Origin of the sequence: Rhodoligotrophos defluvii (genome assembly GCF_005281615.1) — a bacterium.
GTDB lineage: Bacteria > Pseudomonadota > Alphaproteobacteria > Rhizobiales > Im1 > Rhodoligotrophos > Rhodoligotrophos defluvii.
On record NZ_SZZM01000001.1, the window covers coordinates 1 to 461373 of the forward strand.

The following is a 461373-nucleotide window of genomic DNA, read 5'->3' on the forward strand; positions in this document are numbered from 1 at the left end:
CCCTCAAATCCATCCCCCACAGCGCCAGCCTCACCGCGCCCCAGGCCGGCGCCTATGCCAGGATCGCCCGCGGCAATGCCTTCTTCTATGGCCTGGCCGCGACAGCCCTGCCCTTCACATCAGCCAAGCGCAGCTTCGGCATCGAGGAGGAGTGGTTCTCAACCAAGGCCAGCTACACCATGGCCGCCATCAACGGCTCGATCGGCGCAGGCTACTGGCTCCCCGCCGGCCACAGCGCCATCCTCACCCCCTTCGTCGAGATCAACGGCCNCCCCTTCACATCAGCCAAGCGCAGCTTCGGCATCGAGGAGGAATGGTTCTCCACCAAGGCCAGCTACACCATGGCCGCCATCCACGGCTCGATCGGCGCAGGCTACTGGCTCCCCGCCGGCCACAGCGCCATCCTCACCCCCTTCGTCGAGATCAACGGCCTCTATCTCTACCGGCCCAAGGTCGAGGAGAAGGGCGCCGGCAATGCCGGCCTCGACGTCCATGCCGAGAGCATCGCCTCCGCCGAGGCGGTCGTCGGCCTCAGCCTGCAGGGCCATATCGCCAGCCTTGTCCCCGCCGACACCGGCTCACTCTTCGCCGATCTCGCCCTGCGGCCCGAACTCATGCTCTCCTATGGCCGCGGCTTCGGCGACATCGACGACACCGTCGCCTCCGCCTTCCTCGGCGCCAAGGGCCTCACCTTCCAAACCGAGGGCGCCAAGCTGGGCAAGGACCGCTTCCGCGCCAACCTGGCGCTCGCCGCCGAGGCCCCCCAAGCCCCCGTCACCTTCGCCATCGGCTACGGCTTCGAATACGCCTCGCGCCAGACAAACCACTATCTCTCCCTCTCAGGCCAAATCCAATGGTGAGCCAAGCCAACGCGCCAACGCCCTCCCTGCGAGCGTAAACCTCGAGGGCCCGCCACCCAGCACGCCCGAGTCAGTCTATGTTCCGTCCCTCGATGAGCATGAAACGAAAACAATGGATGGCAAAGCCAACGAGGATCAGGTGCCCGCCAGCAATTCGCCCGCCGCTATGCAAAGCCGGAACAGCGCTGCAGGCGTTCACTCCCGGTGAGGTTAACGGCTGGGCGGGCAAGGACCTATACCTTCAGATCGGCCCGCGAAGGCTTTCCTTCACGTCGGAGACGTTCATTCTCTCCTTCTCACTGCCACATTTCCATTTTCACGCCGTCACCTCATAGAACATCCTGCGATCACGGGGCGTGCCGCTCGGTAAACGTGATTACGAGGTTCGGCTACGCACTAGATCACCCCAAGATTAAAATCCTCAATGCGACGACCGGATCGCCACCAGCCAAACAATCCAATCATTTGCCGTTTATGGTCACAGCCTAGCAGCCTCTGCACCTCTCGCGGGTTCAATGCCAAACCCCTGGGTCGGCGACATCGATTTACCACGGAATCAATAAACTAAGCGCCAAAAAGCATTGCACTACTACACGCACGCTTAATTCATGGGATCTACGTTCTCACTCGTGATGTCGGACGCTGCTAGTGCCTAGCGGCGGCTGAATGTGCAGGGGCCACATTCTCGGCAGCCTAGCCGGAGTAGGTGCCATGACAGCCGGTGGCTCTACGCAAAAGCTTTCTCTCCTAGCCCTGACTGCGATGGTCGTCGGTTCCATGATTGGAGCCGGTATTTTTTCGCTCCCACGGACTTTTGGCATCGCAACCGGCCCTTTCGGGGCAATCATCGCGTGGTGCATAGCAGGCACCGGGATGTACTTGCTCGCCCGCGTCTTCCAGACGCTCGCCGCACGAAAGCCTGAGCTTGATGCTGGCGTGTTTGCCTACGCTAGGGCGGGCTTCGGGGACTATCCAGGCTTTTTGTCGGCTTTCGGCTACTGGATCGGCAGTTGTATCGGCAATGTCTCCTACTGGGTCCTCATCAAATCAACCCTTGGAGCCTTTTTCCCCGTGTTCGGTGATGGCAATACCGCAACCGCGATCATCGTCGCTTCCATCGGTATCTGGCTCTTCCACTTCATGATCCTGAGAGGGGTCCAGCAGGCGGCGTTCATCAACACGATTGTAACGATCGCGAAAATCGTCCCTATCCTGGTGTTCATCGCGATCCTGATTTTCGCCTTCAAGGCTGATCTCTTCCGGACGAATTTCTGGGGCGGCGGCGGCATGCCGGAAACCAGCCTCTTTGAGCAAATTCGTGCAACTATGCTGGTCACCGTCTTCGTTTTCCTCGGCATTGAAGGCGCAAGCGTCTACTCTCGCTATGCGCAGAAGCGCTCCCATGTCGGCCTCGCGACGATTTCCGGCTTTCTTAGCGTCACCACCCTAATGGTCCTGGTGACGCTCTTGCCATATGCGGTCCTGGAGCGTGCGGATATCGCAGAGATGCGGCAGCCCTCAATGGCAACGGTGCTCGAAGCTGTCGTCGGACCTTGGGGCTCCGTTTTTGTGAGCGCCGGGCTGATCGTCTCTGTGCTTGGCGCCTATCTGGCCTGGTCGCTGATCTGCGCGGAAGTGCTGTTCGCAGCAGCTCGCTCGAAAGATATGCCTAAGATTTTCGCCACGGAGAACTCAAACAAGGTGCCTGCGACCGCATTGTGGGCGACCAACATCATTGTGCAAATCCTTGTTGTCAGCACCTACTGGTCGAATGACGCATTCGCGCTGATGCTCAACCTGACAAGCGTGATGGCACTCATCCCGTTTTTCTTTGTGGCTGCTTACGGCGTACTGCTCGTCGGCCGCGGACAGACCTACGAGCTCGATCCGCAGGCGCGAAGGCGCGACCTCATCATCGCCGGCCTCGCCCTTTTCTACACTGTCTTCCTGGTCTTTGCAGGAGGTCTGAAATTCCTCCTGCTCTCGGCCATTCTGTATGGCCCCGGATCACTCCTCTATTTCTGGGCGCGTCGCGAACAGGGACAAGGCGTGTTCTTTACCCGGCCGATCGACTGGCTGCTGTTCGGTGCTGCGATTGTCGGTTGCGTTGCGGGTATTTACGGCCTTGCGACAGGTCGAATCACAGTCTGACAGGAGAGTGCTATGGCCACTCAAGCCTCAGCCTTTGGTGTTTATTCGGAAGTCGGGCAGTTGCGTAAGGTGATGGTCTGCGCGCCCGCCAGAGCCCATGAGCGGCTGACGCCCAGCAACTGCGATGCTCTCCTGTTCGATGATGTCCTGTGGGTCGACAATGCCAAACGCGACCATTTCGACTTCGTTCAGAAGATGCGGTCCCGCGGCATTGACGTGGTCGAGATGCATAATCTTCTGACGGAGACGGTCGCGATCCCGGAAGCGAAGAAATGGATCCTGGATAATCAGATCGTCCCAAACCAGGTCGGGCTCGAACTTGTGAACGAGGTGCGCAGCTACCTCGAAGGTCTGCTGGACCGGCAACTCGCGGAGACGTTGATCGGCGGCCTGTCGACATACGATTTCCCGGAAACCCGTAGCAGCGACCTGTTCAAGCTGGTCCGGGATGGTGCGGGGGTCAGCGACTATCTGCTGCCACCGCTGCCGAACACGATCTTCACGCGTGACACGAGCTGCTGGATCTATGGCGGCTGCACGCTCAATCCGCTCTATTGGCCTGCGCGACACGAGGAGACGATCCTGGTTGCGGCGATCTATCGGTTTCATCCAGACTTCGCCGGCAAGGTCGCTGTGTGGTGGGGCGACCCAACAGCCGATCACGGCCTTGCGACGCTCGAAGGCGGAGACGTCATGCCGATCGGCAAAGGCAATGTCCTGATCGGTATGAGCGAGCGTACTTCGCGCCAGGCCATCGGGCAGCTCGCGGCGACGTTGTTCAAGCAGGGTGTGGCTGAGCGCGTCATTGTCGCCGCGATGCCGAAACTGCGGGCGGCGATGCACCTGGATACGGTGTTCACCTTCGCGGATCGCGACTGCGTGCTCGTCTATCCGGATATCGTGGATACCATCCACACCTATTCCATTCGGCCAGCGAGCGTACCCAGCGGTATCGACGTGCGCAAAGACGACAAGTCGCTAGCCGATACGGTGGCGGAGGCGCTGGGGCTCAAAAAGATGCGCGTTGTCGAGATGGGCGGCACCAACTATCTGCGGGAGCGCTCGCAGTGGGATAGCGGGGCAAACCTGGTCTGCGCCTCACCGGGCGTGGTCTTCGCCTATGACCGCAACGTCTACACGAATACGCTGCTGCGCAAGCAGGGCATTGAAGTCATCACCATTTCGGGCGCCGAGCTCGGCCGCGGCCGCGGCGGCGGCCATTGCATGACCTGCCCGATCATCCGTGATCCGGCAGACTAGATAGGCTTGCCAATAACAGGGAACCTCGTTTCCGTCGCGCCATTGAATCCACATGGACGGACGTGCGGATGTGACTAAGGCACTGGACCCTTGAAATTCCTCACCGATCTCTATGCCAGCGAGATCAATTGGGGCATCTCCACCTTTGCTCTTGCGGCTATCGGGCGTGGCTCGGCGACGGGCTCAACGGATACGAGGGTGAAGGGGAGTTTCAGGATCTCACCGACGCCATAGTTTTCCTGGCCCGTGAGGCGGTCCGGCGCTATCCCGATAGCCCGTTCGCAGAGAAATACGCAGAGCTGGCCTCCGGCCGCACCCCGGTGCGTGCGTCCGCTCATCCAAAAAGCTTTTTCGGGAGCGCAAATAAGGGCCCGGGCTCGGAGCCGCCATCACTCGACGCGCCGGGCGTCGACATTGTGGCCGAGGACCTGCATGGCCTCGATCACTTTCTAGAGCAGCAGAAGAAGCGGCACAATGGCAAAGCCCGGGTTGATCGCGGGTCCATCGTCGGACATGGGTATGAAGCCAATCTGATCATCGGCCGTTCAGATCATCGAGAGCTGGGCGCATAGATCTCCTACTGCATCGAGCACTTTGCGTGTGTCTGCCGGCTTCTGCAGGCAGGGAACGCTTGCGAGATCCGCAGGAATGACAGTTGCGTCGTAGCCCGTCAGGAGCACGACTTTCACGCCTCGGGCCATCAGGGTTCGGGCGGGTTCGAAGGTCGGTCCATCGCCCAGGTTGAGGTCCACGAGAGCGCAATCCACCTTACGAGCCTCAAGTGCCGCAGCAACGGCGGTGGCGTTCCCGAAAGGCCCTATGACCTCAGCGCCAGCATCTTCAAGCGTCTGGCGCATGTCGTCGGCCAATAGGAAATTGTCCTCTATGATGAGTACGCTACAGCCCTGCAAGCCAGCCTTCATCCTCGCCTCGTTATGCTCTGCCTTGATCGAAGAACGTCGGCGGTTCTGTCTCCAGGGTGCTCCCACCGGGCACGATCGGAAAAGCGATCGTGCAGCAAATCCCATCAGGTCGGCGCTCGATTTGACCGCGGCCGTTTAGTTCGTATGGAACCCTGAGTGTAATCAGTTCAGTGCCAAAGCCCTTTCGAGGCGCCGGGCCAGGAGCAATTTGTACCCCTCGTTCTCGCCACGCGAATTCAAGCCAGTCTGCCTCAGCTTCTCTGCTGATTTGCCAACGGATTTCGAGCTGTCCTGCCTCACGACCAAGTGCTCCATACTTGATTGAGTTCGTCGCGAGTTCGTGCACGGCCAGGGTCAGGACCTCGGCGGCCTTGGCTGTGAGATGAACGGCTGGCCCATCAAGGCTTACACGGCCCTCCTCAAAAGGATGTGCTGCAAGCTCCTCTTGCACCAGCCCGCGCAGATCGACACCCGCGCCTGCGCTACGGGTCAGGAGAGCTTGGGTGCGCGCCATCGCGGCGATCCGACCGTCCAGCTCGACCCGAAACTCGGCCACGGTCCCCGGGTCTCGTCCACGGTTTACGAGCGATCGCACCATCGCAAGCACATTGCGCACCCGATGCTGCAGCTCGGCCAGGAGAACGCCTTGCCTTTCCTCGTGACGCCTGCGCTCGGTCACGTCCTGGCCGATCTTTATGAAGCCCCGCAAAGTTCCGTCCGGCCATTGCAAGCGAACGACTTGGCCTTCGATGAAAACGCGTGAGCCGTCCCGGCGAAGGTGCCAGCGTACGTTCGGCGCCGTACCATTCTGCTTCGCCTCCTCGATTTCCTTGGCCGGTAGGCCTGCTGCCTGGTCCTCGGGTGTGAATATCACTGCACCAGGCTTTCCAATGATCTCCTCCGCACTCCACCCGAAGATCGCCGCTGCCCCAGGAAACCAGTCGGTGATGATGTCGTCGGCATCCGACATAAAGATCGCGTAGTCTCGAGCATTCTCGACAATAAGACGGAACCGCGCTGATGCGTGATCCAGCTCATCAGCCTGCCGGAGACGGTCTATGAGGGGGCCCAGCACTGACGCGTAGGTTCGCAGGAACTGAATATCTTCGTCGCCAAAATCGCGCGGTCGGCGTGCATCTACTTGCAGCACACCGTAAGGCTCGCCACCAGGAAGGAAGATCGGCACGTTTACGATCGCAACGACGCCGTGGTCCGTCATGAATTGCGGAAATTCGAAACGCTTCTCCTCTTCTATGTTCCCGGTGACCACCGGCTTTGAGTGCTCGATGGCATAGGCTTCTGAGGAGCCTGGATCCAATGTAAAGCGCGCATGCCCGACCACGCCCTCATTCCAGCCGATGCCCGCCCGGACCAGCCCCGTATTGCGATCCCGCTCTATTTCGACAACCTTCGCGAGATCCGTTCCAAGTGCGTCAGCAATGAGCCGGCAGCCTTCGGTTAAAATCGCCTGCAGGTCATCGCAGCGAAGCACAAAATCTCCAAACTGCGCCAACGCACCTTGGCGCTTAATAAGTTCCTCGCGATCGACCATTCGCTGGAGGCCCGTTGCTGCGTCTCCTCAAGCAGTGTTAACGCACACAGCGCTCAATAGTGCCGTTTGGATCAATGACACCTTATGGCGCTGCTCTGGAAAATTGCTGGTGCCGCGCCTAGGGCCCCTACATCACTCCTTCCCGCATCTCAGGAACAAATCCTCACACCTTCTGGTTTAGCTGGAGCGGCGGAGTGTTTCGCCTTAAGTCCTGCGGGTTGATCCCGAGGTTCATTCCAAAGCCGCCATAGCCGCGGAATTTGCGGGCAAGAGCCTCAATCAGTGGGGCGAAGAGGTGCTTGCTAGGGCGGCCGACAAAGCGGTCGGCAGCTGATTTCATAGCCTGATCTCGACAATCGGGATGTTGGGGATCTCGCCGGCCTCGAAAGTAGCAAGGTTGATCTGGATCAGGTCAGTGTCGAACCGCACCGGCACATCGAACGCAAAGCCGCGGTGATCGCCGCGCCTAGCGCTGGCGGCACCGCAAGAGTTACTACGCCGGTTGTGTCGTCCACCGTGAAGTCGGCACCGGCCGTAAGTTGGATACCGTTGGTCGCCACCTGCATGCTGGCCGCGAGCGCTTTCTGACCTCGCGCACGCCGGTGGGGCCGACCCGCAAACTGCGCGGGAGCATTCGGGTCTCGACCACCCTGAAGGAAACCCAGCGTCGCGCCCACGAGATGAAAGGTGAAGGACGCTTCAACCATGGCGGTGCTCCGCAGCGGATGAGTCATGTCGTCATCCCGACACTCGCAATGTAAGGAAGTCGGAATGCAGGCGGGCATGAACGCGACGGCGTGTTAGCCGTGGAGGTGTTGTGAGTCTCTCGAAAACGGCAAGGCGGTATAGAAACTGTTTATTTTGGCTGCAGCCGTTTCCGGTATTCTGGCCGGTCAGCGTTCCGCCGTACCTTATTTTGATGGGATTCTTTTCGTCGATCATTTTCGGGGTATTCGGATACCAGCTGAGATGCCCGAACTGCAGCCATCCAGTTTTTAAGACGTTCCGATGGGTTGGGCTGGACGTCGTTTGTTTCCTCACGGTGCAGAAAATGCGGGAGCGAGATTTGAGGTAGGTTCTGGAAGTTGCCGCTAGTCGCAGTAAGGTAATGTCGGTTACGCGCCCCTATTCCCTCCAGTCAGCCAGTGAAACGTCGACCCTTAAGGTGCCACAATCGGATTATTCACACGAGCGATCGCAGAACTATCAATGCTATTTTCGGCGGGGCCAGCCGACGGGGAGTTCAGCAGAGCGCGATCAACGTTCGGCGATCGTAGAATTCGCCATCCATCCGACCGTATTCTCGTTTACCCGGACACGACTCCATGCTCCCTTGGCTTCCATTATTGAGACCTCGGTCCCTTTTGGGACAACCGTAACTACGGCGAATTTGGTGCCAGGTCCTTCGCGCAGATTCACGGCGGTCTTCGTGTAGCGTATCGCCTGTTCCGTTTCTTGCTTAGTGATCGCCTCCGATCGAAACACGTCAGTTGCCACGACCGTCGTCACTTGAGGCATAAGATCGGCCCGGTTTTCTTCGCTCAGGGCCACACCGTTCTCTGCTGCGGTTAGCGTGTCGGATTGTTCCTCAACTAAGGCAGGTGGCAATCCAGTATCCGCCTTCTTGCTGTCGGATCCGAAGACGGTTGTAAGGACTGGAATGCTCACAAGCACGCCCAAAACCGTCAATAATGCGGCCCTGAGGGGGCTGCGGTTCCTCTCGGTTGCCGTAGCGGGAGCAACATCCACGGCATTGCCCGTAGGTGCGGATGGCAACCCGACCGTGCGTTCCCGCGGCAGCGTCGCAAGCATCCGGCACCCATTCACGAAAGCCGCAGCCACCCCGGTCCTGGAAAACTCGACAAGCTCGTTAAGGCCACTGTTGCTCGTGAGATGCATCGCCTCGTATAGGCAGATCGGGATCTGTCTGTTGTCCTTGAAGCGTCGGTCGGGTCCGCCGCTTTTGTTAGGATGTTTCCAGGTATGACCTACGATCTTAGCGTCGCTCGGCACACGTTCGGTCTCGATGAACGCGGAATCCTGCCACCGCACATTTAGTTCAGCGTAATTCACCGCCCCTATTCGGCTTCCGTGCTGCACGAGCACAATATCGGGCATAAAGAACATGACCTGCTTGCCCATATGCAGGGCAGGAGGGATCACGTTGCTCTTGATTACTGCCGGCAGATTATAGGCGAGGGTGGTCACCTTTCTGTTTACGAGGTGTGAAGCTCCCGCGTTGCGCTTCCACGCCATGAGGCTCTGGACTGCGCCGCCGGATTCGATATGCCATTTGGCGGCACACCCCATTAAACCGTCGAACCCTTCTACGAGGCGACCAAAAGCGATCTCTGCGTCCCCTTCGAGGTCATAGTAGAGCACTGTGGTCCTGCGATAGGAGTCTAGCCACTTGCCGATCGCCCCCGCTGGTAGCGCAACGGTTGACGGCTCTCTATTTGATCGGCTGAAGGCCGAACGCGCGCCGATCAAATCACGCCGCCGTCTCCAAGCGGGATGAAGTCGTTCCGGCCTTGCGCTCCCGGAGCGCATCCAAGCTCCAGACACCCGGACCGGCTGCGGAAATATAGAGAAACAGGAAGCAATACAGCATCGCGGCTTCGCCGTGGTTGAGTACCGGGAAGAAACTATTCGAGCTGTGCGCGATGAAGTATGCGAAGGCCATCAATCCCGAAAGCAGAAATGCAACTGGGCGAGAAAAAAGACCAAGGACCAACAGAAGGCCGCCAACCACTTCAAGAACTCCAGCCGTGTAAAGCATCGGGTTCAGGGGATATTCGAAGGGCGCGGGCCAGCTGAACAGTTTCATCGTACCGTGAGTGAAGAATGATCCTGCTGCAAAAATGCGCAAGACACTCAGAAGATGAGGGGCGTAGTCGCGGATGTAGGGTATCTGCAATGCGGGCACGTTTGCCTCCAGGTTACTAGAGTTTTCGCTCTTATCTGATCACGAATACGCTATAAATTCTTGTTTTGTCGCATTTTCTTCGCGCGAACCAGACTCACTTAGCTTGAAAATGCTCTAGAGGGATTGGCAGTTGTGGTTGCGAAGCTTCACCGGTCCTGCGCCGTCAGAGCACGTCTTCTATGCGTATCGGCAGCTTTCGTATGTGATTACCGTTGCGTGATAGATTGCATTGGCGATGCAGGCGCTGTTCCGAGCATCCTAGCTCGCCCATTCCACCGCAGTGCAGGCCTGACTGGTGCCAAGACCGGCTTGAGTGCGATCGAGCCCGCCGATGGCGGCGCAACCAGCAGCCCGGCTCCGCTGGCGAGCACAGCGCGACGTGTGACACTGCAGGCCTGTGTAGTCTCGGACCCTTCGTCTTCCATGGGCATCGCCTCTTCGCGCTTCCAAGTTGGAGCCTTGATTGTGCTGCGAAAACATTGCGCCGAAAGCGGGACCATGAACGCCTCGATAGCCGCAGCCATTGCGCGTTCCGTTGTGCGTGTTCACCGCCGCATTGACCAAGCGTACGAGCATTAGCACTCGCGCCACACTGTCAGGATCTGACAATTCTTAGCATAATTGTCAGGCCCTGACAATTGGGGTAGGTTCACAAAACTGAGAAGGATTTGGAATGGTCAAGAGGGCAGAAAATGCGCGCGAGCGGTTCGAGGCTGCCGCGTACAGTCTTTTTAAGCAGCAGGGCTACGCCGCAACGACTGTGCCAGAGATTGCTGCGGAAGCCGGGCTGACGGAGCGGACCTTCTACCGTTACTTCACCGACAAACGAGAAGTAATGTTCTGGCGAGCCGGTGATCACCAAGCCTCGATAACGAACGAAATTGCGAGAGCCCAGGCCGGCGTGCATCCACTGACAATAGTAGCGGACGCCTTTCAATCGGTCGCTCCCTTCATTGACGGCCACCACTCCATCGTAAAGCTGCGCCAGCTTCTGATATCAACGCATGGCGACCTGCAAGAGCGGGAACTGATGAAGCTGCATAAGCTCGCTTCCGCAATCGATCTGGCTCTGCAGCAACGGGGCATCCAGCCCTCGTTTTCGCGCGCCGTAGCAGAGATAGGCGCGGCCATCTGGAAAGTTGCACTGGAGAACTGGCACGCCGACGAAACAGAGAAGCCCTTTTCAAGTCACGTGCAGGCGGCTCTTACCGAATTCAAGCAGGCCTGCACCAAGTCGCAGGCCATCAAAGGCCGGTGAGCCCGTCATATTTCTGGTCAAAGGACGCCTAAGCGAGTTGCTTGGTCACGATGCGTTCCGCAGCGCCAAGGTCTGCGGGGAGGCTGATGGTAGCGGAGGACCGCTACCGCCAATACAGTGCTGCAATCGAGTTCATGTGTTGACGACCCAAAGAGTAGACCAACCGCAAAGCAAGGACATTTCAGCGGAGCGCGCCACGTGCGACCTCGCCGCCATTTGACGGCTCCTTGCCAGTGGCGTCGACCGTGTTACCGGGATCCATGCCTTTGAGGAATTTGAAGAGTTCGCTATCCGTGGACAGGACAAGCGTCGTGTTCTCAGAAATCATCGCCTTGTACGACTGCATGGTTCGCGTGAATTCGTAGAACGCCACCGATGCAGGAGTTTGATTGTAAGCCCTCGCGTAGATTTCGGTGGCTTTCGCGTCGGCAAGGCCCCTGATCTCTTCGACCTCGCGATAGGCTTCCGACTGAATCTTGTTCAGGTCGCGGACGCGGTTGCCGCGGATTCTGGCTGCCTCGCCGTTGCCCTCCGACAAAAAGCGCTCCGCGATCTGACGGCGCTCGCTGATCATGCGGTCGTAGATCTTGGGTCGGACGCTTTCATTGTAGTTGATCCGCTTGAACCGAATATCGAGCGATTCGATACCGAACACCCGAACCTTGTCGGCCGCGGCAGTGAAGATCTCTTCTTCGACCAGTTTGCGCCCCTTCTGAATCGGCACGAGAGATCCAATATCCTGCTCTCGTTCCGCCTCGGTCAGGAGCGCGTCGCGCAGGGGCTCGCGATCTTTGGTGGTTCGGATGATCTCGATCAATTCGTGCTTGGCGACGGCGTTGCGGGTTTCACTGCCGAGGATGTCGTCGAGACGGGACTGGGCGCTGCGCTCATCATGCAATCGGAGAAAATACTGGAGGGGATCGGTGATCCGCCAACGGGCGAAGAGATCAACCGAGATATAGAGCTTGTCCTTGGTCGGCATGTCCGACGGGTTGCCGTCCCATTCGAGGACCCGCCGGTCGATCGGATTGACTACCTGGATGAAGGGCATCTTGAATTTCAGGCCGGCTGTGGTCACCGGGTCGCCAATGGGCCTGCCGAACTGGGTGATGATCGCCTGCTCGACTTCGCTGACCGTATAGATCGAACTCACCGAAACATACGTTCCAACGGCAAGGAGCCCCACGACGGCTATCACTGTTCCCTTATTCATGGCCTCTCTCCCTGTGGCGAGCCGAGATTGAGCAGCGGCAGAATGCTGCGTGTCTGCTCATCGACGATGATCTTCGAGCGGAGTCCGGGCATGACGTCCTGCAGGGTCTCGACATAGATGCGGCGGCGCGTAACCTCGGGGGCCTTGTTGTACTCCGTCAGCAAGGCACCGAACCGGGCGACATCGCCTTCCGCCTCATTGATTCTTTTCAGGCGGTAGCCATCGGCTTCGCGAATACGCTGATCCTTCTCGCCCTCGGCCAAGGGTATCACTTTGTTATAGTCACGCCGGGCCTCGTTGATCAGTTTCTCCTTCTCCTGCTGGGCCTGGTTCACCTCGTTAAACGATTCCTGTACCGGCTCAGGCGGATTGATGTTCTTGAGCTGGACCTGATCGATGCTGATCCCCATGGCGTATTTGGTCGAGAGCGCCTGCATCTTGTTCAACGCCTCGGACTCGATCTCTTGACGGCCGATTGTGATCACCTCGTCGACGGTGCGGTCACCTACGACCTCTCGCATGACGGATTCGGAAACATAGCGCAGCGTTTCGCTCGGCTCGCGGACCTCGAAGAGAAATTTGACGGGATCCGAAATGCGGTACTGGATCACCCATTCCACCAACGCGGCGTTCAAATCGCCGGTCACCATCTGAGTCTCGCGCGTCGCTTCCTGTGGGCGGGGACTTTGAAACGGATCTGCAGCACCAGGGGTTGTGAAGCCAAACTCCTGTTTCAATTGCCGCTTGACGGGAACGATCGTTGCCGTATCGACCCCCAGCGGTATCTTGAAGTGTAGGCCGGGTGGAACATCCTTCAGGTACTTCCCGAAACGCTGCACGACAGCGACGGAGTCGCTCGGCACGGTATAATAGGCGGTCCATGCCCCCAGTGCGACAAGTGCGAGCCCGACAAAGATCAGCAATCCACGCGGGTTGCCGCCGGGCATGAACTGTTTGAGTCCGTCCTGCGCCTGTCGGATGAAATCTTCGAGGTCGGCGCCGGGCTTGGTTCCGCCGCCCCAGGGGCCACCTCTGCCGCCGTTATCGTTCTGGGATGACATTATGGTATCCTTTCATGCCCGTGCACGGCATTGGTTCACGAACTCGGCCTGATGATGGGCGGTGCTCCATCATGGCCGCGCGATGCGCCACGTTTCGTGCGCGGGATGATTCATCACGCGTTCAGCGGAACTCAGCGCCTGCCGAAACCGCTCGGGAGCCTTGTCGTAAAGTGTCAGAACCGCTTGCCTTGCATCCAGGCGCCGACATCCAGTTTCGCCTGTTCATCTGTGATGCCGCTGCGCGTCTTGACCATCGATCCGAGCTGACCTTCTGTCTTGATCGTCGAGCAATCGAAATTGGTCAGAAATGGCCACTTTTGCTGCGCGTCTTTCATATAGGCCTTCTTGCGCGCGATAGTGTCCGTGCTTTCGCCGCCTTGAAATCCGAACATGATTGATCTCCGCGAGAGCGGGTGATTCCAAAACATTCCCGTAAGGAAAAAGAGTTTATGAAGCTGCTCTCTTGTTTTATATATGTATGAATTGAGACGATTCAAGATAGGATAAAAAATTATTATTGCGTACATGCAAAGAGATAATATTTGGATATGTTTTGAGTATCAAATTTACCTTTGATGAAATTTAATTCTATACTCAACTATACTCTATACTTCAGGTCTGCGCAACCAACGAGAATTCGACCATAAGATTGCGCCGGTCAAGCGCATCATCAGCCCACCCGGCCTGACGCTGCGTTCGTTGAATTCGAAGTCGAGTTGTCAGGTTCTCCCTGTCTTTTGTTTCTTCGTGCGCCGCCTGGCGCCTTTCGAGTCGTCTTCCGACCTGTGCTGCGCCTCGGCGGATGAATGTCCTCCGATCGCTCCGCCCTCATTGTCCCACTGCTCGAGCGCCATCCGCTTGGGTGTTTCGGAAGCCGTAGGGATGTCAAAATTGATATCGAAGCCCGCGGAAGAAGCTTCGCTGGCAATAGCATCCAGAAGACCGTCATCCGAGATTTCGAGGTCGGGAAAGATGCGCCGTACCGCATCCAGCGCTTCCGATACGGCAAACGATCGGGTATTTTTCTGGCATTCGCTGAGAAATGCGCTGATCGCGGCCCGCACATCGGCGGGAATATGATGTGTCCTTCTTGATTCGTTCATGGCAGTGCTCTCAAGTCCAGCTGCGAGGTCGTCTGCACGCGATGATTTCGCGCTCACTTCAGCAAGTTCAGCCTCTAGCATTGAAATCCGATCAGCTGCCTGACGCATGAGGTGATCGGCATTGACGATGTAGCGGAGCGTGTTGTCGACTTCCGCATCGGCATGCCGTCTTAGCTGGTCGATGAGGCGGTCCGTCGGCAGAAAGGAGAGATACGCCCTGATGCAATCCCGCATTCTTTCGGCCAATTGTTCGGAACTTTCAATGCGCAAGTCTGAATAGCGCGAGGCATCGGAGCCCACGGCAGTTAGGTAGGCGGCCAGTCCAGCATCGAGCGCGCGCTCATCGAGGTGAATCGGGATCATCTTGTGGATCCCACGCTCGAATGTTCCAGCGCCTCGATCGCCGTCCATATCGTTCGCACCCAGTGAACGGCCTCGAAAGGCTTGCCGTCATCCACACGTACCCAGTGTCCGCTGCGGTCATCCGCACCGCAGCCGGGGACCCAAGAGATAACGGCCGTTTCGCCAGCGGCATTTCGGCCAATTAGTGTCTCGCCATCGTGGGGTGCGGCGGTCATCGGATGGATTGTCTCGGCCGCGTTGAACTCCTCCTCGGGTGACGGGAGCATGTGCTCTTGTCTGTGGGAGGGCGCGTCAGCTTCAGCCCTCCACCGGCGAGACGAACGATCGAGACTGTTGTTTAGGGAAATGTGTTTGGCCAAAAGGCTGCGCAAGTCCGCCTCGACCGAGATTCCGTCCGCAAACGCGTAGATGAGCAGGCGCGCCTGGGCGGTCTCGATATCCAAATCGCGGTCAGGTCCGATGACTCGAAACTCGGTAAGCAGCCGTTCGATCATCGTCAGGTTGTCGGAAGTGAGATGGTTGGAAGACATAATGTCCTCCTTAGGTCAGGGCTAGGGCGCAAAGGCCACCCTCAATCGACGGCGCCCGTGCAAGTTAACCGCCGACATTTTCACCATACGCTTCTTCTGCGTTTGCCGCAAAGTGATTCAGTCGCACAATCGTCGAATCACCTTAAATCGAGGCTGTGTTTGAGTCCGTCCAGCGGAACGCGCACATAGACTCCTAGGTTCTGCAAAGCCTCGTTGTCCATCACTGCGGACCATGTATCCGAACCTCCTTTCATCGTATTGTCCACGCGGATCTCGTAGCGGGTTGAACCCACCTGCACGGTGGCTTCGAAACCCGGCCAGGCCGACGGGATACACGGATCAACAACGAGGAATTCACCCTCGCGCCGGATGCCCAGAATGCCTTCAATACCCGAACGATACATCCACGCGGCCGAGCCGGTGTACCAGGTCCATCCGCCGCGGCCGACATGTGGCGCAACGGAATAAACGTCGGCGGCAACGACATAGGGCTCTACCTTGTAGCGTTCGCTCTCCTCGGGCGTAAGCGCATGGTTGATGGGATTGAGCAGTGCGAACAGATCGTGCGCCTTGTCGCCCGCACCCGCTTTCGCAAAGGCCAGGATCGCCCACATGGCCGCATGGCTGTACTGGCCTCCATTTTCGCGCAGGCCCGGCGGGTAGCCCTTGATGTAGCCGGGGTCGCGCGGCGTCTTGTCGAAGGGGGGCGTGAACAGAAGTGCCAGGCCATCTTCACGGCGGATGAGATGCTTTTCCAGCGACGCCATCGCCGTGGCCGCCCGAGCCGGGTCGGCGGCGCCCGTCAGGATGGCCCAGGACTGGGCTATGGAGTCGATCCGGCATTCCTCGCTGTCCTTGGAGCCGAGCCAGGTGCCGTCGTCGAAGGTCGCGCGGCGATACCATTCACCGTCCCACGCGTGCGCCTCAAGCGCCTCGCGCACCGAGGCCGCGTGGGCCCGCCAGCGTTCGATACGGCTTGGGTCGCGACCTTCCGCCAATGGCGCGAACAGCTCGATGGTGCGCGTGAGCAGCCAGCCGAGCCAGACGCTCTCGCCCTTGCCGCCTTCGCCGACGCGGTTCATGCCGTCGTTCCAGTCGCCCGTGCCCATAAGGGGCAGGCCAAGCGCGCCCGTGAGTTCGAGGCACTGGTCGAGGCCGCCGGCGCAGTGTTCGAACAGCGAGGCGGATTCGGCCGCCTCCGTGGGATGAAAGAAGGCGTCGTGCTCGCCTGGTCCAAGCGGTGGACCCTCGAGAAACGGGATGGTCTCCTCCAGAATGGCGCTATCACCCGTGGCATTCACGTAGGTCGCCGCCGCGAATGCCAGCCAGACGCGGTCGTCCGAAATCCGCGTGCGGACGCCTTGCCCGGATTGCGGCAGCCACCAATGCTGAACGTCGCCTTCGACGAACTGGCGGCCGGCCGCACGCAGGAGATGGCGCCGCGTCTCTTCGGGCCTTGCGAGCACCAGGGCCATTCCGTCCTGAAGCTGATCGCGGAAACCATAAGCGCCGCTCGCCTGATAGAAGGCCGAGCGCGCCCAGATGCGGCAGGCGAGCGTCTGATAGAGGAGCCAGCCATTGAGCATGATGTCCATGGCGCGGTCCGGTGTCTTGACCTGGACCGCCTGCAAAAGGCACGTCCAGTGATCCGTCACCTCCTGGAGAACGGCATCGAGATCGATTGCGCGATAGTGCGTAAGCAGCGCCTGGACCTCTTCCTGCGAGCCGCACTGCCCGAAAAACGAGACAATTTCGACCGTCTCGCCCGCGCCGATCTCGATCGTCTGCTGGAGCGCCGCGCAGGGGTCGAGCCCGGCACCCGTCGTCCCCGACAGCGGCAGATCGCTGGCGAGCGCGCGAGGCGCCGACGGGTTGCCGTAGCGGCCGAGGAATTCCGTCCGGTCGGCCGTCCAGGCGGTCTGCCGTCCGCAGAGGTCGGCAAAGGCAATGCCATCGGACGAATTGATGCTCCAGGGATTGCGCGCCAGCATCGCGCCGGTGTCCGCGTCGATCTCAGACACCAGGAAGGGTGCCGTGGCGCTGCGCGAGGTGCCGAGCACCAGCTCCGCATAGCTCGTGACAGACAGGCGCCGCGGCCGGCCGGAAAGGTTTCGAAGGGTCAGGCGCGATATCTTGACGGGGTCGGACAGAGGTACGTATTGCAGGAGATCGAGCGCGATGCCGTTCGCCTCGTGCTCGAAGCGGCTGTAGCCGAAACCGTGGCGCGAGACATAGGTGCCGCCGCCACGGATCGGCCGGGCGGTCGGGCTCCACAGGTCGAGGGTCTCCTCGTCGCGGATGTAGATCGTCTCTCCGCTCGGATCGACGACGGGATCATTCGACCATGGGGTGAGCTGGTTCTCGCGGCTGTTTTGCGCCCAGGTATAGCCGTTTCCCTCCGCCGAGACCTGGAAGCCGAAACCTGGATTGGCGATCACATTGATCCATGGCGCGGGCGTGACGGCGCCTCCCTCAAGGATCGTCACATACTCCCGTCCGTCCTTATCAAAGCCGCCGAGCTCATTGAAGAACTCGAGCGGAGACGTGTGCGGCACTGAGGGCTCGGAGATCGGGCGCGCAGGCTCTTGCAGGACGGAGACGAGGGGTTGATCGACGGGTGCGTTCGGCACATGATCGAGATGCTCTTCTATCGATCCACGTCGCGCTGAGAGCGTGACACGGGCGATCGAATGGAGCCGGGCGCGCGCATCGGCGCTCATCAGATCCGCGCGAAGTGCAAAGACAGAGCCTTGCGCCAGCTCCAATCCGAAATGCGGCCGCGACTGGCTGCTGCGCACAGCCGTCTCGATGGCGATCTGCAGATCCTGTGTATAGGAGGATGCGCGCTCGTTGACGATCACCAGGTCGACGGCGAGGCTTTTCATGCGCCAATATTCGTGAGCGCGCAGCAACTGGCGGACCTGGGCCATGTCTTCGGGATCGTCTATGCCCAGCAAGACGATCGGCAGGTCGCCGGAGATGGCGAGATGCCACAGGCCGGATTGCGAGCCGGCACCGCGGACAATTTCCTCCGACGGCGCCCTGTAGCGCGGGTCGGCGTAGAGGATGGGTGCGGCCAGGCGTTGAAAGTCCGCGGCCTCTCCGGCATCGACATCAAGGTGGCGAAGCTGGACCTGCGCCTGGGTCCACGCCAATGTCCTGGCGCGTTCGAACGCGCTGCGATCATGGTGCTTGTCGATCATGTCCATGAGCTCGGCGCGCGACGATGCGACGATAGTCCAGAAGGCGATGCGCGCGACCTTTCCGGGCGCGATCCTCACGCCCTGGCGCAGCGAAAAGATCGGATCGAGAACCGTCCCCACCGTGTTCGAGAGCGCTTCATCTTCCGCCATTGCCGCTGCAGTGCGCATGGTATGGCCGCGCCCGATGAAGCGGGCCCGGTCGGTCTCGTATTGCGGATCGGAGACGATCTCCCCATCGACGACGGCGAGATGTGCAGCCCAAACCTCCGGTTCGGCCTGCGAACGCCTGCGCCGCGTTGCGATGAGCGCGCCGAATTCGGCGGCATGTTCGGTCTGCACAAACATCTTGGAGAACGCCGGATGCGCCGTGTCGGCGGCCGGCGGCGCAAGGACGATTTCGGCGTAAGACGTTACTTCGATCTCGCGCGTCTGCCGCCCTCCATTGCTCAAGGACACGCGGCGCACCTCGCAATCGTCTTCGCCGGAAACCAGAATGTCCATTGTGGTCGTCAGCCTGCCATCGCGGCGTATAAACTGGGCGCGATCCTCATCGAAGATGACTTCGCGACTGTTCCCCTCGACGCCGAGAGGCTGGGCACCGGCGGACCAGACCTCCCCGCTTTGGACATCGCGCAGGAAGATGAAGGTACCCCAGTCGTCGCGGGTGGCATCTTCTCGCCAGCGCGTGACGGCGATATCGCGCCAACGGCTGTAACCTGCGCCGGCGGCCGTCAACATTACCGCATAGCGGCCGTTCGATAGCAACTGGGTGACCGGTGCGCCCTCTGTGGTCGCGGTAACGCGGCGCGAGGTGGGGATTTTCGCAACCGCCGTGGCTGGGGATACTTTTACCTCTTCGGCCTTCGGATGGGCGATCGCAACGTTGCGGGGCATGCGTTCCTGCAGCAGGAGTTCGCAGGCCTGGATCATCGGCTCGCGATGGAAACGGGCGCGCATCTCGCCATCGTGCAGCGTGTTGGCGATGGCGACGATGATCATGCCCTGATGATGGGCCATGAAGGCGCGTACGATGGCTACGTTCTTTTTCTCGGGAAGTCGGGAGCGGGTGAAATCGAGCGCTTCGAAGAAGCCGTAGCGTCCACTGGCGCCCATTTGCGCGAGACGGGCGTAGTTCTCGCGCGCGCCGTGCGGGTCTATCATCGCAGCGAGCCCGGTCGCGTATGGCGCGATCACAATGTGTTCAGAGAGACCGCGCTTCAGACCGAGCCCCGGAACGCCGAAGTTGGAGTACTGATACGTCAGTTCCATGTCGCGCGCGTAAAAGGCGGACTCGGATACCCCCCATGGAATGCCGAGCGACCGTCCGTAAGCCTGCTGGCGCTCCACCACCAGCCGATTGGTCTGTTCAAGCAGGCTGCCTGCGGGAGCGCGTATGACGAGCGACGGCATGAGATATTCGAACATCGAGCCGGACCAGGAGATGAGTGCCGACGAGTTTGCGAGTGGCGTCGCCGTCCGCCCCAGGCGAAACCAGTGCCGTGTCTCGACATCGCCTTTGGCGATGGCGAAAAGGCTGGCAAGCCGGGCTTCCGAAGCGAGCAGATCGTAACAGCTCGGGTCGAGGCTATCGTCGGCGAGGGAGTATCCGATCGACAACAGCTTGCGTTCGGGATCGAGAAGAAAGGCGAAATCCATCGCCAGCGCCATCTCGCGCATACCTGCGGCAAGTGCCCGAAATCGGCCTTTCAGAGCGTGGTCCGCGCCTCGGTCGCGCGCCTGTTCGGACACAGTCTTCTTGATGGCCTCGATCCAGAAGACGAGATCCGATGCACCGTCGTCGATACCCTTCGGGATCATGTCGCGCGCCACGCCGGCGGCTTTGTCCGCCAGCCGCGACAGGGAGGGAGACAGTGCGTCTAGCGTCAGTGGGCCATTCAGCTGGGCTTCCATGTCGTCGAGCAGCAGGGCGAACCGCGCTCCACGGTCGTTGCGAGCGATAGACAGAGCGTCAAACGCTTGGCGGGCCAATTGGAGATTATCACGCATGCCGAGCCGGGCATTCGGCGCAGCGCTGTCGTTCGCCCATGCCTCGCATGCATTGGCGAGCGCGATCAGATGCCCGGCGAGGTTTCCGCTATCGACCGATGAGATATAGGCGGGTTCCAAGACACGCAGGTCCTGTGTCCCGTACCAGTTGAAGAAGTGGCCCTTGTGTCGTGGAAGCTTGCGCATGGTCTGCAACGCGGCTTCAAGCCGCTCCACGGTCTCGAGCGTACCGGCCCAGCCGAAGTCGCGGGCGGCAACTGCGGAGATGAGATAGAGCCCGATATTGGTAGGCGATGTCCTGTGCGCGACGACCGGCTTTGGATCCTCCTGGAAATTGTCCGGGGGCAGCATGTTGTCCTCGGGCGTCACGAAGGTTTCGAAAAAGCGCCAGGTGCGACGTGCGATGAGGCGCAGTTCGGTCGCGTCCTGATCGGAGATCGCAAGCCGCGGTCCGGCTTTCGGCGATCGGCTTGCCCACAAGGCGAGCGCCGGGGCGGCCAGCCACAACAGCGCGAAGGGCAGGATCAGCGGCCAGGAGGAGGGCGAAAGCGCCATCGCGCCAACTGCGATTGCAAGCCCGAGCAGCGTACCGGATGCCATGTGGCGATAGAATCCAGCGAAGTTCAGGCGCGGGCTTCCCTTCGACTGCGCGGCAGTGGTCCATTCCAACAGATCGCGGCGGGTCCAGGTGAGCCGGACCAGCGTTCTGACAATGGCATCCACCATTCGCCACGCATGGTCGGGCAGGAAAACGATGGAAAGGACGCTCTGGATAGCTGCGAGCCGCAGGTCTGCGGCAAGCATCGCAAAGTGATTGCGCATGCGAGTGCCGGCGCGGAGCGGCACGAGGGTGAAGAAAATCGGCAGGAAGGCCGGGATCGCGACGGCCACTAGGAGGAGCGACGTTCCCGTCACCGCGGCCGGCACCGGCATCAGCCACGTAACACCCAGAGCAAGGAGCGTGAACGGCGCCAACAGCGACCGCCTCAGATTGTCCAGCATCTTTCCACGGCCGATGGATGGGATCGCAAAACGTCCGCTTCGCAGCCCTGTCGCCCAGGGAAGTAGTTGCCAGTCTCCGCGCGTCCAGCGATGCTGGCGTTTGGCGGCGACGTCGTATCGGGACGGGAACTCTTCGATCACCTCGACATCGGAAGCCAGGCCGGCGCGGGCGAACACGCCCTCGAAGAGATCGTGGCTGAGCATGGTGTTCTCCGGCACGCGGCCGGACAAGGACGCCTCGAAGGTGTCGACATCGTAGATGCCCTTGCCGGTATAGGTGCCTTCACCGAAAAGATCCTGGTACACGTCCGAGGCGGCAGCGGCGTAGGGATCGATTCCTCCGGGGGCGGAGAAAACACGTTGATAGAAGGATCCTTCGCGGCCGACCGGAAGCGAGGGGGTGACGCGCGGCTGGAGAATGCCATAGCCGTCAACGACACGCTGCTCGGCATCGCTGAAGCGCGGTCGGTTGAGCGGATGCGCCATCTTGCCGATCAGACAATGCGCGGCATCGCGCGGCAGCCGCGTGTCGGCGTCCAGCGTGATGACGTAGCGCACATCTGGCGGCACCTGCGGCGGCCTCCCGCCGATGGGCATGAAGGTGGTGTCGTCAGCGCCGCGCAGAAGCCGGTTCAGTTCGTGCAGTTTTCCACGCTTGCGTTCCCACCCCATCCATTTGCCTTCGCCCGGGTTGAAGACGCGGCGCCGATGCAGAAGCAGAAACCTGTCCCCGCCGGCAGCGGGTTCGTGACGCCGGTTGAGTGCGGCGATCGCTTCGGCGGCTATGCCGAGCAGTCGGGCATCGTTCTCCATAACTTCCTGGTCCGCGTCCGTTCCATCGCTGAGGAGCGCGAAGACGAGGTCGCCGCCAACGCCGGAAAGGTGGTGGACCTCGAGCCGTTCCACCTGCTCTAGAAGATCGGCTTCACTGGTGAGAAGCGTCGGCACCGCGACGAGCGTTCGCATGGATTCGGGAACGCCCTGCTTGAGCGCAAGGCCGGGCAGGATCGTCGCGCCGAAACTCCAGGTCATCGCACGGTTGACGAGGGCGGTCGCCACCTCGCTCGCGGGGAGAAATCCGATCAGGGCGAACAGCACGAGCCAGTCGGTGTCGAGCCCGGAGCGCGAAAGCGCCCACAGTGCGACGGCCAGCAACATCGCCGTTACGAGCAGGATCGACCCGATATAGCCGCCAAAGCCGAGGCGCGTGTTGAAGCGGCTGATGCGCAGCTGCGGGGGCGGGCGAAACCGGATCGCCCACTCGAGGGCCGCACGGCCCTGGGCGATAAGGTGGTAGCCCGGATCACTGGCGCGCTCCGCGCCAACTGCGTCCTCGGCTACAGCCGCCGCTTGGCGCGCAGCATCGAGTGCGTGGTCCACAATCTCGAGTTCCGAGAACGAGGAGCCGCGGGCGAGTTGCTCGATGGCGTTCCGGTAAAGGTCGCGGGTCGGGAAATCCATGTCGGCAAAGGCGCTTCCCGCCCGCAGCCGCTCGTCCACTAGGCTGACGCTCTCAAACAGCTCGGCCCAGTCGATATCGGAGATCAGCCGCATGCTGGTGACGATGTTGCGAACGGTGACATTGGATGCGCCCTGCCTCTGCTGGGCATGCTGCACCACGTCGTCGACCGAAACGCCTTGATGTGCGAGACGCTCCTCCAGCCATCCGAGCGCCGGCGTCGTTTCAGGATCCTGGTTCCTCAACTGTTTGGCCAACTGCGCGGCGAAAACTTCGGACAACGGCTCCGGTGAGCGGGAGGCGATGTCCGTTTCGAGCGCCGTCCTGCCGCAGCCCGACAGGAGAAGCCGCTCGGCCAGCGCTGCCGCATCCGCGCGCGCCGCGCGGCCCACGGTCATCTGATCGGCCAGCCGGCGCAGGTTCTCGATGAGGACCCAACGCAGGGTGATCGCTACTGCCCACAGCTCGCCGATCGTCAGGGGCTGAACCCGCTGATAGGCCACCAGAAACCGCCGCAGCTTCTCCCGGTCGAAGAGGCTGTCGGTATGCGCGACAAAGGCCCAGGCAAGCCCGAGAACCCGCGGATAGCCCGCAAACGGCCCTTCTCTCAGTTTCGGCAATTGGCGATAATAACCGGGAGGCAGGTCATCCCTGATCTCGTGGATTTGCTCCTCGACCAGATGATAATTGTCCAGCAGCCATTCCGCGGCAGGGACCACCTCCCTGCCGCTCTCCAGTTCCGCGGCACTCGCCCGATAGGCGGCAAGCAGAACAGCCGCATTGTTATTGAGCCTCTTGTGCAGGGACAGGACGGCTGGCGGGCGGTCGGTCACCGGCTGCGCGGCGGCGAGGCTTTGTGCGTGCTGCTCGAGCCGCTCCACGCTGAAAAGCTCCTCCCTCACGGGCGCCGCATCGTTCCATGGCGGCAATGAAGAGCGACGTAAGTGTAGGCGAGGGGTCGATTTCAAGGAGTACCTTTCCAGCCCGCGCGCGCGTACGCCGCACGGGCTGATTTGTTGGAGTGTCGACTCCAATGCGGCTTCGGACAAGGCGACGGGTCGATCTTCAACTTGGATCGATCGACGATCACATACCGAGGAGATCGGTCGGTCAGTGGCGCCATTCGGATTGCGGCGGCAGGTCGCCTGCGACATCCACATGAGCGGCATCGCTGGCCGCCGGTAGATACTTTTCGGAGAAGCGAAGGCGCAGAAGCCGTCCGTCACCCGTCAGGAGATGGAGATCCTCGCGGCCGAATACCTGCCGCAGAGTTTCGGGAAGCATCCGGATTTCGCCGCTGCCAATCACGTCTCCCGGCTTCCTCAGGAAACCGTCAAAATCATAGATCACGCGGGCAAGTGTCTTACCCCCACCTTTCAGGACGCCGGTTCCGTGGATTCCACCTAGATGCCGCATGACCGACTACTTCTCGATAGTCCGGCACGCGAGCGCATCCGCGTCCAATGCCGCCGCCAGCTCCTCCGGATCGACCTCCACCACCTGATGTCGGTCGCATTCATTGGAAATCGCCGGAATGTGAAGCATCGTGGCTGTGCGCCGGTAAGCAAGAAAGGAAAGACCGAGAATTTCCTCCTCTTCGATCGCCACATGATAGATTCCCGCAGGTTGCGGAGCGTCGAAGGCGCTCAGCGAGAATGGTCGCATGAATGTGATCTCTGTATCTGTGGTGCGAACGGTCATGGCAACATCCAGGTATTCCAGCGTATTGGCATTGAGGGTGGGGCTGGAGAAGCCACAGGGTTACCGGAAATCCGCCGCCGTCAGCACATAGACGGTCCTGCGGGCGTTCCCGTAAATTTCTCGCGCGACATCGTGGATCGTGGTGCGTGCCGCATCGAATGCGGCCAGACAATGTGCTTCGCCGGCCGCTGCCGGACGGAGCGCAGCGGTCTCCACGAAGAACGGCACCTCGAACATGCCGTCATGGCCGATAAAGCGAACACGCTGCCCGACTTCGTCATAGCTACGGCTTCTATTGGGGAAAGTGAGTGTCATGGTCGGATACCTCATTGGCATTGGAAGGAGAAAAATCTACTGATCGCGGCCCTGCGGCTCCCGGTAAGGATGAGCGGGCGACAGCGCCGCCTTCATTCTCCCAGATGCTGATCTCGCGAGCGTCATGATCCATCCCGGCAACGCCGCCGGATCCGACCGCCGCGCAATAGAAGGCATTCCCCTGATCGTCAGAGATCGTGACGATGTCCGGTTCTTGCGGCATGGCGAGTGAGCACGGCAGTGACGCGGCCAACTCGATCGCCGCTTCCGTACTGATCACATCGCGGCTGACATGGCCGACCTTTGCGCGAGCGTCGTCGACCGCGCGGACCCTGTAAAATTCGATGACAACCTTCATCCTGATACCTGTCGGTGGAGCGCAATCCCTCTGCTAACCAGGCCGGACCTTCTCCGTGCCGCGGGGTGTGTTGCTGTTGCCCGCTTGCTTGACCTGACTGCCGAACGGCGCCTCCATTTTCGCGGGCACCTTCTTCTGCTTCGGCTTTCTTATCTCGCGATTGCTGCGCTTTTGTCCCTTGGCCATTGTCAAGCTCCGTTCTTCGGTTGCGGCGACGCCCGGCCGGGCTGCGCCTCCAGATTGCAAAAACGATGGTCTGTCATGCTCTTCACCTGACCGGTGCCGCAGGTGGTGATCGTGCAGGATTGTCACAATCCAGCTGCCGTAGCGCGCGACGCTTGAAGGCGCTCAGGCTCCAAGTGCCGACGGTGCGGTCGTCGGCTGCGCGGCAGCCTGTCATTCTCGGCGCTGCGATCGATCAGGCGGGTGGTCGGTTGCGTAAGAACTGCCTTCGGCGCATCGAGCAACAACAGCGAAGGGAACGATTTTTATATGCGTTCTTTCTTGAAGCCGCGTCTTTGAGGCCACATCCTCATATAGGTTCTACGGCGGATGAATAACAGGAGCGTCGGTACGATTGTTCAAGAACCAGGGATTTCCCCGGTGCGGGCCCTGTGCGACGTGGCTTCGCTCATCGGCTCGCCTTTCGGTTTCTGGTAGTGGATGTCGGAGACGTGGTCGTGCTTCTCCGGCATCCCGCGCCGTTCGAGCGATAGGCCCGGTGCCAAGACCCGACATGGTTGCTCAAAAAGTGATGCTGGTCAGAACCACGTACAGAAGAGCGCTTCCTGCACCGCCGATCATGAGGAAGAGCAGCCAGAGCGTCGGATCGGTGCCCAGTTTGCCGAGATATTTCATGCGACGGCGTCCACCATGATCGTCATGGTTGCCAACGTCGGATGTTGTGGATGTAACGAGGCGGAAGACATGACTGCCCTCCTTCCTTGGCTGGGGCGGGGGTGCCACATAGGGCGACCCTCAATCGGCAGCGCCCTGTTTGAAGCCGCCGACGGATCAAACGGTACCAGTATTCGTCCGGGAAGGCGAGGATATTCGCTGGAATCGCGCACTGCCGTCGGGCGGTTCTGTCCGCGCGGATCTCTCAACGAACCGGCAGGTGCCGGTCTGCATCGTCGCCCATGACGGTTTTAACGGAATTTTGCTTGCTGTCATGTTTCGTGATATGTTTTTCCCACTCGCACGCGATCATGCGTGCTTGTCCTCACTCTGATTGGACAATCTCATGGAATCCCCCGTATGGACGAAACCCGCCCTCGTTGGCGCGGGCGCTGGAGCTGTGGCGGCAATGATCGTCGGGTTCAGCTGGGGCGGCTGGGTCACTGGCGGCACCGCCAGTGAAATGGCTGCAAAGGCATCCCGGAACGCCGGCGAGCAACTGGTCGCTTCGATTTGTGTCGAAGCCTTTGTCGCCGACGCAAACGCCGCCGGCAATCTGGTCTTGCTCAAGGAAGCCAAGACCTACGAGCGAGACAATTTCATCGAGGACGGAGGCTGGATCATCGTTCCGGGCCTTGAGAAGCAGATTACTGGCGCCGCGGACGTCTGTGCGCAGCGGCTCCTGGCTCTGGAAAGCCTGCCGGAAAGGGTGGTCGTGCCCGAAGCATCCACCACCGATACCATGCCCACCAAAGGTTGAACCCGAGCAAGCGCCTCGCGATGCCGCAAACGGCTCCGTTGCGGCGGAGCCCTCGCGTGACCTACCAGATAGTTGGCTGTGTGATGGAACCTTGTCTTGCGGACCGGTGAGGCTTATATGTTGGAAATCGATCTTGTTTGCCGAACTTTGTTTCCGCGCCCCAGGCGCTCTGATGATCTTCCCTCTCAATGTCGACCTACATTGTTCTCCGTGCTCCGTGCACGGCGAACATTCTCTATGACTGATTGAAAGGAAATCGTCATGAACACTGGAACCGTAAAATTCTTCAACGCGACCAAGGGCTTCGGTTTCATCCAGCCTGACGATGGCGCTTCGGACGTTTTTGTCCATATCTCTGCCGTCGAACGCGCCGGCATGCGCACCATCGTGGAAGGCCAGAAGCTGAGCTTCGACGTTGTCCAGGACAGCCGTTCGGGCAAGAGTGCTGCGGATAACCTGCACGTTGCATAAGCATTCGTCTTCGAGACGTGACCACGGATGTACTGGCACGGATCGTCGAGACGAGAGGAGAGGTCGGGCTTCCGCCCGACCTTTTTGCTTTCAACCCTGTCGGAAGGAGACCGACGACATGGCTGTAGCCATAACCAAGGACAATCTGTTCCGGCTTGTGCGGCCGGGCCCGCAGACCAAGGCTGAGATCACGAACAGCACAGCGCGCGCGATCATCCAGGCGGAAGCCGACAGCCGCGAGGCCAAGACCCGAAAGCTGCGGCAGGCCCGTCTGCAAATGAAAGCACGGCAACCGAAGCCTGCGCCGGCCAAAGGCCGCGGCAGAAAGTGGCCGGACGCATGCGCAACCTGGAAATCTGATGAAAAGCAACATTGACGGCGGTGCGGCCGTTGAACCAAAGGGCGCCTCCTGGACTACGGTTCTCGCGCAGTATCGCAAACCCAGTGCGATCCGCAGTACGGTCGAGGTCGCCACAACGGCGCTTCCTTTTGTCGCGCTGTGGGCATTGACGGCGGTGGCTGTTGCAAATGGCTATTGGTGGGGTCTCCTGCTGACGGTCCCTGCGGCCGGCTTTCTGGTCCGCCTCTTCATCCTGCAGCACGATTGCGGCCATGGCGCCCTCTTCGCAAGTCGCGGCATCAACGATTGGACCGGGCGCGTGATCGGCGTCTTCACGCTCACGCCTTACGACTACTGGCGCCGCACCCATGCTGTCCACCACGCCACGGCGGGCAATCTGGACAAGCGCGGGATCGGAGACGTTAATACGCTTACGGTCGGGGAATATCGCGCGCTATCCTGGTGGGGACGCGTACGCTATAGGCTCTATCGCCACCCTGCGGTGATGTTCGGTCTCGGTCCGGCCTGGCTGTTCATCTGCCAGTACAGATTGCCGCTCGGCCTCATGCGGGCCGGTGTTCAGCCATGGGTTTCCACGATCGCCACCAACATCGGCGCGGCTCTTCCGGTGGCTGGCTTGATGTGGTTCATGGGGATCGGTCCCTTCCTCATGGTGCAAGTGCCGATCACCCTGATGGCGGCAACCACCGGCGTCTGGCTCTTCTACATTCAGCACCAGTTCGAGCAGACGCACTGGTCGGACGGCGAGGACTGGAAGTTCCAGGATGCCGCGCTCTACGGTAGCTCGCACTATGATCTTCCGTTCCCGCTTCGCTGGATTACGGGCAATATCGGAATCCACCACGTCCACCATCTGGCTGCGAAAGTGCCGTTCTACCGTCTGCCCGAGGTGCTGCGGGATCATCCCGATTTGCGGCACATCGGCCGCATCACGCTTCTTCAGAGCCTCAGCTGCGTCAAACTCGTGTTGTGGGACGAAAAAGCGAAGCGCCTCGTATCGTTTCGAGAGGCACAGGTGGCCACCTGATCTCCAGCGCGTCCGGCGCGAAGGGACCTCTCCTGGCGTCGCGACGATCCGCCGTGATCCGAACTTCCAATCGGTGCTTCGGTTCCATTATCCGCCCCGATTGTTGCGCGGACTATGACCACGCCTAGTCGACGCAGTCTTCTGTTGCGAGGTGCGGTCGATCAAAATCCGTTGTATCGGATGTCTCTCGAGTTGGCCTGCTGCCCTCTGTAGAACTTGTCATCCAGGGCGATAAGAACTGACCGACATGCGGTTGGCTGTTATGCTTGACCGAACGTCGTCCTGGCGGGAGCCAACACCAGGCTAACGAAGTGCAGGACATGGAAATCCGAGAAATGCGGTCCATCCTATGCCCTTGTCTCAGAAATCGGCACCAGCTCATCCCGAGGTGCTTGGCGCCTGCGGGCGCTCCCTAACAACGATGTTTCGGGTCTGTCATTCGGAGTTCTTGAGGATCCGATCATGAAGCTATTCGAGTGCCAGCACTGCGGCCAGTTGCTTTATTTCGAGAATACCCGGTGTGAGCGCTGCGGGCACGTCCTGGGTTATCTGGCGGAACGATCGATATTGAGTGCCCTGACGGCCGTAGGCGACAGGCGCTGGCGCCCGCTGGCCGTTTCTGACGAGGAGTACCGCTTCTGCGCCAATGCCGACCATGGCGTCTGCAACTGGCTGGTAGCGGCAGATGGTGCGGATGCATTGTGTCGTGCCTGTCGCCTCAACCGGACGATTCCCAATCTCGACACTTCCGGTAACCTCGTGCTCTGGCAGCGTCTGGAGACGGCAAAGCATCGGCTGGTCTATGGTCTGTTGCGGTTCGGACTGCCGCTTTCAGACAGGTTCGAGGATGCCGAGCAGGGCCTTGCATTCGACTTCCTCGCCGGCTCGGGCAGAGCGTTTCAGGAAGGACCGCAGGTGCTCACAGGTCATGCTCACGGGCTGATCACCATCGACATCGCTGAGGCCGACGATGCCGAACGCGAACGCCAGCGCCGCGACATGGCGGAGCCGTACCGAACAGTTCTCGGCCATTTTCGTCATGAAGTGGGTCACTATTATTGGGAGCGCCTTGTCCAGAACGGGGTTTGGCACGAAGCCTTCCGGGAGATGTTCGGCGATGAGCGCCGTAACTATTCCGCAGCCTTGGCTGCGCATTATGCGAACGGCCCGCTGCCCGATTGGCAGGAACGTCATGTAAGTAGCTATGCCGGGTCCCATCCTTGGGAGGACTTCGCCGAAACCTGGGCACATTATCTGCACATTGTGGATACGCTGGAGACTGCGGCTGCATTCGGCCTCCGCGTCCACCCCCGGCTCGGCCGCTACCCCGCAATCGAGATGGATGTCGATTTCGATCCCTATGAGCAGCGTGACTTCAACGCGCTGACAGCAGCATGGTTGCCCTTGGCCTATGCGGTCAACAGTCTCAACCACAGCATGGGGCAGCCCGACCTCTACCCATTCGTGCTGACACCGGCGGTTATGGGAAAGCTGCGCTTCGTCCATGGATTGGTCCACGGGACCGGGGCGGGTGAAGAACTGTCATGACCGATCGAAGCAGCACGGACCTGCCGCACGCAATAGCCGACCGCGTTACCAAGCCGCTCGCGCGGTTTCTGAAGATCGAGGCGGCAGCAGGAGGACTGCTGCTCCTTGCAGTGCTCGTCGCGTTGCTCCTGGCAAACTCACCCTGGTCAGTGCAGTTTCTCAAGTTGTGGGAAACGCCGATCGGCCTTCATTTTGGTTCGCTGGATTTCAGCCGTTCACTGCGGCACTGGATCAACGACGGGTTGATGACGTTTTTCTTCTTCGTGATTTCCCTGGAGCTCAAACGAGAGATTGTGCTCGGTGAATTGCGGAATTTACGAACGGCAGCGCTTCCTTTCGCAGCCGCCCTGGGTGGCATGCTCGTTCCGGTGGCCGTCTATTTAGCGTTGATGAGCGGCCAACAGGGAACGCACGGATGGGGGACCGTCATGGCCACCGACACGGCGTTCGTGATCGGTTGCCTCGCGCTGTTCGGCTCCCGCATCCCGCCGGCCCTGCGCGTGTTTCTGTTGTCTCTGGCGATTTTCGACGACGTCGGGGCAATACTGGTGGTGGCTGTCGGCTACGGCGAAGCGTTGAATTGGCTTGCGCTCGGCCTCGGCCTGCTTGGACTTGGCACAGTTGCAGGCGTTGCCGGACTCGGAATTAGAAGCGTTCCCGTCTATTTCCTGCTGGGAGGCGTAGTATGGCTGTGCTTCGACGTATCCGGCGTGCATGCGACGATCGCCGGTGTTGTTCTCGGCTTGATGACGCCGACGCGCGTATGGGTAAGCGACCAGCGTCTGCGTGCGATCCTCGGGCGCGTGCTCGCCTATCCGGGAGGTGAGCGTTGGAGCGGCGACACCGCGAACCGCCGCGACCTCCGACAGGCGAGCAGGGCGGTCACGGAATCGCTTTCTCCGGTGGAGCGGCTAGAGACGATGCTGCACCCCTGGGTGGGCTTCGCGGTTATGCCTGTCTTCGCCCTGGCCAATGCCGGAGTGGCGATCACTGTCGAGGATATCGGCCAACCTGTTTCACTGGCGATTTTCGCAGGTCTGGCTCTGGGCAAGCCGGTCGGTGTTTTCTGTTTCAGCTGGCTTGCCGTGCGTTTCGGTCTGGTCGACCGGGCATCCAGCTTGAGTTGGCCATTCCTGGCTGCCGGCGCCTTCCTGACAGGCATCGGCTTCACCATGTCTCTGTTCATCGCCGGCCTTGCATATGCCCCAGCAATGCTGGATGCCGCCAAGCTTGGTATTCTTGCCGGATCCGTCTTTTCAGCCGTGGCCGGCCTTGCGACGCTTGCTTGGTTGACCTCGCGAGAACGAGCTACCTGAATGTGAAACAAGTATTCACGGCAAACTCGGCAAGCGGTGGTCTATCGTCGGTATCGGTAACTCCCTTTCGGTCAGATTGAAGTCGCGAACGTCACTTTATCAACAGGCTTGATGACCACCCCCGGCCAGGTGGAAGCGACAACCAATTCTTCACCTCAACCGCCCAAAACTTCCGGCGCGAATAGGCCCAGCACAGGGCGCTGGTCAAGGGCCCCGTATCGCGGTTCGCGCGATAGAGATCGTTGTATCCGCCATACATCGGCTTGCAGGACCCCATGCGATCCGGCGAGGTGCTGATGGATTAATCCACTCGCGAACGCGGGAGAAGCGGAAGAACGCGGCCGGTGGCAACATTCCAAGGCCGGTCATCGCGCACATAGGTCCACAGACGGTCTTTTCGAACTGCCCCAAAGCGGAAGTCTATCTGATCCATTCGAACTCTCACTGATGGTCCAAGCGTGGCCGTCACCATTGCAGGTTCGTTACCCGGGTCAATTTGCTCCCTGTCAATAAAGAGCTTACGGTGACTGCGAGTCGAAGAAGAGGATGCATCGCCTCATTTATCTGGCGTAACCCTATGACGCAGACACCATAACGGGATCGGCCTCATTCGGGTATCGGGTACAATGTCCCAATCACACTGCATAATCCCGGTGGCGCAATTAGTCCGCCATCAACCAACCCGCCATCGTGATCACCAGTGGTTGACAGCATGGGAGAGTGACGATGGCAAATATCGAATTGATCAAAGTTGAGGAGCGGCCTGGTGGCCAGCTTCTATTTAGTGTTCGCGTGACCGCGGTCGCAGGCAAGATGGAATTGCCGATCGCAATCAAGGACCAAGGATCGGTCGCTTCAAATGAAACGACGGTTCTTCAGTCCGCACTTGGTTTTGCCAAAGAACTGGAGGCTTCGATCCGGCTTCGTCTTGGAGTAGAGCAACAGAGTGTTTAGCGGGGAGCCACTGCGTGCCAATCATCTGGCCCCGAACACGATGTGAACGCGATGCGCTGATCGGCCCCACAGACGGATCCAGTGTGAATGTTAGTGCATTGATGGTTCCGGTGCCTGCGCGGGCGGCGTCGCTGGTCTGGGTTGTAGAGCAGCCCGCGGCGAAGGCGGGGATGAAGACCTCCGGTGCGGGCGGCTTGTAGCCGAGCGATCCATGAGGGCGCACAGTATTCTACAACTCGCCGGCACCGCTCGCCATCGGTCATGCCTGATCGTGCTGCACTCGTGAAACGGCGGGCGTCTCGTCCTTGCCGTCTGCTGCGAACGCCTCTTTCCCCTTTCCGGTCCACAGTTCTCGTGCCCGTTCGCCGTCCTCGCTTTTGAGCTTTTCGGCCATCCAGAGCAGAGCGCCGAGGATGGTGGCGCGCTCGTCGCCAGTCAGTTCCACGATGCCCGCCTTGACCACGAGGCCGCCGAGTTCGATCAGGTGCCGCGTGCGCTTCCGGCGCTCGACCTGCCATGTCCGCATGTCATGCCGCGCCCGTGCCGCCTGATGGCGGTAGCGCGCTGCCCGGTTGCGCTGGAGCGCCGCCAGCGTCGCGATCAGATGCAGGAGCAGATCGCCGCGACTTGCTTCGAAAGAAGGCGGCCCCGCGCTTCGCCCACGCCCCCCTCTTTGCGGGGTCTTTTGTTTCCGCCAGCGCGAGCAGCGCCCCAGCCAGTTCGTCGGCGGTGAGATTGTCCGCTCCGGTGGCGATCACCAGTTCGCCGAGTTGCTGCACCTTGCGGGTCTTGAGTGCTTTGGCCTTGTCGTCCAGCGCTTTCAGTTCCGCATCGAAGTCCCGTGGTTTGCGCATTGCGTTCTCCATAAGCTGTTGATGCAGCGATGATAGTTGAGCGTCGAGCACAATGCTGTAAGGTTGCCAGGACGGTCTGGCACGGCCCGGTCCATCCCGAGATTTTTTCGAGGGAGGGCGCGCTTATACGTCGTTCCGACGTGCGCTTCGTCGTGCCAATTCTTGATCGCGATGGCGATCTATCATCTTCACGTCAAGGTCATCGGCCGCAAGGCCGGGTCGAGTGCGGTGGCCTCCGCCGCCTACCGCTCGGCCTCGCGGATGCGCGACGAGCGCATCGACCGCGTGCAGGACTTTTCCGCCAAGCGCGGCGTCGTCCATTCCGAGGTACTGTTGCCTGTTGGGGCTCCAGAACACTGGTCCGACCGCGAACGGCTGTGGAACGATGTCGAGGCGTTCGAGGTCAGGAAGGACGCCCAGCTCGCCCGCGAGGTGGAGTTTGCAATCCCGCGCGAGATGACGCAGGCACAGGGCATCGAACTCGCCCGCGACTTCGCGCAGTCCGAATTTGTCCATCAGGGCATGATCGCCGATTTGAATGTGCATTGGGATTTTGCCGAGGACGGAAGCCCCAAACCCCATGCCCATGTCATGCTCACCATGCGCGAAGTCGATGAAGACGGGTTCGGCAAGAAGCAACGCGACTGGAACCGCACGGAGATGGTCGAGCGGTGGCGCGAACGTTGGGCCGAGCATGTCAACGAGCGGCTTGCCGACCTCGACATTGATGCCCGCATCGATCATCGCAGTCTTGAGGCGCAGGGCATAGACCTGGAGCCGCAAACACAGATCGGCGCACCCGCGCAGCGCAAAGAGGGCGAAGGCATCGAGGTCGCCGACCGTGCCGATATGCACCGCGAGATCGCTCGCAACAATGGCGAGCGCATCATTGCCGATCCATCCGTGGCGCTGGACGCGATCACGCACCAGCAATCGACCTTCACCCGGCGTGACATGGCGATGTTCGCGCACCGGCACAGCGATGGCATCGACCAGTTCAACGAGGTCATGGGCGCGATACGCAATTCGCCCGATCTGGTGGAGTTGGGGCAAAACGGGCGCGGTCAGGATCGTTTCACCACGCGCGACATGATCGAGGCCGAACAGCGCCTGCATCGCGCGGCAGAACTGATGGCCGGGAAGGAATTGCACGAGGTCAGCGACAGAGATCGCGAAGCCGCTTTTGCGCGTGCGGAACAACGCGGACTTGTTCTCTCCCGCGAGCAGGCCGACGCCCTGGCGCATGTCACCGATGGGCGCGATCTCGGCATTGTCGTCGGCTATGCCGGAACGGGAAAGAGCGCCATGCTCGGCGTGGCGCGCGAGGCATGGGAAGCGGCAGGCTACGAGGTGCGCGGCGTTGCCCTTTCCGGTATCGCGGCGGAGAATCTGGAAGGCGGATCGGGCATTGCGTCCCGCACCATCGCCAGCATGGAACATGGCTGGGCGAACGGTCGCGACATGCTCACCAGCCGCGATGTGCTTGTCATCGATGAAGCGGGCATGGTCGGCACGCGGCAGTTGGAGCGTGTTCTATCCCATGCGGCAGAAGTCGGCGCAAAGGTGGTGCTGGTCGGCGATCCGCAGCAGTTGCAATCCATAGAAGCCGGAGCAGCGTTCCGGTCGATCCATGAGCGCCACGGCGGCGTCGAAATCGAGACCGTGCGCCGTCAGCGCGAAGACTGGCAGCAGGATGCAACGCGCGATCTGGCCACCGGCAAAACCCAAGATGCGATTCATGCCTATGACCGTCACGACATGGTGCATGAGGCGCAAACGCGGGAGCAGGCGCGTAACGATCTGATCGAGCGCTGGGACCGCGACCGGCAAGCTTCACCGGTTGCCAGCCGCATCATCCTCACCCACACCAATGCAGAAGTGCGCGAACTCAACCAAGCGGCGCGGGAGAAAATGCGCGGGGCTGGCGATCTGGGCGAGGATGTGCGCCTGACGGTTGAACGCGGCGAACGTCACTTTGCCAGCGGTGACCGTATCATGTTCCTGCAGAACGAGCGCGGCCTTGGCGTCAAGAACGGCACGCTCGGCACTATCGAGGATATCAGCACGCAATCCATGGCCGTTCGCACCGATGACGGGCGCAGCATCGCGTTCGACCTGAAAGACTACGACCGTATCGACCACGGCTATGCGGCCACCATCCACAAATCCCAGGGCATGACGGTTGACCGTATCCATGTTCTGGCCACACCGGGGCTCGATGCCCATTCAAGCTATGTCGCCCTGTCGCGTCACTGCGACGGTATGGATCTGCATTATGGCCGCGACGATTTTGCCAGCCAGGACAGGCTCATCTCCACCCTGTCGCGCGACCGATCCAAGGACATGGCGAGCGACTACCAGCAGCAGATCGACCCGGCTCACAGCTTTGCCGAACGGCGCGGTATCAACTTTGCCACCCGTGCCGCCGAGATCGAACGCCAACAGATGCTGGAAACTGCCCGAGACAGAATCGGCGACATCGTCTTCGACACGCGCACGGCCGGTGATGGCACAGACCGACCGGAAAGGGCGGCGGTCGGTCAGGGATTGACACAGGAGATCGAGGCGGTGGCGCACGAAGCCGGGATCGATCTGGAAGACGCTATGCGCCACGCCCGCAGAATGGCGCTCATCCGTCACGCCCAGGCCGTCAGCAGAATCTATGCAACCGAGGACGCATGCCACAAGGTCAGCCGCGAGCAATGGAATGAACTGGTTGAAGCCCGCACGACATTCGATGAAGTGCGCCCCTTCGGTTCAAGGGATGCGGAGGAAGCCTATTCCCGGGATGCCAGGCTTTCCCACGAGGCGGCATCGGGCAAAGTCAACCGTGCCATCCGCGCCTTCCAGCTCGAAACCGAAATCCGCACCGATCCGCAGCGGCGTGCGGATCGCTTTGTCGAACGCTGGCAGAAACTCAGCCGGGCCAGCGAGCGCCAATATGCGGCGGGTGATTATTCCGGCTACAGGTCCACGCGGGCGGAGATGGGCAACATGGTTGCGGGCCTCGAACGCGACCCGCAGATGGAATCCCTGCTCGCCAACCGCAGGCGCGAACTGGGCATCCCCTTCGACAGGGGGCTGGGTATCGGCGGCGATCTGGCCCTCAGTCATGGTCTCGGCAGGGGAAGAGGGCTGGGCATCGGAATGTAGCCACACGCTGCTCCGCCTATTCGCGGTGCGCGGAATGGCTGGCCAGGATTTGGAACCGGAAGGTTCGGAACAATCCTTTGTCGCTTCCCGAGATGGGGCCGGACCTGAACCGGGCAGTCAAGGCCGCAGCCGCTTCGCGGTGGCGCGTTCCGCGCCAGCCTAGACAGCCCGCTTCACGGCCCGGCAAAGCGTGAGGAAGCAGCAAAGGCTTGGTGGGAGCGCCGGCGCTCCCTTGTGCAAGTGGTCGCCTATATTGCGGTTGATTCCAGGACAGTAGAAGCCGAGCCCGAATCACCCTGTGCCTCAACCGGAGCTGGCCTTCATCAATAATATGCGTCTATGGCGGGCCGAGTATCGGATACGACAACTATCCTATTTACCGCCGGTTGCACGCCATAGCCCTACGACGGCTAAATGTCTGTTGCACAATGGCAACTCGTTGCTCTGACTGGTCCCTGCAATTGTCAGAACCGATCAGCAGGAGGCAATGCAGCCATGCGTCAACCAGATCGTATCGTCCGCATGAACACCGTGCTTGCTCGTACCGGCCTGTCGAAGTCCACCATCTACCGCAAGATGGCCGAGGGTACGTTCCCCGCTCAATTCAAGATCAGCACCAAGAGCGCCGGATGGCGCGAATCCGACATCGACCGCTGGGTTGCCAATCCGGTCAGGTGGCGACCGGAGGAAGAGGTCGGCGATGGGCGATGAAGGAAGGCATCGGGGTAGAGAGGCTCAGGCCAACGACAATGATCCGCCCGATGGAGATGCCAGCAACGAAAACAATGTCGCCGCTCGGCTCGACGCGGTGGTGATGTCCATCGCCCGTCTGATCGGCAGGCGCATGGCGCGGGAACATTTCGAAGCGTTACAGGCTGCCAATGACAATACGCCGCCAGCCAGCAACGGGACCGCGCGAGACACAGACGATAAGGATTGACCAGCGGGATATTGCCAATATCCGTGCCATCCTTCGTTGGATGGGGTGGCAACTGGTAATCCATTGCGTAAGTAATTGACATCTTATGAGATGTCTCTATCATGCTTTCCATGAGACTGGTTCTGGACACCAACGTGATCGTGGCGGCGTTCCGCAGCCGCAACGGGGCAAGCAACCTGCTCTTGCGGCTGATTGATCGCGGTGCGGTGACGCCGCTTTGCTCGACGGCGCTGTTTCTCGAATATGAAGCAGTGTTGAGCCGGGAGGAAACCCGGCAGGTGACAGGCCATAGACTGGAAGATGTGGCTTCGGTGATGAGCGCGCTTGCTGCCGTGTCCGAGGGCGTTGACATCTCGTTTCGGACGCGACCGATGCTGTCTGATGTCGCCGATGAAATGGTGTTGGAAGCCGCATTGAACGGACAGGCCGAGGCCATAGTGACGCACAACGTTAAGGATTTCCGCCCGGCGCTCAAGCTGGGCGTCACCATTGCAACACCGGGAGAGATCGTCAGGAGGCTGAACCCATGACGCAGACCCAACGCTACAAATACCCGCTGCAACTGCCGCAGTCGCTCAAGGAGACGGCGGCGCGTTTGGCACAAGAGGATGGCGTGTCGCTCAATCAATGGATCGTGTCGGCGGTCGCGCAGAAGATTGGTGCGGTGGAAACCGCCGCTGATTTTCTCAAGGTGCGCGCAGGCACGGCTAAGCGGGGTGATCTGACAAGACTTTTAGACCGGGCACCGGACGTGCCGCCGACACCGGAGGATGCAATCTGATTTGCGTAGCAGCCTTGCCCCACCGCAAGGAGTGAGGGCGAAGCAGGAAAAAAATTGACTGAACGGAAACTCGCCCATGACCCGCGCAGCATTTTATGCCCGTTATTCGTCGGACAACCAGCGGGAAGCCTCGATTGAGGATCAATTGCGGCTATGCCGTGAGCGCGCGGAGCGCGAGGGATGGCAGGCCGTAGCAAATTATACCGACGCTGCAATTTCCGGTTCCAGCATGATCCTCCGTCCGGGGATCAAAACCCTCCTCGCGGATGCTCAGGCTGGGCGGTTCGACGTTGTTCTGGCCGAAGCCCTCGACAGGCTATCCCGTGACCAGGAAGACATCGCTGCATTATTCAAGCGGCTTCGCTTCGCCGGTGTTCGCATCGTTACCCTGTCAGAAGGAACGGTGGATGAGCTGCATGTCGGCTTGAAAGGCACCATGAACGCTCTCTTCCTTCGTGACCTGGCTGCCAAGATCAGGCGTGGCCAGTCCGGCCGTGTCATCAGCGGATATTCCGCCGGGGGCCTGTCCTACGGATATCGTGTGGTCAAGAAGCTCGACGAACGAGGGGAGCCTATCCGAGGCCTCCGCGAAGTGGATGAGGAACAGGCTGGTGTAATCCGGCGCATCTTCCAGGAGTTTGCCTCAGGACGTTCCGCCCGGACCATCGCTGCCAGCCTTAACCGCGACGGCATTCCCTCTCCATTCGGTCGAGAATGGGGAGTCTCTACGATCAACGGCAATCTTAAACGTCGCAGCGGCATACTCTACAACGAGGCCTATATCGGGCTTCTGATCTTTAATCGCGTTCAGATGGTCAAGGACCCGGAAACCGGCAAGCGCATCTCCCGCCCGAACCCGTCAGAACAGTGGCAAGTGGTGGAGGCTCCTCACCTGCGCATCGTCAGCGACGAGCTATGGAACGCCGTCCAGGCACGCAAGAAGCTCTACGGTGGAACCCGGCTTCATAAACGCCGAAGGCCGAAGCATATGTTCTCCGGTCTTGTGCGGTGCGGTTGCTGTGGCGCTGCCTACACCATCAAGTCCCAGGATCAGCTTGCCTGCACAGCGCATAGGGAACGCGGGACTTGCTCGAACAACCGAACTGTCCGTGTGCCTGACCTCGAACGCCGCGTGCTCGAAGGCATCAAGCAGCGACTACTCGCTCCCGATGCAGTTGCCGAATTTCTCGCTGAGTATCATGCCGAAAGGAAGCGCCTGAACGCGAAGATGCGACATGATCGGCAGCAGATTGGCACGCGGCTTGCCAATCTCGAAAGGCAAATCGCGAATATCATCGACGCGATTGCCGACGGTGTCGCAACGACAGGCATGAAGTCGCGCCTGATCGAGATGGAGGCAGAGAAGGGGCGCCTTGCCGCCGATCTGGCAGCGATCTCGGATGCCAGCGATGTCGTGGAATTGCATCCAGCTTCGATTGAGGTTTACCGCCGCAGAATCGCCGAATTGCAGGAGGCGCTGCACTCCAGCGAAGATGATCGCCGGGCGGCGGTCAACGCCATTCGTTCACTTGTTACCAGCATCGAGGTGATACCGCGCGAAGAACGTGGAAAATTTGACCTGACCGTCAACGGCGCACTGGCAGAACTGCTAAACCTGCCTCGCAGAAAACCGGGCGAACTCCCAAACACTGCAATGGTGGTAGCGGAGGAGGGACTTGAACCCCCGACACGCGGATTATGATTCCGCTGCTCTAACCAGCTGAGCTACTCCGCCCCGGCGGGCGACAGGTTTCTCGCACGCGCGGTGGATATAAGGGGGCGTCGTCTCGCAAGTCAAGACAAGAGCCGAACTTGGCTGTCCGCGACAGCCGCCGCCAGCCATCCGCTGGCGCGTCGAGCGGCGTCCCCCTCAGGCCGGCACGTCCCTTACTTGCACCCGGCCCGAAGCGTGCACGGCATTCATTCCAGACTTCGGCATCAGCATGCCGGCACCCGGCTCCGTCTTGGCGAAGCGCAGCATGGTGAACAGCCCGAGAGGCTGCAGCGGCCGCTCGGCGACCAGCCGCAGATCGTCGCATACCAGGATCGTGTTCAGTGGAAATTCCGGCCGCCAGCCCAGCGCCTCGGCGAAGCGCGCCATGCCCCTTTCCAAGAGGCCGCGCAGCCCGTGCTCCTGGCTGAAGTGGTTGACGATGATGACCTCGCCGCCCAGCTTGCACACGCGAGAGAGCTCGCGCATGACCTTCTCGGGATCCGGCACCACCGTCATCACATACATGGCCACCACGACGTCGAAGGTGCCGTCCTCGAAGGCGAGGTCGGCCGCATCCATCTCGCGGAGCGCCTCCACATTATCGAGACCCTCTTCCTTCACCCGCGCCTGCGCCCTGGCCAACATCTCAGGCGAAAGGTCAACGCCGGTTATTTTCAGGTCGCGCTTGTAGCGCGGCAGCGAAATGCCCGTCCCGACCCCAACCTCGAGAACCCGGCCGCTGCGCCGGTTGATGAAATCAACCGTCCGTGCACGGCCATAATCCGCAATCAAACCGAAGGTCAGGTCGTAGATCGGCGCCCAGCGCGCATAAGCACGGCGGACAGCGTCCTCCTTCATGTCGACCAACTTGTTCGCGACCAAAGGCTGCTCCTTCTCTGCACCGCTCCTCACCGGATGCGGCTTACCTCACGCAGGCGCGCTCTCCCGAGTTCTGCCCGACTTGGCGTATTTGTCTAGAATTTCCTTTGCGGCGGCTTCGATCCACCCTCCTCCGAGAATTCTCATGCTCGAAGCCAAAGGCTGGTAAAAGACACAGGCTTGACCTGGGGATACGCCGAATTCCTCATCTTCCAAGCGAATCTCGACCCTGCCGTCGCGCATCCGCAGGCGCGCCGGCACCGGAGGCCTGGTCGAGCGAATGCGCACCGACAGGGGCCGTTCCGCCGCACAGGCCGCTTCCAGCGATTCGTCTCCCAACCAGTTCACCTCGCGGAGGGCAAGCCGGTCGCACGCCAGGGCCTCCCTCGGCCCGACCACGACCGTCTGTCGCGCCCGGTCGAGCGATACGACATAGAGCGGCTCAGCCCCAGAGACATTGAGCCCGCGCCGCTGACCGATCGTGTAGTGGATAATCCCCTGGTGGCGCCCGAGGATCCGTCCATCCACGTGAACGATGTCGCCGGGCTGCAGGGCTTCCGGCCGGAGCCGCTCGATGACGGAAACATAGCGGCCGTCGGGCACGAAGCAGATGTCCTGGCTGTCCGGCTTTGCGGCCACCGGCAGGCCGAAATGCTCGGCCAAGGCACGCACCTCGGCTTTGCGCAGGCCGCCCAAGGGAAAGCGCAGGAAATCGAGCTGCGCCTGGGCGGTGGTGAAGAGGAAGTAGCTCTGATCACGCTCGCCATCCACCGCGGTCAGCATATCGCGACGGCCCGAGCCATCGGTCCTCGCCGCGCTGGCGATGTAATGGCCGGTGGCCATGGCACTCGCGCCGAGATCCCGCGCAAAGCCGAGCAGGTCGCTGAACTTCACCTGCTGATTACAGCGGATGCAGGGCACCGGCGTCTCTCCCGCCAGATAGCTGTCGGCGAACTCCTCCATGACGCTCGCCCGGAAGCGCGCCTCGTAGTCGAGAACATAGTGCGGGATGCCGAGCCGGTCCGCCACGGCGCGCGCATCGTGTATATCGCGCCCCGCACAGCAGCTGCGCGCCCGCCCCACCGCCGCTCCATGATCATAGAGCTGCAGGGTGATGCCGATCACATCGAGCCCGAGATGCTTGGCGAGCGCGGCAACGACGGAACTGTCGACACCGCCGGACATCGCCACGACGACACGAGCGCCGCTCGGCAGGTCAAAGCCCGCCATAGCCGCTCGCGTCGCATGCTCGACCAGTGACCCGTCCGCCATCCCGCCTCCGGTTAGGGCCTTACCAACAAAATACACGGATATATGGCGGAGCCGTGGCCAGGCTGCAACCTCGATAGTCGCGGATATAGAAATCGGGCCGCACCTTCTCGCCTGGCGCAGTCCGCGCGTTCTGGTCGTGCAAGAAATCGTTAATATTTGGGCTCCATGTGCAGATCTGAAACAGAATTCGACGCCCGTTTTCGAATTGTTTGCTAATCTTTAGCCCTTTTTTAAAGAGGACAATCTACCGTCCCTTTACAGAGGGGTGACGGCCACCACAGAGGCCGCGCCGTTGTCGTGGTTGTGTGCAGGTATTGGTAAATGGTTGGTCCCATGCGTTCGCGGGTCAGTTATGTGATCGGACCCGATGGCAGTCCACTCACCATTGCGGATCTCCCGCCACCGAATACACGACGTTGGGTGATCCGGCGCAAAGCCGAGGTCGTGGCTGCCGTTCGCGGCGGCCTTCTGAGCATCGAGGATGCCTGCAACCGCTATCGTCTCACGGTCGAGGAATTCCTGAGCTGGCAACGATCCATCGACCGCCACGGTCTGCCGGGCTTGCGGGCAACACGCATCCAGCAATATCGCGGCTGACCTCGCGGGCCGCAGCTCCCCCACCCGTCAATCTCGCTTGCTTTATTGAAAAGTCCATAGCGAGGCCGCCCCCACTCTTGGGCGCGCGGTTCGACCAAGTCACATCATCACCGCGCTCCTTGCCGGACGCGCCGAATTTGCTCCCGCCTCATGGAACAGGTGCAAACGTTCGATCAAGCTGCTGATTTGCTGAAAAGATCGGCTCGCCGACAAGGCGGGAAGGCTTGCGGCATGGCCGCCATTGCCAAGGTGCTGTCGAAGCGTTGCTCGCTTCGTGGCACCGTCATCTGGGAAGCCGGTTCTGCGCGGCGCTCTGTGGGGTCCTACTGGGTAGGCCCGCCCCTGTCATGAGCGGATGACGGCTTACCGGATGGCGGCGGTCTAAGGGTCGTTTTGCTCAACGGCGGCCTTGGTCAACGGCGCAATTCAACCCGGCGTGCCTCTTCGCGGCCACCATGCTGACGGCGCATGTCGCCGTCCTTCTCGATCAGCAGTTCCAGCTTGCGCAGCTCCGCCAGCTCCTGGTCGAGGCTCTCTTTGGCCTCCTTGAGCTGCTCACGCAGATCCTCGATGGACTTGTTGAGGTTCTCGCGGCGGATCATCGCCGCACGCGCCGCTGTGGGATAGTTGAAATGGTTGGGATCGCTGACCCCTGTGCGCTCTTCTTCCGCCTTGATCTGGTAGGCCAGCTCCAGCTGCTTGCGCTCGAAATCCGCGATCATCATTTCGAGGTCTGCGGCTTGCACGCGTTTCTCTTCGACCCGAAACCTCTGCAGTCGTACAATCCCATCTCGTGAACGCATTTCATACCCCGTTACAAACTCATCGGCTTCGCCACGCGGCAGCCAGCCGGCGGCGACGCCGATGATGCGTACTCCTCGTGCTCCCCCACCAGATACTCTTCATCTCAATGCGAGAATCGCGTATGGAGAAGAGTCTCGGTCGATCTTGATCTTGATCCAGAGCGCTTAAGGCTCGGTAAATCGGGGGAGATTTGCGAATCATCCGGATCGACGGCGACGCCGCGGCTCGTTCAATCGGGTTTCTTTGCAGATAAATGGCCGCCCAGTCGGGAGTTTGTGATGCACTTCGAGAGCAGTTTTGCTACCGCCCAGTGGCTCCCGGCATCCTTAGACTTTGTTAACCACTTATCGCGTAACTTAACCATCGGCGTTAACCGGTAGGTTAGAAGCGCTTTGGAACGATATCCGGAGCGCCAACCCGTCTCGGGCAAGGTTGAGAGGGGAATCGAATGAGAGTCCTTCTGATCGAGGACGATACTGCAACAGCGCAGAGCATCGAGCTGATGCTGAAGTCGGAAGGCTTCAACGTCTACACCACCGATCTCGGCGAGGAAGGTGTCGATCTCGGCAAATTGTATGACTACGATATTATTTTGCTTGATCTCAACCTGCCGGACATGAGCGGTTACGAAGTGCTCAAGTCCTTGCGGGTAAGCCGGGTCAATACTCCGATCTTGATCCTGTCGGGCCTTGCAGGCATCGAAGACAAGGTTCGCGGACTTGGGATCGGCGCTGACGATTACATGACGAAGCCGTTCCACAAGGATGAGCTTGTCGCGCGGATTCACGCGGTCGTCCGGCGGTCCAAGGGGCATGCGCAATCGGTCATCCAGACCGGCGACCTGCGCGTGAACCTCGATACCAAGACCGTGGAGGTGAACGGCCAGCGCGTGCATCTGACCGGCAAGGAATACCAGATGCTGGAGCTGCTCAGCCTGCGCAAGGGAACCACGCTGACCAAGGAGATGTTCCTGAACCATCTCTATGGCGGCATGGACGAGCCGGAGCTGAAGATCATCGACGTGTTCGTCTGCAAGCTGCGCAAGAAACTGGCAGCGGCAACGGGTGGCCGCCATCACATCGAAACGGTGTGGGGACGCGGCTATGTCCTTCGCGATCCGGTGAACGACGAAGCCGACACGCGCGCTTCCGCCTGACGGCCGTCAGCACACCAGAGCATCGCATTCTGGCAGGGAGCGCGGGGGCGCTCGCCTGCCAGATGCTCTTCCGGCGCCCCTATAACCCATGGCGTGATCCCGAAAGTGGGGACCGGGCTTTCGGGAAAGATCATCCTCAAGCAAAGGATTAGGCGGGATGGCGATTCAAAGACAAGTCATCCCGCTCTAAGGCTCGGCTCCAAGCTTCGCGTCGGCGACGGTCTCCCGATCCCGCGAGCGGTCAGGGCGCGCTGTGACCATAAAGGTCGTGCCCTCGAGCCGCATGTCGAGCGAGCAGCCGATCTCCTCCGCGATGCGCATGGCGTAGTAGACCTGCACGAGGCGGGGGTCGATCTCCTCGACCGGCACTTCGCCTTGAAACAGACGCAGCGGCTTCTCCGGCAGCTTGGCGCCCTCCCCTTCCGCAATGGCCGCGAATTCGTCGCCATCAAGCCGGACCGTCACCTGGCCGCCCCGCGGAATGCCCAAGAGCGCCACCATGAGCAGGTTCAGCAGCAGCTTCGCTTCTGCCTTGGGCCGCGTTTCCCGTGGCGCATCCCAGGCGAGCTTCACCTTCTCCTCGCCAATGAAGCCGCGGGCAACCTCTTCCGCCTCCGTTAGATCGAGATAGGCGCCGGCCGAGCCGGACGCGCCGAAGGCCATGCGACAGAACCGAAGCTTGGCGCTGGCGGTTTTGGCCGAGCGGCGGATGAGGTCCAGCGCGATTTCCTTCATCGCCTCATCGTCCTCGTCATCGAGGACTTCGAGCCCGTTGGTGATCGCCCCGACCGGAGAAATGATGTCGTGACACACCCGACTGCACAGGAGCGCCGCCAGGTCCAGGTCACTCAGCAATGGCTTGTCGGACATCGCATTTCCTTCCGAGCGTCAGAATCAAGGGCTTGCGTCTGCTTCCCCTGATACACGGCACCTTGCCTCATGCCAACCCAAGCGGGCACCCCTGCTGGCAATGCTTGACCAATGCCGCCGTTTTCGCACCGTCACGCTTTTCCCCGGCCAAGCAGTGCCGCTCCGCCGGAAAATGCTTTAGAGACAACGAGGACGTCATCCGAAGGGATCCACCAGTTCATGTTTGCAGCACCCTGCTCCTCTCCGCGCGATCTGCCGCTTTTCGCGCAACTGGTTCCGCTCGCGCTAGAGGCCGGCCGGGCGATCATGGCGATCTACCAAGCCGGACTCGAAGTGTCCGTGAAAGCCGATCAATCCCCTGTCACGGAGGCCGACGAAACGGCCGAGCGCATTATTCTGGCCGGCCTGGCCGAGACACTCCCGGGACTGCCGGTGATTGCGGAAGAAGCCATGGCGGCCGGGCACTGCCCCGACACCGGAGACCGTTTCATCCTGGTGGATCCGCTTGACGGCACAAAGGAATTCATCAGCGGCAACGGCGAGTTCACGGTCAACATCGCGCTGATCGAGCACGGACGCCCGCGTGCTGGGGTCGTCTATGCGCCTGCAACGCAGTGGCTGTGCTATGGGGAATCGGGCGCTGGCGCATGGCAAGCCGCAATCGCGGCGAACGAGCCGCTCGATCGGGCAGACCTGCGGCCCATCCACACCCGGGGACGGCCCCCGCAGGGCCTGACCGTGGTCGCAAGCCGGAGCCATCGCGATGCGGAGACGGATGCGTTCCTCGCGCAGCAGCCGGTCAGCCGGTTGGTCTCGGCCGGGTCATCTCTCAAATTCTGCCTTGTCGCATCGGGTGATGCGGACCTTTATCCGCGCTTCGGCCGCACCATGGAGTGGGACGTAGCGGCAGGACATGCGGTGCTCGAGGCGGCAGGCGGATCGGTCGTCACGGTGGACGGGGCGCCCTTGACCTATGGCAAGCGGGAGCGGGGCTTTGCCAATCCGGGGTTCATCGCCCGGGGCTGGCCAGCCTTTCCAATCAATTAACGGTTTGGAAGGCCCCCCGGAGTTACACTTCGGTAATGATGCCCGCCTGGGGCTCGGCGGAGCATTCGCGTCTCAACATCGCCAAAGACGTCGGGAATATGGCGCGTGAGATGGCAGACTGGCAACGGAGGTGGGCGGTTGACCGGGTCGGGGGAACTGCAGCAGCCGGGCTGAACGCGGGCAATCGGTCAGAGATGCCGGTTCCGGGGAGGCAGGCGCAGTTGGAGCCTGAGTGGGAACATCATGATGAAGTCGTTTCGCAAGAGCGTTAGATCCAACATCGTGGCCGCGTTCTATGGGGTTGTGCTCGGCCTTTTGGCCGCGGCGGTGACCCCGGCCCCGGCCATCTCGCAGACCGCAGGGCAAAATCCTGCAGGCCAGCACTACAGCTCCCGGGAAATCATTGATGCCGGGCACCAGTTCTTTGGCACCACCACGGCAGGGTTCGCCGACGTGATCGAACGTGTCTTCGCCGATTCCGGCCAACCCGCCGCCTATATCGTTGGCCAGGAGGCGGCCGGGGCCTTCTTCGGCGGGCTGCGCTATGGCGAAGGCACGATGTATTTCAAGAACGGCGGCAGCTACAAGGTCTACTGGCAGGGGCCGTCGATTGGTTTCGATTTCGGCGGCAATGGGTCGCGCGTGATGACGCTGGTGTACAACATCGCCTCGCCGAACCAGATCTACAACCGGTTCATCGGCGTTGAGGGATCTGCCTACATCATCGGCGGCTTCGGCGTGAACTACCAGCAAAACCAGAACATCCGCCTTGCGCCGATCCGCACCGGGGTGGGCGCGCGGCTGGGTGCCAATGTGGGCTATCTCAAGTACACGCCTGAGCCCACGTGGAACCCGTTCTGATGTGCGTGCGTAATGTGAACGAGAGCAGCATTCTCATAACGGGTTCGACGCGATAAGCTTGCCTGGACGTGCATAGGGGTTTAATTGCTGCCGGCGAGTTCGCGACGAGAGCGGAAATCTCAATGCCCGAGCTGTCTCCGTCAGCCGACGGAACGCTCGTGAGCCGGGAAAGAGAGCGCAGATCTTGATGGTCTATCTCGAGTCGATCATGTTGATCGCTCTGGGGTTTGTCCTCGCAAGCCTCATCGCGCTGTTCATGCTGCGCCTCGTCTGGCATCACGGCGAGCGGGTGGGGCGGCGCCGGGTTCAGCAGCAGTTTCCGACCACCAGCGAAGAGCTGCGGGCGGATCGGGCCAGGCTGCGCGCCGAGAATGCCATGCTGGTTCGGCGGCACGAGATGCGCATCCAAGACTACAAGTTGCTGCTCCATGAGCGGCATCGCGATTTTGCGGATGCGCGGGCACAGATCGAGACGCTCACGCAGGAGCTTCGCCAGCGGGAAGACCAGATTACCAAGCTGCGCGCCGGCCGCAGCCCGCTTGAAGAAGAGCTCGCGGAACGTACCGCCGCCCTACAGGCGCTGCAGCGGAGCGCGCGGGAATACCTGGATCAGATCCAGCGGCTGTCTCGGGAACTTGAAGCCGCACACGAGACGATCCGAGACCGCGACAGGCAGATCGACCAGCTGGAGCAAAAGCTGGCAGACGTGCCGGCCGCCTCGGCTGGGGACGTGCCGGCCGCCTCGGCGGCGGTCCTTCCCTTCGCGAAGGCGAACGGCAGCGGCGAGCCTCATCATCTTCCCACCGGGCCGAGTGATCAAAAGCCCGACGTGGTGCCTGCAATCCTCTCGCTTCGGGAAGAACCGGAGGAGCATGGGGTGCAAGGCAAGCCCATCGCGGCGAAGAAGACCGCAAATGGCGAGCAGAGCGCCGAGGCCGCTGCGGGCCGGGAGCCTCATGGTGCGGAGTTGACCGGGTCAGGGGAAGCCAAGGCAGAATCCTCTGCAACGGAGCCCCTTTCGCCGCTGCCCAATGCCGCCGCACGCGAAAAGAACGGGGCGGCCCCCGCGGATAGCGTCGACGCTTCCGAGCCAAAGCTCGAAGATGCCGTGGCAGCTGAGGGCCGCAACCCGCTCGGCAAACTGCGTGCGGCCAAGAAGCGCCGGTCGGGCCGCGGGGCGGCCCCCGCCGCCCGGGACTCCAACGTCGCCAAGCTGGTTCAATAGCGCCTCTCTCGAAGCAACCATTCATCGCCTGTGGCGTTTTGTGGGTCGCGGATGGAGGGCGGTAGGCCTTGGAGGCGTCGAAGGCGAAGAGATCTGGCGGTCCGGCAGTCCACGGTGCTCTGGACCTGCCTGCCGTAACTGTCGAGAGCTATAATCTCGAGATCAAGGACGGGGATGCGTTCATTGGCGATCACGTGAGCGGACGGGCATTTCGCGCCCAGCTCGACGAGGCGCGCCGGGCGATCGCCAAGCACGGCAAGGACCCGCTAGGGGACGAGCCGAGCATCGCCTTGAGCAAGAAGACGCTCGACAAGATGGTGACCGAGGGGGACCCGAAGGCCGCGAGCATCATTATCGGCACGATATCCGAGTTCGGCGAAAACCTGGCCCATGTGGTGCGTCGGTTCCGGCGCCGGAAGGACTGGCGCAAAGTCACTGCGATCGTGGTGGGTGGCGGGCTGCGCCAGAGCCGGGTCGGGGAGCTCATCATCGGGCGCGCCGCCATGATCCTGCAGAGCGAAGGCGAACCGGTCGATCTCATGCCGATCGCCCAGCACCCGGACAAGGCGGGGCTGATCGGGGCCGTTCAGCTTGCGCCGCGCTGGATGTTCGAGGGGTTCGACAGCATATTGGCGGTCGACGTGGGCGGCTCCAACATCCGTTGCGGGCTCGTGACCCTGAACCGGAAGAAAGCCGCGGATCTTTCGGAGGCCAAGGTGCACCATCTGGAGCTTTGGCGGCATGCAAATGACGATCCGAGCCGGGACGAGGCTGTGGACCGCATGATCGCCATGCTGAAGTCGCTGATCAAGCTGGCCGAGCGGGAGAAACAGAAATTGGCGCCGGTCATCGGCATCGGCTGTCCGGGCGTGATCACGCCGGAAGGAAGGATCGAGCGGGGCGGACAGAACCTGCCCGGCAATTGGGAAGCGGGCCGCTTCAACCTACCCGAGATCGTCCAGGCGGCCATTCCCACCATCGGCGAGCACCCGCCCTATGTCATCATGCACAATGACGCGGTAATCCAGGGGCTAAGCCAGGCCCCGTTCCTGCGCGATGCCAAGCACTGGGGCGTGCTGACCATGGGAACGGGCCTGGGAAATGCCGCATTCACGACAAAGGAGGCCAACGGCGAGAAGGATTGAGCTGCGCGCCGAGACCTCCGTTACGCACCGAGCTTGAAGCGCCGCTCGATTTCACGCTCGGCGCTGTCCGTCAACACGTCGCCATTGAGGTGAAGCATGCGCGCGATTTCACGATCCGCCTGGCGCTGGCGGCTGGTCAGGATCGCTTGATACACGCGGCGCAAGAACCTGAGCGCCGCAGACTTTTCCCTTTCGCGAGAAACGGGAAAAGCGGTTGAAGCTGCTGATTTCATCGGTCTCGTCCTCGGTGTCCGATCTCACATTTACTGCTCCCTATATAGGCTAGATGTTGCAATGCAGCATTATGGAATCGCAGCAATGGTGCCATGCACAATACGCATGCCTTTCCAAATAGTGTTGAAATTGTCACGGCTTGTAGATCAATTCGCCAAAAGCCGCTCGTCTTTGCATAAAAATTAACCAGATAATCTGAATGCGCCGCACAAAACGAAACCAGAAATCCTCGCGAAAGCATATCGGTGCTTTGCTGCGATGGCGGATCGAGAGCGCCGGAACGCTTGTGCCCCTCACCTCGTTTCTCGCAAAGCGGGAGACGTTGACAGGCACTGGCGGGCCGTCAAATCATGGCTGACGACAGGTGCCGCGGTGTGCTCTCGGGCGGTCACGACCGCCGGCGGCAGGCGCTTCGGAGGGTGAAGGCATCATGACACGCGACAGGGATCGGCAAGAGAAGATCAGACAACGTGCCTACGCGATCTGGGAAGCGGAAGGCCGCCCCCACAACCGGGACAGGGAGCACTGGCTCCAGGCCGAAAACGAGGTCATGGGCCATGCCGGCGCACGGAGCGCCACCCGCAGGCCCAGCAAGTCGCCTGGCGAGGAGGCAAGCGCCGCAACCGGCCGGTCAGGCGCCGCCCGGCCCGCAACCAAGAGACCCGATGTGAGCGCGAAGGCCAAGGCTACTCCGGCGACAACCAAGCGGAAGGCCAGCCCCGCAGAAGCCAGCCCCGCGAACACCGCGCCATCCGCGGCCAAAGGTTCGAGCTCGCGAGGCAAGGCCAAGCCGGCCGCGGCCGGCGCGGCTCCTGAGAAACCCAGCGGCCGTAACAGCCGCAGATCCACGCAACCTCCGTCAGGAGGCTGATGCCGCCGCGGTGCAGCACGCCCCTTGCGCGATGCACCGGATGGCACTATCAGCGACGATTTGAGCGTGGTCGACGCGCATTGCCTTTCCGCGCCTGCTTGCCCGAGCCTTCGGCCGGATCAGCACGAGGACATCATGGCTTGGGTTTACCTGGTCGTCGCCGGACTGTTCGAAGTGGTCTGGGCCTTTTCGATGAAGGCATCCGAAGGCTTCACCAAGCCTCTGCAGACGACCGTCACCCTCATTACCATGGTGATCAGCTTCGGGTTGCTGGCCATCGCCATGCGGTCCCTGCCCCTGGGCACCGCATATGCTACCTGGACCGGTATCGGCGCTATCGGCGCCTTCATCGTCGGGGTCATCGTGCTGGGAGAGGAAGCCAGCTTGTTGCGGCTGGCTAGCGCCGGGCTGATCCTCGCCGGCATTGTGGGCCTCAAGATCAGCGCGGACAGCTGAAAAGGTGAGTCAGGAGCGGCCCGAGCCCGCTGTCAGCGTGAGGCGCGCCTCCAGCAACTCCGGCGGCAGCAAGGCGTTCAGATCGCCCGACAGGCACACGCGGTCGCGGCCCGATGCCTTCGCCTGGTACAGCGCCTTGTCGGCTTCCGCGTACAGCTCTTCCATCGACCGGTACAAGCGGATGGCCGCACCGATCGATACCGTCAGCTTGATGGCACGGCCTTCCGACAGGATCGGAATGGAGCCCAGACGCTTGCACACGCGCGACAGCCGCCGCACCAACAGGTCTGGCGGGACGTCGGTCGTCAGAAGCGCAAATTCCTCGCCACCCAGCCGGCACAGCTTGCCCCAGTCCTCAAGCTCGGCAGCCATGATCTGGGCTACGGTCCGCAGCACCTGGTCGCCCGCACGGTGGCCATAGGTGTCGTTGATGAGTTTGAAATGATCGATATCGACGATGGCTAGCGCCATTCCAGCCTTCGTGGCCGGGGGGCCCTGCTGCTCCTCGAAGAAGCAGCGGCGATTGAGCAAGCCGGTCAGCGGGTCGGTTCGGCTCAGCTCGTCCACACGGCATTTCGCCTGCCACAGCTCGAGGTGAGCCTTGCCGATGAGAAACAGGATCGGAATCGCAATGCCGGCGGCCGTAGCGACCGTGACCACCCAGGAGAGGATGGCTGCCGTCCAGGTGGTGAAGAACAGCAGGTGGACCGAGATGTCCATCACGAGCGCGCCAACAATGGCAATCGAGGTCATGCCCACCACGTAACGGCGCAGATCGCTCCGGCTCTTCACCGAGGGCCGGATAATCCATTCCCAGTACATGGCTGCACGCCGTACCGCCCCTTGCAGGTCCATCGATCGATCCTTCTGGAACAGAGCCGCAGCTTTTACACGAACTAGCCGGCTGCTTCCATCTCCTTCATGTCCTGGAAGCGATCGCCGATACGCGGATGCATACGGCCGCCATCGGAGGCGCCGATCGCGATCAGCACTTCGTCGGGCGCTGGGGCATCCGCGATCGAGAAGGTTGCGGTGATGAAATGGGACCGTGTGCCGGTGACCGTCTTGTGGGTCATGGGCAGCGAAACCAGCACGCCGGCGGCCGCGCGGGTGTTGGTGAAGCTCAAATAGGTGGTGCCGCCGACCGCATTGCGGAACAGATTGCCGAAGCGCAAGGTGTGGATCAGGGCCGAGCCGTGCTCGATCTCGCCATTGGTGCCGACCACCGCTGCCTTGCCATAGGCCTCGATCTGGTCCGCCGGCAAGCGCTTGAGCAGACGGCTCACCAGGTCCTCGCCGAGCACCGGCGCCAAAGCCAAAATCTCGGGTCTGAGGTCTTCGACGAAGCCACGCCCTGCCCAGGGATTGCGCAGCACGGCCGCTGCCACGGCCATGGTGATGGGCCGCGCGCCTGCTTTGCCGCCCTCGATGAAGGTCTCTTCCGTCTGGCACACGATCTTGCGGATCTCGGGCTTCATCGTCAGGTCTCACGCGAAAATGAGCAGGCGGGCGGGACGCTACTCGCAAATCGCGATGGACTCTTCCTCCGATCCGGAGGAATTATGAGCCCGATCTATCCAAGAAATCGAGAAAAAGTGCGACCTGACAGTATTCCAGTTACCATTGTCGACCGATCGCAGTTCCGATCGTTGCGCGATGTTGCTAGTCTGATCAATTCGAGCGGCGATATCGATACGATATTGCACCACCTCGTCTATGCGGCATGCCACCACGCCCATTGGTCCATGGGCGGCGTCATGAGCGTCGACCAGCACAGCGGCTATGCCCATGTCATTGCCCGCCACAATCCCGATCTCCTGGAGAATGCGCTGGAGGATCGCTGGGCGCTGACCACCAGCCCCGCGCTGATCGCGCTCACCCGGAACCAGCCGGTGATCATTCCCGATGCTCAGATCTCCGAAGAATTTCCCGGTTACCGTCAGGAAGCAATCGAGCGCGGCTATCGCACCGTGGTGGTGATGCCGATGAACTGCCGTGATCTGCAGGGGCGGGTCATGGTGATGTCGCTGCAGTCGATGCAGGTGGTCAATGTCACCGAGAACGAGCTCGCGTTCCTCGAAACGATCATGCATCTCGGGGCGATCGCCATCGACAAAGCGAAGCGTCTGCGGGCCGAGCAGGCCTTCGCCGAGCGGTTGCAGAGCACGTTGAGCGCCCATTCCTCGCTGATGCAGCGAGTGCTGTCGGATGGGTCCGTCACGTCAGCCACCTCGATGATCGGCAAGCTCCTGCTGAACCCCATCGTTGTGGTCGACCTAACCGCCAACCTGGTGGTGGCGGAGCGATCGCCGCGCACCGATCTGTGCGACGATGCCGCGTGGCAAGCGGCCGTTCACGGCAGCCTCGGCCGGCAGTTCATGCGCGCGGCGCGCAACGCGGGGACCACCCGGCCTGGGGAGATCACCGATCTCGACCTGGTCATCGGCAGCAAACCGATCCGGCTCTCGGCCATGATCGAGCCGCTGATCGTGGACGGCAACACGGTGGGCGCGCTGTTCGTGTTCCCGCGTATGGCCGATTTCAGCGATCTTGACCACCTGCTGCTCGATAGCGCCAAATTTGCGCTCAGCGTGCAGATGATGCGCAGCCACATCCGCTTCAGCAGCGAGTCCCGCGGGCTCAGCGACTTGTTCGCAGAGATCTTCGAAGCCCGCTGGCGGAATGCCGAGGACGTCACGGCGCGAGCGCGGCGGCTTGGTATCGATCTCAGCGAGCCGGCGCGGCTGATCGCGATCGACGCCACGGGCGCGGACAAGGAGAGCGGCATAGCCTCGCTTGAGTTGCACCGGTCCATCGCGCGTATCGCCCATCAGCAGGATAGCGGCGTCGGTGTCGCCGCGCTGGACGGCATGATCGTCTGCCGCGTGCCGGGAGAGGATGCGAAAGCCGAGGAGAAGACCCGCGTGCTGATGCGCAAGATCCTCGAGGAAGCGCGCTGGATACTGGACGAAGCGCCCGCCGTGGTGATGAGTAAGCCTTTCCGCGGTGTCGAAGGCCACCCGGCAGCCTGGGAGGAATGTACCAGGCTGGTTCGACTTGCCCGCCGGCTCAACAGGCACGGTGCACTCACCTCGAAGGACTTCGGGCCGTTCCCGGTGCTGCTCTCGGCCGCGGACACCCAGGAAATCCGCGCCTTTATCGAGAGCACCATAGGCCAAATCCTCGCCCATGACCGCGAGCACGGTACCGCCTATATCGAAACCCTGACCGAGTTCCTCAACCAGGGCTGCCGCAGCCAGGCCTGCGCCGATGCCATGGGGCTGCACGTCACCACGCTGCGGTACCGGCTGTCGCGCATTCATGACCTCTTCGGCGTCGAGATGGACACGCCTGAGCGCCGCTTTACCCTGGAGCTCGCCATCCGCCTGAATGCCAGCCTCGCGGACGGTCCGGGCTGTTAACGCTGCATCGCACATGCTCCGTGCCATAGGACAGCACGCGGCACTCTCTCCTGCAGAGTGAAGGAAGAATACCGGGCAAGGACGGTCTAGCCTCCTCCAAAGCGATGGAGAGGCAAGGTGACGTCCGCAACCGCGCAGAACTATCAGCCGGAGCTTGATCCGCGCGAGCTTCGCCGGGCCTTCGGCTCCTATGTGACCGGGATCACCATCATCACCACCTGGGGTGACGACGGGAGCCCGCGCGGAATGACCGCGAATTCCTTCACCTCCGTCTCGCTCGACCCGCCGCTGCTGCTGGTCTGCGTCGGCAAGAGCGCGTCGAGCTATCCGGCATTCCGCAAGGCAACCGTGTTCGGCGTGAACCTCCTCCACGAGGGCCAGAAGGATATCTCGTCCCTGTTCGCCTCGAAGGTGACCGACAAGTTCGCTGGGGTGGGCCACGGCCCCGTGCATACCGGCGCGCCCATTCTCAAGGACTGCCTGACCTGGTTCGACTGCACGGTTCATGAGCGGATCGATGCGGGCGATCACATGATCCTCATCGGCCGCATCCATGCGTTCGAGACCCGGCCGGCCATGCCGCTGGGCTTCTATAGCGGCCGCTACATGTCGGTCGATCCCACACTGCGGCAGGGCGGATCACCGTCTCACACTATGCTGGTGGGCTACCTCATCGAGCACGAGGGCAAGGTCCTGCTGCGCGAGGATGGCGAGGGCCGCCTCATGCTGCCGGTGGCGCGGCACCGCCGCGCGGGCGCCGTCCTGCAGCTCGACGACAGCAGGACTTTGGCGCTGCGCCCGGAGGAAACGTTTCTCTATTCCGTGTTCGACGTGGGCGAGCGCGAGCCGGGCTACATCATCTACCGCACGAGGCTGGCCGCTTCGGGGGAGGCGGAGACCCAACTGCCTCCCGGATATCGCTTCTTCGGCCCGCTCGACCTGCCCTGGGATCGGCTGCCCCTGACGGAGATCCGCGGCATGCTGCGCCGCTACTTGGCCGAGCGCCGGGAGGGCCGGTTCAGCGTCTATATCGATTCCAGCGATGGCGGGCGGCTTGCCATGATCGATGGCTCGTCGCGGCCGTGGCGCGCACCCGACTTCGTGGCCGAGTCGATCGCCGAGACGGAGGGCACCCCGACGTCATGACCTTGACCGTGGCTTCGATCGAGGGGAGACGCCTCGACCATTTCATTGGCGGACGGCGCACTGCTCCACATTCCGGACAGTATCTGCAGAGTTTCGATCCGACCACCGGCGCCCCCTGGTACGAGGCCGCAGACGGCGATGCGGCCGATATAGATGCGGCGGTGCGCGTGGCACAGGCTGCCTCCATGGACCCGGCCTGGCGGCGCATCACGCAGACCGATCGTGGCCGGCTGGTGCGCCGGCTGGCGGAGCTGGTGGCGCGGGAGGCGGACGCGCTTGCGCTGATGGAAATGCGCGACAACGGCAAGTTGCTGCGCGAGATGCAGGCGCAGCTCAAGGCCATGCCGGACGCCTATCATTATTTTGCGGGAATGGCGGACAAGCTGCAGGGCGACACCATCCCGGTGAACAAGCTCGACATGCTGAATTTCACCCTGCGCGAGCCGATCGGCGTGGTCGGCATGATCACGCCGTGGAATTCGCCGCTGATGCTGCTGACCGGTACGCTGGCGCCTTGCCTGGCCATTGGCAATACGGTGGTGATCAAGCCCTCCGAACACACGTCGGCCTCCACCCTGGCCTTGGCCGAACTGGTCAAGGAGGCGGGGTTCCCCGACGGGGTGGTCAATGTGGTGACCGGCCATGGCCGCACCGCCGGTGAGGCGCTCACGCGCCATCCCGGGGTCGCCAAGATCGTGTTCACCGGCAGCACCGCTACGGGCCGCCGCATCGCCGCCAATGCCGCGGGCAACCTGGTGCCATGCCAGATGGAGCTGGGGGGCAAGTCGCCGCATGTTGTGTTCGACGACGTAGACCTCGATCGGGCGGTGAACGGGGTGATGGCCGGCGTGTTCGCCGCCGGCGGCCAAACCTGTATCGCCGGCTCGCGCTGCTTCGTCGAGGCCGGCATCTATGACACGTTTGTCGAGCGGCTGGTCGATCGCGCCCGTCGCGTGCGGATCGGACACCCCGCCCAGGAGGACACCGAGCTCGGCCCTTTGGCCCTCGCGGCCCAGCTCGAGAAGGTCGAGACCTATGTAGGGTACGGGGTGGCCGATGGCGCAACCATCGCCACCGGTGGCCGGCGGCCGCAAGACGGAGAGCTTGCTGCCGGGTGGTATTACGAGCCCACGGTTCTCGTCGATGCCAAGAACGACATGCGCTTCATGCGCGACGAGATCTTCGGACCGGTCGTCGGTGTGATGCCGTTCCGCGGCGAGGACGAGCTCATCCGCCTGGCCAACGACACCCGTTACGGACTGGCCGCCGGCATCTGGACCCGGGACATCGACCGGGCCATGCGTTTCGCCCGCAACGTGGATGCCGGCACCGTCTGGATCAACACCTATCGCTCGGCGGCATTCATGTCGCCCTCCGGCGGCTTCAAGGAAAGCGGCTATGGCCGGCGCGGCGGCTTCGAGGTGATGCGCGAGTTCTCGCGGCTCAAGAACGTCGTCGTCGACTATTCCGGAGCCACCCAGGACCCGTTCGTCATCCGCCTGCGCTGAGGCCCGATATTTCCAGAGAAAGAGATGGACCCATGAAATTCTCGCTCTCGCTTCATATGGAACGGTTCAGCCCGTCAGAGGACCTGACCCGGATCAAGAATGAGGTTCTGACGCTGGTGCGCATGGCCGACGAAGGCGGCTTCGTCACGGTGTGGACGCCGGAGCATCACACGATCGAATTCACCATCGCGCCCGGCCCATTCTCCATTCTCACCTGGTGGGCGGCTCATACGGAGCGGGTGCGGCTTGGCACGGCGACCATCGTTGCGCCCTATTGGACGCCCATCCGGCTCGCGGGCGAGGCTGCGTTGTGCGACCATTTGATCGACGGCCGATTGGAGCTGGGCATCGCGCGCGGCGCCTATCAATACGAGTTCGACCGCATGGCCGGCGGCATACCCCAGCAGCTGGGCGGCGCCTATCTGCGTGAGCTGGTTCCGGCGGTGAAGAAGCTATGGGAGGGCGATTATGCCCATGATGGCGAGTTCTATAAGTTCCCCACCGCCACGTCGGTGCCCAAGCCGCTGCAGCAGCCGCATCCGCCGCTCTGGGTGGCGGCGCGCGACCCGCAGACCTATGACTGGGCCCTGAAGGTGGGCGCCAATATCATGGCAACCCCCCTCTCCTCGCCCATGGCGGAGGTGGCCAATCTGGGCAACAAGTTCCGCAAGGCCTGCGCGGATAATCCCGACGTGCCCCGTCCGAAGTTCATGATGCTGCGCCGCGCCTGCGTCTATGAGCGGCCGGAGGATTGGGAGATCCCGGTCAAGATGTCGATCGACTACGGCCGCAGCTTCGAAAACCTGTTCCAGAACATCGGCACCGTGAAGAACGGCTTCCCCGAATGGGTGTCCTACGACAATGTCGCCAACCGGCAGAACTATGACCCGCACGCGGTGCGCGACGCCATGCTGTTCGGCACGCCGGACGAGGTCGTCGAGAAGCTGTTCGCCTACGAAGCCGCTGGCGTCGACGAGGTCTGTCTTGGCATCTCCTTCAACAACCCATTCGAGATGCAGAAGAAGACGCTGGAGCTGTTCATTCGCGAGGTGATGCCGGTGTTCGCCGAGCGGCAGAAGGAGCGCGCGAAGGATAAGGGCCAGGCGGCCGCGTCAACCGCTCTGGCGGGTTGATCCAGAGCTTAGGTGAGCGTGATCGCTTCAGCCGGCATCACCCAGCCATAATTGCGGGCGAAGCCGTCGAGGGCGGCGCGCTTCGCGCCGGGATCGTTGGACGAGACCGCGTCCGAGACCATGACCGTCGGCAGGCCGAAATGGACAGCATGCCGGGCGGTGTCCTCGACGCACATCTCGACCACCGTGCCGGTGACCACGACGCTGCCCACCGCGAGAGAGGCCAGCCGCTGCTCCAGGTCGGTACCGTGGAACGCGCTGAAGTAGATCTTGTCCACGATAGGGTCTGCGGCACTTGGGGGCAGCTCGTCGACGACAGCGGCAACATCGCGCATACCCTCCACATCACCATAGGCGCGCATGAAACCGGGCACGCAGGCATTGATGGGTGGTTCGAGGGCGGCGATCCAGGTGAGTTTGTGCTTCAGCGGCAGATATAAGGGATGGGCGAGATAGCGGGTGAAAATCACAGGGCGGCCTTGTGCGCGAAAACGCGCGATCAGGCGGGCGATCGTCGGAATCGTTTCCCGGGCCTCGGGCACTTCGAAGGGCGCGCCCTGCCGGACGAAGTCGTTCTGCATATCAACGACGATGAGCGCCGGATCTTTCAACGGATTCAATGGACTGAATTCCTCAGTAGGATAGCTGCGACATGTATGCTAAAGCACCCGACCGCTAACTCATGCTATCGTTCATAGGACAGGCTGCCGACCGACCTCCTAGGCAACGCCGGAAGACGTTCAGGCAAAATCCTTCACCAATATGTAACAATTGGGCCGCAAGCGGCACGGAACTCAATCGAGCAAGACCAGAGGCGAGCGTGACGGACCGGATCACGATCGAGCATCTATATAAGATCTTCGGCGACGCGCCGCAGCAGGCATTGGAGATGCTGAGGGCCGGCGAGACCAAGGACAGTGTTCTCGCCAAGACGGAGCATGTTGTCGGCCTCAACGACGTGACTCTCTCGGTGCCGGCGCAGGCCATTTACATGGTCATGGGCCTGTCCGGCTCGGGCAAGTCCACGCTGGCGCGCTGCATCAACCGGCTGATCGAGCCGACCAGCGGCCGCATCCTGCTCGATGGCGAGGACATCGTGAGTGCTGACGAGGACCGCCTGCGCGAGCTGCGGCGCACCCGCATCTCCATGGTGTTCCAGCATTTCGCGCTGCTGCCGAACAAGAGCGTGATCGAGAATGTGGAGTTCGGCCTCAAGATTCGCGGCGTTCCGGCCAGGGAGCGGCGGCGGAAGGCCGACGAGGTGCTGGCGGTGGTAGGGCTTGCCGCTTGGGGCAATCACCGGCCGGATGCATTGAGCGGTGGCATGCGCCAGCGGGTGGGCCTTGCCCGCGCCTTGGCAACGGACGCGGACGTGCTGATCATGGACGAAGCGTTCAGCGCCCTCGACCCGCTGATCCGCAGCGAAATGCAGGACGAGCTCCTGCGCCTGCAGCGTGTCCTCAAGAAGACTATCCTGTTCATCACCCACGATTTCCAGGAGGCCCTCAAGCTCGGCACCCGTATTGCCATCATGTCGGATGGTGCGGTGGTGCGCGAGGGCTCGCCGCAGGACATCGTGCTCAGCCCCGGCAATGACTACGTGGCTGCGTTCACCCGCGACGTGGACCGGGCGCGGCTGTTCGATGCGGCATCGGTGATGGTGAAGGCCGACCCGATCATGCTCGATACGGCGGGCCGTACCGCCGGGGCCGATCTCAATGGAATTGCACCCGCCTTCGTTACGGACTCAGCGGGACGGCCCGTCGGCGTGCTGCCGGCCGAGGCGCTCCGACGGATCAGAGAAGGTGCCGCCGTCCAGGCGGTGATGTCGCGGAATTATGGAACCGTGCGCCCCGGCACCAAGCTGGCTGACGTCGCGAGCCTGTTCGGCGAGGACAAGCCCATGGCGGTGGTGGACGACGACGGCCGCCTGCTCGGACGCATCGATCCGGTCCGCGTGCTCGCGCGCATCGGCACACCGGCGGCGATGGCCGCGCCCCAGACCAACAATTCGGCCGGGAACCAATGCTGAAACCCGAAGATCTCTATATCCTGCCTCTGGACCAGTGGATTCAAGACGGTGTCCGCTGGGTCGCCATACATTTCCGGCCGGTGTTCCAGACGATCAAGTGGCCGGTTGAGACACTGCTCTCGGCCATCGAAACGGCGCTGCACGCCGTGCCATTCCCGATCCTCATCATCGCCTTCGCGCTAATCGCCTGGCGGGTTGCTTCCCGCGGGGTCGGTGTGTTCACCTTCATTTCGTTGATCGTGATCGCGTTCATCGGCCTCTGGTCGGAAGCGATGACCACCCTCTCGCTGATCGCCACGGCCATCGTGGTCTGCGTCATCCTCGGTGTGCCGATCGGCGTTTTATGCGCGCGCAGCAATCGCGCGTGGAGCATCACCCGCCCCATTCTCGACGTGATGCAGACGACCCCGAGCTTCGTCTATCTCGTGCCGGTGGTGATGCTGTTCGGGGTCGGCACCATACCGGGCGGCGTCGCGGTGATCGTGGCGGCGCTGCCGCCGCTCATCCGCTTCACCAATCTCGGCATCCGGATGGTGGACAAGGAAATGGTCGAGGCGGGCCTCGCCTTTGGCGCCACTAGCCGCCAGCTTCTCTGGGAAATCCAGCTGCCGCTCGCCCTACCCACCATTCTCGGCGGCCTCAACCAGACGGTGCTCATGGCCATGGTCATGTCGGTGATCGTGGCGATGATCGGCGCCGAGGGGCTGGGCCTCGTGGTGCTGCAGGGGCTGGGACGCCTGGATGTGGGCCGCGCGGCTCTCGGCGGCATCGCCATCGTCCTTTTGGCCATGATCCTCGACCGCATCACCCAGGCGCTTGCCCGGCCGGACCAGCGCAAGGGCGGCGGTCGCAGCCTGCTTGCCACCCTCGCACAGGTGGTGCGTCCCCGCCGCGACGCGGTGGAAGAGCTCGAAACCCATGAGCCTGCGAAATCCGGCGGCGCGGCACAGGCCAGGGGCTGATTGTTCACTCGTCTCACGAAAAGGGGAGAGCCTATGATACTGAATTCCAGCAGATGGTCGAGACTGGCAGGGGCCGCGACGGTTGCCGCCCTGCTCATGACCGGGCCGCAGGCGTTTGCCCAGGACCTCCCGGGTGAGGGCAAGACGATCCGCTTTGCCTCGTCCGACAGCCTCGGCGCCAATTACGTGCAGGACCAGATCCTCATGGCCGGTCTTAAGAAGCTTGGCTATGACGTTGAACTGTCGACCATGAACATGTCCGCGATCCTGCAGGCGATTTCGCAGGGCGACCTCGACATGACCGGTGACATCAACTGGCCGCAGGCGCAGCCTGCGATCGAGAAGATCGCCGATCAGGTCGAGCTGACCAACGAAGGCACCATCATCGGCGGCGGCATCAACGGCTATGTCATCGACAAAAAGACCGCCGAAGCCAATAACATCACCAATATCCAGCAGCTGAAGGATCCCAAGCTCGCCGCCATTTTCGATACCGACGGCGACGGCAAGGCCAATCTCAACAACTGCGACCCGGCCTGGAAGTGCGGTGACGTGGTGGATTTCCAGATCAAGGAATTCGGCCTGTCGGACACGGTCGAGTCGGTCCGCGCCAAATACGAGCCGCTGGTGGCGGAGGTGTTCGCCCGGGTCGATCGCGGCGAGCCCATCCTGCTCTATACCTGGAGCCCGTCCTGGATCGTCTACACCATCAAGCCGGGCGAGGACGTGGTTTGGGTGCCAATTCCTTATGATGCCCTGCCGGAGGGCGTGAGCAAGCCGAAGACCCACGAAGTGAAGGACGTTGTCGGCTGTGCGGGCGGGCAGAATCCCTGCCGCATGGCGGTTGGGCCCTGGAACTGGCGCACCCTCGCCAACAAGGAATTCATCGAGGCAAATCCTGCGGTGAAGAAGTTCAGCGAGCTGGCGAAATGGCCGCTGTCGACCTGGAGCGAATGGGAAGGGGCTCTCGGCAAGGGCGCCAAGACCAATGCCGACATGAAGAGGATCGCCGACGAGTGGATCAGCAAGAACCAAGCGGAGTTCGACAGCTGGATCCAGCAGGCAGTGGCAGCCGCGAAGTAAGCGTTGACCGGCTTGCCCAGCAAGGCGTGCGGCTTCGGCCGCGCGCCTTTTTTACTATGCGGCGGGCCCCAACGCCGCTTTGCCTGCCAGCAGGCTGCGGTTACGGCCCGAACGCTTGGCCCCGTAGAGCGCGCCATCGGCGGCGCGGAGCAGACGGTCGAGCTCGATCGGCCCGTCCTCGACCGCGGCAACGCCCACGCTGATCGTGGCATTGATCGGCTGTCCCGCCACGGTATTCGCGGCAAACTGGAAGGCTTCACGCAGGCGCTCCGCCGCGGCCACCGCCTGCGTGGCTGTGGTATCGGGCAGCAGACAGACGAATTCCTCGCCGCCTATGCGGAACACCCTGTCCTGGGCGCGCAGGGTTTGTTCGGCCGTTCGCGCCGCGATGGCTATCACCTTGTCGCCGATCGCGTGGCCGAACTGGTCGTTTATCGCCTTGAAGCGATCGATGTCGAAGACCAGCAGCGCGAGGGTCGCTGGGGCAGCTTTCGGCTGGGCTTGCCATTCGGCCAACTGCTCGTCGAAGCCGCGGCGGTTGCGGACCCCTGTCAAGGGATCAATCAGTGCCATACGGTAGTTTTGCTGGGAAACGCGCTCCCGCGACAGGGCAATCATCAACGCGGCCGCGAGCAGGGCCTGGGCGATCACGCTGAGATTATAGGTGACCACTGACCACACCTCGGTTTGGGCAGCACCCAGCGGCGCCGGCAGCATCGGTGCGAGCGCAAGGCGGGTGACCGTCAGGCCGCAGAACAGCGCAAACAGCCAGAACAGCATGTTTGCGGAAGGCAGCCGCTCCTCGCGGTTGCGCCAGAATTCCCAGGCGATCAGACCGTTGAACGCGGCAACGATGGCCAGCCGGACATAGGTGCTCACCACCGGCAGGTCGAAAGGCTCGAACACGGCGGCGGAGAGCACGAGCCAGATCAGCGTTGGCCAGACGCTGTGGATGAGGATCGGCGGCCGTTCGCAAAGCACCCGAGCGGCCTGCCAGGCGGCGCCATAGGCAAGCAGGATGAACCATGCGCCGAGCCGCAGATTCCACAAGCCGGGAAAGATGGGCGGATTGACCAGGAATGCGGCACCGACCACCCCGAGCAGGAAGGGGAGGCTGAACCAGAGGAACTTCCTGGAGCTGCGTTCCCTCCACCAGAAGCCAAGCAGCAGTATCCCGATCAGCCCGAGCAGGGCTGCGGTGTAGGCGATCAATGTCGATACGTCGATGCTCACAGGAACCCTCGCACCAACTCCCGGGCGCAGACAGACGCTGCCGCCAAGCGCATGTCCCATTCGCTGCGCTTGGTTAGCAGAGAAAAGACCTTCTTCTAAGACTGTTTTCCCATCTATGCTAATCAACGCTACAAAGCGGCGCTTTTTTTCATAAGCCCGAGCCCCGTTGTTCCGATATTGAACCCGCCATCCGCAGCGCGGAATTCCCCCTCCCCCGGTGCCTGCTATCGCTTGCATTGACAGGATTTAGACGTAGGTTGCCGCCGGCGCTGCACGATCGTGTGGCTTGCCGAATTGCGAGCTAGCCAGGATCCCACACAGCACGGACCCCGCGAGCGAGACCAGTTTCACCTAGGAAACGGGGGGTCCGATGGATTTCATTCACCGTCGGTTCCAGGCCATTCTGGCCGGAACCGCAGCTCTTACCTTGCTCAGCGCAACCGCCTTTGCCCAATCGACGACACCTGTCCATCAGGCGCAGACGGAGGAGAACGGGAACGGCACGGTCGTGAGTGGCGACGGGACGGTGCTCGATCCGATCCTGGTCACGGCCGGCAGGCCGGGCGCCATGGGCGACACCGTGCTCACGACCACCATTCCGCGCGAGGAGCTCACATTCCGGCAGATCGATAACGTGAACGAAATCGGCAAGCTTGCGCCGAACGTCGACTTCAACCAGAGCAACGGCAGCTTCAATATCCGCGGCCTCGATCAGGGCCGTGTCCTCACGACCATCGACGGGATCCGCCTGCCCTATCTCAGGGATGGCGCCCGCTCGAGCGCGACAGGGGCCAACTATGCCGGCGGCGTCAATCTGATCGATACGGACATGCTCTCCGCCATCGACATCGTGAAGGGCGCCGATTCCAGCGTGTTCGGCTCTGGTGCGCTCGGTGGGGTCGTGGCTTTTCGCACGCTTGAACCCGAAGATCTGATCGCGCCCGGCAAGGTCTGGGGCGGGCTCACCAAGCTGTCCTTCGACAGCCGCGATGACAGCTTCCATGCGGGCCAGGCGCTCGCCAGCCGCATCAACAACACCTACGCGCTGGTCCAAGGCAGCTACCGCTTCGGCGAGGAACTGAAGAACCAGGGCAAGGTGGGCGGCACGGGCCCGACCCGGACGAAGCCCAATCCAGAGGACTACGAGCTCGGCGCGTTCCTCGGCAAGATCAATCACCATGTGGCAGGTGGTCATGTCTTCGGGCTCACCGGCGAGATTTTCCGGCGGGATTCGGACGCGAAACTGCTGACCAGCGAGACCGCAGCCTATGACAACTACCGGGCATCGGACGTCGACAGCCGCGATCGCGCATCGCTGTCCTACACATTCAATGCGGAGCGGCAAAGCCAGTGGGCGGATGCCGCTTACGTGGTGGCCTATTGGCAGCGGCAGGATCTCAACACGATCACCTCGGCAACGCGCCTGACCCCACCGGCGGGTCCCTACAAGCGCGGCAGCCATCTCGAAAGCGAGATCTATGGCGTGAACGGGAATGTGGTGAAGACCCTCTTCTTCCAGGGCCAGCCCCATGAGTTTACGGTGGGCGGCGAGCTGTTCGGCAGCACCTACGAGCAGTTCGCTCACGGCAAGGACAATTGCAACCCGTCGATCCCCACTTGCGCGTTCCTGCACGCAAACCAAGCTGACAGTCCGAGAGTGGTTGGCGCCACGCTCGGCCTGTTCATCGAAGACAAGATCGGTTTCATGGCCGGGCGGATGCGGTTGATCCCCGGTATTCGCTTCGACTGGTATGAGCAGACGCCGAAGTCCACGCCGGCCTTCGAGGACAACGCGGCCTATATGGGCCTGCCGCCGGCCAACAGCGACTCTGCCTTTTCCCCCAAGCTGCGGCTTGAGTTCGACGTCAGGCCGGCCGTGACCCTCTATGCGCAGTGGGCGCAAGGCTTCCGCGCGCCCGACCCGGTGGACCTCTACATGAATTATGGCGGGCTCGGCACCTATCTGCGCAAGGGCAACCCGGACCTCAAGCCGGAGAAGAGCAACGGTTTCGAAGTGGGTCTGCGGGCCGGCGACCGCGACCTCGGCCTCAAGATCAGCCTGTTCGACAACTACTACAAGGACTTCATCGACACCGAGACCTACCCGTCACCCCTATTCCCGGTTGGCGGTATCACCGAAGCCATCAACCGCGACCGGGTGCGCATCTACGGGGCGGAGCTGACCTTGCACGGCCGGCACGCCTCCGGCGTTCACGGCTGGGCCATGCTCGGCTATGCCAATGGCAAGGACACCAAGAACGACATCTATCTCGACACGATTCCGCCCTTCAAGGCGGTCTTCGGCACCGGCTATGATGCGGGCTGGTGGGGAACGGATGCCATCGTGACCATCGCCGGGCCGCGCGACAAGGTGCCGGACGACCTTTCCGAGGCAGCCCAGAAGAAGCTGAAGACCGATCCATACGCGACCGTGGACCTCACGGCGTGGTGGAAGCCGCAAGCCGTGGATGGCCTGCTGCTGCAGGCAGGTGTGTTCAACCTGTTCGATCAAACTTACGTGGATGCGCTAAACGTGCCGCCTGCCACGTCGCTGTCGCAAGCCTATTTCACCGAGCCTGGGCGCACCTTCAAGCTGACGGGGACGCTGCAGTTCTAATCCTGCAGCTCGGTTTTCAACCGGCCGGATCCCGCGCTAGCGGGGTGCGCCCTCCCTGGTTGCTGGCGCAGCTCGCGCGTGGCCTGTCTGACGATTTGCCAGCCGCCGCTCACCCCAAGGGCGGCCATGATGGTTGCAACCGTCAGGTCGGGCCAGGCGCTGCCGGTGCCGAACACGCCGGCAGCTGCGGCCATCACCGCGATGTTGCCGATGGCGTCGTTGCGCGAGCAGATCCACACCGACCGCATGTTCGCGTCGCCACTGCGGAAGCGGTAGAGCATGACGGCGACAGCGACATTCGCCAGGAGCGCCAGGCCGCCGATGATGCCCATGGTCTCCGGCTTGGGCAGCGTGCCGGCATAGGCGTGCCAGGCCGTCGACAACAGGACAGCTACGCTTAAGAGCCCGAGCGACCAGCCCTTCAACAGGGCGGCCCGGGCCCGCCAGCTGAGCGCGAGACCCGCCACGCCCAGGCTGATCGCGTAATTGGCGGCGTCGCCGAAGAAGTCGATGGCGTCCGCAAGCAGCGAGGCCGAGCCGGAGGCAGCGCCAGCGACGATCTCTGTCAGAAACATGCCGGCGTTGACCGCGAGGGCGATCCACAACGCACGCCGCCACGCGGGGCTGTTAAGCTCCGTAGCCGATGAACAGCTTTCACTCTCGCAGCAGCCGGTCATTTGGCAACCTCGTCAATCCAAGTCACCTCCCCTATATGGACCCTGTAGTCACTAGAGGGTCAAGGATGACGGGACTGGCAATCGGGCAGCTGGCAAAAGCGGCAGACACGAAGGTCGAGACCATTCGCTATTACGAGCAAATCGGGTTATTGCCGGCACCCGCGCGCACGGAGAGCAATTACCGGTCTTACAGCGAGAGCGACGTGGCACGGCTGAGCTTCATTCGTCGTGCTCGCGGACTTGGGTTCTCGCTCGAGCAAGTCCGGGAGCTGCTGGCGCTTGCCAAGGACTCCGACCGCTCGTGCGAGGCGATAGACGCTCTTGCCCGCGGGCATCTTGCGGCGGTCGAACGCAAGATTGCCGACCTTCAGGCGCTGCGCGGTGAGCTGGCGGAACTCATCGCCTCCTGCAGCCGCGGCACGGTTGCTCACTGCCGCATTATAGAGGTGCTCGGGCCGGATCGACGTTCAGCCGACTGAGACCCGGGCGGACCTACGATTCTGGCGGCACGCATGCTTCGGCCGAAGTCTAGCGCTTACCGCGATGGGGATCCTGGCCGGCCGCCTGGCTGCTCTTCTTCGGCCGCTCGGCTTCCTTGGCCCGCTCGCCGCCGCGATTGCCGCCGTGTCGGCCGCTTGAGGTATCCTGCTCGCGTGGTGCGCTTTTGCCTTTGTGAACCTTCGCCATTGCGACCTCCATCTGCGATCACGGCAACACAACCCGTCAGCATGCCAAACGTTCACCTTTGACGTTCACGTCTCCCGCTGGAGGGTGTGCCCTGCGACGATGCGTGCCAACAGCTCAAAGCTGGCTGCAGTCCCGCTGCGTTGCGGCTTCTTGCGAACCCGTGCCAACCGGCCGTCCTCAAAGGCCTCGACGATCGCCACATGCACATAGCTCTTGCGGCAGATGGCTGGCGTGTTGGCCAGATCCTCCGCGACCTCGGCGATGGCCTTGCGCGCCTGAGAGCGACGGGCGCGCGCGGAGGTCGCCGGCTCCATCTCCATCAGGCTTTCCAGCGCCTCGACCGAGGCGACCAGCGTGCGGAAGTCCTTGAGGGAGATGGACTTGCCGGAGATCCGCTTGAGATAGGCGTTCACATCCTCGGCGCGCACTACGTGCACGTCGCCGTGCGCGTCCACATACTGGAACAGGCGCCGGCCGGGTATCTCGCGCAGGCGCTCCAGCGCCCTGGCCAGCCTGGGAGAGATGACTTCCTTCTCGACGCGCTTGCCGCCCTTGCCCTTGAAGGTCAGTGCAATGCGGTCGCCAACGATCCGCGCGTTTGCCTTGAGCAGGGTGGTTGCGCCGCGGGTGCCGTGCTCGCGCGCATAGCTTTCGCTGCCCGGGCGAATGGCGGTGAGCGCGGTGAGCTCGACCACTGCGCTGGCGCAAAAGGCGAGATCCGGCCGTTTGGTGCAGAGCGCGCGCCCGACCCGCCGCCGGATCACCGGCAAGGTTTTGGCGAGGGTTACCAGGCGCCGCGCCTTGAGAACCTCGCGCACCTTGTCCCAGTCTGCGTGGTAACGGTATTGCAGGCGGCCTGCGGCGTCCTCGCCGATGGCCTGCAGATGGGCGCGCGGGTCGGCCGCATAGCGGACGTTGCGGTAGGCCGGCGGAACGGCCAGCGACTTCAGTCGGTCGATCACTTCCAGATCGCGGATAAGGTCGCCATCTTTGTTGCGGAAGGCGTAGCCGCGGCCCCGGTTCTCGCGGGTGATGGTGAGGGCTTCCGGCCCAACCAGAACAAGACCTGCTTCTTCAGCCAGTTTTTTTGCAAAACGTGTATGCCTGGACGGCATGGGGACTCCCGGTGTGGGTTGGCTTGTCCACTCAGAGCCTGATGCTCCACCAGGGCTTGAGCTATCGCAAGCTGACCCACAACGCCGCCGGGCTGCGGCTGTTCCACGTTGCACGTTCGCTGCGGCGAAATTTTCAGCGCAGCCGGACGTAACTACTCCGCCGCCTGGGCAAATCGCTCGGCATGCCACCGGCGCACGCGCGGCAGTACCTCGGATGCCAAAAGCCTCAGGTTACGCATCTCCGCTTCGTGCGGCAGGCCGGGCCAGCCGCATTTGAAGGTGATGTGCTCCATTTGAGTCTGCTCATAGAGTTCCTGGATGCGCCCGATCACCATGTCGGGCGACCCGAAGAACAGGGCGCGGTCGCGCACGAAGTCATAGGTGATTTCCTTGCGCAGCGCCGCCTCGGTGGCCGAATCCAGAGTCTCGCCGGGATCGAGATAGATGGCAGGCCCGCGCCAGTTGGCGAAATTGAGGCTGCTCATCAGGGGCGCTTGCGCGATCTTGCGTGCCTCTGCCTCGCTTTCCGCCACATAGGTATCGCGCACGATGGCGGTCTTGGCACCCAAGGGCAGGTCGACCCCGTGGTATTCGCGGTAGGCTTCCTTGTAGAGGCCCAAGCGATATTTGAGGGTGGCGACGGAAGGCCGCCACATGATGATGCCCATGTTCTGCTTGGCCGCATAGCGGATCGAGCGGGGCGATTCGCTCACCACCTGCCAGAGTGGCGGCATGGGCTTCTGCTTCGGTCCAGGGATGAGGGTGAGTTTGGCGAGCTCGCCGGTGACGGGGTCCGTATAGGCGGGATCGTCCACCGAGTGGGCGCGGTCGGCTTTGAATCCGGGCGTGGGGAATTGATAGATTTCGCCCTTGTAGGAGAACAGCTTGTTGCCCAGCGCCGTCACCACCACGTCGACGCCTTCCTCGAACACCTTGAAATTCTGTTCCTGGTTGTTCGGGTCGGCGATCGGATTGAGGTTCGTGGTTTCCAGTCCATAGTTGCCGCGCCCGAAACCGATCTCCAGCCGCCCGCCCGACAGCTGGTCGAGCATGGCCAGATCCTCCGCGAGGCGGATCGGGTGCCACAGGGTGATGATCGCCGCGCTCAGGCCGATGCGGATGCGTTTTGTGCGCGCCGCGATGTCGGCCGCCACCATCAGCGGGTTCGGCACCATCTCGCGACCCCAGATGCTGAAGTGATGTTCGGGCAGCCAGAAGGTGTCGAAGCCCGCTTCTTCCGCGAAGACCGCCACCTCACGCAGCTCGTCCAGCAGTTCGTCATACGGTCTGGACTTGGTGATATCGTGGATATTCTGCGAAATGCCGAACTTCATGAGCTGTTGCTCCTTGGCTTGGGGCGGCGTTCCGAACCGATTTGGTATACCGTATGACAAAAATGGCTTGGAGACAAGTGCTCCAACGTCCCGCCCCGCCTCGAAACGAGAGATAGCAGGACAGCCGTGACGGGTATTAGGTAGCCCGGCTCTTTCGTCTGTCAGCCGAGCCAGCTGCCGAGCAAGCGGTTAAAGTCGTCTGACGCTTCGTGCATCACCCAGTGGCCTGCATGCGGGAAGATGTGCATTTCGGAATGGCGGATCAGCGCGGCGAGCTTCAGGCCACGGGCTACCGGCACCGTGGCATCCGCGCCGCCCCAGACGAGCAGCGCGGGGGTGCCCAGGCGGCCGAGATGGGGCAGAATGTGCTGCTCCTGTACGGACGTATAATCACCGTAGCTCGGCCGCTGCTTCGCGAGATTGAGGAAGCAGGCGAGATTGCCCGAACTCTTGGCCAAGCGGAAATTCTCGCGCAGCAGCGCCTCGAAAGGCGGGTCGGCGCGGTAGCGTAGGTGGCCCTCGCTGCGCACAAAGGTCTCTTCGTCGACGCTGCGGCCGACATAGTCATAGGCCTCGGCCGAGGCCTCCTGCCAGGCCCTATCCTCATCGCCGCCAAGGCGCGGCGATGTGCCGCCGCTGGTGACAACCACCAGACGGGAGATGCGGCCGGGATTGTCGAGGGCGAGCTTCGTTGCGATGAACCCGCCTTCGGAATGACCTACAAGCGCGACATCCTGAAGGTCGAGCGCATCGAGCACCGCTTGCGCATGGTGCGCACGGGCCAGCCGGTCGAGATAGCGGCGGTCGGCCGGGATCTCGCTGCGGCCGAAGCAGGGCTGGTCATGGGCGATGACCCTGTGTGTCTGGGCAAGCACCGGGAACAGACGAAACCAGGTGAGCCATGCATCCACGGCGATGCTGGCGCCGTGCAGCAGCAGCACCGGGGCGCCCTGCCCTGCTTCCATCACGAAGGTGTCGTAGCCACCGGCGCGAATGGTGCGGCACGTGGCCGGAAGCGGCGGAGGCGCGACCGATGAGTTCGTTGCAACGCTCTTTGGCACCATTCTGCTCCGGACTCCCCAACAGCTCTTGCGTTACCTCGGTCGCGGCGAGGTTCCCTCTTTGCCCCTGGATCGCCGGGTCAAGCCCGGCGATGACGTAAATTGCTGAAGGTTCAATAAAATTCGTCATGCCCCGGCTTGACCGGGGCATCCAGTGCCGCACACGGGTCGGCTAGATCTTAATTCTAGTGCCCGCTCAGATGAATGGCGCGCGGTTGATAGGCATTCTCGATGGCCTTCACATCTTCCGGCGTCAGCTCGATGTCCAGGGCCGCGACGGCCTGATCCACATGCTCAATGGCGGTGGCGCCGAAGATCGGCGCGGTGATGCCGGGCCGGCTCGCGGTCCAGGCGAGCGCCGCTTGCGAGGGCGTGATCCCGTGTCGGGCTGCCACGGACTTCACCGCCTCCAACACCGCGAAATCACCCTCGCGATGGTAGAGCTTCATGGTGTAATCATCGCTGCGGGTGCGCGCGGACTGCGCCGGCGCCTCGCGACGGTCCGCCGAGAGGAAGCCCCGGGCCATGGGGCTGAACGGGATCAGGCCGATGCCGTTCGCCCGGCACAGCGGCAGCAGCTCGCGCTCGGCCTCGCGGTGGCAGGGGTTGTATTCGCACTGCATGGAGACGAATTGCGGCAGGTGCTTGGCCCGGGCGATGTAGAGGCACGAGCAGAAGCTCCAGGCGGGCATGGTGGTGGCGCCGACATAGAGCACCTTGCCGCTGCGCACCAGGTCGGCAAAGGCATCCACCAGCTCGTCGAGATCGGTGTTCGGATCCCAGATATGGGTCTGGAACAGGTCGATATAGTCGGTCTTGAGCCGCTTCAGTGACGCGTCCGCCGCCTCGAAGAGATGCTTGCGGGAATAGCCGCGGCCATTGGCGTGGGGCTGCATCGGGTTGCCGGCCTTGGTCGCCACCACGATGCTGTCGCGCGGCACCTGAGCGACCAGCAAGTCGGCCAGGATGCGCTCGCTCTCGCCGAGAGAGTAGAAGTCGCAGGTGTCGAAAAGATTGATGCCGAGATCGAGCGCGCGCGCGATGATCGGCCGGGCGGCATCCCGGCCCAGCACCCATTCGCGCCAGCTCTTCGCGCCGAAGCCCATGGCGCCGAGCCCCAGACGCGATACTTTGAGGTTGGCTCGGCCGAGCCTTACATAATCCATCCTGATCCTGCTAAGCAGTGCTGCTCTTCTTGAGATCCGCCAGCACCTGCTGGGCGAAGGCGGCGGAACGCTCGACATAGGCCGTCTGGCGCGCTGCCGCGGTGTCTGCGTCGCGCTCCTTCAGGGCCGCGTAGATGTCGCGCAGAGCCTGGAGGGTGACGCGCTCGCGCTCCTCGCTCGCCGCGCGGGCGGTGATGAAGCGGAGATAGGTGATCCGCGCACCCAGGGTGTTCAAAAGCTGGCGCGCAACCTCGTTGCCGGCGCCTTCGGCCAAATGGTCGGAGAAGGCAGCAAGTCCCTGTACATAGGCGAGCACCGCCTTGCCGCTGATGGCTTTCTCGATGCGGCCGAGGATCTGCTCGAGCGCGGCGATCTGCTTTTCACTCGCCCGGGCCACGAAATAGCGGGTCATGGCGGGCTCCAGCACGGCGCGGACTTCATAGATCTGACGCGCCTCGTCGGGCCCGACCTCCGCCACGAACATGCCGCGATTGGCGACCCGCGTGACCAGCCCTTCGGATTCGAGATGGCGCAACGCCTCGCGGATACTGGTGCGGCTGACGCCGGTCTCCTCGCACAGCCGCCGCTCCACCAGCTTCTGCCCGGGCTTGAAATGCAAGTTGAGGATTGCGTCACGCAGGACTTGCGTCGTGCGGTCCCGCAGGCTCACATTGTCCACAACGACACGAATGGAGCTCTTGCCGCCTACCATCTCGCCCCCGATCAGCGGCGATGCTACAGCTCATGAAGAGCATTGCGTCGCCGGGATCGGTTTGGTATGCCATAATACAGAAATCCAGTCAAGTCGTTGTTCCAGGCTGCATTTTGCGGCCAGTGAGGAGTGTCTGCCTTGAACCTCAATGAGTTGCCCGCCACCAGCACCGCACGTCCTCTGCTGAATTACGTGGCCGAGGGAGCGAGATATCCGGTGGTGCTGGTGCATGGGGTGGGCTCGCGCCTGGAGAGCTGGGACAGGGTGGCCGAGCGACTGGCCCCGCATTATCGGGTGCTCCGCGTGGATCTACGCGGCCACGGCCGGTCGAGCCTGATCCGGGAGACTTATTCGCTCGAGAAATTCTCGGAAGACATCATCGCGGTCATGGATGCGGAGGGCATCGCGAAGGCGCACCTGGTCGGCTTCTCGCTCGGCGGGCTGATCGGCCAGTGCCTGGCGCTCAACTGGCCGGAGCGGTTCAACAAGGTGGCCCTGCTGTCGGCCGTGGCCGCGCGCACCGAGGAGGAGCGGGCCAAGGTGGTATCGCGCCTCGCCATCATCGAGAAGGAGGGCATCATCGGGGTGACGGGCGCGGCGCGCGAGCGGTGGTTCACCGACGCCTTTGTCGCCGCGCATCCGGAAGAGATCGACAAGCGCATTGCCGAGCTGATCGCCAATGACAAGGCCTCGTACATGGAGGCCTATCGCGTGTTCGGGCAGAGCGAGCTCGGCCACCGGCTGCACGAGATACCGCACGAGACGCTGGTGCTGACGGGCGAGCACGACCCCGGCTCCAATACCCGCATGGCGCGGTTCATGCACGAGCAGATCAAGAATTCGCAGCTGGTGATCCTGCCCGGCCTGCGGCACAGCATTCTGGTGGAGGCCTCGGACCTCATCGCGGATCACCTGCTGGACTTTCTGGGCCGCTGAGCCTGGATGAAGGCGGAGGCGGCGGTTGTGCTCGTGTTTATGCGCTTGTTTTTGGTATACCGTATGATAGCATCACTGCCGTCCGGATTGGCTTTGCGGTGAGGGATGGCCGCAGCCGGGCCGCAAATGGAGGGAGATTGACAGATGCTGAAGGCGTTCGGCGCCAGGATCGCGCCGTTACTCACGCTCTTGCTTGCCCTGGCATGGGCCGGGACCTCGGCGGTCGCCCAGAACGCGGAAACACCCGTGCGCGGCGGCACGCTCAATGTGGGCTTCAATGATGACGCCAAGACCATGGACCCGATCTATTCGGTGCAATGGTCGGAGCGCCAGATCCTGTTTCTGATCTACAACACGCTGTTCCGCATCGCCCCGGACTTCTCGCTCGAGCCCGAGCTGGTGAAGAGCTGGGAGATGGAGAATGACGGCAAGCGGGTGGTGCTCCACCTGCAGGAGGGCGTGAAGTTCCACGACGGCACCGATTTCGACGCGGAAGCGGTGAAGTGGAACCTGGAGCGCCGCAAGGACGAGAAGGCGAACTCGCCGCAGCGCAACCAGCTGACGGTCATCCAGACCATCGACGTGGTGGACAAGAACACGGTCGCGCTGAACCTGGAGAAGCCGTTCCCGCCGCTGCTCTCCGCCCTGGCGGATCGGGCCGGCTTCATGGTCTCGCCGACGGCCTATGAGAAGAATCCGGAAGAGTTCGGCAACAATCCTGTCGGCACCGGCGCCTTCATCTTCAAGGAATGGGTGCGCGGCAGCCACGTAAAGCTCGACCGCAACGAGAACTACTGGGAAGAGGGCCTGCCTTATCTCGACCACGTGGTGTTCAACGACATCTCGAACGCGGTGATCGGCATTCAGCGGCTGATGACCGGCGAGATCGACTTCGTGGCCCAGCTCTCGCCGCAGGATGTCCGTCTCATCCAGAACAATCCGGACATCAAGCTCGACCCGATCAAGGTTGGCCAGTGGTATTCGCTGCAGTGGCACTGGAACGAGCCCCCGTTCGACAATCCCAAGCTGCGCAAGGCGATTGCCCATGCGCTCGACCGCAACAAGATCAACGAGATCCTGTGGGCCGGCACCGGCACCGTCTCGAACGGCCCGACGCCGCCCGGCCTATGGTGGTCGCCGCCGGCCACCGACGGCTATGTCTATGACGTCGAGAAGGCCAAGGCGCTGCTGGCCGAATCCGGCGTGCCGGCGGGCACGGAGCTCGTGCTCTCCGCGCCGACGGACAACCTGCTGCGGCAGCTCGACCAGCTGGTGAAGGAACAGGTGGAGGCGATCGGGCTCAAGGTGACGCTCGACCCGGTGGCGCAGAGCGAGTGGTATGCCCGGGTCGTTGACAAGAAGATCAACTTCACCCCAATGCGCTGGACCCAGCGCGCCGACCCGGACGGGCTGCTCTATATCCTGTTCCACAGCAAGGGTTACGCGAACACCACCGGCTACAGCAACCCGGAGGTGGACCGACTGCTGGACGAGGCACGGGCGATCGACGACACGGCCAAGCGCAAGGCGCTTTATGACCAGGTGCACCAGCACCTGCTGGAGGACCTGCCTTACGTGCCGGTGGCCTTCGCGGCCGAGTTCGTGGCCATGAATAAAGACGTTCATGGATTCCAGTGGATTCCAGACCTGATTCCACGATTCCGGGCCATGTGGAAAGCGGAGTAGAGTAGATTCCAGCATGGATTTGCACGGTCTGTATACCGTCATACAGGCCGTGCAAATCTCGGGTTGAGCAGCCTAGGAGTTTGCGCGCATGAAGCGCTGTCAGACGTTCATCGATGGTGGATGGTGCGGGACCCGCAACGACGCGACCGTCTCGTCGGCCGAACCGGTGGCTGGCGATGAGCGCGCACGGTCTTGCCAGGTTGCCCACCCGTTCGTAATGCGATGACATTCGTGCAGGTCACGAGGCCGCACCGGCGAGGTGCGCGATGATCACCCATATTGCACGGCGCCTGCTGTTGATGGTGCCGAACGTTGTTCTGCTGACCTTCATCCTGTTTGCGGCGGTGACGAACTTCCTCGGTAGCCCGGCAGCCATCATGCTGGGCCAGGAGGCATCGCCCGAGGCCATCGCCGCACTGAATGCGCAATACGGATTCGACCGGCCGGTGCTGGTGCAATATCTCGACTGGATGGGCAACGCGCTGCAAGGCGATTTCGGCCGCTCCTATGCCAACCGCACATCGGTTGCCGATGCGGTGCTGCCGGCCATTCCGGTGACCCTGGAGCTGGCCTTCTGGGCCATCGCGCTCGCGGTGGTCGCGGCCGCGCTCATCAACTCCATTCCGGTGCTGCGCAAAACCATCGGCACACTCGTTTCGGGCCTCAGCATCGTCGGCATCACCGTGCCCAATTTCATGATCGGCATCAGCCTGATCTATCTGCTTTCGGTGCAGATGCGCTGGCTGCCGACGACAGGCTGGGTGCCGTGGTCGCAAGGGGTGGTGCCGCACCTGACCCATTTGATCATGCCGGTGCTCACGCTTTCGGCCTTCTATTTCGGCTCGTTCACCCTGGTCTATCGAGCGGAGTACCGGGCAGTCTACCGGCAGCTGTTCATCAAGGTGGCGCGCGCCAAAGGCCTGAGCGAGACGCGCGTGTCCTTCGCCCATGCCCTGCCCAACTCGATCCTGCCGGTCATCACCTATGTGGGCCTGTCGCTCGGGCAATTGGTGGGCGGCGCGGTGGTGACCGAAACGGTGTTCTCAATGCCGGGCGTCGGCCGCCTGTTCGTCAATTCGATCGGCACCCATGACTTCCCGGTCATGCTGGCGATTGGCATGCTGATCATCGTCGGCGTCATGCTCATGAACCTGATCGCGGACATCGTGTATACGATGGTCAATCCGCAGATCCGCCTGGGCTAGGAGCACCTGATGCTGGCAAGGCGCATCCTCGGCATCACCATCATCGCCATCGTGGCGCTGTGCGGGATTTTCGCGCCGTATCTCGCCCCTTACGACCCCTACCAGTCGAGCATGGATTTCCTGCAGGGCCCCTCGCCCGACCATTGGCTCGGCACCGACAATCTCGGCCGGGACGTGCTGTCGCGGCTGATCTATGGCGCGCGCATCTCGCTGGTGGTGGGCGCCGGCGCGGCCATCGTCGCCACGCTGCTCGGCGTGCCGATCGGGCTGATCGCCGGCTATGGCGGCGGCAGGATCGACCTGGTGCTGGTTCAGATGATCGATCTCTTCATCGCCCTGCCCGGCCTGGTGCTGGCGCTCTTGATCACCGCAATGGTTGGGGCGACCGTCACCAACCTCGCCCTGGTGCTGGGCTTCGTCATGTGGCCCACCGTGGCCCGCCTGGTGCGCGGCCAGGCCCTGCAGATCCGCGAGGCTACCTATGTCGAAGCGGCCCGCGCGGTCGGCGGCAGCGCCACGTGGATCGTCAGCCGCCATATCTGGCCGAACATCATCCGCGTCGTCGGGGCGCAGTTCGCGATCACCGTGTCCTTCGCCATATTCACGTCAGCCAGCCTGAGCTTCCTGGGTCTGGGCGTGCCGCCGCCGGCAGCGGACTGGGGCAGCATGGTGCGCGAGGGCTTCCCGTTCCTGGCCCTGTTTCCGGCGATGAGCCTGGCCCCTGGCGCAGCGGTGGGCGTGACCGTGCTTGGCTTCTACCTCATAGGATCGAGCGTTGACTGAACGGCGCAGCATATCGGGCGAATCCACCAGCCAGCCGCCGCTGATTTCGGTGCACGATCTTTCCGTGTCGTTCCGCATCGCCAAGGGCCGGGTCGATGCGGTGCGCCAGGTCTCGTTCTCGATAGCACCGGGCGAGATCGTGGCGCTGGTGGGCGAATCCGGCTCCGGCAAGTCCACCATCGGCCAGGCGCTTATGGGACTCTTGCGCTATGACGACAAGGCGGAGGTTGCAGGCTCGGCGCTGTTCCGCAGCCGGGAAGATGGCGAGGTCGACCTCGTGAAGATCTCTGATCGGGCCATGCGCCGCCTGCGCGGCAACGAGCTTGCCATGATCTTCCAGGAGCCGATGTCGTCACTCAACCCACTGTTCACGGTGGGCGGCCAGATCACGGAGCAGATCCGGGCGCATCGCGATGTCTCCAGGCGCGAGGCGAGGACGCAGGCCCTGGCGCTGCTGGAGCAGCTCGGTTTTCCCAATCCCGCCAAGACGCTCACCAGCTATCCGCACCAGCTGTCCGGCGGCATGCGGCAGCGGGCGATGATCGGCATGGCCTTATCCTGCGACCCTGCCCTGCTGATCGCGGACGAGCCGACCACGGCACTGGACGTGACCATCCAGGCGCAGATCATCGATCTGTTGAAGCGGCTGCAGGCGCGCACGCAGATGGCGATTCTGTTCATCACCCACGACCTCGGGCTGGTGGCCGAAATCGCCAACCGCGCGCTGGTCATGCATAACGGCCAGGTGGTGGAGCAAGGCTCGGTGCTGGACATCTTCAAGCAGCCGAAGATGCCCTATACGCGCAGCCTGCTGGCGGCGGTGCCGCGGCTCGGTGCCTCCCGGTGCAAGGCCGCCGTCGACGAGGCCGGCACGGAACCGGCCCCCATTCCCGCGCAGGCCCGATGATGCAACAAGCCCCGCTGCTCGAAGTGCGCAACCTGCGCAAATGGTTCGACATCCGAAAAGGCATCATCCCGCGGCCGGTGGGCCATGTGCGCGCGGTGGACGATGTGTCCTTCACTTTGCGCAGCCACGAGGTGCTCGGCATTGGCGGTGAATCCGGCTCGGGCAAGACCACGCTTGGGCGCGCCGTACTCAGGCTGGTGGAGCCGACCGATGGGCAGATCCTGTTCAACGGCGAGAACATCGTCGATTACGACCGCAGGCAGTTGCACGCGTTCAGGCGCCACGCGCAGCTGATCTTCCAGGACCCCTACGCTGCGCTCAACCCGCGCATGACCATCGAGCAGATCCTGGCGGAGCCGCAGATCGTGCAGGGCACCGGGCGCAGCCGGGCCGAGCGGCGCCAGCGTTCCGCCGAGCTGCTGGAGATGGTGGCGCTGCCTGCGGATTATTTGCAGCGCATGCCGCACGAGCTTTCCGGCGGGCAGCGGCAGCGCATCGTCATCGCGCGGGCGCTGGCGGTCAATCCGCAGTTCGTCGTCGCGGACGAGCCGGTCTCGGCGCTGGACGTGTCGATCCAGGCGCAGATCATCGCCCTGCTGAAGGACCTGCGGAAACGGCTCGGTCTCTCGATCCTGTTCATCTCCCACGACCTTGCGGTGATGGAGGATCTGTCCGACCGCATCGCCATCGTCTATCTCGGCCGGCTGATGGAGATCGGCCCGGCGGAGGTGATCTGCTCGAGGCCGCACCATCCCTATACGAGGGCCCTGCTGTCCGCTGTTCCGAACCCGGATCCGGAGGCGCGGCGCGAGCGCATCATCCTCAAAGGCGACCTGCCGGACCCGGCAAACCCGCCGTCCGGTTGCGTGTTCCGCACCCGCTGCCCCTACGCGATTCCCGCATGCGCGCAGGCCGTGCCGCCGATGCGCGAGAAGGGGCCGGACCACTTCAGCGCTTGCATCCGCGACGACATCTGAACGAAATCCCATCTCCGGCATTTCTGGATTGACATGCCGAACGAATTCGTTCTTTATTTCGAACGATCGCGTTAGCAGTCTGCCGCGTCCGTGCTCTCTGTTCCATCTTGCCCCGGCTTGACCGGGGCATCCAGGGCCAGGCGGAAGGGCTTTCCTTTGGCGCCCCTGGATCACCGGCTCAAGGCCGGTGATGACGAAGGTAGGGGCGGTTGATCGGGGCATTCAGGGCCAGGCGGAAGGGCTTTCCTTTGGCGCCCCTGGATCACCGGCTCAAGGCCGGTGATGACGAAGGTAGGGGCGGTTGATCGGGGCATCAGGGCCAGGTGGAAGGAGCTTCCTCTGGCGCCCCTGGATCACCGGCTCAAGGCCGGTGATGACGAAGGCAGAGATCATTCACAGTCCGATTCAGGGCGGTGACGGCTTAGAAATAACGGGAGGGTTGAATGGTTAAGCTGACAAGACGGCTGTTCTTTGCGGCCCTGGGGCTTGGGGCCCTTGCCGCCGTGCCGGCCAATGCAGCCGAGCTGGACGAGCTGCGGGTTGACTGGGCGACCTACAACCCGGTCAGCATCGTCATCAAGGACCAAGGCCTGCTCGAGAAAGAGTTCGAGAAGGATGGCACCACCGTTCGCTGGGTGCAGTCGGCCGGATCGAACAAGGCGCTGGAGTTCCTCAATGCCGGCTCGATCGACTTCGGCTCAACCGCCGGGGCTGCGGCTCTCATCGGCAAGATCAACGGCAACCCGATCAGGTCGATCTACGTCTATTCCCGGCCCGAATGGACGGCGCTGGTCACCGCCAAGGACAGCGACATCCAGAAGGTTGCGGATCTCAAGGGCAAGTCGGTGGCGGTGACCCGCGGCACCGACCCGCATATCTTCCTGGTGCGGGCGCTGGCGGATAACGGCGTGAAGCTGGACGACGTGCGCTTCGTGCTTCTGCAGCATGCGGATGGTCGGGCGGCGCTCTCGCGCGGCGACGTCGACGCCTGGGCCGGGCTCGACCCGATGATGGCGTCTGCCGAGCTGGAGGAAGGCGCGCGGCTGTTCTATCGCAAGCCGGAAGCTAACACTTGGGGCATTCTCAACGTGCGCGAGGAATTTGCCGCGGAGCATCCGGAAGCGGTGGCGCGGGTCCTGAAGGTTTACGAGCAGGCGCGCAAATGGGCGCTGAGCCATCCGGACGAACTTGCGCAGCTGCTGGCAAAGGAGGCGCGCATCCCGCTGGAGGTGGCGCAGAAGCAACTGAAGGAGCGCACCGAACTTACCCATAACAAGATCGGTAGAGATCAGCGGGAGTCTATCCTTGCGGCGGGCCTCGCCTTGCAGCAGGCGGGGGTGATCCCGGCGGATGCGAATGTGGAGGCAGCGGTGGATGGTCTGCTCGACGACCGGTTCACCCGCGATCTGACGAACTAAGTTAGACTAAGTTAGGATGGCATGTCCCTGACCGAAGCCCGCGAGATCGGAACGGAAGCGGTCGCGGCCGAGGCGGACGAGGGCGCGCGCAGGGCCGCCGCCCCGGCCGGCTGGCGCTGGCGCCATGTGGCGCTCGGGCTCGCGCTGCCCGTGCTCATCGCGGTTGCCTGGGAATTGGCGGTGGCGTTCGGGCTGGTGCAGGGCCGGCTGATGCCGCCGCCAAGCCGGATCTTTGCAACCCTCTATGATCTTGCGGCCCAAGGCGAGCTGTGGCGACACATCCTCGTCACCCTTGGGCGCGTGGCGGCCGGCTTCGGCCTGGGGGTGGCGGCCGGAACGCTCCTTGGCGCGCTGGCCGGCTATTCGGCCGCTGCCCGGCAGTTCCTTGATCCGACATTGCAAGGTTTGCGCGCGGTGCCCTCGATCGCGTGGGTGCCGCTGTTCATCCTGTGGTTCGGCATTTTCGAGGAAAGCAAGATCGCCCTCATCGCGGTGGGTGTGTTCTTCCCGGTCTATCTCGGGGTCATGGGCGCGATCGCCTCGGTCGACCGGAAGATCGTGGAGGTGGGCCGCGTGTTCCGCCTGACCCCCGCTGCCATGGTCCGGCGCATCCTGCTGCCGGCCATATTGCCGAGCTATGTGATCGCCCTGCGCTCAGGGCTGGGGCTCGGCTGGATGTTCGTGGTGGCGGCCGAACTGATGGGTGCGTCGGAGGGCCTGGGCTACCTGCTCTATGACGGCCAGCAGCTCGGCAAGCCCGACCAGATCATCGCCGCCATCCTCACCTTCGCGGTGATCGGCAAGCTGACCGACAGCCTGATCGTGCTGGCGACCCGGCCGCTGCTCGCCTGGCAAGACGCGTTTGCAGCGCGGTGAGGCGGCCATGCTGACCATCGACACGCTCTCCAAGATCTATCCCAACGGCGCCCATGCGCTAGGTGGCGTGAGCCTGTCGGTGGATGCGGGAGAGATCGTGGCGGTCATCGGCGGGTCCGGCTGCGGCAAGTCGACCCTGCTGCGGCTGATCGCCGGGCTCGACAAGCCGAGCGGGGGAACGGTCGAGGTGGATGGCAGCGTCATCGAAAAGCCGCATCCGGCGGTGGGCATGGTGTTCCAGGAGCCGCGCCTGCTGCCCTGGCTGACGATCGCCAGGAATATCGGTTTCGGGCTGACGGACCTGCCCGCTGCGGAGCGGGATGAGCGGGTGAACCGGGCGCTGGCCCGCATCGGCCTCGCCGGCTATGGCGCGCATTGGCCGCGGGAGCTCTCCGGCGGACAGGCGCAGCGGGTGGCGATCGCCCGCGCCCTCGTCGCGCAGCCCAAGGTGCTGCTGCTGGACGAGCCGTTCTCGGCGCTGGATGCCTTCACACGGCTCAGCCTGCAGGATGCCTTGCTGGCGCTGTGGGCGGCGCAGAGGCCGACGCTGCTGATGGTCACCCATGACGTGCAGGAGGCGGTGGCGCTGGCCGATCGCATCGTGGTGATGCAGCCGCATCCGGGCCGGATCTTCACCGACATCCCGGTTGACCTGCCCCGCCCGCGCGACCGCTTGAGCGATGAGTTCTTCCGGCGCGAGCGCATGGTGCTGAAGGCGCTGGACGGCTCGCTCGCCGTTGACAGCGCGCGCAAGGGCGGATGCAGGAGACGATCAAACCCATGCCGCCGCCATGTGGTGGTGATTAGAGCAAGACGAGGACCGACCCGATGGATGCTGCCGCTCTTCGCGCCCTGCAGGCGCCACTGAAGTCTCGCTACAAGGACGCGCCTGACGCCGCCCGCATCACCCTGAAGGCGCGCGGCGCGCTCGATGACCAGGCGATTGCGTGCAAGGTGGAAACCGGGCGCGCCCTGGCGGTTGCGGGCCTGCATCCGGCCACCGGCGGCTCGGGGCTCGAGCTGTGCTCGGGCGACATGCTGCTGGAGGCGCTGGTGGCCTGCGCCGGGGTGACGCTCAAGGCGGTGGCGACCGCCCTCGACATTCCGCTGCGCTCGGGCCGGGTGCTGGCGGAGGGCGACCTCGATTTCCGCGGCACTCTCGGGGTGGACAAGGAGGCGCGGGTCGGCTTCGAGGAGATCCGGCTCACCTTCGAGATCGACACCGACGCACCGCAGGAGAAGATCGACAGCCTGCTCAAGCTGACGGAGCGTTATTGCGTGGTGCTGCAGACGATCGCCAACAAGCCGCAGCTCAACGTGAACATCAAGGCTCTGGCCTAAGTCACTCAATACTGACTCAAAAAGAAAAGCGCGCGGCCGCTGCTGACTCGCGCGCTTGCTGCTTGCAGGCCCGAGAGATCAGGCCATGGCCACCACGGCGATTTCCACCGTATATTGCGGCGCGGCGAGCTTGGATTCGACCGTGGCGCGGGCCGGGGTGTTGTTGGGGTCGACCCAGGCGTCCCACACCGCATTCATCTCCGCGAAGGTGCTGATGTCCGACAGCCAAATATTGGCCGAGACGAGCTTCGACTTGTCGGTACCGGCTTCCGCCAGCAGCGTGTCGATGCGCGACAGGATCTCCTTCGTCTGTTCGGTAACGGACTTGCCCCCGCTATCCAGAGCCACCTGACCGGCCAAATAGACCATGCCGCCGGCGACCACCGCCTGGGTCATGCGCGGGCCGGGCTTAATGCGACGAATGCTCATCGTTCCCTCCTCGAAACACTCTCTCGGATAACAGGCTGGCTTCCTAACATATGGATTGATCACTGTATACACCGGCTGCTAAATCCTCCACGAGAGTTGAGACTTTTCGGAGGGACCAGTGAACGCTCCCGCGGGCAAGCCTATGGCTACGGACGTGGTGCAGCAGGTGTATGCGGCCGTGCAGTCGATGCTGGCCCGTTTCGACATCAAGCCGTCGGAGCGGGTGAACGAGGTGGAGCTGGCCAACCGCCTGGGCGTGAGCCGGACGCCGGTGCGCGAGGCGCTGAACCGGCTTTCCACGGAGGGGTTCGTCACCTTCGTGCCCAATCGCGGCTTTTATGCGCGCAGCCTGGAGCTCAAGAACTTCATCGACCTATACGAGCTGCGGGCAGGCGTCGAGGGGGTGGCGGCGGCCGCCGCATGCACCGTGGCGGAGGATGCCGCGATCAAGGCGCTGGCCGACGACTGGAACCGCACGCTGGATCAGGTCGAGCGGATGAGCGGCAGCGCGCTGGCCGAGGCGGACGAGCGCTTCCACGAGAGCCTGGTGGCGCTGGCCGGCAACGAGGAAATGAACAAAGTGATCCGCAACATCAACCTGCGGATCCGCTTCGTCCGGCAATGCGCGATCGAGCAGCCCGAGCAACGCCAGGCCACAGTCTCGGAGCACGCGGGCATCGTGGAGGCCTTGCTGCGGCGCGACCGCGCGCAGGCGCGCGACCTGGTGGAGAAACATGTCTCGATCACTGCCGAGAAGGCGCTGGACTTCGTGACCCGCAGCCTCGCGCTGATCTACCTGAAGCCGTAGCGGCATGGGCGTTCCGCTTGGCCCCTGGATCACCGGGTCAAGCCCGGTGATGACGATTTTCTTTGTTGATCAACAACTTACGTCATGCCGGCCTTGAGCCGCCATCCAGGGCCACGCGGCGCGGGCGTTCCGCTTGGCCCCTGGATTGCCGCGTCAAGCGCGGCAATGACGAACATGGGAGGTGCCTTGGCCAGGCTACATCAGTCGATGCCGAACCAGCCCTCCACCTCCATGACCAGGTTCGCGGGGATGCTGGAACAGCCGACCACGTAGCGGCTGTGGCGCATGTCGCTGCCGAGCACCTTGAGCAGCAGGTCGGAGGCGGCATTCATGACATAGCTGTGCTGGGTGAAGCTCGGCGCGGCATTGATGAAGCCGCCGAGCCTATAGCAGCATTTGACCCGGCCGAGGTCGCCGCCGCAGGCCTCGCGCAGCTGCATGAGGAGATTGGCGCAGCACAGGCGCGCCGCCTCGCGCACGGTCTCCACATCGACGTCCTCGCCAGCCCGGCCGACATAGCGCAGGTCCTCGCCCCACAGCGGCCCCTGCACGATCGAGACCACGCCGTTATGGGCGATGAAGCCGGCATAGTTGCCGATGCTGGGGGCGAGTGGCGGTGGCTCGAAGCCAAGGGTCTCAGCGGAGATGACACGCATGACGGGCACGATCCTGATTTCGGGACGTCCAGACTATTCCGCTGCTTCCCGCCTGATCAAGGCGCGGGTGAGCAGGGCGCGCAGGGCGGCAGGCTTCAGCGGCTTCTTCAGATAGCCGACCCCCATTTCCGCGGCCTTGGCCTGGAGCGAGCGCGACCGGTCGGCCGTGATCAGCACCGCGGGGAGCGGCTCGGGATAGCGGCGGCGCAGCTCGTCGATGAGGTCGAGGCCGGTGTCCTGCTGCAGGTGATAGTCCGCGAGCACGACGTCGAAGGGCGCGCTGTCCACCACTCTGTCCAGCGCCTCCGCCGCCGTTGTGGCCGTGACCACGCGGCAGCCCCAACCGGACAGCAGCGTGGTCATGCCATCAAGGATCGACCTTTCGTTGTCGATGCAGAGAATGTTGAGGCCGCGCAGCTGCCCCTCCCGGTCATGGGCCGCCGGCGCCGGCTGGGCCGCGATTGCATCCTGGCCGGCGGGCGCATTGCCGGTGGCCGGCAGCTCGATCGAGAAGACAGAGCCTTTGCCGAGGCTGGAGCGGGCCGCCAGCTTGTGGCCGAGCACATGGACAATCCGCTCCACGATCGACAAACCGAGGCCGAGGCCGGGCACCTCCCCGGCCGTATCGTCGAGCCTCTGAAACTCGCGGAAGATGAGCTCGATTTTGTCCTCGGGGATGCCGGGACCGCTGTCATGCACCTCAATGCTCGCCGTGCCCAAATGCCTGCGGCAGCCGACCACCAGCTTGCCCCTGCGGGTGTATTTGATGGCGTTGGAGACGAGGTTCTGCAGCGCACGGCGCAGCAGGCGGCGATCGGAGCGCACCGTGAGGCTCGTCGGGACGAAGGTGAGCTTCAGGCCCTTCTCCGCGGCCATGGGGCCAAGCTCGACCGCCAGCGCCTTGAACACCGCATCCAGCTTGAACTCGGTGACTTCCGGCCTGAGAGCGCCGGCATCGAGCCGCGAGATGTCAAGCAAGGCGGAGAGGATTTCCTCGACCGCCTCGAGAGAGGCATCGATGTTGCGGACCAGCTGCTGGTCCTGCGTGCCATGGGAGCGTTCGACCAAGCTCGACGTGTAGAGCCGTGCAGCGTTGAGCGGCTGGAGAATGTCGTGGCTTGCCGCCGCTATGAACCGGGTCTTGCCGAGATTGGCCGCCTCGGCCTCCGCCTTGGCCCGCACCAGCTCGCGGTTGAGAGCGACAAGCTCGGCCGTGCGCTCCTGCACCCGCCGTTCCAGGCTCTCGTTCGCCTTGAGCAACGCCTCGGCGGCGCGCACCCGCTCGGTGATATCCGCGAAGGTCACCACGATCCCGCCATCGGGCATGACGTTCGAACGGGTCTCGATCACCGCGCCGGACTTCATCCGCTCCTGATAGGACGCACGGCGCATGACGATGCTGTCGATGCGGCGCGCCACCACCTTTTCGGGCTCCTCCTCGCCGATCTCGGCATTGCGGACGATGGTGGTGACCACCTCGTGGATGGGGATGCCGACGCGGCCCACCTCCTCGGGCAGTTGCATCAGCGCGCGGAACTGCCGGTTCCAGCAGATCAGGCTCAGGTCGCGGTCGAACACGGCGATGCCCTGGCGCACATGGTCGATGGCAGACTGCAGCAGGTCGCGATTATACTGGATCGCGGCCGAGGCATCGTCCAGCAGGCGCATGGCGCCGCGGGTATTGGCGCTGTAGCGTTCGAGCATCAAGGCCAGCACAAGGCGCGATGAGGAGGCCCCGACCGCGCTCGCCAGCAGATGTTCGGCGAAGCGCAGAAGGCGGATGTCCGCCTCGGCACTGTCGTCCAGGGTGATGCCGCGGCTTGTGGCGAATTCCGCGAAGGAGCGCTGGGTGCGCTCGGCGCCGAGATACCGGGCGACGGTGGCGCGCAGATCGCGCACGGTGACCGCAGTGCGCCACAGCCTGAAGCTCTGGGTGGGGACCGGCAAGTCGGTGGCGACGAAGACATTGGCCTGCACTCTTTCGATGGGCTGCGGCATCCCCATGAGCGAGACCGCCACATAGCTCGCGATATTGACCAGGAGGCTCCAGAACACGCCGTGGGTGAGCGGCTCGAGCTCTAGGTTGAACAGGAATTCCGGCCGCAGCAGCGCAATGCCGAACGGGCCTTCCATAAGGAGATCAGGAGAGAACCAGCCGGCATCGATCAGCGCCGGCAGGAGCAGCGTGTAGCACCACATGGCCGTGCCGGCGAGCACGCCGGCCATGGCGCCGCGGGCGGTGGCCCTGCGCCAGATGAGGCCGCCGAAGAAGGCGGGACCGAACTGAGCGATGGCGGCAAAGGACAGGAGGCCGATATCGGCAAGGGCGAAGGCATTGCCGATCAAGCGGTGGAACACGTAGCCCAGCGCGATGATCACCACGATGGCGCAGCGCCGGCACATGAGCAGGAACTGGCCCATGTCCTTGGTGCCACCGGCCCGGTAGGCCTTGTGCCGGAGCAGGAGCGGCACGGCGATGTTGTTGCTGACCATGATCGACAAGGCGAGCGACGCGACGATCACCATGGCGGTGGCGGCGGACAGCCCGCCGATGAAGGCGATCAGCGTGAAGACCGGCGCGCCGGCCGCAACCGGCAGAGCGAGCACGAACATATCCCCGTTGGCGCCGCTGCCAAAGGTGAGCAGACCAGCGATCGCGATCGGCACCACGAAGATGTTGATGGCGATGAGGTAGAGCGGGAACAGCCAGGCGGCGCGCTTGACGTCGGCCAGGTTCGTGTTCTCCACCACCGTCACGTGGAACTGCCGCGGCAGCAGGATGATGGCCATGCTGGACAAGAGCGTGGCGGTGATCCAGCGGCCGCCTTCGAAGCCACGAGTCAGCAGCTGCTCGATCTCGGGGCGCTGGGCCACCGCATCCATCATGGCGCCGATGCCCCCCATCATGCCGAAGACGACGAAAATTCCGACGGCGAGGAAGGTGAGCAGCTTCACCACCGATTCCAGCGCGATGGCGGCGATAACGCCGTCCTGGTGCTCGGTCGCATCGATATGGCGGGTGCCGAACAGCATGGTGAAGGCGGCCATGGCGATGGCCACCACCAGCGCGAGGTCGCCCAGCACCGGCATGCCCAGCACGCTCGTCTGCTGGGTGCCGGCAATGGTGAGCAGAGTGATGAGCGAGTTGGCGGCCGCCTTCAGCTGCAGCGAGATGTAGGGCACGATGCCCAGCACGGCGATGGCCGACACCGCTGCGCCGAGCGCCTGGTTCTTGCCATAGCGGGCAGCGATGAAATCGGCAATGGAGGTGATGTTCTGGCGCTTGGCGAGGTCAACGATGTGACGGATGATCGGCCAGCCCAGGGCGAACATGATGATGGGGCCGATATAGATCGGCAGGAACTCGAAGCCCTTCTTGGCCGACAGGCCGACGCTGCCATAAAAGGTCCAGGAGGTGCAGTAGACGCCGAGGCTCAAGGCATAGACCAGCGGCCGTGGCTTGCCGCGGCGCTGCTTGCGCATGCGGTCGTAATAGCTTGCCACGGCAAAGAGCGCGCCGAGATAGGCGACCGCAATGGCAAGAATGGCCCAGCTGTTGAACATATGTCCGGCGCCTTTGCGCTTCGCGGCGATGAGATCATTTTATGTCTTGCCGAATCAACACACTTCTTCAAGTGCTTCTGAAATACGGTCGAGCACTCGTTCTGAACGGCTGTCTTCTCGCGAGGAGTGTGCGATGGGTATTCTTCAGGAATTCAAGGAATTCGCGGTCAAGGGAAATGTCGTCGACATGGCGGTCGGCATCATCATCGGCGCTTCTTTCACCACGATCGTGAAGTCGCTGGTCGATGACATCTTCATGCCGATCGTGGGTGCGCTGACGGGTGGCATCGACTTCTCCAATATCTTCATCCAGCTCACTGGCGATACCCCTTATCCGACGCTGGCGGCAGCAAAGCAGGCGGGGGTCGCGACGGTGAACATCGGGTCGTTCATCAACGCCTGTATCGCGTTCCTGATCGTCGCCTGGATCCTGTTCATGGTGGTCAAGGCCATGAACCGGCTGACCCGCAAGGCGGAAGCGGGCGCGGCCGACGTGCCGCCGCCGCGGCAGGAGGTGCTACTGGAGGAGATCCGCGACGCGCTGGTCAAGCAGAGCCGGGGGGCGTAGTCCGCACCGTGCGGCCCTGGATGGGCCGGTCAAGCCGTGCCATGACGAAGTTCTTTAATTTCAGTGGTTTACGTCATCACCGGGCCTGACCTGGTGATTCAGGCGGCGAGGAAAGCCCGCGCCGTGTCACCCGCCGCCGACAAAGCCGACGATCTTGCGCATGGCCCGGTCAAGCCGGGTCATGACGAAGTTCTTTAATTTCAGTGGTTTACGTCATCACCGGGCCTGACCTGGTGATTCAGGGCGGCGAGGAAAGCCCGCGCCGTGTCACCCGCCGCCGACAAAGCCGACGATCTTGCGCACGTCGGCCATGATCGGCGCGGCCAGGGCGCGGGCACGATCGGCGCCATCGGCCAGGATGCCATCGATATGGCCGGGGTCGGCCACCAGCCGCTTCATCTCGCCGGTGATGGGCGAGAGCTTCTCGACAGCAAGGTCGATGAGCGCCTGTTTGAAGATCGAGAACTGCGCCCCGCCATACTGGTTCAGCACCGCCGGCACGTCGGCTCCTGCCAGGGCGGCGTAGATGCCGACGAGATTGGCCGCTTCCGGGCGGGTTTCCAGGCCCTTGGCCTCGGTGGGCAGTGGCTCGGGGTCGGTCTTGGCCTTGCGGATCTTCCTGGCGATGGTGTCGGCATCATCGGTGAGATTGATGCGCGACAAGTCCGACGGGTCGGACTTGGACATCTTCTTCGTGCCGTCGCGCAGGCTCATCACCCGGGTGGCGGGCCCTGAGATCAGCGGCTCGGTCAGCGGAAAGAAGCCGTCGGGATAGCCGAGCGCGGCAATCTCCTCGGCGAAGTCGTTGTTGAACTTCTGGGCGATGTCGCGGGTGAGCTCCAGATGCTGCTTCTGGTCCTCGCCCACCGGCACGTGGGTCGCACGGTAGGCGAGGATGTCCGCCGCCATCAGGTTGGGGTAGGCATAGAGACCCACCGACGCGTTCTCGCGGTCCTTGCCCGCCTTCTCCTTGAACTGGGTCATGCGGTTGAGCCAGCCGAGCCGCGCCACGCAATTGAAGATCCAGGCAAGCTCCGCGTGCGCCGCCACCTGGCTCTGGTTGAATACGATGTGCCGCTTGGGATCTATGCCGGCCGCGATGAAGGCCGCAGCCACTTCCCGTGTGCTCTGCCTGAGCTCGCGCGGCTCCTGCCAGACGGTAATCGCGTGCATGTCGACCACGCAGTAGAGGCACTCGTAGCTGTCCTGCAGCGTGACGAAGCGCGAGATGGCGCCGAGATAGTTGCCGAGATGCAGATTGCCCGTGGGCTGGACGCCCGAGAAGACACGGGGAGCAGGCTTGGTCATCAATCAACTCCTGATAGCCCGCGCTATATCGCGCAAATGGCCGATCCTGCCAACCGGTTAGATGGTCTGATCGCTGGGCGCGGTCGGTGCCGTGGCGGGCTTGCGCCGGAGCATTGCCTTGAGCTCGGACAGGCGGAAGGCGCCCGTCGCCTGGCCCGCGGCGAAGAACAGCAGCGCGCCGCCCAGGACCAGTGCCACGAAGCAGGCGAGTTGCAGCAGGAAGGGCCGGCCTGCTGCAAAGACCGACGCCAGGGGCCAGATCAGGACGGCGAGAATGCCGGCCCCCATGACGAGGCTGGCCAGCATGATGCGCCAGAGGCGCGCCTTGAGGCGCGGATCGGCCTGATACTGGCCGCGGCGCAGCAGGATGACCAGCAAGAGCAGGGTGTTGGTCCAGGCGGCGAGCGAAGTGGCGAGCGCGATGCCCAAGTGGCCGATGAAGGAGAACATGGCCAGGCTGCCGACAACGTTCACCGCAACGGAGGCGCCGGCGCAGAGCATGGGCGTCTTGGTGTCCTCGTTCGCGAAGAAGGTGGGCGTGAACACCTTGATCAGCACGTAGGCGGGCAGCCCGAGGCCGAACAGAGCCAGGGCCTCGGAGACCTCGATCGTGTCGTGGGGCGTGAAGTTGCCGTATTCGAACAGCATGTGCACGATGGGCACGGGCATCGCGACCAGCGCGACAGTCGCCGGCAGGGTGAGCAGCATGGACAACTCCACAGCCCGGTTCTGGGTATAGCGCATGCCCGTGTGGTCGCCGGCGCGCAGCCGGCGAGACAGATCCGGCAGCAGCACGATGCCCATGGCCACCCCGATCAGCCCCAGCGGCAGCTGATAGATGCGATCGGCATAGTAGAGCCAGGCAGGCCCATGAGGGATCAGGGACGCGATCATGGTGCCGATCACCAGGTTGATCTGGGTGATGCCGGCGGAGATGGTGCCCGGCACGCCCAAGCGCACCAGCCGGCGCACCCCAGGGGTGAGCCGCGGCAGCCGTGGCCTGAGCTTCATGCCGGCGCGCTCGCACACGACCAGCAGCATGACGAGCTGCATGAGGCCGGAGATCATGATGGCGAACATCAGCAGCTCGGCGGTGCGCGGCTCGGCCCCCCAGCCGAGGAAAGCTGCGCCGGCGAGGGTGATGATCTGCATGACATTGAGGATGATGGGCGCGGCGGCGGGGAAAGAGAACTTGCCCAAGCTGTTCAGCACGCCGGAGAAGAACGCCACCAGCGACATGAACATGAGATAGGGAAAGCCGATACGGGAGAGGGTGACCGCCAGGTCGAACTGCTCGTCGTTTTCTGCAAAGCCCGGCGCGATCACCAGCATGACCAGGGGCATGGCGATCTCAGCGAGGATGACGAAGGCGGTGAGCGCAGTAAGCAGCACGCTCATCACCTCCTCGCCGAAGCGGCGGGCGCCCGCTTCCCCCTCCCCCTCCAGCCGCTTGGCGAAGAGCGGCACGAAGGCGGCATTGAAGGCGCCCTCGGCAAAGAGGCTGCGGAACATGTTGGGCAGGCGGACGGCCACGACGAAGGCACCGGCCACCAGCCCGGTGCCGAGCATGCCGGCCGACAGCGCGTCGCGGACGTAGCCGAGAACGCGGCTCGCCATCGTGTAGCCGCTGACGGTCATGGCCGAGCGCAGCAAACTCATCGCGAAAGGTCCCTCACGCCGCCCCTTGCGCCACTTCCCCGGCAATCACGGCGAGCAGGTGCTCCTTGATCTGCCGATGACGGGTGGCATTGGTGATCTTCGCCCCCGTGAGGTCGGTGACATAGAACACGTCCACCGCCCGCTCGCCGAAGGTGGCGATCTGCGCCGAGCTGATGTTGAGATTGAGCCGGAACAGCGCCTCGGTCAGGTCGTAGAGGAAGCCCAGCCGGTCGCGGCCATTGACCTCGATGACGGTGAAGCGGTTGGAGGAATCGTTGTCGATGATAACCTGGGGCTCGACCGTGAAGGCGCTCAGCCGGCTGCCCGGCTTGGTGTTGCGGGCGATCATCTCGGCCAGCCTGACCTTTCCGGTGAGCGCCCGCCGGATCATCTCGCACACCCGCTCGGCCCGGCGCCGCTCGTCCTCCTCCTGCTCGAACTCCCGCGGGATGAGCAGGGTGTCGAGCGCCATGCCGTCGGCCGTGGTGAAGATCTGCGCGCTGGTGATGCTGGCCCCAGCGACGGCGCAAGCTCCGGTGAGCAGCGCCAGCAGCCGGGGATGGTCCGGCGCGAACACGGTGAGCTCGGTGATGGCGGTGAAGGCGTCGGTCTCCACATGGGTGGCGATCGCCTCACCGGCCGCTTCGGCGGCCCTGATCATGCGGGCATGCTGGAGGTGGTGGGCGAGATCGACATTGAGCCAGTAGGGGTCATAGTGCCGGGCGACATAGGCCTCGCGCGCAGCATCGTCCCATTCGGGCGTGGCCTCGCGGAAGGCGTTATGGGCCTCCGCCAGCCGCTCCTGGCGGCTGATGGACGTGTGGCCGCCGGTCAGCAAGGGCTCGGTCTCGAAATACAGGGTACGCAAGAGCTGCCCTTTCCAGCCGGTCCATACGCCGGGGCCGACGGCGCGGATATCGGCGACGGTCAGGATCAACAGCAGCTTAAGCCGCTCCGGGCTCTGTACGATCGCGGCGAAGTCGAGAATGGTCTTGAAGTCGTTCAAGTCGCGCATCTGGGCGAAATCGCTCATGACCAGATGGTTGCGCACCAGCCAGGCGACCGTCTCGGTCTCGGCTGCCGTGAGCCCCAGGCGCGGGCACAGCTCCATGGCGATGCGCTCGCCAGCGACGGAATGGGATTCCCGCCGTCCTTTGGCGATGTCGTGCAGGAACACCGCGACATAGAGCACCCGGCGGTTGCTGATCGTGTTGATGAGACCGTGCGCGACCGGATGCTCGCCGCCAAGGGCGCCGTGCTCCAGCTCGGAGAGCACGCCGACCGCCCGGATGAGATGCTCGTCCACAGTGTAGTGGTGATACATGTTGAACTGCATCTGCGCGACGATGCGCCCGAATTCCGGGATGAAGCGGCCCAGCACGCCGGCCTCGTTGAGGGATCGCAGCACCGCCTCCGGATGCAGCGGCGAACACAGCATCTCCAGGAACAGCGCGTTGGCTTGCGGATCGTGACGCAGCCGGTCATCGATCAGGCGCAAGGAGCGCCGCACCAGCTTGAGCGCGTTGGGATGGATGAGCAGATCATGGGCTTCCGCCAACTGGAACAGCCGCAGGAGATTGATCGGCCGCCGCTGGAAAACGTGATCGTCGACCACGTTCACCCGCCCCACATCGAGCTTGAAATCAGGGTCGTCCAGCACCTCCGGCTTGGCCACGCCCAGCTTCTGCAGCATGGCGCTCATAGTGGGGATCTTCTTGATCTGCTGGGCTTCCAGCACGGCGCAGAAGATGCGGGTGAGGTCGCCCACATCCTTGGCGACCAGGAAATAATGCTTCATGAAGCGCTCAACACGCTTCTGGCGGCCGTGGGAGCGATAGCCCAGCCGCTCGGCCAGCTCGGCCTGCAGATCGAAGGTGAGCCGATCGCCCGGCCGTCCCGTCATGAAATGGAGGTGGCAGCGAACGGCCCACAGGAAATCCTCGCAGACGCGGAAGCGCCGCGCCTCGGCGCGGGTGAACATGCCCGCCGCTACCAAGGCCTCGGGCGAGCCGGTGCCGTAGAGGAACTTGGCGATCCAGAACAGGCTGTGCAGGTCACGCAAGCCCCCCTTGCCGTTCTTGACATCAGGCTCCACCAGATAGCGCGACGAGCCGGCGTGGGTGTGGCGCTCGTCGCGCTCAGCGAGCTTGGCGGCGATGAAAGAGGCGGCATTGCCCGCGACCACCTCCTTGCGGAAGCGCCTCTCCAGCAAGGCGAACAAGTCCCCATCGCCCCAGATATAGCGCGCTTCGAGAATGGAGGTGAGGATGGTGCTGTCGCTGCGGGAGAGCCGGATGCACTCATCAATGCTGCGGGTGGCATGGCCCACCTTGAGGCCCAAGTCCCACAGCACGTAGAGCATGTACTCAATCATGCTCTCGCACCAGGCGGTCTGCTTGTAGGGCAGCACGAACAGGAGATCGATGTCGGACTTGGGGCCGAGGGTGCCGCGGCCGTAGCCGCCGACCGCCACCACCGCGATGCGCTCGGCGGCGGAGGGGTTGCGCGCCCGGTAGATGTGCACGGCCGTAAAGTCGTAGAGCGCGCGGATCACCTCGTCCTGGACATAGGCCAGATTAATGGCGCAGGCGGTGCCATGCCCATCCTCGATCAGCCGGCGCTCCGCTTCCGCCCGACCCGCCCGCAAGGCCTGCTTCAGGGTTGCGAGGAGGGCTTGGCGCATGGCCGCGTCATCGCCCTCGTGCCGCCGGAACAGCTCCGTGAGCGACTGGCGCAGGGCGACGCCGTCGATGAGCGCCGCGGGGTTGGCGACCGGAAGCAGCGTTTCTGTTGGCTCCGGCAGCGCCGGGCGTGGCGGCTTGTTCATGACAGGGACTTTTAGCTGAGGATGCCTGGCAGTGCACGCGGCTTCGGCACGGGGCCGGCAAGCAATCGTGCCGCAGGGTTGCGTCCATGCTAAGTGTGCTTGACCTTCCAGTGACTGGAAGGCCTAAATCGAGCGCCGGTCCCATTTCGCGCGCAGGAGCCCCCTATGAGTGACCCGCATCATGGTGCCGGATGCTGCAGCGGCAAGCCCGCTCCGGTTGCCGATATCCACGTCGCCCACAAGCACGAGCATGGTGCAGCGGAGACGAGCGAAGCACAGCTCGCCCGAGATCCGGTGTGCGGCATGTCGGTCGACCCGGCAACGGCCCGCCACGTGCATGCATACGAGGGGCAGACCTATTATTTCTGCTCGGCCGGCTGCAAGGCCAAGTTCGCGGCCGATCCACAGGCCTATCTGGGTGAGCGGCCGGCGCCTGAACCGATGCCGGAGGGGACGATCTACACCTGCCCCATGCATCCGGAGATCGAGCAGGTGGGTCCCGGCAACTGCCCCATCTGCGGCATGGCGCTCGAGCCCAAGAGCGTGACGGTCGACAGCGGCCCCAATCCCGAGCTGGTCGACTTCACCCGCAAGTTCTGGGTGAGCCTGCCTTTTGCCATCGCGCTGCTCCTGGTCGAGATGGGCAGCCATCTCGGCCTGCCGATCCAGGACTGGCTGAGCGCAACCCGGTTCGGCCCGAGCTTGCCCAATGTGCTGCAGCTTCTGCTGGCCACGCCGGTGGTGCTGTGGGGCGGCAGCAGCTTCTTCGTGCGCTGCTGGAATTCGATCAGGACGCGCAATCTCAACATGTGGACGCTGATCGGCATCGGCGTCGGCGCGGCCTATGCCTATAGCGTGGTGGCGACGCTTGCCCCTGGCATTTTCCCGCAGGGTTTCCGCGACCACCACGGCAATGTGGCGGTCTATTTCGAAGCGGCGGCTGTGATCACCGTGCTGGTGCTGCTGGGCCAAATCCTGGAGCTCAAGGCGCGCGAACGGACGTCCGGCGCGATCCGGGCGTTGCTCGACCTTGCGCCGCCGGTCGCCCGGCGGGTGCGGCCGGACGGCAGCGACGAGGAGGTGCCGGTGGCGGCCCTTCATCCGGGCGACCGCATCCGGGTGCGGCCGGGCGACAAGATCGCGGTGGACGGCGCGGTGGTCGAAGGCGCATCCAGCGTGAACGAATCGATGCTCACCGGCGAGGCCATGCCGGTGGAGAAGGCCCCCGGCGACCCGGTGACCGCGGGCACGCTCAACGGCTCGGGCTCCTTCATCATGGAAGCCAAGCGAGTCGGCGCCGACACCGTGCTCGCCCGTATCATCGAGATGGTGGCGGAGGCGCAGCGATCGCGGGCGCCGATCCAACGGCTGGCCGACGTGTTCGCCGGCTGGTTCGTGCCGGCGGTGCTGGCGGTGGCGGTGATTGCCTTCATCGCCTGGGCGCTGGTCGGGCCCGAGCCGCGGCTCACCTATGCGCTGGTGGTGGCGGTGTCGGTGCTCATCATCGCCTGCCCCTGTGCGCTCGGGCTGGCAACGCCCATGGCGATCATGGTTGGCACCGGGCGCGGTGCCCAGCTCGGCGTGCTGGTCAAGAATGCGGAGGCGCTCGAGCGGCTCGCCAGCGTCGATACCTTGGTGCTGGACAAGACCGGCACCCTCACCGAGGGCAAGCCAAAGCTCACCGATGTTATGGCGGTGGGCGCGGGCGAAGACGAGGTGCTGCGGCTTGCGGCCTCGCTGGAAGCGGGCAGCGAGCACCCGCTGGCGGAAGCGATCCGCGAGGGTGCGGCGGCGCGCGGCCTCAAGCCCGCCGCGGTGGACGGCTTTGCTGCGGTGAGCGGCAAGGGCGTGAAGGGCCGCATCGATGGTGCGGATGTGAGCCTCGGCAACGAGCCGTTCATGCGGGATCTCGGGGTGGATGTCGCGGCGGCCGCCGACCGGGTGGCCGCGCTCAGGGCCGAGGGCAAGACCGTGGTGCTGCTGGCGCGCGACCGCACCCTGCTTGGGGCTCTCGCGGTCGCGGATGCGGTGAAGCCGACCACGCCCGAGGCGATTGCCGCGCTGCGCGGCCAGGGCCTGCGCATCATCATGGCAACCGGCGACAACGAGGCGACGGCCCATGCGGTCGGCCGCAGCCTGGGCATCGACGAGGTGCGCGCCGGCGTGCTGCCGGAGGACAAGGTGGACGTGATCAAGCAGCTGCAGGCGGGAGGCGCCAAGGTGGCCATGGCCGGCGATGGGGTGAACGACGCGCCGGCCTTGAGCGCGGCAGATGTGGGCATCGCCATGGGCACGGGGTCCGACGTTGCGCTGGAGAGCGCCGGCGTCACCCTGGTCAAGGGTGACCTCAACGGCATCGTTCGCGCGCGCAAGCTGTCAGCCGCCGTCATGCGCGGCATCAAGCAGAACCTGTTCTTCGCCGCGATCTACAACGTGCTCGGCGTGCCGATTGCGGCGGGCGTGCTCTATCCCGTGTTCGGCCTGCTCTTGTCACCGATCGTAGCGGCGGCGGCGATGAGCCTGTCGTCGGTGTCGGTCATCGCCAACTCGCTCAGGCTGCGGCAGATGCGATTCTGACGCGTCGTGTGGCTCAGGATACCGCAACTTGCGTCATCACCTGCCTTGCGCCGGTAATCCAGCAAGCGGAAAGCGCCTGCCGGAAGGCCCCTGGATGCCGGCTCAAGGCCGGCATGACGATGCGGTTCGTCAGCCCCCTACGTCATCACCGGGCTTGACCCGGTGATCCAGGGCAGCAAGGGGAAAGCACCTGTCGTGTAGCCCCTGGATGCCGGCTCAAGGCCGGCATGACGATGCGGTTCGTCAGCCCCCTACGTCATCACCGGGCTTGACCCGGTGATCCAGAGCGAAGCAGGAAAGCGCCTGTCGTGTGGCTCTGGATGCCCCGGTCGGGGCCGGGGCATGACGGCTTGCCACGAGTTACGTCGGCACCCTATTCAGCCGTTCACGTCGTAGGCGGCAATGGCCGCCATGTTGACGAGATCATTGGCCGTGGCATTGAGGGGTGCGATCTGCACCGAGCGCTCGAGCCCCACCAGCATGGGCCCCACCACCATGACCCCGCCGAGCTGCTGCAGCAGCTTGGTGGCGATGCTGGCGCAGTCGCCCGCCGGCATCACCAGCACATTGGCCGGGCCGGTGAGGCGGCAGAACGGATAGAGCGCCATGGCCTCGCGGCTGAGCGCCACGTCGGCCTGCATCTCCCCGTCATATTCGAAGTCGACGCCGCGGGCATCGAGAATGCAGACGGCCTCGTGGCATCCGCGCGCCCGATCGGTCTGCAGATGGCCGAAGGTCGACTGGCTGAGGAAGGCCACCCGCGGCTCATAGCCGAAGCGGCGCGCCACCCCTGCCGCCTCCTCGGCGATGTCGGCAAGCTCCTCGGCGCTGGGGTTCTCCTGTCCGGTGGTATCGGCGACGAACACGGTGCGGCCGCGACACAGGGCCATGGACACCCCGATCAGCCGCCGGTTGGGACTGACGTCGATGGCGTGCTGCACGTCATCCAGCGCGACGCCATAGTGGCGGGTGATGCCGGTGACCATGGCATCGGCGTCGCCCAAGGCGATCATGCAGGCGGCGAACACGTTGCGGTCGTTGTTCACCAGGCGCTGGCAATCGCGCATGAGCAGGCCGCGCCGCTGCATGCGGCGATAGATATACTGGGCATATTCCGCATTGCGGTCGGAAAGGCGGGCATTGAGCACGCTGACATTCTCGTTGAGCTCTATCCCCAGCGACTTCACCGACTGCTCGATCAGGTTCTCGCGGCCGACCAGGATCGCATGCCCCAGGCCCGCATTGGCGAAGCCGTTGGCGGCGCGGATCATGCGCTCCTCCTCGCCCTCCGCGAAGACCACGCGCTTGCCGCTCTGCCGCACCTGCTCGAAGATGCCCTGAAGCGATCCGGCGATCGGATCGAGCCGTGCCGACAGCTCCGCCGCATAGGCGGCAAGGTCGACGATATGCTTGCCGGCAACGCCTGACTCCATGGCGGCGCGCGCCACGGCCGGCGGCACCGTGGAGATGAGGCGCGGGTCGAACGGCGCCGGAATGAGGTAGTTGGGCCCGTATTTGGGCCGCTGGCCGTGATAGGCGGCGGCGACCTCGTCCGGCACGTCCTCGCGGGCCAGTCGGGCCAGGGCCTCGGCTGCGGCGATCTTCATTTCCTCGTTGATGGTGCGGGCGCGCACGTCCAGCGCTCCACGGAAGATGTAAGGAAATCCCAGCACGTTGTTGATCTGGTTGGGATAATCGGAGCGCCCAGTGGCCATGATGGCATCGTCGCGCACCTCGGCCACCTCCTCCGGCGTGATCTCCGGGTCCGGGTTGGCCATGGCGAAGATGATCGGGCGCCGGGCCATGCTCGCCACCATCTTCTTGGTGAGCGCGCCCTGGACGGAAAGCCCGAAGAAGACGTCCGCGCCGACGATGGCCTCCTCCAGCGTGCGGGCGTCGGTCTCGACCGCATGGGCGGATTTCCACTGGTTCATGCCGTCGGTGCGCCCCTTGTAGATCACGCCCTTGGAGTCGCACAGGATGATGTGCTCGCCGGGGAGCCCCATGGCCTTGATCAGCTCGGCGCAGGCGATGGCCGCGGAGCCGGCGCCGTTGATGACCAGCTTCACCGTCTTGATATCGCGCTCGGTGAGGTGAAGCGCATTGATCAGGCCGGCGGCGGCGATGATGGCGGTGCCGTGCTGGTCGTCATGGAAGACGGGGATGTTCATCAGCTCGCGCAGGCGCTGCTCGATGACGAAGCAGTCCGGCGCCTTGATATCCTCAAGATTGATGCCGCCGAAGGCGGGGCCGAGATAGCGCACGCAGTTGATGAAGGCGTCGACATCCTTGGTGTCGACCTCGAGATCGATGGCGTCCACATCGGCAAAGCGCTTGAACAGCACCGCCTTGCCCTCCATGACCGGCTTCGAGGCCAGAGCACCGAGGTCGCCCAGCCCGAGAATGGCGGTGCCGTTGCTGATGACGGCCACCATGTTGCCCTTGGTGGTGTAGTCATAGGCGGTTTCCGGCTGTTCGGCGATGCGCCGTACGGGGAATGCGACGCCGGGGGAATAGGCAAGGCTCAAGTCGCGCTGGGTGGCCATCGGCTTGGTCGCGTTGACCTCGAGCTTGCCCGGCTTGCCGCGCTGATGGAAAATGAGCGCCTCGGTTTCCGAAACCCTGGGCTGCCGCCCGCCCGTGCCGTGTTCCCCTGCCATATTCTTCGTGCCCCAATCTCATTCCACTTATGGAAGCGGCGAACCTAACCTCCCCATGGGCGCGCCTCAAGCGTTTGCTGAGTGAAATCGCGAGGGGGCCTTGCCCCATACCCGTAGCTGGCCCGTTATGCACAGCCAAGCCGGGCGAGCGTGCAGACAAGGGCCTGTCCAGTTGATATTTTCGCGGCCCATGAGGACCGCCGCCATGGACGCATATCCGGTCGCACCCGAAGCCGCACTCATCGAGGACGACGAGCGCCTCGCCATGGCTGCCGACGCCAAGGCGGTCACGCCGATGATGGCCCAGTATCTGGCCATCAAGCAGCAGCATCCGGACTGCCTGCTGTTCTTCCGGATGGGCGACTTCTACGAGCTGTTCTTCGAGGATGCGGGAAACGCCTCGGAAACACTGGGCATCGCCCTCACCAAGCGCGGGAAGCACCTGGGCGAGGACATCCCCATGTGCGGGGTGCCTGTGCATGCGGCGGAGGACTATCTCGAGCGGCTGATCCGCGCAGGCTACCGGGTGGCGGTATGCGAGCAGACGGAGGATCCGGCCGAGGCGAAGAAGCGCGGCGCCAAGTCGGTCGTGCAACGCGCGGTAGTCCGCCTGGTCACCCCGGGCACCCTCACCGAGGACAGCCTGCTCGAATCGAAACGCCACAACTATCTCGCCGCGCTCACCCGGCTGCGTGCCCGCGACGAGCTGGCGCTGGCCTGGATCGACATTTCCACCGGCGACTTCGCTTGTTGCCTGGTCACCGCCGATACCCTTGGCGCCGAGATCGCGCGGCTCGACCCCGGCGAGATCGTGGTGGCCGACAGCCTTCTGGCGGACGACACACTGGCCGGCACCTTGCGGCTGCAGAAAGCGCCGCTCACGCCGCTGCCCTCCTCGCGGTTCGACAGCACCAATGCGGAGAAGCGGTTGAAGGCCCATTTCGCGGTGGGTGCGCTCGATGCGTTCGGCGCCTTTTCCCGGGCGGAGATCGCCGCCTGCGGGGCATTGCTCGACTATGTGATGCTGACGCAAGTGGGCCGGGCGCCGCTCATCCGCCCGCCCAGCCAGCGCCAGCAGAGCGAGGTGATGCTGATCGATGGGGCCACCCGCAGCAATCTGGAGCTCACCCGGACGACCGGCGGCGAAAGGCGCGGCAGCCTCCTCGACAGCATCGACCGCACCCTGACCAGTGCCGGCGGGAGGCTGCTTTCCGACAGGCTCGCCGCCCCGCTCACCGACCCGCGCGCCATCAACGACCGGCTGGACACGGTGGCCTTCTTCCTGGAATTCGATCGCATGCGCGCGGACATCCGGGGGCAACTCAAGGCGGCGCCGGATTTCGCGCGGGCCCTGTCGCGCCTCACGGTCGGGCGGGGCGGGCCCCGCGACCTGGCGGCCATCGGCGCCGGGCTCAGGGCGGCAGCGGAAATACGCGCGGTGCTCGAGCAGGACACGGGGCTCGTGGACAAGCCGGCCGAGCTCGCGGGAATCGTCGCGGTGCTGCGGCGCGATAACGGCACGCTGGCGGATCGGCTTGCAGGCACCCTGGCGGACGATCTGCCACTCAACCCGCGTGACGGCGGCTTCGTGCGGCCCGGCTTCGTGGCCGAGCTCGACGAGCAGCTGCGCTTGCGCGACCAGAGCCGGCAGGTGATCGCAAGCCTGCAGAACCGCTATGCCGACGAGACCGGCGTCCGCTCGCTCAAGATCCGCCACAACAACGTGCTCGGCTATTTCATCGAGGTGGGCGCCCAGCATGGGGAGAAGCTTACGGCGCCGGCCCTTGCGGGGCGTTTCATTCACCGCCAGACCCTTGCCAATGCCATGCGCTTCACCACGGTGGAGCTTGCCGATCTCGAATCGCAGATCGCGAAGGCGGCCGAGCGGGCGCTGGCCATCGAGATGGCCATCTATGACGAGCTGGTCGCCGCCGTTACCGAACAGGCCGGACTGATCGCCGAAATCGCCGAGGCGCTCGCGGGGCTGGATGTGAGTGCCGCCCTCGCGCAGCTGGCGGAGGACGAGCGATTCGTGCGCCCGCAGGTCGATCATTCCCGCGCCTTTTCCATTCTGCAGGGCCGCCACCCGGTGGTCGAACGCGCCCTGCGGCAGGCGGGCGACGGCGCGTTCGTGCCCAATGACTGCGACCTGTCCGCCGATGGGCAGAGCAATGCCGGCCGGCACATCTGGCTGATCACCGGCCCCAACATGGCGGGCAAGTCCACCTTCCTGCGCCAGAACGCGCTCATCGCGATCCTGGCGCAGACGGGGTCGTTCGTGCCGGCGGCGTCAGCCCATATCGGCGTGGTCGACCGGCTGTTCAGCCGTGTGGGGGCGGCGGACGACCTTGCCCGCGGCCGTTCGACCTTCATGGTGGAAATGGTTGAGACCGCCACCATTCTCAATCAGGCCGGCGAACGCTCACTGGTCATTCTGGACGAGATCGGCCGCGGCACGGCCACCTTCGACGGCCTGTCCATCGCGTGGGCTTGCGTGGAGCATCTGCACGAGGTGAACCGCTGCCGCGCCCTGTTCGCCACCCATTTCCATGAGCTCACGGCGCTCGCGGATCGCCTTGGCCGCCTGGCCAACGCGACCATGAAGGTGCGCGAATATCACGGCGAGCTGGTGTTCCTGCACGAGGTGGGCCCAGGGGCGGCCGACCGCTCCTATGGCATTCAGGTGGCCAAGCTCGCGGGATTGCCAACTGCGGTGATCGACCGGGCGACGGAAGTGCTGCGGGTGCTCGAACAAAGCGAGCAGGCATCCAGCCGCCGCGAGCTGGTGGACGACCTGCCGCTGTTTGCCGCCGCGCGGCCGGTTTCGGCCGTGCCCGCACAGCCGGCGCAGCCGGCCGGCCCGAGCGCTGTGGAGCAGGTGCTGGCGGAGGTCGCACCGGACAATCTCACGCCGCGCGAGGCGCTAGACGTGCTCTATCGGCTGAAGTCTCTGGCCACCGCGCATCCGCAGCGCTGAAGAGATCGCTCAAGCTCCTTCGCAAACTGCTGTATGGTCGTGCTGGACTCTCAGGCACCGCCGCGAGCGAACTCACCCGATGGACAGCCTGACCTTCGCTGCGATCATCGCCGCGTCCTTCATGCATGCGGCGTGGAACGCCATGATCAAGATCGGCCTGGACCGGTTCATGGCCATGGCGCTGATGGGCCTTTCCCTGGGTGGCCTGTCGCTGATGCTGACACCTTTCTTCCCCTTTCCCGACCGAGCGGCCTGGCCGTATATGATCGCGTCGGTGATCTTCCACATCGCTTACAACCTGTCGCTCGTGCGGGCCTATAACCTCGGCGAATATGGCCAGGTTTATCCGCTGGCGCGCGGGGCAGCGCCGCTGGCGGTCGCCGCATTCGGCGCCCTTTTCCTCGGGGAGGCGCTGTCGCCGCTGGGCTGGGGCGGGATCATCGTCCTGGTCGGCGGCGTCTGGCTGATGTCGCTCAAGGGAGGCGGCAAGAGCAGCGGCTCCATTCATGCGACCGCGGTTGGAGCTGCCCTCGTCGTGTCGACCTTCATCGCCACCTATACGGTGATCGACGGCATCGGAGGGCGGGTTTCGGGAACCCCCTCCGGCTACACGCTTTGGCTTTCGGCTCTCGAGGGCCTGATCATGCTCTTGATCGCCGCCGGCGTGCGTGGGCCTGCCGCCATCCTGGCCTTACGCGGCGTGTGGACCGCGGGCATCATTGCAGGCGCCCTTTCGCTCGGCGCCTACTGGATCGCGATCTGGGCCATGTCGCGGGCGCCGCTCGGCACCGTGGCGGCGTTGCGCGAGACCAGCATCTTCTTCGCGCTGGCCATATCCGTGGCGGCGCTGAAGGAACCGCTGACCCCCTGGCGCGCCACCGCCGCGGCCATGATCGTGCTCGGGGCGGTGAGCCTCAGGCTTGCTTAAGGCTCACCTGGCCCCGGTATTTGCGGCTTAACGGCAATAGGGTATGATTCGCGACCTGCAACAGATGGGGCTGGCCATGACCACGACAGACTTCACCGGACCGAACCGCAGATGGTTCCTGGCCCTCGGCATCGCCCTGCTGGTGATCGGGTTCCTCGCCATCCTGTTCCCGCTGGTCTTCACCCTTACCGCCCAGATCCTCGTCGGCATGGCCATGCTGGTGGGGGGCATAGCCGTGCTGGTGCATGCGTTCGGCGAACGCAGCTGGAGCGGCCTGTTGTGGGAAATCCTGGTGGGCGCGCTCTACGTGATCGCGGGCCTCTATTTCATCTTCGACCCGCTGGGCGGCATGATCGCCTTCACCATCGCGCTGGCGGCGTTCTTCATCGTGGATGGCGTGTTCCGCATCATCATGGGGGTGAAGGCGCGGCCCCATTCCGGCGCCATATGGGCCATCATCGGCGGCGTCTTGTCCATTCTCCTCGGCATATTGATCTGGAGCGGCCTGCCCGGCTCGGCGACCTGGGCAGTCGGCACCCTGGTCGGCATCAATCTCGCCTTCGCGGGCGCCGCCTTCGTCGCCATGGGCACGTCGGCCTTTGCTCCCAAATAGGCATAGGCCGCGCTGAGCCTGTCACAGTCTCCTGGCAGAGTGGGAGCGGCAATCGGCCCTCCCCTCCGGGAGGCACGAAACTTACGACTTGTCGTTTAGAATAGGCCGTCCGGGAACGGCTGCTGTTTTCCATGGCCAGGACCTATCTCATGAACGTATCTTTCTTCCGCGAGCTGCTGGACAGCATTGTCGATCGCAGCCGCGCTCTCACAGCGCTCACCCTTGGCAACGGCGCCAATGACGATGCCGTCGAGCTGGCGCGGCAGCTGTTGTCGCGCCGGGGCGAGTCATCGGGCGCCATTCTGGCCCAGCAAATCCTCAACGCTTACAGGCGGCTCGATCAGGCCGGCAAGCTCGCCTTCTTCAACATGCTGAGCACCGACTTCATGCCCGACACCAACGCGGTGCTCCAGGCGGCGGAGCGCTTCTCGAAATCGCCGTCGTCGAGCACGCTCAGAGCGCTGAGCACCGCGCTCGATTCTCCGCGCCAGGAGTTCTTCCGCCGGCTGAACTTTGCACCCGGCGGCACGCAGGCGATCGTGCGCATGCGAGAGGACCTGCTGGACCTTCTGAAGGAGCACCCGGATCTCCGGGCGGTCGACGACGATATCGTCCACCTGTTCGGGTCCTGGTTCAACCGCGGCTTCCTGGTGCTGCGGCGCATCGACTGGTCGACCCCCGCCGATATCCTGGAGAAGATCATCCAGTACGAGGCGGTGCACGAGATCAACGGCTGGGATGATCTGAAGCGCCGCCTCGATCCGCATGACCGGCGCTGCTACGCGTTCTTCCACCCGTCCCTGGTGGACGATCCGCTCATCTTCGTCGAGGTCGCCCTGGTGGACGACGTTCCGGGCTCGATCGACGGTCTGATCACGGCCGAGGCGGCGGCCTCGACCGAGGCACCGCGCACGGCAGTCTTCTATTCGATCTCGAACTGCCAGAAGGGCCTTGCCGGCATTTCCTTCGGGAACTTCCTGATCAAGCAGGTGGTCACCGACCTCGCCCGCGAGGTTCCCTCGCTCAGGACCTTCGTGACCCTGTCCCCGGTGCCGGGCTTCCGAGCCTGGCTGGACGGGGAGCGGCGGCGCGAGAGCTCCGAGGTGCTGAGCCCGTCCGAGATCGCCACCCTGGCCGTTCTGGACGAGGAGGGCTGGCATACGGATCCCGAGCGCCTCAAGCTGCTCAAGCCGCTCTTATGCGAGCTGGCCGCTCACTACTTCCTGCGGGAGAAGCGCGCCAACGGCCAGCCGCTCGACCCGGTGGCGCGGTTTCACCTCGGCAACGGCGCCCGTCTCGAGCGGATCAACTGGCCCGGTGACCTTTCGCCCCGCGGCATTGCTCAAGCAGCCGGCCTGATGGTGAACTACCTCTATGACCCCAAGGACATCGAGAAGAACCACGAGGCCTATGCCGAGCACGGCAGGGTGGTCGCCTCCCCGTCCGTCGTGAAGCTTTCGAAGGTGAACCGTTCCAAGCGTCTGCCCGCCCTGGCCAGCTGACACGCGAACCGGTCTGTGCGTCGCGCGAACGCGGCTTAGATCGACCTTGCCCGGCCCGGCCAGCATCTCTCCCAGCCGGGCACGGCGCGCTAACCGCCAACGAAACTGCCGGCCCGGCCAAGCGCGGGGTAGGTCTCGAAGAACTCCTTCATCCGCTCGGCTGCCTGCTGCAGCCGGCTCATGTCGGTCGCATAGGACAGCCTGAGGAAGCCGTTGCCCATATGGCCGAAACTGTCGCCGGCGATGGCGGCCACATGGGCGCGCTCGAGGAGCTTGTCGGTCAGCGCTTCGCTCGGCCAGCCGGTGCCGGTTATATCGGGGAACACATAAAAGGCACCGCCGGGTGTACGGCAATTGACCCCCGGAATATCGTTGAGCGCCCTGACCAAGGTGTCGCGGCGCTCCTGCAGGGTCCGCCGATAGGCATCCAACGCGTCGCGGGGCCCGGTAATGGCGGCCAGCCCGCCGGCCTGGGCGGCGACATTGACGCAGGAATAGGTGGTGGAGATCAGCTTGCGCACGTAAGGCACCAGGCGTGCCGGCCAGATGCCGAAGCCGAGGCGCCAACCGGTCATGGCGAAGGTCTTGCTCCAGCCATCGAGCACGATGGCGCGGTCGCGCAGCTCGGGATAGCCCAAGATGCTGACGAACTCGCCGTTGCCGAACACGAGATGCGCGTAGATCTCATCGCTCAGCACCGCGATATGGGGATGGGCCGCCAGCCCGCGGGCCAGCGCGTCCAGCTGGGCGCGCGCCACCACGCCCCCGGTGGGATTGGCCGGGCTGTTGATGATGATCAGCCGCGTGTTCTCGGTCACGAGGCCCAGCACCTCGTCCGGCTCGAAGGCGAAGTCGTTCTCCTGACGGATCGGATAGGGAATGGCCCGCGCGCCGGACAAGCGGATCGCCTCGCGATAGGGCGGGAAACCGGGATCCGGGTACAGGATCTCGGCCCCTGCCCCGCCGAACAGGGTGGTGGCGAGAAAGAGGGTGACCTTGCCCCCCGGCACGATCACCACCTCGTCGGGGGTGACCGGCGCGCCCAAACGGGTGGCGACGTCGGCCGCGACGGCTTCGCGCAGGCTGTCGATGCCGACGGGGGGCGTATAGCCATGCGGGCCGTCGCGCAGGGCGCGAATGGCGGCCTCAATGACATGCTCGGGCGGTGCGAGGTCCGGCTGGCCGATGCCGAGATTGATGACATCGTTGCCTGCGGCCCTGGACTCAAGCACGCGGTCCAGCACTGCGAACGCACCCTCCTCCACGATACCGGTTGCAAGGACATTGAGCGTGAGTTCGGTCATCCGGCCCCCAATCTTCAGTCGTGCTGATGGAATTCCTCCGCCAGTAACTGGCTGATGAACCGCTGCGGATCGCCCGAAGCGGCCGCCCTAACATAGACGTCGTTTATTGCTTCTGCGAGAGGCGTTGTGCATTGCATCGAACGGATAAGATCGAGCGCGTAGGTGATGTCCTTGCGGGCGTTGGCGACACTGAAGGGATAACCGTCGAAGTCGCCGGTCACCGCCTGATCCATGATCCGGCGCAGGGCCAGCGAGTTGCCTGACCCGCAAAGCATGACGTCATAGAGCTTCTTCCAATCGATACCCGCTTCGCGGGCCAGCCGGAACGTCTCCACGATGACCGCAACGGTGCCGAGCACCTGATAATTGCTGATCAATTTCGCGGTATTGCCGGAACCGGGCGGACCGAACCACGAGATCTCGCGGCAGAAACAGGCCAGCAGGGGCTCAGCGCGCGCGAAATCGTGCTCGGTGGCGCCCACCAGCGCGCCAAGCTGGCCGGCTTTCGATTCCTTCGGTCCGCCGGCCAGCGGCGCGTCGACGAGGGCGATGTGCTTCTCCTTGAGCTGCGCATGCAGCCTGCGGGTCGATTCCGGGTTGGCGGTGGTGGTGTCGATGATCAGCTGGCCTGCGCGCATCTCGCGCCCCATGCTTTCGATCACCGCCTCCACCACGGCGGAGTTGGGCAGACACAGGATAATGGCTTCGCTCTCGGCGGCGAGCGCGGCCGCGTCCTTCCACTCCACGGCGCCGAGGGCGGCCAGCGCCTCGACCGGCTTGCGATTGTGGTGGCCGAGCACATTGAGCTCATGGCCATGCCGCAACAGGTTTTCGGCCATGCCTTGGCCCATCAATCCCACCCCTGCGAATCCAATCCGCATCTGATGCGCTCTCCCTGGCTGAACCCTGTTCTATTGAACTGATCTCGCGGGCGGCTGTCATGCGCCTTCTGCCCAGTCTTGCGCTTTTCCCCAGACGGATTATGCATTTCAGGCGGGAATCGGTCGGGAGAGGAGCATGTCGGGAAGACTTGCGGGCAAGACGGCGTTCATCACGGCCGCCGGGCATGGCATCGGGCGAGCAGCTGCCTCCGCCATGGCGCGGGAAGGCGCGCGCGTGTTCGCCACCGATATCTCGAGCGATGCCCTCGCCTCCCTTGCGGCAGAGCACAGCGAGATCGAGACCTTCGTGCTCGACGTGCTGAAGGCCGAGGATGTGGAGCAGGCGCCGGCGCGGGTTGGCGCGCCCGACATCGTGTTCAATTGCGCCGGCTATGTCCACAACGGCACGATTCTCGAGACGACGGAGGAGCGCTGGGACTTCTCGTTCGATCTCAACGTAAAGAGCCAATTCCGTGTTTTGAAAGCCTTTTTGCCGCTGATGCTGGCGAAGGGCGGAGGCTCGGTCATCAACATGGCATCGGTCGCCTCTTCGGTGAAGGGCGTGCCGAATCGCGCGGTCTACAGCGCCACGAAGGCGGCGGTGATCGGGCTGACCAAGGCGGTGGCAGCGGATTACGTAGCCGAGGGGATCCGCTGCAACGCGATCTGTCCGGGCACGGTGGACACGCCATCGCTGAACGAGCGGATGCGGGCGTCCGGCGACTACGAGGCCGCGCGCAAGGCCTTCATCGCCCGTCAGCCCATGGGCCGGCTGGCCACGGCCGACGAGATCGCGCCGTTGATCATCTATCTCGCCAGCGACGAGTCGCGGTTCGTGACAGGACAGATCCACGTCATCGACGGCGGCTGGGTGATGTGACGGCTGGGCCGGCACGTTGCGCAGAGCGCTATCCCGCCACTCGGGAAAGCGCCTCATTCCAGCCGGCCCGCGCCTGGACTTGGCGGCACCCTAGAACTATTTTAAGCACAGATGTCGTTTCGGCCTCGAGAATCGCGATCTCTTATCGCGATCAAGAGCCGCTTGCCCAAGGACAGTTGCGCATGTTCATCCAGACGGAAGCCACCCCGAACCCGGCCACCATGAAGTTCCTGCCCGGCCGTGCCGTGCTTGCCGGCGAGCCGCGGAACTTCCGCAACGAGGACGAGGCGCAGGTCTCGCCCCTGGCGCGCCGGCTGTTCGAGATCGACGGCGTGACCGGCGTGTTCCTGGCGGACGACTATGTCGCCGTGACAAAGGCCGATGGCGAGTGGCAGCACCTCAAGCCGGCCATTCTCGGCGTGATCATGGAGCATTACCTCTCCGGCCAGCCGGTGCTCGATGAAGGCGCATCAGCGAAGGTGCAAGGGGAGGAATTCTTCGACGATGCGGACGAGGAGATCGTCGAGACCATCAAGGAGCTGCTCGAGACCCGCGTGCAGCCCGCGGTCGCGCAAGACGGGGGCAATATCACCTTCCACGGCTATCGGGACGGCGTGGTGTTCCTGAACATGGAGGGCGCCTGCTCCGGCTGCCCGAGCTCCACCGCCACGCTGAAGCACGGAATCGAGAACCTGCTGCGGCACTTCATTCCGGAAGTGGTCGAGGTGCGGCCGGTCTGACGGCCGCACAGCGTTAGCCGAGCTCGGTTCCTGCGGGGATAGGCGTGCCGCGCAGGAATTCTGCCGTTTCCATGGGCGACTTGCCTTCGCGCTGCACCAGCAGCGGCCTTATGGCACCACTGGCGCAGGCGATGGTCAACGCATCGTCCAGCACCTCGCCCGGCCGCCCCTCCCCGTCCGCCATTTGCACCCGCAGCAGCTTGAGCCGCACCGGCTTGGCCGCCGGATCGAGCATGACCCAAGCGCCGGGATGAGGGGAGAGCCCGTGGATGTGCCGCAGCACGCGGCCAGCCGGCTGGTTCAAGTCGACATGTGCTTCCGCCTTGCCGATCTTCTCCGCGTAGGTCACCCCCTCCGGGCGCTGCGGATTGCAGGCCAGCCCGCCGCGCGACAGGGCGGCGAGCGCGCGCACCATGAGGCTCGCGCCGACCTCTGCGAGCTGGTCGTGCAGGTCGCCGGCCGTGGTTTCGGCGGTGATCGGCACGGTCTCGGTGAGACAGACGGGCCCGGTGTCGAGCCCCGCCTCCATGCGCATGATGGAAATGCCGGTGCGTTCATCGCCGGCCATGATGGCGCGCTGGATGGGGGCGGCGCCCCGCCAGCGCGGCAGAAGCGACGCGTGGATGTTGTAGCAGCCGAGGGCGGGCGCATCGAGCACGGCACGGGGCAGGATGAGGCCATAGGCCACCACGACCGCCGCCTCGGCGCCCGATGCGGCGAAACGGGCTTGCTCGGCCGGATCCCTCAAGCTCTCGGGATGACGAACCGCGAGCCCGCTTGCCTCGGCGAAGGCGTGAACGGGGGACTTGCGCAGGCCCATGCCGCGCCCGGCCGGACGCGGCGGCTGGGTGTACACGGCGGCGATATCGTGCCCCTGGCCGAGGATCTCGTTCAGAGCCGGCACGGAGAAGGCCGGCGTTCCCATGAAGATCAGGCGCATCGGCGGCCCCTCCCCTTCGCCATCGCCAAACGGCGGGGCTAACCCACTTCCTTCAGCCGCCTGGCCTTGGCAAAGCGCTTGAGCAGCCGCTCCCGCTTAAGCCGGGAGAGGTGATCGATGAACAACACGCCGTTGAGGTGATCGAGCTCGTGCTGGACGCAGGTTGCCAGCAGGCCCGAGCAATGCATCTCCTGCTGTACGCCATGACGGTCGAGGAAGCGGATCTTCACCTCCGCGGGGCGCTGCACCAGGTCCTGATATTCGGGAATGGACAGGCAGCCCTCCTCATACTCGGTCAGCGCCTCCGACGACCAGGTGATCTCAGGATTGATGAAGGTGAGCGGCTGAGGCGGCTCCTCGCCCTTGGCCACATCGGCGACGAAGATGCGCAGCGGCATGCCGATCTGGATGGCGGCGAGGCCAACCCCCGGTGCCGCATACATGGTCTCGAACATGTCGTCGACCAATGTCTGGATCTCGTCCGTGACGGCGACGACCGGCTTCGAAACCTCCCGCAGGCGCGAGTCCGGCAATTGAATAATGGTATGAATGCTCATGAAATGACCTCCAGGCCGTCAGATAGGCGACGGGCGCATGCTGGTCAATTGCAACCTGCCGTTTGCCCGGCCAGGTTCAACGGCCAGTCCAAATGTTCACGTTTTGGTCTAGACCTGAGCGCCAGATCTGGTAGGATCGCGGCCATGCTGGACCTAGATCAACCCCTGCTCCTCATGGCCGGGCTGCGTGTAAGCTATATTCATGCGGCCGCGGCGTTCGGCGTGGCGGCGCTTCTGCTGCTCGCCGCCTGCCTGTTCCTGGCATGGCGGGCGGCGCGCCGTGGACGGGAGGCCGAGCAGGCTTCTCTCGCGCGGACGCAGCAGGTGGAGCAGCGGCTGGTGGAGCTTTCGGGCCAGCTGCGCTCGTTCGCCGACATCGTGGCCAGTCGCGAGAGCCATCTGGCGCGGACCCTGGACCAGCGGCTCGATCTGGTGGCGCGCCGCACCGGCGACGGCCTCGGCCAGATCCACGAGCGGCTCGCGGTCATCGACCGCGCCCAGCGCAACATCACCGAGCTCACCTCGAAGGTGGTGAGCCTGCAGGAGATCCTGTCGAACAAGCAGGCGCGCGGCGCTTTCGGCCAGGCGCGGATGGAGGCTATCATCAGGGACGGGTTGCCGATGGGGACCTTTGGTTTTCAGGCGAGCCTGTCCAACGGCACCCGGCCGGACTGCCTGGTCGACCTGCCGGAGACCGGGCGCAAGCTGGTGATCGACGCCAAATTCCCGCTGGAGGCGTTCTCCGCGCTCAAGGCGGCGCGCAGCGAGGGCGAGAGCCGGATGGCGGCGCAGCGCTTGCGGCAGGACGTGGCCAAGCACATCAAGGACATTGCCGGGAAATATCTCATTTCCGGCGAGACGCACGACACGGCGGTGATGTTCGTGCCCTCGGAAGCGATCTATGCGGACCTTTACGAGCATTTCGAGGATGTGATCCAGCAGGCGCATCGCGCCCGGGTGATCATCGCCTCGCCCAATATCCTGATGCTGGTAGTGCAGACGCTGCAAGCCGTATTCAAGGACGTGCGCATGCGCGAGCAGGCGGGGCTGATCAAGGCGGAGGTGGCGGCGATTCTGGATGATGTCGGCCGGCTGCACGACCGGGTGCTGGATCTCAAGAAGCATTTCGGCCAAGCCAATCAGGATATCGAGAAGATCGCCATCTCGGCGGACAAGATCGCCAGGCGCGGGGTGCGGATCGAGCAGATGGAGTTGTCGCCCACCGCAGCCGGGGCTGAGGCCCCCGCCGGAAGCGCCGCAGTGACCGGGCCCTCGCGCATGGGTGCCGCCGGGGCACGGCTTGCAGCGGGGGAGTAGCCTTCCTCGCTAGGCGCTCTGTTCACGCGAGAACGAGGAGCGCGCGTGTTCTGGCACACGGCTTGCTCGGCGGATCAGCGAGATCGCAGTGCGGCCGCCGTCTTGACCGAGCCGGCAAATCGGCCCTGGCCAGACGGTTAAGCAAGGACATCGTGCTCTGGCCTCATTATGGTCATGCCTGAATGATTGCTCTGGCAGGCAAGACAAGGAGCTCCTGTGGAATGAGCGTTAGCGATACGGCGAGAGCAGAGCAATGGGCGCGGTGGCTGAAAAGCTTGCGCGTATATCTCGAACCGCGCGTGCTGATCGTGATGTTCCTCGGCTTCTCGTCCGGGCTGCCGCTGGCTCTGTCCGGCTCGACCCTGGCGATCTGGATGGCCGACCGCGGTGTCGATCTCGGCGCGATCGGCCTGTTCTCGCTGGTCGGCCTGCCCTACACGATCAAGTTCCTGTGGGCGCCGATCGTGGACGCCTGGAAGGTGCCGGTGCTGTCGCGGCTGCTGGGGCGCCGCCGCGGCTGGCTGATCCTGTCGCAGCTCTTGCTGATCTGCACGATCCTATTCCTGGGCAGTCTCGATCCCGTGGCATCGCCCTGGTGGGTGGCTTTGGGCGCGGTGTTGCTGGCTGCGGCCTCCGCCACCCAGGACACGGTGATCGACGCGTTCCGGGTGGAAAGCCTCAGCGTGGACCAGCAGGCCGCCGGCATGGCGGTGTTCGTGCCCGCCTATCGCGTCGGCATGCTGGTTTCCTCCGCCTTCGTCATCGCCCTTGTCGGCTGGCTCGAGGCCAATGGCATCGCGGCGGGCAGCGTCTGGTTCTACGGCTATGCGGCCATGGCCGCTCTCATGGCGGTGGGCATGGGCGCGAGCCTGCTTGCGACCGAACCCCGCGCCTCGGAACAAGCGGAGCAGGCTGCCGAAAACGAGGCGCAGGAGGCCGCGGCCGTCGGCAATCCCGTGCTCAAGCTATGGGGCGCCGCAATCGGCGCCTTCACCGATTTCCTGTCCAAGCCCTATGTGGCGGCCATCCTGCTGTTCGTGCTGCTGTTCAAGTTCTGCGATGCCTTCGCCGGGGTGATGACGGGCCCGTTCGTCATCCGCATCGGGTTCGACAAGACGGCCTATGCGGCGATCGTAAAGGGGGTCGGGTTTTTCGCCGTGCTGCTGGGCGGCCTTGCCGGCGGCCTCATCGCGCGCACCTATCCCATGGCGGCCTGCCTGTGGATTGCCGGCATTCTGCAGATGGCCTCGAACCTCGTGTTCTCGTGGCTCGCCTGGATGAGCACCGATCTTACCGCGCTGGCGGTGGCCATCTCGGTCGAGAATTTCGCCGGTGGCATCGGGACGGTGATCTTCGTGGCCTATCTGTCGAGCCTGTGCACCAGCCCGTTGCACACGGCCACACAATATGCGCTGCTCTCGGCCTTGTCCGCGGTGGGCCGGACCGTGCTCGCCTCGACGGCCGGCTATGTGGCCGAGGTCACCGGGTGGGTCGTGTTCTTCATTCTCACTTCGGCTGCCGCGCTCCCCTCGCTTGCTCTGCTGGCCTGGCTGCAAGCCCGCGGCCATTTCAAAGGCATAGACAAGCGCTCGAGTAAGGCCCAGGTTTAGGGCTGGACCTCAGCTTACCGATTTTTCCAAGGATTCCAGCAGGGGCAGCCAGCTTTCCTGTTCGCTGGCGGCCGACTTGCTCTTGAGATCGAACACGGTCAGCCCCTGCTCGGCGAGCTTGGGATAAAGGCTCTTGTCGGAGATGCGCGCCACAATGGCGTGGCCGTGGCCCAGCAGCACCCGCTCCAGCCGCTTGGCCTGGGGGCTGGTGGGGCGGAAGCGGTTGGCCACCAGCAGGATCTGCTTCTTGCCCGACCTGATCTTCTTGAGATCCTCGATCTCATCGAGAAAGCGGATGGTCGCCCGCTCGTCATAGATGGAGGCCTGCACCGGCACCACGACGGCGTCAGCCTCGCGGATGACCTCGCGAGCGCGGCCGGCTTTGAGGGATGCCGGACAGTCGATGATCAGCCGCTGGACGGAGCGGCCGACCTTGCCGAAGCCAGCGCCGCGCCAGTCGATCACCTCGATGGGGGCGGCGCTCTCTGGGCGCAGCTCTCCGAACAGACAAGCGCTCTTCTGCTTGTCGTAATCCGCAAGCGCGGCGATCAGGCCGGATGCGGCAAAGCCCGCGGCCAGATGCGTGGCGACGGTGGTCTTGCCGCAGCCTCCCTTGGTGTTCATGACCGCAACCGAAAAGGTCATTCCTCGCCCGTTCTCTTGCGCAAGGGAAAGCCGGCCTTCTCGAACTGGCGGAAGGCGCGGGCCGCCTCGACGATGAAGCTGTCCTCGGCGGAATGGCGCCAGTCGTGCAGAACCGCCAAAGCCCGCTTCAGCGGCCGGCGCCGTTGCGGGGCTGCCTCTTGGACGAGCCGCTCCAGAAACGCCTCGGCGACATGGAGGTCGTTCAGCCGGCCCAGCTCGCTCTGGATCGCCTCAACCGTCTTGCGGTAGCTGTCGGCCAGCTCGGCCGGCAGATCGAGCGTCGACAGCAAGGGCTCCGCCGCATAGCGCAGCTTCTTGGCGGCGATGCGCGCCTCGTGCCACTCGTCCAGCACGACCGATTGCCGTGCCGCCCTCCCCTTCTTGAGCAAGCGCTTGTGCAGCTTGCGCAGGCGCGGCGCCGCGAAGTCGGCGACCGGGCGGCGGGCGAGCAGCTTATCGAGCGGGGTGCCGCTCTTGAGCCAGCTGCCAGCCTCGATCCATCCGTAGAGCTCGATCACCAGCCGGGCGGTGTCGGGACTTTCCAGCTGTGCCACCACCTTCTCCTGTCCCGCACGACGGCAGCGGGCGGCCTCCTCCTCCACCAGCTCGGCCAGGCTCGGCTTCATGCCGGCCTTGACCAGTTGCGGCAGGGTATCGGCCACGAAGACATCGGCCTCGCGCACGGCGCCGAACGTGGCGAAGAGCTGCTTGATCCCCTCGAGCAGGCGCGCCGCATCGGTCGTGTCCATCACCGGGGCGAAGGCGGAGATGGTCGACCGCAGGCGACGCAAGGCCACCCGGATCTGGTGAAGCCCATCGGGCAAGCCTGCATGGGCCGCCGGCACATTGTTGAGGAACTGGGTGAAGCCATGCCGCAGCATCAGCCGGATCGCATCCGGCAGAAGCATGCGTGGCGGCAGCGACAGCTTGCGCGCGTGGACAGCCGCCGGCGCCTCTCCCGAGACCAGGCGATAGCCGCGGGCCGCCTTGCCGCTGGCGATGAGGCTTGCCGGAACCCGGTCGAGGAAATCCAGAACGACGGCGACGAAAGCGCCGATGTTCTCGCCCTTGAGCTCAACCTCGACCTCGCAGATCGGCACCTTCTCCGCGCCATGGACGATCTCGCCCCGGTCGAAGGCGAGCTCGGCGACCTCGCCTTCTCCGGCCCGGTGGCGACGGCGCGTGAACCGGGTGGTGAAAACGGCCGAGAGCTCGCTGGCGGCGATTTCGTCACGGAGATCTTCCGGGGCGACGGCCAGCAGGTGGTCGCGCTTGAGGCGGGGCGTGCGGATGGGAATCTCGTGTTCCGCCCGGGTCAAGGCGCCGCCGTCCCCATCGGGCAGTTTCACGGTCTGCAGCAGCGCGGGGCCGTCACGTCGCAGACGCACCTGAATGCCATGCCGGCGCAGCAGAAGATCCGGCGTGTCGAAATAGGTGGACTCAACCGCAATAGGCGGGTCTTGGGCAAACAGCGCTTCCGCAGCGGCGAGCCCTTCCCCCTGGATCGCCAGCTTGATTTCGGTCTCGTCGCTCAACAATAGTCCCCGGTGCCCGAACTGGCAGACACTCCGGCCCAGTACCTGTCGTGCGACAAACTATCAGACCGGAAGCCGTTCGCAACCGCCGATATCCTTCACATCGGAATATGACAATCGTGTAACAACATTATTACGATCGCTGGTTGCCGCCGAGTTCCGCCTCGAGCTGCTGGGTGACGTGGGCGCGCGGGCGGGTTAGCCGCGCCATCAGGTCATACAGCACCGGCGTGAGATAAAGGGTGAGCACGGAAGCGATGCCGAAGCCGCCGATGATCACCATGCCGATGGCGCTGCGGCTCTCGGCGCCGGCGCCGGTCGCGATCGCCAGGGGCACCGCGCCGAGCACGGTGGCGATCACCGTCATGAGGATCGGCCGCAACCGCACCACCGACGCTTCCAGGATCGCATCGCGCACCGATTTGCCCTCGTCGCGCAGCTGATTGGCGAATTCCACGATGAGAATGCCGTTCTTGGCCATGAGGCCGACGAGCAGCACCAGCCCGACCTGGCTGTAGATGTTGAGCGATCCTCCGGTGAACCAGATGGTGGCGAAGGCGCCGGTCACCGCCAACGGCACCGACAGCAGGATGGTCAAGGGGTGGACGAAGCTCTCGAACTGCGCCGCCAGCACCAGGTACACGATGAGGATGGCCAAGAGGAAGCTGAGATTGGCGCCGCTCGAGGTCTCGAGATACTCCTTGGACTGGCCTGCAAAACTGAGCCGCCCGGACACGGGGAGAACCTCGTTCGCCAACTCCTGGATCGCACTGATGGCCGTGCCGAGGTCATAGCCCTCGGCGAGGGACGCCGAAAGGGTGATCGAGGGCAAGCGGTCATAGCGCGCCAGGCTGGCGGAGGCGGCATGGGAGCGGAAGCTGATGAACGAGCTCAGCGGCACCAACTTGCCGGAATTGGTGCGCACGAAGGATGCGCCCAAATCCTGCGCCGTCTGGCGGTCCTCGTCGCCGGCCTGGACGATGACCGGGTATTCGCGGCCGCGGTCGATATATCGCGTCACCTCCTGCGAGGCGAACAGAGCCTGCAGGGTCTGCGCGACGGTCTGGATGTCGATCCCGAGGTCACGGGCCCGTTCGCGGTCGATCTCGACGCGGTATTCGGGCTGGTTCTCCTCGTAATCGAGCTCGACGTTCTGCAGGCCGGGATTGGCGCGGGCGCGCTCGAGCATGTCCTGCGCCCACGCCTTCACGCTCTCGAAATCGGGCCCGCCGATCACCGCCCGCACCGGGTTGCCGGCGCCGCGCAGCCCGAGGCCGGCGAGCTGGATCGGGAAGGCGCGCACGTCGGTCACCTGCGCCAGCTGAGGGATAAGCGTGCTGACGATCTGCTGCTGGCTGCGCTGGCGCTGGTCCCAGTCGGTGAGGCGCACCACGACGAGGGCCGTGGAGGGATCGTTGCCGCGACCCACTATGCTCGTGACGGACAGGGCTTCGCCGCTATCGACCAGCGGCTGCAAAATCGCTTCCACCTTCTTGGTGGCGGCATCGGTATAGGCGAGGTTCGCCCCCTGTGGCGCGGTGATCGCGACGATGAACAGGCCGCGATCCTCGCGTGCGGTGAGCTCTTTGGGCAGGGCCGTGTAGAGGGCGGCCGACGCAGCCGCGATGGCGAGGCTCACGCCGATGACCAGAACGGGATGACGCAGCGCCCAGCCGAGGCTCGCCCCGTAGACCCGGTTGACCCTTTTAGTGACGCGCTCGACCAGCCGCTCGAGCCGGCCCTGCTCGGTGGTGCGGGGCAGGATGATCGAGCACAGCATGGGGCAGAGCGACAGGGCCACGATCATGGACACGGCGACGGCAATGGCCATGACCACGCCAAACTCCGCAAACAGCCGGCCCACGGTTCCCTGCAGCATGGAGATCGGCACGAACACCGCCATCAAGGTGAGCGAAGTGGCGATCACGGCGAAGGTTACTTGCTTGGCGCCGAGCACGCTGGCCACCAGGCGCGATTCGCCCTGCTCCATCCGGCGGCGGATGTTCTCCAGCACCACGATCGCGTCGTCCACCACGATGCCGATGGCCAGCACCAGGGCGAACAGGGTCAAGATGTTGATGGAATAGCCGAGCAGGGCAATGCCCCAGCAGGCACCGAGCAGCGAGATCGGAATGGTGACAGTGGGCACGAGCGTGCCGCGGAGCGAGGCAAGGAAGCCGTAGATGACCAGCACGACCAGCGCGACAGCGATCACCAGGGCCTTGACGACCTCGTGGATGGCCGACTGGATGAACACCGCGTCATCGCTGCCGACGGTGATCTGCATGCCCTCAGGCAGTTGCGGCTGCAGGGCGGCGATCTCGGCGCGAATGGCCTTCGAAATCCGCACGGTATTGGCCTGGGACTGGCGCAATACACCCAGGGTGACCGCGCCCTTGGCGCCGCTACGCACGATGGTGTCGTCGTTCTCGACCCCACGCTCGACCCGGGCGATGTCGCCAACCCGGATGGGATAGCCGTTGCTGGTTTTTATGGTGATGGCGGCGAAGGCCTCCGGCGTGTCGAGCCGGGTATCGGTGCGCACCTGGAACCGGCGCTTGGCCGACACCACCTCGCCCGCCGGCAGTTCCACGTTGTTCGCCCGGAGGGCCGCGGTCACATCGCTCACGGTCACGTCGCGCGCCGCCATGGCGCGGCGATCGAGCCACACGCGGATGGCGTAGACGCGCTCGCCCATGATGTCGACTTCCGCCACCCCGTCCACGGTGGCGAGACGATCGGTAATGAACCGGTCCGCGTAGTCGGTTAGAGCGGCGGTATCCATGGTATCGCTGGTGAGGCTCAGCCGCATCACCGGGCTCGCATCGCTGTCGCTCTTGGTGATGCGCGGTTCCTCGGCGTCTTCGGGCAGCTCGTTGACCACCCGCGCCACCGCTGCGCGCACGTCGTTGGCGGCCTCGTCGATATTGCGCGAGGTCTCGAACTCGATCACTGTGCGCGCCCTGCCGAGGCCCGAGGAGGAGGCGATGCTCCTCACCCCAGCGATGCCAGCGACCGCGCCCTCGATGATGGTGGTGATCTGCGTGTCGGTCACTTCCGGCGCGGCGCCCGTATACGCCGTCGTGACCGTCACCACAGGCATTTCGACATCCGGCAGCTCTCGCACCGGAAGGCTGTTCAGGGCGGCCAAGCCGAACAGCACGATCATCAGGCTGATGACGACCGCGAAAACCGGCCGGCGGATGAACAGGTCCGAGACGTTCATGAGCCCGTTCCCTCGGCGTGCGCGGTGCTGTTCCCGGCAAGCACCTTGACGGCGACGCCATCGCCCAAGCTCTGAAGCCCGCTGCTGATCACCTGCTCGCCCTGGCTCAAGCCGTCAACCACCTCGACCATGCCGTCGGCGGTGTGGGCGCCGATCGCGACCGGTCGGCGCTGCGCCTTGCCGTCGGCCAGGACATACACGAAGGTCTCGCTGCCGGCGGTGATCACCGCCTCTTCCGGTATGGCCGAGGCCACGCGCTGGTCGAGCGCGATGGTGATGTTCACGAACATGCCCGGCTTGAGCGCGAGGTCTGGATTGGGAATGGCGGCGCGAACGGTAAAGGCGCGAGATCCCGGATCAATGCGCGTGTCTATGGCGGAAATGCTGCCTTCGAACGTGCGGCCGGGGAACGCGGCGGAGGTCGCCTCGACCGGCAGGCCGGTGGCGATTTGGCTCAGCAGCCGCTCCGGCAGGGCAAATTCGAGCTCGACCGTGCTCAGATCATCCAAAGTGGTGAGAACGGTCGAGGTGTCGACCCATGCGCCGATGTCGGTGCGGCTCAGCCCGACCACGCCGGCGAAGGGCGCTATGATCTGCTGGCGCGCGAGATCCCGTTCAGCCCGATCCATGGCCGCCTTGGCCTTTGCATGGGCGGTCTGCGCCTGTTCCAGGGCTGCCCGCGTTGCCACCTTCGACTGCACCAGCTTTTTCTGGCGTTCCAACGCCTCGCTCGCTTCAGCAAGCGCGGCCTTGGCCTCTTCGAGCGCGATGCGCTGGTCGCGGTCATCCAGCCTGACCAGGACATCACCGGCTTTCACCCTTTGCCCCGGCCCGAACAGGATCTCCTCGACGCGGCCTGCCGCCTCGGGCACGATGGTCACGGACTGGTTGGCCCTCAGGGAGCCGACCGCCTCGGCCTTGCTCAAGAAGGTCGCCGTGCCGACCTCCTTGGTGCTGACCGGCACCTCGCGGGGGCCGCGTGCACCCCGTGGCCCGGCGCCACCTGAATTCGCACGAGGCGCACCCGTGCTGGGCGAAGGTGAAGCAGACGCCACGCCGAGGATTTCCTTGCTCGAGGCTGCCGCGGCGCGCAGCATGGCGCCCCAATCCCTGTCTTGCGACGTGCTGCCGGCGCCGACCGCAACCCCGGCGCACAGGCTCAAGACTGCGATGAGAACTCCGGTTCGGGCTTTCATAAGGCTCAAGCTCCTCAGGGTTATTCCGGCGCCCGCAAGGGCAGCCTGACCAGTGCGCGCAAACCGCGTTCGGCGCGGTTCTGCAGGGCAATGGTGCCGCCATGGGCGAGCACCACCGAGCGTGCAATCGCCAGGCCAAGGCCGGCGCCACCAGTCTCGCGGCTGCGCGAAGTCTCCAGGCGGACGAAAGGGGCAAAGACGTGGGTCAGCTTGTCTTCGGGAATGCCGGGGCCGTCGTCATCGACAATGACCCTGATCTCGTCGTCGGGCGTTTCGACCTTGACCCGTGCGGCGCCGCCATAGCGGACCGCGTTGTCGATGAGGTTGGCGAAGGCCCGCTTCATGCTGGCAGGACGGCAGCGATAGGGGAGCGGCCCCCTCTCCTCCAGACTCACCGCATGGCCGAGGTCGACCATGTCGTCGGTGACGCTTTCGATCAGGGCCGCAAGATCCACCGTCCGGCTGGGTTCGTCCGTCGCCTCGTCGCGGGCGAAGGACAGCGTCGCCTCGGTCATCTTCTTCATGTCGTCCAGATTGGCGATCATGGTGCGCCGGGTCTCCTCATCATCGATGAGCTCGGCCCGTACCCTGAGCGCGGTAATCGGCGTCCTCAGGTCGTGGCTGATGGCCGCAAGCATGCGCGTCCTATCTTCTACGAAGCGGGTGAGGCGGGCGCCCATCTCGTTGAAGGCTGAAGTAAGGCGGCGAATCTCGTCGGGCCCGGACACCTCGAGTTCGGGCAGCGTTTCGCCCCGGCCGAGGCGGTCGGCCGCCGTCGCGAGGCTGCGCAAGGGCTTGGTGATGCTGCGCACCATCAGCACCACCACCGCGAGGATGGCGATGCCCATCAGCGCGGCCGAGGCGAGCGGCAGCAGGGCCCAGGAGCTGGACGGGCGGCGCAGGGGCAGCTCGACATTGAGCCAGCGGCCGTCGCGCAAAGGCACGTCGATGGCCATCACCGCGTCATCGTCGCCTTCGTCGGCGCCCCAGCCGAACAGCGCGCCGGTGGCCTGGTCAACCCAACGCAGGATGGCGGGCCGCTGTCCGTCGCCGTTATAGCGCGACCGCAGCCGCACGTCGGCCGCGGCCTGCGGATTGAGATAGGCGCCAAGCCGCTTCGCCAGCTCCACGTCGCCAGCGCTGGCTGGAGCACCCTCGATGCTCGGCGCAGGCCGCACCCGGTAGACCTGCCAGCGGGAGCTCACGGCAGACGTGATGCTGTCCGCATTGGCCGGCGTGTCCTCGATGACCTTGGCGACGGAGGCGACACGACTGAAGAATTCCTCGCGCCAGGCTTCGCGCAGGGCCTGGTTGCGCTCGCCGAAAAACATGGCGACGGTGACGACCTGCGACAGGATCAGGGCCGCGAGCAGCAGGAAGACAAGCTGACCGGCGATCGTGCGGGGGAACCAGCGCGTCACGCAAGCTCCTCCACATCGACGGCCAGCACGTATCCGCCGCCCCACACGGTCTTGATGATGATTGGGTTCTTCGGATCGGCTTCGATCTTGCGCCGGAGCCGGCTCACCTGATTGTCGATGCTGCGGTCGAAGACCTGGGCGGCGCGGCCGGCGGTGAGGTCGAGCAGCTGGTCGCGGGAGAGGACGATATGCGGCCGCTGCAGGAACGTCTGCAGCAACCGGAACTCTGCGGTGCTCAGCGGGATGGCAACCCCGTCCGGGCCTGAGATCTCCTGCCGGGCGGCATCGAAGATCCAGCGATCGAAGCGGATGCGGCCCGGCTTGATGCGGTCACGCTGCCGGCTGCCGGCATTCGCCCGCCGTAGCACCGCGCGGATGCGGGCCAAGAGCTCGCGCGGATTGAACGGCTTGGTCACATAGTCATCGGCACCGATCTCGAGCCCGACGACCCGGTCGGTGTCCTCAGCCATGGCGGTGAGCATGATCACCGGAATGTCGCTGGTCTCGCGCAAATGGCGGCAGAGACTCAAGCCGTCCTCGCCCGGCATCATCACATCGAGCACCACCAAGTCGACGGCGCCGTGCTTCAGCGCTGCCCGCATCTCCGCGCCGCCGTCGGCCGCGGTCACCCGCATGCCGTTGCGCATGAGGTACTTGCTCACCGCATCCCTGATGTCGCGATGATCGTCGACGACGAGGATATGTGGCGTCTGTTCCATATGAGTCCTGGTCACTGCCTCGGTCCTCTATATGTCGCGGCCCGTCCGGTTGGGCTCGCCCAAAATTGTATCGAACTGTGTCAGCTCCAGGGGCTGACACAGGTCGTGACAATAAGGCATGCCGGCTGGCGTAGTTTTGCGACAAATGCCTGCGAAAAAGCGCTCATTCAATACATGGGACAGGAGGATTGAGGATGATCCGTCGCTCCAAGATGCTGCTCACCTGCACTGCCTTGTTCGGGATTGCGGTTGGCGGTCTGGCCGTGATCGGGCTCTCGGCCGGCGCGCAGGCCCAGGATGACGGCGGCCGCCGTCGCGGGGCCGACATTGCCGAGCAATGCAGCCTGCGCTGCGGTCCGATGATGCGGGACAAGGACCGGGGCCGGTGGCGGGATAGGGACGAGCGAGGATTCCGCCACGGCTTCCACGGCCATCGGTTCGGCCCGAGGCATGGCGGTTTCGTGGCGCGCCTGTTCGAACGGTACGATGTGAATGACACCGGCCGCATCAATGTCCAGGAGATGCTGACCATCCGGGGCGACGATCTGAAGAAATTCGACAGCAATGGCGACGGACAGCTCGATCTCACGGAGTACCAGGCACTGTGGCTCGACCGCATGCGCGAGCGGATGGTGCGCTCGTTCCAGCGCTATGACCGCGACGGCGACGCCAAGGTGACGGTCGAGGAATACAACCGGCCGATCGAGCGGCTGGCCAAGAAGCTCGATCGCAACAAGGACGGGGTGATCGAGCGGGTCGACCGCCGCGGGCCGCGTTGGGGCCGGAGCGACGACACGCGGGTGCGCAACCAGGACCAGGAGCGCCGCAACAACGACACGCCGCCGGCCGATGACGACGCCAATGGTTCGACTGCGGACTGATTGATACCGACCCGGCGGGCAGATCAGCTTTCGTTCATGTGCGACGAAGCATGATCGCCCGCAAAAACCAACGGGACAATTGCCATGGCTTCACTGACGAAATCGACAGCGATCGCAACCCTCTTGGCGCTCGCGCTCGGCGCGGCCGGCGGTACTGCAGAAGCGGCTATGGTCGGCAGCGCGGCGCGTTCGGCGCCCATCGCCGCATCGGCCCAGGCCGGTTTCGACGGCGCCCGGGTCGAGCTCATCGGCGGCCGCCACTGGCGTGGCGGTCGCGGCTGGGGACGCCCATGGCGGCACAGGCATCACGACGGCGCTGCCGTGGCCCTAGGCGCGGCCGGCGCGATCATAGGACTTTCGGCCTTGGCGGCAGCCAATGCTCAGGCCTACGCCTATGCGCCGCCGCCGGTCTATTATGCGCCGCCGGACTATGTCTATGAGGATCCCTATTGGGACGAGCCCTATGATGACGAGGTGGTGATCTACGAGACGCCAGGGGTGGGCACGCTCGATGCTTATGCACCGCCGCCGCCGCCGGCTGTCGCGAGCCGTCCCTCGCCGCGGCGCATCGCGCCGGCCTCCGCGCCGGCACAGCGCAGCGTGGCACGCGCGGACACCACGCCCGAGCCGTGGAGCAGCGCCTGGTACAAGTATTGCGCCAGCAAGTATCGGAGCTTCAATCCCGAGACAGGCTATTTCACGGCCCATTCCGGCGAGCAGAAGTTCTGCCGCTGAAGCCGCACCGAGTCGTCTTTGGCCCGGATGGCCCGGCCGGCGCCGGGCCATGACGATTTGCTGAGTTATTCACCCTTTGTTGCCGGGCTTGCCCTTCACGGGCTCAGCTGAGCGAGGCCTCGATGGCGAAGCCCAATTTCAGGGTGACCTGATAATGGGCAATCCGGCCATTATCCATATGCCCGCGCGTTTCGATCACCTCGAACCAGCGCAGATGGCGCACACTCTCGCCTGCCTGGGCGATGGCGTTCTGTATGGCCGCTTCGATCGAGTCCGGGGCGGAGCCGACGAGTTCAATGACTTTGTAGACATGGTTGGTCATGGGTAATCCCTTCGAGGCCGGAAATGGCAGAGCCTCGCGGCTCTGGTCACCAGCTGCGAAACGCCGCCATGCCGTCTTGCGTTGCGCGCCTTTTCCACAAGATCTGGACCGCATAGAGGTGATTGCCGGCTTGAATGACCCCGGTGCTCACCTCTTCATAGTCGGGGCTAAGCATGTTGCGGCGGTGGCCGCGGCTGTCGACCCACTGCCGGAACAGCCGCCTGGCCTTGGTCGCATCGACCGGTCCGGGCAGCCGGTCGCGCGCGGTGTTCTCGCCCACGCTGGCCGTCTCGCCGAGGAAGGCGTCGGCACGCTGGCTGAACCGGTAGCCGCTGGCGGATTCATGCCCGACGAAGTCGCCCTTGAACATCTCCAGCGCCTGGGCGCGGGCAGCGACAACGGCATCGCCGCTGGCGGCGAGCGGCGCGCGACCTTCGGCTTTGCGGTAGGCATTCAGCTCGGCGGCGAGAACCGACTCGAGATCGGGGCGCAGCTTCACCCCCTGCGGCAGGCTGGCCAGCATGGCCTCCGCATAGCCGCGATAGCCGCCGGCGATGCCGATGGTGGTGCAAGCGCTGGTAGCAAGGCTCACGGTGAATGCAAGCAGCAGCACGGCTGCACGGGGCAGGCGGGCGCTCATCGGCTGGTCAACGCCCCTTCCATTGCGGCTTGCGCTTCTCGGCGAAGGCGCGGGCGCCCTCCATCATGTCCTCGCTTTCATAGAGCGTCTTCACGGTTGGCAGCTTCTTGCCGTTGAGCAGATCGAAGACCTCCTGCACGGGCAAGTGTGCGGTCTCGCGAACGGTCTCCTTGATCGCGGCGAAGACCAGCGGCGGCCCTTCGGCCAGGAGGTCGGCGAGCGCGCGGGCGGTCGCCATGAGTTCGTCCTGCGGGACCACCGCCTTGAGCAGGCCCCATTGCTTGGCCTCCGTGGTGTCCATCCAGCGGCCGGTGAGCAGCAGATCCATGGCCACGTGATAGGGGATGCGGCGGGGCAATTTTATGGTGGCGGCATCGGCGAGCGTGCCGGCGCTGATCTCCGGCAAGGCGAAGCGGGCGTTCTCCGCCGCCACGATCAGGTCGGCCGACAACGCCAGCTCGAACCCGCCGCCCACCGCGATGCCGTTCACCGCCGCGATGACCGGCTTGTTGAGGCCGGGCAGCTCCTGCAGGCCGCCGAAGCCACCGACGCCGAAGTTGAAGTCGGCCACGCCCGACTCGGCCACTGCCTTGAGGTCCCAGCCGGCGGAGAAGAACCTCTCGCCACCGCCGGTGATGATCGCCACGCGCAGGTCGGGGTCGTCACGGAACGACGCGAAGACCTGGCCCATCTTCTGGCTGGTCGTCACGTCGATGGCGTTCGCCTTCGGCCTGTCCAGCGTCACTTCCAGAACATGGCCGCGCCGTGCGGTCTTCACCGGCCCCTGATCAGTCATGCCTACTCTCTGTCGCTCTCTCTTGTGTGCAATCCGCTGCAAGGGGCCATGACACCGGGCCGCCGTCAAGCCGGAAGACGCGGCGCGCTCCGTTTCACGCCGCAGCGGGGCGCGCGGCCAGCTGGCGGTCGAGCCAATCGGGATCCATCTCCGGCACGGAGGACAGGAGCTTCATGGTGTAGCCATGCTGTGGATGATCCAGCACCTGCGACTTCGGCCCGTGCTCCACAACACGGCCGTGATGCATGACCACGATCTCGTCGGCGATGGCGCGTACCGTGCCGATATCGTGAGTGATGAACAGATAGGAGACGCGCAGCTCCTTCTGGAGCCGCAGCAGCAGCCTGAGAATGCCTTCCGCGACGAGCGGATCGAGGGCGGAGGTGACCTCGTCGCAAATGATGAGGTCCGGTTCGGCGGCAAGGGCGCGGGCAATGCACACCCGCTGCTTCTGGCCGCCGGAGAGCTCGGATGGGTAGCGGTCGAGCAGATGGGGCTCGAGCTCGATCATCTGCATGAGCTCGGCGAGGCGGGCCTCGCGCGCGTCCGGTGCGAGGCCGTGGTAAAAGTCGAGCGGTCGGCCGAGGATCTCGCGCACCCGCTGGCGCGGATTGAGCGCGGTGTCCGGCATCTGATAGATCAGCTGAATGCGGCGCAGCGCCTCCTTGCTGCGCTGCTTGAGCATTGGCGGCAGCGGCTTGCCCTTGAACAGGAGTTCGCCCTGCCTGGGTGGCAGCAAGCCGCAGATCACCCGGGCGAGTGTCGACTTGCCGGAGCCGGACTCGCCCACCACCGCCACGGTGCGGCCGCGCGGCACCTGAACGGTGACGCCCTCGAGCACCTTGATCACCCCGGCGTAAGCGGCGGTGACGTTGTGGACCCGCAGCAGCATGTCGTGGCCCGGCTCTTCCGGCTTGGCGGCAGCCCGCGCCGCGAGAAGGTCGCGGGTATAATCCTGCTTAGGGTTGGCGAGCAGCTCGCGGGTCGGCCCCTCCTCCACCACCTGGCCGTGGCGCAGCACCATGATGCGGTCGGCAAGCTGGGCGACCACGGCCAGGTCATGGGTGATATAGAGAGCGGCCGTGCGGGATTGGCGGACCAGGTCCTTCACTGCGGCCAAGACCTCGATCTGGGTGGTGACGTCGAGGGCGGTGGTCGGCTCGTCGAAGATGATGAGATCCGGCTTGCAGGCCATGGCCATGGCCACCATGGCCCGCTGCAGCTGGCCGCCGGAAACCTGGTGCGGGTAGCGCTCGCCGATCTGCTCCGGATCCGGGAGCTTGAGGCGGCGGTAAAGGTCGACCGCGTCCCGCCGCGCCTCGGCCTCGGACCGGACCCCGTGGGTGACGGCCACCTCGACGTACTGGTCGATGAGGCGGTGCGCCGGGTTGAACGCGGCCGCGGCGCTCTGGGCGACATAGGCGATGCGGGCGCCGCGCAGGCGCCGAAGTTCGGTTTCCGACAGGTGGCGCAGGTCGCGGCCGTCGAACAGGATCTCGCCACCGGAAATCCGGCAGCCACCGCGCGCATAGCCCATGGCGGCGAGGCCGACGGTGGACTTGCCCGCGCCGGATTCACCGATCAGACCCAGTACCTCGCCGCGCACCAGGTGCAGATCAATGCCCTTAACGATCTCGTGCCAAGCATCGTCGCCGCACCCCTCGATGCGCAGCCCGCGCATCTCGAGCAGCCGCTGACCATCCTGGGCGCCTCCGGTATCAATGCTCATCGCGCAGACCGCTCGTCTTGTGCAGGAACCAGTCGACCACGAAATTGACCGCGATGGTCAGCACGGCGATGGCGCCGGCCGGCAGCAACGGCGTGATATCGCCATAGGTGATCAGGGTGGCGTTGTCGCGCACCATGGAGCCCCAGTCCGCGGTGGGCGGCTGGATGCCGAGGCCGAGAAAGGACAAGGCGCTGATCATGAGAAACACGAAGCAGAAGCGCAGGCCGAACTCGGCGGTCAGCGGCGGCATGATATTGGGCAATATCTCCCGCCGCATGATCCAGCCGAGCCTCTCGCCGCGCAGGCGCGCCGCCTCGACGAAGTCCATCACCGCGACATTCATGCCGACAGCCCGCGTGAGCCTGTAGACGCGGGTTGCATCCAAGACCGCGATCACCATCACCAGCACGGGGATCGACGTGCCGAAGATCGTCAGCAGCAGCAGGGCGAAGATCAGTTGGGGGATCGCCATCACGATGTCCACCATCCGCGACAGGATCTGATCGGTCCAGCCGCCGATGGCCGCCGCCAGCAGACCTGCCGCTCCACCGATGAGGAAGGCCAGAATGGTGGTGACGAAGGCGATGCCGATGGTGTTGCGCGCCCCGTAGATCAGACGGGTGAACATGTCGCGGCCGAGATTGTCCGTGCCGAGCAGAAATTGCTCGCCCCACGGCTCGAACTGCAGGCCAACCACCTCGGACTCGCCATAGGGCGTGAGCACCGGCGCGAAGATCGCGACGAGAACATAGGCGACGATGACCAGGAGACCGAGCTTGGCGGTGATCGGCGCCTGGCGCAGCGTCTTGGCGATGGCGGTGGGGCGCGTATGCCCGGGCGATGCGGCCAGGGCCAGAACCGCGGCCTGCTCGTCTTCGGGCGCCCCGGCCTCCGGCCGCAGGCCGGTCTCATCTGCCATTGCTGGTTCCGTCATCGCGGGTGCATGAGCCGTGGGTTGGTGAGGATGGACAAAACGTCCGCCGAGAGGTTGAGCAGAATGTAGGTTGCCGCAAACAGCAGGCTGCAGGCCTGCACCACCGGCACGTCGCGCTTCTGGACGGAGTCGACCATCAGCTGACCCAAGCCGGGGTAGACGAACACCACCTCGACGACCACCACGCCGACCACGAGATAGGCCAGGTTGAGCACCACCACATTGATGATCGGTGCCAGCGCATTGGGCAGGGCGTGGTGGAGAATGATGCGGCCGCGGGACATGCCCTTGAGGGCGGCCATTTCGATATAGGGGCTGGCCAGCAGGTTGATGATCGCCGCCCGGGTCATGCGCATCATATGGGCGACGACCACCAGCGTCAGGGTCAGCGCCGGCAGCGCCACCGCATGCAGCCGGTCGAGCAGCGGCATGCCCGGCCCTATGCTGGAGATGGAGGGAAACCAACCGAGCCGGACCGCGAAGATCACGATCAGGATATAGGCGACGAAGAATTCGGGGAACGAGATCGACGACAGGGTGGCGACGTTCACCGCGCGATCGAAGAAGGAGTTGCGGTAGAGGGCGGCCAGAATGCCGAGGGCCAGGGCGAGCGGCACAGAGATGAGTGCCGCCACGCCGGCCAGAAACAGGGTGTTCAGGGTCCGGGTGCCAAGCAGCTCGGAGATCTCGCGGCGATTGGCCAGGGAATGGCCGAAGTCGCCGTGCAGGAGCCCGCCCAACCACTCCACATAACGGGTGTGCAGCGGGAGATCGAGGCCAAGCTCCCGGCGGAGGGCAGCCACCGTTTCCGGCGTGGCGGACTGGCCGAGCATCTCGGTTGCGATGTCACCGGGGAGGAACGACACCGCAAGGAAGATGACCAGCGAGACGACCCAGAGCACGAGCAGACCCAGGGCGAGGCGCTGGGCCGTCATTTTCACGACCTTGCTCATCGGGCGCCGGCCATGGCAGGGGTTCTCCGCAAGGGGCTCACGCCTCGGCGAACCACCAGCGCTCGGCGGCGCGCAGCCCGTCGAGGTCCCAATTGTTGCCCATCTTGCCGTGGCCAACCTTCTTCGACAGGGCGTTCACGTAATTGGCATACATCGGCATCACCGTGCCGCCGTCGTCGCGGCAGAGGGCCTGCATTTCCGCATACATCTGCGCGCGCTTCTTCTCATCCAGCTCGGCGCGCGCCTCGACCAGCAGCTCGTTGAACCTGGGGTTCTTCCAGTGGGTGTCGTTCCAGTTGGCATCGGCAGAATAAGCGAGCGAGAACATCCAATCCTCAGTGGGGCGGCCCGACCAGTAGCAGAAGCTCCAAGGCTTCTTCATCCAGACATTCTCCCAGTAGCCGTCATTGGGCTCGCGCACCACATTGATGTCTATACCGGCCGCGGCGGCATGCTCCTTGTACAGAACGGCCGTGTCGACCGCGCCGGAGAAGGCCGCATCCGCCGTGGACAGGTCGACCTGCAAGGTCTCGAACCCGGCTTTCTTGAGGTGGTGTTTCGCCTTGTCCGGATCATAGCGCCGCTGCTCGAGATCCTTGGCGAAATAGCGGTTGGCCGGGCTGATCGGATGGTCGTTGCCCGGCGCGCCATAGCCGCGCAGGATGGTCTCGACCAGCTTCTCCCGATCGATGGCGTATTTGAGCGCCGTGCGGACATCCACGTTGTCGAAGGGCGCCTGATCGACCAGCATGGGTATGGTGTAATGCTGGGTGCCGGTGATCGAGACGATCTCCAGGTTCTTGTTGCGCTCGAGCAGGTGGATGGTCTTGAGGTCGCAGCGATCCATGGCGTGGATCTGGCCGGTGTTCAAGGCGTTGGTGCGCGCTGCCACGTCCTTGATCGCCAGGAACTCGACGGTGTCGAACCAGCCGCGCCCGCTCTTCCAGTAGTTGGGGTTCTTCTTCACCACGGCGGTGACGCCGTAGTCGATGCGGTCGAGGATATAGGCGCCGGTGCCGATGCCGGATGCATCGGCCTTGCCGTCCTTGGTCGGCATCATCGCCAAGTGGTAATCGTCGAGCAGATAGGCGAAGTCGGCATTGCCGCCCTTCAGCGTGATCACGATCGTGTTAGGTCCGTCGGCCTTCACGTCCTCGATCGCGTCGACGATGCCCTTGGCCGCCGACTTGGAATCCGGTCCGCGATGATGGTTGATCGAATTCACCGCATCCTCGGCGGTGAACGTCTTGCCGTTGTGGAATTCGATCCCGGGCCGCAGCTTGAAGGTCCACACCTTGGCATCGGGCGAGACGTCCCATTCTTCCGCCAGCTCGCCGACAAGCTTTCCATCCGGATCAACTTCCGTCAGATAGCTGAACACCGAATGTCCGACCGATTGCATATAGGTGTCGAGATAGGTCTGCGGATCGATTGAATCGGTGGTCGATCCCGCCCCAATCCCGAGCTTGAAATGGCCACCGGCCTTGGGCTCGGCCCGGGCAAGCTTGGCGAACATGGTGCTGGCGCTCGCGACGGTGACCCCCGCGGCGACGGCCGCTACCATGAATTCCCGACGGCTCACGCGGCCGCTTTTGACAAACCTGCTGAGACGCTCCAGCTCTTCGCTCATCGGCAATGCCTCCCCAATCGACGTCCGGTCGCGATCCGTCCAGAGGAGGCGTGGTTCGGCGAGGCACCCTGTGCGCTTGCGCGGCCTTATTGCGAGCGGCCAGCTGACGTCCTTTTGAAGGTTTTTACGCAAGCACTTGCGGCTGCATTCTCCTCCGGCGGATCATTGCCCTCACCACCCGCATAGGCTCCCACGGCCAATCGCTGCGGTCAACGGGCAAATGATAACGGGCCGTCAGGACGCGGCTGGCTGCTTTGCGGCCAGAAAAGCGCCTTTCACGCCAGGTGAACGAGGCTCATGAGACTAAAGTCGCAGCAAAGGCTGGACCAGGCGCATGAGGCCTTTCAGCCGCCATGGCCGCTCGATGCCGACCAGACAGACGCAATCGCCGGCCTGCTCGGTTATCGGCTTGTGCTCGACCTCATGGCCGAGATCGGCGATGTCGCCCATGGCGAATCGCCCGAACTCGTCGCGGTAGGCACCCCTCAGCACCATGGTCAGCTCACCGGCGGAATGGCCGTGGCGGGGCAACGCCCTGCCGCCAGAAATCTTCATGAGCAGAAGCCGGCCGCGGGCGCCCTGGGCCAGTGCTATTCTGTGTACGGCGATACCCGGCGCGATCCGGCGCCAGGCCACCTGATCGAGGGATCGGCCCAAGAGGCGGCACAAAGGTTTCGGCAGCCCAAGCCGGTGGGCATCGTTGGAGACGTGGGGCACGCTCTGCTTTGCCCGCGCTTCACGGCACTCCGCATCGATCCGCTGCAGGACCGCCGTGAGGCAATCCGCCTTCACCGGCACCGCATCCATGCGTTCGATGATGGCGCCACCGGTCTCCTCGTGCCGCCTGAGCTCGCGCTGGCAGTGAGGGCACCACGCCACATGGCAGGCGACGACCATCGACAGAGCCTCGCACAGGGTGCCGGAGGCATAGGCCATCAGGGTCGCGCAGTCCGGGTGATGGTGCACCCTCACATTCGTCCTCCAAGGCTCTCCCGCAGCTTCTGATAGGCAAGCCGCATTCTCGACTTCACGGTGCCGAGGGGCACGTCCAGCCGCTCGGCGATCTCGGCCTGCGAGAGATCATCAACATACGAGAGAGAGATGACGTCGAGCTGGTCTTTCGGCAAGGCCTCGATCGCATCGGCGATCTGCGCCTCGCGCTCGTTCTGGATCAGGCGCTCCTCGCCCGTGGGCTCGGCGGAGGGCTCGTCGTAATCATCCACATCGTAGAAGGTCTGGGCCGGCTGGCGCCGCAGCCGGTCGATGCGCAGATTGCGCGCGATGGTGTAGATCCAGGCGGTGGCGCTGCCCTTGGCCGGGGAGAAGCTTGCAGCTTTGTTCCACACCGTGAGCATCGTCTCCTGCACCAACTCCTCGGCTGTATCGGCGTCGGCAACCCGCCGCAGCATGAAGCTTTTCAGCCGTGGGGCGTAATAGGCGAACAGATTCGCGAAGGCGTCGCGGTCACCCTTGGCGACACGTGCCACCAGGGCGGCCATCTCGTCCTGGAGCCGGCCATTGCCTTGTCGCTGCTTGATGCTGTCCGTCATATCCGCCGCTTGGTCATGCGCCCGTGACGCGGAACTGCTGGCTGTCCTCCCAGCATAGACCTGCAGCCCCGTCCCTGGCAACGCGACGCATCCCCACGAGTTGCCGAGAGGGTTATCCAGACGCAAAAGAAATCTGGACCGCGCATCCGGCTGGTGCAGCCACTCGGCTTGCGCGGTGGCCGCTTTGGCTCTAAATAGGGCCACACCAGGCCGGGCCCCTCTGGCAGTTCTGCTCAGGCAGGCTGTGATGTCGGACTGGACGACCACGGAGTGGCCGGCCAATGGTTTTCGCGCCTGTGAGTGGTCGAGGCATCCGCTTCGACCGCGCAAGCTGCCGAATCCCGGTCCGCCGCCTCCGCTCGTCTTTATGGACAGCGATGGACCGTTCGGATGTTCGATTTTATCACACCGCAGCTTCTCACCGCCTTTTTCCAGGTCATCATGATCGACCTGGTGCTCGCCGGCGACAACGCCATCATCATCGGGCTTGCGGCCGCAGGCCTGCCCAAGGATCAGCGCAACAAGGCGATTCTCGTCGGTATCGCCGCAGCCACGCTGCTGCGCGTGGTCTTTGCCCTGCTCACCACGCAGCTTCTTCAGATCATCGGCCTGCTGCTCGCCGGCGGCATCCTCCTGCTCTGGGTGTGCTGGAAAATGTGGCGCGAGTTGCGGGCCGGCCCGCATCCCGAACCGGAGGGCGTCGAGGCGCTCGAAGACGCCGACCTCAACAAGGACGGCACCATTGCTGCCGGTCCGCCGCGCAAAACCTTCGCCCAGGCCGCCTGGCAGATCATCATTGCCGACATATCGATGTCGCTCGACAACGTGCTGGCCGTGGCGGGCGCCGCCCGGGAACATCCAGGCGTGCTGATCTTCGGCCTGGCGCTGTCGATCGCGCTGATGGGCCTGGCGGCGAGCTTCATTGCCCGCCTGCTGCAGAAGCACCGGTGGATCGCCTATGTGGGCCTCGCCGTCATCCTCTATGTGGCCTGCGAGATGATCTATCGGGGTGCGCTCGAGGTCTGGCCGCACCTCACCTAGCTGCTCGCGTATTCCGAGTTGCGGCCTCATCCGCTCGCCTTTCAGGCGGTTGACCGGCTGTGCAGATCTGCAACTATGCCGCCAGCGCAAAGCAGGCCTGCTTTGCCGGAGGGGCAGAATGTCCGTCACACGCCGGGGGTTTTTGATCGGAGCGGCCGCTGTTGCGGGCGTGGGCACAAGCGGCCCCGCCCGCAGCCAGCCGGTGGATGCAGCAGCCTATTTCGGGCCTGCGGTGGTCGACAATGGCGTGACCTACCGGTCGACCAATCTTGCCCGGGTGGACCGCAAATGGCGGCGGCAGATCGTTCCCTATCAGAGCATCGAGCCGCAGGGCACGGTGGTCGTCGATACGCAGAACCACTTCCTGTACGTGATTTTCGAGAACAACACCGCGCTGCGCTACGGGGTGGGCGTCGGCAAGGAAGGGTTCAAGTGGTACGGACGGGCGCGCGTCGATCGCAAGGCCATTTGGCCGAGCTGGACGCCGCCTCCGGAGATGCTCAAGCGGCGGCCCGAGCTGCCGCGCTTCATGGAAGGCGGCGCGGGCAATCCGCTGGGACCCCGCGCGCTCTATCTCTATCGCGACGGGACGGATCTCGGCTATCGTATCCATGGTACGGTCGAGCCCTGGAGCATCGGGCACGATGTCTCCAGCGGTTGCATCCGTATGCTGAACGAGGATGTGATCGATCTCTACCAGCGCTGCCCGAAGGGCACGGCGGTGCTGGTGCTGAAGCACCTGGGCTCGAGGGATGCATGACGGCTGGCGCCGGGCCGAAGGTGCCGGCCAGGGTCGAGAACTGGCGGGGGAAGCGGAGATGATGGCGCTCTCATTCACGGCGGTCGGCCGCAGCGGGCTGGTGCTGCTGTCGGCCCTGGCCCTTGCCGGATGCTTCGGACAAGGCAGCGGCGGACCGCAAATGGCGGCGCCGCCGGCTGCCAGCGCCGATCCGAACCAGGCGCTGACCCAGCCCGGCACCGAGGAAGACTTCATGGTGAATGTGGGCCGGCGCACCTATTTCAGCGCCGGCTCGGCAACGCTCGATGCCACCGCCAAGGTGACGCTCGAGAAGCAGGCGGCCTGGCTCAATCAATATCCGCAATGGCCGGTGAAGATCCAAGGCTTCGCCGACGACCCCGGCTCGGCCAAGGAGAACCTGCAGCTGTCGCAGCGCAGGGCCGAGGCGGTGCGCGACCATCTCGTCTCGCTCGGGGTATCGCCCGACCGCATCAGCGTCAAAGGCTATGGACGCGACCGGCTGGTGCGGGAGTGCGCCGATATCGCCTGCACCTCGCAAAACCGGCGTGTGATCACCAATCTGCAGGACGAACCTGTCAGCTGAACGTGAATACTTAAGGAATCGCGTGCTATTGGCGTTGATGTTAGAAGAGCTTGACGCTCGCTGCGACTGATTCGCGCCACTTCAACCCAACGGAGATGCGATCCTATGAGAGGAGTTTTTCACACACTCTCGGCGCTGCTTGCCGGTTTTATTGTCGTCTGCTCCCCTTTCGTCTTGTCGGCGCAAGCCCAAGCGGTCCAATGCGAGCCGGCCGGTGGTTTCCAGGCTTGGGTGAAGAGCTTCAAGGCTGCGCATTCAAATCTCTCGCCGCGCACCCTGGCGGCCCTCGACGGCGCGACGCTCGACCAGCAGGTCTTGCGCCTCGACCGCAACCAGCGGCACTTCAAGCAGTCGTTCGAGCAGTTCTCGCGCTCCCGCATCACGGCCGGACGGCTGAACAAGGGCCGTTCCATGCTGAAGCGGCATGCTGCGCTGCTGAAGCGGATCGAGCAGCGGTTCGGCGTACCGCCCGAGGTGGTCGTCGCCATATGGGGCCTGGAGACCGACTACGGCGTCAACATGGGCAAGCAGCAGGCGATCCGGTCGCTCGCCACGCTGGCCTATGATTGCCGGCGCACGGACATGTTCCAGCGCGAGCTGCTCGCTGCCCTGCAAATCATCGAGCGTGGCGACCTAAGGCCATCCGAAATGCGCGGCGCCTGGGCGGGCGAGCTTGGCCAGACGCAGTTCCTGCCCAGCAGCTACCTTCGCTTTGCCGTTGATTTCGACGGCAATGGCCGGCGAGACCTCATCCGCAGCGTACCGGACGTGCTTGCCTCGACCGCCAACTACCTCAAGGGCTATGGCTGGTCGCCGGGTGCAGGCTGGGGCCCGGGCCAGCCCAATTTCGCGGCGCTGAAGGGGTGGAACAAGGCCGACGTCTATGCGCGGACCATTGCCTTGTTCGCGGAGAAGCTTTCGACGAGCCAGTCGTCCAGCCGGGAACCGGCTGGTGTGCCCACGCAACGCGACCGTCAGGTGACAACGACCACGAAATCCTCACCCTGCCAGCGTTCCTGCTGAAGCCATTTCAGCGTGAACAGGATGCGGGTTTCGGGGGGTGCGGCGCCGGTCGGCAAGTCCGCGACATAGATGCCGAAAGCCGCCTCCTCGGTGGTCGCGTCATGGGCGGTGCTCCATCCGTCCATGCTCCAATGCACGAGGGCCGGTTCCATCAGCTCGATCCTGAGTGCCTTGCCCTGGGGAATGCTGCGCAGGCGGTTGTTGAACCGCCAGGCCCTGAACGGCGCGGTCACCTTCCGGTGCTGGTAGCGCTCGACGGGCTGGGGCGGCATGTCGAACACCCGCCCGTCATGCAGCGAGCGCAGCAGCTTGATGTGCTCACCATGCGCCCAGACCAGCGGCATGGCGCTGCCTGAGGGCTTGCCGCGGAACAGGCCGCGCTCGGGGATGTCGTCCTGATCCCAGACCTGCTCGGGGATGAGGCCACCTTCATTGGACGAGCGCTCGAGCGTGTTCAGCAGGCGCTGCGCTTCCTTGGTGCGCCCGGCCGCGAGCTCGTAATGGGCACGCTCGCCGGTCAGAAGCGGCCAAGCACGGCCGATGCCGGTGCCGTCGAAAGAGCTGCCATCGGCCTTTTCGCCATAGCCGTCGCCGTTGTAGCGGTACCAGACGGGTCCCTGCGGCAGCTCGATCTTCAGCATGTCGTCGATCGCCTTGACCGTATCGAGGATGCGCGGGTCGTCTGCGGCGCGCAGGCCGAAGCGCACCAGGGCCAGGGCGTCGGGGCTGAGGATCAGGTTCGCCGGCTGGTTGGTGCTCTCGGGCGGGCGGTTCTTGATGGGCACGTAGCCCTGGAGGGGCGATGCGGCCTCGCAGGTATCCGGCGGCGCAATACGCACGTAATAGCCGGACAGGCCCAGCTTCTCGCAGATCGGCGTATCGGTGGCGAAGGTCCAGCGCTCGATCTGATCGTTCCAGACATCGGCTGTGTCACGGGCATATTGCGCATCGCGCATATGGCCGGCCATCTCCAGGATGTCGGCTGCCGCGAGGAGGCCGGCGATCTCCACCGCCAGGGTGAAGGGCGAATAGCCGGCGTCCTCCTCCCAGCGGTCCTGGCCGGTGACCGGCCCGTTGCGCACGAGATAGCCGGTCGCCTTCTGCACCATGGGAGTAAGGCGCTCCACCTCGTCCTCGGAGAGATGCCCTTCCCGGCGCAGCATGTCCATGAGCAGGATGGGAAAGGCGCACTCATCCATCTGCACGCCGTGCCAATAGGGCTCGCCGTCGAGCCACATGTTCTGCGACCAGTGGCCGTCGGCCTCCTGCACCGCGTTGAGATAGCGCAGCACGGCCATGGCTTCGTTGACGGCGCCCGCCGCGAGGAAGCCGCCGGCCGTCTCCACCAGGTCGCGCGGCCAGACCAGGTGATAGCCGCCGAGATCCTCGTCGCCCTTGTCGGTGCCCCAGGGAATGGAGAGGCTTGCGATCACCGCGCCTGGAAAGGAAACGGGTGAGTGAACCGCCAGCACCGACGTGCTGACGCGATAGGCATTCAGACTTTTCTTCCGCGCGGGCTGCGCGCGGTCGAGCGGCAGCAGGCTCTCCTGCCACTTTCGCCAGCCGCTGACATAGCCCTTGAGCGCTGCATCGAAGCCGCCCTGGAGGGTGGCCAGGGCCCGGTATGCAGCTTCCTGCGGCCGCGCCGCAATGGAAAGGGCGAGCAGGAAGGGCGCGCCGCCGGTGGCGGGCAGGTCGATCTCGCCGGTCATGGCCACGTTGCCGTTGGGCGCCTCGCTATAGCACTCTGCCAGATGCTTGTGTTGGGAAAGCTGCTGCCAGCCGTCGGAGGTGCCGACATAGCCGACCGAGCGGTTGGCCCAGGGCACGGAGCAGGCGACCGCAAGCGAGACGCCGAAGCGGCCCTGGGCGAAGAGCATCGGCGTGCCCTTGTAGTCATCGAGCCAGGCAGTGTTGCCGGCGCCGCCATTGACCAGGTGCGGTGCGATCAGCGCATAGAGCCGGTAGTCCAGCAGCGTGCCGTGAAGGGGCTCGAACCTCACCTCCTGCAGCACCGTGTCGCGCAGCGGATCGGTGATGATCTGCTTGCTCATGCGGTAGCGGCCGTCGAGGGCCGTGTTGGTAAGGCGGAAGCCGGGCACCCCCTCCTCGACCATGGCGACTTCGTGGGCGGTGTGCCGCTTTTCCTCCGAGAAATAATCGCGTCCGTCGGTGACGATCAGGCCGAAATCGCGGGTGCAGGCCGTATCGACGCGCGGGAAATAGATCTCGTTGAGGATGCCATGGCTGATGGTGAACCAGATACGGCTGTTGGCCGTCAGCGCCGTACCCACACCGCTCTTGGCGCTGGAGGTCCATCGTGCCTCCATGCCCGGCGCCCCAGGTGCCTGCATGCCCCCTCCTTGCGGGAACCACCTCGGGTTCCACGCGAAGATCCGTGTTTCCGCCTGCCGAATCGGCCGCACGTTCATCCATGCAGCAAGCGGCGTGTGGCTGTCACGCAATCTTCGCGATGGCGCTTAATATGATATTTCCACTATCACGAGATGCTGACGCGGTGGCTCTGAGGTGAACTCCTCTTCGGTTGACAGTGGCGCATCATCGCACCTAGCATCGACCGCGATGCGCGGGTCGGAACCCAAGTACCGTTTCGTTGTTCTGCCTAGAATTTCCCCGTTCGCCGCCCTTAAGAACAGACCCACGGGAGCGCGGTATGACTATGAACAGCGTGGATGCAGGCAACGCGGTCACCCCGTCCTCCCTGGCCGGGTCAGGGTCGGCACCGGCAGGCCAAGACCCGATGGATGTGCTTGCCATCAACACCATCCGGACCTTGTCCATGGATGCGGTGCAGCAGGCGGATTCGGGCCACCCGGGCACGCCGATGGCCATGGCGCCGGTGGCCTATACGCTCTGGCAGCGTTTCCTGCGGTTTGACCCCGAAGACCCGATCTGGCCCAACCGCGACCGCTTCGTGCTGTCGGTCGGGCATGCGTCCATGCTGCTCTATTCGCTGCTGTATCTGAGCGGCGTGAAGTCGGTGAATGCGGATTACGAGATCCTGGGCGCGCCGGCCGTGACGCTCGACGACATCAAGGGCTTCCGCCAGCTGGACAGCAAATGCCCGGGGCACCCGGAATACCGACTCGTGTCCGGGGTCGAGACCACGACCGGCCCTCTTGGTCAGGGGGTCGCGACCTCCGTGGGCATGGCGATCGCCGAGCGCTGGCTGGCCGAGCGCTACAACAAGCCCGGCTTTCCCCTGTTCGGCTACCGCATCTATGCCCTGTGCGGCGACGGCGACATGATGGAGGGCATCTCCGGCGAAGCGGCCTCCATCGCCGGGCATCTGAAGCTTTCCAACCTGTGCTGGATCTATGATTCGAACCACGTGACCATCGAGGGTCACACGGACCTGGCCTTCAGCGAGGACGTGGCGGCCCGGTTCCTCGCCTATGGCTGGCACGTGCTGCGGCTTTCGGACGCCAACGACACCGAGCGCTTGGCCCGGGCGCTCGCCACCGCGGCGGAGACCCAGGACCGGCCGACCCTGATCATCGTCGAGAGCCATATCGGCTATGGCGCGCCGCACAAGCAGGATACGAGCGCGGCCCACGGCTCGCCGCTCGGCGAAGAGGAAATCAGGCTGACGAAGCGCGCCTATGGCTGGCCGGAAGATGCCAAGTTCCTGGTGCCCGACGGGGTCAGGGAGCGCTTCGCCGAGGGCGTGGGCGCCCGCGGCAAGGCGCTGCGGACGCAATGGGCCGAGATGTTTGCGCGTTATCGTGGGGCGCATGCGGATCTTGCCCGGGAGATCGACCTCATGCAGGCGCGCGGGCTGCCTGAGGGTTGGGACAAGGACATTCCGAAGTTTCCGGCCGATGCCAATAAGGGTATCTCTGGCCGGGACGCCTCTAGCAAGGTGCTGAACGCGATCGCGCCCAATCTGCCGTGGGTGCTCGGCGGTGCTGCCGATCTTGCTCCTTCGACCAAGACCCGCCTCACCTTCGAGGGAGCCGGCGATTTCGAAGCCGGCCGCTATTCGGGGCGCAATTTCCATTTCGGCATCCGCGAGCATGCCATGGCTGCCATCTGCAACGGCATGTCGCTGTCGAAGCTGCGGTCCTACGGCTCCGGGTTCCTCATTTTCAGCGACTACATGAAGCCGGCGATCCGGCTTTCGGCGCTGATGGAGCTGCCGGTGATCTATGTGTTCACCCACGACTCGATTGGTGTGGGCGAAGACGGGCCGACGCACCAGCCGGTGGAGCAGCTGCTGGCCCTGCGCAGCATTCCCGGACTTTTGACCCTCAGGCCGGCGGATGCCAACGAGGTGGCGGAATGCTGGCGGGTGATGCTCGGCCGGCACCATACGCCCTCGTGCCTGATCCTCTCGCGCCAGGAGCTGCCGACCATCGACCGCGACAAATACGCCTCTGCCGACGGCGTGGCGAAGGGCGCCTATGTGCTGGCCGATCCGCCGGAAGGCGAGCCGCAGGTGATCCTGATCGCCACCGGGAGCGAGGTCTGGCTCTGTCTCTCCGCCTTCGAGCAGCTTGCTGGCGAGGGCGTGCGTGCCCGGGTGGTGTCCATGCCCTCCTGGGAGCTGTTCGAAGCGCAGGACCAAGCCTATCGCGATATGGTACTGCCGCCGCACATCAGGGCGAGGGTTTCGGTGGAGCAGGCCTCGACCATCGGCTGGGATCGCTATGTCGGCGCAAACGGCGCCAAGATCGGCATGCACACATTCGGCGCATCGGCACCGCTGAAGGCACTGCTCACGAAATTCGGCTTCACACCGGAAAAGATCGTGGAAGCCGCACGCGCGCAGATCGCGAAACATTGATTGAACGAACCGAGTTTAGCATGCAGGCGGGACGGCGGTCAGGACGATGCGGCTGATGCCGTCAGCCCGTTTTCGCGACGACGCGTCCCAGGAGTAGTCGATGACCACCATGCAGAAGCCGCCCACGACCTCTAATCCCTTGCGAGAACTCGCGCATTTCGGCCAGTCCGTATGGCTCGACTATGTCAGGCGAAGCCTGATCGCATCTGGCGGATTGGCCGAGCTGATCGCGAAGGATGGGCTCAAGGGGGTCACCTCCAACCCGTCGATCTTCGAGAAGGCGATCGCCGGCAGCACGGACTATGACGAGGATTTCGACCGGTTCGTCGCCGAGGGTGATCGTTCGGCCGGCGACATTTACGAGCACCTGGCGATTGGCGACATCAAGGCAGCGGCCGATGCCCTGCGGGTGGTCTATGACGAGACGGGCGGTGTCGACGGCTATATCAGCCTGGAAGTCTCGCCCTATCTGGCGCTGAAGACGGAGGCCACCATCGCCGAGGCCCGCCGGCTGTGGAACGCGGTGGACCGGCCGAACCTGATGGTCAAGGTGCCGGGAACCGATGCGGGCGTGCCGGCCATCCGCCAGCTGATCTCGGAAGGCATCAACATCAACGTCACCCTGCTGTTCTCGCAGGAGGCCTACAAGGCGGTGGCCGAGGCCTATCTCGCCGGCCTCGAGGATTACCACGAGAAGGGCGGCGACCTCAGTCGGGTGGCGAGCGTGGCGAGCTTCTTCGTCAGCCGCATCGACACGGCGATCGACAAGAAGATCGACACCCGGATTGCCGCGGGCGACCCGCAGGCGGAAGAGCTGGCCCAGCTCAAGGGCAAGGTGGCGATCGCGAATGCGAAGCTGGCCTACCAGTACTATCAGGAACTGATCAGGACGCCGCGCTGGCTTAACCTCGCACAGCGCGGGGCGCGGCCGCAGCGGCTGCTGTGGGCTTCGACCGGCACCAAGAACAAGGCCTATAGCGATGTGCTCTATGTGGAGGAGCTGATCGGGCCGGATACGGTGAACACCATGCCGCCGGCGACCATGGATGCGTTCCGCGACCATGGCCATCCGCGCGAAAGCCTCACCGAGGATCTCGACGGCGCCAAGGCCGTTCTGGCGGCGACGGACCGGCTGGGCCTGGATCTTGATGGGGTGACGAAGCAGCTCGTCACCGAAGGCGTGCAGCTGTTCGCCGACGCGTTCGACGAGCTGCTGGCAGCGGTGGCCGCCAAGCGGCGGCAGAAGCTCGGCAGCCGCCTCGATAGCCAAGCCTATACCCTGCCGGCCGCCATGGACGAAGCCGTTAAGGCTCGGCTGAACGATGCGCGTATCGCCGGCCTGCCGCTGCGCCTGTGGGCGCGGGATGCGAGCTTATGGACCAACGAGGACGAGGCCAAGTGGCTGGCCTGGCTCGACATCGTGGGAATCGTGCAGCGCGACATCAATAGCCTGCTCGACCTACAAGCGGACATGCGGCAGCAGGGCTACACCCATGCCCTGCTGCTGGGCATGGGCGGCTCCAGCCTTGGGCCCGAGGTTTTGGCGCGCACCTTCGGCAAGCAGGAGGGCTATCCCGAGCTCCTGGTGCTGGATTCGACCGACCCGCAGCAGATCGCGTCCTTCGAGCAGCGGATCGACCTCGGCAAGACAGTGTTCATCGTGTCGAGCAAATCAGGCTCGACGCTCGAGCCCAACATCCTCAAGGATTACTTCTTCGACGCGGTGTCGAAGGCGATCGGCGCCGACAAGGCGGGCAGCCGCTTCATCGCGGTGACCGACCCGGGATCGCACATGCAGCAGGTGGCGGAGAAGGACGGATTTCGACACATTTTCTTCGGCGACCCGCAGATCGGCGGGCGCTATTCCGTACTGTCGAATTTCGGCATGGTGCCGGCTGCGGTCATGGGGCTCGACCTCAAGCGGTTCCTGTCGGCGGCGGCCATCATGGTGCATAGCTGCGGCCCGGACGTGCCGCCCATCGAGAACCCGGGCGTGCTGCTGGGGGCGATCCTGGGTGTCGGTGCCACCACCGGCCGCGACAAGGTGACGGTTATCGCCTCCCCCGGCATTGCGGATGTGGGCGCGTGGCTCGAGCAGCTGCTGGCGGAATCAACCGGCAAACAGGGCCGTGGCATCATCCCGGTGGATGCGGAGCCGCTGGGCGCGCCCAGCGTCTATGGCAATGATCGCGTGTTCGCGTATCTGCGGCTCGCCAGCGCGCCCGATGCGGCGCAGGACCAGGCGATCACCGCTTTGGAGCAGGCGGGCCAGCCGGTGGTGCGCATCGAGCTCGCCGAGCCCTATCAGATCGGGCAGGAGTTCTTCCGCTGGGAGATCGCAACGGCGGTTGCCGGCAGCATCATCGGCATCAATGCCTTCAACCAGCCGGACGTGGAAGCGAGCAAGGTCGCAACCCGCCAGCTGACCGACGAATATGAAAAGACCGGCAAGCTGCCGGAGGAAACGCCAATCCTCTCGGAGGACGGCATCACGCTCTATGCGGACCCGAAAAACGCGGCGGCGCTGGCGGCGGCTACCGATGCAAAGACGCTGGATGCCTATATCAAGGCGCATCTCGGCCGGGCGCATGCGGGCGATTATGCGGCGCTGCTGGCCTATATCGACCACAACACGGAGAACACCGCAGTGCTCACCGCGCTGCGCACCCGGATTCGCGACCGGCTGAAGGTTGCGACCTGCGTCGGGTTCGGGCCACGCTTCCTGCATTCCACGGGCCAGGCCTACAAGGGCGGCCCGAATTCGGGCGTGTTCCTGCAGATCACCGCCGATCCGGCGGCCGATCTGGCCGTGCCCGGCCGCAGATACTCCTTCGGCGTCGTCATCCTCGCCCAGGCGCGAGGTGACTTCGCCGTGCTTGCGGAGCGCGATCGCCGCGCCCTGCGGGTTCACCTCGGCACCAACGTGGCGCAGGGCCTGAAGCGCCTGTCGCGCGCCGTCGATCTGGCATTGGCGTAAATCGATTTTGGAGCAACTGGGGACGAAAACGATGCAACTTGGCATGATCGGTTTGGGGCGTATGGGGGGCAATATCGTCCGGCGGCTCACGCGGGCCGGACACCACTGCGTGGTCTACGACCGCAACCCCTCGGCCGTGACCGAGCTTGCCGGAGAGGGTGCCGTGGGCTCGGGCGGGCTTGCCGACCTGGTGGCCAAGCTCGATGCACCGCGGGCGGTGTGGGTCATGCTGCCGGCGGGCGCGCCGACCGAAAGCACCGTGCAGGAACTGGGCACGCTGCTCCAGTCCGGCGATATCATCATCGACGGCGGCAACACCTTCTACAAGGACGATATCCGCCGCGGCGCCGCCCTCAAGCAAAAGGGCATCCACTATGTGGATGTGGGCACGTCCGGCGGGGTGTGGGGCCTCGAGCGTGGCTATTGCATGATGATCGGCGGCGCCAAGGAGGCGGTCGACCATCTCGATCCGATCCTGGCGACGCTTGCGCCAGGCCTTGGCACCATCCCGCGGACACCGGGCCGCGAGGGCCGCGATCCGCGGCCCGAGATGGGCTATATCCATGCCGGCCCGATCGGCGCCGGCCATTTCGTGAAGATGGTGCACAACGGCATCGAATACGGGCTGATGCAGGCCTATGCGGAGGGGTTCGACATCCTCAAGAACAAGGATTCCGACGCCCTGCCGGAGGACGAGCGCTACACGCTGGACATGGCCGACATCGCCGAGGTGTGGCGGCGCGGCAGCGTGATCTCGTCCTGGCTGCTCGACCTGACCGCGGAAGCCTTGGCGCAGGATGGCAGCCTTTCGGATTATTCGGGCGAAGTGGCCGATAGCGGCGAAGGCCGGTGGACGGTGAACGCCGCGGTGGAGGAGGCGGTGCCGGCGACCGTTCTGACCGCCGCGCTCTATGCCCGGTTCCGCTCGCGCCAGACCGATGCCTTCAGCGAGAAGCTCTTGTCGGCCATGCGCTTCATGTTCGGCGGCCACACGGAATTCAAGACAAAGGGATAGGAGCGATGGACGCGCCCGTAAAGCCGGCCCCGGCCTGCCTGCCCGCCAACAGCAAGACAGCGCCGCCCTCCACTCTGGTCATCTTCGGGGCTGGTGGTGATCTCACCAAGCGGCTGCTCATCCCCGCCATCTACAATCTGGTGAACGACAAGGCGCTGGACGACCACTTCCAGATCATCGGCGTCGACCTGGTGGCCAATGACGACCAGGGCTTCCGCGATCACCTGACCGAGAACATGAAGGCGCTTGTCGCCGGCGGCCACGGCGAGTTCGCCTCGCCCGAGCTCGATCAGCAGGCGTGGAGCTGGCTGATGAGCCGGGTGTTTTACCTCCCTGGCGATTTCAGCAATCCCGACACGTTCACCCGTCTGAAATACCTCGTGGACGAGCGCGAACAGGAGACGGGCTGCGGCAACGCGGTCTTCTATCTGGCCGTGGCGCCGCGCTTTTTCGGGCCCATCGTGGAGCAGCTCGGCCAAGCCGGCCTGCTGGCGGAGACGGAGGCTCATTTCCGACGGGTGGTGGTGGAGAAGCCGTTCGGAACCGACCTCGCCTCGGCCAAGGCGCTGAACCAGCAGATCCTGAAAGTGGCCGACGAGCACCAGATCTTCCGCATCGACCACTACCTCGGCAAGGAGACGGTGCAGAACATCATGGTTCTGCGCTTTGCCAACGGCTTCTTCGAGCCGGTCTGGAACCGCGACCATATAGACCACGTGCAGATCACCGCGGCGGAGACGGTGGGGGTGGAGCAGCGCGGCAAGTTCTATGACGCGACCGGTGCCCTGCGCGACATGGTGCCCAACCACATGTTCCAGCTGCTCGCCATGATCGCCATGGAGCCGCCGAACTCGTTCGATGCGGATGCGGTGCGCAGCGAGAAGGCCAAGGCGATCGAGGCCATTCGCAACTACACGCCGGAGGAGGCGGTCAAGAACGCGGTGAGGGCGCAGTATCGGGCCGGCACGGTGCTGGGCAAGCCGGTCAACAATTACCGCGACGAGCCGAACGTCTCGCCCACGAGCATGACCGAGACCTATGTCGCCATGAAGTTCATGATCGACAACTGGCGCTGGGCGGGCGTGCCGTTCTATGTCCGCACGGGCAAGGCCTTGGCGGTGCGGCGCACGGAAATCGGCATTCAGTTCAAGCGCGCGCCGCATGTGCTGTTCCGCAGCATCGGCATTAGCGAGCTCGCGCCCAACATGATGGTGTTCCGCATCCAGCCGAATGAAGGTGTTTCTCTGCGGTTTGCCGCCAAGAAACCCGGCCGCGAGGTGGAACTGCGGGATGTGCGGATGGATTTTCGCTATGCGGACTATTTCCAGGCCGAGCCGTCCACGGGCTACGAGACGCTGATCTATGACTGTCTGACGGGAGATGCCACGCTGTTCCAGCGGGCCGACAATATCGAGGCGGGGTGGACCGAGGTTCAGCCGCTGCTCGATGGATGGTCAGCGAATGATGCTCCGCTCGAATTCTATGATGCCGGCAGCGACGGGCCCGCGGCTGCCGACGCTCTGCTCGCCCGGGATGGATTTAAATGGCTGCCTCTGACATGACCGATGCCACCGCGCCAGATTTTTCCAGCCTGGCCGCTCGGGCCGGCGGCAGGGTGCGCCTGGTGGTGAGCGACGTGGACGGCTCTCTCGTCACCCGCGAGAAGGTGCTGACCCCGTCGGCCGTTGCCGCCGCCAAGGACCTCAAGGCGGCCGGCATCGCGTTCACCGCCGTCTCCAGCCGGCCGCCACGTGGCATGGCGATGCTGATCGAGCCTCTCGCCATTACCCAGCCGCTCGGCGCGTTCAACGGCGGCACCATCTTCATGCCGGATATGACGGTCATCGACCAGCAGGCGGTGCCGCTGGAGGCGGCCCGGCGTGCGGTCACCGTGATGCGCGACTATGGCGCCGACATCTGGGTGTTCAGCGGAGACAAGTGGCTGGTGACCAACCCGGACGCCCATTACATCCCGCGCGAGCGGCGCACGGTGCAGTTCGAGCCGACCGTGGTGGCGGATCTCGACCCCTATCTCGGCAGCGCGGGCAAGATCGTCGGCTCGTCGGAGGATTTCGACCGCCTCAAGGAGTGCGAGCTGGCGCTGCAGGCCGAGCTGCACGGCAGCGCCACGGCCCGCCGGTCGCAGAACTATTATCTCGACGTTACCCCGCCGGGGATGGACAAGGGCTATGCGGTGCGCACGCTGGCGCGGATGATGAACATCCCGCTGCAGGAGGTCGCCGTGATCGGCGACATGGTGAACGACCTGCCGATGTTTCGGGCGGCGGGCCTCGCGATCGCCATGGGCAATGGCAGCGACGAGGTCAAGGCCGCCGCGGACCACGTGACCGACACGTGCGACAACGAAGGCTTCGCCAAGGCGGTGGCCGAATTCATCCTGCCGCTGGCCGGCCCGGGGCAGGATGAAGGTTCCGCTGCCGGGCGCTCGACCCAGGGGAGCAGAGCATGACCGCGCAGATCCACGTCCTTTCCGATCCGGACACGCTGGCGGTTGCGGTGGCCGACTGGCTGGTCGGGCGCATGCGGGGCACGAGCAAGCCGTTTTCCATGAACCTGTCTGGCGGCTCGACGCCCAAGCGGCTCTACGGACTGCTCGCGCAGGCCCCCTATCGCGACCAGATCGAGTGGCAGCGCCTGCACCTGTTCTTCGGCGACGAGCGGTATGTGCCGCACGATGATCCGGAAAGCAATTATCGCATGGTGCACGACGCACTGATCGCGCATGTGCCGTTGCCAGCAGAAAACGTGCATCCCATTCCGGCGGGCCCCTCCCCTGCCGAGGCGGCCGCTGCCTATGAAGCCAAGCTGAAGAATTTCTACGGCGCCGACCACCTCGATCCAAGCCGGCCCTTGTTCGACGTGAGTCTGCTGGGCTTGGGCCCTGACGGGCATACCGCCTCTCTGTTTCCCGGCAGTTCGGCCTTGGAGGAAAAGCAGGCTTGGGTCTTGTCGGTGATCGGCTCGAAGCCGCCGCCGCAGCGGATCACCCTCACCCTGCCGGTGCTCGACAGCTGCGCGGCGGCCGCGTTCATCGTCTCTGGATCGGAGAAGGAGCCGATCGTGCAGCGGCTGCTCGGGGGCGACAAGGCGCTGCCCGCTGGCCGGATCTCGCCTCTGGGGGAGCTGCACTGGTTCCTGGACGAGGCTGCGGCGGGTGGCCCGGCGGGCCCATGATTCTGGTGGCCATGGGCGTTTCGGGCGCGGGCAAGTCGACCATTGCCCGCGAACTGGCCGAGCGGCTCGGCTGGGCTTTTGCCGAGGGGGATGACTTTCACGATCCGGCCGCGCGGGCCAAGATGGCGGCGGGCCATGCCTTGACCGATGCCGACCGCCGCCCGTGGCTCGAGCGCATTGCGGCGTGGATCGATGCCCGGCTGGCGGAAGGTAGAGATGGCGTGGTGTCGTGCTCCGCCCTCAAGCGCAGCTATCGCGATCTCTTGCGACGGGACCATCCGGAGGTGCGCATCCTTTATCTGCGCGGCAGTCGGGCGCTCATTGCCGCGCGCCTCAGCGGGCGCACCGGGCACTTCATGCCGCAGGCGCTGCTCGAGAGCCAGTTCGCGACGCTCGAAGAGCCCGGGCCGGACGAGGCGACGATCGTGGTGGATGTGGACCAGTCGGTGCCCGCGATCGTCGATGCGGTGATCGCCGCCCTGCCCCCGGACAAGCGGAGACCCGTGCAGCGCCGTTGACGCCCCGCACCTTCCTCACGCGAACCGGTATCCACGTCGCTCGAAAATGCTCTAAATCGGCGGCAAGGAGAGCCACCGCTGAAACGCGGTGACGATGAGGTTCACGGCGACCGCCGCCAGGATCATGCCCATGACCCGGCGGGCGATCTGAATGCCGGCCTGGCCGATGACGCGGATGATGAGTTCGCCGGCCAGGAAGGCCATGGCCAGGATCACCAGCACGGATGCCAGCGCGCCAATGGTCTCCATCTGCTCGATGAAGGACAGGCGATTGTTGTCCATGAGCAGCACCATGGTGAGGATGGCGCCGGGACCGGCCATGATCGGCGTGGCCAAGGGATAGACCGCAAGGCTGATGGGATTGGCGACACTGTCGGTTGGAACGGCGCTCGGCGCCGTCTCCGCGCCCAGCACCATGGTGAGCGAGAACAAGAGCAGGATCAGACCGCCGGCGATTTGGAAGGCCAGCAGCGAGACCCCCATGGCATGCAGCAGCGCCTGGCCGGCGAAGCCGAAGAACACCAAAATGAGGAATGCGAAGAAGGCGGCGTAGACGGCGGCGACGCGCCGCTCCCGCGTGGTCAGAGCCCCCGTGGCGCCGAGAAAGAGCGGAAGATGTCCCACCGGATCGAGCATGATCCACAAGGTGGTGAACTGGGTGATGAAAAGCGCAAGATCGGGAATCATTTGGCCGCCGAACAAATCACTACGGAATGTAATAGAACGGGTTGGGGAGAAGGAACGTCCGCTCCGCGGCGCCGCCCGCGAGATCGGAATGCTGGTCGCCCATGTTGGCGATGATGCGGTATCCTTCAGCCTCGATTTGGCGCCGACGTGGCGCCTTGAAGTCAGCCGCGGAGGCGAAGCGCGCGCCCTCCGGCACCATGTCCAGGCGGCTGAAGCCCGTGTAGCCCACGCGGCGCAGGTTGCGCTCGGTGGCTCGGCGCTGCGATTCCGGCCGGCCGGTGATGAAGAAGACCGCCACGCCCGCGGCGCGTGCGGCCCGGTAGAGGCGCAGGGTTGCCGGGATCGCGGGGTCGGCGCCTTTGAGGTCCCAGTCACGCCAGCCGCAGGGCTGGTTGGGGCCGGCAAGGCAGGGCCCCTCGACGAATCGGCCGAAATCGTTGGCGACGATCTCCGACCAGTTCGACAGGGACGTGTCGTCAATGTCCAGCACCAGCGCGGGCCTCTTCACGTGCCTCGCCCGGCTCAGGATCCAAGTCTCGGCGCGGGCGGCAACCGAGGCCAGATCACGCGCATAGGCGCCGCTGTTGTGGTATCGGGTGGCGGCGATCTTGGCGATGCCGACATTGGCGGGCTGCGACAGCCGCGGTTCGGCGGCGCATATGCCCGCCGTGAGCGCCAGGACCAGGCCCAGCAGAACACCCGGCTTCATGAGTTTCCCCCTCCCCTGACGCCCGCCGCGCCGTCACTGTTCCTCAACAGCCGCGCCTACCGCCCGCCAGCCACATCGACTATAGCACCGGTCACGTAGGACGCGGCATCCGACAGCAGCCAGGCGATCACCTCGGCAACCTCGTCGGCACTGCCGGCGCGCTTCATCGGTGTGGTCGGCGCAAGGCGCTCGAGCCGGTCGTGCAGCCCGGCCCGGGCATGGATCTCGGTCTCGATCAATCCCGGCCGCACCGCATTCACCCGAATGCCCTCGTCTGCGACCTCGCGGGCAAGGCCGAGGGTGAAGGTGTCGATCGCGCCCTTGGATGCGGCATAGTGAATGAACTCGTTGGCGCTGCCGATCCTGGCGGCCATCGAGGACACGTTGACAATGGCGCCGCCCTTGCCGCCGTGGCGGGTGGACATGCGGCGGACCGCCTCGCGCGCCGGGATCAGGCTGCCGAACACATTAACGGCGAGCACCTCGGTGAGGTCGCGGCCGGCAAGGTTCTCAAGCCGGCCTGCAGGCCCGGTGATGCCGGCATTGTTGACCAGCGCGGTGATCCGGCCGAGATCGCGGTCGATTTGCTGGAAGAGCGAAACGATCTCCTGCTCGTCGGCCACGTCGGCCCGGTAGATCCTGGCCTGTACACCCTCGGCCGCCACCTTCGCCGCAACCTGCTCCGCCTCTGCCGCTGCCCTGCCATAGGTCAGCGCGAGATGATAGCCCTGCTTGGCGAGACGGATCGCGGTCGCCGCGCCGATGCCGCGGCTGGCGCCGGTGACGACAGCAAGCTGTGTCATGAAACCTCCTCTCGCTCTCCTTATGGCCCACAACTGGGCGCTCGTAAAAATTCAGCTTACAGCGCCGCAAGAGAGAGGCTATTCTGTGGGCGTCGTCAACAGTTTGAAAGGAGGTGATCCAGTGTCTCATTGTCGAGCTCCACGAGGAACGGATGATGCGCGCCGGGTCTTTGCCTCTCTCGGAGATGCTGCGCGCGCAGTCTGAGGTTTCGCCCGGCTGAACGCCGGAGCGTGGATGACAATGGAAGGGCCGCCCACCCCCGGGCGGCCCTTCTCCGCATTATCCGCTCAAGCCGCCATGCCCAACGCGCCCAGCCGGGCATCCAACGCCATAGGGCACAAGCATTCCCCTGGGGGCCCTGGATCACCCGGTCAAGCCGGGTGATGACGATTTGCTTTGTTAACCAATACCTCACGTCATGCCCGGCCGCGCCTAGGCGCCGAGCCGGCACCCAGAGCCACACGGCGCGAGCTTTCCCTGGGGGCCCTGGATCACCCGGTCAAGCCGGGTGATGACGATTTGCTTTGTTAACCAATACCTCACGTCATGCCCGGCCGCGCCTAGGCGCCGAGCCGGCACCCAGAGCCACACGGCGCGAGCTTTCCCTGGGGGGCCCTGGATCACCCGGTCAAGCCGGGTGATGACGATTTGCTTCGTCAGCCAATACCTCAGTCATGCCCGGCCGCGCCCTAGGCGCCGAGCCGGCATCCAGGGGCCACACGGCACAGGCTTTCCCTGAAGGCCCTGGATCACCCAGTCAAGCCAGGTGATGACGATTTGCTTCGTTAGCCAATACCTCAGTCATGCCCGGCCGCGCCTAGGCGCCGAGCCGGCATCCAGGGGCAACACGGCACAGGCTTTCCCTGGGGGCCCTGGACTGCCGCGCCAAGCGCGGCAATGGCATAACACAAATCAGGATGGCGATAAGCAGCCGCCCTGATCGCTCTCAGAGCGGCTGCCAATTCAGTACCCGGCTACCAAAACGCTAGCATCGCGGCGATGCTGGTGCATGCCGACCCATCTCGGACCCGACCCTCGGCGGCTGAAACCTAGGCCTCAGTCCGCCGCACGGATCATGCGCGCCTCGATGCCCTTCTGGCCCTGCGCGCATTGCACCATCACCCGCTGGCCTTGCGCCACCGGCCCCATGCCGCAACGCTCCAGAGCCGAAGCGTGCACGAACACGTCCTTGCCGCCGGTGTCGAGGGCGATGAAGCCGAAGCCCTTGTCAGGGTTGTACCACTTCACCACGCCCGGCTGCTCTTCCGACAGGGGCGCGCTCACCTCGCTGCGGCGCGGTGGCCGTGGGGTCGCGGTGCTGAGGTCGACCTCGAGCACCTCGGTGACCTGCGGCCCCTTCTGCCCTTGGCCGATGCGCACCATCAGCCGTGCGCCGTCGGGCAGGCTGGTATGGCCAGCGGCTTCGACCGGGCGGATGTGCAGGAAGGCCTCTGAGCCACCATCCACTTCGACAAAGCCGAAACCTTTATCGGCGTTAAACCATTTAACCGTTGCACCGGTGGGTGCCGCAGCCGCATAAGTGGGTTGCCCACCCTGACGGAATGACGGCATGTCGTCCGATCCACGACGGCTTTTCGGACTGAAGTCATCATCGAAGCCGCGCCGGCGCGGCTCTCGATAATCTTTATAGCGGCTCATCGACCTTCCCAGAAGCTAAACACGTCTCTATGGTCGCGGTTCCGCCCGACCGGTCAAGCGGAAGTTCGCAGCCTTCGAGAATTATCTATCATACAGGCGGACGGGCATTTCACAAAATCCATTCTCGTGCCGGCGGAGTCGTTTTTTAAACTAAGTCCGGCTAGTCTACGCCGCTGATTGCAGTCCGATCCGGCCAAGAACCACAGGTGGTACAGGGGGCAAAGTCATGGCGACCGCAAGAGTAGCGAAGAAGAAGACGTCTGACGCAAGAGTGTCGAGAAGGAAAAGGTCCAGCGCAACAGTCGAGACCAAGAACACACCCGATGTCAAAGCCGATAAAAAGCCCCGAGCCGGCACGCGAAACGCAAAGAGGAATACATCCGATACAAAAGCTCCTCTCACGCTGGCCTTCGATATCGGCGGGACCGGCCTGAAGGGTTCTGTTCTTGATCCATCGGGAAAGATGGTCGCGGATCGTGTGAGGATCCCTACCCCGCATCCGTGTCCACCGGAAGTATTGCTCGCGTCGCTCAAGGAAATCGTGAGCCATTTGCCGAGCTATGACCGAATCTCCGTCGGCTTCCCCGGCGTTGTCCGGCGCGGCGCCGTGCTGACCGCGCCGCATCTTGGCACCGAAATGTGGCGCGGCTTTCCCTTGGAAAACCGCATCGCCGAGCTGTTCGGCAAGCCGACGCGGCTTTTGAACGATGCCGAGGTGCAGGGGCTCGGCATCATCACCGGCCATCAGCTGGAGGTGGTGATCACGCTCGGCACCGGGGTCGGCTCAGCCATCTATTCGGACGGACGGCTGACGCCGCATCTGGAACTCGCCCACCACCCGATCAAGGGCGACATGACCTATGACATGTATCTCGGCGATGCGGCGAAGAAGAAGGTGGGCCGGAAGAAGTGGAACAAGCGCGTTCACCGCATGATCGAGATCGTGTCGATCCTCACCAATTTCGACACGCTGCATCTCGGCGGCGGCAATGCGGAACATGTATCTGGTCCCCTGCCGCCCAATGTGCGCATTGCCAGCAACGACGCCGGCATTACCGGTGGCATCCGGCTCTGGGACGACAATGTCTGGCTCGCGGCGGGCTCGTTGGACTGACACAGCGCGCTTCGACCCCAGCAAAGCGATCAGGATGCCTGCTCCGCCAAGGAAGCGAGCTCCGCGCGCAGCTCGGGGATGCCGGTGCCCTTCTCGGCGGAGGTCACATGCAGGCGGGGGTGGGCGGCCGGGCGGCGGGCGAGTTGGTTCTTCACTTGCTCGGCGATGCGCTGAAGCGCGGCCGGCTTCATCTTGTCGGCCTTGGTGAGCACGACCTGATAGCCGACCGCGGCGGCATCGAGCAGATCGAGCATGTCCATATCGGCGGGCTTCAGACCATGGCGGCTGTCGATCAGCACGAACACCCGCTTGAGCTCGCGCCGCCCGCGCAGATAGGCGCGCAGCAGCGCCTGCCAGCGGGCGACGAGGCTCTTCTCCGCCTGGGCGTAGCCATAGCCAGGCATGTCGACCAGGCAGAGCCGCGGACCCACCGCGAAGAAGTTGAGCTCGCGGGTGCGGCCCGGTGTCGATGAGGTACGCGCCAGCGTCTTGCGACCAGCCAGCGCGTTGAGCAGGCTCGACTTTCCCACATTCGAGCGCCCGGCGAAGGCGACTTCGCAGGCCATGGGCTCAGGCAGGCCGTCGAGAGACTGCACCCCCCTGAGAAAATCGATCTCGCCGGCAAACAGCTTGCGCCCAGCCTCGAGCCTCTCCTCGGTGAACAGCTCTTCCGGCTTCTCCTCGAAATCCGGCGCCGACATGGCTCCCCTGCCTCAGTTGCCGACGCGTCAGGACTTGGGCTTGCTTTCCGCCTCGGCTTTGCTGCCGTTCTTCTTGGCGAAAGGCAGTGACTCGCGGATGTTGCCGAGCAGATCGACGTCGACGCCCTGGCGCCGCATGATGACATACTGCTGCAGCACCGAGAGGAGGTTGTTCCACGACCAGTAGATGACCAGGCCGGCGGGGAAGGAGGCCAGCAGGAAGGTGAAGAACACCGGCATCCAGTTGAAGATCTTGGCCTGGATCGGATCGGGCGGCGCCGGATTGAGGCGCATCTGCACCCATTGGGTGATGCCCATGATGATCGGCCAGGCGCCGACCATCAGAAGGTGCGGCGGCGTCCACGGGATGAGCCCGAACAGATTGAAGATGGTGGTGGGGTCGGGCGCCGACAGGTCCTTGATCCAGCCGAAGAAGGGCGCATGGCGCATCTCGATGGTGACGAACAGCACCTTGTAGAGCGCGAAGAACACGGGGATCTGCACCAGGATCGGCAAGCAGCCGGAGACGGGCGAGACCTTCTCCTTCTTGTAGAGGGCCATCATGGCCTCCTGCTGCTTCATGCGGTCGTCCGGATAGCGTTCGCGGATCTTCATCATCTCCGGCTGCAGCTTCTTCATCACGCTCATCGACTTGTAGGATTTGTCTGCGAGCGGATAAAAGACCAGCTTGACCAGCACCGTGGTGATGAGAATGGCCACGCCGAAATTGCCGACGATGCGGTGGAAGAATTCCAACAGCGAGAACAGCGGCTTGGTGATGAAGTAGAACCAGCCCCAGTCGATCAGCAGGTCGAACCGGTCGATGCCGTATTCGGCCGCATAGCGGTCGACGATGTTCACCACCTTGGCACCGGCAAAGACGCGACTCTGGTAGCTGCCCGTCGCGCCGGGCGCGACCTCCACCGGATTCTTGCCGAGGAAATCGCTCTGATAGGCTTCGCGGCTGCCGCTGCTGTAGCTGAAGAAGCGCCCGCTGATCAGGGACTGGGGATCGGGGATGACCGTCACCGCCCAATATTTGTCGGTGATGCCGAGCCAGCCACCGACCGCCTGGTGGGTGATCGGCGTCGTCGCTTCGACGAGGTCGCTGTAGTGAAGCTCGATGAGCCCGTCCTCGCCGAGCACCCCGATCGGGCCCTCGTGCAGGATGTAGAAGCCGGAGGTGTGGGGGGTGCCGACACGGGAGACCAGCGCATAGGGGTACAGCTGCACGGGCTGCTGGCTGTTGTTCACCACCTCCTGGCGCACCGTGAACATGTAGTCCTTGTCCACGGATATGGTGCGCCGGAATACCTGCCCCTGGCCATTGTCATAGACGAGGGTGACCGGCGCGTCCGGCGTGAGGGTGCTGTTGCCTTCGACCGTCCAGACCGTCTCCGGCGTGGGTACGGCGACGCCGCTGCCGGGCACGGCCGCCCAACCCTGATTGGCCCAATAGGCGTTGGGCGTGCCCTCCGGCGAAAGCAGCGTGATGATGGGGCTCGTGGGGTCGACCGTCTCGTGATAGCGCTTGAGGCGGAGATCGTCCAGCCGGCCGCCCTTGAGGTTGATGGAGCCGGTGAGGCTCGGGGTGTCGATCTGCACCCGCTGGCTCGCCGCCAAGGCCTGGTCGCGCGTGAGTGGCCCGGTCGCGGCCCCGGTGCCTGCGCCTGTGCTTGGTGTGCCCGCGCCGGGCGTGGTTACGCTTGGGGCCGTGGATGGCGCTTCCGCCTGACGCTCCGCCTGCTGCTCCTGCGGCGCGTCTACGCGCTGTTGCTGCATGTGCGGCACGCCGACAAAGTATTGCCACAGCAGGATCACCAGTGCGGACAGCACGATGGCGAGAAGGAATTGCTTGTTATCCGCCATGGTTGAGGGGTTCTCGACAACTCATGATGTTCGGGCTTCGGGCGAATCGCCTGGCGAAACCTCCGCCTTGCGATCCGGGTCCTTCGCCGCTTCCGCACGTATTCCGGACACCTTGCGGGCCTGCCATGCGGCATGGACCTTGTCCGCGGCCCGCCGGATGTCCGCTTGCAGATCGGCAAAATCGCGCTCGGCCGTGTGACTTCGGCCGATGATCACATAGTCGAAGCCCGGCAGGCCAGCCTCCGGGAGCACCGACTCCGCCGCTGCCCGCAGCCGCCGTTTCACCCGGTTGCGGGTGACGGCCTTGCCGAGCTTGCGGGTCGCGGTCAAACCAATTCGCGCCGCCGCATCGTCACCACGATCGCGTGCCTGCAGCACCAGGCCCGGTGTTACGAAGGAGAATGCGCGGGCGGCTGCCAGAAAATCGCGGCGCCGCTTGATGCGTTCCATGCCCATGATCTGTGGCCCTGGAAACATCGGCCAAGCCCTCGGCCCGCTGCATGATCCTCGACGGTCAGGCTTCCCGCGAGGCGGCGCGGCCTCTTGCCGCCGCGCCTGGATGCCGCGACCCGGCTTATGCCGACAAACGCTTGCGCCCGCGGGCCCGCCGTCTGGCCAGCACTTTGCGGCCGCCGGGCGTCGCCATGCGCGCACGGAACCCGTGCCGGCGCTTTCTGACCAGGCGGCTGGGCTGATAGGTCCTCTTCACGATCGTCTCCGCAAATTCGAGTATCGCTCTCCCGAAGACCCGGCTTCGGGAATGCTGCGCCGCCTTGGTTCACGACACCGAAAGGCATGCAAATGGGTCGTGCCGGCTTATACGGAAGCCCTGCTGCCAAGTCAACAAAGCTGGGACGCGGCGCTTGCCCGGAATATCGCCGGATTGGACGCTATATAAGAACCAGACAGCGGATATGGTAGGATTACGCGCCAGACGTTTGGCATCAGCGTAGGTGGAGTGGAGTTCGACGTGGCCGATACGCGCGAGCCAGCGGACATTGACGCAGGCGGCGGTGGCCTGCCCGCAGCAAGCCAGCCGGTGCCGGCTGCGCCGGTCCGGCGGGAAGTGCCGCAGCCCGGCCTGCTGCGCGGGCTGTCGGCGCGCCTGCTGATGCTCACGGTACTGTTCGTAATGGTGGGCGAGGTGCTGATCTTCCTGCCCTCGATCGCCAATTTCCGCATCACCTGGCTCGAAGACCGCGTCAAGGCGGCGCAGATCGCCGGCCTCGTCGCCAAAGCAGCCGCAGGGCGGCCGCTGAGCGACACGGTGCGCCAGTCGTTACTGGCGCGTGCGGGGGTCGAGGCCATTGCCTTCAAGCGCGGCGAATCCCGCCACCTGGTGCTGGCAGGCAAGCAATTCCCCACGGTGGACAAGCACTACGATATCCGCGATTTCACCTGGACCGAGGCCATGGTGGATGCGCTGGACACTATATTCGCCGGCGGCGACCGCACCATCCGGGTGCTCGGCAGCGCCCCCACGCCCGAGGGCAAGTTCACCGAGATCGTGCTAAGCGAGGCGCCGCTGCGCAAGGCCATGCTGCACTTCGCGTTGAACATCGCCAAACTGTCGATCCTCCTGTCGCTGATCGTGGCGGCGCTGATCTATTACACCCTGCACGTGACGCTGGTGCGGCCGATGCGCGGCCTGATCCGCAACATGCTCTATTTCAGCGAAAATCCGGAGGACAAGAGCCGGATCATCACGCCGTCGGGCCGGAATGACGAGATCGGCGTCGCCGAGCGCGAATTGAACCACATGCAGACGGAGCTTTCGGCCACGCTGCAGCAGAAGACACGCCTGGCAGGCCTGGGGCTCGCGGTGAGCAAGGTGAGCCATGACCTGCGCAACATGCTGTCCAGCGCGCAGCTCATCTCGGACCGGCTGAGCCAGATCGACGACCCGACGGTGCAGCGCTTCGCCCCCAAGCTGATCGCCTCGCTCGACCGTGCCATCGCCCTCTGCGTCCAGACACTGAAATACGGCCGCGCCCAGGAGGCGCCGCCCGCGCGCGAAATGTTCGAGTTGCGGGAGCTTCTGGACGAGGTGATCGACATGGTGCTGCCGGAGGCCTCCAGCCGCATCGTGCTCTATAACGACGTGCCACCCGAGCTGCAGGTGGACGCGGACCGCGACCATCTGTTCCGGGTGTTCATGAACCTCCTGCGCAACGCGGTCGAGGCGCTGGACGAGGCAGGACCTTCGAGGCTGCCCGAGGAAGACGGCTTCGTGCGCATCCGTGCCTGGCGGGAGGGCACGGTGGTCACGGTGCAGGTGGTCGACAACGGTCCGGGCATTCCGGAAAAGGCGCGCGCGCATCTGTTCGAGGCCTTCCTCGGCGCGGGGCGAAGCGGCGGCACCGGCCTTGGGCTTGCCATCAGCGCCGAGCTGGTGCGCGCCCATGGCGGCGAGCTACGCCTGGTCCACTCGGAGGTGGGGGCGGATTTCCGCGTGATCATCCCCGACACCATTCCCAGCCTGCGGCCGGGCCGGCGCGGCGAGCGGCGCCCCGGCCGGCGCTCGGTGGATGTCGCGCGCCTGCCCGGGCCACGGGCCTGAGCTACTGCGGCTGCGATACCGAGGCAGGCTCCAGCTCCAGCACGACGCCTTCCCGGCGCGGGTCGGCGCCGCCGGACAGCCGGCCGTCCTCTCCCCTTGCGATCCCCTGCAGGCCGCTGGCCAACAGCCTCGTGATCACCTCATGGCCCATGGCCTCGAGCGCGGGCGCGAGCCTCACGATGTCGGTGCGCCCCTCCAGCTCGACGGGGCCGTTGCGGTCGAGCACGCGCGGCAGATCGATCGCTCCTTGCATGGAATATTTCCAGTCGAGCAGTGCGATCAGGGTCTCCACCACATAGCCGATGATGCGGCTGCCGCCGGGCGAGCCGAGCGCGGCGAAGAAGCGGCCGTGCTCATCCAGCACGATGGTGGGCGACATGGACGAGCGAGGCCGCTTGCCGGGCGCGACCGCATTGGCCACGGGGGTTCCATCGTCCCGGCTCGGTGCGAAGGAGAAATCGGTGAGCTCGTTGTTGAGGAAGAAGCCGGCGGCCATGATATGCGCCCCGAACGGCCCCTCGATCGAGCTGGTCATGGAGACCACGTTGCCCTCGGCATCGACGATGGTGAGGTGGCTGGTGCCCGCCCGCCCGCGGTCCAAACCCTCAGCCTGCGCCACCGCGCCAGGCGGCGCGCCGGCTTGCGCCTTGCCGAGGCTGCGGCCGGGGTTGATGAGGGCGGCCCGCTCGGCGAGATAGCGGCGGTCGAGCAGGCCCTCCATCGGAACTGGCACGAAATCCGCGTCCGCCATGAAGCGGTCGCGGTCGGCAAAGGCGAGCGCGCTGGCCTCGCTCAGCAAATGCAGGGCGGTCACGCCCATGGGCTGCAGCGTGCCCAGGCGGTAGTGCTCGAGCATGCCGAGAATCATCAGCGTGGTGAGGCCGCCCGAGCTGGGCGGCGGCATGCCGCAGACCTCGTAGCTGCGATAGGGCCGGCACACGGGCTCCCGGCGGACCGCCTTGTAGCCCTCGAGGTCCTGAAGGGTCATGCCGCCGGCATTGGCGTGGCTGCGCACCGCCGCGACGATGGCCTCCGCAACGGGGCCCTGATAGAAACCGTCCGGCCCCTGCTCGGCAATGCGCTCCAGCGTCTCGGCATAGGCCGGGTTGGTGAGCTGCGTGCCGGGGCCGACGGGCAGGAAACCGTCCGGCACGCTGCTGTCGGGCCGCGCGATATAGGCACGGGCGGCAGGGTCCTCCAGCAGCGGCCGGGCCTCGGCCAAGGCTTCCGCGAGCCTCGGGCTCACCGCGAAGCCGTCGCGGGCAAGCGTTACCGCCGGCGCGAACAGCCGGCTCCATGGCAGGCGGCCATGGGCCTGGTGCGCCATCCACATCATCCGCACGATGCCGGGAACACCCACTGAGCGACCACCCACCACGGCGTCCATGAACGCCATGGGCTGGCCGTCGGGCATCAGGAAGAGGTCGGCCCGGGCCGACGCCGGCGCGGTCTCGCGGCCGTCATAGGCATCCATCCGGCCCGATGCGGCTGTCCAGTGCAGGAGGAAGGCGCCGCCACCGATGCCGGAGGATTGCGGCTCGACCAGGCCGAGCACCAGCTGGGCGGCAATGGCCGCGTCAACCGCGGAGCCCCCCTCGGCCAGGACGGCGAGCGCCGCCTCGGACGCGCGCTTGTCGGCGGTTGCCACCATGGCCTGCCGCGGCTCGCCGCAGCTGGCCACGGCCAAGACGATGAGAATGGCCCCCAAATTCCGAATCAAACGAGCCATGGCCCTCCCCGTTTCATCCTTCGCGGGGGACGCTAGCATCGAAGCGGGGCTGTGCCTACCGCGTGCGCTGTGCTACTCGGCACGGTAGGGCTCAGTTGCCCGTCGAAAGGAGTTCAGTCCCATGTCCTATAGCCGAGGCCCGCTGAATCTGATCACCGATGTGGAAGGCCTGCTGGTGGGCAATGCGCATGATCACAAGGTCTGCTCGGGCGTGACGGTGATTCTGCCGGTCGAGCCGGCGGTCGCGGCGGTGGATGTGCGCGGCGGGGGGCCGGCCACGCGCGAGACGGATGCCCTCGATCCAAGCTGCATCGTGGATGCGATCCACGGTCTCGTGCTCTCCGGCGGCTCGGTGTTCGGGCTCGATGCGGCGAGCGGCGTCACCCATTGGCTGTCGGAGAGGGGCCGCGGCTTCACTTTCCGGGAGCAGCCGCGCGCCTGCCCGGTCGTGCCGCAAGCCAGCCTTTTCGACGTGCTCAACGGGGGCGACAAAAGCTGGAGTGGCGCTCCGCCCTACCGCACCTTGGCGCTCGATGCCTGCGAGGGGGCGGACCGCAGCTTCGCGCTCGGCAATGCAGGCGCGGGGTTCGGTGCGCTGGCTGGCCGGTACAAGGGCGGGCTCGGCAGCGCTTCGGGGCTTTATGACGGGTTGACGGTCGGCGCACTGGTGGCGGTGAATTCCTTCGGCTCGCCGGTCATTCCCGGCACCGACCGATTCTGGGCAGGGCCTTACGAGATCGACGGCGAGTTCGGAGGCCTGGGCGGCATCGCGGGCGTTCAGCCGCCGGAACGCCGCTCGCTCACCGCAGAGACCAAGGCCGATCTCGTGGCGGAAAGCGCAGCCGCGGGCGCGAACACCACCTTGGCCGTGGTGGCCACAGATGCGGTCCTGACCCCGGCGGAGGCCAAGCGCCTGGCCATCATGGCCTCCGACGGCATGGCGCGTGCGCTGCGCCCCATTCATACCCCTTTCGACGGCGATCTGGTTTTCTCGCTCGCCACGGGCCGGCGCGAGATTGCGGGGGCGCGGCCTTTCGTCCTCGCCATGCTCGGCAGCCTGGCTGCCGATTGCCTGGCCCGGGCCATCGCCCGCGCCGTCTATGAGGCCCAGGACCTGGGTCCCTGGCGCTCCTACCGGTCAATTCACCCCGGGAGATAAGCGCCGACCGCAGCCGGCGCGCGCCCTTGCAATTCCGCAACAACGCGATCGGGCGCTTGCCTTTGCGGCCTTGTCGTATTAGACAACGCAACCTCATCAGGCGCGCATGATGCGCGCGTCGCGCCGGTAGCTCAGCTGGATAGAGCACCAGACTACGAATCTGGGGGTCGGGAGTTCGAATCTTCCCCGGCGCGCCAATTTTCCCCGAATAGAATCAGACACTTCGCGAAGCAGCGGCCCGCAGCTAGTTGAGCCTTCCGAGGCGTTGGATCACAAATAGGGTCACATTTGTGCAAAGCAGATCAGGCCCTGGGGCTCAGCGGGGAGAGAGCAAGGCGTCGTGGCGCGATACCCTCATACGAGTTGATCAGCTCTCGGCCTTTGAATTCGATCGAATACGATATCATCATTCTCAAATTTCGATCTGTTGCGGAGAGCACCATGAGTTCGGCCGCAGGCCAAGATGGACCACTTGACCGTGCCTTTGCGGTCCTCGATTACGTTGCAGGTCAGCTCAAAGCCGTATCGGCCGCCGACATTGCGAGGGATCTTGCTCTTCCGCTGCCCACCGCGCACCGATTGATCGGAAATCTCGAAGACCGCGGCTTCCTGCAGCGGGCACCTGGCACCAAGCGATATTTCGTTGGCAACAAGCTGGTGACGCTGGCGGGTAAGACCATCGGGTCAGCTTTCCGGACCTCTCGTCGTCATGCCTTGCTGCAGGCTGTAGCAGCGGAGATTGGCGAACAATGTGAAATCGGCATCGTTCGGAACAACGCCATCGTCTATGTGGACAGCGTGCGAGTCTCGGCGCCGCAGGGCCTACAGTTTGATCCCGGCAGCGGGGCTCCGCTCTACTGCACGTCGACCGGCAAGATCTACATGAGCCGGCTGCCAGCGCGCGCACGAGAGCGGTTGGTCCGATCTCTCGTCATGCAGCAGCACACCGAACGAACCATCACGGATCCGGACGCGCTGCTTGCCGTGCTGGAGGAAACCAGGCGGACCGGTTGGGCGAAAACCAATGAGGAGTTCGTCAAAGGCGTGGTCGGTTGCGCAGTTCCGATCATGTCGCCTGAGGGCACCTTGATCGCCTGCCTTGGCGTCTCCGTTCCGGTCGCTCGCGTCAGTTTCGAGGACCTCAACCGGTTCCGCGCCCCATTGCTTCGCGCGGCGCGCCTTCTTTCAGAAACGATCCTGCAGACTGACTCTGATTTCGAAGCGGCTGCTCTCGATGATGAACGGGCCTGAGATGCTTCGAGGACTTCAGACGCTCATGATGACCGGGGCATGAATTCTCAATTTTCGGAATAAAATTTGCCCGTAAATCGATAAACGCATAGACGAGGTGGGTTTTTCGCCTATGCTTTTTGGCAATCGCCGCGGTTGCGCAGACTTCGATCATCACAACGGGCGATTGGTGATCCGCAAATTCAGAACTGGTTCGGCTTCTCCGAAACAGGAGGAGGGACGTGCGCCACGCAACGGGAGCGCCGTCTGCCGTCCAGGATGGAGAGGTTATGGTGAAATACTTTGACGTGCAGGCGATCAGAAAACTTTTTCCTGCCGTCGAAAAGCTGGTTTACCTCGATTCCGGCTTCCAAACGCCTCTTTCGCGACCGGTGAAGGAGGCGCTGGAGACCTTCATTCGCGAAGGCTACGAGACTGCCGGACCAAAATCGATCTGGATCGATCGGATGGAAGCGACACGCGCGAAAGTCGCGCGTTTGCTGAACGCTGCGCCGCAGGAGATCGCGTTCACCAAGAACACGTCCGAGAGCATGAACATCGCAGCCAACGCGCTGCCGCTGAAGCCCGGCGACAACGTGCTGATGGTCCATGGCGACCATCCCAACAACACCTATGCCTTTCTGAATCTCAAGAGGAAGGGAATCGAGACTCGCTTTGTTCCGATGACGGAAGTGATCGATGCCGACAGCTTCCGTCCGCGCATTGATGCCAACACCAAGGCGATCTCGATGTCGCATGTGACCTTCCATGCCGGCCACCGCTTCGACATCTATGGCGTCGGCGACCTCTGCAAGGAGCGAAATCTCTATTACGTTCTCGACATTATGCAGGCTGTCGGGGTGGTGCCGATCGATGCCAAGAGAACCGGTGCGTGTTTCATTGGTTCGGGCACCCACAAAGGTCTGCTCGTCCCGCAGGGGCTCGGCTTCCTCTACTGGAACCGCGAATTGACCGAGCTAGAGCCGGCCTACCTTGCGGCGATCAGCCTCGCCACCCCGCCGTCCGACTTCATCGCACGACCGGACGACATGGCGCCGGCGCCGACAGCCGGCCGGTTCGAGATCGGCAATTTCAACCTCCCTGCGATCCACGCGCTCGGTGCCGCGCTCGACCTGATCGAGTCCATCGGCGTCGAAAACATCCAGAATCACTGCTTCGATCTCGGCGACAGGCTGATCGCCGGCCTCGATCAACTCGGCATTGCTCTCGTCGGGCCACGCCACCGGGAAAATCGAGCGCCGCACATCTATGTGGCCGCGCTGCCCGCAGCCGAATGGATCGACTTTCTTACCGAAAAGGGCGTGCGCGTTTCGCCCGAGCGCGACGGCATCCGCATCTCCCTCGGCATGTTCAACACCGCATCCGACGTCGATCGTTTTCTCGACGCGGTCCGGCAACGCTTGTCGGCGGCACGATCCAATAAGGCAGCCTGATCGCTTCTGGGCCGTGCGACAGTGAACGGCACGGTCCCAATAACAACAAGATGAACGACCTCGTGTTCAACCGGAGGGAGCCGCAATGTCCAGATTTCGTACTTTCCTTCTCGCTGCTGCGACAGGCGTGCTTTCGCTCGCCTCCCTCGCCCATGCGGATAGCCCAACGCTCGACCGCATCAAGGCCAATAAGAGCATCTCTCTCGGCTATCGCGAGGCGTCCATTCCGTTCTCCTATCTCGGCGCAGACCAGAAACCGATCGGGTTCTCGTTGGATCTCTGCGCCAAGATCATCGAGCGTCTGCAAGCCGACCTGGGCGTTGGCAAGCTGAACGTCAATCTCGTCGCAGTGAATTCGTCCAACCGCATTCCGCTGATCCAGAACGGCACGGTTGATATTGAGTGCGGCGGCACGGCCAACAACAAGACAAGGCAGGAGCAAGTTTCCTTCAGCGTTGCCACTTTCGTCAGCCAGCCGCGTTGGCTGGTCCAGACGTCGAGTGGCATTCGATCGGCAGCCGATCTGAAGGGGAAGATTGTTGTTGTCACGCAAGGGTCGAACGCCGTTGGGTTTGCGCAGGCGATTTCTTCGCAGGGCAATCTCGGCCTCAAAATCGTCCAGGCCAAGGACCATGCCGAATCCTTTCTGATGCTGAACACCGGCCGCGCGGAGGCCTTCTTGGAGGACGACATTCTCCTCGCTGGCCTCAGGGCAGCTTCTCCGCGGAAAGACACGCTCGCCTTTCTACCGGACCAGTACGACAGGATCTATTATGGCCTGATGTTCACCAAGGGCGACACCGGATTCAAAACCATTGTCGACGACGTGCTTTCGAAGATGATGGCCTCTGGGGAGTTCACCGCGCTTTACAACAAGTGGTTCACGTCTCCCATCCCACCTCGGAATGAGGATCTGGATTTCCCGATGAGCGACGCGCTGAAGGAACGCGTCGCCAATCCGAGCGATGCCGTCAGCAACTGACCTGGAGGGCGGCGCTTAAGAGCGCCGCCGCTCCGGATGGAGCAGAAGGGCAGGCGTGATGTTAGCCATACTCTTCGAGCAGGGCTCCGACGGGAGAACCTATTTTCAGTGGCTCCTTTCCGGACTGGGCTGGACGCTAACTTTGGCCTTCTTTGGTTGGTGGATTGCTTTCGCGATCGGCGTCACGATCGGCGTCTGCCGCACCGTGCAAAACAGGTTCGTTGCTGCTCTGGCGCGGCTTTATGTCGAAATCTTCCGCAATATTCCGGTGCTGGTCCAGATGTTTCTCTGGTATTTCGTGCTGCCGGAACTATTGCCGAAGCCGATCGGCGATTGGGTCAAACAAATGCCGCCGCCGTGGGGCGCATTTTTTCCCGCGCTGGTCTGCCTTTCCTTTTACACTGCCGCCCGGGTCGCCGAACAGGTCAGGGCCGGCATCGAGGCGTTGCCGCGAGGACAGAGCGAAGCGGCGGCCGCACTCGGTCTGAACGGTCGAAAAACCCACCGGCTTGTGATCATTCCCCAGGCGCTGAGGCTGATCATTCCAAGTCTCACCAGCGAGGTGATGGGCATCTACAAAAACACTTCAGTCGCCCTGACGATCGGCTTGATGGAACTCACCGCCCAAGCCCGGCAGATCAGCGAAGAGACCTTCAAGACGTTCGCCGCGTTCGCGGCTGCGACCGTCATCTATTTGATGCTCGCTCTGGTGGTGTACCAGCTCATGATCTGGATCGATAATGCGTGGAAAATCCCCGGCACGGCTCAAGCCAAGCAGAAGGAGAGACGCTCGCTCTTCGCTCGCATGCCTGAAAGAGCGTCCACATGAACGCGCTGGACTTCACCGTCGTCTACGACAGCTTGCCCTATCTGCTCGACGGCCTCCGATTCTCGCTGCTGCTGACCGCCGTGGCCTTCGCCGCGGGAATGACCTTAGGGACGGGGCTGGCGCTCGTGCAGCACCTTGAGATTCCGGTCGCAGCACAGGCCGCGCGCGCCTACGTCGCCCTCATCCGGTCGATACCACTCATTCTTGTCCTGTTCTGGTTCTTCTTCCTGGTACCGTTGATCATCGGGTGGGTGATCAACAATGGTCACCCCGTGCCGATCGGGGGTATCTGGACAGCATTCATCACATTTTCCCTGTTCGAAGCAGCCTATTACTCCGAGATCATCCGCGTTGGCCTGCGATCATTGAACAAGGGGCAGTATGAGGCCGCACGAGCGCTTTCCCTCTCAACCTGCAAGACCTACCGTCTGGTAATCCTCCCCCAGGTGGTGCGCGTGGCGAGCCCGATTATTTTGAGCCAAACAATTATTCTGTTTCAGGACACCTCGCTCGTTTACGTACTATCTCTGACCGATCTCGTCGGTGCAGCCTCAAAGATCGCACAGCTCAACGGCCGGTTGGTCGAAATGTATCTCACCGTCGCTGTGGTCTACCTCGCCATATGCTGCACAGCATCGCAGCTGGTCGCCTATCTGCAGCAGCGCACTCAGCTTCAGACCAGTCGGTGACGGTGAGCACAAAGTGGTCATGTTGAAAACCGCCGTCGCCAGTAATGGCGACGACCGTTGGCACGGCAGAGTTTGCGGCCGGGTTGATCAGGCTTCCTCCTGCATCTCATCGATAAGGAAATCCACGAACGCGCGCACCTTGGGCAGGACATACTGGCGGGACGGATAGACCACGTAGATCGAGGTCTCGACCGGCGTCCAGTCGTCCAGCACCGTCGTGAGCCTTCCTTCCGCGATGTCCTTTTCCACATAGATGCGCGGAATGAGGCTCAGCCCGAAGCCGGCAAGCAGGGCGTCGCGCACCGCAAGGCTCGTCGTGACCTTGTAGCGGCCGCCGATCGCCACCCGCACAGTCCGCTCCTTTCGCGTGAAAGACCATTCCTGCGCATGGCCGGAGAGCGTGAACTGCACGCAATTGTGCGAGCGCAGGTTTTCCGGCTCGCGCGGTCGACCTGCACGAGCGAAATAGCCGGGCGAAGCACAGACCACATGGTGCAACGTCATTAGCTTGCGCGCGATCAGGCTGGAATCTTCCAGCCGATCGCTGCCGCGAATGGCAAGGTCGATCCCTTCCTTGACGAGGTCCACCCGGCGATCTTCGAGCTTCAGGTCGAGTGTCAGATCGGGATGGCGGTCTAGAAAGCCGACGATTGCATTCGATAGGCGCGTCAGCGTGAAGGCCATCGGCGCGCTGACGCGCAAGAGACCACTCGGCATGCGCTGCAGGGGGCCGAGCGAACTGTCGGCTTCCGCAAGGTCATCGAGAATGCGGGCAATCTGCTCGAAGTAGCGCTCGCCAGCCTCCGTCAGGCTCATGCGGCGGGTGGTGCGATTGAGCAGCCGCACGCTCAGATGCGCCTCCAGCTCCCGGATGTTCTTGCTGACAGCAGCGGGCGAGAGCCCCATCCGGCGGGCGGCTTCCGCGAACGAGCCCTGCTCCACAGTCTGGCGAAACACCCTGATGGCCTGCAATTGATCCACGATTATTCACCGACAGTCGCGAGTTCCGGTACCATATAGCGAATTATCGGAATTACTGGAAAGAATTATCTCAATCTCGTCAGCGGCACACCTGCCACGGAAAGAAGTCTTATGAGCTGTCAAAGGTCGAGACAGATGAAGAATCCGATCATCGCCGCCATCGAAAGCCGCGTCTCCGCAAACCTGTTCGATGCCGAAAGGGCGCTCAGCGATGAGCACATCGAGGAGCTTACAAGGCTCGCCACGCGCGCGCCCACTGCCTACAATCTCCAGAACTGGCGCTTCATCGCCGTCAGAACGCCTGAGGCGAAAGCGCGCCTTCAGGCCGCCGCTTATGGGCAGGCCAAGGTGGCGAGGCCGCAGTCACCTATATCGTCTGCGGAAAGCTGCCCTCGCACACGGTCATGAAAGAGCGCCTCAGGCCCTCCGTTGAAGCGGGCTTCATGCCGGCCGAAATGGTCGCCGCCTGGACGCAGGCTGTGGAAAACACCTATAGCGGCAATCCGGAAAAACAGCGTGACGAGGCCGTTCGCACGGCAACGCTCGGCGCCGCCTTTCTGATGTTCGCGGCGGAAGCCTACGGACTTGCTACCGGGCCGATGGTCGGTTTCGAGCCGACGGCCGTCGCGCGCCAATTCAGCCTTGCCGCCGACGAGATCCCGGTGATGCTGGTCGCGGTGGGATACGCCCGCGAAGGCAATTGGCCGCAAAAGCCGAGACTGCCGGTTCCCCGCGTCCTGGAGAGCATCTGAGCCGGCCGCCGTTCCGGTATTGCTTATCCATCATACATTCACTGACGGCAACAGGCCTGACAAAGTCGCGCGTCCGTTGAAGGAGAAGGAAAGTGAAGAACAGTAGTGCAACGGGCGCGCATCTGGGAATGCTGTTATGGGCCTTGATCGTCGGCGCGTCCTTTCCGGTCGTCGGCCTCCTGAGCGAAGGACTGCCGCCGCTGCTTCTGACGGCGATGCGCTTTGCGATCGCAGCACTTGCGATGCTGCCGATGGCATGGCGCGCGGGGCCGGCGGTGCCGAACCTTCGGGGCATGCTGCTTTACGCAATCATGGGACTGTGCCTCGCCGGATTCTTCGGTGTCATGTTCTGGGCAGCCCATCGGGTGAGCGCGCTTTCCATGGCGGCTCTGTTCGTTTCCATGCCGCTGCTGGCTTACGGCCTTGGACGGGTTTTTGGTCTGGAAGCGCGCACCCATCGCCTGCCGGCCATCCTCGCACTGGGGGCGGTCGGGGCTCTGGCGCTGGCGCTTGCCCAGAGCGGTGGCGATCTGCGGGGATTGCAGTTCGGCTGGAGCGAGGGTGCCTTCTTCCTGGGGTGCATCGCGTCGGCGCTTTATCCGGTCCTGTCCAAATGGGGGTTGGCGCGGGGCGTTCTGTCGCGCGACGCGGCCGTGCGTACCTTCTGGAGCCTGGGTTTAGGCGGCGTTCTGATCGCCATTGCCGGGTTTGTCGCCGAGCCGGTTGCCGCGATGTCGCGAATGAGCTTTGGAGACGTGTTGCTGGTTGCCTATCTCGGTATCTTTTCGAGTGGTGCGACCTTTTGGCTGATGCAGCGTGCGACCGGCGCGCTCACACCGGGTGCGGTGACAGCGTACAGCTATCTCGTCCCGTTCGTCTCGATGCTGGTGCTGTTCGTGACCCGCCCGGACCTCATCGGTTGGCAGTGGCTTCCGGGCAGCCTGCTCGTGGTCACGGCGATTGCCCTGCTCTTTCGCGGTAAAGCGGGCCAGCCCGCAGCCCCTGCGCCAGGTGGCGAGGGAACGCTCCGAATGCCGCTAAGATAGCGCCATCCATGTCGTTCAGCACCGCTGAAGAGCCGCCCCGAGGATCGGAAAGGACGCCGGAAGTCTCGCTGCCTGAGCTCTACGACTTCGGGTGAGGTCGATAGGCCGAAATGGACAGGTATTCTGTCGTGGAGCCTCCTCCCTTTCACCTTCGGCGGGTCTCATCACAGTGTAAAATAGGAATAAACACAGGACCCCGTAGTGATAACGATCAACCAGCGTCGTCCCGCTCGAACTCGACGGGCGTAATATCACCTATCTCTTTGATGGCCGTGTCCCGCCTTAAGCTTCACCAGGGCCGCGGCTCCTCCACACGCACGGGCGCCGCTTCCCACCAGTATGGCGTCGTTTTCACCTCGAACTCCCAGAGACAATTGGTGCTTCTGCCCAGATGGTCATCTTGGCTCTCTCCGGATGCTCCAAAGGAAGCATAGGACCTGCAAGGAGAGGAGCGCAGAAAACGTCATGGTATAGGCTTCCGAAGAATGCACGCTGGTCCGCCCTCCGTCCCAAAACTCAAGGCCAATGCCGATTCCGTATTGAAGGGCGAAGGTCGCAAGAATAACAAAGGTATTCATGAACGTATTGGACCGCCCCGCATAGACGATTGGAAATGTCTGGGCAACCAATGCATAGGACAGGGTCACGACGTTGTAGGTTAGGCAAAGGCCGATCCAGAAGACCACGGCAATGGAGACCGGGCCGAAGATGATGCCTGCCTGCGCCATTATGAACAGCGCGGCGCATCCCAGAACAACATGACGGAGCCGGAGGCCGAAGCGCTTCAGCAAAACCGTGACGAGACCGCCTGCCACCGATCCGATCGTCAGGGCGACGGCCATGCCGGCCAGGTTGAAGGCAACCGCCGCACGGTCGAGCCCGGCAATGTCCCGGAACCAGGATGCCGCCCAAAGGCCCTGCAGCGCAGTGCCGGTCGCAAAGCAGATCGCCGTCAATGGCAAGTAGCGCCACATCACGCTGCTCGCGGCGACCACCTGCAAGCCGCGGACCTGATCGGTCCATCGCGGGGACGAGCCAGTTCCTTTCGGCATCGGCGTGAGCACCGCGATGCCGAGCCCGACGAGCAATGTCACCGCGGCGATCAGCGCGAAGAGGCCGCGCCAGTCTACGAATTCCAGCGCCGCCTCAACCGGCGCCGTCGACGCGAGCACACCGAGCCCGCCGATCGCCAGATAGCATGCGTTCGCCAGCGGCAATCTGGCAGGAGGCAGCCACAGGGCCGCGACCTGGAACGCGGACATTAGGCTGCCGCCGAGACCGATGCCGATGAGCGCCCGCGCGATGGTCAGCAGCATCAGGCCATCCGCCATCGCGAATAGCGCAATGCCGAGCGCGGCAACCGCCAGCAGCGCGCTCTGAACGATCTTCGGGCCGTAGGTGTCGAGGAAGACCCCGATCGGCACCTGCATCAGGCCCATGCCAAGAAAATAGCCTGCGGTGAGAAGACCCAAGCCCGCGGCATCGATGCCGAGCTCCGCGACCAGGTCAGGCGCGATGATCGCGTTGACCGAGCGGAAGAAGAGAGACAGGAAATAGCTCAACCCGAAGATCGCCAGGACGAGTGCAAGGCGCTGCGCCGTCATGGCCCCTGATCCTCGGCGCTCGTCCTTCATCAATTCATCTGGCTGGGGAGAAAGAGGGCAATCTGCGGGAATATCGTGAGGATCGCGACCCCAGCAAGGAGCAGCAACCAGTATGGCACCGATGCTCGCGCAGCTTCGAGGAGGGTGACCTTGTTGCCGGTGATGCCGGTCAAAACGTAGAGATTCATTCCGACGGGCGGCGTCAGCATGCCGATCTCGATGAGAATGGTGATCACGACGCCAAGCCAAATGGGGTCGAAGCCTATGCCTGTCATGACCGGAAAGACGATGGGCAAGGTCATCAGCATCAGCGAGATGCCGTCGAAAAAACATCCGAGCACCAAGTAGAAGACGACCACAGCCAGCAGCACCTGGATCGGCGTGAGCGACATCGACTGGATCCAGCTCAGCACCTCATAAGGCACGCCGAGAATGCTGATGGCCTGCGCCAGGACCAAGGCGCCCAGCATCACGATGCCGATTGCGACGAAAACCTGGACGGAGTCGACGAAAGCGCGCCACAGCTTGCGCAGGTTGAGCTCGCCCCAGGCAAATCCAAGGACAACTGCCGCCGCAACGCCGAGGCCCGCCGCCTCAGTGGGCGTTGCAAGGCCGAGATAGATCGTCCCGAGCACCGCGAAGACGAGGAATGCCAGAGGCCATATCGCGGCAAGTCCATACAGGGCGGCGCGGACGCCGACACGTTCGCCGCCTTGGGGCACGACACCGGGATTTCGGCGTGCGATGACAATGATCAACAGCATCATCATCACCGCCAGCATGATGCCCGGCACGAGCCCAGCCAGAAACAACCGCCCAATGGAGACCTGTTGCGTCGCGCCATAGATGAGCAGCGACAGGCTTGGCGGGATCAGGAGACCGAGTGTGCCGCCGGCAGCGAGCGTTCCAACCACGGTGGCGGGATTGTAGCCGCGCTTCTCGAGCTCCGGATAGGCAACCGAGCCGACCGCCGCAGCGGTTGCCGTGCTCGCGCCGGAGACCGCGCCGAACATGGCGCTGACGGCGATATTGGTGTGCAGCAGCTTGCCGGGCACGCGGGTGAAGAGCGGCGAGATCGCGGAGTACAAGCGGGTGCTGACCCCGCTCACCAGCATGATCTCGCCCATGAAGATGAACAGCGGGACGGCGCTCAGGGTGAATTCGTTGAAGACATTCCAAACCGCCGTGACCGCGAGATCGGTCGCGCCACCAACCTCGAAATAAAGGATGGCGAGACCTGTGAGGGCAAGCCCAAGGCCGATGGGAACGCCCGTGATGCCGGTGATTACGAAACCGGCGAGAATGATGAGCCACACCATCAATCGGCCCCCGGATGGTCAACCCCGTCGGGGGAGGCCGATAGCGGAGACGGCACGATCATGCGAATGAGACCGGCCAGCCCGGCCAGGGCGCAGGAGATCGGCAGAACCGCGGTCCACGGCCAAAGGAGCAGCCGGCTCCCGGCACTGCGCGTTTCAAGCGCGATCGCCGTGTTCATGTAGTCGAGGGTCAAATAGCCGAACCATACGCAGAAGACGACGAGGAGCCCGTTGGCCACGCGATCCATCAGCGAACGCAAGGGCGGGGGCAGCAGGTCGGGAAGGATCGTCACGCGAATATGCTTCTCGCGCAGGGTGCAGGCTGGAAACCCCACAAAGATCATGGTGATGAACAGGAGCCCGACGATCTCCTCGGTGAAGGCGAAGGGCGCGCCGACCAGGTAGCGCATGGTGGAGGCGAGCACGACGAACACCGCCATCGCCATCGCGACCAGCGCAGCCGCCGCTGAGAGCAGGCTTGCGACGCGATCTGCCCAGTGGACGACCCTCCCCACGACGTCACCCCCCATTGCAAAGATACGCATTCGATGGTGGCTACGACTGCCGCCGCGCCGAGGCGGCAGTCACAGCCATGGCTGTTGTCACTCGACCACTTTGCGAAGAACTTCGTAGTTCTCCTGTGCTGTCTTGCCGGCCGACATGGAGAGATCGTGCCAGGTCTCGCGCGCGGCCTTCGTGAAGGATGCCTGGTCCGCCTCAGGGAAGGGTTCGATGAGTGTGCCGCCACCTTCCTGATAGATCTTGAGCGCTTTCTCGTCGTTCTCACCGCTCAGATAGGACGCGAAGGACGCTTCCTGGGCGGCTTTCGCCTCTTCCTCCAATACCTTCTGAAGGTCTGGCGAAAGCGCATCGAAGGACGATTGTGCCGCAAGCAGGTTCAGGGGGTGAAGAACATAGGGAAAGAGGTAACTGGCATAGGGCGCGACCTCCTGCAGGGAAACCGTGACCGCAAGGCCGATGGGATAGACCGCGCAGTCGACGACGCCTGTCTGCATGGCGACATAGAGATCGTTCTGCCCGATGATCTGTGCGGAGACGCCGAGCTTCTTGAAGACGTCCACATGGAACTGCTCCCAGACGCGGAGCTTCTTGCCGCGCAGCTGCTCGAGGCTGTGGATCGGCTCCTTGCACAGGATATGCGTGTCGCGCACCGCGTGTCCGATGAAGCCCAGCAGCTTTATGCCGACGTCGTCGTACGTCTTGCCGTAAATGTTGGCCAGTTGCGGCAGAATTTCCTTGAGCGTTTCGGGCTGGGAGATTACGCCCGGCGGCAGGATATAGGCGTATTCCGGCCGGTCTCGCGTCAGATAACCCGGATAGAGCCCGGCAGCCTGAATGATCGAGCCGCGCGGCAGGATGCGCAGGATGTCGGCATCCTTGATCCCTAAGCTGCCACTGGCAAACAGCTTGATGTTGAGCCTGTCGCCGGCACGCTCGTTCACCCGGTCCACAAACGCCTGATAGGCCTGCGCTTCCGGACGCGCCGGCACCCAGACCATGTGCATTTTCCAGTCTGTCTCAGCGGCCTGGGCCGTAGGCGCCTCGGGCCCTATCCCCATCGCGGCGGAGATCAGTGCCGCCGCCCCTAAAATCGATCCCACGATCACTCTGCGTAGTGGCATGTCTTCCTCCTCCACCTTTTGTTGGTTCCCTCTCGGGCGGTAAGCCGTTCCGAAAGCCGGTATCCACTTTTCGGGATCATGCTCTAGCCCTCGCTCACCCCATAAAGCTCCCGAGCTGCCTCGCGGCTCACCTTGCCATTTGCAATATCCTGCTCGACGCGCGCCTTGTCCCGTTCCTTCGGATCACCGAAGCCGCCGGCGCCGGCCGTCTCGATGAGCACGCGATCGCCAGGAAAAAGGCGGCAAACGAGCTTCGAAGGCACAATCTCGACCTCGCCGCTGGCGCGGTAGATGGTCGTCCGCGCCATCATGCCCGGCAGGCCGCCTTCCGCGCCCGAAGCAGCACAAAAATGGCGCTCCCCGCGATGGGTGAAGACCACCTCGCCGTCGAGAACCTCGTATTCGCGCTCAATCCCCAGGCCGCCCCGGAAACGTCCCGCTCCGCCGGAGTCGCGGCGCAGGATGGTCTTGTTGATGCGGATCGGCGCATCGCGCTCGAAAGCCTCCACGGGCAGGTTCATGCAGTTGGTGGCGTCTGTCTCCACCACGTCCACCCCGTCGCTGTTCGGCCCCGCGCCGCTGCCCCCGGCAATCAGCTCGCCAACCACATAGCGCTTTCCATCCTTCCAGGTTCCGCCGAACATGAGCGCCAGCATCTCTCCGGCGGCATCCGCGCCGATCACCTCCGGCATGATCTCGCGCAGCGCCCCGAGGATTGCGCCTGTCGCCCGCTTTATCGTGGCGGTGCGCGAGTTCACGGGCGCCGGTTCCTTGGGGTTGAGGATGCTGCCTTCCGGCAGGTTCAGCTCGACCGGTCGAAAACAGCCGCCATTCGTCGGGATGTGCTGCCCGGTGATGGTCCGCAACGCAAAGTAGGCCGCGGCCTGGCTGCCGGACGGCACCACGTTGAACGGCCCGCGGACCTGGGCGCTGGTCCCGGTGAAGTCGCACAGGAACGTGCCGTCCTTGATGGTCACGGCCACCTCGATGCGGATGCGCTTATCGAGGTCGATGCCGTCATTGTCGTTGAAATCCACGTAGCGGTAGGTCCCCTCGGGAATGGCCCGCAAGGCCTCCCGGGTCATCTGTTCGGAGCGGTCGAGGAGATCGGCGAAAATCGACAGCAGCATGTTGCTGCCGTAGGTTTCCGCGACCTCGGCGACTCGCCGGGCCCCCACCGAGCACGCTGAGACCTGGGCGTGGATATCCCCCATGAAGACGTCCGGTATACGGCTGTTCAGCCGCAGGATCCTGACGACCGTCTCGTTGAAATCGTGCGGGCCGTCGCGGAATTTCAAGGGTGGCAGGCGCAGCCCCTCCTGATGGATCTCCGTGGCGTTCGTCGGGATGGACCCCGGTGCCATGCCGCCGACATCCTGATGGTGGGTCATGGTCGCTGCGAAGGCGATGGGCCGGCCGTCGGCGAAGATCGGCATCACCAGGGCAATATCGGGAAGATGCGTGCCGCCGAGATAGGGGTCGTTCATCAGATAGATGTCGCCCTCTTTCATGGTGGAGGGCGGGAACTCCGCGATGATCCGCCGAACCACGGGGATCATCGTGGCGAGATGAATCGGAATGGCGATCGCCTGGGCCAGAGACTCGCCCTCAAGGGTGAACAGGCTCGCCGAGGCGTCGAGCCCCTCGCGCACGATCGGCGAGAAGGATGAACGCAGCAGCGTCGATTCCATCTCATTGGCGATCCCGTCCAGCTTGTTGCGAACGACCTCGACGGTGATCGGATCGAGTTGGTGATGATGTTTGAGCATCCCGTATCTCTCAGTCCCGGCCAAGAAGGATATTGCCGCCATCGAGCACCGTGACGTGCCAGCCGGGCTCGACGAGTGTGGTGGTATCGGCCTGTTCCAGGATCGCCGGCCCGTCAAATGTGGTTCCCGGCGCGAGCTGCGCCCGGTCGTAGATGGCTGCATCGACGGTCTCTGGATGACCGGCGAAGATAACCCGGCGATGGCCCTTCAGCCCATCGCCGCCCGTGTTCGGCGCATCGGCCTTGTCGATAATCTTGCTGCCGCCCGCCCGATGAATTGCCCTCAGGTTGACGATGCAGGTCGGTGCATCGGTGCTATGCCCGAATACTCGATGATGCGCCGCCTTGAAGCCCTCGTGCAACTGGCGCGCGGTATCGTCCCCGACGGTAAAGGGCACTTCCAGATAATGCGACTGGCCGATATAGCAGACATCGGCGAAATAGCGCGTTTCGACACTGTCGGACGCCACCTTCTCCAGGGCCATCAGTTCCGAGCAGCGGCGGTCGAGTTCCGCAAGGGTTTCCCGAAGGGCCGGCAGCGACAGCTTGGCGAGATCCTGCTGAAAGGCCGCTGACGCCTCGTGCTCGATCATGGCCGACAGCAACCCCGTCGCCGAAAGCACACCGGGGTGACGGGGCACCAGAATCTGGGTGATTCCGAGTTCGCCGGCGAGCGCGCTGGCATGAATGCCCCCTGCGCCGCCCAGCGGCAGCAATGCGAATTGACGCGGATCATAGCCCTGGCGGATCGAGACCAGCCGGATGCCTTCCGTCATTTGCGCATTCACGACCCGGTGGATGCCGAGTGCGGCCTCCTCGACCGACATGCCGAGCGGCTCCGCGATCTTTCTTTTGACCGCTTCGAACGCGAGCTCCGGCTGGAGCTTCAGGGTGCCGCCGGCAAAGTAATCCGGGTCGAGATAGCCCAGAACGACGGAAGCGTCGGTTACGGTCGGCTCCTCGCCGCCGCGGCCGTAACAGGCCGGCCCCGGCTCCGAGCCCGCCGAGTGTGGGCCGACGCGCAACCCTCCGACAGGATCCAGCCAGGCGATGCTGCCGCCGCCCGAGCCAATCGCGTTTACGTCCACCATGGGCACGCGTATGTTGTAGCCGCTGACCAGGCCCTCCGGGCGGATCAGCGGCTTGGCGTCACGGATCAGCGCGATATCGGAGCTGGTGCCGCCGATATCGACACTGATGAGATCGGATATACCGCTGGCTTGCCCGACGATCTGGGCGCCGACGACGCCGGCCGCCGGCCCGGACAGGAACAGACGGACCGGCCGCTGCCGCGCGATGGTGCTTGCGGCGATGCCGCCACGCGACTGCATGATCTGCAGCGGACAGGGTATGCCGGCCTCCACGAGGCCATTCTCCAGATTGGCGAGATAGCTGCCGATGACCGGCTTGATATAGGCATCGAAGGTGGTGACAACGGTCCGCTCATATTCGCGGAACGCCGGGTCCACCTCGCATGAGAGCGACAATGCGAGCTCCGGATAGGTTTCGCGAATGATCTGTGCCGCCCGCTGCTCATGCGCCGGGTTTGCAAACGAGAACAGGAAGCAGATCGCAATCCCTTGGGCGCCGGCCTGAACGAGTTCCGCGGCCGCCTTGCGGACGCTGTCTTCGTCGAGAGCGATCACGACCTGGCCCTCGGGCCCGATGCGCTCCACGACCTCTTTCCTCAACGCGCCCGGCGCCAGAAACACCGGCTCCTCCGGCTCCAGGACAGCGGCATACATGGTCTGACGCATCTGCCGGCCGATCTCGAGGATGTCCTTGAAACCGGCGGTGGTCAGAAGACCCGTCTTTGGTCCCTTGCGCTCCAATACGGCGTTCGTCGCCACCGTGGTGCCGTGCACGAAGCGCGCCACGTCAGATGCTTTGACGCTCCACTCCTCACGCAGCCGTTCAATCGCGGCAAGCACAGCCCGGCTCGGATCCTGCCGGGTGGTCGCGACTTTCATGACGCGCAACGGTTTCCCTGGCTCCCGGCAGACCACGTCGGTAAACGTGCCACCGATATCGACGCCAATCTCAATCATCAGAGCTCTTCTTCCTTATGTCTCCCACAGTCGCGAACGCGGTCGTCGGCTTGTGGCTATAGGGGCGATGGCGCGCCGGCCCACACTGGCTGACCATGCACAGCCCGCTGCTTTCAATTGTCTTCTTGTTCAAATTCGACCCCTGTCACGAATCGGCACCACCGAGCGTATGATGGACAGCGCCGGCCGCCACATTCCAGCGTCCTGCACCGCCTAGCCAGGCGATTGGCCTTGAATAGTGCAGGCTGTCATGACACTCATCTGCAACACTAGGCCACACCAATTTGACTTTCAATCAAATTTGGGGCTGATCTTTTTCCGGAGATGCACATCGTGCCGTCAGTTCATGCGGAGAGATTGATGGGGATAGACGACGCGCAGCCTGACGCGGCCGGCATCGGTCGCAGCATCCGTCACCATCGCAAGCGCCACGGGTTGAGCCTGGAACAGGTCTCGACCTCGACCGGCCTGTCGGTCAGCATGATAAGCAAGATCGAACGGGGTCTGAGCTCTCCGTCGGTGCGCTCGCTTTACGCGCTCAGCAGCGCGCTGCAGATCCCCATCGGCGCGTTGTTCAACGAGCAGGACACCGGCACCTCGCATGACCACCAGCCGTGCGATGAGGAGATGGTGGTGCGCGCCCATGCGCGCCGCAAGCTGGACTTCGGCAAGAAGCGCCTGGTGAAGGAGCTGCTGACGCCGCAGCCGATCGGCCAGCTCGAGCTGCTGATGATCATCCTGGCGCCCGGCGGGTCGACGGGCGAGGATGTCTTCTCTCACGACGGGGAAGAGGGCGGCGTGGTCTTGTCAGGGATGCTCGAGCTCTGGGTGGATGAAAAGAAACTGTTGCTGCGGCCAGGCGATAGCTTCACCTTCTCTAGCCGCCGGCCGCATCGCTTCTGCAATGCAGCCGATGAGGAAACCCGGGTCCTGTGGATCAATACGCCACCCATTTACTAATTGCCGTGTTCAATGCATCAAACAGCGCGCGAATTGAGAACGGCAGCGAGTGCATAGGCGAGCACCTGACCATAGGGTGGTGAGAAAAGCTTCGGCGTTCAAACCGGCGGAGGCGCGTCTTTTATTTTGCAGGAAAGCGATTATTGCTTCCTCCATAGGCAGGTAACCGCGCTAAGCCTGCACCTTGAACTCTGCAATGAACTCTGCGCCGTCGGGATGCAGCGTCAACTTGGACCTTCCGTCCAGGGATCGGCTGAACACATCCTCCAGAACGCGCGAGCCGTAACCCTTGCGGGCGGGGGCAGTATCGATCTCGGAACGATGCTCTCGCCAGCGAAACCGGACATGCGTTGCACCGTCTTCACCCAGGCGCACTGTCCAGGTTGCCTCCACCCGGCCTTCGGGCGAGGCCCAGGCACCATGCTTTACGGCATTGGTGGTCAGTTCGTGAACCGCCATGGCAAATGCCTGCGTCGCCTCTCGCGACAGGGCCACATCCGGGCCGTCAAGATCGAAGTTTTCGCCTTTATGGCCGCCCTGGGCGACCAATTCCAAGCGCAGAACCTCGGCCATCAGCACGTCGCGTTTAAGTGGACGCATCAGCAGGTCCTGCGTCCTTGAAAGGGCGTCGAGGCGCATTGCGAAGCTGTCGCGAAACTCGTCAAGCGACCGACTTTCGCGCATGCTCCGGTTCGCCAGCGCCTGCACGCTCGTCAGGATGTTCTTCACCCGGTGATGCAACTCGCCCATCAGAGTCCGCTGCTGCGCCTCCATTTGGCGTTGTTCGGTAACGTCGCGTATCGCCAGCAGGATCAGGTCGAGATGATCGAGACGCCGGCCATTGAGAAGCATGGTGCGCCGTCCGATTGTTTCGAACTCGTGCTCGACCTCGACATCGTCGAAGGCGTTGTCGTCCGGCAGGACATTTTCCAGGAGCTCCCTGAGCCGCGGAATGTCCCACTGCCGGTTGCCGAGTTCATAGACCAGCCGCCCCTCGCTTTCCGCCGGGGATACTTTGAACAAATCGTAGAAGGGTTGGTTTGCCTGAACGACCCTAAGATCCCAGTCGAGCACCAGGAGGGCTTCGCCGACGCTGTCGATCAGCTTTTCCTGGAACTCCCGGTGACCCTCGAGTTCGAACCGGGCCTGCTCGGCCTCTGTCCCGTCCGAGACCGCGAGCAGGATCAGTTCCGGTCGCCCGTTGCCGGCTGGTATCCTCCGGGCGTTCAGGATCATGACCCGCTTACCGATAGCGGGAAACTTGTGCTCGATCCGGTAACCCTTCACCGTAGCGCGCTCGGGCAGGATCTGCTCCAGGAGCCGGCGCAGCTCGGCAATGTCCAATTGCCCATTGCCGAGCCGGTATATCGGCCGGCCGCGTGTCTCCTCGGGAGTGACGCCAAACGTTTCGCAATAGGCGGAGTTGACATCTGCAACGGTGAGATCGGCATTGAGGATCAGCAGCGGCTGATCGAGCGTCTCGATGATCGCTTCCGCAAGCCCTGCCAAGCCGAACCGCTGGGTTGCGGCACCAGTATTCCTGCTGTCATTCCCCCGTCCATATTTCCATAATGTGCACGCACTTCTCGAAAGTCTAGATAACTCTCGAGATGTGTCCGCCAGGCGCCGGTGATCTCCCGCATGGAAAGATTTCCTCCACCTCCGGTTGGGCTTCCTGTGACCGGAAGGGAGAGCCACTATGCAGATCGAGCACAAAGCGGGGGGAGCCAGAAGTGCTGCGTCCCGATCAGCAACTGGCTTGTGATCAGGATCACCGTCACCGCCAGCAGAGCCGGCACACCCGGTACACCGCCGAGTTTCTCGCTATCCTGATCAGGCGGCGGCCATTCAGGCAGTGCGAAACTGTAAACGCGGCGGGGCGTTGTCCGTCTTGACGTCCCCGATCGTCCGAACCTGGCGGCTGATCAGAGATGCTGACGTGCTCGCCGACAACGGAAACGCACTTGGACCTGGAACGCACAAGCTATCTTGAGAAGCTCCTTTCGACCCTGGAGGTTCAGGTCAGGGGGTTTGCGCTCTGTAGGGTGCAACGCGGTCATCGCCTAGTACTCGATGCGATGAACGCCCCGATGATCCACTACGCGTTGAAAGGGCCGGGCGTTCTCGAAATTCATGGTGGGCCGTCGCTGCCATTCTCAAAGCACGACTTCTTCGTCGTTCCAGCCAATCTCGGCCAGAGCATCTTCGTGCCGAACGGACATGTGGTCGATATCCGCGGGGTCGACGTGCTCTCGACCCTCGACGACGCATTGCTGCGGATGTCCGCGGGGCGCAATGCCGATGCGGCAACGGTATGCGGCAGGATCGACGCCGGCTTCTCCGGCCGAATCGGCCTATTCGATACATTGCGCGAGCCGATCATCGAGCATTTGTCGAAAGACGACCCGCTGCACCACGCCTTCGGCGCCGTCCTGGCGGAGTTGGCCGCGCCGCAGCTCGGGACGCGCGCCCTGCTCGAGACGCTGCTCAAGCAGTGTCTCGTGCTGCTGATCCGGCGGCGCATGCAAGCCGGCGGCGGCCGGGTCTCCTGGCTCCTCCCGGCGGGCGATGAGCGCCTCTCCGCCGCCCTTGCGGCCATGCTAGAGAATTCGGCAGAAGCACACACATTACGGAGCTTATCGCGGAGAGCCGGCATGAGCCGGTCCGCATTCGCACTGCGCTTCACGATCACCTTCGGGCAGCCCCCCATGGCGTTTCTGCGCGATCTCCGCTTGCGCCACGCGGCACGCCTGCTGGAAACGACCGAACTGCCTGTTCAGGCCATTGCCGAAAGCGTCGGCTACACGAGCCGAAGCTACTTCACCCGCGCGTTCAGGACCCTCTACGGAATCGATCCAAGAAGCTTCAGGGCCAGGAAGCGGCGACAGGTTACGCCGCCACCGTCCTGACCGGCGATGACTTACGGATGATCGGGCGCGGCGAGCTGGACGATAGCGCACATTTGCAAGCAATTCGATACAGGTCGAACACTCGCCGGAACCTAACCACCGACGCCTCGTTAGGCCGTGAAATCGCGCGGCATCTACGGCACCCGTGGCGTACCGCTTAGAGGGCTCTCGGCTCGAGGGTGGACGTGCGCAGCGGTCGAACGAAGGGCAAAGGGGAGATAACGCCCCGCCCCATTGACGGTGATGGCGGCGTTCCAGCGATGAGTGCCGGCGAACGTCACTTGCTCGGATCTCCTTCCGACCGAACCGCTCGGTTGATCCGAACACCCTTTTGAACAGGAGGGTCTCATATGGACATGAGCGATCTCTGGATCGGAATGGCAGCCGGCCTTGCCGCCACGGTGGTGCTTTCGGCCCTCATGCTGATGAAGGAAGCCATGAAGATCATGCCGCAGATGGACCTGATCGGCATGATTTCCGGGATGATGAAGATGAATCGCGCCATGGGATGGGTGGTCCACTTCATCGTCGGCACGGTGCTCTATGGCGGAGCCTATGCGTTGGTGTTCGCGCGGCTCTGGCCGGACGTTCATTGGCTCAATGGGATAGCGCTCGGCATCTTCGGCTGGCTGCTCGCCAGTGTCGCTCTGATGCCGATGGCGGACAAGGGCGTCTTCGGCGTGAAGATGGGCGGCATGGCGCCTGTGATGAGCTTCGTCATGCACGTCCTGTTCGGCGCTCTTCTAGGCTGGGTCTACGGCATGCTGAGCGCATGAGAAGCGGTGAACCGGCGTGTTCGAATGCCCATACCGCAGTGGTCGGAAAATCATCGATGCGAGGAGATGCATCACCGCGAGAGTGCAAGGAGGAAGTCATGGGAACGAAGCAGACAGGGCCGGGAGACATTTCCACCGGTACGCGGATTAAGCATATTGGTACCGCAATGGTGAGCAATCTCGTGCATAGAGTGACCGGCGAGGAAGGTCGAGATCGGAACGGGGCGGCATATGTGCTGGAGCAATCCGACGTAGAGGCGCTGATCGAAAACTGGCCCGCCGCCCCGCGCGAGGCTGCTCGTCAGACGATGAGGCAATATGGACCACCCAATCTCGGCGACCCCGTGCGCCTGACATGGTACCGAAACGGACCATGGAAGCGCACCGAAATCACGGCCGACGAGATCGCGCACAATTTCCCGGCGCCGCATACGGACTTCATCACGAACTGGATCGATTATGATGTGCCGATCGAAAAGTTTTCCGAGCTTGCACGCTACGACGGAAGCTGCCTGTTGGACCGGACTGCGGGCGAGGCCGGGGCACGCTGCGACTCCGAGGCGGCCAACATGATCACGCTTAACCTCATGCACGAGATCGTCACCAGCAAGCGCACAGTCGATGAAGCGCGCGAGAAATACGCAGAGCAGATATCAGCCTACATGCTGGGACGCGAAGCCAAGTACGCGGAGAGGCTGCTCTTTGAGCCGCCGAGGGGCGACACCGTTGACCTCGACGAGGCAATGATCTCAAGCGCCATGGCAGAGCAGATGGGGCGGAAGGCCGCTGATGTGGCGTCTGGAGAACAAGAGCGGTGAGACATCGGCCCGTCGGTATAGCCAGGCATCGTGCTGTCTTGATCACCACCGGCAGCCGCGGAACCACGGACGGCAGGCAGGGTTGATTTCGTGACGGGCGTCCAAGTGCCGGCACTTTTGCTCGGCTATAAGTGTTAGGTCGCGGGTTCGTTGAGCTCTGCAACCTTTCAATCAAGGGCCGATGAGTCCTGACAGGAGATTCCGATGGCTGACGATCCTATGAAACGCGGAGGTCGCGACCGGAGCCGAGTGGCCGGCGACCAGGAACATGAGGTGCGTCATTTCGCGGAGCAGAACGGACTCACGGTCGAAGAGGCCCGCGCCCTGTTCGAGCAAGTTGGGAATGATCGGAAGAAGTTTGGCGATGCAGTCGAACAGATGAAGGCGCGCCGCGGCCCTTGATCCCCAGTTCCGTAATCGCGCCACCAGGTCGCCGCCCGCCTTCTCGATGAATGCGAGGGCTTTGGGAGCGGCTATCTGTCGGTGACAATGCCGTCCTCGAGCGGCTCGTGGCGATGCGGCTTCAGATCAAGCTTGGGCAGGAGGAACAGCCAGGTGACCAGCACAAACGCTATCGTGAATGTTGGAACGCCTAGAGGGGCGAGCGCGGCATCGAACGCAGCTTGCACGATCACTGCGAAAACGGTGCCCAGCAGCGCAAACAGCGCCACCCGCGAGGACGGCTTGAAGAATACGCATCCGAGCGCGATCGCCGTGAGAACCGGACTGAAGCTGTAAAGCCCGGCATCGATCGCGGCCGGACTTGAGCCCAAAGCCAATGCGACCGCGACACTCACGATCGAGCCCAGGATCGCAAATCCCGCAGCCCAGCCCGAGCTGACAAGAAGCGCGAGGATGAACATGGCGCCGGTGATGATGTTGTTGATCAGGAAGACCTGGGAAATGCCCTTGATGCTGGCCGTTAGAAAAAAGCCGGCAGAAAGATCGAGACTGGCGGCCGTTTCACCGATCGGCGTGGGCAGGCTTGGGGGCGCCAAGCCGCGGATCGACAGATGCCCGAAGGAATAAGCGGCAAGCACCACGAGCCAGGCCGTCAACACGAAAGGAAAGGTCAGCGCAGGCACGCCCCAGACCTTCATGACATGGCTGGTGGCGAGCATGACGATCGTCGAGACGGCCGCGCCGATGATGAGGATAAACCAGGTCGCGGGGCTCATTGCGAGAAATGTCGGAATGGCGACGCCGACCAGAATGCCGTTGAAACCAAACAGACCCTGATCAAGCGCGGTCTCATCAGCCTCAAGAAGAATGGCTGTTAGTGTCGCCACGATCAGTCCCACGACGCCGCCGATGGCGAGAGCGAGATTGCCGGCAGCGATCGCTCCCCAGCAAATGCCCAGGATAAAAAGGAGACCGGTCAGGGGGTTGTTCTGGAGCATGACCTGGCCAGCGCCGCGCAAATGGATATCGAGCAGCCACAAGGCCCGGCTCCGCCCAACCACATCGCTCCATCTATCCACAAGCCCGGTCATGAACCGCCTCAGCTCCAAAGGAACTCGTCCGGTACGGGCACACCCTTGACTTGCTGCCGCACCAGAGACCAGAACGCGCGAACTTTGGTGCGCACCAATTGCGTCTCCATGCCGAGCACCTTGTAGATGAGTCCGGCCTCCCCCGGCAGACGGCTTGCCCCCGCAGCCCACCCGAGCGTCTCATCGATCACCGGTTCGATCTCAGCGAAGAGCCGGTCCGCATGCACCTTCGGCGTGAGCAGCAGAACATTGGCGAAGACGTCGAATTTGCCCATGACCGCCGGGTTGCGGATATCCGCGTTCTCCGGCGCGATGACGAACTTCTCCGCAAACAGCGGCGTTCCATCGGGCCGTTCCGCATGAAGAGATGAGGAGAAGAGATCATAGGTGAAGATCTCGCCATCGCCGTAATGCTTCCGCCCCGGCATCAATATCTCGGAATAAAGTAAGGTCGCATCAGGATCGATCACTATGCGCGTGTCGCTGATGAACCGGGAATGTCGGTGCGGGATGACGGGATGGGGCAGATACTCGAGATAGGAGCCGGCTGCGAGCGTGATGTCCTGGGTTTGCGCGGCGAAGTTGGCATCCATTTCGTGGATCTTTGTCGCCGCCTGGGTCGTGACATGCGCCTCGGCATTCTCCGCGAGGTCGATCTCGATGGCATAACGGTCGCCCTGCAGAATGCCGCCGGCATTGCTGATGATGGAGACGCAAGGCAGGCTCGGCATTTCCTCATCCCAGTAGAGCGCCTGCTGGACGAGGAGAGGCGCGCGGCGGTGGAGTTCAAGCAGTGCGGTCCGCTCCCCTCGCCGTCTGAAGCCGAGCCGAAGGAAAGCGTCCTTCCCAAGCCCTCCGCTCGGCAATTGCTTCGGTTCATCCCGATAACGGGAGAGCTCTGGGGCACTGGCCAGCAGCACTGGGCTATTCCGCGGGGACGGCAATATCGAACAGCACATTCTCCCGGATCAGGCGCACCAGTTCCGGAATGCCTTCCCCGGTCTTGCAGTTGGTGAAAATGAACGGCTTCTTGCCGCGCATCAGCCGGGAGTCGCGGTCCATCACCTCGAGGCTGGCGCCCACATGCGGTGCCAGATCGGTCTTGTTGATGACCAGGATATCGGACTGGGTGATGCCGGGGCCGTTCTTGCGCGGAATCTTGTCGCCCGCCGCCACGTCGATGACATAGATGAAGAAGTCGATCAGCGCCGGGCTGAATGTCAGGGTGAGATTGTCTCCACCGCTTTCGATCAGCACGAGATCGGTATCGGGGAAGCGCGCTTCCATTTCCTCGACCGCCGCCAGATTCATGCTGGGATCCTCGCGCACCGCCGTGTGCGGGCATCCGCCAGTCTCCACACCGATGATACGGTCTTCGATCAGGATGCCCTTCAACGTGCGCTGCACATGCTTGGCATCCTCCGTCGTGACGATGTCATTCGTGACCACCAGAATCTTGAGCCCCATCTTGATCAGAAGGGGCGTGATCGCCTCGACGATTGCTGTCTTGCCGGAACCGACAGGGCCTCCGACGCCGATGCGTGTGATACTCTTCATTGTGTCTGCCCTCAGTTCATGAACATGCGAACATGCGCCTTCACGTGCACGGCCGCCAAAATGTCGGTGACAGGAGAAAAGTTTCTCATATCCGAGAGTGTGCCGGCGCGGACCTGCTCGTACATGTCCTCGACGGTCCCGTTGACCTCCAGCAGGATCGCCTGGGTCTCGAGGAATGAGATGCGCATCAATCGCAATGCAGCGCCCAGCATCATTGCGGCGACTCCATATTGATGCACGGCGAAGGCCTCGTTCACCTCGATCCCGAGATCGCTGGTGATGATCGCAAGCCCGATGGGGAAGGTGCCGGGCGTGGCCCCTGACCTGACCTTTTCCATCCAGTCGGCAAGCAAGGGCGTCTTGACCACATGTTCCCCAAGCTCGCCGAGCTTGCGGCCCATGCGCACGGTCATCAGCCGCATCTCCTCACCCAGCTTGCGCTGGTAGGAAGCCTGATCGGCGGCGACGATCGTGCAGAGATCCGACATTTGCGCCGCGCGATGCGCAACGATCAGGGCAACCCCATCAAGCGTTGCCGCTTGCCGCGTGGCGCTCAGCACCATCGCCTTGAGCGTCTCCGCATCATGCACGACGCCTTGCTGGATGGCCGATTCCAGTCCGTTGGAGAAGGAGAAGGCACCAACCGGCAGGGCCGAATCCGCGAACTGCACGAGGCGCAGGAGCTTGGCGAGATGATCCATGGGACCGCGACGATCAGCTGTGACTGTGCGCGTGCGCGTCATGGCCATGGGCATGCGAGGCCATCTCCGCTCCGCCGAACAGCCGTCGTGCCTCGTGAGGCGCAAGATACGGAATGACTTCGGACCCTGCCACGAATTCGAAAGAGACCGCCGGAAAGGCATGGGTCCGCATGACCGAGCTCATGACCTTTTCATCGAGCGTCAGCGGCACGAACACCTTCTTGCCTTTCACCACCGCGGGCCAGTGTTGATTTCCAAGCGCATGCCCGAGTTCGACGCAGGTGCGCAGCATCAGTTCCGGCTTCTGTTCCATCACGCGGCTGAGGTCGACGACCATCACCTTCTTGAGCTCGGTCTTGACCACCACCGCATGCGCGCCGGGCCCGTCCCACACCAGAACGTCTCCATCGTGCAGATGCGTGTTGCGGCGAAGGGCAACCGCCAGTTCGAGGCCGCCGGAGGTCTGCCTGCGGAAGCGGTTCTTCTGCGCCTCCCATTGGTCGAGCACGAGCCAGTCGATCTGGGCCGAGTTCAACCTTTCCTTCCAGGCCGGCTCGCGCGCATTGCCGAGGACGGATTCGATCAGGATCATGTGCAACCTTTCAGCTGAAGAAGTACAATTGATTGAGCGCGATGGTCTTCGGCGGGGTCACCGTCGCATGCACACCGTCGACCGTGACCGCGAAGGTCTGCGGGTTGACGTCGATCTTCGGCAGATAGTTGTTGAGCACCATGTGCTCCTTGCCGAGCACCCGTGTATTCTGGACCGGCATGACCATGCGCTGGAGCCCGTATTTCTCCTTGACGCCGGCGTCATATGCGGCACGCGAAACGAAGCTGATGCAGGTCTTGGGCAAGGCCGTCCCGAAGGCGCCGAACATCGGCCGGTGATACATGGGCTGTGGCGTCGGCAGCGATGCGTTCGGATCGCCCATATTGGCCCACACGATCATGCCACCCTTGATCACCATCTTCGGCTTTGCCGCAAAGAAGGCGGGCGACCACAGGACGAGATCGGCGACTTTCCCCGTCTCGATGGAGCCGATGGCGTGTGACAGCCCGGCCGTGATCGCCGGATTGATGGTGACCTTCGCGAGATAACGCAGCACCCGGAAATTGTCGTTGCCCGGTGCATCCTCCGGAAGCTTGCCGCGCGCCCGCTTCATGGCGTCGGCGGTCTGGAAAGCCCGCAGGAAGTTCTCGCCGATCCGGCCCATGGCCTGCGAGTCGCTGCCGATGATCGAGATCGCGCCCATGTCGTGGAGGACGCTTTCCGCAACGATCGTCTCGCCGCGGACCCGGCTCTCCGCAAAGGCCACATCCGAGGGGATCTTCGGATTGAGGTTATGGCAGACCATGATCATGTCGAACAGTTCGGCCACCGAATTGACGCCCGCGGGCAGCGTCGGATTGGTCGAGCTCGGCAGCACGTTCCTCTGGCCGACCACCTTGAGGAGATCCGGCGCATGGCCGCCGCCGGCGCCCTCGCTGTGGAAGGTGTGTATGGTGCGCCCGTCGAAGGCGGCGATGGTGTCCTCCACATAGCCGGCCTCATTCAGCGTGTCGGTGTGAATGGCGACCGATACGTCATAGTCGTCGGCAATGGTGAGACACGACCGGATCGTGGCTGGCGTGGTGCCGTAATCCTCGTGAACCTTGAAACCGGCAGCGCCCGACATCAGCTGCTCCACCAGCGGCGCCGTCCCGGTTGAATTGCCCTTGCCGCAAAAGCCGATATTGATCGGAAGACCTTCGATGGCCCGCAGCATCATCTCCATGTTCCAGGGGCCGTTGACCGAGGTGACCCCATTGGTGCCATCGGCCGGGCCGATCCCACCGCCCCAAAGGGTGGTAATGCCGTTGCTGAGCGCCACGTAAGTCTGTTGCGGGGCGATGAAATGCACATGGGTGTCCATGCCGCCCGCGGTCAGGATCAGGTGCTCGCCGGAGATGGCGTCGGTCGCACCACCCGTTGCAAGGCCGGGCGTAACCCCGTCCATGGTGCTGGGATTACCGGCCTTGCCAATTCCGGCGATCAAGCCGTTGCGTATGCCGACATCCGCCTTCACCACGCCGACCATGGGATCGAGGATCGTCACATTGGTGATGACGAGATCGAGGCAGCCGGCCTCCTGCGTCAGCAGACTGTCGGAGCCCATTCCGTCGCGCAGGGTCTTGCCGCCGCCATATTGCAGCTCGTCGCCATAGACCGCGCGCAGGTCCTTCTCGATCTCCACGTAGAGATCGGTGTCACCCAGTCGGATCTTGTCGCCAATGGTTGGGCCATAGAGGTCGGCATATTGGCGACGGGATATCTGTGTCATTTGGCTGTTGTCCTGACATTATCGGCGCGGGCAATCCAAGGTCGCCGGATGACCTCACCGCGTGGTCTTGAACCCTCGCTCATGCGCCCGTCGCATGGCCGCTTCGAAATTCGGTCGATAGCCGGGGTTGGGGCCTTCGCCGGTCCAGCCGTCCACGAGATTGTTGAACCCATAGGCGAACCGCTTTCCGCCGAACGGCACCAGGGTCACCTCCTTCTCGTCCCCCGGCTCGAAACGGATCGCGGTGCTGGCGGGAATATCAAGCCGCATCCCGAATGCGGCGGCGCGGTCGAAGGAGAGATACCGGTTCACTTCCAGAAAGTGGAAATGCGAGCCGACCTGGATTGGCCGGTCTCCCGTGTTCCGGACCTTCAGGACCACACGCGGCCGCCCGGCATTCAGCTCAATCGGCTCCGCGGCGAGCACATAGCCGCCGACCGGCACGCGGCCCGCACTTTGCGTGGCATTGTCCGGCGTCGTGGCAGATTGTGGCTTCGTGCCTGGCTTTGCTTTTGCGGCTTTGCTCGCTCGGTTGCTGCCCTTGGATGTCTTGGCCATAGTGCCCATGCTCCTATTGGATCGGCTGATGCAGCGTCACCAGCCGGCTGCCGTCGGTAAACACCGCTTCGACCTGGATCATCGGGATGAGATCAGGCACCCCCGGCATCACGTCATCGCTCGTCAGCACGTTGCGCGCGCCCTTCATGACGTCCTCGACCGTACGGCCTTCGCGGGCGCCATCGAGAACATAGGCCGACAATATTGCGACGGATTCAGGGTGGTTGAGCTTGATACCCCTAGCCTTTCGCTTGAGTGCGATCTCAGCCAGCGAGTAGATGATAAGCTTATCGAACTCTCTCGGAGTAAGATCCACGGCAAGGCTCCTCGAGCATTACTTGATGAAAGGCGAATGAACCGGCACTCGATCGTCACATGATCCCGGCGAGGATGCCTATCCCCGCAATCGACATCAGCCCACCAGCGGCGCGCGCCAGCGCGCGCTCATGGGTCTTGCCCACCCACCCGATCAGGAGCCCGACCGCGATGCCGCCGAGATGCAGGAGCGCTGTGGCGCCCATGAAGCCAAACCCATAGGCGAGGCCTCCGGCGCTCTCCGGAATTTCGCTACCATGGGCGTGGCCATGGAAGATCGCGAAGAGGCCGACAACGGTCATCACGGCTGCAAGCGGCGCCGGCATGCCGAACGCAACGGCTGCGCCGAGAACGATGACCGACAGCGCGATGCCGATCTCGACGAAGGGGAGATTGACGCCCCCCATGCCGAGAACCCCGCCGAGCGCCATCGCCACGACGAAGGTGACCGGAATGAGCCAGAGTGCCCGTCCGCCAATCTGATAAGCCACAACGCCGACCGCCAGCATCGCCAGGGTATGATCCACACCCGTGAGGGGATGGAGGAAGCCGTGAACGAAGTCTGCCTGAGACCCGAGCCCGGTGTGGGCGAAAGCGATGGACGGGGCGAGCACTGCAGTGGCTACAAGCAAAAGCAAAGCCATCAAGCATCTCAACTTCATCAAAAGTCTCCTGAGGTGACAATCACGTCGTCTCATACCCGACGACTGCCGTTATATTCGGGTGGCTAACAGGCTAAGCAGCCAAGTTTTAATCTCAGGTTACGCGAATGACTTTTAAGGAGAACGAATGAATCTAGATAAATTTAAAAATTATTGGACGGTTTCAGCAGAGCTTCGGCCCGTTAAGCTGGCAAGCGGACGATCAGCGGGTGATGCACTTAGCGGCACGAAGCAGAAGCGACTGACCGTTTTCCTCGAGACGAGGAACGCCTCTGCGCTTGACCTCTTAGGCCAAGGCAAGTGATAACCAGCTTGGCTGCGATGGTGGTTCCGTTGGCCCCCCTCCCTCGCCGATGTTCTTAGCCAACCCGTTACCATGGAAGTTGCGGATGGGAAGTGCGGCGGCAATCGTCGAGGACAGGCTGGCGCGGCGCGACCGGCAGGTGGCAGCGCTCGCCAACGCCGTTCTCGACTGGTGGGACGACGGCGCGAGGCGACAGGCGGATCTCATCGACCGGGCTGCGTCCCCCGACCACGTGCTGCGCGGCCTCACGCTGAGCGTGAAGGCCAATGTCGATGTCGAGGGTGCGCGCACGACAGCTGCGTCGAAGGCGCTCGATAACGTCGCTCCGGCCGCCGCCGACGCGCCCGTCGTGGCAAAGCTGCGGGCCGCCGGCGCCATCTTCCTCGCCCAGACCAACATGGTGGAATTTGCCTATGGCGCGCTCGGGCCCAACCCGCACCACGGCGCGCCCCTCAGCCCACTTTTTCCAGGGGAGCGGCGCGTTACGGGTGGCTCGTCCTCGGGGGCCGCTGTCACGGTGGCGCTCGGGGTTGTCGATGCGGCCCTCGGGACCGACACGAGCGGCTCCGTCCGCATCCCCGCTGCCTGTTGCGGCGTGGCCTCGTTCAAGCCGACGCAGGGGCGCTACAGCGCGGAGGGGATCATCCCCTTGACCCCGACATTCGACACCGCCGGCTTTCTCGCGCCCGACATCACCACCTGCGACCGCCTCGACGCCGCCGTGACAGGCCGGACCGTAACGGCCGACGTGCCGCCGCTCGCCGGCACCCGATTCCTCGTGCCCCGTGGCTTCCTGACGGCAGTCGCCTGTGACAACACCATGCTCTCCCGCTTCGAACGGGCTCTCGATGAGCTCCGGCGCGCCGGCGCCGCGATCGCCGATGCCGACATGTCCTACCTCGTCGACGTGGGGGATGCGGCGCGCGCCGGATCGATGGTCGCGGTGGAAGCGCTGAGCTGGCACGAGGCGTTGCTTGCCGAACGGGCCGAACGATACGATCCACGCGTCGCGCCACGCATCGCCGCCGGCGCATCGGTTCCCGCCCTCACCTATTTCCGCGCGCGCCGCCAGCTCGAGGCGCTCGCGGACCGTTATGCCGCCGATATCGGCGAGGCAGTAGCGATCCTGACGCCAACGGTTCCCGGCGTGCCGCCCAAGCTTTCCGAACTGGCGGAGGACGCGCGCTATCTCGCGCTCAACCTCAGGATCATGCGGCTGACCGAGATCGCCAATCGCATCAACGTGCCGAGCCTCACCGTGCCGATCGGCGACGGGGCAGGCGCGGCGAGCATCCTCCTCACGGGGCAGCGCGGCGACGATATCCGCCTGCTCGAGACGGGCCGCGCCATTGAAGCTGTTGTCAGGGAGATCAAGTGATGATCGTCACCACGCTCGAAAGTGTCATCGGAACGCCGGACCACGTTTCCGGGCAGGGCTGGCAGAGCCGCAGGCTTCTCCTCCACCGCCACGGCCTCGGCTACTCGTTCCATGATACGATCATCGAGGAGGGCACGGAGCAGCACCTCCAGTACAAGAACCACATCGAGGCGAATTACTGCATCGAAGGCGAGGGCGAGGTTGTGGACGTTGCCACGGGCGCGACTTACCCGGTGACACCCGGAACGGTCTACGTCCTCGACAAGCATGACGCGCACATCCTGCGCGCGCTGCGCGGCCGGCTGCGGCTCCTGTGCATCTTCGCCCCGGCGCTCATCGGGCACGAAAGCCACGACGCCGACGGCAGCTATGCGCCGCCCTCCGACTCCGCGACATGAGAGGCGGCGGAAGCGCCGCAAGGGGAGACCTCGATGATGGTCGAAAAACTCGCGAGCGTCATCGGAACCGACCGGCATGCCTCGGGCGAAAGGCTGGCAGAGCTCCCGCACCCCATCCTGCTGCGCAAGCCTCCTTCATCTAGAGGTCAATTTTGCGCTCGAGCAGGCGATCACAAGCGATTCGGAGACGGAGCCTCAACGGTGATACAAGAAGGGACGGACTATTCCGGGACGCTGATGAACGACCGGGGCGAAGATGGAGATCGCTTGCGGGTGAACCTTGAAATGGGCTGGTGTCGCCGTGACGATCTCGCCATCGGTGTTCACCGGCATGGGCTTCTTCGTCTCAATGTCGAACTCGACGCATCTGGCTGTGCGAACTTCGCGCCAGGCCCCATGCGTTCCGGATCGGAACGACCGCAGCATCAGCGCCAGCTTCCATAGGTTCTTCATCTCGAGACTATAGAGATCGAGGTGCCCGTCATCGATCTCCGCATTCTCTTCGACCACATTGCCACCGCCATAGTGCCGCCCGTTACCGACTGCGATCTGATAGGTTTCGACCTCGATCGTCTGCCCTTTTTCCGTGATCTTCGCGCTGAACATGGACGCACGGGTCAGAACCCTCATGGCGGAGAGCGCATAGCCGAACCTCCCAAAGCGCTTCTTCAACGCCGGGTCGAGCCCCTGCGCGAGCTCGCTGCTCAGCCCGATGCTCGCGACGTTGAAGAAGGCATGGCCATTGACCGTACCGACGTCGATCCGTCGTGTTTCTCCACGCGCGATCACGTCGGCGGCCGCCAGAAGGTCCATCGGTATATCGAGCGTTCGAGCAAGGTCGTTGGCCGTGCCCATTGGGATGATGCCCAGCGGTAGGCCGCTTTCCATGGCGGCGAGTGCTGCCGAGGACACCGAGCCATCGCCGCCGCAAACGATGACGAGATCGGCCAAATCGCGCAGTCGTACGATGTCGCGCGCAATCTCGGGCAACGCCTCGAACGTCTCAACGGTCACGTTCAGCCCGCCTCTTTCCAGTCGCTGGAGGAGAGGTGTGATCGGCTCTTGTCCGCGCCGCGCCTTGGGATTGCGCAGCAACAGAGCGCGCTGCCGGCTCGATCGGCTCATTGGGGATTGGACGGGTACATCATTGGGCAAGGCAGGTGGGGAATCACCATCCAGATTTCAACTGTCTCTTCTGCCTTCGGCCGTGCAACAAAGATCGGCCCTGATCCGGCGCAGCGGCGAGCCGCGCAGCTGCGGGCGGCGCAGCGGAGGGCACGAGATAGCCGAAACCGATCCACGCGATTCCGCAACGCCCCGCCTTGCCCGCGCTCATTGCAGCGCCTCCAAGTCACCGCAGATGCTGATCGCCTGTCCGGAGATGGAGGCGCCGTGGGGCGAGGCCAGATAGACGGCCATATCGGCCAGTTCGCTCGTCGGCACCAGTTTACGCATCGACACGAGCGCCAGGGCTGCTGCCTCCTGCTCATCGGCGGTGATGCCGCGCGCGGCGGCCTTGCTGGCGAAGACCTTGCGGATGCGCTCCCCGTCCACGAGGCCTGGCAACAGCGCGTTGGCGCGAACGCCATCCGGGCCGAGCTCCTTGGCAAGCGACTTGGTGAAGCCGACGACGGCCCATTTGGAGGCGGCGTAAGGCGTGCGCAGCGCGAAGCCGAGCCGGCCGGCCGCCGACGACATGTTCAGAATGCTGGCATTGGCGCTCCTGCGCAAATGGCGGACGGCGAGCCGGGTCAGATTGAACTGGCCGGAAATATTGACCGCCAGCGTCCGGTCCCATTCCTCCGGGTCGAGCGTTTCCACATTGGCCGTCGGTCCCGCGATTCCCGCATTGTTGATGAGGCAATCGAGGCCGCCGAGCGTGTCGATGCAGCGGTCGAACCATGAGGACGCGGCCGCCCGATCGGCCACATCGCACGGCGCCGAGGCGATCTCCGGGTCCGTTGCCTTCAAGGCATCGAGCGCATTCCGGTCGACATCTCCAATGAAGACGCGCGCCCCTTCCCGCACGAATGCCCGCGCCATCTCGAGTCCTATGCCCGAGGCTGCCCCCGAAATGGCCACCCGCAGGCCCGAAATACCCATATCCATGCGCTCGAACTCCCTCCCGTTCAGGCGGTGTTGCGCCAATACTCCGCTATCTTGTCCGCATGGGCCGGATCGTCGGCGCGGACGAAGCTGCCGGTCTCGATCTCCGCCGATGCAAGCCACACGAGGAACCGCGCGGATTGGCGCGGCGAGATCAGCAGCCCTTCGCGTTTCAGCCTTTCCAGCCGCGTGATCATCTGGTTCGCCACCCCGGGCCGCGTGTCGGCGAGGTTCTGCCGCACGATGTCGGTGTCGACGACGCCGGGATGTGCGGAGAGCACGGTGACGCCGCTATCCGCTGCTTCGGCAGCGAGAACCGCCGAAAACTGCACGACAGCGGCCTTCGCCGCGCTGTAGGCGGACAGCCCCGGCTGGACGTGTTTCGCCAGGCCGGAGGCGACGTTGATGATCCGACCCCGGCCGGCCGACTTCATCAGCGGAACGATACGCCTGCAGACCAGGAACGTACCCGTCAGGTTCGCAGCGATGGTATGGTGCCAGTCGTCCAGCGGCAGGTTCTCTACCTCGTTCACCAGCGGCTGCATGCCGGCGCAATTGAGAAGCACGTCGCAGCGCCCGCCCAATTCCTGGACCGCGGCGGCAAGCGCATCGGCGGTCGCCGGATCGGCGACGTCCCCGGTCACGGCCCGGCAATGTCCGCCCGCACCGGCAATGGACCGGGCAAGGTCTTCGAGCTCGGTGGCAGAGCGTGCATTGGCAACCACCCGGTAGCCGCGCTCGGCGAATGCCTCGGCGCACGCCCGACCGATGCCTTTGCTGGCTCCAGTGACGATCGCAACCGGCATGTCGTCTGTTGTGTTCATTTCGACCTCTGCATGGGAAGTGACGCCGAGATGTCGGCGGCTGCCTGCTTCAGCAGCGACAGGTGCTTCTCGCCGGGATCGCCCGGAAGGTCGTCGATCGAGGCGACGGTTGCCAGCGTTCCGAAGAGCTTGCCGCGGTGGTCGAAAATCGGCACGGCCGCCGCGTTGATCCCGGACATGATCTCGCCGGGCGCGATCGCCCATCCGCGCTCGCGCGCCTTCGCAACTTCGAGGCGCAGCTTCTCCGGGTCGACGATCGTGGCGGGGGTGCGCGGCGTCAGCGGCTCGGCCAGGGTCGCGGCAAGCAGCGAAGGATCGCCGAAGGCGAGCACGATCTTGCCCTGGGCGCTGTTATGCAGGCGGAGCGGGCTCCCGACCGTGATGCTGAAGGTAACCTCGCCTCGCCCCTGCACCTGTTCGATGGCAAAGAGGCGGCCGCGGTCGACCTGTGACAGGACGATCGAGAAGCCCAGCGCGTCGCGCAACCGCTCCATGATCGGGCGGCTCACGCTCAGGAAATCGTATTCGGTGGCCACTGCGTTGCCCACCTGCACGAACCGGACCCCGACCATGTAGCGCTGCGTGTCTTCCTCCTGCGCGACATAGCCCAGTTCCTCCAACGCCTTAAGATAGCGGTGGACCCGGTTCTTCGAGGTGCCGAGTTCCTTGGCGAGGTCGGTGACGCGTCCGAATTTTCCACCGAACGCCAGCTTCTCCAACAGCCCGATGGCGATCCTCACCGCCTGGATGCTGTCCGGCCCCCCAGCCTCCTTCAGCGTCGTCTTCGGCATCTTCCCCAGGCCCCGACATCCTCGTTGCGATTCACTGCCGGGCAGCTTGACAACAGCACGGCTCATATCACAAGATTAACAAAAATCAAACACCGTTCTATTGATTAGAACAAACGGGGTGGAGGCGGAATGGCGGGCGACATTTCCCTGGCCGTCGACATCGGAGGCACCTTCACAGACATCGTGCTCCGGAAGGGGAATGACATCTTCCTCGAGAAGACGCTGACCACGCACGAGGATTTGCTTGTCGGGTTCTTCACCGGCGTGGACGCGGCCATGGCCCGTGCCGGCCTGCAGGCCGGCGAGATGAACGGGCCGATCATTCACGCCACGACCGTGGTCACCAACGCCCTAATCGAGCGGACCGGCGCGCCGACCGCCATGGTCTTCACCCGCGGCTTCAAGGACATCCTGCGCATCCGAGACGAACGCCGCTATGACATGTACGACCCGCAGATCGAGTTTCCGCGACCGCTGGTCGATGCCGATCACACCTTCACCGTCAATGAGCGCATCTACGCCGACGGCACGGTCGGCCGCGCGGTCGACGACGCCGAGATCGACATGCTCTGCGAGGAGCTGGCCCGGCTGGGCATCGCCTCGGTCGGCGTGTGCCTGCTCCACAGCTATCGCAACCCGACCAACGAACGTGCGGTTGCCGCGGGAATTCGCAAGCGGCTTCCCGAAATCCATGTTTCGCTGTCGTCCGACATCGCGCCGCAGATCAGGGAGTATCTGCGTGCTTCGACGACAGCGGCCAACGCCTATGCGGTCCCGATCACCAAGCCCTATCTCGACAAGTTGGAGCGCACGCTGAGGGCGCGCGGATTCCCGAGCAACGCATTGATCATGCTCAGCTCCGGCGGCGTCGTCGCGCCGTCGACGGCAGGGCGGCTGCCCGTCCGCATGATCGAAAGCGGCCCCGCCGCCGGCGCGCTTGGCGCCACCCACGCCTCAAAGACGCTGTCCTTCGCCGACATCATTGCCTTCGACATGGGCGGCACGACCGCCAAGGTCTGCTTGATCCGCGACGCGAAACCGCTCGTCAGCGGCTATTTCGAGATCGACCGGATGTATCGCTTCAAGGAGGGAAGCGGTCTGCCGGTGACGGTGCCCTGCATCGATCTCATCGAGATCGGGGCCGGCGGCGGCAGTATCGCCTCCATCGACCCGCTGGGGCTGCTGAAAGTCGGCCCGCGCAGCGCCGGCTCGCGCCCCGGTCCGGCCTGCTACGGCCGCGGCGGCATCGACCCGACCGTGACCGACGCCAATGTCGTGCTCGGCACGATCGATGCGGGAAATTTCCTCGGCGGCAGCATGCCTCTCGATGCGGATGCCGCGGGGCGTGCACTGGAGAGCATTGCCGGTCCGCTCCGGACGGATGCCATCGGCGCCGCACGCGGTGTCTATCGGCTCGTGTGCGAAACGATGGCTTCGGCCGTCCGCGCGCACGCGGCCGAGCGCGGCGTCGACTATCGCGGTGTACCGATGCTCGCCTTCGGCGGCGCCGGCCCGGTCCATGCCTGCGAGGTCGCCTCGCTGCTGAAGAGCCGGACCGTGATCTTCCCGCCGCTGGCCAGTGTCTATTCGGCATTCGGCAGCCTGGTCACGCCGCCGCGTCTCGACCTGGTGCGCAGCGCGCTGCAGCCGCTTTCGGAGGTGGACTGGGACGCGGTGGAAAAGACGTTTTCCGAGCTCGAGGACGAAGGGCGGGACGCGCTGAGGGAGGCGGGCTGCCCGGACGCCAGCATCCGCTTCCGCTACGCCGCCGATCTTCGCTACGTAGGCCAGCACTACGACCTCCTGGTCGAGCTCGATCAGCGCCCGGCCGGCCAAGACGCCGCCGAGCACATCCGCCAGCGATTCCATAGCGACTATGTCAGGCGCTACCGCGTCACGCCCGACGGCGTCGACGTCGAAGTCGTCAACTGGAGGCTGACGGCGATCGGCTCCGAGGACCGCGTCCCGGAGATCAAGCTGACAGCGGACGCCCGGTCTGGGCGCGTGCGCATGCGCAAGGTTCATCTGTGGAACGATGGAGAGGACGTTCGGGTGATCGCGCGCTCCGAACTGGCTTCGCTCGGCAGGCTGCAAGGACCGCTGATCATCGAGGAGGCGGAGACCACGCTCGTGATACCGCCGGACTGGTGCGTACAGGCCGGGGCGCTGGGCGCCGTGATGGCCAACCGTCTCGGTCAGGAGCAGATCCAGTGATCGACTCCATCGCGCTCGAACTGATGTGGTCGCACCTGCGCAGCGTCGTGACGGAGCAGGCGAAGGCCATGCAGCGCATCGCCTTCAGCCCTGTCGTCCGTGAGGCAGGCGACCTGGCCTACGCGCTGTTCGACGCGCGTGGCCGGATCGTCGCCCAGGCCGACACCGGCACGCCCGGCCATATCAACTGTCTGGCCTTCACGGGCAAATATCTGCACGACAATTTCGGCTCAGAACTCGAGCCGGGTGACGTGATGATCACCAACGACCCGTGGCTGGGCGCGGGGCATTTCTTCGACATCGCGATCGTGGCCCCGGTGTTCCGCAACGGCCGGCTGCTCGGATATGTGGGATCGACAAACCACCATACCGACATCGGCGGGACGGGCGTCAGTATCGCCGGCGTCGACGTCCATGAGGAGGGCCTGTGGATCCCGCCGGCAAAGCTTTACGAAGCCGGCAAGCCCAACAGGGTCCTGCACGACATGATCCTGCGCAATGTGCGCACGCCGGACCTGCTTTCCGGCGACCTCGCCGCGCAGGTCGCGAGCGCACGATCCGGTGGGGAGGAGATCATCGAGCTGTGCGAACGGCACGGGATGGAGAACATCGAAGCCCTGTCCGACAACATCGTCGCGCTTTCCGAAACAGCCATGCGCGAAGCCATCCGGGCGTGCCCCTCCGGCGCCTGGACCGGAAGGACCTCCTTCGACGTCAACGGCGATCTCGAGATCGAGCTCGTGGCAACCGTCAACATCGACGGCGATGCGGGCGAGATCCTCGTCGATTTCACCGGGTCGAGCAGCCAGGTCGATCGCGGCATCAACGTGGTGCTCAACTATACTCACGCCTATTCGACCTTCGCTGTCCGCTCCTGCCTGACGCCGGACCTTCCGAACAATTTCGGCAGCATGGCGCCGGTGAAGGTGAAAGCGCCGAAGGGCAGTATCGTGAACTGCGAGTATCCGGCACCGGTCGCGGCGCGGCATATCGTCGGCATGTATGTACCGATGCCGATCCTCAAGGCGCTGCATGGCGTCGTGCCGGACCGGGTGCTGGCCGAAGGCCCCGGGGCCGTGTGGTCGGCACAGGTCAAAGGGCGCGATGCCGATGGCCGCAGCTATACATCGAGCCAGTTTTCCTTTGCCGGCGGCATGGGTGCGCGCATGGCGAAGCCCGGGCCGGATGCGACCTGCTATCCGACGGGCATCGGCGCAACTCCCCTGGAGGTCCTGGAGATGGAGGCGCCGGTGGTGTTCCATCACCGCGAGATCAGGCCGGGCTCGGGCGGGGTGGGACGCAGCCCCGGCGGCAACGGCCAGATCATCGAGTTTGGCGTGAGGACCGGGCGCCCGTGGAATCTCATCTTCTCCGCAACCGGCGTCTCGCAGGCCCCCGAGGGGCTGGACGGCGGCGGCAATGGCAGTCCGGGCAAGCTTCTGGTCAACGGCAAGACGTGGGTGGGCACCGGCCGCAGCCGGATGCAGCCGGACGACGTGGTGCGGATGGAAACGCCCGGTGGCGGCGGGTTCGGGGCCGCGCCGCAGGATGCAGGCACACAAAATCAAGCGAGAGGAAATGCGAATGAGCCGCAGGAAGGCGCTGAGATGGAGGGATCTTCCCACTAAGGAAGTTCTCGACGGCATGATGCACCGCGCCGCGTACCGGAGCGACGAGGCGCTGCTGACTTTCAACTGGATCGAGCCGGGGATGCCGCGCTGGATGCCGCACTCGCATCCGTTCGACCAAATCGTCATCACCGTGCGCGGTACACAGATCCTCGAGATCGAGAACGAGATCCTGAGGTGTCCGGCGGGGTCGATCGCGCGCGTGCCGGCGAATGCGAAGCACACCGGCTGGCCCGAAGGCGACGAGCAGGTGCTCAACATCGACGTGTTCGCGCCGCCGCGCCCCGACTATCTTCATTTCGCCGCGCACCAGAGCGAGTATCCGCAGCCTGAGCCGGGCTACCCGGTCTATCACCAGAATCCGAGAGCGGCCCCGCCGGGCGGCAAATGGATGGAGGACACAACCGGCCTGCTCTACCGCTGGGAAGACTTGCCGAAGACCTCGATCGAAGGCGGCAAGATGGAGCGGGCGGCCTTCCGGGGCGACCACACGCTCCTGTCGTTCAACTGGGTGCCGCCGCATACCGAGCGGATGACGCCGCACAAACACCCGTTCGACCAGCTTGTTCTCGTGATGTCGGGTTCACTGGCACTCGAGATCGAAGGCGAGGTTACCGAGTGCCCGCCCGAGTCCATCATCCGAATCCCTGCCGGCGCGACGCATACCGGCTGGGCCAACGGTGACGAACCGGTGCTCAATCTCGATGTCTTTGCTCCTGCACGTGAGGATTATCTCCCCCTCACGAAATACCAAAAGGACTACGCATAACACCGCCGGACGAACCGGCTGCGAGGAAACGCAAGGAGGAATGGAATGAAACGGATATGTCTTTCGGTCCTGGCGTTGTCGGCTGCCACGCTGTGGACGTTCGGCGCGATGGCGCAAACAGTCGAGCTTCGGCTCGCGCACGGCTCGCCGCGCGGCCATCAGAATGCGATGCATGCCGACATGCTGGCCGAAAAGATCAATGAGATCTCGGGCGGCGACGTCAAGGTGACCGTCTACGGCGATCGCCAGCTTGGCGACGACGCCGACATGATACAGCTCGTCCAGTCGGGAACGGTCGACATGGCTTACGCCTCCTCGGTCAATTTTCCGCTCACGCTCAACAAGGTCGCCTTCGATGCCCTGCAGCTTCCGGGACTGGCATCGAGCTACGAGCATCTTGGGCGCATGCTGGGTTCCGAGCCGGCGATCGCGATGCTGGACTCCCTCGAAGGGGACGGTCTCAAGGGCCTCTGCTACAGCGAGGGTGGCCTGCGTCACTTCCTCAACAAGGCAAAGCCGATCAAGACGGTCGAGGACTTCAAGGGGTTGAAGACACGCATCGTGCCGATCCCGCTGCATCGCGCGATCTGGCAACATCTCGGCGCCAATCCCGTGGGCGTTCCCTATGGCGAGGTCTACACGGCGATGCAGACCAATGTCATCGACGCGGTGGAGTTCAACGCGTCGTCCATAAACGCCGACAAGATCTACGAGAATGCGAAATACCTGACGCTGACGGCGCATTATTTCTGGCCGGGGCTGTTCTTCATGAACAAGGCCAAATATGACTCGCTGCCGCCGAAAGCGCAGGAAGCGATCGTGAAATCCTGCCGCGAACTGGTGCCTGCCTTCATGGAGACGGCGGCCGAGGCGGAGGGCGTGCTCCTGGACAAGCTGCGCGCAGCTGGCGTCGAGGTGCATGAGTTTACCGACCGCCCGGCGCTGCTTGAAAAGACGAAGCCAGTCTTTGACGAATGGTCCGGCAAGGATCCGCTGATCGGCAAGTTCATCGCCGAAGCCAAGGAACTGGAATAGTCCGCAGGACCGCGCCGGTCGAAGGGCTGGCGCGACGTCTTCTCCGGAGAGGGCACCATGGGCTTATCCGAGCGCAAGACGGCATCGTCCTTCGCCGAACGGCTGCTGCGCGTCTACAACCTTGCGGTGACTGCGATCGGCGTCGTGCTGATGACCACCATCGTGGCCGTCATGGGGTCCCAGGTGTTCTTCCGCTACGTCCTCAACGACTCGCTCATCTGGGCCGAGGAATTCAGCAGCTACATGCTGGTCCTGATTTCATTTCTGCTGCTGGGCGCGGCGTTCCAGCGCGGGGAGATGATGAATATCGAGCTGCTGATGGCACGCCTGCCGCCGCGCCTCCGTGCGGCGGCCAACGTCCCCATCTCCCTAGCCATGATAGGCTTCCTGCTGGTGCTCAGCTACTACAGCTATCGCTTCGCGCTGCTCAACCGTACAACGAGCATCCCCGCGCTTGATTTCATCATTTCATCGCTGACGGGCGAGACCCGCACGGTGGTGGTATCGCGCTTCTGGCTCTACCTGACCCTCCCAATCGGCATGTGCATCCTGGCGCTCCATCTGGCCGTCGCGATGATGCGCGATCTCGCCGTAGCCGTGGGACGGATGTCGCCGGCCGATCAACCACGGTACGCCGACGCAGGGGATTGAGCCATGGGGCTTTTTCTGGGCGGGCTCGCGGGCTACCTGCTGATTGGCGTTCCCATTGCCATGGCCCTGGGCATGGCGGCCTTCACCTACCTGCTGGTGACGGGGAGCGTCTCGATGATGATGATCTTCCCGCAACGCATGCTGGGAAGCGTCAACCAGTTCGTGCTGCTGACCATTCCGCTTTTTCTGCTCGCAGGCAATCTGATGAATCACGGCGGCATCACTCAGCGCATTCTCACCTTCGCCAATGCGTGCGTGGGCCACCGCAAGGGCGGCCTGTCGCTGGTCAACGTGGTTTCGAGCATGTTCTTCGGCGGCGTGAGCGGTGCGGCCGCGGCCGACACCTCCGCCCTCGGAACCATCCTCATCCCCGGAATGACCCGCTCCGGCTATCCGGTCGACTATGCTGCAGGCCTGACCGCGGTCTCCTCGGTGGTCGGCTCCATCATACCGCCGAGTATCATCATGGTGCTCTACGGCGTGCTGACCGGCACCTCGATCGCGCAGCTGTTCCTCGCTGGTGTCGTGCCCGGGATCATGGTCGGCCTCAGCCTGCTCGTTTATGCAGCGTGGGTCGCGGACCGCCGCGGCTATCCGGTGGCCGAGCGGATGTCGATGCCCGAGCGCTTCGCCTCTTTCGTGCAGGCCTTCCCGGTCTTGCTGCTGCCGTTCATCATTCTGGGCGGCATTTTGCTGGGCGTATTCACGCCGACCGAATCCGCGGCGGTCGCCGTCATTTACGCGCTGATCCTCAGCGCCGCCTACAGGTCGCTCAGCCTGCGCAACCTCATCGACGCGCTGTCGACGACGGCGATCATGACGGCGGGCATCATGTTCATCGTATCGATGGCAAGCATCGTGCAGTTCATACTCAGCTTCGAGCGCATCCCGGCGGAGGTCACGCAGGTCATCCTCGGCCTGACGGACAACCCCACGCTGCTGGTGCTTCTGATCGTCGGCTTCCTGCTGCTGCTGGGCATGTTCCTCGAGCCGATCGCCGCCATGATCATCTCGCTGCCGGTGCTGTTCGAAGTCGCACAGGTCATCAATCTCGACCCCATCCACTTCGGCATGATCGTGGTTCTGACGCTGGCCATCGGCCTCGCGACGCCGCCGGTCGGAATCTGCCTGTTCATCGCGTGCGCGATCGCCAACATCTCGCTGGAGCAAATATCGCGCGTCGCGCTTCCCATGATCGGTGTCGTGCTGATCGTTCTGCTTCTGGTGACATTCGTGCCGGCGCTTTCGACCGCCCTTCCCTCGATCATGCTGCCGCGCTGATCGACTGGAACGATGCCGCCAGCCCGGTATTGCATTGTCTTTGGACTTGACAGGCTCTCCGTTCGCATACGAGATTGTATGCAACTTGGGGATCGCGATCTCGCGCAAGAAAGAAATACGCGGCCGAGGGAGGAGTGAAGGCTTCATCCACCAGGGAGTGATATCCCCATACGCGAAATAGGGACGCAAGCTCGTCCTGGCCCCAGGCTCCGTTCCAACGGATCGACCTCGTGCCAGCCGTGCACGTGAGGAAAGCTCGCAGCCGGCGGCTGGCACCACTTCCAGTCTGCAATCGTCAGCCATTTGGAAACATCTGTTTGATGCGAAACTTTGAAATCCCAGGCCGATCTCTCGTCATGTCGCGGCGCGGCATGGCGGCCACGTCGCATCCAGCGGCTACGCTGACGGCAGTAAACGTTCTCCAGCGTGGCGGAAATGCGATAGACGCCGCCGTCGCAGCCTGTGCGGTGCAGTGCGTTGTGGAGCCCGGCTCCACTGGAATCGGTGGCGACTGCTTTGCGCTGCTGTCCAGAGGCGGGACCGACGACATCATTGGCTATAACGGGGCGGGGCGTGCTCCAGCGGCTGCAACGGCCGAGTGGTATAAGGCACAGGGCTATTCCGAGATCCCGCGGCAGTCCCCGCACGCCGTGACCATCCCGGGCGCGGTGGACGCATGGGCGACCCTGGTCAGAGACCATGGCACGAGGGATTTCGGCGAACTGCTCCAGCCGGCGATCGAGCTGGCGCGGGACGGCTATGTCATATCCCCGCGCGTCGCCGCTGATTGGGCCAATCAGGAGGCGCTCCTCCGCGGAAACAAGGACACGGCGCGGATATTCTTGCCGGGCGATCGCGTGCCCGCCGCCGGCACGGTACATCGTCAGCCGGAACTCGCGACCACGCTTGCGCTCATCGCCGAGCATGGGCCCGATGCCTTCTATCGCGGTCCAGCGGCAACGGACATGCTGGAGTGCCTGCAGGCGTTGGGCGGTCTTCACACTCTTGATGATTTCAAGTCGGCCAAGGGAGACTACGTCAGCCCGATCAAGACAAAATTTCGCGGGTATGAAGTGTTCGAGTGCCCGCCGAGCGGCCAGGGCGTCATCGCCTTGATGATCCTCAACATTCTCGCAGGCTTCGAGGCCAAGGGAGATCCCTTGTCCGCCGATCGTCTCCATGTGGAGATCGAGGCAACCCGTCTTGCCTATTCAATTCGGGATGCGGTGCTTGCCGACCCGGCGCAGGTCGATGTTCCGATTGAGTGGCTGCTATCGGAGAAGCTCGCCGAGCAGCTCCGCAGCCAGATCGATCTGAAACGGGCGTTGGAAGCCCCTCCGGCCTATATGCCGCCGAACCACCGGGACACGGTCTATATCACCGTCGTCGACAAGGAGCGCAACGCCGTCAGCTTCATCAATTCGCTGTTCCATCCCTTTGGCAGCGGGCTGGTTTCGCCGAAAACCGGTATCCTCCTGCACAATCGCGGGCAAAGCTTCGTGTTGGAACCAGGCCATCCCAACGCGATCGCCCCCGGAAAGCGGCCGCTTCACACCATCATTCCCGGCATTCTGGTCCGCGATGGAAAGGTTCAGATGCCGTTCGGGGTGATGGGTGGCCACTATCAGGCGATGGGCCATGCTCATCTCATGACCAAGATCATCGATTTCGGCCTCGATCTGCAAACGGCCATTGCGCTGCCGCGTCTGTTTCCGAAACCGGGCACCGATCAGGTCGAAGTCGAGGGGACCATGCCGCCGGACACGCGCATGGAACTCGAGCGGCGCGGCTTCAAGCTCGTTCCGCCCTCCTGGGCGATCGGCGGCGCGCAAGCCATTTGGATCGACTGGAATACCGGCGCTCTCTATGGCGGCTCCGACCACCGCAAGGATGGGTGCGCACTCGGCTGGTAGACCCGGAAGATGGCAGGACAGCTCCGGCTGGGAACGGTTCAGGATGGTTGATCTCAGCAAGCTCAGCAGGCTCCGTGAGAAATACGGGACGGCTGCGGGAGGTGATATTTTCGATCCCGCCTTCAGGCGGGTTGCCGAGCTGGTCTTCAAGGACGGCGACCGTCGTCCTGCGCCCTATGCAGGCGTGCCCACCCTCCTGAAAGCACCTTATCGGCCGGATGCACCCGACCAGCCGGGCTTCGGCGGTCTCGACATAGCGCTCATAGGCATACCGATGGATCTCGGTGTGACAAACCGGTCCGGCGCCCGCTTTGGCCCGCGCGCCGTCAGAGACGTCGAGCGGGTCGGCCCATATGAGCATGTGCTCCGGATGGTGCCGAGCGCCGTGTGCGAAATCGCAGATATCGGCGATGTACCGTTCCGCAGCCGGTTCGACCTGGCCACCTGCCACGAGGACATCGAGACATTCATCCGCCGGGCGGTTGACGCTGGCGTCTTGCCGCTCTCGGTCGGCGGCGATCACTCCGTCAGCCTGCCCATTCTGCGGGCGATCGGCAGAGATCGGCCGGTGGGCATGATCCATATCGACGCCCATTGCGACACCGGCGGTTCCTTCGAGGGTTGCAAATTCCATCACGGCGGACCGTTCCGCCAGGCCGTGCTCGACGGCGTCCTCGATCCCGAGCGGACCATTCAGATCGGGATACGGGGAAATTCCGAATATCTATGGGAGTTCTCGTTCGAGTCGGGCATGACCGTCATCCACGCGGAAGAAATTGCCGAACTGGGCCTTGGTGCCGTGATCGAGCGTGCCAGGGCAGTCGCAGGGGACGGCCCGACCTACGTTTCCTTCGACATCGACAGCTTGGACCCGGCCTTCGCTCCTGGAACCGGGACGCCAGAAATTGGAGGTCTCACCACGAGCGAGGCCCTGCGGCTGCTGCGTGGTCTTATCGACCTCAATATCGTGGGTGGGGACGTGGTGGAGGTGGCGCCGCAATATGACAGCACCTCGATCACGGCTCAGGCCGGAGCGCAAATGCTCTTCGAGCTTCTCTGCCTTGCTACAGGAGCCATTAAGTCGCGACGGGGTCGAGAAGGCGACCCGGGAAGCCTTGCACCGGGTCCACGCAGATAAACAAGAATAGGGCGCAAAGGCCTAAACAGTCATCGAGAGGGAGCGACAATGAAATTTCTTCGCGCACTTGCCGTGCTTTCCGCCATTGGCTTTTCCACCGGCCTTGCACAGGCTCAGACGGCACCATCGAAGATTACGATCGCTACGGAAGGCGCTTACGAGCCCTGGAACTTCAGCGGTCCGGGTGGGAAGCTCGAGGGTTTCGAGATCGATCTTGCCAACGATCTCTGCAAGCGCATGAATGTGAGCTGCGAGATCGTGGCGCAAGACTGGGATGGTCTTATTCCCTCGCTGAACGCGCACAAGTTCGACGCGATCATGGCGTCGATGATCGCGACGGACAAGCGCCGCGAGGTCATGGATTTCAGCCAGCCCTACGCATCTACTCTGGCTGGCATCATGGTGGACAAGTCCGGTCCGCTGGCGAACCTGCCCGGCGGAGGCGCGGTCATCGATATCAACAAGGATCCGGAAAAGGCGAAGCAGGCCATCGATCGCTTGAGGGAAGCTCTGAAGGGCAAGACAATCGGCGTCCAGGGCTCAACATCGAATGCAGCCTTTCTCGACAAGTATTTCAAGGGTGATGTCGAGGTGCGCGAATATAAAACGACGGAACAGCATGATCTGGATTTGCAGGCTGGCCGGCTTGACGCCATCGTTGCTCAGACGACTTCTTTGAATTCTACCCTGCAAAAGCCCGGGTATGACACTTTCGCCATCGTCGGTCCAGCCTTCACCGGAGATGTTTTCGGGGAAGGCATTGCGGTGGGCCTCCGGAAGGAGGACACAAAGCTCAAGCAAATGTTCGACGATGCGATCAGCGCGGCAATGAAAGATGGCACGCTCAAAGCACTTTCCGAGAAGTGGTTCAAAACGGACGTAACGCCCCGGTCTTGATCTCTGCATCTCGATTGCGAGCGTTCCCACACATAACGATGCCTTGCCAGGCTGATCCATGGTTATTCTGCGGCGAGAACCATTGCATTCTGCCTGGCGCCGGTGAAGGCAGCAACAGAACGGGCAATACAGTGTGCAGCTGAGCTATTTCGAGCTCGTCGGTTTCGGCCCGAATGGCTGGGGATCGGCCCTTCTCATCGCAACCTGTATGACGATTGCAGTGGCCACTTGCGGCTTTCTCGTGGGCTCGGTGATCGGAACAATCGTGGCTTGGGGAAAGATCGCCGGGAATGTTGCCCTAAGATGGCTTGCGGACGGCTACACGACGGTGCTGCGGGGCATTCCCGATCTGCTTGTGATCTATCTGTTCTATTTCGGAGGCAGCGCCGGCTTGAGTGCGATCGGTCGGCTGTTCGGCGCCGAGGGATTTGTCGGCGTCCCGGCATTCGTGACCGGGGCTCTCGCGATTGGTGTGATTTCCGGGGCCTATCAGGCGGAAGTGTTTCGCGGCGCCTATCAGGTCGTCAGCCGGGGCGAGCTCGAGGCGGCGCGCTCCGTGGGCATGCATCGGTGGCTCATGTTCCGCCGCATCATCATCCCGCAAGTCTTGCGCTACGCGATTCCCGGCCTCGGCAATACATGGCAGCTCGTGCTCAAGGAATCGGCATTGATTTCCGTGACCGGACTGGTTGAGCTGCTACGCCAGTCATATATCGCAGCGGGATCGACCCGCCGTCCGTTCGATTTCTACATTACAGCGGCGATCCTTTATCTCTTCGTCACCTGGGTCTCGACCTATCTCTTCCAACGTGCCGAGACCTATTCCATGCGCGGCCTGCGGAGGACCTCCTGATGGATTTTGCCTTCATGGGGGAGACCTTCGTGAACCTCCTCAGAGGCGTGCCGCTGACCCTGAACCTGGCCTTCGTATCTCTCGCGCTGGGTAGCGCGCTCGCCCTGCTGCTTGCGCTCATGCGGTTGTCGGGCGTGAAAATCCTCGACTGGCCCGCGCGGGCCTATGTCTTCGTGTTTCGTGGCACACCCCTGCTCGTCCAGATCTTCCTGATCTATTACGGGCTCGGTCAGTTCCGTTCGGTTCTGGATTCGATCGGCCTCTGGGGCTTTTTCCGTGAAGCATATTGGTGCGCGGTTTGCGCCTTGATGCTCAACACGGCCGCCTATTCAAGCGAGATCATTCGCGGCGGCCTGCAAGCTGTTCCGCAGAACGAGATTGAGGCCGCGCGCGCGTGCGGCATGTCCGGCTTCCTGCTTTTCCGCCGCATTATCTTTCCGATTGCTGTCCGCCAGGCGCTTCCGGCCTATGGCAGCGAGATCATCCTGATGGTGAAAGCAACCTCCCTGGCCTCCGTCATCACCATGATGGAAGTGACCGGCATCGCCGCCAAGCTCATCGCGCAAAGCTTCCGGGTGATCGAAATCTTCGTGGTCGCGGGCCTGATCTATCTCGCCATCAATTTCGTCATGACGCGCATCATCATGGCCATCGAGTGGTGGCTATCGCCCCATCTGCGCCGTCCTCCTGCTGTCGAGCCGCGTCTGGAGGCTGCCCATGTCTGATGCAGCTGCATCATTCTCACCTCAAAAAGTGCCGTCTCAAGCTGTCCCGGCCGTGTCGATCAGAAACCTGCGCAAGAGCTTTGGCTCTCTCGAAGTCCTCAGAGGCATATCGCTGGAGGCCATGGAGGGGGACGTCATTTCCATTCTCGGCGCATCGGGTTCCGGCAAGTCCACCATGCTTCGCTGTATCAACCTCCTGGAAGTGCCAGATTCCGGGGAGATCCGCATCAAAGGCGAGATGATCGGACTGAAACAGGGCAAGCGAGGCGTGCAAGCCGCCGATCAGCGGCAGGTGGATCGCATCCGCTCGCGGGTGGCGATGGTATTCCAAAGCTTCAATCTCTGGTCGCACATGACCATCCTCGAGAATGTGATCGAGGCGCCTGTTCACGTGCAGAAGCGCCCGCGCGCCGAATGTATCGCGGAGGCCGAGGCGCTGCTTGCGAAAGTCGGTATTGCGGAGAAGCGCAATCAGTATCCTTCGCATCTGTCCGGTGGTCAGCAGCAGCGCGCGGCCATTGCACGCGCCTTGGCCATGCATCCGGACGTGATGCTGTTCGACGAGCCCACCTCGGCGCTCGATCCCGAGCTTGTCGGCGAAGTGCTGCGGGTCATGCGGTCGCTTGCCGAGGAAGGCCGCACGATGCTCGTCGTCACCCACGAAATGGGTTTTGCCCGCGACGTGTCGAACCGGGTCGTGTTTTTGCACAAGGGCGTGGTCGAGGAGGAAGGGTCTCCGGCAGAGGTGTTCGGCGCCCCCAAATCCGAACGCTTCCAGCAGTTCATCTCAAGTCATCGCTAATCGACATCGAGCCGAACACTCAAAGGCAGTGCGCTCGCCCGGTTTACTCGCAAGAACAGGAACGATCATGAACGAACATCCGAACTCCATTCGCGCCCGCGACATCGCACACGTCCTCCACCCCTATACCAACGCGCAGGTGCATGAGAAGGAGGGGCCACTCGTCATCACGCGTGGTGAGGGGATCTATGTCTTTGACGACGATGGAAACCGCTATATCGAGGCGCTTGCGGGGCTCTTCTGCGCATCCCTCGGGTTCAGTGAGGAGCGGCTGGTTGATGCCGCGGCCCGGCAAATGCGCACGCTGCCCTTCTACCATACGTTCGGCCATAAATCGAACGAGCCGGTGGTCGAGCTGGCCGAAAGACTTCTCGCGCTGGCGCCGGTGCCGATGTCGAAGGTCTTCTTTGCGAATTCCGGATCCGAGGCCAACGATACGGCCATGAAGCTGGTCTGGTATTATCACAATGCCACGGGACAGCCGGCCAAGAAGAAAATCATCTCACGGATGAAGGCTTATCATGGCGTCACCATCGCATCAGCCAGTTTGACCGGCTTGCCGAACAATCATCGAGACTTTGACCTGCCCATCCCGCAGGTTCTTCATACGGACTGTCCTGGATATTACCGTTTCGGCAAGCCGGGCGAGACGGAGGAAGAGTTTGCCACCCGATGTGCCCAGTCGCTCGAAGACCTGATCGAGCGCGAGGGGGCGGATACGATCGGCGCGTTCTTCGCCGAGCCGGTGATGGTCTCAGGTGGGTGCATCGTACCGCCGCGCAGCTATTTCGAGAAGATCCAGAACGTCCTGCGCAAGCACGACATCCTGCTGATTGCCGATGAGGTCATCTGCGGGTTCGGCCGTACAGGGAATATGTTCGGCTGTGAGACCTTCGGCATCCAGCCAGACATGATGACCATGGCAAAGCAGCTCTCAGCCGCCTATCAGCCGATTTCGGCGCTGATGATCAACGAAAAGGTCTATCAAGCCGTCGTGGATGAGAGCGGCAAGATCGGCACCTTTGGCCATGGTTTCACCTATAGCGGCCACCCCGTTGCCGCAGCGGTCGCATTGGAGACGTTGAAGATCTACGAGGAGCGTGACATCCTCGGTCACGTGCGCCGCGTCGCGCCCCTTTTTCAGGATGGGCTGCGCATGCTTGGCGAACATCCGCTCGTTGGCGAGGCCCGCGGCGTGGGCCTCGTCGGCACATTGGAGCTCGTGATGGACAAGGCGTCGAAAGCGACTTTCGATCCGGCGCTGGGGGTTGCCGCCTATGCCGGCAAGCGCGCTCAGGCGCATGGGGTGATCACAAGGGGCATCGGCGACAACTTCAACCTCTGCCCGCCCTTGATCATCACGGAACCTCAAATCAACGCGCTGATGGAGAAGGCAAAGCTGGCCCTCGACGACACACTTCGGTGGGTGGAGATGGGATTTCCAGGGCATGGCTGAGGATCGAAGCCCGGCGGCATGATAAATGCGGGGGCATGCGCCTTGTCGGCTGGTTCTTCGGAGAATTGACGCCGAACCGCCGCTCGACTATTGCATACAATCTGGAATTAGAAGCGTCTTTGAACATGAGACTCGCTCGCCCCTGAGGGACTCACTCATCTCAAGAGGAGATGATCTCCGCCCGTTGCTCCTCTCCTCCCAGGTGCCGATGCGCAATGCAGGCCCGGCTTTGCACCCGGCCATACAGGCCTCGCCTACCCCAGGGATCCCCTCGTATGAACACAGCTGCCGTTCACCCGAAAAGAAAGGCACCGCATGCAGGCGGAGGTGCCCTCAGGCGCCATGCCTATGAGACCTTGAAAGGCATGATCCTGTCGGCAAACTTTCACCCGGGTGAAAGGCTCTCGGAGTTGCGCCTGTCCGAGATGATCGGCGTGAGCCGTACGCCTCTGCGCGAAGCGCTCATGCTTCTTGAAGCTGAAGGCCTTGTCATCGGCAAATCGAACAGCGGCTATTCCGTCCTCCATTTTGATCCGCGCAGCATCCGCGATCTGCTCATCGCGCGCGAAGGGCTCGATGGCTATTCGGCGGAGATCGCGTGCCGGATGGCGACAGAGGACGATTTCGAGCAGCTGAGGCGCGTGATGGCCGATATCGAGGAGCTCGCCAGACGAGACCAGGCCGAGCCGGTTGAGATCGCCCGGAAGCTCGAACTCGGCCTGAAGGTTCATGAGGTGATCGCGGCAGCAACAAAGAACACCGTCATTCAAGACATGACGCGACGGCTTTATGAGCAGCTCCAAGCTGCCTTGTGGCTCGAGGTGTTATGGCTTACCTCATCCTGGACCGATGCCATCGTCCAGCACCGCGCGATCGTCGATGCCGTGCTGGCGCGCGATGTGCCACGAGCGATCGAAGCGGCTCGAGAGCACGTGCGTGATTCATTGCGAAACATGGCGCGCATTGAAGAGCTATATGAAGGACGGCGCCGTCTATTTGAACCGCTGGCGCCACGATCAGACCATCAGGCGTGAGCCTGGCAAGTCCATAATAGGCTGTTGAGAGGTGCCTGTCGGGGGAAAACTCCCGGCTTGTGGCCCTGGATGCCGGCTCAAGGCCGGCATGACGGTTTGGACGTTGAGTTGCACCACCGTCATCACCCGGCTTGACCGGGTGATCCAGGGCCCCGCAGGGAAAGCTTGTGCCGTGTGGCCCTGGATGCCGGCTCAAGGCCGGCATGACGGGCGTGTTACAGCCATCTCCGTCATTGCAGCGCTCGACGCGGCAAGCCGGGGCCCCTGGGGAAAGCTCTCAGCTTGTGGCCGCACGAAGGTGCGAGATATTCTTAACAACCAAGCCTTTGGATTTGAAATCGTCACAGATGGCGTCGATAAGCATGGCCCGAAGGAATGCGACTCGGAAGGCGTAGACATGGGAAAGCAGGATTCATCGGCAGCTCGCCCGCAGAACCGCGAGCGCGGCGGCGCGGAAGGAGGCGCGGCGGCTGACGGCTCCCTCGGTGCGCTGGACGGGATCATGCAGCGCATCCAGGTGATCCAGGCTTCTTTGCCGCCGGTCGGCCGGCGGATTGCGGCTTTTGTCAGCGAGCATGCCGATGACGTCGTCCACATGTCCATCACCGAGGTGGCCGAGCGGATCGGCGTCTCCGAAGGAAGCGTCATCGGCTTCTGCCAGCAGATCGGCGCGCGCGGCTTCCAGCAGCTGAAGCTCGCCCTTGCCCGCGACCTGGTCCGACCGGTCCAGTTCATCCACGAGGACCTCGAACGCGGCGACGACACCGCGACCGCGATCACCAAGATCTTCAGGAGCGGCCTGCAGGCGCTGGAGGACACGATGCGCGCGGTCGACCCCGTGCAGATGAAGCGGGCGGTCGACATGATCCTTGCCGCCGACCGCGTGGAAGTGTTCGGAATCGGCAGCGCGGCGCCGATTGCCCAGGACGCGCATTACCGGATGATGCGCATCGGCCTCGACGCGCGGGTCCATGTCGACAGCCATATCCAGGCGATCAGCGCGTCACTGACGGGACCGAACGTGGCGGTGATCACCATTTCGCATTCGGGCAGCACCGTGGAGACGGTCGCCGCCACCCGCCTTGCCAAGGAAGCGGGCGCCAGGACGATCTGCGTCACGAATTTCGGCCGTTCGCCGATCCAGAAATATGCCGATGTGGTCCTGCATACGGTCGCGAAGGAGACGATGTTCCGGACCGAGGCGATGACCAGCCGCATCGCGCAGCTTGCCGTGATCGATGCCCTCGTCGCCTGCCTGGCGCTCGAGACCTATGACGAGGCCGTGGGCACGCTGCAGAAGACGTTCGACGTCCTCTCCATCAAGCGGCTGTAAGGCGGCATTTCAGGCAACCTCGGCCCCGCCGATTGAGATAAACTCATTTTTTAACCGAGCCCCTCCTACGCTTTTTACATAAAGATGTCATATCCAGCCCTTAAAGAAGGTGCCGACGGTCAAGTTCGGACACAGGAGAGGGGCAATGAAGCGCAGCGTCGACAGGATCTTGACAACCCATGTCGGGAGCTTGCCGCGTCCCGCGGCACTGGCCGAGGCGATCGTGAAGCATGATCGCGGCACGTTGACGCCGGCCGAGGCGGAGGCGCTTCCGGGGCAAATCCGCGAGACGGTGGCCGAACTGGTCGGCAGGCAGATCGATGCCGGCCTCGACATCGTCAATGACGGCGAGGCGAGCAAGATCGGCTATGCCACCTATGTCCGCGAGCGGCTCACCGGCTTCGAAGGCAAGGGCGGCGGGCTGACGATCTGGGACCTTCACGACGTGCCGGAGTTCGCGCAGCGGTCACTAGAAGGCCTCGATCCGGCGACCCCCGCCTGCACGGGGCCGATCGAATACCGCGGGCACGCCGCTCTCGATACGGATATTCAGAACCTCAAGGCGGCGTCCAACGGGCGGGACGTTTCGGACCTCTTCATGACCGCGGCGTCGCCGGGCGTGATCGCCATCTATCTGGAGAACCAGCACTATCCGACGGATGAGGCGTATTGGGAGGCGATCGCCGAGGCCATGCGCGCCGAATACGAGTCGATCGTGGCGGCAGGCCTCGTCCTGCAGATCGATGCTCCCGATCTCGCCATGGGCCGTCACGTCAGCAAGGCGCTGCACAGCATCGAGGATTTCCGGCGCGACGTGGCGCGGCGCGTCGAAATCCTTAACCACGCGACCCGCAACATCCCTTCCGAGCGCTTCCGGCTGCATCTGTGCTGGGGCAATTATCACGGGCCCCATCACCACGACGTGGCGCTGGCTGATATCGTCGAGATCATCCTGCGCTCCAAGGCCGGCGCGATCTCGTTCGAGGGCGCCAATCCACGCCACCAGCACGAATGGAGAATATGGGAGGAGGTTTCGCTCCCCGACGACAAGATTCTCATTCCCGGCGTGATCGACACCTGCACGAGCTATGTCGAGCACCCCGCCCTGATCGCCGAACGCATCGAGCGCTACGCGAGCATCGTGGGGCACGAGCGGGTGGTCGCCGGGACGGACTGCGGCTTCGCCAATTTCGCCTCCTACGAGATCGTCGACCCGAAGATCGCCTGGATGAAGCTCGCCGCCCTTGCGGAGGGTGCAGCACTCGCGTCACGAAACCTGAGGCTGCGCGACGCCGCTTAAGCCCGCGCCGCCCCCTGGGCCGGGCAGCCCCGTCAATCGAACGGATCGAAGCGAGGGACGCGGGCCCGCGTCGCCTCGAATGCACCGACGCGCCGCAAACGCCGAGCGCTTCCATGGAGAGTGGACCAATGAGAATTTCCCGCAGGTCTCTGTTGCAGTCGGCGCTGGTGGGGTCGGCAGTCGCCTCGGCTGGCATCTTGTCCAGGATCGCACCGGCGATCGCCCAGTCGGATACGGTGGCCGTCGGCTCCCTTCACGACCTTTCCGGCGGCACCGACGTCTATGGCGTTCCCTCGCACATGTGCATGAAGGTTGCCATCGACGAGATCAACGCTGCCGGCGGCCTGCTCGGCAAGAAGATCGAGCTCAAGACCTATGACGGCCAGTCGGACATCAAGAACTATCCGCAATATGCGCAGCAGGCGGCCTTGCGGGACAAGGTGGTGATGGTGCAAGGCGCCATCATCGGCGCCGAGCGCGAGGCAGCGCGTCCGGTCCTGCGCCGCTATAAAGTGCCCTTCTTCTACGGCACCATCTATGAAGGCGGCCTCTGCGAGGCGAACGCCATCTCTGTCAATACGGGAAGCGACCAGCAGGCGATCCCGCTCCTGGAATGGTCGTTCAAGAATCTCGGCAAGAAGGTCTTCTATATCGGTGCCGACTACATCGCGCCGCGCAACATCGGCATCTGGACCAACTACCTGGCCAAGCAGAACGGCGGCGAGGTGGTTGGCGAAGACTACTATCCCCTGGACGTGACCGACTTCAGCACCGCTATTGCCAAGATCCAGGCCGCCAAGCCGGACTATGTCCATTCCTGCCTCGTCGGCGGGCCGCACATGTCCTTCTACCGCCAGTGGGCGGCCGCCGGAATGCTGCACAAGATCCCGATCGTGTCGGTGGTCTTCGGCGGCGGCAACGAGCACATGGTGCTCACCCCCGACGAGACCGACGGCATCATCGCCGCCTACAACTATTTCGAGGAACTGGACACGCCGGAGAACAAGGCCTTTCTCGATCGCATCAACGCCGCGGTCGGCCCCGAGCGGCCCTACATCAACGGCATCGCGATCGGTGGCTATATCGGGCCGATGATCTGGGCGGAGGCGGTGAAGAAGGCGGGAAGCTTCGAGCGCGACGCGCTGATGGCCGCCTTTGCCGACAATATCGAATGGCACGGGCCAAGCGGCCGGATGGTGGTCGAAGGCGCGACCCACAGCACGCAGCAGGACATGCACATCATGCAGGTCAAGGACCGCAAATGGCACCATCTCGCCACCTGGGAACAGGTACGGCCGTATGGTTTTGAGGGTCGCTGCGATCTGAAGGCCAATCCGGGCAACACGGAAATCCTGGTTCCGGTCGTCTGACCGGAACCGTCCCGCCGAATCGGGAGGCCTTGAGCCTATGGACCAGCTCGTCGTGCTCCTCATCGCGGTTGCGACCAGCGTGGCGCTTCTGGCCCTGGTCAGCCTCGGCCTCGCGATCATCTTCGGCATGATGCGGGTCATCAATTTCGCCCATGGCGAATTCATCATGCTGGGCGGCTATGCGACCGTCCTTTCCGCCAACCATGGCGTCAATATCTGGGCGGCGATCTTCGTGGTCGCACCGGCAACGGTTGCGGCCGTCGGTCTCGTTGCGGAGCGGCTGATCGTGCGCCGCTTCTACGGGCAGACGGTGATGACGCTGCTGGCGACCTGGGGCTTGAGCCTCTTCCTGATCGGCGCCGTCACCGCGCTCTTCGGCAACACCACGCACGGCGTGGCGGCGCCGCTTGGTAGTGTCGCGCTCGGCGCCTACTCCGTCAGCGCCTATCAGCTCGTGCTCATCGCCGTTGTCGCGGTGCTGATCGTGGCGAGCCTCGTGGCCCTGAACCGCACGTCCTGGGGGCTTGTCGCCCGCGGCACGATGCAAAACCCCGAAATGGCCTCCACGCTCGGCATCGACCCAAAGCGGGTCTATGCGGTCACCTTCACGGCCGGCGCCGCCCTCGCCGGATTGGCGGGTGGGCTGCTCGCGCCCATATCCGGCGTCATCCCCCATATGGGTGCAAGCTATGTGGCGCGCGCCTTCGTTACCGTCATCAGCGGCGGCACGGCCATGGTGACGGGGATGATCTCGGCCGCAGCGCTCTTCGGGCCCATCGAGGCACTCCTGTCTTTCGCCACGACGCCCGTGATCGGCCAGGCCGGCCTGCTCGTGGCGGCCGTCATCCTTCTGCGCCTGATGCCGGAGGGCATCTCGGGCCGCTTTTCGGGGCGACGCACATGACCGGGATTCGTCGGCACGCGGCGGCTGTCGCCTTCTTCGGCCTGCTGATCGCCTTCGCGGTGGCCGGACCCTGGATCTTCGAGCTCTTCGCCCTGTTGCAGCTCTCCACCTTCTCGGCGCTGGCGCTCGCCACGCTGGGGCTCGCCTTCGTGTGGGGGTCCATGGGCATCCTGAGTTTTGGCCATGCGGCCTTCTTCGGGCTCGGGGCCTATGCCTATGCCATAACCGTCCTCAACCTCGCCGACAGCACGCTCGCGCTGCCCCTGGCCATTCTTACGCCGGCGCTGTTTTCGCTCCTGCTCGGATATTTTCTGTTCTTCGGCCGCGTGGGCGACGTCTACCTGGCCGTCATCACGCTCTGCGTGACGCTGATCCTGTTCAGCTTTATGAACTCGACCTCGGATCCCTCCTATCGGATCGGCTCGGCCATGCTGGGCGGGTTCAACGGCATCAACGGCGTGCCGCCCCTCAATTGGCCCGGCGAGCCCGACGCGTTCCTTTCGCCCGAAGCGATGTTCCGCTTCTGCTTCGTCATCCTGGCGCTCGTCTATGGCCTCCTTTACCTGCTGCGCCTCAGCGCTCCCGGCCGCATCATGGTCGCCGTGCGCGAGAACGAGCTCCGCAGCCAGCTCCTCGGCTATGATACGCGCCTCTACAAGATGGCGGGCTTCACCGTCAGCGCGGCCATCGCCGGCCTGGCCGGTGCGCTTTTCACGGCGAATGCGGGTTTCGTCGGCCCGACTGTCTTCGGCCTCAACCAGGCCTCTCAATTCCTGCTGTGGGTGGTGGCGGGCGGCCTCGGAACGCTCGCCGGGCCTCTGGTGGCGAGCTTTGTCTTCCAATATCTGGCGAACCATCTCGGCACGAGCCAGCTCATCAACACCTCGCTGGTTTTCGGAGCGATCATCATCTTCCTCGTGCTCCTCATGCCGCGCGGCATCCTGCCGGCCGCTCAAGCGGCCTGGGTCGCCGCCATGGTTGGCCGCGACGCGTGCCGCTCGACCAGCCTGACGCCACCGCGGCACTGGTGACCCGCAATGACTGATGCGCCGATCCTGCGGACGGAGAAGCTCACCTGCCGCTTCGGCGGCGTGGTGGCGGTCAACAGCGTCGATCTCACCGTCACTGAAGGCGAGCTGCGGTGCCTGATCGGACCCAACGGTGCGGGCAAGAGCACGCTGTTCAAGTGCCTGACGCACCAGCTCCGGCCGACGAGCGGCAGCATTCTGCTGAATGGGCGGAATCTTGATGGCTATCACCCGCATCAGATCGCGCGCATGGGTGTCGCGATCAAGAACCAGGTCCCGAGCGTTTATGGCGGGCTGAGCGTGCGCGAGAACATCTGGCTTGCCGGCAAGCGGTCGCATCCCCGGCCGGGCCTCGACGACACCGTCGACTGGGCGCTGGATGAGATCGGCTTTGCTGATCCCCGCGATTTCTCCAGGATGGTCGACGAGCTGTCGCATGCGCACCGGCAATGGGTGGAGCTCGGCATGCTCCTGGTGACGCGCCCCGTGCTGGGGCTGCTCGACGAGCCCGCCGCCGGCATGACGCGGGACGAAATGCTGAAAACCGTCGGCCTGATCAGGCGGCTCAATCAGCGGTCCACGATCATCGTCGTCGAGCACGACCTCGAGTTCATCTCGCTCCTGGCCAAGCGGGTGACGGTGCTGCACCGCGGCGCGATCCTGGTGGAAGACACGATGGACAACATTCTCCGCAACCCGACGGTGCGCGAGATCTATCTGGGGTCACAATGGCAGCCGGCCCCATGATGCTTTCGGTCCGCAATGTCAGTGCCGGATATGGGAAGGCGCCGGTGCTGCGCAACGTGACCCTCTCCCAGAACGAGGGCGAGATCCTCGGCATTGTCGGCCACAACGGCATGGGCAAGACCACGCTGCTGCGCGTGCTGATGGGCCTGATCGCCGTCGAGCGTGGCTCCATCGCCTTTGCCGGAGAGGCGGTCGAGGCGCTGCCGCCGCATCGCCGCAGCCGGATGGGGCTCGCCTATGTGCCGCAGGGAGGGCAAGGTTTCCCGGACTTGACCGTTGCGGAGAGCCTCAGGCTCGCGGCTGCCGCGGGATCATGGCGCGCCAGAAAAACGGTGGACGAGGTCGTCAGCCTGTTCCCAAAGCTCGGGCCGCTGCTTTCGCGCCGCAGCTCGGCCTTGAGCGGCGGTGAGCGCCAGATGCTGGCGATCGCGCGGGCGGTGATCCGGTCGCCGCGGCTGCTCCTGTTGGACGAGCTATCGGAAGGCGTGCAGCCGTCGGTCGTCGAGGAGCTGGCCGAGCGGCTTCGCGAGCTCCATGCCAAGGAAGGGATCAGCATCCTGATCGTCGACCAGGAGCTCGCCTTCGTCGCCTCCCTCGTGAACCGGGCCTATGTGATGCAGAAGGGTCAGCTGGCGCGAGAGGTTTCACCGCGCGATCTCGCAGATCCGGAAATCCTGGGCGTATTCGGCATGGCATGACAATGGCTCACGCGCCAATCCCTTCTTCCGGCCTTTTCCATGCCGGCGTCGCATGGCTCCTGCAAGCCCTGAATGAGGTTCAAGAATGAAGATCGTTCATCTGTCGGACACGCACATCGTCGCCGCGCCGGCCATGCTCTACGGGCTCGATCCTCGCGAGCGCTTCCGGCTCGCGGTCGGGCACATCAACGCCCACCATGCCGATGCCGCGCTCTGCGTCGTGACCGGCGACCTCGCGCACTGGGGAGAGCCCGACGCCTACGAAACGTTCCGCGGCATCGCCGGTGAATTGATCCCTCCGGTGGCCCTGCTCATCGGCAACCATGACGATCGGGCGACGTTCACGGCGTGTTTCCCTGACGCCCCCCGTGATCAGAACGGCTTTGTCCAATCATCGCGGCCTGTGGGCGGCCACACCCTGCTGACGTTGGATACGAAGGGCGAAGAAGGTCATGCCGGCGCTTATTGCAGCGCCCGTCTCGCCTGGCTGGAGACAGAGCTTGCCGGGGCGGCAGGGCCCGTTCTCATATTCATGCACCATCCACCATTCGCGGTCGGCATCGCTCGAATGGACGAGATCGCGCTCGCCGACCGGAAGGCGTTTGCCGAGATCGTCAAACCGCATGCACACCGGATCAGCCACCTTTTCCTGGGGCATCTTCATCGGCCGGTCGCCGGCAACTGGCTAGGCATTCCCTTTACCGTCGTGCGCAGCATCAACCACCAGGTCGCTCTGCGCTTCGGCGCCGAGGAGAAGGAGGTGTTCGGCTGCCAGGAGCCGCCTGCCTACGGCGTTGCAATCTTGGGCGAGGACGGGCTGGTGGTGCACGGGTGCGACTTCCTCAATGCCTCGTCAGATTTTTCGCTGGACGTCGATGAGCTGAAAGGCCGGTCGCACGCCACGGAGATGCCGGCCCCGGCGTGATGAATGCGGCCGAGGCGAGTTGCCCCGCCCAGAGGTCCGCGTGGAGGACGTGCTCATCTTCGCCTGTAGCCGCATGCCAATCACCGTGTGCAACTATTCGTTGGCGCCGACGCTTTCTGGTGGAAGGCGAAAACATTCCCAATGCCACCCACCCGAATGGAGGGACGTATGGTCTGGCGCGCACCGAGGTTCATCGAAGTCAGCTGCGGCATGGAAATCAACGGCTATGCGCCTGCGGACGGAGACGAGCCGCCGTTCTTTTGAGAGCTGACCGGCAGAGTTGAACGTGAGCGTCGACTTGCGCGTGCTCGTGTTGGGTGCGGCCGCTGGCGGCGGGCTTCCGCAGTGGAACTGTGGCTGCACGAATTGCGCCGCGGCCCGCGACCCCGGATCCGGCGTGACGCCGCAAACGCAATCCTCGCTGGCGGTGAGCGCCGATGGTTACGGCTGGGCGCTGCTCAACGCTTCGCCCGACATCCGCCAGCAGATCGAGCTCAATCGGCAGCTTCACCCGCGCGCACGGCGCGACAGCCCGATCAGGAGCGTGCTTCTCACGAGCGGTGATGTCGACCATATCGCCGGATTGCTCGTGCTGCGCGAGAGGCAGCCTTTCGACCTGTTCGTGACAGCGGCGCTTGCCGATATCCTCGATCGGAACCCGCTGTTTCGCGTCCTCGACCGGGACTGCGTGCACCGCAGGACGATCAGCCTCGACACCGCCTTCACCCTGATCGACGGCATCGAGGCGACGCTGTTCTCCGTCCCTGGCAAGGTGCCCCTCTTCATGGAAGGCGATCCATCCGCGCTGGCGCACGAAGGCGAGCAGACTGTCGGCGTCGAGATTAACGCCGCCGGCAAGCGCGTTTGCTACATACCGGGCTGCGCGGAGCTAACGGATCGCCTGGCCGACCGTATCCGCGGCAGCGACGTGGTCTTCTTCGATGGTACCGTTTTCCGCGATGAGGAGATGATTGCCGCCGGGGTCGGCGTAAAGACCGGCCGCCGCATGGGCCACATGGCGATCGGCGGCCCCGGCGGCAGCTTGCAAGCCCTCAGTGGGCTCGGCATCGGCAGGATTGTCTACATACACATCAACAACACCAATCCCGTGTGGCGCTTTGGTCCCGAGAGGGCCAGCGTGGAGGCTGCCGGATGCGAGATCGGGCATGACGGCATGGAGGTCGTGCTGTGAAGCCGCCGCTCTCGCGCGAGGCCTTCGAGCAACGGCTCCGCGCGGTTGGCGCTGCACGCTATCACGACAAGCACCCCTTTCATCAGATGCTGCATGGCGGCGACTGCACGATGACGCAGGTGCGCGCCTGGGTGATCAACCGCTACTACTATCAAAGTCGCATCCCGATGAAGGATGCCGCGTTCCTTTCGCGCATGGCGGATCCCCAGCTGCGTCGCGCCTGGCGATCGCGGATCGAGGACCATGACGGCGGCTTGAGCGAAGGCGGCGGCATCCGCCGGTGGCTGAGGCTGGCGGAGGCTGTGGGGCTCGATCCCGACTATGTGGCGTCCAGCGAAGGTGTCCTCCCGGCCACGCGGTTCGCGGTCGACGCCTATGTCGCCTTTGTCCGGGAAAGGCCGATGATCGAAGCCGTGGCTGCTTCTTTGACCGAGCTGTTCGCGCCGAAAATCCATGAGGAGCGCATTGCCGGGCTGTTGCAGCACTATGCCTTTGCCGACGAGTCATCACTCGCCTATTTCCGCCAGCGGCTTGAGGAGGCGCCGAAAGACGTTCAACTCGGCCTCTCCTACGTCCTCAAGCATGCGGACACGCGGGAGAAGCAGGATGCGGCGGTAGCGGCGCTGATCTTCAAGACGGATGTCCTGTGGGCGCAGCTGGATGCGCTCTATTCGGCCTATGTGCTGCCTGCACGCATTCCGCCCGGCGGCTGGAACGGACAAGACGGCGTCGCCGGCGCGCGCGCCGAGGGAGCAGCCGATGAGCTTCGAGAGCACGACTAGGGTCACCGGCGCCACCGTTGCGCGACTCGCCCGCGGCGTGCGGCTGCGCGACGACCCGGTCCGCGGCCGGAAGGTGCTGCTGGCACCGGAGCGCGCGCTGGCGCTCGACGACATCGCCCTGAGGATCCTCGAGGCCTTGGACGGCGAGCGTTCGATCGACCGTATCGCCGCCGATTTCGCCCGCGCGTTCAATGCCCCGCCGGAACAGATCGCCGGCGATATCATCGGTTTCGTTCAGGCCCTTGCGGATCGGCGCATGCTGGAGATCGTCTCATGAGTGCCGCCGACACGACCGAGAGGCCGCGAACGCACGGCGCCGAGCAAGTGCCACCGCCCATGGCGCTCCTAGCCGAACTCACGCACCGATGCCCGCTCGCCTGCCCCTATTGCTCAAATCCGCTCGACCTGGCGCATGCCAAGGACGAACTCTCCACCGAGGAGTGGGTCGGCACCTTTCGCCAAGCGGCTGATCTCGGTGTGCTGCACCTCCATCTGTCGGGCGGCGAGCCCGCCTCGCGGCGCGATCTCGTTGACCTGACGAAGGCCGCCGTGTCGCTCAACCTCTACACCAACCTCATCACCTCAGGGATCGGCCTGACGGAAAGCCGGGTCGCCGAATTGGCCGCGGCCGGCCTCGATCACGTGCAGCTCTCGATCCAGGGTTCTACCCCGACGATGGCAGACCGGGTGGCCGGCTACGACGGCGCATACCACCGGAAGATGGCCGTGGCCTCCTGGGTGCGCACGGCCGGTCTACCGCTTACGATCAACGCGGTCTGCCATAAGCAGAACATGGACCAGATCCAAGCAATGCTCGATCTAGCCGTCCAGCTCGGCGCCAAGCGCATCGAGATCGCGACCGTGCAGTTCCACGGCTGGGCCGAGAAGAACCGCGCCGCCCTCATACCGACACGGGCCCAGGTACTGCAGGCCAGGCGCACGGTGGAGGACATGCGCGAGCGCCTGAAGGGCGTGCTCGTCATCGACTACGTACCTGCCGATTACTACGCGACATATCCGAAGGCGTGCATGGGCGGCTGGGGCCGGGTTGGCATGACCGTAACCCCGGTCGGAAACGTGCTTCCCTGCCACGCCGCCGAGACAATCCATACGCTGACATTCGACAATGTCCGCCACACGCCGCTCGCGGCGATCTGGTACGAGGGCGCGGCGTTCGAGGCCTTTCGAGGCGATCACTGGATGCAAGAGCCCTGCCGCAGCTGCCCGCGCAAGCACATCGATTTCGGCGGCTGCCGCTGCCAGGCCCTGGCCCTTGCGGGAGATCCGGCAGCGACGGATCCCGTCTGCGTGCGTTCACCGGAACGCAAGGCGCTGACGCAGGCCACCGCAGCAGAAGCGCGCGCGAGCCGCGTTCAATTCGGCTACCGCGGGCGGTAGAGGTATCGAAACGGTGCTCCATGGGACGAAGCAAGGCCGATGCCGAGGAACAGAAGGCTGTCGAGGCGACCGGATCACCCGAGGGAACGTTCGTCGTCGGGCTCGCACGTGGCTTCGGCGGCGCGCTGATCTTCGCGCTGCCGATGCTGATGACCATGGAGATGTGGTGGCTAGGGTTTTATCTCGACCGATTCCGACTGACCCTTCTCCTAGTCCTGAACATCCCCTTGTTGACACTGCTCTCCTACCATGCGGGCTTCGAGGAGACGTTCGAATGGCGCGAAGACTTGCGGGATGCCGCGATCGCCTACGGCATAGGCCTGGTTGCTGCGACGCTGGTTCTGGCCGTCTTGGGCATCATCAGGCTGGATATGCCGCCCGACGAGATCATCGGAAAGATAGCGATCCAGTCCGTTCCGGCGAGCATCGGTGCGCTGCTCGGGCGCAGCCAGCTGGGAGGAAGAAAGGCGAAGCCGGCAAGCAAGACGAAGGAAGAAGCCTATGCGAGCGAGCTGTTCCTCATGGGAATCGGGGCCCTGTTCCTCGGTCTCAACGTTGCTCCGACCGAGGAAATGGTCCTGATCTCCTACAGGATGACGGAATGGCACGGGATCGCCTTGGTGGTGCTTTCCGTGGCTCTGATGCATGGCTTCGTCTATGCGGTCGAATTCAAGGGCGGCAGCGAGCTTTCTCCGGAAACGCCCTGGTGGAGCGCCTTTCTGCGCTTCACACTCGTCGGCTATGCCATCGCTTTGCTGGTGAGCCTCTATGTCCTTTGGACCTTCGGGCGAACCGACGGCGTTGCCGCCGCACAGGTCCTGATGACGGTCATCGTGCTGGCTTTCCCCGCCGCGCTCGGCGCTGCGGCCGCACGGCTGATCCTTTAGCCAAAGCTGTCGGGTGTTGGGACGGAGGTTGCGTTGGGCTCCACTGGGAAGAAAGCTGGCGACAAGGCGGCGCGAGAAGCGCAGACCGGCAACGGGCGGAACAATCCCCAACCCGGCGCAATCGAGTGGGCGACCGGCGCGGCCGCGGCTCTGGCCGTGCTGGCCGTGATCGGGTTCCTCGGTTATCAGGCGTTCAGTTCGCAGACGGCCGTGCCGAGACTGGAGGCCGTGGTGGGACAGATCCAGCCCATGGGACACGCCTTCCACGTGAGCTTCACAATGCGGAACAGCGGAGATGCGACCGCAGCGGGTGTTCTCGTCCGCGGCCGCCTGGTTGATGGAGCCGAACTCATCGAAGAGCGGGAGGTGATCTTCGACTATGTGCCGGCCCACGCCGAACGCCGCGGCGGCTTTATTTTTCAAAACGATCCCAGGACATTCGCGCTGCAGCTCCAGCCCGATGGCTACTCAGAGCCTTAACGCATTTCCGCTTTTTTCTTCGAATCGCCAGGGACGGCAAGATCGGGCTCGAATTTGGCGGTGAGAGCCTTGACGCTTTCGGAACCTCTTGTCTGCGCAGAAATTGATCCGCCGTAGATGGCCGCGACCGACGTCCGGGGTCATCAGGTGTGCAACGGATTGGCCTGGCTCGGTACAGGATGCCAGGCGGGTCCGTCTTCCAATCTAACCACAAGAAGGAGAACAGAGATGCGCACGCTCGCGTCATCGCTCGCATTGGCACTTTTCGTCGTAACGCCGGCCCTTGCGCAAAGCCAGCAGTCGGGCAGCCAGACCAGCTCGGGCCAAGCTGCGCAGCAGACCTCGGTCATGGGGCAGCAGGAGCTCGAGAACACGCTCGAGCAGGCGGGCATTCAGGATGTCCGCACATTGGACGCAGCTTATCTCGTGAAAGCTACGACCAAGTCGGGCAATCAGGTCACCATGGTGGTTGACCCGGCCTTCAGCCAGAACGCCCAGTCCAACCAAGCCGGCAGCATGTCGGGCACGCAGACTGGCACCTCGGGCACGCAGGCTGGCACGTCGGGCACGCAGGCCGGCACCTCGGGCACGCAGGCTGGCACCTCGGGCACACAGGCGGGCACCTCGGGCACACAGGCGGGCACCGCGGGCACACAGGCCAGTGCTCAGCCGCAAGCCCAGCAGCAGATTCGCGACCGGCTGACCTCGGCCGGCTTCAAGAATGTGCAGATACTAGACGCGCTGTATCTGGCCGCCGGCAAGACCCAGAATGGTGCGCAGGTCACCATGTTCATCGACACTCCCGGGCGGACCACCGGTTCGACCGGCACGGGCGGCAGCCAGTCGAGCAGTGGCTCTTCGGCTCAGTGACCTTGAGGTCAAGGTACAAGGGAAAGCGGCGGCCGATCGGATGCCGCTTTCCAATTCCGAAGGTGCTTCCGGCGGCGCGATCGAGGTCTCAACCGAAACCCGCCGCCGGTCGGCCTCGGCGGAAAATCACAGGCCGGTTCAGCGCGACCCCACCGCATAGGTCATCAGGGTCGCCTTCTCGATCGCCGGCCAGTCGATGCCGATGCCGAGGCCTGGACCTGCCGGCGCGTGGACGAAGCCCTCCTTGTCGGTGCGGATGACGTCGAGCGCGCCGTATTCGAAGGCGGGGTAAGGGGTGGGCTGCTCGAAGAAATCACAGTTCCGGTAGGCCAGCATCAGATGCAGATTGGCCGCCTGGGTGAGGGTATAGCCCCAGCACTGCAGCTCGCAGGTCATGCCATTGGCTTCCGCCAGGCTCATGATCTTGCGGGTGGGCGTGATGCCGCCGGCAATGGTTGCATCCACCCGCAGCGCGCTCCAGCAGCCCAGCTTGATCGCTTCAGCCATCACGCTCAGATCCAGAATGCTGTTGCCGGCCGGTATGATCGGGATCGTGCTTTTCTCGCGCAACTGGCGATAGCCGTCGAGATCCACATCCGGCAAGGGCGCCTCGAACCAGGTGAGATCATAGGGTGCGAGCTGGCGAACGGCGCGGAAGGCCTGGGCGCGCGTGTAGCGTTGCTCCACATCGAGCATGAAGTCCATCTGCCCGCCATAGGCCTCGTGCACGGCGGCAACCATGGGAATGTCACGCTCCGGATCGCACCAGCAGTGATATTTGACCGCCCGGAATCCCTCCTCCTTGAGCGTCCCGACGAACTCCACATAGTGCTCCCGGCTCTCCAGCAAGGGTGTGCTGGCATAGGACCGGACCTTGTGCCGCGCCCCGCCCAGAAACTGATAGAGCGGCAGCCCGGCGTGCTTCGCCGCGAGGTCCCAAAGCGCGATATCGATCAGCGAGAGCGCCTGCGGCACCTGGGGCGTGTTAAGGGTCTTGAGCTGATGCCACAGTGCCTCCCGCTCAAGGGGCGAGCGACCGATCACCTCCGGGAGCAGGTACTTCAAGGTCTCCGCCACGGAGAGGTCGAACTGGTGCGAGGTGATCATGACCGCGCCCGCCACACCCTCCAGGCCGCCACGCGTCCTCAGCCGCAGAATCGCGTTGGGCATGAACTGTTCCGACATGTCGTGAGCCCAGGTGTAGCGCTCGGTGTCGGGTCCCACCGTGTAGACATCGGCCCGATCGATCGTCAGGTCCTTCATTTCGTGGTCTCATCCGCTGCGGTTAGAGGAATGGCCTGGTCCAGGCTCTCGCCATGCCAGCCGAGATGCGAGAGGAATTCGCGGGTGCGGGGCACCTGGGCGGCCTCGAAGATCTGCTTCGGCGGCCCCTGCTCGACAATGCCGCCGCGGTCGAACACCACCACCCAGTCGGCGACGCGCTTGGCGAAATCCATTTCGTGCGTGACCACCACCATGGTCATGCCCTCATCGGCAAGGCGCTTCATCACGCTGAGCACCTCGCCAATGGTTTCGGGATCGAGCGCCGAGGTCGGCTCGTCGAACAGCATCAGCTTCGGCTCCATGGCCAGGGCGCGGGCAATCGCCACCCGCTGCTGCTGACCGCCCGACAACTCAGCCGGATGCTTATGAGCATGCTCACCGAGCCCCACCTTGGTGAGAAGCGACAGGGCCCGGGCTTCGGCCTCTTCCCGGCTGATGCGAAGCACGGTGACCGGGCCCACGGAGACATTGCGGAGCACTGTCAGATGAGGAAATAGCTCGAAATTCTGGAAGACCATACCCATGTGCCGGCGCACGTGGCGGACGGCGGCGCTTCGCGCGTCAACCGGCTGCCCTTCGAACAGTATGGTGCCGGCGTTCACCGTCTCGAGCCCGTTGGCGCAGCGCAGGAGTGTGGACTTCCCCGAGCCCGATGGGCCGATGAGGCACACGACCTCGCCGAGATGAACCTGGAAGCTGATGTCGCGCAGCACTTCGACGGTCCCATACGACTTGTGCAGGTGCTCGAAGCGCAGGATCGGCGGCCGGTCGGCGTTCAGGCGCAGGGAAGGTGATGATGGGCAGGTGCCGTCGGTCATTCGTGAACCTTGAAGCGGCGATAGATCCAGTCGACCAGCTTGGCTTGAGGATAGCCCATCAGCCAGTACAGGCCGGCCATGGCGGTGAGCACTTCGAGAATGCGGTAGGTCTGAGCGCGGATCTGCAGCGAGACATAAGAGAGATCGGCGACCGCGATGACGGACACGAGGGACGTGTCCTTGAACAGGGATACCCAGGTGCTGGCGAGCGCGGGCAGCACCCGCATGGTGGCCTGCGGCAGGATGATCTTCCGCGCGACCTGGGACTTGGTCATGCCCAGCGCATAGGCGGCGTTCCACTGCCCTTTGCGGATGGACTGGATGCCGGCCCGGAACGTCTCAGAATTGAAGGACGAGATATTGAGGGTCAGGCCGACCAGGGCGGTGGTGAAGGCGGACATGCGGATGTCGAGCGCCACGGGGAGGACGTAGAACGTCCAGTAGATCTGGAGGATCAGGGGCGTGGCGCGGAAGAACTCCACGATGGCGGTGGCCGGCATGCTGATCAGTCGGTAAGGACTCATGCGCATGAAGGCCAGCAGCAGGCCGCCGGGGATGGCCAGCAGCATGGTCAGCACGGTCAGGGTGACCGTCATCGCCGCGCCTTGGAGGAATTGCCAGCGATAGTCCCAGACCACGGACCAGTCGAGGGTCATGAGGCCCCCAGCGGCGCGAGCCGGCGATAGATCGCGTCCACCCCGCGTGCCACGGGATAGCAGAGCAGGAAATAGACCAGCATGGCCGCGGTGTAGATCTCGATCGGCCGGAACGTCTGGCCTGCCACGATCTGAGATTGCCGCAGGAGCTCGGGAACGGCGATCACCGAGGCGATGGCGCTGTCCTTGATGGCGATGACAAAAAGCGACCCGAAGGCCGGCAGCATACGGATGACCGCCTGGGGCAGGATGATCTCGCGGATTGCCTGCCAGGGTGACATGCCGAGCGCCAGGGCGGCGCGCATCTGCCCCGGGCGGACGGACCCGAGGCCGGCGCGGATCACTTCGGAAACATAGGCGCCGAGATGCAGCCCGAGTCCCAGGATGCCCGCGAGCAGCGCGTTGAGGGAATGGCCGATCAGCAGCGGAAAGGCAAAATAGACCCAGACCAGGACCGCCAGGACCGGGATCGCACGCATTGAATCCACGTAAAGCCCGAGCGCGCTGTCGACGACCCGGCCGCCGTAGGTGCGCGCGGCTCCGACCGCCAGGCCGATCACCAGCCCAAGGAGAATCGACGAGACGCTGAGCAGGATCGTGACGCCGAGGGCGCGCGCAAGGAACTGCCAGCTGTTCGTGATCGGCGAGATATCGAAGTCCATCATCTCACCCCGGCGCGAGGCGGCACGGCGCAACCCCTGCGCCGCACCACACCACCAGCAAGCCTCAGCTGCCCGCCTTCAGCAGCTTGATCTCCTCGGCTTCCACCTGGTCCTTGATGCTGTCATGGACGGCCTGCAGCCAGTCACGGAACTTGGGATCGCTCTTGCCGACGGCCAATCCAACGCCGGTCGCCATTTCGTTGCTCTTCAGGCAGTCGTCGCCCAACGGCACCACCATCAGGCCCTTCACCGAGGCGTTCAGCTTGGGCCAGGCCACATTATCGACCGAGGTGAAATCGGCGCGCTTGGAGAGAATCTCCTCGATGGGCGCATTCGCGCCGGAGCCGGCGACAGCCCGGAATTCAACATTCTCGAACCGGGTCGGCGCCCATGTCTCCGGCGGCGTTCCGGTGAAGAAGGCATAGACGAGACCCTTCTTGTCGAGGTCGTCCACAGTCTTGGCATCCTTGATCTTGGGGTTGTCGGCGAGGCCGACGAAGCACAGGCTCGACCGCGAATAGACGATGAAGTCCACCACCTTCTCGCGCGCCGGGGTGACGGCGAGGGGTGCGATGCTGATATCCGCCTCGCCGGTGGCGAGGATCGGCACCTTGGTCTCGTGGCTCACGGGAACCACCTGGAGCTCGACGCCCAGGCGCTTCGCATATTCCTTGGCGAGAAGCCAAGCCGGCCCCGAATACTGCTCACCGGAGCCGGTGGTATTCTCGGGAAGCCAGGGGAATTCGCCGATGGCGGCGACCCGCAAGGTACCCCGTTCCTTGATCGCGTCGATCTTCTTGCTCTGCCCCGGGGCGGGCACATCGGTCGGGTCAGCCCATGCGGGGCTGCCTGCCAAACCCGCAATCACCATCAGCGCCCCGAGCCCCTTCATCCACCGCGTCATGGCCATATGCCGTCTCCCTAGGTCTGGGCGGCCGGGCCGCCCCTATTGCGCGCAGTTCTTCTTGTGGCGCATACAAGCTAAATGTATACATAAAAACAAAACCGCTTCAAGGACAGTCTATGACACCGGAACTCGCCGCGGCCGGCCTAGCAAAACTCAGCACGGAGGATGGCGCCGAGAGAGATCTCACCGTGCCCTTCCTGCGGGCGCGGAGCCTTGCGGACCAGGTTGCGGACGCCATCACCAACGCGATCGCGCAGGGCCACATCCGGCCCGGCCAGCGGCTGATCGAGACGGAGCTTGCCAGAGGCCTCGGCGTGAGCCGCATTCCCATCCGCGAGGCGGTGAAGATGCTGGCCGCCCAGGGCATCGTGGACACGTCCCCCCACCGCGGCACGTTCGTGGTGGAGTTCGACGAGGCACGCATCGACAGGATCTGCGCCGTTCGCGTCGCCCTCGAGCGGCTGGCCGGCCGGGAAGCGGCGCAAGTCTATGCGGCGGAGCCCCAGCGCCTGTCGCGGCTCGATGCGATCATCGACGACCTCTCGCGGGCGGCAGCGGCCGGCGATTGGATCGCGGCGAGCCGGGCGGACCTCGCGTTTCACCGCGAAATCTGCGCGGCGTCCGGAAACGACATCGTCGCCAAGCTGTGGGAGACCATCGCGCGGCACGTGCTGATCATCTTCGGCCGCGAGGTTCTGCATGAACGCGACGGAACCAATCTGGCCCGACAGCACCGTGCCCTGCGCGATACCTTGGCCAGCGGTGAGGTCGATGCGATCGATCGCGAGATCGAAAGCCACATCATGCGGCTGCGGAACATGCAGAAAGAAGGCGGGACATGACGGGAGCCCTGGAGCGTTTCTCGCTGACCGGCAAGGTCGCCCTGGTGATCGGCGGCTCGAGCGGCATCGGGCGTGAAATCGCCCTGGGCTTTCGCGAAAGTGGCGCCCGCGTCGTTGCCGTGGGCAAGACCAAGGCCAAGGTCGACGCAGTCGTCGACGCGCTGAGAGAAACCGATACGGGGTCGGCAGGCCACGCGGTCGATGTGGCGGATCTCGCAGAGCTCCGGCGCATGGTCGATGCCGTCACGACGGAACACGGCCGCATCGACATTCTGGTCAATTCGCAGGGCACGACGACACTCAAGCCGGCGGAGGACTTCGCGCCGGGGGACTACTGCCGTATCATGGACGTCAATCTGAGGAGCGTGTTCTTCGCCTCGACGGAGGTGGGCCGTGGCATGCTCTCGCGCGGCCAGGGCTCCATCATCACCATCGCTTCGATCGCCTCGTTCCTGGGTTTCCAGAACACCGCGCTCTATACCATGAGCAAGTGGGGCGTCCTGGGCATGACACAGGCGCTGGCTGCCGAATGGGCGGGGCGCGGCGTACGGGTCAATGCGATCGCGCCCGGCTTCGTCATGACGGTGCTGAACAGGGACAAGATGGGCGCAGAGCGGAAGGAGAATGCATTGCGCCGGACGCCGATGGGCCGCTTCGGCAAAACCGAAGACCTCGTCGGTGCCGCGGTGTTTCTAGCCTCCGACAGCAGCAGCTACGTGACCGGCGAAACCATCAGAGTGGACGGCGGCTATTGCGCTGCCGGCCTGTGATCAGCCGGCAGGGCAAGCCGTTGATTGGCTGGCCCACGGGTGGTGATGTATCGGTGGTCAAGCCCTTGTGGGGGTTTACGGAAACGACCGAAAGTGTTCGGGAAAGACGATGATGAAGATGCAGGGCAGCGGCCGAATTAAATCACGACGCAAAGGCGCAGCGCGTCCAGGACGGCCGCGTGGATGTTACGGCTGGCCACGGCATCGCCGATGCGATGCAGCTCGAAGGGCGCTTCCGGCTTGAGCACCCATGGCTGCGGCGCGCCGGCCAACAGTGCATCCATGTCCGTAACGCCGTCATTGGCGGATTTGGCGCGTAGGGCTTGGTAGAGCTCGTCCATCGGGACGGTGCCGTGCTCGACGATGACCTGATCCGCGATCACCTCCTGGGGTGCGAGTGTTACCTCATTCACGAAGGTGGCGACGAGACGGTTGCCGGCGGGCTTGATCTTGGCCAAGCGGTGATCGAAGGTGGTGGGAATGCCGAGATTGTAGATCCGCTGCTTCCAGGCCACCCGCTCGGCATAGGTGAGCTCGGCGCCGAAGGAGCCATCGATCGAGAAGAAGGCGACGGACTTGGCCTCCCGAGCTGCGCGCTCAGCCACTTGCGGTGCGGTATGGCGGCCGGTGCCGTCGAAGATCACCACCTCGTCACGCACCGGCGCCTGGCCGGTCAGCACGTCCCAGGCGCTGGTGCAATGCTCCGCGCCGTCCAGCCAACCGAGATCGGGCACGCCGCCGGTGGCGATGACGACCACATCCGGCGCCTCGGCCAGCACGTCGTCGGGTTCCACATAGCTGTTGAGATGCACCGGGACGCCGAGCCGGTCGAGCTCTGAGGCGCGCCAGTCGACAATGCCGATAAGGTCCCGCCGCCAGGATCCCTGCGCGCCGATGCGGATCTGGCCACCCAAGGCATTGGATGCTTCATGCAGCACGACCTCATGCCCGCGCTCGGCGACAACGCGGGCCGCCTCCAGCCCGGCTGGTCCGCCGCCGACCACCACGACCTTGCGCCGCGGGCTGGAGGCCTTGGGCACGATATGGGGCAGCTTCAGCTCGCGGCCAGTCGCCGGGTTATGGACGCAAGAGGGGCGATAGCCGGACATGCAGTGAGTCGCGCCGACACAGGGGCGGATCTCGTTGTCGCGGCCCTCGGCAAGCTTGGCGACCAGATGGGGATCGGCGATCTGCGCCCGGGTCATGCCCACCATGTCGAGCAGGCCTTCGGCAATGGCATAACGGGCAGAAGCAACGTCAGCAATGCGGGCCGCGTGGAACACGGGAACGCCGACCGCCTGCTTGAAGGCGCCGACCTGCTTGACCCATGGCGCCAGGATTGAGTCCATACCCGGCATGTTGTCGCGCGCCAGCCCGCGTTCCGTATCCATGCGGCCGTAGATGCCATTGAAAAAATCCACCGCTCCTTCCGCCTCGAAGATACGGGCGGCCGCGACGCATTCTTCCAGCGAGAGGCCGCCGCCCGGACCCTCGTCCACCACGAAGCGCATGCCGAGGAGGAAATCGTCGCCCACCGCCTTGCGGATCGCATGATGGACCATGAGCCCGAAGCGGCAGCGGTTCTCCAGCGAGCCGCCGAACCGGTCGGTGCGCTTGTTGGTGACCGGCGACAGGAACTGGCCGATGAGATGGCCGCCGGCCAGGGTCTCGATGCCGTCGAGGCCGCCCTCCTTGCAGCGGAGAGCGGCCGCCGCATAGGCCTGCACCACGCGGGCAATGTCGTGCTCGTCCATTTCCTTGGGGAAGCTGCGGTGGAGGGTCTCGCGGATGGGCGATGGCCCGATGGTGGGCAGCCAGTCGCCGGCATAGGGATCGCCGCGGCGGCCGAGATGGGTGATCTGGCACATCAACGCCGCGCCCTGGGCGTGGATCCGCTCCGAGAACTGCTGGAGATAGGGAATGATGGTGTCGGTGCCGACATTGAGCTGGCGGAAGATATTCGGCGAGTCCGGTGCGACGTTGGAGGAGCCGCCGAACATGGTGAGCGCCAGGCCGCCGCGCGCCTTTTCCTCGTGATAGCGCTGATACCGCTCGGCCGGCATGCCACCCTCTTCGAGGCCGCAGGCATGGCTCGTGCTCATGAAGCGGTTGCGCAAGGTGAGGTGCTTGATGGTGAGCGGCCGGAACAGGGGGTCGGCGGCGCGGGCGCCGGTTGGCGGTGCCATTTCATTCATCATGCTGTCTCGCGCTTCTGCCGCTCGGGCCCGACCACCGCGGGCGCGGCCAGATAGCGGTGCTGGATCTGCGTGAGATAGTCGGCGAGTTCCTGGCGGATCCGCGCCTCCGACCAGCCACGCTCGGCCCCGAGCGCGCGGGCGGCGGCCTCGGCCTGCTCGGTGCCCATGGTCTCGGACCAGCCAGCGCCCAAGCGGCGGAACAAGAGGTCGACCAACGATTCCGGATATTCGCGCGCGATCGCGCGATCGAGATCGAGGGCCGATGCGGGCGGGCTGGCATAGGACGGCGTTTGGGCGGGCCGTTTTGGGGTGATGATGGCCCGAAGCGTCTTGACGACCTCGGCCCCGGCGGAGCGGTGGGTCATCACCGGACCGGCGGTCATGGCGAACATGTTGGGCAAGCCCTCCGCGCCGAGATCGTGCAGCTCGCGCGAGCGCACACCGAGGGGCTGTTCGGGATTATAGGTGAGCGGCCTGACGCCCGACCAGCCGAACAGCACGTCGTTTCGCGAGAGATTGAGGGACGGGAGCAGATGATTGGCCTCGCCCAGCAAAAAGGCGAACTCCTCCTCTGTCGGATGAATGTCGTCGAGATCGCCTTCATACAGGGTCTCGGTCGGGCCGAAGTAATGCAGGCCCCGCCATGGGATGCAGTAAAAGGGCTCGTTCAGCCGGTTCAGGGTGGCAATGCCGTAATCGGCGCATTCGGGCGGCAGACGCACCACGATGTGGGAGCCCTTGGTGCCGGTGATCTTGCGGCCGGGCTGCTTGCCGTGAACCGCGCCGTTCACCTGGTCGATCCAGATGCCGGCCATGTTGAGCACCGCCGCAGCCGTTACGGTCACGGGCGAGGACGCATTGTCCAGGCCATCGGTCAGGGTGATGCGCCACGTATCCCCTGCCCGCTCCAGGGCGGTCACGGGCGTGTAGTTGCGGACAACAGCGCCGAGGCGTTCCGCATCGAGGACGGTGTCGACCACGACGCGCTCGGGCCAATCGAACTGGTATTCGCGGAACATGGCCACCCCGCGCAGCCGCTCCGGCGCGCGCAGGTTTTCGAGCAGCGGCGTGCGCCGGGCTTCCTCCGGATGAAGGCGGCGATAATCCAGCGGCACCGCCTGCCCGCCGAGCAGGCGCAGCAGTGTGAAGGCCGCATCGATCTGCCAGGCGGCATAGGGGCTGTCGTCGTAAAAGGGGAAGCAGAATTTCAGGGACCGCACCCGCTCGGGCGTGGCCTCGACGAACTGCGCCCGGCAGTCCATGGCCTGCTTCGCCATACGGCAGGCGACGGCGAACCGGCCGGGATGGCGCACGAATTCCCACATGGATGCGCCCGGCGCGAGATAGCGCAGTCCGCAATGGAGCAGGCGGCTGGAGCGGCTGCTGGAGCCGGACGCGAAATCGCCCTTGTCGACCGCCAGCACGTCATAACCGACGGCGGCGAGATGCTGGGCGGCGCTGGCGCCGTTCACGCCCAGGCCGATGACCGCGACATCGAACCGGCGTCCGGCGAGACTGCTCAGGGGTTGGCGCATATCGGATCCGCTGCGGGAGAGTCGGTATACCGAATAGCATCCGGCGAAGATGCGCGGATGTCAAGCACCAGGCGACTAATTCATTTTTTTGAGGGATTTCCGCTAGATATGGATATTTCTCTCAAGCTCCAATATTTTCTTGACGGAGGCCGGCAGCTCATTCAAGCTCGTTTGTATACCGAACTGGTCGCCCGACGAAAAATGGGGTGGGGACGCGTTCGGCTGCTATCGCCCGCATTGACTTGGAAGAGGGAGGGTCTTCAATGGTCGATCCAACGGCTTTGCCGCTCAGCCGGCGCGGTCTCCTGCAGGGGGCCGGCGCGGCAACGCTCGCCTATTTCGCCGGGCCGCTCGGCGGCACGACTGGCGCTCAGGCCGCCTGCTCCACATTGAGGGCCGGCATCACCGGCTATAGCGTGGTGAACGTGCTCGACCCGGCCAAGGCCTCCCTCATCCCCGAATTCTACGTGATCTGGGGCCTGTTCAACGCCCTGCTCAAGTTCGACGAGAACATGAACATCACGGGCGATCTGGCGGAGAGCTTCGAGAGCGTCTCGCCCACGGTGTGGCGGTTCAAGCTGCGCGATGGGGTGACCTTCCATGACGGGCAGCCCATGACAGCGGAGGACGTGAAATTCACCATCGAGCGCCTGCGCAACCCGGATCTCGGCTCGCCGCACAAGGGCAAATTCGAGGTGGTGAGGGAAATCCGGGTCGTTGACCCGCGCACGGTGGAGATCGAGACCAGCGAACCCTTCGCGCCCCTGCTCAGCTACCTCACCAATACCCGCACCGGCAGCCAGATCGTGCCCAAGCACATCCTGGAAAAAGCCGATGCCACGGAGGCCTTCGCCCAGAAGCCCATCGGCACGGGCGCCTACAAGTTCGTATCCTACGAGCCGAATGTCGAGATCAACGTCGCCGCGCACGAAGGCTATTTCGTCAAGGGCCAGCCGACCATCCCTGCGGTGAAGATGCCGCTGATCCCCGAGGAGACCAGCGGTGTTACGGCCCTGCTCGGCGGCTCGATCGATCTCACCAGCACAGCGCCTTTCGCGGATGTGCCGAACCTCCTGGAAAATCCGGCGGTGAAGGTGCTGAAGTCGCCGGGGCTCAACAACCGGTTCATCGCCCTCAACAACAAGAAGGCGCCGTTCGACGACATCCACTTCCGCCGCGCCTGCTCGCTCGCCTTCGACCGGGAGGCGCTGGTGCAGATCGTGCTGTTCGGCGAGGGCAAGGCGGCAAACGGGCTGATCCCGGCGGCGCTCTCCTGGGCCTATTCGGACACGCCGCGGCCCATGCTGCAGCTCAACGCGGAGCAGGCCAAGGCGGAGCTCGCGAAATCGAAATACGGGGCGGACACCGAAGCGGTGGTGCTGACCTGGGGCGCGGGCTGGTGGAAGCGTTTCGCCGAAGTGTTCGTGGCCCAGGTGAACGAGACGCTCGGCACCAAGCTCAGGGTCGAGGTATCGGAAGCCAACACCGTTTACAGCCGGCTCAAGGCCGGCGATTTTCAGGCGAGCATCTGGGGCTGGCTCGGGCTGATCGATCCGGACGAGTACACCTACGAGATTGCCCATTCCAGCGGATGGCGCAATTTCCAGGGCTATTCCAACCCGAAAGTGGATGCGCTGCTGCAGGAGGCGCGCGGTGAGATGGACCAAGCCAAGCGTGGCGAGATCTACAAGCAGGCCGAAGACCTGATCGTCGAGGATGCGCCGGTGCTGTGCTGCTTCGAAAGCAACGTGCACAACCTGATGAAGCCCAGCGTGGAAGGCTTCGTGCAGCTGCCCTACTCCGCCTTTGCCGGCCAGTTTGCGGCAGTGACGAGTTGCTGACGGCGCCCTGTTCGGGGAAGGCGGCCGAAGCCCCCTTCCCCGCTCGCGCAGTTGCAAGGCTCAAGACGCTCAGTCCAGGTGCATGAATACGGTTCGCTTCATTCTCGGCCGGCTCATCGGCGCGCTGGCCACCATGCTGATCGGCGCGCTGGTGGTGTTCGTGGTCATGAAGACGGCGCCGGGCGATCCGGCGCTGGCGGCCCTGGGTGAATCGGCGACGCCCGAGGCGGTGGAGGCCTTCCGCAAGGCGCATAACCTGGACGCGCCGCTCACAGAACAGTTCATCACCTGGCTGAAGGGCTTCGTCACCGGCGACCTCGGCCGCTCGCTGACCATTGCGGGCAGCGCGCCCATCGCCGAGCTGATCGGGGCAAGGCTGCCCAACACCATCTTCATCGGCCTCTATGCGGTGGCCTTCGCCCTCATCATCTCGCTGGCCATGGGCTCGATCAGCGCCATCCGGCGCGGGCGGATCACGGACACGATCGCCACCTCCATTGCGGCGGTCGGTGTGTCCATGCCGGATTTCTGGCTGGGCTATGTGCTCATCTTCTTCTTCGCGCTGAGCCTGGCGTGGTTTCCGTCCTACGGGTTCATGAGCCCGCTCGATTCGCTCGGCGGGGCCTTCTACACCGGGCTGTTGCCGGCAGTCGCCATCGCCGCGCCCATGGCGGCGATCTTCGCGCGCACCCTGCGCACGGCGCTGCTCGAAAACGCCAACCGCGACTACGTCACGGTCGCCACCTCCTTCGGCTTCTCCCGGCCGTTCGTCTTCAGCCACTATGTCTTCCGCAACTCGATCATCCCCTACATCGTCATCGTGGGCTTGCAGATCCGCTATCTGCTTGGCGGGGTGGTCGTGGTGGAGCGGGTGTTCGGCGTTCCCGGCATCGGCTCGCTGATGGTGGATGCAGCCTTCGCGCGCGATTTCCTGGTGGTCCAGGCCTGCACCGTCGTGTTCCTCGCCATCGTCTTAAGCGTGAACTTCGCGGTCGACGTGGTCTGCGCCATGCTCGACCCGAAGAGGACACGCTGATGTGGCGTGAATTCCGCTCCAGCCCCACGGCCATAGCCGGTGCCGCCATCAGCCTGGTGGTGCTGATCGCCATCCTGGTCGTGCCGATGGTCATGCCCTATTCGCCCACGGCCATGTCCTTCACCACGGTGCTGAAGCCGCCGAGCTTGCAGCACCTGTTCGGCACGGATTCCTTCGGCCGCGACGTGTTCACCCGCGTGCTGCACGGGGCGCGCGTCTCGCTGCTGATCAGCGGCATCGGCGTGGGCGTGGCGCTGTTGATCGGCACAGCGATCGGTATGACCGCCGCCTATACGGGCCGACTCTATGACCTGGTGGTCATGCGGGTCATGGACCTGCTGTTCTCGTTCCCGGCCTTCGTGCTGGCCCTGTTCCTGATGGTGGTGATCGGCTTCGGGGTCATCAATGTGAGCCTGGCGATCGCGCTCGTCTATATACCGATCTTCGCCCGGCTCGCCCATAACCTCACCATGACGGTGCGTGAGGAAGCCTATGTGCAGGCGGCGCGGGTGATGGGGCAGCCGGCCTGGCGGCTGCTGCTGTTCGAGGTCTTGCCCAACATCGCCGCGCCGTTGATGGTGCAGGCGAGCATCGGCGTTGCCTTCGGCATCATCATCGAGGCGGGGTTGAGCTTCTTGGGGCTCGGCGTGCAGCCGCCCACGCCCTCCTTGGGGGTGATCATGGCCGATGGCCAGGAATATTTCCGCCGTGCGCCCTGGGTGCTCACCATGTCGGGCCTGGCAGTGTGCTTCGCCCTGCTCGGCCTCAACCTGCTGGGCGATGGCCTGCGCGACATGGTGGACCCGCGGCTGCGGAAGAGGATGGGGTGACGTGACGAGCCTTCTGCAAGTGCGCAACCTCAGGACCAGTTTTCATTCCGGCGAGCATGTGGTGCCGGTGGTCGACGGCGTTGACCTCGACGTGAAGCGGGGCGAGGTGCTCGGCATCATCGGGGAGTCCGGGTCGGGCAAGACCGTCACCTGCATGTCGATCCTGCGGCTGCTGCCGGGTCATGCGGCGGTTCATGCGGACCGGCTGCTGTTCGAGGGGGAAGAGATCGGCAGCCTGCCGGACAGCGCGTTCCGGGACCTGCGCGGCCGCAAGCTGGCCATGATCTTCCAAGACCCGGTCGGGTCGTTCAATCCGGTCAAGACCATCGGCTGGCATTTCCGCCAGGTGAGCCGCCGGGCGGCCATAGGGAACGGCACCGGCGACGCACGACAGGACGATGCCTGGTGGGACGAGGCGGTTTCGGTGCTGGAGCGGGTCGGCATCCCGCACGGGCGGCAGATCCTCAAGCAGTACCCCCATCAGCTCAGTGGCGGAATGTTGCAGCGCGCGCTCATCGCCCTGGTGCTGCAGATGCGGCCGTCACTGATCGTGGCGGACGAGCCGACCACCAATCTGGACAATATCGTGGAGCACCAGATCATCGAATTGTTCCGCGGCCTGAAGCAGGACACGCAAGCCTCGTTCATCTTCATCACCCACGACATGTCGGTGGCGGCGAGCCTGTGCGACCGGATCGCGGTGATGTATGCGGGGCAGATCGTCGAGATCGGCGCGACCGACGAGATCCTCACGGTGCCGAAGCACCCCTATACGCAGGGGCTGGTGCGGACGGCGACCGAGCTGGTGCGACGCGTGGAGCGCTTGCAGGAAATCCCGGGCGAGTTGCCGAACTGGCGCTCGCTGCCGGAGGGGTGCCGGTTTCGCCCGCGCTGCCCCTATGCGCGGGTGGGGTGCGAGGCCGGCCAGCCCATGCGCACGCTTGACGGCGAAGCGCGCGTGCGGTGCCTGCTCTATGACCGGGAGGCCGCGTGATGTCTGAACCCGAGACGATGGTCGACATCCGCAATCTGGTCGTCCAGTTCCGCACACGGCGCGGGCTCGATGCCATTCTCTCGCGCAAGCCGGCCTTCCTCACTGCGGTCGACGATGTCAGCCTCACCATCCGCAAGGGCGAGATCTTTGGGCTGGTGGGCGAGTCCGGCTCCGGCAAGACCACGCTGGGCAAGGCGCTGCTGCGGCTGGTTACGCCTACCTCCGGCGAGATCCGGTTCGAAGGCCGCGACATCGCACAGCTTTCGGAGCGGCAGCTGCGGCCGGTGCGGCGGCGGCTGCAGACGGTGTTCCAGGACCCGCTGTCGTCGCTCAATCCGCGGCACAAGGTGGCGGATGCGCTGGCCACCCCGCTCAAGCTGCACAAGATCGTGCCGCCGGCGCGGATCTCTGACAAGGTGGACGAGATCCTCACCCGGGTCGGCCTGTCGCCGGTGTTCCGGGACCGCTATCCCCATGAGCTCTCTGGCGGGCAGCTGCAGCGGGTGGCCATCGGCCGGGCGCTGACGATGGAGCCCTCGTTCCTGGTGGCGGACGAGGCGGTCTCGAAGCTCGACGTGTCGGTACGGGCGCAGATCCTCAACCTGTTCAAGGACATCCAGGCCAGCTATGGCATGACCATGCTGTTCATCACCCATGACCTGCATGTGGCGCGCTATCTGTGCACGCGCATTGGGGTCATGTATTTCGGCAAGCTGGTGGAGGTGGGCCCCACCGAGGCCCTGTTCCGCGCGCCGGTTCACCCCTATACAAGGGCGCTGCTGTCGACGGCAGGCGGGGCGAAGCTCACCGGGGGCAAGCTGCTGGCGGAAGAGGCGTTCAATCCCACCGAGGACGATCGGGTCGGATGCCGGTTCTACAAGCGCTGCGCGATCCGCGAGGACCGGTGCGGCGCGAGCCACCCGGGAATGGAGTCGGTGGATACCGAGCACGAGGTTGCATGCTACGCATGGCGCAAGACGGCGCGGAGGCCCGAAGCGGCCTGATAGGCCTCGGGCAGACAGGTCTGTCATGACAGCTGGTGAACAGCAGGACGGACGCGTGCTGCAGAGCCGCAGGGTCTATGACGGCCTCAGGCGCGACATCTCCGCCCAGCGGCTGCTGCCCGGCACGGTGCTACAGGAAGCCGCCCTGAGCGAGCAGTTCGAGGCGAGCCGCACGCCGGTGCGGGAAGCCCTGTTCCGGCTGCACCAGGAAGGGTTCATCGAGAAGGTGGGACGGCAGCTCAGGGTGAAGGCGTTCTCCCTGGCGGAGGTGGAGGAGCTCTATCAGCTGCGCGAGGCCTTGGAGAAGATGGCGGTGCGGCTGTGCATCGACAGGGCGAGCGATGCCAGCCTGGACGAGATCCAGGCACAGCTCGAACGCTATACCGAGTTCGACGTGGATGCGGATTACGAGGCCTTCAACGAGTATGCCAATCAGTTCCACCGCTCGATCGTGGCCCTGTGCGGCAACAGCATGATCCAGGCGCAGCTCGCAGCCATTTATGACAAGGTGCTGGTGATCAACTCGCGGTATTGGCGGGTCGGCAACACCGTGGAAGACGCGCAGCGGGACCATGCCTATATCCTGCGCGCCATCCGCAATCGCGACGTTGTCGTGGCTGAGGCGGCAACCCGCGCGCATATCCAGGGCATCGTCACGCTCTATCGCGACACCAATCGCACGACGGCTTAGACGGGGAAATAATGGGCTCCATGCGTGGAATGGGCGGCGCCTACGTGACCGGTGGAACCCGGGGCATCGGCTTTGCCGTTGCCAAGCGGCTGGTTGAAGAGGGCTATGACGTGAGCGTGTGCGGCTCCTCGGCGGAGAGCGTGGCGGCTTGCCGCGCCGCCAGCGCGGCGCAGGCGCTCAACATCCATGTGGACCAGACCGATGTAACTGATCCCGAGGCGCTGCGGCAGAGCCTAGTCGCTGCCGCGGAACGTAGCGGAGACTTGAAGCTCGTGGTGTGTTGCGCCGGCCAGCCGGTGCTGGGCAATGCGGCGACGCTCTCGCTGGCCGACTGGGACAGGTGCCTCAATCTCAATCTGCGCTCGGCCTTCGCCACGGTGCAGGCGGCGCTCGATCCGTTGCGGGCGAGCGGCGAGAGTGCAGTCGTGTTCATCGCGTCCATCTGGGCGCGGGTGACGGGGAGCGACCGGGTGGCCTACACCACGGCGAAGACCGCGCTGACCGGCCTGGCGCGCGCGCTGGCGGTGGACCACGCGAAGGATGGCATCCGGTTCAACTGCGTGGCGCCGGGCTATGTGGAGACGGAGCTGTTGCACCGGTCGCTCGCTGCGGCCGGTCATGCCGATGTGGAGAAGGAGCTGGAGCGGATCCGCGCCGGCCACCCGCTGGGCCGGACGGTAAGCGTTGACGATGTCGCCGATGCGGTCGCCTTTCTCGGGGGTCCGCGCGCCCGCAGCATCACTGGCCAGACACTCTATGTGGATGGCGGCGTGTCCATCCGCTTCGCCGGGCTGGGCTGAGGCGGGTTAACACGACGAAACGGCAGTGGCTTTCCTCCTGGCCCTGGATCACCGGCTCGAGGCCGGTGATGACGTAAGTCGCTGAAAGTGAAGAGAATTCATCATGCCCTGGCTTGACCGGGGCATCCAGGGCGACGGGTGTCTCATGTCCGCCTGTGGGTCTCAGCGCGAACAATGCTCTTCGAGGCGGTCGAGCAGCACGCGCTGGCTTTCGAGTATCTTTTCCCGCGCCAGACCAAGCGGAAACCAGGCGGCCTGGTCGACTTCCGGAAAGCTCTGGAATTGGCCACTCCGCGGTGGCCATTCGATGCGAACCATGCTGCTGCAGCGGTGGTTGGCGACATCGAAATCGCCTTCGAGCGTGAATGCGATGACGTGCTTGCCACCACGTTGGCGGATATCGGCCAGGTAATGCAGCTCGCCTGCGGGCTCCACCCCCAATTCCTCGGCAAATTCGCGCCGGGCGGTGGCCTCCGGGTCTTCGCCCGGTCCCACCTCGCCTTTCGGGATAGACCACGCGCCAAGGTCCCGTTTTCGCCAGAACGGGCCGCCGGGATGCACCAGCAGCACGAAAAGGTCCTTTCCCTCACGCCGATACATCAGAATGCCAGCACTGATCCGCGCCATCATGCCCCCAGGAAAAGCCAAATCGGGCCCGATCGCGCCTTGAATGTAAAGTGCCGGGGATAAGACCTTATCAACCATTTGACCCTAAAAGCGAATCGTCTCTACCAGAGATAGTAATATCTGCGCCTTATTGAAGTAGCGTCGTCTGGGGATCGAGCATCTCCAGATTTCAGCGTCGGTTCGCACGGTCAAACACAACGTGGTCCGGCAATGGCGATCGCACGACAGCAAAGGCAGCCTCTCCTATCATCATCCAGCAGCACCCCGGGCCAAAGCTCGCTGCGAGGAGCGTCATGATGGCGGGCATCTCCCGTAGGCGCTTTCTTGCCAGCAGTGCTGCGGCGGGTGTCGTGCTCAAGGTGTCGTTCCTGACACCGATGCCGGGGGCCCGTGGGCAACTGCTCGAAAATTTCGTGCCGACCTCCGCCGCCTGGCTCACCCCCGAGGGCAAGCCGCGCTACCGGCTGGATGCGCTGGCCAAGGTCACGGGGGCGAAGGCCTTCTCCCGGGATTTCCGGGCCCGTGACATGGCTGGCTGGCCCGACGCGCAGTCGCACGCTTTTCTGATCCGTGCCACCAAGGCGGACCATGCCTTCGACGGCATAGACCTCTCGGTTTTAGGTGCCGATCTCAAACCGGACCGGGTGGTGCTGCATGAAGACCTGCAGGCGGACCGCATCACCGTGCCGGAACCAGATTTCTACGGCGATTGGTTCCTGGTGCCTCAGGGTCAGACGCCGCGGCTGCTCGGCCAGCCCGTGGCACTGCTCATCTATAAGGACTTTGCCCGTTGCGATGCCGCCAAGCGGCTGATCCGCTTCAACCCCAACGTCGTCCGCTACGGCAAGCAGACCGGGTACAACTATCCGCGCCATTACGGGGCAGCCCGGTTCGTGCGCATCGACGGCGGATCGCCCGATGCCGACGATGTCTATTCGCCTTACAAGGACGCGGTGATCTTCGGGAAATTCTCGGGCGACAACGTGGTTTGGCCCGCCGTGAAAGGCATCGCGGGACCGAGGCGCGGCCTGGCGGCCGCCAACCGCCGGTCGCGGCGCGGACAGGCGCAAGCCGTCCTGGCGGGCGATGCGGTCTCACGCGGGATGCAGGCGGCGGCACGGATTGCCCAGGAAACCGCCGATGCCGGTGACGACGCGCTCGTGCTCACCCGCCGTTATTTCTCCCAAAGCATCGACCCATCCGCCATGGAAGCGGATAACGGGAATGTCTGGTACGACCCGAGCAGCAAAGTGCTGCACATGATCGTGGCCACCCAGTCGCCGCACGACCTCGCTCAATCTGCCGCGCAGATCGTATCGCGGTCGACATACCAGCTGAAGCAGGTCGATCTCAAGGTGGGCTACACCGTCGGCTATGGTAGCAAGGACCACCACGTGTTCCCGCTGTTCTGCGTTGTTGCCGGCCTCTATGGCGATGGCCGGCCGGTGCGGCTTGCCAATGACCGCTTCGAGCAGTTTCAGATGGGTCTCAAGCGCCACGCCTTCTGGATGGACAAGACGCTGGTCGTCGACCGGGCCAGCGGCAAGTTCCGGGCGCTGACCGGCCAATACAGGGCGGATGGCGGCGGCCGGCCGAACTACTCCTTCAGCGTCGGCACGGTGGGCACGACCGGGGCACAGTCCATCTATTACCTGCCGAAGAGCGACCTCTCGGTTGCGGTATTCGCCTCGCCGGCGGTCGAAGCCGGATCGATGCGCGGCTACGGCACGCTGCAGACCATGTCGGCCATGGAGATGCTCGTGGACGAAGCCGCGGAGCTCCTGGGCATCGATCCCATTGAGTTGCGGCTTCGGAACCTGCTGCGATCGGGCATGAAGAATACCCAAGGTGCGATCCCCGGCGCGGCGGTTCGCAACGAGGAAATCCTGCTCAAGGCGAAGGCCCACCCGCTGTGGGAGAAGCGCCAAGCGAACAAGGTGAGCTTCGAGGCCGCCAATCCCGGAAAGAAATACGGGGTGGGCTACGCCCATGTGCAGAAGGATTACGGCGACGGCGCCGACGCGGCCATCGCCTCTGTCGAGATCGACCCCAAGGGCCGCGTCACCCTTCGCCAGGCGGTGCATGAGATCGGCACGGGCGCGACCACCTCGCAGGCGTTAATGGTCGGCGACATACTGGGCCGCGTGCCGGATGAAACGGAATACGCGGTGCTGCGCTGGCCCCAGATGCCACTGCGCAGCACCGACCAACCCTATACCACGAGCCAGGCAGAAGAGGATCGCAACAAGAAGGATCCCTATTGGACGCCGCATTTCATCGCGCCGACTTCCGCCTCCAACAGCTCGTATTTCTTCGGCCACGCAACACGGGAGGCCGCCCGCGCGCTTGTTGACTTCGCGATCTGGCCGGCGGCGAAGTCCCTCTGGTCGCGCGGCTTCGGCGGCGGTCCGCTGGCATCCTCCGCGGTAAACCGGGGGCAGCTTCGGCTCGCCGGCGGCCAGGTGAATGCCGGCGGCCTTCCGACGCTCACGCTCGACCAGGTGGCCGCCGAGGCTCACCGCCTGGGTCTGGTGACGGGGGTGACCGTCCACACCTTCAACCGTTGGCAATGGGCCGAAGCGGTCTTCGATGTGCCCGAGGCAGGCCGCGTCCGGCTGCCGATCGATGCGCTGGCGGTGCGCTATGGCCAGGGGGCGCCGGCGAAGCTCAAGGCGCAGATGACGAGCGGGGGCTGGCATTTCGTGAAGAGATCCGCGGTGTTCTACCCGCCGGTCCAGCGCAACAATGCCAGCGTGACTTACTACGCGCCGGCGGCAGCGCTGGCGGAAGTCGCCGTCGACACGGCGACCGGCGAGGTGAGGCTGCTGTCCCACCACATGATCATCGAATGCGGCCGTCAGATCGTGCCGGAGCTGGTCTCGGGGCAGCTGCAAGGCGGGCCGGCCATGGGCATCGGCCACGCCTTGAAGGAATCCCTTCCCCTCTATGAAGGCGGCCCCGGCGAGGGCACCTGGAACTGGAACAGGTACCAGCTGCCGCGGGCCAAGGACGTGGCCGTGTGGACGCAGACCGGGGAGGTGCTGCCGCCCCTTTCCGACACCGATCCTCCCAAGGGAATCGCGGAGGTCGTGATGATCCCCATCGTGCCGGCCATCGCCAATGCGGTGGCCCATGCGATCGGCGAGCGCTTCTACGAACTGCCGATCACGCCCGACAAAGTGCTGAAGGCCCTGTGATGACGCTGTCCACCAAACCGCTCAGCCTTACCGTCAATGGCCATGCCGTGGGCCCGATCGCGGTGCCCGAAGGGCTCATGATGCTCGATTTCCTCCATGAATATCTCAACCTGACGGGGTCGCGCATGGGCTGTGGCCAGGGCATCTGCCATGCTTGTGTCGTGGTGGTGGCGGACGAGGACGGTTCGCTGCGCGAGATGCCCACCTGCATTACCGGGGCGCACTGGTTCAACGGCAAGCAGGTCCAGACCATCGAGGGCCACGCGAGCTACGATGGCGATGGCAATCTGGTCGGGCTCTCGCCGGTGCAGCAAGCCTTCATCGAGCATTTCGCTTTCCAATGCGGCTACTGCACACCCGGCTTCGTGAACGGCGCGACCGTGCTGATCGATCAGCTCAAGCGCAAGCCGGTCCCCCGTGCCGAGCTCGAAAGCACCATCGTCGCCGCCCTCGACAAGCATATCTGCCGCTGCACCGGCTACGTCCGCTATCTCGAGGCGGTTCGCGACCTTGTGCTGAAGACGCCCGGCTTGGTCATAGGCTGATCGGACGAGCAATGACGCGATTGAGAGCACTTGGATGGATGGCGCTGGCGGTCATGGCCGGCGCCGGCATTGTCGCCCTGCTGCCGCACGTCCTCGGCACCACGGTGGTGGGCGATGACGTGGAGCGGCCCCTCGGCGAGAACGAGATGCAGCGGTTGGCGCAGGCCGGCGGCTATGTGGCGAGGGTTGCCGACTGCTATGCCTGCCACACCGTGAAGGGCGGCGGCGCCTGGGCAGGAGGCATGCCGTTCAAGACGCCATTGGGGACGATCTACTCCACCAACATTTCGCCAGACAAGCAGTTCGGCATCGGCACCTGGACACGCGCGGAGTTTCACCGCGCCGTTCGGGACGGCATCGGCCGGAATGGAAGGCCCCTCTATCCCGCCATGCCCTATACGTCCTATCGGAAGATGACACCGGAGGACGTGGACGGGCTTTATGCCTATTTCATGACCCGCCAGCCGGTCGCGGTGGAGAACCGCAGGAACGGATTGCCCTTCCCCTTCAACATCCGCGAGTTCGTGGCGGTCTGGAACTTCCTCAACCTTGGCCACGGCGGGTTCAAGGAGGATCCGTCGCGCTCGCCGGTCTGGAACCGGGGCCGCTATATCGTGGATGCCGTTGCCCATTGCGGCGAGTGCCATACGCCCCGCAACAGCTTGATGGCGATGGAGACGGACAAATACCTCAAGGGCGCGGTCATCGAGGGCCTCGAAGCGCCGGACATCACCAAGGAGGGGCTGACGCGCATGGGCTTCGACCCGCAGTCGCTGGTGCGCTTCATGAAGACTGGCCTCTCGGCCCAGGGCGCTGCCGCCAACCAGATGCTGGAGGTGGTGCACTTCTCCACCCAATACATGCGTGACGAGGACTTGGGCGCGATGGCGGCCTATCTCTTCGATCTGGACGAGATGCCGGACCTTGCCTCGCCTCCGCCTGCCCCCGCGCCCGTGCCGGTTCCCGCCGCCATCGCCTCCTCTGCGCAAACGACCTATGCCAATCTTTGCGCGGGCTGCCACGGGCCACGCGGCAGGGGCATTCCTGGCGTTGTCGTCCCGCTCGCGACGAACGCTTCGCTGAGGCTCGCGAGCCCGCGCAACCTGATCCACGCGGTGCTGCATGGCATTCCCGCGCAAAGCTTCCCCGGTCGCGAGCGCATGCAGCCCATGCCCGGCTTTGCCGACGTTCTGGATGACCAGGCGGTGGCGGACCTTGCAAACTGGCTCCGCGCCCGATGGGGCGGACAGAAACCGGCGGTGACCGCCGCGGACGTGGCGAAGCAAAGGCCCGGCGCGGTGCAGACGGAATAGCCCGCCGCTCCGCTTAGGCTTGTGTCAACCACATGATCTTATGGCTGAGCATCCGGATACGGAACTCAGCAGGTTGGCATGCGCAGCTCGATCATCGCTTTCATTTTCGGCATTCTCGTCGTCTGCCCGGCCCGTGCGGAAGTCACGGTCGGGCGGGTGGTGGCCGTCATGGATGGCGACACCGTCATCGTGCTCGCGCCCGGGAATGTTCAGGAGAGAGTGCGCTTCTCCGCGATCGACGCGCCGGAGCGCAGCCAGCCCTGGGGAGCGCGCAGCCGGCTCGCGCTCAGCGCGATGCTCAGGGGCAAGCGTGTCGAGGTGGAATGGTACAAGCGCGATCAATGGGGCCGGCTCGTCGGCAGGGTGCTGCTCGACGGCAGGGACGTGGGCCTCGCCCAGGTGAACACCGGCATGGCTTGGTGGTTCAGGCATTTCGCGCGGGAACAGACGGCGGAAGAGCGCAGGACCTACGCGGCAGCGGAAGACGCGGCGCGGAACAGACGGGTGGGGCTGTGGCGGGACCCTGCGCCCGTTCCGCCCTGGGAATGGCGCCACCCGCATTAGCGCGGTTCAGCATCTCCGATCCGGAACAGCTCGCGAGCTCCGTCGTTAGCACGGCATTAACCCTTCTGAACTGGGGGATGCCGGTATGGCCGGACTTGCCATTCGCTGGACCATTGGCGACGTGAGCCGCCGCGGCTTCGAAGCTCTGCGCTTCTCCATCTTCGGCGCAACGAAGGTCTATGGCGCGCTGGCGCGCTACAGCGTGTGCGTGAACACCCTTTCCATCGCAGAGGCGAAAAGGCGCACTGGCCCGGTGCCCGATGATGTCGAATGGCGGCAGGTCCAGTTCGACGACATTCCGGACTTCATAAGATGGCAGCTCGATCGCGGGATGGCCGAGGGGGTCGCCTGGAAGTTCGCACCGCTACGGCTCTATCCCGAGCGCCATGAGCTCGCGCTGGACAACGATTGCATCCTTTGGCGCGAGCCGTCTGCCTTGCGCGCGTGGCGGCAGGCGGAGGACGCCAGCACCACTATCCTTGCGGAAGACGTGCGTCCTGCCTTCGGCCAGTTTTCGCGCTTCTGCCATGCTCCACGCAATTCGGGCGTGAGGGGGTTGCCGCCCGGCTTGGATTACGGGCGGCTCCTGCGTGCGCTGCTGGCGCGGTCCGGCGTCGTCTTGCGGTCGGAACTCGACGAGCAAGGGCTGCAAGCCGCGGCGTTGATGACCTTCACCCGCTGCCTGCACGTGTCCCTCGCCGATGTCAGCCTGTGCTCGCCCTTTTCCCCCAACACGACCGGTTTCGGCGAGAATGGCGCCCATTTCATCGGGATCAACGTCAAGCAGATCCCCTGGCACTATTACGGCCGGCCGGCCGACGACTGGATCGACGAGCATTGGCGGCGCTGCCGGCCGGCACTCTCCCGACTGGTGGGGATGGCCCCGCCAGATGAAACCCGCATGGCCCCTTTGGCCCGCCATTCCGCTACTGGGGCATGACGACCGTCAGGTAAGGCGCGGTCGGCTTCTCCCCCGGGCCGACGATGGGCGGAACCGCGTTGCGAACCGGCTCCAGGCTCTTCAGATATGCCGCCAGGGCGAAGGCGTCCTTGTCGGTCAGCTTGCCATAGTGGGGATATGGCATGGCCGGGGCGAGGACGCGCCCGTCCGGCCGCTCGCCGGTGCGGACGGCTTTCACGATTTCCGCCTCGCTCCACTTGCCGAGCCCGGTCTCCGGATCGGGTGTGAGATTAGGCGGATAGAAAATGCCGAGGCCGGGGATCTCGAAGCCCACCTCGGATCCGGCCAGCGCGCGCGTGTGGTCCGGCTTGCCGAGGAAGACGCCCGGCGTGTGGCAGCCCCCGCAATCCATGATGGTGGCCAGATATTCTCCGCGCTTGATCCGCTCGTTTGCCGATGATGGCGAAACGGCAGCCGCGATGGAAACCAGAACGCCCAACCCAACTGCCCCCCGCAAGCCTGAGGCCCACATCGATCCTTCTCCCTTCAAACCAGTGTCCCTGGTGAGATGCATGTCCGCCCCGTCGTTCGGCCGCCACGCGAAGGTGGTACCGAACGTGTCGTCCTGCACTATTTGAGAGATGCTCCTGAATCCTGCCTGAATGCGGCCTCATTTCAGCGGCGAGCGGCACGATGCGGGTGTCGATGCCCGCATGGGGATGGGCCGCACCAGGCCCATCCGGATCAGGAGGGGGAACGAGAAAGAGGTGGTTGATGCGGGCCTTGGCCCGGCTCAGCGGCTTTCCAGCTCCACCGCCGTCGGGGTGATCACGCCTTCCGCCAGGTCGGAGAGAACGAGGTCGGTATCCTTCTCCTCTTCCAGGATGGCGGACAGGATCTCACGGTCGCTGTCGAGACTTAAGGCCTTCGCATAGGCCGCCAGCGTGCCGTAGACCGCGATCTCGTAATGCTCGATGCGCTGGGCGGACGCGATCATCGCCGCATCGCGCAGCGGACCCTTGGCGGTCATGGCCGCCATCTTCTTGGTTTCGATGGTCAGCGCCTCGAGGCCCTGGTCGGTATGCGCGGTCGTGTCAGCCGAATGACTGCCGAGCACCGCTTCCACCATGCGCTGGTGCTCGCGGGTTGCCGCCGCATGATCGCGAAACGCCTTCTGCAGATTGGGATCGGAGGCCCTTTCCGCCATCTCGCCGAGCGCACCCTTCAGCATGGATTCGAAGCTGCGCGCCTCCTGCAGCTCGGCGATGTACATGTCCTTCAGGCTGGTGATGTTCATGTTCACGGTCCCTCCGTAAAATCTGGAGAAGCCGAATGGCGAGATCAGGTTCCCGCTTCGTCTCACCGGCAAGACCTTGCGTGCAGGCCCGGGGGCTTACGTCTTCAACGCCTGCAGCTGCCGTCCCCGCCGTGTCGAGATCGCGCCAGTCATGGGCGCTGTAGCGGCTTAGCACCATATCGAAGCTCGCGCTCTGAAGGGCAGCTGCTCCAACTGGCCAGAGTTGGTCGACGGATGACCGCGAGCCAACTATGTTCTCTTAAGCGAAGAATTAATTGCGAAAGGGAGGCTGGTGCTGCTTCGTCTAGGATGTGCGCTGGTGATCGCGTGCCTTACCACAGCTGCTGCAGCCGAGCGGCGCGTGGACTGCACGTTCGACCGTATGACGGGCTTCAACGCGCTGGAGGGCAAGATCGAGCGCACCAGGGCCGATACCATCTCCCGATGGTCGACAACCGATGACGAGCAGGCCGAAGGGCCCAATGGGCGTCCAACCGAGGAAGGCGGCGAGATCAAACGGCTCGACACGCCTGAGACCCTCAACTGGATCGAGATCGGCCCAGCCGGCGGCATCACGGTCACCACCATCTACAAGCAGGTGCGCCGTTCGCCCGGCCGCTATCTCGCCAGCCAGTCACGCACGTCGCCGCTGGCCGTGGCCGGGGCGACGCCGACCCTTTCCATGGGGGCCTGCCGCATCGAACCACCTCTGTAACAGGTCCGCCAACGGTCTGGTCACCAAGCCGGAAAGATGCGCATGCAGCTCGACTTGCCCAGCTTGTGCGGCCGGTTTCCCACCATATATTCTCACCGCAGGCTATGCATGACGGGGATGCCTGACGGGTCCCCGGCGGCGTGGCTTCACGCAATAACAACAGGCGCCGTGCCGCACGTGCCTCTCTTGAGGGCTCAAGGCTGCGGCGTGCTGAGAGAGGTGGACAATGGATCTCGAAAAATTCACGGAGCGGGCGCGCGGCTTTCTGCAGTCAGCACAAGGCCTGGCGCTCCGCGAGGGGCATCAACGTTTCACGCCAGAGCATATTCTCAAGGTTCTGCTGGACGACGACCAGGGTCTCGCAGCCGGCCTGATCAAGGCGGCCGGCGGCGATGTCAATGCGGCGCGCCAGGGGACCGCGCTGGCCCTGTCCAAGCTGCCGAAGGTCGAGGGCTCCGGCGCAGGCCAGCTCTACATGGCCCCGGAGACGGCGCGGCTGTTCGACAATGCCCAGAAGCTCTCGCAAAAGGCAGGCGACAGCTATGTCACGGCGGAGCGGCTGCTGCAGGCGCTGACCCTGGAACAGGGCACCGAGGCCGCGCGGATTCTGAAAGAGGCCGGCGTCACGCCGGTGGGCCTCAACAAGGCCATCGACGAGTTGCGCAAGGGCCGCACCGCGGATACGGCTTCCGCGGAAAACGCTTACGATGCGCTCAAGAAATATGCCCGTGACCTGACCGAGGCGGCGCGCGATGGCAAGCTCGACCCGGTGATCGGACGCGACGAGGAGATCCGGCGCACCATCCAGGTTCTGTCGCGGCGCACCAAGAACAATCCGGTGCTGATCGGCGAGCCGGGCGTGGGCAAGACGGCGATCGTCGAAGGGCTCGCCCTGCGCATCGTCAATGGTGACGTTCCGGAATCCCTGCGCGACAAGCGTCTGCTGGCGCTCGACATGGGCGCACTGATCGCCGGCGCCAAGTATCGCGGCGAGTTCGAGGAGCGCCTGAAGGCCGTTCTGGAGGAGATCACCGCCGCCGAGGGCAACATCATTCTGTTCATCGACGAGATGCACACGCTGGTGGGCGCGGGCAAGGCGGAAGGGGCGATGGATGCCTCGAACCTGCTGAAGCCCGCCCTGGCCCGTGGCGAGCTGCATTGCGTCGGCGCCACAACGCTCGACGAATACCGCAAGCACGTGGAGAAGGACGCGGCCCTGGCCCGTCGCTTCCAGCCGGTGTTCGTGGCCGAGCCGACGGTCGAGGACACGGTATCCATCCTGCGCGGGCTCAAGGAGAAGTATGAGCTGCACCACGGCGTGCGCATCACGGACGCAGCGATCGTGGCGGCGGCAACCCTGTCCAACCGCTATATCACCGACCGGTTTCTGCCGGACAAGGCCATCGACCTGATCGACGAGGCGGCCTCGCGGCTGCGCATGCAGGTGGACTCCAAGCCCGAGGAGCTCGACGAGCTCGACCGCAAGGTGATCCAGCTCAAGATCGAACGCGAGGCCCTGCGCAAGGAGACCGATCGCGCCTCCCAGGATCGGCTGGAGCGGCTGGAGAAGGAATTGGCCGATCTGGAGCAGCGCTCGGCCGAACTGACCCAGCGCTGGAAGTCGGAGAAGGAGAAGCTTTCCTCCGCCCAGAAGCTCAAGGAAGAGCTGGATCAGGCGCGCATCGAACTGGAGCAGGTGCAGCGCCGTGGCGACCTGGCACGCGCCGGCGAGCTGGCCTACGGGGTGATCCCGCAGCTCGAGCGCAAGCTTAAGGACGTGGAAGATGCCCAGCAGGGCGGCGCTCTGGTCGACGAGGCGGTGACAGACAACCACGTGGCGCAGGTCGTCTCGCGCTGGACCGGCGTGCCGGTGGACAAGATGCTGGAGGGCGAGCGCGAGAAGCTCTTGCGCATGGAGCTGGAGCTTGCCAAGCGCGTCATCGGCCAGGACGAGGCCATCGAGGCGGTCTCGACCGCGGTCCGGCGCGCGCGCGCCGGCCTCAAGGATCCGAACCGGCCGATCGGCTCGTTCCTGTTCCTGGGGCCCACCGGCGTCGGCAAGACGGAGCTCACCAAGGCGCTGGCCTCCTTCCTGTTCGACGATGAGCAGGCAGTGCTGCGGCTCGACATGTCGGAATACATGGAGAAGCACGCGGTTGCCCGGCTCATCGGCGCACCGCCCGGCTATGTGGGCTATGAGGAAGGCGGCGCGCTCACCGAGGCGGTGCGGCGCCGGCCCTACCAGGTGGTGCTGTTCGACGAGATCGAGAAGGCGCATCCGGATGTGTTCAACATCCTGCTGCAGGTGCTCGACGAAGGCCGCCTCACAGATGGCCACGGCCGCACGGTGGATTTCCGCAACACGCTGGTGATCCTGACGTCCAATCTCGGGGCGGAGATCCTGGTCAATCAGCCGGAGAACGAGCCGGTGGAAGCGGTGCGCGGCAAGGTCATGGACATCGTCCGCGCGAACTTCCGGCCCGAGTTCCTGAACCGGCTGGACGAGATCCTGCTGTTCCAGCGGCTCAGGGCCGAGCAGATCCGCAAGATCGTGGACGTGCAGATCGAGCGGCTGCAGCGGCTGCTGGCCGACCGCAAGATCACCGTCGACCTGGACGACAAGGCGCGCGACTGGCTCGGCCGCCGGGGCTATGACCCGGCTTACGGCGCACGGCCGCTGCGGCGGATCATCCAGAAGTCGCTGCAGGACCCGCTCGCCGAGCAGATCCTGGCCGGCAAGATCAATGACGGTGATACGGTCGACGTCTCGGCGGACGACAACGGCCTGCTGATCAACGGTGCGCCGGTCAGTCTCAAGCAAGCGGCCTGATCACCCTGCTGGCACGTCCCTTTCCCCTGGGGCTCTGGATCACCGGGTCAAGCCCGGTGATGACGATTTGTTTTGTCAGTCAACAACTTACGTCATGCCCCGCCTTGAGCGGGGCATCCAGGGGCCACACGGCACAACTGCCGTTTGCACCCCTGCGCCGTCCCTTCTTCACTTTCATATTGGCAGTCTTGGCCGGTTGAGGGATAAGCAAGGCTGGTCGGAATGCTTGCCACTCGGACCGGTGGGTTGCGCGCAAGGGGGGCCGTGCATTTGCCGAAACCGCCAGCGAATATCGATTTCGGTGTCGACGACCGCCCGCCTACCCTTCAAGTCGTACTGCTGGGCATTCAGTACGCCTTCCTGCTCTCGGTCTATCTGGTCATCGTGGTGATCATCGTGCGCGCCGCCAAGGCGGACCCCGCCATGGCGCGCAGCGCGGTCAGCATGGCGATGATCGCGGCGGCCATCGCCACCGTGCTACAGGCGCTGCCGCGCGGGCCCGTGGGCTCAGGCTACATGGCGCCGCCGGTCTATTCGGCGATCTATCTCGGTCCCTCGATCCTCGCGGCGCAAACCGGCGGGTTGCCCGCGGTGTTCGCCATGACCGTCTTCGCCGGGCTGGTGGAAGCCCTGCTCTCACCGTTCCTGCACCGGCTGCGCATCATCATGCAGCCGACCATCAGCGGCCTCACCATCTGTGTCATTGCCCTCCAGCTCGGCGTCGTGGGCATGCAGCAGACCCTTGCCGTGCATGATGTGGGCACGCCCGCCTTTCCCGAGCATGTGGCCGTCTCAGTGATCACGCTCGGTACCGCCATCGGCCTGACCATCTGGGGCAAGGGCGTATGGAAGCTGGTCTGCTCGCTGCTCGGCATGATCGCCGGCGTCACAGCTGCGCTGATCGCCGGGCTGTTCCCGCCGGAGACCTTCGCCCAACTCGCGGCGACGCCCTGGTTTGCGCTGCCCGACCCGCGCTACATCTCGTTCCGGTTCGATATCGCGTTGCTGCCCACCTTTCTTGCCGCTGGCTTGGCGGCCACCCTGCGCACCATCGGGGTGGTGACCACATGCCAGAAGGCCAATGACGCCTCCTGGACGCGGCCGGATTTCAACAATCTGCGCAAGGGGGTGCTGGCCGACGGCCTGGGTTGCGCCGTCGGCGGCGCCTTGGGGGCACCGGGCATGAACATCGCGCCGAGCCTGGTAGGCGTGTCGATCGCCACCGGCGTGACCAGCAGGGTCATCGCCTATGCCTGCGCGACGGTGCTGGTGATCCTGGCCTTCGTCCCCAAGATTGCCGATGCCTTCCTGCAGCTGCCCATGTCGGTCGCCGGCGCCCTGCTCGTCTTCACCGCGTCGATCATGCTGGCGAGCGGTTTGCAGCTGATGATCTCGCGGGTGCTCGACCTGCGCTCCACCTTCATCATCGGCCTCGGGCTGCTGGTGCCCCTCACCCGGATGGTGAGCCCCGATTTCTTCGCGCAGCTGCCGTCTTGGGTGCGGATCTTCGCCGACAGCGACCTCGCTGTGAGCCTGATCGTGGCCATTGGTCTCCTGCTCATCTTCCGCATCGCCTCGCGCAAGACCGAGGTCATCCTGTGGAAGAAATCGGACGAGGCGCTGACCAGCCTGCGGGCCACGCTGGAAAAGAACACCAAGGCTTGGGGGCTCAACAAGGCCACCATCGACCGGGTGATGACGAATGTGGAGCAGGCGATCCTGCTGCTCAAGGAAGGCCGGCTGCTCAAGGAGCCGCTGGCGATCGAGGCCATTGCCAGCCAGGAGTCGCTCGACATCGAGCTGCACTATACGGGGCTGCCGCTGTTCATCAACGACATCAATACGCCGCTGTCGGAGGCCAACGAGGAGAGCCCGGCCGCCATGGGCATGCAGCACATGTCGCTGGGCGTGTTTCCGGACCGCTCATCGACGACGGCCCGGGGCAGCGAGAGCATCGTGCGGCTCGGGTTCGATATCGTCTGAACGGCCACCAGTTTTTAGCCGCGCATGGTCTTGAGAGCTTCCGCCCAGCGATGGAGCTCCTTCAGCATGGCGCTAGCGCTCTTTGTGTGCACCTCCTGGGGCTCGAAGCGGCCGTCCTTCACATGCTGCTGCACGTTGGGGATCATAACCGCCTCCACGATGGGCATCATCTTCAGGGCGGTGATCAGCAGCTTGGTCTGCTGGGCGGACCTCAAGCCGCCGGACACGCCGCCATAACTCACGATGGCGGCAGGCTTGTAGTTCCACTCGCGATAGAGGTAATTGAGCGCATTCACCAGGGCCGGGGTCGGTCCGAAATTGTATTCCGGCATCACGAACACGTAGGCGTCGGCCGGTGCCATGGCTTCGCTCCAGCGCTTCGTGTGCTCGTGCCGATACTCCTGCAGGCTCGGGTGCTTGGGTTCGTTGAAGACGGGAAGGTCGAACTCGGCCAGGTCCAGCAGCTTGACATCGAAGCTGCCCTGCTCCTTGGCGAAACCGTAGAACCACTGGCCGACGGGCAGCCCGACCCGGCCCGGGCGGGTGCTGGCGATGATGACGTCGAGAATAAGGCTCATGCAGATGCTCGCTCGCGACAGGCTCTGGTCTATGGAAATGGCGCAACGCCAATAACGTTGCCAGAGTGCGCCAGCGCGGGATGATCGCAAGAAGGCAGTTTCAGGTCACCGGGTTACAGCCATGTGCCTGGCCTCTACCCAGTATCATTTGACTTTCAGCTATTTACGTCACCGCCGGGGCCCCGACCCGGCGGTCCAGGGGTTGCGGATGCCCGGCTCGGTGCCAAGGCGCGGCCGGGCGTGACGATGGTGCTCAATTCAGCTGGTACTCAGGCGATCTTGCCGCCGTCCTGCTTCGTGATCACCACCACCGAGGGACGCACGGGCATGTCGTCGCGGAAGTCGGGCCAGCGGGTCGAGAGGTCCTCGTAATAGGAAGGCCGGCCGAACTTGTCCCAATCCTCGCCGCCATCGCCCGGGTGCTGCACGGCGACGAACATGGAGGTCATGTCCGGGGTGAGCAGCGGCCCGCACAGCTCCGCGCCTACCGGCACCCGGTAGAACAGCTTGGAGGTACCGCGCGCGGCGCCTTCGGTATCGACCGCCCACAGGCCGTCGGTGCGGCCGGTGGCCTTGGGCGAGTTGCCATCGGTCGACACCCACAGACGTCCTTCCGCGTCGATGGCGCAGTTGTCGGGCATGCCGAACCAGCCGTTCTTGGTGGTTTCGGTGGAGAAGGTGGCCCCCACCTCGGCAATGGAAGGATCGCCGCAGCGCAGCAGGATCTCCCACCGGCCCTTCGTCGCGCTGAAGTCACCGCCGTCCTCGGCAATTTCGATGATGTGGCCGAAGGCGTTGTTCACGCGCGGATTGGCGGCATTCGCCTCCTTGCGCTTGGTGTTGTTGGTGAGCATCACATAGACGCGGCCATTCGCCCCGTTGGGCTGCACGTCCTCCGGCCGGTCCATGGGCGTTGCGCCGAGAAGGTCGGCGGCGCGGCGCGTCTCGATCAGCACATCCGCCTGGCTGTGAAAGCCATTGGCCTCGGTCAGCGGCCCCTGGCCGAAGACGAGCGGCAGCCAGTTCAGCGTGCCGTCATCCTCGAACTTGGCCACGTAGAGCGTGCCATCATCCAGGAGGTCCATGTTAGCAGCGCGGTCAGTCGGCTTGAAGGTGCCGGCGGTCACGAACTTGTAGACATAGTCGAAGCGCTCGTCGTCGCCGAGATAGAAGACGACCTTGCCATTGTCAGCCACGATCGACTCGGCGCCCTCGTGCTTGAAGCGGCCGAGCGCCGTGCGCTTCTTCGGCGTGGCATTGGGATCGAGGGCATCCACCTCGACGACCCAGCCGAAGCGGTTCGGCTCGTTCGGCTCCTTGCCGATGTCGAAGCGCTCGTGGAACCTGCCCCAGCCATAGGTGCCATCAGGCACGCCCACGCGCTTGTAATTGGCGGCCTCACGGTGGCCCTCCGGCAGTTCGCCAATGAAATAGCCGTGAAAGTTCTCCTCGGCCATGATGTAGGTGCCCCAGGGCGTGACCCCGCCGGCGCAGTCGTTCACGGTGCCCAGCACCTTGCGCCCGCTCGGATCGGCCTTGGTCTGCATGCGCGGATGCCCTGCCGCCGGCCCGGTGATCTCCATTTCGGTTGCGGCAGTGATGCGTCGGTTATAGGGGCTGTCCTTCACCACCTGCCATTTGCCGTCCACCTTGCGGATCTCGACGATCGAGCCGCCATGGGCAGCCATCTCGATATCCACCCGCTTGGCATCGGGCTCGGCCACCTTGATCTCGCCGTCGACGATGGTCACGATGCCCGGGAACATCAGATGCTCGTTGGTGTATTCGTGGTTGACCACGAGCAGCCCGTGCTGCGAGGAGCCGTTCAGCGGGATGAAGCCGACATAGTCGCTGTTATAGCCGAACTGGCGGGCCTGGGCCTCGGGGGTCTGGTTGGCAGGGTCGAATGCGGGCGAGTCGGCGAAGATGGGGTCGCCCCAGCGCAGCAGGATGTCCGCATCATAGCCTTCGGCCACATGGTGGGTTTCATCCACTCCGGCCTCGACCTCGGTGAACATGAAGCGGGACGCCGTCGGCGCACTGGCCTTCGCGGTGCGGGCGGAGAGGAGCGCGATCGGGCTCACGGTCGCGGCGATGGCGGTCGCCGCGAGCGAGCCGGCAAGGAAGCCACGGCGGGAGAAGCGGGCGGCGATGATCTCGCCCATGGTGCGGTTCTTGGTGGGGTTGAGGCCTTGGCCATCCGCCTCCTCCAGGCGGCTGGTGCGAAAGACGTGGCGCCCATCGGAAACGTGCTCGGTCATGGCAATGACACCTCGGCAGGCATGCGCTGTTTGGAATGACTCCAGACTGGATTAAGGCCTGCCCGTTACAGGTGCGTGACAGCTGGTCACGGGTGTTCTGCCCCGGCGCGGCGGGCGACCAGGCCGGGGCAGAACCGATCATTCCGCCTTCAGGAACTCGCCCACCTCGAGCAGCACGAATTCGTTGTCGTCCGCCTTGTCGGTGGTACGGCCGGCCGAGAAGGGCAAGTTGTTATCGTTGCCGACCACGATATGCGCGTCGTCGATGACGTCCACGTTCTCGATCGTGACGAAGGGCATGGTATAGACACCCCCGCTGGCACCCTGCCGCGCCTTGCCGTTCGGGTCCTTGATGGCCAGGAGGTCTATATAGCCGATCTTGCGCACCGGCTCGCCCTTGCCGTCCGCGGTGAGCGCAATCTTGTAGATGCGCTTGAAGGCAGCCGGTTTGTCGAAGCAGTCGGGCTGCGGATTGGCGGGGTCGGCGCAGGCCTTGTCGGCCATACCGGCGCCGTTGTCACGCTCGATCACCAGGCCGGTCGTCTCGTTAATCATGTTGAAATCGCCGATCGCCTCCCCGCCTTTCGACAAGGGATAGGTCCAAGAGCGGCCGGTCCAGTCGCCCTTGGCGATATCGAATTCGATGATGCGCAGCGCCGGGTTGCCGTCGACGGTCTCGACATTGCCCTCAGCGGTGAACAGCGGCGCTTCCAAGAGCGCATAGAGCCGGTTGCCATCGGGCGAGATGGCCATGCCCTCATAGCCGCCCGAGCGCTTGAGGTTGAAGCTCGGCATGGGGGCCTTCGGGTTGGCCGGGGTGGTGAGCGTGGGATGGTCCGGCGACTTGACGGGCTTGCCGTCCACCATGGTCTCGTGCACCGCCTGGAGCCGGCCCTGCCGGTCCACTTTCAGCAGATAGGGACCGAACTCGTCGCCGATCCAGAACCCATCGGCCACGGGCTGGATTGATTCGATGTCGAAATCGGCACCGGTGAGGTAGCGGGCATTTGCGCCTTCCATGGCGATCGGGAACGGCACGACTTTGTCGGGATCGGTCAGGAACACGGTATCGAGACGCTCGACCCCGCCGTTCTGCCAATCCAAGCGGATGTGATGCAGCATCAGCGCGGCGTCGGACGAATTGAGCTTGTTGCCGAAGCCATTGTCGGACAGTACCCAGAAGGTGCCGTCATCCATGGCTTTGATCCCGGAGAAGCCCTGCAGCGGCTGCCCATCGAGCGGCAGCTTCACGTGGGTCACCCGGGCGCTGTCCTTGCCCGGCACTGTGCCCAGCGCCTCGGCGCGCTTCCGGTCGGGCGTGGTGAACTTGCCCGCCTGCTTCAGGTGCTCGGGCGCATCGGCCGGCGCGGGTACGGTGCTGTTGGCGGGAAGCACCGCCTGGCCGGCGAGAGTGGCCGGATATTCCTTCTCCTCGGCAAGCACCGGGCTGGCCAAGGCAATGGCAATAGCAGTCGCTGACAACAATGCTGCACGCATGTCGAACCCCTCATGAGACCTGTTCGTGGACGGGTCAGGAGGATTCGCGGCTTTGAATGTCAGGTGCTTGACAGGGCGGTGAAGGTTGAATGACGAACAAGCCTCGCGAATGTGGGAAGGCACTCACCCCACCGGCCCGGTCGCGGAGAAAGCGGCATGGAAGCTGACAAGGCCGCGTGGCATGACCGGTCCGAACGACAGTGCCAGCAAATAATCCGCCGGGACCTCCGGCGCGTGAAGTTGAGGCGCGGCGCGAAAGCCAAAGCGCTGATAGTAGCCGGGCGAGCCGACGAGCACGCAACCGCCAGAGCCGATCTCACGCAGACGAGCAAGTCCAGTCTCTATCAGACTGCGACCTATTCCGAGGCGCTGCCGATCCGGCCGTACGGCGACGGGACCGAGGCAATGCCAGTCGCTCTCTCGATTGTCGATTGTCACCGGCGAGAAGGCGATCTGGCCAATGATCTGCTCGTCCTCTTCCGCCACTAGTGCGAGCACCGCACCACCGCCGCGCCAAAGCGCATCGGCGATGAATGGCTCATGACCGCTGCTATAGGGTTGCCCGCGAAAGGCCGCTGTCACTACGTCATGGACAGCCGCCCCGTCAGCATTCCTTTGGTCACGAATGATCATCAGGAGCCCCCTGGCGCCGTGTTCCCCGCAGCGTTCCCATCAGTTCCCGAGCGCGACCTGTTCGGCTTCCCTGTCGAGCGGTTGGCCAAGGCCGGCCTGGCGCAGATAGGCGGCCATCGGCCCGTCGTCCCCCGCGGGCACGTATTCCGCGCTGCTCGTGGGTTCCAGTGTGGCGAAGGTCACCTGCCAATCGCCGTCATCCCGGCAGGCGACCGCCTCGCGGCGGACTTGGCTGTCGCTGACGGTGAACTCCCGGCACAGGCTGCCGTCGGGCCGCTTGAAGCTGGCGATGGCACGCAGCGTACCCGCGGGGGTTGACTGCTCGGCGCCTGAAGGCAGCGTGCCGAGATTGGCAAGGATCTCGGGGTGATCGAGGCTGGCAAGCAGGCCTGCTTGCTCCGGTGGCTCCGCAGACCCCTCGAGCCGCTGGCCGCCCAGCGCGCCGAGGCCGAGGCCGATCACCAGAGCGATGGAGGCGGCCAGGGCAGCCTTGCGCGATGAGTGGCGTGCCGGACGCTCAGCGGACGCCCGCGCTGGTGGCGGAGCCGGCGGGATCGGTGACGCCGGCTTGTCTGCTGGCTGGCCCTGGCCGGCAATGGCGCTGCGCACAGCGGCCTCGAGTTCCGGCGGCACCGGGGTCGACGGGGTGTGCGAGAACGCCTCACGCGCCAGATGCCTGCTTCTGATGAATGCAACCACCCGCGCGACCAGGCCCGGATCTTCCGTCATCGCCCCCTCGATCGCAAGGGCGACCTTCTCGTCCAGCTGGCCGTCTGCATAGGCCATCAGGGTCTCGTCACTGAAATGGAGCCGAGCCTGTCGCTGGTCCATGAGCCTGTTCCCTATCTGCGTGTCGGCTGGCCTCCATTCGTCAGCTCAAGCAAGCGCTTGCGTGCCCGTGCCAGCCGGCTCATCACCGTTCCAACCGGCACACCCAAGATGTCGGCCGCCTCTCGGTACGTCATGTCTTGTCCACAGACAAGCAAAAGCACCTCCTGCTGATCCGGCGGCAGCAGATCGATCGCACGGCAGACCTCGGCCAGCTCGAAGCGCGACATGATCTGCGGCTCGGCATCGGGCGCAGCCACCTCGGCCGCGGCGTCGTCCTGCCCGGACACCAGCTCCACCTTCTGCCGACGGACAACGTCGATCCAGTGATTGCGCAGGATGCGGAAGACCCAGGCATCGAACCGGGTTCCCGGAGTCCAGCTCTCGGCCGCGGCCAGAGCGCGGACACAGGCATCCTGGACCAGATCATCGGCCATCGCGGGCGACCGGCACAGGAGCAGCGCATAATGGCGCAGTCTCGGCAGCAGACAAACGAGATCATGCGCGATGCTTGATCCTGGTGCTTCCTTGTCTTCCAGAGAAAACGCTACGCTCACGCGTTTATTCCCGTTCACTGCATTGCCTTGTCTTGACTCATGGGCGTCGGCTGGCGTCCACTCCGCCTGGAGCTAATAGCCGCTTGGCCCGTTAACGTTCCTGAGATGGCGCTCGATGCACCGCTTCGCCGCAGTGCGCGTCGCCCGTCCCGCTGTGTTATCTCACGGAGACCGCATGCTCCGCTATTCCCTTGCTCTGGCTTGTATCGCGGCGCTGGCCGTTGCGTTGCCTTCCCTTCCGCGCTTTTCCGAAAAGAACGGCACAAGCCTGGTTTTCGATGCATCGCCGGCCTTCGCGAAAGGAAATGGCGGGGGCAAGGGCGGCGGTGGTGCTGGTAAAGGTGGCGGCGCCGGTGCTGGCAAGGGCGGGGGTGCCGGTGCGGGAAAAGGTGGCGGCGCTGGTGTCGGTAAAGGCGGCGGTGCTGGTGCAGGTAAAGGCGGCGGTGCTGGTGTCGGTAAAGGCGGCGGGGCTGGTGTCGGTAAAGGCGGCGGGGCTGGTGTCGGTAAAGGCGGCGGCGCTGGTGCAGGTAAAGGCGGCGGTCCCGGCAAGGGCGGTAATGGCCATGGCAAGGGCGGGGCGGGAAAAGGTGCTGCTTCGGCTAGCAAGGGCGCGAGCAACGGTGTTGCCAAAGGCGCAACTTCAGCCGCCGCCTCGGCCGTCTCGGCCGCGCCGGGGAATCGGGCGACCCGCAGCGTCACGGCTCCGCTGTCCAGCCGCTCGGTCCGGACAGCGGTGCCGAATGCCACGACCCCTTTGTCTACCCCGCAGCGCGCTCAGCCCTCGGTGCAGCCGGCCGATGCGCAGATGCAGGCCACCGTTACGCCAGCGGCGGAAATGCGAGCTCAGCTGGGCGCCCACTCCCCGCGGGAAATCGTGGCCAGCGGCCTTACCGAGCAGGACCTGCAGCGGCTGTCCACACGAGGGTTCCGGGTCGAGACGAGCTCCGCAGGACGGATCGGTCCCAAGCTCGTGCGCTTACAGATCCCACGCGGCCATTCCCTGGAACAGGCCCGCTATGCCGTTCGGGAGGTGAATGGCAGTGCAACAACCGAGCTCGACTATCTCTATTTCCTCGATGGCGAGGCCAGCTGTACCAGTGGTGATTGCAGCCGGCGGCAGAGCGTCGGGTGGCGTGCCGCTCAGGCGATCGCCTGCGGGACGGTGGGGAAGATCGGCCTCATCGACACCCGTATCGATCTACAGGACCCCTCCCTCACGGGGCGCGACATCGAGGTCGTGGTTGCACGGCGCAGCGACACACGCCCGGCCGATGCCGGGCACGGCACGGCGGTGGCGGCGCTGCTGGTCGGGCAGGGAGATCTCTCCGGCCTCGTTCCCGAAGCGGCACTGGTGGCTGCTGACGCATTCTATCGCGGGCCCGATGACGAGCGGGCCAGGACCGATGTGGTCACCCTGGTGCAGGCGATCGAGATGCTGGCGGAAAAGGGCGTGCAGGTGATCAACCTCAGCCTTTCCGGGCCGGACAGCCCGATCTTGCGGCAGGCGGTCGCGGCGGCCCTACAAGCCAAGATCGTGCTGGTTGCGGCCGTGGGCAACGAAGGGCCGCATGCGCCTGCCTCCTACCCTGCCGCCTATGACGGGGTTATCGCGGTCACCGCGATCGATCGGGAAGGAAATATCTATCCGCGAGCCAATCAGGGCGCCTATGTGGACCTGTCCGCCCCCGGCGTGGACCTGGTGCTGGCTGGCGGCGGCGGTGGCCAGGCGCTTCGGTCAGGGTCATCCTATGCCGCACCTTTCGCCACGGCAGCCGCCGCGCAGCTGCTGGGATTTATGCCAGACCTGCCACCAGCACGCATCCGCTCCGTCCTGGCCACGTACAGCGTGGACCTGGGCGCTCCCGGCCGCGATCCCGTGTTTGGCGACGGGCTGGTGCAGGTCGGCGCCCTGTGCAGGGCCGCTGAGACGCGGTTTGCCTTGTCCGGGCGCGGAATGGAACAGATGCCCGCGGCCAAGCCCTAAGCTCACGGCACGTCAGCCGCATCGGATGCCATTCCGGCTCACGGTGACGCAAAGAAAGAAACGCGTTGAAAAAAGGCCGGCTGAATGCCGGCCTTTGCCCGGATTCACCAGTGGTGATGGTGATCCACCGGCCAGTGATAGTAGGGGTCCTGATGGTTGTCAAAAAGCGCATCAAAGATGCGGCCGGGGATCGAGAGCAGCTCGTTCACGGCTCTGCCGATGACACCACAATGGCGGTCGCGGTAATCGTCATAGGGGCCCTGGTAGCCGCGGTAGTGGTGATATTGGTATGACATAATTCAAAAGCTCCACATGGCCATGAAAACGGCACGTGGCAGGTAGTTTCTGAATCCGGCCTAATTGTGGTGCCTTAGAGATGGAACTCTCAACAAAGAGGGGCCGGCAGGATGCCGGCTGGAGTTAGTTGCTCATTGCAGACGATCGCTACCGGTTCAGAAGTGGTGGTAGTCTGAATGGTGATAGCCCTCGTGATATCCTTCGCGGAACGCTTGAGCCGTATCTCCTAGGGTGTTTCCGACAGCCTGAGCTGCTTGCCCCGCTACCTGCCCAGCGGCATTGACGGCTTGCCCGGCAGCACCGATGGCCGCCCCGGCCACATGGCCAGCGGTGTTCACCGCCGCGCCTGCGGCGTGGGCGACAGCACTTCCCGCGGCCTGGGCTGCGGTGCCTATCCCGTGAACGGCCGCTCCCGCCGCATGCCCAACGGCGTTGACGGCCTGCCCGGTGGCATCGATAGCGGCCCCTGCCGCGTGGCCAGCCGCATTGACAACGACTCCTGCCGCGTGCCCGGCGGCATGCACGGCATCTTGGGCGACCTCCGGTATCTTGTCGGGCAGCGCCACTGTCGTGCCGAATATGTTGCCCAGGCCGTAGAATACGTCTTTAACAAAATCACCTAAGTGGCTAAATATACCCATCTACAAATCTCCTACGCAAGCAGCTCCCAACCACGTTCGTAAAGAGGGGTCGTGGACCTTTCCTGCAGACATAATGATTTATAAATTTAAATCTTTTACAACTGCATCAAGATATCTCTCGCATAATACAATTTTTAGGCGAGTCATGCAACGCATACGGAAATAAACTTTGCGGAATCATCGTTTTATAGCTGCGTTTGTCTTAAAGGTGGCCACCGGTTGAGCAGAGGTGGCCACCTTTCGCCGGGGGAGGGTCAGTCGATGATCTGCACGATCCTGCGGCTGCCGGGCTCGACAAGCACCGTGCGGCCATCCACGATCACGTAGCGGTACTCGCTCACTTCGGGCACGCCCTCGATCGTGTGCAGCTCGACCTCGGCAGGCAACGTGGCGCCAACCTCCAGTTCGACGGAGCCGGGCAAGGTGACCGGCGCGACGGAGTGCTTGGTGACGTATTCCTTCACCACCGTCTGCTTTTCCGGCGGCAGCACCACCGTCGTGGTCTGCGCAAAGGCTGGAGCTGCCGTGCCCGCAAGGAGCAGCATCGCCGCGATCATGGATTTACCGGACTTCATGACGAAACCTCTTTCCATTGTTGAGACCCGGGTCAGGCGATCACGTAGACGATCTCGTAGGTGCCGGGATCGACGATGATGATGCGGCCATCCGCCAGCACGAAATAGCGATAGGACCGGTAGGCCGGCACGATCTCCACGATGCGCGGCGGAAGCGGGTACAGTTCGATGGTCCGCGGAATGGCCACGCCGACCGAGATATTGAAGTCGATATCGCGGATCGGCTCGACGTCTGTCTCACGGATCGTCTGCTTGATGACGGTCTTTTCCCTGTTGTCGATCTTGACGTCGGTGCCGCTCTCCTTGCTCGCGCTCTGCTCCGATGAGCCGCGCCGCTGGTTGGTGCCGCTCTGGGATTCTTCGCTCTGCTCGCCGCGCGTGGTCGAGCCGGTACGGGTCTGGGTGTCGGTTTCCTGCTGACCCTGCTGGCGCTCGCGCCTCTGCTCGTTGGACGTGCCGGACTGGCGCTGCTGATTGTTGGTCCCGTCCTCGGTGCCGGCCTGGCTGTCGGTTCCCGCGTCGGATCCGCCCTGCCGACGCTGGGTCGTGGCGCCGGTTCCCTGGCCGTCGGTTGCGCCTTGGCGCTGCTGCATCTGCTGGCCACCTTGCGCCGCACCGCCCTGGGCGGAGCCACCGCCCTGCACTGCGCCGCCGCTCTGAGCCGACGAACCGCTGCCGGGCAAGGTGGTGCTGCCGCCGGCTCCGGCACCGCCCTGGGCCGACGCGCCGCCTTGGGTGGTTGCGGCACCGCCGCCACTGCCCTGCTGCTGCAGAGTGGTCTGAGCGGAAACCGTCGCGACGCCGAGAAGCGCCACCGTCGCTACACTTGCCAGTAATCGGGAAATCATGGTCTTTTCTCCTTCCAGTAAAACTTGCCTTCAGGAAAGATAACGAGCGCCTGCTCGAGTTATTCCGAGGCCATCTGCTTCGACGTTGAGAGAAACGGGGCCGCCCGACAGGTCACGGCCCCGTTACTTGCGTGGTTAGCGGATGATCTGAACCACCCGCCGCGTGCCAGGCTCCACCAGCACACGAGAGTTGTTCACATAGGCATACCGGTACTCATAGTTGGGCACCGGATGGAGCTCGACCGTCTCAGGCAAGCGGGAGCCCACCACCACCTGGCGCTCGATGACGACGGGTTCGGCCGGCGCACTCGTCACGAAATCAACGACGCGCGCAGGCAGGCTCAGCGCCGTCCCGACCGCCGCGCCGGTCACGCCGCCGACCACCGCACCGACGGGGCCGCCCACCGCGGCGCCGGCTGCGGCACCGGTGGTGGCGCCAGCCGTGGTGCCGTCCGCGACGGAGATCCAGCGGTCGCGCTCGCTATAGAAGGGCCGATCACGGTAATAGGTGTCCCAGTAGCTCGCCGTGTCATAGGTGACCGTCGGTACTTCGAAGGTGGCCGGCGCCTCGGTGATCACCGCCTGTTGATTGGTGGTATCGTAGGCGAGATAGCGGCCGTAGGCCCAACCGCGCGCTCCATTGAAGGCCACATCGCACCAGCTCCGGCCTTCGAGGCAGCCGAAAAACTCCACGCCCTCCTGAGCGGGAATGGTGGTCACGACCGGAAACTCGGGGCTGGGCCCCGCCCGCAGATTGAGATCCGTCGTGGCGAAGACGGACTGCTGGGCACTGGCACTGGCGGGCAGCAGGGCCGCGCTCGCAAGAGCTGCTATAGCAAGTGCTTTCCTCATGCTCATGAGATCTCTCCTCTTAAACTGCCAGGATCGGTAGCTGCCGAGGCTGGCTGTTTCGGCCAAAACTCGGCCGGTTCGCCGCTTCGAGGCGGACGCATTCCCGATCATCCGAGACCCACTCCGGAGCTCGGGGACGCTCGCGGAAAGATCTCTTTCCGCGTTTGCCAGTTGAACCTGCACGTGAACGCCAGATCAGCCGCGCATCAGAGCGGATGACTTTAAATCATCGAGACGTCAGCCAGCTCCATATATTTGCTTCGGCATGATCTTCTCCGAAGTCAGCGTCCACGCTTCGGGACCATGCTCTGACAAAACGTCCAAATCGAAAATTTATTCCCGGGAAATACGATCAATGATCTGTTTGGGCGCAACTAAAGTCGATCTGTGCTTGGCGCGCACGACACCGGCGTCCCCCTTGGGGGGCGCGGCAGTTGTCGTGGACTGGCAGGAGGGCCGTGGGGCCCAAGGGATGCGCGTCAGGCCCTGCTCGAGTAATAGGCAGGCGGATCGCTGGCCGGGAACGACTCATCCGAAGCCTCATCCACCTTGTCCCACCGGGCTTGTGGCGGATCGCGCATGTTCTCCGGGCCTGCCGGCCGAGCCTCACCATAAGTGGCGGGGTCTCCTTTCCGCACGCGCAGGTCGGGGCTCAACGCCGGTGCGTCGCGTGATGCCGCATCCCGCGGCCCGCCTGCATGATGATGCCGGGCGAGGTCCCTGAAAAGCTTGGCCGCCCCCATGGCTGCCAGCCCCAAGAAGATCCAGCCTGCTACTCTTCTCATTCGCACTCCTGCTGGCTTTATTCCTCACCGCACCGCCACTGCTGGCGGCTGGATGGGTCGCCTAAAGAAGCCTTCATCCAGCAATAAGTTCCCGAACTGGATCTCACGCGCCCAGGATGGAATGCCGTGCTATGGTTTGAGAGATTGCGTAACAGTGTCGCTCCGTATTCAGATGGACATACGCCAACTTCAATATCTCGCCGCGCTGGCCCGGGAGAAGCACTTCACCCGGGCGGCCAGCGCCTGCAACGTGACCCAGCCGACGCTCTCGGGCCGCATCCGCCAGCTCGAGCAGGAGCTGGGCGTGCCGATCGTCGAGCGCGGCCAGCGCTATGTGGGTCTCACGGCGGAAGGCGAGCGGGTGCTCAAATGGGCTTTGCACATTCTCGATGCGTGGTCGTCGCTGCACCAGGAGATCGAGCAATTTAAGCAGGGCCGCACCCAGCTTGCCGGCCGGCTGGCGCTGGGGGTAATTCCCTCCGCCCTGCCGATGGCGGCGCAGCTCACCAGCACCATCCAGCGGCAATACCCGGAAGTCGACATCGCCGTCATGTCGCAGACGTCGATCGAGATCCTGCGCTCCCTGGAGGAATATACGATCGATGCAGGCGTGACTTATCTCGACAACGAGTCGATCGAGGGCTTCATTTCGGCGCCGCTCTATACCGAGCGCTACTGCCTGTTCGTGCATGACGAAAGCCCGATGGCAAAGCGCACCAGCGTGACCTGGGCGGAGGCTGCGCAGCTGCCGCTGTGCCTGCTGACCCCGAACATGCAGAACCGCCGGATCATCGACAATGCGTTCCGGGCCGCCAACACCAAGCCGGTGCCGCGGCTCGAGACGGACTCGGTGATCCATCTCTATGCCAATGTGCGGCATACGGGGCTTGCGGCGATCATGCCTGACTATTTCTTCGAGCTGCTCGGGCCGATGCCGAATATCCGCCCCATTCCCCTGCGCGAACCCGACGTGGCGCACGAGGTCGGCCTGATCGCGCTGGATCGAGATCCGCTGCCGCCACTCATCACGGCCATTCTCGACGTGATCGCCAGCATGAATGCGACCAGCGGCAAGCCGTTGGCGCCATAGACGCTGCCGATCGTACCATTGATGCAAGCGATTTTGAATTCGGGCGCGCGCAGATTAGATTCAATCAAGAATATGCCCTTCATAAGGGCGCGCGAGTCCGGATGGATACGACATGGATGCTGCCCGCCGAAATGCCTCGGCCATGCACCCCGCGGAGCGGGGACTGGATGAAGACAGCCTCGCGGCGATCGATGCGATCACCGCGCGCCATGGCAACCGGCCGGACGCGCTGATCGAGATCTATCACGAGGTGCAGGAGGCGCTGGGCCATATACCGGAAGGCGCGCTGCCGCGGATCGCGCGGGCGCTCAACATCTCCCGGGCGGAGGCGCGCGGCGTTTTCACTTTCTACCACGATTTCCGGGACAGGCCGGCCGGCCGCCATGTGATCAAGCTCTGCCGGGCCGAGGCCTGCCAGTCCATGGGGTGTCGTTCCCTGGAGGCGCACGCCAAGCAGCGGCTGGGCATCGGGATGGGCGAGACCACCGGGGATGGCGAAGTCACCCTGGAAGCGGTATACTGTCTGGGCAATTGCGCGCTTTCGCCGGCTGTGATGATCGATGGCCGGCTCTATGGGCGGGTCGACGCGACCCGTTTCGACGCGCTAGTGGATGAGTTCAAGCGGAGGGCCGCATCATGATGGCCGCCGCCCGCATCTATGTTCCCGGTGATTCCGCCGCCTGTTCCGTGGGAGCAGACGAGGTGGCGGCTGCCATTGCGGCCGAAGCGGCGGCGCGGGGCATTACCCTCACCATCGTGCGCAACGGCTCGCGCGGCCTGCTCTATCTGGAGCCGCTGGTGGAGGTTGCCACGCTTGAGGGCCGTGTTGCCTATGGTCCGGTGACGGCGGCGGATGTGCCCGGCCTGTTCGATGCCGGGTTTCTGGAAGGCGGCGCCCACCCTCTCGGCCACGGGCTTACGGAAGAGATCCCTTATCTCAAGAACCAGGAGCGGCTCACCTTCGCCCGTTGCGGCATCATCGATCCCCTGAGCCTTGACGAGTTCATCGCCCATGGGGGCTATGCCGGTCTCAGACACGCCTTGGAGCTCGCGCCTGCGGACATCGTCGCGGAAGTTGCCGCATCGGGCCTGCGTGGGCGTGGCGGCGCGGGCTTCCCAACGGGGATCAAGTGGAAGACCGTGCTCGATGCGGTGGCGGACCAGAAATATGTCTGCTGCAACGCGGATGAGGGCGACAGCGGCACCTTTGCCGACCGCATGCTGATGGAGGGCGATCCTTTCGCCCTCATCGAGGGCATGACCATTGCCGGCATCGCCACCGGCGCCACACAAGGCTTCATCTATATCCGCTCCGAATATCCCGATGCGATCCGGGTGATGAAGCAGGCGATCGCCATGGCCGAGGCCGCCGGCTGGCTGGGCGATGACATCCAGGGCTCGGGCCGCCGTTTCCGGCTTGCCGTGCGCGTGGGCGCGGGTGCCTATATCTGCGGCGAGGAGACCGCCATGCTGGAGAGCCTGGAAGGCCGCCGCGGCATGGTACGGCCGAAGCCGCCGCTGCCGGCGCTCGAAGGCCTGTTCGGCAAGCCCACCGTCATAAACAACGTGCTGAGCTTTGCGGCGGTACCGACCATTCTGGAGCGCGGCGCCAAGTTCTATGCGGATTTCGGCATGGGCCGGTCGCGCGGCACCCTGCCCTTCCAGCTTGCCGGAAACATCAAGCGCGGCGGGCTGGTGGAGAAGGCCTTCGGCGTGACGCTCGCCGAGTTGGTCTATGACTTCGGTGGCGGCACCGCCTCGGGCCGCCCGGCCCGCGCGGTGCAGATGGGCGGTCCGCTCGGCGCCTATCTGCCGGTTTCGCTGTTCACGCTGCAGCAGGATTACGAGACCTTCGCCGAGAACGGTGCCATGGTCGGCCATGGCGGCCTAGTGCTGTTCGACGATACGGTCGACATGCTCGAACAGGCTCGGTTTGCCATGGAATTCTGCGCGGTCGAATCCTGCGGCAAGTGCACGCCGTGCCGGATCGGCTCGATCCGTGGGGTCGAGGTCATCGACCGGATCGCCGCCGGCATCGATCACAAGCGCAATCTCGACGTGCTCACCGACCTCTGCGAGACCATGACCGATGGATCGCTTTGCGCCATGGGCGGGCTTACCCCCATGCCCGTGATGAGCGCGCTCAAGCATTTCCCAGAAGATTTCGAACCGCGCCGAGCGACGCTGGATGCGGCGGAATGACAAAGGTGCTCCGATGACGCTGATCAAGGAACTCGACTACGGAACGCCGAAGAGCACGGCCACGGAGTTCGTGACCCTGGAGATCGACGGCCAGGAGGTCACGGTGCCGGCGGGCACATCGATCATGCGCGCGGCCATGGACCGGGGCGTCAAAATCCCCAAGCTGTGCGCCACCGACATGCTGGAGTCGTTCGGCTCGTGCCGGCTGTGCCTGGTGGAGATCGAAGGCCGCAAGGGCACGCCGGCCTCGTGCACCACGCCGGTGGCGCCCGGCATGAAGGTGAAGACGCAGACCGAGCGTCTCGCCCGCCTGCGCAAGGGCGTGATGGAGCTCTATATCTCCGACCATCCGCTGGATTGCCTGACCTGCTCGGCCAATGGCGATTGCGAGCTGCAGGACATGGCCGGCGCTGTGGGCTTGCGCGAGGTGCGCTACGGCTATGACGGCGCCAATCACCTGGATGCGGAGAAGGACGAGAGCAACCCCTATTTCACCTTCGATCCGGCCAAATGCATCGTCTGCTCACGCTGCGTGCGGGCCTGCGAGGAGGTGCAGGGCACCTTCGCCTTGACCATCGATGATCGCGGCTTTGCCTCCCATGTGGCGGCAGGCATGGACGAGGGCTTCCTTGCATCGGAATGCGTGTCCTGCGGCGCCTGCGTCCAGGCTTGCCCCACCGCCACGCTCACCGAGAAGTCGGTCATCGAGATGGGCCAGCCCGAGCACAGCGTGCTCACCACCTGCGCTTATTGCGGCGTCGGCTGCTCGTTCAAGGCGGAGATGAAAGGCGAGGAAGTGGTGCGCATGGTGCCGTACAAGGATGGCGGCGCCAATGAAGGCCATTCCTGCGTGAAGGGCCGCTTCGCCTTCGGCTATGCCACCCACAAGGACCGGCAGCTGAAGCCGATGATCCGCGAGAGGATCACCGATCCGTGGCGCGAGGTAAGCTGGGACGAGGCGATCACCTATGCCGCCACGCGCCTCAAGGACATTCAAGCTCGGCATGGCCGCGGCTCGATCGGCGGCATCACCTCCTCGCGCTGCACCAACGAGGAGGTCTATGTCGTCCAGAAGATGATCCGGGCGGCCTTCGGCAACAACAATGTGGATACCTGCGCGCGCGTGTGCCACTCGCCCACCGGCTATGGCTTGAAGCAGACGCTGGGCACCTCGGCCGGCACGCAGGATTTCAAAAGCGTGGCAAAAGCCGACGTGATCATGGTGATCGGCGCCAACCCGACGGATGCGCATCCGGTGTTCGCCTCGCGCATGAAGCGGCGGCTGCGGGAAGGCGCCAAGCTGATCGTGGTCGATCCGCGGCGCATCGACCTGGTGAAATCGCCTCATGTCGAGGCAGCCTATCACCTGCCGCTGCGGCCCGGCACCAATGTGGCCGTGATGAACGCCATGGCCCATGTGATCGTGACCGAGGGTCTGGTCGACCGCGCCTATGTGGAGGAGCGTTGCGACCCCAAGGACTTCGGCTTATGGGAGCAGTTCATCAGCGCGCCGGAGCATTCACCAGAGGCGCTGGAGGAGGTGACCGGGGTTCCGGCTGCGGAGCTGCGCGCCGCAGCCCGGCTCTATGCCTCGGCCCCCAACGGGGCGATCTATTACGGCTTGGGCGTCACCGAGCACAGCCAGGGCTCGACCATGGTGATGGCCATGGCCAATCTCGCCATGGCCACCGGCAATATCGGCCGCGAGGGCGTGGGCATCAATCCGCTGCGTGGGCAGAACAATGTGCAGGGCTCGTGCGACATGGGCTCGTTCCCCCATGAGCTCACCGGCTATCGCCACATCTCGGACACCACGGTCCGCAGCCTGTTCGAGGGCGCCTGGAATGTGACGCTCGATCCCGAGCCGGGCCTGCGCATTCCCAACATGTTCGGGGCCGCCATCGATGGCTCGTTCAAGGGCCTGTTCGTGCAGGGCGAGGACATCGCACAGTCCGACCCCAACCTGAAGCATGTGAGCGCGGCGCTGGAGGCGATGGAATGCGTGATCGTGCAGGACCTGTTCCTGAACGAGACCGCCGCCTTCGCCCATATCTTCTTTCCCGGCACCTCGTTTCTGGAGAAGGACGGCACCTTCACCAATGCCGAGCGCCGCATCAACCGGGTGCGCCCGGTGATGAAGGAGAAGCAGGGCCTGTCGGAATGGGAGATCGTGTGCCGGCTGTCGACCGCCATGGGCTATCCCATGCACTACAATTCGGCGGCCGAGATCATGGACGAGATCGCCGCGCTGACCCCGACCTTCGCCGGCGTCTCCTTCGATCTCCTGGACCGGGTGGGCAGCGTGCAGTGGCCGTGCAACGAGAACGCGCCGCAGGGCACGCCGGTCATGCATATCGGCAAGTTCGTGCGCGGCAAGGGCCGGTTCATGATCACCGAGTTCGTGGCGACGCCCGAGCGGACCAACCGCTCGTTCCCGCTGATCCTCACCACGGGGCGCATTCTCAGCCAGTACAATGTGGGCGCGCAGACCCGGCGCACCGCGAATGTGGCTTGGCACAAGGAGGACGTGCTGGAGATTCATCCCTTCGATGCGGAGGAGCGCGGGATCAAGGACGGCGACCTGGTTTCGCTCACCAGCCGTATCGGCGGCACGACGCTCAGGGCTGTGATCTCCGACCGTATGCCGCAGGGCGTGGTCTACACCACCTTCCACCATCCGGTGACCGGTGCCAATGTGATCACCACCGAATATTCGGACTGGGCCACCAACTGCCCGGAATACAAGGTGACCGCGGTGCAGGTGACACGCTCGAACCAGCCATCAGACTGGCAGCGGGAGTGGGAACTGCGCGAGACCGAGCACAAGCGTGTGGGCCTCAAGCCGCTGGTCGCGGCGGAATGAGGCCATGAGCGGCGCCCCGGCCCGTGCACTCGACAAGGCGGACGAGGCTTCGTCCGTCACCGTGCATGCGGTGGCCTGCGGCCCTCACGGCACGCAGGCGATCAGCTGGGCGCTGGCCGAGGAAGTGCCGGTGGCGCTGATGTACAATTCCGAGCCCCATGCGGTGATGATGGCGAGCCCGGCGGATCTCAAGGATTTCGCCATCGGCTTCTCGCTTTCGGAGGGCATCGTCCAGGTTTATGCGGATATCAGCCAGGTACTGGTCATGCCGGTGGAGGGCGGGTTTGCCTGCGATGTCGCGGTCGAGGAGGCCGCGCTGGCAGCCGCGCGCAAGCCGAAGCGGGCGATGGAGGGTCGCTCCGGCTGCGGCATCTGCGGCGTTGCCGAAATCGGCCAGGCGGTGCGGCGACAGCGCAAGGTGGCGCCGCTCACGCTTGACCCGCAAGCGGTGGGGCAGGGCTTTGCCGAGCTCAGCCGCCATCAGCCGATGAACCGGGTCAACCACTCGGTGCATGCGGCCGCGTGGTGTTCGCTCGGCGGCAAGGTGCGGCTTGCCCGCGAGGATGTGGGCCGGCACAACGCGCTGGACAAGCTGCTCGGCGCACTGGTGGCGCAGGGGTCGGATCTGAGCGACGGTTTCGTGGTCATGTCGAGCCGTTGCAGCTTCGAGCTGGTGCAGAAGGCGGCAACCCTCGGCGTGCGGGGGCTTGCCACCATTTCCGCGCCCACGGCACTTGCGCTGGCGCTTGCCCGTGAGGCCGGCCTGGCGCTTGCGGCGAAGGCGGGAGAGCGGGTCGTCCTCTTTCCCAATTCTTGAGATTTTTCGACATGCATGACGCTGACCTCATCCGCATGGCCAACCAGATCGCCGGCTTCTTCAAGGCCTATCCTCACGAAGAAGCGGTGCGGGAAACCGCTAACCACATCAAGAATTTCTGGGACCCGCGGATGCGCCGCCAGATCCACGAGATCGGCCGGCGCGCGGACAGCGGCCTCGATCCGCTGGTGATCGAGGCCCTGCCCCAGGTGCCGGTGCCCGCGACGGCGGCGTAGACGGAGCGGCTCGCGGCCTTCACTTTGCCATGCTCGCCCCCAATATGATGGCGGCCAAATCGTTCTCGTCACAAGGTATTTCGATGAATTCCCCATCGGCTCGCTCCGAAACCAATCCCTTGCTCGCGCCCTGGAACACGCCCTACGCGGCACCGCCCTTCTCGGACATCCGCCCGGAGCATTTCCGGCCGGCCTTCGAGGCGTCCTTCGCCGCCCATGAGCGCGAGATCGCGGCCATTCGCAACGATCCCGAGCCGCCCAGCTTCGAGAACACCATCGTCGCGATGGAACGGGCTGGGCGCGATCTGGACCGCGTCTCCTCCGTGTTTTTCAACCTGACCAGCGCGGATACCAATGATGCGCTGCAGGAGATCGAGCGCGAGATCGCGCCGGTGCTGGCGCGCCATTACAGCGCGATCCATCTCGATGGGGCGCTGTTCGCCCGCATCGCCGCCCTGTATGACCAAAGAGGTTCGCTCGACCTGACGGCCGAACAGCACCGGGTCCTCGAGCGCTACCACACCACCTTCCGCCGCCGGGGGGCCGGACTGGACGAGGCCGGCAAGACGCGGCTGGCTGAGATCACGGAGCGCCTTGCGGTCCTCGGCACGCAATTCGCCCAGAACGTGCTGGCTGACGAGCGCGCCTATGCCCTGGTGCTCGATGGGGAGGACGACCTTGCGGGCCTGCCCGACTTCCTGATCGATGCGGCCGCCCAGGCCGCGCAGGAGCGAGGGCTGGCGGGCAAGCACGTGATCACGCTTTCGCGCTCCAGCATCGAGCCGTTCCTGCAGTATTCGGCGCGGCGCGACTTGCGGGAGGCCGCGTTTCAGGCCTGGACGTCGCGCGGCGAAGGCGGCGGCCAAACGGACAACCGCGCCATCATCGGCGAGATGGTACGCCTGCGGGCCGAACGCGCCCGGCTGCTGGGCTATGAGAATTTCGCTGCCTTTCGGTTGGACGACACCATGGCCGGCTCGCCCGAGGCCGCACTGAACCTGCTCAACGCCGTTTGGGCACCGGCGCGCGAGCAGGCGCTGCGCGAACACGCTGCCTTGCAGGAACTGGTCGCCCGCGACGGGGGCAATTTCACGATCCAGCCGTGGGACTGGCGCTATTACGCGGAGCGCAGGCGCAAAGCGGAGTTCGATCTCGAGGAAAGCGAGATCAAGCCCTATCTCCAGCTCGACAAGATGATCGAAGCGGCGTTCTACACCGCCGAACGGCTGTTCGGATTGCAGTTTACCGAGCGCAAGGACGTATCCGTGTACCACCCGGATGTCCGCGTGTGGGATGTGAAGGACGAGGGAGGCCGGCATCTCGGTCTGTTCCTCGGCGACTATTTTGCGCGGAGCGGAAAGCGCAGCGGCGCCTGGATGAACGGCTTCCGCGGCCAGCACAAGCTCGATGGGGGCGAGCGGCCCATCATCGTCAACGTCATGAATTTCGCGAAGAGCGCGCCGGGCACCCCTACCCTGTTGAGCTTTGACGACGCGCGCACCCTGTTCCACGAATTCGGCCATGCCCTGCATGCGTTGATGTCGGACGTGACCTATCCCTCGATTGCCGGCACCTATGTGAGCCGGGATTTCGTGGAGTTTCCCTCGCAAATCTACGAGCACTGGCTGGAGCAGCCGGAGGTTCTCAAGCGCTTCGCCCTGCACTACCGGACCGGCGCGCCGATGCCGGAGGCGCTTATCGATCGACTGCTCAAGGCGCGACGCTTCAACCAGGGATTCGCCACCGTGGAGTATTGCGCCTCGGCGCTGGTGGACATGGATTTCCATCTGCTCGCCGATCCGGGCGAGATCGATGTCCGCGCCTTCGAGTCCGAGAGCCTGAAGCGCATCGGCATGCCGGAGGCGATTACCATGCGGCATCGGCCGACCCACTTCACCCATGTGTTCACCGGGGATGCCTATGCCGCAGGCTATTACTCGTATCTGTGGTCGGAGGTGCTGGACGCGGACGGGTTCGAGGCCTTCGAGGAAGCCGGCGACATCTTCGACGCGGAGACAGCCAAGCGGCTGAAGGAATTCGTCTATTCCGCCGGCAACCGGCGCGAGCCGACGGAGGCCTATGTGGCCTTCCGCGGCCGACCGCCGGTTCAGGATGCGCTGCTCCGGGGCCGCGGCCTGGCCTAAGGCGGGGATGACGGTGACGTAGACGGCTGAAAACAACCTGTCATGCCGGCCGCGCCTAGGCGCTGAGCCGGCATCCAGGGCCGCACGACGCAGGCTTTCCCCCTGGGGCCCCTGGATCACCCGGTCAAGCCGGGTGACGACGGTGGTTTGCAATTCAGCCTCCAGTCCGTCATGGCGGCCGCGCCTAGGCGCTGAGCCGGCATCCAGGGCCGCACGACGCAGGCTTTCCCCCTGGGACCCCTGGATCACCCCGGTCAAGCCCGGTGATGACATAAATAGCTGATCATCAATAGAATTCGTCATGCGCCGGCTCTACCGGCGCATCCAGGGCCACATGGTATCAGTTCGACAGCGGCGGCAGAGAGGTGACGTATTCCGCAATCGCTTCTAGATCCTGCCGGGGCAGCTGGGAGAGGTTGGCCTGGACCTCGCCCATCCCGCCGGACGACAGGCCGTCATAGCCGAAGGCCTCGCCATATTCCAGCGCATCGGCAAGGTCCTCGACGCTCGCGAATTCCCCGCGCTCGATCAGGCCGCGCAGGCTCGGCACGCGGCCGCTTCCCTCGGGATGCGGCCCACCGGCGAGAAAGCGGCCGTTGTCGGCGATCATCAGCCCGTTACGCGGAGTGTGGCATTCCCCGCAATGGCCGGGGCCCCGCACCAGGTAGGCGCCACGGTTCCAGGCGGCGCTCCGCGCCGGGTCCGGGCGAAACGGCTCGCCGCGCATGGCCAAGCTCTGCCACCAGCCGAGCAGCGGGCGGATGAGGGCAAGCCCCGGCACGTCATGGGGCGGCACCGCATTCCGCACCGGCTGCAGGCGCATGAGATAGGCATGCAGGTCGACCACATCGGTAAGCTGCATATTGCGATAGGAGGTATAGGGCAGCGCCGGCATGAGCAGAGTGCCGTCTGGCGCCACGCCGTGCATCAAGGCGTTGGCCAGATCCGCGGCCGACCAGCGGCCGATCCCGGTTTCGGCATCAGGGGTGAGATTGGGCGGATAGAAAGTGCCAACCGGCGTGACGAAGGCCTCGCCGCCAGTCGGCAGAGCCGTGTTATCCGCCGCTCCATCCTTGCCGGCGTGACAGGAGATGCAGCCGGCGGCGAAATAGACCAACCGGCCGTTCTCCGGGTCCGGGCGATGGTTCTGCGGAAGGTCCGATGCGGCCAGCCCTGCGGGCTGCGGCGCCAGCAGATAGAGCGCCGCGACGATCACGACAGCGACGGCGAGAACGATGGCGAGGATCCGCAGCAATCCGATCAGCTCTCGGGGGCGCGGAAGGTCCGGTGGCAACCAGCGCAGGATGCGCCGAGCGCCTTGAAGCTTTCCTGGAAGGCAGCCTGATCATTCGTCTTGCCGGCTTCGGCAACCGCAGCAGCCGCCTCCTTGGCGCGGTTCAAGGCTGCGGCGAACTCATCAGGCTTCTCCCAAATTGCCGGAAGCGCCCGAGTCTCGCCGCCACCGCTGCCTTCCGGGAACAGCCCTTCCGCGCGATTCAATTGGGTAAGAATGGTGGAGGCCGCCTCGTTCACCTTGGCGCCGTCGAACTCGGCCTCGCCGCGCGCTATCGGGACCAATACCTTCAGTTGGTCGCCGATGGTCTCCATCGCCTTCTCACGCTGGGCCGCGGGATTGTCCTGTGCAAAGCCGGTACCGGTGACGAAGAGCCAGACCGCCGTGGCAAGGGCGATCATGACGGCCGCCCGAAGCGAGCTCCTGTGCAATGAGACCATAAGACGCCTCTCTCCCAAATGAAACGACATCCCGCATATTGGAGAATGAGCGTCTCACCTTCGCCACACACGAGTGCGTGAGTCCGTCATCCCAGAGGCCGGCGTTGCCCAATCCACACGCCAGCGTTCCTAATTTCGCCATCAAGCCGAAATATCTCGGGCGCCCCTGGTTCGCGGGGATACCAGTCTCCGGGAACCAAACATGACGTTCAGGAATCATACAGACTGAGCAGATTAGACCGTCTTTAATCTTTGATGTGCCAGACTCTGCGGTTCCTGCTGGAGCAGTCCAAATGAATAGTTTTCCCCCGTCCGACGACGAGGCGCGAAAGGCTACTGAAGGAGAGCCCGTCGTCAGTCCGGAAGTTCGCGAAGTACTTCACATGCTGCGTGCGTTGGAACAGCGGAACGGTGCAGCGACTTCTCCGAAAGCCAAATCGGCACCGACGAAGTCCTGACGTTCTGATTGCCTCGCGTAGGCACCGGGCGCTGGCCATCATCACAATGGCCAGCGCCCGCTCATAATCCCCTCATCCTTCCTTATCGTCCCCTAGTTCCGACGCGAGCCGGCCGGCCGCGGCGGATTTCGTGGTTGCGGGTCCCTTCTCGCTCCGGCCACGCGGTTGTGCTTTTGGCCTCGAATTGCCGCTTTTCCGCACCCGCTTCGCCCTGTTGAAACACGATGGTTCGGCCCCGGTTAGCCCTCCAAGTGTACAGTATCCTTAACTGAACACTTAGGTTGTTAGCCATCTTCACAATTCAAAACCGAGAATAAACGATGTCTTTCAAATTCGGACCATTAGGAAATTTAAGCTTCGGCCGACTTCAGGCCCTGCATGAGGACAAAAAACTTTCGGAGGCGGCGGATTATTTTACTGAGGCCGCCCACCACACGACCAAGCTCAAGGACGCCTTGGCTGGTTTCGTGAACTTCTTCAAGCGGCATCAGGAGCCCGAGGTGCCTGCCCTCGCCGAGGAGCCGGTCGTAAAGAACGGCGTAACCGTCATCACGCGCCCGGGTTTTTCATCCGAGCTGGAGGACCGGCTGGTGAGCACGGTCGCGGTCGCGGAGATGAACAAGGTTCATTTGCCCCTCAATCCCGGCCAGAAGGAAGTGCTGAAGGAGGTCTACAACGTCGTCGAGGGGACGCCAGGAGACGACGAGCTGAAGGCCCCAGAGGGAGACCCGAAGAAGGGTAATCTCTATCTCGGCGAGGGCGGCATCAACGTCATCACCCTGACGGAGACCGCCGACACCATCATGCCGTACAAGGGCGGCAAGGACGTGCTGAAGAATTTCGACTGGACGAAGGACGTGGTCATGGTGCCCGCGGTCGCCGGTCCCCGCCACCAGCTCACGACGGTGGACACAAGGCGTGAGGAAGACGGACACGTGTCCATTCACGTCGATTCGGACCGGGACGGGCTGTTCGACTACGAGGCCCATATCTTCATGGCCGGGCAGGATCAGCAGGCGGACGAGGTGCTTGCGCGGCTCAAGAGAACTGCTGAAATCAACCGGAAGGAAAGCCATGTCGGCATGGAGGAGGAAGAGGCAGAGCCCGAGGATCAGCCGGAAGTCTCCAACGAAAATGCGGCAGCCTTCTTCGAAGCTCTGAATGCGGCTCAGGAACCCACCGAAGGGTTCCGTATCAGCAACGAGAACGCGGCAGCCTTCTTCAAAGCTCTGGAGCCGGCTCAGGAGGCCGATGAACCGTCTCGTGTCACCAACGAGAATGCGGCGGCCTTCTTCCACGCTCTGGCCTCAGCTCAAAGCGTGCAATCGCCTACCGACATGCTGCAGATGATCTGACCGGCAGGGCGGCGTACCCGTCGATGCGCACTGCTTCGCCGGGGCGCCGCCTGGAAGCGTTTCCGCTTTTCTTCAAATCGCGCAACCGCGTCTCAAGGTCTTGCTTGGTCGCATTTTCTTCACGCGAGCCGGTATCCACTTCGCTCGAAAATGCTCTAGACGGCTAGCGGTGCTGTCGTCCCTATCTTTCTTCCATGAGCCCATTCCGGATGAGATCTTCACTCGAACCGTCCGACCGTGATCCTGTCATGGGCGGCCAGCATGGTCGTGGTCGGCGTCACGCCGACAGCGGCCAATCCGAGCCAGCAACAGCGGACTTCTCCTTCGTCCGCGGCATGCTTGCGCACCATTCCCTGCAAACCGACCCCCTGCTCGTCACCCATGGCAAGACAGGTCTCGTGATCGGGACCGCCCAGGCAGACGAGCTCAGCGTTCCGCCGAGCAGATACTCACCGGACCTGGTCTATGTCTTCGCGGGCCTGGGCGGCAATGACAGCATTTTCGGCACGCCTGGAACCGATTATGTCGTGCATGTCCCAGGCCAGGCCGAGGGCGTCAAGGACGTGCATCGTTTCGAGCCCGGAAAGGACAAGTTCACGACCATCAGCAATACGCCCATCCAGGTGGCGGAAACCGTCTCGCCCGATGGATTCACCGGCGAGCCCGGGTGCTGGTCTTACAAGCGAATCTCGAAAACCGAGGCCAGCCCCATTCTGTGGGCCGTCGGCTATGATGCAGATGGTGACCGCGCACCGGAGTTCGTCGCCGTTCTCGATGCGGCCTCCATCGGGCCCGACGACTTCCTCCTCAACAAGCCACACTTCTCCGCCGAGGGCGCCCTCACCTACGATTTCCTCGATGCGATCCAGGGAAAGCTTCGGACGACGATCGGCCTCTACAAGCATGAGCGCGCCCCGCAGGTCTCCGAGGCGGACTCTCATGTGCTGGTTCTAGGACCCAGCAGCAGCAGCCGGCCCGAGTTCGCGCATTACCCCGATCTTTCCAGCGTCAGTCCCGAAAAGCCACGGATCTTCGTCCTGATGGACAGGATCTATCGGGTCGACGCCACCGACAGACCGGACGTCTTCCTGCTCGCGGCGGGCGAGAGCGGGCCCACATCCAGCATGATCGTCCGCGGCTTCGAGGCGGGAACGGACAAGATCGCGCTGCTCGATCTCGATGGGTTGAATGCGCCTCAATCGGTGGTCGAAGGCAAGTTCACGGGCACCGCGGCCCAATGGCGGTTCACGCCGTCGCTGCTCATTCCGAACGAGTGGTGGCTGGAATATGACCGGGACGGAGACCGCAAGGCTGATTATGGGGCCAGGGTGCACTCCCCCTTCAAGCCGTTGACCAAGGGCGACTTTCTGCTGGGAGCGGCGGAGCATGTTCGGCAGTCGGCGCCCACTTATGACGAGTTGGACGAGATGCGAGGGCAGGTTCGCACCTACATCCAGCTCTACAAGGACGCGCGGCTGCCGCAGGTCATGGAAGATGAAGGCGGTGTGCTGGTTTTCGGCCCGAGAGCGATGGATCATCGGGACACGGACGAGGAACCGGACCTCTCGTCAGCCACACCTGGCAAGCCGCGGACTTTCATCGCGGTGGATTCCCAGCTGCGGGTCGCCGCGACCGAGGAGCGCGAGACTTTCGTCATCGCGGCGGGTGAGAGCGAGCTCGACTACGACATCATGATGATCTCGGGTTTCCAGCCCGGCTATGACAAGCTTGCGCTGCTCGATATGGACGGCTTGCCGCATGCGCAGACGGCTGTGGAGAGCTATTACCTTACGGGCACGGCGGCACAATGGTCCTTTTACAAGCTTCACGACCGGCAGAATACCTGGCGCGTCGAATACGATGTCGACGGTGACGGCGAGTCGGAGTTCGACATGACAGTGAGCACCGCCGATGGTGCCCTGACCGCGAACGACTTCCTGCTCGCCAACGGCGCGAATGAACCGGTTCGCAGCGAATATTCCCCGCCCAGCCTGGCGCAACGCCTCGAGCAGGATATTCCTGCCATGATGGAGAATGTCGCCGAGCACCTCGACCGGCCGGGCTTGCTGGCCCGCGAGCTCCCCAACACCGTGCTGATCTTCGGTGCGGATGCGCAGGCCTTGAGTTCGCTGCCCGCGCCTCTCGAGACGGATACGAAGCCGACCGTATTCATCGCGTCCAGCAAAACGCAGTATGTCCTGGCGAGTGAAAACCCGGATGTCATCGCCCATTTCGCCGGCTATAGCGGGGCCGTGATCGCGGTCGGTGAGATGGAGACGGGCGTCGACAAGTTTGCAGTTCTCGGAGAAGGAAGCCCCCAATCCGTGCGGCGCGGGACAACCTTCGAGAGGCCGCACGAGTGGATCTATGAAGCCTATACGGCCGACCAAATCGACGGGATGCCAGATTTGAGACATCGCCTGGTCGATCCCGATCGGTCTGACGACCCGAACAAAAAATACTGGATCGTAAAATATAACGGCGATGACGACCTCGAAGCAGACGTCACTTATCTGGTGTTGGGATGCGACAGCATTAACCAGAACGACTTCCTGCTGAACGTATGAACCGAGGCTGAGCCGGCCAGACAGGCGCGGGCGCCGACCATCCGGCCGGCTTCATTATGCGTTCATTCTTGCAGCAGCATTATCACGGACGTGCAACCTCCCGGTTGCGTCAAAGGAACGTCCGAATGCTGAAATCAACATGGCTCGCCATCAGCCTGGCTGCTGCGATGGCCGGTGGGCTGCCCGCGACGGAGGCGAATGCTTCCGTAGCCACCGCAAGCGCCCTCACCCGTGACATGGGCGCGATCGAACCCAAGGCCTCGGCCGACCTGAGGCTGGTCCAGTTCTATTACGACCCCTATCGCTTCGGGCCGCGCTACCTCTATCCCCGCCCGGGCTACCGATATCGCTATGGCGGCTACTATTATCGCGTGCCGTGGTGGGAGCGGCCGCCCGTCGTCATTCCAGCTCCGCCACCGCCGGTCTATTACGGCCGCCCTGTACCGCCACCTCCGCCGGTCTATGGCGTTGGCAATGCACATGTTCGCTGGTGTCTCAACCGTTACCGGTCCTACGATCCCGGCAGCAACACCTTCGTCGGGTACGACGGCCGGCGCCGCCCCTGTGTCAGCCCCTACTGAGACCGTGAGGCGACAGGATCCCGCCTCGCGCATCCCCAAATGGCACATCCAGGGCAGCGGGCTGTGCCGACATCTCGGCTTGTGCAACCCGCAATGGGCCAAGTTCGTTGGTTTTTCAAGGTATGGGCCGCAGATCATGCGACTGGCAACACGTTCTCTTCCGCCAGGTGAACCCCTGGAGGCCTGCTTATGAAACTCAAGATCATCATCCTCATGGCCGTGACGGCGCTCGCGGTGTTTGCGCATGGCGACGAAGCCCGCGCCGCCAATGGCTACACGACCGGCACGGTCAATATGCGCGCGGGGCCTGGCACCGACTATCCCCGGGTGGCGACGGTGCCGGAAGGCAGCCCGGTCACCATTCACGGCTGCACGGCCGGCTATCGGTGGTGCGATACGTCCTGGCGGAACCAGCGCGGCTGGATTTCCGCCAACTACCTCAATTGGGCGAGCTATCGCGGCCGATCCGTCTACTTGCCGAACTATGCCGGGGTGATCGGCGTTCCGGTCATCGGCTTCTATTTCGACGACTACTGGTACGACTATTACCGGTATCGGCCGTGGTACAAGCATCGGCACCGGTGGCATCACCGGCCGCCGCATCATCATCCCGGGAAGCCGGGAAGGCCTGGGAGACCCGGAAAACCCGGTAAGCCCGACCGGCCGGATTGGCCGGATCGCCCCGGCAAGCCTGGAAAGCCCGACAGACCCAGCCGCCTGGACAGGCCCAACCGTCCGGACTGGCCGCCGGTCAGGCCAGGGATAAACCGGCCCGATCGGCCGAGCAGAATGGGAAGACCCAACCGGCCGGATCGGTCGCCCGCGGTGAGGGTTCCCCGCAACAGCGATGTCCGGGTGGTGCCGCGCGTCTCGCCGCCCCAGGTCAACCGGCCCGCGCCACGGCTCGATACACCGCGGCCAATGCCGCAGATGAGCCGGCCCTCGATGAGGGGTGGTGGCGGTGGGGGCGGCGGCGAGTGGCGGCGAATTCCGTAACGTCCCACAGCTTGCTATAATAACCGACCGAAACTGGGGGCCCCTGCGTGGGGCCTCTTCCTTGTTTGTCCATGCGCCCATGCTTTCCTATCAGCACGGCTATCACGCGGGCGGCCCCGCGGATGTTCACAAGCACGCCGCGTTGGCCCGCATGCTCGATAAGGTCGCGCGTGAGCGGATGCCTTGCACCTATGTGGAAACGCATGCCGGCCGCGGCCTTTACAGCCTGAACAGCCCCGAAGCGCGCAAAACCGGAGAAGCGGAGCGCGGCATTCTCGCCCGGCTGCGCGAGGGCGCGAAACTGCCTGAGCCTTACCGGCGGGCAATCCGGATGACGCGCGCGGCATACGGCCCGAATGCCTATCCCGGATCGCCCATGATCGCGCGCCTGATCCTGCGGCCGATCGACCATCTGCATCTGATGGAGCTCCACCCGCAGGAGTTCGCAGCGCTTCGGCAAAGCGTCGCCGGCCCGGGCATTCGCGTTCTGCGGCAGGATGGGCTGGATGCAGCCTTGGCCCTTCTGCCGCCCCGGCAAGGCAGCGGCTTTCTCTTCATCGACCCGAGCTATGAGGTGAAGGCGGAATACGCCGCCGTTGCCAGCTTCGTTCAGAAGGTGATTGCCCGCTGGCCCGATGCCCGCCTGCTGCTGTGGTATCCGATCCTGGAACAGGGACTACACGAATTAATGATCGAGAAGCTGGAGCGGATGCGCTTGCCCGGCCATGAGCATGATCGGGTTTATTTTCCCGCAGAAATCTCGCCCCGCCTGCGCGGCAGTGGCTTGATCGGGCTGAACATGCCGCAGGATCTCTCGATGTAGCTGGGGCCCGCTGCCCTATTTCAGTCGAATTACGCTACTAAGGCACGCGCCCTGTCATTTTGATCGCTTTAATGTTACGATAACCTTGGGTCGACTTGGCACGGCAGCGGGCAGCAGCGGGAGTGCTGGGGCTTGCTCCTGAGGTTTCCGTCCGCGAGGAGGGGGTTTCGTCAGTATGGTGTTGCGCGCGTGTCTGCTCCGCGCTTGTAATGGTGGCGTCGTTGCCGGCATTGCAGTGGGAATTCTGGTCTCGGCCGGTGTGAGTCCGGCTCCGGCTCAGCCGGCCGCCGAGGTCCGTCTGCTCAATCCTGCGATTTACCGTCCCGCGGAGATCACGCCCGAGGTCGCGCGGGTCAAGGCTGTGGGTGACATCCTCAGCGACAACTACGACAGCGCACGTGTTTATGCCGGCATCGCAAATGACAGTGCGATCACCGCATTGCTCGACTGGCGCGAGACCATGTTCGCCGGCGATGAAAGCGCGTTTGACCGCATCAGCGCCTTCGTGGCGAAACATCCGGACTGGCCGGCCAGCGAGCGCATGCGGGCCCAGGCAGAGCGTTCCCTGCGAAAATGGCCGCGGCCGGCGGAGATGGTACTTGCCTATTTCGAGCTGGAGCCGCCAATCACCGTCAGCGGCAAGCTCGCCCTGGCTGCGGCCCTCAGACAAGCTGGGCGCATGGGGGAAGCCACCGATCTCGTCCGGACGCTTTGGCAGGAGGAGGAGCTTTCCGCTTCCCTGGAAGACGAGGTCCTCAAGGATTATGGCGCGGTGCTGACGGCCGACGAGCACAAGGCCCGCCTGGCCCAGCGGATCTATGACCGGGATCTGCCCGGGGCGCTGCGTGCCGCCAAGCGGCTCGATGGCAATGCCGAGACGTTCGCCAAGGCCGCCATCAGCCTCGCCAAGGGGCATCGGGAAGGCTTCAAGCTTTACGAGAAGCTGCCGGAGAGCGCCAAGAACCAGCTTCCCATGCGCTATGCGCTGACGCGCTATTATCGGCTGACCGACAAGGAGGCGCTTGCGCGCAAAGTTGCCCTTTCGGCCAAGCCGGGGACAGGCAAGGACGACAATCCGGGAGCTTGGTGGGAGGAAAAGCGGATCCTGGTTCGCGACGCCCTGGGCGAGAGGCGGGAGGAGCTCTACCGCCAGGCCTATGAGCTCGCCAGCAGCCACGGCAACGACGCCGGCCTTCCCTTCGTGGAGGGCGAGTTCCTGTCCGGGTGGATCGCTCTGCGGTTCCTGAAGGAGCCGGAACGGGCGCTGCCGCATTTCAAGGCGCTGGCGGCCGGCAATCCCCGGCCGGTCAACATCTCACAAGGTGAATATTGGGCGGGACGCAGCTACGACGCGTTGGGACAGCCTGCCGAGGCCTTGAAGCATTACCGGCGGGCAGGCGCGCATCCCACCACCTTCTATGGCCAGTTGGCGCGCGATCGTCTGGGCTGGCCCCGCGTGCCCGACAGCATCGTGAATGGCGGCCATCCCCGTCTCGACGCCCTGGTCTCGCTGGAGAACAGCGATCTGTTCCGCGCGACGCGCCTGATCGCCGCCGCCGGCCGCAGCGACGTCCTGCCGATGTTCCTGCAGGCCGTGATGCGGCAGACGACGACCAACGAACAGAAGGCCGCGTTTGTCCATTGGGTCTCGCGCATGGGCTGGCCGCATTACGCCCTGCGCCTGGCCAAGGCGGTGAGCATCGAGGGCGTCGACCTCGGGCAGCAGGCGTTTCCCGCTCCGGTGTTCCACCACGAGCCCCTTACGGAACAGCCGGAAATCGCCCTGATCTACGGCGTGATCCGTCAGGAAAGCGAGTTCAACCCAAAGGCCGAGAGTCATGCTGGCGCGCGCGGCCTGATGCAGATCATGCCGAAGACGGCGCGAGGTCTCAGCCGCAATTACCAGACGGTCTATGACCTCACTCGGCTGGTGAGCGATCCCGACTACAACGTGCAGCTCGGCTCCGCGCTGCTGCATGAGCTTCTGAACACGTTCGATGGGGTCTATGCGCTGGCGATCGCCGCCTATAACGCGGGGCCGGCGCCGGTCTATCGGTGGATGGAGCAGCATGGCGATCCCCGCAAGGGCGAGGTGGACCTGCTCGACTGGATCGAGATGATCCCCTATACGGAAACGCGCAACTACGTGAAGCGGGTCATGGAGAACATGAACGTCTACAGAGCCCACTTCAGGAAAGAGGAACCCGACACGCTGTTCGTAGGCTTGCAGCGGAGCCTGAAGGGTGATCTGCAACGTCAGGCTGGCTGCGAGGTGGTTTCGCACGCGGGGACCGGCGAGAGCGTTTGCCGCTAGCATTTCCGCGCTGGTCAAGCGGGGATAGACGCCTCTTTTCCAGCCGTTTGTATGAGGGCGGTGGCCAGCGTCGGTCAGGACGCTGCCATGCAATCATTGCGGTCGACAGGACACTTGTGATCGTGTTCCTGTCTTAGGCGCGAATACCTTCCATTTGCCCGGCTCCCCGCCCGAGGCCTGCGCCCTTCGATGTCCCCTCTCCGAGGCATTCTGCTCAAAATCGCGTCGACCGTGATGTTCACGGCGATGATCTCCTGCATCAAGGCCGTGTCATCGACCATCCCCGCCGGTGAAGCGGTGTTCTTCCGCTCGTTCTTTGCCCTGGTGCCTATCCTGCCGGTACTGATCTATCGGCGACAGCTGATGACGGCGCTCACCACGCGCCACTATTTCAGCCATTGGACGCGCGGGCTGGTCGGTGTCGCGTCCATGGGAACGTGGTTCATCGCCATCGGCCTGCTGCCGCTGCCGGAGGCCTTCGCGCTGGGCTATGCCTCACCGCTGATCGCGGTGGTGCTCGCGGTGGTGATGCTCGGCGAGCGGGTGCGCATCTTCCGCTGGGCCGCGGTGATCATCGGCTTCGGCGGGATCGTGCTCGTGGTCTGGCCCAGCCTGACCCTGCTGCAGTCGGGCCAGCTCGAGTTTCGTGCGGGACTGGGCGCGATATGCGCGCTTGGGTCATCGTTCTTCGCTGCGCTGGCCGTGATCCTGGTGCGGAAGCTCATCACCATCGAGAAGACGCCGGCCATCGTGCTGCACTTCTCGGTGAATTCATCGCTTCTGGCCTTGCTCACCCTGCCGTTCGGCTGGGTCTGGCCGACACCCTGGGAAGCCACTTTGCTCGTGCTGGCCGGCTTGCTCGGGGGCATCGGCCAGATTCTGCTCACCGAGTGCTATCGGCATGCGGACACGTCCACGATTGCGCCCTTCGATTACCTCTCGATGCTCTGGGGCCTGGTGTTCGGCTATGTCCTGTTCGGCGATGTGCCGACCGTCAACGTGCTCGTGGGCGCCGCGATCATCATTGCGGCGGGCCTTGCCATCGTGCTGCGCGAGCGGCAGCTGGCGCGCGCCAACCACACGCTCACTCAACGGGAGTGAGCATCCCTGGTATCGAAGCGCCCTCAAGCCTTCAGAAGGTCGCGCAGGTCAAGGGGCTCGGTCACCATGTTGAGGCTGCCATCGGGGGCGCGTGGCCATTCCGCCTCTGGCCTATCTCTATAGAGTTCGACGCCGTTCTGGTCGGGATCGCGCAGGTAGAGCGCCTCGCTGACCCCGTGGTCGCTGGCGCCGTCCAGCGGTATGCCCGCAGCGATCAGCCGCCTCAGCGCATCGGCCAGCGCCGCCCGGGTGGGATAGAGGATGGCCAGGTGAAACAGACCGGTGCTGCCCCGGGGCGGCGGGCTGCCGTCGAGGCTCTCCCACGTGTTCAGTCCGATATGGTGGTGATAGCCTCCAGCGGAGACGAAGGCCGCCCGCTCGCCGTAACGCTGGGTCAAGGCGAAGCCGAGCACGCCGCAGTAGAAGGCCAGAGCGCGGTCGATATTGGCCACCTTGAGATGGACGTGGCCGATGCGGGCACGGGCATCGATCGGGTTGGCCGGCCGGGCCAGGGGTTCGTCACCGGGCTTGATCGTCATGAGCGTTCTCCACGTCCAATCATCGCAACAGCCGCATTCCACAATGCCGCAAGCGCGCGGGCGGCACCAGGCACTGCAGAGCGGCGATCCGGCGCACGCGCCCCACCGGGTCCGGGTCCTTGTGGCAGCGGCATCATAGGTTTTGACATCGTCTCGGCCCAAATTTAGGGTCGCGGCTCATGACTGCGATCGCGACAGGTGGTTGCCGGATTGTCGAGTGAGCCACCCTCCCCTGCTGTTGCAACCGGCACAGGTGATTCCTCCCGCAAAGGAGCGCGCGGCCGTCTGCCGCTCGGGGCCGTCTTCGGCATCGGGCTCGGACTGCTGATGCTCCTCTCGCTTGGCTCCATGCTGGCGTTGAGCTTTCAGGCGGCGGTCGAAAACACGACGCAGCTGCTGCGGGACAAGATCTATCTGGTGATGCAGGCGGGCGAAGAGCGGGTTCAGAGCTTTCTCGACCCGGTAGAGAATACCGGCCGCTTCCTCCAGACGATGATGCAGACGGGAGATCTGCCCCTCGATGATCACCAGAAGCTTGCCACTGGGTTGCGGGCGGGCCTGGCCGGTGCCCCTCAGGTTTACGGCATGATGATGCTGTTCAAGGACCTGAGCGTGGTTCGGGTGGGACACGAGCGCAACCAGGTGACGTTCGAGCGCTGGGCCAACCGGCCCGAAATCTCCGCCAAACTCGGCGACTTGCGCGAGACGACCACGCCCGGCTGGTTGCCGCCGGTCTGGGCCGCGCCATTCGAGAGGACATTGCTCGCCTATCACCTGCCCGTCGTGGTCGACCACGAGTTCAGGGGCACGCTGGTGCTGGTGGTCGCCACGCGAGATCTGTCGAAGGACATTTCCGACGTCGCCTATCGCGGCACGACACCGTTCATCTTGTTCGGCCGCGACCGGGTGCTGGCGCATCCGCTGTTGGAAGACGGCAGCAAGCGGGGCTCGGGCGACAATCCTCTGCCAACCATCAGCGAGATCGGCGACCCGGTGCTGGCGGAAATCTGGAACCGGCAGCGCCGGCCTCTGGACCTGCTGGATGGCTCGGGCGATGCCGGCCACACGGTGGAAGTCGACGGTACGGAGCAGGTCTTCGTCTACAGGATGATCGAAGGCTATGGCGCGACGCCCTGGATCGTGGGTCTGCACGTGCCCGGCGCGGTGGGCGCAACGGAGCTTGCGAGATTGCTGCACCTCGCCGCCATTTCCGGGGCGTTGCTGCTGGGCGCGGTCATCCTCGCCTTCTTCATCGGAAGGGGCATGGGGCGGCCGCTCATGACGCTTGCCGCGGCGGCGGAAAAAGTGCGTGGACTGGATCTCGCGAAGGTGCCGGCCTTGCCGCGCAGCGACTTCCGGGAGCTGGATATCGCAGCCACCGCATTCAACGCCATGGTCTCCGCCTTGCGCTGGTTCGAGCTCTACATTCCGAAGACCCTGGTGCACCAGCTGCTGAAGGAAGGGGCCGCCGTGGGCTCGCCCGAGATACGGGACGTGACCGTGATGTTCACCGACATCGCCGGCTTCACCCAGCGCACGGCCGAGCTGGGCGCGCGGGGTATCGCGCGCGTGCTGGATGACCACTTCGGCATGCTCGGCGCGTGCATCGATGCGACCGAAGGCACGATCGATAAATACATTGGCGATAGCGTAATGGCGTTCTGGGGCGCCCCAGCCCATCAGCCGGACCACGCCCAGCGGGCAGCCAGGACGGCGCTGCTGGTGGCGCGCCGGGTGGCCGAGCAGAATGTCCAGGAGGGTGGAATGCCGATGCGCCTGAGGATCGGTATCGGCTCGGGGCCGGTGCTGGTCGGCAATATCGGCGCGCCGGATCGGGTCAACTACACGGTGGTCGGCGAGGTGGTAAACCTTGCCCAAAGGCTCGAGCAGCTCGGCAAGACCTGTAACGAGCAGGAGACGGTGAGCATTCTCCTCACCGAGGAGACCGCCAAGCTTCTGGGCTCCGGCTTCGAGGTCGAATGCCTGGGGCGCTATCAAATACGCGGGCTGGCGGGGATGGTGCCGGTCTACAAGCTCACCCGCGAAATCGAGCCGGAAGGACCCAACAGAGGATGATCCCCGAGGCAGAATCGGATCAGGCTTCCCGCTCATCGGCGCTGCGGGGAACGCGCTTCTCCATGCCCAGCTTCGGCATCGGCTCGAGCCGCACGCCGGCTCTGACCCTCGCCGCGATCGGCATCATCTTCGGCGATATCGGCACCAGCCCGATCTATGCGCTGAGGATCGTGTTCTCCGAGATGAGCGGCCTGCCCTACGCGGAAGATACCGTTCTCGGCGCGCTTTCGGTGATGATCTGGTCGCTCATTCTGCTGGTCACCGTCACCTATGTGACCTTGCTGCTGCGGGCGGACAACAACGGCGAAGGCGGGGTGCTGGCGCTCAGCTCACTGCTCACCCGCTGCAACCCCGGGTCGCGGCTGCGCTGGGTCATTCTCCTCCTGTCGCTGGTCGGCGCCTCGTTGTTCTATGGGGATGGCATCATCACCCCCGCCATCTCGGTGCTCAGCGCGGTGGAAGGCATCGAGATCATCGCGCCTGCTTTCAGCCATGTGGTGGTGCCAGTGGCCATCGCCATCCTGGTGGGGCTGTTCGCCTTCCAGAGCAGAGGCACGGAGCGGGTGGGCCGGCTGTTTGGCCCGGTCATGTGCGTGTGGTTCGCCACGCTCGCCGTGCTCGGCCTGATCCAGATCGCGCAGGTTCCCTCGATCATCCGCGCCATCAGCCCGCATTATGCGGTTCTGCTGTTCCTGAACCACCCGGTTCCGGCGTTTCTCGCGCTTGGCGGCATCGTGCTGGCGGTGACCGGCGTTGAAGCACTCTATGCAGACATGGGCCATTTCGGCCGCAAGCCCGTCCGGCTGGCGTGGTATGCAGTGGTCGGGCCGGCTCTCGTCCTGAACTATCTCGGCCAGGGAGCCCTGGTGCTGCGCGAGCCAGCTGCCCTGAGCCACCCATTCTTCAGCCTGGCGCCGAGCTGGGGTCAGCCATTCCTGGTGGCGCTCGCCACGTTCGCCACCATCATCGCCTCCCAGGCGCTGATCTCCGGGCTGTTCTCCCTAACCCGGCAAGCGGTGCAGCTGGAGCTCTTGCCGCGGCTGGAGATCCGCCACACGTCCCCGCACGAGCAGGGCCAGGTCTATCTGCCGGCGGTGAACTGGCTGCTCATGGCGGCCGTCATCATCGTGGTGCTGGGCTTCGAGTCCTCGGAGAAACTGGCCACCGCCTATGGAATCGCGGTGGTCTCGGCCATGCTGGTGAGCGCGGTGCTCCTCATGCTGGTCACCATCAATCTGTGGCAATGGCCGCCGGTGCTGATCGCGGGCTTCTTCTCGATCCTGTTCCTCGTCGATTTCACGTTCCTGGCCGCGAACAGCACCAAGATCCGCGACGGCGGCTGGTTCCCGATCATCGTCGGCATCGCGGCTTTCACCACCATGTCCACCTGGCGCCGCGGGCGTCAGGCGCTCAACCGGCGCATCGTGCGGGAAAGCCTGCCTCTGGTCGACTTCGTGCGCGGCCTGAAGACCAGCCGCGTCATCCGCGTTCCCGGTACGGCAGTGTTCCTGTCGCGCCGGTCCGACGTAACGCCCTCGGCCTTGCTGCACAACATGAAGCACAACAAGGTGTTGCATGAGCGCTCGATCACGCTCACCGTGGTCACGGAGGGCGTGCCGACGGTGCCCGAGCACATGGCCATCGAGCACGAGCCGCTCGGCCAGGGCATGCACCGGGTCGTGCTGCATGTCGGCTTCATGCAGACGCCCAGCATCCCGGCGGCGCTCGGCCGCTGCACCACGCTGGGCACGTCGGTGTCCATGATGGACACCTCGTTCTTCGTCTCGCGCGAGACGCTGATGCTATCGAGCCATCCGGAACTTTCTGCCTGGCGGGCGCGCCTGTTCATCGCTCTGTTCAATGTCGCCAGCGACGCCACCCAGTTTTATCAGCTACCGCGCAACCGGGTGGTTGAATTGGGCCGCCAGGTCGAGTTCTGATCAGCGGCGACATTCCCGTCCTTTCCAGCTGTCCATCCAAATCAGGGAGTAGCTCAATGACCATCAAGCGTCTCGGCGTGGAACGCCGGCTGTCGAACGTGGTGATCCACGGCAACACGGTTTATCTGGCCGGCCAGATCGCTGAAGAGGCCGCCGGGAAATCGGTGACCGAGCAGACCAGGGACATCCTCAACCAGATTGACGAGGCCTTGGCCGAAGCAGGCACGGATAAGACGAAGATCCTGCAGGTCACGATCTGGCTATCGAAAATGGCCTATTTCGGCGAGATGAATGCCGTGTGGGACGCCTGGGTGCCAGAGGGCCACACCCCCGCACGGGCCTGCGTGGAGGCGCGGCTCGCCGATCCGAAGATCGATGTGGAGATCATGCTGACCGCGGCGCTCTGACGGTCTGCTGGGCTCGCGACCGGACGGCGGGTTGTGCCGGCGGCCCCTGGATGCCCCGGTCGAGCCGGGCATGACGATGAGTTCAACACGCACCCCCTCGTCATTGCCGCGCTTGACGCGGCAATCCAGGGCCAAGCGGAACGCCTGTGCCGTGTGGCCCCTGGATGCCGGCTCAGCGCGCCTAGGCGGACGGCATGACGGCCCTGTTTCAGATTTGACAGCGGTGTTCTACAATCATAAGTAGAGCGCCGTGAGTTCGGAGTTGAGTCCTCGGGGCAACGGAGGACCAGATGCACCTGAACCCGCCTTCCCTTCTCGCCTTCCTCATTTCCATCATTCTGGCCGGCCTGGCGATGGCCGGCAAAATCACGCCGCTGCCCTACATCAGCGCCAATGTCGTGTGGCTCCTGCTGGCCGCCTATCTCGTGCTTGCGTTCGGCTGCCTGCAGCGCGGGCTATAGAGACCTGCGCTTACTGCATCCGCTCGACGGCAAGGGCGATGCCCTGCCCGCCGCCAATGCACATGGTGACGAGTCCATAGTGGCCGTTGGTCCGCTGCAGCTCGTAGAGGGCCTTGACGGTGATGATGGCGCCACTCGCTCCCACGGGATGGCCAAGGGCGATGGCGCCGCCATTCGGATTGGTCTTGTCCGCCGGGAAGCTCAGCTCCTTGGATACTGCGCAGGCCTGGGCGGCGAAGGCCTCGTTCGATTCGATCACATCGAAGTCCTCGACCGCCATGCCGGTGGACTTGAGCAGGTTGCGCACTGCGGGCACCGGGCCGATGCCCATCTCGGACGGCTCGACCCCGGCATGGCCATAGCCGATGATCCGCGCCATCGGCTTCGCGTCGGCGGCGCGGGCCGCATCGGCGGACATGAGCACCAGGGCAGCCGCGCCGTCATTGATGCCGGACGAATTGCCGGCGGTTACGGTCCCGTCCTTCTGGAAGACAGGGCGCAGGCCGGCCATGCCTTCGACGGACGCATCCATGCGGACGTGCTCATCGGTATCGAAGAGCACGCTCTCGCGGCCGGTCTTCACCTCCACCGGCACGATTTGATCGCGGAAGCGGCCTTCGCTGATGGCGCGGGCGGCGCGGCGGTGGCTTTCGGCCGCGAAGGCATCCTGCTCGTCGCGGGAGATGCCGAAGCGGCGGGCGACATTCTCGGCGGTCACGCCCATGTGGCCATGGCCGAATGGGTCATTCAGCGCGCCCAGCATCATATCGACCACCGCGACGTCGCCCATGCGGGCGCCCCAGCGCGCCCCGGTCTGGGTGTAAGGCGCGCGACTCATGGACTCGGCCCCGCCGGCAACCGCCACGTCGGCATCGCCCAGCATGATCGACTGGGCGGCGGAGACAATCGCCTGCGCACCCGAGCCGCACAGCCGGTTGAGGGTCATGGCCGGCACCTCCACCGGGATCTCGGCGTCGATGGCCGCGACCCGTGCGAGATACATGTCCTTCGGTTCGGTGTGGATCACATTGCCGAAGACCACATGGCCGACATCGCGCGGGGCGACCGCGGCGCGCGCCAATGCTTCGCGCACGCATGTTGCGGCAAGCTCGGTCGGCGGGACCGATTTCAGGCTGCCGCCGAAGGTGCCGATGGCCGTCCGTACGGCGCTGACGATGACGACGTCGCGTCCCTGCATTGCTGATCTCCCGGTTATTTGCGCCACCGGTGTTATTCGGCAGGCTGATGAGTTTCGCCCAGTGCGCCTTGATGCGGGATCTGTACCGCAAGGGGCGCCTGCTTGTCACGCCGGATGAGGGAATAGACCGCAGGGATGACGAACAGCGTGAAGAAGGTGCCGACCGAGATCCCGCCGACGATGACCCAGCCGATGCTGTGGCGGCTCTCGGCGCCCGCTCCGGTCGCAATGGCCAGCGGCACCGCGCCCAGAACCATGGCGCCGGTGGTCATGAGAATGGGGCGCAGACGCAGGGTTGCCGCCTCCAGCACGGCCTCCCGAACCGGCCGGCCCTCGTCGCGCCGGTGATTGGCGAACTCGACGATAAGGATGCCGTGCTTGGAGATGAGGCCGATCAAAGTCACGAGGCCGACCTGGCTGTATATGTTGAGCGTGCCGCCGGCATAATAGAGGGTGATCAGGCCACCGGCGATCGACAGCGGCACGGTCAGAAGGATGATGAAGGGGTCGATGAAGCTCTCGAATTGCGCGGAAAGCACGAGGTAGATGAACAGAAGCGCGAGCGCGAAGGTGAGATAGATCTCGGCCCCGGCCTGCTTGAAGTCCCGCGACTGCCCGGAATAGTCGATGCGGACGGTCGATGGCAGCTTGTCGCGAATGGCGGTCTCGAGCCTGGCGAGCGCCTCGCCGAGGCTCGCGCCCTCGCCGAGATTAGCGGTCAAGGTGGCCGAACGCAGCTGGTTGAAATGGTTGAGCTCGCGCGGCGCGACCCGCTCCTTCACCTCCACGATATTGGATAGAGGCACCATGGCGCCCTGGGCGCTACGCACATACAGATTCTCCAGGTCCTGAGGTGCCGAGCGGTCGGAGCGGGCCAGCTGGACCAGAACGTCGTACTGCTTGCCCTCGCGCTCGAACCGGGTGACCTGGCGGCCGCCGAGCATGGTCTCGAGCGTGCGGCCGACCGTATCCACATTGATGCCGAGATCGGCCGCCTTGTCGCGGTCCAGGGAGACCTCGACCTGCGGCTTGTTGAGTTCGAGGTCCGACTCGACATTGACCAAGCCGGGATAATCCGCCACCGCATCGCGCACCTGGCGCACCATCTCATCCAGCTCCTCGTACGGGGCGGTGGTCTGGATGACGATCTCCACCGCCTTGGAGCCGCCGCGCTGGCCAAGCGGCGCCGGCAGCACGGGAAAGACGTCGATGCCCGGCACGCGCCGCATTTCGCCGCGCAGCTGCTGGGCGATCTCGCGGGCCGTACGCTCGCGCTCCTCCCAGGGCTTGAGCACGATGAACGAGTTGCCGGACGAGACGGTGGGCCAGCCGCCCATCACCGAATAGGACTGGCGCTCCGGAACCCGTGAATAGATCTCTTCCAGCTGCTGGGCGTACTTGTCCATGTAGTCGATGGTGGCCCCCTCGGGGCCGACGATCCGGCCCATGATGGCACCCTGGTCCTCGTAGGGCGCAAGCTCGGACCGCAGCAGCGTATAATAGAAGACGCCGGTGCCGGCGACGCATAGACCGATCAGCACCACCAGGAGCCGCTGGGACAACGCCACCGCAAGCAGCCGGCGGTAGCCGCTGGTCATAGCATCAAGGAAGCGCTCGATCGCGCGGGAGAGAATGTTGCCGGAGTGCCCCGCGCGCAGGAGCTTCGCGCACATCATCGGCGACAGGGTGAGTGCCACGAAGCCGGAGATGAGCACGGCGCCGGCCAGCGCCCAGGCGAATTCGGTGAAGAGCTGCCCGGTCTTGCCGGTCATGAACCCGATCGGCACGTAGACCGCCGCGAGAGTCAGCGTCATGGCGATGACGGCAAAGGCGATCTCGCGGGATCCTTTCAGCGCGGCTTGCACAGGGGAGAGGCCCTGCTCCACATAGCGGTAGATGTTCTCGAGCATCACGATCGCATCATCCACCACCAGGCCGATGGCCAGCACGAGCGCCAGCAGCGTGAGGGTGTTGATGGTGAAGCCGAAGAAGAACATCAGCGCGAAGGTGCCGATCAGCGATACCGGGATGGTGACGATCGGAATGATCGTGGCGCGCAGGGAGCGGAGGAAGAAAAAGATGATCAGCACCACCAGCGCGATCGCTTCGGCGATGGTGCGATAGACGTTCTCGATCGACTTCTCGATGAAGACCGAGCGGTCATAGCCGATATTGACCGTCATGCCGGCGGGCAGCTCCCTTTCGATCTCCGGCAGGATGGTACGCACCTCGCGCGAGACGTCGAGCGGGTTGGCGGTGGCCTGCTTCACCACCCCCAAGGTGATGGCATTGTTGCCGATATAGCGGGCGAACATGCGCTCGCTGTGCGCGGCCAGCTCGGCATGGCCCACATCCTTGAGCCTGATCGAGTAGCCTTCCGCCTGCTTAATGATGAGGTTGTCGAACTGCTCGACCGTCTGCAGGTTGGTGCGCGACAGCACCGTGAACTCACGGTCGCGCCCCTCCACCAGGCCGGCGGGGATATCCACGTTCTGCCGGCGCAGCGCGTCTTCTACATCCTGAACGGTGAGGTTGTAGCCGGCAAGCCGCATGGGATCGAGCCATAGGCGCATGGCGAAGCGCCGCTCGCCGTATATGCGAACCTCGGCCACCCCGGAGAGGGTCTGGAGCTGGTCCTTCACATAGCGATCGGCATAGTCGCTGAGCTGAAGGCGGTTATGTGCGGTGCTGGAAAACGAAAGGTACAAGACCGGCTGGGCGTCGGCCTCGACCTTCTGGATGACGGGCGTCTCGATCTCTTCGGGCAGGCGCCGCGTGGCCCGGCTCACCCGGTCGCGAACATCGGCGGCTGCGCTGTCCGCATCGCGATCGAGGTCGAAGACGATGGTGATGTGGCTGCGCTCCTGCCGGCTCACCGAGGTCATGTAGTCGATGCCCTCGATGCCGGCGAGGCTTTCCTCCAGCACCCGGGTGACCTGGCTCTCCATGATGCTGGCACTGGCGCCGGGATAGGTGGTGCTCACATTCACCACCGGGCTGTCGATGTTCGGATATTCCCGCACTGTCAGCCGGTCGTAGCTGACGAGGCCGAGGAGCACCACCACCAGGCTCAGCACGGTGGCGAAGACGGGGCGATGGATGCAGGTATCCGACAGCTTCATGATCGGCTCGGGGCGTGGGGCGCCGCGCGCGCGCCGGTCCTGTCCTCCGTGTTGTCCGGGCCAGACTGCTGCGGGTTGGCGAATGCGGGCCCGCCGACGATCTCGACCGCATCGCCATCGCGCAGCTTCATCTGCCCTGCGGTGACCACCACGTCCGAGGGCTGAAGGCCCCTCATCACTTCCACGAGACCGGCTTGGCGGACGCCAATAGCCACCTTCGTCTCCCGCGCGAGGCCCTCGACGATCCGGTAGACGAACTGATCGCTGCCCTTAGGCACCAGCGCGGTCTCGGGCACGAACAGAGCATCCTGCCGTTGCGAGACCGTGACGCTCACCCGCGCGAACAGCCCCGGCTTCAGGCGCCCCTCGCGATTGGGAATCTCCGCCCGCAGTTGCAGCGAGCGGCCTGCGGATGTCACCTGGGGTGCGATCACCGTGACCTTTCCGGCGAACCGGTCTCCCGGCAGGGCATCGACCGCCACGTCGACCGGCTGCCCCAAGCCGAGATGACGCAGCACCCTTTCCGGCAGCTGAAAGGTGACCTTGAGCGGATCGGTCTGAATCAGCTCCACCAGATCGTCACCGCGGCTGACATAGGCGCCGACGCTGACGGTGCGCAGCCCGACCTCGCCGGCAAAGGGCGCATATATGCGAGTTTCGCTGAGGTTCTTTTCGGCAATGGCGACCCGCGCTTCCGCAACACGGAGCTGCGCCAGGGCTTCGTCGCGGGCGCGTTCCGTGCCGGCGCGCGAGGTCAGAAGCTGGGTCGCACGATCGCTGTTCTGCTTGGCGAGGGCGAAATTGGCCTTTGCTTCGTCGAGCTGGGCCTTGTAGAGCACATCGTCCAGGGAAAACAGCAGGGCGCCCTGTTCGACGCGGTGGCCCTCCTCGAAATGGATCGCTGCGATGCGGCCATCGATCTGCGGGCGGATAACGACTGCTTCGTTTGGCGCGAGGGCGCCGGCGGCGGGCAACGTTTCGCTCAGAGGCTGTCTTGTGACGGGGGCCGCATCAACGGGCACCGCCTCGGCGCGCGCTGCTGGCGGGGAGAGCGCGGCTGCCATCATTGCGCAGGCCAGCAGGGGTGCCGCCCACCGGGATCCGGCTCGTCCATGGGGATTCATGACCAGCGATGCACCCTCACCTTATCGGCCGCACTCTGGGCCCAGTCGGATCCTCGTGCAAGAGATGCGCCATAAAGATCTCATCTTCGCAAGAATTCCGCCGTCAAAACACCGTGAAGGCTCGGGCGGCGCGGTTTGCTCGGGAGGCTGCTTTGGATTGGGATGAGGTGGACGCCTGGCGCAAGGCCGAGCGGGAGCGGATGGCGGCGGCCCGCCTGGGGATGAGCGTGGATGAGCGCGCGGCGCTCACACGCGGCATCATTGCGCAGCTCGACGAGGCGGCCGGAGCGGTGCCCGGCCTGGTCATCAGCGGTTATTTCCCGTTCCGGGGAGAGCCGGACTTGCGTCCCTGGATGGTCGCGTTGGTGGACCGGGGGGTGCGGGTGGCGTCGCCGGTGGTGACGCAGAGACATGCGCCGCTAAGCTTCCGGCTGTGGACACCTGCCGCCAAGCTCACGCGGGGAGTGTTGGGCATTCCCATACCGGCGGATACGGCAAGCGTGGTGCCGAACGTCGTGATCGCCCCCTGCCTGGCGTTCGACAGCGCCTGCTACCGGCTCGGCTATGGCGGCGGCTATTTCGATCGGACCCTGGCCTCGTTCCGCGAGAAGCCATTAGCGATCGGAGTGGCCTTCAGCCGCTTCCAAATCGAGACCATTCATCCCCAGCCGCACGATGTTCCCATGGACAAGGTGGTAACGGAGCGCGCGGTGATCCGCAAAGCCTAGCCGGGACGCCATCGAATCGCGCCAAAGCGGCCAGCGCGACGCCACAACCATAAGTTATGTAACGCACGTGCTAAACTATGCAGGTGCGTCATGGGTCGCGTGAGTCGTGTGGGAATGCTGGCAATGCTTCTGGCGCTGACGGCGCTGGGAGGCTCCGGCCATGGTGTTCGCGCCAGCGAGGCGCAGGCTTATCCGTGGAGATCAACAGACCAGGGCTGGCTCGAACTGTTCCGGCTCGGCGTCGGAAATCCGGGCGTAGAGCCGTGGGATCCACAGGCCGCGCCCGGCCATGGCAACGTCAACCGGTTCCCGCCGTATTTCAACTCGACCTTGCGGGACGAGCTGCCCACCTGGGCACCGGACGTTGCGCCACGCAATCGCTGATACGCAACGCCGTCCATGATCACCGCAAACCACTTGAAAAGAAGCGTCTCTGCGAACCTGGCCGCGATTGCCGTCTTCGCCGGAACCCTTGCGGCCGCCTGCGCCGCGGAAGCCCCCTGCGAGCGGCATGGGCCGGACGGCGCATGCGCATCGCCCGTCAATGCACTGGAGTCGCTCTTCAAGCAGCAGCTGGTACCGAGGGAATTTCGGCCCGAGCCGTGGCTGCCGGGCAGCGAACCGTGGCAGAATTCTGCCGAGTCGCTCTGCGACCGCCGCTATGGTGGGTTCGATCGCAACGCCGGCCTCTCCAGTCCGACCGGCTTGAGCATTTACCTGCAGCAGCAGGACCCGGTCTGCACCTACCGGTGACCACTTGCGGCGGTTCAGGCGGCATTCACCTGGATCTGTCTTTAATTGTCCTGAGAGAGGATGCTTTGCAGATACTCTAGCTGTCACTGACCAAATAGGCACAGGAACATCCATGAGCTCCAATAGAGGCTTGAGGACTGCTGCAATGGCCGCTGCCATTGTCGGCGCCATGGTTACCGTGGGGGCGAGCGAGGCTTCGGCCCAAAGCGGCTATTGCGACCGCTATGCTCGCGATTATGCCAACCGCTACGCCAATCCGGCCGGCAACGTGCTCGGCGGGGCCGCGGCCGGGGCGATCGGCGGTGCCGTCATCGGCGGTATCGTCGGCGGGGGCAAGGGCGCGGGCAGAGGCGCTGCCATCGGCGCCGGCGTCGGCGCGCTGGGCGGTGCCGCGGGCACCGGTGGCCAGTGGAACAACTATTACTACGCGGCCTATAACGACTGCATGGCCCGCAATGCCGGTGGGCCGCCGCGGCCTGTCTACGGCGGCCGCGGCCGGTTCGAGCCCTGGACGCCCGCCTGGTATCGCTATTGCCAGCAGCGCTACCGGTCGTTCAACCCGCAGACCGGATATTTCCGGACCGGCTCCGGCCAATATCGCTTCTGCCAGTAAGGCAAACATCGCGTGGGCGGCGCGGCGGCAGATGACCTCAAGCGGTCGTCCTGCCGCCGGCGCCAAGCGCGACAGTCTGGCCGCTAAGGGATGCGGCCTCGTCGGAGCATAGCGCGACCACGAGGGTCGCCAGCTTGGCCGGGTCGGCCGAACCGGCCGGTCCGATAAGGAAATAGGCTACCCCTTGCGCGGGCGCCGCATCCAGCGCCATGCCGCGGGTCATGCTCTGCAGGCTCGCCTGTGCGGCCAGCGCCTGGTCCAGGGTTTCCCGCCGGCCATCTCTCACTTCAATCACGGTTATGACGCGGCCCCAGCCCCTTTCCTCCATTCCGGGCACCAGCAGGTCGACCATCCGCAGGGCCCCTTCGAGCTGGTCGTCCAGCCGCAGGCTCGCCCGCTCGGCGGTGTCGGATGCGCCCCCCGTCCAGCCGATGCTCACGACGGTGACGAGGACCGAGATAGGCCCCAGCTCCGACTGCACATGGTCAGCGAAGCGCTGACGGGCATCGGCCGAGCTCAGGTCGAGCTGGCCGCCGAGCCCCCGCGCGCCGGCCATCACCACCGCGTCGAGAATCCCGTCCAGCGCCTCCGCCGCTCTCAGCCTCTCGTCGTGATGCGCACCGCCGACAGCGGACGGATCAATGAAGCCCACCGCGATCGCCGCACCTGCGGCGGCCAAGGCGGATGCAATCACCCGGCCCGCGCCGCTGTCACCGCAAGTGATCCACACCGTCCGTCCCGCAAGCCGGGAGGCTGAGCGCTCTACTGGTCCAGCCATGCCTTCATCCTCTTGAGCGTGAGCTGTCTCAAGGTCAACCGGCTCACGACTCTCCGGATCCATGATGCCACATTTGCCGGCGAGAACACCAAGCGTGCTTGCGGGACGGCGCCGAATCAATACGGATGGAGAAGAAGGCTCAAGCGCGGGGATGGCGAGCAATGGCGAGGGCGAGATGAGGTGGACGGTTCGGGGATGACGGCTTCGCAGGTTCGGCAGAATGTGAGTCCATTGCCGATATATCAGCGCATCAAGAGCCACATTGCCGAGCACATTCGCCGAGGCGATTGGCCCGCCGGCCTCAAGATACCGTCGGAAAATCAGCTGGTCGCCGAGTTGAAGGTCAGCCGGATGACGATCAACCGGGCGCTGCGCGAGCTGACCGACGAAGGCTTTCTGTCGCGGGTGCAGGGAGTGGGCACTTTCGTGCGCGGCAATCCTCTGCAGGCCGGCACTGTCGAGCTGCGCGACATCGCCGAGGAGATCCGATCGCGCGGCCGTGCCCACCGGGCCATCATCGAGGCGCAGGACGCCACACGGGCAACGCCGGAGCTGGCGCGCCTGTTCGGCCTGGCGGAGCCTGCGCGTCTGTTCCAGCTCGTGCTCGTCCATTGCGAGGACGAGCTTCCGGTTCAGGTGGAAGAGCGCTGGTGCAACCCGGCAGTGCTGCCGGATTTCCTGAAGCAGGACTTCACCCGCGTGACACCCGAGGCCTATCTCGCGGGAGCCACCTCAATGGACGAGGTCGAGCATACCATTCGCGCCGTCACGCCGCAGGCACGACATCAGCGACTGCTGATCATCAATCCGGACGAGCCTTGCCTGAGCATAGAGCGGCGGATCTGGTCGGGCGGCCATGTGGCAAGCTACGCTCGGCTGACGCAACCCGGCAGCCGCTACCTCTGGCGCTCGCGCTGGACACCAGTGGCATCGCCCAAGGGAAAACCGGATAACGGATAGGAAAACGGACGGCCTCGGGGTAGGCCGCCCGTTCCACCAGGCTCGCTTGCGAGGGGAAGCAAGATGCGGGATCGAGCCAATAGTTAGGAGGATAGAGCAGCCGGCGCACAAGTCATCTTAAGCTTTGGTAAGATTGCCGGAAGCGCCCGGCAGAACAAGCGCCGCCGCCGCCACAGCGACGTCAGCCGTATGGCGCCGGATGGCCCGGTCAAAGCCGGGCTCAGAGTTGCGCAATTGCCGGCTGGAGGCAATCCAGGGGCCTAAGATGAGGCGTCCAGGCGGCGGGGCTATTCGGCTCGGCACCTAGTGCGATAGCAGCACCGGCACGGTCATGTGGTGCAGAATGTCCCGTGTGGCGCCGCCGAACATGAATTCGCGCATCCGCGACTTGCCGTAGCCTCCCATGACCACCAGGTCGGAGCCGAAGTCGGAAATCCGCGACAGGATTTCGTCTCCCACGCTCACATCCTTTACGACCGAGCGGTGGATTTCCGCGTTCACCCCGTGGCGAGCCAGGCTGGCAGCTATTTCCGTGCCGGCGATGCCTTCATCTTCCTCTGGATTGACGCAGAGGATGATGGTGCGCTTGGCTTGCTTCAACAGAGGCAGCGCGTCGAACACCGCGCGGGACGCCTCGCGCTTGTTGTTCCAGGCTATGGTGACCTCGGTGCCGATGTCCGGGAACGTACCCGCCGACGGGATGACCAGAACCGGCCGTCCGGTTTCGAGCAGCAGGCGCTCGCAGAGGTCGATCTCGACCATCGATTCGCCGTCCGGGTCCACCTGGCCGGCGACCACCAGGTCGGCGTTGCGACCATGGGCAATCACCACGTCGGCGATGATGGAGCCCTCCGCCTCGACCTGGCGCCACTCCGCGCTGAGGCCCTGCGCCTTGGTGGCCGTCTCGAACAGCTGCTTAACCTGCTCTGCCCGCTCCTCGTAATACTGCCGCTGCGTATCCATGATCTCCGGCGTGATCTGCATGGCGATGGCCGGGTAGACCTGCACCGCTGGGATCACATACAGGCCGACCAGATGCGCCGCGTAGCGCGCCGCGAGCTTCGTGGCGATGCCAAGGACAACGCTCGCCCTCTCAACGTCGTTGAGCGAAACGACGATCGTCTTGTAGCCCATGGCTTCCCTCCCCCAATGCGTCAGCCGCGCCTGAAACCTGCCGTGGCAGCGCGGCCCGTGCTCCAACTGTCCATGTGCGCGAGAGGCGGTCAAGTGGCAAACGATCTGAACCGTTGATGGAGACCACGTTGACCTTAACGCCGGCTAAAACTATCGTCAGCAAAAAGCCCGCTCTCTCAGTTATTTAAAGGACCGCAGATGCCCACCAGCCTCAGCGTCAATCTGAACAAGGTTGCCCTGTTGAGAAACCAGCGCGATCTGCCCTATCCAAGAGTCATCGAGATGGCGCGCATCTGCATCGGCGCGGGCTGTCACGGCATCACGGTCCATCCCCGGCCCGATGAGCGCCACATCACCCGGCGCGACGTGCGCGAGCTCAAGGCGCTGCTCGGGCGCCATCCGACGATCGAGTTCAATATCGAGGGTTATCCCAGCGACGATTTCCTCGCGCTGGTGGCGGAGGTTCGCCCGGAGCAGGTCACCCTCGTGCCGGATGCACCCGACCAGCGTACGTCGGACCATGGCTGGGATATTCCGACCAATCGTGCCCTGCTGGAAAAGGTCATCGGCCGGCTCCGCGCACATGGCGCTCGCGTGTCCCTGTTCGTCGATGCGGATCCCGCCATGGCGGCGGAGGCGGCAAGCGTCGGCGCCGACCGGGTGGAGCTCTATACGGGGCCCTACCATTTCGCCCTGATGAAGGGAGAGGCGGCCGCGATCCTGCCGAGCTATCGGGCGGCCGCCGAGGCCGCGCAGAAAGCAGGGCTGGGCGTCAATGCCGGCCATGACCTCAATCTCGACAACCTCGCCGGTTTCCTTGACGCGGTGCCGCAGGTGCTGGAGGTTTCAATCGGCCACGCCATCACGGCCGATGCGCTGATCATGGGCATGGCCAACGCGGTCGCCGCCTATCTCGCCGTGCTGAACCATGCCGGCCGGCAGCGCGGCTGATCCCGCGGGGCTTCAGAACGGGGGCTGAACTGCGGTCCGGGCTGCAGTGTTCGCTCAAGCGAGAGCGCCAAGCCTGCGGCTCAACAGCCGGCGCGCTTCGCGCAACGTGTCCTCCACCGAACCGCTTGCATCGACCGGGGCCCACGAGATTGGGCCGGTGCCATAGGTCAACTGGCGCTCCACCACCTCCGGGGTCGCATCGGAGGCATCCCCGGTCCGCTGCTGCACCCGGTCCTTCATCTTCTCCGGCGGAGCGGTCAGCCAGAGGCCGATGAACGGCAGCTTGAGCGACTGGGCCACGCGGCCGATGGCGGCGCGCTCGTCGGGCCGCGCGTAGACCGCATCGACAACGACCGAGTGGCCGCCACGCAGGGCGATCTTCGCCTTCTGGGCAAGCGAGCCATAGACTTCGGCGCTGGCCGCTTCGGTATAGGCATGGGGCTGGAGACGTTCGTGCTCGCCGACGCCGAACATCGCCTTCCGCTCGACATCGCTGCGCAGGTGCAGCGCGCCTGGTGCCGCGCCGATCTGGTAGGCGAGAGCTGCCGCGAGCGTGCTCTTGCCGGTACCCGAGAGACCGCCGACCGCGATCAGCTTGGCCGGCGGCGGCGTGAGATAGCCGATCGCAGCGGTGACCAGTCCGACCAGCTGCTGCTGGGCAGGTCCGCGCTGCGCCGCCGGCAGCTGCCGCAGCCGGTCGATGATCACGACGGCGCGCACCGCGGCGCGCAGGGCAAGGAACAGCGGTAGCGCCGAGAGGCCGTACAACGTCATCGGCGTGTCGCTCAGCTGCACATAGCGGTTGAGCAGGAGCTGGGCCGCCGGGCGGAACCCGTGCTGCATCATATCCATGAGCAGGAAGGCAAGATCGTAAAGGACGTCGATCGTTGCCAGATCCTCATCGAACTCCAAGGCATCGAACAGGACGGGCTGGCCGCCGATAAGGGCAATATTGGCGAGGTGCAGATCGCCATGGCAGCGGCGGACGAAGCCGCGTTCGGCGCGCATGTCGAGGCTGCGTGCCGCGGCTGCGCGCGCGCGCTCCAAATGATCGGCGAAGCGCTGGCGCAACGGAACGGGGATCAGGTCAGGTGCGGCGGCAAAGGCCTGGCCGACCTGCCGCGCCACCCGGGCGGCCCGCTCGGCACCGCGCCTGGTGGCGTGGACGGGCGCAGCCTCGTGGGACCGGAACACCACATGCGCAAGCTTCGCGACAAGAGAAGGTGCCAGGCCGTGTCGTGCGGCGTAGTTCGCGAGCAGGTGCTCCTGAGCGAAGCGCCGCATGTGCAGAGCCCATTCGACGACCTCGCCCCGGCCCCCGATACGAAGGCGACCGTCGGCCCGGCGGGTGATCGGCACCACGTCCCGGTAAATCTGAGGTGCCTGCGGCCGGTTCAGCTGCAATTCGTGCCGCAACACCTGCTCGCGCCGGGAAAGCGTGGAGAAATCGAGATAGGGCAGCTTGACCGGCCGTTTGAGCTTGTAGGCATCTTCGCCGGCAAGGAATACGACAGCAGCGTGGGTATCGACCCGCTCTACCGGTACGGGGCCATCTCCGTAAGCCTGGGCATTGCCGAGAAAGCCGAGCACTTCGTCGAAGCTCGTGTGCTCAGGGTTCGGCATCCGCCCCACTCCCGTGCCGGATTAACACTCGCCAGGAGACAATACTTATCAAATTGAAATTGCGCCATGCGGGCCCGTGGGCCGATGGCCATTTTTGCCGAGATCCGCACATTTTGTCGCGGTGACGGAACTTTTGCCTTGGCCAACCATTGGTGGAGCTGAGGAGGGGTGCGGCTCCCTGGGCGCGTCGTAAAGGTCACTTGCGTTTGCAGGGCGCAATGATAGATCAATGTCAGTGGCCAAGTTCCCGGGCGACAACATAGTTTTAGCGTAAATCAATACTACGCGATGCGAGCTCCGGCCGCGAGGGCGGACACGTTGCAGTGCGTTAAGTGAGGCGTCAGCAATGGATCGTCGCGAGATCCTTAAACTTATTGGGATTATTGCATTGGCAAGTGGACCGCTGGCAGCCTCTTCGGCTCGAGCGCAGACCCCGCAAAACGCCGTGCCGGTGGGCGAGCCCAAGCCGTTCTCGCCTGGCGACGTGCGGGACATGGCACAGGCGCTGGCGGGCGAGCCGTTCAAGCCGCGCGAGGCCGACCTGCCCGAGAATCTCGCCAATCTCACCTACGACCAGTACCGGGATATCAGATTCCGCCCGGAAGCATCGATCTGGCGCGGGGATGGCCGCGGCTTCGCAGTCGACCTGCAGCATGCCGGCTCGATCTTCAAGACGCCGGTGGACATCTTTCTCGTCGAGAATGGCGAGGCGCGGCCAGTTCTCTATGACTCCAACCTGTTCACCTTCGGGCCCCGGGTAGCGCCGCCGCCGGAGGGCCTGCAGCTGCCCTATTCCGGGTTTCGTCTGCGCCATCCCATGAACCGTCCCGACTACATGGACGAGTTCGCCGTGTTTCAGGGGGCGAGCTATTTCCGGGCGGTGGGGCGCGGCCAACTGTACGGGCTTTCCGCTCGCGGCCTGGCGCTCAACACGGCCTCGCCCAAGGGCGAGGAATTCCCCTATTTCCGCGCATTCTGGATCGAGCGGCCCGCGCCCGATGCAAGGGTGATCGTCGCCTATGCTCTGCTTGATTCGCCCAGCACGACGGGTGCTTATCGGTTTACCCTGCGGCCCGGTGACACAACCCTGGTCGATGTTGAACTGACGCTGTTCCCGCGAGTTGATCTCGATCACGTCGGCTTTGGCGCCTTGACGAGCATGTTCTTGTTCGATCCGACCAACCGCAACCGCTTCGACGACTACCGCCCCGCCGTACACGACAGCCATGGCCTCGCGATCTGGACGGGCAACGGCGAATGGCTGTGGCGGCCGCTAGCCAATCCGGCCTTGCTGCAGATCAGCGCTTTCGTCGACAGCAATCCGCGGGGCTTCGGCCTTGTCCAGCGCCGGCGCGAGTTCGACTACTACGAGGATACAGAGGCCCATTATGAAAAGCGGCCGACCTGCTGGGTGGAACCGGTGGGGGACTGGGGCCGCGGCCATGTGGAACTGGTCGAGATTCCGACCGACAAGGAAATCAACGACAATATCGTGGCCTACTGGCGTCCGGCCCAGCCCGTCCGTGCCAACGATGCCTTCACGCTGATCTACCGGCTGCACTGGGGCAGCGCGATACCGCGCACCGATACGATCGCGGCGATAGAAGCCACGCGCGCAGGCCTCAATTTCGCCCACGATCGGCGTCTATTTGTCGTCGACATCGTGAAGACGCCAGAGCTCGCCGGCGCTCAGGCCGAAGTGAATGCGAGCGGTGGCATCGTCGCAAATGTGGTGGGTCGTGAAAATCCCGATGACCGAACCTACAGGGTAAGCTTCGAGCTGGACACGGCTGATCGCGACCTCATCGAGCTGCGTCTTCGGATGATGAAGGACGGACGATCGGTCTCGGAGACCTGGCTTTATCGATGGACCAGATGACAAGCAACGCTGCCGCTATCGCGGGCGGCCTGGACTATCTCGACGATCCACTTGTGCCGCCCGAGCGGCCCCTGCTGATGCCGGTGCAGTCGAGCACCCGATCGAGCCGGCGCATGGGCCGTGCGCGTCCTCGACCGGACACGGGCACACTCGTATCGCGCCTATTCGTGGCCACCACCACCTTCGCGCTCACCGCCATCGCCACCTACGAGATGATCAATGTGGTGGCCGTTACGGAAGTGAGCTGGCTGCAGGGCGTGTTTGCCGCCCTGTTCGCGGTGACGTTCCTATGGATCGCGCTGCCCTGCGCCAGCGCGATGCTGGGCTTCCTCCATCTCGTGCGCAAGAGCGGCCGCGAGCCGCCGCAGCTGTCCCCAGGACCGTTGGGCCGCAATGTCCTCGTCATGCCGGTCTACAACGAGGATCCGACCCGCACGTGCCTTGCCCTGGAAGCCATGGGGCGTGATCTCGACGCCAACGGCGCCGCGGACAATTTCGAGATCTTCATCCTCAGCGATACCCGAGACGAGGCGATTGCCCGGCAAGAGGAGATCGCCATCCGCAACTTGCGGCGCGCGCTTGGTCCGGATCTTACGGTCTATTACCGGCGCCGTGCCCTGAACACGGGCCGCAAGGCCGGGAACATCGCCGATTTCGTGCGGCGCTGGGGCGGACGCTACGACCACATGGTGGTGCTGGATGCCGACAGCATGATGAGCGCTGAGACGCTGATCTATCTGGCGCGGGCCATGGCGCTCGACCCGCGCGCCGGCATCATTCAGACCGTGCCCATGCTGGCGGGCCGCAGCACCCTGTTCGCCAGAATGCAGCAGTTCGCAACCCGGATCTACGGCCCGATCATCGCCGAAGGTCTGGCCGCCTGGCACGGACGGGAGAGCAATTTCTGGGGCCACAACGCGATCATCCGAACCCGCGCCTTCGCTCAAAGCGCAGGACTGCCGGAACTGTCCGGACGCAAGCCGTTCGGGGGCCATATCATGAGCCACGATTTCGTGGAGGCGGCCCTCATGGTGCGGGCCGGCTGGTCGGTCTACATGGTGCCGGAGCTCAAGGGCTCGTATGAGGAATGTCCGCCTTCGCTGATCGACCTGGCCGGGCGCGACCGGCGCTGGGCACAGGGAAACCTGCAGCACATCAAGGTGATCGGTGCCAAGAAGCTGGCCCTCATGAGCCGCATCCACCTCCTGGTGGGCATCATGTCGTATCTGGCGTCGCCCTTGTGGCTGGCCATGATCGCCATCGGACTGGCGCTGGCCACCCAAGCGCATTTCACCCACCCCGACTACTTCCCGGAAGGCTTCAACCTGTTCCCGCGCTGGCCGGTGTTCGACAGCGAGCGGGCGCTGCAGCTGTTCACCTTCACCATGGGCGTGCTGCTGCTGCCGAAGGTGCTGGGCGTGCTCGCAGCATTGCTGAACCCGGCGGAGCGGCAGGCGTGCGGCGGCGGGCTGGCGGTGGTGCTCGGCATGGTGGCCGAAACGCTGCTTTCGGCACTCATCGCTCCGGTGATGATGCTGCTGCAGACCCGCTGGGTGATGGAAATCGTCATGGGACGCGACAGCGGCTGGAACGCGCAGCGGCGGGATGACGGGTCCCTGCCCTTCTCCACCATTTTCGGCAATCACTACGGGCAGATGCTGTTCGGCGCTGTCATGGCGGCGGCGGCCTATACCGTGTCGGTGGACACCTTTCTCTGGCTGTCGCCGGTTACCATCGGCCTCGTACTGGCACCGCTGCTTTCATGGCTTACGGCGCAAGTCTCCGCCGGCATAGCCTTCCGGCGGGCGCGGCTTTTCCTCATTCCGGAAGAAGTCCCTGCGCAGGCATAGAGTTCCCGCTCATCAGCAGATCACGCTCTCTTCACTTTCCGGGCAAATCTTGCAAACATCTCTTCTCAGCCTGGATCAGCTATGATTAGCTGAAGGCTTCGTCAGCGGAGGCGAGCCCATGACCAGGTTTACGGGCGTCACGAATAGTCAGCCGGCGAAGGTCTTCTTCTACCGAATCAGTCTTGCTGGATTCTACGGACTCCATCACGAGAAATACGGAACCGTGCTGGAGGCCTGCGACGCGGCCTTGAGCGCAATGGCAGACGATGCGCAGATCGCCGCCAAGGTCTGGGTCGAGGGCGCCCGGATGTTCGAGCAGGAAGAGATCCCGGAGCTGCGCAGGGTCGTCCGGAACGATTGAAGCTGCCCGTCCAAGCGTCAGTTTCCCCCATTCAGACCTTCGGTGAAGCCGCTTCGGTTCCACTGCCCTGTGTCCACCCGACAGGCCATCGAAAACAATCGACATTGCCGCCCGACTTCATCGGAACCAACGTTTCGGCCTTGGATTGGACTCGCAATTCGCCCACTCCAGCCACGGAGAAGACGCAATGAGGATACGTACCGGACTGACGCTCCTCGGTGCGGTCGCTACGGCCGCTATGCTGACAGCCGGCCAGCCCCAGGCGCAGACAGATCAGCAGCAAGCCCTGTCCGAGCAGGACGTAAGGACTTTTCTCGCGAAGGTCGAGCAAGAGGCAACGCAAGCCATGACATCGGGCGAGTACGGACGCCTCATGGATTGGACGCGCAACAATTTGGCCGACGAGGCGACTTTCTCGGCCAATACGGAGGTCTATGTCGGCGATCAGCGCAAGAGCTTCTCTGCCGTCACGCTCGAGAAGAAGGACATGCTGCGGCTTGGCAACGTGATGGTCGCGATCATTTCGGGCATGTCAGGCAAGGCGGGCAAGGCGGTCGAGGATTATTCGTTGGAGATCGCCGTGGCTGACGTCACGCCCGTGGGTCCGAATGCTGCGATGGTCGCGACGCGGATCACCGAGAGCGGCACTCTCAAGCTGTCAGCCGAAGGAAAATCAGCCGCGGCAGGCGAGCAAGGCGGAGACGGTCAGGGGGGCCAAACGCAGCAACAGGACGGGCAGCAGGCGAATGCGCGTGCCGTGGAACTCGAGGCCACCGCCGATTGCAAACATCTCATTCGCCGAGACGCTACCGGTGACCGGATGGTGATCGGCATAACCACCTGCAACACCCGCATGCAGCTCGGGTAAGGCAGCGGCGCACAAGCGCACATGTCTCGCATGACGCGCCGGCCAACAACAGGTCGAGAACGAAAAGGAGGATACGCCATGGTCGTGGCAGGACGCATCCATCGCCGGCATTTCATCATAGGCGCGGCGGGCACTGCCGGCGCGGTCGTTGCGATCGGAGCCAACGGCGTTGACGCGCCCGCTCTTGCTCAGCAAACGACTGAGCCGCAGAACGGCAAGGCGCTGCCGGAGGTGGTGAGCTGGAAAGATCCCGACGCGGTGATCGTCCACACGGAGCTGACCGTCGAAACCAAGCGCGACAAGATCGGCACCAGCGGCATCACCCCCAGCACCGAACTCTACTTGCGCAACAACCTGCCCTCGCCCAGCGAGGAGGCGGTGGCGAACCGGGACAGCTGGGAAGTCTCGTTCGAAGGCGTTCAGAATGAGCGCACCATGACCGTGGGCGATCTCAAACGGCTGGGCATCGAGACGGTTGCGGCCGTGCTGCAGTGCTCGGGGAACGGCCGGGCGCTGTTCGATCACGAGGCGAGCGGCACCCAGTGGTCAACCGGCGCCGCAGGCAACCTCATCTGGAGCGGCGTACCGGTCCGCACAGTGGTCGAGGCGCTTGGCGGCGTGGCGGCAGGCCGCGCGTTCATGACCAGCACCGGCGGGGAAAGCCTGCCTGAAGGCATCGATCCGCAGACGGTGATCGTGGAGCGCTCCATTCCTGCCGACATTGCCATGGAGCGTGCAATTTTAGCCTGGGAAATGAATGGCCAACCGGTGCCATTGGCTCATGGCGGTCCCTTGCGCGTGGTCATCCCGGGCTTCTACGGCATCAACAACGTGAAATACGTGAAGAAGGTCGCCTTCACGGAAACAGAATCCGACGCGGCGATCCAGCGGACCGGCTATCGGGTGCGTCCGGTCGGTGTGAGTGGTGCGCCGGATCAGCCGTCCATGTGGGAGATGAAGGTCAAGTCATGGGTCACCCATCCCCTCGTCGACCAGCAAAGCGGCCGCATCCAGATCTTCGGCGTCGCCTTCGGCGGCAACAGCGCGGTGCAGCGGGTGGAGGTCTCGACCGATGGCGGACAGAGCTGGCGAGAGGCCAATTTCGTGGGGCCGGATCTCGGCAGCTATGCTTGGAGGCCGTTTGTGCTGCCGGTCGACCTCTCACCCGGAACCTACACGATCACAAGCCGTGCGACCGATGCGAGCGGTAACGTGCAGGAGGAGGTCACCGAGCCGAACCACCGAGGGTATGACTATAGCGGCTGGCGCAGGCTCGCTGTCGACGTGACGGTGACTTGAGGTGCCCGGATCCAATCCGGGCAGGCTTCCGAAGGCATGGTGAAGGGACTGGCATGCCGCACGCTATCGGCATTCGGCTTGGGATGAGTTGTGGCTCGGGGCTGGCCATTCTCCTCGTGCTGGGGGCGCTGGCCGGCGTTGCGCAGGAGGCGGGAACCACCGCCGGGCAAGAGGGCCGCGAGATCTTCACACAGGCGCAGCCGGCCTGTGCGATCTGCCATACCCTGGCCGACGCGGGTGCCTCGGGCAAGATCGGTCCCAACCTCGACACTCTCGAGCCAACGGAAGAGCGGGTGCGGCTTGCGGTCAGGGGCGGGGCCGACGGCATGCCGGCCTATAGGGACATTCTGAGCGAAGAAGAGATTGCGACCGTGGCCGAATATGTGGCGACGGTCAGCAGGGAGGGCGGCGGGTAGACCGCGGGTCTATCTGCCTCAGTAATCCCATTCGACGCCGACGCCGAGCTTGCTCGAGCCGTCCGAGCCGACTTCGCCGCGCAATTCGATATTCCGGGTGACGTTGAGGTCCACCACCGCGCTGGAGGTGCCGTCGGTACTCTGCTTCACGCCCACATAGACATTGTCGTTCACATATTTGCCGGCGCTGACCGCGGCGGTGTTCTTGTCGGCGTCGCCGGTTACCTCCAGCACGTCCACGCCAAGGCCCTTGCGCAGCTCGTCCAGCAGGCCGGGACCGCCGCCGAGGCCGCCCAGCCGCGCCACCTCCATGGACAACTGGCCAACCTGGAGCGGGGTCAGCTGGTCCAGCGGCTTATCGAAGATGAGCCGGGCGAGCACCTGGTCCTGAGGCAGCGGCGGGGTCGACTCGAAAGCGAATTTCGGCTCGCTGGCCTTGCCGGTGACGCGCACCACGGCCGTGATGCCGCCCGCCGCCGACTGCGCCGCGAAGTTGAGCTCAGGGTCGAACGAACCGAGGAAATCCACGCGCCCCTCAGTGAAGGTCAGCCGTTTTCCCACCACGCTCAAATGGCCCCGCCGCAGCTCGAAGGCGCCGATGCCGACGGGGGCCGCCGCCGTGCCGGTGATGCGCACGGTGCCGCCGAGCACCACATCGAGGCCGCGGCCGCGGACGAAGATCTGGTTCCCGCCATTTACCGTCACGTCCAATGCGATCGGCAGGCCGGGCGAGCTTTCCTCCCGCGCCTTCTGCTTGTCCACCCTCGCCTGTATGGCGGGCGGCGCGTTGACGTGCGCCACCTTCAGGTCGGCAATGGATTTCGGCAGCTGCTCGGGCACGGAGATGTTCATGCGGCCGATGTCGACGCGGCCCTTGAGCACCGGCCGTGAGGCAAGCGGCCCGGTGAGGGTGAGGTCGGCGCCAATCTCGCCGTCCACGATGCGGCGGTCGTTGATCCTGAACCGGTCGGCGCGGATGCGGATATTGGCGGGCATGCCGGTAGCGGGATCGATGCCGACGGTGCCTTCGGCTCTGAGGCTACCGCCCGCGGCCGAGTTCGCCTGCGCCTCGCGCAGAACGACCTGCTTGCCGTCGAGCTGCGCCCGAAGCGTGATGTCTTTGAGGGTGAGGCCGCTGCCGGGATCGTTGAAGCTTGCACCGCTGGTCGCCACGGTTCCGGTTATGCGCGGCTCGGCGGCCGGACCGGCGAGCCGCACGTCCACATTGATGGCGCCTCTGAAGGTCGCGCCGCTCTCGACCATCATCTGATTGAGCAGGCTCGCCGGCACGGCGCCGGCGAGGTGCAGCGCGAGGTCGCCCTGCCCGAGCGGGGCCGAGCCGTCGACCCGAAGGTTGAGATCGCGCGAGGCGATGTTGCCGTCGACCGAGACGCGGTTGTTCTGGGTCGCGCCCTTGGCGGAGATGGTGAGCGGCGGCAGGCCGGCATTGCGGGTGGCGGCCAGCGCCGCGCCCCGCCAATCGAGCTGGTAGGTGACAGCCGGCGCCGATGCCGGACCGCGCACCGAAGCGCTCCCGCTGATGCTGCCGGCCAGGCCCAGGTCCGGCGCGACGACGGCCGCGAGGCTCGCCGGCACGTTCTGAAGGTCGGCGCGGAGGTTGAGGCTCTGGCCCGCTTGGCCGGCCAGCGTGATGCGGCCGCCGCGCGAGGCCAGCACCGTCTCGGGCAGCGCCACGCTGCCATTGCGCAGGGCGATGGTGACCGGGCGGGCCAGGGTCAGGGACTCGCCTCGGGCAGCAAGATTGAGCCGCTCGAGACCGACGGTGAGGTCGCCGCCCGCCATGGCAACCGTAGCCGTCGTGGCGAGATTGGCGCCCGCAACGCTCGTGCGCAGGTCGAGACGGGTGCTCTGGCCGTTGCTGGTGGCATCGGCGGTGATGGTGCCGAAGGTGAGCGAACCGGACTGGGCGCCGACGACCCGAACCGACCCTTGGGCAGAGGGTGCCGACATCAACCTGTCGACGGTCGCGTCCACGTCGAGGGCGGAGGCCTTGGTTGCGTCGAAGACCAAGTTGCGCCCTGATGCCTTGATGCTGGCAACCACGTCGCCGGCTCGAGGCGCGAAGGTGATATTGGCCTTCAGACTTCCTGCCAGAGGCATGCCGAGCAAAGCCTGAAACGCGCCGAGATCGTCCACATCGGCCTTGAGGGCACCGTTGGGCGTGCCGTCGGCGGCAAGCAGAATGCGACCGGTGGCGCGCGCTGCGCCATAGATCAGATTCATATTGTCGATGCTGGTCGCGCCATCAGCGCCTTTGGCGATCATGGCCCGCCCCGTGAGCTCGCGGCCCTGAAACCGGCCCCCCAGGACCAGCTCGCCGCGCGGGGCGGCGAGCGCGCCTTCGCCGGTGAAGGTCAGTGTCGGATTATCGAAGGGCTGGCCCTCGATTCTCACGCCGGTGCCCGCGACCTTCAGAGCATAGCGCGCCTGCTCGGGCGTGCCCTGGGCATTCACGCTGATGTCAGCCGCGCCGGCCAGGCGCGGACTGAGCAGGGCGAGATTGCCGATATGGCCGGTTGCGGCCAGGTTGGTGCGGCTCTCATCGACCACGCCGTCAATCGCCGCCGAGATGCCCTCGCCGTCCAGCTTGAGGCCTTGAATGGCGAAGCCGCCATCCGGCTGCCGGGCAACCGTGCCGGCGAGCTTCACCACGCCGGGAATTTCCTGCCGGGTGCCGTCAGCGGCCGTTACGCCGAGGTCGTGAAAACTGCCGTCCAGCTTGAGCGCGAACAACAGATCGCCGAAGCCGATCTTGCCGCTCGCCGTGAGGTTGCCGCCACCGCTCAGCCCCATGCCGGTAAGGCCGGAAATCGCTGCCAGATCCTGCACGGCAAGAGAAACGGTGCCATCGGCGCCCTTGCCATTCACGAGCCCTGAATAGCGTACGGCGCCCGTGCCGAGGTTGAGGGCGGCCTCGTCGATCGAGGCGCCCTGCTCGCTTAGGCCGAAGCGGGCATCGAGGGTGACTGTTTTGCCGAGAAGGCCCTGCAAGGCCGGGTCGGCCGGCCTGGGCTGTTCGAGCGCAACGCGCAGCTTGCCGCGCAGGCTGCTCCAGAGGGATGCGAGTGACGCGTCCTGGCGCGCGCCGGAAAAGGTCGCGGTTGCCGTGCCGATCTGCCCTTCGGGCATGGCGATCGCATTGCCCACCAGATTGGCGGTAACGGGTGCCGGACCTTCGGCGGAGCCAAGTTCAGCGGTGAGCTTCGCATTGTGCAGCACCAGAGGACTGCCCGCCGCGAGCGGAATGGCTATCATGCCGCCGTCCGGATCGGCAAGCTCCGCCGTGAGCTGCGCTCGCTGCAGGTTCAGGTTGAGGTCGCCTGTGCCGCTCAGCTGGATGCGGGCGCTGCGCGAGGCAAGCTCTGCATCATGCAGCACCACGGTGCCATCCGGCGCCCAGTCCGCCTGGGCCATGAGGCGGCTCTCTCCGGCGAAGAGGCCCTGCACTGCCTGAGGCATGAGATAAGCGAGGCTGCCGCCGAGCCCGGCGGTGATGCGCCGCCCGGCAGCCGACCCTTGCATCTGGATAGAGCCGGCGACCAGCCGCCGCGTGCCGGCATCCAGCGACAGTTCCGCACGCCAGGCATCGAGCGTTCCACCGCCCACGATACGCCCGGCGGTTTCCGGATCGCCCGGCAAGCCCATCAGGTTCGCGATGATCCCGCCCTTGGGCTCGCTGAACCGCGCGTCGATATTCAGGGACTGGTCCGGATGCCGGTAGCCGAATTGAGCTTCCAGGTGACCACCGGCGCCGTCGCGGCGGTCCACCCTCAGGGTCCCGGAAAGCGGCTCGTGGGGATCGGTGAAGGACAGGCTGCCGCCAATCGCGAGCACCACCGGCGCGCCGAGCACGGGTGCCTCGAGATCGAGGCGGCGCACGGCCAGCTGATCGAGCTTGATGCCAACGGGCGGCAGGCTCGATGTAGATTGGCTCTCGGTCTCGGCGGGAACAGGCCGCCGTGCGACCTGCACCTGCTCGGCGGCGAGTTCGGACGCTTCGAACCGGCCGGCCAGAAGCGCCAGAGGATTCCATCGCAAGGTGAGGTCGTGGATCCGTAGCCAGGGGCCTTGCGCATCGCGCAGCACCAGCTCGTCCACCTGCAGATCGCTCAAGGAAGAGCCTTCGATCCGGCCGATGGCCAGGCCGAAGGTCTCAGCGTTGGCCATATTCTCGGCGATGCCGGCCACCATGTTGCGGCCCGACAGGGTGCCAAGCAGCACGCCGAGACCTATACAGACGAGCAGGAGCACGCTGCCCAGGCCAATCGCTGCCCATTTGAGTACTTTGCGTATCATCAGAACGACTGACCTAACCCGATATAGATGGCGAAATCAGGGTCATCCTTGCCTGGATCGAGCGGCACGGCGACATCCAGCCTGATGGGGCCAATGGCGGTGTAATAGCGCAAGCCGAGGCCGACGCCGATCTTGTTCACAGTGTCGCCGGCGCCGGGAAAGGCATCGCTCGACACGGATGCCATATCGACGAAGGGCACGATGCCGATCGACTCGGTGACCCGCGCCCGCAGCTCGAACGACGCCTCGGCGATGCCCCGCCCACCGGTGATCTTCCCGTTCAGGCGCGGCGACACGTTCTGGTAGGCATAGCCGCGCAGCGAGCCGCCGCCGCCCGCATAGAACCGCCGCTCGGGCGGGATGCCGGGCAGATCGGTGCCGAAAATGGAGCCAAGCGCCACGCGGCCCGCCAGCACATAGCGGCTGCGGGCATCCAGCGGGTAGTAAGCGCTCGCATCGATCCGGTTGATGGAGAAGACGTGACCGCGATCCACGTCGGCGAGCGGTGTCATGGTGGCGGCGACGCGGTAGCCGGTGGTGGGGTTCATCACATCGTCGCGGCGGTCATAGGCGATGGTGCCGTTCACGCCGACGAGCGAATAGTCGCGCGATCCAAAGGCATCCTTGGCGTGGGACGCCTGGCCCTCTGCTGCAAGGGAGCCGACAAGCGCCTCGCTGAAGCGATGGGTCAAGCCGACCCGGCCACGAAAGCCATAGGCCCTGTAGCTGTCGTTGTCGGGCCGCTCGTGGAACAGGCTGGCGGTGGTGACGAAATCGGTGTCGATGCCGAAGGCGGCCGGTTTCACGAACTCGGCCTTCAGCTCGTACTGATAGTCGTCGAAATCCAGTGAGGTCAGCTCGCTGACGGTGGCGTCGATGCGCAGGCGCTCGGCGCGGCCGAACAGGTTGCGGTGGCCCCAGTAGGCGTTCACCTCGGCGCCGTCCACGGTGGAATAGCTGGCGGATGCACCGATATAGCGGGGCTTGCGGTCTTCGAGCTGCACGGTGAGCGGCAGGCGGCCGTCGGCCGTCAAGGTCTCGCCTTCGATCATCCGCACCTGGTTGAACACGTTGAGGGCGCGCAGCCGGTCGCGACCCTTGATGATTGCATCCGGCGAATAGACGTCGCCCGGCTCGATCTGCAGCAGGCGGCGGACGAAATCCGGATCGACCCCCGCAGAGCCCTCGATGGTGATCTCGCCGAAGCGGGCCAGCGGCCCGGGGTCGACCGTCAGCGACACGTCGAGGGTCCGGCTGGCGTGGTCGGCGACGACCTCGCGGCCGGCAATCTTGGCCAGCGGATGACCGCGGCTGCGCCAGGCATCCACCAGCCGCTGCTCGGCCGAGAGCACGAGAGAGGAGCGCGCCGTGCGGCCCGGGCGCAGCCCATAATCGGCAGGATCGCTGCTGATCGATCCATCCGGCGCCGAAGGCTGCTGGATCGTGACGCGGCCGAAGGTGAATTGCGGACCAGGCTTCACCGTCACTTCGACCGGCACCGGCGGCTGCGGCAGGCGGGGCTCGTCTCCGGGGGCCAGATCGGCCAGCCGCTGGCCGGCGATCGCCACGCTGACGGTTCCACCGTAATAGCCCAGGGAGTAGAGCGCGCCGATCAGCCGCTGCTCGTCGGCCCGGGCGCGGGACACCAGGGCCGCGACATTCTCGGGGGGCGTGTCGCTCTGGTTTTCCAGCAGCGAGGCCGCCTTGAGCTGGTCGAGCACCTTGTCGTCCTCGGGCTCAACCTTGATGGCGAGCTCGTAAGGGATCGACCCTTCCGGGGCTGCCGGCTCGAAAATCTTGAAACCGAAAAGGTCGAGCGCGCGCGCGGGTGGCGCGAGAAACACGACGGCTATGCTGGCGACAGCCGCCAACGCCCACTGTACAACACCAAAACGCATTACCGGCTCACGCGCGCGACACCCGCCTGATCCTGATTGGCCTGCGGCTGGCAGGCCTGTTCGGAGGTATCGGCAAAATGCACTTCCCTTGGCGATCAACTGCTGTTCAACCGGCGCAATTAGACGGACGAGACGTAAGAATTGCCTTAAATTTTCAGCGAACTGTTCCATTTTAACGCAGCTCGCGGCTAAAATTGGGTGCACAAGCCCGCGCGAGGCGTCATCCACAGTTTACACTCCGAACGGGCGATGCCGGTTCATTGCCCGGTGGCAGGTCGCCTCCGCCAGCCAGCGATGGTGAGCACGCTGAGCGCGAAGACCAGATTGATGAGCCCGAATACCAGAAACACGCCATGGATCGTAAGCCCTGCGCCGAGCAGGGCAGCGGCAAGGCCGGTCGCTACGGTCATGAACACGGCGTTCATGACATTCGCGGCCGCGATGATGCGCGATCGCAGCTGCGGCGGGCTCTCCGCCTGCATGATCGCATAGAGCGGCACCACGAAGACGCCGCCCGCAACCGCCATGCCGACCAGATCCAGAAGGATGCGCCAGTGATCACCCACCCCCAGGAATTGGGCGATGCCAAGCAGCGGCGTCTGGTCGGTGACCGGCGGCAGGCCGGAGGATGCCCAGACGAGATCGAGCGCGCACAGGGTGAGCACCAGGCCGGCTATGGGTGCAAAGCGCGCCGAAATGGCCCCCTTGAGCAGCCGGTTGCAAAGAAGCGAGCCAATGGCGATGCCTACGGTGAAGGCGGCGATCAGCAGGTTGCTGACCGCCTCGTCGGCCCCCAGGACGAGCCGGGTGAAGCCTGGGAACTGCGCCAGGAACACGGCACCGATGGCCCAGAACCAGGAGATGCACAGCACGGTCTGCAGCACGGTGCGGTCGCGGAATGCAAAGGCGAGGACGGCTTTGGTTGAGGTGACCGGGTTCCAGTCAATGGCGAGCTCCGGTGCCGGCGGCGGCGCCTTGGGGATGGCAAAGGATACGAGATAGCCGATGATCGCGGTCAGGATCATGGTGGCGGAAACGATGATCACCCCGTGCTGGGTGGTGATCACGAGGCCGCCGAACAGGAGGCCCAGCAGGATCGCGAGGAACGTGCCGGTTTCCACCATGGCATTGCCGCCAATCAGCTCGTTCTCACTGAGATGCTGCGGCAGGATTCCGTATTTGATCGGCCCGAAGAAAGTGGCGAGCGTGCCCGAGATGAACAGGACCGAAAGCATGAGCGCGGCACTGTCGAGGAAGAGGCTCGCGCTGGCCACCAAGGCAAAGCCAACCTCGCCCAGCTTGATGGCGCGGACGATGCGGCCCTTCTCGTATTTATCGGCGAGCTGGCCGGCGAGCGCCGAGAACAGGAAAAAGGGCGCCACGAACAGGGCAGCGGCAACCGTAACCAGCAATGGCGCATTGAGGTCTTGCTGGACGGCGAGGTGGAACGTGATCAGAATGGCGATGGCATTGCGCAGGACGTTGTCGTCGAATGCGCCCAGTGCCTGAGTTACGAACAGCGGCAGGAAGCGCCGTTTGGTCAGAAGTCCGAACTGGCTTGCTTCCATCCGCTCCCCCAAGGTGTTGATTCCCATAGCATGGGGCAAGCCGGCGACCAGGGCAACGTGTCCGCCTCCGTTACACGACCAGTTAAATCCCCAGCGATACCATCCGATCGGACAGGAAGGATCACCGCATGAACAGTGAGCCCCCAAAGGCGCCGAACCACACCGCATTGTCGCCCGATGCCCTGCGCTACCGCTGCGACCCCGAGAACTTCGGATTCAGGACCACCGAGGATGTGGAGTCGGTCGAGGACCTGATCGGACAGGACCGGGCAGTCGATGCCATCCGCTTCGGCATCAACATGAACAAGCCCGGCTTCAACCTGTTTCTGCTGGGCACCCACGGATCAGGCCGCCATACGGCCATCCGCCGCATGCTGCAGAAGAAGGCGAAAGACGAGGCGGTGCCCGACGACTGGGTGTATGTGGCCAATTTCGACGTGCCGACCAAGCCGCAGGCCATGCGCCTGCCGCCCGGCACCGGCATCCGCTTCCGCGACGCGATGAACAGCCTGATCGATGATCTGCGAACCGACATTCCGGCGCTGTTCGAGCAGGAGGAATACCGCAATAGGCGCCGGGCGGTGGACGAGCGCTTCGAGGAGCGCCAGGGACAGGCCTTTGAGCAGCTGCGGCAGAAGGCTGCGGCAGAGAACATCGCCATCGTGCGCACGCCCATGGGTTTTGCCCTGGCGCCGGTACGCGAGGGGCAAGTGCTGAAGCCGGACGAGTTCAATGCGCTGCCGGAGGACGAACGGAAGCGGATCGAGGAGACCATCCAGAGGCTGCAGAAGGAAATGGAGACGGTGCTGCAGGAGGTGCCGCTGGTGGAGAAAGAACGGCGCGATGCGGTGCGGGCGCTCAATGCCGAGTTCACCGAGCGTGCGGTCGGGGCGTCGATCACCCAGGTGGCCGAGCAGTTCCGGGGCAACGAGGCCATCGAGGAGCATCTCCGCAAGGTGCGCGAGGACCTGATCAAGAACGCCAATCTGTTCATCGAGGCGGTGCAGGAGGATGCCAAGCAGGAGCTCGCGCTGTTCCGGGCGCCGACCCGCGGCGAGGATCCGCGGTTCAGGCGCTATATGGTCAATGTGATCGTCGGGCACGAGGGGAAGACCGACCCGGAGCTCAAGCCGCGCGGCGCTCCCGTGATCTTCGAGGACAATCCGACACTCTACAACCTGGTCGGGCGTATCGAGCATACGGCGCAGTTCGGCGCCCTGACCACGGACTTTACGCTGATCCGCGCCGGCGCACTGCACCGGGCCAATGGCGGCTATCTCGTGCTCGATGCGATGAAGGTGCTGATGTATCCCATGTCCTGGGAGGCGCTGAAGCGCTCGCTGCGCAGCCGCCAGGTCACCATCATCTCGCCCGGCGAGCAGCTCGGCATCATCAGCACCGTGTCGCTCGAGCCGGATCCGATCCCGCTCGACGTCAAGGTCGTGCTTATCGGCGACCGTCTCCTATATTATATCCTGGCAAGTGCGGATCCGGAGTTCGGCGACCTGTTCAAGGTCGAGGCGGATTTCAACGAAGAGATCCCCCGGACACCGGAAAACATGGAGCTCTACGTACGGCTGATCGCGACGATCGCCCGCTACCGGGGCCTTCGTCCGCTGACGCGTGACGCGGTGGCGCGCGTGATCGAAGAGGCCGTACGCATGGCGGACGATTCGCGAAAGGTGACGGTGCAGACCGGACCATTGGCGGATCTGATCATGGAAGCGGATTATTGGGCAGGCGAGGCAGGCCGGCGCGAGATCACCGCCAGAGACGTATCGAGGGCGGTGGACGCTAAGATCCGGCGGGCCGACAGGGTCAGGGAGCTGTCGCAGGAGTCGATCACGCGCGACATCGTGCTGATCGACACCGATGGCGCGGTCGTCGGCCAGGTCAACGGCCTGGCGGTGACGTCCTACGGCCAATTCCGGTTCGGCCGGCCCAGCCGGATCACCGCCCGGGTGCGGCTGGGCGGCGGCAAGGTGGTAGACATCGAGCGGGAATCCGAGCTTGGCGGCAAGCTGCATTCCAAGGGCGTGCTGATCCTCTCGGGCTACCTCTCCTCTCACTATGCGCTCGATGCTCCCCCCTCGCTGTCGGCCACGCTGGTGTTCGAGCAATCTTATGGCGGGGTCGAGGGCGACAGCGCATCATCCGCGGAGCTCTACGCCCTGCTCTCGGCCCTATCGGAGGTGCCCATCGGGCAGAATTTCGCAGTGACCGGTTCAGTCAATCAGATGGGACAGGTGCAGGCGATCGGCGGCGTGAACGAGAAGATCGAGGGCTTCTTCGACATCTGCAAGGCGCGCGGCCTGACTGGGCGGCAAGGCGTGCTGATCCCGCAATCCAACGTGCAGCACCTGATGCTGCGCGAGGACGTGGTCGAGGCAGTCGCCGCCGGCCAGTTCCATGTCTATCCCATAGAGACCATAGACCAGGGCATCGAGGTGCTCACCGGACGGGCGGCCGGCGAACGTGGCCCTGACGGCCGCTTCCCACCGGACACGGTCAATGCCCTCGTGGAGGCAAAGCTGGAGAGCTATGCCGCGCTTCGGCACCGCTTCGCCAGCAAGGATGACGACCAAGCCACACCGGCCAAGGATAATGCCACATGACCACCACTCCACGCCCCCTGTTCCGGCGCATCGTGGTCGGCTTCGACAGCGCCGGCGAACCGCAAATGCTCATCGAGACGGCGACGAGGCTCGCCCGCGCCACCCGTGCCGCCATCCACGGCGTATTCGTGGAGGACAACCGGGTGATGGCGCTCGCCGAGCTGCCTTTCGTCAAGGTGGTGCATGCGCCGGGATCCGCCTCAGCCCATATCGGCGCCGAGCGCATGCGTGCGGCGATTACCCGCGAGGCGGCGGCCTGCGAAAGCCTGCTGTCGCAGTCGGCGCGGCGGGCGCAGCTCGCCTGGAGCTTCGGCCGGACGCAGGGCGCCTTCCGCGAGCAGCTGGAGCGGGCGGCGGATGCCGGGGACCTGATCCTGGTGCGGGCAGACCCCCATGCCGGCCCGGCCGTGTCGGATGCCCTGGCGGTGGCCCGCAGCCCCCGCTCGAAGGCGGCGGGGCTGGTGGTCGTCCCCCGCTTGGCACGGCCGGTGCGCGGGCCCCTGGCACTGCTGGCCGCCGGCGACAAGGCGCCCCTGCAACCCCTGCAGCTTGCCGCTTCGCTCGCACAGGAGCGGCGAGAACCGCTCACGGTGCTGCTGGTCGCACCCAGCCAGGCGGCCATGGCCGAGCTCGAGGCCGCCTTGGGCCAGGCGCGCGTTCAGCGGCCGCTCACCGTGCATCGGCTTATCGGCGGCGCGCTCGATCACCTCACCCATTTGCTGCGCGACCTCGGCGCGTCGCTTGTCGCCGCCGATCTGGAGGGGGAATTGTTCCGGAACGAAGCCGCGGCCCTGGCCGTGATCGCCGCCGCTGCCGCACCAGTGGTTCTGCTGCGCGAAAGCGCCTAAGGGCGGCCCGTCAACCGGCCGTCACGCAGGCCGCATATGGGCCTATGCCTGCCATGCGGCGCTGGATCAGGCTGGCAATGCGGTTGGTGAGGCGACCGGGCTTGCCGGCATCGCGCACCAGCGGACTCGGCAGCACGGCAGCCAGCAGCGCCGCCTCCCGCCGGGTCAAGTTCTTCGCATCCTTGCCGAAATGGTGCCGGGCGGCGGCCTGGGCGCCGTAGATGCCCTCGCCGAACTCCGCAATGTTGAGATAGACCTCCAACAGGCGCCGTTTCGACCAGATGAGGTCGATCCACACGGCGAGGGGCACCTCAAGCGCCTTGCGGAGATATGAGCGCCCCGGCCACAGGAACAGGTTCTTGGCGGTCTGCATGGTGATGGTGCTGGCGCCGCGCGATTCGTCGGCCTCGATCACCTTGCCGACCGCGACCCAGTCTATGCCCGAATGCATGCAGAAGCGCTGATCCTCCGACGCGATCACGGCGCGCGCCAGATTAGGCGATATTTCCGCCATGGGCACCCAGTCATACTGGGGTGCCGTGCCCTGGAACAGCCGCAGGACCATGAGCGCGGAGGCCGGCGGCGGCACGATCGCATAGGCGAGGGTCAAGAGATAGGGCAGCAGAATGAGGCCGCCGCAGATGATCGCCACCCGCCTCACGACGCCACGCCGATTCCACCGGAATGGGCTTAGGACCCTACGGACTGCCCGCCCTCCCGCGGCCAGTCGCGATCCGTCCCGGTCGTCCTCCGACACGAAAATTTTGCCCTCCGTCGTCACGCCCGCCAGCCTACCCCCGCATCTTCATCGAAGCCGCACCATTGCTTCGCGGCTCCAGCCCGCTTATGAGAGCATTAGCCATATCGCGAAGCATGCCCGCATCGGAAGCGCCAAACAACGCCTGGCTTTCCCGACGGACCGATCCGCGCGTGTTAAGCGGTTGCTCCGTTCATCAAATTGCTGTCAGCAGCATCCTATCGCCGGACCGCTCTTCCCATGTCATTCGATACGCGTTTGAAGGAAACCGCCCGCCGCGTCGATCAACTCCTGGAACGCCTGTTGCCCGTTGAAGGTTCAGCGGCGCCGAGGGTCATCGAGGCCATGCGCTATTCGAGCCTGGGCCAGGGCAAGCGGCTGCGGCCCTTCTTCGTTGTGGAAAGCAGCGCCTTGTTCGACGTGGATCCCCTGCAGGCGCTTCGGGCGGGCACGGCGCTCGAATGCGTGCACTGCTATTCGCTGGTGCATGACGATCTGCCGGCCATGGACGACGACGACCTGCGCCGCGGCAAGCCGACCGCCCATATCGCCTTCGACGAGGCCACCGCCATTCTGGCCGGCGATGGCCTCCTGACCTTCGCCTTCGAGATCCTGGCTTCTCCGGAAACCCATCCGGATGCAGGCATCCGCGCCGAGCTGGTGCTGCAGCTGGCCCGCGCGGCCGGCGCCGAAGGCATGGTGGGCGGCCAGATGCTGGATCTGCAGGCGGAAACCAGCCGGACGCCTCTCGAGCTCGACGAGATCATCACGCTGCAGGCGATGAAAACCGGCGCATTGTTCCGCTATTCCATGGAGGCGGGTGCGATTCTCGGCCGCGCCAGCCCGCAGCACCGGCAGGCGCTGATCGGCTATGCAGAGAAGGTGGGACTTGCCTTCCAGATCGCGGACGACCTCTTGGATGCGGAAGGCGACGAGCAGGTGACGGGCAAGCGCACCGGCAAGGACGATGCCGCGGGCAAGGCCACCTTCGTGCAGCTCATGGGCCTTGACGGCGCGCGCAGCAAGGCGCGCTCCTTGGTTGCGGAGGCGTGCGCGCTGCTCGACCGGTTCGGCGAGCGGGGCGAGACCTTGCGTCAGGCCGCCACGTTCATCGTCGAGCGGAAGAACTGAGCTCCGGGCGACAGATTATTCGGCGGCGCCGGCCAGCACCACCCGCTCGCCGGCGGGCGCGCCAAGGCCGTAGCGGCGCTCGACATAGGTCTCGACCAGCTGCTTGAACTGCTCGCCAAGGTTGTCGCCGCGCAAGGTCATCACCTTCTTGCCATCGACGAAGACGGGGGCTGCCGGCAGTTCGCCGGTGCCCGGCAGCGAAATGCCGATGTCGGCATATTTCGACTCGCCCGGCCCGTTGACGATGCAGCCCATGACCGCGAGCTGCAGGTCCTCGAAGCCGCGATAGGTCTCCCGCCAGACCGGCACCCGCTCCTGGATGTAATCCTGAACCTCCTTCGCCAGCTCCTGGAAGACGGTGGAGGTGGTGCGGCCGCAGCCGGGACAGGCGATCACCTGCGGCGCGAAGGCGCGCAGGCCCATGGACTGCAGGATTTCCTGTCCCACCCGCACTTCCAGCGAGCGGTCGGCCCCAGGCTCCGGGGTGAGCGAGATGCGGATGGTGTCGCCAATGCCCTGCTGCAGCAGAACCGCCAGCCCGGCGGTCGAGGAAACAATGCCCTTGGAGCCCATGCCCGCCTCGGTGAGGCCGAGATGGAGGGCATAGTCGCAGCGCTCGGCCAGCATCTGATAGCAGCGGATGAGATCCTGTACCGTCGATACCTTGTTCGACAGCACGATCTTACTGCGCGGAAGCCCAAGCTCCTCGGCGCGGGCGGCCGAGAGCAGCGCCGACTGCACCATGGTCTCGTGCATGACCGCCCGAGCGGTGAGCGGCTTGGGCGACCGCGCGTTCTCGTCCATGAGTCTGGTCAGCAGCTCCTGGTCGAGCGAGCCCATATTGACGCCGATACGCACGGGCTTGTCGTAGCGCAGCGCCGTCTCGATCATCATGGCGAACTGCTTGTCACGCTTGTCGCGGAAGCCGACATTGCCGGGGTTGATGCGGTATTTGGCCAAGGCCTCGGCACAGGCCGGATAGTCCGTCAGGAGCTTGTGGCCAATATAGTGGAAATCGCCGATCAGCGGCACGTTGAGGCCGCGTTTGTCGAGCTTTTCCCGGATGTGGGGAACCGCGGCGGCCGCCTCCGGCCGGTCGACGGTGATACGCACGAGCTCGGAGCCTGCGCGCCACAGGGCTGCCACCTGCCGGGCGGTCGCCTCCGCGTCGGCGGTGTCCGTGTTGGTCATGGATTGCACGACGATCGGGGCGCCGCCGCCCACCATGACGTCGCCGACCATGACACCGACCGTCTTGTGACGGGGAAGATCCGGGAAATCAGCCATATTGCCTTACCTACGAGGTCAGGAGCTTGTGTTTGGCATGGCCTTGCGACGCTTTCAAGACTTGCCTGGGGCGCATGTTGGCCGAAAGGTGAAGCCGGGTCTCCCGCCTCGCCGGGCTAGCCGCTCTTGGCCGAGCACGGGGCGCAGGTGCCGTTGACCTCGACCACCGGCCGGTCGATGGCAAAACCGAGGGCGCGGGCCCGCGCTTCGACCGCTTCGAACACGGCGGCGCCTTCCACCTCCATGACCACGCCGCAGCGATCGCAGATCAGGAGGACCGAGCGCTCGGCGTGGGCGTGATCCTGGGTGCAGACGATATAGGCGTTGCGGCTCTCGACCTTGTGGACCAGCCCCTGGCTGCGCAGGAAGTCCAACGCCCGATAGACCGTGATCGGCGCCGGACGGTCGCCCGCAGCGCCCATGCGGTCGATGATGTCGTAGGCGCCGACCGCCTCGTGGCCGGACGCGATGATCTCGAGCACCTCGCGCCGCAGCGGCGTGAGCCGCGCGCCGGCGCGGGCGCAGGACCGTTCGGCCCGCGCGATGGTCTCGCCGACGCAAGCCGCATGGTCATGATCAGGAGAGGGAAAGGCGGTTTCGGTCATGAATGCTCCGTTCGCCCGTTATAATATTACGTGACCCGTGCGCATTCAATGTGGCGGCCGCCGCTGGGCGGCGATTCCGTTCAGCAGACGAATGAAATAGTCCACGGGCTCCGGCTCGCGCAGCATCCCCAAGGGCACCGAGAAGTGCCCGCGGCGCCACAGAAAACGATTCGCGTCCGGCACCTGCCAGCGGTCGAGCAGGTAGGCGGCGCTGGCATAGGGGGCGATCTGGTCATCATAGCCGTTGAGCGCGACGATCGCTTCAGGCGGCACGGCTGGCCGCTCCCAAGGGTCGGTCACCGACAGGAAGGGGGCCATGGCCTCGAAATCCCATCCGGCCTCGGCAGCAAGCTCGCGCGCGCCCCAGATGTCGACCATCGCACCCTCATAGACATGCCACAGGCTGCCGCAATGGGTGATCAGCAGCATGGCATCGGGCCAGAGCGGCTGCGGCCAGTAACGAGCCTTGGTCGCCACCATCTGCGCCGTCAGGGCACCGAGGCTGATGCCGCCGACCGCAACCGGGCCGGTGGAGGTTGCCTTGGCCCAGCGCAAGAGCACCGCCCATTCCCGGGTTGCGGCAATCAGGCCGAGGAAAGCGCTCAACGGCAATCGGGCCGCGAATTCCTCGCCAGGGTAGCGGCCGAGCGGCGTGCGCCGGCCATGCCACGGCGCCTCCGGCCAAATGATGCGGATGCCGGCGCGCACATAAGGCAACGCGCCGGCCTTGAGCCCTTTCCAATGATCGAAATCCATGCCGAGCCCGTGGCCGAAGATCAGGGTCGGCGGATTGACGATGCCACGCGGTTCATAGACCCAGGCGGTCACATAATCCCCGAGCTCCCGGCTGGGTGAGCGAAAGCTGATCCAGAATTGGGTGCCGCTCGCATCCTCGAGCGGTGGCGAGGCGAGGATGGGCGTTTCCCCGGGCAGGCCGTAGAGGCGTTGCTCGTCCAGTCCGCCCAGGCTTTCGAGCACGGCATCGGCCTCGGCCGGCGCCGGAATGGCGCGCACGGCCGCCGGCACCCGGTTGCGGTAGCGCAGGCGGCCAAAGCGGCGAAACAGCAGATTGTGTTCGTGGGCTGCGTCGAGCCGCTCGGTTTCGATGGTGGCCATCAGGCCGGGGGCAGCGGCACCGCGGCCGAAGAAGCAGTCTTCCCAGCGCGCTTCCGCCACAGAGCGGCGGCGGCGTGCCGATGCGACGTCAGCGAGGATGCGGTGGACCTCCGATTTGCCGAACACCAACGGCCCGGCACCCACCTGCTCGATGAAGGCTGCCACATCTTCGCCGGCTGCATTGGCCGCCGCCCATTGCCGAAGCCGAGGGAGAAAGCTGCGCTTGAGGCCCGCCGCGGCCAGCCTGTCAAACCAGGGCCGGGCAATCGCCTTGCCCAGCGGCCCCTGCATCAGTTCGACCAGCCTGCTCCCCTGCATGCGCCAGCGCTGCCTTCGATCCGCCGGCCCATCCCGCTTCGCGCCCGGCGCCCCAGCAAGCCGCGTTATTCGCGCGTGCGTCAACCCCGATGCGCGCCAGCGGTGGCGAAGGGTACTGGTGTTTGGCGGCAAGCCACGCTACCAAGCTGACTTGGTTGGGATGTTCCCAGTGTCAGAGAGGAGCAGCAATGGCGCAGTCGACAGGCGAGGCTTTGGTCGGCCTGCTGGAGGGATACGGGATTGAGCAGGCATTTGGGATTCCCGGCGTTCACAATGTCGAGTTCTATCGAGCGCTGCCCCGGTCCTCGATCCGCCACGTGCTCCCCCGGCACGAGCAGGGGGCTGGGTTCATGGCCGACGGCTACGGGCGGGTAACCGGCAAGCCGGCCGTGTGCTTCACCATTACCGGTCCGGGGCTCACGAACATACTCACCGCAGTGGGCGAGGCCTATGCGGATTCAGCGCCCATGCTGGTGATCTCCAGCACGCTCGACCTGCCCGACCTGGGCCAGGCGCGCGGCCGTCTGCACGAGATGATCGACCAGCTCGGGGCAGCCGCCAGCGTCTCGGGCTTTGCCGCCTTGGCGACCTCGTCGGCCGATGTGCCTGACGTGATCGCACGGGCGCTCACAACCATCCGCTCCGGACGGCCGCAGCCGGCCTATGTGGAGATCCCCATCGATGTGCTGAAAAGCCCGGTCGAGGGCGATTGGGAGCCGCGCGCGCTCGCGGGCCTGCCGCAGCCGGATCAGGCGCTGATCGACCGCGCGGCCGAGATCCTGCTGAAGGCGGAGCGGCCGATCATGGTGCTGGGCGGCGGTTCGGTGCGGGCCGCCGAGGAAGCCCGGCGGATCGCGGAGATGGTCGGTGCCGCCGTGCTCACCACCATCGCGGGAAAAGGCGTGGTTGCCACCGACCATCCCCTGTGCCTCGGCGCGAACATGGTGGACGGCAAGACGCAGAAGCTGCTCACGGAAGCGGACGTGGTGCTGGCGGTGGGTACGGAGCTTGCCGAGACCGACTTCTGGCTGGATGGCGAGAACATCCAGTTCCGCGGCGCCCTCATTCGCATCGACGTGGACGCCCAGAAGATCGCGTTCCCGCACTCGGCGGCGCTTGCCATCCTGTCGGACGCCAAGGCGGCCCTGGAGGCGCTGGTGGCCGCGATCGGCCGTCATGGCGAGGCACCGAAGTCGCGGATCACGCCGTCATGGGTGTCCGGCTTCCTCTCGGAGGTCCAGGCGAACGAGCCGGACTCGCGCAAGATGCACCGCAAGGTGCTGGAGGTGATCCGCCGGGCGCTGCCGGAGGACACGATCGTGGTCAGCGACGAGACGCAGCTGGCCTATTCCGCCAACCAGGTGTTTCCGATCAGCCGGCCGGCCAGCTGGTGCCATCCGATCGGCTTCGGCACCCTCGGCTATGGACTGCCGGCTGCGATCGGCGCGAAGCTCGGCGCCCCCGACCGGCCGGTGGCCCTGATCACAGGCGATTACAGCTTCCAGTACAGCTGCCCCGAGCTCGGCACCGCGGCGGAAGCGGGCCTGTGCCTGCCCATCATCCTGTGGAACTCGGACTCGCTGGCCGAGATCTATGACGACATGGTCAAGAAGGGCATCAAGCCCAACGCCGTGACCCTCAAGAACCCGGACTTCCCGGCCCTGGCCAAGGCCTTCAACTGCCGTGGCCTCAGGGCCAAATCGCTCACGGAGCTCGAAAGCGCGATCCGCGAGGCGCTCACCGTCTCGGTACCCACGGTGATCGAGTTCCGGCGCGACACCGCGATCTGAGCGCACGGGCAGAAACACACTGGCCAGCGGGCGGCCGAGGCTGTATAAGGCCGCCCACGTCAAGCTTTACCGATCGGACGACGTGACAGCCGGCGTCGCTGCTGTCGCGAGGAGAAAACATTATGGCTGTTCCGAAGAAAAAGAGCTCGCCGATGCGTCGGGGCAACCGCCGCTCAGGCCATGCGAAGGAAAACCCGACCTATGTGGAGAACAAGCAGTCGGGCGAGTTGCACCGGCCGCACCACATCGATCTGAAGACCGGCATGTATCGCGGTCGCCAGATCCTGGAGCCGCGTGAGGAGTTCTAGCCAAAATCCCCGATGCGGCGCGTCGGGGATTTTGCTTGTCACGCCTTGTCTCGAGAGCGGTTGATCCCGTGCAGCGCGCATGACTGAGCCGGCCGGTTCCGACCAGACTGACACGCTTCAACCGGAAGCCATCCTCGATTTCTGGCTCAATCAGCCGCCGGAGCGCTGGTTCGCGCCGAACGCGGCCTTCGACCGCGAGATTGCCGGCCGGTTCGGCCATGCGCTGGAACAGGCCAAGCGCGGCCGGTACGACGGCTGGGCCGAAACGCCCAGGGGCGTTCTTGCCCTCATCATCCTGCTCGACCAGTTCTCGCGCAATATCCATCGCGGCACGGCGGAAATGTACGAGGCGGACGAGAAGGCCCTGGCGCTGGCCAAGCGTGCGGTCGCCGAGGGCAAGGACATGGCCCTGCCCGCCGAGCAGCGGTCCTGGATCTATCTGCCGTTCATGCATTCGGAAAACCTGGACGACCAGGAGGCGTGCATCCGCCTTTCCGAGCAATCGAACCTCGACGACAGCCGCTACTGGGCCGAGATCCATGCCGACATCATCCGCCGCTTCGGCCGGTTTCCCCATCGGAACCCGATCCTTGGTCGCCCGATGACCGAGGAGGAACAGCGCTTCCTCGACGAGGGCGGCTTCGCAGGCTGAAGCACCCTCCCCCGCCGCGGTTCATTCTTAGGACCGCTCCGTTTCCCGCCAATGACGCTGATTTGGCCCGGTCCTTGCTCAGCAGGGTGCCGGGACAAGGTTCGGGCGGACGACCGCCCCGAGTTGGCACGTATGGCTCACGTATCGAAGACCGATTTCATCCAGTTGACCGAGGCGGAAACCGCGCCGCAGGAGGCAAGCGATGCCGCCTTGTCGACGGCCGAATGGGCCGCGCTGGCCCGCTCTGCCATCGAGCCCAGCATAGCTGCGGATCCAGCCTGGGTGCTGCCGGCGTTGCAACAGCTCGCGCCGAGCCATTCCGCCGAGCTCATCACCATGAAGTCGGGACACGACCTTGCCGGCGTGGCGGTGCTGCAGAGGACCGGCTGGCGCTGGGGCTTGCCGATCAGCGCCTGGGTGAGCTGGTCCCATCCCCACCATTTTCTGGGGACACCGCTGATGAGCAGCCGCGCTGCGGTTCAGGGCTTCATCGACCTGATCCAGCGCGAGGACGTGACGCTGTTCACGAAGATGACGCTGGATGGGCCTGCCATGGCCGCCTTGCAGGAAGCGGCAGCGCGCACCGGCGCCCGTCTTACAGTCACGGCAAGGCACAGCCGCGCTTGCTATCGCCCCAACGGAGCGTTTTCCGAATACATGGCCAAGGTCTTTCCCCGCAAGCGGCGGAAGGAATTCCGGCGGCTGCGGGCCCGGCTCGGAGAGCTGGGCAAGCTTCAGCTTCGTCGGCTCGGCCCGGCCGAGGATGTATCCGCCTGGCTTGACCGGTTCGAGGCCCTCGAGGCGGCGGGCTGGAAGGGCCGCCGCCGGACCGCCCTGGCACACGACCCCCGCGTCTCTCGGTTCCTGCGGGATGTGGCCCACAGGCTCGCGGCGGATGGCCGCCTGCTGTTCTGGGCGCTCCACCTGGACGGAAGGCCCATCGCCATGCTGTTCGCCATGGTTTCCGGCGCGCAGGCCTGGCTCGGGAAGATCGCCTATGACGAGGCGTTCGCTCCGTTTTCCCCGGGGGTGCTCCTCATGCTGGACGCGACCGCTGATCTCGATCAGCGGCGCGACCTGACGCTGGTGGATTCCTGCGCCGTGCCCGGCCATCCGATGATCGAGCATCTGTGGGTCGACAGGATATCCATCGGCGACGTGCTGCTCACGCCCCGCAGCATGCCGCGCTGGCAGGCGAGCGGCCTCCATCTGCTCGAAGCCGGACGCCATCGCCTGATCACCGGGTTGCGCATCGTGAAGTCATCCCTCGCATGGGAGAAGTAACATGGGTCACTATCTGTCGCTGACTGCCGACCAGGCGCAAAACCAGCTGCTGAAGCGCCCGTTCAAGCTCCATCACCAGCTGGTGGACCATCCCCTGTTCCAGCTGGACCGGCTGGTCCGCCTCGCGCAGAAGTTCGACCGCGACCGCATCGAGTACAATGCCGGCAGCGTCGGCATCGACCAGCGGCCGGACGAGACGCCACGCATCAACATGGCGCCAGAGGCGGTCATCCGCTCGATCGAGCAGTGCAATGCCTGGCTGGTCATCAAGAATGTCGAGCTCGACCCCGAATACAAGGCCTTGCTGGAAGGTGCGGTTGCCGATATCCGCGCCGCTGCCGGGCTCGCGGCCGAGGACATGACCGATGTCAGGGGCTTCCTGTTCGTCTCGTCTGCCAACTCGATCACCCCGTTCCACATCGACGGCGAGGACAACATCCTTGTCCATATTCACGGCCGGAAATTCGTCCATATCTTCGACAACGAGGACCGCACGCTGGTGGGCGAGGCGGCTATGGAGATGTCGCCGGACAAGCACCGCAACCAGACCTATCGCCCGGAATTCGAGGCGCGCGCCGAGGTGTTCGAACTCGCGCCCGGCGAGGCGGTGCACATTCCCTATCTCTGGCCCCACTGGGTCTCCACGGGGAACAGCTATGCGATTTCGCTCGCCGTGACCTGGAAGAGCAAGCGGGTGGTGCGGGCGAACAAGATCCGGTTCATGAACGGCGCGCTCAGGCGAATCGGGCTGCCGCAGAGGCCGCCGGGCGAGCGCCCGCTGCTGGATGCAGCCAAGGTTGCGGCCTTCGATGTCGCCCATGCGGTCATCGAACCGCTGCGCCAGTCGGAGCGCACGCGCAGACTGCTGCGGCAAGCCCTGTTCGGCCGGCGCGCCAACTATTTCTACGAGAAGTGACGGCCGGATTCATGCCTTAATCACAACCGATAGTCTGGACATCCCGGCCCCGCCGGGATTTGGCAGAACAGGTCCAGATTTCAGGTTGTTCATGACATTTCCTTCCGCGAAGGATCCGGTGCAGCTCACGCTGCAAGACCAAGTGGCTACGCTGACCATCAACCGCCCGCAGGCGCAGAACGCGCTGACGCCGAGGATGGTCGACACTCTGCTTCTGATGCTGAAGGCGCTGGAAGCCGACAGCGAAATCAAGGTGCTGATCGTGGAGGGGGCCGGCGACAGTTTCTGCGCAGGCGAAGACTTCGGGGAAGTGGGTGCCTCGGGCGATCCGATTCGGATCCGCCAGTTCCGCGAGGCCACGGTGCGCCTGATGCGCGCCATCCAGTCCTATCAGAAGATCGTGATCACCAAGATCAGAGGTGCCGCGCATGGGCCGGGGCTCGATCTGGTGCTCGGCTCCGATTTCGCCCTAGCCGCGCCGGATGCGACCTTCTCCGCATCGCTACTCAAGGACGGGGCGGCGCCCTGGACGTCCATGGTGGCGCTCAGCCGCAGCTTGAGCTCGAAACACGCCATTCGCATGCTGCTCAGCCCGGCCCCCGCCAGCGCAAACGAGGCGCTTTCCATGGGCATTATCAGCGAGATCGTCCCCTCCTCCGAGCTCGATGCCGGCGCGAGCCGGCTGGCCGAGCAGCTGGTCGCGGCAGCTCCAGGGGATTTGCAGTTCGCCGTGCAGGCATTCCGCCGCCAGCTGGGGATGCCCGTGGACGAGGCCTATGCCTTTGCCGTAGAGGCCAGTCTCAAGAGCAGCCCGGAAGAAGAGCGCCTCCAATTCGCCGGTCGAGAAATCCACGCTTGAATCGCTCGTTTCGGCGCAGTTTCCGGCGGCCATGCCTCTGGACGAACAGGGTCCCAGTCTCTATATTGGGCGCGTCGACCTAATGGCGCGTCATGCTTCTCTTTTTCCGCTCGCGATCGGCGCCCGGTTTCTGAAGCCGCTACCTGAGGTCTCGCAGCCTTTCGGCGCCTAGCCGAAGGCGCCAACTTACGGAGATCGTAATGGCAACAGGAACTGTGAAGTGGTTCAATGCAACCAAGGGCTTCGGCTTCATCGAGCCGGATGGCGGCGGAAAGGACGTCTTCGTACATATCAGCGCGGTCGAGGCTGCCGGTTTGGGCACGCTTCGCGACAAGCAGAAGGTATCGTACGAGCTGGAACTTGACCGGCAAGGTCGCCCGTCGGCTACGAATTTACGCGCCGTTTGAGGCCGAAATGGTCTCGCGGCAAAGCGTCTGAAAGGACTGACCTTTGGCGAAAGAGGAGTTTCTCGAATTCGAGGGTACCGTGATCGACGTCCTTCCGGAGGGACGTTTCCGTGTGAAGCTGGATAACGACCACGAGGTGCTCGCCTATACCGCCGGCCGGATGAAGCGGAATAAGATCAGGACCCTCATGGGCGACCGCGTGACGGTGGAGATGACGGCCTATGATCTCGACAAGGGCCGCATCACCTTCCGGCATAAGGTCGAAGGCAGCGGTGGCGGACAGAATCAGCAGCGCCGACAGCCGTTCCGGCGGCGCTAGTATTGGTCGGGCTTCTGTTTCCAGGCCCGCCCACGCAAACCACTCCATCTCAAACTGTACGCACCGGGCTTGGCCCGGTGTTTTTGTTTCGGACCCCCGTTCGATAACCGCCGGGAATAACAGATATTCACTGAAGCGCTCATGGGGCGCGGGCCCTATTCTTCACACGAAAAGAAGCGCCATCCATGCATCGGACTGTTGCGAGGAAGTTGAAGTGCTTCCTCAATTGCTGCATTCTCAGGCGCGCATACCGCATTTCGAAACTGTCGACAGTGCGATATGAAGTTGACACGTAAATCTCGCGAGTGCAGTATACCCTAATGGGGAACAAGGCTTGCGCCATGAAAAAGAACCCCAGGGGAGGCCTACACAGGCCGGCGGTACTTCATAACGACCCATTCAACAAACGAATGTGGCGGGCAATACGTCTCGCCCTCAGGGGAGTGTCCATATGAACAGGCGGTCTTCTTACGGGATCTCAGTACTTGCTGCCGCGCTCATCGCGGCGGGCCTCAGCTCGGCGTTCGCCGAAACGAAAGGCCCGGTGACCGATGAACTTGGAGTGGTGGAGATCCCGAAAGGCGCGCCGATGGTTATCGGCGGCTACTGGGTCACCTCGGGCCCGGATACGGCACTGGGCCTCGACTCGCAGCGCGGCGCCGAAATTGCCTTTGATGACATGAACAACACCATCGCCGGCCATCCTGTCCAATTGGTGGTGGAAGACGATGGCTGCAACGCGGAGGGAGGTCAGACGGCGGCAACCAAGCTCGCATCGCTGCCCAATATCGTCGCGGTGCTGGGCCCGGCCTGCTCCAGCGCGGCAACAACCGCTGCGCCGATTCTGTGGAAGGCCGGCATCAGCAATATCGGCACGGCGACCACGGCACCGTCGCTGACCGCAGCCGACCGGAAGCCGGACTATCAGGGTTTCCTCCGCACGATCTACAGTGATGCCGAGCAAGGCAAGAACGACGCGGAATACTTCTTCAACGAGCTGAACTGCAAGACGCTCGCAACCATCCATGACGGCAGCCCCTTCGCTTCGCAGCTCGCAGGCGTGGCCGCCAACCGCTTCCGGGAACTCGGCGGTGAAGTCGTCGCGGAGGAGGCCGTCACGCCGACGGACGTCGACATGCGGCCTGTGCTCACCGGCATCGGCACCAAGAAGCCGTGCGTGCTCTACTTCCCGATCTTCGTGGCGGCAAGCGCCCAAGTGCTGCGCCAGGCTCCGGAAATCGCCGATCTCAAGGATACGCACATCATCGGCGGCAGCGCCGTGATGGCGCCCGGCATGATCGAAGCCGCGGGTGACGCGGTGGTGGGCTTCACGATCACCAATGTCGACATTTCGCCGGAGGCCATGGGCGAGCGCTATCCCGAGTTCGTGGAGAAGTACAAGGAGAAGTACGGCGAGGGGCCGATCAACGCCTTCCATGCGCAGGCCTACGATGCGGCCGTCATGCTGGCCAAGGCCATCGAGAAGGTGGCCAAGACGGACGCTGACGGCAACACCTATATCGGCCGCAAGGCGCTGAACCAGGCCCTCTACGAGACCAAGGACATGGACGGCATCAGCGGCCGTATCGACTGCAACGAGCACGGTCAGTGCGGTGGCTTCAAGTTCGCCGTCTACCAGTTCACGGACAGCGATCCCTCGACCTTCCAGGTGGGGGTCAATCCCAAGAAGATCTATCCGACCGACTGAGTTGGCGGATCACGACATAACGCCCCCAGCTGATTCCGGTCAGCTGGGGGTTAGGAACGACAAAGACGCGTTAGTAGAGCGCGAGTGCGGGCGCATACCCGATCTTGCAGCAGGTTCAGTGCCTTCCACCACGGAGGTGTCGCCGGATCTGGCCGATCTCGGCGCTTTTGACGGGATGGTGTTTTGAATGGCTGTCCAAACGGAAACGGTCGATAAACCGCACGTCGCTTCCAAGGGTTCCTGGTCTCTTCGCAAGGCCAATCTCCATCGGATCACCATCGTCGACGTGGTGCTCTGGCTCTTGCGAATCGGATTGCTGCTGCTAGTGGTGGTGGGCACGATCGCCACGCTGATCAAAGGCACCTACAGCGCATCCCACTGGTTCGATTTCTTCATGTTCGGCCTCACCATCGGCGGGGTCTATGCGCTGATCGCGCTCGGCTACACCATGGTCTACGGCGTGCTCCGCCTCATTAACTTCGCCCATGGTGACATCACCATGACAGGCACGTTCTCGGCCTATTTCCTGGCACGGAGCTTCGACCGCACCGGCTTCCTCGATGCCTATCCGGTCCTGTCGATGCTGGGCATCATGGGCCTGTCGATGGCGGTCTGCGTGGCCACGGCGCTCATCGTCGAGCGGATCTGCTACCGCCCGTTCCGGCATGTGGCGAGCCTGGCACCGCTTATCTGCGCCATCGGCGCCTCGTTCGTCATCCAGCATGCCTTCCGCGGCATGTTCGGCTCGAACGTACGCTCCTATCCCGACCCTGACTGGATGAAGGGCACGATCAACATACTCGGCGTCAACCTGCCGGCGATCCAGCCCATCCTGATCGGCACTGCCATCGCGGCCATGCTGGTGCTCTATCTGATCGTGCAGAAGACGAAGATGGGCAGCGCCATGCGCGCCGTCGCGGAGGACCGGGATGCGGCCGCCCTCATGGGGATCGATGCCAACAAGGTGATCATCTTCACCTTCGTGCTCGGCGCCTGCATGGCCGGCATAGGCGGCGTGCTCTATTGCTTCGTGTACAAGCAGATCTACTTCTACATGGGTTTCCTGCCCGGCATCAAAGCATTCAGCGCGGCGGTGCTCGGCGGCATCGGCAATATCCCGGGCGCAATGTTCGGCGGCTTCTTCCTCGGGGTAATCGAATCGATCGGGCCGCCGCTGTTCCTCGACGGGCTCGGCATTCCCGCGCCCTATCAGATGCGCGATCTCGTTGCGTTCACCCTCCTCGTCATGGTGCTGGTGTTCCGGCCGCAAGGACTGCTGGGTGAAGCACTGGCCAAGAAACGGGCATAGCGCGGGGAGCGCGAAGCCCAGCGCGACAACCACGGGGAAACCCGCCGTTCATGGCTGCGGCCGGCGCAGCCGGGCTGTGAACGGAAGAGGGATCAGGTAAAGGACATGTCTTTCGAGGTCGTTGCCTCCAGCCGGATCGAGACCGTCAAATACACCCCCTGGCGGCATGTGCGCACCGTTGGCCTGCAGGCGGGCTTGCTGTGCGTGCTCCTGGCGGCGGTGGGCATTCTCGGTTTATTTAACAGGCGGCCGATCATCGTCGGCGAGCTCACGCTGGGCTATGCGGTGCTGGGGCTCGTCTTCCTCTGCGCCGGCATTCTGGTGGCCAAGCGCAGACTGTTTCCGACCGTCGGCGGCCTCATCCTCGGCGGCGCCGTTGCCGGCCTGATCGGTGCCGCGGTGCTGTCGCTGCTCACCGCCGTGCTCAGCCTTTACAGTCTGCGCTGGATCTTCGTGGCGCTGGACCCGCCGCTCCTGAAGATGCTGACCTTCACCTATTCAACCCCGGTCGGAATCGGGTTGATGCTGCTCACCGGCCTCTGCCTGGGGGGTCTAGGCGCCACTCTGATCGTCCTGCCGGAGCGGATCCGCGCGCCCATTCTCGGCGGGCTGATCGGTGCGGGCATCGCCGGGCTCTTCCAGGAGATGATTCGCCCGATCCTCGCGAACAGCCCGGTGACCAGGCCACTGCACAACCTGATCTATACCTGGACCGGCCTCACCCAGAACGGCGCCATCATCCTGTTCGTGGTGGTGGCGCTCTGCGTTGCCGGCTGGCAAGCGGTGCGCGGCGATGTGAAGTCGCGCTATGCCCAGCTCCCGGCGCCGACCCGCACCCGGCTGCGGTGGGGCTATATCGCGGCCGCGGCGCTGCTCTTTCTGCTGTTCCCGGCCTTTGCCGGCAACTTCATCGGCCAGGTGCTGCTGACGGTGGCGCTGTTCACGCTGATGGGCATGGGGCTCAATCTGGAAGTCGGCCTTGCCGGCCTGCTCGATTTGGGGTTCGTGGCTTTTTACGCGGTCGGCGCCTATGTGACGGGGCTTCTCACCGCCGACAGTCCCTTCGCGCTCGCGCATCTCTCCTGGTGGGAGGCCATGCCGATCGCGGTGTTCGCCTCGGTCGTGGTGGGCGTGCTGTTCGGCATTCCGGTGCTGAAGGTGCGCGGCGACTATCTCGCGGTGGCGACCCTGGGGCTCGGTGAAATCGTGCGCGTCATCGTGCTTTCGGATGCCGCCGCGCCGCTGCTGGCGGGCGCCAAGGGCATTCTGCAGATTCCGCGGCCACAGATCGGAGATTTCCATTTCTATACCCCCGTCTCCATGTTCTATCTGGCCCTGGCGGCCTCGGTGGTTGCGGCCTATTGCGCCTGGCGCCTCGAGGACTCCCGCCTGGGCCGCGCCTGGAAGGCCATTCGCGATGACGAGGACGTGGCCCAGGCGCTCGGCATCAACCTCATCCAGGTGAAGCTTCTGGCCTACGGTCTGGGTGCCGCTTTTGCCGGGCTCGCCGGCTCGCTGTTCGCGGCCATGCTGGGTTCCATCTACCCGCACAGCTTCCAACTGATCATCTCGATCAACATTCTGGCGCTGATCATCGTGGGCGGCATGGGTAGCCTGCCGGGGGTGGTGGTGGGCGCGGCCGTGCTGATCGGGTTGCCGGAGGTGCTGCGCGAGTTCGGCGAGTACCGGTTCCTGTTCTACGGGCTCGCCATCATCCTGGTCATGCGCATCAAGCCTGAAGGTCTGTGGCCCTCGGCCGCCAAGCGGCGCGAGCTCAAGATCGATGCAGAAACGCGGGCCGAGCAGACCGCCCAGCACGGGCCGAGCACCGCCGTGCAGAAGGTGTAGTCTCCATGGCCATGCCTCTTCTCAAACTGGAGCAGATGACAAAGCGCTTCGGCGGCCTCATTGCCGTCGACAGCCTGGACCTGGATGTGGAGGAAAAGAGCATCCACTCCATCATTGGCCCGAATGGGGCCGGCAAGACCACGGTGTTCAACTGCATCATGGAGTTCTACGAGCCCACGGAGGGCGCGATCTGGTTCGCCGGCGAGCGGATCGACGGGGTGACGCCGGATCGGGTCGCGGCAGCGGGTATCAACCGCACCTACCAGAACATCAGGCTGTTCCGGAACTTGACCGCGATCGAGAACATCCTCGTGGGCATGCATATCCACCTGAAGTCGAATTGGCTCGGCGCGATCCTGAATACGCGCTTCACACGCCAGGACGAGGAGGCGGCGCAGGAAGAAGCGCTGCGGATTCTCGATTTCGTCGGTCTCAAGGGCCGCGGCGACACGGTGGCCCGTAACCTTGCCTATGGCGAGCAGCGGCGGCTCGAGGTCGGGCGGGCGCTGGCCACCAAGCCGCGCCTCTTGCTGCTGGACGAGCCGATGGCCGGCATGAACCCGCGCGAGAGCTACGACATGATGAGCTTCGTGCGGCGGCTGCGGGATGAGCTGGGTGTGACCATTCTGCTGATCGAGCATTCCATGCGGGTGGTGATGGGCATCTCCGACCAGATCAGCGTCCTCGACCACGGCGTGAAGATCGCCGAAGGCACGGCGTCCGAGGTGCAGAACAATCCCAAGGTGATCGAGGCCTATCTTGGCGCAAACACAGAAAAGGCGTTGAAGTGATGGCGATGGCTGAGGCAAGCGCACCCACACCGGCGCCATCGAAGGGCAATGAGAGCAGCGCAGCGCTGCTGAGCGTCCGCAACCTGCATGTCTATTACGGCAAGATCCATGCTCTTCAGGGCGTTTCGCTGGCGGTTGGCCAGAACCAGATCGTGACGCTGATCGGCGCGAACGGCGCGGGCAAGACCACGACCCTTAGGGCCATTTCCGGGATCCTCGCGTCAACCGACGGCGACGTGGTCTATAATGGCGAATCCATCACGGAGCTTTCGCCTTTCGCCATCGTCGGCAAGGGGCTGGTGCAGGTGCCCGAGGGGCGGCGCATCTTCTCGCGCATGACGGTTGCGGAAAATCTCCGGATCGGCGCCTTCCTGCAGAAAGACAGGCAGTGGATCGCCGACACCGAGGCGCGGGTTCTGGACATGTTTCCGGTGCTGAAGGAGCGCTTCCGGCAGGTGGCCGGCACGCTCTCGGGCGGCGAGCAGCAGATGCTCGCCATGGCGCGCGCCCTGATGTCGAGGCCCAAGGTGCTGCTGCTGGACGAACCCAGCATGGGACTCGCGCCATTGCTGGTGCAGAGGATTTTCGAGACGGTCGGCGAGATCCGCAAGCAGGGCGTGGCGGTGCTGCTGGTCGAGCAGAACGCGTTCATGGCGCTGCAGATCGCCGACTACGGCTATGTGCTGGAGACGGGCGCCATCACCCTTGAGGGACCTGCCAGCCATCTTCTCGAGAATCCGCAGGTCAAGGAAGCTTATCTGGGCTGAAGGAAATTTCGTCATGGGTGTCGAGGGAAAGGGCATCGTCATCACCGGCGGTGCCAGTGGGCTCGGTTTGGCCACGGTGGAGATGCTGGCGGCCCGCAAAGCAAAGATCGCCATCATCGACATCAACCCGGCGGTGCTGAACCCGCTGGTGGAGCGGCTGTCGGGCTCGGGCGCGGAGGTATTCGGCATCACCGGCGATATCGTGCCCAAGGCCGAAGCCTATCGCCTGTTTGCCCAGGCCGCCGAGCGACTCGGCCGTGTCGACGGCTTGGTCAACTGCGCCGGTGTCTATCCGCGGAGGGAGATCCTGGCGATCACCGACGAGGACTGGGATCTCGATTTCTCGGTCAATGTGCGCGGCACCTACAATCTCATGGCCGCGGCCGTGGAGAAGATGCAAGGCCAGGACATTGTCGGCACCGTCCGCGGCCGGATCGTGAACATAACCTCGGTGGATGCGTTCAAGGCGCATCCGAAGAATGCTCACTACGCCGCAACGAAGGCAGCGGTGGCGAGCCTGACGAAGTCATTTGCCGATGCATTCGCGCCGGATCAGATCCTGATAAACTCCGTGGCGCCCGCCGGCATCGCCACGGAGAAGGCCAAGGCGGCAGGTTTCCTGCCGGAGCTTGCTTCGCACACGCCCCTGGGTCGCAATGCGCAGCCGGACGACATCGCCGAGTGGATCGTGTTCATGCTGAGCGATGCCAACCGCTACATGACCGGCGAGAACGTGATTGTCAGCGGCGGCTATATCTACGCTTGAAGCAGGCGCATTCGGCGCGAGTTCCGGCCATTTTCCGTTCTGAGGTAATGCCATGAAGCTTGGCTTGTTCAACCTGATGACGCAGCGGGATGCGTCCACCTCGCCCCGCACCATCGTGGAGGATACCCTGTCCATGGTGAAGCTGGCGGACGAGGCGGGCTTCGACGTCGCCTGGTTCGCGGAGCATCATTTTTCCAATTATTCCGTATGCCCCTCACCGCTGATGATGGCCTCCTATGCGGCGGGCGTGACCCGCAAGATCAGGCTGGGCGCGGCCGTGCTGGTGCTGCCGCTCTATGATCCGGTGCGGCTGGTGCAGGAGCTCGGGCTGCTCGATGTACAGTCCAACGGGCGCGCCATCATCGGCATCGGCTCCGGCTATCAGCAATACGAGTTCGACCGCTACAACCGTAAGCTCGCCGACAAGGTCGACCTGATGATGGAGATCTGGGACATCATCGAGATGGGCATGCGGGACGGCTACATCGCCTATGAGGGAAAGCACTTCAAGGTGCCGCCCTCGCCCATCGCCCTGCGGTCCTTGCAGCCGGGCGGGCCCGAGGTCTATGTGACGGGCCTCGACTCGCGCGTGCTGCAACGGGTGGCGCGCAGCGGAAGCGTGCCGTTCATCACCGCCGGCTGGAAGGGCTTTCCTCTGCTGCGGGACATGGCGACGCAAGTGCGCGCGCAATATGCGGCCGCGGGCGTTTCCACCGACCGCATGCCGCTCGGCGTGCAGCAATATGTCTTCGTCACGGACGACAAGGCCGAGGCGCTGGACATGGCGGAGCGGGCCCGGGTGGTGGCCCGCATCGTGACGGCCATGCGGGCCGGGGTGCCCGAACTCGAGGGGCATTTCATCAAGGCGCCACCCATGCCGGACGAGCCGCCGCTGGAGACGTTCCGGGACAATCTCGTCTTTGGCGATGCCCACTACGTGGCGGAGAAGCTTGCCCACGAAATTCGCACGCTCGGCATCACCCACCTTTCCTGCTTCATGCAGATCGGCACCGTTCCCGGGGCCCGGGCGCGCGCGTCACTCGAGCGCTTTGCCCGCGACGTGGTGCCGCTTCTGGAGAAGGAATTCGGCATGCCGCTCGACGAGATCAACGCGGAGCGCCTGCCTCCCGCCAGGGTGGCTGCGTCGGCCTGATGGCACCGGCCAGCAGCCCTCAGGGCGCGGCGTTGTAATCCTCCTCCGACACCTCCTCCAGCCAATCCACGGTTGATCCGTTCAGGGCCTCGTGGATGGCGAGATGGGTCATGCTGGTGTTGGGCGCGGCGCCATGCCAGTGCTTCTCGCCGGGCGGGAACCAGATGATATCGCCTGCACGGATCTCCACGATGTTTTCGCCCCAGGTCTGGGCTCGGCCACAGCCGCTCAGCACATAGAGGGTCTGGCCCAACGGGTGGGTGTGCCAGGCCGTGCGCGCACCCGGGTCGAAGGTCACCACCGTCGCGCGCACCCGCGCCGGCTCAGGCGCCTCGATGACCGGGTTCTGCAAGGTCTTGCCGGTGAACCATCCGGCTTTACCCGGCCGGGACGGTATCGAGCCGCAGCGCTTGATCTCCATGTGAGGTCCTCTCGTCCTTCCTGACGCGACTGCACGGCACCATTCCGATCAGCGCGCTGCCTGTCAATCCTCAGCGCGCCGAACGTGCACCGCACCGGCCAGGTCACCGCCCTGCGCGACCTCATCAATTCGAAGCACATTTGCGATCTGCCGTGAACTCATTCGTGAGGAGACCGGATTAATCTCCCCAGTTCGGTCAATTGTTTTTGGAGGATTTTATGAGACCCCTGCATTTCAAGATCGTGCCTCTCGCGATCGCCGGCCTGATCTTGGCCGGTGAACCCGCCAAGGCTGACACGTTCTGGCAAGATCAGCCGCGCGGCCAGCCTGGCGCCGACCCCGCCCCGGACAATACCTATTCATGGAAGGACAACGGCCTGTGGGGTCTGCATACGGGCTATGGCCATGTCTGGCTGACCGATGAAGATGCTCGCCCGCATCTATATTCACCCAATGCGGCATACAACAGCAGGCATTTTCGCAACCCAGGTAAAGCATACATCAGAAGAGCAGAGGAATAACATAAGTTTTCTTCATGTTCTGTAGCTCCAATTGCGGAATATGAACGGGAGATGAACAGCTCGTTCACGAAACTCAAGGTTTTGTGATACACTTTCTTACAATTTATTACAAGCGCGAGGGTGAATTCCTGACGGCCGAACATTACCATCTATTCATGATGCGACTGATGGAGATTCGTCATGTCAATCGCTAAGCCCAAGTTGTTTGCAGCGTTGATCGCCGGTGCGCTGGCGATTGGCGGGTTGGCCAGCAGCGCTTCCGCGGCGCCTCTGAGCCAAGCGAATGTCGCCACCGGTGTCGAGAAGGTCAATGTGGAAGAGGTCCGCGACCGCCATTGGCGCGGAGACCGTCGCCATTGGCGGGGGCATCGCCACTGGCACCGCCATGGGGACTGGAGGCGCTACAAGCGGTGGTACAGGCACGGGCGCTGGTATGGACCGCGCTACCGCTACCGGCGGCCGGGCTACACCTACTTCTATGGTGGGTACTGGTATCCTTGGCCGTGGTGGATGGGTCCCGGTCCGGTGATCGTGTTCCGTCCGTGATGCCTCGCAGATTGCGGCACGAGCACCCCTCCCGAGGATGACGGAGGGGTGCTTGCGTTTGCGCGTTGACCCGGCATGGGGCTGGAGTCATTCTAGGAATTGATCCGTTCAAGGTCGATCGGATCGCGCTCCGGTTGCTTTAGCTCTGGCGGTTTCCGCGGCCAACTGGAGCTTGGCTTGGAAATGCCAGCGTGCAAAACGCGAGGACGTGCCGATGAAATTGGACCACGAGGCGCTTGCGGCCGCCAGCGCACCGCTGACCCGGGCGCGCGCCATGCCAGCGGGTTTCTATACCGACCCGGAGATCTTTGCGCGCGAGCGCGAGCGCCTGTTCCTGAAGCATTGGTTCTTTCTGTGCCGCGAAGAGCAGCTGCCGAACCCGGGCGACTACCGCGCCTTCGACACGCCGGGCGGACCCATCGTTCTGATCCGCGGCAAAGACGAGGTGCTCCGCTGCTTTGCGAACTATTGCCGGCATCGCGGATCGATCCTGCTGGAGGGCGAGGGCAATTGCGGCGGGCGGATCATCTGCCCCTATCACGCCTGGAGCTATTTCAGTGACGGCAGGCTGTATGGCTGCCCGGACATGCAGGACGCGGAGGGCTTCGACCGGGTGGAAAACGGCCTGGTGCCGCTTTCGCTGGACAGCTGGAACGGCTTCCTCTTCGCCAATTTCTCGCGTCAGCCCAAGCCGTTGCTCGAGCATTTGGGCGATCTGCCTCGGCGCTTCGCGTCGCACCGGCTGGACCGCATGCGCTGCACCTGGAAAATCACCCTGGATGCCGCGTGCAACTGGAAGCTCGTGCTCGAAAATGCCATGGAGACCTATCACACCGGCATCGTGCACAAGAACACTGTCGGTGCACAGCAATCGCGCACGCTGCCGACCGAGGGCGACTGGATCTGCATCCAGGTGATCAGCGGGCGCAGCATCGCGACGCTTCCCGGCGCACCGCCGCCGTTCGAGCCCATCGAGGGGCTCGACGAGGATGCGCGCATGGGCACCTATTTCACGGTGATCTTCCCGACCTGCCAGTTCGCCGTCGCCCAGGATTCGATGTGGTGGCTCAATGTCACGCCGGTTGCCCATGACCGCTCGAAGGTGGAGATCGGCGGCTGCTTCCCCGAGGACAAGCTGCACCGGGCGGATTTCGAGGAAAAGGCTGCGGCCTATTACCAGCGCTGGGAGCTGGTCGGCCGCGAGGATATCGGCATTCTCGAAAAGCAGCAGAAGGCGCTGACTTCAGTGCTCTACAAGCCCGGACCGCTGTCCTGGCGCGACGATATGGTGCAGGCGCTGGGGCTGTGGGTGCTCGACAACACGCGGCTTTGAGCCGGGCACGACGATGAGTTCAACGTAACCACTCTCGTCATTGCAGCGCTCGACGCGGCGATTCAGGGACCAGGACAGAAAGCTATAGCGGTTCCTGGCTCCCCTCCCCCTGAGCAACAGGCGCTGGGCCTCCGCTCTAGACTCATCAGCGGCAGGCCCTCTCAGGCAAGCTCCGGCAGTGGACGTTCGGAAATATCAAGAATGGCGCCAAGGCCGGCACGGGTCATCTTCGCCGCCTGGTCGCCACGGTTGAGCACGAAGAGCAGCAGCGAGCGCCCTGTCACTTCATAGACCGCCCCGATATTGTGGCGGGTCATATCGGAGCGATCCGGCACATTGGTGTCGATCAGACAAACCCAGTTATTGCCTTCGGCGACTTCCGGCAGGGTGAACTTCACCACATCATGATAGGCGTTGGTGACGATGAGCAGCGTTGCATCGTCGCCCCGGCGCTTGATGCCCGTGGGCTGAGCACGCCCGTCTATCAGCATGCCGAAGCACTTGGCCTTGCCATCCTCCCACTGCTCTTGGCTCATTTCCTCGCCAGTGGGCGAGATCCAAGTGAGGTCCTTGACGTCAAGCTCCTCATTATACTCGGTGCCGAGAAAGCGGCCACGGTGCAGAATGGGATAGGTCATGCGCACGGCGATCAGCTTGCGCACGAATTCCAGCAGGGCACGCCCGCGCGGGGTTATCCCTTCCCAGTTCAGCCAGGTGATCTCGTTGTCCTGGGCATAGGCGTTGTTGTTGCCTTGCTGAGTGTGGCCGAACTCGTCTCCCGCCAGGATCATGGGCGTGCCCTGCGCGAGCAGCAAGGTGGCCAGCATGTTGCGCTTCTGGCGTTCGCGCAGCTCGATGATGGCCTCGTCGTCGGTCGGGCCCTCCACCCCGTGGTTCCAGGAATGGTTGTTGGAATGGCCGTCGCGGTTCTCTTCGCCATTGGCCTCGTTGTGCTTGTCGTTATAGGAAACCACGTCGTTGAGGTTGAAGCCGTCATGGGCGGTGATGAAGTTGACGCTCGCCCACGGCCTGCGGCCGCGCTTGTTGAACAGGTCGCCCGAGCCGGCGATGCGGGCCGCGAAATCGGGCAGCTTGCCGTCGTCGCCCTTCCAGTATGAGCGCACCGTGTCCCTAAACTTGTCGTTCCACTCCGCCCAGCCCGGCGGGAACTGGCCGACCTGGTAGCCGCCTGGACCGATATCCCACGGTTCGGCGATCAGCTTTATGCCCGAGAGCACCGGGTCCTGGCGGCAGGCGTCAAGGAAGCCGCCGCCCTCGTCGAAGCCATAGGGCTCGCGGGCAAGAATAGTGGCGAGGTCGAAGCGGAAGCCGTCTACCCGCATCTCGGTGGCCCAATAGCGGAGGGAGTCGGCCACCATCTGGAGGACGCGCGGGTGCGACAGGTTCACGGTATTGCCGGTGCCGGTATCGTTGATGTAGTAGCGCTTCTGGTCGGGCAGCAGGCGGTAGTAGCTCGCATTGTCAATGCCCTTGAGCGAGAGCGTCGGACCGAGCTCGTTGCCTTCCGCCGTGTGGTTGTAGACCACATCCAGGATGACCTCGAGGCCAGCGGCATGGAACTGGTTCACCATCTCCTTGAATTCGTTCACGGAGGACGAGTGGAGATAGCGCGGCTCGGGCGCAAAGAACGCGATGCTATTATAGCCCCAGTAGTTGCGGAGCCCCTTCTCGACGAGATAGCTGTCGTCGATGAAGGCATGCACCGGCAGGAATTCGGCGACGGTGATGCCGAGGCCGCGCAGGTAGCGCGGCACGCGGTCATGGATGAGCGCGGCGAAAGTGCCACGCTCGTCCTCCGGAACATGCGGATTGAGCTTGGTGAAACCCTTCACGTGCATTTCGTAGATGACCGCGCGCTCCCAGGGAACACGCGGCCGGCGCTCGGGGCCCCAAGTGAAGGCAGGATCGATCACCCGGCATTTCGGCATGAGATGGGCGCTGTCGCGCCCGTCGAAGGCCAGGTCCTTGTCGGCATGGCCGATCTTGTAGCCGAACAGCTCCTCGCCCCAGGTAAGCTTGCCCACCAGCTGCTTGGCATAGGGGTCGATCAGCAGCTTGTTCGGGTTAAAGCGGTGGCCGGCATCGGGCTCGTATGGCCCGTGAACGCGATATCCATAGACGGTTCCGGGCCGCGCGGCCGGCAAGTAGCCGTGCCAGACTTCGTCCGTGTATTCCGGCAGCTCGATGCGCTCGAGCTCCGTCTCACCCTCCGCGTCGAACAGGCATAGCTCGACGCAGGTGGCATTCGCCGAGAAGATGGCGAAGTTGACGCCAAGGCCGTCCCACGTGGCGCCCAAGGGGAAAGGCAGCCCTTCGCGTATCGCAGAACGCCTGACCGCTGGTTTTGCCACACCTACCGATGGCCCGGGTGATTTCTTCTGCACGACCGTCCCCAACCCAAAGCTGCCGGGGTACAAACCGCACAAGCCCGTGCTGGTTCCCTGTAAGGTGGCCAGCCCTGGATCATCCTTACACGGATCGGGCGGTCAGACGCCCCGCTCGAACAGCATTCCAGCATTGGGTACGACGTCGTTCACGCCGGCGAGACGCATGCAGTGCCAGGCCAGGGCATGGTCGCTGGAGGTGACGGGAATGCCGATCTCCGCCTCGATGCCGGCGACCTCCTCGCACAGGCGCAAGCTGGTGCAGGATACGAAGACGGCGTCCAGCTTGGCGCGCCGGCTCAAGATCTTGATCCCCTCGGCAATCGAGCGAGGCGAGATGCGGGCCGCCTCGCGGTCGTCAACCTTGTCAAAGGTGGCGAAGGCGGCAACGTTCACGCCCTTGCTTTCGAGATAGGCGCGGACGGTCTCGTTCACCTCGGCGGAATAAGGGGTAAGCACGCCGATCCGGTCGGCGCCGAAGGTCTTGAAGGCGGCAAAGGCGGCGGTGATAGGGGTCGTGCAGGCAATGCCCGGCCGCGCCTTGCGGATTTCCTCGAAAATCACCTCTTCGCCCAGAACCATGCTGGCGGAGGTGCAGCCAAAGCCGACCACGTCGAGGGGCAGGCCGGGCAGGATCAGTTCCGTTGCCGGGGCGATCTTGTCGCGCATGGCGCGCAAGGTCTCGTTGGTGACCATCACGTCGTTGAGCACCCGGGTCGCATAGAAGGCAACGCCGTCGCCGCGCACCACCTGGCGGAATTCATGCTCCATAGTCTGGTCGGTGGACAGCACGAGGAGGCCGATGGCAGCGCGGTGGGCAATTCCTTGGTCCAGCTCGCAATCCAGCACGCCGAGATCGAGGAACTCGGTGCTGGCTGACGTTTGTCGTGCAAGTGCCTGAGTCATGGGTGTGTTCCCTATGCGGCGAGCCCGTCGAGTGGAATGGCGGGCTTGCGGCCGGCGATGATATCGGCGGCGATGCGCGCCGAACCGTTCGACATGGTCCAGCCGATATGGCCATGTCCGGTGTTGAAATAGAGGTTGCGGTAGCGGCTCTGGCCGATGATCGGCATGTTGGTCGGCGTCATCGGCCGCAAGCCCGCCCACATGAAGGCGCGGTCGTAGTCGGCCCCATCGGGATAGAGCTCCTGGACGATGCCTTTCATGAAGGCGAAGTCTCCGGGTTTGTGGCTGGTGTTGTAGCCGGCGAATTCGGCGGTGGCGGTGACGCGGACCCGATCACCCATCCGCGTGATCGCCACCAGGTTATTCTCGTCCACCGACGCAATGGTCGGGGCCGCGCCGTGATTCCCGATCGGGATCGTCAGCGAGTAACCCTTCACCGGATAGATCGGCAGGTCGATGCCGATGGGCTTGGCGAGGATCGGGCTGTAATTGCCGGCCGACAGCACGTAGAGATCGCCCTTGACCTCGCCCTTGTCGGTCTGAATGCCGGTGACCTGGCCGCCCGAAACGTTGATGCGCGTGGCGGCGGTGCCGGTGAGGAACTCGGCGCCGCGCTCGATGCACACCTTGGCAAGACCGTTGGTGAACTTATTGCAATCGCCCGTCTCGTCGGTCGGGCAATAGACGGCGCCGGCGATCTTGTGGGCGGCGGAGGACAGGGACGGGTCGAGCTTGACGATCTCGTCGCGGCCGATGGTCTGCATCTCCTGGCCGTCATCGGCGAGGATCTTCATGTGGGCGACGCCGCGCTCGAGCGATTCCTCATCGCGGTAGAAAAAGATGATGCCGCGGCGGTTGTTGTCGAACTGAATGTTCTCCTTCGCCACCACCTCGTGCAGCACGCCTTGGGAATAGGTGGCCAGCCGATGTTTGCGCAGGGTGTTTATCCGTGCCCGTTCCTCGGTGCATTGCGCCAGGAATTTCAGCGACCAAGTCCATAGCCGCGGGTCGAGCGAGGGCTTGAAGCGCAGCGCCTGGTTCTTCTTCACCAGCGACTTGAGCAGAATCATCGGGGCCTGGGGCGACGACCAGGCGAAGGAATGGCCGGGCGCGATCATGCCGGCATTGCCCCAGCTGGTTTCTTCCGCCACCTGCGGCTGGCGCTCGATGAGGGTCACTTCGTGACCATCCTGCTGCAGCTGGTAGGCGGTGGTTACGCCGACGACCCCGCCTCCTATGACGACAATCTTCATCGATCACCCCTGCCCGCTCGGTGGTTGCAATCAGAGGTCTCCCCTCGACCTCGCCATTCACTAGACATGGACGTTAGGGCGGGGATGGACCACCGTCAATCCATTGCCAGCGCTCATTATACACTTCTGCGCTAAATTTTTGGTCCCGGACCAGACGGCCGGCGGAGGCGTCGCTACTCCGCGGCCATGGCCGACGTGTGAGCTGGGTCCGGCTCAAGCCAGTGATCGAGGAACCGGGCGAGCCAGACGCGCACGGCCGCGTCATAGAGGCGGCGGCCTTCGAAATGGGCACGGCGCGGCTGTGCGTTCGGCAGCTCGAACCTGGGCGCGCCGCGCACGGTCCACCGGTGCAGCATCTGCAACGTGATCTCCGGATGGAACTGGATGCCGAAGGCCTTCCGGCCATAGCGGAAGGCCTGGTTCTCGAAGTGGGCGCCGCGGGCCAGCAGCTCGGCCCCGGCGGGCAGGGAAAATCCCTCCCGGTGCCAATGGTAGACGTGGCTCGGCCAGTGGAACAATGTCTGCCCCAAGGGCGTGGGGTAGATCGGGTAGTAGCCGATCTCGACCAACCCTTCCGGATGAGGCGTGACCGCGCCGCCAAGATGGCGCGACAGCATCTGGGCCCCGAGGCAGATCCCGAGAAAGGGCTTGTCTTCCTTCAGCGGAACACCGATCCAGTCGATCTCGCGGGCAATGAACGCGTCGCAGTCATTCGCACTCATCGGGCCGCCGAAGATCACGACGCCGGCGTGGTCATCCAGCCTTTCCGGCAAGGGGCAGCCCAGACAGGGCCGGCGAATGTCGAGCTCATAGCCCCGCTCGCGCAGCATGAGTCCGACCCGTCCGGGACTCGATGACGCCTGATGCACGACGATGAGGATCTTGTTCGGCGCAGACTTCATGAAGCAACCAGGTCCAGGCGCAAATCGCTTGGCATACTAGACACTTATTCTTTCATATTCCTGAGAAAAGAGCGATGGGACCCATGCATAGCCGCCATGACGCAGATGCAAAACAGCGGAATTGTTGCGGCGCGGCAACGTCAGGACCCTAGCCGCAGCGAGATTTCGATGATGGCCCGGTCGCCGGGGATTTCGCGCGGCAGGCGCTTGAAGGGCGCTGCGGCGCGGATCGCCTGCAGGCCCACCTGATCGAGATCGCGATAGCCGGAGGAGCGGGTGAGTTGCACGCTCACCAGCTTTCCTTGCCTGGTGATCACGGCCTGGTATTGGGCAACGCCGCGCCGAGATTCGCTGCCCGGCGGATAGACCAGGCGGGCGACGATCTTGTCCCGCAGGGCGTTGAGATAAGGGTCGCCGCCACCGCCCGGCCCACTGCTCATGCCGGAAAGACCGCGGGCCGGCCGTGGGATCTCGAAGGCAGGGGGTAGGTCAAGCTTGGGAACGCCGGCCATCATCTGTGGCGGATCCGGTGCCTTGGGCTCGGTGCCGGTTTCCGACTCCACCAGCTTCGGCATTTCCGGCGCGGGCTTGGCCTGCTGCTCGACCTGCTGCGGCGACAGCTCGGGCCTCGCCGGCTCGGGCTTTTCCTCAGGCTGCTCGACCTTGGGCGCATCGCTGGGCGGAAGCTGCGTGTTGTCCGTCGCGCCGCTCTGCCGCAGCACGGGCTCAGACTGCTGCTCTTCCGGCTTTTTCTCCGGCTCCGGCTCGGGCTTCTGCTCCTCTGCCTCCTGGGGGGCAGGCGGGGGCGGAGGCGGCATGGTCACCAGCTCCACCGGTATGGCCTGCGGCACATCGAGCTGGCTCGCGCCGGGAAACTGGTAGATCACCGCGGCGAAGACCAGCACATGCAGCAACAAGGCCAGGAGCCAGGTGACGGTCCAGCGCAGAGCTTCCCGCCGGGCCGGCGTCGGCGATGCGGGCACGAGCGGCTCGGGGTGCACGGTCTCCAGAATGGACGCGTCGGCGGTGCTCAGGACGTTTCCTCTAGGCTCGAGGTGCTTGATCGGAACAGCGGACTTAAGCCGTCCTTGCGGCGTTAACATTATGCATGCGGCGCCCATTTCGCCAGATGCCAACGCGACATTGTGAGCCCGCCTCGGGCATACGAAAAATCCTCGGCCGCAGCAAACTGGCGCTAGAGTGTAGCGGTGAAGGCTCTACGATGGCAGATCTGAACGGAGGGGATGCGAAATGACACGGCTGGTGCTCGTGATAGCTGCTCTGCTCCTGCTGGCGGGATGCGAGACCGTGACGCCCGGTGCCTCGGTGCGCGGCAATTCCGACGTAATGCGCGGATCAGCAGGGGTTGGCATTCCGCTGTGACCTGGCCTTTGCGGGCTGCCTGCCGCGAGCGCGTCTGCAACTATTGACCGAGTTGGTCCAGTCCGCAAAAGCTGCTATGCGCAAGCAAAGCGGCGAATGAGAACATATCGCCAACCAAAGGGGACGTGAAAAGCATGCAAGCCCTTCTGGCGTTCAGCCGCCTGATCGATCGGCTGAATGCGCGGTTTGCCATCGTTGCGAATTACTGCGTGCTGGTTGCGGTGCTGATCAGCGCCGGGAATGCGGTGATGCGCTACGTGCTGAGCTACAGCTCGAACGCGTTCCTCGAGGTGCAGTGGTACCTATTTGCGGCGATGGTCATGCTCGGCACGTCCTATACTCTCAAGAACAACGGGCATGTGAGAGTGGACCTGATCTATTCCTCGGTGGGTGACCGGCAGCGGCTCTATATCGACCTGCTCGGCCTGATCTTCTTCCTTCTGCCGGTGACCGGATACCTCATCTATCTGACGGTGCCCTTCTTCCTTGCCTCGTTCCGGAGCGGGGAGATGTCCATGAATGCAGGCGGCTTGATCCTCTGGCCGGCGAAGCTGATGATCCCGCTGGGCTTTATCCTGCTCGCCCTGCAGGGAATTTCAGAGCTGATCAAGCGAATCGGCGCGCTGACCGGGCAGGTGGAGCTCGATACACACTACGAGAAGCCGCTGCAGTAAGGCGGCCAACAAGAAAGCCAAGAGGGGAAACGCGTCCGCATGTTTGAATACGGCATCATGCCCCCGCTCATGTTCGCGGGCCTCGTCCTCTTTCTGCTCTATGGTTTTCCGGTCGCGTTTTCGCTGGCCGCCTGCGGCTTGTTCTTCGGCGCCATCGGCATTCTGACCGGACATTTCGATGCGGTCTTCCTGCAGGCGCTGCCGCTGCGGTTCTTCGGCGTACTCTCCAACGACCTGCTGCTTGCAATTCCCTTCTTCACCTTCATGGGCGCCATTCTGGAGCGCAGCGGGCTGGCCGAGGATCTCCTGGAAGGGGCGGGGCAGCTATTCGGGCCGCTGCCAGGCGGACTCGCCTATGCGGTCGTGCTGGTCGGGGCGGTGATGGGCGCGATCACCGGCACGGTGGCGGCGTCGGTCATCGCCATGGGCATCGTGTCGCTTCCGATCATGATGCGCTACGGCTACAGCACGCGGGTCGCGACCGGGGTGATCGCCGCCTCCGGAACGATCGCGCAGCTGATCCCGCCGTCGCTCGTGCTGATCATCCTGGCCGACCAGCTCGGCCGGTCGGTGGGCGACATGTATGCGGGCGCGATCGGACCGTCGCTGCTGCAGGTCGCCATATTCCTGATCTTCATCCTGGTGATGTCGATCGTGCGGCCGCACACTATGCCGCCGCTTCCCAAGGAAGCCCGGACGGCCAGCAGCCTGCAGCTCCTGTGGCGGGTGGCCAAGGCCATGGTGCCGTCACTGGTGCTGATGTTCCTGGTGCTGGGCACCATCTTCCTGGGGCTTGCCACGCCGACGGAAGCGGGCGCAATGGGCGCGGTGGGCGCCATGCTGCTGGCGATCATGCATCGGCGCCTCACTTGGGCGCTTGTGCGGGAGGGCATGGCCTCCACGACCCGCATCACCGCCATGGTGGTGTTCATCCTGATCGGCTCGACCGTGTTCAGCCTGGTGTTCCAGGGCATGGACGGCGGCCACTGGGTGCAGCATCTTCTCTCGGGGCTGCCGGGCGGCGTGCTGGGCTTCCTGATCTTCGTCAACGTGTTCGTGTTCTTTCTGGCATTCTTCCTCGATTTCTTCGAGATCGCCTTCATCGTCATTCCCATGCTGGTGCCGGCGGCCCAGGCCTTGGGGATCGATCTGGTCTGGTTCGGCGTGCTCCTGTGCGTGAACATGCAGACGGCGTTCATGCACCCGCCTTTCGGCTTCGCGCTCTTCTACCTGCGCGGGATCGCGCCGAAGAGCGTGCGCACGTCGGACATATACATGGGTGCGATACCCTGGCTCACCCTGCAGCTGCTGCTGGTCTTCGTCGTGATCTTCTGGCCAGAGACGGTGACGTACTGGATCCGAAAGGAGAGGACGGTCGACCCTTCCACCATTCAGTTGAACGTGCCGATGCCGGGCGCAGGGCCGAGCAGCCCGACAGCGCCGAGCTTCGGCGCGCCCCCGCCGAGCTTCGGGGCACCTCCGCCGCCGAGTTTCGGGGCGCCTCCGCCGCCGAGTTTCGGGGCGCCTCCCCCGGCGAACACGCCGCCAGGCCAGACCACGACACCCCCTCCACCAAGCTTTGGAGCGCCACAACAGCAGCAGCCTTGAACAGCAAAAGCCCGGACATCATCAATGCCCGGGCTCCATGGTCTCGATAGCTCAGCGATTATTTGCCGGCGGCCTGCTGGCTGTAGACATAACTGTCGTAGCTGTATTCCGCCACCCGGAACCATTCGTAGATCTGGCTGCGGAACGTCTTCCACGGCTCATACATCTTCTTCCAGGCCGGATTCGTGTCGGCAAGCTCGTCATAGATCTTGAACGCCTGCTCGTAGCTCGCATCGAGCACGTCGCGCGGCAGTGGCCGGAGCTGCACGCCCTTGCCGACGAGGCTGCGGATCGCCTGCATGTTCTTCACGTCGTAAAGCGCCAGCATGTTGATGTTCACGGCCTTGGCTGCCGTGTCCAGGGCCGCTTTATAGGCATCAGGCAGTTCGTCGTATTTGGCCTTGTTGAACAGGAAATGCACGGTCGGGCCGCCTTCCCAGAAGGCCGGGTAGTAGTAGAACTTGGCCACCTGGTAGAAGCCGAGCTTCTCGTCGTCATAGGGGCCCACCCATTCCGTCGCATCGATGGTGCCACGTTCCAGCGCCGGATAGATGTCGCCGCCAGCCAGCTGCTGCGGCACGACGCCCAAAGGTTGCAGCACCCGGCCGGCGATGCCGGCGATGCGCATCTTGAGACCGTTCAGGTCGGCGACGCTGTTGATCTCCTTGCGGAACCAGCCGCCCATCTGCGTGCCCGTATTGCCACCCGGCATGCCGATCACGTTGTAGGCGGACAGGAACTCGTTCACCGCCTCGTTGCCGCCGCCATGATACAGCCAGGCATTCTGCTGGCGAGCATTGAGGCCGAACGGAACCGAGGACGGAAGCGCGAAGGTCGGATCCTTGCCCACATAGTAGTAGCAGACCGTGTGCGCGGCCTCGACGGTGTTGTTCTGCACCGCATCCAGCGCTTGCAGCCCGGGCACGATCTCGCCGGCCGGAAACACGTCGATGGTGAACTTGCCGTCGGTCATTTTCTTGACGGCATCGGCCAGAACCGGAGCACCGCCGAAAATGGTGTCCAGCGAATTGGGAAAGCTTGAGGTCAAACGCCACCTGATCTCCGGCATCGACTGGGCTATGGCGGGTGCGGCCAGCGGCACCGCGCTGGCAGCCGCGGCGCCCGCGACGAAACCAGCCTTTTTGATCACTGTGCGACGATCCATACAACGATCCTCCCGAGAAAGCGCTTATGAGGTTGTCCGATGTCGCCGCCGTGAGGCCGGCGGCGAGAAGCTGGACGAATATGATCGCAATGCTTGCGGGAAAACAAGCGCATCGGTGCATGGCAGCGGTGCGACGAAAGTCTAAGCGGCTGGCAAAACGGCCACTGGTGCACATTTTCGGCGGGATCAGGTGCCAAGCGCACGTTAATATCAATGTTCTTTCGCAAAGTTCGAGGGTATGAAAGCGCCGCATTCCTTTCAGACGACCGCGTGAAAAGATTACATCGATGCCTGTTACCCGTCGCATGTTCGTTGCCAGTCTTCCGTTCGTCCTGACCGCCTGTTCCACGACGCGGCCCATGCCCGTTCTTTTTCGGCCGCCGCCCGATCCGTTCTATGTGGAAATGTATGCAGCGATCCACGATGAGCCGTATCCGGTGCCGGCCGTGGATGTCAGCAGGATCGATCCGGAATATCTGCGCCAGGAAGTTGCCTTCGATGGGCCGGAGCCGGCGGGAAGCATCGTGGTCGATCCGGAGCGCCGCTTTCTCTACCTGGTGCGCGAGGGCGGCAAGGCGCTGCGCTATGGCTGCGGGGTGGGCAAGGCCGGGTTCGACTATCAGGGGGATGCGGTGATCGGCCGTAAGGCGCGCTGGCCGCGGTGGACGCCGACGCCAACCATGATCGCGCTAGAACCGGAGCGGTACGGTCCCTATGCTGATGGGTTGCCCGGCGGCCTGGACAATCCCTTGGGGGCCCGCGCGCTTTATCTCTACCAAAACGGCCGCGATACGCTCTATCGCATCCACGGGACCAACGAGCCCTGGTCGATCGGGCGCTCGGTATCGAGCGGCTGCATCCGCCTGTTCAATCAGGATGTGATCGATCTCTACAACCGGGTACCGGTCGGCACCAGGGTTACGGTGCTGCCGGTCGGCTCCTTCAACCGGACGGCGTGAGAGCCGCAGGCTACCCAGGCCGACACGGCACGAACTCCCATTGCGGCCCCTGGATTGCCGCGTCAAGCGCGGCAATGACGGAAAGGACTGGTGTTCCTCCTCACCCGTCATGCCGGCCGCGCCTAGCGCTGAGCCGGCATTCAGGGCTACATGGCGCGCGGCTTCCCGCTTGGCTCTGGATCACAACCGCCCTCAAGCGGGCCGCACCCACACCCGGTTGTCATGGAAGGCGCAGCCGCTCAGGGGTGCCGGCTGGTCGGCACCGGTGAGGCTGTTGATGCCGCATCCGTCCTCGAAGGCGGAATTCGGCCAGATCGATTCGGCGATCACGACCCCCGGCTGCACACCGTCGAAGGCGCGGACATGGAGGGTCACCACGCCGCGGCGGTTGCCGACCTTGACCTTGTCGTCGCTCGTCAGGTTGAGCTGCGCCAGATCCTTGGGGTTCATCATCAGTTCCGGCCGGCCCTCCTTGGCGCGCGAAGTGGGCGTCTCGTTGAAGCTTGAGTTGAGGAAATTGCGGGCCGGGCTGGTGGCGAGCCGGAACGGGTGCTCGGCATCCGCCTCCTCGATGACGGTCCAGTGGTCCGGGAATTCGGGAATGTCATCGATCGGGCCGAGCTTGGCCTTCACCTGCGGCTTATAGACCACCTTGCGCCAGTCGGGCCGGAAGCGGAACTTGCCGCCGGGCTGCTTGAAGCCGTTCAGAAAATGCGCTTCCTCGAATTTCGGCTGGCAGTCGATCCAGCGGTTCTCCTTGAGCTCTTCCCACGTGCCCCAGCCGGATTCGCGCAAGGTGTGATCGAGGATCTCGGCCGGCGTCATCTCGAAGCCGGGGTGGCTGGCGCCCACCCGCCTGGCAAGTCCGACGATGATCTCGTGGTTCGAGCGGCAATCGCCCGGCGCCTCGATGAGCTTGGGGCCGGCCAGCAGGTGCTGATGGCCGCCGCTGGTGTAGATGTCGTCATGCTCCATGAACATGGTGGCGGGCAGCACGATGTCGGCCATTTCGGCCGTTTCGGTCATGAACTGCTCGTGCACGCAGGTGAACAGGTCGGGCCGCGCCATGCCCTGCTTCACCCGATTCTGGTCGGGTGCCACCGAGACCGGGTTGGTGTTCTGGAACAGCATGGCCATGACCGGCGGTCCGTCGCCCAAATCCCTTGGGTTCCCGAGCAATACTTCGCCGATGCGCCCCTGTTCGAGCACGCGGACGGAAGGGTCCATCGCGTCCAGCCCTTCGATCAGCGACTTCTTCATGTGATAGATGCCGCTATTCGAGTGCAGCGCCCCGCCGCCTTCATATTGCCAGGCGCCGGTCACCACCGGTATGCAACTCACCGCATGGACGTTGACCGCACCGTTGCGCGAGCGGGAGAAGCCATAGCCGATGCGGAAGAAGGTGCGACGATGCTCGCCGATCAACCTGGCGAAGGCCTCGATCTGGCTCGGCTCAAGGCCGGTGATGGCGGAGGCCCATGCCGGGTCGCGGGTCGCGAGATGGGCCTCGAATTCGCGCGGGCAATCGGAAAAGCGCTCGAGATAGTCCCAATCGGCATAGCCGTCGCGGAACAGCACGTGCATGACGGCGCAGGCCAGGGCGCCATCCGTGCCGGGCCGGATGATCAAGCCGAGATCCGCCTGCTTCATGGTGGCGGTCTCGTAAACGTCAATCACCGCGATCTTGGCGCCCCGCTCCTTGCGCGCTTTGAGGGCATGGGTCATCACATTGACCTGGGTGTGCACGGCGTTCGTGCCCCAAATCACCACCAGGTCGGCAAGCGACATTTCTCGTGGATCGGGACCTGCGATCTTGCCCTGGCCGGCGAGGATGCCGGGCCAGGACAGGGTCACGCAGAACGTGTCGTACATGCCGGAATATTTCTTGACATGGCGCAGGCGGTTGATGCCGTCGCGCATGAGCAGGCCCATGGTGCCGGCATAGTAATAGGGCCAGACCGCTTCCGACCCGTAGCGGGATTCAGCTTTCAGGAAGGCCTCGGCGACCTCGTCCAGCGCATCCTCGATACCGATCTCCTGCCACGTGCCGGCCCCCTTCTCGCCCTTGCGCTTCAGCGCCTTGGTGAGCCGGCCGGGATGGTGAATGCGCTCGGCATAGCGGGCAACCTTGGCGCAGATGACCCCGAGCGTATAGCTGTTATCGGCTGAGCCGCGCACCCGCCCGATGGTGCCCTCGTCCAGCACCTCCACATCCAGCGCACAGGTGGATGGGCAGTCATGCGGGCAAGCAGAATGGCCGATCTTGACGTTCTGGCGAATGTTCATGGGCGAAGCGGATCCCGTTCTACGCAATGGCCTCCCATGATAGCGAAAAGGACAGCCGGGTGATAGGTGCACCTCCCGGCTTGACGGGCGGCAGCCTGGCCGGCCATACTTCCGAAATTCAGGACAACGTTCCGATTTTCGGAACATCACGGGAGTGAATGCCTTGGCCGAGAACCGCTTCAGCCTCCTGTTCCAGCCGATCGACATCGGGCCGGTCAGGGCCAAGAACCGCTTCTACCAGACGCCCCATTGCAACGGCATGGGCAGCTTAAGGCCGCAGGCGCACGCGGCCATGCGCGGGGTGAAGGCGGAAGGCGGCTGGGCCGTGGTCAATACGGAGCATTGCTCGGTGCATCCGACCGGCGACCTGATGCCGGAGGTGCTGCAGACCCTGTGGGATGACGGCGACATCCCGGTGCTGGCGCGCATGGTGGACGCGGTGCATGCTCATGACGCGCTGGCAGGCGTGCAACTGGCCTATGCCGCCTATTACAACGCCAACCGGCTCACCCGCGAGGTGCCCATGGGACCGATGGCGCGGCCGGTGAGCGGTTATCACCCGGTGCAGGTGCGGGCCATGGACAAGCAGGACATCCGCAACCTGCTGGGCTGGTGGGGCGATGCTGCGCGGCGCGCGGTCAAAGCCGGGTTCGACATCATCAATGTGGACGCCAATTTCTCGACCATCGCCTTCCAGTTCATGTCGCCGCGCAACCAGCGGACCGACGAATATGGCGGGCCGCTCAGGAACCGGGTGCGGCTGTTGAAAGAGCTGATCGAGGTCTCGCGGGAGGCGAGCGAGGGCCGCTGCGGCATCAGCGTGCGGCTGATCGTGGACGAGCTGTGCGGCGAGCAGGGCTTGCGGGTCAAGGATGAGGGCCTGGAGGCGATCGGCCTTCTCGGCGAGTTGCCGGATTTGTGGGACATCGTGGTGGGCACCTGGGCGGACGACTCGCCCACCTCGCGCTTTGCGCCGGAGAACGACCACGAGCCATTTATGCTTGGCATCAAACAGGTGACCAGCAAGCCGGTGGTGGGGGTGGGCCGCTTCACCTCGCCGGATACGATGCTGAGCATGGTCCGCCGCGGTATTCTCGACATGATCGGGGCGGCGCGGCCGTCGATCGCCGATCCGTTCCTGCCGAAGAAGATCGAGGAGGACCGCACCGAGGACATCCGCGAATGCATCGGCTGCAATATCTGCGTGTCCAGCCATTTCGCCATGACCAATCTGCGCTGCACCCAGAACCCGACCATGGGGGAGGAATGGCGGCGCGGCTGGCACCCCGAGCATATCGCGCCGAAGCGCACCGACCAGACCGTCCTGGTGGTGGGTTCAGGCCCGGCTGGGCTCGAAGCCGCCCGGGCGCTGGGCCAGCGCGGATACGAGGTGGTGCTGGCCGAGCGCGAGCGCGAGCTGGGCGGCCGGGTGACGCGCGAAGCAGAGCTGCCGGGCTTGCGCGAGTGGCTTAGGGTGCGCGACTGGCGGGTGGGCCAGATCGCCAAGATGCCCAATGTGTCGGTTTATCGGGAGAGCGATCTCTCGGCGGAAGACATTCTCGGCTTCGGCTATCCCTCCGTGGCGCTGGCCACCGGCGCATCGTGGCGGGCGGACGGCGTCGGCCGGGTGCATGCGCTGCCAGTGCCGATCGCCGGCGATATGGCCGCGATGACGCCGGATGACATCATGGCGGGCCAGCTGCCGGAGGGGCCGGTGCTGATCTATGACGATGATCACTACTATATGGGCGCGGTCATCGCGGAGAAGCTGGCACGGGCCGGACTTCCAGTGACCATTGCGACACCGGCCGCCGAGGTATCCGCCTTCACCGAGAACACGCTGGAGCTGGGCCGCACGGCCTTGCGGCTGCACGAGCTTGGGGTGCGGATGATCACCCATCACGCGCTGTTCGAGGCAGGCGGTGGCAAGGCCCGGCTGGTCCATATGCGCACCATGGCGGCCCAGGACCTCCCGTGCCGCAGCATCGTCATGGTCACCGCGCGGGTGCCGAATGAGCGGCTATTCCATGCGCTGACCGCCGATGCGGGCCGGTTGCAGGAGGCCGGCATCCGCTCCGTCACACGGATCGGCGATTGTCTGGCGCCGGCGGCCATCGTCGCTGCGGTTTTTGCCGGCCACCGCTACGCCCGCACGTTCGATGAGCCTGAGCCGGCCTTGTTCCGCCGCGAGCGGATCGACCTTGACGCGGCGTGAGCGGAGCCGATGTCTGCGGAAAAACCGCTCGAGCGCTATATGCGGATCATCGAGGTGGTGAGCGGGTTCCCGGACGGCATATCGCTCACCGCCCTGGCCACGGCGCTTGCCCTTCCCAAGACCACGGCACATCGGCTGCTCAAAGGCTTGACCGATGTCGGCATGGTGGAGCTCAAAGGGCAGACCTACCGGCTGGGCCCGCGGCTGACCAACCTGCTCTATGCCAGCGCCGATGACGGCTGGATCCGGGCGGTGAGCCAGCCCCTGCTGCAAGAACTCGCGGCGGCGACCGACCAGGTGTGCTTCATCGCGCGGCTCGACGGGGCAGCGGTGCGCAGCATCGCCATGGTGGCGCCGGACAACCCGGTGCGGCCCTATGTGATGCCCGGCCGCGAGATCCCGCTGCACACCGGTGCCTCCGCCAAGGCGCTGCTCGCCTTTCTCGACCGCGACCGCCGGCTTGCGCTGCTGCCCGATCCCCTGCCCCGGCTCACGGCGCAGACCAAGACCGATCTCGCCGACATCGAAGCCGAATGGGCCGAGATCCGTCGCACGGGCGTGGCCTTCTGCATCGGCGAGGACGTGGAGGGGTTTGCCGGCATTGCGATGCCGGTGCGGGTGGAGGGCAAGCCTATCCGCTACAGCCTTTGCCTCACTGGCACGATCGACGGCCTGATCAATGGCCGACGAGACGACCATGTTCGGCACCTCTCCGCCTGCGCCGCGCGCCTGGCGCGCCTGCTGGCGGCCCGGCTACCCTGATCCGGCGAGCGCCTCGCTGGGCGGCGGCGCCATGCGCGTCTCGCTGCGTTGCTTGAAGTCGGCGGCGGCGAGCGCAAAGCCACCGTCGGCATTGTCGACGAAATGGATGTGCTGGTTGTCGGCCAGGCTGAAGACGAGGCAGGTCATCAGCCCGCGCTCGGCCACGTGGGCGCCGTAGATCAGCCGGTCCGCCCGGTATTCCGCGTCCAGATAGTCCATGATCCTGGCGACCTGCTCGTCGGTGACATCGAGCACCAGGCGCAAGGTGCCGTCATATTTGCGGAAGTCGGTGTTCGCGAACAGCTGGTCCCGGTAGACGACCGGGTCGAAGTCGCCAATCTTGCGATTGAGCCGCTGCACCGCCCATTGCACCAGCGAGATCCCCAAGCGCTTGCCGTATTCCAGCCAATAAGGCGTGCGGCTGGAATTCAGACGTGCCTCCGCGGCCAAGCGCTGCGGCGGCCACGAGAACTGCAGCGAATGACCGCTCACCGGCGCGATCGACTTCAGCTCGCTGCCGGCCAGGCGAGCGACCGCGTCCATGGTGCGCATCAGGGTCTGCCGCTTGACGGCCGGCGCTTCGTTGCGAGCGCGCAGGATCAGCGCCAACATGCGTCCGTTACGCGGCACCAAGGGGTCCCACCGGCAGGAGAGGCCGCCGAGGTCAGGGATCGCTTCACCCTCCCCGCCCTGCAGAAGGAATGGAGCGCTCGAGGTTTCCGACTTGATCAGCTGCTCGGCGAGCTGGATGCCGCCGCCGACGAACATGGCGAGGAAGTTGCCGGGGCTCAGCTCATACTTGCGGACACGCAGATCCTGACCTTCGGCCCGGAGCGCGGCAACGGGGATGGCCGCGGCACGCAAGGCGAGCCCGAAGGATTGTCGGCTCACCACCTGCAGTCCGCGCAAAGTGGCCGAGGCGGCCTCGGCCAAGGACGGCGGCACCAGCACCACCGCGCCGTCACCGCCAAATTCGAAGGGCAGCTTGAGGCTTCCCGCCACATTGAGGATTGCCGCGATGGAAGAGGCGCCAATCAGGTTCACGTCCTTGTAGCGACCCTCGGCAATGGCGCGGGTGGAGGAGACCACATCGGTGATCATCAGCACCCAGTCGTCCGGCACCGGCACATAGGCCTCGAAGTCGGCCACCTCGTCGAAGCGGGAGAAAGACGGCAGGTCCAGATAGAAGCGATCCGATCGCATATGCTGCTCCTCGGCCTCACGGCAATGTGTGGCGCACCTGCGCCCATCCGCCACCCGATCCGCTATATATAGGCAGAAGCAAAATCAGCCGAGGCGGTCCCATGCTGATCCGTCGTGCGCGTGACATCCGCTATTCCGAGGTTACCCCGAAATCGCTTTACCTGCGACGACGCGAGTTTCTCGCCGGTGGGCTGGCTCTCGGGCTGGTCGGTCCAGACGCCACCCCGGTTGATGCCGCTCCGCTCACGGCGAGCAAAAGCGCGTTCTCCACCGACGAGAAGCTCACCCCGCGCGAGGATGTGACCACCTACAACAATTTCTACGAATTCGGCACCGGCAAGGGTGACCCTGCCGAGAATTCGGGCAAGTTCAAGCCGCTGCCCTGGACGATGGACGTCGGTGGCCTCGTCGCCAAGCCGAAGACGTTCGACTACGACGAACTCATGAGTCTCGCCCCGCTGGAAGAGCGGATCTACCGGCTGCGCTGCGTGGAGGCGTGGTCCATGGTCATCCCGTGGATCGGCTTCCCTCTGAAGGCGCTGCTCGACCGGGTGGAGCCCATGGGCTCGGCCAAGTTCGTCGCCTTCGAGACCGTGCTGCGGCCGGACGAGATGCCAGGCGTGGGCGGGTTCTTCGAGGTGCTCGACTGGCCCTATGTGGAGGGCCTGCGGCTCGATGAAGCGATGCATCCCCTGACCATCCTGGCGGTCGGGCTCTATGGCGAGACGCTGCCCAACCAGAACGGCGCACCCATTCGCCTGGTGGTGCCGTGGAAATACGGCTTCAAGAGCATCAAGTCGATCGTGCGCATCACGCTGGTGGAGGACCAGCCGCCCACCTCGTGGAACCGGCAGAACCCGTCGGAATACGGCTTCTATTCCAACGTCAATCCGGAGGTCGATCATCCGCGCTGGAGCCAGGCCACCGAGCGGCGCATTGGCGAAGGCGGCTTGTTCGGCGGGAGCCGGCGGCCGACCCTGATGTTCAACGGCTATGGCGACCAAGTGGCCAGCCTGTATGCCGGCATGGACCTCAAGGAGAACTATTGACCGCCAGCGACAGCAAGACCGCAGCGGCGTCCGCGACGCGCCGCGCCCTCTCCCCGCGGGCGATAAACTGGCTGATCTATGTGGTCGGTTTCATGCCGGGCCTGTGGACCTTCTATCTCGGGGCGATGGACCAGCTCGGCGCCGACCCGGTGAAGGTGCTGGAGCATACGCTCGGCCTGTGGACGCTGCGGTTCCTCATCCTCACCCTGGCGGTTACGCCCTTGCGCGAGCTCACCCGGATAAACCTGCTGCGCTATCGGCGCGCGCTGGGGCTCTTGGCCTTCTATTACGCCACCTTCCATTTCACCACCTATCTGGTGCTCGACCAGGCGCTCGACCTCAACGGCATCGTGGCCGATATCCTGAAGCGGCCCTATATCACCATCGGCATGTTCGCCCTGCTCATGCTGGTGCCGCTGGCGATCACCTCCAACAATGCGTCCATAAGGCGGCTCGGCCCCAACTGGCGGAGGTTGCACCGCCTCGTCTATGTGGCTGCGGCCGCCGGGGCCGTGCACTTCATCATGGCGGTGAAATCCTGGCCGGCCGAGCCGCTGATCTATGCGGGGATCGTTGCGGCCCTGCTGGGCTACAGGCTGCTGCCGCGCAGCCTGCGCCGGCCGTGGCTCTCGCGTGCCCGGCCGCGGGCCTGAGGAACTTCTTCGAGAGTCTGATTGACACCGAGCCGTCATGGGCGCGTGATAGCGGCCATGGGGTAAGAATGCCTAATGAACTGGCGTCAACTGGGGTTCTCAGAAATGAAATCCGCTTCATACTGCCTCGTGTCAGCCCTGATGATGGGCGGCGCGCTCGTCCTGCATGCCGGATCCGGCACGGCCTACGCCCAATCCGAAGAATTGATCGCCGCGGCCAAGGCCGAGGGGCAGCTGACCACCATCGCCCTGCCCCATGACTGGTGCGGCTATGGCGCGCTGCTCGAAGGGTTCAAGCAGAAATACGGGATCCAGATCAACGAGCTCAACCCGGATGCCGGGTCCGGCGACGAGATCGAGGCGATCAAGGCGAACAAGGGCAATACCGGCCCGCAGGCGCCGGATGTGATCGACGTGGGCCTCTCCTTCGGCCCCTCGGCCAAGGCGGAAGGCCTGATCCAGCCTTACAAGGTGGCCACCTGGGACACGATCCCTGACGACGCCAAGGATCCGGAGGGCTACTGGTATGGCGATTATTACGGCGTGCTCGCCTTCGAGGTGAACGCGGACATCGTTGCTGATCCGCCGGCCGACTGGCCGGACCTGCTCAAGCCGGAATATGCGAATGCGGTGGCGCTGGCGGGCGATCCGCGCTCGTCCAATCAAGCGATCCAGGCTGTCTATGCAGCCGGGCTCGCCGCCGGCAAAACCGATCCCGTCGAAATTGCCGAGGCGGGCCTGAAGTTCTTCGCCGACCTCAACAAGTCCGGCAATTTCGTGCCGGTGATCGGCAAAGCCGCATCGCTCGCGCAAGGCTCGACGCCGATCATCATCCGCTGGGACTACAACGCGCTGGCCGATCGCGACACGCTGAACGGCAATCCGGAGGTGAAGGTCATCGTCCCCAAATCCGGCGTGGTGGCCGGCGTCTATGTCCAGGCGATCAGCGCCTATGCGCCGCATCCGAACGCAGCCAAGCTGTGGATGGAATATCTCTATTCGGACGAAGGACAGCTCGGTTACCTCAAGGGCTATTGCCACCCGATCCGCTTCAACGACCTGGTGGAAAAGGGCAAGGTTCCCCAGGAGCTGCTCGATCGCCTGCCGCCGGCCGAAGCTTACAAGAAAGCCGTTTTCCCGAGCCTGGAGGCGCAGAATACCGCGAGCCCGATCATTACCCAGACCTGGGACAGCGTGGTGGGCGCGAACGTCCAGTAGCCAGCTTTGACGGGGCGTGGCGTCACGTTCGCCCCGCCCTTTCGGCGCCACAATGACAGAACGGGCTCAACTCGCCGCTTCGATGATTGCCGGTGCCGGCCAAGCAAAGCGGCCTCTGCCGCTGGCCTGGATCGGTCTCATCCCGTTCTTCGCCTTCGCCGTCCTGTTCATGCTGCTGCCGGCGGCCTATCTGGTGATTGGCAGCTTTCAGGACACGGCGGGGAATTTCACCCTCGACAATCTCGCGCGGCTGTTTCAGCCCAATATTCTCAGCGCCTACTGGATCAGCATCCGCATCAGCGCCGCATCCGCCATGCTCGGCGCGCTGCTGGGGTTCTTTCTGGCCTATGCCGCCGTGCTCGGCGGCCTGCCTGCCTGGATCCGACCGACCTTGATGACGTTCTCAGGCGTCGCTTCCAACTTCGCCGGCATTCCCCTGGCCTTCGCCTTCCTCGCCACCCTCGGCCGCACCGGGCTGGTGACCTGGCTCCTTGCCACCTATTTCGGCTTCAATCTCTATGCCGCCGGCTTCAACCTGCTGAGCTTCTGGGGGCTCACCCTCACCTATCTCTATTTCCAGATCCCGCTCATGGTGCTGATCCTCACCCCCGCGCTCGACGGGCTGAAGAGGGAATGGCGGGAGGCCTCCGAGATCCTCGGCGCCTCGCGCTGGCAGTATTGGCGTCATGTGGCGCTGCCGGTGCTATGGCCCAGCATCCTTGGCACGACCCTGCTGCTATTTGCCAATTCCTTCGGCGCCGTGGCCACGGCTTACGCGCTCACCGGCTCGTCGCTCAACATTGTCACCATCCTGCTTTACGCGCAGATCCGCGGCGATGTCCTGCATGACCCGCATCTCGGTTATGCGCTGGCCTTGGGCATGATCGTGATCACCGGGCTGTCCAACGGGGTCTATCTCTGGCTGCGCGCTCGCAGCGAAAGGTGGCTCAGATGAAGGGATCGCGCTTCGGCTCCTGGCTCGCCTTCGCCATCGGCACGCTTTATTTCCTGGTGCCGCTGATCTCGACGCTTGAATTCTCCATGCGCATGCGGCGCGGCGAATATTCCTTCGAGGCCTACCGGGTGGTGCTGCAGGACCCGCGCTTCCAGCAGAGCTTCCTCTATTCCACCACCCTGGCACTCGCCACCATCGCCATCGGCGTGCTGCTGGTGCTGCCCACCGCCTATATCATCCGGCTGCGGCTGCCGAAGCTCCGGCCGATCGTCGAGTTCATCACCTTGCTGCCGCTGGTGGTGCCGGCGATCGTCATCGTGTTCGGCTATCTCCGCATCTATAATTCCTCATCCTGGCTGCCGTTCACCGCGAGTGCATGGGCCACGGACCTGCTCCTGACTTTCGGCTACGTGACGCTGTCCCTTCCCTATATGTACCGGGCGGTCGACTCGGGCCTGCGGGCGATCGACGTGCGCACCCTGACGGAGGCGGCGGAAAGCCTCGGCGCTGGCTGGCCCACCATTCTGTTCAAGGTGATCCTGCCCAACGTGCGCAGCGGCATCCTCTCGGGCGCGTTCCTGACCTTCGCCATCGTCATCGGCGAGTTCGTGTTCGCGAGTTTGCTCAACCGCCCCGCCTTCGGGCCCTATCTGCAACTCGTCGGCGCCAACCGGGCCTATGAACCGGCGGCGCTCGCCATCATCGCCTTCCTGGTGACCTGGGCCTGCATGGGCCTCATCCAGGTATTCGGGCGCGGCCCCCGCAGCGCCCGCCCAAGTCTCTAGTCCAAGGACCGGTGCATGGCGTTTCTCGAACTGGAAAACCTGAGCAAGTCCTTCGGCGGCAATGTGGGCGTGCATCAGGTCAACCTCGCCATCGCGCGCGGTGAGTTCGTCTCGTTCCTTGGACCTTCGGGCTGCGGCAAGACCACGACCTTGCGCATGATCGCAGGCTTCGAGCCGCCAAGCATGGGAGCAATCCGCATCGACGGCAGGGACGTGACCGGTCTGCGCCCCAATCAGCGCAATATCGGCATGGTCTTCCAGTCCTATGCGCTGTTTCCCAACATGACCGTGGCCGAGAATGTCGGCTTCGGGCTCAAGGTCGCACGCAAGCCGGCGAGCGAGATCGCCGCGCGGGTCGCCGAGATGCTGCAACTGATCGGCCTGCCGGAGCACGGCGATCGCTATCCCTATCAGCTGTCCGGAGGCCAGCAACAGCGGGTGGCGCTGGCCCGGGCACTTGCGCCAAAGCCGAGCGTCCTGCTGCTGGACGAGCCACTTTCCGCGCTGGATGCCAAGATCCGCATCTCTCTGCGCGAGGAGATCCGGCGGGTGCAGCGGCAGCTCGGCATCACCACCATCTACGTGACCCATGACCAGGAAGAGGCGCTCTCCATGTCGGACCGCATCGTGGTCATGAACGAAGGCCGCATCGAGCAGCTCGGCACACCTTTCGAGATCTACAACTATCCCCGCACACGCTTCGTCGCCTCTTTCGTGGGCACGCTCAACCTGCTGCACGCCAAGGTTGTCGACCCGGCGAGCGGACGGATGGAGGTCGACGGCCAAGGCTTGAACCTGGCCGGGCATCTGAACGGCGCAAAGGCAGGCGACCGCGTCACCTTCGCCCTTCGCCCGGAGGCGATTTCCCTGCGCGCGGAGCAGCCGGACATTCCTCTGCTGTCGGGCACGGTCGAGGACGTGAGCTTCCTGGGTTCCATTGTGCGCATGCGGGTGCGCTTCGGCGAGAATGCCGTATCGCTCGACACCTTCAACACCCCAAGCGAGCAGCCGCCGGCGCCGGGCGCGCGCGTCACGATCAGCTTCGCAGCCCAGGATCTGCGGCTTCTTGACCACAGCTGACCCGCATCTGTTCAAGATGCGTTGACGCGGACAGGCGATTCATTGAAGCGTGACCCACGTCGTCAGGCGATCCGCCTCCGTGGGCCCCTAGTATGTGATGCCGTCCGAATCATCCTCCACATCGGCACCCCGGACCGTTGTCCGAACGCCCGTTTCCGTGCGGCGGCTCAACACGCTCGATCCGCGCCGCATCATCCTGGTGGTCGGCGTGATGCTGATCGGGCTCGCGCTGTTCATGCTGCCGCCCATGGTCACCGATCTCGCTGCCGGCCATGACGACTGGCAGACCTTTGCGCTTTCGGCCCTGATCACCGGCTTTTTCGGCCTGATGCTCACGCTCGTGAGCGATTGGCAGGGCACGGAAAGCATCTCGCGGCGGGACGGGTTCGTGATCACCGCCGTCACCTGGCTCGCAGTCTCGATTTTCGGCGCGGTGCCATTCGTGCTGCTGGATCAGGACATCTCGCTTGCCGACAGCTGGTTCGAGAGTGTTTCCGGCCTGACGACCACTGGCTCTTCCGTTCTTGTGGGCCTCGACAACATGCCACCGGGCGTGCTCCTGTGGCGCTCGATCCTGAACTGGCTCGGCGGTGTGGGTATCGTCGTCATGGCCATCATCATGCTGCCGTTCCTGCGGGTGGGCGGCATGCAGCTGTTCCATACGGAAAGCTCGGACCGTTCGGACAAGATCGTGCCGCGCGCTGGGCAGCTGGTCCGCTATATCGCAGTTTGCTATGGGCTTCTGACACTTTCCTGCCTGGTCAGCTATGTCATATCGGGCATGACGCTGTTCGACGCGGTGAACCACGCGATGACCACGGTGGCCACCGGCGGCTTCTCCACTCACGACGCATCGTTCGCCTTCTTTCCAAATCGATCGACCATCTGGGTGAGCACGGTGTTCATGTTCCTCGGGAGCCTGCCCATCGTGATCTATATCCGCATGTTGCGAGGCGGCAGCTGGGCCTTTTGGAACGACGTCCAGGTGCGCGGCTTTGCCCTGATCGTCGCCACCTTCGTAGTCGGTCTCTCGATCTGGCGCTATTTATCCACAGACCTCAGCCTTCTCGCCGTTCTCACCGAGGTGTCGTTCAACGTGGTCTCCATCATTTCGACCACGGGTTTCGCCTATGGCGACTACACCGCCTGGGGGCCGCCCGCTGTGGGCGCCTTCTTCATGCTGACCTTCCTGGGCGGTTGCACGGGCTCGACCAGCGGCGGCATCAAGATCTTCCGAATCCAGATCATGTGGCTGACGGTGCGTGGCTACCTCGTCGGCCTCATCAGTCCGCACCGGGTCCACAAGACCCTTTATGATGGCCGTGCTATCGGCGAGGACGTGCCCATCGCGGTGCTCGCCTTCGTGTCAGTGCTGTTCGCATCATTCATGCTGTTCACACTGGCCCTGATGGCATTGGGCATCGATTTCGTCACCAGCGTCACTGGGGCGGCCACCGCGCTCACCAATGTGGGGCCGGGACTTGGGCCGGTCATCGGCCCGGTGGGCAATTTCTCGAGCCTGCCGGAGACAGCCAAGGTGCTGCTCGCCTTTGCCATGCTGCTGGGGCGCCTCGAATTCTTCACCCTGCTCGTGATGCTCGACCCGAACCTCTGGCGGAGGTAAGCAGGGCCGAGGCCGGATGGGCCGCAAGGCTAGTGAATGCTGCTGCGGGTAGGGTCGGAGAAGATCAGCTTGACGAAGGTGCGGAAGGCCAGCACCTGACGCTCGAGACGACGGGGATCGTTCAGGGCCTTCGCCATGATGATGGCGCCATCCACGACACAGGAGAGCATGTCGGCCACATCGCGCAGGTCGACGGGCTCGCGCGGCGGGTGCACGGCCGCGATCTCCTCGAGAATGGCCGTGAACCGCGCGTTCCAAGCCTCCACGGAGCGGGCGTTGAGATCCCGCACTTCCCGGTCGAACAAGCGTTCCTGATAGCAGATGCTGGCAATCAGGCAGCCGGGATGGCCGCTTGGCAAATCGGCCATCACCTCGGCCAGCAGCTTGAGGCCAATGAGGAAAGCCTGCAGCGGGTCATCGGACAGCTGGCGGCCGCGGCTGAAGATCTCGTCGAACAGCTGGTCATTGGTGGCCACGTAACGCTTCAGCATCTCGCGGGCGAGCTCGTTCTTGTCCTTGAAGTGATAGAAGAAGCCGCTCTTGGTGATGCCTGCCTCGGCGATGATCTCGTCGATCGAGGTTGCACCGAAGCCCTTGGCCAGCACCGACGCCTCTGCAATCTGCAGGATCCGTTCGCGTGTATCCGTTCCCTTCCGCATCACACACCCCGAGATGACTGCACCAACGGTACAGTTTTCACCAAGAGCGCGCGTGCCCAAGTGTGGGCGGCGACCGCAGCGCCCGGTCTAACCCGCTGGGGGTCAACGAATTTCTGAAACCGGATACCTCCTGTACCGGGAGAAGTCTAGTTGCTGAATGCGGATTGAGGCAAATACCTGAACCCGAACGGCGCACCAGACGCGCCAACGTCATCCTCGGAGGTAGCGATGCCCAAATATCGAACTGATCTGCCGCAGCTGAAGGGCGGCACGTTTCTCAGCGACGGCGGGATCGAGACGACCCTGATCTTCCATCACGGCCTGGACCTGCCGCACTTTGCCTCTTTCGTCTTGCTGAACACGCCAGAGGGGCGACGGCATCTTACGGACTATTACGAGCAGTATCTGCGCGTGGCACGCGACCGAGGCGTGGGCTTCATTCTCGACAGCGCCACCTGGCGCGCCAATCCCGATTGGGGAACGAAGCTCGGGTATGGCCGCGAGGCGTTGAGCACGATCAATGCGGCATCCATCGCGCTGCTCCAGGATCTCCGCAAGCGCTGGGAGACGCCCGCAACCCCTTGCGTGATCAGCGGCGCGATCGGGCCCCGCGGCGACGGCTACAAGGCGGGACGAATGGATGCCGCGGAAGCAGAGGACTACCACGCCGAGCAGATCGAGACATTCGCCAAGACCGAGGCGGACATGGTGAGCGCCTACACCCTCAACAATGTTCACGAGGCCATCGGCGTCGCCCGCGCGGCGGAAGCGCATAAGATGCCCTGCGCCATCGCGTTCACGGTCGAGACCGATGGGAAGCTGGTCACCGGCCTGTCGCTGCGAGAGGCCATCGAGAAGGTGGACCACGCGACGGGCGCATATCCCGCCTATTATCTGATCAACTGCGCCCATCCCGCCCATTTCGACCACATCCTGAAGGCGGGCGAGCCTTGGTTGCAGCGCATCTTCGGCATCAAGGCCAATGCCTCGACGAAGAGCCACGCAGAGCTGGACGAATCGGAAACCTTGGACGCGGGCGACCCTCAAGATCTCGCAAGGCGCTATGACGCGCTCCGGCACAGGCTTCCTTCCCTGCGGATCCTAGGGGGCTGCTGCGGCACTGATCACAGGCACGTGGCGGCGATCTGCGATGGATGGCTGCCGCACAGGCTGAGCGCCTGAGCGCGGTCGAGCTGCCGGGCCTTCGCGCGAATGCGAAGCCCGGGGCCGTGCCGGCTGGCGCGGCTCACCCCGTCTTGCGGCAATCCCGGCTGCGTGCCGCGCGGGCGCGCCGCCGGTGCACGCTCCTGAGGAGCTGGCCCGTCCGGCTGCGCAAGCCCCGATAGGCCTGAACAAGCGCCGTTGCCGGGGCTACCAAACCGTTCGCCTGGCGCGACGTCGCGATGAGCAGATCGGCGACAGGACGCCGGGCAGGCCACAGCTCATTCATGAGGCTCTTGCTGCCATCGGTGCAGGCGTCGATCCAGCTGATGCTCGGATCGCGAAGCGCCGCACGGGTGCCTTCGATTTCCACCAGCACCCCCGGAGATAGATTGGCGAGGCGATCGTCATAGGCGGTCTTGAACGCCCACACCCTTCCGCCGCGACGGTAATTGACCGTCATGGCAACCGGCCGCCCATCCAGCTCGAGGCTATAGACCAGCGCATTGCCCCGTTCCGCGCTCGCGGTGGAGACCGCCTCAAAGAACATCCGCTCTCCGGGATCACAGGCCAGGGCGGTGGCCGTTCCGTGCAGCCCCTTCCAACCGGTGGCTTCGAGGGTCAGGAAATCGTGGCACCATGCGGCCGCATCATGCGGCCCATCGAAGATCCGGAACTTGACCGTGCCCAGCTCCTCCAGTCTGCGCCAGCAGCGGCGCCACTCGCGCAACCGCTTCTTCGAGAGCGTCGCGGACAAAAAGGCATCCGCGCATGGCACATCGGCGGCAAGCAGCGGCCGCTCGACCTGCTGAATGGTTCGATGAGCTAGCCCCTCGCTGCGCAGAAAGCCAAACAGCTGGTCAGAGAATCGGGTATCAAGCGCAAGGGACGGCCAATGCAGGAGCTTCACGCTGCTGCCGGCCAAGCTATCGAGCAGGGCTGCAAGGAATTGCGCCTCACAGCCCGTCCTTACCAACGGGGTCGTGTCGAAACAATGCCGATGCAGCCATACCGCGCTCACGAAGCCAAGCGGAAACGGCCCCGAAGCGACGGGCGCAAGCGGTAGCACACCGAGCGGATGCTCCGCGCTGCCGACCAGCATGACGTGGGCATCATCTCCACTGAAATTGGCAATGGCAGGTCGGAGCGCCCAAGGCTCGAAGAACGGGTTGCTCTCGGAGGCGAGCGCGACGAGGTCGTCCCAGATGGGGCGAAGGTCTGGCTCAGCGGCCGGCGCAAGCGCCGCGACCGCTGACCGATGCGGCCGCCGCCGCCACCTTCCCGTCGTCAACAGTGGCGCAAGGACCTCGAATGCATGCGATGCGCTCAGGGCTTCCAGCATGGCCTTCCCCAGTTCAGATCCGACCTTCGCCATGGCGGCCTCGGCCCAGAAGACCGCATGATACTGCAGGTCGCGTTGTTCTTGATATCAGCGATGGCGCGATGAACGGCACAATGCCCAGCCGGCGCCACACCTGACAGGCCAGCCAGAATTGGACGAGGATCATGGCTGACGCGGTGGCGATCGCCGCCCCTATAAGGCCGAGTATCGGAATGAGCACGAGATTGGCGGCAATATTGAATGCACCCGCGGCGATATAGGCGGGCATGCACGCCCGCTCATGGCCGGTCAGATTGAGCATGTATTCGACGGGTCCGGTCGCGGCGCGGAACAGGTGCGCGAGAACCAGGATTGCAAGCGCGGCATAGGCCGAGGTGAACTCCGGCGAGAACAGGGCCAGGATCCACGGACCGGCAACGACGAGGAGACCGGCGCCGACGAGCGATGGCACGAAGATGAGGGCGGTGCTGGCGCTCACCAGCCTCTGCAGCGCCTCCCGCCCTGACCCAAAATGGGTCTGGGCGATTTTTGGCACAGCGATGGCCGCGACGGCAAAGAACAGGAACCCGAGAAGGCCCGCGGTGCGCAGGGCCGCGACGTAGGCCGCGACCGCCTGCGGCTCCGCGAGAGCACCGAGCAGTAGAATATCGGTGTTCTCGAGCATCGCCCTGAAGGCTTCCATCACCAGCAGCGGCAGGGAAATGGCCATCCAGTAGCGCGTGTGGTGGCGGGCTTTCACCGCGCGCAGGCGTCCGGCCAGATTGATGTGGATCGAAGTGATCTGCCAGCCGAGACACAGCACCGACCCGACCAGCATCGCCGCCATGGCGATGGCGGCATCGGGCCTGATGCCGGACATTGCGACGGCGCCGGTGCCCAAGAGCATGAGCAGTGGCTGCAGGACGTAGGGCGGACCGTAGGCCAGGGTCTGCCAGCCGAAGGCGCGGGCCATGCCCTCGTGCAGGTCCATCAAGGCGAAGATCGGGACACAGCAAAGGGAAATGATGATCGGCACGCGGTAAGGCGCTGAAATCTCAGCGCCGATCGTCAGCACGATCAGCAAGCCGAGGGCGGCACCTGCGAAGCTCGCCAGCGTCACGATGAGGCGCAGACGCGTGACGACGCCCTTGAGGCGTTCCGTAAAGCGACGCTCCTGGTATTCCGGAATGAACCGCAGGAGCGCGGCATTGGTGCCGAGCGGCAGCAGCAGGCCGAGCACGGTGGCCCAGGACAGAGCGTAGCTGTAGATCCCGAACTCGGCGGCGCCCATCCATCTGATCAGCACGATCATCCCGAGATAGGCAAGGGCCGCGCCGACCACCCGAATGAGCAGAACGAGCAGCGCGCCGCCCACCAGCGCGTGCTGGTCCAAGGACAGCCTGATCCCAAGCTGCTCGACGAGAGCGGTTATGCGGTTCGGACTCACGCCAGGGGTGTTCCACGAGAATATCGAGCACCGTTCACATGGCCCGCTCAGCAAATTGCGGGCCATCCCACGCCTTGCTCCGGCGATGGCCTAAGCCGAGCAGCAAGCTCACGCGATGCGGGGGCAAGCAATCCAGGTACAGCGCCGATCCATCTCGCCGCGAAAGCATCGAGGATGCAAGCTTGCGCTGCCCGTCCCCCGCCGGGGTGGGGACAGGCGAGGTTCACTTTGAGACAAGCTCTGCACCCTGAGCCGAGAGCCCGCAAGGGACTGTCAGAAACCCGCACGCGTGTCGGTTTGAGCCACGGGCCGACGGGATCGGCATCCCGCCGACTATATGATGCCGCCGTTGGCGCGCAGCACCTGCCCGTTGATCCAGGCACCGTCTGGCCCGGCGAGAAAGGCGACAGCCGCGGCGATGTCCTGCGGTGTCCCGAGCCGCTCGAGCGGCGTGATCTTAGCGATTTGCTCGACCGCCTCCGGTGTCTTGCCGTCGAGGAAGAGCGCCGTCGCCGTTGGCCCGGGCGCGACGGCGTTCACGGTGATGTTGCGGCCGCGCAGCTCTTTTGCGAGGACGTGGGTCATCGCTTCGATGCCGGCCTTGGTGGCTGCGTAGATGCCGTAGGTCGGCTGATAGAGCCCAACCACGCTCGAAGAGAAACTGATGATCCGGCCGCCGCTGCGCAATCTTCTTGCTGCCTCGCGCATGCCGTTGAAGACGCCCTTGAGATTGACCTGAACCTGGCGATCGAACAGCGCATCCGTGGCTTCTGCCACCGGCGCGAGCTGCATGATCCCCGCATTGTTGACCAGCACGTCCACACCACCAAACGCGGCCTCGGCAGTGTCGAACATGCGAGCGACCGCGACGGGATCGCTCACGTCCGCCAGTACGGTGCTTGCCCTGCCGCCGGCCTTCCGGATCTTGGCGGCAACATCTTCGGCTGACCCCGCGCTGCCGGCGTAGTTGACGACAACGCGGAAACCGTCCTGCGCGAGCCGTTCGGCAATGGCAGCGCCGATGCCTCGGGAAGCGCCCGTGACGATCGCAACTTTGCCGCTGGTTTCAGGCATTGGTCCGCTCCTTCTCCTTCGCGACGGGGAAGCCCCGCCATGTCCTATCAATTCGGCCAGGCCGAGCCGAGGATGATCGCGCAGAAATTCATCCTCTGATAGCTCGGATCCTTCAGCGCCAGCACGTCGGCCTTGACGTTGCCGAAGGTGGTCAAGGGCTTCTTGATAACGCCTTGCACGAAATGATCGATGATGCCCGCGCGCGAATGCCAGCAATGGTCTCGGAGATAGGCGAATGCTCCGGATGCCCATGGCGCACGTCTTTGCGCCGGAGATCGGCGCCTTTGGCACACCGCAGCGCGGTGCGGCGCGGATGGAGGGCGGTCACGGCAGGCCTGCTGATCACGCTTGGCATCCGAATTGCGCTTGAAGGCCGGACGGAATCCTTAAGCTCGAGTCGGGTTGATGATGCTCGCCAGAGCCCTTGTCAGCCCCTGAGAACTGTGTAACTGTGATCTCATATCACAGAATAACACGGCGGGAGGGAAGCGTTTGGGATGGGGGATGCAGCGGACAGCTACATGAGAAGAGCCCGACGGCGGTTCGGGAACGAGGCTGTGGCCTTGGAGCGACCCCAGCGCCGGGCGCACTCCGCTGGGCGCATCTTCTCGCCCGGGTTTCGGGCCGAGCCGTATTGGTGGGATGCCGCACCGCTTCGCCGTGAGGAGATACAGCAGCCGCTTCCGCAGTCTGCCGAGATCGTGATCGTCGGCTCCGGCTTCACCGGTCTTTCGGCAGCGCTGACGCTTGCGCGCGCAGGCCGAGACGTCGTCATTCTCGACCAGGACAGCATCGGCGCCGGCGCAAGCACGCGCAATTTCGGCATGCTCGGGCGCCAGTACAAATATGACCTCCTCACCCTCATCAGCCGGTTCGGGATCGAGCGGGCCAAGACGCTCTACGCCGCGTGCAACGAGGCATTCGCCTTCGTTAACGCCCTGATCGAGCGGGAAGGGATCGACTGTTTTCACGCCCCATCAGGACGGTTCGTGGCCGCAAACACACCGGCCCATTTCGATGCTCTGGAAAAGGAGCTGGCGGCGCGGCGAGAGTTGTTCGGACACCAGTTCCATATGGTGAGACGTGCCGAGCAGGGCGAGGAGCTCGGCACAGCGCAATTCGTCGGCGGCGCGGTGATACCGGAGCACCGGATGGTGCATCCGGGCCTGTTTCATAGAGGACTGAGCGAGCGCGTCGCTAGGGCCGGCGCGTCCTTCCACGCGCAAACCCGGGTGGTCGGCATCGAGCGCCAAGGCGCCGGTTGGTTGGTGCAGACGGACCGAGGCCCGATCGCCGCGCGGGAGCTCATCGTCGCCACCAATGGCTATACCGGCAGCGCCACGCCTTGGCTGCGTCGGCGCATCGTACCGATCCGCGCCTATATGATCGCGACCGAGCCGCTCGATCCTGCGCTGCTCGCCAGTGTTCTGCCCAGCCGGCGCGGCTTTCACGACTGCGCGCGCGACATGCAATATGCCCGCATTTCCCCCGACGGCACGCGCCTGCTGTTCGGCGCCATGACGGGCGAGCAACATGACGACCTGACTGATGTCGCCGCTGCCCTGCACCGGAGAATGCTGGCGCTGTTTCCGCAGCTGGGCCCCGTTCGCCTCAGCCATGTCTGGACAGGACAGTGCGGCGGCACGTTCGACTTCTTCCCCCATCGTGGACAGCATGAAGGCATGCACTACGCGCTCGGCTATTGCTTCGGTGCCGGCATGCCGTTCGGCACTTATCTCGGCGACGCGGTCGCACGGGGCATTCTCGGGGAGGAGGCCGTAACGGCGCTCGACTTCCCGACCATGCCGACAAATCCGCTGTATTGGGGCAGGCCCTGGTTCCTGCCCTTCTACCTGCGCTTCCAGAAGTGGCTCGACTGGAGGGACGGCGCGCGTGTCGTTCGCCGCGCGGGAGCCGCATGAAGACAAGGGAGGGAAATGGCATGCGGAATGAACGAAAAATACGGGCGCTGCTTCTCGGCGCCGTGATCTTCGGCCTGGGTCCGGTGGCCGCTGGTGCACAGGATTGCGTGAAGGTCATCGGCACGGAGCCCGGAGTCCCCAATCTCACGATGGATCCCGCGTTCGTGAACCTGGCGGACGACAGCTATCAGCAGAATGCGGTCTATAACAGGCTGGTCAATCTCGACTCGAGCTTCCAGCCGATTCCGGAGCTGGCAAAGTCGTGGAACGTCTCGGAGGACGGCCTCACCTGGACCTTCGAGCTCGAGGAGGGCGTAACCTTCCACGACGGCCGCCCGATGACGGCAAAGGACGTGGTCTACTCCTTCCGCCGTCTGCTGGATCCGAAGGTGGGCTCGCCGGCTGCAGCGGTGCTCAACTTCCTCGATGCCGATGGCATCACCGCCATCGACGACCACACCGTGGCGTTCAAGACGCCCACCGTGGTGGCCGACTTGCCGACCGTGCTGGCGATCAAATACGGCTTGGTCGTGCCGGAGGGCTCGACCAGCGAAGAGCTGAAGCTCAAGGCGGTCGGCACCGGACCGTTCGTTCAGGATGTCTACTCGCCGACCGAGACGCGCCGTGTCTTCCAGCGCAACAACAACTACTGGCGCAAGGGGCTGCCGAAGGCGCAGTGCCTGGAACTGAGCGTCGTCACGGAGGAGGTCTCGCGCATCGCGGCGATCCGTTCCGGCGCGGCCGACCTGATCCTGAGCGCCGGGGCAGCCGCGGCCGGCGTGCTTGCCAATGATCCGACGCTCAAGCTGGAGAAGTCCGCGCCCGGCACCTATCTCACCCTGTCCATGTGGACCGACACGCCGCCATTCAACGACGTGCGGGTGCGGCAGGCTCTCAAGAAGGTGGTCGACCGTCAATTGCTGGTCGACACGATCATCCTGGGCAATGGCGTGGCTGGAAACGACAATCCGGTGCCACCGACGAGCCCGCTGGCCTACACCTCCGAGATCAAGCCTCAGGATATCGCGGGCGCAAAGAAGCTGCTGGCCGAGGCTGGCCATCCGAACGGGCTCACTATCGAGCTCAATACGGGCGAGGGCTATCCGGGAATGGTCGCGCTGGCGCAGGCCTTCCAGCAGATGGCAGCCCAGGCCGGCATCACGGTGAACGTGATCAACAATCCGGCCGATTCCTATTGGGACGTGATCTGGATGAAGAAGCCGTTCTTCACGTCCAATTGGTCGGGTCGCCCGCCGGCCGAAGGCCTGCCCTACACCTTCACCTCCGACGCGAAATACAACGAGGCGAAGTGGAACAATCCCGAATTCGACCGGCTGTTGAAGGAGGCACGGTCGGAGACCGACGTGGAGAAGCGCAATGCGCTCTACAAGGAAGCGCAGAAGCTCCTCTCGGACGATGGCGGGGTGATCATTCCCTATTTCGTGAGCGACGTGGCGGTCATGCGCGCCGACTGCGAAGGCTATGTGCCGCATCCGCAGGTGCCGATCCTCAATTACGAGAACTTCGTCTGCAAAGGCAAGGAAGCCGCGCAGTAGAGCTGAACGCGACGGGCCGGTCCGGATGGTCATTCATCCCCCGGCCCGGCATCCCTGCGCTGGCATGAACGGATTTTCCGGCTGAACGATGAACGCTGCCCTCACACTCATTCTGCATCGGCTGGTTTATTCGCTGGGCACGCTCGCCCTGGTATCGGTGATCATCTTTGCCGCGGTGGAGGTGCTGCCCGGCGATATCCCGAGCCGCATCCTGGGCCGGGAGGCACCGCTCGAAGCGCGCGAGAAGCTGCGCGTCGAGCTGGGTCTGAACCGGCCGGCGGTCGAGCGCTACTTCGACTGGGCGGCAGGCGCCCTGAGGGGGGATTTCGGAACCTCGATCTCGGCGCGGCGGCCCGTTGCCGACATGGTATGGGCCCGCCTCAGCAATACCTTGGCGCTCGCCGGGCTGGCTCTACTCATCTATATCCCGCTGTCGATCATCCCGGCGCTGGTCCAGGCGCTCTATGCGAACAAGCTGCCCGACCGGATCATTTCAACTCTGACGGTCCTCGTCCTGTCGACGCCCGAATTCCTGCTGGCCACCCTGCTGCTGTTCGGGCTTGCCGTTGCCCTGCCACTGTTCCCGCCGCTCGCGCAGGTTTCAGCGGCGACCGGGCCGCTCGATTTCATCCGCATCATCACGCTGCCCGCGCTGTCGCTCGCCATCCTGCTTGCCGTCTATGGCACCCGCCTGTTGCGTGAAAGCCTGATCGAGCTTCTCGATTCCGACTTCATCCGCATGGCGGAGCTCAAGGGCCTGCCGCGCCGGCGCATCATCCTGCGGCATGCGCTGCCCAACGCGCTGATCCCCTGGCTCAACGCCACGGCCATCAATTTCGCCTTCATGATCGGCGGCGTCGTCGTGGTGGAGCGGGTGTTCATCTTTCCAGGCTTCGGCTCTCTGCTGGTCGACGCGCTTCAGCTGCGCGACATCCCATTGATCGAGGCGTCCGTGCTGATCGCGGCCTTCATTTTCATTGCGGTCAATCTGCTCGCGGATATCGGCGCGATCCTGCTCAATCCCAAGCTGAGGACCTGAAGCCATGGTGGTCCAGCCTCTGCCGAAAGGAAGGGAAAGCCGCATATCGAGCCTGTTCTGGTCGGCTCCGAGCAGCTTCCGCATCGGCGCCGTTATCCTTGCCATCCAGATTCTCCTGGCGGTGCTCGGGCCCTGGATCGCTCCCTTCGCACAACAGCAGATGATGACAGGCCGCCCCGTGCAGGGCCCTGATCTGCTGCACTGGTTCGGCACCGACCAACTCGGGCGCGATGTGTTCAGCCGCACGCTTCACGGCGGTTGGATCGTGATCGTGCTCTCCGCCAGCGGTACCATTCTTGGCGTGGCCCTCGGCTCGGTCATCGGGCTGACCTGCGGCTACGTTCGCGGATGGCTGGACGAGATCGTGATGCGGCTGGTCGAAGCGGTGCTGAGCATCCCGTTCCTCGTGCTTGCCCTGCTTGCGGTCTCCATGGCCGGCCCGGAGCTTTCCGGCTCGCCTCTCCTGGTGGTGCTGGTGGTCGCGCTCATCTACACGCCGCGCATCGCACGCATGGCACGCGCAGCAGCGCTCGACATTGTCACGCGGGACTATGTCACCGCGGCGCGGCTTCGCGGCGAGCCGACCTACTCGGTCGTGGTCCGCGAAATGCTGCCCAATGCCATGGGCGTGCTTCTCGTGGAGTTCGCCGTGCGCGCGGGCTATGCGCCGGTGCTGATCGGCACCCTCGGTTTCCTGGGCTTCGGCATGCGGCCGCCAACCCCTGAATGGGGGCTGATGATCAGCGAATATCGCAACCTGCTGACCGTTCAGCCCATGGCGGTATTCGGCCCGGGCCTGATGTTGGCGAGCCTGGTGATCGGACTGAACTTTTTCACCGAGGGCTTGGCTCGCGTGCTCGGCCGCTCGCCGATGCGGGGCTCGCCCCTGCGGGGTGCCGCATGAGCAAGGCTTGTATCGAGGTCACGGGGCTGACGCTGGACTACCGCACACCGGTCGGGTGGCAGCGGGCGGTCAATGATGTCAGCTTCGACGTGCGCCGGGGCGAAGTGCTCGGCCTTGTGGGCGAGAGCGGTTCTGGCAAGAGCACGGTCGCCTACCAGCTTCTCGGCTACCGACCGCCCAACGCGCGCCTGCGGTCAGGCCGCGTGCTCTTCGAGGGAACGGATATCGCCTCCCTCCCATTGGCCGAGCTGCAGAAGCTGCGGGGCAACCGCATCAGTTTCGTCCCGCAGAACCCCACCACTGCGCTCAATCCGGCGATGACAGTCGGCGACCAGATAGCGGAAGTCCTCAGAGCCCACAAGCGCCTGGATCGTCAGGGCATCGATGCCCGTTTCGTGCAACTCATGGCGCAGGTCGGGCTCGGCGCCATCGGGGATATTGCCCGTCGCTTTCCGCATCGCCTGTCGGGCGGGCAGCAGCAGCGGGTCGCGATTGCCATGGCACTCGCCTGCGAGCCCGAGCTGGTGGTGCTGGACGAGCCGACGACAGGGCTCGACGTGACGGTGCAACAGCAGATCGTGGAGCTCCTGCGCAGCCTGCGGTCCAGCCGCGGCGTGTCGATGCTCTATGTGACCCATGACCTGCCGCTATTGCGCCAAATCGCGGACCGGGTCGGGGTCATGTATCGCGGCGAGCTGGTCGAGATCGGGCAGACCGAGCAGATCTTCACCCGCCCGCGCAACCCATACGCACGCACGCTGATCAAAGCGGTGCCGCTGTTTCAGCCGGCGCCGGTCCGGCCGGTTGAGCTGGGCCAGACGCAGCAGCCACTGCTTGCGGCGGACAAGCTCTGCATCGGTTATGGCGGCCGTCGTGGTCTCTTCGGCATCGGCCAGGCGCAGGGCACCACCGTGGTGCACGATGTCTCGCTTTCGATCGGCATGGACGAGACCTTTGCGCTGATCGGTGAGTCCGGTAGCGGCAAGTCCACCATCGCCCGCGCGCTCTGCGGATTGGTGGCGCCCCTTTCGGGAACCATCCTTTATCGGGAAAAACCGCTGGCGCCCACCATTGGCGAGCGCACCGCCGATCAACGGCGAGAGATCCAGTATATCTTCCAGAACCCGGACGCATCCCTCAATCCGCGCATGCGGGTCGGCGAAATTCTCGCGAGGCCGCTCGACGTGTTCTTCGGAGAGAGGGGCCGGCAAGTGCGGGCTAAACTGGAAAAGGCGCTGGAGGATGTCCGGCTGGACCCGGCCTATCTCAGCCGTTTTCCCCATGAACTGTCCGGCGGCGAGCGCCAGCGTGTCGCCATCGCGCGGGCGCTGATCGCGCGGCCCTCTCTGCTCCTCTGCGACGAGGTGCTCTCGGCGCTCGACGTCTCGGTGCAGGCCCGCGTGCTGGAGCTGCTCAAGGAGTTGCGCGCGCGGACAGGCGTCTCGATGCTGTTCATCTCCCATGACCTCGGGGTCGTGCGCTCGCTGGCCGACCATGTGGGCGTGCTCTATCAGGGCCGGCTGGTCGAGGTCGGTCCAACGGAGAAAATCTACACGAGCCCGGAACACCCCTATACGCGCCGCCTGCTGGCTGCCGCCGTCGGCACCCTCGGCGCATCAGCAGGTGCGGCGGCGGTTCGTCTCAACGAGGCAATGTGATGGCCTACCCGATCGAACCTGACCCGGCTCTGGCCGCCGAGTTCAAGAAGACGCCGCTCGGCCACCACAGCCCGGCACTGCAGCGGCTGCTCAGGATCTTCCGTACCCTGCCCGTGGCCGGCAAGCACGCGCTGCTGCGGGTGGACCACCAGCGCCGCTGGGTCCTGGTGCAGTTCAACGGCCGCAAGGGCGAGCCGCTGACCATTCACCGCGATCACGTCTTCACCGATTGGAACGAGGCGGAGTGGGCCGTGTTCAAGCTGCGCTGGAAGGCCTATTTCGGCAGCGACGTTCCGGAGGCGCTGCGATGACACGCGTGCTTGCCGGCTATACCGACCGCATCAGCGTCTGTCCTGGGGAGACGATCGCCTTCAAGGTGTCGGCGGAGGATGGCGCATCCAGCTATCGGGCCTCGCTGGTGCGGCTCCATTGCCTGGATTCCCACCGGGACGGGCCCGGCCTTCAGGAAGAGGTTGTTCCATGCGCCTTCGATGGCGTCCATCCGGCCCGCCATCAGCCCATTCACATAGGGTCCTGCGCGGTCGTCGATGGTGGGCCCGCCGTTGCCCGCCTGCGCAGCTTCTCCATCGCAGCAATGATCTGGCCGACGCTCCGAAAAGACGAGGACCAGGTGATTGCCTCGGCGTCAGGGGGCGAGGGTGGGTTCGCGCTCGCCCTCGATCCAGGAGGCCGGCTCACCCTTTCCTTCTCCAACGGCAGCAGGTTGACGCTGAAGCAGCCGCTCCTGTTGCGCGAATGGGTTTTGGTGGCGGCGAGCTATGATGAGCAAAGCGGTCTCGCTGCATTGCACGCCACGCCGGCCAACACGCATGCGGGCTATTTCCCTCCGGAGCACCTTTCGGGCGTGGTGGAGGCTGGCCTGGCGACCGGCGGGGAAGGGACCCTGGTCCTTGCGGCCGGGCGTGATAGCCAGCAGCGGTTCGTGCATCACTTCAATGGCAAGATCGACAGTCCGCGGCTCACGGACAGCGCGCTACCGGTCGAGGCGCTGCGGCGGATTGTTGCTGATCCGTTTGATCCTGAACGCTCGGCCCATGTGATCGGTGCCTGGGACTTCGCGCAGGAGATGGGTCGCGAGACCATCGTCGATCTTTCGCCGAATCGCCTGGACGGTCGCCTCGTCAACATGCCGACGCGCGCCATGAAGGGCTGGAACTGGTCGGGGCGCTGGCAGGACTGGAAGCACGCGCCGCAGGAGTATGGCGCCATTCACTTCCATGATGACGACCTGTCCGACTGCCGCTGGGAGACGGATTTCACCTTCACGATCCCTGCGGATCTGCCAAGCGGTTTCTATGCCGCGAAGCTCGAAAGCACGGGCGATCCGGAGCATGTGGTGTTCTTCGTGCGCGCACCGCGGGGCAGGCCCGGCGCCAAGGCGGCATTCCTCGCCTCGACCGCAACCTACATGGCCTATGGCAACTACCGGGTCATGAACCGCAGCAATCTCTACGAGATGTATCTGGGCCAGCTGCCGGAACTGGTCGAGAGCGACCTCTTTCTCAACGCGCGGCCGCAATACGGGGACTCTCTCTACGCCACCCATAATGACGGCAGCGGGATCTCGATCGCGACGCGGCTGAGGCCGATCGTCAATATGCGTCCGAACACCACCCTGTCGGCCTTCAACGACGACGGCTGGATCCTGGGCTGGTTCAAGGCGCTGGGGCTGGAAGTCGACATCATCACCGACGAGGACCTGCACAATGAGGGGCTGGCGCTGCTTTCGGACTACCGTCTGGTGATCACCGGCAATCATCCCGAATATGTCTCGACGCGGATGTGGGATGCGTTCCAGGCTTTCCTCGACCGGGGAGGGCGGCTCATGTATCTGGGCGGCAACGGCTTCTACTGGCGGATCGCTTATCACAGCGAAGTGCCGGGCGTGCTGGAGCTGCGCCGGACGGAGGATGGGCCGCGCCCCTGGGAGGCGGAGCCTGGCGAATACACCATGAGCTTCAACGGCGAGTATGGCGGGCTGTGGCGGCGCGCCGGCCGGCCCCCGAACGGGCTGATCGGGGTCGGCTTTACGGCATCGGGCTTCGATATTTCTTCCTATTACCGCCGCACGCCCGAAAGCGCCGATCCACGGGTCCGCTTCATCTTCGAGGGGGTGGAGGATGAGATCATCGGCAATTTCGGTCTGGCGGGGGGCGCTGCCGCGGGCCAGGAGATCGACCGCTACGACCGATCTCTGGGCTCACCGCCCCACGCGCTGGTGGTTGCGCGCTCGGAGGACCATACGGAGGAAATGATGGTGGCCAAGGAAGACATGCCGGCCACCAACTACATCATCGGCGGCACCGAAAATCCGCTCGTCCACGCGGATATGACTTTTTTCGAGACGCCAAATGGCGGTGCGGTCTTCTCCACCGGCTCGATCACCTGGGCCGCGAGCCTGCCCTATAATGGCTTCGACAACAACGTGTCGCGGGTCACCGCCAACGTGTTCCGGCGTTTCGTTGATCCGGCGCCGTTTGTTCTCCCCCGGAGGGAGGCCGTTGAAGCCCAGGCGCCATGATCGGATCTTGAAGCCCGGCCGATTCTACCGGAAAAGGGCCCTGGCCTCTCGCGAGGCGGAAAGGAAGCAACAGTGTCGGCACGAATTCGCGAGGAGCTCGCTCGGCTGGACCTCCGCCAACCGGAGCGGGTCACGCTGAATGACCGCGTCTACAGCGAGCTGCGGCGGCTGATCATTTCCGGACGGCTGCGCCCGGGGCAAAGCATTTCGATCCGCGCGCTGGCGAATGTCATCAATGTCAGCCCGATGCCCGTGCGCAGCGCCTTGCAGCGTCTCGTGACGGAAGGTGCGCTTGATGTTCAGCCAAACCGTGCCTTCGCGCTTCCCGTGCTGACGCCGGAGGATTTCCGCGAGATTGCCGACGTGCGCGCGACCGTAGAGGGGTTTGCGGCGGAGCGCGCGGTCCCCAACCTGGGGGAGGAGGATGTCGCGTTCCTCCGCGAAATCAACCGGCAGATGTTCGAGGCCGGAAATGCCGGCCAGGAAAACTATCTCGAGCTCAACCGGCAATTCCATTTCCACATTTACAACGCCAGCAAAATGCCGCGTCTTCTGCGCTTCATCGAGACTCTGTGGCTGCAGATCGGTCCTCTGCTCAACCTGGTCGCCGCGCGCGAGGATATCCCCATCGGGCTGCAAGCACACCACGCGATGGTCGCCGCCGTAGCGGCCAAGGACGCGGCCGCGGCCAGAGCAGCGGTCGAGCGCGACATCCTGGACGCCGCGAAGGTGATCGTCGCGGGTTTGGGCCGAGGTGATTTCGCGACCCGCTGACGGTCGAGGGTTCACGGCTCGACGGTCCCCTGCCTTGCCGCCCAGTCGACCGGGTAGAGCGCGTAGAAATAGGCGGCGCGCCCTTTGGCTATGTATTTGAGATGGGTGCCAGACGGCAGCCAGACGATATCGCCGGTATTGCACTCATGCTGGCCGTCGTCGAAGGCGATCGTCAGCGGACCTTCCAGAATGAAGAGGATCTCATCATAGGTGACGGTCCAGTCGATGGTGGTGTTTTCGAGATATTCGATGCCGCCGCCCATGTGCTCGCTTATGGAGCGGTCGATGACGCGGGCGATGGAGGTGGTGCCGGTTGGCGTCACGGCTGGCTTGAGCTGCATCTGCGCACGCTTGAAGACCTTCGCCTTGGACATGGCCGTTGCTCCTAACCTTTTGCTTTTTCCGAATCGCGAAACTGCCCTGAAGTTATTGCTTGGTCGCATTTTCTTCACGCGAACCGGTACCCACTTCGCTCGAAAATGCTCCTACTGTGCCTGGATGTTGGCTTTCGATGGCGTCACGCCCGAGGGCGCGAGCTTGGCAAGCCAGGTGGTGATCGGGTCTGGCTTGCGGCCGTCGTGCTCCAGCTGGTCGCGCCGGCGCACCGCCCCGCGCACGAAATGCGCGCCGATGAAGCGGAACGGCTCCGGCGGGAAGCCGCGGGTGACCGGGCGCACCAGCGCGCAGCCGGCCCAGTGGTTCTCAAGGCCAAGGGCGAGCGAGGCGAGGACGTGCCCGCCCATATAGGTCATGCCGATGCCGTTGCCGGAAAAGCCGTAACCGTAGAGAATGTCGGGATTTCCGGGCAGGTGGCCGAAAAGCGGGAGGCCGCTGGCGGTCCGGTCGATGGGGCCGCTCCAGGCACTTGCGAGCGTGAAGTCGGCAAGCGCTGGATGACCATCCCGCAGGGCCCGGCGCATGTCGTCCACGCGCGAGGAGGGCTGATCGAAACGGCGGTCGACGATACCGCCGAAACCGATATTGCCGCCGGTAACGCCGACATTGAGGCGGCCGTCGCGGGTCACCCGGTAACCCGCCACGAACACTCGGGAGTCGATCATCAGCGGCCCGCGCGAATAGCCCACGCTCGCGAGCTTTTCCGGCATCGGGGTCGAAACCGCATCATCACTGGCGATGTTGAAAATCGCCGGGGCAAGCTCCGGCACCGCGCCCGACCACGCATTCATGGCAAGGATCAGCTTTCCCGTGCGCACACGTCCGTGCGCAGTTTCCACAACGAGCTGACCACTCCGGCTGAAGCGCCTCATGGCCGATTTTTCATGGATGCGGATGCGTCGGTTCAAGGCAACCTGCCGCAGGCCGCGCGCCAGAAATCCCGGGTGAATGGTCGCTGCGGTTTCATCAAGCACGCCCGCGAGATGGCGGGTCGAGCCCGTGAGGGCTGCGATCTCCTCCCGTGTCACCGGCCGTGCCGGCGCGTAGTCATGACGCGCCAGCCTGTTTAGGGCGTCGTCCCAAGCGCCGCGCTGTGCCGGGCAGGTCGCGCCCCAGATCCAGCCGACGCGATCGAACCAGCAATCGATGCCGTTTTCACGGCAAAAGCTCTCGATGCCGTCGACCGCCTCCCGCGACAGCTTTACGAGACGCAATGCTTCTTCCTCGCCCCGCAGAGACGCGAGCGCGCTGAACTTCGCCCAAGCTGAAAGCAGCATCCCGGAGTTCCGGCCGCTGGGCCCCCCGCCGCAAATGTCTCTTTCCAAGAGGACGATGTCGAGTTCGGGCCTCTGCTCCTTAAGGCGGATCGCCGTCCAAAGGCCGAGATAGCCGCCACCCACGATACAGACATCCGCCCGCTGCTCGCCATCCAGGGCTGGCGCGAGATCGGGGCGCTCAGCTAATGCCTGTTGCAGCCAGTGGCTGCGCCAGACGATGTCTTGCTCGGGCAGTGTGTCCATCGTATCCGTCGGCTCCTATTTGATCAAATTCAAACCAAAAAATCTCTTGGCATGCAACGAGAAATAACGATAGTACATATCTATGGGGCCATATTTGATCCGAACTGGGAATCTGAGGTGCAAGCCACCGCTGTTTCTCGGATTGCGTGGTGGGAAGCGAGTTGATCAAAAAAGGGAGCGAATGCGCTCAGGTGTCGAGATGGTGCTGAACACCGACCATGGTCATCCACGTGAGCGGCTCAACGGCACCGCCCATAGCCGGATCTACGCGGCACTCAAGCAGGCGCTGATGAATGGCGACTTCGTTCCGGGGCAACGGCTCGTCGTCCGTGCCATTGCGGAGCGGTTCGAGACCAGCGCGATGCCCGTGCGTGAGGCCTTCCGGCAGCTGGTGAGCGATGAAGCCCTCTTCGATCATCCCAATAGGGGCGTCATCGTACCGGAAGCCACCGTCGAAATCATCGCGGACATCGCTCGTGTCCGCTGTTCCATCGAGGGCGCCGCGGCGGAGTGGGCTGCGTCCACGATTACCGCCCAAGAGCTTGCTGCCATCGAAGCCATCAACGAGCGGATGGGCGACTGCACTGTGCGAGGCGACACCGCCGACTACCTCGCGCTCAACCGCACGTTCCACTTTGCCATCTATGCGGCGTCCCGCTCGGCCACCCTGTTGCCGATCATCGAGCGCCTGTGGCTGCGTGCCGGCCCCTGGCTCAACATCATGCGCAACGAGGCGACCCTAGGCCTTGGGCTGGACCACCACCTGGAGGTTCTCGAAGCCTTGCGCAGAGGCGATGGGCGTGCCGCCCGGAGAGCCATCGCCGCCGACATTTCCGATGCAGCCGACATCATTCTGCGTGCGGCCGGCGGCGCGCATCAGGGGCAGATCGATACCGTTCGGCGCGTCGGCAGGCCTGGAAGGCGCCGAAAGGTCGTCTAAGGATTGAACCGGGGACAACCAGAAGAGGGCTTCATGCAGGCAAGGTCGAAAGTCATCATCACCTGCGCGGTGACGGGCTCAATCCACACGCCGACCATGAGCCCATATCTTCCCGTCACGCCAGACGAGATCGTGGACGCCGCGGTGGGCGCGGCGGAGGCCGGCGCTGCCATCATTCATCTCCATGCGCGTGATCCGCAGACAGGCAAGCCCTCGCCCGATCCGCGCCTCTTCATGAACTTCCTGCCGCGCATCAAGCAGCAGACCAACGCCGTGATGAACATTTCGACCGGCGGCGGGCTGAAGATGAGCCTGGAGGAGCGGCTCGAGGCCGCTCATGCCGCCAAGCCGGAACTGTGCTCACTCAACATGGGGTCCATGAATCTCGGGCTCCATCACGTGGCGGTCAAATATTCGGATTGGAAGCACGACTGGGAGAAGCCCTATCTCGAAGCCACCCGCGGCGGCATCGTCTCCAACACCTTCGAGCAGATCGAGCGGGTCATCGTGGACGTCGGGCAGGCCTATGGCACGCGCTTCGAGTTCGAGTGCTATGACGTGGGCCACCTCTACACCCTGGCTCATTTTCTCGACAGGAAACTGCTGACGCCACCCCTCTTCGTGCAGAGCATTTTCGGCCTGCTCGGCGGGATCGGCCCTGATCCGGAAGACCTGCTGCATATGCGGCGCACGGCCGACCGGCTGTTCGGAAGCGACTACCAATGGTCCATCCTTGCGGCAGGCCGGCATCAGATGGGACTGTGCACGATGGGCGCCATCATGGGCGGCAATGTGCGCGTGGGGTTGGAAGATAGCCTCTATGCCGGCAAGGGCCAGCTTGCCAGGAGCAATGCGGAGCAGGTGGCGAAGATCCGTCGTATTCTCGGCGAGCTGTCGCTGGACATCGCCACACCCGATGAGGCGCGCGATATGCTGAAGCTGAAGGGCGGTCACGAGGTTGGCTTTTGAGCAGGGAACCGCGAGTCACCTTTGCCGGCGTCACGCATCCGTGGATGTGTGACGTGATGGGGCACGTTAATGTGCGCCACTACGCCGCCATGTTCGATGACGCGAGCTTCCAACTGCTTGGCTATCTCGCCGGGACCGGGCAGGAAACAGAGACCGGCAGGGGGTGGGCCGACGCGCGCTTCGTGATGGAATATAAGCGGGAGCTATCGGCCGGGACGCTGGTGACCATCCGCACGCAGGTTACCCGGATCGGCCGGAGTTCTCTCACTTACCGGCACGAGATGTCAGGCACCCTTGACGGAGCGCTGCGGGCCGAGGCCGAGGTCGTGACGGTGCGGTTCGACCTTTCGGCACGGGCACCCACCGCGCTGGAACCGGAGATCAGAGAGAGGGCCGGAGCGCTGCTGAGGAACCATCCAGAAAAGGCATCACCGTAACGATTGGACATCTCATTTATGTGCTGCTCGCCAGCGCGGCTGATCGTTTGAACTTTATGACGGCTCTGGTTCCATCCTGGGGGATCGATCGAAATGTGAAATCTGCCCTGGCATTCTCTACAAGCGTCTGGACCATGAGCTCGCCAAGTTTGCCGCGCTGTGGCCAAGTCTTCCCGGCAGGCATTCCAACGCCATCGTCCGCTACAACGACTTCGCAACCAGCCTCGTCCACGGTGCTATGAAGTCTGATCGTTCCGCCCTCTCGATCACGAAAGGCATGCTTAAGTGAATTGATAAGCAATTCGTTTACGACCAAGCCCGTAGGCATGGCCACATTGATCGACGCTGGATATGCATGCACCTGCAGGTCGAGCTTAATCCCTTCCGTCGCGTGCGAAGCCATCACCAACGCGGCGATTTGGCTGAGATAAGCTCCAAGGTCAATCTCACCCTCGTCATCCGCTATTGAAAGGACGTCGTAAAGGCTAGAGAGGGCAGCCACGCGGCCGGAAAGGCGCTCGAAGGCTTGGCGGTCTATCGTTGCAGCGTTTCGCATCTCCAATCGGATCAGTGCCGTAATCATCTGAAGGTTGTTTTTGACCCGATGTTGTAGCTCTCGAAGGCGTAGATCCTTTTCTCTCGCGCGATCTTGCGCCTCCCGTTGAGGAGACCCGCGGCTTGAGCTCGGCGGTACGAAGGCAACCAGCCTGTATTTGGGCCGTCCGGTGTCATCTTGGATCAGATTGGAGTGAACATCGAGAGCCGTATGCTGCGCTCCCGATGTCTGCAGATTGAACGTGCCGAGCAATTCGCTTCCTTGCACGATTGCGGAAGCTAGATCCGGTCCATTGGACCCATCGATCCGCTCAGCCTGTAGGAGATCCCAACTTTGGCCAGCTGTCTGTCCCGCCTGCACTCCTGAGAGCCGCTCGAACTGCGGATTTACGTAGATGATCGTTTCCTCGCCACGGAATTCCGAGAGCGCTATAGCGATCGGAACCTGGTCCAGGAACTTCTTAAACTGATGGCTCTCCAACGCGTCGGCGAGCTCAGGACTGCTGATCAGGCCTTCTACCGTTTCCGGCTCCTCGCCAGCGGATGTCATGATGTTGATCTCTTCGGACCGAAAAAATCGATGTTATCAACACGGACACGATCATCCAATGGATTCCAGGCGTGCAGCGGGACCAACAGCGGATTTGCCGCGCCTAGTGCCAGCGCCTTCGATTTTCGCGACCACGGGTGAGGACGCTCTCATTGAGCTGGAAATCCTCGGCAACATGTTCGAGGACATCTATAAAGGTTGCGGTCTTCTCGGAGGGTCGGTGAGCTCGTCTGACCCGGAATATTGGCGCCGTTGATAACCGGGTGATGACCAGTGTGCGCCTAATGCTCCTGGCCTGAACCTAAGCTGTTGAAAAGAATGGTACAGCTGCCCCGGCTCGAACGGGGGACCTCCTGATCCACAATCAGGCGCTCTAACCAACTGAGCTACAGCTGCGCTGTCATTTGGCGCGCAAAATAAGCGCAAGCCCGGCCATTGACAAGGTGGGATGCGTGCTCCCGCACCACTTTGCGGATAACCGCTGCGGGCCGGCACCGGCTCGCCCGGCCGCCGGCCCGGCATGGCCGTGTGTCAGAGCCCGGCCGACTGCTGCATCACGCGGCTGATGCCTTCCTGCATCGGCTTCATGGCGTCGCCCGCCAGGCGGCCGGACAGGCGCGACACCTCCCGCATCTGCCGGCTGAGGGCGACCAGCCTCTCGCGCAGGAAGGATTGCTGCAGAGACATGATCTGGACGGGGTCGCGCTGGCTCATCATCTCGCGAATGAACCCGAATTGCGCGGATATGTTGGCTTGCGTGAAATGCAGCACCGTCTGCTGCAATTCATGGGCGCTATCCTGCCAGCCGAAGAGGGCAACGGCATGGATGTTCCGCATCTCTTCCCCGTCGCGCCGCGCGGCGGAAGCGGCCGCCGGTGCCGAAATGCTCGCAGAGGATTTCCCGGCCGCGCGCTTCACCGCGGGGTTGCGCGGCACGGCCTGTTTCTTCGCAGCGCGTGCTGGTCCTGCGGCAACCATGGTCTTTGCCGGCGGCTGCACCGGTTTCTCCTTCGCCCTGTGGGCGCGTGCCGGGCGCGATGGGGCGGCGCGGAGCCTGCGCGGCTTGGTCGCAGCGCTGGCCGGCACCCCGGAAGCCTTATCAACGGCCGGGCTGGCCGGGGTGCTCACCGCTGGCATTTCGCTCGTGCCTTCAACTGCATAGGCGGAGCCGCCCGCCTCGAGATCCGCTGTGACCGCGCCGGTTGGGCGCGGCTCTTTGGCTTGGCCATTGGTCAACTTTTCGTCGTTCTGGGCGTTGTTGGTCACGGGAGATTCTCCTCATTAACTCTGTTCGCCGGCGGCGGATGCACGACCGAATTTTTGTGCAATTGTCAACTTGGATGGGCGATAGTCTAATCCGATGAATGTTGCAGCGCAACAAAGACGCTCGGCGCGAACATCCGGTAGAGGGCCCGGATGCCGCGGCCGACACGGCAGGTGGGAGGTAATCCGTGCCATCGGTCTCTCATGTCCATGATTTGGGCGCCTTTTCATTTAATAGGAGGAAAAGACTCGCTGGTGATTCCCCCTCGTTAATACGATCGGGGTATGATGCGGATGGTGTTGGGTACGCATCAGGCAAAAGGATGGCCCAGGAGAGACGCGCGTGAGCACAGGGGCTGTACCAAGCCTGGATGCGCTGCAGCACGCAGGCGTAGCCGCGTGGTTGTGGGACCCCGCCCGCGCTCGCATCGTATGGGCCAACGAGGCCGCCATCGGCTATTTCGGCGGTGAGTCGCTGTTCGACCTGATCGATCGGCGCTTCGACCGGCGCGAGCCCGGTGTGGCGCGTCTCGCCAGCCTGGCCGACACCCTGGTCCGCCCTGGCCAATCCTCCGAGGAGGTGCTCGACTTTCCCTCGAGCCCCATGGGCGAGCCCCTCGCCTGCGATTGCCACGTCCATCGCCTGAGCGACGGCCGACCAGGCCTCCTGGTTGTCGCCAAGCCGATCCATGCCGGCCCGGCCACCCCGCCCGCAGAGCTCGCCCTCGGCGTGATCGATGCCTTGCCACAGGCGGTTCTGACCCTGGACCGCGACGGGCGCAGCCTGCATGCCAACGCGCAGGCGGGGGAGCTCCTGGCCGATGCCCGGCGGCGCGGTCTGGCCGAGCTGCTGGGCGATGAGCGCAGCGCGATGCGGTTCATCAGCCGTGTCCTGGCCGCCGGGGTGGCGAGCGAGGTTCGGCGCGTGGACACGCGCTACGGCGCCCGCGACCTGCGCCTTGAAGGGCGGAGGATCGAACCGCATGGGGGAGAAGCCGGGCAAGGCGGCCAGGCCGACGTACGCATTCTCCTGCTCATCGACGATGTGGCCGAGCGGCGGGCCCTGGAGCGCAGCTTGCAGGACAACGTCGCCCGGCTGGCTGACTTCGTTGCGGCGGCCGCGGATTTCACCTTCGAACTCGACCGGGACCTGGCATGGCAGGAGGTGGGCGCCGACTTCACCGAGGCCACCGGCATTGCCGCCGAGGAGATCGTGGGCCAGCCATGGCGGGCGGTTGCAGAGCGGTTCGGCTTCGATAGGGATGGGGTAATCGCAGCGGCGATGGCAGATGGCCGATCGTGGCGCGCGACGATCGAATGGCACAAGGCGGAAGCCAAATTGGCAACCTGCCTCAGCGCCGTCGCGGTTGCCGATGTGGAGCACAGCCGGACGGCCTATCGCGGCATCGGGGCGCTGATCCGACGGGAGACGCAGGATCCGCTGCCGATCGCCGGCACGCAGGCCGCAGACAGCCCCTCGCCTGCACCGATGGAGCACACGGCCACGGGCAGCGAGGCAGCGAGCGATGCTCCCGTTCCCGATGCGGCAGAAGACTCCGCTGTCGATGCGGTGGCGCCGCAGCAGGCAACGCCGATGGTCACCGAGCATGGGGCTGACCGGACGGCGTGGGCAGCCCCCGCTCCCGGCCCAGGCCCACAACGGGAATCCCAGCGCCCAGGCCTCAGTCCGGAGGATGCTGCTGCCTTCGAGCGCCTCGCGCGCCGGCTGCGCCAGGACATCGGCAGTGCCGAGCCGGAGCCGGCCGCCGCACCCGCTTCCGATGAAGACGCCCCCCGAACCGAAGCGGTCAGGGCCGAAGCGGCCGCGCCGCTGGCCGCTATCGCTGAAGCGGTGACCGATATCGATGTCCTCCCGCCGCAGGCGCCGGAGCCGGAGCCGACCCGCTCGCCGGATGAGGGGCCTGCCATGGAAGCACCTGGCAAAGCCCATGTGCCGGCCGAGACGCTGGCCGTCACCCTGGCCCGCCAGCTCATGGGGGGCCTCGACGCGCCGTCATTGATCCATCGCGACGGCGAGATCCTGGCCGCCAACAAGGGCGCGGCGGAGGTGCTGGGTTATGACAGCCCGGAAGCGCTGGAGGTGGTGGGGCTGGATGCAGTCCTGCCCGGCTGGCGGGTGCGCGGCGAGGAGGCCTGCGTGTCCACGCCGGAAGGGCGGATCGCCAGCAACTCGATCACCGCGCGCACGCTCGACTGGCCGGACGGACCGGTGCGCCAGCTCATGTTCACCCCGCGGGACAAGCCGCTGCCGGGCAAGAGTGCGCAGAGCGAGCTTTGGGCGCCGAGCGATGCCACGCTGAAGACGATCCTGGAGACGGCCACCGACGGCATCATCGTGATGGATGCGGCGGGGGTCATCCGCAGCATCAATGCCGGCGCGCAGGCCATTTTCGGGATCGATGCGCGGGAAGCGGTCGGCCGGCGCTTGAGCGACTTCCTCAACGCGGAGAGCGCGAAGACCTTCAAGGACTATCTCGCGGCCATGGTCGACGGCAGCCTGGCCACCATCTTCAACGATGGGCGGGAGGTGACCGGGATCGAGCGCCAGGGTGGCGAGATTCCGCTGTTCCTGACCATAAGCCCGGTGGTGGAAGGCGACGGCTATTGCGCCGTCCTGCGCGACATCACCCACTGGAAGAAAGCGGAGGCCGACCTCAGGGCGGCCAAGGAAGAGGCCGAGCGGACCAGCGCGCAGAAATCGGAATTTCTCGCCAATATCAGCCACGAGCTGCGGACACCGCTCAACGCGATCCTCGGTTTCTCGGAAGTCATGAAGGCTGAACGCTTCGGCGCGATCCGCAACGACAAATATCTGAGCTATATCGGCGATATCCATGCGAGCGGCGAGCACCTGCTCAGCCTGATCAACGATCTGCTCGATCTGTCCAAGGTCGAGGCCGGCAAGCTCGAGCTCAACTTCACCGCGGTCAATCTGGTGGACCTGATCGACCAGAGCGTGCACATCATGCAGGACCAGGCGCGGGAAGCCCGCGTGCTGATGCGCACCAGCATCCCGGCTGCCCTGCCGCCCGTCGTTGCCGACCAGCGATCCATCCGGCAGATCGTGTTGAATCTCCTGTCGAATGCCATCAAGTTTACCGAGCCCGGCGGGCAGGTGATCGTGTCACTCGTGACCACGCCGCAGGGCGAAGTGAAGCTCCGCGTGAAGGACACGGGCATCGGCATGACCGAGGACGAATTGCAGGATGCGCTAAAGCCGTTCCGCCGGCTGGAGACAAAGCGCCGCCGCGCGAGCGGCACCGGCCTCGGGCTGCCGCTGACAAAGGCGCTGACCGAAGCGAACCGCGCCGGCTTCTCCATCAGCAGCCGGCCGGAAAGCGGCACGCTCGTCGAGATCACCTTCCCCACCACCCGCGTTCTGGCGGAATAGTGGATCAATCCCGCAGGGCTGGCAGATCCTTGTAGAGGTCCAAGGCCTCCGGATTGGCCAGAGCTTCGCGGTTCTTGACCTCGCGGCCGTGGATGACATCGCGCACGGCGATCTCGGTGATCTTGCCGGACTTGGTGCGCGGGATATCCGCGATGGCGATCACCTTGGCGGGCACGTGCCGCGGCGAGGCGCCGGTGCGGATCTGGGTCTTGATGCGCTTGACCAAATCCTCGCTCAGCGCGACCCCCTCGCGCAAGCGCACGAACAGCACCACGCGCACGTCGCCGTCCCAATCCTGTCCGATGGCGATCGCCTCGATCACCTCCGGGATCTGCTCGACCTGGGCATAGATCTCGGCGGTGCCGATGCGCACGCCGCCGGGATTGAGGGTGGCATCGGACCGGCCATGGATGATCATGCCGCCATGCTCTGTCCACTCGGCGAAATCGCCATGGGTCCACACGTTCGGGAAGCGGGCAAAATAGGCGTTGAAATATTTCTCGCCCGTCGGGTCGTTCCAGAACATGACCGGCATGGAGGGAAAGGGCGCGGCGCATACCAACTCGCCCTTGCCGCGCGGCAGCGGCCTGCCCTCGTCGTCGAAGACATCGACGGCATTGCCCAGCATGGGCGATTGGATCTCGCCCTCGTAGACCGGAGCCAAGGGATTGCCGCCAACGAAGCAGCCGCACAGGTCGGTGCCGCCGGATATGGAGGCCAGGTGAATGCCGGGCTTGATGCCGGCATAGACGAAGGCGAAGCTTTCGGGCGCGAGGGGCGAGCCGGTGGAGAACATTGTCCGCAATGCCGGGAGCTTGTGGGTATCGATCGGACGCCAGCCGGTCTTCTTCAATGCATCCACATATTTCGCCGAGGTGCCGAACTGGGTCATGCCGACCTCCTCGGCATAGTCGAACAGCACGCGCTCCGAGGGCGCGAAGGGCGAGCCGTCATAGAGCACGAGCGTTGCCTCGGACATGAGCCCCGACATGAGCCAGTTCCACATCATCCAACCGCAGGTGGAGAAGTAGAAGAAGCGGTCGCCTGCGCGGATATTGCCGTGCAGCTGATGCTCGGTCAGGTGCTTCAGGATGATGCCGCCAGTGCGATGCACGATGCATTTCGGCACCCCCGTGGTGCCACTGGAGAACAGAATGAAAATGGGGTGGTCGAAGGGCACCTGCTCGAAGGCGATCTCGCCCACCGGCTCATGCCCTAGAAATTCCCCGTAGGTGGCTGCCTTGGGAAGCTTGCGGACCGCCGCCTCCGCCGCGCCGGTATAGTCGATCACCACAACGGTCTCGATGGTAGGCAGCTGGGTGAGCACATGGGCGATCTTGTCGGTGATGTCGAGCTGCTTGCCGTTGTAGAAATAGCCGTCGCAAACGACCAGCACCTTGGGCTCGATCTGGCCGAAACGGTCGAGAATGCCGCGTTCGCCGAAATCCGGCGAGCACGACGACCAGATGGCGCCGATCGCCACGGTGCCGAGAAAGGCCACCGTCGTTTCCGGCATGTTGGGCACGACCGCCGCGATCCGGTCGCCCGGCTTCACGCCAGCTCGCCTGAGCGCGCGCGCCATGCGCCCGACTGCATCATGGAGCTCGGCCCAGCTCAGTTCGCTTCTGACCTTGTCCTCGCCTCGGAAGATGATCGCCGGTGCGCTGTCACGGCGCCGCAGGGCGTTTTCCGCATAGTTGAGGCGGGCGTCGGGGAAGTAGCGGGCCCCGGGCATTTTGTCGCCGTCCACGAGCACCCGGGTGCCGCGGACTGAGGCCTTGACGCCGCAGAAGTCCCAAGCCGCGTTCCAGAAGTCTTCCTGCCGCTCGACGGAAAAGCGATGCAAGGCCTGGAAATCAGCGAGATCGAGACCGTGCCGCTCGCCCACCAGCCTGATGAACGCGGCCATACGGCTCTGCGCCTTCTGCTCCTCCGAAGGTGTCCAGAGGGGTTGCATCATACTCACGCCTCCCAGGGTTCCCGTCGATTTTGCGCGCACCATAAGAAAAGATCCGCTAGACCCCAAGGGATTTTACGCGCCGCTGACAGCCTCGCCGGGCGATGTGGTGCTTTCTGGCAATCGGTGCCCGGGCCGGGCGCGAAAGTGCTACAGTAGCGTCAAGCGAATCGGTCGGTCGCGGCGGTCGCAAAACCGCCTTGAGCTTGGCGTAACGGGTGGCTCCCCGGCCAAACAAAAGGGAAACGACCCTCGTGAAACGCGTTGTGATTGGTCTGATTGCGGTTATCGTGGTCGCGGTGCTGGCCGTTGCCGCGCTGCCATTCGTGGTCAGCGCCGACTTCGTCGCCCGCCAGATCACCGAGGTGGTGCGTGACCAGACAGGTCGCGAGCTTGCCCTGGGTGAAGAGCCGCATCTGTCCTTCTATCCGGACTTCGCCATCGAGCTGCGGGACGTGGCCCTGAGCAACCCGCCAGGCATGCCGGCAGGCGACGTGATGCTGACCGACAACCTTCGGGTCAAGGTGGCGCTCTGGCCGCTCTTGTCGGGCAAGCTGCAGATCAAGGCCTTTGTGGTCGAGACGCCGCGGCTGAATTTGCTCATCGACGGCGAGGGCCATAGCAACTGGGTGTTCGACAGCCGCCAGCCGACGCCGGCGGAAACCAGCCGGGATGCGGCGGCGAGCGACGAGGAGCCGCTGGATATCATCGACGCGCCGGCCGATCCCGCGGCCTATCCCAGCACGGCCATGCGAGCGGTCGAGCTAGCGCCGGTTGAAATCCAGAACGGAACGGTGCGCTATCTCGACGAGCGCAACGGCGTGACCTTCATGGCGGAGGACGTCAACCTCACGCTGAGCCTGGCCGACCTCGACTCGCCGTTCAGCGCGCGCGGCTCGCTGATCTGGAATGGCCAGCGGGTGAATCTCGACGCGGTGCTGCGGCATCCGGCACAGCTGGCCGCCGGGTCGGCCTCGGCCGCCGAGGTCACCCTGGCCTCCCCTCTCCTGAATGCCGGCTATGACGGGCAGATCTCGCTGAAGGATGGGCTCTCGCTCGCCGGGGTTGTCGGCTTCAGCACGCCCAGCTTGCGGGAGCTCATGCAGTGGGCGGGGCAGCCGCTGCCGGACGGGCAAGGCCTCGGTCCGTTCCGGGCCGAAAGCGCCATCGGCCTGCAACACAAGACGTTGACGCTGAAAGATGCCGACATTGCGCTAGACGGGATGAAGGCCCGGGGCAATGTGCGCCTGGAGCTCGATGGCGCGCGGCCCAAGGTGATCGCGACGCTCGGTGTCGACACGGTTGATCTGAACGTTTATCGGGGCGACGGCGAGCCGACCGCCAAAGGCGGTGCGTCGTCCGAGCCCTCCGCGCTGGTCGATGGCTGGAGCATGGAGCCGATCGATCTTTCCGGCCTTAAGGCCATCGACGCCGACCTCACGCTCAATGCGGGCCGTGTCATCTTCGGGAACGTCAAGACCGACGCGGGCGGGCTGCGCTTGCTCATCGACAATGGACTGCTCGAGGCGCAGCTCAGCAATCTCGCCCTCTATGGCGGCACGGCGGCAGGCAACGTGCAGCTCGACGGTTCCAAAGCCGTGCCGACCTTACGCCTCGCGCTCAGCGCCAGTGACTTCGCCAGCTACGAGCTGCTGCGCGACCTAACCGGCCTCAAGCAGTTCGAGGGCCGCGGCGCCGCGTCGGTATCTCTCGCCGGGACCGGGCGCAGCCAGGCGGAGCTCGTCTCCACCCTGCGCGGCAATCTAGTGTTCCGGGTGACGGATGGTGCCCTGCGCGGGGTCGATCTTGGCAAGATGGTGAATGCAGTGGCGGCCCATGTGGTGGATGGCTGGATGGGCGGCCAAGAGGCCTTGACCGACTTCAGCCTGTTCGAGGGAAGCTTTCAGGTCGAGAACGGGGTTGCGGCCAATGATGATCTGACCCTGCTGGGACCGCTCGTGCGGGTCTCCGGAGAAGGCTCCGTCGACCTCGCCCGGCAGACCCTGGACTACCGGGTGGACCCGCAGCTCGTCGCGAAGCTGCAGCCGAAGAATGGCGAGCAGGCGCTGGAAGGCTTCTCGGTGCCAATCGTCGTGAAGGGACCATGGAGCCGGCCCAAGATCTATCCCGATATCGAGGGCGTCATGAAAGACCCTCAGGCCGCCTACAAGCAGTTCAAGGGATTGGTGCAGGCGACGCGCGGGCTTGATCTCGGCTCTGGCGGGAAGGCGATCGACGGGGTGCTGGACAATGTCGGCCCGCTGTTGAACCAGGAGATCGGCAAGAGCCTTGGTCCTGACACGACCAGCAGCTTCACCGGAAGTGGTGCCGGTCAGTTCTTGGATGGCTTGATGAAGGGCGGCCTGGGTGCCCGCAAGCCGCAGCCGTCCCAGGGTGCGGTCGAGCCCCGGTCCGCCGGAGAACAGGCCGATCAGCCTGAACCCGGCGCACAACCGGCCGCCCAGGGTGGCGAGAGCTTGCCGGCGCCCGTGCACGCACCACAGAATGCGGCCACTGAAGAGGACAGCACGGACGAGCCGGCCGGGGAAGCGCCGGTGCCCGCCGAGGCAAAGGCCCCCGAGGAGGAGGTCCCGCACGCACCCGCTCCCGAGCAGCCGAGCCCGCAGATGGCCACGCCCGATCAGCCGGTTCCGCAGACCTCGGGCAAGGGCGATGCCTTGTAGTCAAGTCACGGGCGTACCATGATCAGAGTGCAGAGTGAGCCGTTCGATGCCGGCGCGGAGCTCGCGGCGCTGAAGGCGGGCAATACGGCAATCGGCGGAATCGCCCTGTTCGTGGGCACGGTCCGCGATACCTCCAGCGGAGAGGCGGTGGCCGAGATGACGCTGGAGCACTATCCGGGCATGACGGAGAAGGCGCTGGCCGATATCGAGGAGGAGGCGCACCGGCGCTGGCCCTTGGAGGCTTCGCTCATCGTCCACCGCTACGGCCGGCTGGCTGCGGGAGACGACATCGTCCTGGTGATCACCGCTTCGGCCCATCGGGAGGCGGCTTTTTCCGCTTGCGCCTTCCTGGTCGATTGGCTCAAGACGAAGGCGCCGTTCTGGAAGCGCGAGCGCGCGCCGGGCAGCGGCGGCCAGGAGCGCTGGGTCGAGGCGCGCGAGGCCGATGACGAGGCCGCGGCGCGCTGGAGCGCTGCGACCAGCGGGGATAACTGAGGATCGAATTTCGCATGGTTGAGGCTATTGACCAGGTTACGCTCGCCTTGTGGGCGGTCAATCTCGGGCGCCCGCTCAACGGGATTTCTGCCTGGGTGGCGGGCATCGAGCAGAAGATGCAGCAGACGAAGCGCCAGGGCGCCGACATGCTGATCCTGCCCGAATATGCCTGCGAGCAATGGCTGTCGTTCAAGCCGGAGGGGCTGCGTCCCGACCAGGAGATCGCATGGATGGCGGAACAGGGCGCGCAGGCTCTGCCGCTGCTGGCGCCGCTGGCCGAACGATATGACATGGCGCTGCTGGCGGGGACCATGCCTGTTGCCCATGGGAAGGGCGGCTTCCGCAACCGCGCCTGGCTGTTCCTGCCGGATGGCCGGCAAGTTGGCCAGGACAAGCTCTGCCTCACCCCATTCGAAAAGGACCCGGATGCGTGGCAGCTCGAGCCAGGCGAGCTGGTCCACGTGGTGCAGTGGCGTGGACTGAAGCTCGCCACTTGCATCTGCCTCGACGTGGAGCTGCCGGCGCTGTCGGCCATGCTCGCCCCGCTCGAACCCGATTTGATCCTGGTACCGTCCATGACGGCGGGCCTGTCGGGCTATTCGCGGGTGTTCGGCTGTGCCAAGGCGCGTGCGGTCGAGCTGATGGCGGTGGTCGCGGCGGTGGGCGTGGTGGGCGTCGCGCAGGGAACCACGCAGAACGACAGCAATGTTTCCGGTTGCTCGGTATTCCTGCCCTGCGAGCCAACCCTGGGCGATACCGGGCTTTATGCGGAGATCCCGCCGGTGGCGGAGGATGAGGCCGACGGGCCGCTGCTCATTGCCCGGGATATTCCGATTGCCACGATCCGCGCGCTGCGGGCGGGCGCGGCCGAAGTCTGGCCCGGCGCCTGGCGGGCCGAGCCGGTCAAGATTCACATGACGTGAGCCGACACTGATCAGTCGTCCCAGTGGCGGGGCCGGTTCGGCTTGAACCGGCGGCCGGCGGTGGGACTGGGACTGTCGGTCGCGTGCGATTTCGCGCTGCGCATGTTGTCCACGTGGCTATGCTTCTCGTCGCGCTCGCCACCGCCGCCCGATACGCGGCTGACCGGCGGGTTGGTCGGCGTGCCCGGGGGCCGCGGGTCTTTCCGCTCGGGCATCGGCTTGCTGCGGTCTTCGTGGCTGGCGCCGGGCCCACCCCAGCGCTGTGTGTTCGGATGCTTCTCGGGCATGATACTTCCTTTGCCGCACAGGTTATCCCTTGCGGAGACAACCGATGTCGGAGGCCGCGCGTTCCCGACGGCGCGTGGGTTATGGGCGGCGGTTGGCCTCGGCCTTGGCAGAAACGCGCGCCATGAACTTGGCGGCATCGATCACCGCCCGGTCGTGGAAACCTTCGCCGATCAGCCCAGCCTCATCACGGCACGACACCTTGAAGCGCAGCGTCCGGCCCTCGACCGCGATCAGTTCCACCTCCGCGGTCACGGTCATGCCCACCGGGGTTGCGGCCGAATGGCTGACATCCACATGGGTGCCGACAGTGCGCTCGTGCGGCTCCAGAAATGGCCGCAGCGCCTCAATGCAGGTCCATTCGATGAAGCCCACCATGAAGGCGGTCGCAAATACGGGCGGCATGTCGGAAAAGCCTGTGAAGGCTTGCGAAACGGCGGGCACGGTGAGCGTGTGATCCACTCTGAGGCTCTGCACGTGGCGAAGCCCTGGCTTAAGATCCGCATTCATGGAAGAAAACCCCAGACAAGCACGAGAACCGGCGCATGGAACGCCAAGGAGATCTTGACCGCAAGTTATTGGGAGCGGCAGGTTAGCCCTTGCCGACCGCCTTGGAGGATGAAACATGGCCAGCACCTACGATCGCCGTCTCGTCGACCTTCTGGAGCTCGAGCTGCCCATCATCCAGGCGCCCATGGCCGGGGTGGCGACGCCGGCGCTGGCGGCTGCGGTTTCCAATGCCGGCGGGCTTGGGTCCTTGGGGCTTGCCACCAGCACGGCAACGGCTGCGCGCGAGATGATCGGGGCGCTGCGGGCGCAAAGCAACCGCGCCTTCAATGTTAACGTGTTCTGCCATAAGCCGGCAGTTGCCGATCCAGCCGTGGAAGCCGCATGGATCGAGCAGCTGCGCCCGGAATTCGAGCGCTTGGGCGCCGAGCCGCCGTCCCGTCTCACGCTGTTGTGGAAGAGCTTCCTTGAGGATGACGACATGTTCGCCATGCTGCTCGAGGAGAAGCCCAGGGTGGTGAGCTTCCATTTCGGCCTGCCTTCGCCCGAGCGGATCAGCGCAATGAAATCGGCCGGCATCATCCTGTTCGCCTCGGCCACAAATCTGGCGGAAGCGCGCGCGGTTGCAGCGGCCGGCATCGATGCGGTGGTGGCGCAGGGCTACGAGGCGGGCGGCCATCGCGGACTGTTCGATCCCGACGGGCCGGACGAGCAGCTCGGCACCATGGCGCTGACCCGGGTGCTCGTCCGCAATCTCGACATTCCGGTGATCGCGGCGGGCGGCATCATGGACGGGGCCGGCATCGCGGCTGCCCTGCGGCTCGGCGCGGCGGCGGCACAGCTCGGCACCGCTTTCATCGCCTGCCCGGAATCCCAGGCGGATGAAGGCTACCGCCAGGCGCTGCGGAGCGAGGCCGCCCATCACACCGTGCTCACCCGTGTGATCTCCGGCCGGCCGGCGCGCTGTCTGAGCAACCGGTTTACGGCGCTCGGCGCCTCGGTTTCGCCCGGAGATCTCCCTGCTTATCCCCTCACCTATGATGCGGGCAAAGCGCTGGCCGCGGCGGCGAAAGCCGCAGGCGTCGCCGGATACGGCGCCCACTGGGCGGGGCAAGGCGCCCCGCTGGCACGCGCGGTGCCCGCCGCCACGCTCATGTCCCAGCTGGCGGCCGAGCTGGAAGCGGGCTGAGGACTCGTCTACACATACCCATGCCGCCGTTCGGCCGCACCAACCGACAGGATGCCTGATGTCGCTGTTCTCCCATGCTCTCGCCCGTATCAAGCCTTCCGCCACCATTGCCATGTCGCAGAAGGCGAGCGACCTGACCGCCCAGGGGCGCGAGATCATCGCGCTCAGCGCCGGCCAGCCCGATTTCGATACGCCCGACAACATCAAGCGGGCGGCTTGGGACGCCATGCAGCGGGGTGAGACGAAATACACGCCCGTGGCGGGCATTCCGGAGCTGCGCCAGGCGATCGCGGCCAAGTTCAGGCGGGAGAACGGGCTCGACTACAAGCCGAACCAGACCATCGTCTCGACCGGCGGCAAGCAGATCATCGCCAATGCCATGCTGGCGACGGTGAACGAGGGCGACGAGGTGCTGATCCCCGCGCCCTATTGGGTCTCCTATCCAGAGATGGTCGCAATGTGCGGCGGCACCAGCGTGTTCATCAAGACGGACGAGGCGACGGGCTTCAAGGTGACGCCCGAGGCCCTGGATGCGGCCATCACGCCGCGGACCAAGTGGCTGATGCTGAACTCGCCCTCCAATCCGTCGGGGGCGGCCTATACGGAGGCGGAGCTCAAGGCGCTGGGCGAGGTGCTGCTGCGCCATCCGCATGTGTGGGTCTTCGTGGACGACATCTACGAGCATCTGGTCTATGACGGGTTCCGCTTCACCACCATCGCCCAGGCGGAGCCGCGGCTGTTCGAGCGCACCCTGACCATGAACGGCGTGTCCAAGGCCTATGCCATGACCGGCTGGCGCATCGGCTATGCGGGCGGGCCCGAGCCGCTGATCAAGGCCATGGACAAGATCCAGGGCCAGCTCACCTCCGGCGCCTGCTCCATCGCGCAGTGGGCGGCGCGGGAGGCGCTGGACGGGCCGCAGGATTATGTTCACACCGCGCGCAAGGTGTTCGAGCAGCGGCGGGATCTGGTGGTTTCCATGCTCAACCAGGCGCGGGGGCTGCATTGCCACACGCCGGAGGGCGCGTTCTACGTATTCCCCTCCTGCGCGCAGCTGATCGGCAAGGTGAGCCCACGCGGCAAGGTCATCACCACGGACGAGGACTTTGTGAGCGAGCTGCTCGAGGCCGAGGGCGTGGCCGTTGTGCACGGTTCGGCCTTCGGACTGGGGCCGAACTTCCGCATATCCTATGCGGCGGCGACCGAAGAGCTGGAAGAAGCCTGCCGCCGGATCCAGCGGTTCTGTGCCTCGCTGCGGGATCCGTCTTGAGGACCGGGGCGCAGCTCAAATTTTGCGGCGTACCGGACGCTTCTTCACCGCGTGTGCCCAGGCGGTTTCAAGCGCGTTCTGCAGCTTGGCCAGGCTCAGCTTGGATAAGTCGGCGGTGGTCCAGCCCTGCTGTCCCCAGGCGTTCGGCACGGGAGAAAAGGCCTCCGGCGCCAGCATGCATTTGAACTCCTGCTCGTCGGGCGTGAATTTGAAGTTGGCCGTCTTCTCGTCGGCTGCGAGCGTCACATAATTGCGGACGACCTTGAACGCGGCCCGATCGAAATGAGGGGCTTCAATGGTGCCCTCCAGGGCGAGTGCCAACCGGCGCAGATCTGCTCCCGTGGCCATACGACCTCCTTTTCGGGTGAGCCTATCCGAACAGCACTGGCAGGCTCATTGACATGTGCATCGCATGTTTTATGTTTTGCGCATGTCGGTCATGATCCAGATCCGCAATGTACCGGAGGCGCTGCACCGAAAGCTCAAGGCGCGGGCGGCGCTGGCGGGCATGTCGCTTTCCGATTTCCTGCTGAGCGAAATCCGCGAGATTGCGGCGCGGCCCACCCTGGATGAACTCCGCGCCCGGCTGGAGCAGCGCTCCAGAGTGAGGCTGAGCCTCTCCCCTGCCGAGGCCGTTCGCGAGGAACGCGAGCGGCCGTGATCGTCGTGGATGCGTCCGCACTGCTGGAAATGCTCCTGCGGACGCCGGCTGCTGCAGCCGTGGAGGAGCGGCTGTTCCAACCTGGTCTGACGCTGCACGCGCCGCACTTGGTGGATGTTGAAATCGCCCAGGTGTTACGCCGGTATGCGGCCGCCGGTGACATTGACGATGCCCCGCGGCCGCGAAGCGCTAGCCGATCTGGCCGATCTGCCCTTGCGCCGGTACCCCCACGACCTGCTGCTGCCACGGATTTGGGCGCTCAGATGCAATCTCACCGCCTATGATGCGGCCTATGTCGCGCTCGCGGAGGTTCTCGATGCGCCGCTCCTCACCCGGGACCGCCGCCTGGCCGCGGCGGCCGGCGAAGGTGCAAGGGTGGAGGTTGTTTGAGGACAGGATGGATGGCGGGGCATGCGGGATAGCGATGAGCACTATGTCTACTCCATAGCGCTCCATGACCCTCCTAAATAGGGCTGCGGTGGAATAGAATAGCGATACATGGTGGCTTGCGGCCTGTCCGCTTTGGCACCATCAGGTGTAAGCGGACGACAGGAATCTGCCCTAGGATGAAATAATTCAATTATCGAGGGGCTGGGGGCGATATGAAACTTATAAATGACTTCAAGGACTTTCTATCCGATACCGTCAATCTCAATCAAACCCGTATTGCACTGCTTGAGGACCGAGCGGAGACGATTAAGAGCTTCCTTCGAGCATCCGACTGGGAACCGACAATCTCCACCTTCATCGAGCAGGGTTCCTGGGCGCACGACACCATTATCCGCCCGGTGGACGGCGGAGAATTCGATGCCGATCTGCTCGTCCGGATTCGGTCGGTAGATGGCTGGAGTGCCGCTCAATACGTAAAGGAACTTGGGCGCGTCTTCCTGGAAAGCGGACGATATTCCGACAAGACGGTCGTCTATGATTACTGCGTCACGATCACCTATGCCGACGATTGTAAGATCGATATCGCTCCGCTGGTGATGGACCGCGAGTACCAGGGAACGCTCGAGGTCTGCGATAAGCGCAACGATAAATTCGACGAATCCCAGCCCATCGAATACACACGATGGATACGCGAGAAGAACGGGTACTCGGGCAACAACTCGTTTCGCAAGGCGACCCGGCTCATCAAGTACATTCGGGACATCAAGAAGCGTTTCAGCTGCCAGTCAGTTCTTCTAACGACGCTCATAGGTCACCGAATCGAGTGGTTCGATAAGGATTCGAACGCATTCGCGGACACGCCAAGCGCGTTGCAGATAATCATGGGTAGGCTCGACGACTGGTTGCAGGCACGGCCGAACAAGCCGGTGGTCAGCAACCCATCACTCCCCGCCGAGGACTTTGCCGATCTCTGGAACGACACCCAGTACGCAAACTTTCGAAATTTCGTGAACAAGTACCGGAAATGGATCGATGAAGCGATCGACGCCGAGACTCGGTCCGACAGCGTTGAGAAATGGCGTAAGGTCTTCGGCGACGAATTTGCAAAGGGAGAAAATGTAAAGAAGGCAGAGGCTTCTGCGATGCAGCAGGCGCGTGCGCTTCTCATGGAAGGGGCAGCCCACCTTGATAGCTTGGTCGATAGCGTAATCGACTTTGGCATCAGCATCCTACCGCCGGGATTTCGGACACCAGCCCACCTCCAGGCCCCTCGTTGGCAGCCCGCCGAAAACATGTCCCGTAACGTCCAGGTCTTCGCCGAATATCGCGCGTCCCAGCATTCCGACAAGGGATATCGGATCAGTTCAGGCGAGGCGTTGCCTCCGCGGGGCGGTCTCTGGTTCGACGTCCGTGTCAACAAGTTCCAGACGGTGCCGGCTGACTGCTACGTGCGATGGCGCATCACCAATACCGGGGCGGTGGCGATCGCCCTCAAGAAAGGGCGGGGCGGCTTCGAGAAGCCCACCGACGGTGACCGTCGGTGGGAAGCGCTCGAATACCGCGGCGTTCACATGGCGGAAGCATTCATCATCCGTGGAAGCGATGATCGACTCGTTGGTTTCAGCGAGCCATTCTACGTTGTGATCAAGTAGCTTTAGGGAGGGGGCTATCAATGCCCAAGGTAGATACGGTAGGGGACAACTATTACAAGCCGCTTGAGCAGGCAGAAGCTTTCGGAGCCGCACTATTCTGGGTGGTCTCGATCCTCTCGATTGCGGCGCTCTTCGTCGACAAAGCGGCCTATCCGCTTGCCTACGACATCCTACAGATCCTCTTCATCATTTGCGTGCTGCTGTTCTTTTTTCAGGGGCAGATCCAGAAGCTCTATCTATTTCCTCGCGCCGAGGACAAACGCCGACAGGATTTGCTGTCGAACAGTTACAGCGTGGCGCTGACGCATGAAGAGACCGTCGGCTACTACAATAACGACCAGACAAACCCGTTGAAACGCCTCGCAGCGTCGGTCATGGAAAGCGCGTACTTCACGCGCGAGATCGTTCGGAAGATGCTCGTCGGACAGCGAACGAAGACCATCGGCTACCTCGCCATCTACCTTGTCGCCGTATTGAATCGTTCCACGAACCTCGAAGTTCTCGCTGTCGCGGCGCAGGCTGTCTTCAGCGAGGATATTATCGCGCGGTGGCTCCGGATGGAATGGCTCCGTATCCGCAGCGAGCAGGTTTTCGACAATCTAAACCGGCTGTTCACGGGCAAGCAGGCCTTCTCACGACCTGCAGCTCAATCGCAGGCGATTGATTTGTTCTCGTTCTATGAGACAACCAAGTCCACGGCCGCGATCCTTCTCTCATCTAGGGTGTTTCACAAGCACAATGTGCGCCTGACGGAGGAATGGGAGCAGATTCGCGGTCGTCTCGGGATCTGAGGCGAGCGATGGTCACAACCATATCTGAAGCTTTTCGCCAATTCAGAACCAACCTTGAAATCACAACTCTTCAGGAGAGCACTACATCCACCCGTCAGCAGAACGTGCGAGACGCGGTCACCGAAGACTTCGAAATCCTCGAATCCTTTCTGACCGGATCCTATCGCCGGAACACGATGATCGCCCCCCTCACGACGGCAGACATCGACGTCTTCATCGTACTCGATCCGAAATACCACGCGGACCGGAACCAGCATGCACTGCTGTCTTCTGTAATGAAGACACTCAGGAAGAGGTATCCTACGACACCAAAGATAAAGCCGGACGGCCAAGCGGTGGCCATCACCTTTACAGATTTCAAGGTCGATGTCGTTCCGGGATTTTATCGAACTGGTGGTGGATTTCTTATTCCGGACGCGAACCTGACAAGATGGATTTCCACGAATCCGAAGAAGCACGTCGACTTGTGGTCTGCGTCCAACAAGGCTCACAACGGATCACTGGTGCCACTGATCAAGATGCTGAAGTGCTGGAACCGCGCCAAGGTAGTTCGCTTCCGCTCCTTTCATCTGGAGGTTCTAGTGCGCCATGTTCTGAAGGACATCACCATCACCGACTATCCGAGTGGTGCTCGATGGGTATTCGACAAAATGAGGGACAAGGTCTGGAAGAAGATAGCCGATCCTGCCGGCTACAGCGACGACGTCGCTTCCCATCTTGCCAAGTCCGACGCCGACGGGATGATCGCCGCTCTAGATCAGGCATATCGGAAGGCCCTTACTGCGGAAAACTACGCGAAGCAGGGATATGTAAAGTTGGCGATCGACGAGTGGCGGTCGATTTTTGGCGACTATTTCCCCGCGTATGGATGAGGCGACGACGCTCGGAGACCAACGTAACGCCCCTCCTGAATAGATTTGGATGCCATCACCGCGCTAACCCGACGCCGTGAGCAACACACACGGATCATCCTCCGGCGTGAGAATCGTGGTGCGTAGCTTCGCACGCGTAACGCTGACGCGAAAATTCTGTCGAGCCTGCACCATCGGTCCGGCAGCAATATTCTCGCGCGCGATCCGGTCAAAGTTGGCCACGACCTTGCCTTTTGCACGTCTCGGCCACCCCTCGAAGATGATGACTTCGTCGAACTGTTTTCCCTTGGCTTTGTGCATGTTCATCACCACCACGCCGGATTCCGGTTTATGTGCCGTGGCGAAATGCTCCTGCACAAAGGATTGTCGCGTGACGGCAAGGGCATTGCGATACCCGCCGGTGTCACGCCAATTCTGGGTCAGGCCCTGTCGAAGTTGGGTGCCGCGTTCGAGCAAGCGCACGTTGCGGACGTCCCTAGCGACTGCCCGTAGTCGCTTGCAACTGCCGCCGTCCAACGCTGCGCGGACCGCAGCCCAATCGCGGTCAGGGTCTCCGGTCAGGACGACATCAAGGGCATCTGCATAAGTCACTACGGTCGCATTCAGCACAGAATTTCCGGGGGGTGCCTTGCCCGCTGCCAAGCACTGGTTCCGCTTCTCGAGCGCCGCCTTGAGTCGTGCCGCTTCTGTCAGGTCGCCCCTTGTCGGTGCGGCACCGCCCCTACCGTGGTAGTAACTACAAAGAAGTTCTACGAATTCGTCGAAATGACCGGCATCGCGGCCCTGTTGCAGCAGGAAGGCGATAATTTCCGCCGCGAGAATTGGCCCGTCCATATCGACGGCCGCCGTATGCCCGATGGGCGAAACCTGCCCAAACGGTTCGCGCAACACATCTGACACCAAGCGGGTCATCTTCTTCGTGGGTACGAGAATCGCAAGCGACCAGTCAGGTTTGCCGCTGTCGATCAGCCGCTTGCGGGCCTGGAGCAACTGACCGACCAAGCTGGCGAAGGCTTGATTCTGGTTCGATTTGAACCCCTGAAACGCGATGCCGTTGTACTTGCTCTGCCGGAATTTCCCGGTCAGCACATCATTGCCGAACAATGCGATTTCGGTGCCTATGCTGCGGTGATTGTCCCCGGCCAAGTCATGCTCCGAAGGATGAAACGCGGCGCGAAAATGATCGAGTCGCTCAGGATCAGCGCCGATGAAGTCGAATATCCGCTGCTCAGGATCAGCCAGCGCGATCAGCGTGCTGGACATGCCGAGCGCTTGGACCACGCGCCACTGGTCCGCGCTGGTATCCTGAAACTCGTCGAGAATGATGTACGGATACATGGTCGAAATCAGTGCCCGGACCTTCGCCGAGCCATGCAATAAGGTCGCAACCCGGTCGGCGAAGAGATCGAAACAGACCTGGCCTTCCTCCGTCGCCAAACGGATCCGCTCGGCCTGCTCGCGTTTTTTCTTCTCCGCCTTTTCTTCATCGGAGAGCTTGGAGTCGCCCTTGTAGCCGCTCCGCACCGCCGACAAGGCGATGGCCTCGTTCGGTGGCGTCAGGATCGTCATCCTTCGAGGAAAGCCGACGAGGTAACCGTGCGTTTTGAGGATGCGCCAGAAGAACGCATGATAAGTGTCCACCTCAATGCGCCGCTTTTCATCCCGAGAAATCTGGCTTTCCTCATCCATCGCCTCCAGTACGCGTGATACTGTCGCGCGGGCGAAACTGAGAAAGAGGATGCGTTGCTCTTGCCGCAGGGATTGGCGAGCGATCTTCGCGGCCTTGAGGATGGAAACTGTAGTCTTTCCCGATCCGGGGCCGCCGGTGACGAGCTGATAGCCGTCCGTTGCAAGTACATCCTGCTGCGCTTTCGTCAGTTCGACCATGGCGGGGCGCTCTAGCCGAAAATATCGGCGAACAGGTCGGCGTCGCCGGTACCTGTTTCCGGCTTGGCCGGCGGGGGATCGCAACGCTTGCGCAGTTCGATGCAGGCATCGCGCAGCCATTGCGGAATCTCCGCCTCAGCGCACTGGGCAAGAAACTCCGCAATTCCCCAATTTCCCTTGGACCAGCCGAAATATGCCTTGAGCGCGGCTACGGCCTGCTCTTTCGGGTCGGGAAACTGCGCGAGCAGATGCGGCGGCCAATCTAACCCCTCTGCGAACCGCTCCAGCGCGGCCGCCGTTGTGTTGTTGAGCACCAGATCCTCAATGCCCTTTTCCTCGTGCATGAAAAGATGCTCGACCTGAGCCTCGATAGCCATCTTGGCGGCGTCGGTCTGTTTGTCGCAAACCGCGAAGGTCCGCTTGCCCAGACCTCTGTAAAGCAATGCCAGATCGGCAATCTGGCTTTCGCTGCCGGCGTCGATGACGCACAGACCCAAAGCCTCCAGCGACGCGTAGGTTGCCGGGTTCAACTCTGCCAGCCGACGTGCTGTTGCCGGAAAGGCGGTCGCCTCAGTCGCGCCTTCTGCGATCAGCACCCGCCGAGCAAGCAGCCCTTCACAGAAACGCGTGCGAAACTCCTGCCGATAGCGCTTATGCTTCACGCTGTCGGGCAAAGCGATCTTTGCCTGGCTCAAAATGCCATCGTTGGAGCGCGCCAGAATGACGGTTTCGTCCAGCCCAAACTCCTCCAGCACATAGGGCGAGTGGGAGGTCACAATCGACTGCGCAGAGAGCTTGCGCAGTTCATGCACGATGCGCTTCTGCGCATAGGGTGGGATCGCGGTCTCAACCTCCTCCATGGCGAAGATCACGTTCTGCTTGTCCTCGGCGATTTGCGAAAGCATCGCCAGCACCAACATATTGATGGTGCCGGTACCCTGTCGGTAGAACGGCGCCGCATGGTCGCCATTTCCCGTAGCTATGAAAGCAGTCACGACCTTACGCAGATGCTCTCGGGTGAGGCCGGATACTTTGAGGTGCGGCTTCGCGCCCCATTCCTGCGGGACATATTTCTTCAGAGACGTATTGATGCTTTCCAGCACGCCGGAAATCCCCAGCGCCGGGTCACTCGCCACGTCGAATTCCGCCAGCGTCGCGATGGTCGCTTCCCACATCTGCGGCCGGATTTCCTTCAGACGCAGGATAATATCGAGCAGGCTGCCGTGCTCCAGGCTTAGCGCGCGCGATGCGGTTCTCAGCGAGCGCAGATAGAGGAACCCACAATGCTGCTTGTCCTTCTTGGAGAAGGTCGTCGGCGGATCGTCCTCGGCGAGGCTGCGCGTGTAATAGGTGTTGCCGTTGAAATCGTCCTCATCGACGTCATATTCGCCGATGAACGTTACCCGCAACGCTGCGACGATTGCGGCAGCATCGACGCCGGACGGATTGGCCTCGGTATAGAGGTCGCCGGTCTCGACGTTCAGCCACTCGATATGCCCGCCGAACCGCGCCTGCTGCTCGATAGAAAGATGAACGACGGTGACATCAATCCTGATTTTCGGGCCTTCTTCTGGCGCTGCATTCTCGCCTTCGGGCGGGGGCACAACATAGCGGCCCTGCCAGAAATCATGCTCGTCTACGGGAGGACGACGATTTAGCCGATCCGGCCCCAGAACCAGGTCGATCGCCTCGATTACCGACGATTTCCCTGTATTATTGTCGCCGATGAGCACGGCATGATCGGGCAACACGATTGTAGTCGAGCGGATGCCCCGGAAATTCTCGATGGTGACGGAATAGATTTTCACCGTTTGCCTCCCCCCACATGGACAAACTCGTCCATAGCATTGGCGCACATCTTTAAAGACTAACCACCAAATCTCAAAAGAGCGAGGCTCAGTTGGCGATCCGTCGCGCGATCTCGCAAGCATTGGAGAGTGCGAAGTAATTTTTCCGCGGCCCCCACGGTCGGGAACGAGTTCCATCAGGGGTGCCAACACCCCATCCATATGGCCGCCCGCAAGGGTGCCAGAGAGCGATATGTGTGTGCGATCGATATATCGACGCGATAAGGGGGATGACGCGGAATTCTGATAAAATCGCCGTACTGGCAGGCAGCATGTAAAGCTAACTGAAAATTTGCCGGAAACGCCCGCCGTTACAGGTCCTCTGGCCCAATCACCCAGCCTGCGATCTCATGGTCGATCATTCGCCATTGTTCGGCAAGGTCGGTTAAGTCGGCGCTGCCTATGACCGCATGATCGAGCCCGTCGAATTGGTCGCCGATGTACGTAGCGAGGCCCGCGCCGCCTTCATTTGCAAACCAAACTCCAGTGAGGTCGGCAATTTCCTTCAATTGCTTAAGTGTTTTCTGCGCATCGCGAATGTCGAAGTTGTCAAGCTCCTTGTTTTGTCGGCTTCGCTTGTTACCGGCGTGAGCCACATGAGAGCTGACATGCTCGGAGATGCGATCAAGAGCCGTAAGACGCGCTTCGATCTTCGTGAAAATTGTGGGCGAAATCAGATCGCTCGGGCTGCGCTGTGACGGCGAAACACAGCTCAGTACATCGAAATACCGATGCGCTGCCTCCGTCTTCATAAGCTCGGGATTGCCCCACACTGGGCGCCCCTTGGCCGCGACGAGATTCTCGCGCTGTTCCTGCAGCAGAGGAGCAAGATCGTACTGTGCGTTAAGTACTCTTTCGATATATACTCTCCGATTGAGCCAGCCACGGCTTGCTTCCACATCGCGAACGACAGAGCGGATCGAGTAGACGCCCTTGGGACCGCTTATTGGACCTTTATCCAGAAGTCGGCGTGTGCCTAGAAGCAAGCTTGACCAGTACCCCTCCGAAACGAGGTTGAAGATCATCTGGTTGAGTGGAGGCCGCGCGCCTCTTTTCTCATTTGCGAGACGAACGATTCGAACAGCCGTCCGAAAGGCGGCATAGTTCCAGAGAAGATCCTGAATGGTCCTGTGGATGCCCGTGGTTTCGTCCTGGAACGCATCTCGCCAGATGGCTATCCGTTGGTCATAAGTCGTCACTTTTCCTTCACCCCACCAACGTTCCTGCTTGATTCACCATACCCGAATGCCAACCACCGTATAGCCAGGACCGCAAAGGCTGGAGATTTCAACCTCCGGCTGGTGAGCGGCCTCCAATCCTGCAATCGCTGGCCAGATGAGACAGTGTGGGAGTGCATGCAACGACCCTGTTGGGGGAAGCCTTCCCCCTGGCCGGCACTGGCGTTGCCGACACACCCCCTTCTGCGGGGCGGTCCCCGCAACGCCCCCGAGAGTTAGAGTGCGGACGGGTTTTCCGTGACGGGATTGAAAGGTCGGAGGAGAGTCTTCCGGCGCCCGTCGCGGAGATCATCCCGATGGCCAGAGAACATCGCGCGGCCCGCAAGAGCGGCACGCGCACGAACCTTTATGACGACATCACCGACAAGATCATCGCCGAGCTGGAGGAAGGGCGGCTTCCCTGGGTCCAGCCCTGGGGGACGGCGGCGGCGAAGGCGCCGCTCGCCATGCCGAAGAACGCCGCAACGTCCCGGCAATACTCCGGGATCAATGTCCTGATCCTCTGGGGCGCCGTGGTGCAGCACGGCTACCCCACACAGCATTGGCTCACGTTCCGCCAGGCGTTGTCGCTCGGCGGCAATGTCCGCAAGGGCGAGCGCGGCACCACCGTCGTCTATGCCGATCGCTTCACGCCCGAAAACGAGAAGCGCCGCGCTCGCGAGACGGGGGACGAGGCTGCGAGCATTCCGTTCCTGAAGCGCTTCACCGTGTTCAATGCCGAGCAATGTGAGGGCCTGCCGGACGACATCGCCGTCGAGGCCCCGCCACCGCCGCCCGGCATGATCGAGCCGAGGGTCGAGACGCTGATCGAAGCGATCGGGATCGATTTCCGCATCGGCGGCAACCGCGCCTTCTACGTCCCGGCACATGACTATGTGCAGGTGCCGCCGCCGCAGGCGTATTTCGAGCCGATAAATTGGCACCGGACGGCCCTGCACGAGATGGGACATTATGCCGTAAGCTGGATTATGCCGCATGGCCGAGTTCGGCGGCTGCTGCGTCTGCTGTCGGCCATGCGGCAGTTCGGCATAATCAGAGCGCTTTGAAGAAGGCGAGTATGGGGTGGAAAGCGGACTGACAGCTTGTTGATCAGCCAGCGAGAAAGCAGACACAGTGCGATTGGCGAATTTGGTCCTGTTCCCGGACTGACCGGCTTCGGCAGGGAATGCGAAAAAGCTGACGTCCAACATCCGACAGGCACGCAGCTCCGCGCGGTCTGTCGCACAGGTCCAATCAAATGCCGGGCTAGAAGTGCAAATCAGCGAGAGCCCTTTTTTGGTGTGCTCTATTTGCTAGATTTGCTAGGTTTGAGGGCTGGTGTATTCCCTGGTGTGCCTTTGTTATCACGGCGGCGCTGATCCAGCTTCCCGGTGGATTTCGCTATCGGCTTTGGACCTGGTTTGAGTGCCATGAATACTCTCCTTTTTTCATTTAAGAAAATCAGCCTGTACGCACTTTCTTACGTGGTAACAGTCCACACCAGGACTGGTTAAAGTCAAGGCCCATTGTATATTCATACCGTGGCAACACCCCACGAATATCGGAAGGCTAGGGCGGAGCACTCTGTATCAGTGTTCCCTGTCAGCGGTGAGGGCGATCAGGTATTCCATATGGAAGAAGTTTCTGAGCGCCTACCGTCGGCCGGATTGGCGTCGAAACAAACCGGCTGATTTGGGGTGGCAAGCTGCCCGACCGCTTCTGGGCGCCCAAGCCGGGAAAGCGGCCGTTCAGCAGGCTACTGTACTTTGACCGCAATGCGCCACCATGCCAGACGTTCGGGCAGACTTTGCCTGCGCCTGAAAGCGGACGTTCAGGTCGGTCTGTGTGGACGGCAGCAAAGCGCCCCCATGTCGGTCGTAGATGCCAGCTTTGCCTGCGCCCAGAAGCGGTCATTCACGCTAATGGCGGCAGTTGTCGAGGAGCGTGCCTTCGGTGATCTCCAGATCGAGCCGCGACGGCGCGAGGCCGGACGAAGCGACGGCCGACAGGACCGTTTCGGCAAGCTTTGCATCTTTGAACTGCAGGGGCGGGATATTGACCGAGACCGGACAGCGTTCCGTTCTAGGATGCTGCATCGCGCGTCGCCGTTCGCAGCACCCATTCGCCGATCGCCGGCATCCGGCCTATTGCCTCGGCCAACGTTATGAAACTGGCCGGGGTCACCGCCGTTCGGTCCGAACGGGTCCACCGAAGCAGAGCTTCGAAGCCCGTCACGGTTGCGGTCGCAAGGTCGACCTGCGGTTGGTAGACAAGACTGAACACCTCAAGCGCCAGCGCGGCGCGCAAGGCGCTTTCCAAGCCCCGGCGCGCCTCCACCGCGTCTTTCATGCATGGATCGAAAAAATCGATGACAGCTGCGGCCGCCCCGTTTGGCCGCATAGAGCGCCAGATCGGCGTTCGAGATGTTTCGGAAACATCCGAGCCCGCGTCGCCCATGGCCACGCCGAGGCTGGCTCAGACATTCACCGAACGCCCTTCGATGATGTACGTCCGCGACAAGAGGTCGACGAGGCGGCGCGCCATGCTTTCCGGCGACATTTTGTCGAACTCCGCTTGCATTCCGACGAATTCGTCGCCGTCGAAGCGCGCAACAAGGCCCTCGTCCGCGCACAGCTTTATAAGGCGGGCGCCGACCAGTCGCACAGCGGGGCCCCGCCGGATGGCCGAGCGGATCGTTGACGAACTTGAACCTGTCGAGGTCGATGTAGTGGATGGCATATCGATCCGCCCTGACCGCCTAGCCGCAGAGATGTTGCCGAGCAGGCGGATCGATATTTGGAGCTAGTTGACGTTGGACGACCGGCGGTTGGATCGACGCTCGCAGGCGAGGATTTCCGCCAGATCAAGCCCGGCCACCAGAGCGGCGAGTACAAGTCGGGCATAGGGCGGCGCGCCGCGATTTTCTCAGGCTCTGAGCGATCCTACGGCCAATCCCAACCGGCGTGCCAACCCATTGCGGTCGGTTGCGAGGCTCTCCAGCGCGGATTCGACTTCTTGTTGAAACGTCCTGTCCATGGAGCTTTAACGCCGCTCGCCCTGTCGGCAAGAACGATTGCTCGCGATCAGCCAAACAGCGGCCAGATCCGGTTGAGAAGTTCGCCTCCGAACCAGAACACGAAAGCGACCCACGCTGCTGCCAGAATGGCCGCGACAAACGCGAGAATAAGTGCAAGCCCATCCCGCAAGATCAAGGCGAACGCGATCATGGCGATGGCGGCGACGGGCGGCACGTTGCCGAAAGGTATCGGCAACCCGATCATGATGGAGAGAGGCAGGATCATCAAACCCGCGACGCGGCCGGCCTGACGTCCGGCAAGCCACTTGAAGCGGCCCGGCGCGTGCAGGTATTCGATCGCAACCAGCCAGCCGCGCGCTCGCTTGCCGGCGTTTGTCAGCACTCTGGTTGAGACAGACCGCCGAGTGAGCACGGCGGGCAGCCACGGCTTGCGACGGCCAATGATCATCTGAATGGCAAGGACTGCAACCGCCGTGCCGAACACCATGCCGTATGGCCCCGGGATCGGAATGAGCGCTGGCAGCACGAGGACCAGAACCAGCATCGGGAACCCGGCCGCACCGAGTCGGTCGACCACATCACCGATCGCGATGCGATCCCGATCTTTGCAGGCCGCCAGCAGATCGTCGATTACTTCCGACGCGGTGGGCGGTACAGCGTCCTCGTCAACAGCCAGCACGCGACGATCTGATCCTCGTTTCTGAGTGATGGCAAGTCGGGGCATGTGTCTAGCCTCACGCTGTTCTTCCGGCATCTTATGCAAGGTCCAAGGCCAGCCGGATTGCTGCAAGTGCGCCAGCACAGGCCGTCGTGAATGCCGCGCGCGTATTGAGCATCTGTGACCGGTTTAACGCGACGACCAACCGATTGATGTCCGCGGCGCTCAGTTCCTCGCGCCGCGTGATCCGCCTGACCCGGTGACGGCCGGATGCCCACCAGAGCCAGGCGGATGCCATCGCAAAGCCGACGATGGAAAGATCGAGTATGGTGGAGAGGTTATGCATGTGTCGGCTGCTCGTTTTATGAACGTCCCTAGCGTCATCGCGGCCGCAAGCCAGTGAACGAACTGCGGCCCTCCCGTTGTCGCTCTGCGCTTACCCACTGGCGCCTTCTAGTGGCTCAAGAAACGGCCGGGCGGCGTCGATGGCTGCCACGCATTCCGGTGCAGCCTCGGTAAGCAGCGTGACCGGGTCGGCAAAACCGATCCAGACGCCGAATGCGCTTGATGACGCCCACCACAGATCGTCCAAAGCACGGTTGACGATCTGCGCTCCTTGCTCGGTTACACAGGCGACGAGCGAGGCCACTACCTCCTGCGGGGCGCTGGTGTCGGCAAGCGACCTTGCGATGTCCTGCTGCAGCGGCTCGAGAAGAAGAAAGGTGATCAGGGCGACCAGCATGTCGTGCATTGTTTCAACTCCTTGCGTCCGAACATGTCGAGCTCAATTCCAAGTGCGCCATCTGGCAGCCCTGGCGATGGACTTGCTGTCCAGCGCCAGGGCCGAGCCTTAGGGGCGCGGCAATTCTTCCGGCCCGATATGCGGCGGCTGAGACCGCGTCTTTACCAGGCTCCAGACCACGCCCGACGCGATGATAGCGAAGGTGATGCCAAGCGAGAGCGCGGCGGGGAACTTCTCGAGACCGAGCAGGTCAGCGACGAAGATCTTCGACCCGATGAAGATCAGCACGATCGCGAGCGCCGGCTTTAGGTATTGGAACCGGTGGATCATCGCAGCGAGCGCGAAGTAGAGCGCGCGCAGGCCGAGAATGGCGAAGATGTTCGACGTGTAGACGATGAATGGGTCCGTCGTGATAGCGAAGATCGCCGGTACCGAATCCACGGCGAAGATCACGTCGGCGATCTCGACCATCACCAGCGCCATGAAAAGCGGCGTCATGAACCAGACGAGCTTGCCAGTTTTCGGATCGGGCTTCTTGACGAAGAAATCCTGGCCGTGGTGTTCGTCGGTCACGTTGAAGCGGCGCCGCAGGAAGCCGACGATGGGGTTATTGCCGATCTCGGGCTCCTTGTCGCCGATCCACAGCATCTTGATGCCGGTGATCACCAGGAACGCGGCGAAGATGTAGAGCACCCAGGAGAACTGCGAGACGAGCGTCGCGCCGAGGCCGATCATGATGGCGCGCAGGACGATGACGCCGAGGATGCCCCAGAAAAGCACGCGGTGCTGGTATTTGCGCGGAACCGCGAAAAAGGAGAAAATCAGCGCGATGACGAAAACGTTGTCGAGCGCCAGCGTCTTTTCGACCACGAAACCCGTCACATAGTTCATACCGGATTCCGCGCCGAGCTGCCACCAGACAAAGCCGCCGAAGGCCAGACCGAGGGTGATGTACATCGACGACAGGATCAGGCTTTCGCGCACCTCGATCTCGTGATTGTCACGGTGAAGGACGCCGAGGTCGAAGACCAGAAGCGCGATAACAATCGAGATGAAGCCGAGCCACATCCAGACCGGCTTGCCGAGCCAGTCGGCGAACAGAAATGCAAATTCCACGTGAACTCTCCAGCCGGTCGTCCACGGTGAAAAAATGTCCGACATCGCGAGAGGACCGGCATCTCTCGCCAGAGGGGCCCGGACTGGGGCAATCAACATGTCCGCCGCCGATCCCGCAGGATCGGCGGCGGTAGACCAGCTAGGTTGCGGCCGAAGTCAAACGGCGGATCAGGACGGTCACAACGCCCAGGATCGCGACGCCGACAAGCCACACGATCGCGATCAGCGGTCCGTCAAGCGGCGCGGCGATCTGTGCGAACCAGGCGATCAGGCCATCGGCAGCGCCCATGCCGGCCATCCAGCCGACCGCCGCCTCGACGGCGGCATAGGCAGCAAGCGCGAGCAGCGACCATGCGACGATCAGGGCAACGCCGCCGTAGCCGACGACACGGTTGAGCTTTGCCGCTTGGCGCGGTTGAAGGTGCATGGATGCGCCCTCACGCCCGCGGCCGCGCCATCGTTGGCGTGAAGGACCTGCGGCGGATCACTGGGATGACTGTCGCCTGCCCTTCCCGGTTGAGCCGCTCCAGATATTCGATCTGCTCGCGAAACCGCAGCTTGAGCTTCTTTAACCCGTAGAGCCTCAGGCTGTCGGGCGCGGGACGCGCCTGTTCATGCTCGATACGGGCCTGGATTTGTGCGCGACGATTGCGCAGCGAGTTCAGGAACGGGTCCATGTTCATACCTCCGTGTTGACCACGAGGCTGATTTGGGTATGCCTTTGCGATTGCGCCAATTGATTGTTGAAATCGTCATGATAGTCGTCAACTATCAGCCATGCCGTTCCGACCAACCCTGCGCCAGCTCGAATATGTCGTCGCCCTTGCCGAATGCGGTCATTTCGGCAAGGCCGCCAAGCGCTGCCATGTCTCGCAACCCACGCTGTCCGTTCAAATTGGGATCGTCGAAGAAAATCTCGGCATCCAGCTCTTCGAGCGGACCTCGGCAGCGGTCCTGATCACGCCAGCCGGAGAACGCTTTCTCCATGGAGCACGCGTTACGCTTGCCGCGATGACCGATCTGATGGATGCCGTCGCGCAGGACAGCGCTGCCTTGGGCGGTGTCGTCAGGCTGGGTACGCCTCCCAGCTTCGGGCCGTACTTCCTGCCGACCTTCCTGCCGCCCCTCCACCGGACATATCCCGACCTCAGAATCTATATCGTCGAGGATCGCCCTGCCGCGATCGAAACCTCTGTCGCCGAAGGCACGCTCGATTGCGGTGTCGGCCCCTCATGCGGCGAGCCCTCCTTGACCTTCATCCCGATTGGCAGCGAGCGGCTTTATCTCGGCGTGCCGGCCGATCACCGCTTTGCGCAAAGGCGATCCGTTGCCATGAAGGAGCTGGCAAACGAACGCCTTCTGGCACTGGGGAGCGGCAACCGTCTTTTGGAAAATGTCCAGCACCTGGCGAAGGCGTCGGGTGCGACGGTCGTCGACGACTATGTCGGCACCAGCCTCGACGCGATCCGCCAAATGGTCTCGATAGGTATGGGCTGTTCCCTGTTCCCAGAACTTTACGCACGGGCGGAGTTCCGCAACGCGGAAGACGTGCATCTCCTTGAGGTGAGCGACTGGCGCGAGACCCGCGAAGTCGGGGTCTACTTCAGGACAACGGCCGGCCGCGCGGCGCATTTTGAGGAACTGGCCAAAAGGGCCAAGGATGCGGCACAGGCGCTCGGCGTCGGGTAGCTAAACGACTCCGATCTGCGCCGAGCCCTGCTGCAGGAGCATTCGCAAGGCCGGGTTCGGAAAACGCCGTTCCATCGTCACGGCAAAGAAGGTCTCCGTGATCCCCAGCGGCTCATCGCCCTCGACGAGGAGGCCGGCCGCCAGCTCGTCCTTGACGACGATGGGCGGCAGGACGGCAAGGCCGACATCTTCGCGGGCCAGAAGCCGCATCATCGCCATGTCCTCGACCTCCGCGACGATCTGCGGGCGCACCATCAGGCGATCGGCAAGAGCGTCGAAGCCGGCGCGCACGCTGCTCTCCAGCGTCGGTACGATGACGGGATGGTCGCGCAAAAGATCGACGAGGCCCGCTCTGCCAAAAAACCGATGCGGCGTGCCGACGAGGCCGACTGGCTGTTCAGCGATCCGATGCGCCACGAAGGGCGTCAGTACATCACGCGCGGGCGCGTGGTTGATGAGCACGACGTCGAGGTTCAGTGCTTCCAGCGCGCGCAAAAGCTCGGCGGCCCCGCCGGAGCGCAAGACGAGCTCAATATCGGTCCGGCCGAGAACGGGCCGCAGAAACTCCATCTGGAAGTTGCGCGACAAGGTGGCGAGCGCCCCGACCCGCAGCGCCTGGCGCGCCGTACCGGTTTCGCGAAGCGTGCCTAGCAGTTCCTCCCCGGTCGCGAAGATCGCATCGGCATGGTCGAGCGCGATGCGGCCGGCTTCGGTCAGATGAAGCTGTCGTCCGCGCCGGTCGAAGAGCGCATGGCCGAGCTGCTCTTCAAGTTTGCGGATCTGCACCGAGAGCGCTGACTGGGTCAGGTTCAAGCGCGCGGCCGTGCGCGTGAGGTTGCCGTCGTGGGCGACGGCCCGGAAATACCGCAGATGGTGATAATTGAGCGCTGCCATGCCGTTCGATAATAGCGAACGGAATTGAGCAAACAATGCATTTTCTTTCGGAACGCGGCTCGGCTAGCAGCAGGGTGTCGCCACCGCACCCAAGGAAACCACCTTGTCGCTCAATCTGCTGCCGCTCGCCGCACCGCTGTTCCTGCTTCTCGCCGCACTGTTCGCGTCTTCGCGTCCGGGTCGAAGGGCCCCGCACGTAGCGGCCGTCGCCGAGCGAGCCGCCATGTCGGCCCTCGCTATCGCGGCCGGTTCGCTGGTTCTCCTACTGCTGCAGGGTCCGGGCGACAGCGCCCTCATAGGCTCGGCTGGTATAGGTCTCTCCGCGCGGCTCGACGTGATCAGCGTGACGATGCTGCTTCTGGTCTCCTTCGTCGGCTGGATCGTGCTGCGCTATTCGCGTACCTTGCTCGATGGCGAAGCACGGCAGGGCGCGTTCACAGGCTGGCTGTGCGCGGCGCTAGCCGCGGTCCTTCTCCTCGTTCAGGCCGGCAATCTCGTGCAACTGCTCGGCGCGTGGATCGCGACGAGCTTTGCGCTCCATCGCTTGCTGCTCTTCTATCCCGAGCGCATCGGGGCGCAGCGCGCGGCGCGCAAGAAGCGGCTCTTCGCGGTCCTTGGCGCCCTGTCGCTGGCAGGCTCGGTGCTGTTGATGAGCGTGGCCTTCGGCACGACCGATATCGCCGCGATCAATACCATGGCGCGGACCGGCGACGTTTCCTGGCACGCGCCGGCAGCGGCGGGGTTACTGGCGCTCGCGGCGTTGTTGAAATCGGCCCAATTCCCGACCCATGGCTGGCTGACCGAGGTGATGGAGGCGCCGACGCCGGTCTCGGCGCTGCTCCATGCAGGCGTCATCAATGCCGGCGGCTTTCTCCTCATCCGCTTCGCTGACGTGATGCTGCTCGCGCCCGGCGTGCTGGCGGTGCTGGCGATGGTCGGCGGCTTCACCGCCCTCTTCGGCGCACTCGTCATGCTGACCCAGCCAGCAGTCAAGACCTCGCTCGCCTGGTCGACCGTGGCGCAGATGGGGTTCATGATCCTGCAATGCGGGCTGGCGCTGTTCCCGTTGGCACTGCTCCACATCGTCGCCCATTCGCTCTACAAGGCCCATGCTTTCCTGGCCTCGGGCGGTGCCGTCGAGCAGGTCGCCTCGATCCGCCGGCCGGGACCGGTGGCCATACCAGATGGCGGCGCGGTCGCCCGCGCCTTCTTCATCGCGTTGGCGATCTATGGCGCGATCGGTGCAGCCTTCGGTCTTGGCTTCGGGTTTGAGCACAAATCACCCCAATCGCTCGCACTCGGCGCCATCCTCATCTTCGGCGTCGCCTATCTGCTGGCCCAGGGGCTAGCGGATGCCGCACCGCGCGCCCTGACGACAAGGACAGCAATTTACGCGACCGCAGCTGCCCTCGGCTACTTCGCGCTCCAGACGGTGGCCGAATGGCTGACGGCGGGCGTGCTGCCGGCGACGCCCGCGCCGGGGAGGCTCGAATGGACCCTGATGGCGCTCGCCGTCCTGACCTTCGGCCTGGTCGCAGTCGCGCAGGCGCTGTTCCCGCTCTGGGCGGGCCATCCGGCGGCTGCCGGCCTGCGGGTTCATCTCTCCAACGGGCTTTATGTCAACGCCATGCTCGATCGCATGCTGGGCGGCTGGTCCGTCCGCAAGCCCTCGTGACGCTCAAGGATCAGGAAAACCTCATGCTGATGACTGTACACAAGACCCCACTTCCCGGCTCCGAAGCAGTCATGGCTGCGGCGCACGGCGCAGCGCGCGCCATCCCGCCGCTCTGGCCGCTGGCGTCCAGCGTCGCTGTCAATCCGTTCCTTGGCCAGACGGGCGAACCGCTGGCTGTCGCCGCTGCGCGGTTGCGGCGGGTCGCCGGCATCCGGCTCAACATGCCGCGCGACTGGTATCGGGAGCGCCACCAAAGCGGCGAACTCACCGACGAAGATCTGGCCGAAGCGCTTGGAGCGGCGCCAGCATCAATGCGCCCAAAAACGGTTCCCGCGCTAAAGCAGGCATTGAATGTCGAGACGTCGGCGGCGCGGGCTTTGCCGACCGTCGCCGAGTTGGCGCGCGAGGCCAGCGGCATCGACTGGCAGGCCGTGGTCGATGAGCGCATCAGCCATTGGGCGGCAGGCTATTTCGATCAGGGCCAAGCGCTCTGGGCCGCAGCGCAAGGCCGCAGCGCCTATGCCTCCTGGCGCACCGTCGCCATGCATGACCTGACCCCGGAGATCGTCGGCCTTGCCCGCTTCGCCGGCACCGTCGCGGACGCTCCCGAAAGCGCCGAGGCCGCCCTGATCGACGCCGTCGAGACGCTCGGCCTGTCCGAGTCGGCGCTGGAAAGCTGCTTCCACCGCCTGCTGGCAAGCCTGGGCGGCTGGGCGCAGCTCGCACGCTATCGCCTCTGGAAGGCCGCACTGGCAGGCGGGACCGACAAGACGGTGATCGATCTCCTTGCCATTCGTCTCGTTTGGGAAGCTGCACTTCTGCGGCAATACGAGCACGAGATCGGCACGCAATGGCGCGAGACCGTGACCGCCCATGCCGAACCGGTCGCCGCAAGCGCGGAGGATCATGTCGATGCGATCCTCCAGGAGGCCGCTGAGCGCGCCGCCCAGAGGCAGCTGCGGGCCCTCTTCGCCGAACCGCGGCCCGCCGTGCCGGCTTCGTCGCGTCCCGCGATGCAGATGGCCTTCTGCATCGACGTCCGCTCGGAGGTCTTTCGCAGGGCGCTGGAAACGCTCGATCCCGGGATCAGCACGCTCGGCTTCGCCGGTTTCTTCGGCATGGGGATCGCGCACCGCCGCTTCGGCTCGGACGTGGTGGAAGCCCGCCTGCCCGTTCTGCTCCGGCCCGGTCTCTTCACCTGCTCGGGAGAGCAGACGCCTGAGACCGAGCGCGCGGATCGCACGGCACGGATCGCGGCCCGTGCCAAGCGTGCCTGGGGTCGCTTCAAGCTCGCCGCCGTCTCCTCCTTCGCCTTCGTCGAGGCGACGGGGCCAGTCTATGTCGGCAAGCTTCTTCGCGACGCGCTGGGGCTCACCCGCAATGCCGCACCGAACGACCCGGCGCCACGGCCGGCCGACACGATCGGCCTCGACCAGCGGATCGAGATGGCCGAAACCGTCCTCAGGGCCATGTCGCTCACCGATCGTTTCGCGAGGTTGGTGCTGATCGCCGGCCACGGCGCCAGTGTCGTCAACAACCCGCATGCCAGTGCACTCCATTGCGGGGCCTGCGGCGGCTATTCGGGCGAGGTCAATGCCCGGCTGCTCGCCTCGCTGCTCAACGCGCCCGACGTGCGCACCAGCCTTCTCGCACGCGGCATCGTGGTTCCCGAAGACACCTTGTTCCTGGCGGCCCTCCACGACACGACGACCGACGACGTTACCATCTATGACGCCGATCATTCCTCGGTGGAGCACGCCGCGGACCTGACGGCGGCCAGGGGTTGGCTCCAGACCGCAGGCGGGCTCGCGCGGGCCGAACGGGCAAGGCGCCTGCCCCGCGCCGAGACACAGGCCGATATTGCCCGCCGCGCCCGCGACTGGGCCGAGTTGCGACCCGAATGGGCGCTCGCCGGCTGCCAGGCTTTCGTCGCCGCGCCTCGGTGGCGCACGACGGGTTGCGACCTGGGGGGCCGGGCGTTCCTGCATGATTATGACTGGCGGCGCGACGAAGGCTTCGGCGTGCTGGAACTAATCCTGACCGCACCGGTCGTCGTCGCGAGCTGGATCAGCCTGCAATATTACGGCTCAACCGTCGCGCCGGAAGTCTTCGGCGCCGGCAACAAGCTCCTGCACAACGTCACAGGGGGAATCGGCGTCGTCGAAGGCAATGGCGGCCTCCTGCGCGCCGGCCTGCCCTGGCAGTCCGTCCATGACGGTAATGAGCTGGCGCATGAACCGCTGCGGCTCTCCGTCGTCATCGAGGCCCCGCAGAAGGCGATCACCGGCATCCTCGAGCGCCACGCGGACGTCCGGGCACTGCTCGACAATCGCTGGCTCCATCTCTTCGCCCTCGGCGAGGACGGCCGCATGGCCTGGCGTTACGCCGGCAACCTCTCCTGGGACGAAGCGGAGGTGGAAACCTTGCGACTTCAGGCGCACGCATGAAGACCTTCGTTCCGCAAGCTGTCCCCCTTGCAGACGCCGGCCACCGGTATTCACCCTATGCCTGCCGGCATGCCGTGCTCGCCACGATGCACGGAAAGGAGGAAGCAATCGCGCCCGTCCTGCGCGACCGGCTCGGACTGATCGTCTCGTCCGCGCCGGATATCGACACCGACGCACTCGGCACCTTCACCGGCGAGATCCCGCGCGCCGGCACCATCCGCGAGGCGGCAATCGCCAAGGCGCGGCTGGGCATGAAGGCAACCGGCTTGCCGATCGGCCTTGCCAGCGAAGGCAGCTACGGCCCGCACTCGCAGATCCCATTCGTTCCCGGTGGGGTCGAGCTCATGGTGCTCGTCGACGATATGCGCGGCATCGTCGTCAGCGAGCATCTGATCGAGGACGCGCCGGTCTTCGGCCACGGTTATGTAGTTGCTGGCGACGATGTGACGCCCATCCTGGATCGTCTCGGCTTTCCCGCGCACGCCTTGATCGTGAAGCCGGCCGAGAGCGAAGGTGGAGCAGGCAACATCCACAAGGGCCTGCGCGACAGAACCGCGCTCGAGCTGGCCGTCATGTCGGCTAAGGCGCAATCGGACGACGGCCGGGCGCTGATCCAGACCGATATGCGCGCCCACATGAACCCGACCCGGATGGCGACGCTCGGCCGCCTTGCCTCTGCTCTCGCCGAACGGCTTTCCGCGCTGTGCCCGGCCTGCCGCACGCCCGGCTACGGACAGGTCGATGTCGAGATCGGCTTGCCTTGCGAATGGTGCGGGACGCCGAGCCTCATGGTCCGCCACCGCGTCTTCGGCTGCGTCGCCTGCCCGCATCGTGAGAACCGGCCGCGCGGCGACGGGCTGACCAAGGCCGATCCGGGACACTGTCCCTTGTGCAACCCATGACCGGACGATGGAGAAAGGCCGATGACGAAAGCTGATGACGCGCCGCAGACCAATGACGAGCGGATCGCCTGGGTTCTGGCGCATCCTCGGATGAGCCCATGGCTGAAGGCGGCCCTCGAAGGCGCCAGGAAATGCCATCCGGTGGAAGTGCAAAACGATCTTGAGATTCTCAATCTGCTCCTGCGTGCGTATGTCGCCGAAGGCCTCGGCGCCAACGTGCGGAATTCGAACATGACGTGAAGTGTGTGGTGATAGGGTCAGTGGCGTCGCATCTGATGCTGGGGCCGGTCGGCTACGACCGTTTACGGCTTCCGTCCACCAGATTCTGATGGCCGCAATGGGCCTACGCTGACCAAGCAAACTTTGCCCAACAGGGCAGTGCGGGAAAGGCAGCTAACCGCCAAGCGCTTCCAACAGCGGACCGTCCGGACTTGATGCGGTGGACGGCTCTCCTCCCTCCCTGCGGTATGATCGCGGGATTGAAGATGGAGGAGCACCACGATGAGCAACATTGTGACGATCGGTTTGGATATTGCAAAGTCCGTTTTTCAGGTCCACGCGGTGGATTCGTCCGGCGAGGTTGTTGTTCGCCGAAAGCTGACGCGAGGGCGTGTCCTCGCCTTCTTCGAAAGTCTGCCACGATGCGTGATCGGGATCGAGGCCTGCAGTTCCTCGCACTATTGGGCTCGCGAGCTGATCGCACTCGGCCATGATGTGCGGCTGCTGCCGGCACAGTACGTAAAGCCCTATTCCTGGCGGCTCAATTCCTCCTATCATCCTCGCAACGACTATGCGGCCGACGTGAAGGCGATGCCCTCGAACAGTCTGGTGCTCGTCGGCGACAAGGATGAGGCCGTCGACAGTACCGCGCTACTCGATCTGTTGAAGGCCAGCGGCTACCGCGGACGCGCAGAAGTTCTGGCGGAGACGACACATTTCGGTATCTTCCACGATGCCGAGGCACTGAAGCGAATGACCGATTTCATCGCGACTGTGCCGGTGCCCTGATACGAGTGGTTCTCAACCGATCGGCTGCGCGCGCGGGAACTGGTTCAAGATGCCCCGGCAATGGTTCCAAACGGGTTCGGTACCCAATGTGACTTCAGCTCACGACTTAGCGGCGATCCAGAGTTGCCGGCCGGCTTCGTGCCCCCACTATGCCGACAAGCAAATGCTGATACGGCAGGTTTCGGGTGCTCCGCAACCCAGACTCAACGTCTGACTAGGGGTCGGAAGCTGTCGCAAAATATGGTCGAAAGATATGTCTTTGTCGTGAAGGTTGTCGCTCCAACAACATGGAGCGCAAGAAATGGAAATATCAGATCAGACTACCTCCCTTGATCCCTACTTCGCGTCGTTCGAGGACAGTTTTTCTGCAAAGAACTACAAACCCGATACCCTGGCGAATTACCGATACCTGCTTCGCCGCTTCGGGCGATTGCTCGAAACCGAGGGCATTGCACCCTCGGCGTTGACGCCAGAACTTGCCGTCGAACTAGGGCGACGGTTGCCGGTCACACCAAAAAGCCAGATCAAGGTTCCCAATCTTGCCAGGCTGTTTGTCGCGCATCTGATTGAGATCGGGGTGGCGACACGGCCACCGTTGACACCTGCGCAGGCCGAACGTGCAGAGTTGCTGAGCAATTTTGAAACCTATCTTCTGCAGCAGCGCGGCCTCAGCCCGCGAACGATTTATCATGTGCTGCGGTTCGCGGATCGCTTCCTCGATCATCGCTTTGGTGACAATATGCTCGATCTTCCGGCGATGAACATCCGGGATGTCGTGGCGTTCATGGAGCACCTGCTCGCGCGCAAGCACCCGTTCCGCGACAAGACGCCGGCCACGCATCTGCGCAGCTTCTTCCAGTATCTGTTCGCACAGGGCCTGACGACGACCAACCTGTCGCTCAGCGTGCCTAGGACGCATAAGCCCTGGGGCGCCAGGCTTCCGCGTCATCTGTCTCCCGATGAGGTGGAGGCAGTTCTGGCCTCGGTACGGGTCAATCCGCGGCGCGGCGCCCGCGACTACGCAATGCTGATGCTGATGGCCCGCCTCGGCTTGCGCGCACCGGAGGTCATCGCGATGCAGCTTGATGACGTGGACTGGCGGGCCGGCGAGTTGCTGGTCCGTGGAAAAGGCCAGCGTCATGATCGGTTGCCAATCCCGCCCGACGTCGGCGAAGCCATCATCGGCTATTTGCAGCAGGAGCGAACGTCAACGACCACGCGCACGCTGTTCGTGACGCACCGAGCGCCAAACCGCCCATTCAAGGACAGCCAGGTCATAAACGACATCTTGAAGGAAGCGTTCGCGGCGACGGGCGTGAAGCCGCCGACGCCCTATGTGGGCTCGCATGTTCTGCGCCACAGCCTAGCGACGAATATGGTGCGCTCCGGCGCATCGCTTGAGGAAATCGGCGATCTGCTACGGCATCGGTCGCGGGCGACGACGATGATCTACGCGAAACTCGACACGGATGGCCTACGCTCCATCGCCCAATCTTGGCCCGTCGCGGAGGAGGCACGATGAGCTTCCTTGCCGAACTTGACCGCTACGTGACTCTCAGAAGAGTCCTCGGCGCCGATCTGAGTACCGATGCACGGATACTCCGTCGCTTCGCCACCTTCGCCGACCGCGATGGCGCGCAGCACGTGAACACCAATCTGGTCATGCGCTGGCTCGAGAGCCTGCCATCCGCCAGTCCCGGAACCCGGGCAACACGCTTCAGGGTGGCCCGTCAATTTGCGGAATGGTTGCATGGCATTGATCCGAGGCACGAGGCTCCACCCCGAGGATTGGTGCCTGGCCGCCTTCAACGCGTGCATCCATATATTTATAGCGAAGCTGAAATCGTTGCGATCATCGATCAGGCGCGGACGTTACCATCGGTCTACGGCCTGCGTGGCCTGACCTGCTCGACGCTCTTCGGGCTGATCGCCGTGACCGGACTTCGGATCAGCGAAGCTCTCGGTCTCGATCCTGCTGACCTGGAGGTTGAATCCGGCATTCTTCACGTCCGGCAGGGCAAATTCGGCAAGGAGCGATTGCTGCCGCTGGATCATAGCGTCGTGCAACGGCTCGAAAGCTACGGCCGCGAGCGGGACCGGCTGCTCGGGCGCAGGCCGGGAGCATTCTTCGTGACCTGCGAGGGGCATCGTCTTGGCGATTGCAGCGCCCGCTACAACTTCGCGCATGTGTGCCAGCAGATTGGGCTACGAGAGCCGCAGCTTTATCTTCGACATGGCCGTGGGCCGCGCATTCACGATCTTCGCCACACCTTCGCGGTGCGGACCATGCTGAACTGGTACCGGTCGGGCAAAGATGTCAGCCGCGAGATGATCAAGCTCACGACATGGCTGGGTCATGCAAGCCCTGCCAATACCTATTGGTATCTGGAAGCGGTCCCGGAACTGCTGGAACTGGCTTCGTCCCGAATGACTGGCGTGGCGGCGGAGGCGGGAATCCGATGAAGGCGACCAACTTCCCCGCGCTGATCCAACGCTTCTTCACCGACCGGCTCTCTACGCAAATGGAGGCGAGCCGCCACACCGTCGCTGGCTACCGGGACACATTCCGGTTGCTGATCCGGTATGCGAGTTCCAGGTGCGGGAAGCCGCCGACGAAGCTCACGATCGAGGATCTCGACGCCGATCTCGTTGCCGACTTCCTGACCCATGTGGAAACGGCGCGCGGCAACACGGCGCGCACCCGCAATACACGCCTTGCCGCGATCCGATCATTCTTCCGCTACGTCGCAATGACCGATCCGAGCTGGCTTCTTCATTGCCAGCGTATTCTCTCGATGCCGAACAAGCGGTATGTGAAGCGAAGCGTGACGTTCCTTGACGCTCAAGAGATCGCGGCGCTGCTCGCAGCACCAAATCGAACGATATGGGTGGGACGCCGTGATCACGCTCTGTTGCTGCTTGCGCTTCAGACCGGATTGCGAGCGTCAGAACTGATCAATCTGCGCTGCAAGGACGTGGTTCTTGGGACTGGCGCCTACATCCGCTGCATCGGAAAGGGGCGGAAAGAACGCAGCACTCCTCTTCGTCGCGATACAGCTAAGCTGATTCAGGGCTGGATAGGCGAACGCCGTAACAGCGATGGGCCATTGTTCCCGTCGATCCGGGGCGAGCGGCTCAGTCGCGATGCGTTGGAACACCTGGTGCGCAAGCATTGCCTAGCAGCATCACGAGTTTGCCCGAGCCTCGCAGGCAAGCGCGTCACGCCGCACACGTTGCGGCACAGCACGGCGATGGAATTGCTGCATCATGGTGTCGACCAATCCGTGATCGCTCTATGGCTTGGGCACGAATCCGTGGAAACAACCCAGATCTATATCCACGCCGACATGCGGCTGAAGGAAAAGGCGCTCGCGCAGGTTGCCAGCCCAGAAACGCATACCGGGCGTTATCGCCCAAGCGATGAGCTGCTCGCTTTCCTCGAAACGCTCTGATTATGCCGAACTGCCGCATGGCCGACAGCAGACGCAACGGCCGCCGAACTCGGCCATGCGGCATAATCCAGCTTACGGCATAATGACCCTTATGCCGATATCGGCATAAGGGGCACGCCACAGGACATGCGTCGCGGCTCGCCAGAGATTTCTCGGGCAGCTTCGGCACCAGGAAATACGCCTTCGAGGAACTCGTCGCCGAGATGAACGCCGCCTTCTGCTGCGCCTCGCTCGGTATCGTGCCGACGGTGCGCCATGCCGATTACATCGGCTCCTGGCTTGAGGTCATGCGCGAGGATTCCCGGGCCATCGTGCGTGCGGCCAGCCAAGCGAGCAAGGCGGCCGACTGGCTGTTGTCCCATCTGCCAGAGGGCGACGTCGATGCGCGACAGAAAACTGCGATCGAAGGGAGGGCTGCGGCATGATCCTCCTGACTGATACACAGCGCACGCAACTTCTCGCCAATGGTCGCCAACCGAATGTCGACCACGTCCCCATCGTGAAATTTTTCAACCCGTTCGGCGCCGGCGTCTGGCTCGCGACCGAACTGGAGGCGAACGGCGACACCATGTTCGGCCTTGCCGATATCGGCTATCCCGAGCTGGGCTCTTGGAGTTTCGAGGAACTGCGCTCGATCCGGCTACCCTTCGGCATGGGTATCGAGCGGGATCTGCTCTTCATCGGCGACTTCCCGATCTCGGTTTGGGCGGATGCGGCGCGGGAGACCGGCAGCATCCGCGATGCCGAGCGCCTGCTATACCGCTCAGCTCGTCCCTTGACCCGGAAATCCTCCGATACGGAGACCCGGCGTTCCTGATTTCCGGGTTTCCGGCATTACGGTCCTGCGTCGCTCTCTTCAGAGGAAGAGGGCGGCGCTTCGCTTCGTGACGGGCTGGTTGCCGGAGAGAGAGGCTCCCCGGCGTCCGTCATGGAGTAACTGACATGGCCACTGCCACTCAGAAGATCACCCTGTCGTCCTCGCGCGACATCCCCTTCAACAAGCTGGTGCTCAGCCAGTCCAATGTCCGACGCGTGAAAGCCGGCATCTCGGTCGAGGCACTGGCCGAGTCCATCGTCCGCCGCGGCCTGATCCAGTCGCTACATGTCCGACCCGAACTCGACGCGGAGGGCAAGGAGACCGGCCTCTTCGAAGTCCCTGCCGGCGGCCGCCGCTACCGGGCGCTGGAACTGCTGGTCAAGCAGAAGCGCCTCAACAAGACGGCCCCGGTGCCCTGCATCGTCTCGGAAGCCGGAGACGACATCCTGATCGACGAGGTCTCGCTCGCCGAGAACATCGAGCGCGCGCCGCTGCATCCACTCGACCAGTTCCGAGCCTTCCAGGCCCTGCGCGAGAAAGGCATGGGCGAGGAGGAAATCGCCGCCGCCTTCTTCGTCGATGCCAAGGTGGTGAAGCAGCGCCTGCGCCTGGTCTCGGTGGCGCCCGCGCTGCTCGACGTCTACGCCGAGGACGGCATGACGCTCGAACAGCTCATGGCCTTCACCGTGTCGGAGGATCACGCCCGGCAGGAACAGGTCTGGGAGGCGATCAAGGATGGCTGGCAAAAGGAGCCATATACCATCCGCCGCATGCTGACCGAGACCACGGTGCGTGCCTCCGACAAGCGGGCGCTCTTCGTCGGCATCGAGGCGTACGAGGCGGCGGGCGGCCATGTGCTGCGCGATCTCTTCCAGCAGGACGATGGCGGCTGGCTCCAGGACCCGGTGCTGCTTGATCGGCTGGTCGGCGAGAAGCTGAAGGCCGAGGCGGAGACCATCGCCGCCGAGGGCTGGAAGTGGATCGAGATCGCGGCGGACTTCCCCTATGGTCATACCAGCGGCATGCGTCGCTTGGCCGGCACCACCATCGACCTGACTGAAGAAGAATGCGCCAAGCGCGCAAAGCTCCGCGACGAGTTCGACGAGTTGGAGGCGCAGTATGCCGAGGCTGACGAACTGCCCGACGAGGTGGATGCACGGCTTGGCGAAATCGAGGAGGCGCTGGAGGCCTTCGAGGACCGGCCGATGCGCTATGACGCGGACCAGATAGGCCGCGCTGGTGTCTTCGTCAGCATCCGCCACGACGGTCAGCTCGCCGTCGAGCGCGGCTATGTCCGTCCCGAAGACGAGGTGGCGGCGGGTTCCGAGGACGATGACGCCGATGGTGCATCTCCCGAAGGCGGTGAGGACGGTAACGTCCAGCGAGCCGTCATCACCGTCGGTGGCGCCTCGGCGGAGACTGATGAGGACGATGAAGCCGAAACCATCCGGCCGCTGCCTGACCGTCTCGTCAGCGAATTGACCGCGCATCGCACGCTGGCGCTCCGCGACGCTGTGGCGACGAACCCGCATGTCGCCATGACGGCGCTGCTGCATCGTTTGGTCACGGATTGCTTCCTGCCGCACTCCACCAGGGGGTGCCTCGAAGCCCATGTCCGGGAGGTTCACTTCCCGGCGCAGGCCGAGGATCTGGGCGAGAGCGCTTCAGCCCATTCCATCACCGACCGGCACGAACGCTGGGGCGATCACATCCCAGCTGATGACGCGGCGCTCTGGGATTGGCTCACCGATCAGGACGAGGACACCCGCATGGAGTTGCTCGCCCATTGCGTCAGCTTCGGCGTCAACGCGCTGCACGAGAAGCCCAACCCCTATAGCGGCATGGGCGTTAGCCAGCACGGGCTCGACGTGCGCCTGTCCCAGGCCAACCGGCTGGCGCGGGCGACCGGTCTCGACATGGTGGCCGTGGGCTGGCGGCCGACCGTCTCCAACTATCTCGGCCGCGTGACCAAGCCGCGGATCATCGAGGCGGTGCGCGAAGGCGCTGGCGAGCGGGCGGCCCAGCTCATCGATCACCTGAAGAAGGGCGATATGGCCAATGAAGCCGAACGGCTGCTGGCCGAAACCGGCTGGCTGCCGGAGCCGCTGCGCATGGTGGACCCCGATGCCGAGGTCGATGCGGATGCCGATATCGACGCAGAGGCGGACGATCTGCCCGAGTTCCTCGCCGCAGACGGTGAGGAGGACGATGTCACCGAGGACGAAGACCCGCAGAGCATGGTTGCAGCGGAATGACGTCCACGCGGGGCGGCCAGCGTCGCCCCGCATTTCTTTCCTCAACTTCAGGAGGTCAACATGACCCTGAAACGCAACACGCCGAACCGGCGCATCGTCTTTTCCTATCTCGTCCCCGTGCATGTCGAGGTCGAGGACGGCATCGTCGCCGATGTCGTCGTCATCGACGAAACCCCGATCCGCGATCCCACGCTGATCAAAGGTGACGACGACCTGTTTGCCCAGGCCGTCACCGACGCCAATGACGGACGGGCATGGCCGTCCTGGCGCTTCGGCTACTGATTTCACTTCCGTTTCCGCAACTTGCCCGGTCCCTGTGACCGGGCTTTTTCTTTGGAGATACCTCATGCCGGCAAACTTAGACATCGACCAGATATTCAGGGAGGACCCTGCCAACCCGCTTTCCGGACGCACGCTGCCCTGGGAGGAAACCCGCGACGGCATTACCGTAGTCGTGGAACCCAAACCCCATTGGGCGGAAGACATGCGCGCCTTCCGTCTCAACCTACGCGAATACTGCCGTTATGCCGATTGGGCCGCACTTGGTGGTCGTGCCCGGTTCTACGGTCATATCGACACCTGCGGCGATGACGTGATGATGAAGGCGCGCGCTATGATCGCCCGCGAAATCGCCGATGGGCTTTGGGGCTGAAGTCAGTCAAGGCGGTCCGGCTCCATGCGGATGACCTGGCATCCACCGATATGGGTCCAGTTCCAGCTTCACCATGATGCCGCTAAACTTGTCGGGTAGCGGGTTCCAATCCGACCTGAGCGAACACACTCCTGATGCCAGCATGGCTGCAAGGCTGGCGCGGCCAAGCATCTGCGATGGGGTATCCGGCACCTCTGCCAGAGGCAAAGCACCACCCCCGCTTCCATTCGCAAACCTTGGTCTGATCCGTCTCTTGGGCATTCAACCCCGGAGGGGTCGGCTTACGCACGCGTGCCGCCCTCGCGGATTCGGGACAAGCCCCGAACGCACGAGGGTGATTGCAGATCCGGTCAGACACTTCGGGCGCCTGTCGCGCGGGGGATGGTCCTCCGCCTCCCAAAGACAGGAGCCAATCCCGATGTCCTATGCAGATGCCACCGCCTTCGCCGCCAGCCTCGCCGCCACGCTGATAGTTTCGATCGTCGTATTCCAGGCCGGAGACGGAACCCACGGCGCCATGCCCGCAAACGAATTCGATGGCGACGACGACATGGTGAAGCTGGAACTGGACCCATGGGCCTGAGGCGCGAAAGCGCCTCGTCCCCCGCGGCCTGGCGCGCGGCAAACCCGCGACCGGGCCTTCAGCGCTGCGAGCAGGCCCATCGCCGGCAGCGGAACCGGGGCGTGCCCCGGTCAGTGAGGAAGAGTTCGGGCGGTTCGGCCGTGACGGGTTGGTTGCCGGAGAGAGAGGCTCACCGGTGCCCGTCATGGAGTGATCCCGATGACCTTTTCCCACCCTGACGCCTTCCGCCCGATTGGTCAGATTCTTGCGACCGAGGTGCTGCCCGCGCTGTACCGCGCCCAGAAGCTGCCGTTGCGCATCTCCTGCATCGGCATCGCCAGCTATGGGGGCAGTGACAAGGCCGGCAGCTTCGATCGCACCATTCCGCTGGAGCAGAGCCCGTCGCCCGACGAAGCCATGCGTTTCGCGGCGTTGCGCCTGTCGCGCGGCGATATCGGTACTGATCCCGACGAGGTTCTGCATTTCCGCCCGCGCATCATGCTCATCCAGGACCGCGAGCACGGCCTGGTCCTCGCCGGAGAAATCCGTGCCGGGATCATTTTCTGGCAGCAACCGGTCGCGTCGGACGCCGAGGCCCGCCAGATCGTGACTGAGGCCAGCCGTCTGCGCGGCATCGCCTTCCGTACATCGGACCCCGCCGAGGCCCGTAACCTGCGCTACCGCGCCGCCACGCTTGAGGCCAGGCTGGTCGATCCCCTCTGGCGGGAAATCGCCGCCGACCTGCTCAGCCTGCCACGAGCAGCCTAATCTTCTTCCTCCCGTCCATCTGGTCCGGTTCTGCACTGGGCCGTTACATTCTGGAGACCGCCATGGCCGATTATTACACGCATTTCTCCTGTCTGCTCGACGTAGGCACGGCCGAGAACGCTGTCCGCGCGCTCGACATCTACAACACACTGGCGCACGAAAACGCCGCCGAAGACCCGCCCTCGGATGGGTTTCTTCTCTCAATCCAGCCCGAGCATGGCGGCACGCAGATCTGGATACGCGATGACGGCACCGGCGATCCGGAGCATGTCATCCAGTTCGTCAAGCGCTGTGCAGCCGAGTTCAGCCTGACCGGAAGATGGGGATTCCAGTACGCCTCGACCTGTTCGAAACCGAGAATCGACGGCTTCGGCGGCGGCGCGCATGTGCTCGATCTCGCCACCGGAGAGACCGTCGCTTGGACCTATACCGATGGCTGGCTCGCCGAAGTGCTGGATGGAGGTGACCCCGATGCCTGAGGTCATCGAAACAACCGTCTATCGCCTCGACGAGCTCTCCGTGGATGCGAAGGACAAGGCGCGTGCCTGGTATCGGGAGGGCGGGTTCGATTATGACTGGTATGACGCCGTCTATAAGGATTTCCAGCGCATCGCGGACATCCTCGGCATTCGCCTCAAAACCCGCACCGTCCGTCTGATGGGCAGTGGCACGCGGCAAGATCCCTGCATCTGGTTCCGGGGCTTCTGGTCGCAAGGGGACGGTGCTTGCTGGGAAGGATTCTACTCCTACCGCAAGAACGCCTCGGCCGAGATCCGGTCCTACGCTCCGTTGGACGCAACGCTTCATGGTATCGCCGATGCCTTGCAGGCGGTTCAGCGACGCAATTTCTACCAGCTTCGCGCCGACGCCAGCCATCAAGGGCACTATTATCACGAATATTGCATGGCGATCTCGGTCGAGCGCGACAGTCCGACATATCAGGACAAGACGGCCGACGCCGAGGATAGCGTCATCGAGGCGCTGCGCGATCTCGCGCGCTGGCTCTACCGCCAGCTTGAGCGCGAATACGACTACCTGTCTTCGGACGAGGTGGTTGATGAAACCATCGTCGCCAACGACTATACCTTCACCGAAGCCGGTCGCCGCTTCGGGTGATCGGAAAGCGCCCCACCGTCAGGTCGGGGCGCTTTTTTCATGTCGCCATATCCAGAGGAAGAGGCTCGCCGGGACGAGGTGAGTCCGGGCGGTTGAGAGAGAGCGCCGTCCAGGCTTTTTCGTTCCCGCTCTCCCGAGGTCCCCGAAATGAACATCTCTTCTCCCGTGACCGACCCGGTCACGCCGCTGGCGGCTGCGCCCACGATCCTTGCTGCGGCCAATCTCCTGCTTCCCCATCTCGAACGCGGCCAACGTGTCGATGCGGCAATTTTGCGCAACGCGATGGAAACCGCCTTCGGTGTTTCCGATGCGACCGGCGCCTGGGACTGGAAGCTGGCCTACGAAGCCTGCGAAGTTGCCACCGTCCTTTTCCTGCGCAAATACGGAAAGGCCCTGTTCCGTAAAGCCGAGTCTCCTGCTGCACGGCTCGATCCGCTGGCGAAGATCGCAGGCCTGCTGCCGACCCAGACCCGCCGCTCCGAGGAAAGCCAGAACTTCCAGCAGTTCAGCACCCCGATCCCGCTGGGGCTGGCCGCTCTCGCTGCCGCTGCAATCACGCCCGATGACGTGGTGCTGGAGCCCTCGGCGGGCACCGGCCTGATGGCGATCCTGGCGCAGACCGCCAGCGGCTCCCTGATCCTCAACGAATTGGCGGAGACCCGCGCCGATCTTCTCTCTTCCCTCTTTCCGGCCTTTCCCGTCACCCGGTTTGACGCCGCCCAGATCGACGATCATCTGGCGCCGGACGCCATCCCCTCCACTGTCGTCATGAACCCGCCATTCTCGGTCATGGCGAACGTCACCGGGCGGATGGCCGACGCTGCGTATCGCCATGTCGCCTCGGCGCTGGCCCGGCTCGCTCCCGGCGGGCGGCTGGTCACGATCACCGGCGCTAACTTCGGTCCCGAAGCTCCCGCCTGGCGCAATGCCTTCACCCGCTTGCAGGCGCGAGGCCGCGTTGTGTTCACCGCCGCCGTCGATGGCGCAGTCTATGCGAAGCACGGCACCAGCATCGACACGCGGCTGACCGTCATCGACAAGCTGCCTGCCGGTGATCCGTCCACGTTTCCGGCGTCGCCTGGGATCGCGCCGGATGTCGCCACGCTGATCGGCTGGATCGGGGCGCAGGTTCCGCCGCGTCTGCCGGTTACGCTGCCGAAGGCGGCGGCGCTTGCGGCCACCGGCACCACGAAGACTGTGCGTGGTTATCTCGCCCACTCGGCCGCCAAGCGTGCCGCCGTGACTCCGGCCAATGATCCCGAAGGTGTCGAACTCACCTATGAGACGGTGGACTGGACGCCGCCCGAGGGCGCGCGCCTATCAGACGCGATCTATGAGGAATATGCGCTGCAATCTCTGCGCATTCCTGATGCTCAACCGCATCCGACGAAGCTAGTGCAATCCGCCGCCATGGCCTCGGTTGCGCCGCCCAAGCCTTCCTATCGGCCCATGCTGCCTGCTGACATTCGTGAGCGCCTGTCAGACGCCCAGCTTGAGACGGTGATCTATGCCGGGGAAGCCCATGCCGATCATCTCGCTGGCGCTTGGACAGTGGACGAGCATTTCGACAACGTAAGTGCTGCACCCGAAGATGCGGCAGGCGCTGTCCGGTTCCGTCGGGGATTCATGCTCGGTGACGGTACCGGCGCGGGCAAGGGCCGCCAATCGGCCGGGATCATCCTCGACAACTGGCTGCGCGGACGCCGCAAGGCGGTCTGGATCTCCAAATCCGACAAGCTGATCGAGGATGCGCAACGCGACTGGTCGGCGCTTGGCATGGAGCGACTGCTGGTCACGCCGTTGTCGCGCTTCCCTCAGGGCAAGCCGATTACGCTCACGGAAGGCATCCTTTTTACCACCTATGCCACGCTACGCTCCGATGACCGTGGCGAGAAGGTTTCGCGCGTCAAGCAGATCGTCAAATGGTTGGGCTCCGATTTCGATGGAGTGATTATTTTCGACGAGAGCCATGCCATGCAGAATGCCGGCGGCGGCAAGGGAGAACGCGGCGATATTGCCGCCTCGCAGCAGGGCCGCGCGGGCCTGCGGCTCCAGCACGCCCTACCGGATGCCCGTGTGGTCTATGTCTCGGCGACCGGCGCCACCACGGTTCACAATCTCGCTTATGCGCAGCGGCTTGGCCTCTGGGGCGGTGAGGATTTCCCGTTCCAGACCCGCGCCGAGTTTGTTGAAGCGATCGAGGCCGGTGGCGTGGCGGCGATGGAGGTATTGGCCCGCGACCTGCGATCTCTCGGCCTCTATACCGCGCGCTCGCTCTCCTATGATGGCGTCGAATATGAACTGGTCGAGCATGCGCTGACCGACGAGCAGCGCCGCATCTACGATGCTTACGCGGCCGCGTTCGCCGTGATCCATGGGAACTTGGACGCGGCAATGGAGGCCGCCAATATCACCGGCAGTGAAGGCACGCTGAACCGGCAGGCGAAGTCGGCAGCGCGGTCGGCGTTCGAGAGCACCAAGCAGCGCTTCTTCGGTCATCTGCTGACCTCGATGAAGACGCCCACCCTGATCCGCTCGATCGAGGCCGATCTCGAGGCAGGCCATGCGGCCGTCATCCAGATCGTCTCGACCGGCGAGGCGCTGATGGAACGGCGGCTGGCCGAGATCCCGACCGAGGAATGGAACGACATTTCCGTCGACGTCACGCCGAGGGAATATGTCGGCTCGTATTTGCAGCATTCCTTCCCGGTGCAGCTCTACGAGCCCTTCACCGACAGCGAAGGCAATCTCTCCTCGCGGCCGGTTTTCCGGGACGGCCAGCCGGTCGAAAGCCGCGAAGCCGTGGCCCGGCGCGACGAGATGCTCGAACAGCTCGGCTCGCTGCCGCCGGTCCCCGGTGCGCTCGACCAGATCGTCCAACGCTTTGGCACCGATCTGGTGGCGGAGGTCACAGGCCGCTCACGCCGCATTGTGCGCAAGGGCGAAGGTGCAGCGGCACGCCTCGCAGTCGAGAACCGGGCGCCGTCCGCGAATCTTGCCGAGACCTCGGCCTTCATGGACGACCAGAAGCGCATCCTCGTGTTCTCCGACGCCGGCGGCACTGGGCGCAGCTATCACGCAGAGCTTTCGGCGCGGAACCAGCGTCTGCGGGTGCATTACCTGCTCGAACCCGGCTGGAGGGCCGATACCGCCATTCAGGGCCTCGGGCGCACCAACCGCACCAATCAGGCGCAGCCGCCACTGTTCCGGCCTATCGCCACGGATGTGAAGGCCGAGAAGAGGTTTCTTTCGACCATTGCCCGCCGCCTCGATACGCTCGGTGCGATCACGCGCGGACAGCGGCAGACCGGTGGTCAGGGGCTGTTCCGGCCAGAGGACAATCTGGAGAGCGCCTATGCCCGCGATGCGCTGCGCCAGCTCTATCTGCTGATCGTGCGCGGCAAGGTCGAAGGATGCTCGCTCGAGCGCTTCGAATCCGCCACCGGCCTGAAACTGATGGATTCGAATGGCATCAAGGACGACCTGCCACCGATCACCACCTTCCTCAATCGCCTGCTGGCGCTGACCATTGAGCTTCAGGGCATCCTGTTCTCGGCCTTCGAGCACTTGCTGGAAGCCCGGATCGACGGGGCCATCGCGTCCGGCTCCTATGACATGGGGCTGGAAACGCTCAGGGCCGAAAGCTTCATCGTCACCGATCGTCAGGTGATCCACACTCATCCGGGCTCCGGCGCGGAAACCCGGCTCCTGACCCTCACCGAGCACAGGCGCAACCAGCCGGTGACGCTGGATGCCGCGCTGGCGGAACTCGGCGATCCGCGCGCGAAGCTGCTGGTCAATGAGCGGTCCGGTCGGGCGGCGGTGCAGATCCCGACCACCAGCGTCATGCTCGATGATGGCGAGATCGAGCGGCGCATCCGGCTGATCCGGCCGATGGAGGCGATGAACATTCCCACCCGCATGATGGGCGAGACTCATTGGGTGGAAGCCGACCGCACGGCTTTCTCTTTGGCCTGGGATGTCGAACTGGTGGACGTGCCGGAGTTCACCGACAGCATCCTGCATATGGTGACGGGGTTGCTCCTGCCGATCTGGAAGCGCCTGCCGCAGGAGTCGTCCCGCGTCTATCGGCTCCAGACCGATGAGGGCGAACGGATCATCGGTCGCCGCGTCTCGCCCGCATGGGCGGCGAACGCCGCCACCAGCGGGGTTGCGACCAGCATCACGCCGGACGAAGCCTACGCTGCACTGATGGAAGGCCGGACGATCTTCGATCTGGCCGAAGGACTGCAACTGCGCCGGTCCCGGGTGATGAGCGCAAACCGGATCGAGCTTTCCGGTTTCACTGACACCATGCGCGAGCGGCTTCGCGCCTATGGCCTCTTCAGCGAGATCATCTCGTGGAAGCTGCGCTTCTTCGTGCCGGTCGATGCATCCGGGCCGAAAATCATCGGCAAGCTCTTCGACCGCTATCCGGTCGAGCGCATCTCCGAGCGGGAGGCAGCGTAATGGCTCGTCTCAATGCTTCGGAGCTGGCGCAGCGTCTCGGCCGACAGGCCGAGGCGGTGTGCCGTCGCTATCTTTCGAACGGGCGCAAACAGGGCAATTACTGGCAGGTCGGCGATGTGCAGAACAATCCGGGCCGCTCCATGTTCGTACGCCTGACCGGGCCGGAATCAGGCAAGGGCGCGGCGGGTAAATGGACCGATGCACAGAGCGGCGAACATGGCGATTTGCTCGACGTGATCCGCGAAAGCCTCGGCCTGATCGACTTCGCCGATGTTGCCGAAGAAGCCCGGCGCTTCCTCAGCCTGCCGCATCCCGAACCGGAACCGCAGCTCCGCCAGACCCGAACGCCGCCTGCGCCATCGGGATCATCCGAGGCTGCACGCCGCCTCTGGCGCATGACGCAACCGTTTATCGGCAGTGTCGCGGAAACGTATTTGCGCAGACGTGGCATTACGGATTTTCGCAGGACCGCAAATCTGCGTTTCCATCCGAACTGTTACTGGCGGCCCGAGGGCGATGGGCCAACTGAAACCTGGCCCGCCATGATCGCCGCCGTCACAGACCTCAATGGCAAGATCACCGGGGCGCATCGCACCTGGCTGGTCCGTGACGGCTCCGGCAAGGCGCCTGTCGATCCTCCGAGGAAGGCGATGGGAGACCTGCTCGGACACGCCGTCCGTTTCGGGGAAGCGCAGGATGTCATGGCGGCAGGAGAAGGCATCGAGACCATATTGTCCCTGCGACAGGCTTTGCCAATGATGCCGATGATCTCCGCACTCTCGGCCGGGCATCTCGCAGTCACCCTATTCCCGCCGCATCTGCGCAGGCTCTATATCGTCCGCGACAACGATCCGGCAGGCAACAGCGCGCGGGACAGCCTGGTGGACCGGGCCATCGAAGCCGGGATCGAGGCGATCACGCTCTCGCCCTCGCCCATGCTGGGGGATTTCAATGACGATCTGGCCGCCCGCGGACTGGATGCACTTCGGGCGCAGATCCGGGTGCAGATCGCCCCCGAGGATGTCAGCCGCTTCATGGCCCTGACGCCATAGCCGGCACCGGGGCCGTGATCGGGCTGGATCAATCCTGTCACGCGCATACGAGGTTGCACCATCGTCGGCAGAGGACCGCGCCTTGGCCTTCTCAGAGGGCGAGCGGCCCACAAACGCTCCGGCCCGGCAATGGCCGCGTCCGGCTAATTTCCGTCGCCCCTGCGGGGCTTTACAGCGCGAAACAAATTAGCCGGACCCGTCCATCGAGGCCCTCGCGCAGGGCTCGGGCTGCCAGACCGGACCGTCCGCGGGCTTTCGTCGCCATGAAGGCCGCGACGGTCGCGGTCCAGCCTAGGGAGCATCCCATGTATGCCCATGACGATTTTGAACCCGATCACAGCACGTCCCCGACCGGCCATGTCATCGAGGACCTCGAACTCTATGGCTACCGACCCGCCGAGGACGAGGCCGATCCTCGGATCATGCCCGAGGATACCGCCATCCAGACCGCGGTCGCCGACATCTTCGACGCCCTGATCTCCACCATGGCCGATACTGGCCTCGATTCCGACCTCGACGAAATCATGTGGTCCACCGTCAACACCTTCCACCGCGCCGTCGAGCGGATCGAACGCAAACTCGACGACAACGAGCAGGTACAGAGGCGCCTGCAACGGGAACAGGACGGCAGCGAGGTCAAATCCGTCCAACTGGAGACCCTGATCGGCATCGGCCAGAGCCTGATCGAGCGCCGCGACAGCATGGAAACCTTCCGCGACACCGCCGCCGACATCTACCTGCGCACCACCGGCACGCCCTGGTCGCCGCGCTCCGGTTCACGGGTCAACCATCGCCAGATGACCTCGGCCATGATCGACAGCCGCGACTTCATCGCCGCCAAACACCGGGCCGACAACGAGGTGCTGCTGCCCGCCGGGCCGAAGATCGCCTTCTCAGGCGGTGACACCACCGATCACCGGACGATCTGGGCCAAGCTCGATCAGGTGCATGCCAAGCACCCGGACATGGTGCTCCTCCACGGCGGATCGCCGAAGGGTGCCGAACGCATCGCAGCCACCTGGGCCAATAACCGCAAGGTGCCACAGGTCGCCTTCAAGCCCGATTGGACCAAACACGCCAAGGCCGCCCCCTTCAAGCGCAACGACCGGATGCTCGATACAATGCCGATCGGGGTCATCATCTTTCCCGGCACCGGTATTCAGGAAAATTTCGCCGACAAGGCCCGCAAGATGGGCATCCCGGTCTATCGCCTGGCGGAGGGCAGCGCGTGAGCGCTGCCAGCCAGAAATCGACAAATCGGCCGCGCGCGCCAACGCGCATGGCATCTCGCCATTCCGGGCAATGTCATGCTATGTTCCGCCTTGCGCCATGGTGGTGGTGGAAGGCGCGACCGTTCCAATTCAACGGGAGACGCCACCATGATCGTTCTCGGAATCCTTGCATCATTCGCCGCCATTGCGGCCATGTGCTGGTTGTTGTTCAACCTGGCCGTTTTCGCCCTGCCGTTCCTCATCGGACTTCATACCGGCATATGGGCCTATGGCACCGGCACAGGCTGGCTCGGTGCAATCCTCGTCGGCGGCTTCGCGGCCGGGCTGACGCTTGCCATCGGTCAGGCGCTGATCATGCTCGTTCGCCCGCTCTGGGCGCGCTTTGTCATCGCGCTGATCTTCGTGGGGCCGGCCGCGCTCGCCGGGTTCTACGCAACCCTCGGGATCACCAGGGCCATGATGCCCTCGGAAACATGGCAGATGATCCTCGCCGTCATTGGCGCTGTCGCCGTTGGCGTTTCCGCCTTCCTCCGCATTGCCGGCATGGCCGCCGACTCTTCGGGCAGCTCTCCTGTGCGCGCCTGACACTGCCGATCATCCGATAAGGCGGGCCTAGATCAGCGTTGGACTGCCATCCCGATCATCAGGATGCCGGTATGGGGGTGGTGTGCGGATCGGCATGAGGTCCCCGTCGCGGCCCGTGGTCGTGCGGTGGAGGACCAACCGTTCGCGCGGCAGACCACAGCTGTGATCGGGGGAGGCGCCGGCGGGGGGCGCATGGAGAAAGATGCGCGCGGCCTGTCGCGGGTGAGTGAACCGGCCGGCGAACAGCCGGTCAGAACAATGGGTGTCCGTAGCCGCCATCGCCTCCGTTCCTCGCCCGTCCCATGACCGCTCCATACGGCCCCTTCAATGGCCTGATCTGGCCGAAGACCGGCTACGCCTCGACCGGCTTGGCGCAACAGCGCCGCCATAACTTTCTTCCCCTGGGCTACGCCCATTCCGCGCGGAACAAGAAAGTTCTGCCTTTGCTGTCCAGCCCCCGGCAAACCGGGGGTGCACCGCCGGTCGTCTCCGGCCTGTCGATCGCCATCGGGCCGCAATGGTGCGGACCCGGAAACGGAAAACGGAGACTCAAAATGGCTACCATCGGCACCTTCAAGAAGACCGGCAACGAATTCACCGGCGAAATCGTCACCCTCAGCGTCCAGGCCAAGGGCGTGCGCATCGTCCCCGACACCCGCGCCACCGGCGAGAACGCCCCCAGCCACCGCGTCCTGGTGGGCCGCGCCGAGATCGGTGCCGCCTGGTCAAAGCGCTCCAACGAGGGCCGCGACTATCTGGGCCTCAAGCTCGACGATCCGAGCTTCACCGCCCCGATCTACGCCAACCTCTTCGACGAGGAGGACGGCGAGACCTACGCGCTGATCTGGTCCCGCCCCACCCGCCGAAACGGCGAGTGAAACGCACAAAGGCTCCGGCCGGAAGGTCGGAGCCTTTCCCATGCCTGTGGGAAGCCTTTTCGCCCACGGCGCCCCTATACCCGGTTTTCCGCCCGGACCTGTCCGTAATTGGCAGCTGCCTTGTCGCCAAGCGGCCCCCATTCGTCGGGAGCCTCACCCGGTGGAGCAAAATGGCCAACGAACCGACCATTGGGACGCGCCGCCTGAAACAAAAGGATCGCGCGAAAGGTCGATCTCCGCGCGATCCTTGGGACCGTCTAAATGCAGGGCGGTTTTCCAAGGACAGCAGCATAGCTGATTATTGACCGGCATTTAGATATACATCGCCGGATCACGGAAACATAGTTAATAAGAAGATAACTATACGTGATCTGGTTACGCGAACAACGTTTCAGATTATTCTGTCTACCTTCAGTATAGGGGCCGACCGAAACTCTTTATTCCGGGCGCTGCCCCGTGCGTCCGTTAGTAGGGAGGATGCGCCATGCTGAAGATCGATTGGCGGGTGCCGGCGGCTTACGTGCATACGAAGACCATCCCCGCCGCCGGTTTCGCCTGGGAATATCTCCGTCGCAATGACGACTACCGGCAGGACTTCCAGATTCTTGTGCGGGCAAAACGGCCGAAAGCAAGCGAACTGGAAGCCTTCGTCCGGCGCTGGGGGTTGCGATTTCCCGCACGACCCCGACAAACCGCCTGACCGCGATCCGCTGTTCTGGTCGCCCCGATTCCAGCCCCAGGCCATCAAACTGGTCCCGGCCGAACCCGTGGCTGCGAGGACTGAGCCGACCATCGATCTCGCACATCTCGACGGTCTCATCCTGCGCCGCGCAGCCGACGGCTGGCACGGCATCTGGCAGGTGAATGGCGTCGAGCATCAATTCTGGCTGCCCGAACCCGTCCGGTATGCGGCGGCGTTCTATGCCGTCATGCTGCCTCTGGACGACTTCATGGAGCTTCGCGCACATGCGGCGCGGCGCTTCTGGCGGTCCCTCAAAGGTCGCACGCCCGGCCGTGAGTTCCGCGACATCCCCGACCAGCTTCGGCAGTGGCACATTCTGTCCTTGCGTGCGCTCGATGCACGCTTGCGAGGCGAGAGCTATCGCTCCATCGCCGAAGTCCTGCTCGGCTTTCGCGGCACGAAGGAGGATTTCGAGAGCGACCCGAGAAAGAACAAGGCACGTCGTCTCGTCGCGCATGGCAAAAAGATGATGTGGGGTGGCTACCGGCTGTTGCTGCACTATCCGATCAAGATAGGTTCTCAGGGCAACGACGGTTAGGATGAAAAAGGAGTGCTTCACAGACGATAACCGAAGCTGCGGACCTTCGCGCTCCGCGCAGCGGAGGTCCGTTTCGAACCCAGCGTGCCAGATGCTCCGGAGCACGCCAATGCCCTCAGCCGCATTAAGCCTGCCTTTCGTACGTCATGACCGTCGACCCGTTGCCGACGTGATCGTGCGCTCCCAAATCCGTGTCCAAGCGAACCGTTCGGCGGGCCGCACCAGCCCGTCGCGCTCCATCCGCCTCAGAAGGTGCAAGACCCCGCTACTGCTCATCCCGAGGGCATCCTGCAGCTCCGCCTGCGTCCGGGGCGTTCGAGGACCTCGGAAACTTAGCGCCGCCGCGCCTCGTCCCTGCCGGATCCGGGTATCAGGTCGCCTACTTATCAGTGCTGGCGAGATCGCGCACCTGCGCGACAGCCTCGTCGACCGTGTTGGCATAGTGGACCCACGGAGGCTTCAGGCCATGGGTAGCGAAGACACGCTGGATGTCCCGGCTTGCACCCGTAAGCCAGAGCGCGACACCTTGCTTCTGCGCCTTGTGGGCAAGTCCCTCGATCATGTTGGCACCGGTCGAATCGAGGAAGGGCACGGATGAGAAGTCGACGATCAGCGCCTTGTGGGTTTCCTGGATGCGATCGAGCACAGAGCCGATGGAGGCAGTCGCGCCGAAGAACAGCGCACCGGTGATCCGGTAGATCACCACGTCGGGGTTCTGGGCCTGCTCTTCATGGTATTCGCCGCGCGGGTGGGCGGTGTCGGCCTCGTCGCGACCGACAAAGGCGCTGTCTGTCACAACATCTGTAGTCCGACTCATGCGATGAATGAAAAGAACCGATCCGAGTGCGAAGCCGACGACGATGGCCTCAGTCAGATCGCGAAAGATGGTCAGAAAGAAGGTGGCGCCCAACACGGTCGCCTCACCCCAGCCTGAGCGGACGAGGATCGCGATGGCCGATTTCTCGATCATGTTCCAGGCAACGACGGCCAGCACGCCGGCGAGCGCGGCCAGCGGGATGTATGAGGCGAGTGGCGCGGCGACCAGCATGAACAGGAGCAGGAACGTGGCGTGCAGCATGCCGGCCACCGGGCCATGCGCCCCGGCCCTAACATTGGTCGCAGTTCGCGCGATGGTGCCCGTCACGCAGAAGCCGCCGAAGAGGGACGATCCGATATTGGCCGCGCCCTGGGCCACGAGTTCGCAGTTCGATCGGTGGCGGCGTCCGGTCATGCCATCGGCGACGACGGCCGACAGCAGCGACTCGATGGCGCCCAGCAAGGTGAAGGACATTGCGGCCGGTAGGACTGCGAGGATGGCCTCCGTCGAGAGCGAAGGCAGGCTCGGCGTCGGAAGCGACGAGGGAATGCCGCCGAACTTCGTGCCAATAGTCTGCACCGGTAACGTGAGCATTGCGGTCGCGGCCGCGGCAACGCCGACGGCGATCAACATCCCCGGCCAATGCGGGCGCCAACGTCGCAGAGCGAGGATTACGGTGACCGTTGCAACGGAAACACCAAGCGCGGCTGGCGTCACGCTGGCCCGTGCGTCCCAGAGAGCCGGGACCTTTGCCAGCAGTTCGCCCGGTTCATTCTCCAGCGTCAGGCCGAACAGCTCCCTGACTTGACTAGCGAAAATGATCACAGCGATCCCGGCGGTGAACCCGACCGTGACCGGATAGGGGATGAACTTGATGAAGGCGCCAAGCCTCAGGAAGCCGGCGGCCGCCATCATCAGCCCTGAGAGGAAGGTGGCAAGGATCAGCCCCTCCATCCCGTGTTGGGCCACAGTCGCGGCAACCAGCACGATGAAGGCTCCGGCTGGCCCGCCGATCTGGAACCGCGATCCACCCAGCAGCGAGACCAGGAAGCCACCGACGATAGCCGTGTAGAGCCCCTGTGCCGGGGTCGCGCCCGAGGCTATGGCGATGGCCATCGAGAGCGGCAGCGCAACGATGGCAACGGTCAGTCCGGCGATGGCGTCTGCCCGCAACTGCACCGGGCCATAGCCTTCGCGCAGAACGGTGAGGATTTTGGGGGCGAACAGCTCGGCAAAACTGGGAGCTCCGCTCTGCCTGGTGGTCTGGTCTTTCATCTGTAGCCGCACCTTTGGGAAGGACGCGGCGGGATCGTCGGCTTGGTGTCGGCGGTCGCCGTCGCGGGTTGAGGGATCAGTGTTTCGGTGAAGGCGCCTTCAGTCGCACGCCGCGTCCGCTTGCCGTGCTGATAGAGCCTTCGCCGATTAGTTCGATGCCGGCGAGTTCAAGTGCCGCGACTACCTTGGTCAGGCTGTCCACGACGCCGCGCACATTGCCGCTGCCGGCTTCCATGCGCTGGATCGTTGGCACGGAAAGTCCAGCCAGCTGGGCCAGCGTCTTCTGGTCTATGCCGAGAAGGGCGCGCGCTGCGCGCATCTGTGGACCTGTGATCATGGTGCCTATCCCAAATATGATAATGGCTACATAACAGATGAATCGTGATATGTGAAACATCATTTCTACGCTGTGCCCTGAGGCATTGGAGGCTCGAAGGCAGATCCAAGCGTAGTTTGTCATGGAGGACCGACGCGCGACTGAAAGCGTGCAATCGAAGTGGAGCCGGCAGCGCAACGTCTCCAACGCGTCGTGGAACGGACCTTCAGTTCACAACGCCGAGCGGCAGGAAGGTCCGCACAGCTGAACACCTAGAGGTAACCGCAACGAATGTCGGCTTACTAGCCGATCTGTCGGACATTCGGCGTTATCGCAGTCGTGTCGAATGGCTTCGGGCCAGCGAAGCGGCCATAATTTATCCTTTCACGCCTTATTCGCCGCAGCCTGTTCCAGTATCCGCTTGTATCCCTCGCGCGAAAGCCATTGCGCGCGTTCGAGATGACTTAGCCAGCATCGACGGGTTCGCAGTTCCTCAACGACAGGATCGCGGTGTAGTACGATCTCGGCCACTTCCTTCCAGTCCGCACCTTCCGCCTTCGCGTCGAGCAGGCGCATATAGGTTACGAAATGCTGCTCGTCATAGGGCGTGATGTCGTTTCCAGTCGGTGCTTCGTCCTCTACATTGGGATCGAGTTCGACGGGTGTTTGCATCGTCATTCCCCTTCTGCCGGGAGGAGCCTGGCTTGCGGTACGCCCCCGCAAATGGCCCCTCTGACCTGGTGATCGGGGAGTTAGTAACCGTCACGAAACGGCCCCGTGGCCTTTAGGCGGGCAGCCCTGGACATGCGCCACGGGCTCCCCGACCATAAGGTCAAGGAGTGTGGTGCTATCGTGGCCAGCACCAGCCATTCGTGAGGGGTTACTAAGCCCCAGAGCAGCGCGTCTGCCCCACCTTCAGTCTTAACCGACGCGCACCGAATTGTCTTCGCCGAATTGGCACGAAAGACTACGACGCGCTGAATTTCCTCATCTTTTCAATCTGATCGCCGCCGGAAGGGGTGCCGCGAGCGCACAGGCGCAAATACGGCACGCTACAGGCCGCCGATCCCTCGCCATGGTTCGCGATAGCCCGCCGCCGTCATCGGCAACGGAATCGATTTTCGAACCGGAGGTGATCCATGGCCAACCGCCATAACGCGGACCTGCCGCCGCGCCTGCTACGCACACAGGAAGCCGCACGCTTCCTCGGCATATCACTGCGTACCCTTGAGAAACACCGGACGTACGGAACCGGCCCTGTCTACCGCAAGATCGGTGGCCGTGTCCTTTACGCCCTCCGCGATCTGGAAGCCTGGACCGAGATCGGCGTCCGCAAGTCCACCAGCGACGCAAATGCCGGGACGGTCTTTCCCGCACGCCCGCTGACACCCGAAGAACGGGGCGAGCGCTGAATGCTGCGCGAGGACCGCCATAACTGCACGCAGCCCGCCGGGGACAGCGAGCGCAGCCGTCTCGATCCCTTCGTGGTCGCGACCGGCGATGCTGCGCCACGCGACCAGCGCGATTTGATGGAAAGGCCCTTCTTCTCGCTAGCCAAGCGGCCGCGCACAAAGCCGATCCGGTATCGAACCGCCGATGTCGAGGTGCAGGTTTTTGCCATGCCCGAGCATGGCATGGCGACCATATGGGATGCCGATGTGCTGATCTGGGCCGCCTCGCAGATCGTCGCGGCCGAGAACAGCGGTTTCACCACGTCGCGCTTCTTCCGTTTCATGCCTTACCAGCTCCTGCGCGCCGTCGGGCGGGCCACCGGTAACCGAGACTATCTGCTGCTCAAGGCGGCGCTCGCGCGCCTGCAGTCGACCGTCATCGCCACCACCATCCGGGGCGGCCGGCATTGGCGGCGGCGGCAGTTCTCATGGATCAACGAATGGGAAGAAATGACAACCGGCACGGGCCGCGTCGAAGGCATGGAATTCGTGCTGCCCGAATGGTTCTATAACAGCGTCGTCGACCGCTCGCTGGTGCTCACGATCGATCCGGCCTATTTCCGCCTGACCGGCGGCATCGAGCGCTGGCTCTATCGCGTCGCCCGCAAGCACGCCGGACGCCAGCCCGAAGGCTGGGCGTTCGAGTTTTCCCACCTCCATCAGAAGTCCGGCAGCCTGGCGCGACCGTCCGACTTCGCGCTCGATCTGCGCCGGCTGACAGCCCGCCAGTCATTGCCCGGCTATCGGCTCCAGATCGAATGGGAGGACGGGCGGGAACTGCTGCGTTTTCTGCCCGAAAACCTGTCCACAGTGCCTGTGGAAACGCCTGTGAATCCTATCGGGACATTAGGCGTACACAGTATCGGGACATTAGGCGCAAATCGCGCGCCGGACTCTATAGAAGAATCTAACAGAGAATCTAACTCTTCTTCTTTGACGCGCGCGCACGCGATCAGTGGTGCCGGTGCCACCCGGCGAGGTGCGCCATGATCGTCGCGTTCCTCAACCAGAAAGGCGGCGTCGGCAAGACCACGCTGGCGCTGCATCTCGCCGGTGAATGGGCCGGGAAGGGAAAGCGGGTCGCGCTGATCGATGCCGATCCGCAAGGCTCGGCTCTGGACTGGTCGGAGCGCCGCAGCCATGAGGGCTTGCCGCGCGCCTTTGGCGTCGTCGGTCTGGCCCGCGACACATTGCACCGCGAAGCGCCGGAGCTGGCCCGCGACGCCGATCATGTTGTCATCGACGGGCCGCCGCGTGTCGCCGGCCTCATGCGCTCCGCGCTGCTCGCCGCCGACCTGGTGCTGATCCCGGTGCAGCCTTCGCCGTTCGACGGTTGGGCCTCGGCCGAGATGCTGTCGCTTCTCAGCGAAGCCCGCATCTACCGGCCCGAGCTGACCGCACGGTTCATTCTCAACCGTTGCGGCGCGCGCACCGTCATCGCCCGCGAGACGGCCGAAACATTGGCCGATCACGACCCGCCGGTACTCGCGGCCACCATTGGCCAGCGCGTCGTCTTCGCCGACGCCGCGCAATCCGGCCGGCTCGCATCCGAAATCGACGCCGACTGCCCGGCCGCGCGCGAGGTCGAGGCACTGACCGACGAAATCGACCAGCTTCACATCGGGACGGCCCCATGACCGGACGCACAGGCAAACGCGGTTTCGCATCCCGGCCGGGCGATCCCGAAAACTGGATCAAGGCGGCCGAGACGCCGCCGCACGGGAAGGCTACCGGCGAAGCGTTCACCGCGCGCCTGACCATCGACATCACGCCCGAGCTGCGCGGGCGCATCAAAGTTGCTGCATTCCGGCGCGGCATCACCGTCACCGACATGCTGCGCGATCTGCTCGCCCGCGAGTTTCCGCCGACCGATGGAGATCCGACATGACCGGCAAAGCGGCCCGCCGCATGCACGGCCGTCCGCTGCCGGACGAGCCGCCACCCTTCACCACATTGGTCGAACTGACCTTCCAAAAGCAGAAGGTCGAGCACTGGATACGCTTCGGCGGGAAGAGCTACGAACGGATCATCGACCGCCGCCGCAGCGTTGTCGGCTTCGCGCCGAACAGCATTTTCGCCTTCGTCAGATGGGCGGCCGGCGAGCACGGCACGATCGTCTCGCGCATCGACATCGTGCGGGCCATCGACCGCGGCGAGCCGTTCCAGACGCTGCCCTTCGTTCGTCCCGGTGGTGAGATCCTGTTGCGCCTCCACAGCTGGGCGAAGGTCCAGCGCGCCCTTGCGGCCATCGACGCCGTTGAAGCGCTCGGCCTCGATGCCGCCGACGTTTCGCCAGAGCACTGGCGGCATGTCCACAACCGTCTGACCGCCGGTCTGGAGCCGCACGCCTATTCGCCCGAGCGGCATGCCGCTTGGCTTCACCGTCGGAGGATCGCCCCATGACGCGCCGCCGCATCCTCACGGTGGCGACGGTGGCCGTCATCGGCATCGCCGCCGCAAGCGCCGTCGATTGGCCGACGAAACTCATCTGGAATGCCACAGCGAGCGCACCCATCGGCTTCTACACCATCGCGCCAGCGGACCCGATCGAGGTAACTGAACTGGTCGTCGTGATGCTGCCCAAGCGGTTCGCCCGCTTCGTGGTGCAGC

At 64.1% G+C, this 461373-nt stretch carries 424 protein-coding genes, 3 tRNA genes and 8 pseudogenes (1 of these 435 only partly in view); 257 read left to right on the plus strand and 178 right to left on the minus strand.

Annotated elements, in window-relative coordinates; all coding sequences use genetic code 11:
• Positions 1-341: 341 nt before the first annotated feature.
• The 5 genes from E4P09_RS26815 (at position 342) to E4P09_RS00025 (ending at position 4843) form a co-directional block, all read left to right on the plus strand.
• The gene (locus E4P09_RS26815) at positions 342-860 is read left to right on the plus strand and encodes an autotransporter domain-containing protein (protein WP_428977691.1); all 519 of its coding nucleotides are present in this window, start codon (positions 342-344) and stop codon (positions 858-860) included.
• 116 nt (positions 861-976) lie between these two features.
• Positions 977-1195, plus strand: coding sequence for a DUF1993 family protein (locus E4P09_RS26355; RefSeq protein ID WP_239025073.1), 219 nt, complete (start codon positions 977-979; stop codon positions 1193-1195).
• 376 nt (positions 1196-1571) lie between these two features.
• Positions 1572-3011, plus strand: a complete 1440-nt coding sequence (locus E4P09_RS00015) for a basic amino acid/polyamine antiporter (protein ID WP_137387566.1) — start codon at positions 1572-1574, stop codon at positions 3009-3011.
• A gap of 12 nt (positions 3012-3023) precedes the next feature.
• Complete coding sequence (gene arcA / locus E4P09_RS00020; RefSeq protein WP_137387567.1) at positions 3024-4271, plus strand: arginine deiminase; 1248 nt, start codon at positions 3024-3026, stop codon at positions 4269-4271.
• A gap of 128 nt (positions 4272-4399) precedes the next feature.
• Positions 4400-4843 carry a hypothetical protein gene (locus tag E4P09_RS00025; RefSeq protein ID WP_137387568.1) on the plus strand — a complete coding sequence of 148 codons (444 nt, stop codon included), beginning with the start codon at positions 4400-4402 and terminating at the stop codon, positions 4841-4843.
• Here E4P09_RS00025 and E4P09_RS00030 read toward each other — a convergent pair.
• The 7 genes from E4P09_RS00030 to E4P09_RS00055 form a co-directional block, all read right to left on the minus strand.
• A complete protein-coding gene (locus tag E4P09_RS00030; protein ID WP_137387569.1) occupies positions 4817-5194 on the minus strand; it encodes a response regulator in 378 nt (125 codons plus the stop codon). The two genes, E4P09_RS00025 and E4P09_RS00030, sit on opposite strands and share 27 nt — an antisense overlap.
• Before the next feature lie 10 nt (positions 5195-5204).
• Positions 5205-6746 carry a sensor histidine kinase gene (locus tag E4P09_RS00035; RefSeq protein WP_137387570.1) on the minus strand — a complete coding sequence of 514 codons (1542 nt, stop codon included), beginning with the start codon at positions 6744-6746 and terminating at the stop codon, positions 5205-5207.
• 163 nt (positions 6747-6909) lie between these two features.
• On the minus strand, positions 6910-7086 hold the full coding sequence (locus tag E4P09_RS26820; RefSeq protein ID WP_428977680.1) for a hypothetical protein: 177 nt from the start codon (positions 7084-7086) through the stop codon (positions 6910-6912).
• Positions 7083-7181 (minus strand): DUF2460 domain-containing protein, encoded by a 99-nt coding sequence (locus E4P09_RS26360; RefSeq protein ID WP_338048967.1) that lies wholly within the window; start codon positions 7179-7181, stop codon positions 7083-7085. Before E4P09_RS26360 ends, E4P09_RS26820 begins: the two co-directional genes overlap by 4 nt.
• The gene (locus E4P09_RS00045) at positions 7154-7480 is read right to left on the minus strand and encodes a DUF2460 domain-containing protein (RefSeq protein ID WP_239024968.1); all 327 of its coding nucleotides are present in this window, start codon (positions 7478-7480) and stop codon (positions 7154-7156) included. The genes E4P09_RS26360 and E4P09_RS00045 overlap by 28 nt, the downstream gene beginning before the upstream one ends.
• A 523-nt stretch (positions 7481-8003) precedes the next feature.
• The gene (locus tag E4P09_RS00050) at positions 8004-9128 is read right to left on the minus strand and encodes an SH3 domain-containing protein (RefSeq protein ID WP_170984141.1); all 1125 of its coding nucleotides are present in this window, start codon (positions 9126-9128) and stop codon (positions 8004-8006) included.
• 109 nt (positions 9129-9237) lie between these two features.
• Positions 9238-9672 (minus strand): DoxX family protein, encoded by a 435-nt coding sequence (locus tag E4P09_RS00055; RefSeq protein ID WP_137387572.1) that lies wholly within the window; start codon positions 9670-9672, stop codon positions 9238-9240.
• Between the two features lie 673 nt (positions 9673-10345).
• Here E4P09_RS00055 and E4P09_RS00065 point away from each other — a divergent pair.
• Positions 10346-10930, plus strand: coding sequence for a TetR/AcrR family transcriptional regulator (locus tag E4P09_RS00065; RefSeq protein WP_137387574.1), 585 nt, complete (start codon positions 10346-10348; stop codon positions 10928-10930).
• Positions 10931-11111: 181 nt separating this feature from the next.
• On the opposite strand, the gene hflC is transcribed toward E4P09_RS00065, so the two are convergent.
• The 11 genes from hflC to E4P09_RS25810 form a co-directional block, all read right to left on the minus strand.
• Positions 11112-12116, minus strand: a complete 1005-nt coding sequence (hflC, locus tag E4P09_RS00070; protein WP_205041977.1) for a protease modulator HflC — start codon at positions 12114-12116, stop codon at positions 11112-11114.
• Between the two features lie 23 nt (positions 12117-12139).
• Entirely contained in the window at positions 12140-13204 is a 1065-nt protein-coding gene (gene hflK / locus E4P09_RS00075; protein WP_137387576.1) for an FtsH protease activity modulator HflK, read from the minus strand.
• A 173-nt stretch (positions 13205-13377) separates the two neighbouring features.
• Positions 13378-13596: a hypothetical protein gene (locus tag E4P09_RS00080; protein WP_137387577.1), complete on the minus strand. Its 219-nt coding sequence runs from the start codon at positions 13594-13596 to the stop codon at positions 13378-13380.
• Positions 13597-13923: 327 nt separating this feature from the next.
• A complete protein-coding gene (locus E4P09_RS26365; RefSeq protein WP_239024969.1) occupies positions 13924-14670 on the minus strand; it encodes a hypothetical protein in 747 nt (248 codons plus the stop codon).
• Positions 14667-15200, minus strand: coding sequence for a hypothetical protein (locus E4P09_RS00090; RefSeq protein WP_137387578.1), 534 nt, complete (start codon positions 15198-15200; stop codon positions 14667-14669). The genes E4P09_RS26365 and E4P09_RS00090 overlap by 4 nt, the downstream gene beginning before the upstream one ends.
• A 137-nt stretch (positions 15201-15337) precedes the next feature.
• Positions 15338-23839 (minus strand): GH36-type glycosyl hydrolase domain-containing protein, encoded by an 8502-nt coding sequence (locus tag E4P09_RS00095; RefSeq protein ID WP_428977681.1) that lies wholly within the window; start codon positions 23837-23839, stop codon positions 15338-15340.
• A gap of 142 nt (positions 23840-23981) precedes the next feature.
• Positions 23982-24221, minus strand: a complete 240-nt coding sequence (locus E4P09_RS00100) for a hypothetical protein (protein WP_239024971.1) — start codon at positions 24219-24221, stop codon at positions 23982-23984.
• Positions 24222-24293: 72 nt separating this feature from the next.
• Complete coding sequence (locus tag E4P09_RS00105) at positions 24294-24572, minus strand: hypothetical protein (RefSeq protein ID WP_137387580.1); 279 nt, start codon at positions 24570-24572, stop codon at positions 24294-24296.
• Between the two features lie 60 nt (positions 24573-24632).
• Positions 24633-24887 carry a DUF1488 family protein gene (locus tag E4P09_RS00110; RefSeq protein ID WP_137387581.1) on the minus strand — a complete coding sequence of 85 codons (255 nt, stop codon included), beginning with the start codon at positions 24885-24887 and terminating at the stop codon, positions 24633-24635.
• On the minus strand, positions 24865-25245 hold the full coding sequence (locus E4P09_RS26150) for a hypothetical protein (protein WP_205041978.1): 381 nt from the start codon (positions 25243-25245) through the stop codon (positions 24865-24867). Before E4P09_RS26150 ends, E4P09_RS00110 begins: the two co-directional genes overlap by 23 nt.
• A 33-nt stretch (positions 25246-25278) precedes the next feature.
• On the minus strand, positions 25279-25431 hold the full coding sequence (locus E4P09_RS25810) for a hypothetical protein (RefSeq protein WP_170984142.1): 153 nt from the start codon (positions 25429-25431) through the stop codon (positions 25279-25281).
• A gap of 1120 nt (positions 25432-26551) precedes the next feature.
• Between E4P09_RS25810 and E4P09_RS00120 the strand changes: the two genes are divergently transcribed.
• The 6 genes from E4P09_RS00120 to nhaA all read left to right on the plus strand — a co-directional run bounded on the left by E4P09_RS00120 (position 26552) and on the right by nhaA (position 31625).
• On the plus strand, positions 26552-26902 hold the full coding sequence (locus tag E4P09_RS00120; RefSeq protein ID WP_137387582.1) for a hypothetical protein: 351 nt from the start codon (positions 26552-26554) through the stop codon (positions 26900-26902).
• Positions 26903-27163: 261 nt separating this feature from the next.
• On the plus strand, positions 27164-27373 hold the full coding sequence (locus E4P09_RS00125) for a cold-shock protein (RefSeq protein WP_137387583.1): 210 nt from the start codon (positions 27164-27166) through the stop codon (positions 27371-27373).
• Positions 27374-27491: 118 nt separating this feature from the next.
• The gene (locus tag E4P09_RS00130) at positions 27492-27749 is read left to right on the plus strand and encodes a hypothetical protein (RefSeq protein WP_137387584.1); all 258 of its coding nucleotides are present in this window, start codon (positions 27492-27494) and stop codon (positions 27747-27749) included.
• Complete coding sequence (locus E4P09_RS00135; protein WP_137387585.1) at positions 27733-28761, plus strand: fatty acid desaturase; 1029 nt, start codon at positions 27733-27735, stop codon at positions 28759-28761. The genes E4P09_RS00130 and E4P09_RS00135 overlap by 17 nt, the downstream gene beginning before the upstream one ends.
• 462 nt (positions 28762-29223) lie before the next feature.
• Positions 29224-30309, plus strand: a complete 1086-nt coding sequence (locus E4P09_RS00140; RefSeq protein WP_137387586.1) for a zinc-binding metallopeptidase family protein — start codon at positions 29224-29226, stop codon at positions 30307-30309.
• A complete protein-coding gene (gene nhaA / locus E4P09_RS00145; RefSeq protein ID WP_137387587.1) occupies positions 30306-31625 on the plus strand; it encodes a Na+/H+ antiporter NhaA in 1320 nt (439 codons plus the stop codon). Before E4P09_RS00140 ends, nhaA begins: the two co-directional genes overlap by 4 nt.
• A gap of 163 nt (positions 31626-31788) precedes the next feature.
• Here the strand turns inward: nhaA and E4P09_RS26370 are convergent.
• A pseudogene (locus E4P09_RS26370) lies at positions 31789-32034 on the minus strand (IS66 family transposase); the annotation flags it as partial.
• Positions 32035-32351: 317 nt separating this feature from the next.
• Here E4P09_RS26370 and E4P09_RS00155 point away from each other — a divergent pair.
• Positions 32352-32579, plus strand: a complete 228-nt coding sequence (locus E4P09_RS00155; RefSeq protein ID WP_137387588.1) for a hypothetical protein — start codon at positions 32352-32354, stop codon at positions 32577-32579.
• 90 nt (positions 32580-32669) lie between these two features.
• On the opposite strand, the pseudogene E4P09_RS26825 reads toward E4P09_RS00155, so the two are convergent.
• The 3 genes and pseudogenes from E4P09_RS26825 to E4P09_RS00165 all read right to left on the minus strand — a co-directional run.
• Positions 32670-32808: pseudogene (locus E4P09_RS26825) on the minus strand (IS3 family transposase); the annotation flags it as partial.
• A 30-nt stretch (positions 32809-32838) separates the two neighbouring features.
• Entirely contained in the window at positions 32839-33105 is a 267-nt protein-coding gene (locus E4P09_RS00160) for a conjugal transfer protein TraD (RefSeq protein ID WP_137387589.1), read from the minus strand.
• Position 33106: 1 nt separating this feature from the next.
• A complete protein-coding gene (locus E4P09_RS00165; RefSeq protein ID WP_170984143.1) occupies positions 33107-33433 on the minus strand; it encodes a conjugal transfer protein TraD in 327 nt (108 codons plus the stop codon).
• A 171-nt stretch (positions 33434-33604) separates the two neighbouring features.
• Here E4P09_RS00165 and traA point away from each other — a divergent pair, with 171 nt between their 5' ends.
• The 6 genes and pseudogenes from traA to E4P09_RS26375 form a co-directional block, all read left to right on the plus strand.
• Positions 33605-36586: a Ti-type conjugative transfer relaxase TraA gene (gene traA, locus E4P09_RS00170; protein ID WP_137389164.1), complete on the plus strand. Its 2982-nt coding sequence runs from the start codon at positions 33605-33607 to the stop codon at positions 36584-36586.
• A gap of 495 nt (positions 36587-37081) precedes the next feature.
• Positions 37082-37297 carry a helix-turn-helix transcriptional regulator gene (locus E4P09_RS00175; RefSeq protein ID WP_137387591.1) on the plus strand — a complete coding sequence of 72 codons (216 nt, stop codon included), beginning with the start codon at positions 37082-37084 and terminating at the stop codon, positions 37295-37297.
• On the plus strand, positions 37287-37526 hold the full coding sequence (locus E4P09_RS00180) for a hypothetical protein (RefSeq protein WP_137387592.1): 240 nt from the start codon (positions 37287-37289) through the stop codon (positions 37524-37526). The genes E4P09_RS00175 and E4P09_RS00180 overlap by 11 nt, the downstream gene beginning before the upstream one ends.
• A 110-nt stretch (positions 37527-37636) precedes the next feature.
• Entirely contained in the window at positions 37637-38056 is a 420-nt protein-coding gene (locus E4P09_RS00185) for a putative toxin-antitoxin system toxin component, PIN family (RefSeq protein ID WP_137389165.1), read from the plus strand.
• On the plus strand, positions 38053-38307 hold the full coding sequence (locus tag E4P09_RS00190; protein WP_137387593.1) for a toxin-antitoxin system HicB family antitoxin: 255 nt from the start codon (positions 38053-38055) through the stop codon (positions 38305-38307). The genes E4P09_RS00185 and E4P09_RS00190 overlap by 4 nt, the downstream gene beginning before the upstream one ends.
• A 76-nt stretch (positions 38308-38383) precedes the next feature.
• Positions 38384-39442 (plus strand): annotated as a pseudogene (locus E4P09_RS26375) (recombinase family protein); the annotation flags it as partial.
• Positions 39443-39463: 21 nt separating this feature from the next.
• Here E4P09_RS26375 and E4P09_RS26380 read toward each other — a convergent pair.
• The 4 genes from E4P09_RS26380 to mnmA all read right to left on the minus strand — a co-directional run bounded on the left by E4P09_RS26380 (position 39464) and on the right by mnmA (position 42172).
• Positions 39464-39790 (minus strand): hypothetical protein, encoded by a 327-nt coding sequence (locus E4P09_RS26380; protein WP_239024973.1) that lies wholly within the window; start codon positions 39788-39790, stop codon positions 39464-39466.
• Between the two features lie 175 nt (positions 39791-39965).
• Positions 39966-40042, minus strand: a tRNA-Met gene (locus E4P09_RS00200).
• Positions 40043-40177: 135 nt separating this feature from the next.
• Positions 40178-40903, minus strand: a complete 726-nt coding sequence (locus E4P09_RS00205) for a class I SAM-dependent methyltransferase (protein WP_338048969.1) — start codon at positions 40901-40903, stop codon at positions 40178-40180.
• Between the two features lie 45 nt (positions 40904-40948).
• On the minus strand, positions 40949-42172 hold the full coding sequence (gene mnmA, locus E4P09_RS00210; RefSeq protein WP_170984144.1) for a tRNA 2-thiouridine(34) synthase MnmA: 1224 nt from the start codon (positions 42170-42172) through the stop codon (positions 40949-40951).
• 321 nt (positions 42173-42493) lie between these two features.
• On the opposite strand from mnmA, the gene sciP reads away from it, so the two are divergent.
• Positions 42494-42769 (plus strand): CtrA inhibitor SciP, encoded by a 276-nt coding sequence (gene sciP / locus E4P09_RS00215; RefSeq protein ID WP_137387594.1) that lies wholly within the window; start codon positions 42494-42496, stop codon positions 42767-42769.
• 413 nt (positions 42770-43182) lie between these two features.
• Here sciP and E4P09_RS00220 read toward each other — a convergent pair whose 3' ends face one another.
• Positions 43183-43515, minus strand: coding sequence for a flagellar export protein FliJ (locus tag E4P09_RS00220; protein WP_205041979.1), 333 nt, complete (start codon positions 43513-43515; stop codon positions 43183-43185).
• Positions 43516-44021: 506 nt separating this feature from the next.
• On the opposite strand from E4P09_RS00220, the gene ctrA reads away from it, so the two are divergent.
• Entirely contained in the window at positions 44022-44729 is a 708-nt protein-coding gene (ctrA, locus tag E4P09_RS00225) for a response regulator transcription factor CtrA (RefSeq protein WP_137387596.1), read from the plus strand.
• A 186-nt stretch (positions 44730-44915) separates the two neighbouring features.
• Here the strand turns inward: ctrA and chpT are convergent, their stop codons facing one another.
• A complete protein-coding gene (gene chpT / locus E4P09_RS00230; protein ID WP_137387597.1) occupies positions 44916-45599 on the minus strand; it encodes a histidine phosphotransferase ChpT in 684 nt (227 codons plus the stop codon).
• Between the two features lie 219 nt (positions 45600-45818).
• Between chpT and cysQ the strand changes: the two genes are divergently transcribed.
• The 4 genes from cysQ (at position 45819) to E4P09_RS00250 (ending at position 49877) form a co-directional block, all read left to right on the plus strand.
• Positions 45819-46646 carry a 3'(2'),5'-bisphosphate nucleotidase CysQ gene (gene cysQ / locus E4P09_RS00235; RefSeq protein ID WP_137387598.1) on the plus strand — a complete coding sequence of 276 codons (828 nt, stop codon included), beginning with the start codon at positions 45819-45821 and terminating at the stop codon, positions 46644-46646.
• A 246-nt stretch (positions 46647-46892) separates the two neighbouring features.
• Positions 46893-47507: a DUF1134 domain-containing protein gene (locus E4P09_RS00240; protein WP_205042051.1), complete on the plus strand. Its 615-nt coding sequence runs from the start codon at positions 46893-46895 to the stop codon at positions 47505-47507.
• A gap of 187 nt (positions 47508-47694) precedes the next feature.
• On the plus strand, positions 47695-48732 hold the full coding sequence (locus tag E4P09_RS00245; protein ID WP_137387600.1) for a hypothetical protein: 1038 nt from the start codon (positions 47695-47697) through the stop codon (positions 48730-48732).
• A 68-nt stretch (positions 48733-48800) separates the two neighbouring features.
• Positions 48801-49877, plus strand: coding sequence for an ROK family protein (locus tag E4P09_RS00250; RefSeq protein WP_137387601.1), 1077 nt, complete (start codon positions 48801-48803; stop codon positions 49875-49877).
• Between the two features lie 20 nt (positions 49878-49897).
• On the opposite strand, the gene E4P09_RS00255 is transcribed toward E4P09_RS00250, so the two are convergent.
• Positions 49898-50110 carry a hypothetical protein gene (locus E4P09_RS00255; RefSeq protein WP_137387602.1) on the minus strand — a complete coding sequence of 71 codons (213 nt, stop codon included), beginning with the start codon at positions 50108-50110 and terminating at the stop codon, positions 49898-49900.
• Between the two features lie 431 nt (positions 50111-50541).
• On the opposite strand from E4P09_RS00255, the gene E4P09_RS00260 reads away from it, so the two are divergent.
• On the plus strand, positions 50542-50982 hold the full coding sequence (locus E4P09_RS00260; RefSeq protein ID WP_137387603.1) for a DUF2934 domain-containing protein: 441 nt from the start codon (positions 50542-50544) through the stop codon (positions 50980-50982).
• Between the two features lie 135 nt (positions 50983-51117).
• On the plus strand, positions 51118-51438 hold the full coding sequence (sugE, locus tag E4P09_RS00265) for a quaternary ammonium compound efflux SMR transporter SugE (protein WP_137387604.1): 321 nt from the start codon (positions 51118-51120) through the stop codon (positions 51436-51438).
• Between the two features lie 9 nt (positions 51439-51447).
• Here the strand turns inward: sugE and E4P09_RS00270 are convergent, their stop codons facing one another.
• Complete coding sequence (locus tag E4P09_RS00270) at positions 51448-52293, minus strand: GGDEF domain-containing protein (RefSeq protein ID WP_137387605.1); 846 nt, start codon at positions 52291-52293, stop codon at positions 51448-51450.
• Positions 52294-52334: 41 nt separating this feature from the next.
• A complete protein-coding gene (locus E4P09_RS00275) occupies positions 52335-52916 on the minus strand; it encodes an amino acid synthesis family protein (protein ID WP_137387606.1) in 582 nt (193 codons plus the stop codon).
• Between the two features lie 171 nt (positions 52917-53087).
• Between E4P09_RS00275 and E4P09_RS00280 the strand changes: the two genes are divergently transcribed.
• From E4P09_RS00280 to E4P09_RS00295, 4 genes are all read left to right on the plus strand, one after another.
• The gene (locus tag E4P09_RS00280) at positions 53088-54860 is read left to right on the plus strand and encodes a helix-turn-helix domain-containing protein (protein WP_239024974.1); all 1773 of its coding nucleotides are present in this window, start codon (positions 53088-53090) and stop codon (positions 54858-54860) included.
• A gap of 117 nt (positions 54861-54977) precedes the next feature.
• Complete coding sequence (locus E4P09_RS00285) at positions 54978-56006, plus strand: flavin reductase family protein (RefSeq protein WP_137387607.1); 1029 nt, start codon at positions 54978-54980, stop codon at positions 56004-56006.
• Positions 56003-57514 (plus strand): aldehyde dehydrogenase, encoded by a 1512-nt coding sequence (locus E4P09_RS00290; protein WP_137387608.1) that lies wholly within the window; start codon positions 56003-56005, stop codon positions 57512-57514. Before E4P09_RS00285 ends, E4P09_RS00290 begins: the two co-directional genes overlap by 4 nt.
• 32 nt (positions 57515-57546) lie before the next feature.
• Positions 57547-58647 carry an LLM class flavin-dependent oxidoreductase gene (locus E4P09_RS00295; RefSeq protein ID WP_137387609.1) on the plus strand — a complete coding sequence of 367 codons (1101 nt, stop codon included), beginning with the start codon at positions 57547-57549 and terminating at the stop codon, positions 58645-58647.
• Between the two features lie 8 nt (positions 58648-58655).
• Here E4P09_RS00295 and E4P09_RS00300 read toward each other — a convergent pair whose 3' ends face one another.
• Complete coding sequence (locus tag E4P09_RS00300) at positions 58656-59267, minus strand: cysteine hydrolase family protein (protein WP_137387610.1); 612 nt, start codon at positions 59265-59267, stop codon at positions 58656-58658.
• A gap of 200 nt (positions 59268-59467) precedes the next feature.
• Between E4P09_RS00300 and E4P09_RS00305 the strand changes: the two genes are divergently transcribed.
• From E4P09_RS00305 to proX, 3 genes are read left to right on the plus strand one after another with little or no spacing between them, the layout of a single operon-like run.
• On the plus strand, positions 59468-60679 hold the full coding sequence (locus E4P09_RS00305) for a quaternary amine ABC transporter ATP-binding protein (RefSeq protein ID WP_137387611.1): 1212 nt from the start codon (positions 59468-59470) through the stop codon (positions 60677-60679).
• The gene (locus E4P09_RS00310) at positions 60673-61641 is read left to right on the plus strand and encodes an ABC transporter permease (protein WP_137387612.1); all 969 of its coding nucleotides are present in this window, start codon (positions 60673-60675) and stop codon (positions 61639-61641) included. The genes E4P09_RS00305 and E4P09_RS00310 overlap by 7 nt, the downstream gene beginning before the upstream one ends.
• Positions 61642-61674: 33 nt before the next feature.
• On the plus strand, positions 61675-62724 hold the full coding sequence (gene proX, locus E4P09_RS00315; RefSeq protein WP_137387613.1) for a glycine betaine/L-proline ABC transporter substrate-binding protein ProX: 1050 nt from the start codon (positions 61675-61677) through the stop codon (positions 62722-62724).
• A gap of 54 nt (positions 62725-62778) precedes the next feature.
• On the opposite strand, the gene E4P09_RS00320 is transcribed toward proX, so the two are convergent.
• Complete coding sequence (locus tag E4P09_RS00320; RefSeq protein ID WP_170984145.1) at positions 62779-63957, minus strand: GGDEF domain-containing protein; 1179 nt, start codon at positions 63955-63957, stop codon at positions 62779-62781.
• A 370-nt stretch (positions 63958-64327) separates the two neighbouring features.
• On the opposite strand from E4P09_RS00320, the gene E4P09_RS00325 reads away from it, so the two are divergent.
• Positions 64328-66574 carry a TonB-dependent hemoglobin/transferrin/lactoferrin family receptor gene (locus E4P09_RS00325; RefSeq protein ID WP_137387615.1) on the plus strand — a complete coding sequence of 749 codons (2247 nt, stop codon included), beginning with the start codon at positions 64328-64330 and terminating at the stop codon, positions 66572-66574.
• Here E4P09_RS00325 and E4P09_RS00330 read toward each other — a convergent pair.
• Positions 66571-67179 (minus strand): cation efflux transmembrane domain-containing protein, encoded by a 609-nt coding sequence (locus tag E4P09_RS00330; protein WP_346432565.1) that lies wholly within the window; start codon positions 67177-67179, stop codon positions 66571-66573. The genes E4P09_RS00325 and E4P09_RS00330 overlap by 4 nt on opposite strands.
• Before the next feature lie 137 nt (positions 67180-67316).
• Here E4P09_RS00330 and E4P09_RS00335 point away from each other — a divergent pair, with 137 nt between their 5' ends.
• Positions 67317-67730 carry a MerR family transcriptional regulator gene (locus E4P09_RS00335; RefSeq protein ID WP_137387617.1) on the plus strand — a complete coding sequence of 138 codons (414 nt, stop codon included), beginning with the start codon at positions 67317-67319 and terminating at the stop codon, positions 67728-67730.
• A 49-nt stretch (positions 67731-67779) separates the two neighbouring features.
• Here E4P09_RS00335 and E4P09_RS25815 read toward each other — a convergent pair whose 3' ends face one another.
• The 6 genes from E4P09_RS25815 to E4P09_RS00360 form a co-directional block, all read right to left on the minus strand.
• On the minus strand, positions 67780-67938 hold the full coding sequence (locus tag E4P09_RS25815) for a hypothetical protein (protein ID WP_170984146.1): 159 nt from the start codon (positions 67936-67938) through the stop codon (positions 67780-67782).
• 65 nt (positions 67939-68003) lie between these two features.
• A complete protein-coding gene (locus E4P09_RS00340; protein ID WP_137387618.1) occupies positions 68004-69053 on the minus strand; it encodes a DNA topoisomerase IB in 1050 nt (349 codons plus the stop codon).
• Positions 69054-69205: 152 nt separating this feature from the next.
• On the minus strand, positions 69206-70387 hold the full coding sequence (locus tag E4P09_RS00345; protein ID WP_137387619.1) for an LLM class flavin-dependent oxidoreductase: 1182 nt from the start codon (positions 70385-70387) through the stop codon (positions 69206-69208).
• A gap of 161 nt (positions 70388-70548) precedes the next feature.
• Entirely contained in the window at positions 70549-71451 is a 903-nt protein-coding gene (locus tag E4P09_RS00350; RefSeq protein WP_137387620.1) for an alpha/beta fold hydrolase, read from the minus strand.
• Between the two features lie 182 nt (positions 71452-71633).
• Entirely contained in the window at positions 71634-72614 is a 981-nt protein-coding gene (locus tag E4P09_RS00355; RefSeq protein ID WP_137387621.1) for an aldo/keto reductase, read from the minus strand.
• Positions 72615-72624: 10 nt separating this feature from the next.
• A complete protein-coding gene (locus tag E4P09_RS00360) occupies positions 72625-73326 on the minus strand; it encodes a GntR family transcriptional regulator (RefSeq protein WP_137387622.1) in 702 nt (233 codons plus the stop codon).
• Positions 73327-73464: 138 nt separating this feature from the next.
• On the opposite strand from E4P09_RS00360, the gene E4P09_RS00365 reads away from it, so the two are divergent.
• The 10 genes from E4P09_RS00365 to E4P09_RS00410 all read left to right on the plus strand — a co-directional run bounded on the left by E4P09_RS00365 (position 73465) and on the right by E4P09_RS00410 (position 83455).
• A complete protein-coding gene (locus E4P09_RS00365) occupies positions 73465-74262 on the plus strand; it encodes an alpha/beta fold hydrolase (protein ID WP_170984147.1) in 798 nt (265 codons plus the stop codon).
• A 144-nt stretch (positions 74263-74406) separates the two neighbouring features.
• Positions 74407-75948, plus strand: coding sequence for an ABC transporter substrate-binding protein (locus E4P09_RS00370; RefSeq protein WP_137387624.1), 1542 nt, complete (start codon positions 74407-74409; stop codon positions 75946-75948).
• Between the two features lie 266 nt (positions 75949-76214).
• A complete protein-coding gene (locus E4P09_RS00375; protein ID WP_137387625.1) occupies positions 76215-77153 on the plus strand; it encodes an ABC transporter permease in 939 nt (312 codons plus the stop codon).
• 9 nt (positions 77154-77162) lie between these two features.
• On the plus strand, positions 77163-77936 hold the full coding sequence (locus E4P09_RS00380; RefSeq protein ID WP_137387626.1) for an ABC transporter permease: 774 nt from the start codon (positions 77163-77165) through the stop codon (positions 77934-77936).
• On the plus strand, positions 77929-78843 hold the full coding sequence (locus E4P09_RS00385; protein WP_205041980.1) for an ABC transporter ATP-binding protein: 915 nt from the start codon (positions 77929-77931) through the stop codon (positions 78841-78843). Before E4P09_RS00380 ends, E4P09_RS00385 begins: the two co-directional genes overlap by 8 nt.
• Positions 78843-79820, plus strand: a complete 978-nt coding sequence (locus E4P09_RS00390) for an ABC transporter ATP-binding protein (RefSeq protein WP_137389170.1) — start codon at positions 78843-78845, stop codon at positions 79818-79820. Before E4P09_RS00385 ends, E4P09_RS00390 begins: the two co-directional genes overlap by 1 nt.
• Before the next feature lie 443 nt (positions 79821-80263).
• Positions 80264-81238 (plus strand): aliphatic sulfonate ABC transporter substrate-binding protein, encoded by a 975-nt coding sequence (locus tag E4P09_RS00395; RefSeq protein WP_137387627.1) that lies wholly within the window; start codon positions 80264-80266, stop codon positions 81236-81238.
• A 21-nt stretch (positions 81239-81259) separates the two neighbouring features.
• Entirely contained in the window at positions 81260-82114 is an 855-nt protein-coding gene (locus E4P09_RS00400; RefSeq protein ID WP_137387628.1) for an ABC transporter permease, read from the plus strand.
• A gap of 7 nt (positions 82115-82121) precedes the next feature.
• Positions 82122-82982: an ABC transporter ATP-binding protein gene (locus tag E4P09_RS00405; RefSeq protein WP_137387629.1), complete on the plus strand. Its 861-nt coding sequence runs from the start codon at positions 82122-82124 to the stop codon at positions 82980-82982.
• Positions 82943-83455 carry an OsmC family protein gene (locus tag E4P09_RS00410; protein ID WP_137387630.1) on the plus strand — a complete coding sequence of 171 codons (513 nt, stop codon included), beginning with the start codon at positions 82943-82945 and terminating at the stop codon, positions 83453-83455. Before E4P09_RS00405 ends, E4P09_RS00410 begins: the two co-directional genes overlap by 40 nt.
• A gap of 78 nt (positions 83456-83533) precedes the next feature.
• Here E4P09_RS00410 and E4P09_RS00415 read toward each other — a convergent pair whose 3' ends face one another.
• Positions 83534-83884, minus strand: a complete 351-nt coding sequence (locus E4P09_RS00415) for a RidA family protein (protein ID WP_137387631.1) — start codon at positions 83882-83884, stop codon at positions 83534-83536.
• A 118-nt stretch (positions 83885-84002) separates the two neighbouring features.
• Here E4P09_RS00415 and E4P09_RS00420 point away from each other — a divergent pair, with 118 nt between their 5' ends.
• Positions 84003-84692, plus strand: a complete 690-nt coding sequence (locus E4P09_RS00420; protein ID WP_137387632.1) for a GntR family transcriptional regulator — start codon at positions 84003-84005, stop codon at positions 84690-84692.
• Between the two features lie 200 nt (positions 84693-84892).
• Here E4P09_RS00420 and E4P09_RS00425 read toward each other — a convergent pair whose 3' ends face one another.
• Together E4P09_RS00425 and E4P09_RS00430 are read right to left on the minus strand one after the other, a co-directional pair.
• A complete protein-coding gene (locus E4P09_RS00425; protein ID WP_137387633.1) occupies positions 84893-85348 on the minus strand; it encodes a RidA family protein in 456 nt (151 codons plus the stop codon).
• Positions 85349-85381: 33 nt separating this feature from the next.
• Complete coding sequence (locus E4P09_RS00430; RefSeq protein WP_137387634.1) at positions 85382-88912, minus strand: PAS domain-containing hybrid sensor histidine kinase/response regulator; 3531 nt, start codon at positions 88910-88912, stop codon at positions 85382-85384.
• 139 nt (positions 88913-89051) lie between these two features.
• Between E4P09_RS00430 and mscL the strand changes: the two genes are divergently transcribed.
• Positions 89052-89480: a large conductance mechanosensitive channel protein MscL gene (gene mscL / locus E4P09_RS00435; RefSeq protein WP_137389172.1), complete on the plus strand. Its 429-nt coding sequence runs from the start codon at positions 89052-89054 to the stop codon at positions 89478-89480.
• Positions 89481-89747: 267 nt separating this feature from the next.
• On the opposite strand, the gene trpS is transcribed toward mscL, so the two are convergent.
• From trpS to E4P09_RS00450, 3 genes are read right to left on the minus strand one after another with little or no spacing between them, the layout of a single operon-like run.
• A complete protein-coding gene (trpS, locus tag E4P09_RS00440) occupies positions 89748-90788 on the minus strand; it encodes a tryptophan--tRNA ligase (protein WP_137387635.1) in 1041 nt (346 codons plus the stop codon).
• Between the two features lie 57 nt (positions 90789-90845).
• Complete coding sequence (gene murJ, locus E4P09_RS00445; RefSeq protein ID WP_137387636.1) at positions 90846-92447, minus strand: murein biosynthesis integral membrane protein MurJ; 1602 nt, start codon at positions 92445-92447, stop codon at positions 90846-90848.
• A 13-nt stretch (positions 92448-92460) separates the two neighbouring features.
• Positions 92461-95274: a [protein-PII] uridylyltransferase gene (locus E4P09_RS00450; protein WP_137387637.1), complete on the minus strand. Its 2814-nt coding sequence runs from the start codon at positions 95272-95274 to the stop codon at positions 92461-92463.
• A gap of 165 nt (positions 95275-95439) precedes the next feature.
• On the opposite strand from E4P09_RS00450, the gene E4P09_RS00455 reads away from it, so the two are divergent.
• Positions 95440-97851 carry a heavy metal translocating P-type ATPase gene (locus tag E4P09_RS00455; protein WP_137387638.1) on the plus strand — a complete coding sequence of 804 codons (2412 nt, stop codon included), beginning with the start codon at positions 95440-95442 and terminating at the stop codon, positions 97849-97851.
• A 377-nt stretch (positions 97852-98228) separates the two neighbouring features.
• Here E4P09_RS00455 and E4P09_RS00460 read toward each other — a convergent pair whose 3' ends face one another.
• Positions 98229-100511, minus strand: a complete 2283-nt coding sequence (locus tag E4P09_RS00460; protein WP_137387639.1) for an NADP-dependent malic enzyme — start codon at positions 100509-100511, stop codon at positions 98229-98231.
• Positions 100512-100716: 205 nt separating this feature from the next.
• Between E4P09_RS00460 and mutS the strand changes: the two genes are divergently transcribed.
• The 4 genes from mutS to E4P09_RS00480 all read left to right on the plus strand — a co-directional run bounded on the left by mutS (position 100717) and on the right by E4P09_RS00480 (position 106531).
• Entirely contained in the window at positions 100717-103488 is a 2772-nt protein-coding gene (mutS, locus tag E4P09_RS00465) for a DNA mismatch repair protein MutS (RefSeq protein ID WP_137387640.1), read from the plus strand.
• A gap of 79 nt (positions 103489-103567) precedes the next feature.
• Positions 103568-104416 carry an EamA family transporter gene (locus E4P09_RS00470; RefSeq protein ID WP_137387641.1) on the plus strand — a complete coding sequence of 283 codons (849 nt, stop codon included), beginning with the start codon at positions 103568-103570 and terminating at the stop codon, positions 104414-104416.
• 76 nt (positions 104417-104492) lie between these two features.
• A complete protein-coding gene (locus E4P09_RS00475) occupies positions 104493-105029 on the plus strand; it encodes an HdeD family acid-resistance protein (RefSeq protein WP_170984148.1) in 537 nt (178 codons plus the stop codon).
• A gap of 149 nt (positions 105030-105178) precedes the next feature.
• Positions 105179-106531, plus strand: a complete 1353-nt coding sequence (locus tag E4P09_RS00480; RefSeq protein WP_137387643.1) for a malonyl-CoA decarboxylase — start codon at positions 105179-105181, stop codon at positions 106529-106531.
• 89 nt (positions 106532-106620) lie between these two features.
• On the opposite strand, the gene E4P09_RS00485 is transcribed toward E4P09_RS00480, so the two are convergent.
• The gene (locus tag E4P09_RS00485) at positions 106621-107835 is read right to left on the minus strand and encodes a pyridoxal phosphate-dependent aminotransferase (protein WP_137387644.1); all 1215 of its coding nucleotides are present in this window, start codon (positions 107833-107835) and stop codon (positions 106621-106623) included.
• A gap of 14 nt (positions 107836-107849) precedes the next feature.
• Positions 107850-108716 (minus strand): NAD(P)-dependent oxidoreductase, encoded by an 867-nt coding sequence (locus E4P09_RS00490; RefSeq protein ID WP_137387645.1) that lies wholly within the window; start codon positions 108714-108716, stop codon positions 107850-107852.
• 136 nt (positions 108717-108852) lie between these two features.
• Here E4P09_RS00490 and E4P09_RS00495 point away from each other — a divergent pair, with 136 nt between their 5' ends.
• Together E4P09_RS00495 and E4P09_RS00500 are read left to right on the plus strand one after the other, a co-directional pair.
• Positions 108853-109596: an SDR family oxidoreductase gene (locus E4P09_RS00495; RefSeq protein ID WP_137387646.1), complete on the plus strand. Its 744-nt coding sequence runs from the start codon at positions 108853-108855 to the stop codon at positions 109594-109596.
• Between the two features lie 182 nt (positions 109597-109778).
• Positions 109779-110336 (plus strand): NifU family protein, encoded by a 558-nt coding sequence (locus tag E4P09_RS00500; RefSeq protein WP_137387647.1) that lies wholly within the window; start codon positions 109779-109781, stop codon positions 110334-110336.
• Between the two features lie 13 nt (positions 110337-110349).
• Here E4P09_RS00500 and fmt read toward each other — a convergent pair whose 3' ends face one another.
• Together fmt and def are read right to left on the minus strand one after the other, a co-directional pair.
• On the minus strand, positions 110350-111276 hold the full coding sequence (gene fmt / locus E4P09_RS00505) for a methionyl-tRNA formyltransferase (RefSeq protein WP_137387648.1): 927 nt from the start codon (positions 111274-111276) through the stop codon (positions 110350-110352).
• A gap of 38 nt (positions 111277-111314) precedes the next feature.
• The gene (def, locus tag E4P09_RS00510) at positions 111315-111833 is read right to left on the minus strand and encodes a peptide deformylase (RefSeq protein ID WP_137387649.1); all 519 of its coding nucleotides are present in this window, start codon (positions 111831-111833) and stop codon (positions 111315-111317) included.
• Positions 111834-111977: 144 nt separating this feature from the next.
• On the opposite strand from def, the gene E4P09_RS00515 reads away from it, so the two are divergent.
• Entirely contained in the window at positions 111978-113150 is a 1173-nt protein-coding gene (locus E4P09_RS00515) for a DNA recombination protein RmuC (protein WP_170984149.1), read from the plus strand.
• A gap of 221 nt (positions 113151-113371) precedes the next feature.
• On the plus strand, positions 113372-114760 hold the full coding sequence (locus E4P09_RS00520) for an AmpG family muropeptide MFS transporter (protein WP_137387651.1): 1389 nt from the start codon (positions 113372-113374) through the stop codon (positions 114758-114760).
• A gap of 9 nt (positions 114761-114769) precedes the next feature.
• Here the strand turns inward: E4P09_RS00520 and E4P09_RS00525 are convergent, their stop codons facing one another.
• The 6 genes from E4P09_RS00525 to E4P09_RS00550 form a co-directional block, all read right to left on the minus strand.
• Complete coding sequence (locus E4P09_RS00525) at positions 114770-115405, minus strand: ParA family protein (RefSeq protein WP_137387652.1); 636 nt, start codon at positions 115403-115405, stop codon at positions 114770-114772.
• Positions 115402-116940 carry a CYTH and CHAD domain-containing protein gene (locus E4P09_RS00530; RefSeq protein ID WP_137387653.1) on the minus strand — a complete coding sequence of 513 codons (1539 nt, stop codon included), beginning with the start codon at positions 116938-116940 and terminating at the stop codon, positions 115402-115404. The genes E4P09_RS00525 and E4P09_RS00530 overlap by 4 nt, the downstream gene beginning before the upstream one ends.
• Before the next feature lie 133 nt (positions 116941-117073).
• Positions 117074-120166 carry an efflux RND transporter permease subunit gene (locus tag E4P09_RS00535; protein WP_137387654.1) on the minus strand — a complete coding sequence of 1031 codons (3093 nt, stop codon included), beginning with the start codon at positions 120164-120166 and terminating at the stop codon, positions 117074-117076.
• Positions 120163-121362 (minus strand): efflux RND transporter periplasmic adaptor subunit, encoded by a 1200-nt coding sequence (locus E4P09_RS00540; RefSeq protein WP_137387655.1) that lies wholly within the window; start codon positions 121360-121362, stop codon positions 120163-120165. Before E4P09_RS00540 ends, E4P09_RS00535 begins: the two co-directional genes overlap by 4 nt.
• Before the next feature lie 20 nt (positions 121363-121382).
• Positions 121383-122783 carry an ATP-binding protein gene (locus tag E4P09_RS00545; RefSeq protein WP_137387656.1) on the minus strand — a complete coding sequence of 467 codons (1401 nt, stop codon included), beginning with the start codon at positions 122781-122783 and terminating at the stop codon, positions 121383-121385.
• Positions 122780-123502, minus strand: a complete 723-nt coding sequence (locus E4P09_RS00550; RefSeq protein ID WP_137389173.1) for a response regulator — start codon at positions 123500-123502, stop codon at positions 122780-122782. Before E4P09_RS00550 ends, E4P09_RS00545 begins: the two co-directional genes overlap by 4 nt.
• Before the next feature lie 194 nt (positions 123503-123696).
• Here E4P09_RS00550 and E4P09_RS00555 point away from each other — a divergent pair, with 194 nt between their 5' ends.
• Entirely contained in the window at positions 123697-124383 is a 687-nt protein-coding gene (locus E4P09_RS00555) for an EF-hand domain-containing protein (RefSeq protein WP_137387657.1), read from the plus strand.
• A gap of 84 nt (positions 124384-124467) precedes the next feature.
• The gene (locus E4P09_RS00560) at positions 124468-125118 is read left to right on the plus strand and encodes a BA14K family protein (RefSeq protein WP_239024975.1); all 651 of its coding nucleotides are present in this window, start codon (positions 124468-124470) and stop codon (positions 125116-125118) included.
• A gap of 103 nt (positions 125119-125221) precedes the next feature.
• Here E4P09_RS00560 and E4P09_RS00565 read toward each other — a convergent pair whose 3' ends face one another.
• From E4P09_RS00565 to E4P09_RS00605, 9 genes are all read right to left on the minus strand, one after another.
• Positions 125222-125440, minus strand: coding sequence for a dodecin (locus tag E4P09_RS00565; RefSeq protein WP_137387658.1), 219 nt, complete (start codon positions 125438-125440; stop codon positions 125222-125224).
• 46 nt (positions 125441-125486) lie between these two features.
• Positions 125487-126080: a CAP domain-containing protein gene (locus E4P09_RS00570; RefSeq protein WP_137387659.1), complete on the minus strand. Its 594-nt coding sequence runs from the start codon at positions 126078-126080 to the stop codon at positions 125487-125489.
• Between the two features lie 7 nt (positions 126081-126087).
• The gene (locus E4P09_RS00575) at positions 126088-126876 is read right to left on the minus strand and encodes an enoyl-CoA hydratase-related protein (RefSeq protein ID WP_137387660.1); all 789 of its coding nucleotides are present in this window, start codon (positions 126874-126876) and stop codon (positions 126088-126090) included.
• A 94-nt stretch (positions 126877-126970) separates the two neighbouring features.
• Positions 126971-128605: an ABC transporter ATP-binding protein gene (locus E4P09_RS00580; protein ID WP_137387661.1), complete on the minus strand. Its 1635-nt coding sequence runs from the start codon at positions 128603-128605 to the stop codon at positions 126971-126973.
• Entirely contained in the window at positions 128595-129524 is a 930-nt protein-coding gene (locus E4P09_RS00585) for an ABC transporter permease (protein WP_137387662.1), read from the minus strand. The genes E4P09_RS00580 and E4P09_RS00585 overlap by 11 nt, the downstream gene beginning before the upstream one ends.
• Before the next feature lie 11 nt (positions 129525-129535).
• Positions 129536-130492: an ABC transporter permease gene (locus E4P09_RS00590; protein ID WP_137387663.1), complete on the minus strand. Its 957-nt coding sequence runs from the start codon at positions 130490-130492 to the stop codon at positions 129536-129538.
• A gap of 37 nt (positions 130493-130529) precedes the next feature.
• Positions 130530-132122, minus strand: coding sequence for an ABC transporter substrate-binding protein (locus tag E4P09_RS00595; protein WP_137387664.1), 1593 nt, complete (start codon positions 132120-132122; stop codon positions 130530-130532).
• Between the two features lie 303 nt (positions 132123-132425).
• The gene (locus tag E4P09_RS00600) at positions 132426-133094 is read right to left on the minus strand and encodes a ChrR family anti-sigma-E factor (protein ID WP_137387665.1); all 669 of its coding nucleotides are present in this window, start codon (positions 133092-133094) and stop codon (positions 132426-132428) included.
• Positions 133091-133672 carry a sigma-70 family RNA polymerase sigma factor gene (locus E4P09_RS00605; protein ID WP_239024976.1) on the minus strand — a complete coding sequence of 194 codons (582 nt, stop codon included), beginning with the start codon at positions 133670-133672 and terminating at the stop codon, positions 133091-133093. The genes E4P09_RS00600 and E4P09_RS00605 overlap by 4 nt, the downstream gene beginning before the upstream one ends.
• Before the next feature lie 390 nt (positions 133673-134062).
• Here E4P09_RS00605 and E4P09_RS00610 point away from each other — a divergent pair, with 390 nt between their 5' ends.
• The 4 genes from E4P09_RS00610 to E4P09_RS00625 all read left to right on the plus strand — a co-directional run bounded on the left by E4P09_RS00610 (position 134063) and on the right by E4P09_RS00625 (position 137079).
• Positions 134063-134713, plus strand: a complete 651-nt coding sequence (locus E4P09_RS00610; protein ID WP_137387666.1) for a TerC family protein — start codon at positions 134063-134065, stop codon at positions 134711-134713.
• Positions 134714-134831: 118 nt separating this feature from the next.
• Positions 134832-135473 (plus strand): L,D-transpeptidase, encoded by a 642-nt coding sequence (locus E4P09_RS00615; protein ID WP_137387667.1) that lies wholly within the window; start codon positions 134832-134834, stop codon positions 135471-135473.
• A 58-nt stretch (positions 135474-135531) separates the two neighbouring features.
• The gene (locus tag E4P09_RS00620) at positions 135532-136056 is read left to right on the plus strand and encodes an OmpA family protein (protein WP_137387668.1); all 525 of its coding nucleotides are present in this window, start codon (positions 135532-135534) and stop codon (positions 136054-136056) included.
• Positions 136057-136161: 105 nt separating this feature from the next.
• A complete protein-coding gene (locus tag E4P09_RS00625; protein WP_137387669.1) occupies positions 136162-137079 on the plus strand; it encodes a lytic murein transglycosylase in 918 nt (305 codons plus the stop codon).
• On the opposite strand, the gene E4P09_RS00630 is transcribed toward E4P09_RS00625, so the two are convergent.
• Entirely contained in the window at positions 137031-139433 is a 2403-nt protein-coding gene (locus E4P09_RS00630; protein WP_137387670.1) for a glucan 1,4-alpha-glucosidase, read from the minus strand. The two genes, E4P09_RS00625 and E4P09_RS00630, sit on opposite strands and share 49 nt — an antisense overlap.
• Positions 139434-139801: 368 nt before the next feature.
• Between E4P09_RS00630 and tkt the strand changes: the two genes are divergently transcribed.
• From tkt to E4P09_RS00665, 7 genes are all read left to right on the plus strand, one after another.
• On the plus strand, positions 139802-141886 hold the full coding sequence (tkt, locus tag E4P09_RS00635) for a transketolase (RefSeq protein ID WP_205042054.1): 2085 nt from the start codon (positions 139802-139804) through the stop codon (positions 141884-141886).
• Positions 141887-141986: 100 nt separating this feature from the next.
• The gene (locus E4P09_RS00640) at positions 141987-144863 is read left to right on the plus strand and encodes a bifunctional transaldolase/phosoglucose isomerase (RefSeq protein ID WP_137387671.1); all 2877 of its coding nucleotides are present in this window, start codon (positions 141987-141989) and stop codon (positions 144861-144863) included.
• 31 nt (positions 144864-144894) lie between these two features.
• Positions 144895-145878 carry a phosphogluconate dehydrogenase (NAD(+)-dependent, decarboxylating) gene (gene gnd, locus E4P09_RS00645; RefSeq protein WP_137387672.1) on the plus strand — a complete coding sequence of 328 codons (984 nt, stop codon included), beginning with the start codon at positions 144895-144897 and terminating at the stop codon, positions 145876-145878.
• Positions 145879-145883: 5 nt separating this feature from the next.
• Positions 145884-147440, plus strand: coding sequence for a glucose-6-phosphate dehydrogenase (gene zwf, locus E4P09_RS00650; protein WP_137387673.1), 1557 nt, complete (start codon positions 145884-145886; stop codon positions 147438-147440).
• Complete coding sequence (locus E4P09_RS00655) at positions 147437-148348, plus strand: Cof-type HAD-IIB family hydrolase (RefSeq protein ID WP_239025075.1); 912 nt, start codon at positions 147437-147439, stop codon at positions 148346-148348. The genes zwf and E4P09_RS00655 overlap by 4 nt, the downstream gene beginning before the upstream one ends.
• Positions 148345-149073 (plus strand): 6-phosphogluconolactonase, encoded by a 729-nt coding sequence (pgl, locus tag E4P09_RS00660; protein ID WP_137387675.1) that lies wholly within the window; start codon positions 148345-148347, stop codon positions 149071-149073. Before E4P09_RS00655 ends, pgl begins: the two co-directional genes overlap by 4 nt.
• Entirely contained in the window at positions 149070-149591 is a 522-nt protein-coding gene (locus E4P09_RS00665) for a gluconokinase (protein ID WP_137387676.1), read from the plus strand. The genes pgl and E4P09_RS00665 overlap by 4 nt, the downstream gene beginning before the upstream one ends.
• A 51-nt stretch (positions 149592-149642) precedes the next feature.
• Here the strand turns inward: E4P09_RS00665 and E4P09_RS00670 are convergent, their stop codons facing one another.
• From E4P09_RS00670 to E4P09_RS26660, 4 genes are all read right to left on the minus strand, one after another.
• Positions 149643-150278, minus strand: coding sequence for a MarC family protein (locus tag E4P09_RS00670; protein WP_137387677.1), 636 nt, complete (start codon positions 150276-150278; stop codon positions 149643-149645).
• A gap of 19 nt (positions 150279-150297) precedes the next feature.
• A complete protein-coding gene (locus E4P09_RS00675) occupies positions 150298-150987 on the minus strand; it encodes an HAD family acid phosphatase (protein ID WP_137387678.1) in 690 nt (229 codons plus the stop codon).
• A gap of 56 nt (positions 150988-151043) precedes the next feature.
• On the minus strand, positions 151044-151790 hold the full coding sequence (locus tag E4P09_RS00680) for an SDR family oxidoreductase (RefSeq protein WP_137387679.1): 747 nt from the start codon (positions 151788-151790) through the stop codon (positions 151044-151046).
• Between the two features lie 1057 nt (positions 151791-152847).
• Positions 152848-153450, minus strand: coding sequence for a cold-shock protein (locus tag E4P09_RS26660; RefSeq protein WP_137387680.1), 603 nt, complete (start codon positions 153448-153450; stop codon positions 152848-152850).
• A gap of 226 nt (positions 153451-153676) precedes the next feature.
• On the opposite strand from E4P09_RS26660, the gene E4P09_RS00690 reads away from it, so the two are divergent.
• On the plus strand, positions 153677-154564 hold the full coding sequence (locus E4P09_RS00690; protein ID WP_137387681.1) for an ROK family protein: 888 nt from the start codon (positions 153677-153679) through the stop codon (positions 154562-154564).
• A 29-nt stretch (positions 154565-154593) separates the two neighbouring features.
• On the opposite strand, the gene yihA is transcribed toward E4P09_RS00690, so the two are convergent.
• From yihA to rpmH, 4 genes are all read right to left on the minus strand, one after another.
• Entirely contained in the window at positions 154594-155265 is a 672-nt protein-coding gene (gene yihA / locus E4P09_RS00695; RefSeq protein ID WP_137387682.1) for a ribosome biogenesis GTP-binding protein YihA/YsxC, read from the minus strand.
• Positions 155266-155292: 27 nt separating this feature from the next.
• A complete protein-coding gene (yidC, locus tag E4P09_RS00700; protein WP_137387683.1) occupies positions 155293-157134 on the minus strand; it encodes a membrane protein insertase YidC in 1842 nt (613 codons plus the stop codon).
• Positions 157135-157155: 21 nt separating this feature from the next.
• On the minus strand, positions 157156-157584 hold the full coding sequence (gene rnpA / locus E4P09_RS00705; RefSeq protein ID WP_205041981.1) for a ribonuclease P protein component: 429 nt from the start codon (positions 157582-157584) through the stop codon (positions 157156-157158).
• Between the two features lie 124 nt (positions 157585-157708).
• The gene (gene rpmH, locus E4P09_RS00710) at positions 157709-157843 is read right to left on the minus strand and encodes a 50S ribosomal protein L34 (RefSeq protein WP_137387685.1); all 135 of its coding nucleotides are present in this window, start codon (positions 157841-157843) and stop codon (positions 157709-157711) included.
• 261 nt (positions 157844-158104) lie between these two features.
• Here rpmH and E4P09_RS00715 point away from each other — a divergent pair, with 261 nt between their 5' ends.
• The gene (locus tag E4P09_RS00715; RefSeq protein WP_239024978.1) at positions 158105-159694 is read left to right on the plus strand and encodes a sensor histidine kinase; all 1590 of its coding nucleotides are present in this window, start codon (positions 158105-158107) and stop codon (positions 159692-159694) included.
• Between the two features lies 1 nt (position 159695).
• On the opposite strand, the gene ggt (E4P09_RS00720) is transcribed toward E4P09_RS00715, so the two are convergent.
• Entirely contained in the window at positions 159696-161423 is a 1728-nt protein-coding gene (gene ggt, locus E4P09_RS00720; RefSeq protein ID WP_170984150.1) for a gamma-glutamyltransferase, read from the minus strand.
• A gap of 121 nt (positions 161424-161544) precedes the next feature.
• On the opposite strand from ggt (E4P09_RS00720), the gene E4P09_RS00725 reads away from it, so the two are divergent.
• The 7 genes from E4P09_RS00725 (at position 161545) to E4P09_RS00755 (ending at position 167766) form a co-directional block, all read left to right on the plus strand.
• Positions 161545-162582 (plus strand): P1 family peptidase, encoded by a 1038-nt coding sequence (locus E4P09_RS00725; protein WP_137387686.1) that lies wholly within the window; start codon positions 161545-161547, stop codon positions 162580-162582.
• 120 nt (positions 162583-162702) lie between these two features.
• A tRNA-Arg gene (locus tag E4P09_RS00730) sits at positions 162703-162779 on the plus strand.
• Positions 162780-163023: 244 nt separating this feature from the next.
• A complete protein-coding gene (locus tag E4P09_RS00735; protein ID WP_137389179.1) occupies positions 163024-163833 on the plus strand; it encodes an IclR family transcriptional regulator in 810 nt (269 codons plus the stop codon).
• Between the two features lie 269 nt (positions 163834-164102).
• Positions 164103-165266 carry an aminotransferase class V-fold PLP-dependent enzyme gene (locus E4P09_RS00740; protein ID WP_137387687.1) on the plus strand — a complete coding sequence of 388 codons (1164 nt, stop codon included), beginning with the start codon at positions 164103-164105 and terminating at the stop codon, positions 165264-165266.
• 85 nt (positions 165267-165351) lie between these two features.
• Complete coding sequence (locus tag E4P09_RS00745; RefSeq protein WP_137387688.1) at positions 165352-166248, plus strand: amino acid ABC transporter substrate-binding protein; 897 nt, start codon at positions 165352-165354, stop codon at positions 166246-166248.
• Positions 166249-166306: 58 nt separating this feature from the next.
• Positions 166307-167077, plus strand: a complete 771-nt coding sequence (locus E4P09_RS00750) for an amino acid ABC transporter permease (protein ID WP_137387689.1) — start codon at positions 166307-166309, stop codon at positions 167075-167077.
• The gene (locus E4P09_RS00755; RefSeq protein ID WP_137387690.1) at positions 167074-167766 is read left to right on the plus strand and encodes an amino acid ABC transporter permease; all 693 of its coding nucleotides are present in this window, start codon (positions 167074-167076) and stop codon (positions 167764-167766) included. Before E4P09_RS00750 ends, E4P09_RS00755 begins: the two co-directional genes overlap by 4 nt.
• Positions 167767-167853: 87 nt before the next feature.
• On the opposite strand, the gene E4P09_RS00760 is transcribed toward E4P09_RS00755, so the two are convergent.
• On the minus strand, positions 167854-168747 hold the full coding sequence (locus E4P09_RS00760; protein WP_137387691.1) for a LysR family transcriptional regulator: 894 nt from the start codon (positions 168745-168747) through the stop codon (positions 167854-167856).
• Positions 168748-168882: 135 nt separating this feature from the next.
• Here E4P09_RS00760 and E4P09_RS26755 point away from each other — a divergent pair, with 135 nt between their 5' ends.
• The 3 genes from E4P09_RS26755 to E4P09_RS00770 all read left to right on the plus strand — a co-directional run bounded on the left by E4P09_RS26755 (position 168883) and on the right by E4P09_RS00770 (position 170545).
• Complete coding sequence (locus E4P09_RS26755) at positions 168883-169155, plus strand: nitroreductase family protein (protein ID WP_338048971.1); 273 nt, start codon at positions 168883-168885, stop codon at positions 169153-169155.
• Positions 169152-169499, plus strand: a complete 348-nt coding sequence (locus E4P09_RS26760; RefSeq protein WP_338048972.1) for a nitroreductase family protein — start codon at positions 169152-169154, stop codon at positions 169497-169499. Before E4P09_RS26755 ends, E4P09_RS26760 begins: the two co-directional genes overlap by 4 nt.
• 128 nt (positions 169500-169627) lie before the next feature.
• A complete protein-coding gene (locus tag E4P09_RS00770) occupies positions 169628-170545 on the plus strand; it encodes a DMT family transporter (RefSeq protein WP_137389180.1) in 918 nt (305 codons plus the stop codon).
• A gap of 395 nt (positions 170546-170940) precedes the next feature.
• On the opposite strand, the gene E4P09_RS00775 is transcribed toward E4P09_RS00770, so the two are convergent.
• From E4P09_RS00775 to E4P09_RS00800, 6 genes are all read right to left on the minus strand, one after another.
• Positions 170941-172149 (minus strand): MFS transporter, encoded by a 1209-nt coding sequence (locus tag E4P09_RS00775; RefSeq protein ID WP_170984151.1) that lies wholly within the window; start codon positions 172147-172149, stop codon positions 170941-170943.
• A gap of 29 nt (positions 172150-172178) precedes the next feature.
• Positions 172179-173468 (minus strand): TRAP transporter large permease, encoded by a 1290-nt coding sequence (locus E4P09_RS00780; protein WP_137387693.1) that lies wholly within the window; start codon positions 173466-173468, stop codon positions 172179-172181.
• Positions 173468-173983 carry a TRAP transporter small permease gene (locus E4P09_RS00785; protein WP_205041982.1) on the minus strand — a complete coding sequence of 172 codons (516 nt, stop codon included), beginning with the start codon at positions 173981-173983 and terminating at the stop codon, positions 173468-173470. Before E4P09_RS00785 ends, E4P09_RS00780 begins: the two co-directional genes overlap by 1 nt.
• An 87-nt stretch (positions 173984-174070) precedes the next feature.
• The gene (gene dctP, locus E4P09_RS00790; protein WP_137387695.1) at positions 174071-175111 is read right to left on the minus strand and encodes a TRAP transporter substrate-binding protein DctP; all 1041 of its coding nucleotides are present in this window, start codon (positions 175109-175111) and stop codon (positions 174071-174073) included.
• 83 nt (positions 175112-175194) lie between these two features.
• Positions 175195-176880 carry a hydantoinase B/oxoprolinase family protein gene (locus E4P09_RS00795; protein ID WP_170984152.1) on the minus strand — a complete coding sequence of 562 codons (1686 nt, stop codon included), beginning with the start codon at positions 176878-176880 and terminating at the stop codon, positions 175195-175197.
• A 10-nt stretch (positions 176881-176890) separates the two neighbouring features.
• Complete coding sequence (locus E4P09_RS00800; protein WP_137387697.1) at positions 176891-178927, minus strand: hydantoinase/oxoprolinase family protein; 2037 nt, start codon at positions 178925-178927, stop codon at positions 176891-176893.
• A gap of 360 nt (positions 178928-179287) precedes the next feature.
• On the opposite strand from E4P09_RS00800, the gene E4P09_RS00805 reads away from it, so the two are divergent.
• Positions 179288-179887, plus strand: a complete 600-nt coding sequence (locus E4P09_RS00805) for a cupin domain-containing protein (RefSeq protein WP_170984153.1) — start codon at positions 179288-179290, stop codon at positions 179885-179887.
• 171 nt (positions 179888-180058) lie between these two features.
• Here E4P09_RS00805 and E4P09_RS00810 read toward each other — a convergent pair whose 3' ends face one another.
• Both E4P09_RS00810 and E4P09_RS26830 read right to left on the minus strand, forming a co-directional pair.
• Positions 180059-181585 carry a sensor histidine kinase gene (locus tag E4P09_RS00810; RefSeq protein ID WP_239025077.1) on the minus strand — a complete coding sequence of 509 codons (1527 nt, stop codon included), beginning with the start codon at positions 181583-181585 and terminating at the stop codon, positions 180059-180061.
• The gene (locus tag E4P09_RS26830) at positions 181585-181686 is read right to left on the minus strand and encodes a hypothetical protein (RefSeq protein ID WP_205041983.1); all 102 of its coding nucleotides are present in this window, start codon (positions 181684-181686) and stop codon (positions 181585-181587) included. The genes E4P09_RS00810 and E4P09_RS26830 overlap by 1 nt, the downstream gene beginning before the upstream one ends.
• A 132-nt stretch (positions 181687-181818) precedes the next feature.
• Here E4P09_RS26830 and E4P09_RS00820 point away from each other — a divergent pair, with 132 nt between their 5' ends.
• The 4 genes from E4P09_RS00820 to E4P09_RS00835 all read left to right on the plus strand — a co-directional run bounded on the left by E4P09_RS00820 (position 181819) and on the right by E4P09_RS00835 (position 184792).
• Positions 181819-182796 carry a helix-turn-helix domain-containing protein gene (locus tag E4P09_RS00820; RefSeq protein ID WP_137387699.1) on the plus strand — a complete coding sequence of 326 codons (978 nt, stop codon included), beginning with the start codon at positions 181819-181821 and terminating at the stop codon, positions 182794-182796.
• Positions 182797-183146: 350 nt separating this feature from the next.
• Entirely contained in the window at positions 183147-183572 is a 426-nt protein-coding gene (locus E4P09_RS00825; protein ID WP_137387700.1) for a DUF6789 family protein, read from the plus strand.
• A gap of 98 nt (positions 183573-183670) precedes the next feature.
• Complete coding sequence (locus tag E4P09_RS00830) at positions 183671-184390, plus strand: hypothetical protein (RefSeq protein ID WP_137387701.1); 720 nt, start codon at positions 183671-183673, stop codon at positions 184388-184390.
• 204 nt (positions 184391-184594) lie between these two features.
• Positions 184595-184792 carry a DUF3606 domain-containing protein gene (locus E4P09_RS00835; RefSeq protein ID WP_137387702.1) on the plus strand — a complete coding sequence of 66 codons (198 nt, stop codon included), beginning with the start codon at positions 184595-184597 and terminating at the stop codon, positions 184790-184792.
• A 71-nt stretch (positions 184793-184863) separates the two neighbouring features.
• On the opposite strand, the gene yut is transcribed toward E4P09_RS00835, so the two are convergent.
• The 9 genes from yut to E4P09_RS00880 are packed head-to-tail and all read right to left on the minus strand — an operon-like array spanning position 184864 to position 192000.
• On the minus strand, positions 184864-185883 hold the full coding sequence (gene yut / locus E4P09_RS00840) for an urea transporter (protein ID WP_137387703.1): 1020 nt from the start codon (positions 185881-185883) through the stop codon (positions 184864-184866).
• Positions 185884-185891: 8 nt separating this feature from the next.
• On the minus strand, positions 185892-186800 hold the full coding sequence (locus tag E4P09_RS00845) for an urease accessory protein UreD (RefSeq protein WP_170984314.1): 909 nt from the start codon (positions 186798-186800) through the stop codon (positions 185892-185894).
• A gap of 7 nt (positions 186801-186807) precedes the next feature.
• Complete coding sequence (ureG, locus tag E4P09_RS00850; protein ID WP_137387705.1) at positions 186808-187440, minus strand: urease accessory protein UreG; 633 nt, start codon at positions 187438-187440, stop codon at positions 186808-186810.
• Between the two features lie 11 nt (positions 187441-187451).
• Positions 187452-188189, minus strand: coding sequence for an urease accessory protein UreF (locus E4P09_RS00855; RefSeq protein ID WP_428977692.1), 738 nt, complete (start codon positions 188187-188189; stop codon positions 187452-187454).
• On the minus strand, positions 188155-188733 hold the full coding sequence (locus E4P09_RS00860) for an urease accessory protein UreE (protein ID WP_137387706.1): 579 nt from the start codon (positions 188731-188733) through the stop codon (positions 188155-188157). The genes E4P09_RS00855 and E4P09_RS00860 overlap by 35 nt, the downstream gene beginning before the upstream one ends.
• Before the next feature lie 10 nt (positions 188734-188743).
• Positions 188744-190465: an urease subunit alpha gene (locus E4P09_RS00865; RefSeq protein ID WP_137387707.1), complete on the minus strand. Its 1722-nt coding sequence runs from the start codon at positions 190463-190465 to the stop codon at positions 188744-188746.
• Positions 190466-190519: 54 nt separating this feature from the next.
• Positions 190520-191023, minus strand: coding sequence for an urease subunit beta (locus E4P09_RS00870; RefSeq protein ID WP_137387708.1), 504 nt, complete (start codon positions 191021-191023; stop codon positions 190520-190522).
• Positions 191024-191036: 13 nt separating this feature from the next.
• Positions 191037-191339: an urease subunit gamma gene (locus E4P09_RS00875; protein ID WP_137387709.1), complete on the minus strand. Its 303-nt coding sequence runs from the start codon at positions 191337-191339 to the stop codon at positions 191037-191039.
• Between the two features lie 55 nt (positions 191340-191394).
• On the minus strand, positions 191395-192000 hold the full coding sequence (locus tag E4P09_RS00880) for a HupE/UreJ family protein (protein WP_137387710.1): 606 nt from the start codon (positions 191998-192000) through the stop codon (positions 191395-191397).
• A gap of 389 nt (positions 192001-192389) precedes the next feature.
• Between E4P09_RS00880 and E4P09_RS00885 the strand changes: the two genes are divergently transcribed.
• Positions 192390-193682 carry an amidase gene (locus E4P09_RS00885; protein WP_170984155.1) on the plus strand — a complete coding sequence of 431 codons (1293 nt, stop codon included), beginning with the start codon at positions 192390-192392 and terminating at the stop codon, positions 193680-193682.
• Complete coding sequence (locus E4P09_RS00890; RefSeq protein WP_137387712.1) at positions 193682-194080, plus strand: ectoine synthase; 399 nt, start codon at positions 193682-193684, stop codon at positions 194078-194080. Before E4P09_RS00885 ends, E4P09_RS00890 begins: the two co-directional genes overlap by 1 nt.
• A 195-nt stretch (positions 194081-194275) precedes the next feature.
• On the opposite strand, the gene E4P09_RS00895 is transcribed toward E4P09_RS00890, so the two are convergent.
• The 4 genes from E4P09_RS00895 to E4P09_RS00910 form a co-directional block, all read right to left on the minus strand.
• Positions 194276-195205, minus strand: coding sequence for a lipid kinase (locus E4P09_RS00895; protein ID WP_137387713.1), 930 nt, complete (start codon positions 195203-195205; stop codon positions 194276-194278).
• A gap of 207 nt (positions 195206-195412) precedes the next feature.
• Entirely contained in the window at positions 195413-196189 is a 777-nt protein-coding gene (locus E4P09_RS00900; RefSeq protein ID WP_137387714.1) for an SDR family oxidoreductase, read from the minus strand.
• 20 nt (positions 196190-196209) lie between these two features.
• A complete protein-coding gene (locus tag E4P09_RS00905) occupies positions 196210-197010 on the minus strand; it encodes an SDR family NAD(P)-dependent oxidoreductase (RefSeq protein ID WP_137387715.1) in 801 nt (266 codons plus the stop codon).
• Positions 197007-197801, minus strand: a complete 795-nt coding sequence (locus tag E4P09_RS00910; RefSeq protein ID WP_170984156.1) for an IclR family transcriptional regulator — start codon at positions 197799-197801, stop codon at positions 197007-197009. Before E4P09_RS00910 ends, E4P09_RS00905 begins: the two co-directional genes overlap by 4 nt.
• Positions 197802-197930: 129 nt before the next feature.
• On the opposite strand from E4P09_RS00910, the gene E4P09_RS00915 reads away from it, so the two are divergent.
• The 30 genes from E4P09_RS00915 to E4P09_RS25820 all read left to right on the plus strand — a co-directional run bounded on the left by E4P09_RS00915 (position 197931) and on the right by E4P09_RS25820 (position 228111).
• The gene (locus E4P09_RS00915) at positions 197931-200015 is read left to right on the plus strand and encodes a hydantoinase/oxoprolinase family protein (protein WP_137387717.1); all 2085 of its coding nucleotides are present in this window, start codon (positions 197931-197933) and stop codon (positions 200013-200015) included.
• Complete coding sequence (locus E4P09_RS00920) at positions 200012-201643, plus strand: hydantoinase B/oxoprolinase family protein (RefSeq protein ID WP_239024983.1); 1632 nt, start codon at positions 200012-200014, stop codon at positions 201641-201643. Before E4P09_RS00915 ends, E4P09_RS00920 begins: the two co-directional genes overlap by 4 nt.
• Positions 201600-202412, plus strand: coding sequence for a cupin domain-containing protein (locus E4P09_RS00925; protein WP_170984157.1), 813 nt, complete (start codon positions 201600-201602; stop codon positions 202410-202412). Before E4P09_RS00920 ends, E4P09_RS00925 begins: the two co-directional genes overlap by 44 nt.
• Positions 202413-202457: 45 nt before the next feature.
• The gene (locus E4P09_RS00930; protein WP_137387719.1) at positions 202458-203447 is read left to right on the plus strand and encodes a TRAP transporter substrate-binding protein; all 990 of its coding nucleotides are present in this window, start codon (positions 202458-202460) and stop codon (positions 203445-203447) included.
• A 57-nt stretch (positions 203448-203504) separates the two neighbouring features.
• The gene (locus tag E4P09_RS00935) at positions 203505-204098 is read left to right on the plus strand and encodes a TRAP transporter small permease (protein ID WP_137387720.1); all 594 of its coding nucleotides are present in this window, start codon (positions 203505-203507) and stop codon (positions 204096-204098) included.
• A 3-nt stretch (positions 204099-204101) separates the two neighbouring features.
• The gene (locus tag E4P09_RS00940) at positions 204102-205379 is read left to right on the plus strand and encodes a TRAP transporter large permease (protein ID WP_137387721.1); all 1278 of its coding nucleotides are present in this window, start codon (positions 204102-204104) and stop codon (positions 205377-205379) included.
• A gap of 320 nt (positions 205380-205699) precedes the next feature.
• Complete coding sequence (gene ggt, locus E4P09_RS00945; protein WP_137387722.1) at positions 205700-207292, plus strand: gamma-glutamyltransferase; 1593 nt, start codon at positions 205700-205702, stop codon at positions 207290-207292.
• Positions 207293-207335: 43 nt separating this feature from the next.
• On the plus strand, positions 207336-208430 hold the full coding sequence (gene speB / locus E4P09_RS00950; RefSeq protein WP_137387723.1) for an agmatinase: 1095 nt from the start codon (positions 207336-207338) through the stop codon (positions 208428-208430).
• Between the two features lie 48 nt (positions 208431-208478).
• Positions 208479-209327, plus strand: a complete 849-nt coding sequence (locus E4P09_RS00955; protein WP_137387724.1) for a transporter substrate-binding domain-containing protein — start codon at positions 208479-208481, stop codon at positions 209325-209327.
• A gap of 133 nt (positions 209328-209460) precedes the next feature.
• A complete protein-coding gene (locus E4P09_RS00960; RefSeq protein ID WP_137387725.1) occupies positions 209461-210180 on the plus strand; it encodes an ABC transporter permease in 720 nt (239 codons plus the stop codon).
• Positions 210180-210905 (plus strand): ABC transporter permease, encoded by a 726-nt coding sequence (locus E4P09_RS00965; protein ID WP_137387726.1) that lies wholly within the window; start codon positions 210180-210182, stop codon positions 210903-210905. The genes E4P09_RS00960 and E4P09_RS00965 overlap by 1 nt, the downstream gene beginning before the upstream one ends.
• On the plus strand, positions 210898-211707 hold the full coding sequence (locus E4P09_RS00970; protein WP_137387727.1) for an ABC transporter ATP-binding protein: 810 nt from the start codon (positions 210898-210900) through the stop codon (positions 211705-211707). Before E4P09_RS00965 ends, E4P09_RS00970 begins: the two co-directional genes overlap by 8 nt.
• A gap of 67 nt (positions 211708-211774) precedes the next feature.
• Positions 211775-213163, plus strand: coding sequence for an aspartate aminotransferase family protein (locus E4P09_RS00975; protein WP_137387728.1), 1389 nt, complete (start codon positions 211775-211777; stop codon positions 213161-213163).
• A gap of 275 nt (positions 213164-213438) precedes the next feature.
• Positions 213439-214197, plus strand: coding sequence for a GntR family transcriptional regulator (locus E4P09_RS00980; RefSeq protein ID WP_170984159.1), 759 nt, complete (start codon positions 213439-213441; stop codon positions 214195-214197).
• A 397-nt stretch (positions 214198-214594) separates the two neighbouring features.
• Entirely contained in the window at positions 214595-215530 is a 936-nt protein-coding gene (locus E4P09_RS00985) for a MurR/RpiR family transcriptional regulator (protein ID WP_137387730.1), read from the plus strand.
• 145 nt (positions 215531-215675) lie between these two features.
• On the plus strand, positions 215676-216830 hold the full coding sequence (locus E4P09_RS00990) for a cobalamin-independent methionine synthase II family protein (RefSeq protein WP_137387731.1): 1155 nt from the start codon (positions 215676-215678) through the stop codon (positions 216828-216830).
• Positions 216831-216958: 128 nt separating this feature from the next.
• A complete protein-coding gene (locus tag E4P09_RS00995; RefSeq protein ID WP_170984160.1) occupies positions 216959-218200 on the plus strand; it encodes an ABC transporter substrate-binding protein in 1242 nt (413 codons plus the stop codon).
• Between the two features lie 37 nt (positions 218201-218237).
• On the plus strand, positions 218238-219104 hold the full coding sequence (locus E4P09_RS01000; protein ID WP_137387733.1) for a branched-chain amino acid ABC transporter permease: 867 nt from the start codon (positions 218238-218240) through the stop codon (positions 219102-219104).
• The gene (locus tag E4P09_RS01005) at positions 219101-220135 is read left to right on the plus strand and encodes a branched-chain amino acid ABC transporter permease (protein ID WP_137387734.1); all 1035 of its coding nucleotides are present in this window, start codon (positions 219101-219103) and stop codon (positions 220133-220135) included. The genes E4P09_RS01000 and E4P09_RS01005 overlap by 4 nt, the downstream gene beginning before the upstream one ends.
• A gap of 6 nt (positions 220136-220141) precedes the next feature.
• A complete protein-coding gene (locus E4P09_RS01010) occupies positions 220142-220879 on the plus strand; it encodes an ATP-binding cassette domain-containing protein (RefSeq protein ID WP_137387735.1) in 738 nt (245 codons plus the stop codon).
• Entirely contained in the window at positions 220876-221577 is a 702-nt protein-coding gene (locus E4P09_RS01015) for an ABC transporter ATP-binding protein (RefSeq protein WP_170984161.1), read from the plus strand. The genes E4P09_RS01010 and E4P09_RS01015 overlap by 4 nt, the downstream gene beginning before the upstream one ends.
• 85 nt (positions 221578-221662) lie before the next feature.
• Positions 221663-222502, plus strand: a complete 840-nt coding sequence (locus E4P09_RS01020) for a phosphodiesterase (RefSeq protein WP_137387737.1) — start codon at positions 221663-221665, stop codon at positions 222500-222502.
• A 168-nt stretch (positions 222503-222670) separates the two neighbouring features.
• Complete coding sequence (pqqA, locus tag E4P09_RS01025) at positions 222671-222766, plus strand: pyrroloquinoline quinone precursor peptide PqqA (RefSeq protein WP_137387738.1); 96 nt, start codon at positions 222671-222673, stop codon at positions 222764-222766.
• A 16-nt stretch (positions 222767-222782) separates the two neighbouring features.
• Entirely contained in the window at positions 222783-223694 is a 912-nt protein-coding gene (gene pqqB, locus E4P09_RS01030) for a pyrroloquinoline quinone biosynthesis protein PqqB (protein WP_137387739.1), read from the plus strand.
• A complete protein-coding gene (gene pqqC / locus E4P09_RS01035; protein ID WP_137387740.1) occupies positions 223691-224476 on the plus strand; it encodes a pyrroloquinoline-quinone synthase PqqC in 786 nt (261 codons plus the stop codon). The genes pqqB and pqqC overlap by 4 nt, the downstream gene beginning before the upstream one ends.
• Entirely contained in the window at positions 224454-224753 is a 300-nt protein-coding gene (gene pqqD, locus E4P09_RS01040) for a pyrroloquinoline quinone biosynthesis peptide chaperone PqqD (RefSeq protein WP_137387741.1), read from the plus strand. The genes pqqC and pqqD overlap by 23 nt, the downstream gene beginning before the upstream one ends.
• Positions 224750-225874, plus strand: coding sequence for a pyrroloquinoline quinone biosynthesis protein PqqE (gene pqqE, locus E4P09_RS01045; RefSeq protein WP_137387742.1), 1125 nt, complete (start codon positions 224750-224752; stop codon positions 225872-225874). Before pqqD ends, pqqE begins: the two co-directional genes overlap by 4 nt.
• 20 nt (positions 225875-225894) lie before the next feature.
• A complete protein-coding gene (locus E4P09_RS01050; protein ID WP_137387743.1) occupies positions 225895-226761 on the plus strand; it encodes a TIGR02587 family membrane protein in 867 nt (288 codons plus the stop codon).
• 33 nt (positions 226762-226794) lie between these two features.
• Positions 226795-227241 (plus strand): hypothetical protein, encoded by a 447-nt coding sequence (locus E4P09_RS01055; RefSeq protein WP_137387744.1) that lies wholly within the window; start codon positions 226795-226797, stop codon positions 227239-227241.
• Positions 227242-227469: 228 nt separating this feature from the next.
• Entirely contained in the window at positions 227470-228111 is a 642-nt protein-coding gene (locus E4P09_RS25820; protein ID WP_170984162.1) for a hypothetical protein, read from the plus strand.
• A gap of 138 nt (positions 228112-228249) precedes the next feature.
• Here the strand turns inward: E4P09_RS25820 and E4P09_RS01065 are convergent, their stop codons facing one another.
• The 5 genes from E4P09_RS01065 to E4P09_RS01085 form a co-directional block, all read right to left on the minus strand.
• Complete coding sequence (locus E4P09_RS01065; RefSeq protein WP_137387746.1) at positions 228250-229374, minus strand: mandelate racemase/muconate lactonizing enzyme family protein; 1125 nt, start codon at positions 229372-229374, stop codon at positions 228250-228252.
• Positions 229371-230213, minus strand: coding sequence for an amino acid ABC transporter ATP-binding protein (locus E4P09_RS01070; protein ID WP_137387747.1), 843 nt, complete (start codon positions 230211-230213; stop codon positions 229371-229373). Before E4P09_RS01070 ends, E4P09_RS01065 begins: the two co-directional genes overlap by 4 nt.
• Positions 230210-230869, minus strand: a complete 660-nt coding sequence (locus E4P09_RS01075) for an amino acid ABC transporter permease (RefSeq protein ID WP_137387748.1) — start codon at positions 230867-230869, stop codon at positions 230210-230212. Before E4P09_RS01075 ends, E4P09_RS01070 begins: the two co-directional genes overlap by 4 nt.
• On the minus strand, positions 230866-231534 hold the full coding sequence (locus tag E4P09_RS01080; protein ID WP_205041984.1) for an amino acid ABC transporter permease: 669 nt from the start codon (positions 231532-231534) through the stop codon (positions 230866-230868). The genes E4P09_RS01075 and E4P09_RS01080 overlap by 4 nt, the downstream gene beginning before the upstream one ends.
• A 61-nt stretch (positions 231535-231595) precedes the next feature.
• Positions 231596-232441: a substrate-binding periplasmic protein gene (locus tag E4P09_RS01085; protein ID WP_205041985.1), complete on the minus strand. Its 846-nt coding sequence runs from the start codon at positions 232439-232441 to the stop codon at positions 231596-231598.
• A gap of 113 nt (positions 232442-232554) precedes the next feature.
• Between E4P09_RS01085 and E4P09_RS01090 the strand changes: the two genes are divergently transcribed.
• The gene (locus tag E4P09_RS01090) at positions 232555-233280 is read left to right on the plus strand and encodes a GntR family transcriptional regulator (protein ID WP_170984163.1); all 726 of its coding nucleotides are present in this window, start codon (positions 232555-232557) and stop codon (positions 233278-233280) included.
• The gene (locus E4P09_RS01095) at positions 233277-234050 is read left to right on the plus strand and encodes an SDR family NAD(P)-dependent oxidoreductase (protein ID WP_137387751.1); all 774 of its coding nucleotides are present in this window, start codon (positions 233277-233279) and stop codon (positions 234048-234050) included. Before E4P09_RS01090 ends, E4P09_RS01095 begins: the two co-directional genes overlap by 4 nt.
• Before the next feature lie 137 nt (positions 234051-234187).
• Here the strand turns inward: E4P09_RS01095 and E4P09_RS01100 are convergent, their stop codons facing one another.
• Entirely contained in the window at positions 234188-236245 is a 2058-nt protein-coding gene (locus tag E4P09_RS01100) for an oxidoreductase (protein ID WP_428977693.1), read from the minus strand.
• On the minus strand, positions 236245-237783 hold the full coding sequence (locus E4P09_RS01105) for an FAD-dependent oxidoreductase (RefSeq protein ID WP_137387752.1): 1539 nt from the start codon (positions 237781-237783) through the stop codon (positions 236245-236247). The genes E4P09_RS01100 and E4P09_RS01105 overlap by 1 nt, the downstream gene beginning before the upstream one ends.
• A 263-nt stretch (positions 237784-238046) precedes the next feature.
• On the opposite strand from E4P09_RS01105, the gene E4P09_RS01110 reads away from it, so the two are divergent.
• From E4P09_RS01110 to E4P09_RS01140, 7 genes are all read left to right on the plus strand, one after another.
• Positions 238047-239624, plus strand: a complete 1578-nt coding sequence (locus E4P09_RS01110) for an ABC transporter substrate-binding protein (RefSeq protein ID WP_137387753.1) — start codon at positions 238047-238049, stop codon at positions 239622-239624.
• A gap of 82 nt (positions 239625-239706) precedes the next feature.
• The gene (locus tag E4P09_RS01115) at positions 239707-240660 is read left to right on the plus strand and encodes an ABC transporter permease (RefSeq protein ID WP_137387754.1); all 954 of its coding nucleotides are present in this window, start codon (positions 239707-239709) and stop codon (positions 240658-240660) included.
• A complete protein-coding gene (locus tag E4P09_RS01120) occupies positions 240660-241490 on the plus strand; it encodes an ABC transporter permease (RefSeq protein WP_137387755.1) in 831 nt (276 codons plus the stop codon). The genes E4P09_RS01115 and E4P09_RS01120 overlap by 1 nt, the downstream gene beginning before the upstream one ends.
• Position 241491: 1 nt before the next feature.
• On the plus strand, positions 241492-242484 hold the full coding sequence (locus E4P09_RS01125; RefSeq protein WP_170984164.1) for an ABC transporter ATP-binding protein: 993 nt from the start codon (positions 241492-241494) through the stop codon (positions 242482-242484).
• A complete protein-coding gene (locus tag E4P09_RS01130) occupies positions 242484-243488 on the plus strand; it encodes an ABC transporter ATP-binding protein (RefSeq protein ID WP_137387757.1) in 1005 nt (334 codons plus the stop codon). The genes E4P09_RS01125 and E4P09_RS01130 overlap by 1 nt, the downstream gene beginning before the upstream one ends.
• 25 nt (positions 243489-243513) lie before the next feature.
• Entirely contained in the window at positions 243514-244179 is a 666-nt protein-coding gene (locus E4P09_RS01135) for a GntR family transcriptional regulator (RefSeq protein WP_137387758.1), read from the plus strand.
• A 20-nt stretch (positions 244180-244199) separates the two neighbouring features.
• The gene (locus E4P09_RS01140) at positions 244200-244979 is read left to right on the plus strand and encodes an SDR family NAD(P)-dependent oxidoreductase (RefSeq protein WP_170984165.1); all 780 of its coding nucleotides are present in this window, start codon (positions 244200-244202) and stop codon (positions 244977-244979) included.
• Positions 244980-245141: 162 nt separating this feature from the next.
• Here E4P09_RS01140 and E4P09_RS01145 read toward each other — a convergent pair whose 3' ends face one another.
• Complete coding sequence (locus E4P09_RS01145) at positions 245142-245606, minus strand: NUDIX hydrolase (RefSeq protein WP_137387760.1); 465 nt, start codon at positions 245604-245606, stop codon at positions 245142-245144.
• Between the two features lie 293 nt (positions 245607-245899).
• Here E4P09_RS01145 and E4P09_RS01150 point away from each other — a divergent pair, with 293 nt between their 5' ends.
• The 5 genes from E4P09_RS01150 (at position 245900) to E4P09_RS01170 (ending at position 252165) form a co-directional block, all read left to right on the plus strand.
• Positions 245900-248803 (plus strand): xanthine dehydrogenase family protein molybdopterin-binding subunit, encoded by a 2904-nt coding sequence (locus E4P09_RS01150; RefSeq protein ID WP_137387761.1) that lies wholly within the window; start codon positions 245900-245902, stop codon positions 248801-248803.
• Complete coding sequence (locus E4P09_RS01155) at positions 248803-249348, plus strand: (2Fe-2S)-binding protein (RefSeq protein WP_137387762.1); 546 nt, start codon at positions 248803-248805, stop codon at positions 249346-249348. Before E4P09_RS01150 ends, E4P09_RS01155 begins: the two co-directional genes overlap by 1 nt.
• A gap of 11 nt (positions 249349-249359) precedes the next feature.
• Positions 249360-250661, plus strand: a complete 1302-nt coding sequence (locus tag E4P09_RS01160) for a cytochrome c (RefSeq protein WP_137387763.1) — start codon at positions 249360-249362, stop codon at positions 250659-250661.
• A gap of 78 nt (positions 250662-250739) precedes the next feature.
• The gene (locus E4P09_RS01165) at positions 250740-251225 is read left to right on the plus strand and encodes a thermonuclease family protein (RefSeq protein ID WP_137387764.1); all 486 of its coding nucleotides are present in this window, start codon (positions 250740-250742) and stop codon (positions 251223-251225) included.
• Between the two features lie 85 nt (positions 251226-251310).
• Complete coding sequence (locus E4P09_RS01170) at positions 251311-252165, plus strand: hypothetical protein (protein ID WP_137387765.1); 855 nt, start codon at positions 251311-251313, stop codon at positions 252163-252165.
• On the opposite strand, the gene E4P09_RS01175 is transcribed toward E4P09_RS01170, so the two are convergent.
• Together E4P09_RS01175 and E4P09_RS01180 are read right to left on the minus strand one after the other, a co-directional pair.
• Positions 252152-252658 (minus strand): c-type cytochrome, encoded by a 507-nt coding sequence (locus E4P09_RS01175; RefSeq protein ID WP_137387766.1) that lies wholly within the window; start codon positions 252656-252658, stop codon positions 252152-252154. The genes E4P09_RS01170 and E4P09_RS01175 overlap by 14 nt on opposite strands.
• 261 nt (positions 252659-252919) lie before the next feature.
• The gene (locus E4P09_RS01180) at positions 252920-253423 is read right to left on the minus strand and encodes a YciE/YciF ferroxidase family protein (RefSeq protein ID WP_137387767.1); all 504 of its coding nucleotides are present in this window, start codon (positions 253421-253423) and stop codon (positions 252920-252922) included.
• A 319-nt stretch (positions 253424-253742) separates the two neighbouring features.
• On the opposite strand from E4P09_RS01180, the gene E4P09_RS01185 reads away from it, so the two are divergent.
• The 3 genes from E4P09_RS01185 to E4P09_RS01195 all read left to right on the plus strand — a co-directional run bounded on the left by E4P09_RS01185 (position 253743) and on the right by E4P09_RS01195 (position 258951).
• Positions 253743-254138 carry a hypothetical protein gene (locus E4P09_RS01185; protein ID WP_137387768.1) on the plus strand — a complete coding sequence of 132 codons (396 nt, stop codon included), beginning with the start codon at positions 253743-253745 and terminating at the stop codon, positions 254136-254138.
• A gap of 226 nt (positions 254139-254364) precedes the next feature.
• Positions 254365-256968 (plus strand): ATP-dependent chaperone ClpB, encoded by a 2604-nt coding sequence (clpB, locus tag E4P09_RS01190; RefSeq protein ID WP_137387769.1) that lies wholly within the window; start codon positions 254365-254367, stop codon positions 256966-256968.
• Positions 256969-257238: 270 nt separating this feature from the next.
• Positions 257239-258951, plus strand: a complete 1713-nt coding sequence (locus E4P09_RS01195; RefSeq protein WP_170984166.1) for a uracil-xanthine permease family protein — start codon at positions 257239-257241, stop codon at positions 258949-258951.
• A 14-nt stretch (positions 258952-258965) separates the two neighbouring features.
• On the opposite strand, the gene E4P09_RS01200 is transcribed toward E4P09_RS01195, so the two are convergent.
• The 7 genes from E4P09_RS01200 to E4P09_RS01230 form a co-directional block, all read right to left on the minus strand.
• Positions 258966-259529: an NADPH-dependent FMN reductase gene (locus E4P09_RS01200; protein WP_137387771.1), complete on the minus strand. Its 564-nt coding sequence runs from the start codon at positions 259527-259529 to the stop codon at positions 258966-258968.
• 269 nt (positions 259530-259798) lie between these two features.
• Entirely contained in the window at positions 259799-261790 is a 1992-nt protein-coding gene (locus tag E4P09_RS01205) for a PhoX family protein (protein WP_137387772.1), read from the minus strand.
• A gap of 138 nt (positions 261791-261928) precedes the next feature.
• Positions 261929-263287, minus strand: coding sequence for an esterase-like activity of phytase family protein (locus tag E4P09_RS01210; RefSeq protein WP_137387773.1), 1359 nt, complete (start codon positions 263285-263287; stop codon positions 261929-261931).
• Between the two features lie 123 nt (positions 263288-263410).
• Entirely contained in the window at positions 263411-263920 is a 510-nt protein-coding gene (locus tag E4P09_RS01215; protein WP_137387774.1) for a GNAT family N-acetyltransferase, read from the minus strand.
• Between the two features lie 39 nt (positions 263921-263959).
• A complete protein-coding gene (locus tag E4P09_RS01220) occupies positions 263960-264751 on the minus strand; it encodes an RT0821/Lpp0805 family surface protein (RefSeq protein WP_137387775.1) in 792 nt (263 codons plus the stop codon).
• A gap of 11 nt (positions 264752-264762) precedes the next feature.
• A complete protein-coding gene (locus E4P09_RS01225) occupies positions 264763-265305 on the minus strand; it encodes an RNA polymerase sigma factor (RefSeq protein WP_239024985.1) in 543 nt (180 codons plus the stop codon).
• A 157-nt stretch (positions 265306-265462) separates the two neighbouring features.
• A complete protein-coding gene (locus E4P09_RS01230; RefSeq protein ID WP_137387776.1) occupies positions 265463-265870 on the minus strand; it encodes a hypothetical protein in 408 nt (135 codons plus the stop codon).
• 240 nt (positions 265871-266110) lie between these two features.
• Here E4P09_RS01230 and E4P09_RS01235 point away from each other — a divergent pair, with 240 nt between their 5' ends.
• Complete coding sequence (locus E4P09_RS01235) at positions 266111-267289, plus strand: S8 family serine peptidase (RefSeq protein WP_137387777.1); 1179 nt, start codon at positions 266111-266113, stop codon at positions 267287-267289.
• Between the two features lie 104 nt (positions 267290-267393).
• Here E4P09_RS01235 and E4P09_RS01240 read toward each other — a convergent pair whose 3' ends face one another.
• The 6 genes from E4P09_RS01240 to E4P09_RS01265 all read right to left on the minus strand — a co-directional run bounded on the left by E4P09_RS01240 (position 267394) and on the right by E4P09_RS01265 (position 271287).
• A complete protein-coding gene (locus E4P09_RS01240; protein WP_137387778.1) occupies positions 267394-267585 on the minus strand; it encodes a hypothetical protein in 192 nt (63 codons plus the stop codon).
• 156 nt (positions 267586-267741) lie between these two features.
• A complete protein-coding gene (locus E4P09_RS01245; protein ID WP_137387779.1) occupies positions 267742-268227 on the minus strand; it encodes a hypothetical protein in 486 nt (161 codons plus the stop codon).
• A 254-nt stretch (positions 268228-268481) separates the two neighbouring features.
• Positions 268482-268802, minus strand: a complete 321-nt coding sequence (locus E4P09_RS01250; protein WP_137387780.1) for a DUF1236 domain-containing protein — start codon at positions 268800-268802, stop codon at positions 268482-268484.
• A gap of 32 nt (positions 268803-268834) precedes the next feature.
• Positions 268835-269650 carry a DUF1236 domain-containing protein gene (locus tag E4P09_RS01255; protein ID WP_137387781.1) on the minus strand — a complete coding sequence of 272 codons (816 nt, stop codon included), beginning with the start codon at positions 269648-269650 and terminating at the stop codon, positions 268835-268837.
• 135 nt (positions 269651-269785) lie between these two features.
• Entirely contained in the window at positions 269786-270508 is a 723-nt protein-coding gene (locus tag E4P09_RS01260; protein WP_239024986.1) for a DUF1236 domain-containing protein, read from the minus strand.
• A 473-nt stretch (positions 270509-270981) separates the two neighbouring features.
• Positions 270982-271287 (minus strand): hypothetical protein, encoded by a 306-nt coding sequence (locus E4P09_RS01265; protein ID WP_137387782.1) that lies wholly within the window; start codon positions 271285-271287, stop codon positions 270982-270984.
• A gap of 154 nt (positions 271288-271441) precedes the next feature.
• Between E4P09_RS01265 and E4P09_RS01270 the strand changes: the two genes are divergently transcribed.
• The 7 genes from E4P09_RS01270 (at position 271442) to E4P09_RS01300 (ending at position 280639) form a co-directional block, all read left to right on the plus strand.
• On the plus strand, positions 271442-272377 hold the full coding sequence (locus E4P09_RS01270) for a LysR family transcriptional regulator (protein WP_239024987.1): 936 nt from the start codon (positions 271442-271444) through the stop codon (positions 272375-272377).
• A 142-nt stretch (positions 272378-272519) separates the two neighbouring features.
• On the plus strand, positions 272520-273017 hold the full coding sequence (locus E4P09_RS01275) for a formate dehydrogenase subunit gamma (protein ID WP_137389190.1): 498 nt from the start codon (positions 272520-272522) through the stop codon (positions 273015-273017).
• Positions 273017-274579 carry a formate dehydrogenase beta subunit gene (locus E4P09_RS01280; protein WP_205042057.1) on the plus strand — a complete coding sequence of 521 codons (1563 nt, stop codon included), beginning with the start codon at positions 273017-273019 and terminating at the stop codon, positions 274577-274579. Before E4P09_RS01275 ends, E4P09_RS01280 begins: the two co-directional genes overlap by 1 nt.
• Positions 274580-274592: 13 nt before the next feature.
• Positions 274593-277442, plus strand: a complete 2850-nt coding sequence (gene fdhF, locus E4P09_RS01285; protein ID WP_137387784.1) for a formate dehydrogenase subunit alpha — start codon at positions 274593-274595, stop codon at positions 277440-277442.
• Positions 277443-277446: 4 nt separating this feature from the next.
• Positions 277447-278259 (plus strand): formate dehydrogenase accessory sulfurtransferase FdhD, encoded by an 813-nt coding sequence (fdhD, locus tag E4P09_RS01290; RefSeq protein ID WP_137387785.1) that lies wholly within the window; start codon positions 277447-277449, stop codon positions 278257-278259.
• Positions 278260-278270: 11 nt separating this feature from the next.
• Positions 278271-278495, plus strand: coding sequence for a formate dehydrogenase subunit delta (locus E4P09_RS01295; RefSeq protein WP_137387786.1), 225 nt, complete (start codon positions 278271-278273; stop codon positions 278493-278495).
• 83 nt (positions 278496-278578) lie between these two features.
• Positions 278579-280639, plus strand: a complete 2061-nt coding sequence (locus tag E4P09_RS01300) for a M3 family metallopeptidase (RefSeq protein WP_137387787.1) — start codon at positions 278579-278581, stop codon at positions 280637-280639.
• Between the two features lie 340 nt (positions 280640-280979).
• On the opposite strand, the gene E4P09_RS01305 is transcribed toward E4P09_RS01300, so the two are convergent.
• Both E4P09_RS01305 and E4P09_RS01310 read right to left on the minus strand, forming a co-directional pair.
• Positions 280980-281894, minus strand: coding sequence for a c-type cytochrome (locus E4P09_RS01305; protein WP_170984167.1), 915 nt, complete (start codon positions 281892-281894; stop codon positions 280980-280982).
• Positions 281895-281899: 5 nt separating this feature from the next.
• A complete protein-coding gene (locus tag E4P09_RS01310) occupies positions 281900-282334 on the minus strand; it encodes a c-type cytochrome (protein WP_170984168.1) in 435 nt (144 codons plus the stop codon).
• 817 nt (positions 282335-283151) lie between these two features.
• Here E4P09_RS01310 and E4P09_RS01315 point away from each other — a divergent pair.
• From E4P09_RS01315 to E4P09_RS01345, 7 genes are all read left to right on the plus strand, one after another.
• Positions 283152-284186, plus strand: coding sequence for a hypothetical protein (locus E4P09_RS01315; protein WP_137387790.1), 1035 nt, complete (start codon positions 283152-283154; stop codon positions 284184-284186).
• A 209-nt stretch (positions 284187-284395) separates the two neighbouring features.
• On the plus strand, positions 284396-286753 hold the full coding sequence (locus E4P09_RS01320) for a hypothetical protein (protein WP_137387791.1): 2358 nt from the start codon (positions 284396-284398) through the stop codon (positions 286751-286753).
• Between the two features lie 125 nt (positions 286754-286878).
• Positions 286879-287334 (plus strand): BA14K family protein, encoded by a 456-nt coding sequence (locus E4P09_RS01325; RefSeq protein ID WP_137387792.1) that lies wholly within the window; start codon positions 286879-286881, stop codon positions 287332-287334.
• 189 nt (positions 287335-287523) lie between these two features.
• Positions 287524-288330 (plus strand): SH3 domain-containing protein, encoded by an 807-nt coding sequence (locus E4P09_RS01330; RefSeq protein WP_137387793.1) that lies wholly within the window; start codon positions 287524-287526, stop codon positions 288328-288330.
• Positions 288331-288409: 79 nt separating this feature from the next.
• Positions 288410-289153: a 23S rRNA (adenine(2030)-N(6))-methyltransferase RlmJ gene (gene rlmJ / locus E4P09_RS01335; protein WP_137387794.1), complete on the plus strand. Its 744-nt coding sequence runs from the start codon at positions 288410-288412 to the stop codon at positions 289151-289153.
• A 175-nt stretch (positions 289154-289328) separates the two neighbouring features.
• Positions 289329-291467, plus strand: a complete 2139-nt coding sequence (locus E4P09_RS01340) for a lytic transglycosylase domain-containing protein (protein WP_137387795.1) — start codon at positions 289329-289331, stop codon at positions 291465-291467.
• A 189-nt stretch (positions 291468-291656) separates the two neighbouring features.
• On the plus strand, positions 291657-292568 hold the full coding sequence (locus E4P09_RS01345) for a DMT family transporter (protein ID WP_137387796.1): 912 nt from the start codon (positions 291657-291659) through the stop codon (positions 292566-292568).
• A 23-nt stretch (positions 292569-292591) separates the two neighbouring features.
• Here E4P09_RS01345 and E4P09_RS01350 read toward each other — a convergent pair whose 3' ends face one another.
• Complete coding sequence (locus E4P09_RS01350) at positions 292592-293107, minus strand: VOC family protein (protein ID WP_137387797.1); 516 nt, start codon at positions 293105-293107, stop codon at positions 292592-292594.
• A gap of 210 nt (positions 293108-293317) precedes the next feature.
• Between E4P09_RS01350 and E4P09_RS01355 the strand changes: the two genes are divergently transcribed.
• From E4P09_RS01355 to E4P09_RS25825, 4 genes are all read left to right on the plus strand, one after another.
• Positions 293318-295183: an adenylate/guanylate cyclase domain-containing protein gene (locus E4P09_RS01355; protein WP_137387798.1), complete on the plus strand. Its 1866-nt coding sequence runs from the start codon at positions 293318-293320 to the stop codon at positions 295181-295183.
• Between the two features lie 62 nt (positions 295184-295245).
• Positions 295246-297123: a KUP/HAK/KT family potassium transporter gene (locus E4P09_RS01360; protein WP_137389191.1), complete on the plus strand. Its 1878-nt coding sequence runs from the start codon at positions 295246-295248 to the stop codon at positions 297121-297123.
• Positions 297124-297179: 56 nt separating this feature from the next.
• Positions 297180-297530: a RidA family protein gene (locus E4P09_RS01365; RefSeq protein ID WP_137387799.1), complete on the plus strand. Its 351-nt coding sequence runs from the start codon at positions 297180-297182 to the stop codon at positions 297528-297530.
• Between the two features lie 290 nt (positions 297531-297820).
• Positions 297821-297991 (plus strand): hypothetical protein, encoded by a 171-nt coding sequence (locus E4P09_RS25825; RefSeq protein ID WP_170984169.1) that lies wholly within the window; start codon positions 297821-297823, stop codon positions 297989-297991.
• Between the two features lie 10 nt (positions 297992-298001).
• Here the strand turns inward: E4P09_RS25825 and E4P09_RS01370 are convergent, their stop codons facing one another.
• Genes E4P09_RS01370 through E4P09_RS01380 form a run of 3 tightly spaced genes read right to left on the minus strand, consistent with a single transcriptional unit; the run spans position 298002 to position 303378 of the window.
• On the minus strand, positions 298002-299189 hold the full coding sequence (locus E4P09_RS01370; protein ID WP_137387800.1) for an acetyl-CoA C-acyltransferase family protein: 1188 nt from the start codon (positions 299187-299189) through the stop codon (positions 298002-298004).
• 32 nt (positions 299190-299221) lie between these two features.
• Positions 299222-302311 (minus strand): efflux RND transporter permease subunit, encoded by a 3090-nt coding sequence (locus E4P09_RS01375; RefSeq protein WP_137387801.1) that lies wholly within the window; start codon positions 302309-302311, stop codon positions 299222-299224.
• Positions 302308-303378 carry an efflux RND transporter periplasmic adaptor subunit gene (locus tag E4P09_RS01380; protein WP_170984170.1) on the minus strand — a complete coding sequence of 357 codons (1071 nt, stop codon included), beginning with the start codon at positions 303376-303378 and terminating at the stop codon, positions 302308-302310. The genes E4P09_RS01375 and E4P09_RS01380 overlap by 4 nt, the downstream gene beginning before the upstream one ends.
• A 209-nt stretch (positions 303379-303587) precedes the next feature.
• On the opposite strand from E4P09_RS01380, the gene E4P09_RS01385 reads away from it, so the two are divergent.
• From E4P09_RS01385 to E4P09_RS26765, 4 genes are all read left to right on the plus strand, one after another.
• The gene (locus tag E4P09_RS01385) at positions 303588-304163 is read left to right on the plus strand and encodes a 5-formyltetrahydrofolate cyclo-ligase (RefSeq protein ID WP_239024990.1); all 576 of its coding nucleotides are present in this window, start codon (positions 303588-303590) and stop codon (positions 304161-304163) included.
• A gap of 114 nt (positions 304164-304277) precedes the next feature.
• Complete coding sequence (locus E4P09_RS01390; RefSeq protein ID WP_137387804.1) at positions 304278-304547, plus strand: hypothetical protein; 270 nt, start codon at positions 304278-304280, stop codon at positions 304545-304547.
• Between the two features lie 15 nt (positions 304548-304562).
• Complete coding sequence (locus E4P09_RS01395) at positions 304563-304916, plus strand: hypothetical protein (protein WP_137387805.1); 354 nt, start codon at positions 304563-304565, stop codon at positions 304914-304916.
• A 145-nt stretch (positions 304917-305061) separates the two neighbouring features.
• Positions 305062-305529, plus strand: a complete 468-nt coding sequence (locus E4P09_RS26765; protein ID WP_338048973.1) for a BA14K family protein — start codon at positions 305062-305064, stop codon at positions 305527-305529.
• Positions 305530-305566: 37 nt separating this feature from the next.
• Here the strand turns inward: E4P09_RS26765 and E4P09_RS01405 are convergent, their stop codons facing one another.
• Positions 305567-306307: an SDR family NAD(P)-dependent oxidoreductase gene (locus E4P09_RS01405; RefSeq protein ID WP_170984171.1), complete on the minus strand. Its 741-nt coding sequence runs from the start codon at positions 306305-306307 to the stop codon at positions 305567-305569.
• Between the two features lie 231 nt (positions 306308-306538).
• Between E4P09_RS01405 and hutC the strand changes: the two genes are divergently transcribed.
• The gene (gene hutC / locus E4P09_RS01410; protein ID WP_205041987.1) at positions 306539-307267 is read left to right on the plus strand and encodes a histidine utilization transcriptional repressor HutC; all 729 of its coding nucleotides are present in this window, start codon (positions 306539-306541) and stop codon (positions 307265-307267) included.
• Between the two features lie 303 nt (positions 307268-307570).
• Here hutC and E4P09_RS01415 read toward each other — a convergent pair whose 3' ends face one another.
• Positions 307571-308401, minus strand: coding sequence for a universal stress protein (locus tag E4P09_RS01415; protein ID WP_137387808.1), 831 nt, complete (start codon positions 308399-308401; stop codon positions 307571-307573).
• Positions 308402-308599: 198 nt separating this feature from the next.
• Between E4P09_RS01415 and E4P09_RS01420 the strand changes: the two genes are divergently transcribed.
• The gene (locus E4P09_RS01420) at positions 308600-309352 is read left to right on the plus strand and encodes a pyridoxine 5'-phosphate synthase (protein WP_137387809.1); all 753 of its coding nucleotides are present in this window, start codon (positions 308600-308602) and stop codon (positions 309350-309352) included.
• Between the two features lie 54 nt (positions 309353-309406).
• Here E4P09_RS01420 and E4P09_RS01425 read toward each other — a convergent pair whose 3' ends face one another.
• Positions 309407-310975, minus strand: a complete 1569-nt coding sequence (locus E4P09_RS01425; protein WP_137387810.1) for a bifunctional aminoglycoside phosphotransferase/ATP-binding protein — start codon at positions 310973-310975, stop codon at positions 309407-309409.
• A gap of 388 nt (positions 310976-311363) precedes the next feature.
• On the opposite strand from E4P09_RS01425, the gene E4P09_RS01430 reads away from it, so the two are divergent.
• The 6 genes from E4P09_RS01430 to sorU all read left to right on the plus strand — a co-directional run bounded on the left by E4P09_RS01430 (position 311364) and on the right by sorU (position 317648).
• Complete coding sequence (locus E4P09_RS01430; protein ID WP_338048974.1) at positions 311364-312854, plus strand: OpgD/OpgG family glucan biosynthesis protein; 1491 nt, start codon at positions 311364-311366, stop codon at positions 312852-312854.
• Positions 312851-314704, plus strand: coding sequence for a glucans biosynthesis glucosyltransferase MdoH (gene mdoH, locus E4P09_RS01435; protein WP_170984172.1), 1854 nt, complete (start codon positions 312851-312853; stop codon positions 314702-314704). The genes E4P09_RS01430 and mdoH overlap by 4 nt, the downstream gene beginning before the upstream one ends.
• A gap of 118 nt (positions 314705-314822) precedes the next feature.
• Positions 314823-315065, plus strand: coding sequence for a hypothetical protein (locus E4P09_RS01440; RefSeq protein WP_137387813.1), 243 nt, complete (start codon positions 314823-314825; stop codon positions 315063-315065).
• 145 nt (positions 315066-315210) lie between these two features.
• Positions 315211-315933, plus strand: coding sequence for a hypothetical protein (locus tag E4P09_RS01445; RefSeq protein WP_137387814.1), 723 nt, complete (start codon positions 315211-315213; stop codon positions 315931-315933).
• Positions 315934-316011: 78 nt separating this feature from the next.
• Entirely contained in the window at positions 316012-317232 is a 1221-nt protein-coding gene (sorT, locus tag E4P09_RS01450; RefSeq protein ID WP_137387815.1) for a SorT family sulfite dehydrogenase catalytic subunit, read from the plus strand.
• Between the two features lie 53 nt (positions 317233-317285).
• Positions 317286-317648, plus strand: a complete 363-nt coding sequence (gene sorU / locus E4P09_RS01455) for a SorU family sulfite dehydrogenase c-type cytochrome subunit (protein WP_205041988.1) — start codon at positions 317286-317288, stop codon at positions 317646-317648.
• Positions 317649-317666: 18 nt separating this feature from the next.
• Here sorU and E4P09_RS01460 read toward each other — a convergent pair whose 3' ends face one another.
• From E4P09_RS01460 to E4P09_RS01470, 3 genes are all read right to left on the minus strand, one after another.
• A complete protein-coding gene (locus tag E4P09_RS01460) occupies positions 317667-321965 on the minus strand; it encodes a translocation/assembly module TamB domain-containing protein (RefSeq protein ID WP_137387816.1) in 4299 nt (1432 codons plus the stop codon).
• Entirely contained in the window at positions 321965-323863 is a 1899-nt protein-coding gene (locus E4P09_RS01465; protein WP_137387817.1) for an autotransporter assembly complex protein TamA, read from the minus strand. Before E4P09_RS01465 ends, E4P09_RS01460 begins: the two co-directional genes overlap by 1 nt.
• Positions 323864-324120: 257 nt before the next feature.
• Positions 324121-325431, minus strand: coding sequence for an MFS transporter (locus tag E4P09_RS01470; RefSeq protein WP_170984173.1), 1311 nt, complete (start codon positions 325429-325431; stop codon positions 324121-324123).
• Between the two features lie 128 nt (positions 325432-325559).
• On the opposite strand from E4P09_RS01470, the gene E4P09_RS01475 reads away from it, so the two are divergent.
• Together E4P09_RS01475 and E4P09_RS01480 are read left to right on the plus strand one after the other, a co-directional pair.
• Positions 325560-328046 (plus strand): Lon protease family protein, encoded by a 2487-nt coding sequence (locus E4P09_RS01475; RefSeq protein WP_137387819.1) that lies wholly within the window; start codon positions 325560-325562, stop codon positions 328044-328046.
• Positions 328043-328894, plus strand: a complete 852-nt coding sequence (locus E4P09_RS01480; RefSeq protein ID WP_137387820.1) for a hypothetical protein — start codon at positions 328043-328045, stop codon at positions 328892-328894. Before E4P09_RS01475 ends, E4P09_RS01480 begins: the two co-directional genes overlap by 4 nt.
• Before the next feature lie 10 nt (positions 328895-328904).
• Here the strand turns inward: E4P09_RS01480 and mtgA are convergent, their stop codons facing one another.
• Positions 328905-329555, minus strand: coding sequence for a monofunctional biosynthetic peptidoglycan transglycosylase (gene mtgA / locus E4P09_RS01485; protein ID WP_239024991.1), 651 nt, complete (start codon positions 329553-329555; stop codon positions 328905-328907).
• A gap of 336 nt (positions 329556-329891) precedes the next feature.
• On the opposite strand from mtgA, the gene E4P09_RS01490 reads away from it, so the two are divergent.
• On the plus strand, positions 329892-330782 hold the full coding sequence (locus E4P09_RS01490; RefSeq protein ID WP_137387821.1) for a polyprenyl synthetase family protein: 891 nt from the start codon (positions 329892-329894) through the stop codon (positions 330780-330782).
• Between the two features lie 15 nt (positions 330783-330797).
• Here the strand turns inward: E4P09_RS01490 and ispG are convergent, their stop codons facing one another.
• From ispG to E4P09_RS01505, 3 genes are all read right to left on the minus strand, one after another.
• Complete coding sequence (ispG, locus tag E4P09_RS01495) at positions 330798-332069, minus strand: flavodoxin-dependent (E)-4-hydroxy-3-methylbut-2-enyl-diphosphate synthase (RefSeq protein ID WP_137387822.1); 1272 nt, start codon at positions 332067-332069, stop codon at positions 330798-330800.
• Between the two features lie 116 nt (positions 332070-332185).
• Positions 332186-332674, minus strand: a complete 489-nt coding sequence (locus E4P09_RS01500; RefSeq protein ID WP_137387823.1) for a transcriptional repressor — start codon at positions 332672-332674, stop codon at positions 332186-332188.
• Positions 332675-332719: 45 nt separating this feature from the next.
• Complete coding sequence (locus tag E4P09_RS01505; protein ID WP_137387824.1) at positions 332720-334108, minus strand: alpha/beta hydrolase; 1389 nt, start codon at positions 334106-334108, stop codon at positions 332720-332722.
• A gap of 188 nt (positions 334109-334296) precedes the next feature.
• On the opposite strand from E4P09_RS01505, the gene E4P09_RS01510 reads away from it, so the two are divergent.
• The 15 genes from E4P09_RS01510 (at position 334297) to E4P09_RS01580 (ending at position 348985) form a co-directional block, all read left to right on the plus strand.
• A complete protein-coding gene (locus E4P09_RS01510) occupies positions 334297-335898 on the plus strand; it encodes a 5-guanidino-2-oxopentanoate decarboxylase (RefSeq protein ID WP_170984174.1) in 1602 nt (533 codons plus the stop codon).
• A 122-nt stretch (positions 335899-336020) separates the two neighbouring features.
• Entirely contained in the window at positions 336021-336206 is a 186-nt protein-coding gene (gene rpmF / locus E4P09_RS01515) for a 50S ribosomal protein L32 (RefSeq protein WP_137387826.1), read from the plus strand.
• A 79-nt stretch (positions 336207-336285) separates the two neighbouring features.
• Positions 336286-336858, plus strand: a complete 573-nt coding sequence (locus E4P09_RS01520) for a DUF924 family protein (RefSeq protein WP_137387827.1) — start codon at positions 336286-336288, stop codon at positions 336856-336858.
• A gap of 132 nt (positions 336859-336990) precedes the next feature.
• Positions 336991-338142 carry a GNAT family N-acetyltransferase gene (locus E4P09_RS01525; RefSeq protein ID WP_170984175.1) on the plus strand — a complete coding sequence of 384 codons (1152 nt, stop codon included), beginning with the start codon at positions 336991-336993 and terminating at the stop codon, positions 338140-338142.
• A gap of 1 nt (position 338143) precedes the next feature.
• Positions 338144-339058 (plus strand): cupin-like domain-containing protein, encoded by a 915-nt coding sequence (locus E4P09_RS01530; protein ID WP_137387829.1) that lies wholly within the window; start codon positions 338144-338146, stop codon positions 339056-339058.
• Positions 339059-339149: 91 nt separating this feature from the next.
• On the plus strand, positions 339150-339917 hold the full coding sequence (locus tag E4P09_RS01535) for an enoyl-CoA hydratase/isomerase family protein (RefSeq protein WP_170984176.1): 768 nt from the start codon (positions 339150-339152) through the stop codon (positions 339915-339917).
• A gap of 200 nt (positions 339918-340117) precedes the next feature.
• A complete protein-coding gene (locus E4P09_RS01540) occupies positions 340118-340324 on the plus strand; it encodes a cold-shock protein (RefSeq protein ID WP_137387831.1) in 207 nt (68 codons plus the stop codon).
• Between the two features lie 43 nt (positions 340325-340367).
• Entirely contained in the window at positions 340368-340643 is a 276-nt protein-coding gene (gene infA / locus E4P09_RS01545; RefSeq protein ID WP_137387832.1) for a translation initiation factor IF-1, read from the plus strand.
• Positions 340644-341094: 451 nt separating this feature from the next.
• Complete coding sequence (locus E4P09_RS01550) at positions 341095-342351, plus strand: branched-chain amino acid ABC transporter substrate-binding protein (RefSeq protein ID WP_137387833.1); 1257 nt, start codon at positions 341095-341097, stop codon at positions 342349-342351.
• A gap of 187 nt (positions 342352-342538) precedes the next feature.
• Positions 342539-343660: a branched-chain amino acid ABC transporter permease gene (locus tag E4P09_RS01555; RefSeq protein WP_137387834.1), complete on the plus strand. Its 1122-nt coding sequence runs from the start codon at positions 342539-342541 to the stop codon at positions 343658-343660.
• A gap of 105 nt (positions 343661-343765) precedes the next feature.
• Positions 343766-345508 carry a branched-chain amino acid ABC transporter permease gene (locus E4P09_RS01560; protein WP_137387835.1) on the plus strand — a complete coding sequence of 581 codons (1743 nt, stop codon included), beginning with the start codon at positions 343766-343768 and terminating at the stop codon, positions 345506-345508.
• Between the two features lie 5 nt (positions 345509-345513).
• Positions 345514-346299, plus strand: coding sequence for an ABC transporter ATP-binding protein (locus E4P09_RS01565; protein ID WP_205041989.1), 786 nt, complete (start codon positions 345514-345516; stop codon positions 346297-346299).
• 5 nt (positions 346300-346304) lie between these two features.
• Entirely contained in the window at positions 346305-347066 is a 762-nt protein-coding gene (locus E4P09_RS01570) for an ABC transporter ATP-binding protein (protein WP_170984177.1), read from the plus strand.
• A gap of 13 nt (positions 347067-347079) precedes the next feature.
• A complete protein-coding gene (locus E4P09_RS01575; protein WP_137387836.1) occupies positions 347080-347832 on the plus strand; it encodes an SDR family NAD(P)-dependent oxidoreductase in 753 nt (250 codons plus the stop codon).
• A 52-nt stretch (positions 347833-347884) separates the two neighbouring features.
• The gene (locus tag E4P09_RS01580) at positions 347885-348985 is read left to right on the plus strand and encodes an LLM class flavin-dependent oxidoreductase (RefSeq protein ID WP_137387837.1); all 1101 of its coding nucleotides are present in this window, start codon (positions 347885-347887) and stop codon (positions 348983-348985) included.
• Positions 348986-349004: 19 nt separating this feature from the next.
• On the opposite strand, the gene E4P09_RS01585 is transcribed toward E4P09_RS01580, so the two are convergent.
• Entirely contained in the window at positions 349005-349406 is a 402-nt protein-coding gene (locus E4P09_RS01585; RefSeq protein ID WP_137387838.1) for a (R)-mandelonitrile lyase, read from the minus strand.
• A 218-nt stretch (positions 349407-349624) separates the two neighbouring features.
• Here E4P09_RS01585 and E4P09_RS01590 point away from each other — a divergent pair, with 218 nt between their 5' ends.
• The 3 genes from E4P09_RS01590 (at position 349625) to E4P09_RS01600 (ending at position 351806) form a co-directional block, all read left to right on the plus strand.
• Positions 349625-349927 (plus strand): hypothetical protein, encoded by a 303-nt coding sequence (locus tag E4P09_RS01590; RefSeq protein WP_137387839.1) that lies wholly within the window; start codon positions 349625-349627, stop codon positions 349925-349927.
• Between the two features lie 180 nt (positions 349928-350107).
• Complete coding sequence (locus E4P09_RS25830) at positions 350108-350473, plus strand: hypothetical protein (protein WP_170984178.1); 366 nt, start codon at positions 350108-350110, stop codon at positions 350471-350473.
• Positions 350474-350687: 214 nt separating this feature from the next.
• On the plus strand, positions 350688-351806 hold the full coding sequence (locus E4P09_RS01600; protein WP_137387841.1) for an aromatic ring-hydroxylating oxygenase subunit alpha: 1119 nt from the start codon (positions 350688-350690) through the stop codon (positions 351804-351806).
• A 161-nt stretch (positions 351807-351967) separates the two neighbouring features.
• On the opposite strand, the gene glgX is transcribed toward E4P09_RS01600, so the two are convergent.
• The 5 genes from glgX to E4P09_RS01625 all read right to left on the minus strand — a co-directional run bounded on the left by glgX (position 351968) and on the right by E4P09_RS01625 (position 358375).
• Positions 351968-354211, minus strand: a complete 2244-nt coding sequence (gene glgX / locus E4P09_RS01605) for a glycogen debranching protein GlgX (RefSeq protein WP_137387842.1) — start codon at positions 354209-354211, stop codon at positions 351968-351970.
• Between the two features lie 102 nt (positions 354212-354313).
• Positions 354314-355117 carry a maleate cis-trans isomerase family protein gene (locus tag E4P09_RS01610; RefSeq protein WP_137387843.1) on the minus strand — a complete coding sequence of 268 codons (804 nt, stop codon included), beginning with the start codon at positions 355115-355117 and terminating at the stop codon, positions 354314-354316.
• An 11-nt stretch (positions 355118-355128) separates the two neighbouring features.
• On the minus strand, positions 355129-356370 hold the full coding sequence (locus E4P09_RS01615) for a D-amino acid dehydrogenase (RefSeq protein WP_137387844.1): 1242 nt from the start codon (positions 356368-356370) through the stop codon (positions 355129-355131).
• A gap of 173 nt (positions 356371-356543) precedes the next feature.
• Entirely contained in the window at positions 356544-357272 is a 729-nt protein-coding gene (locus tag E4P09_RS01620; protein ID WP_137387845.1) for a glutamine amidotransferase, read from the minus strand.
• Between the two features lie 140 nt (positions 357273-357412).
• Positions 357413-358375 carry a TonB family protein gene (locus E4P09_RS01625; protein WP_170984179.1) on the minus strand — a complete coding sequence of 321 codons (963 nt, stop codon included), beginning with the start codon at positions 358373-358375 and terminating at the stop codon, positions 357413-357415.
• Positions 358376-358523: 148 nt separating this feature from the next.
• Here E4P09_RS01625 and E4P09_RS26665 point away from each other — a divergent pair, with 148 nt between their 5' ends.
• The 3 genes from E4P09_RS26665 to E4P09_RS01635 all read left to right on the plus strand — a co-directional run bounded on the left by E4P09_RS26665 (position 358524) and on the right by E4P09_RS01635 (position 360937).
• Positions 358524-358655: a hypothetical protein gene (locus E4P09_RS26665; protein WP_275406427.1), complete on the plus strand. Its 132-nt coding sequence runs from the start codon at positions 358524-358526 to the stop codon at positions 358653-358655.
• 134 nt (positions 358656-358789) lie between these two features.
• The gene (locus E4P09_RS01630) at positions 358790-359329 is read left to right on the plus strand and encodes a TRAP transporter small permease subunit (protein ID WP_137387847.1); all 540 of its coding nucleotides are present in this window, start codon (positions 358790-358792) and stop codon (positions 359327-359329) included.
• A 39-nt stretch (positions 359330-359368) separates the two neighbouring features.
• Entirely contained in the window at positions 359369-360937 is a 1569-nt protein-coding gene (locus E4P09_RS01635; protein WP_137387848.1) for a TRAP transporter large permease, read from the plus strand.
• 58 nt (positions 360938-360995) lie between these two features.
• On the opposite strand, the gene E4P09_RS01640 is transcribed toward E4P09_RS01635, so the two are convergent.
• Positions 360996-362102 (minus strand): TRAP transporter substrate-binding protein, encoded by a 1107-nt coding sequence (locus E4P09_RS01640; RefSeq protein ID WP_137387849.1) that lies wholly within the window; start codon positions 362100-362102, stop codon positions 360996-360998.
• Positions 362103-362389: 287 nt separating this feature from the next.
• On the opposite strand from E4P09_RS01640, the gene E4P09_RS01645 reads away from it, so the two are divergent.
• Complete coding sequence (locus tag E4P09_RS01645; RefSeq protein ID WP_137387850.1) at positions 362390-363061, plus strand: L,D-transpeptidase; 672 nt, start codon at positions 362390-362392, stop codon at positions 363059-363061.
• 192 nt (positions 363062-363253) lie between these two features.
• On the opposite strand, the gene E4P09_RS01650 is transcribed toward E4P09_RS01645, so the two are convergent.
• Entirely contained in the window at positions 363254-365347 is a 2094-nt protein-coding gene (locus E4P09_RS01650; protein WP_137387851.1) for a molybdopterin-containing oxidoreductase family protein, read from the minus strand.
• Between the two features lie 154 nt (positions 365348-365501).
• Between E4P09_RS01650 and E4P09_RS01655 the strand changes: the two genes are divergently transcribed.
• Entirely contained in the window at positions 365502-367562 is a 2061-nt protein-coding gene (locus E4P09_RS01655; protein ID WP_428977682.1) for an oxidoreductase, read from the plus strand.
• 9 nt (positions 367563-367571) lie between these two features.
• Positions 367572-368324 (plus strand): IclR family transcriptional regulator, encoded by a 753-nt coding sequence (locus E4P09_RS01660; protein ID WP_137387853.1) that lies wholly within the window; start codon positions 367572-367574, stop codon positions 368322-368324.
• Here E4P09_RS01660 and E4P09_RS01665 read toward each other — a convergent pair.
• Entirely contained in the window at positions 368316-369527 is a 1212-nt protein-coding gene (locus tag E4P09_RS01665; protein WP_137387854.1) for a DUF3095 domain-containing protein, read from the minus strand. The two genes, E4P09_RS01660 and E4P09_RS01665, sit on opposite strands and share 9 nt — an antisense overlap.
• Positions 369528-369628: 101 nt before the next feature.
• Between E4P09_RS01665 and msrP the strand changes: the two genes are divergently transcribed.
• The 7 genes from msrP to E4P09_RS01700 all read left to right on the plus strand — a co-directional run bounded on the left by msrP (position 369629) and on the right by E4P09_RS01700 (position 376891).
• Positions 369629-370576 (plus strand): protein-methionine-sulfoxide reductase catalytic subunit MsrP, encoded by a 948-nt coding sequence (gene msrP, locus E4P09_RS01670; protein ID WP_137387855.1) that lies wholly within the window; start codon positions 369629-369631, stop codon positions 370574-370576.
• Positions 370573-371229, plus strand: coding sequence for a protein-methionine-sulfoxide reductase heme-binding subunit MsrQ (gene msrQ / locus E4P09_RS01675; protein ID WP_137387856.1), 657 nt, complete (start codon positions 370573-370575; stop codon positions 371227-371229). The genes msrP and msrQ overlap by 4 nt, the downstream gene beginning before the upstream one ends.
• Before the next feature lie 141 nt (positions 371230-371370).
• A complete protein-coding gene (locus E4P09_RS01680; protein WP_428977694.1) occupies positions 371371-372447 on the plus strand; it encodes an ABC transporter substrate-binding protein in 1077 nt (358 codons plus the stop codon).
• A gap of 82 nt (positions 372448-372529) precedes the next feature.
• On the plus strand, positions 372530-373402 hold the full coding sequence (locus E4P09_RS01685; RefSeq protein WP_137389196.1) for an ABC transporter permease: 873 nt from the start codon (positions 372530-372532) through the stop codon (positions 373400-373402).
• Positions 373399-374187: an ABC transporter permease gene (locus tag E4P09_RS01690; RefSeq protein ID WP_137387858.1), complete on the plus strand. Its 789-nt coding sequence runs from the start codon at positions 373399-373401 to the stop codon at positions 374185-374187. The genes E4P09_RS01685 and E4P09_RS01690 overlap by 4 nt, the downstream gene beginning before the upstream one ends.
• A gap of 15 nt (positions 374188-374202) precedes the next feature.
• Positions 374203-375267: an ABC transporter ATP-binding protein gene (locus tag E4P09_RS01695; RefSeq protein WP_137387859.1), complete on the plus strand. Its 1065-nt coding sequence runs from the start codon at positions 374203-374205 to the stop codon at positions 375265-375267.
• Positions 375268-375424: 157 nt separating this feature from the next.
• Positions 375425-376891, plus strand: a complete 1467-nt coding sequence (locus E4P09_RS01700; protein WP_205041990.1) for a TrkH family potassium uptake protein — start codon at positions 375425-375427, stop codon at positions 376889-376891.
• Positions 376892-376920: 29 nt separating this feature from the next.
• On the opposite strand, the gene E4P09_RS01705 is transcribed toward E4P09_RS01700, so the two are convergent.
• Positions 376921-377550: a TetR/AcrR family transcriptional regulator gene (locus E4P09_RS01705; RefSeq protein WP_137387861.1), complete on the minus strand. Its 630-nt coding sequence runs from the start codon at positions 377548-377550 to the stop codon at positions 376921-376923.
• Between the two features lie 228 nt (positions 377551-377778).
• Between E4P09_RS01705 and E4P09_RS01710 the strand changes: the two genes are divergently transcribed.
• Positions 377779-378732, plus strand: a complete 954-nt coding sequence (locus E4P09_RS01710; protein WP_137387862.1) for a homocysteine S-methyltransferase family protein — start codon at positions 377779-377781, stop codon at positions 378730-378732.
• Between the two features lie 64 nt (positions 378733-378796).
• Here E4P09_RS01710 and E4P09_RS01715 read toward each other — a convergent pair whose 3' ends face one another.
• The 4 genes and pseudogenes from E4P09_RS01715 to E4P09_RS01730 all read right to left on the minus strand — a co-directional run.
• Positions 378797-380086, minus strand: coding sequence for a GNAT family N-acetyltransferase (locus E4P09_RS01715; RefSeq protein ID WP_137387863.1), 1290 nt, complete (start codon positions 380084-380086; stop codon positions 378797-378799).
• A complete protein-coding gene (locus tag E4P09_RS01720) occupies positions 380067-381479 on the minus strand; it encodes an oligosaccharide flippase family protein (protein ID WP_170984180.1) in 1413 nt (470 codons plus the stop codon). The genes E4P09_RS01715 and E4P09_RS01720 overlap by 20 nt, the downstream gene beginning before the upstream one ends.
• 333 nt (positions 381480-381812) lie before the next feature.
• On the minus strand, positions 381813-382553 hold the full coding sequence (locus E4P09_RS01725) for an SDR family oxidoreductase (protein ID WP_137387865.1): 741 nt from the start codon (positions 382551-382553) through the stop codon (positions 381813-381815).
• Positions 382554-382600: 47 nt separating this feature from the next.
• Positions 382601-382750 (minus strand): annotated as a pseudogene (locus E4P09_RS01730) (phosphohydrolase); the annotation flags it as partial.
• A 324-nt stretch (positions 382751-383074) separates the two neighbouring features.
• On the opposite strand from E4P09_RS01730, the gene E4P09_RS01735 reads away from it, so the two are divergent.
• The 8 genes from E4P09_RS01735 (at position 383075) to E4P09_RS01770 (ending at position 392948) form a co-directional block, all read left to right on the plus strand.
• On the plus strand, positions 383075-384475 hold the full coding sequence (locus tag E4P09_RS01735; RefSeq protein ID WP_170984181.1) for an NAD(P)/FAD-dependent oxidoreductase: 1401 nt from the start codon (positions 383075-383077) through the stop codon (positions 384473-384475).
• A gap of 20 nt (positions 384476-384495) precedes the next feature.
• On the plus strand, positions 384496-386031 hold the full coding sequence (locus E4P09_RS01740) for an ABC transporter substrate-binding protein (RefSeq protein ID WP_170984182.1): 1536 nt from the start codon (positions 384496-384498) through the stop codon (positions 386029-386031).
• Between the two features lie 88 nt (positions 386032-386119).
• Complete coding sequence (locus tag E4P09_RS01745; protein WP_137387868.1) at positions 386120-387070, plus strand: ABC transporter permease; 951 nt, start codon at positions 386120-386122, stop codon at positions 387068-387070.
• Between the two features lie 4 nt (positions 387071-387074).
• Positions 387075-387974 (plus strand): ABC transporter permease, encoded by a 900-nt coding sequence (locus E4P09_RS01750; protein WP_137387869.1) that lies wholly within the window; start codon positions 387075-387077, stop codon positions 387972-387974.
• Complete coding sequence (locus E4P09_RS01755; RefSeq protein ID WP_137387870.1) at positions 387971-389632, plus strand: dipeptide ABC transporter ATP-binding protein; 1662 nt, start codon at positions 387971-387973, stop codon at positions 389630-389632. Before E4P09_RS01750 ends, E4P09_RS01755 begins: the two co-directional genes overlap by 4 nt.
• Positions 389632-389943, plus strand: a complete 312-nt coding sequence (locus E4P09_RS01760; RefSeq protein WP_137387871.1) for a N,N-dimethylformamidase alpha subunit family protein — start codon at positions 389632-389634, stop codon at positions 389941-389943. The genes E4P09_RS01755 and E4P09_RS01760 overlap by 1 nt, the downstream gene beginning before the upstream one ends.
• The gene (locus tag E4P09_RS01765) at positions 389940-392174 is read left to right on the plus strand and encodes a N,N-dimethylformamidase beta subunit family domain-containing protein (protein ID WP_137387872.1); all 2235 of its coding nucleotides are present in this window, start codon (positions 389940-389942) and stop codon (positions 392172-392174) included. The genes E4P09_RS01760 and E4P09_RS01765 overlap by 4 nt, the downstream gene beginning before the upstream one ends.
• Before the next feature lie 72 nt (positions 392175-392246).
• Positions 392247-392948, plus strand: a complete 702-nt coding sequence (locus E4P09_RS01770) for a GntR family transcriptional regulator (RefSeq protein ID WP_137387873.1) — start codon at positions 392247-392249, stop codon at positions 392946-392948.
• A gap of 11 nt (positions 392949-392959) precedes the next feature.
• On the opposite strand, the gene E4P09_RS01775 is transcribed toward E4P09_RS01770, so the two are convergent.
• Both E4P09_RS01775 and E4P09_RS01780 read right to left on the minus strand, forming a co-directional pair.
• On the minus strand, positions 392960-393322 hold the full coding sequence (locus E4P09_RS01775) for an AraC family ligand binding domain-containing protein (protein WP_170984183.1): 363 nt from the start codon (positions 393320-393322) through the stop codon (positions 392960-392962).
• A gap of 111 nt (positions 393323-393433) precedes the next feature.
• On the minus strand, positions 393434-394864 hold the full coding sequence (locus E4P09_RS01780) for an NAD(P)/FAD-dependent oxidoreductase (RefSeq protein ID WP_137387875.1): 1431 nt from the start codon (positions 394862-394864) through the stop codon (positions 393434-393436).
• A 181-nt stretch (positions 394865-395045) separates the two neighbouring features.
• On the opposite strand from E4P09_RS01780, the gene E4P09_RS01785 reads away from it, so the two are divergent.
• From E4P09_RS01785 to E4P09_RS01795, 3 genes are read left to right on the plus strand one after another with little or no spacing between them, the layout of a single operon-like run.
• A complete protein-coding gene (locus E4P09_RS01785) occupies positions 395046-395804 on the plus strand; it encodes a GntR family transcriptional regulator (RefSeq protein ID WP_170984184.1) in 759 nt (252 codons plus the stop codon).
• Between the two features lie 33 nt (positions 395805-395837).
• Positions 395838-396773 (plus strand): 3,5-dioxohexanoate:acetyl-CoA acetone transferase, encoded by a 936-nt coding sequence (kce, locus tag E4P09_RS01790; RefSeq protein WP_137387877.1) that lies wholly within the window; start codon positions 395838-395840, stop codon positions 396771-396773.
• A 44-nt stretch (positions 396774-396817) separates the two neighbouring features.
• Entirely contained in the window at positions 396818-397210 is a 393-nt protein-coding gene (locus E4P09_RS01795) for an acyl-CoA thioesterase (protein WP_137389197.1), read from the plus strand.
• A gap of 16 nt (positions 397211-397226) precedes the next feature.
• Here E4P09_RS01795 and E4P09_RS01800 read toward each other — a convergent pair whose 3' ends face one another.
• The 3 genes from E4P09_RS01800 to E4P09_RS01810 all read right to left on the minus strand — a co-directional run bounded on the left by E4P09_RS01800 (position 397227) and on the right by E4P09_RS01810 (position 399581).
• On the minus strand, positions 397227-398315 hold the full coding sequence (locus E4P09_RS01800; protein ID WP_137387878.1) for a sensor histidine kinase: 1089 nt from the start codon (positions 398313-398315) through the stop codon (positions 397227-397229).
• Between the two features lie 319 nt (positions 398316-398634).
• A tRNA-His gene (locus E4P09_RS01805) sits at positions 398635-398711 on the minus strand.
• A gap of 135 nt (positions 398712-398846) precedes the next feature.
• Positions 398847-399581: a phasin family protein gene (locus tag E4P09_RS01810; RefSeq protein WP_137387879.1), complete on the minus strand. Its 735-nt coding sequence runs from the start codon at positions 399579-399581 to the stop codon at positions 398847-398849.
• 340 nt (positions 399582-399921) lie between these two features.
• On the opposite strand from E4P09_RS01810, the gene E4P09_RS01815 reads away from it, so the two are divergent.
• Positions 399922-402990, plus strand: coding sequence for a PAS domain-containing protein (locus E4P09_RS01815; protein WP_137387880.1), 3069 nt, complete (start codon positions 399922-399924; stop codon positions 402988-402990).
• A 4-nt stretch (positions 402991-402994) separates the two neighbouring features.
• Here E4P09_RS01815 and E4P09_RS01820 read toward each other — a convergent pair whose 3' ends face one another.
• Positions 402995-404950 (minus strand): acetoacetate--CoA ligase, encoded by a 1956-nt coding sequence (locus E4P09_RS01820; protein ID WP_239024992.1) that lies wholly within the window; start codon positions 404948-404950, stop codon positions 402995-402997.
• Between the two features lie 251 nt (positions 404951-405201).
• Here E4P09_RS01820 and E4P09_RS01825 point away from each other — a divergent pair, with 251 nt between their 5' ends.
• Genes E4P09_RS01825 through E4P09_RS01835 form a run of 3 tightly spaced genes read left to right on the plus strand, consistent with a single transcriptional unit; the run spans position 405202 to position 409049 of the window.
• A complete protein-coding gene (locus E4P09_RS01825) occupies positions 405202-407631 on the plus strand; it encodes an AsmA family protein (protein ID WP_170984185.1) in 2430 nt (809 codons plus the stop codon).
• A gap of 18 nt (positions 407632-407649) precedes the next feature.
• The gene (locus E4P09_RS01830; protein WP_137387883.1) at positions 407650-408126 is read left to right on the plus strand and encodes a molybdenum cofactor biosynthesis protein MoaE; all 477 of its coding nucleotides are present in this window, start codon (positions 407650-407652) and stop codon (positions 408124-408126) included.
• 14 nt (positions 408127-408140) lie between these two features.
• Complete coding sequence (locus tag E4P09_RS01835; RefSeq protein WP_137387884.1) at positions 408141-409049, plus strand: nitrilase-related carbon-nitrogen hydrolase; 909 nt, start codon at positions 408141-408143, stop codon at positions 409047-409049.
• 11 nt (positions 409050-409060) lie between these two features.
• Here E4P09_RS01835 and E4P09_RS01840 read toward each other — a convergent pair whose 3' ends face one another.
• Both E4P09_RS01840 and E4P09_RS01845 read right to left on the minus strand, forming a co-directional pair.
• Entirely contained in the window at positions 409061-409336 is a 276-nt protein-coding gene (locus E4P09_RS01840) for a hypothetical protein (RefSeq protein ID WP_137387885.1), read from the minus strand.
• A 79-nt stretch (positions 409337-409415) separates the two neighbouring features.
• On the minus strand, positions 409416-409844 hold the full coding sequence (locus E4P09_RS01845) for a thioesterase family protein (protein WP_137387886.1): 429 nt from the start codon (positions 409842-409844) through the stop codon (positions 409416-409418).
• A 115-nt stretch (positions 409845-409959) separates the two neighbouring features.
• Between E4P09_RS01845 and E4P09_RS01850 the strand changes: the two genes are divergently transcribed.
• Both E4P09_RS01850 and E4P09_RS01855 read left to right on the plus strand, forming a co-directional pair.
• A complete protein-coding gene (locus E4P09_RS01850) occupies positions 409960-411030 on the plus strand; it encodes an NAD(P)H-dependent flavin oxidoreductase (protein WP_137387887.1) in 1071 nt (356 codons plus the stop codon).
• 58 nt (positions 411031-411088) lie between these two features.
• Positions 411089-412300 carry a pyridoxal phosphate-dependent aminotransferase gene (locus E4P09_RS01855; protein ID WP_137387888.1) on the plus strand — a complete coding sequence of 404 codons (1212 nt, stop codon included), beginning with the start codon at positions 411089-411091 and terminating at the stop codon, positions 412298-412300.
• A gap of 15 nt (positions 412301-412315) precedes the next feature.
• Here E4P09_RS01855 and E4P09_RS01860 read toward each other — a convergent pair whose 3' ends face one another.
• Positions 412316-412648 (minus strand): MmcQ/YjbR family DNA-binding protein, encoded by a 333-nt coding sequence (locus tag E4P09_RS01860; RefSeq protein WP_137387889.1) that lies wholly within the window; start codon positions 412646-412648, stop codon positions 412316-412318.
• A 64-nt stretch (positions 412649-412712) separates the two neighbouring features.
• On the opposite strand from E4P09_RS01860, the gene E4P09_RS01865 reads away from it, so the two are divergent.
• The 5 genes from E4P09_RS01865 (at position 412713) to E4P09_RS01885 (ending at position 416666) form a co-directional block, all read left to right on the plus strand.
• Positions 412713-412961, plus strand: coding sequence for a FitA-like ribbon-helix-helix domain-containing protein (locus E4P09_RS01865; RefSeq protein WP_239024993.1), 249 nt, complete (start codon positions 412713-412715; stop codon positions 412959-412961).
• Between the two features lie 156 nt (positions 412962-413117).
• The gene (locus E4P09_RS26395; RefSeq protein ID WP_239024994.1) at positions 413118-413351 is read left to right on the plus strand and encodes a type II toxin-antitoxin system VapC family toxin; all 234 of its coding nucleotides are present in this window, start codon (positions 413118-413120) and stop codon (positions 413349-413351) included.
• Positions 413352-413563: 212 nt separating this feature from the next.
• On the plus strand, positions 413564-415003 hold the full coding sequence (locus tag E4P09_RS01875; RefSeq protein ID WP_137387890.1) for an SMODS domain-containing nucleotidyltransferase: 1440 nt from the start codon (positions 413564-413566) through the stop codon (positions 415001-415003).
• A gap of 20 nt (positions 415004-415023) precedes the next feature.
• Positions 415024-415794 carry a hypothetical protein gene (locus E4P09_RS01880; RefSeq protein WP_137387891.1) on the plus strand — a complete coding sequence of 257 codons (771 nt, stop codon included), beginning with the start codon at positions 415024-415026 and terminating at the stop codon, positions 415792-415794.
• A gap of 8 nt (positions 415795-415802) precedes the next feature.
• A complete protein-coding gene (locus E4P09_RS01885; RefSeq protein WP_137387892.1) occupies positions 415803-416666 on the plus strand; it encodes a CBASS oligonucleotide cyclase in 864 nt (287 codons plus the stop codon).
• A 63-nt stretch (positions 416667-416729) separates the two neighbouring features.
• Here E4P09_RS01885 and E4P09_RS01890 read toward each other — a convergent pair whose 3' ends face one another.
• From E4P09_RS01890 to E4P09_RS01900, 3 genes are all read right to left on the minus strand, one after another.
• Entirely contained in the window at positions 416730-418553 is a 1824-nt protein-coding gene (locus E4P09_RS01890) for a UvrD-helicase domain-containing protein (RefSeq protein ID WP_137387893.1), read from the minus strand.
• Positions 418554-418564: 11 nt separating this feature from the next.
• Complete coding sequence (locus E4P09_RS01895; RefSeq protein WP_137387894.1) at positions 418565-420361, minus strand: ATP-dependent nuclease; 1797 nt, start codon at positions 420359-420361, stop codon at positions 418565-418567.
• A gap of 350 nt (positions 420362-420711) precedes the next feature.
• Complete coding sequence (locus E4P09_RS01900) at positions 420712-421599, minus strand: AbiU2 domain-containing protein (RefSeq protein ID WP_205041991.1); 888 nt, start codon at positions 421597-421599, stop codon at positions 420712-420714.
• A gap of 335 nt (positions 421600-421934) precedes the next feature.
• On the opposite strand from E4P09_RS01900, the pseudogene E4P09_RS01905 reads away from it, so the two are divergent.
• Positions 421935-422588 (plus strand): annotated as a pseudogene (locus E4P09_RS01905) (ArdC family protein); the annotation flags it as partial.
• A 948-nt stretch (positions 422589-423536) separates the two neighbouring features.
• Here the strand turns inward: E4P09_RS01905 and E4P09_RS01910 are convergent.
• The 9 genes from E4P09_RS01910 to E4P09_RS01950 form a co-directional block, all read right to left on the minus strand.
• Positions 423537-423713, minus strand: a complete 177-nt coding sequence (locus E4P09_RS01910; RefSeq protein WP_137387896.1) for an EAL domain-containing protein — start codon at positions 423711-423713, stop codon at positions 423537-423539.
• Complete coding sequence (locus tag E4P09_RS01915; protein WP_090597691.1) at positions 423700-424074, minus strand: EAL domain-containing protein; 375 nt, start codon at positions 424072-424074, stop codon at positions 423700-423702. Before E4P09_RS01915 ends, E4P09_RS01910 begins: the two co-directional genes overlap by 14 nt.
• 18 nt (positions 424075-424092) lie before the next feature.
• Positions 424093-424281 (minus strand): hypothetical protein, encoded by a 189-nt coding sequence (locus tag E4P09_RS01920; protein WP_137387897.1) that lies wholly within the window; start codon positions 424279-424281, stop codon positions 424093-424095.
• 419 nt (positions 424282-424700) lie between these two features.
• On the minus strand, positions 424701-425408 hold the full coding sequence (locus E4P09_RS01925) for an exopolysaccharide biosynthesis protein (protein ID WP_090597689.1): 708 nt from the start codon (positions 425406-425408) through the stop codon (positions 424701-424703).
• Between the two features lies 1 nt (position 425409).
• Positions 425410-425658 (minus strand): hypothetical protein, encoded by a 249-nt coding sequence (locus E4P09_RS01930; RefSeq protein WP_090597688.1) that lies wholly within the window; start codon positions 425656-425658, stop codon positions 425410-425412.
• A 90-nt stretch (positions 425659-425748) separates the two neighbouring features.
• Positions 425749-426063: a hypothetical protein gene (locus E4P09_RS01935; protein WP_090597687.1), complete on the minus strand. Its 315-nt coding sequence runs from the start codon at positions 426061-426063 to the stop codon at positions 425749-425751.
• 99 nt (positions 426064-426162) lie between these two features.
• Complete coding sequence (locus E4P09_RS01940) at positions 426163-427170, minus strand: TerC family protein (protein ID WP_090597686.1); 1008 nt, start codon at positions 427168-427170, stop codon at positions 426163-426165.
• Between the two features lie 139 nt (positions 427171-427309).
• Positions 427310-427597, minus strand: a complete 288-nt coding sequence (locus E4P09_RS01945) for a hypothetical protein (protein WP_090597685.1) — start codon at positions 427595-427597, stop codon at positions 427310-427312.
• A gap of 10 nt (positions 427598-427607) precedes the next feature.
• The gene (locus tag E4P09_RS01950; protein ID WP_161601057.1) at positions 427608-427847 is read right to left on the minus strand and encodes a YdcH family protein; all 240 of its coding nucleotides are present in this window, start codon (positions 427845-427847) and stop codon (positions 427608-427610) included.
• Between the two features lie 100 nt (positions 427848-427947).
• Between E4P09_RS01950 and E4P09_RS26400 the strand changes: the two are divergent.
• Both E4P09_RS26400 and E4P09_RS01955 read left to right on the plus strand, forming a co-directional pair.
• Positions 427948-428085: pseudogene (locus tag E4P09_RS26400) on the plus strand (LysR family transcriptional regulator); the annotation flags it as partial.
• Between the two features lie 96 nt (positions 428086-428181).
• Positions 428182-428859, plus strand: a complete 678-nt coding sequence (locus E4P09_RS01955) for a hydrogen peroxide-inducible genes activator (protein ID WP_231771620.1) — start codon at positions 428182-428184, stop codon at positions 428857-428859.
• Here E4P09_RS01955 and E4P09_RS01960 read toward each other — a convergent pair whose 3' ends face one another.
• A complete protein-coding gene (locus E4P09_RS01960) occupies positions 428860-429753 on the minus strand; it encodes a LysR family transcriptional regulator (protein WP_090597682.1) in 894 nt (297 codons plus the stop codon).
• Between the two features lie 103 nt (positions 429754-429856).
• On the opposite strand from E4P09_RS01960, the gene E4P09_RS01965 reads away from it, so the two are divergent.
• The 21 genes and pseudogenes from E4P09_RS01965 to E4P09_RS02065 all read left to right on the plus strand — a co-directional run bounded on the left by E4P09_RS01965 (position 429857) and on the right by E4P09_RS02065 (position 452746).
• Complete coding sequence (locus E4P09_RS01965) at positions 429857-431428, plus strand: proton-conducting transporter transmembrane domain-containing protein (protein WP_090597681.1); 1572 nt, start codon at positions 429857-429859, stop codon at positions 431426-431428.
• A 23-nt stretch (positions 431429-431451) separates the two neighbouring features.
• Entirely contained in the window at positions 431452-433875 is a 2424-nt protein-coding gene (locus E4P09_RS01970) for a YbcC family protein (RefSeq protein ID WP_090597703.1), read from the plus strand.
• Complete coding sequence (locus E4P09_RS01975) at positions 433872-434777, plus strand: DUF6671 family protein (RefSeq protein ID WP_137387899.1); 906 nt, start codon at positions 433872-433874, stop codon at positions 434775-434777. The genes E4P09_RS01970 and E4P09_RS01975 overlap by 4 nt, the downstream gene beginning before the upstream one ends.
• A 21-nt stretch (positions 434778-434798) precedes the next feature.
• Positions 434799-435017 carry a hypothetical protein gene (locus E4P09_RS01980; protein ID WP_090597679.1) on the plus strand — a complete coding sequence of 73 codons (219 nt, stop codon included), beginning with the start codon at positions 434799-434801 and terminating at the stop codon, positions 435015-435017.
• A gap of 261 nt (positions 435018-435278) precedes the next feature.
• Positions 435279-435527: pseudogene (locus E4P09_RS26405) on the plus strand (IS110 family transposase); the annotation flags it as partial.
• 559 nt (positions 435528-436086) lie between these two features.
• Positions 436087-437307 carry a site-specific integrase gene (locus tag E4P09_RS01990; RefSeq protein ID WP_137387900.1) on the plus strand — a complete coding sequence of 407 codons (1221 nt, stop codon included), beginning with the start codon at positions 436087-436089 and terminating at the stop codon, positions 437305-437307.
• Positions 437304-438248 carry a tyrosine-type recombinase/integrase gene (locus E4P09_RS01995; protein WP_137387901.1) on the plus strand — a complete coding sequence of 315 codons (945 nt, stop codon included), beginning with the start codon at positions 437304-437306 and terminating at the stop codon, positions 438246-438248. The genes E4P09_RS01990 and E4P09_RS01995 overlap by 4 nt, the downstream gene beginning before the upstream one ends.
• The gene (locus E4P09_RS02000; protein WP_024897186.1) at positions 438245-439237 is read left to right on the plus strand and encodes a tyrosine-type recombinase/integrase; all 993 of its coding nucleotides are present in this window, start codon (positions 438245-438247) and stop codon (positions 439235-439237) included. The genes E4P09_RS01995 and E4P09_RS02000 overlap by 4 nt, the downstream gene beginning before the upstream one ends.
• A gap of 110 nt (positions 439238-439347) precedes the next feature.
• A pseudogene (locus E4P09_RS02005) lies at positions 439348-439662 on the plus strand (zincin-like metallopeptidase domain-containing protein); the annotation flags it as partial.
• Positions 439659-440054 carry a DUF2958 domain-containing protein gene (locus E4P09_RS02010; protein ID WP_137387902.1) on the plus strand — a complete coding sequence of 132 codons (396 nt, stop codon included), beginning with the start codon at positions 439659-439661 and terminating at the stop codon, positions 440052-440054. The pseudogene E4P09_RS02005 and the gene E4P09_RS02010, both read left to right, overlap by 4 nt.
• 125 nt (positions 440055-440179) lie before the next feature.
• Complete coding sequence (locus E4P09_RS02015; protein WP_137387903.1) at positions 440180-442309, plus strand: ParB/RepB/Spo0J family partition protein; 2130 nt, start codon at positions 440180-440182, stop codon at positions 442307-442309.
• A 60-nt stretch (positions 442310-442369) separates the two neighbouring features.
• Positions 442370-442591: a hypothetical protein gene (locus tag E4P09_RS02020; RefSeq protein WP_137387904.1), complete on the plus strand. Its 222-nt coding sequence runs from the start codon at positions 442370-442372 to the stop codon at positions 442589-442591.
• A gap of 64 nt (positions 442592-442655) precedes the next feature.
• Positions 442656-442961, plus strand: coding sequence for a hypothetical protein (locus E4P09_RS02025; protein WP_137387905.1), 306 nt, complete (start codon positions 442656-442658; stop codon positions 442959-442961).
• A gap of 418 nt (positions 442962-443379) precedes the next feature.
• Positions 443380-443544: a hypothetical protein gene (locus E4P09_RS02030; protein WP_137387906.1), complete on the plus strand. Its 165-nt coding sequence runs from the start codon at positions 443380-443382 to the stop codon at positions 443542-443544.
• Between the two features lie 198 nt (positions 443545-443742).
• On the plus strand, positions 443743-444291 hold the full coding sequence (locus E4P09_RS02035) for a hypothetical protein (protein ID WP_137387907.1): 549 nt from the start codon (positions 443743-443745) through the stop codon (positions 444289-444291).
• A gap of 62 nt (positions 444292-444353) precedes the next feature.
• A complete protein-coding gene (locus E4P09_RS02040) occupies positions 444354-444770 on the plus strand; it encodes a hypothetical protein (protein ID WP_137387908.1) in 417 nt (138 codons plus the stop codon).
• The gene (locus E4P09_RS02045; protein WP_137387909.1) at positions 444763-445407 is read left to right on the plus strand and encodes an antitoxin of toxin-antitoxin stability system; all 645 of its coding nucleotides are present in this window, start codon (positions 444763-444765) and stop codon (positions 445405-445407) included. The genes E4P09_RS02040 and E4P09_RS02045 overlap by 8 nt, the downstream gene beginning before the upstream one ends.
• 147 nt (positions 445408-445554) lie before the next feature.
• Positions 445555-449877 carry a strawberry notch family protein gene (locus E4P09_RS02050; RefSeq protein WP_137387910.1) on the plus strand — a complete coding sequence of 1441 codons (4323 nt, stop codon included), beginning with the start codon at positions 445555-445557 and terminating at the stop codon, positions 449875-449877.
• The gene (locus E4P09_RS02055) at positions 449877-450929 is read left to right on the plus strand and encodes a DUF7146 domain-containing protein (RefSeq protein WP_137387911.1); all 1053 of its coding nucleotides are present in this window, start codon (positions 449877-449879) and stop codon (positions 450927-450929) included. The genes E4P09_RS02050 and E4P09_RS02055 overlap by 1 nt, the downstream gene beginning before the upstream one ends.
• Before the next feature lie 305 nt (positions 450930-451234).
• Positions 451235-452161, plus strand: coding sequence for a DUF2493 domain-containing protein (locus E4P09_RS02060; protein WP_137387912.1), 927 nt, complete (start codon positions 451235-451237; stop codon positions 452159-452161).
• Between the two features lie 147 nt (positions 452162-452308).
• Positions 452309-452746, plus strand: coding sequence for a hypothetical protein (locus E4P09_RS02065; protein ID WP_137387913.1), 438 nt, complete (start codon positions 452309-452311; stop codon positions 452744-452746).
• Positions 452747-452773: 27 nt separating this feature from the next.
• On the opposite strand, the gene E4P09_RS02070 is transcribed toward E4P09_RS02065, so the two are convergent.
• Positions 452774-453025: a hypothetical protein gene (locus E4P09_RS02070; protein ID WP_137387914.1), complete on the minus strand. Its 252-nt coding sequence runs from the start codon at positions 453023-453025 to the stop codon at positions 452774-452776.
• A 275-nt stretch (positions 453026-453300) separates the two neighbouring features.
• Between E4P09_RS02070 and E4P09_RS02075 the strand changes: the two genes are divergently transcribed.
• The 3 genes from E4P09_RS02075 (at position 453301) to E4P09_RS02085 (ending at position 454904) form a co-directional block, all read left to right on the plus strand.
• On the plus strand, positions 453301-453624 hold the full coding sequence (locus E4P09_RS02075; RefSeq protein ID WP_137387915.1) for a DUF736 domain-containing protein: 324 nt from the start codon (positions 453301-453303) through the stop codon (positions 453622-453624).
• Positions 453625-454108: 484 nt separating this feature from the next.
• On the plus strand, positions 454109-454324 hold the full coding sequence (locus tag E4P09_RS02080) for a transcriptional regulator domain-containing protein (RefSeq protein ID WP_137387916.1): 216 nt from the start codon (positions 454109-454111) through the stop codon (positions 454322-454324).
• Between the two features lie 67 nt (positions 454325-454391).
• Entirely contained in the window at positions 454392-454904 is a 513-nt protein-coding gene (locus tag E4P09_RS02085) for a DUF2285 domain-containing protein (protein WP_239024995.1), read from the plus strand.
• A gap of 144 nt (positions 454905-455048) precedes the next feature.
• On the opposite strand, the gene E4P09_RS26835 is transcribed toward E4P09_RS02085, so the two are convergent.
• The 4 genes from E4P09_RS26835 to E4P09_RS02105 form a co-directional block, all read right to left on the minus strand.
• Positions 455049-455345, minus strand: a complete 297-nt coding sequence (locus E4P09_RS26835) for a winged helix-turn-helix transcriptional regulator (RefSeq protein WP_137387917.1) — start codon at positions 455343-455345, stop codon at positions 455049-455051.
• The gene (locus E4P09_RS02095) at positions 455284-456996 is read right to left on the minus strand and encodes a SulP family inorganic anion transporter (protein ID WP_137387918.1); all 1713 of its coding nucleotides are present in this window, start codon (positions 456994-456996) and stop codon (positions 455284-455286) included. The genes E4P09_RS26835 and E4P09_RS02095 overlap by 62 nt, the downstream gene beginning before the upstream one ends.
• Positions 456997-457072: 76 nt before the next feature.
• Positions 457073-457333, minus strand: coding sequence for a helix-turn-helix domain-containing protein (locus E4P09_RS02100; RefSeq protein ID WP_137387919.1), 261 nt, complete (start codon positions 457331-457333; stop codon positions 457073-457075).
• A 363-nt stretch (positions 457334-457696) separates the two neighbouring features.
• Positions 457697-457984, minus strand: a complete 288-nt coding sequence (locus tag E4P09_RS02105) for a DNA -binding domain-containing protein (RefSeq protein WP_137389200.1) — start codon at positions 457982-457984, stop codon at positions 457697-457699.
• Between the two features lie 467 nt (positions 457985-458451).
• On the opposite strand from E4P09_RS02105, the gene E4P09_RS02110 reads away from it, so the two are divergent.
• The 6 genes in view from E4P09_RS02110 to E4P09_RS02135 are tightly spaced (each overlapping or abutting the next) and all read left to right on the plus strand, a layout consistent with a single transcriptional unit that may run on beyond the window.
• Positions 458452-458724, plus strand: a complete 273-nt coding sequence (locus tag E4P09_RS02110; RefSeq protein ID WP_137387920.1) for a helix-turn-helix transcriptional regulator — start codon at positions 458452-458454, stop codon at positions 458722-458724.
• Entirely contained in the window at positions 458725-459753 is a 1029-nt protein-coding gene (locus E4P09_RS02115) for a replication initiator protein A (protein WP_137387921.1), read from the plus strand.
• A complete protein-coding gene (parA, locus tag E4P09_RS02120) occupies positions 459750-460400 on the plus strand; it encodes a ParA family partition ATPase (protein ID WP_137387922.1) in 651 nt (216 codons plus the stop codon). The genes E4P09_RS02115 and parA overlap by 4 nt, the downstream gene beginning before the upstream one ends.
• A complete protein-coding gene (locus E4P09_RS02125) occupies positions 460397-460651 on the plus strand; it encodes a hypothetical protein (protein WP_137387923.1) in 255 nt (84 codons plus the stop codon). The genes parA and E4P09_RS02125 overlap by 4 nt, the downstream gene beginning before the upstream one ends.
• Positions 460648-461166, plus strand: a complete 519-nt coding sequence (locus tag E4P09_RS02130) for a DUF2840 domain-containing protein (protein ID WP_137387924.1) — start codon at positions 460648-460650, stop codon at positions 461164-461166. The genes E4P09_RS02125 and E4P09_RS02130 overlap by 4 nt, the downstream gene beginning before the upstream one ends.
• A protein-coding gene (locus tag E4P09_RS02135; RefSeq protein WP_137387925.1) for a S26 family signal peptidase crosses the window boundary here: on the plus strand, positions 461163-461373 show its 5' portion. Its footprint extends 335 nt past the window's final position; the window shows 211 of its 546 coding nt (coding positions 1-211); it begins with the start codon at positions 461163-461165; the stop codon falls past the right edge of the window. The genes E4P09_RS02130 and E4P09_RS02135 overlap by 4 nt, the downstream gene beginning before the upstream one ends.

Bases quoted from the DNA above. Each gene is read 5' to 3' on its own strand.
- E4P09_RS26815 (WP_428977691.1), top strand. From the start codon at position 342: ATGGCCGCCATCCACGGCTCGATCGGCGCAGGCTACTGGCTCCCCGCC.
- E4P09_RS26355 (WP_239025073.1), top strand. From the start codon at position 977: ATGGCAAAGCCAACGAGGATCAGGTGCCCGCCAGCAATTCGCCCGCCG.
- E4P09_RS00015 (WP_137387566.1), top strand. From the start codon at position 1,572: ATGACAGCCGGTGGCTCTACGCAAAAGCTTTCTCTCCTAGCCCTGACT.
- arcA (WP_137387567.1), top strand. From the start codon at position 3,024: ATGGCCACTCAAGCCTCAGCCTTTGGTGTTTATTCGGAAGTCGGGCAG.
- E4P09_RS00030 (WP_137387569.1), bottom strand. From the start codon at position 5,194: ATGAAGGCTGGCTTGCAGGGCTGTAGCGTACTCATCATAGAGGACAAT.
- E4P09_RS00035 (WP_137387570.1), bottom strand. From the start codon at position 6,746: ATGGTCGATCGCGAGGAACTTATTAAGCGCCAAGGTGCGTTGGCGCAG.
- E4P09_RS26820 (WP_428977680.1), bottom strand. From the start codon at position 7,086: ATGAAATCAGCTGCCGACCGCTTTGTCGGCCGCCCTAGCAAGCACCTC.
- E4P09_RS00045 (WP_239024968.1), bottom strand. From the start codon at position 7,480: ATGACTCATCCGCTGCGGAGCACCGCCATGGTTGAAGCGTCCTTCACC.
- E4P09_RS00065 (WP_137387574.1), top strand. From the start codon at position 10,346: ATGGTCAAGAGGGCAGAAAATGCGCGCGAGCGGTTCGAGGCTGCCGCG.
- hflK (WP_137387576.1), bottom strand. From the start codon at position 13,204: ATGTCATCCCAGAACGATAACGGCGGCAGAGGTGGCCCCTGGGGCGGC.
- E4P09_RS00080 (WP_137387577.1), bottom strand. From the start codon at position 13,596: ATGTTCGGATTTCAAGGCGGCGAAAGCACGGACACTATCGCGCGCAAG.
- E4P09_RS26365 (WP_239024969.1), bottom strand. From the start codon at position 14,670: ATGATCCCGATTCACCTCGATGAGCGCGCGCTCGATGCTGGACTGGCC.
- E4P09_RS00090 (WP_137387578.1), bottom strand. From the start codon at position 15,200: ATGTCTTCCAACCATCTCACTTCCGACAACCTGACGATGATCGAACGG.
- E4P09_RS00105 (WP_137387580.1), bottom strand. From the start codon at position 24,572: ATGACCGTTCGCACCACAGATACAGAGATCACATTCATGCGACCATTC.
- E4P09_RS00110 (WP_137387581.1), bottom strand. From the start codon at position 24,887: ATGACACTCACTTTCCCCAATAGAAGCCGTAGCTATGACGAAGTCGGG.
- E4P09_RS26150 (WP_205041978.1), bottom strand. From the start codon at position 25,245: ATGAAGGTTGTCATCGAATTTTACAGGGTCCGCGCGGTCGACGACGCT.
- E4P09_RS25810 (WP_170984142.1), bottom strand. From the start codon at position 25,431: ATGGCCAAGGGACAAAAGCGCAGCAATCGCGAGATAAGAAAGCCGAAG.
- E4P09_RS00120 (WP_137387582.1), top strand. From the start codon at position 26,552: ATGATCGTCGGGTTCAGCTGGGGCGGCTGGGTCACTGGCGGCACCGCC.
- E4P09_RS00125 (WP_137387583.1), top strand. From the start codon at position 27,164: ATGAACACTGGAACCGTAAAATTCTTCAACGCGACCAAGGGCTTCGGT.
- E4P09_RS00130 (WP_137387584.1), top strand. From the start codon at position 27,492: ATGGCTGTAGCCATAACCAAGGACAATCTGTTCCGGCTTGTGCGGCCG.
- E4P09_RS00135 (WP_137387585.1), top strand. From the start codon at position 27,733: ATGAAAAGCAACATTGACGGCGGTGCGGCCGTTGAACCAAAGGGCGCC.
- E4P09_RS00140 (WP_137387586.1), top strand. From the start codon at position 29,224: ATGAAGCTATTCGAGTGCCAGCACTGCGGCCAGTTGCTTTATTTCGAG.
- nhaA (WP_137387587.1), top strand. From the start codon at position 30,306: ATGACCGATCGAAGCAGCACGGACCTGCCGCACGCAATAGCCGACCGC.
- E4P09_RS00155 (WP_137387588.1), top strand. From the start codon at position 32,352: ATGGCAAATATCGAATTGATCAAAGTTGAGGAGCGGCCTGGTGGCCAG.
- E4P09_RS00160 (WP_137387589.1), bottom strand. From the start codon at position 33,105: ATGCGGACATGGCAGGTCGAGCGCCGGAAGCGCACGCGGCACCTGATC.
- E4P09_RS00165 (WP_170984143.1), bottom strand. From the start codon at position 33,433: ATGCGCAAACCACGGGACTTCGATGCGGAACTGAAAGCGCTGGACGAC.
- traA (WP_137389164.1), top strand. From the start codon at position 33,605: ATGGCGATCTATCATCTTCACGTCAAGGTCATCGGCCGCAAGGCCGGG.
- E4P09_RS00175 (WP_137387591.1), top strand. From the start codon at position 37,082: ATGCGTCAACCAGATCGTATCGTCCGCATGAACACCGTGCTTGCTCGT.
- E4P09_RS00180 (WP_137387592.1), top strand. From the start codon at position 37,287: ATGGGCGATGAAGGAAGGCATCGGGGTAGAGAGGCTCAGGCCAACGAC.
- E4P09_RS00185 (WP_137389165.1), top strand. From the start codon at position 37,637: ATGAGACTGGTTCTGGACACCAACGTGATCGTGGCGGCGTTCCGCAGC.
- E4P09_RS00190 (WP_137387593.1), top strand. From the start codon at position 38,053: ATGACGCAGACCCAACGCTACAAATACCCGCTGCAACTGCCGCAGTCG.
- mnmA (WP_170984144.1), bottom strand. From the start codon at position 42,172: ATGGCGGACGGGTCACTGGTCGAGCATGCGACGCGAGCGGCTATGGCG.
- sciP (WP_137387594.1), top strand. From the start codon at position 42,494: ATGGTTGGTCCCATGCGTTCGCGGGTCAGTTATGTGATCGGACCCGAT.
- ctrA (WP_137387596.1), top strand. From the start codon at position 44,022: ATGAGAGTCCTTCTGATCGAGGACGATACTGCAACAGCGCAGAGCATC.
- chpT (WP_137387597.1), bottom strand. From the start codon at position 45,599: ATGTCCGACAAGCCATTGCTGAGTGACCTGGACCTGGCGGCGCTCCTG.
- cysQ (WP_137387598.1), top strand. From the start codon at position 45,819: ATGTTTGCAGCACCCTGCTCCTCTCCGCGCGATCTGCCGCTTTTCGCG.
- E4P09_RS00240 (WP_205042051.1), top strand. From the start codon at position 46,893: ATGAAGTCGTTTCGCAAGAGCGTTAGATCCAACATCGTGGCCGCGTTC.
- E4P09_RS00245 (WP_137387600.1), top strand. From the start codon at position 47,695: ATGGTCTATCTCGAGTCGATCATGTTGATCGCTCTGGGGTTTGTCCTC.
- E4P09_RS00255 (WP_137387602.1), bottom strand. From the start codon at position 50,110: ATGAAATCAGCAGCTTCAACCGCTTTTCCCGTTTCTCGCGAAAGGGAA.
- E4P09_RS00260 (WP_137387603.1), top strand. From the start codon at position 50,542: ATGACACGCGACAGGGATCGGCAAGAGAAGATCAGACAACGTGCCTAC.
- sugE (WP_137387604.1), top strand. From the start codon at position 51,118: ATGGCTTGGGTTTACCTGGTCGTCGCCGGACTGTTCGAAGTGGTCTGG.
- E4P09_RS00270 (WP_137387605.1), bottom strand. From the start codon at position 52,293: ATGGACCTGCAAGGGGCGGTACGGCGTGCAGCCATGTACTGGGAATGG.
- E4P09_RS00275 (WP_137387606.1), bottom strand. From the start codon at position 52,916: ATGAAGCCCGAGATCCGCAAGATCGTGTGCCAGACGGAAGAGACCTTC.
- E4P09_RS00290 (WP_137387608.1), top strand. From the start codon at position 56,003: ATGACCTTGACCGTGGCTTCGATCGAGGGGAGACGCCTCGACCATTTC.
- E4P09_RS00295 (WP_137387609.1), top strand. From the start codon at position 57,547: ATGAAATTCTCGCTCTCGCTTCATATGGAACGGTTCAGCCCGTCAGAG.
- E4P09_RS00310 (WP_137387612.1), top strand. From the start codon at position 60,673: ATGCTGAAACCCGAAGATCTCTATATCCTGCCTCTGGACCAGTGGATT.
- proX (WP_137387613.1), top strand. From the start codon at position 61,675: ATGATACTGAATTCCAGCAGATGGTCGAGACTGGCAGGGGCCGCGACG.
- E4P09_RS00325 (WP_137387615.1), top strand. From the start codon at position 64,328: ATGGATTTCATTCACCGTCGGTTCCAGGCCATTCTGGCCGGAACCGCA.
- E4P09_RS00335 (WP_137387617.1), top strand. From the start codon at position 67,317: ATGACGGGACTGGCAATCGGGCAGCTGGCAAAAGCGGCAGACACGAAG.
- E4P09_RS25815 (WP_170984146.1), bottom strand. From the start codon at position 67,938: ATGGCGAAGGTTCACAAAGGCAAAAGCGCACCACGCGAGCAGGATACC.
- E4P09_RS00340 (WP_137387618.1), bottom strand. From the start codon at position 69,053: ATGCCGTCCAGGCATACACGTTTTGCAAAAAAACTGGCTGAAGAAGCA.
- E4P09_RS00345 (WP_137387619.1), bottom strand. From the start codon at position 70,387: ATGAAGTTCGGCATTTCGCAGAATATCCACGATATCACCAAGTCCAGA.
- E4P09_RS00350 (WP_137387620.1), bottom strand. From the start codon at position 71,451: ATGGTGCCAAAGAGCGTTGCAACGAACTCATCGGTCGCGCCTCCGCCG.
- E4P09_RS00355 (WP_137387621.1), bottom strand. From the start codon at position 72,614: ATGGATTATGTAAGGCTCGGCCGAGCCAACCTCAAAGTATCGCGTCTG.
- E4P09_RS00360 (WP_137387622.1), bottom strand. From the start codon at position 73,326: ATGGTAGGCGGCAAGAGCTCCATTCGTGTCGTTGTGGACAATGTGAGC.
- E4P09_RS00370 (WP_137387624.1), top strand. From the start codon at position 74,407: ATGCTGAAGGCGTTCGGCGCCAGGATCGCGCCGTTACTCACGCTCTTG.
- E4P09_RS00375 (WP_137387625.1), top strand. From the start codon at position 76,215: ATGATCACCCATATTGCACGGCGCCTGCTGTTGATGGTGCCGAACGTT.
- E4P09_RS00380 (WP_137387626.1), top strand. From the start codon at position 77,163: ATGCTGGCAAGGCGCATCCTCGGCATCACCATCATCGCCATCGTGGCG.
- E4P09_RS00390 (WP_137389170.1), top strand. From the start codon at position 78,843: ATGCAACAAGCCCCGCTGCTCGAAGTGCGCAACCTGCGCAAATGGTTC.
- E4P09_RS00395 (WP_137387627.1), top strand. From the start codon at position 80,264: ATGGTTAAGCTGACAAGACGGCTGTTCTTTGCGGCCCTGGGGCTTGGG.
- E4P09_RS00400 (WP_137387628.1), top strand. From the start codon at position 81,260: ATGTCCCTGACCGAAGCCCGCGAGATCGGAACGGAAGCGGTCGCGGCC.
- E4P09_RS00405 (WP_137387629.1), top strand. From the start codon at position 82,122: ATGCTGACCATCGACACGCTCTCCAAGATCTATCCCAACGGCGCCCAT.
- E4P09_RS00410 (WP_137387630.1), top strand. From the start codon at position 82,943: ATGGATGCTGCCGCTCTTCGCGCCCTGCAGGCGCCACTGAAGTCTCGC.
- E4P09_RS00415 (WP_137387631.1), bottom strand. From the start codon at position 83,884: ATGAGCATTCGTCGCATTAAGCCCGGCCCGCGCATGACCCAGGCGGTG.
- E4P09_RS00425 (WP_137387633.1), bottom strand. From the start codon at position 85,348: ATGCGTGTCATCTCCGCTGAGACCCTTGGCTTCGAGCCACCGCCACTC.
- E4P09_RS00430 (WP_137387634.1), bottom strand. From the start codon at position 88,912: ATGTTCAACAGCTGGGCCATTCTTGCCATTGCGGTCGCCTATCTCGGC.
- trpS (WP_137387635.1), bottom strand. From the start codon at position 90,788: ATGACCAAGCCTGCTCCCCGTGTCTTCTCGGGCGTCCAGCCCACGGGC.
- murJ (WP_137387636.1), bottom strand. From the start codon at position 92,447: ATGAGTTTGCTGCGCTCGGCCATGACCGTCAGCGGCTACACGATGGCG.
- E4P09_RS00450 (WP_137387637.1), bottom strand. From the start codon at position 95,274: ATGAACAAGCCGCCACGCCCGGCGCTGCCGGAGCCAACAGAAACGCTG.
- E4P09_RS00455 (WP_137387638.1), top strand. From the start codon at position 95,440: ATGAGTGACCCGCATCATGGTGCCGGATGCTGCAGCGGCAAGCCCGCT.
- E4P09_RS00460 (WP_137387639.1), bottom strand. From the start codon at position 100,511: ATGGCAGGGGAACACGGCACGGGCGGGCGGCAGCCCAGGGTTTCGGAA.
- mutS (WP_137387640.1), top strand. From the start codon at position 100,717: ATGGACGCATATCCGGTCGCACCCGAAGCCGCACTCATCGAGGACGAC.
- E4P09_RS00470 (WP_137387641.1), top strand. From the start codon at position 103,568: ATGGACAGCCTGACCTTCGCTGCGATCATCGCCGCGTCCTTCATGCAT.
- E4P09_RS00475 (WP_170984148.1), top strand. From the start codon at position 104,493: ATGACCACGACAGACTTCACCGGACCGAACCGCAGATGGTTCCTGGCC.
- E4P09_RS00480 (WP_137387643.1), top strand. From the start codon at position 105,179: ATGAACGTATCTTTCTTCCGCGAGCTGCTGGACAGCATTGTCGATCGC.
- E4P09_RS00485 (WP_137387644.1), bottom strand. From the start codon at position 107,835: ATGACCGAACTCACGCTCAATGTCCTTGCAACCGGTATCGTGGAGGAG.
- E4P09_RS00490 (WP_137387645.1), bottom strand. From the start codon at position 108,716: ATGCGGATTGGATTCGCAGGGGTGGGATTGATGGGCCAAGGCATGGCC.
- E4P09_RS00495 (WP_137387646.1), top strand. From the start codon at position 108,853: ATGTCGGGAAGACTTGCGGGCAAGACGGCGTTCATCACGGCCGCCGGG.
- E4P09_RS00500 (WP_137387647.1), top strand. From the start codon at position 109,779: ATGTTCATCCAGACGGAAGCCACCCCGAACCCGGCCACCATGAAGTTC.
- fmt (WP_137387648.1), bottom strand. From the start codon at position 111,276: ATGCGCCTGATCTTCATGGGAACGCCGGCCTTCTCCGTGCCGGCTCTG.
- def (WP_137387649.1), bottom strand. From the start codon at position 111,833: ATGAGCATTCATACCATTATTCAATTGCCGGACTCGCGCCTGCGGGAG.
- E4P09_RS00515 (WP_170984149.1), top strand. From the start codon at position 111,978: ATGCTGGACCTAGATCAACCCCTGCTCCTCATGGCCGGGCTGCGTGTA.
- E4P09_RS00520 (WP_137387651.1), top strand. From the start codon at position 113,372: ATGAGCGTTAGCGATACGGCGAGAGCAGAGCAATGGGCGCGGTGGCTG.
- E4P09_RS00525 (WP_137387652.1), bottom strand. From the start codon at position 115,405: ATGACCTTTTCGGTTGCGGTCATGAACACCAAGGGAGGCTGCGGCAAG.
- E4P09_RS00535 (WP_137387654.1), bottom strand. From the start codon at position 120,166: ATGAACGTCTCGGACCTGTTCATCCGCCGGCCGGTTTTCGCGGTCGTC.
- E4P09_RS00540 (WP_137387655.1), bottom strand. From the start codon at position 121,362: ATGAAAGCCCGAACCGGAGTTCTCATCGCAGTCTTGAGCCTGTGCGCC.
- E4P09_RS00550 (WP_137389173.1), bottom strand. From the start codon at position 123,502: ATGGAACAGACGCCACATATCCTCGTCGTCGACGATCATCGCGACATC.
- E4P09_RS00555 (WP_137387657.1), top strand. From the start codon at position 123,697: ATGATCCGTCGCTCCAAGATGCTGCTCACCTGCACTGCCTTGTTCGGG.
- E4P09_RS00560 (WP_239024975.1), top strand. From the start codon at position 124,468: ATGGCTTCACTGACGAAATCGACAGCGATCGCAACCCTCTTGGCGCTC.
- E4P09_RS00565 (WP_137387658.1), bottom strand. From the start codon at position 125,440: ATGACCAACCATGTCTACAAAGTCATTGAACTCGTCGGCTCCGCCCCG.
- E4P09_RS00570 (WP_137387659.1), bottom strand. From the start codon at position 126,080: ATGAGCGCCCGCCTGCCCCGTGCAGCCGTGCTGCTGCTTGCATTCACC.
- E4P09_RS00575 (WP_137387660.1), bottom strand. From the start codon at position 126,876: ATGACTGATCAGGGGCCGGTGAAGACCGCACGGCGCGGCCATGTTCTG.
- E4P09_RS00580 (WP_137387661.1), bottom strand. From the start codon at position 128,605: ATGAGCATTGATACCGGAGGCGCCCAGGATGGTCAGCGGCTGCTCGAG.
- E4P09_RS00585 (WP_137387662.1), bottom strand. From the start codon at position 129,524: ATGGCAGATGAGACCGGCCTGCGGCCGGAGGCCGGGGCGCCCGAAGAC.
- E4P09_RS00590 (WP_137387663.1), bottom strand. From the start codon at position 130,492: ATGAGCAAGGTCGTGAAAATGACGGCCCAGCGCCTCGCCCTGGGTCTG.
- E4P09_RS00595 (WP_137387664.1), bottom strand. From the start codon at position 132,122: ATGAGCGAAGAGCTGGAGCGTCTCAGCAGGTTTGTCAAAAGCGGCCGC.
- E4P09_RS00605 (WP_239024976.1), bottom strand. From the start codon at position 133,672: ATGACGGACAGCATCAAGCAGCGACAAGGCAATGGCCGGCTCCAGGAC.
- E4P09_RS00610 (WP_137387666.1), top strand. From the start codon at position 134,063: ATGTTCGATTTTATCACACCGCAGCTTCTCACCGCCTTTTTCCAGGTC.
- E4P09_RS00615 (WP_137387667.1), top strand. From the start codon at position 134,832: ATGTCCGTCACACGCCGGGGGTTTTTGATCGGAGCGGCCGCTGTTGCG.
- E4P09_RS00620 (WP_137387668.1), top strand. From the start codon at position 135,532: ATGATGGCGCTCTCATTCACGGCGGTCGGCCGCAGCGGGCTGGTGCTG.
- E4P09_RS00625 (WP_137387669.1), top strand. From the start codon at position 136,162: ATGAGAGGAGTTTTTCACACACTCTCGGCGCTGCTTGCCGGTTTTATT.
- E4P09_RS00630 (WP_137387670.1), bottom strand. From the start codon at position 139,433: ATGCAGGCACCTGGGGCGCCGGGCATGGAGGCACGATGGACCTCCAGC.
- E4P09_RS00640 (WP_137387671.1), top strand. From the start codon at position 141,987: ATGACCACCATGCAGAAGCCGCCCACGACCTCTAATCCCTTGCGAGAA.
- gnd (WP_137387672.1), top strand. From the start codon at position 144,895: ATGCAACTTGGCATGATCGGTTTGGGGCGTATGGGGGGCAATATCGTC.
- zwf (WP_137387673.1), top strand. From the start codon at position 145,884: ATGGACGCGCCCGTAAAGCCGGCCCCGGCCTGCCTGCCCGCCAACAGC.
- E4P09_RS00655 (WP_239025075.1), top strand. From the start codon at position 147,437: ATGACCGATGCCACCGCGCCAGATTTTTCCAGCCTGGCCGCTCGGGCC.
- pgl (WP_137387675.1), top strand. From the start codon at position 148,345: ATGACCGCGCAGATCCACGTCCTTTCCGATCCGGACACGCTGGCGGTT.
- E4P09_RS00665 (WP_137387676.1), top strand. From the start codon at position 149,070: ATGATTCTGGTGGCCATGGGCGTTTCGGGCGCGGGCAAGTCGACCATT.
- E4P09_RS00670 (WP_137387677.1), bottom strand. From the start codon at position 150,278: ATGATTCCCGATCTTGCGCTTTTCATCACCCAGTTCACCACCTTGTGG.
- E4P09_RS00675 (WP_137387678.1), bottom strand. From the start codon at position 150,987: ATGAAGCCGGGTGTTCTGCTGGGCCTGGTCCTGGCGCTCACGGCGGGC.
- E4P09_RS00680 (WP_137387679.1), bottom strand. From the start codon at position 151,790: ATGACACAGCTTGCTGTCGTCACCGGCGCCAGCCGCGGCATCGGCGCG.
- E4P09_RS26660 (WP_137387680.1), bottom strand. From the start codon at position 153,450: ATGAGCCGCTATAAAGATTATCGAGAGCCGCGCCGGCGCGGCTTCGAT.
- E4P09_RS00690 (WP_137387681.1), top strand. From the start codon at position 153,677: ATGGCGACCGCAAGAGTAGCGAAGAAGAAGACGTCTGACGCAAGAGTG.
- yihA (WP_137387682.1), bottom strand. From the start codon at position 155,265: ATGTCGGCGCCGGATTTCGAGGAGAAGCCGGAAGAGCTGTTCACCGAG.
- yidC (WP_137387683.1), bottom strand. From the start codon at position 157,134: ATGGCGGATAACAAGCAATTCCTTCTCGCCATCGTGCTGTCCGCACTG.
- rnpA (WP_205041981.1), bottom strand. From the start codon at position 157,584: ATGGAACGCATCAAGCGGCGCCGCGATTTTCTGGCAGCCGCCCGCGCA.
- ggt (WP_170984150.1), bottom strand. From the start codon at position 161,423: ATGGCTCGTTTGATTCGGAATTTGGGGGCCATTCTCATCGTCTTGGCC.
- E4P09_RS00725 (WP_137387686.1), top strand. From the start codon at position 161,545: ATGTCCTATAGCCGAGGCCCGCTGAATCTGATCACCGATGTGGAAGGC.
- E4P09_RS00735 (WP_137389179.1), top strand. From the start codon at position 163,024: ATGAGTTCGGCCGCAGGCCAAGATGGACCACTTGACCGTGCCTTTGCG.
- E4P09_RS00740 (WP_137387687.1), top strand. From the start codon at position 164,103: ATGGTGAAATACTTTGACGTGCAGGCGATCAGAAAACTTTTTCCTGCC.
- E4P09_RS00745 (WP_137387688.1), top strand. From the start codon at position 165,352: ATGTCCAGATTTCGTACTTTCCTTCTCGCTGCTGCGACAGGCGTGCTT.
- E4P09_RS00750 (WP_137387689.1), top strand. From the start codon at position 166,307: ATGTTAGCCATACTCTTCGAGCAGGGCTCCGACGGGAGAACCTATTTT.
- E4P09_RS00755 (WP_137387690.1), top strand. From the start codon at position 167,074: ATGAACGCGCTGGACTTCACCGTCGTCTACGACAGCTTGCCCTATCTG.
- E4P09_RS26755 (WP_338048971.1), top strand. From the start codon at position 168,883: ATGAAGAATCCGATCATCGCCGCCATCGAAAGCCGCGTCTCCGCAAAC.
- E4P09_RS26760 (WP_338048972.1), top strand. From the start codon at position 169,152: ATGAAAGAGCGCCTCAGGCCCTCCGTTGAAGCGGGCTTCATGCCGGCC.
- E4P09_RS00770 (WP_137389180.1), top strand. From the start codon at position 169,628: ATGCTGTTATGGGCCTTGATCGTCGGCGCGTCCTTTCCGGTCGTCGGC.
- E4P09_RS00775 (WP_170984151.1), bottom strand. From the start codon at position 172,149: ATGACGGCGCAGCGCCTTGCACTCGTCCTGGCGATCTTCGGGTTGAGC.
- E4P09_RS00780 (WP_137387693.1), bottom strand. From the start codon at position 173,468: ATGGTGTGGCTCATCATTCTCGCCGGTTTCGTAATCACCGGCATCACG.
- dctP (WP_137387695.1), bottom strand. From the start codon at position 175,111: ATGCCACTACGCAGAGTGATCGTGGGATCGATTTTAGGGGCGGCGGCA.
- E4P09_RS00795 (WP_170984152.1), bottom strand. From the start codon at position 176,880: ATGCTCAAACATCATCACCAACTCGATCCGATCACCGTCGAGGTCGTT.
- E4P09_RS00800 (WP_137387697.1), bottom strand. From the start codon at position 178,927: ATGATTGAGATTGGCGTCGATATCGGTGGCACGTTTACCGACGTGGTC.
- E4P09_RS00805 (WP_170984153.1), top strand. From the start codon at position 179,288: ATGGGGATAGACGACGCGCAGCCTGACGCGGCCGGCATCGGTCGCAGC.
- E4P09_RS00820 (WP_137387699.1), top strand. From the start codon at position 181,819: ATGCTGACGTGCTCGCCGACAACGGAAACGCACTTGGACCTGGAACGC.
- E4P09_RS00825 (WP_137387700.1), top strand. From the start codon at position 183,147: ATGGACATGAGCGATCTCTGGATCGGAATGGCAGCCGGCCTTGCCGCC.
- E4P09_RS00830 (WP_137387701.1), top strand. From the start codon at position 183,671: ATGGGAACGAAGCAGACAGGGCCGGGAGACATTTCCACCGGTACGCGG.
- E4P09_RS00835 (WP_137387702.1), top strand. From the start codon at position 184,595: ATGGCTGACGATCCTATGAAACGCGGAGGTCGCGACCGGAGCCGAGTG.
- yut (WP_137387703.1), bottom strand. From the start codon at position 185,883: ATGACCGGGCTTGTGGATAGATGGAGCGATGTGGTTGGGCGGAGCCGG.
- ureG (WP_137387705.1), bottom strand. From the start codon at position 187,440: ATGAAGAGTATCACACGCATCGGCGTCGGAGGCCCTGTCGGTTCCGGC.
- E4P09_RS00855 (WP_428977692.1), bottom strand. From the start codon at position 188,189: ATGGCCATGACGCGCACGCGCACAGTCACAGCTGATCGTCGCGGTCCC.
- E4P09_RS00860 (WP_137387706.1), bottom strand. From the start codon at position 188,733: ATGATCCTGATCGAATCCGTCCTCGGCAATGCGCGCGAGCCGGCCTGG.
- E4P09_RS00865 (WP_137387707.1), bottom strand. From the start codon at position 190,465: ATGACACAGATATCCCGTCGCCAATATGCCGACCTCTATGGCCCAACC.
- E4P09_RS00870 (WP_137387708.1), bottom strand. From the start codon at position 191,023: ATGGCCAAGACATCCAAGGGCAGCAACCGAGCGAGCAAAGCCGCAAAA.
- E4P09_RS00880 (WP_137387710.1), bottom strand. From the start codon at position 192,000: ATGAAGTTGAGATGCTTGATGGCTTTGCTTTTGCTTGTAGCCACTGCA.
- E4P09_RS00885 (WP_170984155.1), top strand. From the start codon at position 192,390: ATGGGAAGTGCGGCGGCAATCGTCGAGGACAGGCTGGCGCGGCGCGAC.
- E4P09_RS00890 (WP_137387712.1), top strand. From the start codon at position 193,682: ATGATCGTCACCACGCTCGAAAGTGTCATCGGAACGCCGGACCACGTT.
- E4P09_RS00895 (WP_137387713.1), bottom strand. From the start codon at position 195,205: ATGAGCCGATCGAGCCGGCAGCGCGCTCTGTTGCTGCGCAATCCCAAG.
- E4P09_RS00900 (WP_137387714.1), bottom strand. From the start codon at position 196,189: ATGGATATGGGTATTTCGGGCCTGCGGGTGGCCATTTCGGGGGCAGCC.
- E4P09_RS00905 (WP_137387715.1), bottom strand. From the start codon at position 197,010: ATGAACACAACAGACGACATGCCGGTTGCGATCGTCACTGGAGCCAGC.
- E4P09_RS00910 (WP_170984156.1), bottom strand. From the start codon at position 197,801: ATGCCGAAGACGACGCTGAAGGAGGCTGGGGGGCCGGACAGCATCCAG.
- E4P09_RS00915 (WP_137387717.1), top strand. From the start codon at position 197,931: ATGGCGGGCGACATTTCCCTGGCCGTCGACATCGGAGGCACCTTCACA.
- E4P09_RS00925 (WP_170984157.1), top strand. From the start codon at position 201,600: ATGAGCCGCAGGAAGGCGCTGAGATGGAGGGATCTTCCCACTAAGGAA.
- E4P09_RS00930 (WP_137387719.1), top strand. From the start codon at position 202,458: ATGAAACGGATATGTCTTTCGGTCCTGGCGTTGTCGGCTGCCACGCTG.
- E4P09_RS00935 (WP_137387720.1), top strand. From the start codon at position 203,505: ATGGGCTTATCCGAGCGCAAGACGGCATCGTCCTTCGCCGAACGGCTG.
- E4P09_RS00940 (WP_137387721.1), top strand. From the start codon at position 204,102: ATGGGGCTTTTTCTGGGCGGGCTCGCGGGCTACCTGCTGATTGGCGTT.
- ggt (WP_137387722.1), top strand. From the start codon at position 205,700: ATGCGAAACTTTGAAATCCCAGGCCGATCTCTCGTCATGTCGCGGCGC.
- speB (WP_137387723.1), top strand. From the start codon at position 207,336: ATGGTTGATCTCAGCAAGCTCAGCAGGCTCCGTGAGAAATACGGGACG.
- E4P09_RS00955 (WP_137387724.1), top strand. From the start codon at position 208,479: ATGAAATTTCTTCGCGCACTTGCCGTGCTTTCCGCCATTGGCTTTTCC.
- E4P09_RS00965 (WP_137387726.1), top strand. From the start codon at position 210,180: ATGGATTTTGCCTTCATGGGGGAGACCTTCGTGAACCTCCTCAGAGGC.
- E4P09_RS00970 (WP_137387727.1), top strand. From the start codon at position 210,898: ATGTCTGATGCAGCTGCATCATTCTCACCTCAAAAAGTGCCGTCTCAA.
- E4P09_RS00975 (WP_137387728.1), top strand. From the start codon at position 211,775: ATGAACGAACATCCGAACTCCATTCGCGCCCGCGACATCGCACACGTC.
- E4P09_RS00980 (WP_170984159.1), top strand. From the start codon at position 213,439: ATGAACACAGCTGCCGTTCACCCGAAAAGAAAGGCACCGCATGCAGGC.
- E4P09_RS00985 (WP_137387730.1), top strand. From the start codon at position 214,595: ATGGGAAAGCAGGATTCATCGGCAGCTCGCCCGCAGAACCGCGAGCGC.
- E4P09_RS00990 (WP_137387731.1), top strand. From the start codon at position 215,676: ATGAAGCGCAGCGTCGACAGGATCTTGACAACCCATGTCGGGAGCTTG.
- E4P09_RS00995 (WP_170984160.1), top strand. From the start codon at position 216,959: ATGAGAATTTCCCGCAGGTCTCTGTTGCAGTCGGCGCTGGTGGGGTCG.
- E4P09_RS01000 (WP_137387733.1), top strand. From the start codon at position 218,238: ATGGACCAGCTCGTCGTGCTCCTCATCGCGGTTGCGACCAGCGTGGCG.
- E4P09_RS01005 (WP_137387734.1), top strand. From the start codon at position 219,101: ATGACCGGGATTCGTCGGCACGCGGCGGCTGTCGCCTTCTTCGGCCTG.
- E4P09_RS01010 (WP_137387735.1), top strand. From the start codon at position 220,142: ATGACTGATGCGCCGATCCTGCGGACGGAGAAGCTCACCTGCCGCTTC.
- E4P09_RS01015 (WP_170984161.1), top strand. From the start codon at position 220,876: ATGATGCTTTCGGTCCGCAATGTCAGTGCCGGATATGGGAAGGCGCCG.
- E4P09_RS01020 (WP_137387737.1), top strand. From the start codon at position 221,663: ATGAAGATCGTTCATCTGTCGGACACGCACATCGTCGCCGCGCCGGCC.
- pqqA (WP_137387738.1), top strand. From the start codon at position 222,671: ATGGTCTGGCGCGCACCGAGGTTCATCGAAGTCAGCTGCGGCATGGAA.
- pqqD (WP_137387741.1), top strand. From the start codon at position 224,454: ATGAGCTTCGAGAGCACGACTAGGGTCACCGGCGCCACCGTTGCGCGA.
- pqqE (WP_137387742.1), top strand. From the start codon at position 224,750: ATGAGTGCCGCCGACACGACCGAGAGGCCGCGAACGCACGGCGCCGAG.
- E4P09_RS01050 (WP_137387743.1), top strand. From the start codon at position 225,895: ATGGGACGAAGCAAGGCCGATGCCGAGGAACAGAAGGCTGTCGAGGCG.
- E4P09_RS25820 (WP_170984162.1), top strand. From the start codon at position 227,470: ATGCGCACGCTCGCGTCATCGCTCGCATTGGCACTTTTCGTCGTAACG.
- E4P09_RS01065 (WP_137387746.1), bottom strand. From the start codon at position 229,374: ATGAAGGACCTGACGATCGATCGGGCCGATGTCTACACGGTGGGACCC.
- E4P09_RS01070 (WP_137387747.1), bottom strand. From the start codon at position 230,213: ATGACCGACGGCACCTGCCCATCATCACCTTCCCTGCGCCTGAACGCC.
- E4P09_RS01075 (WP_137387748.1), bottom strand. From the start codon at position 230,869: ATGACCCTCGACTGGTCCGTGGTCTGGGACTATCGCTGGCAATTCCTC.
- E4P09_RS01080 (WP_205041984.1), bottom strand. From the start codon at position 231,534: ATGATGGACTTCGATATCTCGCCGATCACGAACAGCTGGCAGTTCCTT.
- E4P09_RS01085 (WP_205041985.1), bottom strand. From the start codon at position 232,441: ATGGCCATGACGCGGTGGATGAAGGGGCTCGGGGCGCTGATGGTGATT.
- E4P09_RS01090 (WP_170984163.1), top strand. From the start codon at position 232,555: ATGACACCGGAACTCGCCGCGGCCGGCCTAGCAAAACTCAGCACGGAG.
- E4P09_RS01095 (WP_137387751.1), top strand. From the start codon at position 233,277: ATGACGGGAGCCCTGGAGCGTTTCTCGCTGACCGGCAAGGTCGCCCTG.
- E4P09_RS01100 (WP_428977693.1), bottom strand. From the start codon at position 236,245: ATGAATGAAATGGCACCGCCAACCGGCGCCCGCGCCGCCGACCCCCTG.
- E4P09_RS01105 (WP_137387752.1), bottom strand. From the start codon at position 237,783: ATGCGCCAACCCCTGAGCAGTCTCGCCGGACGCCGGTTCGATGTCGCG.
- E4P09_RS01110 (WP_137387753.1), top strand. From the start codon at position 238,047: ATGGTCGATCCAACGGCTTTGCCGCTCAGCCGGCGCGGTCTCCTGCAG.
- E4P09_RS01115 (WP_137387754.1), top strand. From the start codon at position 239,707: ATGAATACGGTTCGCTTCATTCTCGGCCGGCTCATCGGCGCGCTGGCC.
- E4P09_RS01120 (WP_137387755.1), top strand. From the start codon at position 240,660: ATGTGGCGTGAATTCCGCTCCAGCCCCACGGCCATAGCCGGTGCCGCC.
- E4P09_RS01130 (WP_137387757.1), top strand. From the start codon at position 242,484: ATGTCTGAACCCGAGACGATGGTCGACATCCGCAATCTGGTCGTCCAG.
- E4P09_RS01135 (WP_137387758.1), top strand. From the start codon at position 243,514: ATGACAGCTGGTGAACAGCAGGACGGACGCGTGCTGCAGAGCCGCAGG.
- E4P09_RS01140 (WP_170984165.1), top strand. From the start codon at position 244,200: ATGCGTGGAATGGGCGGCGCCTACGTGACCGGTGGAACCCGGGGCATC.
- E4P09_RS01145 (WP_137387760.1), bottom strand. From the start codon at position 245,606: ATGGCGCGGATCAGTGCTGGCATTCTGATGTATCGGCGTGAGGGAAAG.
- E4P09_RS01150 (WP_137387761.1), top strand. From the start codon at position 245,900: ATGATGGCGGGCATCTCCCGTAGGCGCTTTCTTGCCAGCAGTGCTGCG.
- E4P09_RS01155 (WP_137387762.1), top strand. From the start codon at position 248,803: ATGACGCTGTCCACCAAACCGCTCAGCCTTACCGTCAATGGCCATGCC.
- E4P09_RS01160 (WP_137387763.1), top strand. From the start codon at position 249,360: ATGACGCGATTGAGAGCACTTGGATGGATGGCGCTGGCGGTCATGGCC.
- E4P09_RS01165 (WP_137387764.1), top strand. From the start codon at position 250,740: ATGCGCAGCTCGATCATCGCTTTCATTTTCGGCATTCTCGTCGTCTGC.
- E4P09_RS01170 (WP_137387765.1), top strand. From the start codon at position 251,311: ATGGCCGGACTTGCCATTCGCTGGACCATTGGCGACGTGAGCCGCCGC.
- E4P09_RS01175 (WP_137387766.1), bottom strand. From the start codon at position 252,658: ATGTGGGCCTCAGGCTTGCGGGGGGCAGTTGGGTTGGGCGTTCTGGTT.
- E4P09_RS01180 (WP_137387767.1), bottom strand. From the start codon at position 253,423: ATGAACATCACCAGCCTGAAGGACATGTACATCGCCGAGCTGCAGGAG.
- clpB (WP_137387769.1), top strand. From the start codon at position 254,365: ATGGATCTCGAAAAATTCACGGAGCGGGCGCGCGGCTTTCTGCAGTCA.
- E4P09_RS01200 (WP_137387771.1), bottom strand. From the start codon at position 259,529: ATGAGCCTTATTCTCGACGTCATCATCGCCAGCACCCGCCCGGGCCGG.
- E4P09_RS01205 (WP_137387772.1), bottom strand. From the start codon at position 261,790: ATGACCGAGCACGTTTCCGATGGGCGCCACGTCTTTCGCACCAGCCGC.
- E4P09_RS01210 (WP_137387773.1), bottom strand. From the start codon at position 263,287: ATGCGTGCAGCATTGTTGTCAGCGACTGCTATTGCCATTGCCTTGGCC.
- E4P09_RS01215 (WP_137387774.1), bottom strand. From the start codon at position 263,920: ATGATCATTCGTGACCAAAGGAATGCTGACGGGGCGGCTGTCCATGAC.
- E4P09_RS01220 (WP_137387775.1), bottom strand. From the start codon at position 264,751: ATGGACCAGCGACAGGCTCGGCTCCATTTCAGTGACGAGACCCTGATG.
- E4P09_RS01230 (WP_137387776.1), bottom strand. From the start codon at position 265,870: ATGGCCATTACCGCCCTTGCCGGGACCGCCGCCTTTACCTGCACCAGC.
- E4P09_RS01235 (WP_137387777.1), top strand. From the start codon at position 266,111: ATGCAGGCCACCGTTACGCCAGCGGCGGAAATGCGAGCTCAGCTGGGC.
- E4P09_RS01240 (WP_137387778.1), bottom strand. From the start codon at position 267,585: ATGTCATACCAATATCACCACTACCGCGGCTACCAGGGCCCCTATGAC.
- E4P09_RS01245 (WP_137387779.1), bottom strand. From the start codon at position 268,227: ATGGGTATATTTAGCCACTTAGGTGATTTTGTTAAAGACGTATTCTAC.
- E4P09_RS01250 (WP_137387780.1), bottom strand. From the start codon at position 268,802: ATGAAGTCCGGTAAATCCATGATCGCGGCGATGCTGCTCCTTGCGGGC.
- E4P09_RS01255 (WP_137387781.1), bottom strand. From the start codon at position 269,650: ATGATTTCCCGATTACTGGCAAGTGTAGCGACGGTGGCGCTTCTCGGC.
- E4P09_RS01260 (WP_239024986.1), bottom strand. From the start codon at position 270,508: ATGAGCATGAGGAAAGCACTTGCTATAGCAGCTCTTGCGAGCGCGGCC.
- E4P09_RS01265 (WP_137387782.1), bottom strand. From the start codon at position 271,287: ATGAGAAGAGTAGCAGGCTGGATCTTCTTGGGGCTGGCAGCCATGGGG.
- E4P09_RS01275 (WP_137389190.1), top strand. From the start codon at position 272,520: ATGCACCCCGCGGAGCGGGGACTGGATGAAGACAGCCTCGCGGCGATC.
- E4P09_RS01280 (WP_205042057.1), top strand. From the start codon at position 273,017: ATGGCCGCCGCCCGCATCTATGTTCCCGGTGATTCCGCCGCCTGTTCC.
- fdhF (WP_137387784.1), top strand. From the start codon at position 274,593: ATGACGCTGATCAAGGAACTCGACTACGGAACGCCGAAGAGCACGGCC.
- fdhD (WP_137387785.1), top strand. From the start codon at position 277,447: ATGAGCGGCGCCCCGGCCCGTGCACTCGACAAGGCGGACGAGGCTTCG.
- E4P09_RS01295 (WP_137387786.1), top strand. From the start codon at position 278,271: ATGCATGACGCTGACCTCATCCGCATGGCCAACCAGATCGCCGGCTTC.
- E4P09_RS01300 (WP_137387787.1), top strand. From the start codon at position 278,579: ATGAATTCCCCATCGGCTCGCTCCGAAACCAATCCCTTGCTCGCGCCC.
- E4P09_RS01310 (WP_170984168.1), bottom strand. From the start codon at position 282,334: ATGATCGCCCTTGCCACGGCGGTCTGGCTCTTCGTCACCGGTACCGGC.
- E4P09_RS01315 (WP_137387790.1), top strand. From the start codon at position 283,152: ATGTCTTTCAAATTCGGACCATTAGGAAATTTAAGCTTCGGCCGACTT.
- E4P09_RS01320 (WP_137387791.1), top strand. From the start codon at position 284,396: ATGAGATCTTCACTCGAACCGTCCGACCGTGATCCTGTCATGGGCGGC.
- E4P09_RS01325 (WP_137387792.1), top strand. From the start codon at position 286,879: ATGCTGAAATCAACATGGCTCGCCATCAGCCTGGCTGCTGCGATGGCC.
- E4P09_RS01330 (WP_137387793.1), top strand. From the start codon at position 287,524: ATGAAACTCAAGATCATCATCCTCATGGCCGTGACGGCGCTCGCGGTG.
- rlmJ (WP_137387794.1), top strand. From the start codon at position 288,410: ATGCTTTCCTATCAGCACGGCTATCACGCGGGCGGCCCCGCGGATGTT.
- E4P09_RS01340 (WP_137387795.1), top strand. From the start codon at position 289,329: ATGGTGTTGCGCGCGTGTCTGCTCCGCGCTTGTAATGGTGGCGTCGTT.
- E4P09_RS01345 (WP_137387796.1), top strand. From the start codon at position 291,657: ATGTCCCCTCTCCGAGGCATTCTGCTCAAAATCGCGTCGACCGTGATG.
- E4P09_RS01350 (WP_137387797.1), bottom strand. From the start codon at position 293,107: ATGACGATCAAGCCCGGTGACGAACCCCTGGCCCGGCCGGCCAACCCG.
- E4P09_RS01360 (WP_137389191.1), top strand. From the start codon at position 295,246: ATGCCCAGCTTCGGCATCGGCTCGAGCCGCACGCCGGCTCTGACCCTC.
- E4P09_RS01365 (WP_137387799.1), top strand. From the start codon at position 297,180: ATGACCATCAAGCGTCTCGGCGTGGAACGCCGGCTGTCGAACGTGGTG.
- E4P09_RS25825 (WP_170984169.1), top strand. From the start codon at position 297,821: ATGCACCTGAACCCGCCTTCCCTTCTCGCCTTCCTCATTTCCATCATT.
- E4P09_RS01370 (WP_137387800.1), bottom strand. From the start codon at position 299,189: ATGCAGGGACGCGACGTCGTCATCGTCAGCGCCGTACGGACGGCCATC.
- E4P09_RS01375 (WP_137387801.1), bottom strand. From the start codon at position 302,311: ATGAAGCTGTCGGATACCTGCATCCATCGCCCCGTCTTCGCCACCGTG.
- E4P09_RS01380 (WP_170984170.1), bottom strand. From the start codon at position 303,378: ATGATGGCAGCCGCGCTCTCCCCGCCAGCAGCGCGCGCCGAGGCGGTG.
- E4P09_RS01390 (WP_137387804.1), top strand. From the start codon at position 304,278: ATGCTGGCAATGCTTCTGGCGCTGACGGCGCTGGGAGGCTCCGGCCAT.
- E4P09_RS01395 (WP_137387805.1), top strand. From the start codon at position 304,563: ATGATCACCGCAAACCACTTGAAAAGAAGCGTCTCTGCGAACCTGGCC.
- E4P09_RS26765 (WP_338048973.1), top strand. From the start codon at position 305,062: ATGGCCGCTGCCATTGTCGGCGCCATGGTTACCGTGGGGGCGAGCGAG.
- E4P09_RS01405 (WP_170984171.1), bottom strand. From the start codon at position 306,307: ATGGCTGGACCAGTAGAGCGCTCAGCCTCCCGGCTTGCGGGACGGACG.
- E4P09_RS01415 (WP_137387808.1), bottom strand. From the start codon at position 308,401: ATGGGCTACAAGACGATCGTCGTTTCGCTCAACGACGTTGAGAGGGCG.
- E4P09_RS01420 (WP_137387809.1), top strand. From the start codon at position 308,600: ATGCCCACCAGCCTCAGCGTCAATCTGAACAAGGTTGCCCTGTTGAGA.
- E4P09_RS01425 (WP_137387810.1), bottom strand. From the start codon at position 310,975: ATGCCGAACCCTGAGCACACGAGCTTCGACGAAGTGCTCGGCTTTCTC.
- mdoH (WP_170984172.1), top strand. From the start codon at position 312,851: ATGACAAGCAACGCTGCCGCTATCGCGGGCGGCCTGGACTATCTCGAC.
- E4P09_RS01440 (WP_137387813.1), top strand. From the start codon at position 314,823: ATGACCAGGTTTACGGGCGTCACGAATAGTCAGCCGGCGAAGGTCTTC.
- sorT (WP_137387815.1), top strand. From the start codon at position 316,012: ATGGTCGTGGCAGGACGCATCCATCGCCGGCATTTCATCATAGGCGCG.
- sorU (WP_205041988.1), top strand. From the start codon at position 317,286: ATGCCGCACGCTATCGGCATTCGGCTTGGGATGAGTTGTGGCTCGGGG.
- E4P09_RS01460 (WP_137387816.1), bottom strand. From the start codon at position 321,965: ATGATACGCAAAGTACTCAAATGGGCAGCGATTGGCCTGGGCAGCGTG.
- E4P09_RS01465 (WP_137387817.1), bottom strand. From the start codon at position 323,863: ATGCGTTTTGGTGTTGTACAGTGGGCGTTGGCGGCTGTCGCCAGCATA.
- E4P09_RS01470 (WP_170984173.1), bottom strand. From the start codon at position 325,431: ATGGAAGCAAGCCAGTTCGGACTTCTGACCAAACGGCGCTTCCTGCCG.
- E4P09_RS01475 (WP_137387819.1), top strand. From the start codon at position 325,560: ATGAACAGTGAGCCCCCAAAGGCGCCGAACCACACCGCATTGTCGCCC.
- E4P09_RS01480 (WP_137387820.1), top strand. From the start codon at position 328,043: ATGACCACCACTCCACGCCCCCTGTTCCGGCGCATCGTGGTCGGCTTC.
- E4P09_RS01490 (WP_137387821.1), top strand. From the start codon at position 329,892: ATGTCATTCGATACGCGTTTGAAGGAAACCGCCCGCCGCGTCGATCAA.
- ispG (WP_137387822.1), bottom strand. From the start codon at position 332,069: ATGGCTGATTTCCCGGATCTTCCCCGTCACAAGACGGTCGGTGTCATG.
- E4P09_RS01500 (WP_137387823.1), bottom strand. From the start codon at position 332,674: ATGACCGAAACCGCCTTTCCCTCTCCTGATCATGACCATGCGGCTTGC.
- E4P09_RS01505 (WP_137387824.1), bottom strand. From the start codon at position 334,108: ATGCAGGGGAGCAGGCTGGTCGAACTGATGCAGGGGCCGCTGGGCAAG.
- E4P09_RS01510 (WP_170984174.1), top strand. From the start codon at position 334,297: ATGGCGCAGTCGACAGGCGAGGCTTTGGTCGGCCTGCTGGAGGGATAC.
- rpmF (WP_137387826.1), top strand. From the start codon at position 336,021: ATGGCTGTTCCGAAGAAAAAGAGCTCGCCGATGCGTCGGGGCAACCGC.
- E4P09_RS01520 (WP_137387827.1), top strand. From the start codon at position 336,286: ATGACTGAGCCGGCCGGTTCCGACCAGACTGACACGCTTCAACCGGAA.
- E4P09_RS01525 (WP_170984175.1), top strand. From the start codon at position 336,991: ATGGCTCACGTATCGAAGACCGATTTCATCCAGTTGACCGAGGCGGAA.
- E4P09_RS01530 (WP_137387829.1), top strand. From the start codon at position 338,144: ATGGGTCACTATCTGTCGCTGACTGCCGACCAGGCGCAAAACCAGCTG.
- E4P09_RS01535 (WP_170984176.1), top strand. From the start codon at position 339,150: ATGACATTTCCTTCCGCGAAGGATCCGGTGCAGCTCACGCTGCAAGAC.
- E4P09_RS01540 (WP_137387831.1), top strand. From the start codon at position 340,118: ATGGCAACAGGAACTGTGAAGTGGTTCAATGCAACCAAGGGCTTCGGC.
- E4P09_RS01550 (WP_137387833.1), top strand. From the start codon at position 341,095: ATGAACAGGCGGTCTTCTTACGGGATCTCAGTACTTGCTGCCGCGCTC.
- E4P09_RS01555 (WP_137387834.1), top strand. From the start codon at position 342,539: ATGGCTGTCCAAACGGAAACGGTCGATAAACCGCACGTCGCTTCCAAG.
- E4P09_RS01560 (WP_137387835.1), top strand. From the start codon at position 343,766: ATGTCTTTCGAGGTCGTTGCCTCCAGCCGGATCGAGACCGTCAAATAC.
- E4P09_RS01565 (WP_205041989.1), top strand. From the start codon at position 345,514: ATGGCCATGCCTCTTCTCAAACTGGAGCAGATGACAAAGCGCTTCGGC.
- E4P09_RS01570 (WP_170984177.1), top strand. From the start codon at position 346,305: ATGGCTGAGGCAAGCGCACCCACACCGGCGCCATCGAAGGGCAATGAG.
- E4P09_RS01575 (WP_137387836.1), top strand. From the start codon at position 347,080: ATGGGTGTCGAGGGAAAGGGCATCGTCATCACCGGCGGTGCCAGTGGG.
- E4P09_RS01580 (WP_137387837.1), top strand. From the start codon at position 347,885: ATGAAGCTTGGCTTGTTCAACCTGATGACGCAGCGGGATGCGTCCACC.
- E4P09_RS01585 (WP_137387838.1), bottom strand. From the start codon at position 349,406: ATGGAGATCAAGCGCTGCGGCTCGATACCGTCCCGGCCGGGTAAAGCC.
- E4P09_RS01590 (WP_137387839.1), top strand. From the start codon at position 349,625: ATGAGACCCCTGCATTTCAAGATCGTGCCTCTCGCGATCGCCGGCCTG.
- E4P09_RS25830 (WP_170984178.1), top strand. From the start codon at position 350,108: ATGTCAATCGCTAAGCCCAAGTTGTTTGCAGCGTTGATCGCCGGTGCG.
- E4P09_RS01600 (WP_137387841.1), top strand. From the start codon at position 350,688: ATGAAATTGGACCACGAGGCGCTTGCGGCCGCCAGCGCACCGCTGACC.
- E4P09_RS01610 (WP_137387843.1), bottom strand. From the start codon at position 355,117: ATGACTCAGGCACTTGCACGACAAACGTCAGCCAGCACCGAGTTCCTC.
- E4P09_RS01615 (WP_137387844.1), bottom strand. From the start codon at position 356,370: ATGAAGATTGTCGTCATAGGAGGCGGGGTCGTCGGCGTAACCACCGCC.
- E4P09_RS01620 (WP_137387845.1), bottom strand. From the start codon at position 357,272: ATGAAGTCTGCGCCGAACAAGATCCTCATCGTCGTGCATCAGGCGTCA.
- E4P09_RS01625 (WP_170984179.1), bottom strand. From the start codon at position 358,375: ATGTTAACGCCGCAAGGACGGCTTAAGTCCGCTGTTCCGATCAAGCAC.
- E4P09_RS26665 (WP_275406427.1), top strand. From the start codon at position 358,524: ATGACACGGCTGGTGCTCGTGATAGCTGCTCTGCTCCTGCTGGCGGGA.
- E4P09_RS01630 (WP_137387847.1), top strand. From the start codon at position 358,790: ATGCAAGCCCTTCTGGCGTTCAGCCGCCTGATCGATCGGCTGAATGCG.
- E4P09_RS01635 (WP_137387848.1), top strand. From the start codon at position 359,369: ATGTTTGAATACGGCATCATGCCCCCGCTCATGTTCGCGGGCCTCGTC.
- E4P09_RS01640 (WP_137387849.1), bottom strand. From the start codon at position 362,102: ATGGATCGTCGCACAGTGATCAAAAAGGCTGGTTTCGTCGCGGGCGCC.
- E4P09_RS01645 (WP_137387850.1), top strand. From the start codon at position 362,390: ATGCCTGTTACCCGTCGCATGTTCGTTGCCAGTCTTCCGTTCGTCCTG.
- E4P09_RS01650 (WP_137387851.1), bottom strand. From the start codon at position 365,347: ATGAACATTCGCCAGAACGTCAAGATCGGCCATTCTGCTTGCCCGCAT.
- E4P09_RS01660 (WP_137387853.1), top strand. From the start codon at position 367,572: ATGTCTGCGGAAAAACCGCTCGAGCGCTATATGCGGATCATCGAGGTG.
- E4P09_RS01665 (WP_137387854.1), bottom strand. From the start codon at position 369,527: ATGCGATCGGATCGCTTCTATCTGGACCTGCCGTCTTTCTCCCGCTTC.
- msrP (WP_137387855.1), top strand. From the start codon at position 369,629: ATGCTGATCCGTCGTGCGCGTGACATCCGCTATTCCGAGGTTACCCCG.
- E4P09_RS01680 (WP_428977694.1), top strand. From the start codon at position 371,371: ATGATGGGCGGCGCGCTCGTCCTGCATGCCGGATCCGGCACGGCCTAC.
- E4P09_RS01685 (WP_137389196.1), top strand. From the start codon at position 372,530: ATGATTGCCGGTGCCGGCCAAGCAAAGCGGCCTCTGCCGCTGGCCTGG.
- E4P09_RS01690 (WP_137387858.1), top strand. From the start codon at position 373,399: ATGAAGGGATCGCGCTTCGGCTCCTGGCTCGCCTTCGCCATCGGCACG.
- E4P09_RS01695 (WP_137387859.1), top strand. From the start codon at position 374,203: ATGGCGTTTCTCGAACTGGAAAACCTGAGCAAGTCCTTCGGCGGCAAT.
- E4P09_RS01705 (WP_137387861.1), bottom strand. From the start codon at position 377,550: ATGCGGAAGGGAACGGATACACGCGAACGGATCCTGCAGATTGCAGAG.
- E4P09_RS01710 (WP_137387862.1), top strand. From the start codon at position 377,779: ATGCCCAAATATCGAACTGATCTGCCGCAGCTGAAGGGCGGCACGTTT.
- E4P09_RS01715 (WP_137387863.1), bottom strand. From the start codon at position 380,086: ATGGCGAAGGTCGGATCTGAACTGGGGAAGGCCATGCTGGAAGCCCTG.
- E4P09_RS01725 (WP_137387865.1), bottom strand. From the start codon at position 382,553: ATGCCTGAAACCAGCGGCAAAGTTGCGATCGTCACGGGCGCTTCCCGA.
- E4P09_RS01735 (WP_170984181.1), top strand. From the start codon at position 383,075: ATGAGAAGAGCCCGACGGCGGTTCGGGAACGAGGCTGTGGCCTTGGAG.
- E4P09_RS01740 (WP_170984182.1), top strand. From the start codon at position 384,496: ATGCGGAATGAACGAAAAATACGGGCGCTGCTTCTCGGCGCCGTGATC.
- E4P09_RS01745 (WP_137387868.1), top strand. From the start codon at position 386,120: ATGAACGCTGCCCTCACACTCATTCTGCATCGGCTGGTTTATTCGCTG.
- E4P09_RS01750 (WP_137387869.1), top strand. From the start codon at position 387,075: ATGGTGGTCCAGCCTCTGCCGAAAGGAAGGGAAAGCCGCATATCGAGC.
- E4P09_RS01755 (WP_137387870.1), top strand. From the start codon at position 387,971: ATGAGCAAGGCTTGTATCGAGGTCACGGGGCTGACGCTGGACTACCGC.
- E4P09_RS01760 (WP_137387871.1), top strand. From the start codon at position 389,632: ATGGCCTACCCGATCGAACCTGACCCGGCTCTGGCCGCCGAGTTCAAG.
- E4P09_RS01765 (WP_137387872.1), top strand. From the start codon at position 389,940: ATGACACGCGTGCTTGCCGGCTATACCGACCGCATCAGCGTCTGTCCT.
- E4P09_RS01775 (WP_170984183.1), bottom strand. From the start codon at position 393,322: ATGTCCAAGGCGAAGGTCTTCAAGCGTGCGCAGATGCAGCTCAAGCCA.
- E4P09_RS01780 (WP_137387875.1), bottom strand. From the start codon at position 394,864: ATGGACACACTGCCCGAGCAAGACATCGTCTGGCGCAGCCACTGGCTG.
- E4P09_RS01785 (WP_170984184.1), top strand. From the start codon at position 395,046: ATGCGCTCAGGTGTCGAGATGGTGCTGAACACCGACCATGGTCATCCA.
- kce (WP_137387877.1), top strand. From the start codon at position 395,838: ATGCAGGCAAGGTCGAAAGTCATCATCACCTGCGCGGTGACGGGCTCA.
- E4P09_RS01795 (WP_137389197.1), top strand. From the start codon at position 396,818: ATGTGTGACGTGATGGGGCACGTTAATGTGCGCCACTACGCCGCCATG.
- E4P09_RS01800 (WP_137387878.1), bottom strand. From the start codon at position 398,315: ATGACATCCGCTGGCGAGGAGCCGGAAACGGTAGAAGGCCTGATCAGC.
- E4P09_RS01820 (WP_239024992.1), bottom strand. From the start codon at position 404,950: ATGATGCAACCCCTCTGGACACCTTCGGAGGAGCAGAAGGCGCAGAGC.
- E4P09_RS01830 (WP_137387883.1), top strand. From the start codon at position 407,650: ATGATCAGAGTGCAGAGTGAGCCGTTCGATGCCGGCGCGGAGCTCGCG.
- E4P09_RS01835 (WP_137387884.1), top strand. From the start codon at position 408,141: ATGGTTGAGGCTATTGACCAGGTTACGCTCGCCTTGTGGGCGGTCAAT.
- E4P09_RS01840 (WP_137387885.1), bottom strand. From the start codon at position 409,336: ATGCCCGAGAAGCATCCGAACACACAGCGCTGGGGTGGGCCCGGCGCC.
- E4P09_RS01845 (WP_137387886.1), bottom strand. From the start codon at position 409,844: ATGAATGCGGATCTTAAGCCAGGGCTTCGCCACGTGCAGAGCCTCAGA.
- E4P09_RS01850 (WP_137387887.1), top strand. From the start codon at position 409,960: ATGGCCAGCACCTACGATCGCCGTCTCGTCGACCTTCTGGAGCTCGAG.
- E4P09_RS01855 (WP_137387888.1), top strand. From the start codon at position 411,089: ATGTCGCTGTTCTCCCATGCTCTCGCCCGTATCAAGCCTTCCGCCACC.
- E4P09_RS01860 (WP_137387889.1), bottom strand. From the start codon at position 412,648: ATGGCCACGGGAGCAGATCTGCGCCGGTTGGCACTCGCCCTGGAGGGC.
- E4P09_RS01865 (WP_239024993.1), top strand. From the start codon at position 412,713: ATGTTTTATGTTTTGCGCATGTCGGTCATGATCCAGATCCGCAATGTA.
- E4P09_RS01875 (WP_137387890.1), top strand. From the start codon at position 413,564: ATGAAACTTATAAATGACTTCAAGGACTTTCTATCCGATACCGTCAAT.
- E4P09_RS01880 (WP_137387891.1), top strand. From the start codon at position 415,024: ATGCCCAAGGTAGATACGGTAGGGGACAACTATTACAAGCCGCTTGAG.
- E4P09_RS01885 (WP_137387892.1), top strand. From the start codon at position 415,803: ATGGTCACAACCATATCTGAAGCTTTTCGCCAATTCAGAACCAACCTT.
- E4P09_RS01890 (WP_137387893.1), bottom strand. From the start codon at position 418,553: ATGGTCGAACTGACGAAAGCGCAGCAGGATGTACTTGCAACGGACGGC.
- E4P09_RS01910 (WP_137387896.1), bottom strand. From the start codon at position 423,713: ATGCAGCATCCTAGAACGGAACGCTGTCCGGTCTCGGTCAATATCCCG.
- E4P09_RS01915 (WP_090597691.1), bottom strand. From the start codon at position 424,074: ATGGGCGACGCGGGCTCGGATGTTTCCGAAACATCTCGAACGCCGATC.
- E4P09_RS01925 (WP_090597689.1), bottom strand. From the start codon at position 425,408: ATGCCGGAAGAACAGCGTGAGGCTAGACACATGCCCCGACTTGCCATC.
- E4P09_RS01930 (WP_090597688.1), bottom strand. From the start codon at position 425,658: ATGCATAACCTCTCCACCATACTCGATCTTTCCATCGTCGGCTTTGCG.
- E4P09_RS01935 (WP_090597687.1), bottom strand. From the start codon at position 426,063: ATGCACGACATGCTGGTCGCCCTGATCACCTTTCTTCTTCTCGAGCCG.
- E4P09_RS01945 (WP_090597685.1), bottom strand. From the start codon at position 427,597: ATGCACCTTCAACCGCGCCAAGCGGCAAAGCTCAACCGTGTCGTCGGC.
- E4P09_RS01950 (WP_161601057.1), bottom strand. From the start codon at position 427,847: ATGGACCCGTTCCTGAACTCGCTGCGCAATCGTCGCGCACAAATCCAG.
- E4P09_RS01955 (WP_231771620.1), top strand. From the start codon at position 428,182: ATGACCGATCTGATGGATGCCGTCGCGCAGGACAGCGCTGCCTTGGGC.
- E4P09_RS01960 (WP_090597682.1), bottom strand. From the start codon at position 429,753: ATGGCAGCGCTCAATTATCACCATCTGCGGTATTTCCGGGCCGTCGCC.
- E4P09_RS01970 (WP_090597703.1), top strand. From the start codon at position 431,452: ATGCTGATGACTGTACACAAGACCCCACTTCCCGGCTCCGAAGCAGTC.
- E4P09_RS01975 (WP_137387899.1), top strand. From the start codon at position 433,872: ATGAAGACCTTCGTTCCGCAAGCTGTCCCCCTTGCAGACGCCGGCCAC.
- E4P09_RS01980 (WP_090597679.1), top strand. From the start codon at position 434,799: ATGACGAAAGCTGATGACGCGCCGCAGACCAATGACGAGCGGATCGCC.
- E4P09_RS01990 (WP_137387900.1), top strand. From the start codon at position 436,087: ATGGAAATATCAGATCAGACTACCTCCCTTGATCCCTACTTCGCGTCG.
- E4P09_RS01995 (WP_137387901.1), top strand. From the start codon at position 437,304: ATGAGCTTCCTTGCCGAACTTGACCGCTACGTGACTCTCAGAAGAGTC.
- E4P09_RS02000 (WP_024897186.1), top strand. From the start codon at position 438,245: ATGAAGGCGACCAACTTCCCCGCGCTGATCCAACGCTTCTTCACCGAC.
- E4P09_RS02010 (WP_137387902.1), top strand. From the start codon at position 439,659: ATGATCCTCCTGACTGATACACAGCGCACGCAACTTCTCGCCAATGGT.
- E4P09_RS02015 (WP_137387903.1), top strand. From the start codon at position 440,180: ATGGCCACTGCCACTCAGAAGATCACCCTGTCGTCCTCGCGCGACATC.
- E4P09_RS02020 (WP_137387904.1), top strand. From the start codon at position 442,370: ATGACCCTGAAACGCAACACGCCGAACCGGCGCATCGTCTTTTCCTAT.
- E4P09_RS02025 (WP_137387905.1), top strand. From the start codon at position 442,656: ATGCCGGCAAACTTAGACATCGACCAGATATTCAGGGAGGACCCTGCC.
- E4P09_RS02030 (WP_137387906.1), top strand. From the start codon at position 443,380: ATGTCCTATGCAGATGCCACCGCCTTCGCCGCCAGCCTCGCCGCCACG.
- E4P09_RS02035 (WP_137387907.1), top strand. From the start codon at position 443,743: ATGACCTTTTCCCACCCTGACGCCTTCCGCCCGATTGGTCAGATTCTT.
- E4P09_RS02040 (WP_137387908.1), top strand. From the start codon at position 444,354: ATGGCCGATTATTACACGCATTTCTCCTGTCTGCTCGACGTAGGCACG.
- E4P09_RS02045 (WP_137387909.1), top strand. From the start codon at position 444,763: ATGCCTGAGGTCATCGAAACAACCGTCTATCGCCTCGACGAGCTCTCC.
- E4P09_RS02050 (WP_137387910.1), top strand. From the start codon at position 445,555: ATGAACATCTCTTCTCCCGTGACCGACCCGGTCACGCCGCTGGCGGCT.
- E4P09_RS02055 (WP_137387911.1), top strand. From the start codon at position 449,877: ATGGCTCGTCTCAATGCTTCGGAGCTGGCGCAGCGTCTCGGCCGACAG.
- E4P09_RS02060 (WP_137387912.1), top strand. From the start codon at position 451,235: ATGTATGCCCATGACGATTTTGAACCCGATCACAGCACGTCCCCGACC.
- E4P09_RS02065 (WP_137387913.1), top strand. From the start codon at position 452,309: ATGATCGTTCTCGGAATCCTTGCATCATTCGCCGCCATTGCGGCCATG.
- E4P09_RS02070 (WP_137387914.1), bottom strand. From the start codon at position 453,025: ATGGCGGCTACGGACACCCATTGTTCTGACCGGCTGTTCGCCGGCCGG.
- E4P09_RS02075 (WP_137387915.1), top strand. From the start codon at position 453,301: ATGGCTACCATCGGCACCTTCAAGAAGACCGGCAACGAATTCACCGGC.
- E4P09_RS02080 (WP_137387916.1), top strand. From the start codon at position 454,109: ATGCTGAAGATCGATTGGCGGGTGCCGGCGGCTTACGTGCATACGAAG.
- E4P09_RS26835 (WP_137387917.1), bottom strand. From the start codon at position 455,345: ATGCCAACACGGTCGACGAGGCTGTCGCGCAGGTGCGCGATCTCGCCA.
- E4P09_RS02095 (WP_137387918.1), bottom strand. From the start codon at position 456,996: ATGAAAGACCAGACCACCAGGCAGAGCGGAGCTCCCAGTTTTGCCGAG.
- E4P09_RS02100 (WP_137387919.1), bottom strand. From the start codon at position 457,333: ATGATCACAGGTCCACAGATGCGCGCAGCGCGCGCCCTTCTCGGCATA.
- E4P09_RS02105 (WP_137389200.1), bottom strand. From the start codon at position 457,984: ATGCAAACACCCGTCGAACTCGATCCCAATGTAGAGGACGAAGCACCG.
- E4P09_RS02110 (WP_137387920.1), top strand. From the start codon at position 458,452: ATGGCCAACCGCCATAACGCGGACCTGCCGCCGCGCCTGCTACGCACA.
- E4P09_RS02115 (WP_137387921.1), top strand. From the start codon at position 458,725: ATGCTGCGCGAGGACCGCCATAACTGCACGCAGCCCGCCGGGGACAGC.
- parA (WP_137387922.1), top strand. From the start codon at position 459,750: ATGATCGTCGCGTTCCTCAACCAGAAAGGCGGCGTCGGCAAGACCACG.
- E4P09_RS02125 (WP_137387923.1), top strand. From the start codon at position 460,397: ATGACCGGACGCACAGGCAAACGCGGTTTCGCATCCCGGCCGGGCGAT.
- E4P09_RS02130 (WP_137387924.1), top strand. From the start codon at position 460,648: ATGACCGGCAAAGCGGCCCGCCGCATGCACGGCCGTCCGCTGCCGGAC.